We start from the raw sequence: 461,373 nt of genomic DNA, 5'->3' as shown, positions 1-461,373 counted from the left end.
CTCCAATGATGCATATACGAATTATTTTCTTCATTTTACATTCTCCTCAATTAAATATATTGGACAACAATTCACATGGTTTTTTTATACAAATATCGAAGGTAACGCCAACGAATCACAAAAAAGTATACAATTTGTAAGAACATAAAGGATACAAGTATAACAAAAGAATCAGTTACAATAGAAAACGAAACTAGATTTTGTAGTGCATTAAAGGCAACAATACTATGAACTACAGCTATTGTAATTGGTAAAAAGAACATGATACAGAGCTGACGTGTTATGATCTTTTTTAACTCGTTTTGAGTTAAACCAACTTTCGCAATCGTCTTGTATTGTTGTTGGTCCCTTTCTAGGTCTGTATATAGACGTGAGTATAGAAAACTTGCAGCAAAGGTAAAAAACACAATTCCAACTAATGCGCTGATAATGAGTAACATTCCGTTTTCTTGTTTGTCAGACAACCATTGCAATACTAGAGAGTTAAGATAATATTTTCCTTCTTCATCCAGTGGGATAGAGTGCTGTAATTGACTGGCAACTTCTTTGGATTTCTCCCAATCTTTCACAGCAAATACATGGTACTTTGGTAACCCCATTGCATTCAGGCTCATGTTTGGAATTTTTTCATACATGCTGTCAGAAACTACAACCATCGTTTTTCCAGTATCTTTTTCATTCCATCCTATATAGGATACCGTTTTCTTAATATGAAACTGAATATCCATATTTCCTTGCAATAAATCAATTGTTTTAATGACGTCTTCTTTATTTCTAAATTTTGTTTGCTGTGAAACTGTTGTTGGCACTATAATAGCTTCATCGTCATTTCTGATTGTTTCTTTTGGATGCCCAAGTGCATTGGCGATGCTGTTAAAATCTGCCAAACTAAAAATAATAAGATCGTTTTCGGTCTCTTTTGGAGTGGCAGTACCTTCATGATAGGAAAAACGAGCCTCTGACAACTGTTTTTTAATTTCTGAAACATGTGTTTCTTCTTGCTTGTTTTCAGGAGAGGATTGATAAGTAAAAGCAAATGGGTTGGTCATTTCAGCTAATCCTGGATTTCCCAGAGACATAAAAGTTCCAATCCCTGTGAACGAAACAGCTGAAATAATCGCTACCATAAAAAACATAATGGCATTATCTTTCATACGATATATTAATTCTGAAATTGTAAGTAGGTTGAGTTTTTTTAAGAAGATGGATTCCTTACGTTTCAATATATACAACATATACACACTCAATTGAGTAAATAAGAAATATGTTCCTATTACAACCAACACTACGCCTATTGGAATCAAAACGAGCAAATTCTGATGCAAGGTAAAATAAAACTCTACTGCATACCCTACAACGATTAATATAATTGCCAGCAAAGAAAGTACAATAGATGCTTTAGGTTCTGGTTTTGGTTTTTCTTCAGACAGTAAAAGTTCAATTAGTTGTCCTACTTTCACTATTCTAGAAGTTAATAAAGCAATGGATAGAAACAACAGTAAAAAAGCTCCGACAGTCATTAAGATTGCTTTTATTGGTATATAAAACGCTAATCCTTTATGGATCGCAAAAATGTTAGCGCATATTATTAAAACAAGTTTAGCCAAAATAAGACCGACCGTAATCCCACATATAATAGCAGCCATTCCAATTAGCATATTTTCAATGAATAACAGTTGATGCAATTGTCTAGGTGACATACCTTGAATCATTAGAAGTCCAAATTCTTTTTTTCTCACTTTTAAGAATGCACTTACAGAGTATAAGAGGAAGAAAAACGAGAAGATAAATATTAAATATTGAGATGTCTGCATCCCTATCTTTCCTAGTATATTTATTGTTGCACTTATAGTAGTCAGTTCACCCTGCAGGTCAGGATGGAATACTAGTAGTGCGTATATAAAAAAAACCATCACAGAAAATGCGCTACTCAAGAAGTGAGCAACATATGTGCGCTTGTTTCGAATAATATTATTAAACGCGAACTGCCGAAAAGTCATTCCCACGTCCCCCTAATAACGATAAAACATCTAGAATTTTTTGATAAAACACTTTACGACTATCTCCACAATAAATTTCATTGTACAGCTTTCCATCTTTAATAAATACAATACGATCGCAATAACTTGCAGCCATCGCATCATGTGTCACAAGCATCATTGTTGTACCCAACTCTTTATTGAGTTTTGAAAATTGTTCCATCACATCACTTGCAGATTGTGAATCCAAGTTTCCTGTGGGTTCATCTGCTAGTAATAATTTCGGATTATGAATAATTGCACGTGCAATAGCCGTTCGCTGTGCTTGTCCGCCAGAAATTTCATACGTACGCTTATTTAAGATATCTGTAATCCCTAATTTTCCAGCAATAGATGCCACACGTTGATTCATTTCTTGAGGGGGTACCCCATCTAACGTAAGCGGTAGAATAATATTTTCTTTTACTGTTAATGTGTTTAATAAGTTAAACGATTGAAACACAAATCCTAATTCCCGTCTTCTAAATAAAGCTAATTGATTTATTGGCAACTGATGTGGACTTTCTCCATCAATGATAACTTCCCCTGAAGTAGGGGTATCAATAGTTGAAATCATATTTAGTAGTGTTGTTTTACCACTCCCAGATGGCCCCATAATTCCTACAAACTCGCCTTTATTTATCTTTAAATCAATATTAGACAGGGCTGTATAGGAAACATCCCCCTTATATATTTTACTTACATCGTAAACATTTAGTATTCCCATAGCATTCTCACCTTTCATTTCTGGTTGTTTATATTATAAAGTGTAACCAATTTTTCTTTTCTCTCATATCGAACTTCCTAACATTTATCTAACAACTTTGTAAGATTCAAAAAAAATACCGATAAATGATATTTCATTCATCGGCTAATGATATGCATAAGGGAATACAAGTTGAACTGTTGTTCCCTCTCCTATTTTAGATTCCAATTTAATTTCATGATGTAATTTAGTACATACTTCTTGTGAAAGATATAATCCCATTCCTGTCGATTCTTTAAATTTCCGACCGTTTTCTCCTGTATAAAATGGTCGGAACACGCGCGGTAAATCAGAAGCTATGATTCCCACACCTCGATCTTTCACTTCTAAAATAACTGTACGTTTGTTGATAAAGGCTGAAATTGTAATTTTTTCTTTGCTTCCTGTTGAATATTTAATCGCATTTGAAAGAAGTTGGTTAAGAATAAATCGAAACCATTTCTTATCTGTTTCTACTGTAAGATCTGGATCTACTTTTACTTCTGGGTAGACATCACTACGTATAAAATAACGTTTATTTTCATGAATGACAGAATCAATCATTTTCAGCAATGATACCCTCTCTACAATGAAATCTTGTTCAAATGTCTCTAGTCGAGCAAGATATAGCACAGTTTCTAATCCTTTTTTGATTCGCTCCGTTTCTTCCATTATACTATCAAATTCGGAACCTTCAGTTGCCTGTGTAATTAATTCAATGACAGAAAGAGGCGTTTTCATTTGATGAACCCATTGGTTCATAAAGGTAAGTTGTTCCTGGTGTTTTCGTTCCCATTTTTTTAATTGTTTTTGATAATGACGATATTGGACTTGTAGTAATGTATCTAACGCTGTTGATAAAGGAGTGAAATCCCTCTCCCTTATTGATTCACTTAGTGTATCCATTGGATTTGATAAACTTGTATAAAATGATCGATGACTACAATATCGATATACAAGGTATACAATTAATAAGCAAACACCGAGAAACAATGTATATAATACAATCGATACATGAGAAAAACCATCCAGCCAATATATTAAAAGGATGATGAATGATTGAATCATTGAAATACAAATAAGTGGGATATGTTCTCTTAAAAATAATTTCATTACTGGTTATCACCCTTTGTCCAAGTAGTATTCAAGCGATATCCGGCACCACGAACAGTTTCTAGTACATCACCAACTCCTAAATATTGTAATTTTTTTCGAACTCGACCGATATTGACACTTAACGTATTTTCATCTACATATGTATGAACGTCCCAAAGCTCTTCTAAAATTGCTTCACGTTTTACAAGGATAGGGGACTTTATTAATAACATTTCTAGTAATAATGTTTCTTTTTTTGTAAGTGTAACAACTTTTTCTTCCAATCGAAGTTCCATCCTTTCAGGAAAAAGGGTTAATCCAGATTTTTCAACTACACGTTCCGTTACTTTAGGTGCATATTCACCATACGCCCTTCTTAATTGACTACGAATTTTAGACATTACCACTTCATAGTAAAATGGTTTTGTAATATAGTCATCACCACCATTTTCTAAGGCCATCACTTGATCCATCTCTCCACTCCTTGCAGATAGAAATATAATTGGACAAGTAGAAATAGCTCGTATTTGGCGGCACCAATAAAAACCGTCAAAATTAGGCAGATTTATATCTAATAGCACTAAATCTGGTTTAATCTTTTGAAATGTATCTAAGATATTTTCAAAATCCTCTATAATAACACTTTGATATCCGTATTTTTTAATATGAATTCGCAGTAATTCAGCGATTTTTATATCATCTTCTACAATCATGATTGTATTCATATTGTACTCACCTCTAATTTAAGTGTGATTTTTAATGTTCGTTTGGCTTTTTATATTTAATTTTTAAGTTAATTTATATAAAAGAGATGATATCTTACATACACCCTTAAATGCAATTAATATCAAATAAAGCGTATATCGTGGAGTTAGTATAGTTTCATGGACACATTTTAGTTAAGTCCTTACAATGATTTTTGAGAGGATGTGTCCGTCTTGGAACGTAAGAATACAGGTGAAAAATATAATAATGAATTCAAGAAGACTATTGTAGATCTTTATCACTCGGGTAATTCGGTCAAAGAATTAAGCGGCGAATATGGCGTATCAGAAGTTACCATTTATAAATGGGTTAAAGAATTTACCCCTATCAGTTTAGGGGAAGAGTCTATGACTCCAAAGGAATTAGCCGCCATACAGAAGGAAAACCTTCGGTTAAAGCAAGAAGTTGAAATCTTAAAAAAGGCTATGGCCATATTCGCGAAAAAGTAACCGAGACAGTTCTTACCGAATTTATTGAGGAACACAAGAAACAATATCCCATACAAAAAATGTGTGAAATACTAGAAATCCCAAGAAGCAGCCATTATCAGTCCCCCTTCAAATAGTCTTATCAAATCGCAAACAGGAAAACCAAGAACTCACGAAGGAAATTCATCTCATTTACCAGGAAAGCAATGGAACGATATGGGGCTCCAAATATTCATGAAAGCTTATTATCCAAAAGGTTTTCCCTAAGTCTAAAGCGTGTTCAACGCTTAATAAGCAAGGCGAGAATTCGTCCTATTACTAAGAAAAAATACCGTCCCTATCCATCTAAAGAAAAGGTTATTTAATTGGATAATTTGTTAAAACGAGACTTCACTACTCAGACCATTAATGAGAAATGGGTAGCAGATATTACGTATATCCACACGTTAAAAGACGGATGGTGTTATTTAGCTTCGGTATTGGACCTTCATTCTAAGAAAATAGTAGGGTATTCATTTTCTCGTTCAATGACGACAGAACTGGTCATAAAAGCTTTCAATAACGCACACACTTCACAAAAGCCCTTGGAGATTTAACTGAAACATTTACTAATAGTGCAGTAGAAAAAGGGCTGACAAAGTATAAATATATTACGTATAAAGGAAAATTAGCTCGTCCTATAGGGGACGGCGACAGCATGTTAGAATGGCGGAAAGCAAAAATTAAATTGGTCTCTCAAAAACTAAACGTTAGATCTTATAAATTAATTGTTCCTACTGTTGATGGTGACACCGTAAACCGAATTGTTACCTTTTACAAGTCAGGATCTACTTGGAAAGTAAATCAGTTCGATGCAGTTCAATAAGAAAATAGCAAAAATGAAACACCTCTTATCCAAATAGTTAAAACTATATTGGATAAGAGGTGTATTTTTTATGAGAACTACCATTTGAATGGATAATTCTTTATATAGGCTCATATTTGTGTATGGCGCGGAACCTCACTTCTAATAAAGCACAGCAAGTATGCTGTGTATTAACGGATTTTTGCTTTTCGAAAGCCTTTATAGGATTCCAAGACTGTAAAAAATACATCGATTAGTATGACTCCCCAGTAAATCGAGCTTTTCCATTCATTGATAGAAAATAGATTCGAGATATACGTAATGAATTCGTGGGTGAATAAATTCGGATTACTGATGATGATGATAAATGTTATAGTGGATAGTAGCTGATAAATGGCATTGATCAAGGCAAGTTTTAGCGTCCATTGTCCTACGAGTAACTTGTAAATAGCCAAGATGACACCCAAGATAATGATGCAAAAAATCAGCGGCCAATAGGAATTCAAGACATCTTGATTAAAAGAGGGTGTCACAAAAATGAGGCCGTTATTTCTTCCTTCATAGACACCTAAGAGGTTGGCTGCGTTGAAATAAACGACAGCGAATATTGAGATAGCTAACAAACTTCCGAAAATCTCAATCTTAGGAATTACTTTTTTCTTAGAAATGTTCGGAATATGTTTTAAATCCTCTGGAGTCCATCGTTTCAAACTTTTTGTTAAAGGCATCTGATCCTTTGAAGTATCTGTGCGTTCTAAAATGGCAAATAAAAGCGTTAACCAAAAAAACACTTGGATACCTGTACTGATGATCCCTGCTATCCCTTTTCCTATTAACATGATAACTACTTCTATAATCGTTTTTTCACCAATATCTCCAAACACATTTTCTCCTATAAGTGCAATCAAGGAAATTACGGCTGTGATTGGTAAAATCATTTTTAATAGACTGATATATACATCATAATAACGTGGTCCAATCAAGTGCATCGGCCGATCTCGATAACCACTTGCCAGTGTAACCGGATCTCCTAATTTTAAAAGGACCTCTTTCACGTCTTGCTCGGTATAATCGTCTGGAAGCATATCTTCGATTGTAGACTGAAGCTCAAGCGCAATATCCTCTCGGTTTTTCTCTGGTAGTCTGCGGGTAACTTCCTGAATATAAAGTTCAATCAGTTCCATCGTCTTCCTCTCCTTTTAATAAAATATAAAGCTCCTGAGATGTTTTTTCCCATTCCTTCTTTAGTTGAATGAAAATTTCGTTTCCATAATCGCTTAAAATATAATACTTACGCGGTCTGCTCTCTGTAGTATCCCAGCTACTAGTCACCAATTCCTGTTTTTCCAGGCGTCGAAGCAATGGATATAATGTACTTTGATCAATGGTAATTCCCGACTTCTCTAATCGTTGGACAAGCGAATAACCATATTGGGGTTTTTTGAGCTGACTTAGAACTGCTAACGTCAAAGTTCCTCTGCGAAGCTCTGTTGTTAATGAATTCAATAAAGTGCTCACCCACTCACCTCTTCTCTATACTATGTGACGTACACTATACTTTATACTATGTATCATACACTATTATAGTTCCTACACCAACAAAAAATGTAAATATTTTCTGAAAAAGGATTTAGTGTATGGAAATTTTAGAATCACAAAAAAGAGAAGCGGTTTCCGCCTCTCTGCATTTCGTTATTAAAATCTTACAAGAATGACCCATAAAATCATCGTGGTAATTATCGTAACTACGCCCTGGAGCAATGTTGCCATCGTTTGTGCTTTGTAGGCATCCGTTACTTTCATTCCACTAAATTGGGTGACTACCCAGAAGAAGCTATCATTTACATGGCTAACAGTCATCGCACCTGCTCCAACAGCCATAACAACCAGTGCAAGTGGGACAGCACCCTCAATACCTAGTGTTGGTAGCATTGGTGCAATCAGTGATGATGTAATGACTAATGATGCTGTGGATGACCCCTGAGCTGTTTTCAAACCAGCTGCAATAAGGAATGGAACTAACAGGAACAAAGCTCCACTAAAGATGCTTCCAAGATCCCAACCTTGAATGATGTCAGCGATACCTGTATTTTTAATGACTGTTCCAAAAGCCCCGCCTGCTCCTGTAATTAATAAAATTGGGGCTGCATCTAATAAGGCTGTCGCAATCCAATTTGTTAACGTTTCTTCATCATATTTTGGTAGCAAGGTGAGTGCTGAGATAACACCTACAAGCAATGCAATCACGGGCTGGCCTAAGAAAATGAAAAATGAAGCGATACTTCCTTCTGTTCCAATCAGATTTAATACCGAACTAACTCCAATTAGGACGATTGGTAAGACAATCGGTAAAAAGGATTGAAAAGCAGATGGCATTTTCCCAAATGAACGAACAATCTCATCATAATCGTAGTCCAAATCATTTCGATCATCTTCTACCTCTATTTTGCTGGCCACTTTTATTGACCATAAATATCCAGCAAGTGCCGCAGGAATAGCGGTAATAAGCCCTATTAAAATGACAGTTCCTAAATATCCATCTGCTCCTATATTTCCTGCTGCTGCAATTGGACCAGGAGTAGGCGGCACAAGCGTATGTGTTGCATACAAACCAGTTGCAAGCGCAACTGACATTGAAGCAACAGCTACTTTTGCTCGTTTTGCCAAGGCTTTTCTTAAGCTGGATAGAATTACGAATCCAGAATCACAAAAAACAGGTATGGATACAATAAAGCCAATCATACTCATCGCTAGCTGCGGTCTTTTTGGACCGACAATACGCAGTGCAACCTCTGCCATTCGTAAAGCTGCTCCTGCCTTTTCCAAAATAGTTCCAATAATTGTTCCAAAAACGATGACAAGCCCAATGCTTGTCATCAAACCACCAAATCCCCCGTTTATATTCTCTACAATTTGTTCTAGAGGCATTCCTGAAGCAAACCCAACAAACAAGGTTCCTAATAGAAGCGATAAGAACGGATGTAGCTTAAATTTGGTTGTTGCAAATACAATCAAAAAAACTCCGATGGCTAAAACAATAAATAACATATGATAACCCCCTATTTTTTATTTTTTAAAAGAAGCTAAAAAAGTACGCATTACTTGCTCAGCTGAAACCTCTAAAAGTTCAGCCCCTCTTTCCATAGCTTCTTGTAACGGCATGGGAGCGTTTACAAGACTATGAATGCTAGTAATTCCATGATTATATAAAACGTCAATACCTGTTCCAATGGAACCAGCTAAGACAAATACCGGAATGCCTTGCTTTTTCGCTTCTTCTGCCACTCCCATTGGTGTTTTACCTGATGCTGTTTGGTAATCGATTTGTCCTTCACCAGTAAAGACACAATGAGCTCCACGGAGTTTTTCTCCAAGTTTGGTATATTCAATAACGATATCGACGCCTCTTTTCGTTTCGGCAGAGAAAAAGGCTTGGAATGCACCGCCAATTCCGCCTGCAGCACCAGCCCCTGCTTTATTATGCAAGCGAATACCTGTCTTGGTTTCTACCAAATTAGCCCAAATTGATAATGCTTTATCAAGAAGATCCACCATGACTGGTGTTGCCCCTTTTTGTGGACCAAATACAGAAGAGGCCCCATCAGGTCCGACCAATGGATTTTGAACATCTGATGCGATTATAAACTCACATTCTGCTATTCTTGAATCAAAATCTTGTGTATTTATTTCCACAATTCGTGATAATTCCGCCCCTCCGAATCCAACCGATTTCCCTTCTAAATCTAATGTTTTCATTCCTAAAGCCTGGAGCATTCCCACTCCGCCATCATTGGTAGCGCTTCCACCAATTCCTAAAATAAATTTTCGACATCCATCGTTCAATGCTTTTTGAATGAGCTCGCCAGTTCCATATGTAGTGGCTATCAATGGGTTCAGTTTATCTGACTCGACTAAACATAAACCTGATGCACTTGCCATTTCAATCACACATGTTTCCTGATCTCCCAAGATTCCATATGCAGCCTGCACACTATCAAGTAATGGTCCTTTTACTGTAACTTCGACTTTCCGACCATTTGTTGCAGCAACAAGACTATCCATTGTACCCTCGCCGCCATCCGCTACGGGAACTAGTAGTGTCTCTGCTGCTGGCAATACCTTTTTGACTCCCCGGTCTATTGCTTGCGAAGCCTCTAGTGCTGTCAAGCTTCCTTTAAAGGAATCTGGTGCAATAACAATTTTCATGGTCAGGCCCCCCTACGAATAAATTTAATATTAGGTTTATTATAATCTTCAGAAATATTTTAATCATCGTTCAAGCTATACAAAAAATTAGTATGACATATTTAGTTTTTTTGGCTATACTACATAGAAATAATTATCCTATGTTTGTTTTTTTCATTAATATCTAAATTTATAAAACTACTAGTATTAGAGCGGGTTTGAGTATTACCTTAAAACACTTATATAAAAATTAAAAGGTTAGTTAATAAAAATAGCTACACTTACTCTATCTCAGCAGTATAACTACCTAAAAAACTATTTAAGGATGATTTATATGCTAACTCAAGAAATCGCAAGGGAAATTGTTAAACAAACAACTATTAGACTCAATCGAAATATCAATATTATGGATGAGAAAGGAATCATTATTGCTTCAGGGAATCCTGATCGTATTAACCAAGCGCATTTTGGAGCAATAGAGGTACTTAAAACCGGTAAACCTTTAATTATTCATGAACAGGATCGCCATCATTGGCTGGGTGTACTTCCTGGTATTAATTTACCCATAGAGTTCCAGAAAGTAATTATTGGTGTTATAGGGATAACAGGAGACCCCGCAAAACTCAAGGAGTTTGGAGAATTAGTGAAAATGATTACAGAAATGATGCTTAATCAATCATTTATGGCAGAACAACTCGAGTGGAAACAGCATTTGAAGGAACTCGTTTTTGAAGACTTACTTAAGGAAACGATTAATCAAAATTCAATAGATCAGCGACTCAACCTGATTGGAATGAAATTAGAACCTCCTTTTCAAGTAGGTATTTTGGAAATAAAATTGAATCCGTTAAAAAAGAATGAGGTGATCCAACTATTAGAAAATGTTTTCGATACACAACACACCCTTATTGGATTCTTAAACGTTAATCGAGTTTTCATACTAACTTCTACCCTTACTGAAAATTTAATGAAGCAAAAAATGAATACAGCTATCCATCAATTAATCGCAAAAAGATTTTCTTTGCGGGTTGGGATGGGTTCATTGGCGGAATCTGAATTATATATATGTCACTCATTCCACGAAGCCGAATCAGCCCTGCTACTCGGCGACGACAATCAGTCTTTAACTACATATACAGAAGTGGAAACCAAAGCCCTTTTGGACCGAATAAATGATCGAACGAAACAACAATTTCAAGAAAGAATATTGGGGAGCTTATCTGAAAAACTGATTGAAACACTCCAACAATTTTTCCTTAGTAACTTAAATATCGGCGAATGTGCAAAAAGTATGTACATTCACCGTAATTCTCTTATTTACAGAATCAAAAAAATAAAGGAAATCACCGGTTATAACCCTCAGGAGCTAAATGATGCAATAACCTTACAATTAGCCATTTGGGTCAAACAAATGCAGCGGAAAGTTTGATTTTTATTGAGTGATAAAGTTGTACCTTCAATCTAATTATGTTCCTTTCATGTTTAAGAGTCTGAAGTAAATTTTTGTATAAATAATCGAAGTACCGAGTAGATTAACAATACATGATTCTTTGCATACAGGAGGGCTAGGATGAATAGCATCGCAAATATTTTAATTATTCTTGGATTTTCTATTATTTTCTTAATTTTCATTGTAATAGTTCTTTTATTAATCTATATGATTTTCTTTGATCGTAGGCAGAAACATCATGCGATTCTAAGGAATTATCCAGTGCTGGGAAGGGTTCGTTACTTTTTAGAAAAGATAGGTCCTGAAATGCGTCAATACTGGTTCAACAGTGATAATGAGGGAAAACCTTTTTCTCGAGATGACTATGAACACATGGTAAAAAGCTCAAAATATTTACGGGATGTCATTGGTTTTGGTTCAAAACGAGATTTCGATGAAGAAGGATTCTTTGTAAGGAATAGTATGTTCCCAAAATTGGCTGAAGAAGAAAAATACGACCGAGAAACAAAAGTGATGACTAAAAGATACGTCCTTATGAAGGATCCGCTTTTCTCACAACGAGAAGAAACATGGGGAGATGAAGAATCCAATGCCTATTTATTGGATGATGAGGATGCTGTGATTATTGGTCCGAACACAAAAAATCCCTTTAAATTAAAAGGACTTATCGGGATGTCTGCTATGAGTTATGGATCATTGGGGAAGAATGCTATCACTGCTCTGTCTGAAGGATTAGCTTTAGCAAAAGGCACATGGATGAATACAGGAGAAGGTGGCCTTTCCCCTTATCATTTAATAGGAGGGGTCGATATTATTATGCAAATCGGACCAGCCATGTTTGGAGTTCGAGATAGTATCGGCGAAATGGATTGGGATGAGTTAAAAAGAAAAAGTGAAATTCCAGAAATCAAAGCCTTTGAGGTTAAATTAGCCCAAGGGGCAAAAACTCGCGGAGGTCATATCGATGCTGAAAAAGTAAATCCTGAAATTGCAGAGATTCGAAAGGTTGAGGCTTACAAATCAATCGATAGTCCGAATCGATTTCATCAATTTCATGATGTAGAATCAATGTGTGACTTCGTTGACAAAATCCGAAACCATACAGGCATACCGGTTGGTATTAAGATGGTTATCGGTGGAAATGATAGTGTTGAAAAACTTGCCAAATATATGAAAGATACTGGAAAAGGTCCAGATTTCATAACATTGGATGGCGGAGAAGGAGGCACAGGTGCTTCTTATCAAGAATTGATTGATAGCGTAGGGTTGCCTATCAAATCAGCTTTACCAATCCTAGTTTCAACTCTTGAAAAATATGGCGTCCGAGATCAGGTGAAAATCATTGCCTCTGGTAAGCTGTTCACTCCTGACCGAATTGCCATCGCTTTAGCTATGGGAGCTGATCTTGTCAATATAGCCCGTGGTTTCATGATTTCAATCGGATGTATACAGACTATGAAATGTCAATCCAATGCTTGTCCTGTCGGGGTTGCAACGACTGATCCAGAATTGCAACAGGCACTAGTCATTGATGAAAAGAAATACCGGGTCGTAAATTTTCTCGTTACCCTAAGAAAAGGACTATTCCGAATATCAGCAGCCGCTGGTTTGGATTCTCCCGTTCGTTTCCAGCCAATGCATATTAGCTATAAGGACGACAAAGGAATCGTCACGTCCCTTGAAAATATTCTAAATGAAGTTAAGGGACAAATAAGAGTAAGTAAATAGTTGTAAAAGTACTAAACCACCGCCTATTTTGTTGATAGGCGTTTTTTTGTCGAAGTCTCCTCTTCTATTTCTTTCGATACGAAAAGAAATGAAAGTGAAGTCAATGGCCCCCTCAATTTTACGAACCAAATGGTTCGCTGGCACCAGTTGATCCAAAGTAATCATTTCAAGTTGATCTCGCTGAATAGAATTATGTTTCGAGAGCATTGTCATCACATCAAGTTTTAATACTCCTATATTTATTAAAACAAAAAAGACTGTAGGCAAAAGTGTTTATTTCTAATTGTTAAAACAAAGTTGATTGGAACGGAAGGTGCGAGACTCCTGCGGGAAAAGCATGTCCAAGGGAGACCCCACAGGCGCAAAGGCGCCGAGGAGGCTCCCTGACCGCCCGCGGAAAGCGAGTGCCCTACGTTCCAATCAACGTTCGAATTTTTACAACCCCTCGAAAACACTGTAGACAAACTCGATTTTCATCGAGTTTGTCTACAGTCTGAAAGCTCATGTGTATGAGCTTGTATAAACCAAATTAAATTTTTAAATCAAAACTAGGAAGAAAAATTAAATGGATTGATAATACCATATGCCTTCACGTTTGAATTTACTGCATTGGTCGTTGGAATAAAGGTATTCAAGGTGTGCCAATGTTTCACCCACCGCAAACCGTGATTCGTGGATTGATAAATTTTTAAAAAGGACATTGCACGCGGCATTTACTGTTATCGGCTCTTTCATGTTTTCATAAACTTCATTTAATCGATCTTGATGGTGATCCAATAATTCCACAATTCTTTTATTGGCATTTTTAAAAGGTGTTCCATGTGAAGGGATGACATATTCAACGTCCAGCTTTTGTATTTTTTTCAATGAAGTAAAAAACGCTTCTAATGGATTGGTGATGCCTCGAAACCAATACGAGATATTTGGTGAAATCCTAGGTAAAATATGATCTGTTGAGAAAAGGACACTATTTTCCTTATTATATAGGGTAATTAGCCCATCTGAATGTCCAGGTGTCAAAATCACTTCATATTCGTACTTGCCAAAACATATTTTCATCCCTTCTTCAAGGTGATTATTCACAGTAGGATAGGGTTTTACCTGTGTGATAAAGCTAATTTCATCACTGGACATGGCAGATGCTTTATCATCTATAATACCGCATGCATCATAATTGCCCTTAAGGAATTGTAGTGAACCAGGTTCCCAATATGTCGTCCCCGCCAATTCATCCACTTGTGTCATCCAAACATCTGCACCTGTTAATGCTTGTAAAGTCCCAGCATAGCCGAAATGATCTGGATGATAATGAGTAAGTACGATATCATTAACATCGTGTTTTTCAATTATGGGATTCCATATATCCCTTGTTACTTTGTTGTTCAATCCTGTATCAATAATTGTCCACCCTTTTTCACCTTCTGCTAGAAAACAATGAACGTGGTCCAACCTAAAAGGCAATGGAATGGTAACTTGAGTAACTTCTAATTCATTCAGCAAGTCTAATTCTCCTTCCAATATAACTATTGAATTCACTTTTCTTCTTGGATTCCCTCCTTCTTTAATAACGAAAAAACATTTTACGCCATGTAGTTATGGGATTCCTTTTATGGGGACTGTTTGGTTATCATATTCTACAAACAAATAGTTAATAGAAGCAACTATTAAATAAAGTTATATAATTTATTAATTCGACGAGTTCTCTGATGTTCCTCTAAACAATATCCTTGGATTTATCGATAATGGTATAAAAATCAAATTATTATTTTCTTTAAATAGTTGAGTTGCTGTATAAAGCAACACGATAATCTTACATCAAATTCAATTCGTGTAGAAATTATTCTATAAGAGAGGTCATTTTGCTTGCTTATTCCATTGTAATCACTACTAGTTAACTTAATGAAAAAGAACCGCCATCACTATATGATGGCGGTTCTTCGCTTTACTTATCTTCCTCGATTGTTTCAACAAGAATAAATAGAAAATTATAGATTAGACTAAAAGCTTCTCCTAATGACATGTCTTCTCGAAATCCTTTAACATTATTCAAGGCAAAATTCACGTCCCATAGCCCATCACCTTGGTTGAACATCAAACTGAATGACCCGATACCGCCTTGAAGCTCCTTATTTAAATAGGCTTTTATAGCATCTCCTAATTTTTTCTGAAATTTTAATCCGAACATGGCGTTATAAGTACTGAATACATCATCAACTTCCAAAGAAAGTGCCTCAACCCCGATTAGTTCGAACCATGAAGATTCAAAGTAAAGGAATTCCTCTATATTTGTTTTTAAAAACTCAATTGGTTGAGATAAAAATGCAGCAGTTTCTTCAGAAATCATTTCTTCGCTTTCTTTATTACTGCGTTCGATATAAGCATCATCAAAGCGGAAAGTGTTATCTTTTTCTACGATAGAAATATCGTCAGGGATTAACTTATGTCTCTCTGCATAATCCAATTCTTCTTTAAACAATTCCAGCTTGTTTTCACTTAAAGTTTTTGATATGTATGCTTCCATTTGTTTTTTTAACATGGTATGTCCTCCTAGTATCTTTTCAAACTGATCCGTTTCAATCATAGCATATTCATTACAGATAAAATAACTATGTGAAAAATCAATTAATATATCGATTGTGGCAATCGTTTGGCGTCTTCGATATAGTTATACTAGAGGGTTTTATACAAATGAAAGAAATGAGATGTTAAACATGCAAAAAATCATTATAGTGGGAGCAGGAATTTTAGGAGCCTCCACGGCCTATCAGCTTGTAAAAATGGGAGCCGATGTTGTCATTGTTGATCGCCTAGATAGAGGACAAGCCACCGCCGCTGCGGCAGGCATCGTGTGTCCATGGATTTCACAACGGCGTAATAAAGATTGGTATCACCTCGCGAAAAATGGTGCGCGTTTTTATCCCAATCTAATTAAAGAGCTTGAACGGGACGGGGAAACAGAGACTGGCTATGCCCAAGTAGGGGCTATCAGCTTACATACGGATGAAGAAAAACTGCTGGCCATGCAGAAACGAGCGACAAAGCGAAAAGAAGATGCACCTGAGATAGGGGATATTACTTTGCTCACTTCTGAGGAAACGAATGCCCTATTTCCGCCTCTTTCCGGCGAATATGCTGCTGTCCATATAAGTGGAGCCGCACGAGTCGATGGACGGGCACTTCGTGATTCATTACTTCGTGCTTCACAAAAAAACGGAGCGAAACTTATGTATGGTGAGGCTGCTCTGACATATAGCGATTCACAGGTAACAGGTGTAACAATTGCTGATGAGGTCATTGCCGCCGATAAAGTAATTGTATGCGCAGGAGCATGGGCCCATCAATTACTGGAACCATTGGGAGTCAATTTTCAAGTCAGCTTTCAAAAAGCTCAAATTGTTCATCTAGGATTGCCGGATACAAACACAAATAACTGGCCGGTTGTTATGCCGCCTAGTGACCAATACTTGTTGGCTTTCGAAGATAATAAAATCGTAGCCGGGGCAACACATGAAAATATGGAAGTATTCGATAATCGAATGACCGCAGGAGGATTACAGGAAGTTTTTAATAAAGCATTAAATACTGCTCCTGGTTTGGCAGATAGTACGTTTATTGAAGCAAGAGTAGGGTTCAGACCCTTCACTCCTGATTTCCTTCCAGTAATTGGCCCCATACCTGATTGGGAAGGTATCATAGTTGCTAATGGGCTAGGTGCTTCCGGTCTAACAATGGGCCCTTATATCGGCTCTCAACTGGCAAATCTTGCACTTGATAGAGAAATAGACATCGATTTAGAAAAGTATGACGTGAAGGGTGCTATAGAAATGTAACCTCTTGTATTAGCGCTCGATATATAAATACACGAAACAAATAAAATAGATTAAGAATATGAACTGTGCCCAAGAAATAGACGATTGACAACAGTAATATCTTTGATTTACCACTAAATGACCCCGGCCTTTGTCCAGGGTCATTCTTTTCGGTATGCAATCGTACTTCAGTTTCGAATTCAGAGAAAAAAAAGACAAATTCTCGTTCCGAACCGAAAGGCAGGAAAAGAATTTATCTTTAAAAGGTTTTTGGGGATAGAGATAAACGATAGGGTTTACAGGTAAAACTTATTGGTTAAAACGTCCGCGCTGGCGTAGTAATTCTCGGTTCAAGTTTGGATCCTTTTCAAATGCAGCACGTCCGTGAAGCCAAAAAATATTATTAACGACAACCAAATCACCAACAGGAAGTTCTAGTTCAATTACACTTTCATCAGCTTCCAATGATTTAGAGAAATCACGTAGGTATTTTGCTTGTTCAATGGACTCAGGATAAACAAATTGATCGATAAAACAAACACCCGGCTTGTTATTATGATTAAAGAAAGTTAAACGTTCAATTTCTTGATCAATATTTTTACTTTTTGGAGCTTTATACGTAAATTTTTGATTTGCTAATGGGTGATTGACGTACTTATCAAGTTCCTTCCAATCATCAAGGTGTAATAAACGTGATTCACCTCCGCGGGCATTTTCTTCGATCGTCTTCATCATAAGCAACCAGTCTGTCGGCTCATCTACAAAGGTACCGTCTGTATGAAGAGTAAATAAACGATATGCCTGACGTAGATATGAATCGCTGCTATCTGTATCTTGTACACTAAAACGTGCATAGTACTTTCCAGACATTGCATCATGGTTTGGAGTTCCAAGTAAATGTGAAATCGCTGTTGCGAAAATAACATATTCATCAGTATTTTCAGAGACACCTTCTAAACCAAGAGTGAATCCGCCAGACTCTCGATCATGAACAATGCTCCGAAGTACTTCGCCAAACTCTTCTCCTACTTGGTCCAATAGGTAAGAAGCGACAATGCGACGTGCGTATGGTGTATATTCCAAATGTTGTACAGATTGATTATCCTTTAATACTACTTCTAAAAAACTTGCAATTGCCTCTTTTGAGATTTCAATATGATACAAACGATCTGTTTGCGGGTGAACTTTCACCTCATATATTTCAGTTTTCTTTTCAAACTTCGCTTTCTTTTTTTCTGCAATACTCATGAATAATTCCTCCTGTTATTTGTAAAATAGGGTAATGAGTTAACGGGAAATATAAAAAGCCAGTCGCACAAGTTCCCTACTAAAATAGGATTCTACTTGTACAACTGGCTTATATTCACTTCACTGCTCTATGCAAATAGAGTCACAGCGAATATGCAGTTTATGTATTATTTATGTTTCCTGTTTCCAATTATTATAATCTATTCACGATTTTGAAAAGGTATTTTACAAAAGGTGATAATGTCATAATATTGGCTTAATTCAATTAAAACACTTTCGTATTCTAATGTCAACTCTTTTTACTTATTATTCAGATAAATTAAATCAAAAATCTAGTTCGGTTGTTTTGGTTTTTCCCCGGCCTTAATTTGCTGAAAATGGAGATCTAAGTCTTTTAATGCAGCGATCAACGCATTTGTTGCCTTTCCCCGATAATAGGATTGAATAGATTCTATCGCATTATCAACACCATCATTTAAACTAGTCCCTTTTAACACGCGTCCAATAAATTCACGTCCATGTTCTGTTGCCAATGTACAGGAAGCTTCTAGTATAACCCCATATTTAGCATCGACTTCTGCAGTAATGGTTAACGTTTCAAAGACACTTTTTGCTGCCATTCCCTGGGGTAAACGTGCGTGACCTGCAATAAATATTGTTTTGCCATTAAACATGAGGCTTCTTCCTTTCTAAAAATGATTTATTTTATTAAAGCTGCTTCCAATAAGTGCGATTGTTCTGGAATACGGTTAACAACCTCTTTTCCAATTTCAATAGAAGCTGTAGCTGCAGGAGACGGAGCGTTACATACATGAACAGTACGTTTCCCCATTATAATATGAAAGTCATCTACCATATTCCCATCGTCCTGTAGAGCCTGCGCTCGAACGCCTGCAGGTGCCGGAATTAAATCATCTTCCTGAATTTCAGGAATTAACTCCTGGAGGCTTTTCGTAAATTGCTTCTTGCTAAAAGAACGGACATATTCATCCATCCCTTCTTTCATAAATTTACTCGCGAGTTTCCAGAACCCTTTGTAACTTAAAACTTCTGTTAAATCTTTTGCATTGAAGTCTGTTTTTTTATAGCCTTCACGTTTAAAACTTAACACAGCATTTGGACCAGCATCTACTTCTCCGCTAATCATCCGAGTAAAATGGACCCCTAAAAACGGAAATTTTGGATTTGGAACAGGATAAATTAAATGGTTAACGAGATGGCGTTTTTCTGGTATCAACTTAAAATACTCGCCACGGAATGGTACAATTTTCATATCAGTTTTGTACCCCGCTGCTGCTGCAATACGGTCACTGTGCAACCCAGCACAATTAATTACCAATCGTGCTTTTAGGGTGCCGTTGTTCGTCTCAATCGTTACACTATCTGATTCCTCGTTAATTTTTTCTACTTTTGTATTTAGCTTAATCTCACCGCCATATTCTTTGACAATATCGGCGATTTTTTCGCTGACCTGACGATAATTTACAATACCTGCTTGCGGGACGCGAATCGCACCAAGTCCGTTTACATGTGGTTCGATTTCCTTTAATTCATCCACACTTATTTTTTTTATAGCCAGTTCATTTTGTAGACCACGTGTATACAAATCATTAAGAATTGGTAACTCATCTTGCTTTGTCGCAACAATGACCTTTCCACAAATATCATGTTCGATTCCATGTGTTTGACAGAATTCCGTCATTGATTTGCTTCCTTGGCGAGCAAATTGTGCTTTAAAACTTCCTGGTTTATAATATATTCCGGAATGAATAACACCGCTGTTATGACCAGTTTGATGATCTGCAACAACAGACTCTTTTTCAATAACTACCACTCTCGCATTAGGATACCGCTTATAAAGTGCCATTCCCGTTGATAAACCTACAATTCCCCCACCAACAATTGCAAAATCATACATAATTACCACTCCTTATTATTTATGGTTTTTTTAGCAACTCCATACACGTGATTAAATTATTCTTTGTTCGTAAAATATGATATTCCACAGATGCTCGAAGTTCTGCAGGATCGCCTCGTAAAGCTGCTTCATAAATCATCCTGTGTTCCCGCTGAGTTTCAAGGTAATAATCAATAAGCAAGTTGGGCGCAATTGGCGAGATACCTAGCGTTTCTACCATTTTTTGAACCCTAGGCCATGGACAACCTTTTCGAAGGGTTTCATGAAAAGTCGCATTCAATTGAATATAGTGTTCATTTGTTACATCGGATAACTGAATCTCTTCCATTTCAATCAATATTTTCTCTAATTGTTTTTTGTCTTCTTTTGTTAAATAGGGAAGTGACTTTTCAACAGCTAGGCCTTCAAGAAGAGACCTAGTATGGTAGATTTCTTCAATATCATCTCGGGTTATTGGAGTGACGATAGCTCCTTTGTGTGGAACCATTTCCACTAAACCTTCCATTTGAAGCTGTGTAAGCGCTTCTCGAATGGGCATTCTGCTTACATCTAATCGTTCAGCCCATTCCTCTTGAATTAAACGCTCGCCTTTTTTCAGTGTCCCGTTTAAAATTGCCTGTCTAAGACTTTTTGTTACATTGTTTACGATTGTTGACTTATCTCTATTAGCATTATCCAATTTATCTTCCACCTTTCAACATTGGATACAATTTTAACTATAACAACTATATAAAACGATTACAATAGTAAAAATAAAAGATATTGTATCCAATCCTAAAATAATTGGATACAATATATCGAAAATCCACCTTTTATCTATCACAAGAGAAAGTAACCTTCTGCTACGCTTACTTTAGTTCAATCTTTAATTTTTCTACTCTACGTAATAATGTCGTTCTATGGAAGACCGAGTTTTTCATCAGTTTAGACACATCCTCTCCTTTGTATAGATTATATAATTATTAATGTTGGTATTTAAAAGAGGAAAAAAAAACTTGGTCCTCTTTATGTTTTTCAACTATGCTTCCGTTTGTTATTTTGAAAAAGGTGATTCTTTTTTTCTGACTATGATACAATTAACTAAAAAACCAAATTTATACAAAGGAGTGAGGATATAATGAGTAAAGAAGTATATATTATTGGCGATATTCGCACTAATAATTTCACGGATGAAAATTTATTCGATAAAATTGGGTCATTATGGAATAAAATGAATGATTTCAATATTGAAAATGATATTAAGTATGGGGTTTACCATCAATACACAAGTAATTATCGTGGTGACTATACTTTAACTATTGCTACTGAAACTCCAGTGTCAAATGAAAAAATTATTATTCCAGAAAATGAATATAAAGTGTTTGAATGTTTACAAGATGAGCATTCCATAAGTGAAACTTGGAAAAAGATATGGCAGCTTGAAGATGAAAAAAAGTTAAATAGGGCATATAGCCTGGATTATGAAAAATATTATCCTGATGGAAAAGTGGAAATACATATAGCGATTAAATAATGCATTAACAAAAGAACCCTATAAAATATAGGGTTCTTTTGTAATGTCCCTAAAAAATAGTTATCTAAGATCTTTGTTATCTATACTATCCTTAGCTCAATTTCCCATTGAATTTAACACCTAATATCTAAGAAGAAAAAGACACTGTCATTACTCTTGTTGAGCAATATTCCCTCATGTTCTTTATTCTTCCCTCTTTATTTTAGATTCATCAAATATTTTGTTAGTACAGATTTAAATATCTTTTCTAAATATAAGGAATTCTACTTTCCAGTTATTTATAATGTGCGCTGATGGTTCTATAAAATAACAACTATTCCAAAAGAATATTATATTAATATGTAAGATATTTAATAACAAAACTTTTTTTGATTTACCTCATTTTATTCCCCAGGGTTTCTTATAAGATGTACCACCAATTTATATACAAATGATTCATCCTAGATAATTTACTCTTAAATTTAGAATTATAATTGAAAATAACTAGTTTACATAATGTTATTATGATAAATAAAAAAAGAACCTTATTGGTCCTTTTTTTAATAATAGAAATCCATCAATGTTTCGTCCATTAAATCCTGTGTGAGTCCTATGTATATCATCGTATCTTTTGGATTGGAGTGATTAAGAATTTGTTGAAGTAAAGCGATATCCTTAAATTTTTGATAATGCAAATAGCCAAATGTTTTTCGGAGTGTATGTGTGCCAACATCCGGAATATCAGCCATTTCTGCTGCTTTGTTTAAAACCCTATATGCTTGTACCCTAGTGATTGGACCATTTCCTTTTCGGCTAGGAAATAAATAGTTTTCACTTTTCAGGTTCATCTTCCGAACATACTTCCGGACCTCTTTCCGAAGTTGAGGGTTGACAAGGAACCGTTTAATTTTCTCTGTCTTTTGCTCTACAATGACGATATGCGTTCCCTCTAGGATATCTTTTACACGTAACTGTAAAAGATCACCGATTCGAAGTCCAATGTTAATCCCGATAGAGAACATCATATAATCGCGGTAGCTGCAATATTTTAATAGAGATTTTTTCATCTTATCTATGTGATCCAGTCGGCGTATCGGCTGGACATTTTTGATTCTTTGAGAGGTTGCTTGCATGAGTAACTCATTCCCCTTTCCTCTTCTTTCATTGTACGTGAATTGACGAAAAAAAGGCAAGTTTTTTAAATTATAATGCTCTCAAAAACCTTGATTTGACGCGATTTCGAATGTATCAATACAGGTCCTTTGTTACATTCGGAATATTCTTATATTAATAGTAGATAAAGAGTTTAATTCTCCCAATCCCCTTAAATGTATTTTAATAGCGTTTAGAAAGACTTTATAACAATCGCGATGAAATACCCTAACGATTAAAAATGGACACCTTAAAATCAATTTATGGGACCTGTTTTTTATCTTTTATTGTTTTTTTTATGAAAAATGTAGAAGTTCAAACACTGGTATTTTTTTCAGGATTATAATTTACAATAATACCCTTCCTCTTCCCTGTGACATTATACAACTTTCCCCATTTATTTTATTTACGATAATAACATTATGTAAACTATATATTTTTAATATTTATTCTATTACATTTGATAAAGAGCCTTACATATCTCTTCATCAAATGTAAGTTTTATCCAAGTCTCTCAGCGGATATAAAAACTTGCACCGTCAATCATCTCAATTTCCGGGTAGGCTCTTAGTTGATCCATCAATTGGAAAAGTGCACCATCTTTTTGCTTCGCTTCAATCATACAATCTAACTGTGGTAAACTTCCTTTTATTTGTTGTAAAAACTCCATAAACATATCCGGATCAACGTAATCAGCGTGTGCTCTAAATTCTTTTTCCGATCTTGGGCTAGAAATATGCATCTTCGGAGATAGTTTGGAGTAATCCCAAGTTTGGAGTATTCGATTCCAATGATCAATCCATTTTTCAGATGCCGAATGGTGCGCAAGGTAATGGTGGTAATCAAAAACCATGGGAATTCCTAGTTTTTCACACAAGTAGAGAGTTTCCGATAAAGTAAATGTAGTATCATCGTTTTCAAGAATCACCATTTTTTGAATCGACTCAGGTATAAACCCCCAATTATGTATAAACTGCTCTAGCGCCTGTTCATGTTCACCATAACCACCACCGACATGGAGAACACAACGATGCTCAGGGTCCAATCCCATTTTTTTTAATAAAGTATAATGAATTCTTAATGTTTTTAGAGAAGTCTTCAGTATATCGATATTCGAACTATTTAAAATGACGAAATGATCTGGATGAAAATCAATTCTTATAGCTGGCTGATTAGTAAGATAGGTTTTAATTTTTTCAAGTTCTTCTGAAATTGGTTCTAGGTAGTCCCATTCTGGAATTTCTGGGTGATTGACAAGGGGAATGAGTTTAGATGAAAGCCTAAAAAATTGGATATCATGAGCTGCGTTATGGATTAGTAATCGCCAGCAATTATTAAAATTAGAAACTGAAATGCGTTCAAGTTTTCTTATGGCTGCCTCCCTATCCTTAATTTTCGAAAACTGGGAAAAAGTCATGGTTTGGGATGGTGAGCAGTTTGGCACATGAGTACTCATGGCCACATAACCAAGGCGGATTAAAGTCAAATGGATAACCCCCTTATATTTTTTTGTTGTTTTTGTCAGTATTCCCTTATTTATCTTTAATATGAATAATAAAAAAGAGCCTCATAATTTGAACTGCCCCCCAATTGTTAGACAACATCTAACAATTGGGGGGAGCAGTTTTTTTTTGACTAAATATACGATAGACGAAAAACTACATGCAGCTTTTGAGTACTTGGAAGGGAAAAAAACTATAAATTTATTGCCTTTGTTACCAAAATGCTGGATAAAGCCTTTGACCGCTTGGAATCGAAAGATTCACCCATTCTTCATTCAGATTAGGGCTAGCATTACCAGATGAAACAATATTGCATGATTTAAAAGGACATAACACTACACAAAGCATGTCCCACAAAAGAAATTGTATCGATAATGCGGTCATTGAAAACTTCTTTGGCATATTAAAATTAGATTTACTCTATCTTCAAGAATTTGAAAGCATGGAGCATTTCAAACAAGAACTAGAAGAAGAATATATCCATTACTACAGTCTCAAACGAATCAAGGTAAAATTAAAAGGCATGAGCCGGGTCGATTACCGGGTTCATGCCTTCAAGGCTGACCTATTAAATAAAGTGTCTACCTTTTTGGGTTACTTCATTTCAGGCTCTTTTTCATTTATTTACTCGCTTGTAACTATTTAATTTGGAAATTCATAAACTTAAACCTCAGGAGTAGGTGTTGGTTTTGCATATCCACTCTTATATTTTTCATCCACTTTAGTACGGATATCTTTAATTGACATCCCATCCCTTAAATCTAAAATGGATTGAGCTGCTATTTCTAGGCAAACTCCACATCTAGTACCATGATCGTCCCAAACCACTTCACCACTTTTTTTATTTTCATGGATAAAACAATCGTAATTGTTTTTATGGTTAGCTTCTTCGCCACAACCACAGTAACATGGTATATTTTCTAATAGTTCCTGATTTTGAGCAACCGCTAAATAGATGGTTTTCATTTCTTCTGGTTTTCCAGATAGAAATTCAGGTGCTATTTCCTTACTGCTAGTCTCTTCTTGTAGATCTCCTGAAACAGTATGGGCTGAATGGCCTTCATGACTAGTTTCTTTATCCACAACACTTTTTTCTTCATTCGAACAACCGGAAAGTAGTAAAGATGAACAGATACCAATTATGGCTATTAATTTAAAATTCATTTGCACACTCCTTGAATATTATAGTTACTCCCATTTTATGGGGTGGAATGTATTTCTACAAGTTATTTCACAAAAAGTACATTATTAAATGATGTCTTCATGAAAAGATATTTTTAAATTATTCAAGTAATGTAAGAAAGGCATTCATCAAAGGACCCTTCCCTATTAATTTATTCTCATTTGTTTCTTCTTTGATAGCGTCAGTGGAATGGTTATGAACGAATTTCCGGCTAAAATCCAAAACCAGCTAGAGTTACTTATCCCAAATGACTCAGAGCCATTTTGCCTCACAATCGATAATTAAAATTTCAGTGACTTGTACATCCTGACAAGCCTCTACACAACGGCCGCAAAGGATGCATTGGTCCTGATCATAACGGAAAATGGATTTAAATTATCCATTACATACGGTTGATGAATGACCCATTATTGTAATCACAAACCGTACAGTACAGTTCATGGTTATACAGTATCTTGAACATTGCGATAACCTATGCTTCTTTGACATCAGGTGCAACTGTATCAATTACATCCCCATCTTTGAATTCGGTAGAACACAATCTCACAAGCTCTCCATTAACATTCACGAGACATGACATGCATCACATGTTTCAATCGGGTCTAAGTTTGGATGGTAACAAACATTCGAAACTTAAATCGAACTATTTGTTAGCAAATGTAAAATTGTTTGATTACCGTTCAGGATGGCCTCAGCCTCATTAATAATTATATGTACTTTCTCTGGCAAAATAATCGTCTCCTCACTAAAAAAACGAGAAAATTTATTCATTTAATATTTTCTGCACTAGGAAATTTTCCCTGAACTTAATTAATGATGGGAGATTATATTTCAACATTATTAGCTATTTCACTATTCCATTTTTTAGTAAATATTTCGATAGAAAGCTAAAAAAAACAAATTCGAAGTGAGTGATCACCTATCATTCACTTCGAATCACTATTTTACAAATTACTTCTCAACACATATGAACTTAAAGGGGAAACGGTTATATGACTCCCCTGAATCCTTTCAATTTCTTCTAGACCCGCCCGCTGACCATTCGCTAAAACAGCCCATTCTCCATGGAGTGGGAGTGTAAAATTTACAGCTTCCCAGTTTGCATTATGAATAACAACAATCTTTGAATGTTCTGTCATTAGAGTAAATGCAATTACATTCGCCGGAGCATCAAGGAATATTAACTGCTGCTCGATGTCTTCAGCTGTTCTTAACCTGAAAGCGGAAATATTGTTTCGAAGCGAAATTAGCCCTTTTAAATATTCTACTTCATAATCAAACTCCGCTCTTCTTTTCCAATCCAATCGGTTAACCCAGTCAGATGATTGATAGCTATTTTCATCTCCATCCTTTGTTCGCATAAATTCTTGTCCAGCATGGATCATTGGAATTCCCTGTGACAGTAATACCACTGAGGAACCAAGCTTGTGCATCTGCTTACGTTCTTGCTCTGTCGCATCTGGATTGGTAATTACGAGCTTATCCCATAATGTATAATTATCATGGGCCTCGACATAGTTGATGACCTGGGCTGGATTTTGATAGGTTGCTATATGATCATCGTATTTCAATCCACCAGCTATCCCTTTTTTAATGATATCTTCCATACCTGGTTTGCCATTGATAAAGCCTTTATCATGTTCATTCATCACAAAGCCTTTTAGCCCATCCCGGATAGCGTCATTAAAATGTGCTATACCAGGCATTTTATAAGCATTCTTTTGATTCGCTTTCTGATCCTGAGACAATGTGGTATTCATATCCCACCCTTCTCCTAAAACAATAATAGTCGGATCAATTTCACCAACAGCTTTTTTCACTTCATTCATCGTTTCCACATCATGAATCCCCATTAAATCAAAACGGAAGCCGTCGAGGTTAAACTCTTTCGCCCAATAGATTACAGATTCAACGATAAATTTACGCATCATTTTATGTTCGGACGCTGTGTCGTTTCCTACACCGGTACCATTGGATAGTGTGCCGTCCTCGTTAAAGCGAAAAAAATAGTTAGGTACAAGTTTGTTAAAGCTAGAATCATCCACCGAATATACGTGATTGTAAACTACATCCATAATTACACGTAATCCCTTATCATGTAATGCTTGGATCATCTGCTTCGCCTCACGAATTCTGAGCTTTGGTTGGAAGGGGTCAGTCGAATAAGACCCTTCTGGTGCATTATAATTCTTTGGGTCGTATCCCCAATTATATTGAGGTTCATTTAATTTCATTTCATTGACAGTAGCAAAATCAAAAATGGGGATAAATTGAACATGAGTCACACCCAAATCCTTAATATGATCGAGACCAGTTTTAACTCCTTCAGGACCTTTGGTACCCATTTCGGTTACTCCTAAAAATTTCCCTTTATTTTGAATTCCACTTTCAGGATGAATCGATAAATCCCTGATATGAATTTCATAGATAATTGCATCCTCAGGGCTATTCAGCGCAGGTTTATCATTTGTCCACTTTTCTGGGTTGGTGTCTGCTAAATCTATTACAACACCTCTATTCCCATTTACAGTCACTGCCCGGACATAGGGATCCACAGCTTCATTCCATACATCGCCCACTTTCACTTTATATGTATAAATCAACCCATCCTGATCACCGGATATTTCAACAGTCCACGTTCCCTTCTCCGAACGCTGCATATCAATTTCTAATCCATCTGTATCATCCCAACGTTTATAAGTAACGAGCTTAGCTTCAGATGAAGTAGGAGCCCATAACCGGAAGGAAGTTTTATCTTTTAAATAGGAATTTCCTAAGTCTTTTCCTTCATAGTAATAAAGATTATCCAGTTCTTCAGGATTTTGAGTATTTGCAATGGGTAGAACATCCGACTTATTATCGAGATCTTTATCTTTAGGTGTTTGATTGGTATTTTCCTCTTCAAAATAAGAAAGTGAATCTTTAATAGGTCATTCCTCCAATGAAATTCCTATTTCAAAACAGGAATTTATTTCATATATTTTTATTATTTCCTTTTTATGAAGGGTTGCTATCAAAAATCAGTGTGATATTTTCAATATGATTCCAACGCCCTAGGGTCTCAGGGATATATGTTAATAAACTTGATGTATTCATTTATCAATAATAAGTATTATCACCCGAAAAAAGTTCAGGAATAATTGAGAATCTCGATGTCCATTTTTTATAGTTTAGTTTATCTAAGTTGTTCCAAAAATCATAAACCTGTACTACTTTTACATAAAATTCTACTTCTGTGTAGAATATACCTCTCTTTGTCTTTTAAATAGTCATATTGAAATTCTATACCTTAAAAAGTGATAAAAAAAAATGCCTCCATAACAGTTTTACGGTCTTGGAGGCATTTCTAGTACTCTTTATGGTGTTTTGATTATTTTAACCTGATTATCTTCAACAACTGCCATGAAGTTTTTCACTTTAGGCTGATCAAAGATATAGTCAGTAATGCCATCTTCTAGCTGTTCCTGAAGAACACGGCGGAGCGGTCTTGCCCCGAATGATGGATGATAACCTAACTCGATCAGTTTTTGTTTTGCTTCATCTGTTACGACCAATGATATGTCTTGAGAAGTAAGTGTTTTGTCAAGATCCTGAATCATAATATCAACAATTTGCAAAAGGTCTTCCTTCTTCAGTGCTGAGAATTCAATGATGCTGTCAAATCGGTTCAGGAATTCCGGTTTGAAGAAACTGCCTAATGATTGTAAGATAGAAGCTTCATCTACGGCTGTACTTGTACCGAATCCCATTACTTTTTGTTTTTCCCCGACTCCAGCATTAGATGTCATGATAATGACGGTATCTTTAAAGGTAACAGTACGTCCCTGGCTATCAGTTAACCGGCCATCTTCTAGAATTTGTAAGAACATGTGCATCACATCTGGATGTGCTTTTTCAATCTCATCCAATAAGATAATACTGTAGGGCTTACGACGAACTTTTTCAGTTAATTGGCCTGCTTCCTCATGTCCTACGTATCCAGGAGGAGAACCAATTAATTTGGAAACACTATGTTTCTCCATAAATTCACTCATATCAAGGCGAATCATGGCTTCTTTATCACCAAATAATTCCAAAGCAAGGGTTTTCGCTAATTCAGTTTTCCCAACTCCTGTCGGACCAACGAATAGGAAAGAACCAGTGGGACGGTTTTTGGACTTCAAACCGGCACGACTCCTTCGGACGGCCTTCGCAACTTTCCTGACTGCTTCTTCCTGCCCAATTACTTTTTTCATAAGCTCCTCTTGAAGATGAAGCATTCTTTCCTGCTCATCTTCTTGCAGCTTGCCTACAGGGATTCCAGTTTTTTGTTCGATAATCTTTTGGATATCTTCGACAGTGACGTTTGGTTTAACTGAATTTACTCCAGCTTGCAATGATTTTTCCAGTTTTTCTTCTTCATCCCGAAGTACAGCTGCTTTTTCATAGTCTTCTTCATTTAGGGCCTGCTCTTTTTCCTTATAGATATTTGCAAGACGTTCTTTCATAACCTCTTCCTGTCCATCTTCAATGGTCAAGTTTAATTTAGAACCTGCCTCGTCCATTAAGTCGATTGCTTTGTCAGGTAGAAAACGGTCTTGAATGTAGCGGTTTGAAAGTTCAACAGCTGCTCTAAGCGCTTCCTCGCTATATGTGACCCCATGATACGCTTCATAACTGTCTTTTAAACCTTGCAAAATAACCAATGCTTCATCTGTTGTAGGCTCATTAACCTGAACGGGTTGAAAGCGGCGTTCAAGTGCTCCGTCTTTTTCAATTTTCCGATATTCAGACAAAGTGGTCGCTCCCACCAGCTGAAGTTCACCTCGTGCAAGTGCGGGTTTTAAGATATTCCCAGCATCCATCGATCCTTCGGCTGAACCAGCACCGACAATTTGGTGAATTTCATCAATGAATAAAATGACATTCTTTCTTTCCTGCAATTCACTGATTAATTGCTTCATTCGTTCTTCGAATTGTCCCCGGATTCCAGTGTTTGTAACAAGTGAAGCGATATCAAGCATATACACCAGCTTATTACGCAATTTAACAGGAACTGCACCTTCAACAATGGCTAGGGCAAGTCCTTCAGCAATCGCTGTTTTACCTACGCCAGGTTCACCTATTAATACTGGATTATTTTTATTACGTCTATTTAGAACTTCAATCACTCTTTTTATTTCTTCATTCCTGCCGATAACCGGATCAATTAGGCCTGCTTTAGCAGCATCTGTCAGATTCTGTCCGTACTCTTCTAATAATCCTCTTCCGCCGCTTTGTTGAGCAGGTTCCGGTTGAGGGATTTTACTATTATTAAAGGGATAAAATAAATTGTGGGATCCATTAAATTGGAAGTTCCCTAAATCTTTTCCTCCCATAGCTGCACCAAGTTTATTTCTCTCTTCTTTATAACAAGTGGAGCACAGCATAACATCATGCTCCTGACCATTCATATTTAGATGTACTTGAATATTAGCTTGGTTTACATGGCATTTTTCACAAAGCATGTAGTACTCCTCCTTAAAGTTTGTTTTTATGAATCAAATTTGACCTTCTTTGACTTTCTGATTTTATTATACATTGACCTTCTTTGACTTTCAATAATTTTGACTGGAAATTCTTTTGGATTGTTTTCTCAAATTTTTTCTATTGATAACAGCCATATCGGTAATTCATCTTCAGAAATTGGTTGCAATTTCCTTATAAAGATAATGATAAATATATCGGAGAAAAAGTATATTGTTAATAGTGAAAATAAAAAATTTAAACAACATTATTTTGATTTTGATGTAAAACATCAAGATTTAGCATCCATTGAGATTATCTTGAGTTTTTGCATCAGAACCGATTTTCTTATAATTTTTTCGCCATTAATCATACTTTTGTTCTCATACTGTATTTATGATTAATAACCAATACTCTTCAAATAAGCCAAACTCTGGCTAACATCTGGTAGACTATTATCACAATTTCTAGGATCACGCTCTTGCTCTACAGTAATGTGCCCGTGATAATCGATTACTTTAAGTAACCTATTAATGGATTTATAGTCAATGATGCCTTTTCCGATTGGGCACATAACTCCCTTGCTACATACCTCAAAAAAGCGGATACACTCAGTCATTATTTGTTGATATTTATCTAGATTAATATCTTTAAAATGTATATAATCCAGTCTATTTGCACAGTCCCTAAGCCACTGTACGGGGTCCATCTTTGAATAATAAAGATGTTCTGTGTCAAGGCAAAGTCCTGAAATTTTATGTGGAATATCCTGCATATGTTCCTTTATTTCATCTTCAAATTCGATAGCCACCAGCATGAGGATGGACTACCGATCGTACTCCATATTTTGTCCATGCATGCTCTGCCAATATCCGGATATGAGTCATCATATTGTTCCATCCCTCTGGAGATAAGCGTTTTGCATCATCTGGGTGACCAGCTGTGTAATCCCTTTCATCATGTCCCCAATCAATTAGTACAGGATAAGGTGTTGGAAATTGCTGTCCTTCTTCATGTATCGAAGGAGGAAGTTTGATAATTAGAGAACAAATGTCATCAACTTGGCGCACTAAGTGTTCCAAATTCGAATCTGCTACCAAATTATCAAAATATCTACGTAATTCATTAGAACGACTCCCTTTTTGTTATAATCCTTTAATAGTTAATAATTCCACATCTTTTGAAATGGAAATATTACCGTAATCCTCTGCGAATTCAATAATCTTTTCCATGTCGCTTTTGGTAAATTGGGTCTACACGTTCACTTCTGTTTTGTTTAATTTTCTTCATCTGATATTCTCCTTTTTGTGTTATATAGTATCTATAAATACTGAGTGTAAAAGTCAGTAGAAGTTACACACTTTTTTTAAATAATTTCACTCCGTCATTATATTGAAAAAAATTAAAAAGTAAGGACGCTTAACCATATATGAATAAATTTATTTTTTATAAAGGTTGCTAGCTACAATTTGGTGAATTAGTATTAAAGTATCAGAATATTTAGTATATTAGGAGGGGTTACTATGAAACCAATAACGACTATGGACTTACAATTGTTAGCAGATGTTCTTAGGGAGAATAATTGTACAAGTTTAATTCGTGCGATTGCCGAAAAGGATTTTCAGGTTGCTCAAATGGTTGATGTATTAATAATTGAGGATAAATGGGAGGATGACATTTGACTAAGCTCAGAATCCTTTTAACCATTCCAATTTTGCTATATGGAATTTTCATATTTGTTGTCATTCAAAATGATAAGAATATTCCACTTTATTTGCACCTTCTATTGGCAATCTACTTGATGTTGTTTGTACATTATGAAGAAAAAGACGGAGCTTGAGGAACTACGTATCAAGTACCGCCTGTACGAATATTAGTCATTGGAAAGTAGGAGAAGCCATGGAAAAGCCAAATAGTTTACAAAAAATATATAACGCTAACCGACCGGAGAATAATGAACTTTTTCGAGTGATACAACAGCATCTTCAAATGACACATCCAGACAAGCGAATGACAGCCACGAGAACTTTACAATATATTGTGGCTGTCTGTTTTATCTGGAGAGCTGCGTAATGTTGAAAGTCAGATTTTATATAGTTGAAATCCTAAGGTCATTTGAAATGAACTTAGAAAATTACATAACACAGGAGGTTTGCTTCCATCGAAAAATAAACTGAAGTTGACCATGGCGCTTCAAAAGATTGGGAAGGTATGCCCAAAGATGAATATCAAAAAATTAAAATTGCGGAGGAACAAAAATATTATTATGAATGGTATAAACCAATTAAAGATGAATATGAATGTTAAAAGGACCCCCGCTTAATAAGCGAAGTCTTTTTTTTAAGCAGGTAAAACCGTTCCATTTGATGAAATGAAGTAAATGGAAGGAAGTGATAATATGAGTGCTCAAGATGAATTTAAAAATTTGGATGTTGGCAAATTAAGCAAGCAAGACATACAAATGGCCACTGTTTTAACTTTAGTAAATTTATTGAAAAAAAAGGGTATTCTTACAGGTGAAGAGTATGCCGAAAAACTCAGAAATATAGTGAACGAAATGAAAATTGAAAAGGATAATGAATAAATGAAAACAGACATCCTTTCGGGGATGTTTTTTTATTTGTTCACTAAACCGCCCTGGTTGATGTGCTTCACTAGATAATGAAAATTGCGTGTAATCGCCGTCTAAGACCCATTCGTCAACAACTAGCATGGGAATGAATCGGGCGTCCCACAACGGGGCGTCTCTTTTTGTTTTCATTATTGAACTATTAGTTATACCTTAGTTAGTTTCTATTCATTTTCATAGGAAAGTTCCGTTAATGAATTTCTGTGGCTAGCGAGGATTTTTTCAATCCCTCGGTTTTCTTCATCTCTTGATAGTCGCAAATAAATAGCCACATGCTCTATGTTTTCGTTTGTAATCATTGGTACAACAACACTCCTTCATGTGTCAATTATACCTCAGTTGTCCCCAGTTACTTAACTCGTACATTGAGAGAAATCTGAGGAGGGATATACGCCAGTTCCCGATTGATGACGGACTTTATCTGCTAAATGTATGTACTTTAAATAATCTCCGTACTTAACAATTTGCGTAAGCGATTCCTCCTCTTTATATGGTGAATATATCAAGGAATAACATAGAGCTGCCCCACCTTTTTTTACATTTATTTATCCTTTTGAGATACCTTATTTACAATTCCACCTTACTTTTATCACTAATTTACAGGTTGATGGTGATATTTTATATTCTAACAAGGTATATGTTGAAATTAGTAATAAGCATAAATGTTAATATCTTTTCTCTGCAACACGATTTTTCAAGCTAGGAATAGTAACGGCTATAGAAAATTAATTAGAAATAAATTGAATTCCATTCTTTTAGGAACACTACTATTAAAAACAGGAGGATAATATATATGACACCTCGAAATGTACCGGCAAACAAAGATAATGAAGAGAATGAAAATAAGGTCTCACCATTAGTTAAGGAAAATGAAATAGTTCAACTCAACCGATTGTTAGGTGCCGTCATGAAGTATTTATCCGATGATGAACAAGAAGAAATTGACATTGAATATCTACTAGAAAACACGGAAGGATTACGAGACTGGTGGAATAAATATAGGGAGCTTGATCGAAAAAGGATTGAAGAAGAAATAAAAAAATCTCTAGGTGATCTATCCTTAGAAGAACTTGAAACAATCCGTGAACAAATACGAAATAAAGAAAACTAAGAAAAATCTTTCTGCTTATGGATTTCCCCAATTCTGATGCGATTCTTAGTAAAACGCAAAATTCACATTAGCTTATATACTTAGGACCCTTTAGTTTCATCAGACAGTTGAATCGCCCCTAATTTGGGGCAGTACTAATGTTCTTTTATACAAGACTCTAAATTGTGGATTTTTCAGAGGAAGTCTTCATGTTTTTTTATATTTTATAAATCCAATTAATTTTTTTCAAAACACTTTAACTTCTACCATCTTTCATTGATGGTTTCTTCCGAAGATCTAATTGATCAATCACGGAATCTGTTCATACATTCAATGGATTAATTATAGTCTTAGTTGTCAAATGTTCAAACTGCTCTGCTGCCTCAACCATTGATAGTTGGGTCACTGCAAGTATTCTATTTTCATCTTTAATCAAATCGTTTAAGTATTTGTAAATTTCCTGATTATATTTCTCTCTTAATCCATAGCATAAAATCCATTTATTCTTATATAGAATACATAGAAAAAGCCCCGCAATTCGATATTGAATTGATACATTTTGTAGACCCGGCATTGATGCATCGAGTGACATCAGATGATAAATTTAAGGATACATATGCGCAAAAAAGGGTTAAAGAACAAACTGAATGGATTGCCGAATGTAAAGTGGGTGCCATACTATTCTCAAATAGACTTATAGATAATGAAACGAAATCAGTTTAAAAAGATAAAAAAAGACACTAACGCGATAGTTAGTGCTTTTTCTTCAACTTAGACAGTGTATTTTTCTGATTTTACGATACGTTCCGCAATGGATCTTTTTCGTGCTGTTTTATTTATTGGTGAATGTTCGAAAAGGTTTGATAGAATGGCTCTCTGCCTTTCCAAATCTTCTCCAGATTCCATGGTAGTTAATGCTTCTAGAGCCGATGCATGAATTTGTTCAAAAGCTTCATGTACAAATACCTGTGTCATTTCAATCGCATTTAATACTTTGTTTTCTCCGTTTTTGGAAATTGTTTTTTCTGTCCTACCTACTATGCCTTCCATTGCGAAAATTTGAATCAACATATCGGCTAAGTTCGTCATTATTTCCTGCTCTTTTTCAAGTTCCTCTCCATACTTTCCGATTGCCATACCGCCTATAAATAAAAACATTTTTTTAGCTATAGACACTAAATACGATTCTTTAGCTAATGTATTAGTAAACGAACTTTGTGGGATAAAGGTTGCTGCCTCCTTTCTAAATTCTTCCATTCGTTGCACTAATGGAGATGCTTCCTTAGCTGATTTTTTGAATAATGTACTTGGAATGAGCAAACGGTTGATTTCATTCGTCCCTTCAAAAATACGATTGACGCGTGAGTCACGGTACATCCGTTCAATTTTGTATTCCTGGATAAATCCGTATCCTCCATGAATTTGTACACCTTCATCTACAACAAAGTCGAGCACTTCTGAACCAAACACCTTAACTATGGAGCATTCGATGGCATATTCAGCTATGGCCTTTTCTGACTGGCTCGCGATTTCTGGAGAAGAATGATCTATATCCCGCATGGAATCGTCAAACATTCCTGCAATTCTGTATACCATTGTTTCTAGTACATAAATCAGGATATTGATTTCAGCAAGTTTTTTTCCTATCAGTGGATATTTAGCAATTGTAGTGCCAAATTGGGTACGAGCATTCGCATAAGTAGCACTTAATTCAAGCGCTTCTTTTGCATTTCCAAGACAATTGGTGGGAAGCTTATGACGGCCTAAATTCAATATATTAAAGGCAATCAAATGGCCTTTACCGACTTTTCCTAACAAATTCTCGACTGGTATATGCACGTTATCAAAATAAAGCGGGCAGGTGGAAGATGCTTTAAGTCCCATTTTCTTCTCTTCAGGACCAACCGTAAATCCTGGAGTATCTCTTTCCACGATAAACGCACTAAAATGTTTTCCATCTACTTTTGCATAAACGATATAAATATCCGCAAAACCTCCGTTTGTAATAAATACTTTGGATCCATTCAATATGTATTGTTTGCTGTCCCTGCTAAGAACTGCTGTAGTTTTCGCCCCAAGTGCATCAGAACCAGCGGATGGCTCCGTAAGACAGTAAGCACCTACTTTAGTTCCTGTTACGATATCAGGTAAATATTTCTGTCTTTGTTCGAGTGTTCCGAAGTAGACGATTGGAAGAGAACCAATTCCAGTCTGTGTGCCAATCGATAATAGAAATGATGAAGTTTTTGATAATGCTTCTGAAATAAAGGTACTAGAAACCTTATCAAGTTCCAAACCGCCGAATTGCTCGGGAACATCCACCCCCAGTAGACCGATTTCCCCCGCTTTCCCAAGTAATGTTTTAGTAAGCTCATAGTCTAACTTTTCTAGTTTTTCTTCATTAGGAATAATTTCGTTTATGACAAAGTCACGAGTCATCTTAACAAACAATTTCTGTTCTTCTGTTATATCTTCTGGAGTAACGCATGTATCACTTTTTAGGTCTTCCACAATAAAACTGCCGCCGTATATTCCTTTTGTTTTTTGCATTAATATTGCTCCTTCCAAATAAATTAAATTTCAAGAATTATCCATCATTTTTTTTATTCCTTTAGGGTTCTTCGTAAAATCTTGCCTACACTGGTTTTCGGAAGCGTTTCACGTATATCCACAACTTTTGGCACTTTGTAGGGCGATAAATATTTTTGGCAATGGATAGTCAATTCATCTTTCGTCAAATATTTGCCTTCCTTCAGCACGATAACCGCTTTAACCGTTTCTCCACGGTAATCATCCTTAATCCCAACTACAACCGCTTCTAAAATCGACGGGTGTTCATAAAGAACTTCCTCCACTTCCCGAGGATAAACATTGTATCCGCTCGCTATTATCAAATCCTTTTTCCGATCTACAATGTAATAAAATCCATCACCGTCCTTCTTGGCTATATCTCCTGTATATAACCAGCCATCCTTTAACGAAGCTTCCGTTTCCTTTGGCATATTCCAATATCCTTTCATAATTTGCGGCCCCCTTATTACCAGCTCTCCTACTACGCCTATGTCGGCTTCATATAATCCTGTAGCAAGGTCAAGGATTTTTGCCTCTGTATATGGTAAAGGAATACCCACGGATCCGTTTTTCCGCTTTATGTAAGAAGGAGTACACAAAACCCCTGGGGCTGCCTCCGATAACCCATATGACTGGGAAATTTCCGCTCCTGTCCTTCGCTCGAATTCATCCATCACTTCACCCGGTAATGGTGATGATCCACTATGGCAAAGTTTAATTGAATTGAGCCCAAACTTTTCAGCCTCCGGATGATTATTAAGGGCTGTATACATAGTAGGAACCCCTGCAAAACGAGTAGGTTTTTCCCATTTAATTGTGTTTAACACCTCTTCTAAATGAAATTTTGGAAGAAGGATTAAACAAGAACCTTGTAATATTCCTAGATTCATGCAAATGGTCATTCCGTACACATGAAATAAGGGAATAACAGTTAGGACCTTTTCCACGCCCGGTATCATTGTCTCCTTCAAGATCATGTTATGCTGTTCAATATTCGCAACTAGATTACGATGAGTAAGCATGACCCCCTTTGAACGGCCTGTTGTGCCACCGGTATATTGGATCACAGCAAGATCTTCTTTCGGATTTAACATAACCGGTTCAAATAGACTGCTTCCTGCTTTTATAATAGATTCATAGCTATGTTTGACTAAATCGCTTGAGGCTGATGGTTTAATGCTAACAGAAATGATATTCTTTATAGTAGTCTCAGCTTGAATTGACTTAATGATAGGAGTAAGGGAATCCGAGGCGATGATTGTTTCTGCAGCACAATCAGAAACAATATATTGAATCTCCCTTTTCGTAAACATCGGGTTGATTTGAACAACTACTCCCCCAATGGCTAATATCCCAAAATAGGCAACGACATATTGCGGGCAATTGGAAAGAATCAAAGCAATTCTTTCCCCTTTCTTGATGCCCGCTTTCTGTAGGCCAGCAGCAAAAGAATCGACCTGATTTTTCAATTGAGTATAAGTCCATATTTCTCCCTTATAAGATATGGCTTCATTTTTCGACCATTTAGAAACCGATTGTTCAAGCATTTCATATAAAGTAATGTTTGAAATCTCCTCATTTTCTCTCATTATTTCCCCTCCATTTAGTTATTTACATCGAAAAGGTAGCGCTTTCAAATCATGTGAATCAGAAATTATAGCACTCTCTCTTTTCTTTATTACTTAATATGCAATTTCCATACCAGCATCGAAAGTATTATCAAAACTACTAATGGTTTAATACCATGTTCATTTTTGACTATCCACTTTTGACAAGATGATCAATATTGACCATCATCTATCGCTATGCAATAATTTCTATAAAAAGGATGAGGAGGGAATTTTATTTATAAAACTCGGTATTTCGAAACCCAGAATGTTAATGATTTGCTCTCACTGTTATCAAACGTATTAAATACTTCATCTGATGGTCTTTTCGTATGTAATATAGAAGGTTATCCGATTCTCTATAATGAAGCCTTATTAGAAATGACCAATTTGTCTCATTCATTTATAAATTCCTATGTTATTTACGATGCTGTAGAAATGATGGCGGTTCCAAAAACTAGCGCTGCGATTGTCCTTGAAACGAAACAAGCTTGTACGACAATTATTGAATATGAACACGGGAAAAAGTGTATCGTCACAGCCACTCCTTATTTAGATGCAGATAATGAAATACTGTTCGTTGTTTCCAACCTACGGGATATAACAGAAATGAACCGGCTGCAAAAAGAACTGGAAGAAACACAACAAATCAAAGACATGTATCAAAAGAACTTAGAGCGGTTGCGGAATGAAATAGACAATCAACAGCATATTATTTATCAGAGTAAGAACATGATGCAGGTGATGTCGCTTGCAGAAAGGTTTGCTGAGAATGACTTACCGATATTACTGTTAGGAGAATCTGGAGTCGGGAAAGATGTCCTGGCTAATTTCATTCACGAGCAAAGTAAACGAAAAGGTCCATTAATTAAAATTAACTGCGGAGCGATACCTGATCATCTTTTGGAATCAGAATTATTCGGGTATGAGAAAGGTGCTTTCACTGGTGCCAGTCAGGCGAAGAAAGGATTATTTGAAGCTGCACAGGATGGTACCATCTTTTTGGATGAAGTAGGTGATCTCCCCTATTCGCTTCAAGTTAAACTATTAAATGTGGTACAGGATTATAAAATAAGGAGATTGGGTGGAACAGAAATGAAAGAAGTGAATGTCCGTATCATTACTGCCACAAATGCGGATATCGAAGGACTAGTCAAAAAGAAAGCATTCCGTTTGGATTTATACTATAGACTGAATGTATTATCTATTCATATACCACCATTAAGGGAAAGAAAAGAGGATATTCCAAGTTTTGTATTTTACTATCTGAGACAATTCGAACAAAAATACCACATAAAAAAGAAAGTGGACAATCAAGTATTACAGCAATTTATGGCATATGGCTGGCCTGGTAATATTCGTGAATTGAAAAACTTGATGGAGCGGCTATATCATTTGAGTGAAGGTACAACGATTACAACTGATTATCTACCTGAAAATTTGCTTAGACACAGATCTCGTTTAGAAAAAAGTGAAGAATGGAGTGAACTCGACCAGCACCGCACATTAAAGGAAGCTGTTACTTCATTTGAACAGGCTTATATTTCACGTGCATTAAGTCGTTCAACTTCTTTACAAGAATGTGCAGGTCAATTGGGAATCAGTATATCCTCCCTAGTCCGAAAAAAAAGAAGTATTAAATAGTAAAAGCTGCTATATTTTTTTATGGCTAACATAGTGTTTATATAGCGATAATGTTATATTTAGATGAAAATTATCGTCTTTTTTAGTTAACCAATTTATGTCCATGATTTATGTACACAAAAGAAATTTTATATTCTTTACCGTAAACGATATATACAATAGTGTATTTGACAACGAAAAAGCCTTTCGAGAACCATTGTTGCTGTTTTTAATATAAGTAAATAGACCTTAACTAATGAAGGTCTATTTATTACTCAATACTTCTTCAAATTTTTTCATCTTAATTTTCTCTTGGTATAACATCTAGGTTTAATTTCCAAGATGTTCAGATGTAACAGGATTACCTAATTACTCATATTTTATGGTGTTGCAAAGCATTAAACTTAAAAACTTAATCAAATATTATTAAAACTCCATATTTGTTTTGAAATACCGGCAAGGTATTTACTTCTATTTAAAATTTCATCAAAATCCCACTTCTTTTTCTTACATAGTTCTTTTGTTAATAAAATATTGGACTGACCATTTCCGAATCTCCCTCTCTGTTCCAACGGAAAGACTGATAGAAGGGGTTGGACGGTTAAAAAAATACTTTTCAAATCTATAAAAAGAAGCAGCCACAACTCCTTCAAATCAAACGGACGATGATATATAAAATCACTGTCCGTTCTATATTTCTATCCATTAATTATCCCCCTGGCACTCTTCCTCTCCATGCAAACGCATACAAAGAAAGATCTAACCCATTTATGGTTAGATCCTTTTGTCTTTTTCATTTTTTAAACAACTTTTTCTATGCAACCTTCTGTGTCAATTCTTCAACAGGTTAAAGCGTATGTTTCTTTTTAATCAACTGAAGTTCCATTTCCTTTTTCAACTATGACCGGCAATTTTTTGAACAATACGGCTTTTCTATGATCAAAACATCCTTCCCATTTGGATATAGCGATAGTTGCTAATGCATTCCCAATAATATTGACGATTCCGCGTGCCATATCCATAAGCCTATCGACTGCAAGAACCAAAGCTAGACCTTCTACCGGCAATCCAACAGCGACAAGCGTTGCGGATAAAACAGCAAATGATGCCCCAGGTACAGCTGCAATCCCCTTTGATGTTAGCATCAATACAAGAAGAATCGTAAACTGCTCCATAAGTGTTAAATCAATACCATATAACTGTGCGATAAACGGAACAACCATTGCCTGATACAAAGCTGAACCGTCTAAATTAAATGTGTATCCAGTAGGAATGACAAAAGATACTACAGAGCGATCACATCCAAATCGATTCATTTTATCCATAAGCTGTGGCATTACGGTTTCCGTACTGTCAGTAACGTAACCAATAATTAATTCCTCTTTTAGGTTGCGAATCAGTGTCCACAAATTCACTTTTAAAAGCCATGCGAGGGAACCAAATATAATTACAATAAATACTATAATCGTAATGTGGTTAACGATTAGTAATTTGCCCAACGGAATGAGAGATTTAAATCCAAAGGTCGCAACGGTATTAGCCATTATGGCAAAAACACCGAACGGAGCAAATTTCATTACAAGGTGGACGAAATTAAACATCGTTTCCGAAACCCCTTGGAAAAAATGCAGCACAATTTTTCCTTTGTCTCCTGTGGAAGCCAGCGCGATACCGAACATCACAGCAAAGAATATAACAGGAAGTATTTTCCCTTCCGCTAATGATTTAAAAAGATTAGGTGAAAAAATACCGATTAAAACGTCAATAGGTTTGGTGTCTTCTGCTGTTTCCGTATATTGCTGAATATCGGCCTTTTCCAATTGGCTACTATCGATACCTACACCAGGTTGAGCCAAATTAGAGGCAAATAATCCTACAACTAGAGCTATCGTCGTTAAAATCTCAAAATAAATGATTGTCTTGAATCCTATTTTGCCCATCCGTTTCAAGTTCCCCATGCTGGCAATACTGGAAACAATAACTGAAAATACAAGAGGGATAATAACAATTTTAATCATGTTAATAAAAATCTCACCAAGAGGCTTTACGGCTTGACCATATTGCTTAGACAAAAATCCCAATAAAAGCCCCAACACCATACCCGCGACAATTTGCCATATTAAACCTTTTTTATTCATAACTTACCTCCTTAATAGTTTTAATATTAGATACCTATTAGGTCCAGTCGTTTTTGGGAAAATATACATTAAGACTGAAAGCCCTGCTCTACTAGGGAAGTTCTGAAAACGGCCGTTTACGCTTCTTGTATTAATGGTTACATGTGCTAGCAATATCTATAAAATAAATGATTTGTTAAGATACCATTTCCATAATCCATATCCCTCCTATACTTTATTCATTTTCTAGACTGGGGTCATAGATTCCCCATTAGCGTGATTTCTCCTGTTACTCCCTTTCGTTTCTTTCAATTATTGAAACAGCATTTCAAATATATTAAAATTATATGATAGCGCTTTATTTTTTTAATAGTAAAATTAGTCTGCTAATTCAGAAATCCAAAATTTCCTATAACGGGTATCATTTAACCAGAAAATCCAAATAATTTGTAAAACACCTCGGTAAAGGTTCCACGTCTTGTTGAAGAATTAAATCCCCCTAATTTATTTCGAATGAAGATAATAGTTTATTTCTGTCCATCGTTTGATCCTTTGTATTGGATTTGGACAGAAACCAGCTGTCCTCCATAAAGGGTTTTCTTGCCCCCATTGTCCATGCTACAAAGAAGAAGTAACAGCTACTGTTTTTATACGCTGTAAAAAATTCAACAGCCGCCTGACCTTGTTCTCGCGTACCCGAGCTTGATTCTTTCATACCTCAAAATGGAGCCTGCGGTTCTGCGCCACCTGTTTCACCGTTAATTTGAACCATGCCTACTTCACTATTTCTAATAAAATGGAATGCTTTGTCCAGATTAGTCGTAAACAGGGAAGCACTTAATCCATAAATGGTATCATTCGCTTTAACTATGGATTCTGAATAATCAGCTACTTGTGTAACAGTTAGTACAGGCCCAAAAATTCCCTCTCTTGCAATCGTCATCTCATTTGTTACATTTTCAAATATTGTTGGTTCGATAAAGTACCCTCCATTGAAATTTGATCCCTCTAAACGGATTCCACCGTATAGAAGTTCAGCCCCTTCTTCAGTCCCTTTACCTATATAAGAAGAAACCGTTTCCAATTGTTTTTTAGAAGCTAACGGTCCCATATCTACCGTTTCGTCTAAGCCATCCCCTACTTTAATTTGTTTTGCTTTATCCAAAAGCTTTTCCTTAAATGAATCATAAATGGACTGTTCTACATACACTCGGTTTGTTGCTGTACAGCGCTGACCTGTTTGCTTCATAGCCCCTTCAAATGTTAGCTTACATCCAAATCCATATCAGCATCCTCAAGGACAACTACAGGATTTTTCCCTCCAAGCTCTAGCTGGAATTTTTTGTTTTGCGCCACCGCTATTGAGGCACTCTCTCTCCCTACTTGGTTAGATCCAGTAAAGGTAATAGCTGCAATATCTTGATGCTCTACAAGGGCATTCCCCACCGTCGCACCTCTTCCATTTACTAAATTTAAAACACCTTTAGGCAAACCAGTCTTTTCGAAAATTTCCGTCAGTTTAACCCCTGTTATCCCTGTTTCCTGTGCAGACTTTCCAGACAACTGTATTTCCATACACTAAAGCGGGTGCAATCTTCCAAATCGGAATCGACACTGGGAAATTCCATGGAGAGATCACGGAAACAACTCCTAAAGAGACTCGGAGCGAATAATAACGCTTTTCGGTTTTAGTCCGCATTTTTATTATTGTCTCCATTTTTTATATTTCCTTAACTTTACGTACTGCTTAAAGGGAGAAAGTGAGGATTTATGATCAATAATACAAAATTCGGATTAAAATCCAGTTTTCCTTTAGCACAGGGAAAACTGGATTTTACATTTTTGAGGTGGAAAAATTAAAGACTCTATGTAGAAACTAAGCAGTAATAATATCTTTGAAATATCAGTATGTCTAAGATTTAGGGGATTTCCCACCAGAATTCTCTTCTGTATATGAGTGTATTTGTTTAGGCTTTTTGCGTCGACTTTTCACGTATAGAGTTAATGGTTGCTTGTACAGAAATACGCTCAGGATTTGTCATGATTTCAATGAGTGTTACTCCTTTAGATATAAGTGCACGCTCAAGCGTATCTTTAAATTCTTCATCCGTTGTTACCCTAAAAGCTTGAGCTCCTAGGGCAGCCCCTAAAGAAGAAAAATTTACATCACTTAACTCAGTGCCGATCACTCGCTCCGGATAATGTATTTCTTGATGCATGCGAATCGTTCCATACATACTATTGTTAAATACAAGTGCGATCACTGGAATATTGTAACGGACTGCCGTTTCTAACTCTTGTGTCGTCATCATAAAACCACCGTCACCTGATAATGAAACGACCGTTTTATCTGGATTTGCCAGTTTGGCACCTAAAGCCGCTGGTAAACCATATCCCATCGCACCAGATGTTGGACCAATATATGTTTTAGAACGGTTAAAGGAATAAAAATTGTGTAACCAACTTGCAAAATTACCGGCATCATTCGTAATAATTGCATCCTCTGGAAGTGTTTCCTTAAGAATTCGAATAATTTCCTTATTATCTACACTATGCTCCTTCTCCGCGTCCACTCCGTCTCCAGCATGCTTATATATTTCATTCCTCTCATTTGCCCATTTAGACCAGCTTTTGTCCACCTTCATATCAAGTAATTCTTCTAGTGCTTCTCTCGCATCAGCAACAATACCAACATGTGGACTATACACCTTACCGAGTGTCTCCTCTTCAATATCGATATGAACCAATTTCTGTTCCGGGTTTAGAATGCTATAATCCTGTGTTGTAACCTCCGATAAACGTGTGCCAATTGCCAGAACCAGGTCAGCCTGACGAAGCGTACCGAGTATAGGCGCAAATGTGCCAAGTCCAGAGTGACCGACATACAACGCATGATCATTAGGAAACACATCATGACGACGGAATGACGACATTACTGGAATCTCAAATTTTTCTGCCAGTTTACGCAACGCCTGTTCTCCATTTGCTGCAATTACGCCTCCTCCAGCAAGAATAACCGGACGCTCTGATTGTTCCAGTAGTCGTTGAACGGATACGATCTCTTGCGTACCTGGACGTGGTGCCGGAACTGGAGTAACAGGTCCGAAGCTCATTTCCGCTTCTGCTACGAGAACGTCTTCCGGAAGAGCAATGACAACAGGTCCCGGTCGCCCGCTCTTTGCGATGCGAAACGCCCGCTGAACAAGTTCTGGCATACGTTCTACGTCTTTAATTTCCACGGTCCATTTGGCAATGTGACCGAAAAAACGATCCAAGTCTACCTCTTGAAACCCTTCCCTGCCCCGGAATTTACTATGGACCTGGCCTAAGAAAACAACCATAGGCGTGGAATCCTGGTAAGCAGTATGAATACCAATAGCTAAATTGGCACCACCTACCGCCCGCGTCGCCATGGCGACACCCGGTTTACGCGTCGCTTTACCGTATGCCTCAGCCATAAAAGCGGCACCGCCTTCATGACGTGTAGAAATCAATTGAATGCTTTCCGTTTCATAAATGCTATCCATTAAAGGTAAATAACTTTCTCCGGGAACGCAGAAAACATGCTCAACACCTTCTAGTTTCATACATTCTACAATAGCACGTGCTCCATTCATCGATTTTCCCATTGTTTTTCTCTCCTCTATAATTTCAATATATGAAATAGCATTTCATATATAGCGCAGAACTAAACAGTAATCGTTATTTTTGTTTTAATTCGATGTATTGCTTCATACAATCTTTCAGTTGGTACGGATAAAGAGATTCTGAAATATCCCTCTCCGTATTCTCCAAATGCTACGCCCGGCGTTACAATTACACCGGCTTCTTCAAGCACCTTGGTTGCAAATTCGCTAGAAGTGTATCCTTCTGGTACAGATGCCCAGATAAAAAAACTTCCTTTCGGTGTATCGGATTCAATTCCTATTTCCCGAAGCGCCGCAAGCATTCCTTCCATCCGCTCTATATATATCTGATTGTATTCTTCTACGCAATATTGTTCAGACACAAGTGCAGTGGCAGCAGCTTTTTGAATGGGAAGGAACTGGCTTGTATCCATATTACTCTTCACAACGGATAGCGATTGAAGAGCTTCTTTGTTTCCTACTGCGTACCCAATTCTCCATCCTGTCATGCTATATGTCTTTGAAAGAGAACCAAACTCAACGGCAATCTCCTTTGCGCCTTCTACCTGCAGAATGCTTGGAGCTGTATATCCGTTAAATGTAACCATTTGATATGCAGCATCATGTGTAACGACCATTTGATTACGTCTAGCAAAATCCACGGCTCCCTGGAAAAATGCTAAATCCGCTGTAGCGGCCGTTGGATTTCCCGGATAATTCAAAAACATTAGCTTCGCTTTTTCGACTTCTTGCACGGGAATTGATGTAAAATCCGGTAGAAATCCATTTTCTTTTAATAGCGCCATACTATAAGGAATGCCATTGGCCAGATAAGTAGCCGTTCGATATGTAGGATATCCCGGGTCTGGAAGCAATACAACATCTCCTGGATCAATCGATGCAGTAATAAAATGAGAGATTCCCTCTTTTGAACCGATTAGCGCAAGAATTTCCGTCTCTGGGTCCAAGTCAACATTAAAACGATCTTTATAAAATTGGGCCACCGCTTTTCGGAATTCTAGACAACCACTGTAACCAGGATATTTAAAATTATCCGGGTCTTTCATTTCCTCAATTAATCGATCTACAATGTGCTGTGGAGTAGGCAGATCTGGACATCCAATGCCTAAATCAATTATATCTACTCCTTGCTCAATTAAATTTTGTTTCTTTTTATTAATCTCATTAAACAAATAAGGGGGGACATTCTTAACACGCTTCGGTTTTATAAACATTTTTTCTCCTTTCTGTGCAATCCCAATTCAATATTTAAAAGGGAATTTTATATTTCATTTCAATTATTGAAACGGTATTTCTTTTTTATTTATAATCTAATATTAAAACAAAAAAACTGAATATTCAAAAGTTTTGTAAAATAATGTTATATATTTTTTGTTCTTTACATTTCTTTCATTTTTAATAAAATTTTATTTATCATAATATTACAAAAAAACTGTTTCAATATTTGAAACACCATTTAAAATATGATTAAATATTTGATAAGTATGAACCGTTTAGGGGGGGGAAATATGAACCAAAGTGTAATTAAAGCACTCAAGTTGCTGGATTTTTTTTTAGAAGAAAAAAAAGAGTTAACACTTAGTGAAATAGCAACAAAATCTGATATGCCAAAGCCATCAGCCTATCGATTCCTCACCTCTCTGGAGGTATGTGGTTTTTTGGTAAAGATAAAGAATACCGAACAAGATGTTCGCTACCGTTTGGGTCTAAAGCTGCTTGAATTAGGTAACATAGTCTCAGAACAATTAGATTTACGTACCATTGCTTTGCCCTGGATGAGAGAACTTTGTGCTGACATTAATGAAGCTGTACATCTGGTTATACTCGATGGAGATGAAGCTGTATACATCGAAAAAGTAGAAAGCAGCCAAGCGGTACGGCTGCATACAAGGGTTGGGAAGCGTTCTGAGTTATATATCGGTTCCGGTCCAAAATTGTTGCTTGCTTATTTGCCCGAGACAGAACGGGAAACTCTTCTGAAAAAAATGACTTTTACTAAATTTACGCCGTATACAATTAAAAATAAAGAAATTCTGTATAAGGAAATTGAACAAATACGGTGTAAGGGATATTCCATTAGTAAGGGTGAGCAGGATGAAGAAACAATAGGTATTTCCTATCCTGTACTAGACTATACGGATAAGGTTGTCGCTGCGCTTACTGTAAGTGGTCCGAATACGAGAATGCAGGAGAAAGTTGAAGAAACTATTCGTAAGAAAACAAAAGAAACTGCCAGTCGAATTTCTCATGAACTAGGATATGTAGAAACAGACGTTCTATAGAACAGGATATACTAACCGCTGTTATTTAGAAGAAGTTTTTTATACGGAGGCAATGACATTAATTTCATTCTAAAAACGATCGTTTTTGATGAGCTTTTAGCATACACGAAATGTACGTTTGTATTGTTTAAGTTAGCTTAGTGAACAAAATTTCCCTTTTTTGGAGATATCCCTATAAAACATGAGTGTTTGCTTTTGATAAAGTAGCTTTCATAGTTAAAAGCAGTCCGTTTCCGAACTGCTTTTATTGGCTATGTTCCCTCAACCACTTCAGCATTTTTTGGTCATTGTTTTTGTTTTGGCGTTTGCTTTGGTTTCGGATATAGCGAGAGAGTGTGCTGTGAGAGATGCCGATTTCTTCTGCTGCTTTCCGAATGCTGGTGTTTAGGGATTCGATGGTTTTTTTCATCAGCTCCGGGCTTAAGATTATCTCTTGCTTTTCCTCGAAATGGAAAAAGTCTTGTACGGGTAACGAAGATGCTGCTGTGAGAACAGCTGTCGGTTTTTCCGCCATATGTGAGACCATTGACTTGGCTTCAAGTGGTTCATGTTGTTGAACGGTGTTAATGGAAATCTTCTTTTGACTTTCTTTGACGACGAAATCTGGAGGGAGAATCGTTACGTTAATATTGCTCCAGTAGTCTTTGAACCAGCCTTTCTTTCCGACGCATTTTTCATCGATAGGTTCACTGTATTGCCAGCTTTTAATGACGTTGTCTTGTTGCAGTTCATCCAGGATATGTTCGAATTTATCCCGAATTTGTACGCCATTGTACCGTGAAGAAAAGTCCATTGTTTTTAGCAAGGTGGCCAGATTGCCACGTCCGAACCTTTTGCTTCAAACGCCGCGTGAATTTCGCAGCGTAGTTACCACCAGTCTTGTAACTGTTTACACTCACATATTCTACCCATCTATTAACTTCATAAAGGGGGATGTCATTCTCAGTGATATAATATTGGATTACTTCTTCCCCAAGATTAGGAATGTATTTAAGTCCCTGTTCAACTTTCAAACCGTAATTCACACTGTCACTCTTTCCAGCCATTTAGCTTTTACTCCTTCATTTGAGTTTTCATATTGGTTAAGTTTAACAGTAGCTACAGCATGCAATAATTAAAATACCTTTTTACTGCCTCCGCAGCTTTCTTTCGATTTTTTAAACCACGACTCTTATGTCTAATGTTTTAGAAAAATAAATTGGTTAGACACTTCTAGCTCTCTTATAACCAAATTAACATTATAATTAGTTTATTTCAATAACATTCCCCCCTTCATCTCCCGTGGATTTTTCTCTTAAGAAAATCATTATTTATAAAAAATCACTTATATATATTTTTATTTAATTATTAAAAAACTCCTATAAATATACATAAGAATATAAATTTTATGTTTATACAAAAAAATAAACCTATAAATAATTATAAGTCACGTATTTTTATATTTTTTGACTTTCATCACATGAAATTATTTTAATATAATAAAACTGTAATAAAATCTATAATAAATGAACCTAAAAAAAATGCTATTTTTATAGCAATTAGTCAAGAGTTTAATATTATGTAAGAGCTATACCTTTGATCAACGGAAACGCCTCCCGTTATGGGCAACTTCCTCTAAAAGAATTATAACTGCTATTTAAACACTAATTCCCCATTTATTATATAAGTTATAGTTATTTATTAGCTATTTCTCGTAAAGCATACACCTCTTAAACTTGTATACTCATTCACTCTAACTCCTAAAAGATAAAATACCTTATGTACACTATTGTATATATCGTGTACATAAGGTATATAAAAATATTTGGAGAGTGTTTATTATTCTTTATTTAATCGCGATTCTTTTCCCGCCTTTAGCAGTCTTATTAGCAGGCAAACCAATTCAGGCCGTGCTTAATTTGATTCTTACCCTATTTTTCTATGTACCGGGTTTGATTCATGCAATCTTGGTCGTTCATGATAAGAAAGCCGATAAAAGAATGAAGCAGCAGGCCGCCATTATTGCCCAGTCGAAAAGAAATGACTAAGTGTAAAAATAATCATTTTATGACCAACAACCCGAATAACGACGCTTTTTAAAGGCGTATTTATTCGGGTTGATCTGTCTCTAAAATTCACCAGTTGCCAATTTCCTTAAACAAGTTCAGCTATTTGGATCTGTGTGTTCTTCTTTGACCCTTATGATAGCATGCGTCACAAATTTGAAACCGTAAGCTATCCGGCAACTTTTTTCCACATCGCTTGCATTTTTTCTGATAATTAATCATTTCATCTTTTAACTGATCATGAACACCATCACTGATCTCTTCACGGACACGTTCCCAATAAATGGCTTCAGTTCTTCTTCCCATTCGGTATAGAAATAAAAGATGTAGACCTATGGCTTTATAGGAAAGTTCCAATTCCTCTAGATTCCTTGTCTTGATGATTGGATCTGGTAGATTGCTGCTCTCGGCAATGGCTTCGACCGTATCTAGCCACTGCCGGATAAGTCTAGGTTCTTTAGCTGAAAAGGGTAGATGTAGGAATCCATATAAATCCATTAACGAAAAACGTGCTTCGATTTCAGTATCTCGAATCAACTCGTAAAGCTCGCGTTCTTCTGTGAGGGATGCCTTTTTAGTTCCGTTTGGGGGCTCGAATTTCTCCCACAATTCAAAAAATGTTCCTAGATGCCGATAATACTTCTGAAAACGTTCAAATACTGCAGAAGTAGGAGCTATAGTAAAAGTTTGAACGGGCTCATCTACCTGTTCAAGCATTTTATTCATTATTTTTATCTCTGCTGTAAAAGCAACCTTTCCGGTGTCGTAAATACCTTTTCTCCCTGCCCGTCCTGCGATTTGTTTAACTTCTTGTGATGTCAGTCTTCTTCTGCGTGTCCCGTCGAATTTTTCATTCTCAAGAAAGACAATGCGACGGATTGGCAAGTTCAATCCCATTCCTATTGCATCTGTGGCAACAACAACAGATGTTTCGCCACGATTAAAAAGCTCAATTTGTCGTTTTCTATTCTCAGGGGGCATGCTCCCATATATCATGCTGACACTATGCCCACTCCCTTGGAGACGGGAGGCAGTTTCTAGAACCTGCCTTCTTGAAAAACAAATAAGCGCATCCCCTTTTTTGGTATACTTCAATCCAAACTCTCTTGGTTCTATCTCCAAGGGAATGTCCCGTGTGTATTCATGCAGTTCCAAATTTGCTCCATTTAATAAGTTGAGAAGCATCATTTTTATATTCCTGCTCCCAATAATGTGTACTTCCTTAGCATTTGCTTGTGTGATTGCTCGAAACCAAGAAAAGCCACGATCTTTATCTGCAATCATTTGGGCTTCGTCAATGACGATTACCTCATGGTAGTCTTTTTCATGAAACATTTCGACTGTACAAGAGAAATGTTTAGCACCCTCCACTGACTTTTCTTCTTCACCGGTCTTTAATGAGCAAGGCACCCCTTCTGCATTTAGCTTGTCAAACACTTCTAGTGCTAGAAGTCTTAGCGGGGCAAGATATAAACCACTTTCGGCTGCCTTCATTTTTTTGAGTGCCTGATGTGTCTTCCCAGTATTGGTCTCACCGATATGCAAAACATACCTAACCCTTTTTCCTAATGAAGGAGTATAGGCCTTTCCAAAAATATCTTCAATAATCCTTTCCTCTTCTGCTTGCCTTCTGGCTTGTTCCGCTAATGCTTCAGCTTTTCTTCTTTCCCTGTTCTCCTCATCTTCTTCAAATATTTTCTGATGCAATGATTCATTAAAAGGAGTCTTCACAAGTTTCAGTAAATCAGAAAGGTATTCTTCTTGAAGTTCATCAAAACAAGCCTGTGACAAATCAGCCAATTCATCTCGAAGTATTCCTTGAAGGGCTCCCGAAGTCAATTTTTCCCCATATGCTTCCAAAAAATCATGGTGCAGTGTTACAGGTAAATGGTTAATGAACTTTTTGGGGGCGAATCCTAAAATAAACTCTGAAATTAACCTTTCATACCTATAAAAATAATTTTCATATTCGTAATGATTCTTCCCCCAATCAAACAAGGAGTGTATATCACCTGTTAGTTCTTCAAAAAAATCAGTCACCATTAAGTATTCTGTTGATTCAAACAAACCTGCTTCCACCAATTGTTCTTCTAGCATATATGGGGTAACATATTGAAATTTCGGTTTATTTTGCAGATCAGCTACTAATATTTCAGCGATATAATACCTAACATGCAAATATAAAAGAAGCGAACTCTCCTCAAAAAAAGTATTAGCTTCGTTTTGAAGCCTTTGTCGTACTTTCCACCGCTCATTAGCCAGCCGTTGTTCTTCTTGTCGTTTAAAGAAGTTTTCCCTTGCTTTTTTATATCTCTTTTCCCATTCTTCCTGATTTTCAGAGAAGGTTTTTTTAATCCAGGTTAAAACATCAAAAGGACGATAGCTCTTTAATTCATTGCGGAACAAGCTGTTGATTAGCTTGTGATCTGACCCTTCAGTAACAAAGCCCCTTTCGTTTAGAAATCCCCTTTTTTCTTTTCTAGGCACATCGTTTGAAGCCTTACTCAACCAGACATTAATCCATATCTGCTCTATATAAGACATCCTGTCAGATATGTACGTCGAATAAGAAGGTAATGTCTCTTGATTCTCTAAATAAAAATCCATATCCTGGATGATTTTTTGTTTTGTATTCTCTATTGCAAATGGGTATATATTTTCTAATTTTCCCATAATGATCCCCTTTTGAATTTCCTGTATGTAAGTTGACTCTTTTTCTTATTTATCCTCTCCAAAACAATTTTATAAATTATCTCCACGCATGTTTTATCTGCAAAATTCATAAGGACTTAGTCGTTCGTTAAAGAAACGTACAAACGCAACCTTGCAGATAATATGATAAATCATACCAGGTGTGTTAGGTAAATGGTACTCTTACCATTTCATGTACAGTATAATACATGATAATTAGATTAGTTACTTATTATAATGGACTTTCATCGAGAAGTGATACAAATCACGTCTTATTGATTTTGCAGAGGAAACGTATGAATGACAATATATTGACTAATGCTTATGTAAAAGGTATATAAGGAAGATTTTAAATGAGGATAAGGAATTTAATGATTTTTCAATTTATCCGAAATATAATAAGGGGCATGAGTATACTGACAAAACATACTGAACTTAGAAATATAGAGAGTGTTACTTACATAATCGATAACATTATGTGTCCTTATAAATGAATTCAAACTGTCACGGCAATCAATATATTGCTCTTGAGTCTTTCTAGTTGTTTATGAAAAAATCCAGAAAAGCTAAAAAGACTATAGAAAAAGGGGAGCCTGAAAATGATTCAGCATGATATCAATTACTATAAAAATTTCGACTCTATCGCTAAGGAGGTATTAGCATTATTAGCACATACGATAGAGGTCAATACATTCTTCCTTTCTATTCGTACTCCCTTACAAAGTTTTATGATCAAATCTTTTAACCGAAATGCAGAGTTAATATTTGAAGGAGACACCCTTCCTTATAATATGGTTTTTTGCAAATTAGTTGTTGAAAATGATTTTGAACCGCTTGTTATCCCCAACTTAAAGCAACATCCATTGACAAGTGATCATCCTATAACGAAGGTTATTGGAAACGGATGTTTTATGGGCTATCCCCTTACAAATGGGGAGAATATCTTCGGGACACTTTGTGCTTTTGACATTAAACCTTTTGATTTCAAAGAGTATGATGTGATACTAGTTAAGTCTTTGGCAACTTTAATCAGTCAATCAATCGTTCTTGAAAATGGGATTATCAGGGACTCATTGACAGGTCTCTATAATCGGAACTTCATTTATAATTATTTCAATTATAATAAGGATAAAATGCACAATGAAATGGCTATACTTTATATTGATTTGGATCATTTTAAATATTTCAATGATTCTTTTGGTCATGATGTCGGAGACTTTGTTATTAAAAGGACGGCTGAATGTCTATTGCAATTTGTACCCGAGGATAGTTATGTGGCACGAATCGGCGGGGATGAATTTATCGTTTTGTTACCTACATCTCAGTGTGAGGATCTCTTAATAAGCACCCAACAAAAGGCTGAATTCATTTTAAAACAATTATCCACCATGCCCATTCACATTAATGAAAATGTTTATTTTGTCTCCGCAAGCATCGGGATAAGTTTTTATCCTGACAACGGTACCGAAATGGAGTCACTATTGAAAAAAGCGGATTGGACAATGTATAAGGCTAAAGAGTCTGGACGAAAGAATATCCGATACTATCAAGAATGATTCCTGCACTTCTAAATAAATACAAAAACCAGTGTTTATTATACACTGGTTTTCCATTATCGTAAAAAGATCCAACGTTTCGCTTTTAACCTTTGCAGAAGCTTCAGCAAGTCAGCATTTTCTTTATGTATCCGTTTCTCAGATGGTGAAGCGGAGGGGGTCGGGATGTTCACTCTCTCGGGTTTTTTGTTCATATACTGAAAGACCCTTCCTATTCTTTAGTTTTGAATAGTATATGCATATTTCCTCCAAATATCATAAGGGCAGAGGAATTTTCCTCTGCCCTTATACTTATAGTACGTCTCTTAATCGGCTGAACCGTGCAGTTTTTTCTTTTTGATTCAGGATAATGCGTTCATTCTGTTTCATCACCTTTTTAGTATGAGGGCTTAAGCCTACATCGGGAATCTTGACCTGCGGTTTGATTACGGCAACTGAAATCTCGCTGCCTGCTTTATCATAAATGCTCATTCATCCTTCACCACCTTGCTTTTGTTTTATGACCATATCAAACATCATGATCAATAATGCTATTAATAAACAATCCACTTCTGAAACGAAGCTTTCTGATTTAACATTTAGGATATAGGGTTCCATTAAAATACTTACAGGCTGCAATGCCATTTTTTCTTCATCGTTATAATACGTATCTTCTCTTTCCAATGTAGCACGGATGATACTGCCATTCAAGTTCGGATGCCCATTTAGCACCAATTGCTTGTCCTGTTCCGTTTTAAAAGGGAGAATCTTCACGTTCATTCCCTCTTTAGCTGCATAGGCCTGAAGCAGAATACTCAAGTAAGCTAGGTATTCCTTATTCGTTTGATAATACTCCGGAATTCCCTCTTTTTTCAAAAGGTGAAACATATTTTTTACCTTTTCGCGGTTGTCCGTTAAAAGTTTGTCACTTTCCGCAACAGCTCTTGTGGCATAGGAAAGTTCATTATCGCCGATTTTAGATATATACATACTCAAAAACACAAACATATCCACCAGAACAAACACAATCGCCATAATCAAAAAGTTCTTCCACTCAATGAATATACTTTTCGGATAGAAACTCCAATAAATCAATGCTCCCAAAATAAAAATGACATACCAGGTTTTCCTAATCGCTTCAATCTTCCTACTTACCTTATCTTTAAATTTCCAGGAAAGAACAACATATGCTAATAAAGCTATAAATACAATCCACACAAAGACTCTGAAAAACATTAACACATCGTTTTATCACCCTGCCCCTCATACAGCTGTTACCTTTCTCATCTCTCTCTCTATATATTATTCAGTATATATACATCTTTTCCCTGCATAGGGAGTGTGAAACTTATGTGCCGGTGGAGAGTTTTTCCCTATATAAATAAGACACTAACATATCTCGGTACGATTGACGGTGTGTTAGTCCTGTAATGACAAGTAAAGTAATAACCTCACCATTGTGAGGAAGGAATCCATCCCTCCGGCAGCCATTGAAACTACTAGAAACTACTCGATGTTACTTCAAACGGATACTGGTCTGTATTTTGGATGTACTTATCTGCCATTAACGCATAGAGAAATTCCCATTCCTCCTGATGCAGAACCTGTGATTCCAGCAAGGATAGTAGTAGTTACCTAACCATTTATTAGAGGACGTGTGAAAATACTTGAAATACAATCACGAACGGCTTTTAACTCAGGTAGCGATGTGATTTACTGCACCGAATACTTACATTTAATCTGATCTTAAATTCCGTCTTACCATTTCAATTATTTTCAGAAAATTCATATTTTTATGGTGAAGAACATAGCAAGATAGTATTCATACTGAATTGTTTGTCTCTTTCAATCACGCCGATTACGATATAGCCACTAGCCTTCCATACTGCTTCTCCCAACCTTTCAGTTGTTTTACTTGGAACAGGAACTGAATTTTCCCAATAACAAAGCCAGTTTTTTTCCTTCAGGAGAGCAATTCCCTACTGTTACTCCAAGGCTGAATCCCCTCGGGTAGCTGGGATCAGGAAAAACGACAATGTTAGCCCCTTTTTTCCTGATTCTGGGGTTAATGAAACAGCCTTTCCTGTACTTGCTTCTCGATTCATAATAACAGAAACAGCTTGGACGACAGCTACTTACAAATACGCTTACTATTTATTTTTTTACAGGGTGTCTTTCTAAGATCTTTTTAAAGCACTGTCCTAGGCATCCTCGATAAAATGGACCGATTCTATTTGGAATCATTGATGAATAATGTAATCACTTTCAAAATCTAATTTAAACTAGAGTTGGTTGGATCCATGGAATATAAATGCATTCACTAATTTACCTACATCCGACTCCCAAGATCGAGCAACGCCCCCGCTACCTTGAATGATGCCGCCCTTGCATTTTGCCAAAAAGCTACTAGGGTGTATTCCTTAAATTAATAATAGATTATTGATATTATTCCATACTTTAGTGTTACCTTCTTGTTACCAGTCTCCAGAACTTCTTTCCCTTACTAGCTGGATGATCGTAATCAGTTGGCTGCTCTTTTAGCTTTTAAGTGATTGAATCTAAAATGAAACCTTTCCGTTTAATGTCCCGTAGTTCCTTACAAATCAATTCTTCTCTATGTCACCCTGTTATTTTTTATATGCCTCCCTCCCATGATTCCATATCCGATCACATTAGCAACATAAATTCATCATAGCTTGATTAAAGATAGTTATATAGTTTCAAAGTTTTCTCATTTTCTAATACATCTCAATCCTATTATTATTTTCAAAAAAACTTTGCACCTCGATTCGAATTGTAATCATGTGTTTTAGAATTAGAACGCACCTAAACGGCCCTTGACCTGGCATTATTCTTGCATGTATTACCAATGAAAAAATTAAAGGAGTGATTTTCTTGTTTAATTTTAACCCTTCTGAAGAACAACAAATCATGATTGAAAAAGCAACTGCATTTATGAACGAGTTCGTTTACCCAAATGAAAAATATATGGTTCCACATCGCGGCCTGCCGGATGATATTTTAAAACCATTACAGGAACGAGTGAAAGAGCTTGGATTATGGGCCGGTCATTTACCAAAAGAAGTTAATGGAATGGGGATGGGCTTCGTTTCCCTCGGTTTACTGTCTGAAGTAATTGGTAGAAGTCCAATTGGTCCATACATTTTCGGCTCTATGGCACCTGATGCTGGAAATGGGGAAATTCTATGGAAGGCAGCCACCCCGAAGCAGAAAGAGAAGTACTTGGTGCCTCTTGCCAACTGTGATATCCGCTCCTGCTTTGCGATGACAGAACCAGAAGTTTCCGGATCGGACCCTACGACACTTCAGGCCCGAGCTGAACTGGAGGGCGATGAATGGGTCATTAATGCCCATAAATGGTTTACAACAGGCGCTATAGGTGCATCGTTTTCCATTGTAATGGCGATGACAGATCCGGAAGCTCCACGTCATCAAAGATTCAGCTTGTTTCTCGTCGATTCTGATAATCCTGGTTTTGAAATCGTTCGTGAAGTACCTATTATCGGCGATCATTATACTGGTGGCCATTGTGAAGTGCGGTATACGAACTGCCGCATTCCTAAAGAAAACCTTCTTGGACAGCGTGGTGAAGGGTTTAGGCTTGCCCAACTAAGGCTTGGACCAGGAAGAATCACCCATGCAATGCGCTGGATTGGCGTTTCGAAACGAAGCTTCGATTTAATGCTTGACTACGCTTCTCGACGTGTGACACGTGGAAAAACACTAACCGAGTTCCAATCGATCCAAAACTTCATTGCTGATTCATCTGCTGATATTGAAGCTGCTCGTCTAATGACGCTCCATGCTGCCTGGAAATTGGACAATGGTGATCAAGCTCGTAAGGAAATCTCAAGAATCAAATATTTTGGAGCAAAAGTGCTGCATGATGTCATCGACCGAGCCATTCAAGTGCATGGCGCTCTCGGAATTACAGGGGATACGCCACTTGAAGGCTTTTACCGTGAAGCACGGACTGCCAGAATCTATGACGGTCCGGATGAAGTCCATCGCAGCGTAGTAGCCAAGCTGGAACTCAAGGAGTTCATGGGGGGGGAATCCAATGTCCAAAAACCAGTCCAAAACACAAGCCAGTCAAATTGATTGGAACGTAATCGAAAACTACATCCGCTCACATATTCCTTTTTTACCGAATGATTCACTGCAGGCTAAAGCTTTCTCTGCAGGTTACTCGAATATTACGTACCAAATCAATATCGGAAAGTGGGAGGGTGTTTTCCGTCGTCAACCATTCGGAGACCTCCCGCCAAATGCACATGACATGAAGCGAGAGTTTACGATTTTGGGCAAGCTTAATCCCGTTTTTCCTTTGGCACCAAAACCGTTTTTATATTGTGATGACCCAGCCATTACGGATAAGCAATTTTATATAATGGAAAAGAAGGTAGGGCTTGTCCTTGATGATTCCCTTCCCCCTGAGTTGGATGGAAATCAAGCATATGCTAAGGCAGTCTCGGAAACGGTTGTCGATACACTTACACGTTTACACAGCATTGATTATCAAGCAGCCGGGCTCAATATGATCGGCAAACCGAATGGATATCTCGAACGTCAAGTCAAAGGCTGGATTAAACGCTACGAACGGTCGAAAACAGATGAATTAGACGGGGTAGGTGAAACCGAGCAGTGGCTGCTCGGCAAGCTTCCCTCCTCGTCACTTTCCAGTATTGTGCATAATGACTTCAAATTGAATAATATGATGTTCTCCTACAATAGCCCTGAAGCCGTGGCTGTTTTTGACTGGGAAATGAGCACAATCGGTGATCCATTAACGGATCTCGCCATCAGCTTGGCTTATTGGACCGAGCCAGGTGAAACCGAAACAGGACTCACCTCCGTTACTAGCAAGCCAGGATTCCTAACACGTAGGGAATTTGCCAACCTTTATGCATTAAAAAGTGGCAACAGTCTCAGTGATATTGACTATTATCTAACCTTTGCCTTCTATAAGATAGCCGTTGTCCTTCAGCAGCTTTATTATCGTTGGAAAAATGGGGATAGTCAGGACAGCCGGTTTGAACATTTACACATTGGAATCAAAAATTTAATGCATCAAGCAAATCGAGCAAAAAACCGTGAATTGTTATAAGTAACAATTGAAAGTGTCTACCCACACCTTGGGTTAAAAATTTAGATAAATGTTTAAAAGTACAAATTCCCACTTAACAGCGACTGGCGGATGTCAGTAAGCTGGATTAGTCTTCTACCCCAACGATTAGCATATGCCCTCGAGCCGATGGTGTCTGGTGCTAGACACCAAGACATTTCATATTATTTACATTTCCATAAAATATAAAAACAGCCCAAGACCAAGACAGAAAAACTTCACGATCATTTCTGTTCCAGATGGTTGTGGAGTTTTTCTTCTATGGGTGGTTTCATAGTATTCAGAGATCTGTTTCCGAATAAATGGATTCAAGTGATATCTTGACCAATTTCCCATGAATTCTGTTGAAGAAATTCCCTTGATCTTCATGTTCGATTCCTTCTGCGATATGACGAAAAGCAATCTAGAAAAAAAGAAAAATAATATTGCCAACAACATGGTAAAACAGAAAAGGTGAAATCTGTTGGACTTCACCTTTACTGTTCTTCTATAATAATCCGAAAAGAAAAACCATTGACTAGACTAATATTGTGTTTCTATAATCCATACTATTCCCCATCTAAATAATCAATGGCAAGTGCAATAAAATAACGGATAGATTCTATGAACTTATCAATTTCTACATATTCATCCGGCTGGTGAGCAAGTCGTGGGTTTCCGGGACCAATTATAATAGTTGGAATTCGTAAATGCGGCCAATACACTGAAGCGTCAGTATAATAATTAACACCTGAGGGCCTTAGGTCTAAATTAAGGTGATTCTTCCCTGTTTGAACAGCAAGTTTTACAAAGTCATCAAATTCATTTGTGGACACGGAATCCATTCGGTTAATAACCTTTATTTGATATGTTGACTGTAACTTCTCTGAAATCTCTTTGATCATATTCTCAATATCATGTAAAATGCTGTCATTATCCTGTCCAGGGACAGTTCGTATATCTAGAGTCAAATTACACTGATCAGGCACAACATTTGTTTTTACTCCACCTTCAATTGTTCCAATATTAATCGTTGGGTAGCCTAATAGTGGATGTGGAGAATATTCAAATCCATAGGTATGGAGACGATTCATTAATTCGTTCATCGCTGTAATGGCATTTATCCCTTGGTCAGGCATTGATCCATGGGCCGTTTTTCCGTAGGTGATAATTTCCAGCCACAGACATCCTTTATGAGATGTATACAGTTCGTTTTCACTAGGTTCCGATACAACTAACGCAGTAGCTTTATCTATTTGTCCCTTTTCTACGACTTTTTTTGCACCGTATCCATCAACCTCTTCTCCTGCAGTGCCGACAAACTGCAACTTCCCATTTAATTGAACACCAGCCCGTTCGATACATTCTAAAGCGAGGACCATTGCAGCTACACCGCTTTTCATATCGGTTGCCCCTCGACCAAATACTTTATTATCTATTAATTTTCCGGAAAACGGTTCGTGTTCCCATTCTACTTTACCCGTAGGGACCGTATCAAAATGCCCACTATACACTAAATATCTATCATCTGATTTCACATTCGGGTATGTTACAAATAGATTTGCACGATCGTTACCGAGATCATCCAATTCGACTTGAAGGTTTGATGATTTTAAATAAGATTGAATAACCTCAGCAACCCTTTTTTCATTTCCTTGTGGATTCACGCTGTTCACTTGAATAAGTGATTGTAGAAATCGAACAGATCTTGATTCATCAATAAGTTCAAAAATAGAATGTAAATCAGTCATCCAATCCCACCTTTTTTAGAATGATGCTTCTTTAGGTTTTTTAGCTTGAAATTTTATTCACAAATACCAAAAATCAACTTGTCTCCATGTATATTGGGAGACAAGTGAATAATTGGAACTAGGTTTCTATCACTAATTTTTATTGGATATACTCAATGATTTGAACGGTCACATAACCAACTATTTAATATGCCTGCAAGTTTCCCGGTTAATGCCAAGGAAGCATGGCCGGCTTCCACAAGTTGATGGGTTTTATCTTCACTTGAAACCAAATCCATCAATGGAAGGCTTTGTCCTTGAGGTATAAGGTTATCATTTTTTGAGATAACAACTAATAGGTTTGACTTAATTTTACCCAAATCGACTTTATTACCACGAATAGTGAACTCGCCCTTAACGAGTTTATTTTCTTTCATGAGGTCATTACTTATTTGTCGGAAAGCTTCTCCAGTTAAAGGTACATGGCCTTTTGTCCATTGGTTCATACGCCGCCACTTTTCCACAAAACGCTTATCATTAGCACGGGTCAAAAGTGTAACATAAGGACTGTAGTAGATTGGAGAAGTTATGGACCTAAACATTGCTTCAATATAGACAGGAGGAATTAATCCGTAAACATCAATGAAGCGGTCTATATTAAAAGCACCTTCTTTTAGTCCCTCCGCCCATTTCTCAGGCATGGCAGGCACACTATAATCAATTGGTACTGCCGCACATACCAGGTTCTTAATTGGCTCATCCGCAATTGCGGCATACATGGCTGCAAGTGTCCCTCCCAGGCAATACCCGACTACAGACACTTCATCTGCACCCGAATGCCTTAATGCTCGCCCTACACCTTTTTTAATATAGTCAACAACATAATCACCCAAAGTAATGTCTTTATCTTCGTATCCCGCAATCCCCCAGTCTAATAAATACACATCATAGCCACTGTTTACAAGGCCTCCTATTACACTGGTACCAGGTGCAAAATCTAGGATAGTAGGGCGGTTGATTAGCGAGTAAACAATAAAGACAGGAACATCATATTTTTTTTCAACGGTAGGATAATGCCATAAAGTCGCCTTATTTTTTTTCCAAATAGCATGTCTTGGAGTGTGACCTTCACTTAGTTCAGGTCCACTGATGGCATTTGAAAATTCGTTCCAACGCGTCATCTCTTTTTCAAAATCGAAAGAGGGAATTGTATTATTATTTAGAGTTTCAGTAGCCAAATTTATTCCTCCTTATTATCATTTAGATGTAACAGCTAGGTTTTGTTCTTGTTTTGCTTTTGTATCAATGTTTTTGCCCATTAGCTCTTTAAGAATCAGAATCTCCTCTTTTAAGCTATGGATTTCTGCCAATTCACTTTTCACTTCTTGGAGATTTGATTTCAACTGTTTTACCTCTTCTAACTCTTTTTTGGATATCGTTTGCTCTTTTTTTAGCTGTTTTACTAGCTTAATAATGTCACGGGAAACTTCAGTAATGCTTTCCATTTCCTTATTGGAGGAATCAACAGAATCTTGTAATTTCCATAACTGTTCTTCCAGCGAGTCCAATTTTTCTTCCGTTTGGATAGCTAATTTCGCTACGTTAGACAAATCTGCTTTAGTAGGTACGTTCCATTGATTGGCGAAAAACTCCTGGTTCTTTTTAAAAAACTCCAGATAACGTGCTTGGGTATCCGAAGTTAATCTTGAATAGCTTACAAATTCCGGATTATTTGACGATCCTTTGATGAAATCATTTGCTTGTTTTTCCCATTGGTCACTAAATTTTTTAAACATATCATATGGATCAAATGTTTTTTGATCTACCATTTTCTGAAGAACCCCCTGTATTTTGATTTGATTTAATTGATTCGTTTAATCCCTCCATATATGTATGAAAAGGAAAAAACACATTTTTCATTTGGTTATTCATTATTTTCAAGAAATCACGTTGTTTATTCTGGATAATGGAAGCAGTTTGTTTCATATTGTCCACATACAGATTGCGGTTATTTTGTCTAAATTCAACATGCTCTTTCAATACGGACATAAAGTTGTCAACATGTTCGCCATTTAGCAGATTAGCCCCTGATGTTAACTTTGTTGTATTGTTTTGAACATCATCTAATTGTTTGTTAATTTCCTCATAGGACTTTACTGGGAAAAAATATTGCAGGACAGTCGTTGCGTTGAGAAGTTCCTCTCTAGAGATTTTTTCCCAATGATGCAGCTCTTTAGAAAATTGTTCACTGAGTTCTTTACTATTTTTATGATTCCTTTTAACATTTTCTGCAAATTGGAGAGCAGATTGAAGTAGTACTTCCTCACGAAATTCTGTCCTTTCAACCCAAGCATCTAATTGTTCAAACGCTTGATTCCATAAAAGGTCTAAACTTGAACTTGAAGTGTTTTTTTCGATTTGGTGTATTTTTGCCATTATATTTTCCCTCCACGCTTTACGATCGAAGTCATTATTTATAGGACTTCGTCAAAAATTCATATATACTTCCCTTACCCACAAATAATCAAAGATAATAAAAATTACTAAGCAACCTTAAATAACCTTCTCTTGGTTTACCGTTGGAATAACTGAATCCGATACCGGCTTTTCTTTAAGTATGATTGCACAAACAACAGACAGGGCCGCTACTGAGGCAAAAAATATAAAAACGTTACCAAAGTCTTGTGAACCATCCGCCCCTACAGTCACTAAATAACCCGCGACAAGAGGAGACACAAACGCACCCAGTTGACCAATACCATTAGATAACCCAGTAGCACTTCCGACTATTTCCTTTGGATAGCGTTTAGGCAAAAAAGCATAAATTGAGCCGAAGTTTAAGTTAACAAAGAAACCGACAAGCAAGAGCAGAGTGAGCAACAGGGCAGGTTTCCCACTGTCTATCGCACCAAGCATCCACAATACAGGAATACTACCTATCCCTCCAATTAAAGCAACAGGTTTCATACGACCAAGAACTTTATCCATCAGCCATCCCCCTAATAACATAGCGAAGAAAGCAATGATATAAGGGGCAGAACCAAAGAAGCCCATTTCCTTAATATTCATCCCATGCTGCGTAACCAAAAAACTAGTTAACCAGGTAGTAGTTCCCCAATAAACGGCCAATTGACAAAAAAGAAGCAAAGTATAGACATAAAAATGAAAGTCTTTTAAGAAAAGCCCGTAGGTTTTTCTTTTCTCTTCCTTCGACATCTTTTCAATTGGAGAATCGTCTTGTCCATCAATATCCTGTTCCTTACTTATTCTCCCTTTAGCAATCATTTCTTTTGGGGTATTCGATACAAAATACCACAGTAAAAAAATTGCAACCGCACCCGGAATAGCAAGAACATAGAATACCGGTCTCCAATCCCCCCCAAAAAAGTAGAAAGAGATACTAGTGACTATAACTGGCACAATTGCGGGAGCAACTGCCCATGAAGTTGCGAAAAAAGAAGTGGCTCTTCCTTTTTCATTTTGAGGAAACCAGTTGTTTATTGCCCGAATCGCTGGGGCAAAATGATGTCCTTCTCCAAATCCTAAGCCAATACGTAATAATAAAAACTGGGTGAAGTTTTTGACAGCTCCTGTTAAGGCTGTAATGACAGTGAATACCAATATTGCAATGTACATAACCTTTTTAGGACCAATTTTATCAGCAAGATAACCAGCGCTTATTTGAGCAGCAGCATAAGCAAAGAAAAACACGGATGCAAGTTGTCCTACTTCGACTGGGGTTAAGTTTAAATCTTCCTGAATAAATGGAAGGAAGGTTAAGACTGCCATCCTATCAAAATAATTAATAATATAGACCAGCCAAAGAACGACAAGAACGACATAACGGTAGTTCCATGCTTTTTTCACAATTTTATTCAATATGATCGCTTCCTCTACATAGATTATGGTAAATCAATCCGCAATAAATAATTAGAGATGCTTTACTACTAAATAGTGTGAAATTTTAATTAAGCAGAAGATTCTTCAACTCGGCCTTTAAAACTTTGCCTGCCGAATTACGAGGAAATTCTTCTACGAATTGAATTTCTGTTGGGACCTTATAATTGGCTAAATATTCGGAAACAAAATCTTTTATTTCTTGCTTTTCAATGGTTTCATCAGCCTTGGGTATGATAAAGGTTTTTACGACTTCGCCCCAGAGAGGATCTGGAATTCCTACTACAGCGGCTTCTAATACTTTTGGATGATTATATAAAACATTTTCTACTTCAATCGAGAATATTTTTTCCCCACCACGGTTTATCATGTCTTTTTTACGGTCCATAATATATACAAAACCATCCTGGTCTATTTTTGCTAAATCTCCTGAGCGCCAGAACCCATCAATGAATGATGCTTGGTTCGCTACCTCATTGTCCCAATAGCCCTCAACCACCATTGGTCCCTTCATTAATAATTCTCCAACTTCTTCAGGTAAACATGGTTCACCCTTATCATTAACCACTTTTAATACTCCAACAGGAACCGGCAATCCAACCGAAACACTCTTGTTTTGATTATAGGATTGTGGCATTATTGTTGCTGGTGAAGTACTCTCGGTTGCGCCGTAAGCATTATGCAGATAGGCATTCGGAAAATGCCTTTTTAAATTATTAATAGTTTCGGAAGACATAGGTGCACCACCAAAGGCAATACAATTTACATTTGGATACCTATAATTTAGAAAATCTTGGTGAGACATCATCATGACATAGATGGTTGGGACGTTAAATAAAAAGGAAACATTTTCTTCAGCTGTTAAACGAATATATTCTTCCGTCCTATATCTACTCATGATAACGGATGTCCCACCTATTCTAACCATGTGCATTAACTGGCCAATCAAGCCGGTGACGTGAAAGAGAGGAACAGCGATCAATGTCCGTGTTTCTTGATTTAATTTTAGTACCTGTTCATAATTCATTGAGCTGTGAATGGCTCCTAAATGACTACCAATGGCTCCTTTTGGAAGTCCCGTTGTACCTGAAGTATACATAATGAATAACTCATCATCTTCCGAGACATTTATGTTTACAACTGAAGATTTTTGTTCTAGGACTTCAAAAGGAAGATAGTCTTTTCGCCTTGGTGTTCCATTTCCAATCAAGAAATAATTTTGAACATTTATGATTGAATCTTCATCCCTCAAGTTTTCTACTTTAGGTAAAAATTCATCATCCGTAATCAAAATTTTGGTGCCGGAATGTTCTACCATATAAGAAAGTTCTTTTTCTTTTAATCTCGTATTTAATGGCACAACTATGGCGCCAATTTTCGCACAAGCAAACACTAGTAAAGAGAACTCGATACTATTCCCCAATAAAAGGGCCACACGGTCTCCCTTCCCAACAAGCAAAGAGTTTTGTAAATTACCGGCAATATTTTCCACTTTATCGAGCATCTCTTGATATGTGAGTCGAATTCCATTCATGACCAGTGCTTCTTTTTCGGGATATTGTTCAACCGTTTCTTTCAACATAGACATGATATTTTTTGGCCGTTTTCCGAAAACCTTCATTTTACGATTAAAATGCATTTCTTCCACGATGTTCATTTTCATACCTCCTTAACTAGCTATTTATCTTGCAGTCCAGCCCCCATCGACATTCAATATTTGGCCCGTAACATACGCAGATGTATCAGAAGCCAAGAAAACCACTGGCCCTACCAAGTCTGAAATTTCTCCAATTCGTTTGATCATTGCGGAATCTATTATCTTTTGAAGCCTTTCAGGGTCAGAGAGCCAGTCACCAGTCATCGGAGTTTTTATATATCCTGGTCCAATTGCATTAACGGTAATATTATATGCAGCTAATTCTTCCGCCCATACTTTTGTCATTTGGTTAATGCCACCTTTACTTGCAGCATAAGATGTTTGGAATGGCATTCCAATCGTTCCTAAAATAGATGAGATATTGATTATTTTTCCATAGCTTTGTTTGATCATTTGTTTTGCACAAGTTTGACCAACTAGAAAGATTCCTTTTAAATTAACTTCTAAAACTGTATCCCAGTCGCTTTCTTCTATGTCAATTAATGGCTTACGAATATTGAGTCCCGCATTGTTCACTAAAATATCAAGTGAACCAAATCTATCGACAATTTGGCTAACCAAATCTTCCACTTGACACTTCTTAGTAACATCGCAAGAAATGTAGTGTGCATCAATATTTTCTTCCCTTAACTGTAAAACCGCTCGTTCTCCTTCCTCAGTTCCTCGGCTGGAAATGACAACTGTTGCATCATGATGGCCTAAAGCCTGAGCCATTCCAAATCCAATACCTTTACTACCTCCTGTTACTAGTGCAATCTTTCCTGCTAGATTAAATGTAGGCAAATTCATACTCTTTTTCCCCTTCCCCTTTTTGAATGACTGTTCTTTTGTTTCAGCAAAAGAATAATCAAACCGCCATTTATATATTTTTTTAGACTTACACAAATAATTAGTTAATGCAATTGCCGTGCCAACTTTTATAATTGGATGAAAAAAATTAATTCATGGCACCTTTTTTACCCGAAATATGTTTATATAGCAATGAATCGGGGTAGTAAAACTTTATTTATTACAAAAAAAGCCAACGAATATACGTTGACCATAATGGATTATATAAATTTCCCTTGATTACTTTCTTCATCATTTACCGTGTTTACAAACCTAATCTCTTCATTTTCTTTACAAGTGCCGATTGACTGATGCCTAATTCTTTAGCCGTGCTACGTGTTGTTTTATATTCTTGAATTTTCTCTTTTATTATCTTTCGTTCAACATTTTCAATGATTTCTTTTAATGTACTCTTTACATTTTGTTTAAGTTCTAATCCTTGTAACATACTTGGTGGCAAATCCTCCAAGCCTATTTGTTCCAGATCGGCCGTTACAACTAATCTCTCAATCAAGTTTTCCAACTCCCTAATATTACCAGGCCATGGATATTCCTCGAAGAAACGAATGATTTCCGGATGAAAACGCTTATTTAATCGGTTCTTTTTGTTCATTTTATTTAAAAAATAGAAGGCTAGCGGTACGATATCTGCTTTCCTTTCTCGTAATGCTGGTATTTTAATGGGAACAATATTTAATCGATAGTAAAGATCCTTTCTAAACTCGCCATTTTCGACCATTTCCTCCAAATTCCTATGTGTCGCTGAAACGACCCTTACATCTATTTTGAAGCTACTTCTCCCGCCGACACGAGTGATTTCAAATTCTTGTAAAACCCTTAATAATTTAACTTGAAGATCAATTGGCATGTCTCCAATCTCATCTAAAAAAATCGTACCCCCATTTGCTTGTTCAAATAAACCAGGTTTTCCACGACTGTCCGCACCTGTAAATGCGCCCTTTTCATATCCAAAAAGTTCAGATTCAAGAAGGTGCTTTGGTATGGCTGCACAATTCACTTTAATTAAAGGTTGGTTTGCGCGTTCACTTTCTTGGTGTAGGTATTTAACGATGACTTCTTTCCCGACGCCAGACTCACCTAAGATGAGTAAAGTTGAATCAACTTTTGCCAGTTTTTTAGCAAGAAGAAAAACCTTTATAATCTCTTGGCTTTGAGCTACGGATCCGTCAAGGTTCATATGCAGCATTTCCTTTTTTTTAAGTTCCTCGATTTCATTTAAATATTTTTGGGTTAAATTTATGGAATTTTGCAGTTCGGTCTTCATATGGTTTAAATCCGTTATATCCCTTACGTTCGTTACAACGTAAGCAATTTCCCCATTCTTGTCATATACAGGATTTCCAGTAACTAATAGTTCCTTTCCTCTTACAGTCTGAATAATCGTTTTTGGCGCTTTTCCATCTAAAACTTTCATTGTAACGGATTCAGAAACTAGGCCCTCTTTCACCACTGTTTTCATATTTTTACCAAGAAGTTCCTGGCTTTTCACACCAGTAACTCTTGAGTATGCATGATTTACCATCATTCCATTACCATTTTTGTCGGCAACGTATATCCCATCGTAACTTGACTGAAATATGGAAGCTAAGATGTTTTGGATGTCTGTATTGTCAACACTTTCTATCTTGGTGTCCTGAGATATGATGAAGTCACCAATTGTATACATATTTTGCATTTCATTCGCCCCTAAAAAGTGTTTTGTAAGAATAACAGGTAAAGCGTTTTTAAATAAACTTTTTGTTTTAGATAAATAGAATGATGAATTTTCGAATCGAAAAACATAGGTGATTCAAAATGTACTCAATTACATTTATTTATTTAATTCTCCAAATTGTTGGAAATACCTTTCTCTTTTTTCAGAATTTTCACTATACTCTACATAGTTAACGAATTCTTTACAAAACTTCTAATTAGTTGGATGAATTTGAAAATGGCCAAAAAAAATAACCCGTACAAGCACTAATGGAAAGTACCTGTTCATGGTTATTTCTCAATGAGATTTTTCATTTTTAATAATTAACGGTCTCGAGCTTACAATCTACTACTTATTTACCCCTGAACCTACCATAACTTTAAAACCGTCTTCCACACGACGTAATAATCTAAGCTGTGCTGTTCTAGCAAGATTAATGTATTCGTTTGAATTAGCTGTACGTTCTTTTCTATGTGTTTGTAAGTTCTCTACATAGGCTTTATTGTTTTCAACAGCCCTCTTTTCAAATCGCTCCATTATATCAAAGGATGATTTTAATGGAGTTAACATAATGTTTTCGAATCGATTCACGACTTCCTGTCCTTCATTAATGAAAGAACGATGTCCCTCTGACAAAACTTCCTCCGCTTTATTACTTTGGAATGAGTTCATAACATCCGCATTTACTTTTTTATTTCCTTCGTAAAAGGATGTGAGTGATTTACGAAGTTCAGCATTGAACTTTGACGTTTCCTCAAGTGTCCTAATGTATACTTCCTCTTGATTTTCAAGGACTTTGCGGGACCGCTCAATAGCACCTTCATACTGATTCCAAACTGTATTAACGATTGATTCAGAAATATAGGCCTTTTCAATTTGTTCATTCTTCTTTTGACTCATTTTTGTTCCTCCCCTTATTCTTGCTAGATTTCTCTATTGAATCCCTCATCTGAAATGAAGGCATATAGAGCTCTAAAAAACTTGAATACATACGGAAAAATTGATCCAACATGGATTGGTAGTTCTCCAAATGGGTTGCATGGGTTCTTAAATAAGCAACACCAGCGTCTGTGATCGAATATTTCCTTTTAGCGGGACCACTGCCTGTGGTATCCCATTCAGAACTCACTAAATTATCTTGTTCCAGTTTTCGCAATAGCCGATATAAGTTCCCTTGATCAAGGGTTTGGAACCCAAAGTTTTGCAGCTTTTGGATAAGCTCGTAGCCATGTAAGGAAAATCCGCTGAGAAGTAACAAAATAAATGGCATAATAAAATTTTTCGAAGGGGCTAATGATTGTTCTTTGTTGTCTTTTGCCATCCAATTTCACCTCGATAATTAATCTATATATGTATTTTACACCTATAAGTAATTACAAGTCAAGCGAGCACATATATATATAATGCAATTGAATGAAATTTCAAAAATAAGCCACCATGAGGTAAGGTTTTGAACTTACAGAAAAAGGAATATCTTGCTAAATCTCGAATTAGTCAATTACGGACCAAACTATTTAAGAATGGTGGTGACTCAAAACGCTTGTTAGACAAAGAAATGGCATCCAGGAATTATACGACTTAGAACCTACAACGTTTGATTCAAACAAAATTTGGATTCTGTCTTGCGTTTTATTTCAAAATAGCCATGGTTGGGTGCTCCTAAGAATTGAACTATGCTGATGGTATATGTACGAGTGGAGTGAATGGCGAGCTCATCCACTATTGTACGAAAATTTTATTACTAGCAGCTTGACGTTACATTAAAAGAGAGCATGCGGACATCGATGCAATTACCATGTTTCATTCTTCGTATTTATGGCAATTAAATCAAAACAAGTTAAGGGGGTTTTGATTGTGAAAAAGACAGCTGTCAGTAAAAACGAAATGCCTTATTTACGTGTTGGTTATGGCGAATCTTTAATTCTCATTCATGGACTTGGTGAAATAAAGGAGGGTTGGGGGAAACAGTTTGAATTAGCAGATCAGTATGACCTGATTGTTCCTGATTTAAGAGGACATGGTGATAATCTAAGAATGGACGGAATAACGATTAAAAATTTTGCAAAGGATATTTTGTCCTTACTTGATGAATTAAAAATAGAAAGCGCTCATATTTGTGGAATGTCAATGGGGGGTATTGTAGTACAGGAAATTTATCGGCAAGCACCAGAAAGATGCCTATCCTTAATTTTAGTCAGTACGTTTTATCATGCCCCAGCACAGTTTAGAACAATCTTTTTCCCTGTTCGAAAGGCAAGGGCACTCTTATTGTCTTCCGAGGAGCAAAAATTAATGGCTGCCAAAACTTGTTTATACTCTTGGAAACAGGAGAACATGGAAGCGTTCTTCAAGTTTTATAAACCAAACAAAGAAGCTTACGTTAAATCTATGGAGGCATGCCTAGAAATCGATAATCGCTCTTTATTGCCGAAAATTAAAGTTCCTACACTTGTTATTGGCTGTCAATATGATTCAATAACCCCAGTTTGGATACAGATTCTTATGCACGAACAAATCCCTAACTCTGATTTAGTTATTTTCCAAAAATCAGGACATATTGCAAAACTTGAAGTTACGGAAAAATTCAATCACACATTGCGTCACTTTTTAAATGAAAACGGACTGACTGAAAAAGCTGGATAACTTGTCGAAGGAGTACTTTCTTCCCCTTTTATCTACCCATTGGAATCAAAGAATATTATTAATTCTAGATCAACACCAATAATTCAGTCTCAGAAACGAAGAAATGATTCCTTTTTCAATGGAAGCATTTCTTCTTTATTTTATTGAACATTGATCACTACATTGATTGTTAATGCTTAGATTTTATTTTCCCACCCAATCCGTTCCTTTGAAACAGTTACAGAAGGAGCAAGGAAGTTATTTACATAATCAAAAACTCATTCGAATTGAGTGAGTTTTTTGCATGATTAGAAATTAAATAGCTGAATATGTGCAAAGGATATCATTCTTTTCACGGCTTTGAGGGGAAATCAAATTATTTGAACAACATCGGGGGACAAAATCATCGGTTCATTAAGAGACAAGTCCTACTTTAACGTTAATTCGTTGACATTTTTGCCTTTATTAAACTTATTAAAATAACCCTAATCATCACTTCATGATTTTAGGGTTATTTCAGCATATCTTTAGGTAAATTGAATGAATTTATAATTCACATCCATTTAGAACAGTGGTGACTCCCAACACGTAATATAAGACAAAGAAGCTTTAGGGTATTCAGGAGTCCTACGCTTTAAGACTGGATATTATTTTGCCTTACATTTCAAAATAGTTATTTTAGATTTGAACTATGCTGGAAGATATATTCTTTGTTCGAGAGGATTGTCGAGCGCCTCCCTACTATCAAAGACTTGATACAAAGATTAAAACATGACCTTAACTTTCGCTGCGAATGTAACAATCACGTTTCTGATATACATCCTCCGTTACTTCCTATTCCCGTTTAGTCAAGAAATCTCAGAAATAATATGCTGGAAAAAGTGCAGGACTCCATTCCTCTTCATGCTATGAAAAGGGTTTAGTTCTTTTAGATGCCACACATTTTGAGCAAGAGACGACCGTACAACTGCACAACATAAAACTCTTACCGGAAAGAAGGCAAAAGATTATAGAAACAATTATTAAACACTCAATTACAAGTGATTAACCATCCGTAATTATGGAAACTCTATTAAAACAAGTTAAGGAGGTTTTGAATGTGAAAACGATAGCTGTTAGTGAAGACGAAATGCCCTATTTGCGTACTGGCAATGGCGAACCTTTAGTTCTCATTCATGGACTTGGTGAAATAAAGGAAGGATGGGAAAAACAGTTTGAATTAGCAGATCAGTATGACCTGATTGTTCCTGATTTAAGAGGTCATGGCAATAATCCAAGAATGGACGGAATAACGATTAAAAATTTCGCGAAGGATATTTTGTCCTTACTTGATGAATTAAAAATAGAAAGCGCACACATTTGTGGAATGTCAATGGGGGGTATTGTAGTACAGGAAATTTATCGGCAAGCATCAGAGAGATGCCTATCTTTAATTCTAGTCAGTACGTTTTATCATGCTCCAGTTCAATTAAGAACATTGTTTTTCCCTGTTCGAAAGGCACGAGCACTCTTGTTGTCTTCCGAGGAGCAAAAATTAATGGCTGCCAAAACTTGTTTATACTCTTGGAAACAGGAGAATATGGATGAGTTCTACAAGTTTTACAAACCAAACAAAGAAGGTTATGTAAAATCTATGGAAGCATGCCTTGAGGTCGATAATCGCTCTTTGTTGCCAGAAATAAAGGTTCCTACACTTGTTATTGGTTGTCAATATGATTCAATAATCCCAGTTTGGATACAGATCCTTATGCACGAGCTAATCCCTAATTCTAAATTAGTTATTCTTAAGAAATCAGGGCATATTGCAAAGCTTGAAGTAACAGAAAAATTTAATCATACATTGCGTCAATTTTTAAATGAAAACGGACTGACTGAAAAAGCTGGATAAATGGGAAGGAGTTCATCCTTCCCTCTACATTCTTTAATTGTTTCCTTTGGAACTGACAAGTTTGCGTCACTTTACAAAGAGCAACTTTACCTCTTTTAGTTCATTCTTTAAATTATTGATTTCATTATTCATCAATTCCATACGACTTTCTTTAAGTACAAGTCTCATCTCATTCAATACTTCTTTCAAGGAAGTGAAGTTACCTTTTTCATTCCATTTTTTTGATATGTTGTATGTTATGTCATCTAAATGATCTAGTTTAGTTTCATTCATAATATAATGCTTAGCAACATTAACTATCTCTTCTTTACTCATGTAATTCATGAAGTCCAACCAATATTTAATAATGGCTCTTTGGTCCTGGACTTGGTTTAGGTGTGACCCTACTAACTCTTCTACCAGCAATACGAATCGTTCGCAATTCGCCGTTTGTTTAATATGTTTATTCCACTCTTCTTCAAGCTTTTTATATTCAATATATGTCTCATTTTCCATACCTGGCATTCTATTCTCCTAATCTACTAACCCCTATGGTGTCCAGATTAAGCGTAATGTAGTATAGGATTTTAGTCAATTAGCAATTTTTGAAATATTTGGTACGATCACATAATAGAATCATATATAATGAATAAAATATTAATTACAGAAAAGAGGTATTTTCATGCCATTCGTAAATCATGCCAATGAAAGCCTTTACTATGAGGTTCACGGACAAGGTGATCCTTTATTGTTGATTATGGGGCTCGGCTATAACTCTTTATCCTGGCATAGAACGTTGCCCACTTTAGCTAAGCGCTTTAAAGTAATCGTTTTTGATAATCGTGGTGTTGGTAAGAGCAGTAAGCCTGAACAGCCATATTCTATTGAAATGATGGCTGAGGATGCAAGAGCGGTCCTTGATGCTGTTTCGGTTGACTCAGCACATGTATATGGGATTTCAATGGGTGGAATGATTGCCCAAAGGCTGGCAATCACTTATCCGGAACGTGTTCGTTCTCTTGTTCTAGGTTGTACCACTGCGGGTGGTACTACTCATATTCAACCTGCTCCAGAAATATCTACTTTAATGGTATCTCGAGCCTCCCTTACAGGTTCTCCAAGGGATAATGCCTGGTTAGCGGCACCCATAGTTTATAGTCAAGCTTTTATTGAGAAGCACCCTGAATTAATTCAGGAAGATATCCAAAAGCGAATAGAAATCATTAGTCCGCCAAGCGCATATCTGTCTCAACTACAAGCTTGTCTAACTCATGATACATCCAATGAACTTGATAAAATAAACATACCAACATTGATTATACACGGTGATGCAGATAATTTGGTTCCATATGAAAACGGTAAAATGTTAGCTGAACGTATTCAGGGTTCTCAGTTTCACACCGTATCCTGTGCAGGCCACATTTACATAACAGAAGCAGCTGAGGAAGCAAATGACAAAGTTATACAGTTTCTAGCTCATCAATAAAGTCAGCAAAAAGGATCTGTGGGGCGATTGCAACTGCTACAATACTTCCAGATCAAGCATAGGAAATTAGCGGATATCGCAATAAAATTACCTGGCTCACCAAAAGGTCAGTAAGAAGGCGATTATAAACCAATCCATCTAATGGGCTCTCTTGTTGAGCAAGCGCTTTTACTTTTCTACGATGCTGTCATCCTTAGATTTAAAGACAAAAAGAAATTGGATCCAATAAAATGTATGGACGACATGCCAATCAATGATGAAATAAAAAGTAAGATGTAAAAAACAGCAAGGAATTCTTCTAAATTCCTTGCTGTTTTTTGAATTAAGATAGTTGATTGAAGTTTATTTTAATGGAATTATTTTATTTTCAAACCTAACCCAAACATTTTATATATGGGCTAAAATCAAACATATCCTTCACTCCTTCTGATTATTAATTATATTCAGTTTAGTAATATGCAATAAACATGCCAGTTAAGGAATAAGATGTAAGGCTTTTTAGAACATCACAGTAAATAACCTTCCAAATTCTGTGTTATGATAAGTAAACGAAAATATTGATTAAATTTAGGAGGAAAGTATATATGCTTAAAATTATAAAGTTTTTAACTTTCTTTTTTATTTCAGGTACACTTTTTTTGTACCTTTATCCTCCTTTAGGGAGACGAGCGACTAAAGAAAAAATAAAAAGTTTCAGCACGAAGGAGAATTTTGTTGATGGGAAGTTCATCAACCAGATTCCTGCAAGTCAGGCGATGAGCCTCAAACATACAGGTTCGATACTACGGGATTATATAAAAGGAAATCCCAATAGGCGGCCCGACAATCCTATTCTGATTGAAACTAAAGAACATATGATAGGTGATTTCAATAAAATCACCTGGTTTGGACATTCTGCCTTCATGTTGGAGATGGATGGAAAAACCTTATTAGTGGATCCAATGTTTGGTAAGGCCCCCACTCCCTTTCCACTGTTTGGAAATAAGCGGTTTAGCAGGGACTTACCTATAGATTTGGAAAGACTTCCTCCAATCGATGCGGTTCTCCTATCACATGACCACTATGATCATTTAGATTATTACTCTATAAAGAAGTTAAAAGATAAGGTCGGTCAGTTCATTGTTCCACTGGGGGTTGGGGGCCATCTTGAAAGATGGGGCGTTAATAAAGAAAAGATTCAGGAGCATAATTGGTGGGATAAAGTTAATTACAACGGCCTGCATTTGGTTTGCACGCCTGCGAGACATTTTTCCGGAAGAAGTTTACGTGATGGCAATACAACTCTGTGGTGCTCCTGGGTAATTAACGGAAAACAAGACAAGATATTTTTTAGCGGGGACAGTGGGTATGGTACTCATTTCAAAGAAATTGGAGAAAAATTCGGTCCATTTGATCTTACATTAATGGAATGTGGCCAATATGATGAGCGCTGGTCCACCATCCATATGACGCCTGAAGAAACAGTTCAAGCAAACATCGATGTGCAAGGAAAACTAATGATTCCGATTCATTGGGCAGGGTTCACATTGTCATTTCATGACTGGACAGACCCAATTGAAAGGGTAACTAATGCGGCCAAAGAACATTCCGTTCAGGTTTCTACACCGCAAATAGGCGAACCAGTATTTATTGGAGTAAAAGAGTTCCCTCAAACAATATGGTGGAAGTAAAATCAGTCTATCCTAATTTGGGATAGACTGATTTTATTTATTTATTTAACTGTGTTCCTTCTTATTATAATAAAGATTCATTTTTATAGTATGATCTTTCTTTCCCCCAAAATAATTTGTTCCGATTACACCTAAAATGATAAGAACCGACCCGATTATATCGTAGGTTGTAATCTTTTCATTTAGAATAAGTGCTCCTGCCACTATCGTGACAACGGTGGAAAGGTTTGCAAAGACACTCATTTGTGACGCCTTGATTTCTGATAAAATGCTGTTAGATAGCAACGAAGTGACCAATGAGGCCAATATTCCTAAATACAAAATGGAACTGATGAATTCCATGCTCAACCATGGTGAAAGGAATTCCTGCATTGTTCCTTGGTTGATGTGGGAACTGATAGCGGCAATGTTAAAAATGACGAATCCTATTCCCATCATAAAAAAGGACATTTCACCTGGGGTATAATCTTTGGCTAGTGAACGGGTCATTGTCGTATAACATGCGGTAGCAATACAGGATAGAAGGATTAACACCATTCCGAGCATGTCGGAAAAATTGATTGAGCTCCCTTTCAATACAAAAATAAAAATGACACCCACTACCGATAAGACAATCGAAAGCTTCTGATATAAAGACGTTTTTTCCTTTAAAAAATATCCCGCTATCATCACCGTTATAATCGGAGTAACGGCTGATAAGATTCCAGCATCGGTGGATTGTGAGTATTTAAGTCCGAAAGCTTGAAAGGCAAAGAAAAGAGTTGGAAATAATAATGACAGCGGAACCAGTTTTTTTGCGGACTCCCACGTGTAATTTACTTTGATGACTTTAAAAGCAACTAATAATGATATGATGGCGAAGGAAACGCTGAATCGGAACGCCAATGTATCAAGTGGATTTGATTCAGAAATTGCCATTTTCGTGAATAAGAATGATAGGCCGACAATACTGGCATGAAATATGGCCAACATATATGCAAAAGAGGATTTCATAGATGCAGCTCCTCAACTAGACTACTATATATCCATTTTAGGTATAGTACCCCTTGTATCTGAATTGCAACCCAAGTTTAAAGGTAAAAGATACAGGTCCCACGATCCTCCCCTTAAATATTGCAGGTTATATTAAGCTTCAGTAATCTTATTATTCTTAGGAACGACAAAAATTGTTACGATTAGGGAGTTTTTTTACTCTTGGATATATCTTTTGGCTTTTATTTGGATGGTTCTAGTATTATATGAATGACTAAAACTAAGATTCCTTAAAAGGCAATAAGAAAAAGCTAATCCGTAGGTAAAGGATTTGCTTCTTCTGTTCTGCTTAAAATATAACTTGAAACAATTCCTAAGTACTTAACATTAAATCTTCTTTTAAATTTAGTATGTAAATTAAATTGGAACTAACTTCATAAAGTTAGTTCCAATTTCCATATGTGTAATACAATCTGATTTCTTCAAAGCAAATCAGGATATTTAATTTATTTTAGTGTGATACAAATTCAAACCCATTTAGGGTGAATGGTCGGTTGAAAATATGGTCTGCGGATTTTGATAATAAAAGGTATTCAGCAAAAAAGTTTACTTGGTAACATACCTCTTGTAGTCATACCTTTAATTATATTGAAAAGCTTCGATTTGTCGGAAACATGGTGGTATATCTCGAAGAAACCCAATAATGAATATCCTAGTCTAGATGTAGCATGACTTCATTTTCTTTAATAATGCTAGAATAGATGGAGATTCTGTAGCTAACTTTCAGTTATTATCACTATTTATTCACAAAATAATAGAAACGACCATTAAGACATTACTAAATAATGATTATTTTCCATTTTCACTTATGATAAAATTTCAAGGAGAAAGTGAGGTTTATATATGTTAGTGACCACTATTATATTTCTTTTGGCCGGTCTAGCTGAGATTGGTGGGGGTTATCTTATTTGGCTTTGGTTAAGAGATGGAAAATCCATTTATTTAGGATTTATTGGAGGAATCGTTTTAGTTTTATATGGCATCATTGCAACATTCCAAACGTTTCCAACTTTCGGGCGTGTATATGCTGCATATGGCGGTGTTTTTATTGTGTTATCGGTATTATGGGGATGGGGATCGATAAGAAAACGCCTGATTTATATGATTGGATTGGGGCTGCAATCTGTTTAATTGGGGTGTCTGTCATCATTTGGGCGCCGAGACATTAGAAGTAAAGGGCTTTAAAGCCCTTTACTTACTCAAAGCAGCCGATTGATTAAATATTTTTCGATCGTAAGCGTACGCAATATAAAATCTCATGTCCTCTCGGGAACATTATTTAGGTGTTACATATCTTCAGATAACCTTGGTATGAATGTTTTTCTAAACCAATTTCTTTTCCTTACTACTAACGGCCATATTGCTGGATTTTTCCTGTATAAACCAAATCGCAACTGCCGCGATAATGCATGGAATGGCAAATGCTAAGAAATTAACCTGCAATGACAATTTCATATCAAGCAAGACCCCGCAGAAAGTAGGAGCGATAATTCCACCTATTCTTCCTACACCTAATGCCCAGCCTACTCCAGTTGAACGGATTTCGTTAGGATAAAACTGTGATACATAAGCGTTCGTTACGATTTGTGTACCAGTTGTATTTCCTCCCGCAATGGCAATCAACACATAGAGCATAATCATGCTTGGTTTAAAGCTCAGCATCGTAAGTGCTGCAAACCCTATGACTAAGAAGGAAACCAGAACCACTTTAGATCCAAATCGATCAGCAAGCTTTCCTCCGACAATTGCCCCAGATACGGCGCCGAGGTTAAGTGTCACTAGGAATGCTAAGCTGGATCCTAATTCAAATCCTGCCCCTTCCATAATTTTTGGAAGCCATGTACTCAATCCGTACATCACAAACAGGCACATGAAAAAGGCGACCCAGAACATGATTGTACTAACTGTCCGACCATTTTTGAATAATTGTTTCACCGGGAAACCAGTAGAATCATTTTTACTTTTCTCATGAAGAACATAATGATCATTAGCAGTGTATTTTCGAGTTTACATCCACTTGATTCAGTACGTCCGTCAATTGGCTTTTTTGTTTTTTTAATATAAAATAATTCAATGATTCTGGTAACATTTTATAGAGAATCGGCATAAAGATCAGTGGAAGAGCACCAAGCCATACCACTGCGCGCCATTCAAAGTTCGGAATCAGATACATCGCACCTAATGATGCAACAACGCCACCTAATGCATGTCCACTGAACATAATAGCAACCAGTGTGCTACGGATTTTTTTCGGAGCATATTCAGTAATAATTGCTATTAGATTAGGCATGACTCCCCCCAATCCTAAACCTGCAACAAAACGTTGTATTCCAAAAGAAGTTGGTGTATCTGCAAACCCTGAAGTAAAAGTAAATATAGAAAAAATGACCGTACAAATTAAGATAACTTTCTTTCTTCCAAATTTATCAGCTATTGGTCCAAAGACTAACGCGCCTATCATCATTCCAAACAAAGCATAGCTGCTAAATAATCCTGCTTCTACAGCAGTGATTTTCCACTCAGTCATCAAAGATGGTAGGATTGTTCCAAGCATGAACATATCATATCCATCACAGATAATGATAAAGATACAACATAATAAAACCTGTAAATGAAAGCGGTTAAATTTTTGTTCATCAATCATTTCAGATACATGGATTGTGCGCATTTCCTTCGTCTCTTTCTTCTTTTCCTTTATTGACGAAAGTCTAAAGGAACATTCTAAGTTTTTTGAAACCAGCTAACCACCAAATTAAAAAATAACAACAAAGACTTAAATTACACTTATATAGAACTAAGTTCACTATATATTAACTTTATTTTTAGAATATTGTCAATTATAAAAGTTCGTCAAGGTTCATAGAATAGGAAAAACTTTTTATAAAAAAAGGCAAAAAAAAGCCCTCTAGTCAAAAGAGGACTTTTTTGAAAATAAAGAATTTAGGCATCTAATGCTTCTTTTCTCTTTCTTTTTTTAGATTCTGTTATAAGATCATACCCAAGATAAAGGATAATGACTGCGCCTAACAATTTAATATATAACGGAATATCCGCTACAAAGAAATATATCATTGAGAATAATGTTCCTATTATAGATAACCAAAAAATTAAATGTTTTAGAATTTTTTTCAAAGTAATGACTCCCTCTCAAAAGATGAGATTAATTATTCTAGTTCGCTCCACTTCAAGGAGGAATATTAATTATCCGTTCTTTCATTTTAACATTTATCCTTTAAATAATGGAGTAAATCATATTGCGAAATATGAACAATTAAGCAACTTTTAATAGAAATTTTATTATTGCTCTAATACTTAGACCACATTATTTATGATATCATTTATTTTTACAACCTATCATTGACAAATATACATTTTCCACTCCCCTAATAATAATTACTTTGTCATTTAAGGAATTTATAGATAATGGGGTTTACAATATAGTTTGCATCAGTCATCTATTGAATCTCATTTTTGTAATGATTACACTCTATCCAGACAGCACCCTTCGTTATTTAGAACATTGTGTCCTTTGAGCAGATCTGCGACGAAACTAATTATAAGAATAAGAAAGAAATTTAATTAGGAGCAACTATACAATCTCTCCTAACATAAAATTAACATGAAAATGGCAGCGTGGATATCTCCTACGCTGCCATTTTCATGTTAATTCTTACAGTATATTCATTTTATTGGAGTCTACCTTTATTTCTTCACTTTGTTTTGGTTGATTATTTTTATAATAAGCCATCTTAACTGGAACAAAGGATAAAGCAATCGCGGCAATAAGACCAGGAATAGCAAAAGCAATAAAATTCAATTGAATTGGTAACGAGATTGATAATAGGAATCCACCAAGGATGGGTCCGAGCATACCACCAATCCTTCCTATTCCAGATGCAACCCCAAGTGCAGTCGATCTAATATTTGGTGGATAGTACTGGGAAACATAGGCTTGTACAAGATTTTGGGCGCCAATCGTACAGGCCCCTGCAATCGCTACTAATGTGTAAATCATGAAGGAACTTCCACCCATTCCTAACAGTGTCAAACTAATTGCACCTAGCGCATACAACGGTACAAGCATTTTTTTAGAACCATATCTATCACAAAGCTTAGCTATTATAAGAGTACCTACGATAGCTCCACCTTGAAGAACGATTAAGAAACCTAGACTTGAATTCAAAGCATACCCCGCTTCAATCATTAGCTTTGGTAGCCATGTATTCAATCCATATACCATCAGTAGACACATGAAAAAGGCAACCCAGAACATCAAAGTACTTAGAGCGCGGGAATTTTTAAACAATCCGACAATCGGCAGTTTCTCATCTGATTTTTTCACTTCTACAATTTCGTCATGTATGGTGAAATTGCTATCAGGACTGACTTTGGATAATACTCTGATTAATTCCTCTTTTCTGTTAATTCTAATGAGATGTGTGGAGGTTTCTGGTAAATGCTTCATCATGATTGGTAGAAATAGTAAAGGTATGCCGGCAAACCAGAATATGGACTCCCAGCCTAATGAAGGCATAAGTAGGATACCTAGTATCGGGGCAAGCATCCCCCCGAATGAATAGCCGCATAATACAATCGAAACGACCATGCTTCTCATTGTTTTCGGGGCGTAATCCGTCAATAAAGCGATGACGTTCGGCATAATGCCTCCCAGTCCTAACCCCGCTAAAAATCGAAAAGTAGAAAATATAGTAGGTGTACTCGCAAATCCACATAGCAATGTAAATAAACTAAATAAAATCAATGAAATGGCAATGACGTTTTTTCTTCCAATCCGATCCGCTAATGTCCCAAAAAAGATGGCGCCGAACATCATACCGAATAGACCATAGCTTCCCATTGCTCCCGCTTCCACTGAAGTTAGATTCCACTCCTCTGTTAACACTGGTACAACCGTTCCATAAACGACAAGGTCGTACCCATCAAAAAGGATGATAATGAAACACCATGCCAACAAACCGAAATGAAAGCGGTTAAATTTACTGTTACTAATTACCTCTGTCGTGTTAATACTAGCCATAAAAAATTTCCCCTCTCTAGGTGACTATCAATATCCACATGATAGCGCTTACGGAATTGCTAATAAAAAAAATAACTTTTCACTAACTTTACACAAATAGTGAACCGAGTTATCTAATTGTTATTATAATAGGCAATTATCTGATATTTCAATAAAAATTTTCACAAATTAGTCATAAACATCAAAACACCAAAGCATAAGCCATCTTGAAATATAATGAATTCATGAGTGTAATGGAGAATTAAGATGATTTCGATTGAAATCGTTTCCAAGTTACCTGTATTAAAAAAATTTTTTTCACACTATAATACAACAACTATTTATTATAGATATGTTATTCAATAGCTCAACAGGATGAAAAAACAGAAAAAAACCAGTCCCTGATCGGAACTGGTTTCTAATTTTAAAGATAGAGCCGCCATTGCCGTATTCACGTAAGAAAGTTTTAAACCACCACTCCTCAAAGTGGGTGTTTGCAGAAACAATCCTGTTGTCCAAGTCAGTGACGAGGCATAACATTCCTGTTTCGATGTAAAACTCCCTATTACAGCTTAAAGGTTAAAACTTAATTATCATTACGAACAACGCAGCTTGTATAGTTATAATACATAAATTCATTCTCTCTTGCAAGACTAATAATTCCCAAGTAACAAAAAAATTTTTGTATTTCGTAATTAGTTATTGATTGCAATGAGACTCTAATAGTGGGTTCTGTAATCCTTCCATAAAAGACTATCTATGTAAAGACATTAATTTTTCCAAAAAAGTATAATATGTTATGTAACAAACATTATAATGAAGAAAGATCTATAGAATTTCATGTGATTTATAAGATATAGGAGGTAGAATCTAAAGGTTTTTAAAGTACTATTTATCCCTTTATATATATAGACTCTTACAATTAATAGTAATTTACATTTGCAAATGCTCGTCAGGGGTCTATAATATTATATATCAGATTTGATAGGAGTGACTAGCTATGCTTTCAAACATTGGTTTTCCTGGTTTAATTCTAATCTTTCTTTTAGCATTAATTGTCTTTGGGCCGAAAAAACTTCCTCAAATCGGACGCGCTGTAGGTACATCGCTTCGAGAGTTTAAGGATGCAACGAAGGGAATAACAGATGAAATTCAAGAGGAATTTAAAGAAGACGTTCAAGCTGCGAAAAAAGAATCGGTAAAATAAAAAAACAATGAAAAAGACGCCTGCACGCAGCAGGCGTCTTTGATGCGTTTGAGGCGGGAACCGTCAGGCCACATCCCGACGTTTAGCTTAAAAAGCATGTTCTTCGACTTACACAAATTAGCTCATCGCTTTATTAATATAACATTTATCCTTTATTATTTCAAGAGAATTATTGAAACTCTTTAAAGAAATTTCATTGTTGTAAGTTGTTAGTGTAAAACCGTTTCTTTTTGTAATTGGTTATAAATTAATAAAAAACCATGTAATTTTATCCTGCTAACCCGGGTTGATGTTTTATAATTAAATATTCTATCGAGGAAACTTTTCAGATATAAAAATTAATATCTATATTCTTCACTGGCAAAAAATAGGCATTAGCCTTCTTGAAAAGATACTACACTCCTTTTTGCACCATCTTTTAGACGACCTCTCTCCTATTTACTTTTAAAATCCAACATATTGTTTATTACTGATTAACTTCAACTCCATTTAAAATAGCTTTATCATTGTTGTTCAAGCTTCAATATATACTTGCCACTTTTATTTCAACCATAACACTGCATATTAGTCTTAAACTACTTTGACTTTCTCCACCTTTAATTTAGAGTTAAACAAAAAAACACTCCGATGAGTGTTTTTTTAAAATTATTATTTTTCCTGCTGATTAAGATTGGAATGTTTTCGAGAATAAACAAAGTAAATCACGATACCAATAGCCATCCAAATTAAGAAGCGTATCCATGTATGGCTACCTAGTTGTAACATAAGGAATACACAAAAAACGATGGCTAAACCTGGCACAAGCGGTACGGCCGGACAATAGAATGCACGTTTCATATCTGGTCTTGTTTTACGTAAAACGATTACCGCTACCGAAATCATCGTAAACGCTGTTAACGTTCCGATATTAACCAATTCGGCCAATTCACCAAGTGGTACAAAGGCTCCTAGTAAGGCTGCAATTATACCAAACATCCATGATGCCGCATAAGGCGTATTATATTTCTTATGAAGTTTTGATAAAGATTTAGGCATCAATCCATCACGTGACATCGCAAACATGATACGAGTTTGTCCATATAACATAACCAAAATGACCGTTGTCATTCCAATAAAGGCTCCAAGGTCAATAATTCCTGCAATCCAATTCTGGCCTGCACTTTGTAGTACTAAAGAAATCGGGTGATCCAGTGCCGTTGCGAACTGAGCATACGGTACCACACCTGTCATAATTAAACTAACAATCATATAAAGTACAACACAAATAATCAATGAACCGATTATTCCTCGTGGTAAATTCTTTCCTGGATCTCTTGTTTCCTCAGCTGCAGATGCTACTGCATCAAAGCCGATAAATGCAAAGAACATTAAAGCGGCTGTAGAAAATACTCCACTGATTCCGAATGGCATGAATGGCTGCCAGTTTTCAGGTTTCACATAGTAAATAGAAGAGACGATAAACAGCAAAACAACGATCACTTTAATAACAACCATACTGTTGTTGATCCTGGTTGTTTGTTTCGTACCTCTAGAAATCAATAAAGTAATAGCCATAACTATTATAAAGGCTGGCAAGTTCATATAAGTTGTAACACCCTCAATTGAACCAGGTGCTGCCGTTAGCTTCTCCGGGAAGTTAATCCCGAATCCACCTAAAAACGATTGGAAATAACCAGACCAGCCGGCCGATACGGCACTAACCGCCAATAAGTATTCAAGGATTAAATCCCACCCTATAATCCAGGCAGCAAATTCACCTAGTGTTGCATAGGCATAAGTGTAAGTTGAACCAGATACCGGCACGGATGATGCAAATTCAGCATATGAAAGTGCTGCGAATAAACAAGCAAGACCGGCAATGACAAACGATAACGAAAGCGCCGGACCAGCATTAACTGCTCCAGTTCCCGTTAATACAAAAATACCAGTGCCAATTATTGCTCCAATTCCAAGCATCGTTAAATCCCAAGCACCTAGTTCCCTTTTCAACCCCTTACTGTTGGAACCAGCGTTTTTCAATAAGTCCTCAATAGACTTCTTTCTAAAAATACTCATGTTTTCTCCTCCGCAAATTTAAAAAACTATTCAGAAAATAACAAATAAATGAATTCACTTACTTTTTATAGTAGAGAATTTTCGACAAAATCCAACAATTCCTGAATTATCTGACTTTCAAATTATACGTATTAAACCCTTATACGTCAATGGTTTTATTATAGTAGAATTTCTATTTTGAAAATTCGCTGAATATCTCTAGTGATTTTTCGACATAATTCTCAATCCAATATTTAGGCGCATTTACATATAGAACGTTAAAATAAATATCAAAATTTTAGAATCTTATATGAATGGATTTGACAAATCCTGAGCTGGGATACCTACTTACCCTTTTAAATCTTAATTTGATCCTATTTTCCAATATACCCAAATTTTAGATAGAGACTCCAGTTTATGTTCCCTACTCTTATTATTATGGAATAATACACCATAATTATTCTATCCATTCAAGAACTAAACGTTTGACGGAATCGATGTACATCTCTATACTTATTAAGTCTAAAAAGTACGGGAAATATGCTTAATTGGAGATGGTGACTTTCATGGATTTTACGATTACCTATCTGTCTTTTTATTTAATACAGGTTGAAGGAAAAGGCGATCAGGCTGATAAACGATTTAAACATTTTCAAACACTCGATACCCAGGAATACGAAGAAAGTCCTTTAAAGGATTTTTTGGATGGGGAATTGATGAAAATCTCCAAACGAAAAGTAGACCGTCATCCAAAAACTGAACAAATACCCACAAAAATCGGTTCTTTTATTGTTGAAGAAGGCCATGCACTTGATTCCAATCCTAATTACAATGTATTTAACCGTGTCCGCTTTGCCGGTACAAAAGAAGTCTTCCAGCAGGAAAATGAACAATTCGCTCAGTCTTATATAGATACAAGTGCAGTGCGTGGCGGAGTCTTCCTAGTCGCATCTGCTAAATTAACGAAATATCTAGATGAACCGTTCGTCTTCTTATTAAAATGTGATTTCGAGCCGAAGGTTGCTTCTATTTCAGATGAACGAACACTAATTCGACACGTTGAAATGGCAATCACCACTAAAAATATGAAATCCATCCAATACCCCTACATGCCCGAAGAAGGAATGGTAGAGGAAGCCGAACTGAAAATCCACCAGGCTTCACATGCTCGCTACTTTGAAGACTTTTTGAAATTCGTCGAATATGGTGAATCGATGCCGGAAATCATGAAAAACCAAGTCATCCACATGGTTCATGAACATGTATCCGCCCAATTCGAAGAAAACAGTGACGAACTGCAGAAATTCGAACAGGACCTGGAAATCTGGGAAACTAGCGATAAACGTGAAATCCAAGAACGTCTTGAAACCCACCAAGTCGTCGAAGCTACTGCCCAGATTGTTGAGCATACACCTGAAGCCGAACTGCGCATGAAGCTTGGGAGTACATCTATCAAAGGACTTCTAGCCGATTTTGGGGAAAGCATTCATTTAGGGAAGATTAATGGGAAGTATGTATTGATGATAGAAGCCGATTCAATTCAGTTCGATAAAGGCGTTTCGCCGATTGAATTTCACAGGCCGGATGATTTGCAAATTTTAGTAGAAAAAATTCTAAATAAAAGTTAATAATAGCCCGAGTCACAAGAAAATATGATCTTTTGTGACTCGGAACGTGACTCTAGAGTCACACTATACCTGTGTTGTATCCCGATTATGGCGGTCTTTGTGACTGCCTATTTTTTATTTTTCTTCTATTAAATAAGGTTATCTTGTTTGTCTTACACCACCTCCCTTATGTAACTAAGTCACTGCTTCAAATTTTTGAATTGCCCCTTGTCTGCTACGTTTGTAAAGATTCTTTTTTATTTCTTTTTAAGAAGATAATTTTCTGTAGGAAGCGAATAATACATCAACAACTACTTTTGAAGCTTGCCTTTCACCTTTCCTATCATGCTTTTCAAGTTGTTTTTCTAATTCAGCTATTTCTATTTTGTTTCTGTGATAATTTCATCGAGGATATCAGAGGCAAGTGTAATGGAAAGAAGACTGTTATTCATAAGTTAATCACCCTGTATTCACAGATGTACTCATTTGCAGACCATTTAGGAAACTCTTCTGTGTACCACTGAACAACACCCTCGGCAGTTTCAACGTTGTATGTAAATACCTGTTCCTGCTACATAATCATGTAGGTCTTCAATAGAAGCTAATTGATATTCGAATCCTGCTTGCATTTCATTTTCGAATACAATCCATTGTGCAGTGTTATCAGTAATAAATACCTTTTTAGCTTCGATTGTTTGAGTTGTCATTTTGGTTATCCCCTTTTAATTTCAATTTTTGCGAACTTTATCGTGAACCCGACACTTGATTATGTAAATGACTCGGAGTTTAAATCGGAGTCCTCTTGTCTACCATTGACTCCCTGATAAAGTGGGAATCCTCAAATTTGAGTTCTCACCTTCAAAGGGGAAAACTTTCGGACAAATGTGTCCATAACTTCCTAATTACACTTGTTCCTGACTCAATTGATACTTAAGTCTTTTACCTGCAGCTTTGTCTGTTACGTTGGATAGAACGGTTAAGGTCATTTAATTCACCTCTCACTGACAACGTTTTGTTGTTGTTAAATAAAGTGTATTACGACTACGTTCAATTGTCAACAACATTCCGTAGTTATTAACTACTTTTTGTAGTCAATATTTTTCTATGTGATATAATTGATTTATGTAGAAGGAAAAGGTGGGTTAATCATGGGGATCAGAGTTAAATCTAATTTAAAAAAGATTCTTGATGAGAGAAATATATCTATAAGACAGTTAGCTTCCATGACTGATTTGAAATTTGAAACATTAAGAAGACTATATAATGACGATACAAAACAATATCAAAGAGACACTATCGGTAGGATTTGCGAAGTATTAGACATTCAAATTAATGACATATTGGTACTAATTGAAGATAATAAATAAGAAAACCACCAATCTTAACTGGTGGCTTCTGTATAAATAGGTATTTTATTGTAAATAATACTCATTAACACTAGCTTTTCTTTTTCTTTGAGTTTCCCCTCTTTGAGCTAAGGAATAAACCTTAGCTTTTTTTGTTCTTATTATACTTTTTATTGTTATTGTATATATCAATAATCATTTTTGCCATTTGTGCAATATTTTATTGTTTTTTTTAAGTAATCTTTCTTCTTTTTTAGTCCACTTTTTTACCATGAAATAACCCTTTCAATTAGACTACTTATTTTTATTTTTATCGTACAGGAATATACTTCTACATCTGTCATATCGACATCATCAAAATTAACTTTTTTAGTTTTTTATCCAATTATTACTCACTCTTATCTAATATTTGTGATTTTTTAATCTTAACTTTTTCCTCTATTTGTTTAAAATAATCTGCTGCCTTATTATCATCACCACAAAATTTTGCTAAAAATAATTTTCTTCCTATCGTATCTAGTTCATGATCATTAAATCCTCCATCAAATTGTTTGAAGTAGGCATCACTAAGCATTTGAGCCATTCTCTTCAAATCTGGTTTTCCTGTTTCCCATGCAAGCCCAACACCCTCTACGTAGGTATAATTATCTTTGTTTGCTTCATCTACTCCCATTATATTCCTTATCTTTTCAATTTCTTCCGTATCCATCTTCTTATTTACTTTCTTAACCATCTATAAACACTCCCTTGTTGTTAGATTCTTTCACTCCTTCCCTACATAATAATTTCCAAACAAAATAGTTTATATTCACTTTTCATTTAATTTTCTATAAAAATAGTAATACGTAAAATTATATAAAATATGAGAATAATACGTAAATTTATATAATAGAAGAAAGATGGAATTCCCAATAAAACACCTTCAATCTTTTACCTCTACCGCTACAAGATCCTCAAAATTCACCCTAATAATATGCCCCTTTTCTTTCTCCAACTCCAGATGAATTACTTTTGTAAACGGTTCTAACCTATGAACTAAGCCGACATAATCCCAATCAAAACCATCTTCCCATACAGTAAACTTTATAGTGGAACTGAACTCCATAGCAGCGTGTATTTTGTTCTCAAACTCCTCCAACTGGTATTCATCTAATGCTGGTTTTTGTTGTCGGTAGTAATCCTTATTAACAGCATTCAATAATTTTACGTATTCAGGTAACATCATTGCAGGTTGCCATTTAAGCTTTCCACGATCTTTTATAGACATAAAAACAACTCCATTCATTCTATAAATACATTATAGAACATTTGTTCTTAATTTGGTCAAAAAAAAAGAAGAGAAAAATTTCCCTTCTTAAAGATGACGTAGATATTTTTCCTGTAACAATGTTTTAATTAACCCCTCTAAATCCTGATTACCCTCTTCAGTAGCAGTACCAATTCCCTCTATATGAGTGTATTCTTCAGTATCTACAATTTTTAAGCCTTCTAGGTTGCGCATGTTTATCCCTCCAAATATCAATCGATAGACGTCAAAATTACATTATTCAGTTTTTCAAATTTCTTTATTGCAAATTGGATTGCTTCTTCTTCACTATATTTTTCACGGCACAACTTCACAGGCATACAATCCTCAGCCATTAAGAATACATGATCATCAAATAACTGTAAGTTAGCCTTTATATTACCGATTCGCTCAAAACTCAATTTCACAAAACCAACCTCCCTCATAGCCTATATATTCATTATATAGGTAAAAAGTCCTCGTGACAGTATTGTGAATAAATTAGCAATTATTTTTTAATTGTGACAGAAAACGTAAAAAACACCCCTTAAATAGAGTGTTTCTTTTGTATTTCAGATTCAATTCGATTAATCACCTTACTCATATTCCTGTTTATTGTACTACCACTAAACCGCAGCGTTACCCATCCCTTTGATCTTAAATATTTATCTCTTCTTCTGTCGTGAGCTTTTTGTTTTGGTGATGAATGGTAGGCCTTTCCGTCACATTCAATGGCTATACGGTACTCTGGCAGTGCTAAATCAAGTCTATATGGACTCATAGGATATTGCGCTGTAGCTTTGTAATCCCTCATCCATAATGCTTTCAATACCCTCTTCTCGATAGGACTTTCGCACTTATCCAATTCCTCAAAGTATGGTGGAATGTGTTGATCCACCTTCACTCCCCTGCTTCTTCGTATGTCCAAGCCTAGAAAGACAAACCCTGATATGACTAGTCCAAAAAACACGATATATTCTACCATTGTAAATAAATTTCCCCTTTCTCGTAGGTACAAGCAACATCTACGAACTTTCTACATATCATTTATCAAAGTAGATACGATTCCTTTATTGAATCACCTACTGATTATCTAAAATAAATCAAATAATTACCGACTGATCAGTTACTTTGTTTTTACTTATTATCATTACCAATGAAAAACAAGTTTAATCCTTTGGTATGACTGAAGCAAAGAAATTTGTTAAGAGTGAACGGAGTAAGGGATTAAGGGGGAGCGCGAGGGGGATTTAGTTAATTCATAATTGATTGAGTATTTAAAAGGAGGAATATTTCTTATGAGAAGAAAGCATACTATTGAGTTGATTTCATTTATGGATAGAAGTTTTAAGGATAAAAAGAAGGTAAAAAGGAAAGCCAGTCCGAATATTAACCTATATTCAGTCAGTCCACTTATGTTATTAGACCCTACAATTTGTCTAATGGGCGTTGGGCTTGTATCCATTGCCCTCTTGGAAAAGTTTTTTGAACAACAGGGCAATTATGACGTAGCTGAAGCACTTCACACAGGATTTAATATTGCTATTCCTTGTGTTGCATTCGGATTGATATGGAAACTAATGATTGCTGTTAGTGGTGCGTTCCTATGATGAAAATGTGGAGAGCTAAAATGAAGCTGCGAGGTTCGTTGATGAGGGCATTTAAGCTGGGTGGAATCCATAAGCACACTACAATGCAATCAAAGACGTATACACGCTATCCCAAGATTCATGATGTCCATATTGATGAGGAAAATGAAGCCGTTCGATTTACATTTACTTTACCCGATGGTGCTAATCCTGAATTAGTTTTGAAACAAGAATGGGTATTCAAACAGTGCTTTGGAAATAACATTGAAATTGAAGGTAAAATTAAAAAGTTTATCCTGTGGTGTTATGCGAAGGACATGGAAACTGATATTGATTTTGATTTTAAAAAGATTCAGCCTCATTGTAAGGATAAAATAATCCCTATTATGTGCGGTGTAGATAGGTCAGGTAAGATGACTGTAAAGGACATGGCAGAAGAACATCATATGTTGCTCACAGGAACTACTGGAAGTGGTAAGAGTTCTTTAATTAGGGGAATATTGACCTCTTTAATCCTGCATAAGTCACCAGATGAAATACAATTCTTACTTGGTGATTTAAAGTTTTCGGAATTTGGGATATACAGACGACTTCCTCATGTAATGGGTGTTTTTATGGATGCCAAGGCATTATTACCACCACTTCAAAGAATTGCGAAGGAAATGGAACGTAGAGGTAAATTACTCGACAAGTTAGACGTAGAGAGTATTTATGAATTAAAAGATAAGCCACCTACAATTATAGTGTGTATTGATGAGGTTATATTGCTCAAAGATAAACCAAAAATAATGAAAATAATTGAAAGTATATCCTGTATTGGTAGGTCTAATGGAGTTTATCTGATGTTGTCAATGCAACGTGGCGATGCGAAGTCATTAGGTGGACAATTGAAAAATAACCTTACCTTTAGAATATCAGGTAAACAGTCAGATGAAACGAATGCAAAAATAAGTGGATTGAAGCAATCAGTTGACTTAGATACTGCAGGTAGGATGATACTTTCAACTAAAGAAGGGGAAATAATGATTCAAGTCCCTTACATGAACAAGAAAAAAGCTAAAGGATTACTTGATCCATTAAAAGTGAAACAAGAAAAACTAGAACTTAAAGACGTCGAAGATCGAAAGGTAAATGAATTTTCTATAGATGAGGTGTTCGATAGTGAACCAAAGGGATAAAGCCATTATTAACGATTTAAGGCAATTCAGAATGATGTCAAGAAACCAAATTGTTGAATTGCATTTTAAGCACCTTAAGAATCCTATAAATTCTTGTAATAGCGTTTTAAAACGTTTAACAAGAGATAACTTTATCAAATGCAGTACCCTTCACTCTCCATACGTTTACTTCAACTCTGACTGCAACATTAGACCAGACTCAACAAAAATCCCCCACTTCCTTGAACTTGTCGATACTGTCATTGAAATGAAAGCACATAGGGAAACCAAAAACCTTATGATTGAGCCTAAATATGGAGATAAAGGAACAATAGAACCAGACATCTTTTCTATCTGGTTTAACCCTATATTTATCGAAGTTCAACGCAATGTTTATACGAAGGAAGTCATGCAAAAGAAAATTGATCTTTATGAAGATTATTATGATACAGGCGATTGGAAAGATGAACCCTGGCAAAAACCAGACAAAAAGGTATTCCCATCTATCCTAATTATTACCCCTACTCGATATGCAGTTAAAAGTACAAAACTTGAAATCTATCAATCCCCTTCTATTTCTGATTTTATAGAAAGCAGGTCTGGTGAATCAACACTTCAAATCAAACCTAAACCTGTTAAAAATGTAATTCAATCAAATGGTGGATCATTGAAGCTGAAAAAGTAAAATTTATTTACAAATTATATCCATAACTGTTAATATTTATAATATAAAATAGGTTATTATACCTAAACCTAGAGGAGGATTTTATGGAGAAACTTTTTGAAATAAGTTATGAAAAGTTGTCACAAACTAAAAAAGTTTATCTTAAAAACGTACCTGAAATAGTTTTATTTGAGATAGCAGAAGATGTTTTGGATAAAAAAGTCCAAATGACTAGTAAGTCTGAGCTAATTGAAGACTACAAAACAACGATTTATTCCTTTTCTAATTATTCTAGGGGCCTTCAACTCAAAATAAGAGTTTCTGAAATTGTAGTTTACGACTCATACCAAGAGTATCTATAAGGAGATAATTATGAGAAGAGATATGGATCTTATTAGAGAAATTTTACTTGAAATTGAAAGTAAGGAAAGTGAAACATCTTGGGTCACGGTTTCATTTGAAGGATATTCAGAGCAAGAGGTAAATTATCATGTAAAGCTACTAAGCCAAGAAGGATTAATAAAAGCTAAGCCCTACATGTCGGGACATATGATACAAAATTTGACTTGGCAGGGACATGATTTTATTGAAGATGCTAAAAATGAAACAGTATGGATTAAAGCAAAAGAATTTATAAAAGAAAAAGGAGGCTCTGCTTCTCTCTCAGTTATGACAGAAGTATTAAAATCATTTGCGTTAAAACATTTTAATGTGGAATAATATCTATTTTTCCATTATATGAGAAAAGTAGAGTTACTTATAGAAGTTTTTTTAAAAAAGCCCCTACTCAAAAAGAGTAAGGGTTAATTTTATGTAATCATGTTATGAAAGGTAGTTTATAATAAATATAGAAATATATAACAAGGAGAAGATAATTTATGAAGAAATTATTAATTGTAAGTTTTGCTGCTTTAATGTTAGCAGCCTGTGGAAATGAAGAAAAAACTAGTGAACCTGCGAAGGATACAGTAAAAAACGTGTCAAATGAGGTTGTTAATGAAACAACTAACGAAGATGAGGAAGTTGAATCTAAAGAAAATAATAGTCTTAAAGAATCGCTATCTGTTGATGAATTTAACGCAAGGTTTAAGCAAGATTCAGAGGAAAAACAATATCCAAACGGTAAGTTTCAGTTAAAAGATGGATCAATAGTTAACGCAGATAAGTTTAACTATGAAGGAAATAGCATGTTTGACTATGCAACTGTAATTTTCTTTGGGGGTAAGATTGCACACATGCAAGTTGATACTGAGTCATCGATAGAAGATATTGAAAAGGGACTTGGAATTTCTTTTAAAGATGCTAGAGTTGAAGAGTATAAGTATGGAAGTGGTTATGAAGTTATTTTCAATGAAACGTTTGCAGATGAAAATATAGCAGTACTTCCTAATGAATGGGATTAATAAAATGAAGACTATTACTATAAAAGAATTGAAACATAAAAGTGTTTTAACTATTAGTGGAAGTAATGGAGAACTCATTAGGAAAATAGATCTAATACGAGGTTATGAATATATTTTAAACCCTTTGAATCCGAACATGCATAAAAATCGAGATAGGAAAGTAGTTTTTGTAAAGATAGAAACTGATAAAAGAGGGATATATGGCAAAGTTAAGTATCTTGATACATCCCGGCCAGGTAAAGTTGAAATTAGTGATTTAGATACCTTTCTGTAATTTTAATTGATTTGGTTGTTTTAAAGGAAAGTTTATTGAGAGTAATTTAATACATACTGAGTTTTAATGTAAGGAGGAAAATAATAATGACTGATAGAGAAAAAGCTATTGAGGCTGTAATGAAGTTTTTGGGAGATAGAACGAGTCGAATATTATTGGTAAGAGGCTATGATAATGACGCTAAGGTCAGGGTGATTCTCTCTTGTTTGAATAAAGAGTTTGACAAGGGAATAATAAGAACCAGTTCTATGACCGATATATCATCCCATATTAATCGTGCTTTTAATAAAAATCTATTACCCAGTGCAATTAAATCAACAGCAAATTATAGCTTGGGGAGTATGACTGTCAATATAAATAGTTATACAAGTCGTACAAAAAATAATCCAAGAGGCAATGAAGATACTTTTACTTTATTTCACCCTGTGCAAACAGTTCTAGATGATTCGAAAAGATATGAAAATTTTTTAAATGATATAAAGAATACTAATTCAAGAAAAATAATATTAAGTACTACAAATGAATGGAGTATAAAGGATTGGGATATTGAAGACCATGTCGATGAAGTGTTCTTTTATGAAGTAGAAAATGATAATCCTGATATAATGAGAAATTTAAGGTTTAATGGCGCAGTATAAAAATATGGTCAATATAATTAAATGACAATTCTATAGGAAATAAAAAAAGCCCCTCTCGATTAAGAGAAGGGCTTTTTATCCTGGAGTATCACTGAAGTGACACTTATATTGTATCCATTAATTTATTTAATATTCCCTTAAATTTAAAAGAGCCCCTCTTAGCTAAGAGAAGGGCTTTAATCAGGAGGCTACTTTGGGTACTCAATCTATTTTATTCAATTACTTTTTATTCATTCTTATTGAATAAAAAAACCCTCTCAAACAAGAAGGCCTTTTTAAAATTAAACGATCACAGTTTGATATCCTTTTTTATTCAATTCTGCAGCCAGTTTCTCAGCATTTTTCTTATCTGAAAAAGAGCCAACTTGAACCTTGTGTAACTTTTTTTTCTTTTCAACAGGCTTAGCATCTTCTTTCAACTTTTTACCCGATAACGTTTCAGCTATAGCCTTACAACATTTATCGAAGTTCTTTTTGTATGCATCAGCGTTGGTTTTAGTATCGACAAAGCATACTTCAATTAGAATGGCCGGTTTAGCTGTTCCTTTTAGGAATCCGAGATCCGTTCTCTTCTTAGCTCCACGGTCTTTAATACCAATTGCTTCAGAAATAGCTTTTGATACTTTTGCAGCTAATGCTTTATTTTCGTCACCATAATAAAGAACCTCGGTACCACCAGTTTCCTTTGTACCAGCATTAAAATGTACAGATACATCTAAATCACGACTTTTGCTATTGTGATATTTTACAATTGTATTGATATTATCCCGTTGAGTTTTTGACGTATCATCATTAAATGTATGTACTTTACAATCCAGTTCTTTTAGATATTCGGCAACATTCGGTACTACCTTCCTAGCTTCATTAACCTCATCTAGATACCCACTAGCACCACGAACTGTTTTGGCGTGTCCACTTGAAATAACGAATTCATTCAATTTAAATTCCTCCTTGATTATTTATTTTCCTGTACAATGATTTGTTTAATTTCATTTACATCTTGAGCCAGTGTTGAGAATGCTTGAGCTTGTGTTTCAATTACATCTTGATTCTTTTCAATTACTGCTTGATAATTTGCTTCACGTTCTTTATTAGTTTTCATTGTTGTCCATAGTAACCATACGAATAAGACTGCGTATCCACCCTGTTTTAAAAATAAATTGAATATTTCTGTTTCCAATGTCCCTCTCCCCTTTCATTGCATAATAAAAAAGCCGCCCTTTTGGGACGACTTGGTAATTATTTTTATAGGCATTAAGAAATAGTTATTTATGAACATCCAATATAGGATATAATTTACATGATTTGATAGAATGGAGTGGTAAATATTGAAATTTGGAATCCTTGTTGGAAATGGTTTTACTACTGATTTTGTAAGTCAGTATAAAATGGATTCATCTCTCCCCATTAGAAATTTTAAAAACAGACATGTAAAAAAACGCTATGGCTTTATTAAAAAACTACCAGCTATTCAAACAGACCTTCTTACAATAAAAAATAGAGATTATAATGCAATCTCCAAATATATTGTGAGAAATAAAAATGACGTTACTAAGCTTCATCAATTGAAAACATTTTTAGCCCTCTCTTACTCGGCTTTTCAGGAACAAGTTGATTTATTTGATATGACTGAATGGAAATGGTCAAATTGGTTGCAGCAAAATAGAGAGGGTCTGTCTTGTGCAGTTTCGTTGAATTATGATTTGGTTCTTGAAAAAGCATTAAATATTGCTGATATACCTTATTCAAGAGTTGGCTCAGATGAAAATCCAATTGGCACTCCAATTTACAAACCCCATGGATCTATAGACTTTGACTTAAGCTCCAAATTTATTTCAATACCATTTGAAGGCCGTTGGCCACCTAATTTAATACATAATAATGATGGTGGAATAGTTACTGTAATCCCTAAAGAAGACTTCCATCAACCACGCGTTCAGGCTGATATTGTACCACCTTCCATGCATAATATTAACCAAAACTTACGGTGGGTAAGAGGTCTTTATAATAACTACTTAGAAAAAGCAAGTCAATTAGATGCGTTTGTAATAATTGGTAGCTCTTACTGGGAAGTTGATAGACCAGAAATAAATTTCTTTTTAGAAAAATTACCTCAGACAGCTAAAGTATATATTTCAAACCCAGAGCCAGATCGAGACCTTGTTAAAAAGATACGTTCACTAGGGCTTCCTTATAAAACGTTTGGGTTTAATGAATTGCCTTGGTAAAAAAAACATCCACCTAATTGAAGTTAGGTGGATGTTTTTCTAATACTACATAGTCATCAGCAAACTTCCCACATGGATTTCCTTTACAGTAAACAAGTCCTTTGTCTTCATCAGCGACTTCCTCCACAACCCAAGTACTGCCTAATGGATAGGGTGTTGGCCCACCTAATCGAGGATGCTCGCGTACAATTTTTATTGTTTCACCTACTTTAGCAACCCTTTTTACTTCCTTCATAAAAATCACCCTCTGTTATTACATTGTATTCCCAACAAGGTATGAAAGTAACATGAAATATCACTTTTATCATTTTGTCATGCATACCGTACAGTTTGTTCCGAAAGGTACAATATAAAAAAATATTGTAAAACTATCTAAAAACAAGCTAATTGTTATATTATAATTAAATTATTATATTTGAAGGAGTGGCTATAATGAGATTGTTAGCATTAAGTCATAAAAAAATTAAAAGTCATGAATCCTATTTTGTTACGGATGGGCCGTATCCTGATGGTTCGTATTCTGTTAGTTTTAATTCTCCTTATGCTCCTCTTAAATATTTAGAAACATGTCACAGTTTAAAAGATTGCAGAATTTTTATCTCTAAATATGTGGTTAACAATCTTGATGGGAATAAAAATACGATTTTTAACCAATTATGTAAAAAACCTCTACGTGAAAAAGATATACCTGATCAATGGGAAGTATCACAATTTTTATAAAGAGGAGCAGAAGAAAATCCCCACTTAAACCTTTCCGCTTATGAACCTATATTTTTGTCCAAGTGATTGCTCCTGTATTACTCATCGAGGCTTTCCACCTACCTCCATCAGGAGACTTCATCACCAAACCTTTCAGTGTATCTCCAAATTCCAAGTCACCATAAAGTTGGTTATCTGTTTCTGTATTAACGAAAGTAACTGGCGGTGAGGTCGCAGCAGTTGCGAATATCCTGTTAATTCGAATGAGTCCGTTAACATTATTGGGAACAGAAATGGTCAACCGTATCTTGTAGACATTAGTTGCTCTTGAAACAATCTTCACTGAACCTAATGTATTATTCGTGATGTTCGCTAGTTGTGCATACGCTCCACCTGATGTTAGCACTCTCTCCACTTTAATATTTTTCGGAGATTCGCCCCATCCGAAATTCAGACCTAAAGTTTCCATGTACTGAATTGGTTTTGTACCAAAATCTATCTCCATTACAATCGGTGCTGCAGTAGTTGGATTTGTCTATCTGCAGAATGCTTCACGTTTTAAAGAGAACATGTCTGCAATATTTCCCCCTGTTTTGACCGCCCCTGTTGAAATTACTGAATAACGCTTGTCTGCCAATAGAAGAATATCATCTTGTTCGCCAGCCATAGTTGCTTCACCGGGTAACGCTGGCGAAATTGAAAGGGAAGTCGTACTGGCATTACTCCAGGTTCCGTCTGCATTAAGCTTTATAGTTCTGGCAACTCCATTTACATCGACCATAGTCAACGCGTCCGTGAATTGCGGTATGTATGCTTTCCCTAAAGCCTTTGATGAAATAGCGACCACACGACCAATTGTTACTTTTTTATCTGCTTTAGGGGATCCATAAAAAGAAATTCTTATTTTATGTAAGAAATCTACTGCGGAATACGGAGGGGAAATTAAATAGTCATTGGACTGATTTCCTTTTACCTCATGCAACCAAATCCATTCTGTCCCTGTCCAACCCTCTACGAGTAGTCCTTCAGGTGTGGCATCCCAAGGATGTACAGTTCCAATATATTGCGCATAAACTACTGGATCTGTGGAGCAATCAATAACGATTTCTATATGGTTCATGTAATCCGTGCCCGTCATATTCCACGAAGGACCTTGTTCAGAATCTGGTAGAAATATGTCTGTCAGTGTACCTGTAGGCGCAGCTCCTTTTGTTTGCGTCACTGTGTATCCACGAAGGTTACCGTTAATCAGGTAGTCATCTTGGTTACCGTTAAACTGACCTTTATAAGGTGTGGATATTCGATTAGCCAAAGTCCTAGTCTCTGTCACGTAATTCCCAGGACTACAAATTTTATTCATGTACCCTTCGTCTATCCAAGATTCAGTAATTTCTAGTTGCATCGCTGTATGAATCTCATTAAACCTTGAGGACTTAGTGAACTGGATAGCAGGTTTTGAATCATTCATTTTGTGTAAGTCCCACATGAATAGATTGAATGTATTATAAGCGCCTTCACAATATACGATTGCCTCTGTAGTCTCTTCAGCTTGAAATTGACATTGATCGAACATGTTTCCACCTACATCTCGCGGCACACTAGCTTTTCCTTCTAAATAAATACCGTACTTAAAGTTTTGAGCTGTAATTTGGAAGAAGTAGTTAGCATTTACCCATGCCATAACGTTAGGGTCTGTTTTAAACATTTCATCCAAAATAGGATCAACCCGTAAGTGTATAACCTTATCAAAATTAATGAAAGTAAGATTATTAAACTTAACATTATCAATAAATCCCATATTCGTTTTTGCTTCACAGAATATGCCTGTACCTGTAAAAGCACCTTTAACTGTAGGGACTTTGTTCAGTATGTTCATATCTGAAATTACTGCGCTCTGACCGTAAAATTGAAATACATCTTCTGCATCTAAGTAGTAAACAGCTTTTGTGAAATTTACATTTTGTAAATCAACTACTCCACCTGTCAACCTTGCTTCAGGCTTTAATTGGAATATGTTGAAATCACCAGATGTAGGTCTAATAATTGCTTTTTGCCCTAATTCTAGGTGAACTCCTCTAGGAATAACTATTGTCTTATTGACAAGGTACGTACCATCAGGAATTTTAACACGTTGAACAGAACTAATCGCTGTTAATGACAAAGCACTACTGATAGCATTTGAATCTATAACATTACCAGTACCAGTTGCCCCTGATGATAATACATTTATCCCACCGCTTTTTAAATCAATCACTGTATCCGCCAACTGTGCGGAAACAACACTCACCTGACCTTCAACATCTGCCTTTACTTGTGTTACCATTGATTCCACATCACCTGCAGTCACCGATCTATTCGGTGAAACCATAGGTGGAAAATTAACATTTACGTCAGTCACTTTTTCACTCCTCATTTTAGACAAAATAAAAAGCCTCCATAAAGGATGACTTAAAATATCATGTCACTAACCTATTTTTACGCATTCAACATTTCCTGAACATCTGAGCGCCATTGTAACGGGACATTTTCAATCTTCCGTAATCCTAGTTTGATTAGGTCATAGTATATTTTTGCCAAGATCAAACACCTCCATTTATATTTTCAGCTAATTCTGCCACCGCTAACATCATATTAATTTTTTCGATTTCCATTTCTTCAGCCATTTTAGCAAGCGCCAGTTTCAAATCGGTGTTTTCCTCTTGTAAAATCTGAATTTCTGTTGGTTTGTTTTCCATTTCGTTTTTCTGCTCGATTAGTTCTTGTTGATATCCCGTATCCTTAACTAAATTCCCGCTTGTAAATTTATAAATAAACGGGTTTTTAAGGAATTCATGATTATCTTCAACTGTTATTTCAACATCTGAAACATTACCTCTTGTACTACCGTAACCTATAACGCGTTTATCCGTTCCTACGTTTATAAAAACCTTCATCTAATCCCCTCCTCAAAAAGCTAATACGCGCCTTAATGTAACATCGTCACTTTGTGAAAAACTGTTTTTATTTGTGTCATTGCCTTTTATCGTTGAATCCGTAAAGGTCAATTGTTTAATTGTCGTTTGATTTTGCGTTTCACTTACATAGTTTGGAATTTGAAAATACGAATCTTTCCCAGGAAACAAACTAGTGAATGTTTTTGGAACGAATGTGAAGACGAATTGATAATCATTAGACCCTGCGCCAACATCGTAATCACCCCAAACTAATATCCAACCATTCGGACATTCTGATAATTTTTTTGAAGGGGTAATCGTGTCAGCTGCCATTGGGTATACTGCACCAGACCATAAAAGAGATTGGTCGAACAACATATTTTTAACCGTGTCCGCTTTTGCTTGCGCCCCTGCGGTTGTTTCTTTTGCATTCCAATTACTTTTTTCTGTCGCTGTAACAAATTGATTGTTTGTATCCTGTGTAATAATGGATGCTGGATGTGTAGTTGGATGAACGTAATTATTTGCGTTTGTTGCAACGATAGGCATTGCACCTAACCCTTTATTCAATCGTTTAATCTCATCGTTTAAATCCTTCATGCTGGCATTCGGGCCTAGCTGTTGCAATGCAAAACGGGCAGTATTAGCATTGTTGGCCATCCTATTAAGGGTTCCGACCACTGCTAAACCTGCCCTATTGGCGTTATATAGAGGATTATTCATGCGGGCAATTGCGGCGGCGTTTTTATCCGCTTGAGGTGTCATGTTAGCGAATGTTCCAATCGTTCTATACATACTTTGTCTCATTCTGTCATCATTCGCCATCATGCCGTCTGTAGCTTTCTTATGTGCCAGTCCCATTTTATCAATGGCGCGTATTAATTCACCAGTCGTTCCCCCGTACCTTCTTCCAACTTGCGCTAGTTTGAAAAAATCATATTCGGCAGCGACTAAGTTGTTTCGAAACTTTTTAAAAGCATCATTTTGATTCCGCCAACCCATGTTCATTTCACGCATCATATCTCTTGAATCATCGTTTAAATCTCCATAAGATCGCCCTATTAACCGCGATTGTCGGATAATATCATCCATTTCCCTGTTGATACCGCGTAATGGATCAGCGTCTGCCATAATATCCAAAAGTATATGGGTTTCACGAACTGCCATGTAATCACCACCCTATTTCTTCTTTTTGCTATTTTTCTTCATAGCGTCATCTCTTAATTTCATCATCTTGTCTAAGGCGGCATTAGCAATACCAAGTTCCGTTTTGCTCATAGCGAAAGCTTCGGTATAACTAACGTTGCAATCCTCTGCCATGACTAAACGCCACCTTAACCATTCTTCCGGTTCTTCGACCGCTGCTTTCCAAGGGTTAGATGTCAGATTTACCGACAAGAAAATTACTGGCTGCCTTGAAGACCTCCGTTTGGTGATTAAAGTTTTCTAACTCTTCCCAGTAATCCCAATTGGTTCTTTTCCCATCGATAAAAATAACTTTTTCCATTAACCCTTCCCAAAGCTTCGTTTGTTCCATCGCTCCATTAGCGCCAGCTGCTTTATCTCTCAGCATCATTCCCGCTCTAGCTCCCGGATGTTGAAGTGTGTATTTTTTCTTCTCTCCATTTTCTAATTCGATTACCAATTCTTCTTGTTTCCCTGCTACTGTTGCCATATATAACAGCTCCCTTTTATTTGAGTTGTGACGCGCTTTCCCCATAAAACATACCTCCTATAAGATAAAGGACAGCGAACTGTCCCCCACTTATCAAACGTCTGTATAGTCAAATACTTTAATTTCAAATTCTCTTTCGCCTGTCTCGTCAGTAATAGATCCTTCTGGTGTTTTTAGAACCATGGCTTGTGAACCACCAATTTTCTCACTGTGCTCGCCACCAGTGTTTACCCATATAGCAAATTGTTTTCCTGTATTAGCAAGTTTCTTTAAGAATCCAACCTCAGGAGAACCTTGCATAATTAGAACGGTAATTGTACCGATTGAATTAATTTTCTTGGTGATACCTACTGTCCCTGTCACACCAACTTTTGGTTCAAAATTATCCTCATCTTTTTCCCATTGAACGGCATCCCCTTCAGCAAAATCTGTTAAGTACCTGCCGTCAACCACAACGCTAACTTGCGAAGCGTCAAATGTGTATGAATTTGTCATCTTGTAGCCTCCCTATCTTTTATTAAATATTTACAACGCCTGTAACTCTAGCTTCATGGATTGCTCCACTTTTTCCATAGCTAAATGAGCCTACTGGATAAACACGTAAAGCTCGGTCTTGTATATCTACTTCATCTCTTGATAGAGTGGTAACAGTGTAATCAGGTAAACCACCTTCAAGTGTTGCAATAATGCCATTTTTAAATCCTCTTTGTAGAGTAGTAGACATAGCTGCTTCAATTGCGCCAATACCTCTAGCATCATATGGGATTTTAGGAGCGTTACCGAGTGTATATGAGATTTCGTTTTCCATATCTGCTTTGATCCAATCTTGTCCATGTATATCATCGATATAAGATCCATCTGCTAACCATCCCTCAGATAATTGCCCACGACCACCTTTGACTATGTAAGCAACGGCAAAATCAGCATCAATTGCATTAATTTCTGTTTCATTTAAATATCTTGCTGTAACACCTTTTAAGCTTTTAAATTTCCATGTAATTGACCCTACTGTTTGTGAACCTAGATCACCAACTGCAGCAGCATCCAAATGTTCATCGGCAATGGTGTGGTCGTATATTTTTGTGCGTTTCTTGGCTTTCAATGCTTTTCTATCCGCCTCTGTTCTAACTTGAACCACCAAAAATTTAAAATCTTTATCACTAATAAACGTAGCAGCTGCCAACTGATCAACAGCCAAGTCATTAGCCACTAAAGCAAAATGCCATTCCCGGCCATAGAAAAGTGCCATTGACGTTTTAATGTCTGTCGCATAGGTAGCAACCGCCACTTTATCAGGACGATTATCTTGTTTAAAGATAGTTGCCGCTTTTGCTTCTACCGCTGTTCCTGTTGCATAGTCTACTTGTAAAGCTGCCAATGTTGAATATTCTTTGTATTCTGCTGCACCTGTTTTTTGAACAAAAATTACAGGTCTTCCTAGACCAATTTTAGGTGCAGGTGATGCTACGTTGATTTTTACTGATACATCTTGTAATGGCATTTCCTAACCTCCTTAAGGTTGTGTTTCTGTTGTTAATGTTACTTCTTCTATTGCTTCCATTGTCTTTACATCTGAATGCCTAATCCGCAATCGCAAATCAAAGCCTACTTGTCGTTCAACCTCAATAGAAATAAAGTTATCCCGACTTCCAAAACCATCTATTCTAACTACAGCTAACCCTTTTTCATAAAGTCTTTGACGAGTACCAGTTGCTTTTAAAAGTGAGGCGCATTGTTGTGCTAAAGATAAAGCTTCAAATGAATCCTCTGATATCCATGTGTAAGATATAACTATCTCAACATCTTCCGTCTGTGTTTCCCCACCACTTCTGTATGTCTTTACATTTAAATAAGGACTAGTTACTGTGTATGTGAAAAATGGATATACTGGTTGCTTTTCTGTACTCATTCGCTCTATTCCTATGTATGGTAACTCTTTGCGCAGCTCATGATTAACTGCACTTACAATTGCCTTGTAATCAATCAAATTGATCCACTCCTTTCAGCGTATAAACACTAAAATCAGCAATATCAGAGTTATCGTTTTGACGTTCTACACTGTAAGTGGTTCCCTTATATCGGATCTTACTTTTATCAGGAATATCGTGAGCCAATGAATATAAGAGCCTATCAGATGAAGTAATCCTTCCCCCGCTTTGGTATATCTGTTTATCTGTTGGGGACACTATGGCACCCTCAGAATGTTGTATAAAAGGCTGAACTCCTGAATTAATCAGTTTTCCCAGATCATCATAATCTGTAGGGTTAGTGGGCTTACTTTGATTTACTGGATATTCAATCGTAAACGAAACAGTATATCTCCTAATCAATGATTTGAATCTAAAGGACTTCATGTGTAATCGCTCCAATCAATCTACCTGTATCAACAAGTGGATTACTACTTCCCTTTTGGTCAACGGTGAATGGATGATTTGAAGGATCATTTAAATTCCTAGCAAACTCCTGAAGCTTTCCTTCTGCTTCAAGGCCAATTGCATCTAATGCGTCATTTGTAGATGGTTTACCCTCTATAATTCTATCGACCAACATATTAACTGCCTTATCCAAAATCCCCTTTTCATGTTCATCCCATCCGGCACGTATATAAGAACGCTCAGGAATTGTGATGTGAGTAGTTGACTTTTTGAGAGGTAATCCTTGTGAAGCCAAGTAACCCCGCATTTTATCAGTGACTTGTATTCTAGTCCCGTATTCCTGAATAGCAGCGATTTCCCCCATAGTTATGTCTGAATCTCCATGACCACTTTGAGCCGATACTCCAAAAATGCCTACAAGAATTTGTTTGTTGTTCAATTCTTCTGCGTGTTTGATGATCTCGGGTATCTTATTTTTATCTTTAATCCTTACTCGTCTCATTAGAAAAACCCTACTTTTGTGTTGTAGGGTTTCCAAAGTCTATATACAGGTGTATACCTTTGACTATCACTTGTGAAGGTTTGAGTTGCTCCTGCAAGGGAATCGCTCACCGCTCCTACAGGAACAGTTAGGTCAATTTCAATCATTAATGCAATTCCCTTTTTAACAGGTGATGGAATAAGTAAATCTGCATTTTCATTTTCAAATGAAGTACCGCACCATTCCTTTGCATATTCAATAGCATCATTAAGAGCTATTTTCAATGAATCATCTTGACTTGTATCATCAACAGGAATACCTAACCTAGTTTTAAGTTCGACTAATTCCATGGTCATTCACCTTCAGGAAATTCAATATTTTTTTCCTGTTCAGCATCAGAAGGCTTGGAAGTGATTTTTTCCTTTTCACCTTTATAACCTAGTTTTTTCAGAGTCTTAATTACTTCATCCTCTGTTGTTTTAAGTTCACCATCTACAAACTCACATAATGGCTTATTATTTTCCTTATCCCATACAACACCGTAACCTACAAATTTCATTTATCGCTCACTCCTTATTATTTCATTAATCCTACTGCTTTTAATTTAGCTAACAATGCGTTAAAATCTGCTTTCAATGCAGCTACATCAACTGCGGAAGAATCTGCTTGAGCATCCATTTGTAATACTTCTTTTAGTACTAAATCTACTCGTGAATCATTTTGTAATTTACCCATTCCCTAACCCCCTTTCTGATTGTAATAAAAAAAGATAGGTACAAAAATGCACCTATCCACTAAATGTTATTAAGATGAAGCTAGACCAGTAATTGAACCGTGTAAAGCTTTATTTCCGTGATCTAGTCCCATTTGTCCAAAGATTTGACCAGATTCAGCAGCGCCTGTTTTCGCTAATTCCTCATAGAACAAATGTCCTTTCTCAGGTACTAATTGAAGTACAGGAGAGACATGAGCCATATCGAATAGTCCAACTTTATCTGCCCCAACAAAACGATCTAAAACAATACCGATTTTTCCGAAGTCAGTTTCAATTTGTTGAATGTCTAATCCACCAACATTACGATCTTGTGGAGCATATCCATAAATACTAGTGATTACTTGTTTTTGGAATGCATTTGTAAATAGAACCATATTGTCAAAACGAGCACCATTAGTAAACATATCCCTTAACAATTTATCAATCATTGCTTTAGTTAATTGCGCACCTGCACCAGCAACTGTATTTCCTGTTGATGTAAGTTCGAACATACCACGAGTTTTATCAACTGTAGCCGCAGTAGTCGCAAGATTGTATGTACCATTTAGGAAAGTATGTTCAGCATCACGTGCAATTTTAGTCAATGCACGAGCAATTTGAAAGTCCTTCTCAGATACAACATTGTTAGATTGTCCTGCAATATTCAAGCCGGATAGTTTACCTCCATTAGATAATGCACGGTATGTAATATTTACTGATTCTTGGAAGATTTGAGTTACGTTCTTAGATTGATCACGTACGTAAGTTACTGCTGTTGGTGCTGTTGTTGAAGCTTGCTCAGAGATTGCTGGTTGTGCTGGATTTGGATAGCTGTATGTAGAATCAATTGTAAATTCATTAGATGTTGTTTGTTTGCCTCCAGTTAGCCCTCCAGCCATAGAAAGAAATGGCGTTACTTCTGCATCAATTGTGAAAAGCTCTCCTGAATAGTTTGGTAAGTTAAATGAATTTCCTTGTCCGTTAATGTTTGTTGGCATGTGATTGCCCTCCTAATTTAAAAGTTATTTTTGTAATTCGTGAATCTTATTCTTTAGTGCAATTTGTAACGCTGAATTTTTGGATTGAATAGCCTGTGTATAATCTTTCTGTAATTGATCTAATTCAGATAATTGTTTACCTGAGCCTGCTAAAGGTGGTCTACCCGGTAAAGCAGCATTAGCAGCTACTTGTACAGCCTCATTAAATGCTGATTTAAATGCCTGAATGTTTTCATTGGTGGCTTCTGCTGTGTCTGAAATTAAGAATTTAGCAAAAGAAGCGTCTAAACTCTCGGAGATTAATACTTTTTCAGTTTCAGTGAATAATTTTTCTTGATTGAATTGTAAACGTTCAGCCTCAAATGACTTTCTATCCTCTTCAATCTTTGCTAATTCTTTATCACGTTCAACCTTGAATCTTTCTTCCTGAGACAACTTAGCAAGCTTTTCTGCTTCTTCTCGTTCCTGTTGAATACGTGTTTCTAATTCCTGAGTAGTCTTAGCTTCCCATTTTTTCTGTGCTTCTGTGACTCGTCTGTCTGCCTCTTGTTGTAATTTTAGATTTAATTCTTCTTGAGTTAGTGTAATACTTTCAGGTTGCTGTCCTGCTTCATTATTAGAATCAGCGCCTCCATTTTCTCCCTCTGCAAAGAATTGCATATCTAGTTTTAACGGCAAATCAGGTGTATGTACGTGTTTAAATAATTCCATAGTATATATTCCTCCTAGCCCTCTACAGTTGCCATATGGCCCCTATATAGTTCTAATTAAGTCCGATTAATTATGATGCCCAATCGACAAAAGGCAAAAAAAGCTTCCAAAATTGCCCGCGATATTTTGTAAGGGTAGTAGTAATAAACAATGTCCAAAAAGGGGGTATGGGGGGTACCATCTAGGCAAATAAAAAAGGAGTGTCAGTTAGACACCCCTTTGTTGTTCCTTTACTACTCTATATATAGTTGCCTTACTAACCTTTGTTACCTGATCGTCTGTGCGTTCATAAAAGTATACGTTTGCGAACACTATTCGTTTAATTCGTGAACACTTGCTATCACTACATTCATCAATCAGATAGATAGTTCGTTTATGTACAATTACATTATACGAACGTTCACTGACTTGCATAAACGTTTACGAACGTTCAATATTAGATAACCTTTCCTGCTTCCACTCTTCAAGCTGCATATCTTCTAGGTGATCATGTTGAGTATTATTGCCGATACCAAGGATCTCATAAGTGAGGAAACAACGACAATTAATCGTGTTTTCTGGTCTAGAGAACATTTTAGGTGCTTTAGCTAAGTCATCACCAATTCTAAAGTCCCCTTTTACAAGTATAGTAACATCATGCAATGCCGTATGTTTTACTCTTACTCGCTCATCTCCAACACTGTTCCATTTCTTCCCCATCTGTATTCCTTTACTCTCAGCATGCAAAGCGCTATTCAATTTAGCCTTCTCTAATACTCTTCCACTCTCTGTCCTTACAACTCGATTAGCCTTAACAACATCGCCTTCAAACACTTCCTGAACACTCTTACTCATCGTCTTATATGTGCTACCTCTAACCAATCCCTGAGTAATAATATTACGTAACTTTAAAATCACATCATTACGATTCTTTTCTAAGTGTTCATTCAATGTTAAATAGACAAATTCATTTTCAATACTTTCTTTCACAACATCTAACTTCAATGAACGATAACTTAATTTAACCTTTGAATCACTCTCGATAGCCCAACCAATATAATAGAAGGAATCCGTATAAACATCATACAAATGACTATTCAAATCAGCCTCTATACCCTTATACAAGTCCTTCATGATATCAATCGTAGCTTTATCAAAAGATTTCATGCGGCCATACTTATTCATCTCTTGGTATGTAAGTATCCCATCAACTTCATAGTTGCTATATGTCTTCATTAAAAAAGACAGGTATTTATTCAACGCCTTCTCATAAAAACTAACAACATTATTTTCAAGCTTGTTTGACTTCTTCTCCAATTGTTGTGTTAGCTTCTTTATTCGTTCCATTATTCGGTTCATTTAAATCATCCTTAACATTTAAACGGATATATTCTTCATTCTCATGCTCAATTAATTCCTTTTCATAAGCAGGATCTTCAATGTGAGCCATCTTACGTAATGTTTGCATACTTGCAATATTAGTCCCAACTAACGCAACAGCATTTGCAATATCAGTCTGTGTATCAGTAGGCAAATTTCTTTGGAATTTAATATCAATATCTAAATAATCGTATTTCTTGCTGATATTAAGAATATTAGTAATCATCCTAATCCTACGCTGTAGGCCTTCTTTGAAGTATCTTTCCTTTGTACTTCGAGTGTTTTCAAGTGGTAATATCCGTCTTTCGAGGGCAACACCTGAACTTTCTGCAAATGATTTATCGGTCATATCTGGAACTTTACTCAAATCAAGAATATCCTTTTTAGTACGATTCTTTTGATTCTCTTTCCACTCGGAGTTTATATTCTTAATTAACCAGTCCGCATCAGCTTTTTCGTCTTTCTCCACCTTACCGAAGTTTAACAATCGTTTTTCTTTCATCTCCTGAGTTTCAGGAATATTATCGATTCCCCATACCTTCAAAATGGCATCTGTACTCGACTCAGACTCATTTACATCGTCTGAAATTAATGCGTCATAGCTATTATTCAATGGAATAATACCTTCAAAATCAGACTTCAACTGACTTCCCTTGTTCCAATAATAATTGACTGGCACTTCACCGTATCCGTGAGCCTCTTCACTTTCCAGAAAGAATTCTTCATTATCCTTTTGGACAAAATGATAGTTGGTATGATCTGAATAGACATACGCATGTAATGATTTCGAATCATCCAAAACATCTTCATTTTCCCAATATCTGATTGCTAATATAAGATTCTCTTCTACACTATTATCGAAAACTAGTACTATGTTATTCTCAATCAACGGTAAAGGTCTAAACCGAGGTTCTTTTTTACCTGATTTGGTCTCCTTAGTGTAAAGTATCTCCACTCCATAACCATAACGACTACATTGTTCAGCAATCTCATAATTAATTTTCTGTTCATCGTTCGAATCATAAATATCCTGTAATTCCTGCATATACTCTTTATTCTTACTTGAGTAAACAACAGGCTTCCCCATGAAATAACCTACATGTTGATCACTAATATACTCACACCAATTTGCTACAATTTTATTATTCGGCTTACTCTCGTCTGCAAATTTCCTATCGAGTATTTTGTGTTCACCCAGGTAGTAATTGTGCATTTTTTCTTCACGTTTTGTATCATGCTTATAAATAAGCGTTTCAATTATTCCAGGTACAATAACTTCAATTTGACTCTTATCTAACCTAAACAATATTCCACCTCCTACCATATACCAAGCGAATCTTTAGTTAATTCCTTCATCTTGTCACCTTTTAAATCAATATGATCATAATCATCTAAGGCATACCAAATAGCACTGAGGCTATGCGGATCAGTGCTGAACTCATCTTCTTTTATTATTCCTTTTGAATCCTTTTTAAATGTTAGCCATTGCAACTCACGAATTACATTAGGACACGCATCACTACAAATAATTTTCTTAAACCTTTTTACCTTTTTGGTGTATTGCAGTCTGCTTCCCTTATACTTCCTTGCTGACCTCATGTTAAATCCTTGTTGTCTGAAGTATCTAATTGTCTTTGGTTCTGCTGAATCACCTTTTATCAATTCTTTTGTGAATGCAAAATCTTTTAAGTCCTCTGCTGTCTCCGGGTCAGTTTTATTTTTGTCATAATATTCATAATGAATGTAGAGAATATTTTCGTTTTTATCAATTACAAGCTTTACCAAACAATTGTAAGATGTCGCAAATCCGAAATCCATTCCACATTTTCGTGAAGGATTTTGTATTTTCCTTACCTTTTCAATTATTTCATCATGAGGCATTGTTTGAAACTGCGAGAACACCCGTAAACCACTAAATCCAAATCTTCCTTCAAATTTAATCCTATAGGTATCTGGATCATATTCCTTAGTCTCTTGTAAAGCTTCTATGTATTTGTCCGTTGCAAATTTATTATCTGTTACGACACTGTGATGATAATAAGTATCTTCCAATTTAATAATTCTTTTTTCGTACAATTCTTCGTCATTTAACCTAAAGTAATCCTTTAAATCATCTTTAAAAAAGAAACGATAAGTCCAATTATCTTTTGATACAGGGTTGGTGGAGAGTAAAGTATGTAAGCTTAATGTAGGATGTCTTAAACGTCCTTTAAGCTCATGGTAAACTTCTTCCCTAATCTCAGAGCATTCTTCAATCCAGATGACACTAATGTTTACCAAACTTTTCAACTTTTCTGTACTGTCTCCCCCCTTGAAGATAATCTTTGAACCATTTGGAAAAATGATTTGCATAGGATTCAAGGTGAAATTAAACTGATTGTGTAACTCTAAATGATCTTTAACAATTTCTCTAAATAATGCGTAGGTGGATTCCCGATGTGTTTCAAACGTATTCCTTAAAACTAAAGCTGTCCGTTTTTCACTTAATAATTTGAGGATTATTTTAAGTGCTGTATTAAATGATTTACTTGATCCATACCCGCCAACTAATAGATAGTTAGTGTGATCCCAATCGTAAATGAAATCTTCAAAGTGTGGATTGATTTTTAATTCAGTCATCTTCGCCAGCTCGTTTTAAAACGATTTTAAATTCCTTATCAGTATCCCCGTCAATCAAATTAGTAAATTTACTTAATATCTCCAGTGCTTTTGTTCTGTCGCTTAATTTCAAAGTAGGAGCTTTTCCACCTGCGATGTATTCAATTACTGAACCATCTACAGTCGCAGAATCTTTAAAATTAAGATAGTTTGCATTGTACTTATTGCCATTTTCATCAATTTTTTCTTTCGTACCAAAATCAACGTAATCAGTAATATCAGCGAAGGCAATTTTTATATACTGCTCTAACACATCTTTTGAATCCATCAAAGTTTCTGTAAATAATTCCTTCTTCAATTTCTTAATATAGCTATTTATTTTTTCACTTTTCATCAAAATATGAGCTGCCTGTTTGTCATACTTAGTTTCATTAAATGCTTCCCGATACGCCTTTGCCGCATTAAAATGTCTTAGATATTGAAGGCAAAACATCTTCTCTTTGTCAGTAAGGTTATCATCACCCTCTAATAACTCTTCAAACTCATCAATTTTCTTATCCTTTTCCATTACTTAGTCCCCCTTTAAAAAATCATTGAAATCTTTACCTGTATCATCTGCAAATTTCTTAAACCGTATCTGTTGAATGATAGTAATCAATAACGAAAACACGTAGAAAAACAATCCTATTCCAGCAGGAATAACGTAATTAATATCAACTTTAAGAACCAATTGAAAAAGCTATCCCTGATGGAATAGCAACAAATACACACGCTATTATGATTATTAATATTCCTGATAACACCTTCTCAAGTGGACTTTTCTTCACATTAAACATTTATTTTATCTCCCTTATTTAGACAAAATAAAAAGCACCAATAGGGTGCTTACCTTAGATATAATCATTTTTTTTAGCTTTAGCAAAGTTTATTAAATCTGCTTTTTAATAAACTTTTGTAATTCGTCCAATGCCTTAAACCCCATTATCATTAAACTAATACCGAATCCAATCAATACGACAGCTTTGTCTATTTTTGCAAGCCATTCTAAATTTATTCTAATAAACGGTAATACAATAATACTAATCCCTGCAAACATATATAAGAACATTTTTCCTCCTATTAATGTTTGTGTCCATATATTACTTAAGGTATCTCGTTTCTTGTCACGTAAATCTTCTAATAAATCCGCAATAATTAAGAATAATCCAGCTAACGAGAAGCCAAATAAAGTCAAAGGATCCACTTTTACGAAACCCAATAATGAAAACATCCCTAATATGATCATAGCGAATCCTAAAAATACAACTAATAAATTTGCCTTTAACATAGAAAAAACTAACTCCTTTTGTCTTTATTTAATTACATAATTCGACAACAAGAACTAGTTTTCCTTCCATCCTCTCACTTAAAGACCAACAATCTTTCTCCAAAATAAAAAACATCCGATTTTACTCGGATGCCTTGAAAATTATTTTACTTCTGAAACAGAAAAACCAATTACGTTTTCTAAGTTGATAACATACCCATTTTTCATTATGTACCATCTCTCATTCCGTGTTATAGAACTTATTAATTCTGCTTCAGTCGTTGATTCAATTGTAAATTCTTTTGTTCGACCACTTGAAAATTCAATAATCACTTTAAATTTCTTCATTACCTATCCCCCCCTTATTCTACCATTATACTATATATAGGAATTATTTTCCTATATAATAAGTAAAAAGGAGTGATTTAAATGTACATGACCAAAGATGGTGATTTCCGAAAGACGGACAAAGATTTTGAAGCACATCAGAATTTACTTACGCCTGTTGATGTAGAATATTTAACAGAAGATGAAGCAGTTCTTACGACTGGCCTAATTCAAGAAATTACTGATGACTATGTTAAAATTAATGATCATTATTATAACCGAAAAGAACATCTATTTGTATCTCGACCATTTGCTAAATAATATCATTCTCACATACACAAAAAAGCACTGACCATTAAGGTAAAGTGCTTCTTTGTTTTATTTATATTTATCTTTATCTTTATCTTTATCTTTATCTTTATCTTTATCTTGTTCATCCTGATCAGTTTTCTTATTTAGTTTATCATCTACTAAATCTGTATCAGAAATTGCACTTTCCCCAAACCAAATCCTAATTCGTTCTTTTGCATTTAACTTAACTTCCTCATCAATAAACATTGAGACAGTGACCAATGCTCCAAATAACCCTGAGAAATCGTCTGTATATCCACCAGGGATTAAGTCAGGAATTAAATCAATTGGAAGTATGAAATACCCCAGCGCTCCAATAATTACTGTCTTTGCCCAAACAGGAGTGGTTGGTTTTTGAAGTGTGTAAAACAATAGTAAAGCTACATAAACTACTGAAACCCCTGCTTTTTTGCCGAATTTTTTAATCTTCTTCCAAAAGGAATCCTCTGAAAAGTTCTCCGAGTATTTAGTTGTATCTATTACAATCTCCTCCTATTCGTCATTAATATTTTACCATACTAATAGGAAGATTTCCCCTTTTTATAAACACATAAACACCCAATTACTCAAATCCTTCCTATATTCTCCGATTCATCAAATCTTTACATGATTAATATATTATATTTGATTTTCTATTATATAATTCTAATATAATTTAATAATTCATCATAAGGAGGGTACAATCATGGAAATAAATGAAAGGCAACCATTTGAGTCTTTTTTATCTCCTCGTCAACTTACTGAGCTAAAAATCTTATCTACTAAAACAAACATAGCTTTCCATGAATTATTAGCAATGCCATCAATAGTCTCACTTCTAGAGAAACTGAACAATATTACCGAACTAAATGATGAGCTTAATAATAAAGAAATGATATTAAGAAATAAAGTTTTCATTAATAAAAATAAAGAAGTATTAAATAAGACACAAAAAGCACTCGACCATTTAGGCTGAGTGCTTTTATGATTGATGAGTTCCTCGGGTTAAATATTTTTACTCTTATCAAGAACTTTAAAATAAACATTTAAAATTTCATCATACAGTTCAAATCCTTCTTGTATTTTGAACGATGAACTCTGGTATTTCAGTCGATATTTCCATTCTTCGGTTTCAATCTCTAATTCATCTGTACTTTTTATAACCGAGAGAATATCATGTATATCTGTTCTCATATAACTAAAGATATTTTCTTTGGTTTCAAAATCAAGGTAATTAACCTCAATAAATTCATTATAATGTTTTTCCAAAACAACTAAACTTTCATTTGTTTCTCCATCACTTTGTAATGGTATAATAGTCTTCAACGTATAATTTTCATCATTATGATTGTAATTTATTAAATGTTCTACCGCTTGTGTATACTCATCTTTTGTCGCATGACCTATTTTATTTCCATTGTTATTAACCTTGTAAATCTCAAATTGCATTCTAACACTCCCTATCCAAATATTTCCTCACTTTAACAATATTCAGCAAAGAGTGACAAAAGTCCTGCATTTAGACAAAATAAAAAAGCTCTCAAATTAATGAGAACTTTTATTAAACTTCATCATTTTCCATTAATAAATCAGATAACTTATTGGCTAATGCTAAGCAATGTTCCTGATTTTCCTTCATTTCATCAGTAGGGAATGATAACAAAAGTAATTCTTGCCTGAATTGATTAATGTGACCTTCAAAAGTTGCCCATACTGAATCAATCAAAAACTGTTCTTCTTCATTAAAATATTTGGCTAGAAGTTCATCTTCGAAGCCATGAGTTTTGGGTTCTGTGAGTAATTCTTCAAAATTAGATTCTTTTTCTAATGTATGGGATAAACTGTGAACCTTTTTCCACATTTCAATTCGATTTCTGTCTCTAATATTCTTTTCTTCATTTCTTTTTTCATCTGCAATTTTTTCTGACAGCTCATAGCTTAACCGTGCTAAATTATTTGTAGCATGAGTAGCTTTCCATAGTAACCAACTGAATACACCAGTAATGACAATGCCTAATAAATTAACTATAATCCCTAATAATGTTAAAAATAAATCCGTTGTGTCTTTTAGTCCGATTTCTTTTACATAATATAGCAATATATCTGACATGATTGTACTCCTTATTGAATGGTGATTAATAAAGAATATCACATAAATATTGCAATTAAATAAAAAACACCCGATAAAACTCGGATGTCTGTTGCCTGATTTATTTTTTATCTACAAATTCACCAATTACTTTCCAATATGTTTCATCTTTGATAACTTCATTATTTTCTGTAATAGCGTGAGAAATGGCTCTTCTTAGATTTTCCATAGTCAATTCATCGTGATCGCCCAGACCATATTCCTTTAGTGATTGTTCAATAAGGAATCTATTATGTTCTTTTCTGTTCAATTCTCCCACTCCCCATACATTTATTACTTACTTTAACAATATTCGATAGGAGTGACAAAAGTCCTGCGTGGATATAAAAAAGACACCCTAAATGAATCACTTTGTCTTCATAATTTTTTTCGTTAGCAAGAACAATTAATCAATGATTACAGGTGTATAGGCATATACCATCAATAACTCTTTGACACCCTTTACAAACATAAGTAATGCCTTGATTTGTCTCTATCCTTTTCATACCACCATTAGTGAACCACTCAGGGTGATTTTCAATGTTTTCAAAAAAGAATTCTTTCCTTAAATTATTATTTACACTATGATCAATCAATTGTTTTTCAGGGTATCCTTTTGTGTCCCTTAACCAAGTTTCCCAATATAATGCAAGTTCACTATAAGTACCATGTCCATCAAGTAAACCTCTTTGACCCTTAGGAGCTATTTCAATTCCTATGCCCAAGGCTTTATCCCAACTAATTCTATTTTTCATCCGCACCATCTCCCTAATAAGAAAATATTACATTTTTATGGGAGTTGCAATATTTTTTTATCTCTTAACGAAAAACACACCCAATATATGGGCTGCTAGTGAAGAAATTTTATGTATTACTTATGTATTCTACCGTGGTTTTCTATGTAATATTTATTCTATGTAATACTAATTCGAATATGGTAAGTATGTAGTATCCTTCATTAAATTTTCTCCTTATAAGTACGATTCAAGCAGATATTCTGAATAGATCTTGCTGTAACACCTAATTCCTTTCCTTTTTGTTTGTACCATTCAACTTTATTCTGAGTCATCTTTTTAAAATCATTTCTAATTTTATTAGCCGTTTCCATTGAGAGCCTGGTCTTATTCCAATACCTGTCCCTAGAGTTCTTTTTATTCCCAACATCTGTTATCAAACGCAAATTTTCTATCTTATTATTACGTGGGTTTTTATCGATATGATCTATCTGCAATCCTTGCGATAACCAAAAACCTTTCATAGTCCCATATGCTGAACTTAGAACAATCTCATGTTTGTACATAGGCACCATTTCTTCCGTTAAATCACACTTAAGGCTCGTCATTAAATATTGTCCGTAATCACCTGTACCTTTGCAAAATTCACCCTCAATTAACCATCTGTTACTAACCTTGCTCCAAACTCTCCCCGATGGTGTGTGACATAGGTATCTAGAAAATCCGGGTACAGGGGTCATCTCAGCTTTCAAATTTTCAAATTCTTTTACAACTTCTTTCATTTTACATTCCTCCACATTTTTATTAGCGTATAAACTTATGCTTATACACTTATTGCAGCAATCCCACATGATTTAACGCATAATAAAACCCACCTAAATGATTAGATGGATTTCTTATACGCTAAATGGAGATGTGGCTCCAATAAATGTACAAATTTTATAGATATTGCTTGCTTTAGATGATTCCATAGGGTATTATGAATTTAAGTTATTAATAATTACGGAACCGTATGACCATTTTTAAAGATTGCAAAAAAATTAAAGGGGAGTACACTGCCGATTATTGTATATATTGACTTGGATTCTTCCCCCCTAACATACGGTTAACTCTAATAATAAGAAAAGCCCAGATACCTTACGGCTGTAGGGTTCATGGGCTATTTCGTATTTAGCTATTAAATCTCATGCGGACATATCATTTAGTCTCTGTCTTACCTTGCGCTTACGCTCTTTATCCTGGCTGAGCCTATACTTATTCTGACACTTATCACACCTAATCTGGCGTTGCCTAGGCTCATATACTGTCACTCCACAGCCAGAGCAATCAATTTCTTTATGTACATTCTTTCTAATACTATTTACCACTTCAGTTCCAAACGACTCCCATAATGTCCTCTTGTACTTGCTATCTTTAACTCCAAATAAGTATCTAACCAACACATCCGCAATTTTATTAGCATCTGGATAAATTTCTAATAATTTTTGACGGATAACAATATAGATATATTGTTTCAGTTTGTAGACAAAAGGGGTTCGGAATGTTTTAATTCCGGACCCCTTTTGAAATTCCCTTTGAATTTTGCTCATGATTAAGAGATTGGGCCTCTACGAGCCCACTTTATTAAGCCATTCTTGGACCTTGCCATGTCCAATTGGCTATCTTCTTTAAATTCATGGCAGCGAAAGTAAGCATCGCCTGCATCGACAATTTTTTAAGTCCCCTTAAAGTAGTCCAACGCATACCATGCTTTTCTTTTGCATCTGCGAATACACGCTCTATTGTTTCTTTACGTTTCGCATATATAGGTTTTACATCCTTGTGATGACGCAGATGATCTGCTTCTTCCATATAATTTTGCCAGATATGGCGTGTCACCACTTTTTGATGGTCTTTGCTTACTGTACACTGTGATAAAAATGAGCATGTCGCACAAGTGTGTTTGGGTGATTTGTACTCGCGATAGCCCTCTTTATTTGTTGTTGAGTACTTTAAAATCTCGCCCGATGGGCAGAGATAACAATCAAAATGTTCATCGTAAACATAGTCATGCTTGCGAAAGAACCCTTCTTTTGTTCGTGGACGTGTATAGGGTAAAGCTGGTGTGATTTCTTTCCCAAAAAGGTAGCTTGTAATGGCTGGTGTTTTGTAAGCTGCATCTGCGGCAACAGCTTCAGGTTTTCCAACTTTCTCAATCACTTGTTCAACAAGAGGCTCTAAGATATGACTATCATGCGTATTTCCCGGTGTTACAATCGTCCCCAGCACAAAACCGTTGCGGTCCGCAGCCGCATGAAATGAATAGGCAAACTGTTTTGTTCGTTCATCTTTTACATAGTAGCCACTCTCAGGGTCAGTTGTACTTTCTTTAATTTCTTTGGTTTCTTCTTTATCAAATTTATCCGGTGGAAAAGGCTTCTTTCCATTGTTTTCACGATCTTGATTTATTTCTTCTTGAAGGCGTCCTTGATATGCTCGTGTTTCCTTACGAACGATTTTCTTTTCGAATTTTCGCTTATTCGCACTGGCTTTCACATGTGTTGAATCAACGAATACGTGCTCTGCACTTATTAACTTTCTTTCTGAAGCTGTCATTAAGATACGATAAAAAATCCGTTCAAACAGGTCTGTATCTTTAAAGCGACGCTCATAATTTTTCCCGAACGTTGAGAAGTGAGGTACTTTATCATGGAAACCGTAACCTAAAAACCAACGGTAAGCCATATTCGTTTCAACTTCTTCAATCGTTTTACGCATCGAACGAATACCGAAGGTATATTGAATGAATGTCAATTTAACTAAAATAACTGGATCAATACTTGGGCGCCCTATCTCTGAATACATATCTTTCACCAAGTCATAAATGAAAGTGAAGTCAATGGCTCCCTCAATTTTACGAACCAAATGGTTCGCTGGCACCAGTTGATCCAAAGTAATCATTTCAAGTTGATCTCGCTGAATAGAATTATGTTTCGAAAGCATCGTCATCACCTCAAGTTTTAATACTTCTATATTAAAACAAAAAGGACTGTAGGCAAAAGTGGTTATATCTAATTGTTAAAACAAAGTTGATTGGAACGGAAGGTGCGAGACTCCTGCGGGAAATGCGTGTCCAAGGGAGACCCCACAGGCGCAAAGGCGCCGAGGAGGCTCCCTGACCGCCCGCGGAAAGCGAGTGCCTGGAGTGGAAATCAACGTCGAATTTTTACAACCCCTCAAAAAAACTGTAGACAAACTCGATTTTCATCGAGTTTGTCTACAGTCTGTAACAATATAGATATATTGTTTCTTATCGTCCATATCATCTTCATTAGTAGAAATATAATGTCTTTTATTTTGATCTAAGTATGTATACGCATCAATAATTCCTTTATCGATTTTTTCATTAATTACAAAGGCTTCATCTTTAATATTTGGAGTCCACAATAACTTTCTGTAATCAAATTTACCTACCACACTTTTAAAATGAATACGCTTATCGATAATCGCATCCTCAACTCTGTTGACGGTGCTTTGATTTTTATACAATACATTTTCTTTATTCTTAGCATATGTGAAAAAATACGGAAGTTTTTGCTTATCATATTTATTCCATTCTGCTTTAACACTTGGAGGTAATTTTACATCATCAAGAGTCTTAGCCATATCTATAATATGATTATTATATGACGTTAATTTTTTGATCAAAGTGTAATCAGACTTAGGATCAAATTCATTTTTATTATAGATTTTCGATATGGTATTTGAAATAATTCCGATATTCGCTTTGAACGCTATTTTTAGACTTTCAAAAATGTTATCGGAATTAATCGGCTTAGGATCAGATACTCCCATTTCGTACTCTAAAGGAACAATATCTAATCGTTCAGCATTTTCTTCAACAACTTTGATTAGGGATTTTGACGGGGTGCACATGATTTTATCCCCATCAAAGTCCGCCATAAGTATTTTGGGGATTAAATCATCAGCTGATATGTGAATCCCCTTAGTAATAAACCACTTTTTCATTTCTTCAGTTTTTATATTTTCTCGAATTGCATGTTCAAAACTTAATGCTGGAGCCCTCATTAGATCAACTTTACCTTCATCATATAGATTACAGTATACTTGCCCATCGTTCAGTAGTCCTATTGGATTCTCAATACCCTTAAAAATATTTTCCATTACAGCAAACCAATCTGGCAAAACGTAAGTGTATTTTCCATCAATACTAAGCTTAGCTGACTTAGCTTCTTCAATAATTTTCTCTTTCCTCTTCTTTATTGCTTCTTTACTATTTTTGTCATTCAACAAAGCAGGATACAGGTTAATCGCTTGCTGAAATTCATTTTTATCTTCATTTTCATCTTCACAGCCAAGAACACGAATCATTGTGTCTACATCTGTTCCCAAATTAATAAGGTCGTCATTTGTCATTTGTACCAAATCCATTAAATCCTCATTTTCTATGTAAACCAATGACTGCAAGTATTGATAATTAGTTTTCGCATTTGGAATAGAATCCTCTTCAGCATTTATAAACGCAGCTTCACAATTGTATAGTTTGAAATTGTCTTGGTATTTCTTCCAGCTTTCTTTTACATTACTTTTATCTATAAAATGCTTCCACATTTTAAATTGGGATTTGAAGAATATTATCTCGATACCTGTCTCTTCATTCAATTTCCACTGTTTACCATAGATATCCGTCACTTCAAGATTGTCTCCAAATTCATTCCACGGTACAGGGGAAAGGCAGCCCTTCATCCACGGAAGACGAAACTGAATATTTTTATATACTCCTTCACCGAATAACCTTTCGCTTACTTTTGGAAGCATCATCCCTGCTCCATCAGTAATTTCTAAATCCACCGTCCTATTTTCATCACGTTTCACATCGAAAGTATCTCTGCTAATAAAATCAACAGTTCTATTTTTCAACGAAACTTTTACATCATCCACAACGATGCAATTCTAATACTAAAGTTTTCCCATTTCTCACTGGCGCTACTTGCTAAACTTTTATACGCGAGAAACTTATTGACGCTCATACCATCATTATCATTTATTTCCTCAATACTTAATCCCGCAGTTATTGCATTTTCAATTCCGTTTTTACCATTCCAAGCGTCCTCTTGAATAAAAACAGCCTTCTTGTCTCTGATTTGGCCACTTGAGGAAGACCAATATACGAAGTGTTTATTTTTAAAATCAAACCCTTTATCTAACAGGCTCTTAAAGACTCCATAATTATATACCTCTACAATTATTAACTTTTCGGATAGTTTACCAGTTTCCAATTTTAATTGACGGGTCAATGTAGACTCGAATAATGAAATCGTTTGACTCTTATTCAATTTGATGGAGTCTAAGGTACGTATACTGTCATTTTCATCAACTTTAGCATTCAACTCACGTTTGAGCCTTGCATTAGATATCTTTTTATCCTTAAAAACAGTATCCCTTAACCATTCCAAATATTCCAATAGTCTATTACATTTAGAAACTTGTGACTCAACAAATTCCCTTTCCTTTCCTTTTTGGCTTTGAGTTAATTGAATTCTTAATTCCTGTAGTTTAGATTCTATATCCTCCTTTTGAGCAGATAACCTTTTTAAATCGTGATATCGATCCTTAAGCAACTTTAAATTTCTTTCTTCCTCGCTGAAAAATACATCTGTAGATAATGAATAGATATAAACTTGGTTTGATAAATTTCCCATTAAATCATTCTCCTTTTGTATAATTGTTTAATTTCATTTCTAACTGACCGATTATGTAAAAATTAAATTTAAAAACTTATGATATGAAAAATGTAATTCCACATTTCGAAGCGTATTTTTTCGAAATTGAAATACTGTATATTGTTTTATCTTGTATGTATATTAATATTAAATTGTATACTACTTACAGTACTGCCAATGCTGCACTAGGAGTACCGCACCTCTGCATTCTAAATTTCTACTTCTGCATTCTTAAACGCTACCTCTGCATGTAGAGTACTTAGAGAAAACCCTTATTTTTAGTGGAGAATATCAGCCACAAAATAATGATTATTATAGCGGTCATATTGCAGCTCTTCGTCTATGTATTCATGAGTTGGTTCTAGCTTATGTTTGACTATTTTAAGCAGCTTTGCTTTCTTCAATTGCGTATTCGCCTCTTCCACTTTTGATCTAGATATACGAAACCTCTTAGTCATTGACTCAAAACCTGAAAAACAATAATCATGTCCGTTTCCATCTAGGCTTTTATTGATGCGACTCTTATAGTAGAAAATTTGTCTAAATGCATAGGTATCAATCTGATCGTTAATAAAGTATGTAAAAACTGAAGCTGATAATTTTGTAAATGCTCTACCTTCTGCGATTGAATCATTAAATACGATACTTATTTGCCCTTTAGTGGGGACTTTCTCAATTTTGTTCTTAATTAAATCCAAACTATGTAAGTGATTAATCCTCTTCTTAAAAGTTCTCGTGTCGGTTATTTTCAAGAAGTTCATTAAAGTACGATGATCTAATTTCAGGATATTTCCCTTATCCTTTGGGTTTCTAAAGTGTAAAAAACAAAGTCGCGTATACATTACAAATTCATCATTACTTAAGTGGATATCCTCATTCCTAACAATGTGAGTAGGCACATGTACGTATAACTTTTTCTTTTGTTCAGTTTCTTCCATATACATCCTCCTGAATAATTGTTTAACTGAATAGTTAATTAATTTGACGCCTGAGTGTGTTCTTTCATGATATTTTCAATTTCGATACACCTTGGATAGAGCCAAAATTTTCTATCTGATAAGCTAATTGCAGATGTAAGGTACGAATAACCTTCCCGTTTAATCTTCCGATGTAGCACCACATCATAACAAAATATTAGATCTTCTTTTTTTACCACGTTCACACCTCCTTCAACTTCAAATGAAACAGTTCTTTTATGTGGAGTACCCACCACCTTTCCATATTATTTGTTGACCTTTTATAAACTTGTTGATATAATTCTTTTTATAGAAAGGTCTCATTCTACATGCCCTTCTCTAGTTTCAACTACAGAAAAAGAATATAGGAAACTAAGACAATGCCAAAAATGGTCTTGTCATTTTGTCGTTCCATCCTTACCGTTCTAATTGTAGCGGTAAATTTTCATTTGGCAAATAAGAATCTTTAAAGAGTTAAAAATATTCGTCTGTTAAAACTGATCTAATCCTTATTCAATATTTGAACTATGTTCTTTATTTCTTATTATGTAATTTTACTTGTTAAACACTTTTTATTTGCATATCATATTAACATTTTATTCATCCACGTTTCACTCCCTTCACTCAATTCAACTCTTATGAAGAACCAAGTATCACCTGATAAACCAACTATATTCCCTTTCACAAATACCGTCAATACCCTCTATTTAAAGGCATTTAAAAGCACTGTATAAATTCCCCTGTCACAAAGTTAAAATACCATCCAGTCGTCATGATAATTTTCAGTATCACTACAATTCAAATAATAAATATTCATAAAAATGAATAAAAATTTATTTTATTATCCTTTAACTTTCTTCCACTTAATCATTAACGAATGCCTAATATCTATGTTAAAATCACGTTAGGGATATTAACACAGGTATAAAAGATACATTAGGAGGTCTTTTATACCATGTCAGTTAAGTTGAATAAGAAAACTGGAAAATGGGAGTTTTGTTTTGACTTAGGAAAAAACCCTATTACAGGGAAACGCAAACAGATCCGAAGAAGGGGTTTTGTTTCTAAAGATGTAGCGGTGAAAGCTTATGTAGAGGTTAAATCTGAGATTCTTGGTGATGCCTTTGTTGATATATCTTCCATGAAGTACGAACAATTTATGGACGAGTATTGGGAAGAACGAAAGATATCACTCCAGTCATCAACATACGAAACTCATACAATATTCTACAAAAAACACATTCAACCTAGATTAGGAAAAATAAAGCTTCAAGGCATTAGACATACTCAAATTCAACGTACCATCAATGAATTAGTTAGTGAAAAGTATTCACCTGAAACAGTTCATTTGATTTACCGTATAATGAACGCTTCATTCAAGAAAGCTATTCTTCTAAAACTGATTAAAGAAAACCCTTGTTCAGGAGCTACACTACCAAAAAGGAATAGACGTGAGATGAATATTTGGTCCCTTGATCAAGTTAATTACTTTTTACAAGAAGCTCCTCATGTTACTAGGGTTACTAGGTGTCTAATTGGGTTCCAGATTGGCCTATTAGCTGGATTAAGGCAGGGTGAGATTTTAGCACTTCGTTGGAAAGATATTGATTTCGAAAAAGGAATTATTTATATTAGGCAAACACTTACCCAATCTGCCGAAATAAAAAATGGTGCTAAAAACAATTCAAGTGTTAGATCGCTCACAATTCCTAATCGATTACTTGAAGAACTTAAAATCCATCGTAAATTGATTGATTTTGAAAAAGTTAATTGTAAATTAAATTATCAAGACCATGATTTAGTCTTACCAACAAGGTATGGTGCTCCCATGATTCCTAGAAACTTTAGAAAAGAGTTCTATAACATAACGAAATATCTTAATTTGCCTAAAATTAGGTTTCATGATTTGAGGCACACTCATGCCACTTTGTTAATAGAACAAAATATTAATGTGAAACTCATAGCTGATCGCTTAGGGCATACAGATATTGAAACAACGCTTAACACATATAGTCATGTCCTTCCGAATATGCAGCGGTCTGTTAGTGATAAACTTGATGAAATAATTAAATTTTAAGTTCAATATGCTCAATTTTGTGACTCTGAATGTGACTTTGCTCTATAAAGTCCTTGATATAGCTACCTTCCCCCCTACATGCCCGAAGAAGGAATGGTAGAGGAAGCCGAACTGAAAATCCACCAGGCTTCACATGCTCGCTACTTTGAAGACTTTTTGAAATTCGTCGAATATGGTGAATCGATGCCGGAAATCATGAAAAACCAAGTCATCCACATGGTTCATGAACATGTATCCGCCCAATTCGAAGAAAACAGTGACGAACTGCAGAAATTCGAACAGGACCTGGAAATCTGGGAAACTAGCGATAAACGTGAAATCCAAGAACGTCTTGAAACCCACCAAGTCGTCGAAGCTACTGCCCAGATTGTTGAGCATACACCTGAAGCCGAACTGCGCATGAAGCTTGGGAGTACATCTATCAAAGGACTTCTAGCCGATTTTGGGGAAAGCATTCATTTAGGGAAGATTAATGGGAAGTATGTATTGATGATAGAAGCCGATTCAATTCAGTTCGATAAAGGCGTTTCGCCGATTGAATTTCATAGACCTGATGATTTGATGGAGAATGGTCCGTTGGATAATTACCAAACGGGATAACTTTCTATGCTGCTTTTTTAGTGCTAAAACTTCCGTCAGAAAAATCACACCTTTTATTATTCATTTATTACTATTATATCCTAATATCAAATTAGGAAAAATAACTTTGAATAATAGAAGTTCTAACCTACGCTCAGTTTGTTCCAATAGTTTAAATACAGATCAATTTCTTCGATGTCAATGTCGATATATTTTTGTTTAATTTTTAAGGCATTACTTAAAAATCCTTTTACATCCCTTTAGTTTATTTTCATTATAACGGATACCCCAGGTCTGTAAAAGCCCATTAAGCTTCGTTCAACAATTATTAACCTGCTGTAAATACTGGTGCTCCTGCATCTGATACAGTCATTTTGTAACGTGTTCCATTTGCACTATACATATATGTCCCTTCAAAACTTGTTGTGGAAGCGTTGTTCAATCCTTTCGTTAATCCAACTAAATCATTATTGAAAGTCTGAATGTTACTACAAGTAGTTGTAATATCAATCCCATACTTTTGATTAGCTCCACGTACTTTGTTATTGTAAATACGTCCATTCCTTGAACTAGCTGATGCACTAATAGCACTACGTGTACCAACCGTTTCTGTAGTGGAATTAATGATTACATTAGAATGAACTTCTAGCCCATCCAAGCCACTCCTATTAAATACACTACGCCCACAATTCTCCACTCTATTCCCACTAATCTATAATCCTTCGTGTACCCTAATCCCACATAACTTGTAGAGCCATCAGCAGTAGCGTCACTCACATATACTACTTCTTTCGTAATTCCATTAACTAAGTTATCTTTAACTAATACGTTAATACTGTAGTATCCCATAACAAAACGAGAAGTAGTATTGGAGATATTCCCTCTAATTAACACATCCTCACAGAATGATAGATACATTGTCTCTGCTGTTGAAAGACCTTCAAAAATGTTATCAAGGATTGGAATGTTTTTCACTCTTGCAGTTATACCATCTTTCACCAAACCCGCAACATAAATATCTCTATTTTTAGACTTAATAAAATGATTTCCTTGTATTTTTTAGTTCATCATAAAAAAAGCGGTAATACTTGGTCCAGTATTACCGCAAAATGTATAAACAGATAGCTTTTAAAACTAATTTAATCTTGTTACTAGCTTACCTTTACTGTTTTACTCTTACTCTTGTTTCCTGATTTGTCTTGAGCGTATACCTTTAATGACGAACCCTTCTTTTGTGCCTTAATTTTCACCTTAAAGTTTCCTCGACTATCCACGATTCCTTGCCCAATCTTCTTACTTCCATTGTAAATATAAATAGATGCTCCTTTTTCACCTTTACCAGTTACTGTTACTGTCTTACTTGTAATTTTATTAACTGTTGGTACGGATGGAGCTGTTTTGTCTATTACCTTAACTTTTTTACTTCCACTTTTATTACCTGAAGTATCTTTAGCATAAACAACGATGGTTGTACCTGCTTTTTGTTTTGCAATCTTAATCGTATATTGACCATTTTTTGCAGTTGTTTCTCCAATTTTCTTACTTCCTACCATCGCATATACCTTTGCATTTAATTCAGCTTTACCAGTAATAACAGTGGCATTATCATATACATTATTAACTGTTGGTATCGATGGAGCTGTCTTGTCTATTACCTTAACTGTTTTACTTCCACTCTTATTACCTGAAGTATCTTTAGCATAAACAACGATGGTTGTACCTGCTTTTTGTTTTGCAATCTTAATCGTATATTGACCATTTTTTGCAGCTGTTTCTCCAATTTTCTTGCTTCCTACCGTCGCATATACCTTTGCATTTGATTCAGCTTTACCAGTAATAACAGTAGCATTATCATATACAGTATTGACTGTTGGTATGGATGGTGCTGTTACATCTTTTATCACCACAGTACAGCTTGCAGTCTTAATTCCATCCTCTGTGGTTACTGTTATGGTAGCTGTACCCTCCTTTTTTGCGATTATTTTACCTGTGCCATCAATAGCTGCGATATCTGAATGATTACTTTCCCATTTAACCCTTTGATTTGTTGCATTAGAAGGCAAAACATTAGCAGTCAAATTAAATTCTTCTCCAATTTTTAATTCAAGATTCGTTTTGGAAAGAGTAACTCCTGTAACTATAACTGGTTTTGTCTCTATTCTTAAAAGTTCCCCACCGATAACGCCATAAAGCTCATTATTAACCCAGTAATTGTTCAAACCTATTGTATATAGTTTTATTGGTTGACTTCCGTCATTCTTGATAAAATAGTAGCCATTACTAAACCTAGCTATTACATCACCATTAGCATTTAGAGATACAATTGATGTATCAGATCCTAAATAAGTGATTTGATTAGAAATACCATCTTTCCAAATAAAAATTTGCTTTGTTCCATTTATATAATTGGTATACGCCACATAGCCATTGTTAATGGTATAATCTCTTCCAGGTGAGAAATCATTTGATGATGTAGCAATCGTCTCATCTTTTCCATCAACATTCAAAATTAAGAAATGTGTATTCTCATTATATCGATGTCTTTCATATACAGTTAAGCTTCCATCCGACACTGGATATACATTAAAATAACTTCCATCAGAAGATAGCCTACTTGTATTTCCATTGGAATATTTATAAATATTGTAATTAAATATTGTATCCCCTGACCCATTCCATCCATAACCTGACCAATAAATCACATCACCATTAGATGTTACATTATTCATCCAATTTCCTGCTTCGTTAGATACAAGTGTGATATTATCACTCTCTAGATTCTTTAAATATAATTCGACTCCAGAAGCAATACCAGGTGTTGAAAGAGGTTTTAAATCACCATTCCAAATTGCATAATGACCATTAACCTTTAAAGAACTATTTGAGTTTAATCTCCCTAAATAAGTAAGAGTACCATTTTTATATTCATATAAACTATTGGAGATATAATATGGATCAACATTTTGTACAACAAGCATCACACCTAAAGGAGTTAAAAAACCATAATCCACTTTATTTATCGAATGAGAAAAAACTAATGTTTCGTTTGTTGTGTGTAAATCTTTTATTCTTATATCATTATTTGTTCGATATAATATTTTATTATCCTTATAATCTAATATTTCCCCATCAATTCGATCTTTTGGGCTTAAAAGTGGGCTATTATCAACATAAATTTCCCTAGTTGTAGTAAATGTGCCCCCAGATTCATTTGAAACTACAAATGTCATATAGATTTCTTTTCCATTATATTTACTAATATCAACAGTCTCATCGATTCTATTTACTCTCTCCAGCAATTTCGTCCCATAACCTTCATCATTAGAAGAGGCATATACCCCTATTGTAGAGGTTTCACCAGCTAAATCAGAAGCCTCTGCAGTGATCCGTAATTTTCCATTTGTAAAATCAAAAGATTTAGGAGAAATAATATTTAAACCTGGTGGCTGCGTATACTTAAATGTCGTTTGTTTCGCTACAGCATTCCCATAAACATCATAGACAGTGACTTCAAGTGTTTTTATTCCTCTTGATAAACCATTCAAATTTAATGTACCAACCCATCCTGGAAGATGTTCACCATAAGCATTGTTATCATATGTTAGAAGGATTTCCTTTCCCTCAACCTTTGCCTTAACTTGACTTACTTGATAGGTGGAGTTCGGTTTAGAAATAATAACTTTTAATTCATCATTTTTCGTAGTATTTGACGTAGGGGAAATAATACTAAAAGAAATATTTGGCTTTGTACTTTCTGCCTTAACCACTGGATTTATACTGAATCCTGATATGATGCAAATTAAAACAATTATTACCCATTTAAGCAACCACTTCAAAATTTCGCCCCCTTCTATAATATCAGTTAAATTTTACCATAATAATAGGAGGACTGTATTACATTTTCTAAATACTGAAATTATTCATATTATTATTATTTGAATATTTATCCTTTTATGACTTAATTTGAAAGTTGTACCCTCTTTTATTCCGCTCAAAATCATTTCTAATGTGTCTGCTGCTTTATTCTGACCACCTAAACAATATTTAGTTAAAAATATTTCATCTATCACAAATCAAAATTACATTCCAGATGCTTCCTTTCTTTTGTAATTGACATCAAAACTTTACTATTTTTTTACCCCAATTTAATGTTGAGTTTGAAATTTCTATAATATAATTAAACTAATAAAAATAACTCATCATATGGAGGGTACAATCATGGACACAAAGGAAAGACAAGCATTAGAGTTATTGTTATCTCCAGAATTAATCAATAAGCTTGAAAGCTTATCAGCTAAAACAGACATGTCTATCCCTGAATTATTAGAAATATCTGTAGCTTCCCTTATAGAGAAGATGAGCAATACTACCGAACTAAATGTTGGGCTTAATAATAAAGAAATGATATTAAGAAATAAAATCATCATTAATCAGAATAAAGACGTATTAAATATATAAACACAAAAAAGAACTCGACCATTTAAGGTAAAGTGCTTTTACTTTTTACAAAATTTAAACCCAATAATGAATTGACCCAAAAGATCGCCCACTTATCATTATTCTATCAATACCAGGTGGAGTGATTTTGGCTTGATAAGTGTTACTACCTAGAATTTTATAGTCAATTAATCCTTTATCTTGTAGATACTCATACACTAGATGCTCTTGTTTTTCATCATCGTTTTCATAAAGATCCGTATATTTGATACCTGCTACTCTTCCGCCACTTTTTTCGTTATGATCATATAACTCTTAAAGTTCTCTATGTGCTTTCTTTCCATCTACAGACATTTATACCTTCTTACTCTACCTTTATAATGGATCTATTTCCTCTTGCTTGTGGTTCATTATTTTCACACTCCTAGGAAACACTTTATTTAATTTTTATATAAATTACACAATTTATATATTTGTACAAATTGTTCCTTCGTACACTGAACGAGGATTTTGTGCTCCTCGCCTTCTTCGTCGATCAAATAAATGTACGCAGTCGAGTTGTCTTTTTTCATTGCTCTGACAGCAACTTCAGCGATTGTACCGACTGAACCCACAAGTGCCGTACTAAGTATAGTACTACCATAACCTTTACCGACGTTTCGATCTCCACTTTGTTCCCACTCAATCTGTGAAAGTGTGAAGTGCTTATGTCCATATGCCGTTGTGACCTTGACTTCGCCTGACTTCCTCCCCTTTATTACAGACATTCTATTAACTAGCCCTTTGCCTTCGACATTATCAGTTAATACGTGACCGCCCTTCAATACGCTGACCCGAGGTCTAAAAACCTGTTTCCAGAATCCCATAATAGTACCGTCCCTTTTCCTTATATTATCTTATATGTTATATGTACGCATCCGCCTACAAATGGGTTCATCTTTCTTCGCAGTTGCCTATTTTTGTACCCAAAAACCTTAGCCTTCGAGGAAAGAATGATTCCGTAATCTGGCCGAAGTTCATCACAAGTGCTCCGATAATAAGAATTCATCTGCACTACTAAGAAAATGACTATTGTAACAATAAAAGAAAATAAAGGAATTAAAGGATGCATCCAGGATTGCTTCGTCTAAAACTTCCGTATAATTTTCGGGAGTTAACGCCAAATTTACACTTGCGAATCGTCGTCGCCAATGATGATTACGAGATTTACTACTGCAAGACCGCTATCAACCGCGGTCAGCGCTATGTTTAAGTCGTCCATGTCGAGGTCTATTTCGTCCTCACTAACGAAAATCTGCAGGTTAGGTAGAAAGATGCCAACACTTCGTCAGAGTGAAGATTACTCGCTTATAATCAATATCCATTTGCTCAATGGTGTTTACTTCTTATTGATGATTTAATAAAGAAAAACCTTTCGTAAATAGGGTTAATAGTGATATTTTATTGTAAAACAAATATAAAAAAATCCTGAGCATTGTGCCCAGACTCTTATCCTGAAATTATTTTTGGTATGTTGGTTTTTTAATTGCTATCAAAACCCAAAAAACCATGATTATTGGAATAAAAAATAAATTCAAATTAATTCTTCTATCAACGATAATTGAAAAAATATCGTTAATAATTAAACTAACTAAGCTTAATAAAATGCATATAAGCAAAGAATGTATCAATAATTTCAGCATTTTCACTCTCGAAAAGTCAACTATGTCAAACATTGTGTTTCCCCCTTAGTTTCAGATATTTTACCAGTATCCTAGTGTTTTACACGTTTTTTAACTTTAGGTTTCTTTTACCCCATTTGTGGCAAGCTGCATAAGCTCCTAATTTATACATGTCTTGAACAATTAAAGTAGCACCAGTCACTCCGACAACGGTTCCAAATGCAATTTTTAAAGTTTTTTCCAATGCTGAAGGCGGTGCAGCATGTCTACCTGTAGCTGACGCTGTTAGTTCGTCTATTTGAATAACATCGTCTTGTTTAAGTATTTCCTTATCTAATAATCTTGTTTCACTTTCAATTTCATTTAATTCATCTGAAGAAATTTCAATAAGTGCCTGTTGGAGATTATTAATTTCTGTATTCGATAGACCATATTCCTTAGCATAATCTACGTTTAACTTAGTTTCATCATTTTCTTTAACAATACCATTTTGTATAACTTCTAATACTGAAAGCATTTTATCCTTTTCAATAGTAGTAGTTAACGTGTCAGCATATGCCGATTGCATTGCTCTATTGTCACTTATTCAGCCCACTTCAATGCATACTCTAACTTCATGTACCTTTAATGCCGAGAAGTTTTTTGTCCAGAATTACAACATAATCTTTTTTCTTCATTATCTCATTTAAAATCATAGCTCCTTATAAACTTCTTTCATTCATATTGTTTCCACTCCATAAATAGCCTTTAAATAAATCCTTAACGAGAAAGATCCAACATTTTTCAGTTGTTTAACTTTATCAAGTGCTTCTGTTAATAAAGGGTCAACTGAAATTTCCTAACAAAAAAAGCAGCTATTAAGCTGCCTATCTTATAATCAAGGTTTATTCGATGTCACGTATGTACCAGCTATGAAATCATGGATTGCTCTATGATCTTTTCTTAAACCAACCATAAACGCGCTAACAATAAATCCTATTCCTAATGTGATTCCATAAACTATTCCAGCAACTAAACATCTTAAAAGCATAGTACCTATACCTAATTTTTTACCGTCAACCCTTACTATACGTATACCCATCATTCTTTTGCCTACTGTATATCCATACCAAAATATTGGTACGAACATTGTGTAAAGAAAGACGACAAAGGTTGAAATACTATCATCTTCCCATTGACCAGTGATCAAACCAAAAATTACCGCCAATGGAATGCCTATTATAATGCCATCTAGAACTTCTGCTAAAAATCGTTTCCAAAACCCTACTGAATTGCTCATATATGTTCCTCCTGTTGAATTAGTTACAATTAACTATTTTACCATATTCCAGGTAATTTAACGAGCTTTTAAAGAATTAAATATAGTTAAAATCGCTCTTTTTTTACCAAACATCCGCTTAAGCTTAATAGATTATTTTATCTTTTCTTGAATATATTTTTGAGTTAGTATACCCGTACCATATACGACTGAAATCAAACCAAAGTAAAAGAATATTTTAGAAAACCTTGCTTTACTAGTAAACTCAATGTATGAAAAAGTTGTATAAATAAAACCAATAGCAACTATTATTGATAAAATCAAATGCCCTTCACAGGCCTCATCATAGTTTCCTTCCAATACATTAACCCTAACCAACAAACCATGTTTCCTACCCTATTGTTAAATAACAGATAGTAAATTTTATTTTAAACATCTTATAACATTGTTTCTATAAATATTCCAAAATATCTTTATAAGCGATGTATTTGTTTCTTGTATTGGATGAACGCAGCTTTGAATTAGAATTGTATTTATAAAAACCTTATCCATTTAAACGGTATTCTCTCCCTACTTATTGAAGCCAATACGATTCAGTTCGTTAAAGGGGTTTAAAAAAAACAGGATGATTTGTGACTCGGAAACGTGACTCTAGAGCCACATTAATGTGGTATTATCCATTTTTATTAACATGTGCGAATACCTTGAATGCAATATAGAAGACGTAATTGAATTAGTTCAAACAGAAGAAAACCACCAGTAATTGGACTGGTGGTTTCAAGATTTTATTAAGTGAAATTTTTGTTTTTAATAATGATCTATTTGCGCACCCAGATTATCTAGGTCTTGTGAAATATTTAGAATGATTAAATATCTCCATTCATTTTTAAGTTTACCTAAGTCTACAACTTGATGAACCTCTACTACATCATTTTCATACTCTTTACTAGTCTCGCAAATTTCATATAAACTTTCTACTAATTCAGCATTATCCCAATTCCTTACATCTAACTGTACAAATGTTTGACTTTTCTTTATACTCATTTTCTTCTCTCCAAGTTTTTGAAGTATAACGGATATTGAGTACTCCTACTTGATTTAGTTTTATTAGAATGTCCATTGTCTTTAATGATTCATCTGTAACAACAGATGTAATATCACCGTGAATTTAATGTTTTACAACCTTAGTAGTTGCCTTTGAACTAACATTTCCTGCTTTATCCTTTGCAGTTATTGAAAGGGTAGTTCCCTTTTTCTGTGCTTTTATCTTAACTGAGTAGCTCCCCTTAGACGTTGCTTTCGCTGAACCAAGGGATTTACTACCTACCTTTACGGTCACAGTCGATAATGCTTCAGCTTTCCCTTTTACAACTTTATCATTATCATCTACCTTACTTACCTTAGGCTTACTTGGTGGAACAACATCTAACACTGTGACAGAAGCACTTGAACTCACATTCCCTGAACTATCTTTTGCTGTGACCGTTAATTTAGTTCCCGCTTTTTGCACGGCTATTTTAATAGAGTATGTTCCTTTAGTTGTTGCCTTTGCAGAGCCTAATGCTTTACTGCCATTTTTAACAGTAACCGTAGAATTAGCTTCTGCTTTCCCTGTTACTACTTTGTCATTATTATCTACCTTACTTACTGTAGGTTTACTTGGTGGAACAACGTCTAAAACAGTTACAGCAACACTTGAACTTACATTCCCTGAACTATCTTTAGCTGTGATGGTCAATTTAGTTCCCGCTTTTTGCACGGCTATTTTAATAGAGAATGTTCCTTTAGATGTTGCTTTTGCAGAGCCTAACACTTTACTTCCACTTTTAACAGTAACCGTAGAATTAGCTTCTGCTTTCCCTGTTATAACTTTGTCATTATTGTCAACCTTATTAACACTTGGCTTAGATGGCTTAACATTATCTACAAATCCAGTTGAGATAGCATATAAATCCTCTTCTGTATTATTGTCAATGTAGTCATTATCAGTGTCTATAACACCCACATAATATGTGCCAGCTTTAGCTTGATACGCTTGTACTTCAACATCATCCTCATATTCACTACCCAAATATTCCAAATTGCTACTCTCAACAAAATCTTTTTGTACGGCAGTAAATAGAAGATCAATGGAGTATGAGTTAGTTTCTCCTCCTACTAATAAAATTCCACTCTGAGGTACTTTTACTTTATAAAAATCAACATCGTACAAAGGAAGTAGTTGACCGATTGTCGGTTTTTCATATGATGATATATTTGCTGAATTAAAGTCGTCATTATATTCACTTTCAATCAAGTAATCTTCATCAGAATTGCCACTACTCATCCTACCCATTTTATTGAAACTATTTACTGAGTATGATTGTGAACCTTTTAATGCTTGTTCAATTTGGTTAAATGTTTTAGGATCAATAGCACCTTTTTGGAGAGGTTTTTCTACTTGACTTTCTATAGCTTTCCTAGCCAACTCGTTCTTGTTTCCTTCAGCCTTAACAATACCCACGGACACTGTGGAAGCTAATAACCCTACAGCAACCAATGACAAAATACCTTTATTACGCACGTTTTCTCCCCCTGAATTCGTTATAATGAACAATTTACTATATTTATCCTAATACATATGTACCTGAATTACCATATGTTTCTATATATATTTTTTCACATAAAAATATATTTCAAATGAGAGTCATTAATCTCTCGACTTTGCTCATTAAGTCACTTCAGCAGTTTTCTATACAAATAGATTCTAGTATGGTTATCCACTACTCTTTGAGCAGCTGTTTTAATGGTCCTTTCAATTCAAAAGAACCTTTAAATGATGAATCCTTCCCTTTGAATTTTACGTAATTGCTACCGTCCCTGACATCTGTGTAATATTGAGGAAGTTGTTGAGTTTATTGAAACAAAAGAAAACCATCAATCCTAACCGACTGGTGGTTTTTTTGGATTATTCATTTTATGTAAACAAAAAGCTAAGTTTTGAAAAAATGCAGCTATTGAAAAATAATAAATCACTTCTCCTAGGTACCCTTTTAAGGTAAAATTAACCAATATAAGGAAGCTCATTCATTATGGGTGAATTATTATCATTAGCATTAGATTTTTTATTCGTTGCATCAATGTCATTACATAATAGTACAAAACATACGGATAAACACCTTGATATGTTAAAAGAATACGATTGGTTTACTACTTTGTATTACAACCCTAAATATACTAGGCTTTTTAATCATAACAAACAAATTCGTGGCTATATAGGACAACGCTAGTCAATTAATAGGATGATTAAGAAAAAGAAAACAAGTGAAATACTTATTATTATGCTTGATAAATAAGCACAAAAACAAATCGTATGATTGTGTATTCATATCTCTTTTCACCAACATTTCTTATGTCTTTGACTGTGTTCCTGAGCAACAATTTATCCAAACACAGTCTAGTAATATTATTGTCACTAGCTTTTTTTATTATCTTTTATCTCTGATTTTGTAGTATTAATTTTTTCCTCTATTTTGCTTTAAATTTAAATTCACATTTATTAACTTTTCTATGAGTAACATGTAAAATTATGAATATAACAAAGTGGTATTTCCATTTAAATTTCTTTACTCTTTAACTTCAACCTCTACAATATCTTCAAATTTTATTTTTATAATATATCCCTTTTCTTTCTCCAACTCTAAATGAATCAAATTAGTTATTGGGTCTAATCTATGTAATAATCCTGTATACTCCCAATCGAAGCCGTCTTCCCAAACAGTAAACTTTACGGGTGAACTAAACTCCATAGCATTGTGTATTTTGTTTTCAAACTCCTCTATTTGGTATTCATCTAATATTGGTTTTACTTGCCGATAATAATCTTTATTTAAATCTTTTAGTAATTTAACGTGCTCAGGCAAAAACATAGCTGATTTCCATTTAATATTTCCGCGATCTTTAAGTGACATAGGAACAACTCCATTCATTCTATAAGTTATATTATAGAACATTTGTTCCGATTTATGATAAAAAAGATACATCCAATGATTGGATGCTTTAACGTTGTTACTAAATTTTCATCCAACCTCTCGCTCCCTTCAACCCTTTGTACGCTTTCATTAATTGGGAGTTATCCTCTAGATAATCTTCTCCCTTTTCAATTATCATAGCGTGGAATATATCATAATTCCCAGTAAGATATACTTCAGCACCATCAATATACCCTTCGTCTTGTAGGAATTCAACAGCATCATTAAGCGCATTAGGTTCAATCCCTAAATCCACATGTTTAAAGGCGTAATTTCCGTTGTCTAATTCCTTTAAAATAGCCAAACGTGGTGTCCATGCTTGAATAGTTTGGTAACAGGGTACCAATAAACAAAGCTGATAATCCAAGTTCGAATATCTTTTGTCTCCCCATTTCGAAATTAATAAGCCGACCTTTTGGACGACTTTGGATTTGTTTCTTATTTATTTTTCAAGATACCCACAGTTTCTTCCTATTAAAAGGACTACTAGGGAATTCATTATCAATGATTGTAACTAATATATTTGACAAGGTTCATGTAATCCTACCTATTTAATGACAGATAAAAAATAAAATCTAACTGTGTAACTAAACAATTTTATATATTTTCCCTATTCTTAGGTTTTTCTGTAGTACTATCTGTAAATCGATAAGGCATAGTAACAGTCAACATTAAAACTTTTAGATTTCACCGTTTTCAAGCCTACTAAAATACTCAATTTTACTTATTAGCCCTTTTCCATTACAAGTAAGACAGTCAGTATATATATCATAGGCACCTGTTCCGTCACAGACATGACATTGAAAGTGTGTGTCAGGTATTTCTTTTTGTTTGATTGAAAAAAAATTTACAATAGTTTCTGAAAATTTCATCTCAATAAACTCCTTTTTCACAATCATACAACTAAAAATCAGGAAATTACCTAGGATTCCAAAAATTTACGAAATTCACGTATATTCATTACAAAATTTACATAGATTCCAAAAAACTTTCGATTTTATTAATTAAAAATGAGTGGTAATTTACATATTTTCGTTAACATGAAGTTTCTTTAAGATGTGTAACAACAAAGTGCCAACATTTATGGTTGACTCAACGTATCTTGCTTAACATTTTAGTTTTTTTATGTAAAAACCGACTTCCTGTGCTAGGGATATCTCTTTTCTCACCTAGATAAAATACTAACGATTATCATTTATATTTTTCATTTTCTAAAATAATCACTTTTTCCTCACTTGAGAATTTCCCTATTTGTTTGGTGTTTTCAACCAACCGAAAAATATTATCACAGCATTGTTTGGCACCTATAATTAATAATGGTACACCAATAAAATCAATTTTTAATTGTCTTGATAAAAAACCCCCAATTGACATCACAAACGGTACAGTTGGTGATGTATTAGAGAATATTATTTTTTCATGAAATTGATGTTTGTTTTGCAGTATGAAGCTTAAGTTTTTTAATGCTGGAACAACAATTTTGGATGATCGCCGTCCTAGAGTATATACCGAGTCTCCATTTTCATCTATCCCATGGAAAATAATTTTCCCTGAATCATCTTTTGTTAATTTATTGAAGTAATTAACATTTAATATTTCTTCTTTAGTTAGTTTTCGTTCTGATTGGATAATTTCTTTTAAATGATAGGCAGCTGCTAGAGCCGTGGTATGTGTCCCACCATAGTCATTATAGATATAAATCATGATATCATCCTTACATCCTTTATATTTTTATCTATGGCTATTATGGTCATTATGGTCATTTATTCTAGTTCCAATTCAGGGGATTATCTTTTAGCTAATATTACACAGTTGATTCCTTCTGTTCATCGAATCATTTTAAACTTAACTTATAACATGATCAGTTACTGTACCAGTACTACCTATAGGTAACCCTTTGTTTTAACCATTCGAGATGTAGTGATCCCCATGGAATAAAGTGCAGTTTTTCCTTGAGAAAAACTTGTTCAAAGAACGCTTGGTCTATATTCTTCAAGTAAAATCAGTTCCCGAATTTGTAGTAGATACTATAAATACATCCAAATAAACGACACCTTTTAATCCTCTTTTACTTCCTTATATTTTTTAACTTTTAAGATAAAATTAAACATAATTAACATGTTATGATATTATCTGCAAATAATAATGATAAGAATATAAAAAGGGGATTATAAAATGAAAATAGTTTTTAAAAAAACTTTTATAACACTTTTGGGATGCCTCATAATCTTAAATATGTCCGGTATTACTACTAGCGCTGCCAACACAGTCCCAACAAAAACGACTACTATAGACCGGGTATTTGAATATTTAGGCCTGAAATATGAAAATGCTATACAAAACTTTGATTATGGTGATAAAAATGAAGTTTTTATTACTCAGAGAGTTAAATCGGCTACAGTGCTTTCACGCTGCATTATAAAAGGTGAAAAATGTGAAGTAGAAGATTATGTAATACTTGGAGACTATGGACACGGAGAGTCTTTAGAAGTGATAAAAGAGAATGGAAAAACTTTATTATGGGTAGGGAATACCGTAAATAGTGGTGATAGCAATAAATGGTCTACTGATATATCACTTATTGAGTATAAAGTTACCCCTGCAAAACCAACGGGCGCAGAAGTAGTAAATGTAAAAACGATAACAAATCTAGAAGAAGTCACATCAAAAATAAGTGGTAGTGCCTATAGAAGTGCTGTTGCAATAGCAGATGGCAAAGATCGTATTTGTTTTAGAATTCAAATTGGAACTTCAGCATCTAATACCTACTACGCCGTATATAAACTAAGTGACGTAACAAAGGCATTAAAGGCTTCATCAGATAATAAAATGTCCATAAAAGATCTAAGCTCATTGCAGTTGACAAATTTCACAGGACTCACAAGACCCAATAATTCCTTTCAAGGATTTGATATCACTGGAATAGGTTCTGGTAACAAATTCCTTTATCTGTATGGCGGTGCAGCAGGTGATACACCTACACTCTATAAATATTCTTATACTAACGGTGGTAATGCCGAGCATATCAACACCATAAAAATAACAGGAAGTTATGTTGGCAATCTTGAAGCAGAGGGAATTAAAGTTGAAAATAATCCAAATAATTCAAGTGTAGAGACTGTATTTTTAAGTTTAAATCCCGGATTAGATTCTTCTGGAAATCAAAAACCGATTCGATTATATACTCTGTTTGAATAGATAGAGAAAAAAAAGCCCCTCTCGATTTAGAGATGGGCTTCTAACGTGGTGTGATTCTAGGAGTTATACAACAATTCGCCCATAAAGTTATTGCATATTCATGCACACAATTTTATGTCATGCAAACAACTTAGCAAATGTATTTTCACCAGCGATACCATCTGCTGGTAATCCGTTAGCTTTTTGAAATACTTTTACCGCTGATTTTGTGCCACTTCCAAATATACCATCTACCCCATTTGGATTGTAACCTTCAGAATAAAGTACAGCTTGTAAGATATATGTGATATTCCCATTCGCCCCTTCTCTAATAATGGGTGAAGCTGCCTTTGTATTATGACCCCATTTCCCATCGACCTTAAGCTTTGCTCTATATTGTTTATTTAGCTCCCTTTGGAACCCCTTTATCAGCGCCGTCTTAGTGTTAGGTCCATAAAAACCATCCACAACGATTCTTGTATTATACCTACTGTTTAATGTTTTTTGGATTTGTTTTACAATCTGATCACCAGTAGGCACTTTTGATACCAAATTGGGTTTTTTGCCTGCTTGTAATTGTGAATAGGATAATCCACCCGTCATCTCCAAATGAGGATAGTCTTTAAACGAAGCCCAATCTCCACCCCATTTAAAACCCAAATCTTTACCAATAGCAGCTACACGTTTCCACTTTGAATCAACTGTCCATATTGCATTCTTCCCATCATCACTCACTATGATATAATCAATGGCTAGTCCATAGTTGTGATAAGATTGACCTGGCTGAGCGTTTGTCACTTTTGGTTTCGATAGATCACTATAATTTTTCCCTTTATAACTATATCCTAGGCGACCTTGACCATATAACTTTGCTTGCTCTTCCATAGAACGGTAGCCTGCGCTGATTTGAACAAAAATACCTTCTTTATAGGCGCGTTTAATCATTTCTAATGCTGATTCTTTCACCACTGGATGTATACCACTGCCCATATTCTTTTCGGATCTGGTTAATAACGTTTGTAATTTTGCCTTCATTTTATTCACCTCATATTATTTTTATGCAATTTAATCACAAATGCTTGTACACCTAACTGCTCTTTGCATAATAAAAAGCCACCCCTAATTAAGAGGCGACTCGTATTTTGTTACTTATTATTTTTTAAATACCGTACAGTTTGTTCTCACTGTTTATTAAAAGGTAGTATATATCATAAAAAAGAAGTTATTAACCTAGCCCAAATGTGAAAGCCAAGTTGTTGCAATCAGTTCACAAAAACATATAATAATTTTGCCATCCAATCCTTTCCATCATATAATAGAAGTAATACAGCTGAAGGAGGAATACATTTGAGCGGAGATAGAGATCCAATAGATGTAACTCTGGCTTCTCATTTAAACATGCGACTCACTCGTTTAGCCGAAGAAAGGAATATCCAACTGGAAAGGTTGTTGGATAAGTCTGTCGAATTATTACTTGAATATATGGAAGATAACGAATTAATTAATGACCATGTTAAGTTTAACAATGTTGAAGCAATCAATAAAAATAAAGAGATTATCTTACAAAGCAGACAAATTTTAAAGAAAGAATAGTTCCATGTAAAAAACACTTACCATTAAGGTTTAGTGCTTTTTCTATTATTACACACATCACTTTTATCAAATTTTCACTTTCCATGACATTAAGTCATAATATGACTATTTGGAGCCTGGTAGTTAAAGACTAATCAATATGTTTATCACTTTTATTTTAAAATATCCCCACAGTTCCTCCATACATCCAGCAAATAACTCCTGTTCAATCCTTTTCTTGCCTATTACTATACATATTATTCCCATTTAGATTTTTATCATATAAAAGGGCAGTCTCTAGGACTGCCCCTAAAAAATATTACTATTAATCGGTATACACGCACTATCATCAGGCTTTTTATTACGTATTTGCTTCTAAACTGTAAAAAACCTTCTAAAACGGTTGCTTCTTACTTTTAAGTGATTAATAAAAACGATGCCTGTTCTTACATTTGCAACGCTTTTTAGGAACCCAAACTGTACTTGGATCATTATTCTCAAAGCATTTTTCTATAAAACAATTCATCCTAACACCCTCCTTAATATTGTATATGCATAGACAAAAAGAAGGTGTGGACAAGTACAGAAAAACACTCATAAATAATTTGGTTTTAAAGACTTATTGAAACATACAACCCTTTTTCTTGGTTTTAACTGACTTTCGAATTCTTCTGCATCGTGTTTAGGATTTTTCTTGAACTTGACTTCTATTTCTGAGATTCTTTGGACATGGTATTACATACCCGTACCCGTACCCTTAACACAATCACTCTTGACTGCAAACTTCTGTACGAAATCCTTAATCTTCATATTATCAAAAGTGACATTCTTGTAGCTGTTTCCATACGCAGTAGCTAATTCCTCGACCCTAATACGAAGAGGCAATTTCTCTTTGCCGATTTCCGTGCCAAAGGCTTGGACCTTCTGAACCAGCTTTTGCGCAAATTCCTTACTGTAAGGGATGAACTTTGTACCACTTGCTACTTTATCAGCGACCTTCGCAGCATCTGCCACACCGCCAATTCCAAGGGCTATCATCAGCCCGTTCTGGCGCTGTTCTTCGGTTAGATGGTTTCCAAACATGTCTATACCTGTGACCGCTTCGGCTAGTCCGTTGGCTGCGGTGAGCACGTACAGGCCGTATTCGGTTTTCTGGAGGAGGCTACAGCCTTTTGTCGTTTTATAGACAGCGAGTGCATGATTCCCCGCGTTGAGTCCTTTGGCCGTTTTGTAGATGGCGCTGCCGCCTTTGATGGCCCGGCCCCAGCCGACTACAGGGATAAATCCAGCGGCGGCCATAGCTCCGGCGGCGATTCGTTCGGCTTCGGACAACTTGCGGCCCGTTACTGGTTCGACTCCGGTTGATGCCCTGATTGAATGATAATATCCCGTGAATTCCCATGTAAAGGTATTTATCGTATCCCAGGCCTTTTCATACCATGGGCGGTTTTCGAGTTCTTCCCATTTCGCGTTCGATTTCCTTGGCTTCCGCTTGTTGCTTTTTGAAGGTCTGATAGTCTTTCATCTGACCGGCGACTTCATCCTTCACTTGATAGACGTCACTATTCTTAAAGGCCGATTGGTTAAAAGTCATCGGCGAAACGTTGCCATCCTGTTTCGTGGCATCAAGCAAGGCACGGAAAAGGCCAACAGCCACGTTTTCCTGCCCGACGGAGACATCATATTCCTCCACCAATTGCCGGTCGACATTTTCGACCTTTGTCATGGTGTCATCCAGTCTTTGTCCGGCCAGCGTGATTTTTTCATTAAAGTCTTTTTGGTCGAACATATGAAGAGGAAGGATATCGTCAATGCTGTTCAGGAACCTTTGAAGATCACTCGCTTGTTCATCGACAAGCGACTTCGCTTGATTAATGCCATTCGAAACTTCGCCATCTAAAAAGGGAACCTCGACCACCGTATCTCCGGAAAGGTCCGCTTCTTCCAGACTGGCAGGAATACCTTCCAAAAAACTGATCTGGGTAGTGAATAATTCGATCCAGGCGTCCGCCACATCGATTTGTGCTTCATAGAAGCTTTTGATGGCCGCGGCCCCGGCGCCTTGAAACTCGTGATCCAGGCTGACGATACCCTGAAATTCCTTTTTTAGGGCAACGACTTCCTTCTTTAGTTCTTCATATTGCTTGGCACGCGACTTGGTTGCGGCCGTCAATGTCTTGGCTTCATATATTTTCATCGCGGCTGATACCCATTTGAAGACGAATGGGTGATGGCATCGTCCTGTTCTTTCAATAGATCAATGTTCGCCTGGGTATCTTCCACATTTTTTTGAACGATTTTGATATATCGCTCAAATACTTTTTCGAGGTTTGCTTCACGGTCGATCCACTTTGAGGTAAATTCAAGCTTATTTTTCCCAAGCTCGTCGGCCGGCAGATTTCCAAGCGTTACTGTACCAAGAGCAGTCTTTACCTGATTAACTTGCTTTGTTACTGCAGGATGATTCAGTTTGATTGTCGCCATTAAATCAACCGCCTTTTTAAATCTGATATTTTACTTTCCAGCTGCCCAAGTGCCTCCTCACCTTTGTCTAAAAGGTGATCGGCTTCTTGGGCTATATTTCCAGCTATATTCATAAGAGTTTTCTCGGCATTTAGCTTTGTAATCATCGCTTCAATTTTCCATTGATAGTCGTCATAGTCGTCATGGATGATGCTATACATCAAATTATAAGCATCACCACGGGCTTCCTGGAAATCATCTGAGCGGCTTCCTGTCCAACTACTACCCATCTCCGGATTTTTAATATTTCTAATCTCGTTAAGACACATACTTTGTTCTTTTATAATACCGTCTTTCGCATTCACTAAACGTTCAATTTTTTCGTCTAAACTAGCTATTTTACTGGAGATAGCAGAGTGCATGTTACTCAATATGTCTGCATATACCATAAAGACTCACCTCAAAAATAGTATATTTCTATTATAACTGTCATTTTTTTCATATTTTCTATTATAAGGATTAAAGTCTGAGAGTTAAATAGGGAATAATATGCTATTTTGTCTGTAAACAGAGAAAATTGACATAATTATAATTAAGTACAACAAATTCTTTATACCCTGTTTTTTACCAAAATTAAACAACAAAAAAACACTTCATCTACTAAGGAATGGAAAGATGGACCCTCTACTGAAACACAAAATTATCTTAGAATATGATGTCTTAAATTTATTATCAGACATATTGAAAAGCTAGGTAAACTATGAACAAACAAGGAGATATTCATTCAAATAGAACTCATGGTTTCCTAAATTCAGTTAAATTCACCAGAATCATATCTGTTTATCAAATTTTCACGAACAAATTCTCTGCAAGTAGAAGATAAATGTGATCTTTGAGGGTGAATCAAATCTCCAAAAGGCATATTCTGGACAAATTTGATTTCACCTTCAAATTCCCTTTCAGCATCAGCATCAAAACCTACTATTTTCACAAAGTAAGTTTTGTGACCAGTTTTCATAAAATCAATTATTGTTAACATGTGATTATTTTCTTTTTGCATACTTTTTCCTCCACCAGATAAATCAAATAGCCTTTACGTATTGTTAAAAATCTAACTTATAATAATAATCCAATATACCTGTTGTTACTAGAACATAATTAGGCTCGTAATCACTAATTTAGCTCTTTGTTATTTTAAACAACTTATAAATAAAAAAGCCAATCAATACAATCAAGGCTAAAATTGTTACTTTCATTTTCTACTTGATCTTTATCTTTTCTATGTATCGAATGTTGTATAGCCACCGGCTAGACTTCATATATTAACTATACCTTTATTTAGCTGCCATTGCATCCTTGCTTAAGTTTTACGGATAAGGTCTTCTTCTTTTCCGAATTACTCCATTTTCATTCATACCATGCATTTAATTCTTCTTTAAATGTTTCCTAGTTTTGCCCTAAAAAAGATCAACCATTGTGCTGAGCTAAAAATAACTGAAAAACAAAAAACACACTCGATATTAATGAGTGTCTTAGCTTAATCGTTAAACGATTGCATTCATTTCAACTATCCTTCCTTCTCAATCATACTAGCTATATTTTCTATGACATCTATGTAAAATGATGCAGAATAAACCTAATAACTTATCCCTTCTATATAAAATTATAACCTGCTATAATTTAGGGATTGGAGGTGTTATTCATGAAAGACTTCATCCAGATATTAGCGGAAATCGTAAACAATATTCATGATTTTATACTATTATTTGTAAGCGACACTCTAAATTCAAATGCAACGGACAAAGATCTACATTTTTGGATAATGGGGATTATAGGAATTATTATATTTTTGTTTGTGTTATTTTTATCTAATTTAATATCCCGGATGCGTTTTGGGATTACCATTCTTTCTTTCCTATATACCTTTACTGTCATGGTTGTCTTAGTATTTGCAATTGAAATACAACAAGCTCTAACTAGTAGAGGAAATATGGAATTTCAAGATGCTGCAGTAGGCCTCTGGGGCTTCATCGTATTTTTCTTAGTTTTTGCTGCAATTTCCTCACTGTATTTATTGATAAAAAAATTCTTCAAACAATCAAAAAAAAGGTAACAAGAGATCACCTTGCTCTTAACATTACTTACGCTAGTTTATCGGAATTTAGCTTTGGAGTTATATAAGAGGTTATAATGAGAACTTTCTCTGTAGCATATCTTAGAATGGAAAAAGGGAGTAGTTACAGAGAAGCTGGCATTATGTGGAGTAATAGATTTTACAATCTTAGAATTTCAGATTTACTTTGATTCATTTTCATTAAATAAATCAATGCTAAACAGATTGAAAGAATCGTCGTCATTTAAACTTTCCTGATTATGTCCAGATATTTCAGAGCTATTTTCCTTACGACGGCGGTTTACTTCTCTTAATTCCGCTTCTAGAAATTCTGCTTGACCGTGTGAAAGCTTAATCGTTATTTCATTATTATTATCATCTGCCGCTTTCAAAAGAACATAACTGTCAGCTGCATTGCGTAAAGTAACATTGCTAAGTGTTAAGTTCATGTTTTCGAGTTCATATCTTGCCTTCATATCGTAAAAAGAACCTCCATCGGAAAACCATTTAAAATTATATATATTAAATATACTCTACTTCAAGATATCTAAATATACAAATACTTTGTTTACCATTTTCCGATGCAAAAAGCGGTCTGGTACCTGTATATGGAGAATCCCTTTATATTAAATAGTCTTCCTATAAATGGAATTATAGTCTACAACTAAAAAAATCACCGCATACCTCTCAAAGTGTGCGATGATTTTATTGTTCATATTATTCTCCCTTTAGCATTCTCTGTGCCACTTAGGCCAGTTGGCTGGCATAAGATTTGATATCTATCATGGTTGTTGAAATCTCTTCTGTGACGGCTGACTGGTTTTCAGTTTCTGCGTTAATAGAAATAATAGTAGAACTAGAAAGACTGTAAGGGTTTTGTTCCAGAGGAATCGTCATCACCACAAGTTTTAATACTCCTATATTAAAACAAAAAAGACTGTAGGAAAAAGTGTTTATTTCTAATTGTTAAAACAAAGTTGATTGGAACGGAAGGAGCGAGACTCCTGCGGGAAAAGCGTGTCCAAGGGAGACCCCACAGGCGCAAAGGCGCCGAGGAGGCTCCCTGACCGCCCGCGGAAAGCGAGTGTCCTACGTTCCAATCAACGTTCGAATTTTTACAACCCCTCAAAAAAACTGTAGACAAACTCGATTTTCATCGAGTTTGTCTACAGTCTGAATGGAACCTTTCACTTTAGGAAAGGTTCCATTTTTTACTGCTGGGTTTGGCCCAAAATGGGAATATTTGAAAATCTCATGATTGGTTTGCTTCCCCATAACCATAGTATTCTACTGCATCTTCTAGTAATATGGGCTCTAATAATAGAATCGTAATCCTGCATTTTCAACAGTGATTGGCGTTTATCATTCAATTACATGCTGAAGTCCTATCTTAACTAAGCTTCTCCATTATTCCTTCATTTCCACCAAGTATCGTACACGTTAATGGCTTCATTCCGTTTATGTTCGGTTTTTGTATACCAGCCTTCGATGATTTCGGCCGCTTCCGTTCTTATCTCCTTACCTTCAAGGTAATCATCGATTTCATCATAACTCACTCCTAAAGCCACTTCATCAGGAATCAGAGGTTTGTCATCTTCTAGATCTGCAGTTGGAATTTTCGTATATAGACGCTCAGGTGCTCCGACGAATTTCAGAATTTCTTTTCCTTGCCTTTTATTCAAACGATATAACGGGATGATATCCGCTGCCCCGTCACCATGTTTTGTAAAGAAACCGGTGATTGCTTCCGCTGCATGGTCTGTACCAAGCACGACACCTTTATATAGTCCGGCTAAATCGTATTGCACCTTCATCCGCTCACGTGCTTTGACATTTCCTCTTAAGAAATGGGATAGTTTTTCACCCGTAGCGTCTTCCACAGCCTTTACCGATGCATCCACTGCTTCCTTAATATTAACTGTTACCGTTTGACTTGGCTTAATGAATTTCAAAGCCAATTGTCTGTCATCTTCATCAGCCTGTACACCGTATGGAAGGCTCACAGCAACAAATTTATATTCTTTGCTGTTCGTTTCATGATTCAATTCATTGACAGCAGTTTGTGCAATATAGCCGCCTAGCGTTGAATCTTGACCTCCAGAAATACCCAGTACAAAGCTTTTTAGAAAAGCGTTTTTCTTCATATAATCTTTTAGAAGATCGACACTTTTTCTGAATTCAGCTTCAGGATTAATCTTTGGTTGGACAAGTAATTTTTTTACGATTTCATTTTGTAATGGACGCATTGGCATAGCCCCTCTTTCCTTATAAAATAGACTCGTTATTTCGTAAACATTCTCTCAACATTGGCTTTTACTTCATCTATATTTCTCATTTTATTATCCCAACAGTCCTGGCTTAAGTCGACCGGATATTCTTCAGGATTGAGTGCACGTAAGTACTCTGGCCATAATACTTGAAGATTTTTTTCCGTAAAGGTCTTGATTTCATCAATGGATGGTAATTCATAGATTAAACTTCCGTCCATAAAAATATCCTCATGCAGGTCCACCGCATCGAAATCAGTGACAAATTTACTTAGGAAAGTATGGACAGGATGGAACATTTTTAATTTTTCCTGTTCCTGAGGCTTTTCATATTCCATAGCCAAGTAGTCGCCTTCTGCATGGTGGTTGACTTTATTAATGATTCTGTATACTCGTTTTAGGCCAGGTGTCGTTACCTTTTCAGGGTTAGAAGAAATTTTGATGGTATCTCTCATATTCCCATTTTCGTCCTCAATTGAAACCATCTTATAAACGGCACCTAATGCAGGCTGGTCATAAGCCGTAATTAATTTGGTCCCGATTCCCCAAATATCGATTCTTGCTCCTTGTTGCTTCAGGTTGATAATCGTATATTCATCCAAATCATTTGAAGCGACAATCTTCGCATCATGGAAACCTGCAGTATCTAGCATACGGCGTGCTTCTTTTGACAGATAAGCCAAATCGCCGCTATCAAGACGGACGCCAATGAAATTAATTTTATCGCCCAGTTCTTTGGCGACACGGATTGCATTCGGGATGCCGGAACGTAGCGTATCATAAGTATCCACCAAAAATACACAATCTTTATGAGAGCTTGCATATTTATGAAATGCCGTATATTCGTCTTTATAGGCCTGAATCATGGAATGAGCATGTGTCCCTGAAACCGGAATACCGAACAGCTTACCTGCACGGACATTGCTTGTAGAGTCAAAGCCTGCAATGTAGGCAGCGCGTGCTCCCCATATTGCGGCATCCATTTCTTGTGCTCGTCTTGAGCCGAATTCAAGTGCAGATTCATCGCCAATTACTTGTTTGATACGCGAAGCCTTTGTCGCAACGAGTGTGTGATAGTTCACAATGTTCAACAGCGCTGTTTCTATGAGTTGCGCTTCACCAAGAGGTGCCTCTACACGTAAAATCGGTTCGTTGCCAAAAACAAGCTCGCCCTCTTTCATGCAACGAATCGTTCCAGTAAAACGGACGTTCTGCAAATAATCCAAAAATTCATCATCGTAATGTAATTCCGATTTTAAATAGTTGATATCACTTTCTGAAAAGCAAAAGTTCTGTAGGTAATGAACAATTTTCTCTAGTCCTGCAAAAATTGCATATCCGCTGTTAAATGGAAGCTTTCTGAAAAAAACCTCGAATACGGCCTTTCGGTTATGTGTTTTGTCTTGCCAATAAGTTTGAGCCATATTGATTTGGTAAAGATCTGTGTGTAGTGCGTAACTGTCGTCGTTGTACTTTTTTTCCATGGATAGTTCCTCCCAAAAGAGAAGCGGCCGCCTCTCTTCTATTCTGTTGCGTGAATAGATATTAAAGAATGGTTGCTCCAAGTGATCCTTTAAAATGTGTAAGTGCCCATTCGTGACCCGCACTATTGAATGAGGCCACTGCATTTTCGTAAACAAAGATATTATAGCCTAAATTGTAAGCTTCAATTGCAGTATGTAATATGCAGATATCGGTACAAACACCGACTAAATATACGTCGGTAATGCCCCGTTCCCTAAGTCTGATATCAAGGTCCGTTCCTACAAAAGCCGAATAACGTGTTTTATCTATATAATAAACATTCTTTAGATTTTTATTTGTTTCATATTCCTCTTTTAACGTACCATAAAGGTCTCTACCCATTGTACCGCTAATATTATGTAGTGGAAACAATTTCGTTTCAGGATGTAAGCGGTCTCCTTCTTCATGAAGATCAATCGCAAATACCGTGTATTCCCCTTGCTTGATAAATTCCTTAGTTATACCGACCAGTGTATCTTCGATTTCCTGTCCAGGCTTTCCACATGTCAATGCACCGCAGTCTGCCACGAAGTCATATGTATAATCAATATTGATTAAAGCCTTTTTACCCATTTCACTCATTCCTCCTAATAATAAATAGAGTCCATGACAATCTCTGCATTAAATCGGTAAAGTTGTGAAGGCCGAAATGAATTACGTTTAGTTTTCTTCTGTAAGCCCTTTTCATCCAATACTTTCTCCAAGAACGGGAGCTTTGGGGCTTTTGCAAAAAAAAGTGAATCTGCACTGATTTTCGCATCATCCCTAACTGTTAGTAAAACACGTTGGAGTTCTGAAAGTGTAAATTCTTCTGGTAAAAACTTTTGAGCTATCGTTGTTTGCACCATTTCTTTTTTCATTAAATTTATCGCTTCATTAATAATTGTATAATGATCAAAAGCAAGTTCTAATTTTAAAGCTTCCTGTATCGTGAACAATTCCACCTCAGCTGCATCGTCATTCGCTTTTCTTTGATGAAGAAATTCTTCCTGAACAATTGCATAAAAAGCATTAGAGATAATCCACCCTCTCTGATCACGTCCCGGATGGTCATATACACCAAAATGCTTCACATGAAATCCTGTCACACCTGTTTCTTCTTTTAATTCTCGTTTGGCTGCCTCATAGGCTGTCTCGCCAGCATTCACAAAGCCACCGGGTAAAGCCCATTTATCACCTTCAACATTCGGGCTTCCTTCCCTATCTTTTGTAGCACGTTTGATTAATAATAGCTTTAATAACATTTCAGGCGGGGCTTTCTCGGCCGTCTTCTTGGTGGTAATCGTAAAGATCGCAATATCTGCTGTGTATCCATCTGGAGTAATATATTTCTTTTTTTCCTGCTGAACCATGGCAACTCTCACTTTCTTTTACTAAGACTGAAAACGTAGTAATTAGTAAATCATTAATTACTAATTATAGTACTCTTCCTTGATTAATATTGCAACACTTAACTTAGTAAAATTTTCATATTATTAGAAAAATCATTCATCATATTCTTCCGTACTGCAAAATAAACAGCCCGGTCAACATGACCGGGCTGTTTATTATATTTATTATACGGGATATACTCCGTGTTTACGCTCAGTAAATGTCATTTGCTTGCTACTATATGCTTCAAACCGAGCGCTCAATTCATCACGCAGGTCATTTGGCTGGATAATAGCATCAACAATCATCTCTGAGGCTAAGCGGTAAATATCAATATCTTCATTATACTCATTTCGCTTCTGCTCAATGAAAGCAGGTCGTTCTACTGCATCCATTGCACTGATTTTGTTAGCATAGACTGCGTTAACCGCTGCTTCCGCACCCATAACAGCAATCAAAGCAGTTGGTAAGGCGAGAACGCAATCCGGTTCAAAAGCAGGACCTGCCATCGCGTATAATCCGGCACCATAAGCCTTACGAACAACGACAGAAATTTTGGGAACCGTGGCTTCGCTCATTGCAGATATCATTTTCGCACCATGGCGAATAATGCCTGCCTGTTCGACCTTAGTTCCAATCATAAATCCTGGAATATCCGCTAGGAACAAAAGTGGGATATGGAAAGCGTCACATAAATTGATGAACTTGGCGGCCTTATCAGCAGAATCATGGAACAGAACCCCCCCTTTGACACGCGGCTGGTTGGCTATAATTCCAATCGTATGGCCATTTAACCTTGCAAGACCAGTAATCAATTCAGGGGCAAATAATTTTTTGATTTCGCAAAATGAATTACGGTCTATAATCCTGTCGATGAGGTCATACATATTAAATGCAGCATTTTGATTTTTTGGAATCAGCTCTTCCAGCGTTTTTTCAAATTCAGCAGGTAGCTCAGGTTTGGTAGCTTTCGGCTTTTGTTGATAATTTCCTGGAAAATAGCTTAAGTATCGGCGAGCAAAGGCAATGGATTCTTCTTCTGATTTAACGAGTACATCACCACATCCTGAAACGGAACAATGCATTTTCGCTCCACCCATTTCCTCTTCGGTCACTTTTTCGCCAATGACCATTTCGGCCATCCTCGGTGAACCTAAATACATGGATGCATTTCCATCAACCATAACAACAATATCGCAAAAAGCAGGGATATATGCCCCACCTGCTGCGGATGGACCGAACAATAGACAGATTTGAGGCACTTTTCCAGATAGCTTCACTTGGTTGTAAAAGATCCGGCCTGCCCCACGGCGTCCAGGAAACATTTCGACTTGATCCGTTATGCGGGCACCAGCTGAATCAACTAAATATAGTAGTGGCAATTGTAACTTATCAGCGGTTTCCTGAATGCGGATGATTTTCTCGACAGTCCTCGCTCCCCAAGAACCTGCTTTTACAGTCGAATCATTGGCCATGACACAGACCCTCTGTCCGTTGATTTTGCCGATGCCTGTAACGACACCATCTGCAGGCAGCCCATCACTCGCACAATTTGCGAAGAAGGCGTCCTCGATTTCAACTCCTTCGTCAAATAGAAGCTGTAGCCGATCACGTACGAAAAGCTTCCCTTTTTCAGCATTTTTTTGATGATATTTTTCTAAGCCGCCTTTTTTTATCGTTTCTACCGTTTCTGTAAGTTTATCCGTCGTTACCATCTATGTTCCTCCTTCAATTGAAATCAACTACCCGTAAATACCGGTTTGCGTTTTTCCTTGAATGCTGACAGCCCCTCCAGTCGGTCACGGGTTTGCAGTGTTGTCTGATAGCAGTCCTTCTCGATTTGCAATCCAGTTTTCAAGTCTGTATCTGCCCCTTGATTCATGGCAGCTTTTGCCGCTCTTAGTGCTAAAGGGGCATTGACAGCAATTTCTCCAGCCAGTTTTTTCGCTTCCTCAAGTAGATGTTGAGGCGGGTACATATGGCTGATGATTTGCATGGCATGTGCCGTTTTAGCGTCCAGTCTCCTTGCCGTATAAATCAGTTCTTTCGCTGTCGCCATTCCGACAATCCGCGGCAACCGCTGAGTACCTCCACCGCCTGGAATTATTCCAAGCGCAGTTTCAGTCAGTCCCATCTTTGCCGTTTCAGATGCTATGCGAATGTCACAGGCAAGAGCCAGCTCAAGTCCTCCGCCAAAAGCGGAGCCATTAATTGCAGCAATGACTGGAACTGGAAGATTTTCAACCGCTGTAATCGTGTCACCAATTAGCTTTAATGTCTCCCTGACTTTCTCGTCATTCATCCCTGCTCGTTCCTTTAGATCTGCACCAGCACAAAATGCCTTTTCTCCAGCTCCTGTTATTATGACTGTCCGCAGATTAGACTGTAATTTCAATTCATTTAGTCCTTCGTATAAGCAATGAAGTAGTTCTGTGGATAACGCATTGGCAGCATCCGGCCGATTTAAGGTCACAATGGCAATTCCCTGTTCCTCATGACTAATCTCTACTATCGATGTCATAGTTTCACCTCATGTTTTTTTATTGCGCGTTATAGACAGCCATCTGATGGCTAGGCAATGGTTTTTCCAAGAAGCTTTGCATCATAGACGCTGCACCTATAAGTTTCCCTTGATCGATTCCCGTGTGAATCCCCATATTATGTAGCATATGAATCAGGTCATCCGTAGCTACATTCCCGCTCGCACCTGGTGCATATGGGCATCCCCCTAAACCACCGAGCGCGGAGTCGAAAGTTTTAATCCCATAATCTAGTGATTTGAGGACATTAGCGAGAGCCATGCCTCTTGTATCATGAAAATGGAGAGCAATTCGGTCTATATCGTATCTTTTTACAGCCTGTTCAAGGAATAAGGCTACCTGTCTAGGAGATGCGACACCGATGGTATCTCCTAATGATAGCTCGTTGATTCCGTATTCAAACAGCTGATCACAAACCTTGAAAACCTGTTCGATTGAAACCTCGCCTTCATAAGGACACCCGAATACAGTTGAAACATAGCCTCGAACTGATTTCCTGCTTCTTGCTGCTGAATCGATAACTTCCTTTAATACAGGAAAGGTATCTGAAATCGTTTTATTTATATTCTTTAGATTATGGGTCTCACTTGATGACATGAAAACTGAAATTTCATCAATATCCGCTTCTAGGGCCGACTCCAATCCTCTTTGATTCGGAACAAGAGCCGCATAGGTGATATCTGGATTCCTATTGATACTTTTGGCTACCTCCACAGCATCACTCAATTGAGGAATCCATTTTGGATGTACAAAAGAAGTGGCTTCAATATAGGAAAGGCCAGTATCAGAAAGCTGATTGATCCAGTCTATTTTTCTTTGCGTCGGTATAATGACCTTTTCATTTTGAAGCCCATCACGCGGACCCACTTCTTTAATGGTTACTTTTTCAGGCCAATTCATTTTACCCCTCCGTCTCTTTATTCAATGACGGCCAAAACGTCGCCCTCATTTACGAAATCCCCTTCATTAACTTTAAGTTCCTTAACAGTACCCGCTTCCTCAGCAGCAATGGGGATTTCCATTTTCATGGATTCTAAGATTATGATATCCTGTCCATCGGTAACACTTTGACCTTCACCCGCTACGATTTTCCATACGCTTCCTGCCATACTTGCTTTTAATTCTGCCATATCATATTCCTCCAAATAATTTTAGTTTTTAGTAACGGATCGGTTTTCCCTCCCGATCCCCGACAAACAGTTTATACAGTAATTTTTTTAATATATTTATCAATAAAGTCCGTTGTTGTATCGCCTTTAGAAAAAGCTTCATGGACGATTATTTCCTTAAGTAGAGGAAGGTTCGTTTTAATTCCATCTATTTTATAGGTGTTCAATGCTTCTCTTAATCTATCGATGGCTTCATTCCTCGAACCACCGCTTACTACCAATTTGGCGATCATAGGATCGTAAAAATGTGAAACGACCGATGTGTTCTGAACGGCCAGTTCATGACGAATTCCTTCACCTTCAGGAAGTTTCAAACCGCTAATTTTCCCCGGTGCAGGATAAAAGGTTTTGGGATCTTCCGCATAAATGCGCACTTCAATAGAATGCCCCTCCCTTTTCACCTCTTCTTGTGTAAAGTCGAGTTTGTTGCCTGAAGCAATTTTAATTTGCTGTTCAACAAGATCAAGTCCTGTGATTTCCTCAGTGACCGGATGCTCGACCTGAAGGCGTGTATTCATTTCTAGAAAATAGAAGTTTTTATCGGCATCAACTAAGAATTCAAGGGTACCCGCATTACAATACCCGATAGCCTTCACCGCTTTTACAGCGGCTATCCCCATCTGCTTTCTTGTTTCTTCATCAAGAAATGAAGAAGGGGCTTCTTCTACGACCTTCTGGTGGCGCCTTTGAATGGAACATTCTCGTTCCCATAAGTAAACAGCATTTCCAAATCCATCTGCTAATACTTGAATTTCGATATGACGGGGTTTTTCAATCAATTTTTCAATGAACATGTCTCCATTACCGAAAAATAATTGAGCACGTTTTTGATTCCCTTCGAATGCTTTTAACAGTTCATCGGCATTTGCAACTGCCTGCATACCGATACCACCGCCGCCGGCTGACGCTTTCAGCATAACTGGATACCCTATCTTTTCGGCAACTGCCGCTGCTTCAGCGCTATCAATTAATGGCCGTGAGAATCCTGGCACTAATGGAAGCCCTGCTTGCTCCATCTTTTTTCGCGCTTCAACTTTATTGCCCATCTGCTGGATAACTTCAGGTTTGGGTCCAATGAAAATCAATCCAGCATCTTCACATGAGCGAGCGAAATCTGCATTTTCACTTAGAAATCCGTATCCTGGATGGATGGCATCTACACCGGCCTCTTTAGCTATTTCTAAAATCTTCTTGACGTTTAAATAGCTTTCCTGAACTCTGGACCCTCCCAATAAATAGGCCTCATCCGCATATTCTACAAATGGTGCTTCCGAATCTGCCTCGGAATAGACAGCGACCGTACTAATTCCCAAATTCTTGCACGTACGGATTACACGTGATGCAATTTCTCCTCTGTTTGCGATAAGAATTTTTCGAATCATTCGATATCCCCCTTATTTGGTACGTTCCGTTAATAGTTCAAGAGTTTGCTCCCGAAGCTTATACTTTTGAATTTTCCCAGATGCAGTCATTGGATATCCATCAGTAAATTGAATGTATCGAGGAATTTTGTGAAAAGATATTTTCCCTTTGCAATACTCTCTCAATTCTTCCTCCGTCAAGGTTTCTCCTGCTTTCAAAATGACCCATGCAGCTACCTCTTCCCCATACTTCTGATCGGGAACACCAAGGATTTGGACATCGACTATAGCAGGATGCTGATAGAGAAATTCTTCTATCTCGCGCGGGTATATATTTTCCCCACCGCGTATAATCATATCTTTCAGTCGGCCAGTAATCTTGCAATAACCGTTTTCGTCCATCACCGCTAAATCTCCTGTGTGGAGCCAGCCCTCCGAATCAATCGCTTGCTCCGTCGCTTCCGGATTATTATAATACCCCTTCATGACATGGTATCCTCTTGAACAGAGTTCTCCTTGTCTGCCCCGCTTGACTTCTTCTCCGCTATTAGGATCAATGATCTTCACTTCCACATTCGGAAGAGCCTTTCCCACTGAGGATACACGAAGTTCAATTGGATCATCGGTACGGGTCATCGTAATTCCTGGGGACGATTCCGTTTGACCATAGGTAATCGTGATTTCAGAGATTCCCATCTTATCCACCACGTTTTTCATAACTTCTATCGGACAAGTGGAGCCAGCCATTATTCCAGTCCGTAATGAACGTAAATCATACTGATCGAAGTCATCGAGATTCAATTCAGCAATGAACATAGTCGGCACCCCGTGAAGCCCCGTACATTTTTCAGCTTCCACTGTCTGTAGCACAGTACGTGGATTGAATTCTACGATTGGCACCATTGTGGCTCCAACAGTAACAGAGGCCATTGTACCAAGGGAACAGCCGAAACAATGAAACAGTGGGACGGGGATACAAAGCCGATCATTCTTTGTAAGCTTCATACAAGCTGCAATATTTAGCCCATTGTTGACTAAATTCGAATGTGTCAGCATGACCCCTTTTGGAAATCCAGTCGTCCCTGAAGTGTATTGCATATTAATGACATCCTCAGGAGCAAGGTCCTTCATTCGGATGTCCAGCATCTCCTCCGAAACCGATTCGCTTCCGCTTATGACGTCTTCCCACGAAAACGTACCAGGATAACGCGTTTCACCTAAGATAATGATATTCTTTAATTTTGGTAGTTTTTCAGATTGTAACTTTCCTGGTTTAGCCGTTTTCAATTCAGGAACTATCTCATAAAGCGTATCTATATAAGAATGATCCTTAAATTGTTCCATCAGGATTATCGTCGTTGCATCCGATTGATGAAGCAGATATTCGAGTTCACTTGTGCGGTAATTTGTATTGACCGTAACCAGCACACCGCCCATTTTTGCAGTTGAAAATTGGGAAATCAGCCATTCCGGTTTATTAGACGCCCATATGGCGATATGTTCCCCTTTTTCAATCTCAAGTGACATGAAACCGCGGGCCGCCTTCCGGCAAACTTTTTCAAATTCACTGTACGTATAACGAAGACCTAGTTCGTGATAAACTACCGCTTCATTATTACCGTATTCTTCAGCTGTCTTTTCAAGCAGTTTTCCGATAGTAACATCTAGCAAATCAGACATCAAACTCCTCCCAATAAGTAAAAGTAAGTATGTACGCTTCTTGCTGTATAGAAATAATCTGCCTTTCACCAAAATGAACAGAAGCATTTTGGTTCATTTGCGTTCTAAAAAGATTAACAGCCCAATTGTCTGGCGATTACGATTCTTTGAATTTCTGATGTCCCTTCCCCAATTTCTAGTAATTTAGCATCTCTTAAATAGCGTTCCACCTCATATTCCCGCATATATCCAGACCCGCCATGGATTTGAATGGCTTGATTGCTCGTTCGGAACGCAGTCTCACTTGCAAAAAGCTTAGCGAACGCCGCTTCTTTCGCAAAAGGTTTTTTATTGTCTTTTAACCACGCTGCTTTATATACCATATTTCTTGCTAATTCAATCTCCATCGCCATATCAGCAAGTTTGAATTGGATTGCTTGAAAATTTGAAATAGATTTACCGAATTGAACTCGCTCTTTTGAAAAAGCTAAAGCCTTATCAAAGGCTGCTTGCGCAATACCGACCGCCAACGCGGCAATTGAAATCCTTCCACCGTCTAAAGTGAATAAAAACTGTTTGAATCCTTTTTCTGGATCCCCCAATAAGTTCTTCTTTGGCACTCGAACATTATCAAGAATGATTTCACATGTATTTGAAGCTCGAACTCCCATTTTTTCATAATTACTATTAATTGTTATTCCCGGTGTATCCGTTGGGACGATGAATGCAGAGATGATGTTCTTGCCTCGACTGTCTTTTCCCGATACAGCCGTTACGGTGACAGTTCTGGAATAACTTGCATTAGTTATCCATGTTTTCTCGCCATTTATCACATATTCATCACCTTCTAATACTGCGGTCGTTCTTGTACCGCCCGCATCAGAGCCCGCATTCGGCTCGGTCAACCCGAAAGCTGCCAATGTTTCACCGGTCGTGATTGGAATAAGGTATTTTTGTTTCTGTTCCTCGGTACCGAAATAATAAATCGGGCTTGCTCCAAGTGAAACAGCTGCTGCATAGCTTAAACCAGTGCCTCCACAGGCCTTGCCAATCTCCTCAACAGCAATAGCATAGGAAATCGTGTCTCCGCCTGAACCACCATACTCTTCAGGGAATGGAATCCCCAGTAGCCCCAGCTTCCCCATTTTTTTGAATACATCCGCTGCAAACATGGACTTTGCATCCAGTTCTATCGCAATTGGTTTTATTTCTTTTTCAGCGAAATCTCTTACCATATCCTTAATCATCTGCTGTTCTTTTGTAAGTGAGAAATCCATTTCTTTATTCCCCTTTCTAATGAGACCGACTAGTTGGTCTGTGAAATGCAAGCGTTTTTATTGTTAATCCACAACCATCTGATTTTTTAGTAAATATGGCTGGGTTATTGCGTCTTTTTTTTGTTTATCTGTTAATAATGCCTGTAATATTAAATCGACGTAAATTTCTCCAATTTCCTCAATTGTTTTTCCCCCGTCCCTTTTGTACCATTTATAGGACCAGTTCACCATGCCTAAAATAGACATTCCGGTGATTTCAACCGGCAGTTCGCTGCGGAATTCACCCTTGTCTATTCCTTCTTGAATTACGGAAAATATGATTTCTTTATACATTTGACGCTTCTTTTTGATTGCTTCTACATAAGGTGGTTTTAAGTAAATGCTTTCTTGATAGAAAACTGAGATGTGTGGTTTATAGAGGTCAAAAACTTTAACAAATGATTGAATAATCTTTTGCATTTTTTCTGTTGGGTGGGTACTTGCTGAAATGGCTTCCTGTGCTTTCGTTAAAACATATGAAATAAAGTAATCATGAATGACAAATAAGAGTTCGTCTTTAGAAGAAAAATGGTGATAAAAACCACCTTTGCTTGTTCCGCACTCCTTTACAATTTCGTTAACGGAGATGCCATGAAAACCATGCTGTTCAAAGAGTGCCAGCGATGTTTCGATTATTTTTTCTTTTAACTCCGTAAGACAGCACCTCCTGTTGTATCCGCTTACATTTTATCCAGTAATATTAAGATAAATAGTATGATTATACATAAACTGGATTTATTTAGATTTTACCAAATATTTTATATTTGTCAATTTTTAATTACAAACTAAAAACAGCTCTCATACTTAAGAGCTGTCTCCTATTTTATTCAAGCCAATAATGCCTTGGTGATACATAGCAAACAAGATGTTTGAATTCAGAATAAGTTGAGTGGAATTAACTCCTTTAGTGTTTCAAGATCCCACTCCGCCTCAAGCCTTGTGCACTAACTACTCTTTCTTCTTTACCTTGATTGGTTTAACCTGGGCCTTTACAAGTTTCCACCCATCGTTGTAGGTCCATACTGATTTAATCTCCATCAACGGATCACGCTCGTCAGCCCCTTTCACATATTGAACCCCCACAAGGCCCTTTCCTTTTCCAAAAACGGTCTTGAGGTTCAATGACGAGTAGGGATCAACCAAAAGCTCGGTCGGTTCATTCAACTTTCCATCTTGATAAATACCTAATTCTTCATAATCTTGTTTTCTTGAACTGACATCTATCACCACAGGCTTTTGCCCTTCAATAATGATTTCCGCTTTGTAGCCGTCAAGAAATTGAGCCATTACAGGAACAGATGGCGGAACCTCTAATTCCTGAACTTTTCCATCTTTGAACGTGAAGGCATAACTATTTAGTAAGCGATCAGTACCTTCCATCAAAACCGTGACTAAAACATCCTGAACCCCATCATTATTCAAGTCAGCAAGCATGAGGTCGGGATTATACCCTGCTTTTAGAGGTACGCTAATTGTACGGCGGTTGCTTTCAACACTCAGCTCTATTTTTTTAAGAAACTTGCTTCCTTTCTCATACGGCAATCCTTGAACCTGGATGATATCTATTTTTTGGTCACCTGTGACATCTCTTTTTGTCGAAATATAGGTCCCATCAACTTGAAAATTTTTATCATGTGCTTCAACTGCTTGATAACTTAAAAAGAGTGAGATGACTAAAACCGCATATTTTAGCAAATCTAACTTTTTCATAGTGATAACCTCGCTTTTAGAAGATATACTAATTCGTCATTTGTCGCCGTTTGAATTTTCGACGTTGATCTTTCATAAAGATGGACCAGAAATAATAGAAACCTGGAACTAAAATCGCAAAGCCTACAATATATGTGGCAAACACTGCCCGGAATGACGTCGGGTCGGTAAAACCTGAGAGGATTGTTACATTCGGATAAATGATATATGGCAAATGAGCAATCCCATAAACATAGCTGCCGACCAAATACTGAATGATAATCGCTATGACAGCGATTCGCGGCATTCCTTTAACCTCCCGTTTGGAAAAATAAGGAAGATATAGAGCCACTCCGCTAATGATAAAAAAGACTAACGAAACGAGTAATAATGCAGAGTTTTTCATCATCCCCTCGTAGAGCCAATTCGCTTCACTTTTTAATGTAATCATTACCATCATAGCCATGACTAACATAAGCGGCCCCGTTATCATCGCGTCCCGCCGGTATATTTTATATGCTTTCATTTCATCAGCCTGTTTTGAGTAATCAGATAGAAGTAACGATGATAAAAACAGCGTGCTCAAAATTCCGAACCCCATAAAGGCATATTCATTTGGACTTGTGAAAAGCTTGAAAAGATTAAGTTCTTCATTTCCTCGCATTCCTTCAACAAACCCAAGATGGGTAATCGGCAAAACACTGATTAATAGCCCGGGAATGATTAATCCAGTTAACCCCGATATATACGTTAATGCTTTTTCATACTTGTCGACACTATGTGAAAAAACTAAGAACGCACTCCTAATACAAAGAAGCACTAAAATTAAACTGGCGGGAACAATTAATGCTACCCCAATGGTAAAAACTGCCCCCGGAAACAAACTATAAATGGCAATGACAAGGCCAACTACGAAGGTATTAGTCACTTCCCATGTAGGAGATAAATAGCTGTTTGCTATCTTTGTAGCATTCGTTTCTTCCTTTTTAATGTAAGTCATTGCCCAGAAACCAGCTCCAAAATCCATCGAGGCCATAATTGCATAAAGAAAAATAAAACCCCACACTAGCGTTATTGCAAGAAGTGCATCACTCATTGGCTTTCCCCCCTTTTATGAATTAGAATCGAACAGCCTCTCATCTTTCTGTTCGGCTATATATATATCATCCATCACAGAATGACGTTTGAAATAATACAAAAGTGTAAACACGACGGATACGCATAAAATGATATATACAAGAATGAACATCGTGAATAAAAACCCTAGATTTTCATATGAAGTTACTGAATCCGCAGTGGAAAGCATCCTGTATATCGTCCACGGCTGTCTGCCTGTACAAGCAAAAATCCAACCGCATTCTATCGAAATCACCGATGACGGGCCTGCAGCAACAAACAGCCATAGAACCCATCTGGGATAAGTATCCTTCTTCAACCACTTATTCCAGACTAAAGCGAACAAGGCTAAAGCGATTAAGCCTGAACCAATAAGGACCATAGCATTGAATAAAATATGGACATAAAGCGGTGGCCAATACTCTTCTGGAAAATCGTTCAAACCGGTAACGACTGTATCAAAACTATTGCCTGATAAGAAGCTTAATACCCATGGAAATTCAATCCCATACTTCACTTCCTGAGCTTCCCTGTCGGTATAGCCGAATAAAGTAAGTCCTGCATGGTCCTTTGTTTCAAACAAGCCTTCTGCGGCCGCCAATTTTTCCGGCTGTTCCCTATATAAATGCTGGGTCGTCGCGTGACCGTTAAGTGCCGTCAAAAAAGAGAAGACCAATCCTAATACAATGCTGAGCTTTAATGCTTTTTGGTGAAAATTAAATTCAGTAGTACCAAATTTATTCTTCAACATCTTATAGGCTGCAACTGCTGCTACGACAAAAGCACCTGTCGTATAAGCTGTCAGTGCAGTATGTCCTGCTGTTACTAAGAAACTTGGGTTAAAAAAAGCCGCCCAAGGATCAACATCGACAATTTCCCCATTTTCAAACCGAAACCCAGCCGGTGTCCCCTCAAAAGCATGTACATTAGAAATCAAGACAGCTGATGCCATAGCTCCAAAAGCAACAAAGAATAAACTCACGACACGAGCCCATGGCTTGATTTTTTCAGCAGCATACACGTAGATGGACATGAACAACGCTTCAATCATAAATGCATAAATCTCAATCTGGAACGGAAGCGCCATAACTCGCCCAATCACTTCCATGAATCCAGGCCATAAAAGTGACAGTTGTACACCCGCAATCGTACCAGTCGGAATCCCAACCCCAAGCAACACCCCTAATGTTTTAGTCCATCGTTTCGCCATGACAACATACTGTAAATCTTTTGTCCTTTGGTACATCAATTCTGCCGCCAACATCATCATCGGCAACCCGACGCCAATCGTTGCAAATATGATATGTACAGCCATATTCGTCCCGAACATCGCACGGGCCATTTGTATATGATCCATACTGTCTTCCTTTCTAACCTTTGTCTCCTGATAGTATCTCCGCATAAAAGGAAAATATTTAATAAAATCCCACATACTATGTTTCCTGAGTTTTTGTCGGAATTTTGTAGCCTGTTTACCGTCTTTTGAGTATTAGAATATATTTATTCTGTCGAGGTTATTCTTGGGATATATTATTTCCAGTTGATCGCTTCTTAACCTAGCTTAGATTGCATGTACGAACGGCGATTTTATTATAGCTGTGCAAATAATAAATATTTCCTTCTCATAAAAATACACACATACCCTACATTATAGTAGTCTATGTGTGTATTTGCGGTCGGCATTGACATTTGCCCAATTTTAGGAGGGATTTTCACAAACATCAGATTAAAAGCACGGGTACTAGCCTATATATGTATTTTATATGTCAGGATCCTAAATACCCTTTGAACCTTCTTATCAATCACTTCCTGTGAATAATAAATCATCCTGTAACTGAATTAACATTTTTTCATTCCTTACATTTTGATTTATTGTCTTTGCACCTCGTAGGTTATAAGTTTTATCTTCTATATGAAAGTTAAGGATAATCTACATTTAAAAACGTAGCCACATCTTTGCTTTTTTGTTTTCTCTGTTTCCGCATACTTGCTCGATCTAATGCCGTTTCATGTAATTTTTTTTCTTCTTCTGTTTCCGGAATAACTTGTGGAACACGTGTTGGACGTTTATGTTCATCAAGTGCAACAAATGTTAATAGAGCAGTCGCTGCAATTCTACGTACACTGCTTTTTAAATCTTCAGCAATAATTTTCACAAATACCTCCATTGAAGATGTGCCTGTCCATGCCACATAAGATATAAAACATACTGAATCTGTTGTACGAATGGGATGTAAAAAGTCAACTGAATCTGTTGAAGCAGTTACACATTCTCTTCGGCTATGACGTGCTGCAGAAATCGATGCTACTTGATCTACGTCACTCATTAACCGGCCGCCAAATAATGTATTATGATTGTTCACATCATTTGGGAATATACGACTTGTTCTTATCACCCTTGATTCTCTGCAATATTTAGCTTCTATAAACCCGTCCTCCTAAACATGGGACCTAAAATCACCTATGTAAACTTTTAGTATATGGTTATATTATGATACAATTTTGAGCTTTTTATCCTTTAAACACTATCGGCCTACGTAGCCTAGTGTTCCGAGAATGCGCAGCTTACTTTTTAATATCATTCACCAATTTACTTTATAGGTGTGGCTAGTTTTGAAGTGCTAGCCAGCCCGCTACCCACCTTTCATAATAATCATCTGGAGACTGCAGCAGATTCGCTTGAACAGCTGCTTGTCCGATAATGACACCACCAACTACATCATCCTGCATAACCATTAGAGATTTTAGATTTTCCAGCTTTTGATCCAATTTAATATGCAAGGTTTTGCTTCTCATGGTGAACTCCTTTGGTTAATCGAGTTAAAACTAGTTCCTCTTTTTCCAGTTTTATATACGAAAGCGTGCAATCATTTAGACCCTAGTTTTAAGGCGTTTACAATAACATCAATTTTCAAGACAACATTCCCCTTCTTCCTTTGGAGTATGCCCATGATACCAAATGTCAGATTGTATTTTAGTTATTGTTTTCTTAAGAAAAAATCTCTTAAAATGAACAACGATAAAAGACACATTCTTAACTCTTAATTTTGAATCGATATATCTTACACAGTTTTCTATCATGCTGAAAATCAATCTTGACTACACCTCAAAACATTCACCCATCCTTTCGTCGATTAATAATCCTTCTTTAGAATAAAATGATTTCCGAATGACACACTTTACGCATAGGGCCTAGTGGCTCTATTCGGCTTTGTGGCAAGTAATGTACCATTTACGAAACAAGTTACAATTATATTCTAATAAGGTTAATATGGGATGTAATTGGAATAATAGGATAAAAAGCTTAAGTTTAGAGGTGGAAATGTTGTTTAACCGCAGAAATTCCCAAAAAAACTTAAATCAAAAAGACGATTTTAATAAGGTTTCCGATATACGAAGCCTATTTAATTCCCTTTCGTCATCAAATGATTTTATAAACCATCAAGGCAACTTAAAAGGAATTGGCTATTGGGTATCTTTTTATCGCTCTTTAATTGACGGGCAAGAACTACATGAGAGCGTACTATCTGTAATACCAACTTTAGAAACGATTAGTTTGGAACAAATTAAAGAAAATATCCCCATAGAGAATACTCTAATCACTTGCACTAGGAAGGTAATTGAAGAAAGGATAATGAGAGGCGAAATTGCCATTCGTTTAGATACCAACCTCGATGAGTGTTTGTTGATAAATATTGCCTCCAAACAAGGAAGACAAATTGGTAAACCCGAGCTTGAATTTGGAATCATTAGTCCTCAAGAAGCTTTTGTCGAAGATATTGATATCAATCTGAATCTAGTGAGAAAAAGACTGCCTATCCCAGAGTTACAAGTAAATGAATTAACTGTAGGATCCTTATCTAAAACAAAAGTAGCTGTTATATATATAGAAGGAATTGTTGAACAGGAAAATGTCGATACCGTTATACAACGAATCAATGAAATAGAGTTCGATGAAATTTTGGATGGATCCAATCTAGCGCAAATGCTTTATGATGATTCAAATACTCTATTCCCACTTTTCTTACATACGGAAAGACCCGATCGGATTGCAAGTGCTTTGTCTGAAGGTAAGGTAGCCATGGTGATAGATAGGTCTTCTTCTGCACTAATTGCTCCAACCATTTTATTGGAGTATTTTATTACCATGGAAGATTATAATATGCCCTGGGTTCCAGCTTCCGCTTTCCGATTATTAAGAATATTCGCGGTCATTTTTTCTATATTCGCTACACCTCTTTATGTAGCCGTGCTGACCTTTCATTATGAACTGATTCCTAAAGACCTTTTGGAGACGATTGTTGCTTCAAGGAATTTGATACCTTTCCCTCCTTTAATTGAAGCTTTATTCTTAGAGATTTCAATTGAACTGTTAAGGGAAGCCGCTGCCAGGTTACCAACAAAGGTAGGTCAGACATTAGGTATCGTCGGCGGTATTGTTATCGGTCAGGCTGCTGTTGTGGCTGGACTTACCAGTAATATTTTATTAATCATTGTCGCCTTATCGGCACTAGCATCATTTGTAACGCCAATTTATAAAATGGGAAATGCTATTCGATTACTTAGATTCCCCTTTCTACTAGGGGCACAAATCTGGGGTTTGCTTGGGATAACCCTTGCTTCCGTGTTTTTAATGACACATCTTATTAAGTTGACTTCAATGGGACATCCTTACCTAGAACCAATATACCCGTTTCGCATTAAAGATTGGAAAGACAGCTTTGTTCGGCTTCCTTTTAATTTTTTCCAGTCACGACCTGTAAATTTACGAACAGAGAATGTGACAAGACAACCACAAAAGCAAAAAACATCAAAAAAAAGAAAGAATGATTTTAATGAGTGATAAAAAATGAGGGTGCTGTATGAACCAAGCTGGTGTAAATGATAAATATAAAGTATCACCATTCTATGTATTTTTTTTAGTACATTCCATGCAAACAGGCATAGGTGTGTTGAGTTTCCAAAGAGTTTTAGCGAAGTCGGCGGGGACGGACGGCTGGATCTCCATAATTCTAGCAGGGCTAATTGTTCATATTATGATTTGGATCATCTATAAAATATTCAGTATCGTTCCAGGGGATATCATTTCCGCCAATACACAGGCATTAGGGAAATGGCTTGGGAATTTTTTCAGTCTGTTATTCATCATTTACTTTTTGATTCTTGGGATGACAGTAATAATTAGCTATATAAATGTCGTACATGTTTGGATGTTTGAAGAAGTACCTTCCTGGGCATTTGCTCTAGTGTTTCTAATTCTGATTTATTACATAAATTCTGGGGGGTTCCGAACTGTTACCGGCGTTACCTTTTTAAGCGTATTGTTGACATACTGGCTTCTATTTGACCTCATCTATGCTATGAAATATGCTGAATTTACGAATTTGCTTCCTATTTTTGACCACAGCATTTTAGATATACTTAAAGGAGTACAAGATAATTCATTAACCATGATTGGATTTGAAATGATTCTGATATTTTATCCGTTTATCAAAGATGCTAAAACTTCACAAAAATATGCCCATGGAGGTGCCTTAACAACTACGTTACTGACCGTGTTCATTTATTTAGTTTCACTGGTCTTTTATTCACAAAAACAGTTAGTCCTGACTATTTGGCCGACACTGACAATGACTAGCGTTGTCGAGTTGCCCTTTATTCAACGTTTCGAATATATTGAGATCTCTTGGTGGGCCTTAGTTATCATACCCAATATGACCATTTCATTATGGGCTGCCAGCAGGGGATTTAAACGCTTATTTAATGTTCAGCAAAAGTATCCATTATGGTGTATGAGTATTATTATTCTGCTTATCAATATTTTTGTTTTTGATATGGATTCCCTTTATATTTTGAATAAAATTATCAATCCATATGGCCTGTACTTCATTTGTTTATACTTGCCTCTTCTTTTGTTAATCATTTATACAAAGAAATTGAGGAAACGTTTATGAGAAAAGTACTTCCTGTTATCCTAATCTATTCACTTCTTTGCAGCTGTGCACAACAGAAAGTAGTCGACGAAGTGAATATGGCCCAGGCTATTGGCTACGATTTAACAAAGGATGATATGATCGAAGGAATGTTCGTCATCCCCATCTTTCAACAAGAAAAGATGGGGAAATATCAAATCTTAAGTGGAAAATCAACGACAACGAGTGATGTTCAAGCTATTGTATCAAAAAAGGCAAATAAGCCGGTGCTCCTTGGACAGACACGAATCGTTTTTTTTAGTGAGAAAATCGTTCAACAAATTGGAATGACAGAGCTAACCGATTATATCTACCGTGAACCCCAACTTGGGAACAGGGTTATTTTGGCAATTGTCGAAGGAAAGGTTAAAGATGTCATTTATACAAAATCTCCTAATAGCAATGTGAATATTGGCATTTTTTTAGCCGATTTAATTACTCAACAAAAAGAATCTGGTAACGGACCGGATACTAATCTCCATATTTTTTTAAAGGACGCTCTAGCAGATGGCGGAGATGCGTTTCTTCCGTTATTAAAAAAACGTAATAACGATATTATGGTTTCTGGAGTAGCATTGATACACGAAAATAAAATAGTGAGTAAAGTGAAAACCCAAAATATGTTTGTATTTAAGACTTTAGTTCAATCCCATAAACGAGGAATTTATAAATTCAGTTTAAAAGATAAGAAAAAAAGCGAAATTGTGGTAGAGAGTATCCGAAGTGGTTCAAGTTATAATGTTTCAAACTCAGGGAGTGACCCCTCGATCACGATTAAAATCAAAATTGAAGGTCAAGTAAAGGAATCCATGAGAAGTGAAAACCTAACAAATAGAAAAATGATTAAAAAAATTGAAATGGCAATGAAACAGGATTTAACTAGGGAAGCTAACAAACTTATTAATGATTTTCAGAAAAAAAACATTGATCCGATTGGCTTAAAGGAGAAATATCATGCCAAAAATAAAAGAATGACATATGAAGAATGGAAAAAGATTTATCCTAATATGACGATAAAAGTAGAAACTGAAGTTCACATTCTTCAAACTGGCGTTTCGGAATAAGGTCAATTAATAGATGAAGTAAATGGCATCTAATTACAACCTCTTTATTCCTTCAAAGGAGTTGATAAAGGTAATACTTTTATGACCCGATAGGGCTAAATTAATATTTCACAAAAGGTAAAAGAACAGAGTGAAAATTTCACTCTGTTCTAAAAATAGAGATATCACCCTCTGAAAAATGAGGATCTTCATGGAACGAAAAAACCATAGTTCAAATTGACTTTTTTACTTACCCCTTTATTTCTAAAGACGAGCTTACAGTAAAGTCAGCCTCTGTATTGCGTTTCACTTGATCAAGTGTAACGCCGTTCTGCAATTCGATCAATTCCATACCTGCTTCTGAAAATTGAAAAACAGCCAAGTCAGTAATCAGGCAATGGATGACATTCTCTCCCGTCAATGGCAGTGTACAGCTCTTTTTCACTTTTGATTCCCCATGCTTGTTCACATGATCCATAATGACAACGATTCGTTTTGCCCCTTGGACGAGGTCCATCGCCCCACCCATTCCTTTTACCATCTTCCCAGGGATCATCCAGTTAGCTAAATCCCCTTTTTCGGAAACTTCCATTCCACCTAAAATGGCAAGATCGATATGTCCGCCGCGAATCATCGCGAACGACTCAGCACTATCAAAAAAGGAAGCCCCGGCTTTTGCCGTTACTGTTTCCTTTCCTGCATTAATCAGATCCGGATCCACTTCATCTTTATTTGGATAAGGCCCAATTCCAAGTAAGCCATTTTCTGATTGAAGCATGACATTGAGGTCACCAGGAATCATGTTAGCAATCAAGGTCGGCATGCCGATTCCTAAATTCACACACATACCATCTTGGATTTCTTTTACGGCCCGTTCTAATATTTGTTGTCTTGACATTCGAAAACTCCCCCTTTTTATACGTTAGTGGTTGTAAGTTTTTCAATTCGTTTTTGATAATGGTTTCCTACAAAGATTTTTTGTACATAAACCCCAGGAGTATGAATTTCATCTGGATCAAGCTCTCCAATATTAACAAGCTCCTCCACTTCGGCAATCGTGATTTTCCCCGCGGTGGCTACAACTGGGTTAAAGTTTCTTGCCGTTTTTCTATAAATGAGATTACCAAACGGATCTGACTTCCATGCTTTGATAAAGGCGAAGTCCCCGACTAGCCCTTTTTCCATAATGTATGTGCGACCATCAAATTCCTTATGTTCTTTACCTTCAGCCACTTCTGTCCCAACTCCAGTAGCTGTATAAAAAGCAGGAATACCTGCTCCACCCGCTCTTAGACGCTCAGCAAGCGTCCCCTGAGGAACTAGCTCAACCTCCAGTTCTCCATTTAAAAATTGTTGCTCAAACAGTTTATTTTCACCTACATAAGAAGCAATCATTTTTTTGATTTGCCTATTCTCCAACAATAGTCCGAGACCTGCATCATCGACTCCACAATTATTGCTGATAACAGTCAAATCTTTTACTCCTTTATCACGCAAAGCATGAATTAGATTTTCTGGAATTCCACTTAATCCAAAACCGCCAACAACAATCGTTGCTCCATCCTCAATTTGTTGAATGGCACTATCCAAAGAAGACAATAATTTTCCCATTTTCTCCATCTCCATTTCTTAGTTTATTCTTTTAAATAAACAGTGATGCTGAAAAAGCAAGGATGAACACTGTAACCGTTTTCAAGATCGTAATAACAAATATGTCTTTATACGATTGCCGATGTGTCAATCCTGTAATCGCAAGTAATGTAATAACGGCACCGTTATGTGGAAGCGTATCCATCCCTCCGGATGCCATGGAAGCAATACGATGAAGCATTTCCGGGCTGAACCCAACAGTTTGTGCCACCTGCAAGTAATGACTTCCCATTACCTCTAATGCAATGGAAAGTCCACCAGAAGCAGATCCGGTAATTCCTGATAGCACATTGACAGCGACTGCTTCCGAAACGAGTGGATTGCTGCTTGCGTTGAACACCCAATTTTGAATCACAGAGAAACCCGGAAGCGTTTTCACAACATTTCCAAAACCAACCTCAGAAGCGGTATTGAAGATTGCTAGCAAAGATCCCATTGCAGCAGCTGTTAAACCACTTGCCAGTTTGACCTTTATGCGCCCAACATTCAGAAGCATCGCTGCTAGGATCCCGATTGTCAGTGCAACAATTAAAGACCAAGAAGAAGTTACGGAGCTTACATCAGCGATATTGAAGGTTTCCTTTAACATCGTGCCATCATACCAGTTCTTTACGGAAATAGCACTGCGACTGAAAGCGAAGTTGAACGCAACTACAAGCACAAGTGGTACGATGGACAGCCAAAAGTTAGGCAGGTTTTGCTGTTCGCCACTTTCGGGTTCATTAGTATGTCCTTCCCCGTAACCTTCACCTTTTGCTAACGCTTGTTTACGACGATGTTCTAACCAGATCATTCCACCTGTGAATACCATGATTGCGCCAATGATTCCAATTAATGGTGCCGCATACGTATCTGTTCCAAAATAATTCGTTGGAATGATGTTTTGAATCTGCGGTGTTCCAGGAAGCGCATCCATCGTATAAGTGAAAGCACCCAGTGCTATGGTTCCTGGCAATAACCGCTTTGGAATATCCGCCTCTTTATAAATCGCTGCAGCAAATGGATAAACTGCAAAGGCTACAACAAACAGTGAAACCCCACCATATGTCAGCGCTGAACAGGCTAGGACTACAGCAAGAATGGCCCGCTTTGAACCTAGTGATTTAACGATGGTCTTGGCAATAGATGCTGCTGCACCACTCATCTCCATTACTTTCCCAAATATAGCACCTAATAGAAATATTGGGAAGAATGATTTTACATAATTTGCTGCATATGTCATATATGTCTCTGTATAGCTCGGTAACAAATGACCACCAGATAAAATGACCGCCAATAATGTAACAAGCGGTGCTATAATAATGACCGGATAACCTCTATAAGCTAAAAAGATTAAAAGTCCAAGAGCCACAACAATGGCTAAAATTTGAATCACCAATACAATTCCCCCTTTTCTCTTCTCCCTATGCCCCCAAATTCACATTTTCAATCGGATTTTACAATTCGAGCCTGCCTTCCCCAAGTCAAGCTGAATGATTATACTACTACTTCCCCCAATTGATAATGCTTTCAACAAACTATGAAACTTTAAAATTGCTCCCTATCCATTTTCCCAATCGTAGCCCTTTGTAAAATGACAGATGGACCATTCAGTAAAATACATATGCAATATTCGTGCCAACATAATTAAAATTTAAAATCACTCATCTATTAAAGCATTTCAAATCATTTTCCTTCCCCTTTTTATTAACTGTAGAAGCTAAACTCCTCTAAAACTGTTCAGGTTTCTTTACACTCTATTTATAACCTCAAAAAAAGTGTAAGCCTTTTCATACACTTTTCAAATTACCTCTCGTTTAATGAACGGATTTCTTAACACATTCATAAAAAATCCAAACAAAGAAAACTCGCCGACTTACACAAGTGTCGTAGGTTCCTAATAAAGACCACTACGAAACATCTATATTAATCCTCTAAAAGAGGTTGTTCAAAAGTATAAAAAAGTACCCGTTGCAAATGCACAGGGTACTTTTCTACAATCATAATTCATAAACCATACTTATTCATCTTCTCATAAAGTGTCGTCCGACTCACTCCGAGCCGCTTTGCCGTTTCGGATTTATTACCTGAAGTCATTTCCAGACAAGAAAATATTGTAGCACGTTCGGTTTCTTCCATTACTTCGGCTAAAGTGCGGATTGGGGCTAGTTCTTTGTGACCCGTTATTTCTTCAGGAAGATGCTTGGAATCTATCATTTCCTCTTCATCAACAATATTCAACGCGCGTTCAATGATATTTTCCAGCTCACGAATATTACCCGGCCACTTATAAAAACGAAGTAGCCGTAAAGCTTGATCACTCATACCCTGTACACGCTTTTTCATAAGGTTTTGGTATTTTTCAACAAAATAATTCACCAGAATTTCAACGTCCTCTAATCGCTTCCTTAAGGACGGAACGTGAATTTGCATGACCTTTAACCGATAATACAAATCAAGCCTGAACTCACCTTTTGAAACCATTTCTTCTAGATTGCGGTTCGTTGCCGCGATTACCCGTACATCAATCTGAACACTGCCCGTAGAACCGACCCGTTCAATTTCTTTTTCTTGTAAAACACGAAGTAATTTCACCTGCATATGCAGTGGTAGCTCACCGATTTCATCAAGAAAAATTGTCCCGCCATCAGCTGCTTCGAACTTACCTGCCTTCCCGCCTTTTTTTGCACCGGTGAAAGAACCCTCTTCATAGCCAAAGAGCTCTGACTCTAGCAATTCTGCTGGGATAGCTGCACAGTTCACTTTAACGAATACACCCATGGCTCGTCTGCTTTCATTATGAATGGAATGGGCAAACAGCTCCTTACCTGTTCCGCTTTCACCCAGTATCAACACATTTGAGTCACTTTTAGCTGCAATTCTGGCTTGTACTTTTACTTCCATAAGAGCAGGACTTTTCCCCATAATATGATCAAACGTATAGGATGCTTTATTTCTCTCGCGAAAATCACCTTTATACTTTTTTAGCTCTATTTCCAATAAGTTTACCCGTTTGGAAAGAGCCGTAAATTGCCCGACATTTTTAAATAATATTTTCCCGACCGCCCCTACGATTTTACCTTGTTTCAGAATCGGGGAACGGGTCGCAATAATGTAATTATCTTTAATTTTTTGTAATTCAGCGACTTCCTGTTTGCCAGTTTTGGCTACTAAATGCATACGGGTATTTTCGATGATTTCCGTTACATGCTTCCCAATTGAGCTTTCCTGATCGACCCCAAGAAAATCAGCATATGCATGGCTCAACATTTGTACATACCCTTCCGTATCGACCATAACCAAACCATCATAGGCAAATTCAATAATATCTTTAAAAAGGATTTCTTCATGATTATCAATATTAAGAAAATCATTTTTATTGTTCGTAAATAACAGGAAATAAAATTGATACTCCTCATCAGCCACTTGAACAATCTCTTTTCTAACAATCACATTATTACCGTTCAAATAAATAGGCGTATTTACAGCTGACAATAGATTTTTTTTAATAATCAACGTTGTTTGCTGATCAAATTGATCCTCTGAAAACCCCTCAGATAATACGCGATTGTATAGGACGATTTCTTTTTCGTTTTTCGTTACCAAAATCCCAAAAGGTAATTCTTCCAATATCGCTTTTACTAATTCTAATTGAACCGTTTTATTATCATTGGCCATACCTATTCTCCTTAATCCATCTGATGTTTACCCATTATATCATAGGAAAATAAGACCAAGTCACCTTTACCGTTCAACAATCAGCGCTGTACCCTGCCCGCCACCAATACATAAAGTAGCAAGGCCCGTTTTTGCACCTCTACGCTTCATTTCATACAATAATGTAACTAAAATCCGCGCACCAGAAGCACCTACAGGATGGCCAAGTGCTATCGCACCGCCATTAACATTCACTTTTTCTGGATCCAGTTCAAGGTCCTTCAGCACAGCGAGTGACTGTGCCGCAAAGGCTTCATTCACTTCCATTAAATCAATTTCATCAATTTTCAATCCCGCTTTTGCTAAAGCTTTTTTTGTCGCAGGTACTGGACCGTATCCCATGATTTTTGGATCAAGCGCAGCGTTAGCATATGACTTGATAGATGCTAAAATTTCCAGTCCCAGCTCGTCAGCTTTTTCTTTAGACATCAATACCAGCATCGCACCGCCATCATTGATTCCAGACGCATTTCCGGCCGTAACCGTTCCATTTTCCTTAAAAGCAGGTCGAAGTTTCGTTAGCTGGTCTATCGTTAGCCCATGGCGTGGATGTTCATCTTGGTCAACTAAGACCGTTTTTCCTCTGCGTTTATATTCAACAGGGACGATTTCATCTACAAATCGACCTTCAATTTGGGCCTTTTCAGCTTTCAACTGACTATGTAAAGCAAATTCATCCTGCTTTACACGACTGATTTCCCACTGTGCCGCAATATTCTCGGCCGTTACACCCATATGATACTGATTAAAAACATCCGTTAAGGCATCATAAGTCATTGAATCCACGACCTCGGCATTCCCCATCTTCTGTCCAAAACGGTAATTCGGAAGTAAATACGGGGCATTGCTCATGCTTTCAATACCCCCAGCAAGAATCACATCGGCATCACCAAGTGCTATGAATTGGGCCCCCATAATTACCGTACGGAGCCCCGACCCGCAAAGCTTATTGATGGCCATAGCTGGTGTTGTTTCCGGGACCCCTGCATGAATCGCAACCTGACGTGCCACATTTTGCCCTAACCCGGCCGATAGAATATTCCCAACCAATACCTCATCGATCATGTCAGCCGAAATATTGGCCCGCTTAATTGCTTCTTTAGCTGCTACCACTCCCAGTTCAACCGCTGAAACATTGGCAAGACTACCTCCAAGCGTACCAACTGGTGTTCTTGCTGCTCCTACAATCACTACTTCTCTCATAATACTTCCTCCTTCTCCATTTTTAATTTTCCTAGTTTAATAAAATTACGGTCCCTCTCATTGATTTTCTGAGAAACGGTAGATTCCTCATAAGTGAAAATCCCTTCACCTGACTTCGCCCCAAGCTTCCCCTTTTCCACTAAATCCCGAATAATGATCGGGGCTTGCTTACTTTGGTCCAACTCTGGTGCAACATTATCAAAAACGCGCTGCCATGTATCAAGCCCCCCAAAATCAGCAATCTCGATTGGCCCAGTAAACGCCCAGCGAAATCCAGGTCCCGCTGTAATGGCTGTATCAATATCCTCAGCAGTGGCTACGCCCTCTTTTAAGAGATAAAAGGCTTCCCGCATCAAGGCAGTCTGCAGACGATTGGCAATGAATCCTGCTATTTCTTTTTTTAAAAGAATCGGAGACTTGCCTATTTTACGAATTAAATTAAGTGTAGCCTCGACGACTTCCGGCTTTGTTACATTATGCTGAACAATTTCAACTAAAGGAACCAGATGCCCAGGATTAAAAAAATGCGCGATTATCATCCGGTCCGCAAACGAAGCAGTCTCCATCAATCGAGAAATCGGGAAGGTGGATGTATTTGAAGCAATAATTGCATCCTCTTTCACTATTTGCTCCAATTGTTGATAAAGGTCCAACTTCAATTCAATGACTTCCGGAATAGCCTCAATTATAAAGTCAGCATCCTTGACGGCCTCCTTCAAGTCAACCTTATATGTAATATTAGATAAAGCACCCTGCTTTTCCTGTTCAGTCATAGCACCTTCTTCAATGAGCAGGGATAGATTCTCAGATATTCGATCTTGGGCTTTCGATAGAAACTCTTCTTTAATATCGTTGATAGTGACGAAATACCCGCTAACTGCGAATGACTGAGCGATTCCACTCCCCATTACACCTGAACCGATAATTGCTATATTTTTGATCATCTCGTTTCTCCTTTCTTATCCATGATATTTCCTACATTTTACTCAACTTATATACATGCAATATCCATGCCAACACTAAGAGAAAATAAAAATCTTTTGTTATTTTGAAAATTATGATAGACTCTAAATCAATAACCATCCCCCCATATTTTTATTACCTTCCCTTGATATTTTAAATTTGATTTCATATGAATATTCCCTATATATCAAACTAAACTTTTTGACAGATTTAGACCGTTACATTTTTTTTGGAGGAATGTAATATGGTTAAAGATAAAGTGGCGATCATTACGGGGTCTGCTAGAGGAATCGGTTTTGAAATTGGAAAGATCTTTGCTGAAAATGGAGCAAAGGTCGTTCTTTCAGACCTTAATCAAATTACAGTTGAAGATGCAGCTCTAGATTTAAGAAACAAAGGCTTGGAAGTCACCGGCTTTAAAGCAGACGTAACAAATGAAGAAGAAATTATTCAACTAATCAAACAGACCAAAAGGAAATATGGCCGAATTGATATTTTCATTAATAACGCTGGACTTCAGCATGTTGCTCCGATTGAAGAGTTCCCAACTGAAAAATTCGAACAGATGATCAAAATTATGCTAACCGCTCCATTCATAGCAATTAAAAACGTTTTGCCCATTATGAAAGAACAAGGTTTTGGCAGAATCATTAATATCTCTTCCATTAATGGACTGATTGGATTTGCTAATAAAGCAGCGTACAATAGTGCAAAACACGGTGTAATTGGATTGACGAAAGTCGCCGCCCTTGAAAGCGCATCTTCGGGAATAACAGTAAACGCCCTTTGCCCAGGATACGTGGACACACCTCTCGTACGCGGCCAACTGGAAGATCTAGCAAGAACAAGACAAGTGCCACTAGAAAGCGTTTTGGAAGAAGTTATCTATCCGCTCGTCCCACAAAACCGCTTACTCGACGTAAGCGAAATCGCCGATTATGCCATTTTCCTAGCAAGTGACAAAGCCCGAGGCATCACCGGCCAGGCTGTTGTGTTGGATGGTGGTTATACAGCTCAATAAAAAGAAAAGAGCTCCTACCAGAGGATTATAACCCGGATAAAGGACACTTAATAAAGCGCCCTTTATCTGGGTTTTCTTTATCCTACGAAGGAAACAAATAATAAATAAGGTGTTATTTTTTATTGACATTAAAAATGGTAGGTCATATCCAAACAAAAAAAGAAAGAAAAAAAGAGTTAGTAGCCATTAACCACTCACTCCGTAGATTTCAATTTCATAGGTACAAAATAAATTCATACTATTTAATCTTAAAGTTATGATTGAGAGTGCCTAAAAATTTAAGAAGTTCTCAAATTTAAATTGGAATAATTTCTAAAAAAACGTCTTAAAAATCTCTTGGTGCTGACTACATTCATTGCAGATATATTCTATTTCTAATGCATCTTCTCTCACTGTATGAACTGTCTCTTTTTTACAAGTTTTACAAAATCTTTCTTCGTATATTTCTTCCATTACTAATCACTCTCCATGTTCATATTGTCTTTTTTTACATTATTTTGTGTAGCTATTATATTTTGTGAATAATTTAAGGAAAAATACCATTTTTTCCTGAAGGACCTCCATAATGAAAAAGAAGAAAAGAATTCAGAGACAAAAAAACAACATTATGATGCGATTCCTAGTAACAAGAAGGCTCTGGGTGTCCATATATACGTATCGGCATTTGGTTATAGTAACTTATACCAGAGGCTTTGAATGACTTCAAATGAGTTTTAATATACAATTAATATACATGTATATTAATTGTATATTCGAAGGGAGCACCATGGAAGCAAACCATTATCAGTATATTAAAGAGCAAATTGAATATTATTCATCTAAACCCTTAAGGGAAGCAATATTTTACGTTGTTAAGAATGCAATTATAGAAGGGGTATTTTTACCTGGGGATCGTTTAACGGAAGATGATATCGCCCAACAATTTAACTGTAGCCGTACACCGGTTCGTGAAGCATTGAGAAAATTGGAACAGGAAAACATTCAAGGGTATGGTCAAAAAATACTACTTTACCATTACCCTTGAAAATCACTTTTAAGACTACAATTTAATGCACTACTAGCAAATCATGCGAATAAGGAAGTACTATGCATTGGCTGAACTTTGGCTTTAGGATCAATATAGGCTTTAGCATTATTGACTGCAGTAGGACCTTCACCAAATCCTGTTGTAATTAATTTAACCTTTCCTTCATACGTACAAATATCCCCGGCAGCGTATATGCCTGAAATATTTGTTTCTTGCTTGGAATTAACTATAATTGAATTTTTCTCAAGTTTTAGACCCCATTCTTTAATTGGGCCAAGAGAGGAAATAAAACCATAGTTAACAATTAGGTCATCTATATCAACTAGTTCTTTTTGTTGAGTCTTAGTGTGTTCTAAGACAATTTTAGTGATTTGATCTGCTCCTACCAGCTCTGAAGGAACATATGGTGTTTTGACTTCAACAGACGAATTCATCAATTGGTTTACACTATGTTCATGAGCACGAAATTTATCTCTTCGATGTATCAATGTTACTTTTTCAGCGATAGGCTCAAGCATAAGTGCCCAATCAAGAGCCGAATCTCCACCGCCTAGAATCGCTACTTTTTTTCCTTTGAATCGAGTCATGTCATTCACAAAATAATGTAAATTCTTGTTTTCAAACTGTGTTGCATCTTCTAGTTCTAATTTACGAGGCTGAAAAGCTCCATTCCCTGCAGTAATAATAACTGATTTAGAAAAATGAGTATCTAGGTTTGTAGTGATTTTAAATGTCCCATCTTCTTGCTTTTCAATCAGTTTAACCGCTTCGTCAAGACAAATCGTCGGTTCGAATACCTTCATTTGTTCTTTTAAATTCTCTACCAATTCTTGAGCCCGTACTTTTGGAAATCCAGCTATATCATAAATGAATTTTTCAGGGTAAAGAGCGGTGAGTTGTCCTCCCAATTGTGGAAGACTCTCTATGATTTTCACCTTTGCTTGCCTCATTCCACCATAGAAAGCTGTAAATAAACCTACTGGACCGCCACCAATAATTGTAATATCATCAATCTTCTTTTCTTCTATCATCAGTAATCACCTCGAGTTATACCCTATTAGAATCAATCGTTCTTCTTTCTGGTCATGGATCTATAAATCTTGAAGGGCGGACTTGCCATATTTCTAGTGATATTTCTCATTACAATGATAAGTGATAACAAAATACAAGGAGTCAAAAATGTTAAATATCCGGCTTATGCTTTTCAATGTAGCAATAATAAATAATGTCAAACTAGCGACTTTATTTTCCTTACTAAAAAATAACATGATTCTAAGGAATCATATAAACCTGGTACTAGTTGAGACCATTTTAAGATATCTCCAGTTTAAAAGGATTGCCATCAAAAGAAGCTTGGGCTATTTTTATAGATTCGGTTGGACATCCTTCTAAAGCATCTAGCACATTCTCCTCTAATTCATCAGGGATGACCGCTGTTCCTTCATTATTATCTAATGTAACAAATGCAATACCTTCTTCATCGTAATCATAAATTTCAGGAGCTGTAGCTCCACATGCTCCACAAGCAATACAAGTTTCTTTATCAACAATCGTATAATTAGCCATTTCCCCTCGTTTTCTCTCCTTTCTAAGTTCCAGTTTCTACCCAAGGCTCATACAAATCTGGTTGTAGAAATCTGGCTATTTCCTATGCTTTTTCTATTTACTCATTCTTGTTCAGATTTTCTATGTTTCCAAATTAATGCTTCACTGAGTATTGATAATTACTCATTATGTAAGTCCTAAGTGTTCAGACACTTTAATATGAACACATATTTTAGCTGGTAATTGAATGACATTCGTTTACGTATCAAAACGTTCTAGCAATTCAATAATCACTTTATATGTCGATGTCGTGTCCATATATGCATATCGTCCTTTTCCGTTATAAAAGTTACCTGTCTGAATGACCGGATAACCCATTTTTTCCAACATCTTCATTTTCTCATCCATATCTTTTACGACAAACGAGATATGGTGAACTCCTTCCCCATACGTTTCAAGATGATGCTTCCAAGTACTCGGAGAATCGCCCGGCTCAATCAATTCAATTTGAATTAATGGCGTATTGAAAAATATATATCTTGATTTTCCTTCGGTAGGCTTTCCTTTGTAAATCACATTTGTTACCTCAGGGGAACCAGAGTGAATGATCGACGGTTTTTCCATATCTAGTAATCTACAGTAGGCATCCGCAGCCGCATCAAGGTCTTTAACGACAATTGCAAGCTGTTCTACTTTGTTAGTCCCTAAAAGCGGCTGAACGCTATCATCTTCCGGTTTTTCCCACACTGTTTGCCTCGGTTCTGCACTCTCAAGCAGTTCAACTAACGTTTTATGATCATCTAGTGTATCTACATACACGTACCGGCCGTCACTCGAGGTAAATTCACCTGTTTGCAATACTGGATATCCACTTTTCTCCATCACAGGAAGCCTCTTTTGGATAGAGTCAACATCAAAAGCAATATGATGAATTCCTTCACCTACTGTATCCAAAAACTCACGCATTGTTCCTGGATTTTTATCCGGTTCTATGAGTTCGAATTGGACGGTTGGTGTATTAAGAAAAGCCAGTTTAGATTTTGAATCTGTTGGTTCACCTTTAAAAATCACCTTCGAAACAGTACTGTCACCAGTTAGAAATGGTTCAACCTTCTTAATGCCTAACAATTTTGTAAAAGCTACATTAGCAGATTCAATATCTTTTACAACAAATGCAAGCTGATTAATATTTCTATTGCCTAATAGTGATTCAGTCATGTTTATAAACCTTCTTTCTAAAGTCTATTTATTCTAAACATTCATTCAGCCAAGTCCCCTCACTGACAATCCACCATCACTAGAAATGACTTCACCGGTAATCGCGCGCGCTTCGTCAGAAGCTAACAGTACATACGCAGCAACGTGATCTTCTGGCAACTGGGCAAGTTGAAGTGGGTTTCTTTTTTTAATGCTGCTTGCTTTTGTATCATTATCCACGACTTTAACAAATGGGCTCAGAGGTGGAATGACCGATAATGCTGTCAGTGTGCCACCAGGCGCTACAGCATTTACCCGAATATTTGGAGCGAGTTCGAACGCAAGTTGGCGCATTAATCCGATTTGAGCGTGCTTGCTTGCTGTGTACCAAACGCCACCTCCATCAGGATAGAAACTTGCACCAGATACAGTAAAAATAATATTGCCATTAGATTTCTGCAGTTCTTCAAGTGCTGCTTTCGCACCGAAGAAAGAGCCTTTAACGTTAATATTGAGCAGGAAATCATATGCTTCGGAAAGTGCATCGGGAGTTACGTCGGCAAATTTAGCAAATCCATCGAAGACTCCTGCATTAGCGACGAGAACATCTAACTTCCCAAATTGCTTAACAGTGGCCTGTACAGCCTTCTCATTGTCTTCGTATTTACTTACATCTCCTTGGTTAATGAGAATTTCTTCACCAAATTCCTCTTTCATTTTCTTTAGCGTTTCTATAGAGCGGCCGATAATGCTGACTTTTGCCCCTTCTTGTATAAAACGTCGAGTGACAGCTTCTCCTATACCCGAATTACCACCAGTAATCAACACTACTTTATCTTTTAAGGCCATTGCCATTGTAACCAACCTCCTTGTTATCTTTTTTACGATACTTACTGTTATACGAAGATAGCGAGGTTCCTTGTATTTATTGTTGTTTGATCAACAATGAATATCCGTTTGGAAAGTTTCCATTTACCATCTTCGAATATGAATTCATCATTTCGTTCCCCCGAAATCAAATCGTGTTGAATATCAGTGCTACGGCTTCGATAGATAAGTAGATAGCTCTTAACGACCGCCTTTTCACCTTCAACAAAGTCTTTAACACGCACGTTGCTGACAAAACGCCGCGTTCTGGAAGGAGGAATTTCTGCCCATGCATAATCCGTTTTCAAACGATCTACGCGGAGCTTAAGTAATTCAATATCATCATTAAATGTAAACATTTTAGTTGAATAATCCGGACGTTCAACTCCTTCCTTATTGACACGTACAGGCATTTGATAACACAAACTCGAATGCATTAGATCGAACCATTCATCAAATTCAATATCATCAAGTAATTGTGCTTCATCATACAACCACTGTTCAAATTCACATTTAACAAGCATTTCTTCCACTTTCATTTTTCTTCCCCCTCCCGCTTATCATTTCGTCATTAATTCCAACCAGTATTTATAAAAATTCCGTTGACTTGCTTCTGTAAATTTATCATCGTAAGCAACACCTGGTCCGATAAAATCAACAGGTTCGCGATGAAGACCCATTGTATAATTATAAGTTAAATTCTTTAGAAAAGGCATCGGACCCTGGGCGGCTTCAGTAATGTCCGTAAATACTTCCGTGTCATCTTGCTCAAAAATGCCAGATGGGCTAAACGTCAAGATAAACGAATCTCTTGAACGATCTTTCCAATCTTGAGAGGCGTTTTTTTCAACGAGCATCCAAGCGATTACTTCCATCTTATTGTGACCAATTGGCCGCCACATTCTAATTGAAGTGTTAGAGATAAACTGGTCTTTAATTTTTGTATGAGAAATTAAAAATGATAAGTTCGGGAAAACGTTTCCAATCATATTTTTTAAGTTTGATAATACTTCATATTGTTCTTCTGACAAATTACTTTTAAATTCATTTTTCAATTCTTCCGGGAAAGCAAAATCAGGGTTAGGTGTTCCTAAGTTTAGTCCATGTCCGTTTTCCGTATGAATTTGAAAACCACGCTTTGAATACGTTGCATTAGGTACCATTCCTAGTTTTGCAATTGAACCATGTGTGACCATCGTATGATAGGAATCACCAACAAAGTTATCAGAACCTACTTTCCAGTTAGAACTAACAACAAATCGTTGAGGGACCCCGATTACTTCCATTTCTGCCCGTCCTACAAGGATATCTAAATACCATTTAATATCACCTAGAAACTCTTCAAGCGGCTCTACATCTTCATTCCATGTTCCAAATAAAAGACCTTTATAGGATTCAAGCTTCACTTGGTGAAGCCCCATTTGTGAACGATCAAGCGTCCCGCCATAAATATCTTTTTGAAGTGGCACACCCACAAGCTCTCCTGTGTTTTTAAAGTTAAATCCATGATATGGACACGTAAATAAAGTCTTGTTACCTTTGTCAGCCCGACAAAGTTTCATTCCACGATGGGTACACATATTATAAAAAGCACGAATTCCCCCTTCATTATCACGTGTAATAATGAGCGAATATCCTGCGAGGTCACGTGTCATGTAGTCTCCTTTGTTCGGGACTTCAGATTCATGACCGACAAAGACCCATGTTTTCAAAAATACTTTTTCATGTTCTATATCGTAAACCGTTTGATTGCCTAGGAGGTAAGCAGGTATTACTCCTTCCTCTGGTTTGACCGTTTCGTTCAAATAGCTAACAACTTGCTGTTTCGACATTTCTTCTATGGATTTATCAGTTTTAAGCATACTTGTAGTCTCCCCTCTATGAACATGAAATGACTTAAATCAATTATTACCCAATTTGAACACTCTTCTCTTTGTTTTGCAGAGTAGCCAATACACTTAACGCAGCTAAGTAACTCGTTTTCGGATTGTTTGGCATTGGATCATTTTCTACTTCAAGTTTAAGTTTTCCGAATGAACCTGACGCTTCAATAAGATGAATATTTTTCAATACATATGGATCGGCAATGATTTTCACTTTCGTCTTTTCAGACCCGAGACCAGCCAAAGACAATACAATAGCAACATTAATATTTCTCGGAAACTGCTTAATTGCTTCCGCAGCAGAACCTTCGAATAATACCGTTTCTTCTTCTAATGAAGAACCTGCAGGCAACGCGCTAGGCGGTTTTCTCGTTGTGATACTCACGGATTCAAGTCCATTAACTGCTTTTGCCGATTTAAGTACATCGAGACCTCCGATTGCACCGGACGGGAGGAAAATATTAACGTTATTTTTTTGGCAGAGGCGTTTAATATTGTCTTCATAAGCAGCATCGGCCATTACACCTATGCTGCTTAATAAAAGATTTTTTCCGCTTTTTATCACTTTCAATGCGTACTCTTCAGCAGCTTCAATTGTCGCTGCTTCTATGACTAAATCCACATCTGAATTAAGGAGAGAGTCAACATCACTATACGACTGTGTCCCAAATTCTTCAACTAGTTGAGCTGCTATTTCTTCACGGCGTGCATAAATCGAAACGATTTTCCCTCCTGGAAGAAGTCCGTCTTTATTTATTGCCTGAAGCAGAAATTTCCCGATATTACCGCATCCAATTAGCCCTAGTTTCATGTAATTTCATCCTTCCTCAATCAGCAAACCCATATGAGTCTGCAAAGAATTCAAGTCCACAATGTCTCGTTTCGCGGGAAACACCACTTTCTTTTAAACCAGGAAAATCGAGGGCCAATTCGTTGAAAACGGTATGGTTATTATGGAAAACCGCTCCTGCTTCGAGACGATCGGCCATCGCTATAGCTAATTCTTCATTCACAGTCCAAACAGACGCACGCAAACCAAATTCACTATCATTCGCTAACCTTACCGCTTCATCAACATCAGAGAAAGGCAAAATAGGGATGACTGGTCCAAATTGCTCGACCCGGACCACTTCGCTTTGCTGATCGACTCCTGTAATAATAGAAGGAAGCATATAATAACCTTGATCCCATGTTTCTGGATTAAGTTGTATCCCAGTAGTGACAACTTTTCCACCAGACTTAGCCGTACGTTCGATCAACTCATTCACAAAGTCAAACTGTGCTTTATTATTCAATGGCCCCATTGTTACATCAGGCTGAATGCCATCACCAACCACGACTCGGCCAAACTCTTTGGTTAATTTTTTCACAACTTCGTCAAAGCGTGATTCATGGACATACACTCGTTTAACAGCAGAGCATACATGGCCTGCAGCTCGTAAAATACCCATTCTCAAACGTTTGATTGCTGCTTCATCCATGTTGGCATCTTCCAAAATAATAGCAGGATCATTACCTCCAAGTTCCATATAAACTTTTTGTAGATTTCCTGCTGATTTCTTCATAATTTCTTTTCCAGTTTCTGTACTGCCGACAAAAGCAACGGTACGCACACGAGAATCAGAGCAAAGTGTGTCTCCGATTGCTTTTCCTGAACCAGACACAATATTAATGACTCCTGGCGGAAAATGTTCAGCTACCACTTTTAAACAAGTCATTATCGTTAACGGACAATTTGTAGCAGGTTTCACAACAACAGTATTGCCTGCTAAAATCGCTGGTATGACTCGTTTAAATGTCAAAATCATCGGAGAGTTCCACGGTGTGATGATTGCCGTGACACCTCTCGCTCTTCTTCTGACTTGTACATTTTGATTTCCTGGGAGCACTTCTGGTTGCCACCAGTTAAGTACCTCTGTTGCACAACCCTTCATGACCTCAACACAACGTAGTAAATCCTTTTTAGCTTCAACAAGCGTTTTTCCATTTTCTCGAACAAAAACTGTGACATTTTCCTCAATTATTTTAGCCAGTTCCTCTGCCGCTGTATTCATCCGGGTAGCCCGGTCCTTTACATCAGAGCGAGACCAGGTTTCATAAGCCTTAACTGCCACTTCTATCGTTTCATTTACGATTACTTCAGAACAAATTGCCACTTGGCCGACTACTTCTGACGTGTTTGCGGGATTGATTACATCAACTGTTTCTGTTATTTCTTTCCATTCTCCATTAACAAGGTATTTACCTGAAACAACCGGATATGTCGAAATCATTCTCAATCCTCCATTAAAGTTTTTTTGGTTTAAATGCTTCGGCTGCTCCTGGAGGTCCACCAAACGGCTTTGCCATTGGTCCCACAGCTTCCATATCAACAACGATCATTGAAGGCTTACGTCTTTCTTTTGCTTTTTTCAGTTCGCTTACAAATTCATCCCCAGAACCAATCCGTACAGCATCAAAGTGCATGGACTCAGCAAGTTTCACAAAATCTGGACTCAATAAATCAACTGCTACCTGGCGCCCATAGGCAGCTTCTTGAATATTGCGGAGAACACCGTAGCCTGAGTCATCAAATAATACAATGATAACAGGTAAATTTTCTTCAGCTGCAGTAACCATTTCCCCGACATTAACCATAAAACCACCATCTCCAGCCATCAGCACAACTGTTTTATCTTGACAGCCCATTTGGGCGCCAATAGCTGTTGGAAGGCCTTGACCAATTCCGCCACCAGATGCATGAATTGAGGTTCTCGGTTCATAAATTTCAAATAAACGGCTGCCCCAAACGTTTGCCTGAACAGTAACATCTCGAACAATAATGGTATCGTTCGGCAAATTTTCTCTCATGCCATCTACAAATTGCTCATACGGTCCAAGCGTTGCACGCAGTTGTGCGCGCACTTCATTTCTAAGTGAACGGACTTCACTTACATAAGAAGGATCTGCATAAACTGACTTTTCTTCAAGCTTTTGAATGAGGGCCGCTAACATATCTTTCGCATCGCCAACCAAACCTATTGTCGACTTATAGTTACGGTTAATTGCCTGCAAATCTGCATCGATTGCAATATGCTCTTCAGGTACTGGTACTTTCCAGTTGGACGTTTCATTCCCTCTAAAACGAACACCTACGCTGATTAACAAATCCGCATTTTGCAAAAACTCTTTTGTGGACTCATAAGCCGCGAAATGTCCTATGCATTGCTCGTGGTTTTCGGGAATCGAACCTTTTCCTGATTGGCTTGTTATAACTGCTGCACCAAGAAGTTCCGCCAATTTTTGCAGCTCTTGCGAAGCATTAGCACTTATGACACCACCTCCGGCCCAAATCACTGGACGGCGCGCTTCAACCATTTTTTCCACGGCTTGTTCAGGAATAAATGCCGTTGATTGTTTTTCAGATGTTGCAACTTGTATTCCATCGAGAGAAATATCCTCAATAATTGCCGATTGATAGTCAATTGGAATTTCCAATGTAACTGGTCCAGTTGGCGCAGTTAACGCTTCTTGAATCGCCTTTCTTACAACCGCAGCTGATTGTGCCGGATTTCTAAGCCTTACAGCATTTTTACAAGCACCGCTCATCATCGAGAGCTGGTCTTTACATTCATGTATGTATCCTCTACCTGTTCCAAGATATGTTGAAGCGACTTCGCCGGTAAGATGAAGAAGGGGAACACCAGCGGCCCAAGCTTCTACTAATGAACCTGCTGCATTTCCTGCTCCTGTACCTGTACTAGTAATTACTACACCTAGTTTTCCAGTCGCACGTGCATAACCATCGGCCATATTGACTGCACCGCTCTCTCCACGTGAACAGATGAGTTTAATGCTTCCTTCTCTAAGAATCGCATCATAGATAGGCATATTATGAATACTGACAATCCCGAAAGCAGCTTCTACGCCAGCTTGCACTAGCTCTTTTACGATGGAATCAGCGGTCGTAAACTCTATTTCTTCTTGTTTTTTCATATTGTTATCCTACCTTTTTTAAGTAATATTATTAAAGCGCTTTACCGATTGCTCCTGCAGTTTCAATCGTCGATCCAGCTACATAACTAGCTTTATCTGAAGCAAGAAATACAATAACACTAGCGACTTCTTCCGCCTCACCTACACGGCCAAGTGGAATATTCCGTTTTTTCGCAAGATCTCCATAATATTCTTCCGGATCCATATCAGGTGCATTTTTCAATCTTCTGCGCTCCCATTGATCAGTCCGTATCAATCCGAGGCTAACTGAGTTCACCAAAATATTGTCAAAGGCTAGTTCCTGAGATAGCGTTTTGCTTAAATTTAAAAGACCCGCCCGTGCTGCTGCCGTCGCTACCATGTGACGCTCAGGTTCTTTTGCAAGCGTTGCATTAATATTGATAATCCGCCCGCCACCCCGTTTAACTAGATGTGGATGCGCAGCACGAACGGCATATATGATAGCAAAAAACTTTAATTGAATTTGTTCATGCCACTGTTCATCTGTAATATCAAAAAAGTAACCCATCACGCTTTGTCCAGCTGCATTCACCAATATATCGATCCCGCCAAACTTTTCTGCAGTACCATTAATAAATGAATCCACATCCGATTTAGAAGTAACATCACAAGTTGATGCCAAAATATTTTCTTTGTCCCCAAATGACAGCAAGTGACTTTGGGCATTTTCCATACGATCTTTGCTTCTTCCGCAGATAGCTACTTTTGCACCTTCACCTAGAAACATTTCTGCTGTTTTTAATCCAACACCAGACGTGCCTCCCATAATAACAGCAACTTTCCCTTTCAAGCCTAAATCCATCTCGTCACTCCTTTTATAACAGGTTTTTCTTACACGATATAGGGCTAAAAAAGAACAAGATGTTACATCTCAAGTGAATCTATAACGTCCTGCCCGATGACAATGGGAGGTAAAGAATTCCGCGAATTATATCTTTTTCCACTCATCTTTGACCTCATTTCTCTCCAATTAACGAAACATCAACTTTAGAATCTACCCAGCCTAGATCCGGTTCCCCCCCCATTGCTTTACGGGCTTCAGGCTTCGGGGGTCCTGCAATACCCCATTGATCCATTAAGTGAGGTACTCGTTTCCAAACACGTGCTCTCCACTCAGATTCATCTTCAATCGTTTCGAGATAGCATGTATACTCCATAACAAAACCGCCTAGATCCTGGAAATAACAGAAAATATTGTCTCCCGGCCCATGACGTCCAGGTCCCCAAAGTTCTGACAGTCCTGCTTTTCGAACGTTACTTATACCACGCATTAGTTCATCGACAGAATCAACCTCATAAGCAATATGATTGACTGAAGCATGTTCATCTTGGTTGAATGCTATGGAGTGGTGTTTCCGGTTGCACCTTAAGAAAGACATTTGGTGCTCGCTCCAATCAGTAACTTTAAAACCAAGTACATTTGTATAAAACTCTACAATCATATCTAAGTTTTTTGTATTCATGACGACATGATTCAATTTCACAGGATCTACATTTTTCTTGTTCCAAATTGACGTTTGAACTTCCACCCATGCTGAAAGCTCAATAACACGGTTTTCAGGATCAATAAATCGAAGTCCATAACCAGCACCAGCTTCATCCAAATACCCGGGTTGTTCGATAATACGCACGCCTTTTGATTGTAATATTTCAGCTGCACGATCCACTGCGTTTTTATCGACCATTCCAAATGAGATGTGGTGCAAACCACGCTTTTCTCCTTTGTAAAGGCTTAAAATATGATGTTCTGGGCCAGCCCCGCGAAAATATACTGTATTCTCTTCTTCTGGAACATCCACTCTATCCAAGCCCCAAACCTTCTCATAAAACTTTGCCTGTTCTTCAAAGTTCGGAGTGATCAAACTAATATGCCGTAAATGAGTAATTCCAAGCATCTTTTTATGCCTCCCATTAAATAGATTGCTTTTTTGATAGATTGTCTTGCTCACCTTTAACAATCTAATCGAAAGGGGCGCCTCATTATTTTTCATAATGTAGGTGCCCCTCTTCTTTTAATTGATCAGTCTTTAATGATGGCTTCTCTTTCCTTGGACCGTTGTTTTCGTAATTCTTCAAGCTCGCTACCTTCTGGATATGTTGGCAAATTAGGCTTCACCGCTCCAAGCATAACAAGCATGCGCGCCTCTTCTTTCCCATCATTTCTAATTCCCCGATACACTCCCGGAGGGTTGCTTATGCAGTCTCTTGCACTCAATTTAATCTCATGTACTTCGCTGTAGCTGTCTTCTTGAATCAACGCTGTAACTTCTCCCTCAAGAATGAAAAATACTTCTTCTACATCATCGTGGAGATGTAACGGCCCGACACATCCCGGAGGAAGCACCATTGTACTTAGTGTAAAATGTTCCCCTGCAATTACATTTGTATCATTATTCGCTGTGGCACCTCGTCCAATATATCTCATTTGAGCACGTCTATAAGCTGGATCAATTTCCTCTTGGAACTTTAAGACGTTCCAATCGAGTGTACGGTCTTCCAAGCGTGCAACATATTTTTTTTCAAATTCTTTCACCGAAAAAGTTTCATTTGTCATTTTAAAAATCCTCCCTTATTTGTTGTTTCTAAATCTCATATTGTTTCATAAGCAAAACATTGTTTTATCTATGAATTAATTCTAAAATGAAAGCCCTTCATTGTCAAGATAAGTTTTTAGAATATTTGAAACTTTATTTATAATCAAAACAACCCTTTTTATGAACATATGTTCAAGCGCCTTATTCAACAGGGGGCTGGAACTATAACATTCATAAATTTTTTTAAAACGACAAAAAAGTGCGGATACCCATAAAGACTGGGTACCCACACTTTTGAAAAAGGTTATTCATTTTTCAGATTAAAAATCCAGCTTTTTAGACGTCCTTATGATGAAACATATTTCCTCCACTGTATCCCATATGAGAGGATAGCTGTTGAGAAACTTCCAGTAATTTCGGCAAGGCAATTTTATCGATAAAATCTTCCTGATAAGCAGATTCTGTTGCCACCACATTCAAAGCAGCCAATACTTTTCCAGTCCGGTCAAATATCGGCGCTGCTACAGAACGGATACCAGGGTGAAACTCCCCGCTTGTCATCGAATATCCTTTTTGCCGAATAGTTTCCAACTGCTTCTGGAATTCCCCCGGCGCTGTAAGGGTTTTGTCTGTATAAGGAGTGAGGTTAGTGATTTGGAACATTTGCATTAACATTTCTTTTGGCTGATAGGCCAGCAGTAATTTCCCATTGGCTAATGCGTGTGCTGGTAGTCGCAAACCAATGTTCACATTGACAGCTGATACACCTCTGATTGGGGCACTACCTACATATACCACTTCCTGACCATCCAAGATGGACAAATGACAAGATGCTCCGATTTCATCACGCAGCGTCTCCATATAAGGTTGGACAATTTCCTGGAATTTCAAGCTGTTTAAATAACTAAAACCCAATTCAAGCACTTTTGGCGTTAAATTATAACGTTTTGTATGTTCATCCTGAGACAGGTACCCAATATTTTGTAGTGTAAATAATAAACGATATGGCACCGTTCTGCTTACTCCCAGTTGTTTCGCTATTTCTGAAAGCGATAAACTCGGCTGTGATTCATTAAAAAGCTTAATGATTTCCAATCCTCTTACTAATGAATTGGCACTATACTTCTCTTTCTCTTCGCTTGCCATTCAAGTATTCCTCCCGTTGTAAATTCATTACATTTCGGCGTCGCAAAAAACTATGCAGAGGAGATACCTTCAACTATTTTAATCTTTTCTACACTGAAATAAAAAAAGATAGAGACAATTTAGAAATCTATCTTCATGCAACCATTCATCGATTAAGAAAAAGTAGAAAAATGTAATTCCCGACTTCAACATAGCTTTATCACAGATCACCTGAAACTTAGAAAAGGACATGCAGTAAAATGTCCACCGTTCTCTGCAGTTTTCCTAGAAAATTTTCTTGTTTTATTTATTTCCTTTTTTGTTTTTGTAAGCATTTATTTCTGACCTACCGGTTGTTTCTGTAAAAACTCAGTGACATATTTATTGAACACTCCAGGATCTTCTTGATAGCATAAATGACCTGTATTCGGAACGATGGCAAACTCTGATTTCGGAATCAATTCATGAAAAATCTTTGATTCACTTACCGGTGTGACCTGATCCAGCTCTCCACACATAACAAGTGTCGGAATAGATATAGAAGAAAGTATCTCCATTTGGTTTAAATTTGATAAAGAGTAGGAAACAGACCGGTATCCAGGCGGTCGCACTTGCGACATAATTCGTTCTGCTTCTTTCACTACCTCAACTGGTGCATTTGGCGACACTAACGCTTTCACCCTTTTTTTCGCAAGTTCACTAGGCTTTAACGTATCGATAGAGTGTAATCTACTCTGAAGCTTTCTTTTATTTTCTTCCGGACTTACTCCGGCTGCTCCACGTGTCGCATCTGATATAATCAGCGCCTCTACCATTTCTGGAAAACGGTTCGTAAAATCGATTGCAATTGCCGATCCCATTGAATGCCCGAGTAGGTAAACTGAGTGCAGCCTCAGACTCTCCAGGAATTCTTTCAATACATCTGCAAACTGGGAAAATTCTTGAAATTCTTCTTTTGGATCGGAACTTTCACCATACCCAGGTGCGTCCCAAGCAATTACTCTAAATTCTTCCTTCATCTGACTGAGTTGATGTCCCCAAGATTGAGAATTATTTCCCAATCCATGTAGAATAACAAGCGCTTTTCCTTCACCAGATTCCCGATAATGAATCGAGTATTCTTCTAATTGACAAATTGGCATCCTTTTTAACCTCACAATCTTTTCACTTTCACTAATAAATAGATTTTAATGTATATTTTTAATTAAAACATATTTCCGTATATAAAACTAATTGGGGGGTCCAGTTTTATTGTCGTAAATGAGGGAAGAACTTCTTATTCCCAAAGTTACAGTTAACTACACAAACTTTACTAAAAATATAAATTTAATACACTGAAGGTAAAAGTAATAAATATTTCATATACAAAACATTATTAATATATAAATTATAGATTTTTCTTAATTTAAATTCAATATGAATAAATCAGAATCTTTCGATTTAAGTTTGAGTAACCTTTTTGGACGCAAAAAAGTCATATACACATTTCTAATTAGTCTCTGTTGTATCACCCAAAGAAATGGACAATACTAGTTTTTTTGTTTGGCAGTATTAATATCAGGGCAAGTAACTTCTTCCATTCAGGATGTTAATTCTTATGTACCTCGATAAATCCCTTAAAATCTTTCTCAGTGATTTCCCTTAAATTGTTATGGTCTTTTTAAGATTTCAACTTTCTTCCTTAACAGAAAGTTTCCCTCTGCATGTTGACTAAGAAAGCACTCTTCCCCTACATCAATAGATGTTTTCTTACCTATATTCTCACGGTCCAAGAATTGCAATCCTTTCAAGTACAAATTAGAAAGACTTATTGTGCCCATGGAAATAAACCGTTTACAAATCACGTGACTTTTTACTTTTTAAATAAAAAACATCTTTATAAAAATGTTAAAATCACAAAAGTTTATTTATTCAAAAAATATAAAATTATTAAAATATTAAATTGACAATCAATTCTATTTATTTTATCGTTAAGAAAGTAAAACTTTGTTTTCCTAGCAAAACATCACCAGTGCATATTTATCGGTCAGTATTGTGAAGAAAGGCGGGATACAGCTCATTAACGAGAAAATCAAAACTAGTACATATACAAAATTACTTTGATTAGGGCAACCGTAATTCACTTATACTCGATGGTAAGTGTTTTAAGCATGCTTAAAAATCGACAAGGAGATGGTATTATGTTAAATGGGCAAAAAAGATGGTTATATATTGCCGTTCCAATTTTTTTCTTTTGGTTTTTCGGACAAATTGATAAGGTTGGCATTTCCATCATTCAAACAGATCCAGAATTCTTGAATGCACTCGGTATGACAGGCGATGACAAAAATGCAAAGATCGGTCTTCTTTCTTTTGTATTCACCATTGCTTATGGAGTTTCAAATCTTTTTTGGGGCTTCATCATTGACAAATTAGGTGCCCGAAAAACAGCCATCGCCGGTTTATTCGTATGGACACTTACCATGATTGTGTCAGGCCTCGCTAATTCATATGAAATGTTTTTAGTAAGCCGCGTTATTCTTGGTTTTGGCGAAGGGATGATGATTCCTGTATCAGGTAAATTCATTTCTAGCTGGTTTAACAAACGCGAATTAGGACGTGCACAGGCATCATGGCTTACTGGAAACTATTTAGGACCGGCGATTGGAGCCATTGTATTGGTGCTTGTTATTTCCTCTCTCCACTGGCAAGCTGCTTTCTTTATGCTTGCGTCCTTCAACTTATTTATTAATATCCCGATGTTTATATTTATGACAAGAAATACACCAGAAGAGCACCCGCGAATTAGTAAAGAAGAACTGGCTTTCATCCGTCAATCCGATGATGAAGAAAAGGAAGGAAACTCCTCTGTGAATAAGAGTTTCACTCAGGATTATCGTTTCTGGATTGTCTGGTTTGGCATGCTTGTATGTTCTTTTCTTTTCTTTGGAATTAGTATTTGGCTCCCTACCTATCTTATCGAAGCTAAAGGATTCGAAAAAGAAGGGATGTCAAGCATTACTTCCCTCTCCTGGTTATTTGCTTTAGGATTTGTCCTAGCCTGCGGTTTTCTGGCCGACAAGACGAGGCGTCCAAGTTTGATGGCCTCGATTTTATTTTCAATGACTGCTGTCTTTTTGACAGTAGCAGTTTTCATCCCAAATCCAATTATAGCGGGGATTTGTATGGGACTGGCAATGGGATGCCAAGGCGGTGTGTTCCATCTAAGTAATATGCTCATGGTAAAATACTCAACACCCGAAACAGCAGGCCGGGCAGCTGGTCTGATAGGATTTACAAATATTATGGGTGGCTTTTCAAGCTATATCATGGGTTGGCTTCGTGACTTATCAGGCGGGGACTTCAGTACATCAATTGCGATGCTGATTTTTGCAGCTATTTTAGGTTTAGGTGCTTATATATTCTCAATCAAGAAGGAAGCAGCTGAACTTCATTTAACACCCTTGTCTGCACAAAAAATTCAATTATAAAAAGAGGTCGGAGGCTCCTAGTCTCCGACCTCTTTCATAGATTTTCTAAACCCTGATATATCAAGGATATTATTATCTTGAGCAGGAATATGTGCAATTGCCAATATCCCTATTCTGTTATTTCATGAAGCTGCCCTAGTACTTTGAGTTTTCATACTCTTGTACCTTGGCAGCTTTCATTGTTAGGTTGATAGTACGCTTTAGAAAAGCAAATCAAATTTTTGCACTTCTCTTCAAAGTACAATCCCAGAGTTTGAACCGACATTGCATCTAAACCGCTTGCCAGGCTGCAGTTGGATGATGTTAATATGGCCCAAGAAAAGGAAAAAAAACTCGTTAATATAAGCCGTTTGCTTTCTCTACTTCACCTCGAAAAAGAAAAAAGTAATCGAAATCATCATCTTTTAATAAAGACTGCTTACCCCTACTTAGAGTAACTCTATATCTTCTTAATCCATAATTTTATGGGGAATATTTTTGTATAAAAATGTCGATAGTTAAAATATTCAAAAAATGACAATTCCTTAATTACCCATGTTATATTGTTAATGAAAAAATACTAATCAAGAAATGTAAGGTGAGTGTGTGACAATTGAAGTTTTAATACTCCATTATATTCAGGAAAAACGTCAAAAGCCTAGCCATGCAAATGAATTATTAGATTATATTCAGCAAGAATATGTGAGCGGTAAGTTGTCAATTTTGCAATATAGAAGTCTCTGTCAGGATTTATACTTTCGAGGGGCAAAACAAACTAACTCTGTATGAACCTTTCCACTAAATCAATAATTGAACTAAAGGTTACTTCCACTTCTAATGCTAAGACTTCCAGTCGAGTAACGTTTTCAGTTATTTATAATGCCCTTAACTTATAACATGGATGAATCGAATTCGCAAAGTAGCAATACAAGATCCGAAACTTTCATCAAAAAACCTCCGTGATATGTCCTTGAACTAGACGTTTCACGGAGGTTAGAGGTTAAGTTTTAATAGGCTTTAAATAAATATATCTAATATTAAAACCAGACCAAATGCTACAAAAGAAAGTATGGTTTCCATAACTGTCCATGTTTTGAACGTTTCTTTTACGGTTAATCCAAGATATTCTTTTACTAACCAGAAACCTGCGTCATTAACATGAGAAAACATAAGTGATCCAGCCCCTGTGGCAATAACAAGTAATTCTAAGTTAACACCCGTCATATTGGCAACAACTGGAGAAACAATTCCGGCTGCAGTTGTCAAAGCGACTGTTGCAGATCCAGTGGCAATCCGAATTAATCCCGCCACCAAGAACGCTAAGACAATTGGTGATAATGATATTACTTCAGACATGGAAGCAATTGCAGTCCCTACTCCACTATCAATTAAAATTTGTTTGAATCCGCCACCCGCACCGATAATAAGTATTATGGAGGCTAATGGCAATAAACATTCTTCTGTTAGTTTTTTAATTAACGATTTGTCCATCCCTTGTCGGTATCCTAAGAAATAGTAAGCTGCAAAACAAGAAATTAGTAAGGCTATGACCGGGCTCCCGATAAACAATAAGAATTTTTCAAAGTAACCCGGTAGTGGTAAATAAGGTGCCACTACTGTTAATACCATTAATAATACAGGTAAAAGGATGATAAAGAACGAAACTCCAGTCCCAGGTAAACCACTTGACTTTGTTTCTACTCGGATTAATTCCGGTTCTCCCACAGGAATAACCCGTTTATGAATCCATTTTGCGAATAAAGGACCAGCAATTATAGCTGTTGGGAATGCGATGATTAATGAGTAAAGTAATACGTGTCCCATGTTTGCATTATAAATGCCTATAGCCGTCATGGCTCCCGGATGCGGGGGTACCAAACCATGGACAATCGATAAACCAGCTAATACTGGAATACCAATTAATAAGATGTTCACTTTGGTTGATTTACGAATGGAAATGACTAAAGGTAGCAATATTACTAAACCAACTTCAAAAAATACCGGAATACCGATAATGAACCCAGAGAGAAGCATAGCCCATGGGAGATTCTTCACACCGAATTTATTAATGAAGAAGTCTGCTACCTGCATACCAGCTCCTGAGTCCGACATCATCTTTCCTAAGATGGTACCCAATGCCAAGATACCAATAAGATGACCGAGGACAGCACCGACACCCGTTTCGTAAGCACCTACAATCTTGTCCATAGGCAACCCTGAAAAAACTGCTAAAAATAAACTGGCTACAGTTAAGCTTATGAATGCATGCCATTTCCACCATGATACTCCCAAAATAACAATTACGATTGCTATCAGCGTGATTCCTAATAAATATAGATCCATATATTCTCCCCATCCCTAAGAAATCGCTTACAATCAAACCAATACAATAAACAGAATTATTGTATCGGCTCGTTATAGGTCACAATATAGTTCTGTTTAGCCGTATTGTAATACCCTTCACTATATTCCATTACATTACCTTCTCCATCGCTAGAAATCCGGATCCTCTTTAGTACTGCTCTGTCTTTTTCCATTTTCAGTGTTTCACAAATGTGATTAGGAGGAATAGCAACGGCAAACTCGTCTCTAAATGTTTCAAGTTTAATGTTTTGATCTTCCAAAAAACCATACAATGAATTTATCTGAATTTCTTTTAAATCTTCTTCGTTTATGTCCAATAAAATATAATGTGTAAAGTAAATATATGGTTCATTGTCCAATAAGTATATTCGCTCAATCTGAATGCAATTTTCTCCAAATAAAGGATAGAGGTCTGACTCTGAAGATAATTCAATCTTTCTTACGCTTAGCACTTTTTTTATAATGTAGTGACCTTCCTCAACTAATAACTCTGTGAAGCGTTTTCCTTTGGAAAGCCTCACAATCGAAGCATTCGCGATTACCTTTGTTCCTTTACCGCTTTTCTTTTCAACATAGCCTTCTTGAACAAGTTCTTTAATTGCGTTGCGTATAGTAATTTTACTCACATTAAATTCTTCTTCTAATTGAGGCTCGGAGGGAATGTTTGTGTTGATAGCATAAACACCATGTAAAATACGATCCTTCAATATTTCTTTTATTTGTAAATACAATGGTCCTTTTTTTCTATTCACATTCATTCCTTATCTCCTACCCTTATCTCTTTATATCTTCCATTTCCCCTGCCATAGCTGACAGTATCTCATTTTCCGTTGACATTGGGGTATCCCCGACAATCGTGCATGCCAACATTCCTGCTGCTGCTGCAAACCGGACAGTTTTCTCAGGTGAAAAGCCTGCCAATTGGCCATGTAAGATCCCGCTGGTATAAGCATCACCTGCACCAATTCTATCATATACAGAAAAAGAGTTGTTTTCAGAAAAGTAAAACGTTTGATCTTTATACATGTACCCGCGTAAAGAATGGGTATTGTCACTATTAATCGAACGATGAGTGCCAGCTATCGAGTGAATATTGAAGGTTTTAGCAACTTTAGGAATTAGCTCTCTAAGCTGTTCTTCTCTTAAGGTACTCACTGCCTCCATCCCTAAAACATAAATGGCATCTTTTTCATTCATCATGACAATATCAGACAACGCAAGCATTTCTTCATAATGAGATTTTGCTTTATTGTAACCACCCTCCCATAAGGAGGGGCGGTAATTACAATCGAAACAAACTATTCCGCCTTTTTCTTTTACTTTTTTAGCAAGCACTTTCATACTTTCACGCACATTATCCGCCATTGCAAGGGTAATCCCACAAAAGTGGATGATATCTGTATTTTCTGCAATCACTTCAATATCATAATCAGACAATGACGCTGTATTAAAGCTGCTTTCCAGACGATTGGAGTAAGTGACACGGCTCGTTCGTTGTCCAAAGCCATTTTCCAAAAAGTACATTCCCAAGTATTTGCCGCCTCTAGTAATGAAATTCCGGCTAATTCCTAAGCGTTGCAAGGAAGAAATCGCTGCATCTCCTAGAGGATTATCAGGTAGTTTTGTAACAACGTATCCATCATGCCCAAGCTTTGTCATCGCAGAAGCAACGTTAACTCCTGTGCCTGAAAAAGAGTATTGTAAGGTGTTAGCCTGTGTCAGTAATTCATATCCTGGCACCTGCAAACGCATCATTACTTCTCCGAAAGCTACAATCTGTTTACGCATGTCTATCAACCAATTTTTTTGTTATGGCTAATAATTTCCGTACATCCTCCTCATTTGTTTTTCCAGTCTCTTTATTAATAATAGAAGAATAGATATGAGGAATAACTTTAGGCACTTTTGCTTCTAATGCGATTTCTAATATAGTCTCAAAATTATTTAAATCAATACCACCAGTTGGTTCTAAAGCAAACCCTTCTTCACCACAAGCTTTTGCAACCGCACGATACTCTTCTTCATGCTTTAGCCCTTTCATCGGGAAGTATTTCAATGCATTTCCTCCCATATCACGGACTAAGGCAATCGCAGCTTTGATAGGTACAATCGCAAGATCACTAGCTTCAGCACTTACAGGGCCGGTAGAGATATTAACGTAGCCTACTTTACCTGTTGGGGAAACCAGGGAATTTATCCAACTATCTTTCTCTCCTAAATTGGCCCTTGTCGCAGCTACGGCAGGGAAGACTTGATTAATATGACTACCAGGGTAGTATTTAGCAATTTCAGCAACGACGGCTGCCTGCTTATTATCTCCAGCACCTAATCCAATCGAAACAGCTTCATCAATAGCACCCCCGTATTCCTTCATCGCTGTAACACTAGCCTCTACAGTAGGATAATCTTTCGAAAGTACCCCAACTAATACATGCCCTTCGGCAGCTTCAAAAACTTCTACTGCATTTTCTACACTATTAGCGAGAACATTTAAAGCTACACGATTATTTAGAAAACGTTTGTTTAAGTTAGTCATTCTTTGTTTCCTCCTAAGATGGCTTTTAATTGAGCTTCAATGACGAATATATCATCACCTTGCAATGGTCGTGGATCAATATCGAAAAAGCCCTGGCGAACTCCGTAATCACGGGTATAAATAGCAATAACTCCATTTCTCAGCTTATCATTAACTTCCTTCGCAGTTGTATCCGTAATCACAGGATTAATATGAATGCGTGCTCTATAGATTGCTCGTCCAGCTTCATCCTGTACAATCACTACTTTTACACCGTCAATTGATTCAAGTGATGTGAGAACTTGTAAACTAGCTTTTTCTTTTTCACTATTGTCTGTTTTGATAAAATACTCATCCAATGCCTGAAGCAATCCAAATGTTGTTTCCTTACCGACCTTCATACTCCGTCCAATACAGTGTAATTGAACCTTTAACCATTCGATATATTTTTTCTTCCCAGCAACGATACCTGATGTCGGACCCTCAATCGCTTTAGATCCGCTATAAATGGCTAAATCCGAAACCTTTACATATTTTCCTAAATCCTCTTCCGCCGCAGCATCAACGATTAGTGGTACGTTATTCGCTTTGGCCACTTCCCAGGCTTCTTCAACTGAAATCATATTTTTTTGAACAGCATGATGTGATTTTACGAATAAAATGGCCGCTGTATTTTCATTAATGGCATCCGCAATATGCTCTGCCTTCCCTTCATTTGCATACCCTACTTCAACCAATTTTCCTCCACCCAGGTAAATCATGGTTTCTACCGGCGCCCCATATTGAACGTTATGGCCTTTCAGCATTATGACTTCATTCTTTTGAATAGGTTCTTGATGAAGTCTTTCGCTTTTCCTTCTGTTTCCTTCTGTTACAATAGCGGCTACTGAAAGGGCAATTCCGCTTGATGCTGAGTTTACGACAACCGCTGCTTCAGATTGAAGCAATTGCGCAATATGTTGTCCTGCCTTATCAACCAAATCTGAGATTTCAACGTAATTTTGACCGCCAGTTTTCATGGCATCCATTACGGTATCTGTAGGGGCAGAAACACCTAATATGCTCATTCTTCCGCTTGCATTAATAACTCTTTTCAAACCATATTTAGCATTCAATGAATTCTCCATTTATAACCACTCCTTTTACATCAACTCTTTGTTCTGCTACTCGCTTTTCGCCCTCGGAATCCAGTAAAGGGGTCGATTCATTCTCAATTGAGAATAATGTGAGGTTCGCGATATCTCCCACAGAAATCCTTCCCAGCTCTGGTTTCTTTAACCACTCTGATGCATTAATAGTAACCGCATCAATTACCTCTTTTAGCGGATATCCCAAATACAAAAATTTAGAAAGAACATTTGCCATACTAAAAACAGGGCCATTCAATCGATTTCTCCGGTATATATCCGTACTAATTGTATTGAAGTGGATACCACACTTTTTCGCAGTTTCTGCTGTTGGGAAAGAAAAACTTGCAGTTCCGTGACCAACATCTAAATGAACACCCCGTTCAATAGCCTGACTGAACTCAGGTAGAGGCTTTCCTTTATCATCAAATAAATTATTAGCTTTCCCATTTAAGTAATGTGTAATAATGTCTTTTTCCTCAAGTAATTCAAGGACCTCTTTTATATCAGGTGGTCCTGAACCGATATGGACCATAAGAGGTAAATCAGTATCTTCAGAAAATTTTCTAGCAATTTTTAATGGTTCAACACCATTTGTACCAACCACACTTTTACTAATTCTTGCTTTAAGACCTATGATAAAGTCTCTATTTTCGGCAATGGCCTTTTTTAATTTTTCTTCGTTTAGCCAAGATATATCTGATAACTCATCGATTCGCTTCAATCCGATTCGTGAAATATTTAGGAAGGCGAATACATTCGTTTTGGAATTTTTACAACTACTAACCAAGTCTGGTAAGCGGTCTGCTCCAGTACTGCCAGCATCTATAATCGTTGTTACACCTGTTTTATAACCAATCTCGTCAACATCGTCTCCATACGGATCGAATTCGGGAAAGGCATGTACATGCATATCAATCCAGCCGCTGGAAACAAATACTTTGTGTTTGTAGTCCATTACTTTTTCGCCGATTCCAGTTCCGGGCGGAACAATTTCTACAATTTTTCTATTTTCCAATATGATATCTGCAGCATTTCCCTCTACCATTTTTACATTTTGTAGTACGAACCTACCTGTCATTTCACTCATCCTTTTCGGTACGCCCTAAAGATTGTTAAATAGCGATTTTGTATACGTTTACAACTCTTATAAGTAGTTATTTATTTCACTTAACAAAAATAGATTATCACATTTTTCTGGATTAATCAATATAACGTTATAATGTTTAGTTTTATATTTTTTCGGAGGCATTTTCAAGTTCTAATTATGCGTAAGTTGCTGCCTGATAATACTTGAAAAAAATTTTTTCTCTTAAACATAGGTCCCTAGCTATAAGTGGACATTATTAATAATAATTAGGTATAAAGAATAACGAAGGTTTGACAGGGCTTTTTAATGCAGAAGGAAGTTAAATCCCATAAACAGTGAAAACCACATATTTGTTTAAACTGATGGAGCTAAATACAAATTTGTGGTTTAAGCCATTGTTGGACTCCTTAACTTAACCCATTTACTTTGCTGACGTTTTTTCAATTCCTGCCTTATGAAAAACTGAATTTCCCCAACGCAAGAAAAAAATTTCAATGTACCAATTCTATTTATTTCATGGAATGTGAATGAAGTTTCTAAAATGTTAGATTAGGGTGTCTTAACAGGTCTTAAAAGCACTAAAAAAGGATCTTCAATTAGAAGATCCTTTTAGAACCGCTATATTACATACAATAATCTTAGTATTTAGAAACAGTTGATAATAACCGTTTATCTGAAAAACAAGTGAGAAAGCCTTTAATTTACCTTCTTCGATCCTTTCCAATGTATTTCTCTCAAACGATATTTTTGCAGTTTTCCAGTTGCTGTTTTTGGTAAAGATTCCACAAATTCTACTAATCTAGGTGCTTTAAAGTGAGCCATTTGAGACCGGCAGTAATTAATAACTTCTTCTTCAGTCACATTCGCATTGGAATGCAGCACAATGATTGCCTTAGGAGTTTCTCCCCATTTCTCATCTGGAACGGCAATAACAGCCACTTCTAATACATCTGGATGTTTATACAACACCCCTTCAACCTCTGTAGAAGAAATATTTTCTCCTCCGGAAATGATTAAATCCTTAGCCCTGTCCTGTATTTCAATATATCCATCAGGATAGGTTACTGCCAAATCCCCAGTATAAAACCATCCACCTCTAATTGCTTCGGCAGTCTTTTCCGGATCCTTATAATATCCATCCATCACAACATTGCCGCGGGTAATGATTTCTCCTAATTCCTTCCCATCCCAAGCGACTTCTTCTCCATCTTGATTAACAACTTTTGTTTCCCCGTTAAAAACCAATTCTATTCCTTGTCTTGCCTTAATTGTTGCTTGTTCGTCAAGCGATTTAGATTCAAATTCATCCTTCCACTCGTTATAAAGAATGAAAGGTGAAGTTTCTGTTAATCCATACACATGGATCATATTTAAACCAAGAATATCTTGTGCTTTATGAATAAGAGCCGCAGCTGGAGGAGCACCAGCTGTCGCCATACGTGGACGCATCTTGATATTAGTTTCTTTTGCTTTCGGATCATTCACAAGCATATTGACGACAGTAGGTGCTCCACATAACAATGTAATATTTTGATTTTCAAATAAGTCCAGAATAAGAGGAGGATCAACTTTTCTTAAACATACATGAGTACCACCAGCAGCCGTAACCGCCCAAACACCCCCCCACCCATTTGCGTGAAACATTGGTAAGGTATGAAGATACACATCATCATGTTTTACTCCAAGATGATACATGAAATTTGCAGCGTTAATGTAATTTCCACGATGAGTTAACATAACCCCTTTTGGTTTTGAAGTCGTTCCACTCGTATAATTTAAAGTCAGAAGCTGATTTTCATCGATTACAACCTCTGGCTGTGCTTCAAAATCAAAATCTTTAGCTTGTTGAATAAAGTTCTCATAATCTATACCATTTAAAGATGTTTTATGCCCTGTAACAGATACCATAATGATTTTATCCAAGGCAAGTTTATGAACGATCTTCTCAATCGGAGCAATAAATTCTTCATCGACGACTAACATTTTTGAATCACTGTGACTGATAATATACTCCAGGTCCTCAGCTGAGAGACGGTAATTCAAAGGCACCATTACCGCACCCATTTGACAAATACCATAGAAGCATTCCAACATATAATGAGTGTTTGGCAACATCACTGCAACATGGTCACCTTCTTCTATACCCGCTTTATTTAAAGCCATAGAAAGTTGATCTACTCGCTGCCCAAATTCCTTATATGTAAACTCCTTCTCATCATCAATGACAGCCACTTTATTCGGATAATATTTCACCGCCCTACGCTTCCAGTCCATTGGGGTTAATGGGGAAAACATCATAAACAACTCCTTTTTTTAACATTTATTTGCCTGAATATTTGTAAAATTCAGTATACTTACCTCTACTAGTTTCGTCAATGTTCTAATTAAGAAATGTCACCCGACAAAACAAAAAAATTATTTCCATAAATAGTTAGCCACTCACTTCAAATCAGTAAGCATTTAAAGAGAATCTTATACTAGTCTTTTCTATTTGAAAGCTTACTAACAAAACGATTTATAAGGGATTATTTTCTCTATTGCTACAATAGGCTTAATAGTAAAAAAATTCTTAGAGGTAACAGATTATGAGTCTGCAAGGAGAAGTTTCAGTTGTTACTAGAAGCAGATGAGAGGTGAAGAAAGTCTAGAGGGTTTTTGTTTTAATTGTTTTTCTACTCGGTGTAAACAATGGATTGATCGCCGATTATCCGCTGACATCTCATAGAATAGTTAAAGCAGTGAGATTATTGCGAAATTCACTGCTTTTATAGTGGTTTTTCTTGTACAAAGCTTAAGATGATGATGACATCAAGTTGACTAAGCTTGCATAATATTGTTCAGTTGAGGCTACTAAAAAACCATTCAACTTTCCTCTGACTTTTTTCTATAGGTTGTTCTCTATACGTGACGATACATGTTCGGTTAGTTTTCCCACGATTTGTTTAAGTCGTTGGGTTTCTTCTTCATTTAATACACTATAAAAATCTTGAAAAATATTTGCGAAGCACTTATTGATAGAATGATAGGTTTCTCTACCATTTACGGTGGATTTAATATAAACGACACGTCGATCATCCTCACTGTGAACTCTTTCAATTAGATTCTTCCGTTCAAGCCGGTCAATTAACGCTGTCCCTGCTGCAGGCTTAATTTTCAAATGATTTGAAACATTTTTAACAGCTATGGATTCCTTTAAGACAATTAATTGTAATGCGTGATATTGCACGGAAGTTAAATCGTATTTAACTAATAACGGCTCAATTAATTCCTGTGAGAGACTACTAAGCTCTTTAATCGCATTATGTAAATTATATAATTCACTCGAATACATATTAGACAATCCTTTCTTATTGACAACTATCTATCTAAAACTATAACATAATTAACGTGTCAAAAAATTAACCATACGAATTAAATTGGTTATTGATATTTAAAAGAGAAAGAGAGGCTGTTTATGTCAGCAGAACAACGTAAAAAGATAATTATCCTTATGATCAATATGTTTATTGCAATAGGAAGCTTCGGTATTATTATTCCAATCTTACCTGCATACCTGGCTTCCATTAATCAAGGTGGAACTGCTGCTGGGCTAATGATTGCCATTTTCGCAGGTGCACAACTTATCTTTTCGCCAATTGCCGGAAAATGGACTGATCAATTTGGTCGTAGAAAAATGATTATATATGGATTAATTGGTTTGACTATTTCCATGTTTATTTTTTATGCTGTTAATTCCATTTGGCTACTGTATGCTTCTCGGGTTGTCGGTGGGGTCGGGGCTGCTTTGCTTGTACCAGCAATATTTGCTTATGTTGCTGATATCACCACTTTCGATCAACGGGCTAAAGGCAATAGTTTAGTGTCTGCTGCCATGTCCCTAGGGATCGTTGTTGGCCCAGGAATTGGTGGATTTTTAGCTGACTTTGGCTTAAAATTTCCATTTTTGATTTCTGCGCTAGTATCACTCGTCGCAGTAATATTTTCTATTTTTGTTTTAAAGGAAAGCGAAACGAAACAAGCTTCACAAGGTATGGACATGGCAAATAACGAATCGATGGTTCGCAAAATTGCCTTGTCTGTAAAAATGCCCTATTTCATTCCTCTTATCATTACACTTGTGATGAGCTTTGGATTAATGGCATATGAATCTGTTATCGGCCTTTATCTTGACAATCAATTTAATTCAACACCTAAGGACATCGCAACAATGGTTACAGCTACTGGTATCGTCAGCGTAATCGTTCAACTCTTTGTTGTCGACCGGATTGTTCGTCGTTTTGGGGAGGTAAGTGTGCTAATTATCTTTATTAGCGTCGCAGCCATAGGATTCCTTCTTTCACTTTTTGCTTCAAGTTACCTAATTTTCTTTGGAATCTCTCTCATCATCTTCCTTTCTACCTCCATCCTTCGACCAGTCTTAAACACACTGATTTCTAAGATGGCGGGGAATGAGCAGGGATTTGCGATGGGTATGAATAATGCATATATGAGCATTGGAAATGTGCTTGGACCCACTCTTGCCGGAATGATGTATGATGTTCAAATTACCTATCCTTTCATTTTAGGACTCTTACTCTTGATCCTAACTTTAATGATTACAATGGCTTGGCAAAAGAAATCCCTTCATGCGAAGGCATTATCGTAGAGCTACGATAAAAGATAATGTATATATTTTTAACAATACCCCGAATAGTAGCAACTATTCGGGGTATTGTTAAATTTATGTATTATTGAAAATAAGGGAAGCTCCTCACCTTTGAAGTCTCTCTTTATTATTCAAAAATATTTCATTTTAAGTTAGATGTTTTAGCGCTTCTCTCTTGCTAAGAGGTTTTAATTGATGATTTAAAACAAATGATTTCACGCTCTCGGGGTTAGTTTTTGCATATTCACGTAACACCCAACCAATTGCCTTTTGAACAAAGAATTCATCGCTATTTGCTCGTCTTATTATGTAACGGAATAGACGTTCTTCATCCGTTCCGCCTTTGTATTGTAGTTGATATAATATCGCTGATCTTTGCAACCAAATATTCTCATCTTCAATCCACAAATCGGAGTATTGAGGAATAAGTTTAGGATAAGTTGAAAACATATAGCCCATGATATGAGGAGAAAGTACATCTACTGTATCCCACCATGACTTACTTACAATCAAATTGACTAACCAAGGCATATCCTCAGGGCAGAGGTTCTTTTTTTCCTTTTCAAGAATATCAAGGGCTGCTTTTTGGTATTCCCTTTCTGGGAGGTCCCAAAGCATAAGAATGATATCTTTACGATTACTTTCCGTTGGCAATCCGTGTTCCTTCAGAAACTGTTTAGTTAATGTTCGACGAATAGGGGATCGAATCCCCAAAAATTCAAATTGGTTCCTCAAATATTTTTTAGACCATTCTGCATATTCCACATCAGTGTGTTTTGAATATACATTAACCAGTTCTTGAATATAAGAATTCATAAATACCTCCATAATTTAATACACTTTGAAAAATGTTCCCCAAAATTGATTTCCCTTCATGTAACTTTATCTTGATATGTAAGGACCACTAGGAAATTAAAACCCTTGGAACTAACACTAACCTAAAGTTCCTGCTTTATCGACAGCAGTAAAAAGCAACCTGTTTATTCCTTTTGGAAAAACAAGGCTGCCTATTATTTTCATCTTCTGATTTCATTTTGATGCAAAAAGAGAAAAAAGAATTCAATGGGACAACAAAGTATTTCAATTAACATATATAGCTTTTTTCCCTTGACTGCTTTCCAACGCTGCATCAATGATCTTAATGACGGATAGCCCCTCTTCCGATGTGACAGGAGCCTTTTTCCCCTCAAATATACTTTCTGCAATTTCTTTATAATATGTTAAATAAGATCCATGTAAAGTTTGTATTGTTTCATGTTTCTCTTTTTCTCCATCAATCGTAACCAACTGACCATAGAATTGAGGATTATCTGCACCCCAAGAGTTATCTATAGGCTTTTTCCCCTCACTTAGCGCAGCCTCTTGTCCATCAAGCCCATATTTAATAAAAGTTCCTTTACTTCCATGTACCTGAAACCGCGGTCCATTAATCGGAACGATTGACCCTGAATGCAATATCACTCGCAGCTTTTCGTACCCTAAAATAACATGAAAATAATCATCCGTTTCTGCATTCTCTCTTTGCGCAAAAACATCTGCCCATACGAATTGTGGCCAACCAAATAAATGTAAGGCTTGATCAATTAGATGTGAGCCCAAATCATATAGCATGCCAGCTCCTGGACCCTGCTTTTCTCTCCACCTATCTCTAACCACTGGTCTGAAGCGATCATAATGGACCTGATATGTATTGATTTCTCCAAGTACACCATCATTCATAAGTTTTTTAATTGTCAAAAAATCATTATCCCATCTTCTGTTATGATAGATACTTAAAAGAAGCTCCTTTTCCTCAGCAATCTGTATGAGCTCCTCTGCCTCCCATGTTTCTACTACCATCGGCTTTTCCAAGATAACATGTTTTCCAGCAAGTAAACTTTGTTTAGCCATTTCATAATGCAAACCGCTTGGTGTCGTAATAACTACTAAATCAATCGCTACATCTTCTAAAACTTCTTCTAAGCTACTTACTACTGCCACGTGCTTCAAATCCTGCTGCACTTTTTCCTTTTTAGAGCTTACTACTTTCGCTATTTCAAACTGCTCTAAAACACTTAGCAAAGGCGCGTGAAATGTAGCACCTGAAAGGCCGTATCCAACTATACCCACTTTAATTTTTCTCATTTTGCTTCCTCTCACTTTCTTGATCTTCTGAAACAATTAAAGGATAATCATCCACATACGTTCACTCTACTTATTCGGATAGGTTTCTCTCAAAAATTTTACAGATTGGTTAATTAACTCTTTTAAAACATTAAGATCAATATCTGCTACTTTATTTATGTAAACACAACTTTTTCCGGAAGTATGTTTTCCAAAGCCCTTTAATAATTCCTCTCGTTTTGTGTCACCCGTAGCAAAATATAAACTGATTTTTGCTTTTCGAGGTGAAAAACCTACAAGAGGAGCATCACCTTCATGACCAGATTCATATTTATAATGATATGTACCGAATCCAATTATACTCGGTCCCCACATCTTTGCTATAAAACCTGTCGTTTCAGTAAAAATATCTAATAATTGATATGCATCCTCACGCTTTTTGGGGCTGTCGACATTTTCAATAAACTCGATAACACTGCTGTCAGTTTCTTTGGTTTTTGGTTGGTACATTAGAATCTCTCCTATACTAAGGGATTTAATATATATTTTTCAAAGATAACATATGCTTAAAACTCAGATCATTTGATAAGCACAATTGCATTTGTTTTAGCAGGTATATTTATGGTTTCACCAGGCTTACGGGTGCGGTATAACGACGTGGAGGTTATATCTGGTGAAGTTATTGGCAATTGAAGCCATCTTTAGCCGAAAATTACGCAAGAGTATGAATAAAGAATTCTTTCAAATGATTTTATGTGAGATTATATTATTAAATCTCTTAATTTATTCTCCGAACGTCATCCAATACCCTCCAAACAAATATCCTTAATATATTATAGAACATTGATTTGTTTTATTCTAATTTCTACCCAGTGTTCATTAAAAAAGCCAAAATAAATGTTTTTTGATCAAAGTGTACTCAGGCTTGATAATTCGTTACTAAAACGCTTTCTATAATAATCTAAAACGATCAGGTATGGAACGGGATCTCATTCCTGATCATTGAGTATAATCCTTGTCTATTAATCTCGCAAGTAAACTAGTTGTTCTTGCAGTTCTAGATGAAAGATGAAGGATTACTCGAACAACTAATAATGGGAGCTCTATTGTCTACGAATCTTTTCAATTTCATCCGCTACGAATTGTACCTGCGTACCCACAACGACTTGAATGCTATGTGGACCAACGATATTGATTCCCGCGACTCCTGTGGATTTAATTTTATTTTGATCAACTGCTCCCATATTCTTCACTTCTACTCTCAAACGGGTTATACAGTTGTCAACAGACATTACGTTAGCGTCTCCACCTAAGCCTTCATAAATCGCAGCAGCCATCCCAAAGAATTTACTTCCTGTTGACTCAGCATGGTTGCTTGCATTTGCCTCTACTCCTCCACCATTAAGTTCTTCATCTGTATCATCCTCCCTCCCTGGAGTCATTAAGTTAAACTTTGCGATCAAGAAGCGGAATAAGAAATAGTAAATGACAGCGAAAGCTAACCCTTGAAGAAGGAGCATATAAGGTTCATTTGCCAATGGCAATCTTGAACTTAAAACAAAGTCAACAAAGCCTGCACTAAAACCAAAACCTGCTGTCCATTGAAAAGATGCAGCAATGGCTAACGAAATACCTGTTAATAAAGCATGAACAACAAAAAGAGCGGGTGCTACAAACATGAAGGCAAATTCAAGAGGTTCTGTAACTCCTGTAAAAAATGAAGCAAATCCTGCAGCGAGCATTAATGACGCCACTTGTTTTTTCTTTTTAGATTTTGCTGAATGGTACATAGCAAGTGCCGCGGCAGGCAATCCGAACATCATGACAGGGAAGAATCCGGCTTGATACATGCCTGTAGTTCCTTTTGTTCCAGTTCCTGCCCAGAAATTACCGATATCGTTAAGCCCAATTACATCAAACCAGAACACGGAGTTTAATGCATGATGTAAACCCGTTGGTATCAATAACCGATTGAAGAATCCATAAAGTCCTGCACCTGCAGCACCTAATCCACTTATCGCTTCACCGAAATTAACTAACCAAGAGTAGATGAGCGGCCATACAAAAAATAATATAAGGGAAACGAGTAACATAATAACCGCAGTCAGTATGGGGACCAGCCTTTTACCACTAAAGAAAGCGAGGGCATCCGGCAGCTCGACCTTACTAAACCGATTATACATAGCAGCAGCTATAAGGCCCGAGAGAATTCCGACAAATTGATTTTCTATATTCTCAAATGCTGGATTTACACTTTCTACATCAATACCTTGCAGCATAGCTACTGATTCTGTGGCAAGCAATGTCGTTACGACTAGATAGGCTACCAACCCACTCAAAGCGGCTGAACCATCTTTTCCTTTCGACATCCCCAATGCAACCCCGACAGCAAACAAGATAGACATATTGCCAATGATGGAAGAACCAGCTTTAATTAAGAAAGCCGCTATCGGACTTCCCTCTCCCCATCCTGCTGGATCTATCCAATAACCAATCCCCATTAAAATGGCAGCTGCCGGCAATACGGCTACTGGCAACATCAATGAACGGCCAATTTTTTGAAGATATTTTTTCATCCCACTTTCCCCCTGACAGTTATTAATTTAGGATAACCCTATACACCTATTAGACAGCGGTTTCTTCTTTTTTAGAACTTCTTTTCTTTTATAAACTGTCTATTTCTAGGGAATTCTTAACGTTATACCCCTTTAATTTAAAAAAAGAAAAGCCCTTACAGACTTTTCTAAGTTCCTCCGGTTATTTATAGAGTAAATACTGTGCGCGAACCTTTTTAAAAGCATCTTGCTCTGGCTGATATTCTTTCATAATTTCATTCACAGATGAGCCTTCTTTAATCATTGTTCTCACCAAGTCATTACCTATTAATAGACTGAAATTATTGGCTGCGAGAAATTCGAAATCATCTGGATAAAGATCATGAATGGTCTTGATAATGTGCAGTCCAGTTGGTACAGCCCTAAATTCATCACGATCAGTTACATAGATTTCAACTCCATGGCTAAGTTTACCTGCATACTTTGAAAACGAAGGTGTAAAAGAGGCAGCCCTAAATTTCACACCGGGCAAACGTAGTCCATTTAATTTCCCCGCAAGTTCATCGCTGTTGATATAGGGTGCACCAATTAATTCGAATGGCTTAGTCGTCCCTCTGCCTTCCGAGACATTTGTTCCCTCAATTAGCCCTGTAGCTGGATATACAAATGTAGTGGACACTGTTGGCATATTTGGCGATGGCAAGACAAATGGAAGCCCAGTTTCGTCATAATCCATCGAGCGCTTCCAGCCTTTCATTTTAATGACCTTTAAATCTGCACCAATTTTAAACTCTTTATTAAACAATGTAGCGAGTTCGCCGACTGTCATCCCATGTTTAAGCGGAATCGGATACAAACCAACAAATGATGAGAATTCCGGTTCAAGTACTGGTCCATCTACTGATATCCCCCCTTGCGGATTCGGCCTGTCTAACACGATAAACGGGATGTTATTTTCTTTCGCGGCTTCCATTGCATAGGCCATCGTATAAATATAGGTGTAATAACGCGTTCCGACATCTTGGATATCAAAGACAAGAGCCTCTACACCTTCTAACATTTCAGGCGTTGGCTTTTTCGTTTTACCATACAAGCTATAAACGGGCAATCCTGTTTTTTCATCTATATAAAATTCAACGCTTGCCCCTGCCTGCGCATCTCCACGAACCCCATGTTCGGGTCCATATAACGCAGTTAATTCAATATCCGGATCGTCATACAGCAGATCAACGATGCTCGTTAATTTGGAATCGATTCCTGTTGGATTTGTAATCAACCCCACCTTTTTTCCTTTTAGTACATCCTTCTCATCTTTTAAAAGAACTTCAATACCAGGCATGACCTTTTGTTTTTTCTTTTCCTTATCGGCAGTAACACTTTTAGAGGAAACTATACTAAAGGCCAACAGACAAATGGTGAATATAATAAGAATTCTTTTCATTGTGTTTCCCCTCTACTTTTTAATAGGCTTGCCAGATTTAATATCTAATCCATACCCAAATTTATAAAGGCTTTCGGATGGTTTTGTCACGGATGGAATATCCACTGGCAACGTCCCCCTCGGTTTTGATTCTCCAAAGATCGTCGCGATGCCTGCCGGTATATTTGGCTGCCTATACCGCCCATTTGAATATCCTTTAAATCCGTATACAACCATCACGGCTTTTGCTTCTTCAAAATTGGCAACATCATAAGGGTTTCTTACACTCATTAACACAAACCCTTTATCTTTTTTCTGTGCATATTTCATGGCCGCTCTTGGAAAGGCTGTTGCCCACTTGCTTGAATCTTGAATACTGTCATCAATCACTCCATCATTTACGGCCGGATCGTTTTTTACAATATAGGACCCAGTAATGACATAGTCGGCTTCATCAATGAGTCTTGCCACTTCAATAGTGAATGACTTTTCTGAAAAACTCATACCTGTAACTTGGACTTTCTTTATCCTCTTTTGATCAACTAATTCATTGATGCTCCTTGACATAGATTCAATCTGATCGGCAAAAGGAGCAAGAACTAAAATATTTTCATTTTTCTTAGGTTTGAAGGGCAATGTTTTATCTTCATTTTTCAAAAGAGTGATTGCATCTTCCGCAATTTTCCTTTCTTTTTTCAAAGAATTTTTATTACCGACCACTTGAAGAGCCCTTAATATTTTTTTATCAATTGGGGTGTCGGCAGCGACTTTTCCCAGCTTTAGAATCCCTCTTTTCACTTTTAGCTCAAGTATTCTTGTTACAGAACGATTGACTTGATCAAGCGGAATTTCACCACTTTCCACGGCTTCCTTCACTGCATCGAATACAGAGGTTATATTCTTTTCCATTTGAAGCGAGTTTACTTGTGCAGGCATCAATGCAATATCAACACCCGATTTCAAGGCCAAAACAACAGCATCTTCTTGTCCAAAATTGTCCGCAATGGCTTGCATATTCAATGCATCTGTAACCACTACGCCATCAAATCCCATTTCTTCACGTAAAAGACCAGTAATGACCTTCTGTGACAGTGTTGCCGGGACCATAATTTCTTGTCCGTCTTTTTTACTGATATAAGTAGTATCATCGAATGCAGGAAATTGAACATGTGCGGTCATCATCATATCTACTCCAGCATCGATTGCCTTTTGGAAAGGAACTAACTCGATAGAACGTAAGCGCTCTTTATTATGCGAGACAAGGGGAAGACCATAATGACTATCAACCGCCGTATCTCCATGACCAGGGAAATGCTTAGTCGTTGCTATCATATTCTGACTTTGCAATCCTTTTATGGTTTGAATCCCAAGTTTTGATACAAGATCTGGATCAGAACTGAAGGAACGGACGCCAATAACTGGATTTCCAGGGTTATTATTGACATCAACAGCCGGTCCAAAATTTACATTTATACCAAGAGAGGACAATTCCTTGCCGATGATTTCTCCAGACTGATAGGCGTAATTCTTATTTCTAGTTGCACCCAGCGCCATATTTCCCGGAAGATTCGTTCCTGTTTGAAGGCGAGTTACGATTCCTCCTGATCAATAGTTATAAATAGTGGAAGATCCCTGCTCGCATTCTGTAAACCATCTGTCAGCCGTACCGTTTGCTCGGTATCTACAACATTTTCAGCAAACAATATCACTCCGCCTAAATGATATTTTTCAATGATGCTTGCAACTTCTGAGTTCATTTCTATAAAACCTGTTGCTTTTCTTTCTCCTTGTTCTTGCCAATTACGAAAATCTGGCATGAGCATTTGACCGACTTTCTCCTCAATGGACATATTTTCTACGGTTGTCTGAACATCCGGCACTGGTTTTTCTTCCGCAAACTCCCTTGCTGATGTAATTCCACCAAGAGTGGATAAAGCCAAGGAAAAAGCTAACCCAGCAGGTGCCCATATCTTTTTATTCATTTTGGCATTCTCCTTTTTACTTTTTAATCTCAAAAGGCTTTCTTAGCAGTAGTAGGTAAAAAGGTTTCCAAGAGCTTTAATCAATATCTGTCTAAAGAAGTCAGTGAATCCTCATCTATCTTCAATGCTTCTTAAGTGTGTGATGATGTGTACTAAATGTTGTTAGCCTTATGATCGTTTTTTTACAAATTTCTACTCTCTTATGAAAATAAAGGCAGCACCTTGAAATCCCAGTAGCCACCTTTTTCAATTTCTCATTCACTTTTTTATTTTCCAAGGAAAATCCAGCTCTTTTTCTGGGATCTTAGCTTTCTTAATGACAGAAAATCCTTTTGTTGTATCATTAGTTGCTAATTAACACTTCGTGGGCAAGGGCTTTTAGTTCGTGAGTGTAATAGAGTGTAAGAACTGAAGTGAGTGAAATGATCACCTATTTTCTGTGTATTTCTAAATCTATATATATAATTCTTCACATTGTAGGTTTACGGATTGACCAGATTCCAGAAGTTCTAACAAAGGAAGATCTTCCTCTATAACTAGCCCTATCACATTGACTCGATGATTTGCTTCTAAATCTCGCCTGCAAATTTGGACCTCTCCCCGATATCGCCCATATGCATCATTGTCCATCGTAATGGAACCAAGGTAGCGTTCGACAGTATTTTGCGGTTTAACCTGTGTTGTGACACGGGTATGTTGTAGCCGATACACATCCCTTGAAACATCTGGCCGCAAATCGTAAATACCGCTTTGCAAAACGGAAGACTTCACGCGAATAGATAGAATATTCCGATCATTAAACGCGGATAGGTTCTCAATCAAATCGTTTTCCACACCTTGATCTCCAATATATACTCCATTCACATGCTGAAACAGTTCAACTCCGGCAGCAAAAGGATTCATAAACCTGTGTTTTTCAAGCGTCGGAAGGCCATCATGAAGGGGTCCTCGCTTACTTCCTGAACCCGGGATAAAAGCAACAATAGGTATTCCATACTTCTTGAACATTTTATTTTGATTTTGAAAGAATTCTTCCTCGAGACCCGTTTCACGCCTTGGATAGAAGTTATGCCAGGCTATGAGTCTATCAGGTTTTATTCCGCTCCCAAGTGCGGCCATTAGTTCATCTTCCTTTAACGTACTTGCGTTTAGCGAAAGAGAAAATACCTCAGATAAAGATCTTATCGTTTCATAGTCAAACCCATCATCCAAGCGAATTCCCTTAACCCCTAATGACGATAACTCCTCAAAATTGCTAATTCCCAAATGACTAAGCGTGTTTAATGAGACATCTGCATGGATTTCCATTTCATATGACTCTACAAGCTTTAATAGTTCAACCATTCTTTGTACGTGATCACCTTTTTCTTCAGGAATATGAAGCGAGGTAAATGCTCGCTTCACACCTAAGTTTGCTGCATGAATGATTTGTGTTTCTGCATCTGGGTCTTGTAGATAAAAAGAGATTCCAATCACTTGAATTCAACCGCCATTTCATCTTTAAATCCAAATAAGTACGTAAAAATAAATCCTGCTGCGTAGGAAATGAATAACCCTGCCAAGAAAAGCACAATTTGGTTTGGATGAACTAAAAAGGTAAGTGGTAATCCAGATACACCGATTGCAGTGGTCGCAATTCCGAAGTGAGCTTGAAATGCGCCTCCTACCCCTGCCCCTAGACATGCGGTTAAGAAAGGACGACCGAGTGGTAATGTCACTCCAAATATAAGAGGTTCGCCGATACCAAGCATTCCTGATGGAAGACCTCCACCTATCGCTCGCTTTAGGCTTGCTTTCTTCGTTTTGAAATAGATGGCAAATGCCGCACCTACTTGGCCAGCTCCACCCATTGCCAAAATGGGAAGCAGAGGATCGTCTCCAATCGCGTTGATCAATTCAAGATGAACAGGTGTTAAACCTTGATGCAGACCAGTTATGACTAGCGGTAGGAATGTTGCTCCAAGCACAAATCCAGCTACAACTCCACCGAAATCTAATATATTTAATAAACCTGTTGTAATCGTATCCGATAAAAATCCTCCTACCGGCATAAATACAATGTAAGTGACTATCCCTGTAATAAGTAAAGAGATGGTTGGAGTCAACATTATATCCAGTGATTGAGGAATGAATTTCCTTACCTGCTTTTCTACCAATGCTATAAAAATCGCGGCAAAAAGGACTCCAATTAACCCTCCACGTCCTGGGAGCAAGTTTTCACCAAACAATGAAATGTCGCCTACTGCCGGGTTGATAACCAAGATACCAGCCAGTGCACCAAGTGCAGGTGATCCCCCGTATTCCTTTGCCGCATTAGTCCCAACTAAAATCCCAAGGTAAGCAAATAATCCAGATCCAATAACAGTTAATATAATGGCTAATTGTGAATCTCCCGCAAGCCAGCCCGCTTGAACGACCGCTTTTGTAATCCCTGTAATCAGGCCTGAAGCTACTAATGCAGGAATTAACGGGATAAAGATACTCGCAATTCTACGTAAAAATAGTTTAAAAGGTTTTGCATTTTTCCTATCAATCTCTGATTTGTTCTTGGTAGCAGTTTCTTTTAAATTAAAATCTTCAGATGATGCGAGAAACTTTTCAAATTCAGCGTACACCTTGTTCACTACTCCTGGACCCAGAACGATTTGAATCGTTTCTTCTTCGATGACACCAAGAACGCCTTCCGTTTTTTTAATTTCATCCATGTTTACTTTTGAACGATCGATTGGTGATACCCGCAGCCTGGTCATACAATGTGCAGATCCTACAACATTTGATGCCCCACCTAACTTTTCTAATAATTCTCGTGCTAAATCGGCGTACTTATCCCCCTTGCCCATTCAAAAGCCCCCTTTGTCAAAATCTCCAAATGAATGTTCATTTATAACGATCTGTCATCGATTGGATGGCTGCCCGTGTGTTATCAATATATTGGACAGTCTCTTCGTACTGTTCTGACGCCATTCCTAAAAATAAAATATCAATCATATATAACTGTGCCAATCGGGAAGATGTTGCAGCACTTCTAAACGGAGCTTCATTTGAAAAGGATGTATACAGCGAAGCGTCACACAAAGAAGATACCGTTGTTTGACCAAAATGAGTCAGGCCGATCGTTTTGACTCCTCGATCTTTAGCAAGTTTTAATATATTGACAACTTCAGGTGTTTCTCCTGAGAATGAAATAGCAAAAACGATATCATTTTCATCCGCATTGGCAATCAGAGTTGCAACTAAATGCATGTCAGTAAAGGCAGTTGCCCCTTTGTTGATTCGAAGCAGTTTTTGCTGAGCGTCTGCGGCAACAATATTCGAAGCCCCCACTCCACAAAAGTGAACTGTTTTAGCGTTCAGCAGCAATTTAATTGCATTGTTGAGATTATCGTGATCGATAATTTCAGAAGTGTCACGAATAATCTGAATCGTATTACTGGTTGTTTTTTCAACAATCCGATACAGTGATTCTGAAGGCTCAATATCTCGGTAACCCTGTTCAACAGACTTCATTAAATCCCCAGCAATCCGCATTTTCAAATCTTGAAATCCTTTCAAACCGAGAGATTTGCACAACCTTATCACAGCAGCCCCGCTTGTATGAGCAGAAGTGCTCAACTCCTGTACAGTGCTATTCACTACCTCATGAGGATTCTGTAGGATATATTCTGCTAGTTTTTGTTCTGATTGTGGAAGCTTACTTAGCATCGTCTGTATAATGGATAATCCTCCAGTAACCATTGCTTTCTCTCCTTAATCCACGCGCATCGAGATGGCTTTTCTGACATCTCCATCCGCTTTTTCTAGTAACTCCGTTGATTGATCATAAGTTGTTGAAGTCTTTATCATTACAATCGCTGGTTTAACCTGATTATTCGCCTTTTCGAGCATTTTCATTGCAATATCATATTCAACATTCGTAACAGTTTGTATAATGCTTATTGCACGATCCTTTAGTTTTTGATTGCTTACATTTACATCTACCATCAGATTTCCATACACTTTTCCCATTCTAATCATGGTAGCTGTTGAGATCATATTAAGTACCATTTTATGTGCAGTTGCCGCTTTCATTCTCGTAGACCCTGTTAAAACTTCGGGTCCGACCTCAACTTCAATTCCAATATTAGCGACTTCCGTGATGATGGAGTTTTTATTGCACGATAAAGCCACCGTTTTTGCTCCTACCTTTCTTGCATAATGTAAAGCTCCTTTCACATAAGGAGTACGACCGCTTGCTGCAATGCCGATAACCGTATCATTAGCTGTAAGATCCACGTTTTTTAAATCTCTTTTCCCAAACTCTTCTTTATCCTCTGCTCCTTCAATTGCTCGAACAAATGACTTTTCCCCTCCAGCCATTATTCCCAGCACCTTATCCGGTGATGTGCTGAAAGTCGGTGGACATTCCACTGCATCAAGAACACCAAGTCTACCGCTCGTTCCAGCCCCAATGTAGATGAGTCTTCCTCCTTTCATTAACGATTCATAAGCAAATTCAACCGCCGTTTTAATATCTAATAAAACCTCCTGTACGGCTACTGCCACTTTTAAATCTTCGTTGTTAATAGCAGTAATAATTTCCAGTGTATTTACACTGTCGATGTTCATGGTACCTTCATTGCGTAATTCAGTCGTTAATGAACGCAGTCGTTCTTCCATAGACAAATAGATCCTCCTATTATCAATTACTTAAATATAATTTCAATTTATACTCAATTATCTTGAAATTATATTTTATATTATATTAAATGGCAGCGCTTTCATTACTAAATAACAAGATTTTTTTTGTAAGTTTAGTATCATTTTACTTTTTAATACCTGATTTCAGAAAATCATTCTATTATTTCAAAAGAACGCTTACCACGTCATATTATGGAGTATGTAATACCACAGCCATCAGATGGATTCTTAGAGGATAAACCTGATAGCATAATATCTACTCTTATGAATACTTCGGAATTTTCTTATATTGTAGACGGTGTTATTAGATTATCATCTGCATTTCTTTTAAAAAAGAATAAAATCATTTACCTTTTCAAATAATAATTAGACAAATAATAAGGGAGGGATTTTTGTGGATGTTAATCGTGTAAAACAGATTCTTTCTTCACCATCTGACATTGAGGTGAGATATAATGGCACTTCAGTTTGGATTGATAATATAAATGAAGATGGAAGAACAGCTACTGTACATCTAAGAGGGCCATTAGAGGAAAGGTCAGAAGTCGGTATTGAAGAGCTTAAAGAAATATAAAGAGTAATAAAACATTATCCACCCATAACATCCCGAGAGAACAAAACAGGAATAGTTGCAGCCATACTTAATGAATTAGTATGGCTGCTTATTAGTGAAATCGAGATGAACATGCTTTGAACTGCCTGTGAATTTCATTTCATATTGGGTTCATTGTTGCTGAGAAGGCTTGTAGTTAAATTGAATTGTTGAGGTAAGTTAGGTAACTGTATTAGTGGTTTCTCTGAAGAATTTGGTCGAAATGTATTTGGTCCTTCACTATTCATTAATATATACACAATTATTAAATTAAAAAAAGCCACTCTCTTTATGAGGAAGGCTTTGTTAATGATAATTGAATTATCGTTACATTTTTTCAACTTTAATCAGACTTTCTACTATCCAATTTAGTGTCCGTTTATCTTTTTCCTCTTCTGTCAGACTTCTTGGGAGTTCTATCCATTGATCTTTTTCAGGGACTAAATGAATCTGCCCCCTTAATGAATTTGGCACTTCCCTGTCCAATAAACGTATCTCTATATCATTATTAATAGTTACATATATATGACCAGTATATTCGATTTCTTCAATTTTCATGTTAAAGTGACCTCGGGTATTAGGACGGCACCATATATGATTTCCTTTAAGTTTTCTCAAAGAGTATTCAAAACCAAAAAGTTGTTCTTCCGATATATAATAATCTTTGATGTAATACAAATTTTCATTATGTTTTTTGTCATTCACATCATACACATCATACGTAAAATGTATATTTGAATCTTTTCTTATCTTAGGATTTTGGTCGGTCCAATTGTTATTTACCATTATTGGTCGTACAAAAGATTCTAGCCTTTCTTTTACTAAATATTCAATATTGCTATGATCAAGATTACATCCAAAGGTAAATAAAAAATAGTCTTTCAATTACTTCTAGCCCCATTTCAGCAATGAATTATTATTTAATCTAATATTCCCCCTATAATCAGACAAATCATCTTATGTATGGTAATGACAATTTATTGAATTTTCAGATTGATTTTTAAATACATGAAATCTAAAGTAAGGATTCCATTATCACCTAATAATTCAAAAATATGCTCTCCTTGTTTGATACCATTATAGGTGCTGTACTACCTAATGGTCCTACACGTCTAGAATATCCATACTTACCATATCTTTTTTTTTCCCATAATATCTAGAGTAGACCTTACTTTCTTATAAAAATCTTTTTCAATCGTTACTTAGGAAAGTAAGGATCCGTCATCTACTCTTTTACCAGAGTTGGAAATAACTACACGAAGCTCACATTTTGCTATTGTCGCCTTTATTATTGTTTTTCTATCGTTCAGGCCTTTACTAGAATATTATCATTTCTAGAAAGTACCTGACAGTATGAATCTTACCCTAGTAATGGATACATTGTGGAAGAAACAAAAAAAGAAACGTGTACTGGAATCCTTCATTTGAAGGATTCCAGTACACGTCCAAGAAATACAACAATCTACTCTATCAGTACATACTGGTAGAATTCTGCCGCACACTAGCTACTTTTTTTATGACTGTTTACTTGATTATCAGGGATATTTTTCGTGACACCAGCACTGGCTTTGTTCACCTTAACGAATGGGAACTACTTTTCCATCTTCAACCGCTCCAACGACAATTGTAGATGCGAATCCTCCATTCTCATCAATTGTTGGGATATCGTAGATTTTCTGTTCAGCAGAAATATTAGTCAGCCCGTCCTGCATATGTTCGCGAATCGCCTTGACGTCATCCACGCTTCCTGCTGATTTCATCGCTTCTACAAAAGCATACATCGCGATGTAATTCAAACCGACTTCGGAGCTTGGATCTTCCTTATAATTTTTTTGATATTTCTCAATAAAAGCTGGCACTGCTTCTTCATCGGAGTTAATCAGAGGTAGGACACCGATTGAGCCTTCCAATGTTTCATATGATCCTGCAATCGGCTTCATTTGATCCAGCTTCGCCTGATCCATAATAATAAAACCGCCTTTAAACCCTAACTCCCGAGCTTGCTTCGCTACTTTTGCCGTCGGTTCAGACGCACCTCCGATAAACAGCACATCAGGATCCTTTTTCAATGCATTTGTAACAATCGTAAAGAAATCTGTTTCTTTAGCAAAATCAATCGAGGAATTATAAACGACTTTACCACCTTGCTTTTTCCAATGAGGGAGAACCGCTTCTGTCCAGTCTTTTCCGTATTGAGAAGAGGTTGGCAAAGCTGCAATTTTTTTGCCGAAATGTTCCATGGCATACGTTGTAAACGGTTCGATATATCCTTCATAATTCGGTGGAATTCGTACGGTTAATGAATTTCCGCTTTCGGTAACTGAAGGCTCACTCGTATAGGCGCCAATGATAAATTTCTCTTGTTCATTAAAAACCTGCAGCGCCAGGACACCGCCGCTATGCGGCGTAAATATAATCGGTGTATCATATTCCTGAATTAAGCGTTTAGCATTCGAACCTGTTTCATTCGGTAAGTATTTATCATCCAAAGAAACGAGATTAAGCGTGTATTTTTCCCCATCTACTTCAAACCCTCCGTCATCATTGATTTCATTGACGGCCATTTCCACACCATTTAACGTTCGTTTCCCATACAATGCTGCAGCCCCGCTTAACGGACCGCTAAAACCAATGTTAACGACATTTCCTCCTTTACCTTTTTTACCACTACTTGATGCGGGGCTGTCTCCCTTGTTACAGCCAACCAATGCAGTTACTACTACCAGCATGAATACAAATAACACTTTCAGTTGTTTCATATAAATAAATCCCCCATTCTTTTTTTCATGCTCCAATATACGCTTTCCGTACTTCACCATTAGCCAATAAATCATCTGCTGTTCCTTGAACGACAATTTCCCCATTTTCAAAAACATAACCTTTATCTGCAATGCTGAGGGCAGCATTCGCATTCTGTTCTGCAAGTAGAACGGTGATTCCTTCCCGGTTTATTTCTTCGATAACCTTAAACATCTGTTCCACAATCAAAGGTGCGAGTCCAACCGAAGGCTCATCAAGCATCAGCAGCTTTGGCTTAGACATTAATGCCCTACCTATGGCAAGCATCTGCTGTTGCCCACCGCTCAGACTTCCTGCATCATTATGATTCTTTTCTTTTAAAATCGGGAATAAATTATATACCTTTTCCAAAGAATGCTTGATTTCCGCCTTTTTCTTTCGATGCACATATGCCCCCATCCTCAAATTTTCCTGGACAGTCATTTGCGGAAACAGTTTACGTCCTTCGGCACACTGAACAATTCCAGCTTGAACATTCTTATCCGGGGCCCGACCGCCTATAGGACTATTTTGAAAATAAATTTCTCCTTGAGACAGCTTACTGATACCACTAATGGAACGAAAAGTCGTACTTTTACCCGCTCCATTCGCCCCCAATAAAACGACAATCTCCCCTTTGGCAACTTCGATATTCACATGTTTGATTGCAGTAAAACTTCCATAACTGACTGCAACTTTAGATAACTTTAGCACTAGCACTACCTCCCAAATAGGCTTTAATAACCGCTTCATTACTTCGGATTTCCTTAGGTGTACCCTCGGCAATTTTTTCTCCGTAATTCAAAACCATGATGTGGTCAGCCAAGTTCATAATCATATGCATTTTGTGCTCGATTAAACATATCGTAAGACCGGATTGATTTAACTTCTTGATCAGAACTGTCAGTCCTTCCGTTTCATCCGGGTTGATTCCTGCAGCGGGTTCATCAAGAAAGATAATTTCCGGGTCCGTTGCAAGAGCAAGGGCGATGGCTGTCCGTTTCTTTTCCTCCTGCGAAACACTAGCGACTATTTTGTCAGCCACATCCGTTAATCCAACAATCTCCAGCACCTCCATAGCCTTATCCCGACATGCCGCTTCCTCTCGTTTTAAGCGTTTTGTTCTTAGAATGGCGTCTACCAAATTCGATTTGGTGCGTAGTCTATGCCCAACAATGACATTATCCAATACGGTCGATTTATCAAAAAGACTGGTTGTTTGGAAGGTCCTTGAAATTCCTAGCGCTGCTATTTCATTAGCTGGAAGCTTGGTGATATCAATTCCTTTAAAAATGACGGTTCCAGTGCTTGGACGATGAAAGCCGCTAATCAAGTTGAAAAAAGTGGATTTCCCCGCCCCATTCGGTCCGATAATAGCATTGATTTTTCCTTTTTTAATCAAAAAATCCACATTATTGACTGCTGCTAAGCCGCCAAACCGCTTTGTCAAATTCTTAGTTTCAATAATCATTTTCATCCCTCCCCCACTTTAATAGAAACATCGTTTCTCAAAACAGGCGGCTTCTTATCTTTTCGTTTGATTTTCCAATCAAAGATGGCACCTGCGATTCCACGTGGATAAAAAATGATGATTAATGTAAGCAAAGGTCCGAAGATCAACATTCGGTACTCTTGAAGAAATTGCAGATTTTGCGAAAGTATTACGAGCAGTAACGTTCCCACCAACGGTCCCGAAAGTGTCCCAATTCCACCAACTAAGAGATACATCAATAGGTCGAACATAATGGAGGTGGAGCCGATATCAGGTCCAATAAACCGAATGAATGAAGCATACAGGGCTCCAGCCAAACCTGCGAAAAATGTAGAAAGGACAAAGGCCGTCAGTTTATTCTTCATCGTGGATATACCAATCGTTTGAGCAAGGTCCTCACTATTCCTGATGGCCATATACGTTCTACCTGTTAACGAATGGATAATCCGATACATGACTATGATCACCGCAAGCAGAAACACAAGGACAAGATAATATTGTGAAGTTGCCGTATCGAATGTTATTGGACCGATATTACCTGGGGCAGGGATGCCAATCAATCCTCTAACTCCCTCCGTCAGCCCCTCCCATTTATCAATGACCAGATATATGATATAGCCTACACATAATGTGTATATGGCGAAAAAGTGTTCCTTTGTCCTCAATGCTATTAATCCGATTACAAATCCAATCGCACATGTGATCAAACAGGCCCCCACAAGAGCCAGCCAAAAATTCATTCCAGATTTTACTGTCAGCAGCCCAAGTGAGTATGCACCAATTGCAAAAAATCCAGCATGAGCAAGCGAGAGATAACCAGTATAGCCTGATAACAAATTGATTCCGTAAACAGCAATTGTCCAAATGAATGAGAGTGTTAACATATGAAGATAATAGTCGTTTTGACCGATAATAGGGAATAAAAAAGCTAAGATGATAAGAGCAATAATTCCATTTCGTTTCGTCAAAATCTTCATGCTACCTCTCCCCCTTAGCAAAAAGTCCCGTTGGTTTCACTGTTAGAATTACAACTAAAAGAACGAATGCAATGATGTCTTTATAATCATTTGAAATATAAGTTGCGCCCAGGCTCTCGCTGAAACCAAGGATATAACCGCCGACAATCGCCCCTGGAATACTTCCCATGCCTCCCAGAATGATAATGACGAATGCCTTCAAGATGACGAGATGTCCCATGCCGGGGAAAACGAGGTTAATCGGTGAAGCAAGAGATGAGGCAATGGCGGCTAAGCCACCAGATATCATGAAGGTCAGCATAGCGACTTTGTTGATGTTAATCCCTACAAGTGAAGCTCCTTCACGACTTTGGGACATCGCAATTATCGTTGAACCGGTATACGTTTTCTTGAGGAAAAGATAAAGCAAAATCATCACCACGATAGCCGAAACGATAATCAACAAGCGCTGCAGTGTAAACGTCAACCCCATGATGTTGACGACTTGATCGTAAGGAGAATTCATTGTATGGAAATCGGCGCCCCAGACAAATTGCGCAAAGGCTTCAAGAAAAAGAAGAATCCCGATTGCCGCAATTTTATCGTGCAATGGCGGTGCCTCCCTTAACAAGCGGAACACGAAACGTTCCAATAGAACACCCATCAAACCAACAACGATTACGGATACAAACATAGCAAACCAATAATTAACGCCATATAACGTCATCATTGATAATGTGATGTACCCTCCCAACATATAGAGAGCTCCGTGGGCAAAGTTCGGGATATGCAAAATTCCATATACAAGCGTCAATCCCAGGGCAACTAAACTATAAACGCTTCCAATTGTCAAACCATTAAAAAGCTGCTGGATTAAAATATCCATTTACTTCCTCCTTCTTAATTATTGAATTTTTATCATGCTATTTGGTTATTCCTGCTTCACAATCAAAGGCATGCCTAGAAAACCAGCATTCCAAAAAGTGAGAGGCATCTATACATTAATCAAACTGACGATTTTTGATTCTGTTAACGGCAACGGAATTCTAATACTGTTTACCCTACGCTCGCCCGATAATGGATTGCGACAAGCAGTTGAAGAAGCCTCCGATAAACCGTAGCCTTCAATGATTTTTATTTTTGTTAGCTTTTCAAACTGATGTAACATCGTAGGAGACAAATGGGCTGAATCACATAAACAGAGCTATAATGTATGCAAAGCATTATGAGTATCACCGAGTTCTTTGATTAAAGAGTTTTACATTTGTGGTAAGCCAGGAAAAATGGTCACTTTGCAAGTCTCGCTCAACTCGATTACCCGTTTAGCCTAAAACACGGGCACGATGACATTCGCTGCACCAAGCATAACAGCCAAGTTCATCGTGATAGTCATCATATACACATGATAAAGCGGAGAAGCCGTCATGATTACTTCCTCACCGAACTGAATCCTCGATTGAAGAAAACTTTGGTTCTGAATCACATTGGCAACTAAATTAAAATGGGTTAGTTCCACACCCATTCTCTGTCCGGAAGTCCCGCCTATATACTAATCACAGCCATATCTACTTTTGGACTTATAGTCGCTTCCCCTACCTCTTTCGGAGGGGCATGGATAAGGTCATCAAGATATTCAAAAGGCAATGTGAGTCTTATTTCTTTATTATCACCACCTACATATATACGAGGTCTTGAAGTAGCTGATAAAACGCCCAACTTGTTAGCGCTTTCATTTCCGGTGACTAAGTATTGCAATTGTACGTCTTCTTGAATCTCTCACATTTCTCTAACCATACATAGCGGGTTGATTAGTATAATGATCATTCCTAGTTTAATAGCAGCATAATAGGCGATTAGATAATCGGGTTGATTACCTAGCAAGAAACCAATTTTATTACACTTTTTTGCCCCAGCCTTATAACAAGCAGTTGCAAGACCATCCACATTTCGCATAAGGAATCATTTGTTCTTCATAATAAATGGGCGCCCGGTCCCCAAAACCTCTTTACGGAAAGCATTCTGTATAGTCTGATTTTAGGGATATTCGTAGATTTCATCGTCTGAATATAACCGCTTTCCCATGGTCGATCACCTGGATCAATCAACTATCTCACCTCACACTTTCTACATGGAAATTCCGTAGATTAATTCCTTATTAATATGCAAGTGCTGTGCCATAGTTAAACACAGTTACTGTGGCTATTTCAAAGTCCCAGAAAATTCATTATTGAATCATATAAATGAAAAAAAGGGGTTCTATATAGGATAGTCATCATTCACTTTTGACTGAAAAAATCATTTCTGAATTAAGTTAGTTTCGTGAATGAAGACCTAAAATATTTGTTATTCAACGGGTAGCGATAAATAGTAAGAGGGGATTTCCGATAAACGGAAATCCCCTCTTACTTACCTATCCTTTTCACTGACCTTTAATTGATATTTTTTAAGTTTCCTCACAATTGTCGCCTGACTCGAATCTAGGGCTTCTGCGATTTCATATGTAGTTTGGTAGGTTTGCGCCGCTTTCGTCAATATTTCCTTTTCCGCTCTTTCTACCGCTTCTTTTAAAGTAAGTGTGCCTTTAAGGTTGGAATGATTCTGATTTACCTGCTGATATTCTTCCGGAAGATCGCTAAGTGAAAGTAATTGATTATTTGTTAGGACGACGAGCCTTTCCACTATATTATTCAACTCACGGACATTTCCTGGCCAATCATATTGAAAAAAATATTCTTTCAATCTCGAATCTATTTCTTTCGAGAATTTATATTGTTCGTTGGCTTTTGTTAAAAATAAATCCGTCAATGCTAGAATGTCTTCTCTTCTCTCCCTTAAAGGGGGAATCGTAATTGGTATGACATTCAGCCTGTAATAAAGATCTTCACGGAATTCACCTACTTTAACCATTTCCAATAAGTTGCGGTTCGTGGCTGCGATTATTCGAACATCAATTTTTTTGGGCTTCGTTCCTCCGATTCTTTGAATCTCCCTTTCCTGAAGTGCCCTAAGTAGCTTTACCTGCAATTGTAGAGGAAGCTCCCCCACTTCATCCAAAAATAAAATCCCACTCTCAGCCACTTCAAACATCCCTGGTTTCCCTTTTTGATTAGCTCCGGTAAACGCGCCGCCTTCATATCCAAAGAGTTCGGATTCCAATAAATCCGCCGGAATTGCCCCGCAGTTTATCTTTACGAAGTCTCCTTTTTTAGATCGGATGCTCCGGTTGTAAATATTACGGGCCAGTACATCTTTTCCAACGCCCGTTTCTCCTAAGATCAGTACTGTCGCATCAATATCCGAGATTCTTTCGGCAATCTCATAAATCATTTTCATCTTATCACTGACAAAAACAACCCCATCCTGACTTGTTATCTTTCGAAGTTTTTCAATTTCCTGCTTATATTGATTATTCAATTCATTAACTTTCGTCAATTCATGCATCAGTTCATTTAAATCTGACAAATCACGTATGTTCGTAACGACTTGCTCAATTTCACCTTCTTCATTAAAAACGGGACTTCCTGTAATTAATGTTTCTTTTCCAGCAAAATTATCCTGTACGACTGAAACCGTTCGTCGCAGCTTCACTACCTTATGTGTCACCGAAGTATTCAAAATACCTCGTTTTATTAATTGGTCCACCGATTTGCCGATATAATACTCTTTCGGAATTCCAGTAATCCGTTCAATCGCTGAATTTGTGTAAAGTGTAATGCCATTTTGATCGGTGATATAAATCCCATCATAGGAATTTTCAATAATGGCATCTAGAGCGCGATTCAGTTTTTCCGTTTCATGGGCATCAACCAATAAATTATCCAAAAATTGTGTTTCACTGCCTACATAAAGAATATCGCCATTATCCAATTGTGTCAGAAATATAAATAAATACCGTTTGTCATGCAGGCGTGCAGCTGCCAATCTATTATTATCGAGAAATTGCCACTCTTCAAATTGTTCGGTAAGTAGTTTCTTCCCATTCTGTCCTATCCGATCATTTAGGTAACTGCTCCAATCCCTAATCCGGTATTCAGAATCAACGACTAGAGCAGGAAAGATCCACTCTTTGAGCAAATTAATTTGAGAATCCTGTTTTACATGATTCATTAATAATATTCACCGCCGCAAAAAGAATTCTTTTTTAGTACAATTCTGGATAGATTTCGAATCTCCTTTAATATTGTCGAATTTTAATCCTAAAAAAAGTAGTGATGAAATAAATTTCACCACTACTTTCCTTTAGTAGGTCCTAAAAATAACCTCACCACTGATCGCTTCCTTACCTGATTGGTTGATTGCTGCTACATTGAAATAATACTTATCTTCCTTTTTCTCTTTTAAATCTGCTTGAAGGGTTATAACATCATTCAAGAAAACCATACCTTTGAAACGAATCTTGTATTCTTCAATGTACCCAATTTCATATAGATTACTGAAAATCTTTGCCAGGTTTCCCATCGTCCACATTCCGTGTGCAATAATCCCAGGCAAACCAGCATTTATTGCTTCTTCATCAATCGTATGAATGGGATTAAAATCACCTGATGCCCCTGCATACTTAATGAGATCCAAACGTGTTACAGGTCCAAGCTCTATCGAATGCAACGAGTCGCCAATATGCAGTTCAGTTAATGTAGTCACTTGCTCATCACCATCCTTTTTATCGTTTCATTGATAATGACAAGTTGTTCAGCGGTAAAAACAATTTCTCCATTTGCATCTGTCCCGTAATTTTTCAAGGCTAGGAATCCCATTTCCCCTTGCTTCCCTTTTTTCTCATAGTAGTCCCTCACTTCTGTATAACAGGTAATTTCTTCTCCAACCCTCAGCGGACGGTTATAATGATATTTCTGTTCACCGTGTATCAATCCTTTATTTGGGAGGTCTAAGCCTTCAATCGTTCCAAAATCAAAAACTCTTGGAAAAGTTGGGGGCGCAATATTCGTACCATACCTTGATTGCCTACCTTTTTCTTCATCGATGAAAATCGGATGCGGGTCACCAATTGCTAACGCAAATTTTTTAACGGCTCCCCGTTCAACCAGATTTTTAACCGGTTTAGATTGTTTTCCAATACTTTCATTGAACATATCATCCCGCCTTTACTCTTAATTTTTTGGACCACCCGCAACATATAGAACTTGCCCACTAACGAAAGATGATGCTTCATCAGCGAAAAATGCAACAGCATTAGCGATGTCACTTGGCATACCGCTTCTAGCAACTGGAATACTGTTTGCCCTATCCTGGATAAATTGTTCAAAACTCACTCCCATTCGCCGTGCTGTTTCTTTCGTCATTTCGGTTTCAATAAAACCAGGTGCTACCGAATTAGCCGTTATTCCATATTTACCAAGTTCAATTGCGAGTGTTTTTGTTAACCCCTGCAACCCCGCTTTTGCCGCTGCATAATTAGCCTGACCGCGGTTACCTAGTGCCGAGGTTGATGATATATTAATAATTCTCCCATATTTGTTTTCCACCATATACTTCTGAGCCGCACGAACCGCATTGAAGGTACCTTTTAAATGCACGTCCATTACTGTCTGCCAATCTGAATCGGTCATTTTAAATAGTAAATTATCTCGAATGACACCTGCATTATTCACAAGAATATCTAACGAACCGAACGTATCAGCTATTTCTTTTACTGATGCTTCTACCTCTTCTGAATCCACCACATTGGCGACCCTTGTAAAAATGGTATGGCCTTGATCCCTTAGTTCATTTCCTGTTGAGGTCAAAACTTCCTCATTTATATCTATGATAGCAACCTTTGCGCCTTCATTTGCAAATAGTTCTACGATTGCCCGTCCAATTCCCCTACTTCCACCAGTAACTAAAGCGGTTTTCCCTGAAAATCTTCCTGTCATAATCTTTTCCTCCTAATCTATTATAAAAATTGTCCTAATTTAACATGTCCTTTAATTAAATTCCGTGAAATAATCATGCGCTGTATTTCATCGGTCCCATCATATATTCTCCAAAGTCTTGCCTCACGGTACCAGCGCTCAATTGGAAGTTCCTTCGTATAACCCATGCCCCCATGTATTTGCAACACGCGATCAACGACACGATTCCCCATATTTGCTCCATAGAGTTTAGCCATAGAAGCTAGATGACGATTGTCTTCTCCATGATCTAGTGTGTAGGCGGCATTTAACACAAGCCACCTTGCAGCTTCGATTTCAACAGCCGAGTCAGCAATCTGCCATTGAATAGCCTGGCGCTCAGCGATTGGTTTACCGAATGTGACGCGTTCTTTTGCATAATCTATAGCCATTTGCAGCAATCTTTCTGAAGAACCGACAGCACGTGCCCCCACGATCCATCTTGCAAAACCAATCCATTCAAGGCCAAGTTTATAACCGCCATGCACTTCTCCTAAAATATTTTCCTCGGGTACCCGAACATTATCGAAAACTAAACCAGCCGGTCCCCATTCTCCCATCGTGTTGATATACTCAGATTTCCAGCCCATGCTCCGATCTACGATGAAACAGGTGACCCCTTTTGTACCAGTTTCTTGATGAAGTTCTTTATCGGTAACAGCAATGACCATGACGAAATCGGCATCATTTCCACCTGTAATGAATGTTTTTTCTCCATTCAGCACCCACTCATTGCCATCTTTTATCGCAGTCATTTTAATATTTCGAGTATCGGACCCAGCTCCCGGCTCCGTCATCGCAAAACAGGATTTTTTCTCCCCATTAATCGTAGGAATCAGATACTTCTTTTTCTGTTCTTCGTTTCCATAATAAAGAATATTGTCCGCAGAACCGCCAAAGCTGAAAGGTACAAACGTTTTTGATACTTCCATCAAGACTATTGCCATCATCATCTGCCCTAAGTCGGCCCCGCCAAACTCCACCGGCGTATTAATGCCCCAGAACCCCGCTTTTTTTGCTTTTTCCTGTAATTCTATTAATTTCCCTTCAGGTAAACTAGGTTTTCCTGCTATTTCGTTGCGAAGTACTTCATTTTCCAAAGGAATTAATTCATTTTCCACGAACTTGCGTATTGTTTTTTGTACCATTTTTTGTTCATCTGATAAACGTAAATCCATTATAACCCCTCCATTTTCTCATTAAACTATTTTTGATAATTTTTCTTTAATTGTCCTGTAATGATATTTTTCTGGATTTCGGACGTTCCTTCATAAATTCTAGTAATTCGTGCATCCCGATAGAAACGTTCGACTGGATAATCCTTCATGTATCCCATCCCTCCATGAATTTGAACTGCTCTATCAGCGACCCTGTTATATACTTCCGAACCATACAGCTTCAGCATTGCCGCTTCTTTAATAATTTTCTCTTTTTGATCGACCATCCATGCAACCCGGTATGTGAATGAGCGGAGCGCTTCTACTTCCATCGCCATTTCGGCAATCATATGAGATACGGCTTGATGATCGATAATAGGAACATCGAATTGTTCACGTTCAGTAGCATAATGGATTGATAAATCAAGCAGGTATTGGCAGGATCCCAAATTTCGTGCGGCAAGTCCCGCCCGGCCATTTGCAAGGATTTTTAATGCATTGACATAGCCTTTCCCAACTTCCCCTAGTACATTTTCCACCGGAACCTCACAATCTTCAAAAACCAGTTCGGCAGAATGTGAGCCCCGAAGTCCCATTTTCCTTTCAATGCTACCAATTTGAAAACCTGGGAACCCCTTCTCTACAATGAATGACGTGATTCCTTTTGCTCCTTTTCCCTTATCCGTTACCGCCATAACAGTAAAAATATCGGCCACATCTGCATTCGTTATATAATGCTTAGTCCCATTAAGAATATACTTATCTCCTCTTTTGACAGCAGTCATTTTTAGATTCGTCGCATGAGATCCGGCAGCAGGCTCAGTTAAAGCGAATGCGCCAATTTTATTTCCGCTTGCCATATCTGGCAGGTACTTTTGCTTTTGCATTTCATTGCCCATTTCTACGATTCCGACCGTCCCTATGCCAGTATGGGCACCAATTAGAGTGGTATATCCATTATGTGTTTTACCGATTTCTTCATATAAAGCACATTTCCCTACCATCCCAATGCCTAGCCCGCCGTACTGTTCTGGGATACTGAGTCCGAATAGCCCGATTTCCTTCGATAATTTGATGATGGATTCTGGAATATGATCATCTTCCTCTATTTGCATTGAATATGGTTCAATTTCTTCTTCGATAAACTGCCGTATATTTTCTTTTAAAAGTAGGATGTCTTCATCTAAGCGAAAGTCCATTTGCATTCCCCTTTTTACCTATGAATTATTTGTTAGCGTTTTCATTCATTACCGGATAAGCAGCTTTATATTTTTCTTGAAGCTTTCGTTTTAAAATTTTACCGACCGCAGTTTTGGGAAGTTCACTTTGAAAGGTGATAACTTCCGGTACTTTAAAGGCGGCGAGCTGTTTTCGGCAGTATTCATTCAGTTCCTTTTCAGTTATCCATTCATTCGGCTTAATAACAACGGCTGCATGAACGGTTTCACCACGATATTGGTCGGGAACACCGAATACCGCTGCTTCAAGTACCTTTGGATGGCTGTAAAAAACCTCTTCAATTTCAATAGGGTAAATATTAAATCCGCCTGCGATAATCATTTCTTTCTTTCGTCCAACGATGTAAAAGAAACCATCTTCATCCATCTTTGCGATGTCACCGGTATATAGCCATCCGTTTTGAATCGCCTGCAACGTTTCTTCTGGCATGCCCCAATACCCTTTCATCACCTGAGGTCCCTTAATAACCAATTCGCCAGGTGTATCAACCAAAAGGGACGGCTCACCTGTAATACTGTCAATAATGGCGGCATCTGTATTTGGGATAGGTATACCAATACTTCCGGGTTTTTGCAGGCCTCTAACTGGATTTCGATGCGTCACTGGTGAAGCCTCAGACAAACCATATCCTTCAGCAATCATTGATCCGCTTACTTCGTTAAAACGTGACAATACATTTAGAGGCAATGGCGACGAACCCGAAGTGCATGTTTTCAAAGAATGCAAATCAAAAGGATGGGACTGGTAATATTGTAATAAAGCAATATACATCGTCGGCACAGCTGGGAAAATAGTCGGTTTGAGCTTATTAATAATATCAACTATCTCAGCCACCTCAAACCTAGGTACTATAATTAAATTACCTCCATTATAAAACGTCAGATTCATAGCAGAGGTCATACCATATACATGAAATAGAGGAGAAACGGCAAGTACCCTTTCCTTCGCCTTTTGAGTATTGATTTGTGAAGTAGCCGCGCTTTGCAAGGTGTTAGCCACGATGTTTCGATGTGTTAGCATCGCACCTTTTGAACGCCCCGTCGTTCCTCCTGTATATTGGAGGACAGCAACATCTTCATCAGGTTCAATTGGTACAGTAAAATCTTCCTCTATTATTTTCATAAGCCTTTTTGTCAGCTCACACCTGCCATTTTCCATAGACACGCTTATTGTCTTTTCAACACGTGTTTCTGGTAATATGGCTTCTACCGTGGGATAAAGTTTATCGAGCACAATGATGTGTCTTGCACCTGAGTCTTTTAGGACATGTATCAATTCGTTCGCCTTATACATTGGATTGATTTGAACAACGATCGCACCATTCAAAAGTGTTCCAAAAAAACTAATCGGATATTGAGGACAATTGGGCAGCATAAGAGCCACACGATCTCCCTTTTTAACCCCATCATCAGCAAGTATCCGGGCACATCTTTTCACTAACTGCCCAAACTCAGAATATGTATACGTTTGATCCATAAACGTAATCGCTGTTTTATCCGGATACAGTCCAACTGATTGGTAAAATAATTCTGTTAGAGATATTTCAGGTATATCAATTTCCATTGGATTTCCGGACGGGATATGCTTGTTCCAAGGTCTATCCATTAGTCCTCCCCTTTCTTCATTCAAAAAATAAAGAAGTCATGCTAATAATATGCAAGGAGTGTGCCAAAAATAAATCGTACTGGTGCATAGATTCTATCAGCATTAGAATTCATAATTGAATTATTTGTTGTTTGGATAAGATTATTAGCTTGCTAGTACAAGGATTTAAAATTGACTCAATAATTCATTTTTGATTTAAGAATATAGCCCGAAAAAATAATAATTGTAGTAGTTGCAAATAATGGGATATTATCAGGAGATTATTTGGTCGATGAACATGATACATAACCGGCACCCTACCGTTTATTTGTTTTGTTTGTTTTTCATCATAATAAACTAAATAAAAGGGATGCTGATTATTGTCAGCATCCCTTTTTATAAAAAAATTGTTTACGACTCTAAAGCAGATTCATCCTCTAAAGATATCTTCCACAATTCTTTCGCTTTTCCACTTACAGTTTCATCAAAAACAAAAGATCCATTCGTGTAACGATCATGATTTTTTAATGAAGCAGCATGGATTGTTTCAATTATGCCCTTTTCAGAAAGAATGAAAAGACTGTCGGTTTTATTGACAGTTTCAAATCCAATGACCCGATGTGGATTCGATTTCAATTCTCTCAAGACCACGACCCCGCGTTTTGCACGGCCAGTTTTTTCAAACTCGGTTAATTTCATTTTCTTGATGGCTCCGCGCTGGGTAACAATCAGAATTGATTCTTTACTATCCTTAGCTAAAACCTTGCCGCCAATAACATAGTCATCTTCTTTTAAATTAATCCCCTTAACTCCTGCTGCACGGACTCCAACGACACTTACTTCTTCTTCATCAAACCATAAACCGTAGCCATTATGAGTGACTAGGAAAAGCTCGGCCTGACCATCTGTATGATGGACATCAACCAATTCATCATCGCCCTTTAAATTGACACCAACTAGCGGTTTCGAATGCCGCTGTGCTTTATAGGAAGCTAGTTCAGTCTTTTTCACCATACCGTTTTTCGTGACGAACACTAAGAATTGCGGCAGGGTAAAGTCTTTGATTGGAATCGCTTTTATGATTTGTTCTTCTCGATCAATAGGAATGATGTTCGCGATATGCTGGCCGGTTTCCTTCCAGCGAATATCAGGAAGCTGATGAACTGGACAATAAAGGTAATTACCTTTGGAAGTAAACAGCAACAGAACGTCTGTTGTATTCATTTCCAGCCGCTGGAGCATTCGATCGGAATCTTTCATTCCAAAATCAAGCCCGCCTGATGCTGAATACGATCGTAAGGACGTCCGTTTGACATATCCTTCTTTCGTCACTGTCACCATCACGTCTTCACTCGCGATTAAGACTTCAAGATTGATTTTGATTTCTTCAATCTCTTTCTCAATTTTAGAGCGGCGTCCGTCATCAAACCCTTTTTTAATGAATCGTAATTCTTTTTTTATTACTTGAAGAAGTACCCTTTCACTGCCTAGGATTTTGGTCAATTCCTCAATTTTGCTGTTCAACTCCGCTGCCTCTTCTTCAAGAGCCGTAATATCTGTGTTTGTTAAGCGGTATAATTGTAAGGATACAATAGCTTCTGCTTGGGCTTCTGTAAAAGAAAATTTAGCGATAAGGTTATCTTTAGCATTACGTTTGTCTTTAGACGCACGGATGACAGCAATAACTTCATCTAAAATTGACAGTGCTTTCATTAAACCATCGACAATATGTGCCCGGTCATGTGCTTTTTGCAATTCATAACGAGAACGGTTTACAATTACTTCTTTACGATGATTGATATACGCATCGAGCATTTTTGGAAGGCTCATTAACGTTGGTCGTTTTTTATAAATCGCGACCATATTAAAATTGTATGCAATTTGAAGATCTGAATTTTTGTATAAATAATGCAGGACACCATTTGCATCTGCTTCTTTTTTCAGTTCAATTACAATACGTAAACCTGTACGATCAGTTTCATCACGTACTTCTGCAATGCCTTCTACTTTCCGATCAAGACGGAATTCATCCATTTTCTTAACAAGGTTCGCTTTATTGACTTCATAAGGGATTTCAGTGATGACGATTTGCTGTTTACCACCACGGATTGTTTCCACTTCAGCCAAGCCACGAATTATGATTTTCCCTTTACCTGTTTCATAGGCTTTACGGATACCTTCAATTCCTTGAATGATACCACCTGTAGGGAAATCCGGACCTTTAATTACCGTCATTAATTCTGCTACTGTTGCTTCTGGATTATCAATTCGCATTATAGCAGCATCAATGACCTCACCTAATTGATGCGGAGGGATTTCCGTTGCATAGCCTGCAGAAATTCCTGTCGAGCCGTTAACAAGTAAATTAGGGAACATCGCAGGTAATACGATAGGTTCTTCTGAGGTATCATCAAAATTCGGGACAAAATCAACAGTTCGTTTTTCAATATCACGTAACATCTCAGATGCAATTGATGAAAGCCTTGCTTCTGTATATCGCATTGCAGCAGGCGGATCTCCATCAATACTACCGTTGTTTCCGTGCATTTGGACCATGACTTTACGCAACTTCCAGTCCTGGCTCATCCGTACCATCGCCTCGTAAACCGAAGAATCTCCATGAGGGTGATAATTACCAATTACATTTCCGACTGTTTTTGCAGATTTTCTAAATCCTTTTTCCTGTGTATTTCCTTCTACATACATCGCATATAATATCCTGCGCTGTACCGGTTTTAACCCATCCCGTGCATCTGGAAGTGCTCGATCCTGAATAATATATTTACTATAACGCCCGAAACGGTCTCCAATAACCTCTTCAAGCGGCAAATCACGAAACGTTTCCTCAAATACCATCGTTATTGACCTCCTCTTCAATCGACATATTTTCATTATCTAAAATATTCGATTCTTCTTCGAGACCAAAAGCGACATTGGTTTCAATCCATTTACGGCGTGGTTCCACTTTGTCTCCCATTAACGTTGTCACACGTCTTTCTGCACGCGCACCGTCATCGATTTTCACGCGTATTAATGTTCTGGTTTCCGGGTTCATTGTCGTATCCCATAATTGATCGGCATTCATCTCACCCAGCCCTTTATAGCGCTGAATCATATAGCCTTTCCCCACCTTGTTTATCGCTCCCTGAAGTTCATCATCACTCCATGCATATTCAATGACTTCTTTCTTCCCGGTCCCTTTACTCACTTTATATAACGGCGGCAAGGCTATGAACACCTTACCTGCCTCAATTAACGGCTTCATATAGCGGTAAAAGAATGTTAGCAGCAGCACTTGGATATGGGCGCCATCCGTATCGGCATCAGTCATGATAATCACTTTATCATAATTAGTGTCCGAGGTATTAAACTCGGCCCCGACGCCTGCACCGATAGCATGGATAATCGTATTGATTTCTTCGTTTTTAAAAATATCCGCTAGTTTTGCCTTTTCTGTATTGATAACTTTACCCCGTAATGGCAGTACCGCTTGGAAACGGCGATCGCGGCCTTGTTTTGCGGATCCTCCTGCAGAGTCCCCTTCCACAAGATACAATTCATTCCGCTCAGGATTTTTAGATTGAGCTGGTGTCAATTTACCAGAAAGGATGGCATCCGACTTTTTCCGTTTCTTCCCACTTCTTGCATCTTCACGCGCTTTACGAGCAGCTTCACGTGCCTGGAATGCTTTAATTGATTTTTTCACCAGCAGTGCACTAGTAGTCGGATCTTCTTCAAAAAAGTAAGCCAAGTGCTCCGACACGATTGAATCAACAGCCGAACGGGCTTCGCTTGTTCCAAGCTTGCTCTTGGTTTGTCCTTCAAATTGCAAAAGTTCTTCAGGGATACGCACAGAAATAATTGAAGATAAGCCTTCTCGTATATCGGTACCTTCGAGGTTTTTATCTTTTTCCTTAAGCAGCCCCATTTTTCTAGCATAATCATTAAATGCCCGTGTCATAGCCGTTTTTGCGCCAATCTCATGGGTGCCGCCGTCTTTTGTACGAACATTATTTACAAAGCTTAGAATATTTTCTGAATACCCATCATTAAATTGAAAAGCCAGGTCGACTTCTATCCCATTCTGTTCTCCTTCTAAGCTAATAACACTATGAAGGGTTTCCTTTTCTTCATTTAAGTAGGCTACAAAGGCTTCAATTCCGTTTTCATAATGAAAAGTCTCATGCAGGTCATTACGTTCATCCGTCAATTCTATTTTCATGCCTTTTAAAAGAAAGGCTGATTCGCGTAGACGTTCAGAGAGGATATCATAATTAAAAGTCGTAACCGAAAAAATTTTCGGATCTGGCTTGAAATGGATTTTCGTCCCAACTTGGTTGGTCTTTCCAATTTTCTCTAGGGTCGTTTCCGGTTTTCCTCCCTTGAAAAACCGTTGTTCATAAACAAAGCCATCCCTTTTAATCGTCACGACAAGCCATTCAGACAATGCGTTAACGACAGAGGCACCCACACCATGAAGGCCACCGCTCGTTTTATATCCGCCTTGTCCAAATTTACCGCCTGCATGAAGAATCGTCAAAATGACTTCAGGTGTTGGTTTCCCCAATTTATGCATTCCAGTGGGCATCCCACGCCCTTTATCTGTCACACTTATACTGTTATCTTTATGTATTTTCACACTAATCTGGTCTCCATATCCAGCCAAAGCCTCATCTACGGAGTTATCTACAATCTCGTACACTAAATGATGAAGTCCACGTGCATCAGTACTGCCGATATACATACCGGGACGTTTTCTGACCGCTTCAAGTCCTTCCAGTACCTGAATTGCATCATCATTGTACTCGATTGTTTTTACTTTCTTTGCCACAGAAATTCCCCTTTCCTTACTAAACACAATTTCCGGGCCAAATCATACTGCAATGAAATGACTCTCTAGCTCTTACAAAATAATTCATACGTTGATAATCATACAAAAAGTATAATACTTTCACGAACAAAGAACAAGTGTTCTATTTTTTTAGTCCCTTTTATTAGCGTTAGCACCATCCGTTAGAACTTGTTAGTTTTGTAAACGTATCTTAGCTACCGTTCTAATTGTAGCGGTAATTTTTCATTTGGCAAATACACTTTTACTATTTCGCTTAAATTATTCTTTAAAATGATCGATATGCCCCCACGTTCTCCAAATCCAGTCATAGCTAGGCATTATTGGATTTCTTCGGATGAAGCTTTCGATACCTTTAAGAAAGAGCGGAAAATCCGCTCTTTCCAATTTACTTCGTAAGGGCGTGTTCAACTTTTATACATCGATCCATGATGACAGTATAACCTTTTTCTTTTAGATAATCATAAGCTTCTTCATTTTCAACCCCAAGCTGCGCCCAAAAAATATCAGCATCGATTTCTGCGAATTCTTTTGCAATCCCCGGGAGGAATTCAGAACGGCGAAAAACATTGACGATATCAACATGTCCTTCAATATCTTTAAGTGCTTTTACGGCCTTAACGCCCAGCACTTCAGATACAGCTGGATTTACCGGGATGATTTCATATCCGCTATCCTGCATTGCTTTTGATACCATATAAGAAGTACGCTCGGGGTTATTTGATAATCCCACAACAGCAATGCGCTTCGATTTTTTTAACATCTGACCCATTTCTTCTCTGCTTGGATTTTCTATCATTTTTATCAATCCCCTTTATAATAAAATGTATTCTTACGCATAAAGTCTTCCTCAACATGGATATTTTACAGAGAAAAGCTGACTATTACCATTATTAAGAAAAACTATTATACAAGAAATAACTTGCTTCGAAAAGGTAAGTCTCTCTTAACTTCCTTTATTTTCATACAGACTACCACGGATTGCATCAATTTATACACTATAGGTAACCCGCATATCTTATATTTACGAAAAAACGAATTCATAAACCTCTCCACCCTATATGAACATAAACGTATATCAAATGATGTATGTTCATCAAGGAAAAATCTTTTTTTAGAGGATTTTTTTTTGGACAGCCATACCATTTTGTCACGAAAATGTTACAATAAGAGGAGCTTATCAGGTATTTAAAGGCTGTTTTAGCTGTTCCTCTACGTCCAATATCGATAAAAGGAACATTCAGCCTGTTAACCGAGATAAAATAAGAAGATTTTTCTTTAAAGAAAGGGTCATAGAATGCTTACATTTATCACTTTACTGTCTGCCTACTTGATTGGTTCGATTCCATCCGGTCTAATAATCGGAAAAACCTTTTACAAAATCGATATTCGGGAGCATGGCAGTAAAAATCTAGGCGGGACAAATACCTTCCGGACACTTGGTGTCAAGGCAGGGCTAACCGTTACTATCATGGATATACTTAAAGGGACTCTAGCAACTTTTCTTCCGTTAATGCTAGGCGTGGAAATGAATCTATTGCTAGCCGGAGTTTTTGCAGTAATCGGTCATATGTTCCCTATTTTTGCAAACTTTCGGGGTGGGAAAGCTGTCGCAACATCGGCTGGTGTTATCCTTGCATATGAACCATTATTTTTTCTTATTGTCCTTATCATATTCTTTATATCCTTATACATATCCAAATATGTTTCACTATCTTCCATGATTGCTTGCCTACTAGCTCTCATTTACAGCTTAGTGTTTCATACCGATGATTGGGCTCTTATTATTGTAATTGCCATTTTAACGATTTTCATCTTTTACCGCCACCGTGCGAACATCAAACGAATAATCGATAAAACTGAACCAAAAGTAAAATGGTTGTAAGAGGAGGCCATTGGCTTTTTTAAACAAAAATAAAAGCCCGTCTTTACGGGCTTATTTCTATTCTAAAATTAATTGGCCATATGCTTCAGAATCCTGGCATGTCCTAACACCTTTTCCGAATAATTCCCAATTTTCTAAATCATTATGTTTTTAACAAACTTCATTGTTAATATTAAATATGTTCAGCAGTATTACGTTTCACCTTTTAATCTCCTACCTACTAGCGGAAGCAAAAGACTGACTGATTGATTCATGCAAATTGCCCTCATAAGGATTGAATAATTGAAGCATTGAGGCTACACTAGAACTAACCAAAAATCGTCTTTAGGAGAAGAGCCATGAAACCATTACAAATATCAACTGAAACTGCATTAAAGTTATCCGAATCTCTCAACATGCCATTAGAGCAAATCATGCATATGCCCACGCCCATCTTGCTGAAAAAGCTGGCTGAGGCTGAAGCCAAAGAAAAAACAAAATAGCTGCAGACATTGCAGCTATTTTTGTGTGCGATCATAGATAGGTGAAACAACCTTACCGATTACATCTTGAAAGGCGTTCCACTCTTCCCATTGAACTTGAAATTGAGCAACACCCAATTTCGTCGCATAATAGTATTTTCTTTTAGGACCTTCTAAAGAATCTCGCCAATAACTTATTAGATACTCTTTGCCTTCTAGCCTTTTTAAAGCGGGGTATAGCATACCTTCTTTATAATGCAAGTAGCCATCACTTAACTGTTTAAGCTGTTCAATCATTTCATACCCATACATATCCTTTTGAGCTAATAGTGAAAGCAGCACCATCTCCGTACTCCCTTTTAGAAGCTCTGTTTTCCGCAAATCAGCTACCCCCTCTAAATAAGATGATCTATCCCTAAATCTTCACATTGTATAGTTTCCTAAATATACTATTGGAACTAAAAAGCTTGCTTAACTCACTATAATACCAATATTCCAAATATTCATCTGCCAATTTATGTTATATAGGTAAGGACATAATAAATACTTCCCTTGAATTCAAAAAAAAACCGCTCAAAGGCGGATTTTAGTTGGAGAAATATTTTTTTTCATGTTAGGCAATGGCTTCTTTTTAACGGAGAGTAAAAGATTGTTTTCATATGTACAAACAAATTCGTATGGAGGGTCATCCAGTAAAATATCGCTTAGATAATACTTTATGTTGGGCACAACTTCATCTGCCTCCATAACCCATTGATATGGCTTCCAGGCAAGTTCTCCTTCATCGCAAGCTAGAAGTCCACCCCCGGTATCTTCGGCTCGGTATACATACATTCCTCCCGTTTGATTCCATGTCACAATCCCACGAAAGGTCAGTCCTTTTACCTTCAAACCAGTTTCTTCAATAATTTCTCGTTCCATCGACTCATCGATTGTTTCACCTGGTTCAATTTTTCCGCCTACACCATTCCATTTATGTTTATTTGGCTCTTTTTTGCGAAAAAGCATTAAGACTTCATTTTTGCCAGATTTTTTTCGAGTAATAAAACAAATATTGTATATAATCTCCAAAGCGATTTCCTTTCTATAGCGCACAATATTCGCATCTGCTATATAATTACTTTATACTTAAATAGCGAACCTCTGGGAAGGAGAATTTGAATGAAACTAACAATTTCCGAACAAGCTGCTAAGTGGTATAGCGATGAGTTAGAGCTTCAGGAAGGCTCTCATTTGCGCTTTTATGTAAGATATGGAGGATATAGTTCCGTTCAAAGCGGCTTTTCATTAGGTATCATGATAGAAGAACCTGAAGCTGTGGCAGCGGCAACTACATTGAATAAGATTACTTTCTATGTGGAAGAAAAAGATATCTGGTACTTCGATGGTCACGATTTACTTATCACCTTTAATGAAAAACTAACTGAGCCTGAATTTCATTACGAAAAAAGTGCTTGATACATGCAGCAGCGGTGTAGACTGCTGTTGCAAAATTCCCTATTCAATTGACCAGCCTTTCGTTAATATCCTCAGCTTTAAGAATTTCCTTTTGCCTAGCCCCCAATAGATCAAAATGAGAATAGCCATCCTTCCGGTGATGAATCCATTCTTTTTTCAGTCCGTATTTTTTGCCCCACTCTGCTAATCGTTCTAAATCATTGCACCCAACTTTTGTCACGGTCTTACAACCAGGAAAGCGATCATCGAGCCAATAATGAGTCAGAAATGCAATTTGTCCCTGATCAATTTGCTGCTTCCAGGCTACTACGTCTACCCGTTTTATCCCAAACGCCATCCTTAATTCACCTCAAATTATGTAATTACATTAGTTAATCCTGTTTTTTATTTTGCTCATAGGCCTCATGCCAATCAGGGAACATACGTTTAATAGATATAGGTCGGAAGTTGTCCTTTTTAACGCAAACATGTGAAGACTGGCCGGTTGCAGACACTTCATTTTCCCCGTTAATGATTTCATATCCATAAATGACACGCAGACCATCATATTTTTCAATCCAAGTTTTTACCTTTACTTTATCACCATAGCGGACAGGTATTTTATATGAAGCCTGGATATCCATAACAGGAGAGAGGATACCAACCGCCTCCATATCAGCATAATAAAACCCTAAATCATTGATTAATTTCGTTCTGCCAAGTTCCATCCATACAAAATAATTAGCATGGTACACTACACCCATTTGATCTGTCTCTGCATATCGAACCTCAATTTCATTTTCAGCAATCAACATCATATTTCCCCACTTTCATTTCTATTGCAATATACATTTTACCATAACTTCCGGCTAACTTTCATGTAAGCGAATCTCCTACTCTCCATTCTTTATCCATTCATCTAAAAACGAAAAATCATAAAAGAAGGGGGAGAAAGAACCTTCTTTCTCCCCCTTTCTATTTATTCTAATTGATTATCGGTTTTATAACCTCTTTCACGAGCTTGTTGTTCATCTTCTACTTCTGACATCATGCCAGCAATACTCTCTTTCCTTCGGTCGTTTTTGGCCCTTATAGCCTCTTTATCCGCTGATGAAGAGAGTGACATTGTTTCATTTGCAGCCTTTATGTTCTCTTCTGTATTCTGAATTGCATCCTGAAGTTTTTCAACATTATCCAATCTGTTGTCTTGATTGTGTTTAAATGAGCCCATTTTCTATCGCCTCAAATCATGTTATTTTTTTGTAAATAGTTCACATAATATTATTACAAGTATTTAATTAAAAGCAGTTTATTCGCCTTTTGTTTGAATAACCTGAGCATGCTTACCAGATTTGTCCTGCATTTGCTTTCCGTTATTTCCTCCTGCCGCTCTCGGCTGTGTACCAAGATGGCTTGGTCTGAAGTGTTTAGAATCTTTTTTAGGATTACCCATTTTTAATCGCCTCCTTACCTTATCATTGTTAAAAAAGCTGAAATTCATGAGTGCCAGTTTTTGAAAAGGCACTATATTTTTTAAACTAAACCGAAAAAGAGCCAGCACTTTGAAGAAAACTTCAATGTACTGGCTCTTTTTTTTCGAAAGAAAGCCCTTGCAAAGGTTATTCAGCCTTTTGCATATGTTTTTTCTCAAGTCGTTCCTCAAGTCTTTCCATTTGTTTAACGTCCATCAACAATTCTTTTTTATTTTCTTTAATCAATTCTTCAAACGTCCGTTTTCTTTTTTTCATGTTTTTCACCTACTTGTTCATAATATAATGTTCAGCATTACCCAATTAACGTAATATTATGACTATATGGTGCGAATTCTTTCAATTGTCATAATTATCAGTTATTTATATTTATAAACACCCCTTTATATCACCCTCTATACTTTAACCCATTTTTCATAGGCAGTAACCTTATTTTTAATATTTTTTTGATTTTTCAATTAATTTATGACAAATTTGTTACATATAAGCTAAATCAATAACCACTATATAAAAAAATACGGAACCCCATAAGGATTCCGTCAATTGATGCTATTGATGTTTCGTTCCATATCTTTAAGCTGCATCGCTGAAATAACTTTATTTCTGATAATACCCTTACTGTCGATAAAGTACGTCGTCGGAATACTAAGAATTTTATAACGCTCATTTACCGGGTTTTTTGCACTCTGACTGTCTAAAGGAATGGTAAAAGTGATACCATTATCTTCAACAAATGCTCGTACATCATTTTCCGGATCAATGTTGACAGCTAGAATGACGACATCTTCTCCTGCCTGTTGCGAATATTTCTGCATATCTGGCATTTCCTTTTTACAAGGCGGGCACCACGTAGCCCAGAAGTTCAGCATTACTTTTTTCCCTTTATAGTCCGACAAATTAACCTGCTTGCCATCGAGCGTCTTTAGGGAGAAATCTGGTGCCGCTGCACCAATTTTAAGTCCGCCCAGGGAATCATTTTCAGCATTTTTATCCGGTTTATTATCCATCGCTTGCACGATTGCTATCGTAAACAGTGACAGTAAGACCACCGAGGCAATAATTTTTTTAAGCATACTCGTCCCCCTAGTCCCATTACAATATAATATTTGTTCAATTCCAGAAATAGAACAACTTACTTCCATTTCCACTAACCTCTTCCATCTTATCAATAAATGCATATTCAGAAAAGCGTTATTAATAAAAATCACTATATATTATTCCAGTATTTCATAATCTTGACACAAAAAAAGCGGCAAACCTAGCATGTAGGTTTGCCGCTTCTCAAAAGCTTAAATTAGCCTTTTAATTTATTACGTAATACCATTTGAAGGATACCACCGTGACGGTAGTAGTCGATTTCGATTTCAGAGTCGAAACGAACAAGTACATCAAATTCTTTTACGTTTCCAGCTTCATCAGTAGCTGTAACTGTTACGATATCACGTGGTTTAACTGTTTCGTCGATTTTAACAGCAATCGCTTCTTTACCAGTTAATCCTAGTGTTTCAGCGTTTTCGCCTTCTTTGAATTGAAGAGGAAGAACACCCATTAACGCAAGGTTAGAACGGTGAATACGTTCGAAGCTTTCAGCGATAACTGTTTTGATGCCAAGAAGGTTAGTACCTTTTGCAGCCCAGTCACGAGAGCTTCCCATACCGTAGTCTTTACCAGCAATAACTGCAAGACCTGTTCCATCAGCTTTGTATTTCATACAAGCATCATAGATAGCCATTACATCGCCTGTTGGCCAGTAAGTAGTGTAACCACCTTCTGTACCTGGAGCAACTTGGTTACGGATACGAATGTTAGCGAAAGTTCCACGCATCATTGCTTCATGGTTACCACGACGAGAACCGTAAGAGTTAAAGTCACGTGGTTTCACACCGTTTTCACGAAGGTAGATACCAGCTGGTGTATCTTTACCGATAGCACCTGCAGGAGAAATGTGGTCAGTTGTTACTGAGTCACCGAATTTACCTACTACGCGCAAGCCAGAAAGTGGGTTAACTGAACCTGGTTCTGGTGATAATCCTTCAAAGAATGGAGGATTTTGAATGTATGTTGATTTAGAATCGAAAGCGTAAATTGCTTCGTTGCTTGTTTGGATTTCATTCCAACGTTTGTTATCGTTGAATACTGTTTCGTATTCTTTACGGAATAATTCCGGTGTAACTGTTGCTTTAACAGCAGCGTTAACCTCTTCTTGTGATGGCCAGATATCAGCAAGATACACATCGTTGCCGTCTTTATCTTTACCAAGTGAATCATTGTTAAGATCGAAGTCCACAGTACCTGCAAGTGCATATGCCACAACCAAAGTTGGAGAAGCAAGGTAGTTTGCTTTCACTAGTGGATGAATACGACCTTCGAAGTTACGGTTACCAGAAAGTACTGAAGTTACTAGTAGATCTGCTTCAGCAACTGCTGCTTCGATTTCGTCCGCTAATGGACCTGAGTTACCGATACATGTTGTACATCCGTAACCAACTACGTTGAATCCTAATTGATCAAGGTATGGTTGAAGACCTGCATCACGAAGGTAACCAGTAACAACTTTAGAACCTGGTGCTAATGATGTTTTTACATAATCCGGAACAGTCAAGCCTTTTTCAACTGCTTTTTTAGCAATAAGACCTGCTCCAAGCATTACGTATGGGTTAGAAGTATTTGTACAGCTTGTGATTGCAGCAATTGCGATCGCGCCTGTTTTCATTACCGTTTCTTTACCATCGGCAAATTTAACAGTTACTTCTTTATCTAATTCAGAATTGTCCATGCCGAAACCTTGGTTACCCATAGGTGCATTGATAGCATCATGGAAAGATTGTTTCATTTGAGAAAGTGGAATCAAATCTTGTGGGCGTTTAGGGCCTGAAAGGTTTGGTTCAATTGCTGAAAGGTCGATTTCCACAACATCATTGTAAGCTGGATCTTCGTTTTCAGGAGAGTAGAACAATCCATTTTCTTTGCAGTAAGATTCAACAACTTTAATTTGTTTTTCATCACGGCCTGTTAAGCGCATGTAATCGATGGCTTCTGCATCAACTGGGAAGAAACCAACTGTAGCACCGTATTCAGGAGCCATGTTAGCAATTGTTGCACGGTCAGCAAGTGGAAGGTATCCTACTCCAGGGCCGTAGAACTCAACAAATTTACCAACTACGCCGTGTGCACGAAGAACTTGAGTTACTTTCAATGCAAGGTCAGTAGCTGTTGTTCCTTTAGGAAGTTGACCAGTTAGTTTCACACCAACTACTTTTGGTACTGGGAAGTATGAAGGCTGTCCAAGCATACCTGCTTCTGCTTCGATACCGCCGACACCCCAACCAAGAACACCAATACCGTTGATCATTGTAGTATGTGAATCTGTACCGAATACAGAGTCAGGGAATACTTCAAAGTCGCCGTTTGGAGTTTCAACCGCATGTACTACGTTCGCAAGGTACTCAAGGTTAACTTGGTGAACGATACCAGTTGCTGGTGGAACCGCACGGTAGTTGTTGAATGATTTTTGAGCCCAGCTTAGGAACTGGTAACGCTCTGCATTACGTTCGAATTCAAGATCCATATTGGCATCAAGAGAATCAATTGTACCTGCTTTATCAACTTGTACAGAGTGGTCAATTACAAGGTCAACTGGAATTTCCGGGTTGATTTTATCAGGATCTCCACCAAGTGCAGCGAATGCATTACGTAGAGAAGCTAAATCTACAACAACTGGAACACCAGTGAAATCTTGTAGGATAACACGTGAAGGCTTGAACGGAACATCTATATCTTGTTGCTCGCTTGTTCCCCATTTAGCAAGGTTCGCAACGTGTTCTTTTGTGATTACTCTTCCGTCTACTTGGCGAAGTACTGCTTCAAGTAGGACTTTAATGGAATATGGAAGGCGTGATACTTGGCCGTCCCCTGCTTTTTCAATAGCGTCTAGGCTGTAGTAGTTGTAGCGTTCCCCTTCAATTTCAAAGGATTTACGCGCTTGGTATACGTCATTTTTCGTCATGAATATTACCCCCTATTAAACTGTCAGAACTTATTCTGCACATAAAAGTAAAACCTGGTTCACTGAAACCATGTCTACTATAAATATAAGTAAAAAAGTTAGTTTGTCGAATTTTCTCTCTGTTCTCCCACCCTAACTCTTCCTTCGACTTAATACTAATATAGAATTGAGTATAAGTAAATAACAAGAAAGTTATTGTTTTTGATAAGTTTGACTTATAGAAAAATCTCCTTTATTTATTAAAGTGCTTTGGGAAGCCTTACTTGCATGTTGTTTTTCTAAAATGTTCTAATTATATACCTGATAAATTATTCCAATAAAACATATTAGTAATGCATACATAATCATTCACCATTATCACACTCTATGAGTGGAGGTGTCGAAATGGCAAAACAAAAGGCTAATCATGTAATACCCGGAATGAACGCTGCAAAAGCACAGGGTAATGGAGCGGGTTACCATGATGAATTAGGAAATGAACCACCGTTAACCGAGATCCAAAGGCAAAATAATAAAAAACGAAAGAAAAACCAATAATTTCCTTATTCTAGCATTAAATAGTAAAGGCTTTTTGAAAATGCAGATGAACTGCATTCTTCAAAAAGCCTATTCTATTCTAAAAACAGGGAAAAAGCGCTTCTACTAGTGCCTTCAGGTATAGAAATCAATAATCGTCTGAATTGACTTCATTTACAATTGCCTGAATATCCTGTTCAAATTGTTTTAATTGTTCTCGCTGATGCTCAGAAGCGGTGACTAAAGCTGATTGTATTTGCTGAAAGGCCTCATTTACTTCCTGCTTCACATGTTTCAATTCTGTTCCGTAATTCGGCGCCGTTTTTTCAATGGCTGAGTACATATCAGTTACTTGTTGATGGCTTTGCTGAGCTTCTTGAAAAGTCCTCCGCTTATCTTGTTTATCCTGCATTAGATTCATCTCCTTAATTAGTATCCATCCATAGCATGTACGAGGTATACAAATATATGTATATGAATAATTTTTCACCGATTGATTATCTTAAGGTGTAGGAGGGATCGCACATGAACAAAAATGATGGTAAAGATATTCGAAAAAATGCACCTAAAGGTAATAACCCAGGTCAACCTGCCCCGCTAAGCGGTTCTCATAAGGTAAAAAATAGACAGCATTCCCGTCAGAAACATAATAGCAGTCACGATATGTAAACGGTTCTGCTATATATTCGTTCCATAACAAAAGCGGTGCCGCCTTAAAGGGTCGACATCGCTTTTGTTTACATACTTTTTCTAATTCACAGAATGACCAAATGCTGGATTCAAAATAGTCCGGACTAATCTTTTTATATTTTTTTGGGTTCGCATTAATTACCCAGATATATCTCTGCACTTGAGTATAAGGCTATAATCTTGGGGGATTTCGTTATCCATTTATCACTTTTTCCAAATGTTTCACTGTTGGTGTCAAGTGTCAAGTTAGCGAAGAAATATGCTTCACGAAGGCGACGTGATGGTGCACTGTCTTTTAAATAACCGGCACTCCCGTTATGCATCATACTTGATTGAACGGCTTTAATTGTTAAGTATTCCGCTTTAAGGCGGATATTAGCACTTGGGTAACACCCAGACCGAGAGGAATTTGGTAAGCTATGAATGCCGGACGAATCTGCTCCACAAATGTATCAGCATCTTCAGATAACACCCAGAATACGATTATTTTCGTTGACACCTGCTATTAATCCGAACCAATGATTATACCAAGGTTTGAAACAGACGCCAGAACACCTTTAAGAATATAGCCGCCTTCTGTAGGTTCTGCGCTTAAGTTCAGCTTTTCAAGCCCTGCTTAATATTTCAACAAGATAGACTGTCCTGTTGCACCTAACAGTTCCCATTCTCAAAAGATGACACCAATTTACTTTTTATCACTTCATTATTAGTTACGGATATACGTAACTGCAGCAAGGTGGCACCAGATACAAAAAGCTGTAGTTATGCATACTTTAGCTGTTTCCTCTTCTATGCATCTCATCTAATAAGATTTCCTTTTGCGTCTTATTAATAGAAGAAAGTAAACCAGCTTTCCCTAGCTTTTTTATATAAGAAAGGTACACGGCAAGTGTATAGAGGATTAGTCAGCAGTGATATGAGAGGTTTTAAATAAGTAGGACTAGCATAGGTTGAAAACTAGGAGAAAAAGGATATCTGCTAAATTCGTTTTGTTATGCAGAAACTCTTTTATTTCTTTGGTTCAATGAACCTGAAAAAGGCACACTGATGTCAGACAAAGACGTAGGCTTTTCACGCTTAACAAGGTTTCCATCCCCTACTTGACCACCTAAGCAATAATATCGGAGGTAAATATATGCTAGTTTTATGGGTGATTGATAGCTTGAAATAAACGGATAGCACATCTTTGCCTAACACTCTTTCAGTGTGAATTTTCATTTTACTGACTGCAATAATTTAGCCTAAATAGCGATGATACAACGATTTTGCTTCTGCGATTTCTTTTGTTCCATGAATCAGGGCCCGACCATCTTTAAAAACAACTAATCGATGAGGCCCGATTGTGAATGAAAGTAAATATGGATTTCGAACGATTTTACCACCTTGAGCAAGCAGATTTTTTTCAAGTTGCACTAAATCTCTTTCAAACTTCATTGCTGGGCGAATCTGGACAGACTCCCTCCCGCATAAAACCGCTGTTTTTGTTTTATTTAGATAAGAAAGGTGTGGGTAGGTTCGCTTTGACCCACATGACAAACAGCTGTCTTTTTTTAATTTCTTTACATTTATGGCTGTATGCTCATTTTTCCAAAGGTCAAATGAAACGATTTTATTTCTAAGGGAATCATAATCTTCCACAAGAATTTTTAATGCTTCAGTCAGTTGATAAGCAACAACCGTTTGAACGGCGGGACTAATAATTCCAGCCGTATCACAGGTTAATCCACCAATTGGAACCGTTTCCAGCAAACAATTCAAACATGGAGTTACTTCTGGGACAATTGTGTAACTTATTCCATAGCTCCCCACACACGCTCCGTAAATCCATGGAATTTTGAATTTTTGTGATATATCATTAATCAGCATCCTTGTATCAAAATTATCGGTGGCGTCCAATATTAAATCGACTCTGTCAACGAGTCGCTCCAGTTCCTCCACTGACACATCCAACACATGTGATTTTACAATTACATCTGAATTTAGCGCTTTCAATCGATTCTCCGCCGCCACTGCTTTTGGCATTCTTTTTTCAGCATCTTCCTCACAATAAAGTTGCTGTCTTTGAAGATTACTCCACTCCACATAATCTCTGTCAACAATGGTCAGTTTTCCAATTCCTGCTCGCACAAGTCCTTCAGCACTTCCCGTACCGAGAGCCCCTGCTCCAATCACCAAAACGTGTTTCTTAGAAATTTTCTGTTGCCCTTCGACTCCAATTGGTGAAAAGAGTTCTTGGCGTGAATAACGTTCATTCATCCAATGCTCATTCCTTCAACTGGACTGCTTGCTATAGCGTACTCATTTTTTTCAATTCTCCCTGCTTCATACCCTAAGCGCCCTGATTCAATAGCAAGCTTCATTGCTTTCGCCATTTTGATTGGATCTTTGGCACCCGATACAGCTGTATTAAGCAATACACCATCTGCCCCTAATTCCATGGCAATCGTTGCATCCGATGGTGTTCCAATTCCAGCATCAACAATTACCGGAACATTGGACTGTTCAATAATAAATCGTAAGTTTAGTCGGTTTATAATACCTTGGCCTGATCCAATTGGAGAAGCTCCAGGCATAATCGCATGACATCCTACTTCTTCTAAACGTTTAGCAAGTAACACATCATCAGAAGTATATGGTAACACTATAAAACCTAGCTTTACTAATTCCTCTGCTGCCTTTAGTGTTTCAATCGGATCAGGCAATAGTGTTTTTTGACAACCAATCACTTCTACCTTTATCATGTCACAAAGCCCAGACGCCTTGGCAAGCTGAGCTATTCGGACAGCTTCTTTGGCCGTTTTAGCTCCTGCTGTATTGGGAAGAAGTGTATATTTTTTCAAATCAAGCTTTTCTAAAAAATTTGGTTGGCTAGCTTCAAAAATATTCATTCTCCGAACTGCAAATGTTAATATTTCAGTCTCTGAAATCTCCACTGCTTGCTTCTGAACATCGAAACTTGAATATTTCCCAGTACCTAATAGTAATCTTGAAGAAAATTCATAAGAACCAATTTTTAACATATCATCCGCCTCCTACAAAATGTACAATCTCAACTTTGTCTCCATTTGACAAACGCGTTTCATTCTGATATTCTTTTTCTAAAATTTCATCATTTAATTCCACAATCACGACTTTCTGATGTAAGCTAAAATGCTGCAATAACTCCGCAACAGTTGACTCATTAGCAGGAATTTGTATTTTTTCTCCATTAATAATTAATTCCAATTCATTCACCTCTATTATGAAAAAATTGTATTTATCGAACGATCCACTCGAAAAGCAGACCATTCAGAATTTGCCTTTCTTTCAACTATATCTGCTATAAGTACACCCGTAATAGGAGATAGTAGAATTCCATTCCTAAAGTGACCCGTTGCAATAAAAAGTCCATTGTATGCTGGATGTTCTCCAAAGTAAGGTAGGCCATCTCCTGTTTGAGGACGTATTCCAGCCCATGCTTTTTCCCACTCCGTTTCTTTAAGTGCTGGAAGCAGATGTGTTGCCTTTTCTATTAATGTTGAAATTCCTTCGATACTTACCTTTTGGTCAAAAGTGTGAGCTTTAACCGTCGCACCAACAATGATTCTCCCGCCAACTTTAGGTACAAGATAGCACCCATGTGAAAAAATCGTTTTTTCAAGCAATGGACGATTAGTCAAAACTGAAAAGCACTCGCCTTTTACGGGATATGTATCAAGCTTTACCCCGGCCTTTTCTAGAAGAAAATTGCTCCATGCTCCACTTGCTACTATTACATTTTCACTAAAAAATTCTCCTATATTAGTGACCACACCTCTTACACACGCGTTTTCAATAATCAAATCAGAAACATGTACATATTCCTTTATATCAGCGCCTAGAGCAGCAGCAGATTTAGTAAAAGCGAGCGACAACCTAGAGGCCGAAACTTGTCCATCCTTTGGAATATACATACCACCTCTAATCTCATCAGAAAGAAGAGGCTCCTTTTTTCTTATTTCAGCAGTTGTAAACCATTCCGCCTCAAGCCCGGCTTTTTGCTGGATTTTGATCATGTTCTTCAAATCTGATTCTTGTTCACTAGTAAGTGCTACCTTAAACATTCCTTTGTTAACTAATTCAATATCAATCCCGCTTATGTCTTTTAATTCTTCCGACAGCTCGGGAAACATCCCCCTGCTTTGTCTTGCTAATGTAAAAAGCGGGTTATCAGATTCTAACTCGGATTGCGCTCCTAACATCCCGGCAGCTGCACTAGATGCTTTACTAGCAAGTCTATCTTTCTCTAATAAAAGGACTTTTTTACCTCGTTTAGCTAATTGATAAGCAATAGACCCTCCAATTACACCACCACCTACAATGATCGCATCATATATGGAATTCATCTTATATCTCCTTTCCTAAAGACCTTGCATACTCTTTTGCAGATTTTATTGGATTTTCCGCTTCTAGAACACCTGACATAACCGCGATCCCTTGTGCACCTGAATTTAGTACAAGTTGACTATTAGATGGTGTTATTCCACCTATTGCAATAATAGGTAGTTTGATATTCATCGTGATTTTTTGAAGCTCCTCTACTCCCTTAGGAGCGAGACCTCGTTTTGAGTTTGTTTCGAAAATATGGCCATAAATCGCGTAATTGGCTCCATTATGGAAAGCAGCCTTTGCTTCATCAAAGGAATGAATAGAGCTCCCAACCCTGATTTCTGGAAATGCTTGCTTTACGACTCTGACATCTAAACTATGAAAAGCCAATTGCACACCAAAAACCTTCATAGCCCAAGCTACATCCACTCGGTCATTAATAATGATTTTAGACAACGGAATCTTTTTTTCATGTAATAAGGTCACAGCTTTATAGAGTTGTGACGCACTCATCTGCTTTTCTCTAAGATAAAAGAAATCAACATAATCCTGAATGTTTGAAGCAATCTCAACAAACTTTTCAATTGGCTGTTTCCCAGTAGAAATAATATGCAATTCTTGTGCATTCATACTAAGAACTCCTTAACGATAATAATCAATTCTTCTTTAATCAAATTGATAAATACGGAAATTGGACAGATAGATAAAACCCTGCCAACAACAAGATGACAAAATACAGAATGAACCCATGGTCATTTTTAGAAAACCCAAATTCATAATAGTATGTTCGATTCCTGGTATCTGAAAATCGTTTGGCCTCCATCGCAACCGCAATCCGGTGAGCCCGTCTAATACTTCCGGATAACAACGGAATGGAGTAGGCTTTCATTTTAAAATATACGGATCTTATTCCTTTTTTCCTTTCGACGCCACGTACCCTCATCGCATTCCGTATCGTTTGAAATTCCTCCAACATGATAGGAATAAGCCTTAACGCCGCCATGAAACTATAAGCATATTTAGGTTTAAGCTTAACTTGCTGCATTAAGGAATAAAACAGGTTGACAGGTCTCGTCGTTAACGAAAAAGTTAATCCAAGTACCGCAAAAAGCAAGGCTCGAAAGCCAACCAATAATCCCCTCATGAAACTCTCTTCCGTAATCGAAATGAGTCCCCACTTAAACCAAAGTGTTTCCCCTTGTCCGAATAATATCATTGCAGAAGAAGTAGATAAAAAAATGAAACAAAAAGGAATTGATAGGAGTAAAATACGTTTTATCGGATGACCGGAAAAACACAAAAATAAGAGTAAAACACCCATGGTAACGTTAATCATATAATTTAGGTCTTTAATAAATAACGCCACCATACATAACACAATTAATACAAAAAGCTTAAGGCTTGGATTAATCTTATGGAGCCATGTTTCTGCACTCGAAACATTCACTTACATGACACCCCTTCTATAGTGATAAAACTTCGGTCTCTAAAAACGCTAGTTGCTTGCTAATCTTTTCATCACTAATTACTTTCCCATCCTTAACCGTCCAGATCCTAGTTGCAAAGTTTTTTGAAATATGATCATCATGGGTTACCATAATCACTGTAATACCCCGCTTTCGATATTCCTCGAACCATTCCAGTAAGGCAAAGGTATTTTTCGAATCTTGGCCAAAGGTAGGCTCATCTAAAAGAATGATCTTTTTTTCTTTCACTATTGAAGCCGCTACACTTAATCGCCGCTTTTGACCCATCGATAATTGAAAAGGATGTTTATCGCGATGGGCCGTAAGGTGGAACACTTCAAGCAGTGCATGAACTCTCTCTTCTATTTCTTTTGGAGGCTTTTTGTCAATTCGTAATGAATAAGCGATTTCTTCATATACAGAATTCGCAACGAATTGAAACTCAGGATTTTGAAAGACAAACGTCATGTAATCTGTTAGATTTTTCACCTTTTTAATCGAGGTTCCCATCAAATCATAATAACCATTCGTTTTAATGAACTGCATCAGTGCATGCAAAAGCGTACTCTTGCCCGCTCCATTTTCTCCGCTGATGACAATCCATTCCCCTGAGTGGATCTGCAGCTCTTCAACCATAATTTTTTCTTCCTTTTTTCGGAAACCTCTAAAACCTTGCATTTGCATAATGGTACCGCCATCATTAACTTCCGTTTGTTCACGAATGGGTGCATGGTCATGAATATACTCATCCCAAACACCAGGGAACCAGATTCCATGTTCTTTCATTTTGTTTTTGTATAATGAAAGAATGTTGTCTTTGGGACCATCAGCAATGATTTGACCGTTATCGTTAAAAAGCACTATTCGTTCGATAAATTCTAAAACATGGTCAATTTTATGTTCAACGATAATAACGGTCTTGTCTTTGCCAATTTCCTTTAAAACACCCCAAATTTCTTTTGTTCCAACCGGATCAAGCATAGCGGTTGGTTCATCTAAAAATATCACTTCAGGTTCAAGTGCCAATACTGACGCAATCGCTAAACGCTGTTTCATCCCGCCTGATAATGTATCAATACTTGTATGGATATCATCTAAGTGTAATCCTACCTGCCGGATATGATTGTGAATCCTTTCATTCATTTGCTGCTTAGGAACGGAAAGGTTTTCAAGGACGAAGGCAATTTCTTCATCTGCAAATGGCATACAAAACTGACTATCTGGGTCTTGAAAAACATATCCCCATGAAGAAGGGCTCTCCAGTTCTTTCGCTTTCATCGGGACTTCAATGGAATGTGGGATCAGCCCACTTAACACTTGCAAAAGTGTAGACTTTCCACATCCGGACGGTCCCAACAATAGAACTTTTTCACCTTTATCAAACGAGACGGATAAGTCCTTGAATATCAAGGACTCATCACCGGGAAACTTCAATCTTAACTTTTCAACAAGAGCTATTCGTTCCATACTTATCAACCTCTACTTTTGATCCAGTGCAGCATAATCCTTACTTGATACTGGACGAACTAGATTAGTTACTCCTGTTGCTTCTAATACTTTTACTAGATAGTAAGCAAATACACCAGCAAAGAAAATTGACCCGATAAATCTTGCAATCATAAATAATAGTAAATTCCAAAGAGAGAGGGCACCAATTTCTCCGTATGCAAAATCCATGAGGACCGATCCTACACATGAAGCTATCGCCGCTAATACAGCAACCGACATATTAAACTTTTTATACCTGAACGCCATAAACACCAGTTCCGCGAATACTCCTTGTACAACTCCATATAAGAGTACGGTTAATCCCCACGGTGAACCTAAAAAGAATTCACCGGACGCTGCCGCGATTTCTGCCAACAGAGCCACACCCGGTTTCCTCATAACTAAAAAAGCAACGGGCCCTGCTATAAACCACATTCCATAAATTAATTGATCTACATGTAACCCTAATGGTTTAACGGAATAATATATCGATCCCCAAAGGATATAAACTATTCCAAATGCGACGGCAATCACGATTGTGACTAAAATATCCGTTAATTTCAACCCTTTTCTCATTGTCAATCTCCTTTATACTTCTAATGTTTCCTTATGCACTGGCCAAGTTTCTAAGCGATAAGCCATTTCCCAAAATGAGTATTCATATTGACTGCTAAGGATAAAATGCTCTTTCATTCTTTCTTTGTCTTCTTCCGTTACTTTTTCAGCGATCTCATCAAGTCTCGCGATTTGTTCTTCTACCAACGTACGGAACCATTCTCCTCCGTATGCCGCAATCCACTCTTGATAAATTGGCTCATCAGGTATACACCCTTGCAGTTTTTCACCTATTTCATAGTACAGCCAGTAACACGGTAAGATGGCCGCAATCACATCCCCTAAATGGCCAGAATACGCGGCACGATACATATGGGATGTGTAGGCATAGGCAGTAGGAGCAGGCTTAAAGTTTTTCCTTTCTTCTTCTGTAATACCTAATCTCTCAGAAAAATTTTCATGAAGCTTTAATTCAGCTTCATATGTTCCTTGTGCATGGCTTGCTAGTCGACTAGTTGTATGTAAATCTGTTGCTTTGACTGCACCTAAAGCTTGAACTCTAGCAAAGTGAGATAAATAATATGCATCTTGCATGACATAAAAACGAAAACACTCTACTGGCAATGTGCCATCTCCAATTCCTCTAACAAACGGGTGATTGAAGCTTGCTTCCCAAATATGATCTACTTCTTTACGAATGACCTCTGAAAATTTCATTTTCTATACCTCCAAATTTGTATTTTATTAAGCAATGAAACTGGATAAATAATGATTGGTAACCTATAATCACCTCTTTTGAGCAAATAAAAAACCACTTCCTTTACCGACGTAAAGAAAGTGGTTGTACTTGAAATAATACATAAACGTATTGTTTCATGACCCCACTTCCCTACGCTGGTGTAAACCAGATCAGGTTCTAAGGGTCTTAAAGTTATACTTTAATCTCAGCTTCTGCGGTAAAATTGACTTTTACCTGTAAAGCACCCCTAGTGGTACAAATTGTATATTTAGTTCATTTGCCTTTATATTAACACGTTCAATCTAATTGTCAAACTTATTAAATAAAGTTTTTTTTAGTAATGTATAAAATCCAACGATATGTTAAATAAAAAATCGCCTAACATACTCTTTGGAAATCGAACTTAATCACATAAAAAATATTCTCTATTAACCTTAAGCAAAGTTTATTTTACTATTAATCCTGCTTTCCTAATTATCGTTGGTACTGTTTATGAAGCTGAGCCGCTATGATATTCTTTTGGATTTCGGATGTACCTTCATAAATTCTCGTAATACGTGCATCACGATAAAAACGTTCAATGGGATATTCAGAAATGTAACCAATCCCTCCATGAATTTGGAGAGCCTTATCAGCTACACGATTATACGTTTCTGAACCAAGTAACTTGACCATAGCCGCATTTTTAATGACGTTCTTTTTTTGATCAACCATCCACGCAACGCGATAGGTCATGGATCGAAGGGCTTCTGTATCTAATGCCATATCTGCCAAGTAATGTTGAATAATTTGTTGTTCGAAGATTGGTTTGTCGAACTGAATTCTCATATGAGCAAAATCAATCGACATCTCAAGTAATTTTTCACACGACCCTAGGTTTCGTGCTGCCATTCCTGCACGTCCATTCGCCAAGATTTTCAGGGCATTCATATACCCTTGCCCCTCTTCACCCAATACATTCTCAACTGGAACTTCACAATCCTCAAAGAAAATTTCAGAAGAATGTGAACCATGAAGGCCCATTTTCCGTTCGATTTTTCCTAGTTGAAATCCTGGGGAGTCTTTTTCGACGATAAAAGATGTGATTCCTTTTGCACCCTTAGAAGGATCTGTAACAGCCATTACTGTAAACACATCTGCGATTGGAGCATTAGTAATGTAATGTTTGCTTCCATTCAGGATATACTTTTCACCCTTTTTAACCGCTGTTGTTTTCAGATTTGAGGCATGTGAACCTGCGCTTGGTTCAGTTAAAGCAAAAGCGCCAATTCTGTCACCTGATGCCATGTCAGGTAAATATCTGCGTTTTTGTTCTTCATTTCCCATCTCTACAATTCCAACGCCGCCAATTCCCGTATGTCCGCCTATTACTGTTGTATAACCGTTATGTGTTCTTCCCAACTCCTCTAGAATGGCGCATTTCCCTACCATATCAATGCCTAACCCACCATATTCTACAGGAATGCTAAGGCCAAACAGTCCCATTTCTTTCGATTTCCCCATAATGATTTCTGGGATTTCATTGCTTTCTTCAATTAACATGGCATGTGGTTCTACTTCGTTATCAATAAATTCTCGGATTCCTTGTTTTAAAATTTTGATATCGTCTGAAAATTCAAAATTCACGGTATTTTCTCCCCCTTCTATTGGTATTAGGTTTAATTCCTTAACCCGATTTCTTTTACATTTAGGAGGATACTATTCTCCTAAGCTTCGAAATAATACAAATGGCTATCAAATCAAACAAAATCAACCTATTTGACCCACTGGGTGATTAAAAATCCTAAGAAATATTTTCAGGCTATAGTTTTACTTTTTGTGATTACCATTTAATCAGTTTCATAAAGTCAAACCATGGTTAAGCCGCCATTGACGGAAAGAGTTTGCCCAGTTACATATCCTGCTTCTTCCGAAACAAAATAGGCCACAGCACCGGCAATATCTTCTGGTTGAGCTAAACGACGGAACGGAATCGCTTTCTCCAAAGCTCCAGCTATTCCTTCATTGTAAGAACCAATTTCTTGAAATAAAGGCGTGTCGGCTGGACCTGGCGCAATACAATTGATGTTAAGCTTATGACGTGCCATTTCTCTTGCTATTGTTTTCGTGAACGCAATGACCCCACCCTTAGCAGCCGAATAGACGGCCTCACCGCTAGATCCAATTCTTGCTGCATCCGACGCAATATTGACTACCTTTCCGTAACCGTTTTCAATCATAAGCGGTAAAATTTCCTTACAAGTATGAACTTGACCCAGTAAATTAATATCGATAATCCTTTTCCAAGTGCTTGGATCACTTTTTAGGAAAGGTTCTACTTTGTCCCATCCTGCATTATTAACCAATACATCAATCTTTTGATAAAGGCTCACTGATTCTTCAACTGCTTTTTTCACACTCTCTAAACTCGTTACATCACAATAGACGGCCTTAGCTTCATAACCCGCTTGCTCAATTAAAGAAACAGTTTCTTCTGCGTTTTTACTATTGATATCGGCCACAACAATGTTCATATTTCGAGAGGCTAATGTTTTAGCAATCTCTCTACCAATTCCGCTTCCTGCTCCAGTGATAAATGCTACTCGGTTATTCATCATAAATCCCTCCATTTTTATCATGAAATTGCTATGTGGTTACATTAACTGGTCCTATATTTTGTCTTGTATCTTTTCGTTTATCATTTCCCGAAGACGGAACTTCTGGATTTTCCCGCTAGGAGTACGCGGAAAATCATCCATGATTTCAAGTTGTTCTGGCCAATATTGTTTGGCCAAACCTTTTTCATATAGAAATTTCTTTAATGATTCCATTGTAATCGGGCTCTTCCCTGGTCTTACGCTGATACATGCACATGCTTTTTCCTGAAGCCTAACATCTGGTACAGCAATGACCTGCACGCTTGAAATATCCGGGTGTTCATATAATACGTTTTCTACGTAAGCGACTGGTATATTTTCACCTCCACGAATGATAATGTCTTTGTTTCTTCCAGAAATCCTGATATATCCTTCTTCATCCATAATTGCTCGATCACCGGTAATGAACCATCCGTCCTTATGTTCTGCAATGGTGTCATCAATCCTCTTCAAATACCCGACAAATAGGGCAGGACCCCTAGCAAGTAAATCACCTTCTTCATTTGGAGCGCAGATCTTTCCTTCAAAATTCACTACTTTCAACTCCATTTCCGGAAATGGAACCCCATCGGTATTTGTCAGTTTTTCTGCTGAATCTTCAAGTCTCGTCAAGGTCACTAGGCCATCTTCTGTTTGTCCCCATCCTGACAATATTTTGAACCGTACTTTTTCTGCCGCGTCTTTCACCAACTGCCTTGGAATCGGGGCGCCTAAAGCTACAAAGACTTGGAATGAGTTAAGATTGTACGTTTCTATTCCCTCCATTTGAATCATATCTTGCAGAAAGGGAGTCGCACCCGCTGTAAACGTTATCTTCTCCTTCTCAATCCATTCAATAAATTCATTCGGATTCCAAATGTCTTGATAAACACCTGTACCCCCAAAATGAGTTGGTAGCCTCACCCCATAACCAAATCCAGTTTGATGAGCAAATGTTGACGCCATGAATAGGACGTCATCGGATGTTAAATGTAAATGGTCAATCCAGTAATTCGTTGATACACAAAGAGTATTATGTGTATGCATGACTCCCTTGGACTCCCCGTCGTTCCCGATGTAAAGATAATTTCGGTAACATCATTTGGGTCATGTATGATTTCATCCAAAATGGATGCATCCATCCGCTCTTCCCAAGGTTCCTCAAGCAAAGAAGAGAAAGATTTCATCCCATTCGGCACTTCGTCCCCTATCACATAAATATGTTCTAATGAAGGCCATTTATGGCTTAGCCTCTCAATCATGGCAGGATAATAAAAACCTCGGAAACTATCTGGAACAACGATCATTTTAGACTCTGCCATTTCGACCATATAGCCAATTTCCCGATCACGATAAATCGGAATTAAGGGATTGCTTATGGCGCCTATCCTTGTAACCGCATAATGAAGGATAATGAACTCATTCCAATTAGGCAGTTGAAAAGAGATAACATCTCCTTTTCCCAATCCTATATTCAAAAGGCCTAAAGCGATTCGATCAACCAACTTACCGAGTTCCTTGTAAGTAAAACGGCTTTTTTTATCAATAATCGCTATTTTATCTGGATCATTCTCTATCGCATCATTTAAATAATCTAAAATCGTTCGATTTGGCCAAATACATTGATATTTTTCCACATATTCTTGACTCAAAATCGTATCCAATTTCACTAGTTTCCATCCCCCTCATTACCTTCTGAACTTTTTAAAATCTACTGGCCGCTTTTCTAGGAAAGCATTCTTTCCTTCTTCCGATTCTTGCGTGTTGTAAAACATCGCTAGACTGCCCATCGATAGCTGAGAAATCCCTTGGATGTTTGCACTATCAGCATTAAAGGAGTATTTAAGCATTTTAAGCGCTGTCGGGCTCTTCTCGAGAATCTTTTCCGCCCATTCTTCTGCTGCTTGTTGCAGTTGTTCTGCGGGAACGATTTTGTTCACAAGTCCCATTTCTTTTGCTTCTTGTGCAGTGTATTGTTCACACAAATACCAGATTTCCCTTGCTTTCTTTTCACCGACAATTCGGGCTAGATAAGCAGAACCAAATCCGGCATCATAACTTCCTACCTTAGGCCCACTCTGGCCGAATTTTGCCGTTTCAGATGCAATCGTTAAATCACAAACGACATGAAGGACATGCCCACCTCCAATAGCAAATCCATTAACCGCTGCAATAACAGGCTTTGGGATATTGCGGATTGTTTGGTGTAGATTTTCAATTTCCAACCCCATCCCTCCCCCTAAACCTCCAGAATAATCATATCCACCTTCTTCTCCTTTTTCTTTTTGATCTCCACCGACACAAAATGCCTTCTCTCCAGCTCCTGTCAAGATTACCGCGCCAATACGGTTATCGTCCCAAGCATCACGGAAGGTCCAAATTAATTCTTGAACTGTTCTTGCACGAAAAGCATTGTAGACTTTAGGCCGATTCATTGTAATCTTTGCAATCCCATTGGTTTTTTCATATAAAACATCTGTTAATTCCATCGTATTAATCCCTCCATTGTCATAATAGTTTCAGAATAATTTTCCCTTGAATCACGTCAATACGAAGTTCATTCCTACATCGAACTTTTATTGTGATCCAATTTCGCTGTACATTCACATCAATAATCTCTATCTCTGCTGTAATCGTGTTGTCGATTTGAACTGGATGTATGAACACTAATTCCTTTTGTATAATGACACATGATCCACCTGGCAACTCTTTACTGATTGCCTCTGTTAGGAGACCTTCGCTTAAAATTCCTGGGACCAGTGAGCGACCTAAATCTTTACTGAAAAATTCCGGGTCATAGACATCATTGAAATCCTGCGTTAACAAACTCCAGCGCTTCACATCATCCTCTGTAAAGGTTCTTTGCACTCTTGCAATTTGACCGATAAAATAGCAATTTACCTTTTCCATACACTACAATCCTCTAGTTTAATATGATCGGAATTCTTTTCCAATAATGTCTTTTGCAATGACCATCATATTGGCTTGAGCAGTTCCATCACCAATTTCTAAACCAATGACGTCACGTAAACGTTGCTCTAGCGGCATTTCCTTCGTATAAGCATAGTGGCCGTTCAACAGTAAACATTCATGAATGGCATCTACACTATATTTTGGACCTAACCATTTTACTGAAGCTGATTCTTTACTATGGTTCAACCCTTGATCACGAAGCCAAAGTCCTCGATAGGCTTGCCACTTCACAAGCTCTAACTGAGTATAGTGAGTCACTATTGGGAATGAAACTCCTTGATACGTTGCCAACGGCTTGTTAAAAGAATGTCTAACTTTCACATGTTCGATGGTCTCATCAATACTTTGTGAGGCAGCCCCAACACATTGCAATCCAATTAAGAGCCGGCTTAGATCAAACCCATTCATCACCTGGGAAAAGCCTTTATTCTGAAGACCGATCATATACTCTTCTGGAACTTCTACATCGTTTAAATAGATAGAACCTCTGCTAATTGGAATATTACCCATGTCTTTGTAACCTTTGCATTCAACTCCTGGAAGATTGGCAGGAACTATAAAAGCGCTAATTCCCCGATTTCCTAATTCAGGTTCTGTTTTTGCAAATATAACAAAGGCATCTCCACATGTAGCTACGCTAATTCCTGACTTTTCTCCATTAAGAACATATACATTCCCTTTATGTACTGCTGTTGTTTTAATCCCGCCTGCATCCGTCCCTGCCGATGGTTCTGTAATAGCGATGCCGATAATTTTTTCCCCGCTCGCAATTTTGGGAAGCCATTCTTTTTTCAATTCCTCTCTAGCGTGATTATTGATAATTTCACCTATTAACGCATTCAACATCACAGCATAGGTTAGATTGAAATCACCTCGTCCTATCTCCTCCGCAGCAATCCCCGTTGTCACACAGTCGGCACCGCTACCGCCATACTCAACTGGAATCCGCAGGCCATTTACGCCTAACTCCCCAAGCTTTTTCCACAAGTGTCTTGGAGTAATCTCTTCTCGATCCCACTTTGTATAGTGAGGAAGCAGTTCCTCCTTCGCAAATTCTTTCAACATTTTACGAAAATAATCTTGTTCTTCTGTAAAGGAAAAATTCAACATATTATTACCTCCTTTGTTATGTTTAACGAAGTTACAAAACAATCTATTCACGGGCTATCTTATGATCTAAGTTAAGTAACTTCATCCTTTGTCAATCTAATATTGCAAGTTGTGTGCCAACTTATTTTTGCTGCATATCAGGCTTCATTTAATATCGTTTTCGCATTTTTAATTTTTTTCGCAATCTTGCAAATCAAATATGCGAAATCAAAAAAAAGACACACTTCTAAAGTGTGTTCAAAGGTTAACTTGATTTATATTTCACTTATCAACTTTATAGTAACGTTATTTCAGCTTGTACTTCGCAATTTTTCTATATAAGCTCGCAATATGAATTTTCAGCTTTTGAGCGGCTAAAGAACGATCTCCATCCGACTCTGTTAACGCACGCTGAATAGCAGATATCTCAGCTTTCCCGACCACCTCATCCAAGCTACTTGAGTAAGAAATCCCCAGTTCCTCTACCTTATCATGCAAAGTTAAATTAGGTGTAAAATATAAAGAGTCCAATGTTAAAGTCCGTCCCTCTACGATATTCATACCTCGTTCGATAATTGCTTTAAATTCACGAACGTTTCCGGGCCAGCTATAATTGGACAGCCATTCTTGGAGTTTAGGCTCAATTTCTCTAACGTTACACCCTAATTTGTTATTAAAATAATCGATAAAATAATAAGCTAACGGAAGAATATCTTCCGGCCGTTCTCTTAATGAAGGAATTTTCAATTCAAAAACATAAAGACGGTAATATAAATCTTGCCGGAATTTCCCTTCTTGAATAAGGGTTTTTAGATCTCTGTTCGTCGCCGCAATAATACGGATATCGACATTCTTACTCCCTGTTCCACCGAGTCTTTCTACTTCCCTTTCCTGTAAGACACGTAAGAGCTTGCCCTGAGCCTGATAAGGCAGTTCAGAAATCTCGTCTAAAAAAAGGGTACCATTTTGAGCTAATTCTATTTTCCCAGGTTTACCTTCTTTTTTCGCACCGCTAAATGCCCCAGCTTCATAACCAAAGATCTCCGATTCAAATAATTCATCTGGTATTGCAGCACAATTGACCGGAACAAACGGGTGTGATTTTCTTGTACTCAAACCATGAATCGCTTGAGCAAACAGTTCCTTACCTGTTCCAGTTTCTCCGGTAAGCAGCACTGTTGAACTACTGGTAGCAATTCTAGCTGCCAGCTCTTTTATCCGTTCAATCGCTTGGCTTTTTCCAACAATCTCTTCAAAGCCATATCGACTTTTACTTCCAGTTTTCCTCTTAGCTTTATGCCTATCCAAGGAATTTGCATAATATACTAAATCAGCGTATTCAAGCTCTTCTTGTCGGATGATTACATTATAAATGGTAATGCTTTTTTTTCGAATAGTTCTAATAAAACAAGAGTGTCCTGAGATCACACCGGGAAACACATGTTTTTTATCAGGATTTTTCAAAGAATTATTCGTAGAAGTGTGAATGACCTTCGCAATGGACTCCCCTATCAAATCAGTCGGTATTATAGTGAAATGCTCATAAAAATCAGCACTGGCGCCTATAACTTTTCCGTTTTCATCGACTTCAATTGATCCCCAATTTCTTTTAACGTTTTTAACGTTTTCCATTCACATCACCTAACATCTTGATTAGTTAAAACTAATATCACAACTTGTCCTTTAATAACTTCAATTCCTGCTTGATTATAGCAAGTCACCTTTTGTGTCACCCAATCTCTATTTAAATTAATGTCAATAACCTCCAGCTCAGCCGAAATCATATCTCCTATATGTACAGGATGGTAAAACACTAATTCCTTTTGTAGTAAAATACAGGCACTGCCAGGGAGTTTTTCACTTATTACTTGAGTAATAAGCCCTTCTGTTAACAAACCAGGAACAATCGGCTTGCTGTAATTGCTTCTCCACTCCTCTTTATTCACTTGATAAATCGGGCTATAATCTTTTGTTAATTCACTGCATAACCTTACATCTGATTCATTAAAAGTACGCTGAAGACTAGCAATCTGTCCGATAAACAAATCTGTGATTGTTAAGCTCATAACTTCCCTTCTCTCTATTTTGAATATTCTAACTATTTTGCATATAATACTAACTATACATAATATTCAATGCAAATGAAAGGTGTAGCGTGGACAATTACAACACATCAAATATGGAAAGTAACCTTTTAAAAAATATGAGTGCTCATAAGAAAAGCAGCATCACTTGTTTTTGTGATGCCACCTAGTACTCCTTCAAAAAGAATGATTTTTGCTCAATCTATCGGATTTTCTCCAACTTATATCTCAATCTATTAAATTTTTGATAGCAGAGTAACGATTTATCTATATGTACACCTGAGATCTAATAAATATTCTACTCGTTACACTTAATACCAGTATTAATGACAATCCCAATTGTATAAAACGTTAGAGAAATCAAGTTTCTTTAAATCCTCTACCTTGATGAAGAAGTTAGCTACGCCGCAATCTCCCCACATAATCTCATTATCATCGTCTGTATCAATTTGTAGTAATAAGACGTTATAATGCTTATAAGATCTATCTTCCCTTGGATCAGATTGCGTAAAAAAAGCATATCCACCAATCTTATGACCCTCATTAGATAGGTTTTCTTCATACAATTCCAAGAGAGTAATTTCATCTCCATTTACATCTTCTCCTACTATTTCCTCAAAATCTAATTCACCATAGAATTCATCAAAAGCTCGATCAGAGGTAGAAACGGCTTCAAAATTTACCGAGAAAGATAGACTAACCTCATCTCCAATTGGAAAATGCTCATCTTCAAAAGTGGCCATATATGAGAAATCAGTTGTCACCTCGCCTTCCTTCAAGATATCTTCATGATAGATGACCCGGAAATTCTTTTGGTTGGTTTGATTATTAAAATCAAGCCCCATAACATCATCGTCACCAGAAAGGAAAATTTGCAACATACCTTTTTGTGGCATATCATTTAGTACACGTGGTAAATCTTCAAAATTGATTTGCGCTAATAGTTTCATATAGTTCCCTTTTCCATCGATTGGGTGTTCAAAATTTTTAGGTAAATAAGGATAGCCTGCAAACTTGCTTGCAAACAAAGTCGGCTTGTTCGTTGATGTCGAGATTTTTATAGTCGGTTGCATAGTTGATTCAATGTCTTTCCTGAATTTCTCTAATTCTTTAGGTAAAGACAAATGTGGCCTCATAGTCATCAGATATCTCCTTTTTATAAGCTTTTTATTATTATACAAGGTATAAATAGCAAATACTATCAGAAAAGTAAATGATAACCATAATGCTTCTTTTTCCAAACTGTTTTGTTTTTTAAAGCATCAAGAAAATATAATGTTAATTTAAATCATAATTGTCCTATGTGTGTATGACTCCAATGTAAATGAAGAGGTGAGGAAAGTTTCAATTTGGCGTTCCATTCGAAAGTTCTTTCAGTTTTTTGTAGATAAACCTATTAAAAAAGGTGCAGTTTTGTATGATCGATACGAGGTCATAAGTGTTATAGGAACTGGAAGTTACGGCATTGTTTATCTCTGCAACGATTTGAAAACAAATGAGAATAGAGTAGTCAAACAGCTTCGTCCAAGTAAACGCCGTATCAAAAAAGAGATTAAGCTGTTTGAAAATGAAATCTCTATTCTGCGTTTGTTAAACCACAAAAGTATGCCTAAGTTATATGATGAATTTTCAAATAACGGATATTTTTATTATGTAATGAATTACATTGAAGGGGACAATTTGGAAGACCAAATTTTCTTAAATCATAAAACCTTTAAAGAGAAAGAGTCTCTACTTTTACTTGCTCACCTGCTAGAATTAGTAGCTTATCTTCACAAAAATGGTATGTACCATCAAGATTTACGAATTCCAAATATTTTACTAAAAGACAAAGAGCCTTTTTTAATCGACTTTGGTCTGTCGAAACAGATTGTCTCGGTTGACCCATTTTGTTCATCATCAATAGAATTAGAAATGAAACAGCAGGACTATTATGATTTAGGAGACATACTTTTATATTTACTTTATACGACTTACTCTTCCAACAATAAAAAAGTTCTTCCTTGGACAGAAGAACTTTCTTTAGAAAAAGAAACCGTACATTTACTAAAAAGGTTATTAAGAATTCAAGAACCTTATTCAGATATCAGTGAACTTTCAGCAGATCTTCATGCTGCACTTATATCTAAAGAAAAATAAATTAATTCATGGAGGGGTATTAACTGCTACTCCTCCCTCCTTTTCGTTTATAGCGGTTACTACCACTCATTGGAGACCGTTTATACCCCCTGCTGCTACTGCTACTGCTGCCTCGGCGATAATGGCTATGTCTTCCCTCGCTGCTGCCTTCGGAAAGCTGCTTAATTTTCTTCATTATTTTTTTAAACATATTTTTCACCTCTTTTCTTCTTTTCTAGCGCTTACTGTTTTATTGTTATAGCCTAACATATACTAGAGATAAACCTTACTAATAAGTACTTATTAAAAATCTTCGTTTGTTAAATCTGTTTAACTTCAATAGCTACCTTTTTCAGCGCAATATAACTAAATGTTAGTACGGCCTAAATTAAACGCAAATAAAAGAATAAACTTTTAAAATGAAACTTATTTAAATAAAAAAACTCTGGAGACTTTTCTCATCTCCAGAGTTTTTTTCACTACATGTTTATTTTATTTTACAGCTTCTTTTAATTCCTTACCTGCTTTAAAAGCGGGTACTTTGCTAGCTGCAATTTGTATTTCTTCACCTGTTTGTGGGTTTCTTCCTGTACGAGCTGCACGGTCGCGCACTTCAAATGTTCCAAATCCTACTAATTGGATTTTTTCCTCTTTAGCAAGCGTAGTTGTGATTGTTTCAAACAATGCATCCACTACTTTTTTAGCGTCGTCTTTTGTTAGTTCAGCTTGTGCTGCTACACTACTCACTAGTTCTGTTTTGTTCATATCAAACACCTCATCCTTTTAATTCTATAAATTATGTAGAGAAGCCAACATAACATATCTTGTATATGTCTGTCACTTAATATGACTAAATAAAAGAAAGTTTAACCCTGTAATTAATGGTGAATGTGATTTTCACGAAAGTAAATAATATAAAAACGAAAGAATATTAGTTCATTTGAATCCTTACGATATACAATAAAGCGCAATTCTTTCCATGATACATGGAAAGAATTGCGCTTTATTTTAGATAATAATTCACGATAGCTTGATGGATAAGGTGAGACTACTATTCAACTTTCCATGGTTTCAAACTGCAGCCATTCATAAATAGTATCCATATCTATATTTTCTTCCAAATGTGAAGCTAAGAGGTTATAAGCTTCTTCTCTTCGCTCTAAGTCACTTTGAACATTTTCCTTCACTTCATCTAATCCTTTTGACCTTCGAATTTGATTAACTAGCATTCTTGTAAACAAGCGATTATGGAATATCCCATGAAGATAGGTTCCAATGACTTTGTTGTCTGCAGAAATAGCCCCATCCTCTCTTCCATCCTTCAATAAAAGAAATGGCCTTACTAGTGCAGAGTCCAATGATGTTCTCCCTAAATGGATCTCAAATCCGGTCAGATTCATTTCTCCTTCCATGATCCCTGAAGAAAGAACACCTTCCATTTGGACCGTTTTCTTTTCTGCATTAAAAACGGTTTGTACTGGAAGAAGAGAAAGTCCTATTGCATTTTCTCCGCAGCCCTCGACAGCATCAGGATCGAAAAGATTCGTACCAAGCATTTGAAATCCACCACATATCCCAAATATTAATGTCCCTTTTTCACGCAAATCTTGGATAGCCCTATCCAGTCCTGCTCTTCTCAGCCACTCTAGATCTTCCATCGTGTTTTTTGTACCTGGCAAGATAAGCAGGTCAGGATTCCCTAATTCGTGCACACTGCCTACAAGTCTGACGCCTACACCCGGTTCATCAAAGAAAGGATCCACATCTGTAAAATTGGAGATACGAGGCAATCTTAAAACGGCGACATCGATTGGAAATTCCGCCTTTTTAGGTTTTTTAAACCGCAAGGAAGATAGTGCTAATGAATCTTCCGCTTCAATATTCACGTCTATATAAGGAAGTACACCGAGGACTGGAATCCCTGTTTCTTTTTCCACCCATTCAATGCCGTCATCCAATAACTCACGCATCCCACGAAATTTATTGATGATAATCCCCTTTACACATTCGCGTTCATCCTTATCCAATAAGGCAAGTGTTCCAATAATTGACGCAAAAACTCCACCGCGATCAATGTCAGCTACCAAAATGACCGAGGCATCTGCAAGTTTGGCCATACGCATATTTGCAATATCTCGGTCCTTCAGGTTGATTTCAGCTGGACTTCCTGCTCCTTCAAGAACGATAATGTCATATTCGTCCTGAAGTTTTTCCACCGATTTACGAACGATGGGCATGGCCTCTTGGACAAATTGATATCGATAGCTTTTTGCATCCATATCAAGAAAATGTTTTCCATGCACAATGACTTCTGAAACCATATCCTGCTTCGGTTTTAATAGAATCGGATTCATATCAGTGGTTGCTGTAATACGTGCAGCCTCGGCTTGTACTCCTTGAGCACGGCCGATTTCACCGCCATCCAACGTTACATACGAATTTAAAGCCATATTTTGCGATTTGAATGGTACGACTCGTAATCCTTTATTGGAAAAAACCCGGCACAGTGCCGTACAAATCAAACTTTTCCCTACATCAGAGGACGTCCCTTGTATCATAATGGATCTTGCCTTCATTCGACTCACCCCTTAAAACTCTAATCCTTTGACAGCGCCGATTCCCTCTTCATAGTAATGCTTAGTCGCATCAATATTAGAGACTAAATCCGCCAAATCCATCAGTTCCCGTTTGGCATCTCTGCCAGTAACGACTAGATGCATATGAGCGGGTCGATTACGAATCACATCGATTACTTCTGCTAGTGGCAAGACATCTTCAATCGGGAACTTAGAGATGGCTAACGCATTGTTTAACTCATCCAGAACCAGTAAATCGATGGTTGAATCACAAAGGGCCTGTTTTGCTTTTTCCCAAGCAATCGTTAGTGCCTCCCGATGCTCTTGTGGTGTTTTGGTCCATGTAAAACCAATCCCGAGTTGTTCCATTTCAACCCCTAATTTCTTTAAAGCCAATGCCTCTCCATATGTACGCTCTGGAGATTTTATAAATTGGAGAAATTTAACGTTCATGCCTCTCCCAATCGCCCGTAAAGTAACACCAAGCGAGGCAGTCGTTTTCCCTTTCCCATTTCCGGTATATATAAGAAACAATCCTCTGCGAGCCATCTTATTCGCCTACCTTCATAGCCAAACTGTTTTTTCTATGTATGAAGTTCTTTTAGTAGCAGGAACAGGTTGACCCTTTTTAGGATAGCCTATAAAAATAGTACCGATTACTTTTTTGTTTTCCGGCGAACCGATAAATTCGTGCAGTCGTTCATCTCTGACAAGGCCTACTCCTCTAGTGCGCCATACAAAGCCAAGACCTAGTTCTTTTGCTGCAAGCCACATCGAATGGACAGCACAACAAGAGGCAAACACATTGTCCTCGGTTGATTCCGGATCGTCAGGCAAAATATCAGAGGTTATGACAATGATAAGCGGTGTGGTTTTTACAACTTCTAGTGAACTATCAATCAATTTCGGCTTGGTCGGGAAACGCTCATGTAAATATTTTTCTGCCAACTGTTCGTAGCGCTGCTTCGCGTCTCCTTTTATTACATAAAACCCCCAAGGTTCACGTAGTCGGTCATTAGGGGCATATGTAGCTGCTTCTAATAACTGCCTGATTTTTTCATCTTCTACTTCTTGCTCTTCATAGTTCCGAATAGCTCTGCGGTCTTTCAATTCTTGAATGATAGACATTTAGACTCGTTCCCTTCACTCGTAGACTCTGATTCAATCACTTTTTCAAACCATTGGATTTTTTCTCTTAATTGAACGACTTCACCTACCAGAAAGATTGCCGGATTTTGAATTTCCTCTTTCAAAGCAAGCATAGAAATCGTGTTCAAGGTTCCAGTTATCGTCCTTTGTTTATCTGTAGTACCCCATTCAATGACAGCCACTGGTGTTTCTTCGTCCCTACCATGCTCTATCAATTGTTCGCAGATAAATGGCATATTACCAATTCCCATGTAAAAGGCGATGGTATCAATTCCTTGAGCCAATGCCCGCCAATTCAGGTTGTCTTGACCCTTGTAATCACGTCCATGGCCGGTCACAATCGCAAAACTCGACGCATGTTCACGATGGGTAACCGGTATACCGGCATAAGCTGGAGCTGCAATGCCCGCAGTTACTCCTGGGATTATTTCATATTCTATCCCATTAGCCGCCAGGACCTCTGCTTCCTCTCCTCCCCGACCAAAGACAAACGGATCTCCTCCCTTTAGGCGGGTAACATTTTTCCCCTGCAAGGCCTTTTCTACCAAAAGTGAATGAATTTCTTCTTGAATGAGATGATGTCTCCCGGGTGATTTCCCGCAATATACAAGCTCCGCATTTTCTTTTGCATAGGTTAATAGTTTTGGATTGACGAGCCTGTCATAAGCTATGACATCAGCCTTTTGAATACATTCCATTCCATATACCGTAATTAGTTTCGGATCTCCGGGACCCGCACCGACCAGATGTACCTTTCCCGGTTTCATGCTCTTGCCTCCTCTTATTTATCAAAAAAACAACTTTTCATTGTTGATATGTTTCGTGTCCCATCAGTTTTTTTTGTTTTAAGCATGCACCTATCCAATTCTCAACAAGTTTAGGATTGGAAGCAAAATGAAAATGGGTATAACCAGCAACCAGATTACCTATTATGCACCCTTCTTTCTTTGAACCAAATCTTCCTTTCGCCTCGTAGGCATGCGGAAGCACATCATCTGACTCAAATGTGGAATAGTGGAATTCATGACCTTTTGCCTGCTCACAATCTTTTATTAAAAAATTGCTTTCGGTTCCAGTTATTTCACGATATCCCAGTGCCGCAAGCTTTTTCTGCATTTTGATCCTACCTGGAATCAATCCTGCCATCGGATACATTTCTCTAGAAGTTGTTTCAATAGATTTGCTCAAAAACATGAATCCACCACATTCTGCTAGAGTTGGCAAACCCTTTTCAATGGCATTTCTGATGGATTTTATAGCAATTTCATTGCGAGAAAGTTCATCTGCAAATTCTTCTGGAAAACCGCCTCCAAGGTATAAGCCATCCGCATCCACCGGAACTTCATCCCCTTTTAATGGAGAAAAATACTTGATGTTCGCTCCTTTTGCTTCAAGCAACTCAAGGTTTTCCTGATAATAAAAATTAAAGGCCGCATCTTTTGCAACGGCTATGCACACGTCTTTCTTGCTACTAGACTGAAAGATTCCTGAATTCCCACTGGAAATGGTGCTGGTCTTAGCCAAGAGATACAGCTGTTCGATATCAATCGTTTCCATAACTAAATGAGCGAGTTTATCGAAAAATGGTTCAAGTTCACCTCGTTCAATGGCAGGAATTAAGCCTAAATGACGGCTAGGAATATCAATATCTAACTCTCGCTTCATATACCCCATCACTGGAACATCGCATTCCTGCTCGATGGCTGCTTTGACAATTTTGTAATGCCCCTCACTTCCCACTTGATTGGCAATTACTCCAATAATGTTCGGACCCGTAGAAAAAGCTTGAAACCCTTTAACAATCGCAGCTGCGCTACGCGCCATACTCGCACAGTTGACAATTAACAAGACAGGACTTTCAGTAATCATGCTGATTTCAGCTGTTGACCCCGTATTCGATAAAGGATTTTTTCCATCGAAAAAGCCCATGACTCCTTCGATAATCGAGATATCCGCTCCAACGCTTGCTTTGTTAAGTATTTCTCGGACGATATCGTGCTTAAACATCCAGCTGTCAAGATTTCGTGAAGTTCGCCCTGTAACGGCTGTATGATAGGTTGGATCAATATAGTCAGGACCACATTTAAAACCCTGAACGGTATACCCTTTCTTCTGGAGGGCTGCCATAATTCCGATGGTCAATGTCGTTTTTCCGACCCCGCTTCCGGTGCCAGCAATAACTAATCTTCTATCGCTCATAAATATCCCCCCTTCCTTATAAAGGAATAATCCCTACAGAAATAGTGACATTTCCCGATTTTTTCTTAACCAGCTCCAGTTGTTCCGCTCCTGTAAAAATTCTAACAGCTGGCTCACTCACACCATAAGTACCTGTGTATTTATATACTGTGTCTGACGGAGCTTCAATTTTAGCCTGATTAAGTTCTTCCGGTTCAAAATACACAAATTCCCAACCGTGTTTTTGAACGACTTCGAGCAAACCAATTTCATCTTTCTTTATTGAAATTGTACATATTGCTTTAACACTTTTTATTGAAAATGATAATTCCGCTAATGTTTCCACAATTACCTGCTCAATTTCAACGGCTGATGTTCCTCGATTACAGCCGATTCCAAGAACAATGACTTTTGGACGAAATACAATACCATTGTCCAGGATCTTATTTTCAGTCTGCCTAAGCTCCCGATGAGTAACTACTAAGGCTGCTTGAGGCTTTGCTTTAAGGGCGTCATCAATTGACGGATAAACGATTATTTGTTCAGGTAATACTGTTTCATACGTCCACCAGTTCCGTTCACCCGACTCCTGAACGATTGCAACATGCTCTTCATTTACAACGGACGCACTGACTGGCGTTAATTTTTCCGCAGAATCCCAAACCCAGCCAAAGCGCTGGCCAAATAAATCGACAGGAATTGTTTTTTGTACATCTGATGCAGTTGTAATAATTGCATTTGCATCAAGCGCTGCTGCAACTTCCTTGGTAAGTTCATTTGCTCCTCCAAGGTGTCCTGACAAAACACTGATAACATTCTCCCCTTTGTCATCAATGACAACAACTCCTGGGTCCGTTTTTTTATCCTTCAAAATTGGAGCTATCATCCGGACGACGGCACCGAGTGAAATAATTAAAATGATTCCTTTATATTCCTTGAATAAAGCGGGTAACAGCATACGGACACTTCCCGAAAAAAGCTGGATTTGTCTGTGCTCTTCATCCCCTTTTTCAAACTTGCTCATGTAATATAGATCAGAATTTGAAAAAACAGTGTGTAATTTTCTTGCTAGTTCTACACCATGCTTTGTAATCGCTACGATTGCATAAGTATGAGACTGTTTTATGGGGGCTAGTTCCTCTTCTTTTAATTCAATGATCATGGCTTGACACCTTTTCGGAAACCGTGGGTAAAGCTCGCATCATATAGTTTGGAACGGTATTCATCTTTATCATGGATATTAGGGTCTAACGCCCATCCAGCCAAAATCATTGCATGCTTGCGGATTCCATTTTTACGCATATCATCATCTAAATTCACTAAGGTAGTACGAACAATTTTTTGGTCCGGCCATGTTGCCCGTTGAATGACTGCAACAGGCGTATCATCTTTCCACCCCGCTGTTTGGAGTTCTTTGACGATTTTTTTTGTTAAGGTTGCGCTTAAGAAAAGGGCAATCGTACAATGATGACTCGCTAAATCTCGTAATTTTTCGAATTCTGGAACCGGTGTCCGTCCTTCAGCTCTCGTTAAAATAAGTGTCTGAGTTAAATCGGGAATCGTCAGCTCGGCGCCAATTGCTGCTGCTGAAGCAAATACTGAACTAACACCAGGAATCACCTCATAGCCAATATCCTCTTTCTTCAATAGAACAATTTGTTCCATGATTGCACCGTACATAGCAGGATCTCCTGTGTGAATACGGGCTACCATTTTTCCTGCTTTAACACGATCAACCATAACATCAACAATTTCTTCCAAATGCATTCCAGCCGTTTTCAGCACCTCGGCATCAGGTTTTGCCTTTGCAATCAATTCTTCATTTACTAATGAATCCGTATATAATATAACGTCTGCTGTTTGGAGAATATTCAATCCTTTTACCGTAATCAAATCCGGATCTCCTGGACCAGCACCTACAATATATATTTTCACTTTCTCACCACCATCAAAGTTAAGTATTCTAGTTCAAGTCCTTCCAATTCACTTAAGTTCCAAATTACTTCTTCATCGGAAGTGACTTTGGTTACAACTGAAGCCTTTTCAAGCAAATCTAAATCTTTTAATACAGTTATCATTAAATCGATTACTTTTGCGACTTTAATGAACACTACAGCATCATGATCTTCAATCGCCTTCTTCATCGCTTCATAATCATCTCTTGCAGGAATAATCGCGACATGATCATCGCCATCTGCCAAAGCAATGCCCAATCTTGAAGCTGACCCGTTAAACGAAGAAATGCCTGGTACCGTCTTAATCTCAACTTCAGGATGCAATTCCTGCATCAATTTCATCATATGTATGAACGTACTATATAAAAGCGGATCTCCTTCTGTAACGAAAGCAACATCCTTACCTTCATATAACTTTTGCCAAACCTTCTCAACTGTTTCGTTCCATTCCCGATCCAAAATCGTTTGATCCTTCGTCATCGGAAAAACAAGTCCGAGCATTTCCTTCTCCTCAGGCCGAATGTATACTTCTACGATACGATGGGCGTAGCTTTTGCTACCTTTTCTTTTTTTCGGATACGCAATAACTGGCGATTCCTGAATGACTCGAAACGCTTTTACTGTAATAAGCTCCGGATCTCCAGGACCGACGCCAAGACCATATAATGTACCAAGATTACTCATTCATGTCTTCCTTTCGTTGTGCAGTAATGATATAAACCGGATTCAGCGGAACAAATCTGTTCATTCCTAAAATAGGCTTGCTTCGTGAAATTTGAGCGTGCATGATGGAGGTTTGAAAACCTGCTTCTGCAAATGCCTCGTTCGCACGGTAAAGATTTTCTATCGTAGCGGCATTAAGGACAATCCTTCCGCCTTTTTTCAACCGATTGCAGCAAGTATTGATGAGGTCTACCATCTCTCCGCCTGTCCCACCGATAAAAACGGCATCCGGATCAGGAAACGTTTCTAAGCCTTGCGGTGCTTTTCCATGAATCGCCGTTAAATCGGTACGAAACTTACGTTGGTTTTGTAAACAATTTTCTAAATCCGGCTCATTTTTTTCAATCGCAAAAACTTGACCTTCAGGTGAGAGCTTCGCAGCTTCAATCCCCATTGAGCCCGTACACGTCCCAACATCCCAGACTATGCTGCTTTTCTTAAGTTTTAACGCATGAAGGCTTAATACTCGAATTTCCTTTTTGGTAATGAGACCTTTATCTGGCTTCCGCTGCGAAAATTCTTCATCTTCAATGCCTAAAGACCAGCTCGGTCCTTCAGATATCTTTTTCAAAATGACGACATTTAACGGAGAGAATTTCCGCTCTATCATTTCTTCAAGTTCATACCAGCCTGAATGTTCATTTTCTCCTTGAAGATTCTCCGCCACAAATGCCCGATATTCTGTCATACCAAATGATAGAAGATATTTAGCAAGTTGATTAGGACTATTTTCAACGTCAGTAAGCAATGCAACTTTTGCTTTCCCATCGATCCGTTGGGCCAACCCTTTCATACTTCGACCATGAACACTAACAAGGAAAGCATCTTGCCAGCTTTCACCCATTTTGGCAAAAGCGAGTTGAATTGAACTAAAATATGGGTATACTTCTATATTCATCTTGCTGGAAAGATAGCCGCCAATTCCGTAAAATAGCGGATCACCAGAAGCTAAAACGACCGTCGGACGAGTCTCTTCCTGTAGTCGTTCTACAACTGCTTTCATGCCGCCCTTTATGACAATTTTCTTTCCTTGATAATTCGGGAAGAAGGACAAGACCCTCTCACCGCCGATAAGCACTTCACTTTCTTCAATCCATTGTGCATATTGAGGCAGTAAGCTTTCTTGACCGTTATCTCCTATCCCGATTAATTTAATCGATTGAGTCAATTCCAACAGCCCTTCCTAGTAATTGTCCTTTCAACGAATAAATCGCTGTTTCCATTTCAATGCCGCCCTTCACTTGCTTTAATCCTGAGTGACAGCAGGCTTCACAAAGTTTATTGAAGAATTCTTTGTTATCAATCTCGGCCATCATATCACCGACTTGCGATGCGGTGTTTGCGTTCTTAATTTCAAAAACAAGATTATCATCTGCTCCGACACTTTGGGCAATTTCAGATAAAAAGCCGAAGTCGACTGGTGCACTTTTTGAATGCACCATCATCACACCTTGTGCAACTTTCGAAAATTTCCCCATCATACCGACAAGAGATACCTTTTTAATTCCCTGTCTTTTGCATTGCTTTAGCGAGAACCCTACAAAGTCACCCATTTCAATAAAGGCTTCTTCAGGTAACCCCTGAAGAAGACCCATTGCATACTTTTCGCTTCGACCACCTGTCGTTAAGACAAGATGATCACAGCCACCAGCTTTAGCAACACTAATCGCCTGAACAATACTTGCCATATACGCGGAACTGGAAAAAGGAACGACGGTGCCCCTTGTTCCCAAAATGGAAATGCCACCGACAATCCCTAACCGGCCGTTTAATGTTTTCTTCGCAATTTCTTCACCTGCTGGTACGGATATAACGACTTTCACACCTCTATTAACCTTAAATTCTTCTAATGTTTGTTGCACGGTTGTTAAAATCATTTTGCGCGGCACAGGATTAATTGCCGCTTCTCCGACAGGAACAGGAAGACCAGCTTTGGTCACGCGACCAACACCAATCCCTCCATCCAAGATGATGCCAGGTGTATCTACCCAGCTGACAGTAGAAATTATATGTGCCAGATGAGTGGCATCTGGATCATCGCCAGCATCTTTAATTGTTTCTGCACTAACTGAATTTTCCGTTATATCATATTTCTCAATTGTAAAAGTAGCATCTCTACCTATAGGCAAAGAAATCGTTGCCTCCTCAAGTGCATCACCAGTGATCAATGCGATCAATGCCGCTTTAGTTACTGCTGTTGAACAGGCTCCGGTCGTATACCCATGCCGCATTTGGGAGGGATCTTTCTTGACTTTCTTTTCCATGATTTAACCTAATCAGCTAAAAGGGAAATCGCATTCAATGCCGCAACCGTGACAGTACTTCCGCCTTTTCGGCCAACATTTGTAATGAATGGCACTTCGGTAATTTTTGCTAGTTCTTCTTTTGATTCCGCGGCAGAAACAAATCCAACAGGCATACCAATAATTAAGTCGGGTTTAGCAATCCCTTCTTTAATAAGACGAATGAGTTCTAATAATGCTGTTGGTGCGTTACCAATGGCATATATCCCGCCTTCATTTTCCTTTACGGCTTTTTGCATCGAAATGATGGCTCTTGTCGTTTTCAATCGTTTTGCTTCAACCATTACATCTGGGTCTGAAATATAGCAATGCACGTCCCCGCCATGTTTTTGAAAACGTTTTTTCCCCGTTCCACTTTCTATCATTTGAACATCGGCAATAACATGTCTTCCTTTGCGGATTGCTTCCACACCAGCTTGAATGGCATTTGGATGGATAATGACACTTCTTCCTAATTCAAAGTCTGCTGATGCATGAATTACACGGCGAACTATCTTCCACTCATCTTCTGAAAAATCATGATTACCCATTTCTTCAGCAATAATTGAAAAACTATAATCATATATTTTATCTGGATCAACCGTTAGGGGTTTAAAATCTGTTTTAAAATCCATCGTACATTCCTCCTATTTTTCGTTTAGTTGTTTTTTCAAATCGGCAATGACCAGATTAAAACTGGAATGAACATTTTTATAATCAACATCAGGACGAGAAATCATAATCGTCTCAATTCCACATTCCAATGCTGCTTCCAATTTCTCATCAACAGATCCAACCTTGCCACTTTCTTTTGTAATCATTAACGTGACACCATATTGATTGTATAGCGCTTTGTTCAATTCTTTTGAAAATGGACCTTGAACAGCGACTATATTTTTTTGCTCAATGCCTAACTGAGCACATTTTTCCATATTATCAATGCGCGGAAGCATTCTCGCTATCACTCTTGTATTCTCCAGACCTACTAACTCTTTAGCAAAAATCGCTAAGGTTTTACTTCCAGTCGTTAGCATAATAACTCCCCGCTTTGTAGCAGCAAGCTTGGCGGCTTCAGCATAATCACGAACCATAATCAATTTCTCATTCTGGAATCGTTGACTTTCACGTTCATAACGAATATAAGGAACATTTGCTTCCTTTGCTGCCTGAAGAGCGTTTTTCGATGCTTCTTCTGCAAATGGGTGACTTGCATCAACTACCGCATGAAATCCTTTTTCGATGATTAAAGATGCCATATCTGTTGCAGTTAATCGTCCAATTTGAGTTGCTATCTTCGCATCTTGCAAACTTTTTGCTGCCGACTCGGTTACTACCGTTGCCAAAACTTGGAATCCAACCCGTTGGATTTCAATCGCTAATTCCCTTGCATCGCTTGTACCCGCTAAGAACAAAATCATTTTGTCGTCCCCACCACTTGCTCATCATGGTCATGGTGGTCATGTCCATGGTCTGTTTCATGACCGTGATCGTGGTCATGGTGGTCATGCCCATGGTCGTGATCGTGGTCATGATGATGATGGTGATGGTGGGCATGGCCATGTTCCTCCACATGTTTACGATAGTTTTCTAGATCACGGGTACCACTTGACCTTCCTTCGCTAGCTTCGATTACACGTTCTTTCAGTATGGTTTGTAATGTTGGATGATAACCAAAGTATTTCGCCAAAACAAATTCATGCTCTGGATATTGGTCTTGATAGCCTGTTAGCATATTCTCCATTCTCTCCATTAACACACCTGTGAAGAGGAAATATGGAAGCATCACTATTTTTTTGGCACCTAACCGAATACAGCGTTCAATGCCTTCATCAACAAACGGATCCGTAACACCCATGAAGGCATTTTCGACCCACTTCACATTTAATTTTTCCCACAATAATCGTGAAATTTTATAAATATCACTATTTGCATCAGCATCACTTCCACCTCGACCTATCAGCAATATTGCTGTCTCCGGATGTTCCAAAGATGTATCGAATCCAACTTCCTCAAGGCGATCTGTCAGAATCGTTAATACTTCCTGGTGAACCCCAATCGTTTGTCCATATGTGAATGTAACCGCTGGATACTTATTCCTTCCATCCTCTATTTCAGCTGGAATATGTAATTTTGAATGTCCTGCATGCAACAAAATAATCGGAATGACGATAACTTCAGTGGCTCCTCTTTTTATGCAATTGTCAATGCCTTGGGATATACTTGGCGTGGCAAATTCCAAGAAGCATGTTTCAATTAATAAAGAGTCGTCCATTGTTGGAATCATATTTTTAATAAAATGAATAACTTCGTCGTTTCCAGAAGCTAGTCTGCTTCCATGTCCTACGAATAATACTGCTTTCATTTGTTATCCCCCTCTTGATTAGTCTTCACAAGGCGCAGGCTCTATTTTTATTTTGGGAGCAATGTCTTGATATAAATAGCCCTGTATCTTTTTCGCCCGTTTGAAATATTTAAATAGTCGTTCATTAGGATGAGCATTTTGTTTATATTCGTTGACAATGTTTGTAATTAATTCAACTAGTTGATCCGGTTCAATTCCTTCTGCAACTGGTTGACCAGGATGAGCCGTTCTGCCAACAGGTTTCGCTCCAAGGAATAAATCAAATTTCCCTTTTCGGAAAACGATCCCTATATCATCCATCACTGCACTATAACAAGCCATTCCACACCCATTAAAACCAATGTTCAGTTCCTTAGGCATATCAATCCCACCAAGCACCCTCTGTATTTCATCCGCGTAAGGAATGGATTCCACTTTTTCACCATCACAGAAATCACAGGCTTTTAAAGTCAATACATCCCCAATTGGCGATAATAAAAAGTTTGCTGATTGCAATTTTCCAGTAATAACTTCTGGATCTGTTGTAGGAATCTTTAAAACGATTTTATGATTTGGCGTGTATTCCATCGTTCCCTTTTCTCCAACAACTTCTGCAAGTGTCATCATTTGTTTCGGAGTAAATTGCTTGTTCGCCACACCTGGGCTAACGGCAAGCTCGAATACCGACTCAATTTTTTGCTGAACAATCGGCGTAATTGATTGCTGAACTGTTTGACCCTTAACTCTTGTGAGTGCTTCCATTGCCACTTCAAAAGAAGTGCTCTTTTTTTCTGGTGCTTTTGTAAGCAATCCAACTCCGCCAGTCGACTCGGTGTACGCTTCCTGCATAGAACCTGTTTCTTGATCTAATGCCCAAGGTTCTGCTTCTTTTTGCAAGCGTTGATGCGGCTTCAATGGTTGCTTTTCCGAATTCAATGTATACTTTCTTTGATATCCACGTGGCGTGATGATTTTGTCATCATATAAAAAGGTAGATGAATTTCCAATAATGACGGTTGTTAGCATCCCTATATCGTGATTTAACATGTCTTTCAAATTGGTTATCACAATATCCTGACGATCGCGATAAGCACTTTTTACCAATCCGACAGGTGTTTCGGGCGAGCGGTAACGCAGTAAAATGTTCTGTGTTTCAACAATTTGCCTTGTCCGTCTACCGCTTCGAGGATTATAAAGTGCAATGACAAAGTCAGCCATTGCTGCAGCCTCCACTCTTTTGGCAATCAGATCCCAAGGCGTTAAGTGGTCACTGAGGCTGATGGTACAGGAATCATGCATGACAGGTGCACCAAGTAAAGACGCACATGAATTGATGGCAGAAATACCAGGAACGATTTCAATGGCTACTCCCGTTTCTTCTTTCCAGCCTTTTTCAATCAATACTTCATAAACCAGCCCTGCCATTCCGTATACCCCTGCATCACCACTCGAAATTACAGCCACTTTCTTTCCCAACTCCGCCTGTTTCACTGCTTCTTGTGCACGTGATACTTCTTCAGTCATACCTGTACTTATAATCGTTTGATCTGTAAGAAGGCCCTGTATGAGTTCCACATATGTTTTGTAACCAATGATGAAGTCACTTTCTTGAAGGGCTTCTACAGCACGTTTGGTAATATGTTCAAAATTCCCTGGTCCAAAGCCAACGACAAATAATTTACCGTTTGTACTCATTTAGACATCTCCTTTTACAACTTGTCTTTTGAAATTCCTGTTTGAGCTGGAAAATCTGGATTAGGAGTCATTTCTCCATTAGTAAATTGGTAAATCATCTGTGGAATGAACTTCTCATCATCGAGATTACGGACAATCTCTCGTCCAAAATCAGGTGAATCCACTCGATACCATGTCCCTTGAGGATAAGCAATCACAACGCAGGCATCCTTACACCTTCCGTTACAGCGAGTTCTAGTAGTATGAATTTTTTGATTCAGACCTTGTGAAGTAATTTCATCACGAATTGCTTGCGTTATTTCTTCGCCACCTTTTTTCATGCAACTGCTGCCGTTACAAATCAAAAGATGCGAATTTGTGCCTTTTAAGTTCCAAGTTGTCATCTTCTTCCTCCTAAATCTGAGAAAAGGCAAAATAAAAAACCTTAACTGTTAGAGTTAAGGTTTAAAAAAAACTATATGAAAAGGGAGCCTCCAGCAAGCAAAGTGAAACTCTCAAAATCTCCATAGTCCTTCTACCTTTCCCTCCGAAAAGTATCACACAATTTTAAAAGCAGGTTTCCTGGCTTACGCTTCAATTTACTTTTGTCCCTTCCCAGCTCTAGGCCAGTGGTTATCGACAATTTCATCAGCGTTACAGTAGCGGGGGCTGCATCGGATTCTCACCGATTTCCCTATTATCCCTTGCGTGTTCATACAAGAGCACTTTTAAATTGAAATATTTGGTTTTATAATAATATATTTCTAGTTAACTTTATCTATCATATAACAACTTTTTTAAAATTCAATAGTTTATTCCGACTGTTTTGAAAAGTTTAATGGTGAAAATCCAGCTTAATGCCTATCCTCACTGCGATTTTATCCTTCTCAAAAAAAATATGAATAGAGTGTAGATGGAATCATTGCTTTATGGTACAATAAACGAGAATTTTCAAAAAATTACATAAGTTTTATGGTGCTAGATTCCTCGGAATTTAGCTTAATAGGGAAGTCGGTGTAAATCCGGCGCGGTCCCGCCACTGTAAAGGGAAGTCCTAATACGTAATGAATAATCCACTGTCAAACGCGATGGGAAGGATGTATGAGGATGATGATCCAGAGCCAGGAGACCTGCCATGAAGCGTGAAACTGTTTACAACCTACGAGGATGGGTGTGCGGATCAGGCAGCTAAGCTAATATTTGTATTATGCTGCAAACTTACTGTTCATTACGCACTTCTTTCTTTTTGAGAGAAGTGCTTTTTATGTTGCCCGCCACTTCTCTTCTCAGCTTTAATCATTAAAAATAAAAGCGTTGAAAGGAGAAAAAATGAAAAAAGCCAATTGGAAAATACTTTATTTTGTCATTTTACTACTTTTCGTACCAAAGAAAGCAATGGCAATGCATATTATGGAGGGCTTCTTACCGATCGAATGGGCGATATTCTGGTGGGCTGTGACACTTCCATTTTTAATCTTGGGTTACCGTTCTATTAGGTCTAAAGTGAAGGAAAACCCAGAAACAAAAATGATGCTGGGTCTGTCCGGCGCATTCGTTTTTATTTTATCAGCCCTAAAAATCCCTTCCGTTACAGGAAGCTCTTCACACCCTACCGGCGTCGGTTTAGGTTCAATCTTGTTTGGGCCACTGGCCATGAGTGTCGTCGGTTCTATTGTTCTGTTATTTCAAGCTGTATTACTAGCTCATGGAGGACTAACTACGCTAGGAGCCAATGCCTTTTCCATGGCTGTTTGCGGGCCGTTCATTGCTTATTTTGTATTCAAAGGCGCTACTAAATTAGGTTGGTCCTTCTCTCTTGCTGTTTTCTTAGCAGCAGCTTTCGGAGATTTGGGCACCTATGTGATAACTTCTGTACAACTTGCTTTAGCTTTCCCATCGGAGGTAGGTGGATTCATGGCCTCATTCACTAAATTTTCAGGAATCTTTGCCCTTACCCAAATACCTTTAGCAATCAGTGAAGGTTTATTGACAGTCGTTGTCATGAATTTCTTGAAGAAATACAATCTAGGCGAATTGAAATTACTGCGAGTGTTATCTAAGGAGGCTCGTTAGCATGAAAAAAAGTTTATTGTTGCTTTTTCTAGTCGTCATACTTGCTATAATTCCGTTAATCACCCAACAAGGAACAGAATTTGGTGGAGCTGATGGAGTGGCGGAAGAAGCCATCACTAAAATCCAACCAGAATATAAGCCTTGGTTCAACAGTATCTGGGAGCCGCCAGGTGCAGAAACCGAAAGCTTATTGTTTGCTCTCCAAGCCGCGATTGGCGCCGGATTCATAGGATACTTCATCGGCGTTATGCGACAAAAAAATAAACAGTCCGTTCAAGAAAAGGACGAACAGGCAAAACATGTTACTCATAGATAAATACGCCTATTTCAACCGGCTAAAGCATGTACATCCTTTAGAGAAAATGATTTTTGCCCTCTCCCTTTTGTTGTTTTCTTTAGCAGTGAGGGATACGACCGTCTCACTCATCACCTTTACCGTGATGAGTGCTTTTATCATTTTCGGGGCAAAAATCCCAATCTCTTATTATCTAAAATTACTCTTATTACCTGGATTTTTTGTACTATCAGGTACAATTACCATCCTTTTTTCATTCGCAAGTAAATTCACTTCGATACCAAATGTATGGTGGTCCTGGAATTTCGGCAGCTGGCAAATATTTATCAGCGAAGACAGTATAAAAACGGTAATTGGTCTAATCGTTGTTGTATTAAGCAGTATCAGCTGTTTATATTTCCTAACCTTAACTACTCCCATCACAGTTATACTATATGTATTGCGTAAGCTGAAACTGCCTTCATTGCTGATTGATTTAATCGAATTAACTTATCGCTTCATCTTTATTTTTTTAGATACAGCTATGGCCATTCATCAATCACAGTCATCACGGCTTGGGTATAGTTCAGTGAGGAAGGGAATTCGATCTCTCGGGTTACTCATATCTTCCCTGTTTTTAGGAGTGTTTCAGCGCTCTGAACAATTAACGATGGCAATGAACGCAAGAGGGTATCAAGAGAATATTTCATTTATCGATGACTCTTACACTTATTCCTCTCGTAATTGGCTGATTACCATTGTAACTCTAGTAAGCTTATTCTTTATTTATAGATATATATAAATTGGGGGCAGTTCGATAATGGAAGAACATATTTTTAATATAGATGGCCTCACCCATCAATTCGCAGATGGGACGTTCGCATTAAAAGATCTTTCTCTTACTATTCAACAAGGTAAAAAAATTGCTTTATTAGGCAATAACGGTGCCGGTAAGTCAACTTTATTCCAACATTTAAACGGTCTATTAAAGCCAACAACAGGATCCATCAAATTTAAGGGAAAGAAATTAAAATATGACAGAAAAACATTATTACTATTACGAAAACAGATTGGAATCGTTTTTCAAGACCCGGATTCACAACTTTTTTCCGCTAATGTTCAACAGGATATATCGTTTGGACCGATGAACTTAGGTTGGGAAAGAGATGTCGTGCGGGAGAAAGTTGAATGGGCGATGGCCCAAACAGAAGTAACAGAATTGAAAGATAAGCCCACCCATTTTTTGAGCTTAGGACAAAAGAAGCGTGTTGCCATAGCTGGTGTGTTAGCCATGGAACCCGAAGTCTGGATCCTAGATGAGCCTACGGCGGGATTGGATTCTTATTTTTCCAAACAGATTATGGCTCTTTTGGATAACATCCATCTCCCTGATAAAACAATCATTTTATCAACCCATGATGTTAACTTAGCCTATCAATGGGCTGACGAAATCATTGTCATGAACGATGGAAAGGTCATATATCAAGGAGATCCTGTCACTATTTTTCATCATGAAGACCTTTTGTATCAAGCACATTTAGAAAAACCATGGATATTTGAAATGTTTCAATCACTTATTCAATCAAAGATATTCACAGAAAAAGACCCTGCCCCTAGAACGAAAGAAGAATTACTTCAAAAAATGGAGATTGAAAAGGTTAATTAAGAAGCAACCCCTAGCCTGTTTCATTAGGTCAAAACAAACTAGGGGATAAAATGGAGATATTCTTCACTATCCAGGTAATTGAGTCGGTACCCCAATACCTGGATAGTTTTAACCTCAGAGAAACACAAGTAGCTGCAAAGTATCACTCTTGAAAGCTCATGCAATGCCCTGGTATTTATCCCTAATTATTTTATTGGCTTTCTTCTTCAGCCTCTTCCCCTTTTATCTCTATATTCTTTCCGTCTACATCATCAACTATAGATTGCATTTCACCTTCCGTATAGGTATCCGAAACTTGCTCGTGGGTTTTAGCAAGCCCATAGGACAATGTATCCTTTCGTTTATAATCACTGACGTCATAAATTCTTCCAGCTATATCTAAAGAATCCTTTTTTGATTCCTTGCTATCCATAGAATTCACTCCTTATTTCGAATTATTTTTATCTTGCCTATTTTATTAAAACAGGGAAACTTGGTTTCATTTGTCATCTCATATAGATTGACAGCATGAAGTAATAACAATGGTATTTTGCGTAAAAAATAATCCAATATTCAATAAAGATAAAAAAATGATTTATCACTGATTTAACAACCAGAGGGTTCAATCTTATTTGAATGGGAAACATGGAGGTATTTCAGTATCCATATCCATCATTCCTATCCATTTTTATGAACTCCGTTTAATGTTATTTTTTCAAAAAAGCGCCCAATTGAAGTTGAAGAATGAGGTTAATTTCATCCTCCTTTTTTATTTGAAATTTTCCTTGTTTCTGATCCATTAGCTTATAAGCACTATTACTTTTCCCTTAGGTCCAATAGAAAAAGCAATTACTTGGAATAGGAACCGCCTTCATTCTCTGTCAACAATCTTTGCAAAGTCGTCAAGGCTAGTTGAATATTTGATATAGATTCGTGGTAAAAGATAGAGTTCGTCTTTAATGCCCTTCTCAGAAAATGGTTCAGGAGTTGTCGTAAGTCCAAACAAATAATATTTCTTCGTTTCTGCTACGACTTTGTCATTGAAATTCCCGTATGGATACGCAAGTGCATAAACTGGTTTGCCCGTTATTTTTTGAATTTTATCTTTGGACCCTTTCATTTCATATTCATAATTTTTAATTTTCGTCAAGTCAGGATGTGTAGCAGTATGAGACTGAATTGAGATCATACCCGAATCAGCCATCGTTTTCAAATCCGATTTCGATAATCGGTTTGAGCGACCAATAAAGTCAGATATAACAAACATGGTACCAGATGGTTTAAAACGTTCGTTTTTCAATTTTTGAAAGATAGCAAATGCATTCAGGTTGTTTTTGTATCCGTCATCAAAGGTAATGAAAATGGGTTTGTTTACTTTATTAATGTCTTGCCATCGATCAAAAGTTAATAATGTGTAGCCATGGTCTCGTAAATAAATCATTTGTTTCTCGAAATTCTTTGGGGTTACATATAACTCCATAGAACCGTGTCCATTAAACTCGTCAATCGAATGATAAATTAAAATAGGTACTTTTCGTTGAGCAATAACTTGTGATGGAAAAATTAAGATAAGAAGACATAGGAAAAACATTGCTATCTTTTTCATAAAACTCCTCGCTTTGTATCCTTTTTATATCTTTTCAATTTATTGTTCCTCAAAAGCATAGTTCTATTATGATTTCTCTCATATTTCATTCTATCTTCCATTTTGATCAATGGTGACTTTGATATTCCCAAATGAAAAGTAATTCCCTAAAACACTAAGGAATCGGCTTTTTTATAAGTCCTCCTTCACCAATAACCCTTTTTGCTTAATAAGAATTTCTGTTATTCTTCATCATCAATTTCTTCTTCAGAGTTTAGAAAGAAGATATGCAACTTCTTGATGAACTTTTCCTTCCACCACTCACCTCCCCCTTTAGTAGGTAAGAAAAAAAGGTTGCCGCAGCAACCTCCCTTATTAAAGTAAAGCACCCCTTAGTTGAACAAAACTTTTTCGTTTAATTATCAAATAACTCAAAATTAGTAAACGGAATGAACGTTTGTCAATTTAAAAATCGTTATTTTTTTACAGACAAATATATTTATTTTGCTTCACTGTTTTTCTGTTCTTCCTTTAGATAAAAACCATCCACCTAATGCAATAAGCAGCATTACTGACCAAAAGATTGTATTCCAAATAGGTCCTTCAACAAACTCGTGAGGAATAATGTGCAAGGCTGGATGCGCAAGAGTATGCATTAATAACTTAAACCCAACCCAACCAACGAGTAACATTGCTGCAGTTTCAAGACTAGGGCGTTCTGTCAATATCTTAACGAAGTAGCCTGCTGCAAACCTAATAACAATTAAACCAGCAATTGCTCCTAATAAAATAACTATAAATTGTGCGCCATCCATCCCCCCAATTTCCCCCATTGGTGTATCTGGCAGGGCAATGACAAGAGCTACCGCTGCTAAAATAGAATCAACAGCGAAGGCGATATCAGCTAATGCAATTTGCACAATAGTCATACGATAGCTTTTCCCTTTTTTCTCTTTTTCTCCGTGGTCCTTTTTTAGTAAATGTTTTAATGAGATGAAAATTAAATAAGCAGCCCCAATTGCTTGAACTTGCCAAACGTGGAAAAGGTACGAAATAATAAAGATTGCACCAATCCTAAATATAAAAGCTAATAGCAACCCAATATTAATCGCTTTTTTTTGCAGTTCTTCTGGTAAATGTTTTGACATAATAGCTAAAACTAAAGCATTATCTGCAGATAATAAACCTTCTAAAAAAATCAAAATAATTAATACCCAGCCATACTCTAATAATAAAGAAAGTTCCATATTATCCCCCTATAAATTATCACTTCATAAGCCAGTATAAGTATGCTACATGAGTTTAATAACGTTTTGTATTATCGGTATTATATTTCACCCAGCCCATATTAAAGAAAGTTTGCCTTTTTCTTATTCCAATATTGTCTCAACGTATCCACTTCCTTATTCAACTCTTCTGCCCCGATAGTGGAATAAGAAAGGACATATGCTTTTTATATGCTGATATTCTCCCACCTATAAACGAATAATTTAAGTTATCATCTGCAATGTTAGTTAACATGCTATCCACTATTTTAGCTCCCATTGCCTCATAAGAAGTGGCAAGAACTATTTTTCTCTAACCCTTTAACACTAGCCGAATTGAAGTCTAAACTCTTAAATTCAGGAAGGAGTTTTTTTAATAATTTTTTTCTATCTCTAAAACTTGAAGTTCGTTTAAAATATATATAGAAGTTACGTCCTATGTCAAAATTCAGTTTGACGAGTTAATTCTTATTTCACTAAAGAAGTATTGAGTTGAAGAAGGCGATTTAATTAAAATAACGAAAATGATGTATTAGAGGTGATTAAATTTAACAAAGTTTTTGTCTTAGATGGTGAAAATTTTTCGGACTTTAATGGACTCTGTAACGAGTTTTCGAATGTAGTTCTCTCTGGAAAATACAAGTGGAATGGAAGTCTCGATGCATTTAATGATATTTTATTTGGTGGTTTCGGTGATATAGAAGTTGAAGAAGAATATACAATTTTTTGGAGAAATTCTGTCAAATCTAAAATCGATTTAGTGTACGGAGAAACAATAACCATACTGAATGAGATGTTGAAAAATTGCCATCCAAGTAATGAAGAAAAAGTAATTAAAGAAATAAGGGATGCAAAAATGAACATTGGTTCAACTATATTTAATTGGGTAGAAGAAATTATCCTTGATAATAAAAATATAACGTTGATTTTGGAGTAATCCTTAATCAAGTAAAGGGTAGCGTTAGTTGAATTAAAAAGGGAACTTAATATGTATCAAGAGTTCCCTTTCTTAATGTATACATATCAACATTTAGATTTAACATCGCCTATACAAAAAAAGCTTATAGACTTGTCCCAAAAAAAGGGACTTTTCTACAAGCTGAAATGCCTTAATTTATCTTTAACTTTCGATTGCTCTTACTCTCATCCACATTATCGGATGGATCACCCCAACATTCCACATTCTTCAAACCTTTAATATTGTTTACATGGAAAACTGGGTTTTTTCCACTCTTCTTTTGTTTTTGATAATCGGCTAGTGCAGCAAATGCAATTTTTCCAAGTAAGGCTATGGCGATTAAGTTGATAATGGCCATTAACCCCATCAGCAAGTCAGCTAGACCCCATACAAACTTGAGTGAAGCAAGCGAACCGAAAATCACCATCCCAACGACTGCGATACGATATAAGTTTAACCAAACTTTATTTTCATTAATAAAGCCAATGTTCGACTCTCCATAATAGTAGTTACCAACTATGGAACTAAAGGCGAATAACAGTACGATAATGGCAAGGAAAATGCCAGCCCAAGATCCTAATGCCGTACCAAGTGCATTTTGGGTAAGGACTATACCATCTGTTTCCTTCGATGTATACAGGCCTGAGAACAAAATGATGAAGGCGGTCGAACTACAAATGACAAGCGTATCCACAAATACACCAAGAGACTGAATGAGCCCTTGTTTTACGGGATGACTGACATCTGCTGTCGCACCTGCATTAGGGGCACTACCCATCCCGGCTTCATTAGAAAATAGACCTCTCTTGATTCCTTGCATCATGGCAGCGCCTAGTGCTCCGCCAGCAACTTCCCTTAATCCATCAAAAGCACTTTCAAAGATTAAAACAAAAACACCAGGTAACTCGGTAATATTCATGATAATGATAATCAATGCTACTATCACATATGCTCCTGCCATAATCGGTACGATGACTTCAGATACTTTTGCAATCATTTTAATGCCTCCAAAAATGATGACAGCCGTAACAAGAGCAAGGATGATTGCCGTAACCCACTTATCGATCCCAAACGATTCATTGAACGCACTTGTGATCGTGTTGGCTTGTACAGAGTTGAAAGCAAGCCCAAATGTAAGCGAAATCAATACAGCAAACGTGATACCCATCCAACGGGCATTCAATGCTTTTTCCATATAATAAGCAGGGCCACCTCGGAATGTATCGCCATCCTTGACCTTATAAATTTGTGCAAGTGTACTTTCAATGAAGGCAGAGGCAGACCCGATAAGTGCTATTAACCACATCCAGAAAACGGCTCCTGGACCACCCATTGTGATGGCTATGGCAACACCTGCAAGGTTACCTGTTCCAACCCGTGAAGCAGTACTGATGCAAAAAGCCTGAAACGATGTCACACCTTTTTTATCCGCTGTGGCACCTTCTCCCAAAAGCCTGAACATTTCCCCTACCATTCTGAATTGGACAAACTTCGTACGAACGGAAAAATAAAGACCCAATCCAATCAGCATAATAATCAGTATTTTTGACCACAGTAAATCATTTGTTCCACTAATAAAACTTCCTAACATCTCCATTAAAAACAAACCACCTCTAATTATTAACTTATATATGATAGCAATTGACAACCATTGTTTATTTCCCCATTCTCTCGGTAAGATAAACGATAGAAGTCCATAGTAAAAAAGGGAGATTCAAGAATGAATCCCCAATACAATAATCTATTATATCCTACCATTCAATTTATTTCATTCATAAATTTGAGGAATGAATCGGGAAACTCCCATCGAGAATAAGAATGATATAATATTCTGTATCATTTCTAAATATAAATAATTATTCTCCCACGATTTCTGATACTTTCAATTGAACCCTTCTAAGATCAAAATTGTAAAGAGTTCTATGAATAAAAGCTAAATATATATTTATTAAAATGGACGCATATAAAAAAACACCCTAGATCTAAAGATTCAGGGTGTTTTTCTGTTTAATTCACTTTTTCAAGAAGTATGTTTCTTCTCTTCGCTCCCTGAAAATCGCGGAAAACCAATCAAAATGGCTATGACTCCACAAATCCCAATTAATACTGGGTAAAAAGAATAGGGTAAAATACTTACAGGTGAAATTTGTGCTACCCCCGCCGCAACAAGCAGTTGTGCCCCATATGGAATTAACCCTTGAATACAACAAGCAAAAACGTCAAGCAAGCTCGCCGATTTACGGGGATCGATGCCATACTTTTCCGCAATATTTTTGGCTAGCGGACCGGCAATGATAATAGAAATCGTGTTATTTGCCGTAGATAGATTTGTCAAACCGACTAAACCGGCAATGCTGAATTCAGCACCTTTTCTTGATTTGCTATTACGGGTCACGACGTGGAGAAGATAATCGATGCCGCCGTTATGTTTGATGACTGACACCATACCAGCAATTAAAATGGCAAGAAAAGAGATCTCATACATTCCCGCCATTCCATCCCCCATTTTTTGAATGACGCCCATCAGTTGATAACTACCATCCGCTAACCCGATAATTCCGGCAAACACAATACCGATGGAGAGGACAAGGAACACATTGACTCCAGCTAATGCAGTGATCAAAACGCAAATATAAGGTAGAATCTTCACCCAATTATAGGAATGTTGAGAGATAGCTGCTTGTTCACCCATTGTTAAAAAGCCAAGGATGACACATGTGATGATGGCCGCAGGTAAAACAATGAAAAAATTCACTTTAAACTTATCCTTCATTTTCGTTCCCTGCGTTCGAACAGCTGCGATTGTCGTATCTGAAATGAAAGATAGGTTGTCACCAAACATCGCACCACCGATAACGGCGGCCATTGAAAGGGCAAGCGAAATATCGGTTTGTTCACTAATTCCTACACCTATAGGTGCTAGCGCTACGATTGTTCCCATGCTTGTCCCCATAGATAGAGAAATAAAACAAGCGATAATGAAAATACCTACCATTAATAGATTTTGCGGAAATACCGATAACGCAAGATTCACCGTTGATTCTACCGCACCCATTCCATTCGCCACTTCTGAAAAAGCACCGGCCAAAAGGAAAATGATAACCATTAACATAATATTGGAGTCCCCGGCACCTTTACAAAAGATTTCAACTTTTTGATTGAAAGACTCTTTTCGATTCATTGCCAATGCAGCCGCTGATGCAATCGCAATCGCCACAATCACCGGAAATGAATAAAAATCTCTTGTAATAACCCCGGAACCTATAAATAAAATTAAAAAAACGACAAATGGGACTAAAGCCCAAGGATTCCCTTTATTGTTTGTACTCATGATGAACACCTCTTTTTATTTTTCCCATGACAAATATGTCATAGCCCTTATTCATTGAACTAATTCGGTAAAAAATTCTAGTAAGATCCAACATTTCTTTCATATTATTGTAAGCATGACTCCAAAAGCATAATAGCCAATACGAAGCTAAAGCTAAACCATCGAACGTGAAAAAAGACCTCTTCTATTAAACAATAAGAAGAGGTCTTTTAATCTATAAAAAACACCCTCCTCATCTTTCAGACGTATTCGCCTGCTGGATTTGGCACAGCACTCCTATTAAGTCTGCTGCCGAGACATCTTCGGGCCAGTCCCTCCGTCTCTCTTGATAAGAAGATCCAAATTACGTAATGATATTATCAAATGTTCCGATGTCTACGAGTAAAGAATCAGGCAGGTTAACAAGTGCACTGCATTGTTCGATTGCTAAGTTGTCTTTTTGCAGTCCTAGCTTTTCATCCATTCACTCTAGGAAAGTGACATCGATACCCGCATCGAAAAGCAAATATAAGAGTACAGTATTTTATGTATTTCCGCAAGGTGTAGCCTAAAGTATTTTATAAAGAGGTTTTTTTCAAATGAGTAAAGAGGAACTTATGAATGATGATAAAGTACTTCACCTTTAATTGAAAAGAGAAAAACAAAAAGAGGTCCTAGGACCTCTCAGCAAATTTGGTGTATTAACTTAGGTGAATTATTTTTAGGTGAGTTCACATCATTCGATACCTCAAAAGCTTCCATCTGTTCAGTATCAAATGATTTTAAGTATTGCTGTAGATATGCAGTATCATTAATTGAAGGATCCAGCCAAGTCTTTTCATCTTCAGGTTTAAGTATAACTGGCATGCGATCATGAATACTAGTCATTAGCTCATTCGGAGTAGTGGTAATAACTGAGCAGGAATATATCGTGATACCTTCAGGTGATTTCCATGATTCCCAGAGACCAGCCATTCCAAATGGGGCATTACTCTTAAGTTTTATTCGCATAGGTATTTTACGTTCTGGTGTCTTCTTCCACTCATAAAAAGAGTCGGCAAGTATCAAACACCGTTTCTTCTTATACGAATTCTTAAAACTTGTTTTCTCAGCAATGGTCTCCGCTCGGGCATTAATCATCTTGTAGCCCATTTTCTCATCTTTTGCCCAGTAAGGTATGAGTCCCCAACGAAGATATCCAAGTCGATTCCTAGATCCGTCATTAATAACGGATAAGACAGAGTGAGAAGGTGCTATGTTGTAGCTGAATTGGTACTCGGCATTAAATGGCGCTTGAATATCAAACCTGTCAATTATTTCTTCAATGTCTGTGAAAAGGGTGAAACGCCCGCACATAATATCGCCTACTGTTTTAAGATTTATTATGATTGTAACAAATGGAGAGTTCAGTAACAAATTAGCGTTCTAAAATCCTAATGTCAGTAAAAGGTTGATTAAATAATTCGCTAGTAATCAATAGTGTGCCAACGACTTCTCTTTCATCTTCAGCTTTAATAATTTCTGACAGAATTACTGTGCTGCCATTCTTAACTGTAACATTATATTCATTCAAAGTTTCACCCCCTGATATGGCTTGATAATTGTTATTATAAACCAAAAACACACTTGTAAAAACTAAAGAGCACCGTCATCAATTAACTAAACGCAAGGAGAAAAGCATTGAAAACATACGTTCAATTATGCAATTTTTTTAATCTAGTGATAAAGTGAAGAGTTAATTTCATCTCGTAGGATCACTAGTTATTTACACGAAATTCCCAAGCAGGTTTTCATAGGTAATTCGTTTTTTGACTACTTCATATAGGCTACACTGAAGCCCATAATTTCATTGATTATTACTGAAAAGAATGATTTTTTATTTCAACACAAGTATGGATTACTATGCGTTTGTTTTAATTACTTATATGTATAGAGTGATCGCTATTAATCTATCGCTCTGGATCAGCTTCAAAAATTCACCCTTTTCTTATTAACTCTTAATTTCATTTAAAAATTAAATGTAAAAAATATAATCCTCCGGTAAGACTCTTTTTAAGAACTTCTTTGTTCTTTCTTCTTTTGGTTTCACAAAAATATCTTTAGGTGATCCTTCTTCTACTACGACACCAGCATCCATAAATATTACTCTGTTTGCTACATCCTTTGCAAAAGACATTTCATGCGTGACTACTAACATGGTTGTTCCTTCTTTTGCTATTTGCTTCATTACTGTTAAAACTTCACCGACAAGTTCAGGATCAAGTGCAGAAGTTGGTTCGTCAAATAGAATAATGTCAGGATTTAAAGCTACTGCTCTCGCAATGCCAACCCTTTGTTGCTGACCACCTGATAGTTCAATAGGGTAAGCATTGTATTTTTCTGACAGACCTACTTTATCTAATGCTTTTTTACCAATCTCATTTGCTTCGGCTTTCGCAATCTTCCTTCCAATAACAAGACCTTCTGTCACATTTTCTAATGCCGTTTTATTATTAAACAGATTATAATTTTGAAATACAAAAGCTATCTTTTGCCTAATTCCATGAATCGCCTTTTTTGATGCTGTTTTAAGATTTACATCAATATCCCCAAAAATTGCATGTCCTTGATCTGCTTTTTCAAGAAAGTTAATGCATCGAAGTAATGTTGTCTTTCCTGAACCGCTTGGGCCCAGAATTACTACCACGTCACCCTTTTCTATTTTTAAATCTACACCTTTTAAAATCTCATTTTCTCCAAATGATTTATGGATATTTGTAATTTCTAACATCATGTCCACCTCCTGCTTCATTTCAAATACCTACTGCTCTATACCTACTTAAACGTTTTTCATACAGCTTAAATAAATACTCTACTAAACTACATAAAATCAGGTATACAAGAAAGATATCAATATAAGCCTCAACATAATTGTAGCCTACATTGGCAGCTACCTTGGCTCTTAGAGTAATTTCTTGCAATGACAATGCATATCCGAGAGATGTTGCTTTAATTAGATTGACTGTTGCTGTACAAATATTTGGTAATGCTACAACTAATGTCTGTGGAATGATAATTCTTCTAAATGCTTGGACATTTGTTAATCCGACTGAATAAGCAGCTTCTAGTTGTCCCTTACTCACTGTGCTTATTGCTGAACGAAACACTTCTATTAGAATAGCTGTCGTATTCAATGAAAAAACAATGAATGCGTACCAAATTGGATTTACATCGTATACATTCATTTCGATGTTATACTTATCAAATATCGAAGCTAGCAGTAAGGGTACACTGCTATAAATAATAAAAATTTGAATTATGACAGGAGTTCCTCTTACAAAGGAAACATATATCTGTGCTACACGATTTAAAACTGGAATTTGATTTATTCTTGTTAAAGCAAGCAAAAATCCTAACGGAAGCGCAACAAGTAAAGCTACAATTGTAATGAATAACGCCGTGGGCACCCCTGATAATGCTACAAAAAAGGTTTCCACTAAAAATTTATAATCCAATCCTTCTGACACTCTGTCACCCCCTATGTAGTTGTTATCACTTGTTTTCCTTTACTAAATACCTTCTCTAATTTTAAGAATAGTTGTTCAATAGCAATCGATAATATCCAGTAAATAACAGCTAAAGCAAGATAAATTTCTAATGCATGAGTATTATAATTCCCAGCGATTATAAGCTCTGCTTTCCCCATGATATCTATCAATCCGATTGTATATGCTAGGGCTCCTTCTTTCATCAACTCAAGTAAGCTGTTACCGAAGTTTGGTAAAGCAACTACAAAACCTTGCGGTAAAATAATTCTCCAATACGCTTGTGTATTACTTAATCCTACACTTACTGCAGCTTCAAATTGCCCTCTATCTATAGATTCATACGATGTTCTGATAACCTCAGACATGGCAGCTGCAAATTGAAGCGAAAAGGTAATAACAACAAATACCGCTTTGTCAATGTCGTTTAGGTTTACGCCAAAATTATCTGCAATTGCTGGAATCCCATAATAAGTTAGAAATAGGAGAACAATAGATGGTGTACATCTTAATATTGTTGTATACCCATAGGCAATTTTCTTAGCAATTTTACTATTTCCTATTTTCATGGCTGCTAAGATGAAACCTAGGATTGTCCCGAATAGGACCGAAAGACCAGCAACCATTAATGTTACTTTTAGAAAAGGAATTAATATTGGTACTGATTCAACTATGTAATTTACATCAAAGTATTTCTCCATGTTTCACATCCATCTTCTTTTTCCTATTTAAAAGGTTCAATATTCAAAACGTAATCATTCTTCAATATTAGAGGTATATATACAAAAACTTGCCACTCCTTTACTTTTTAGGTTTGAATTGAGGTTACCCACTCAACAACCTAAAATAAGAAAGTGACAAGTATAGCCTCAGTGATTGACTTTTTTAGGCTCTGGTAGATTAGAGTGTTGTTATCTTTTTACAGTTTCCAATACCTCAAACAAATCTCTTCCGTAAAATTCTGTACTTAACTGATTTGTCTTCTTTTCTTCTTTTAACTTTTTGATTGCTTCATCATAAGCGTCTGCAAATTCTTGTTCTTTTTTGTTAAACAATGGCCAAGTTTTGATTACTGCGAATTCATTGTAAACGAGATCATTTTTTAAATTATGATATGGACCATCTTCTGCTACTTGCTTCTTAAAAGCTCCCTCAATTGCTATTCCACCGTCTACACGGCCTTCGTTTACCCATTGAACTACATCAACTGTGAATGCATCTCCGGCTTTTAATTTTACTTTATTGTCCTTATTGGCCTGGTTATATTCATCAACAATTGTATATTGCGCGTTGTTTGCAGCAATTGGTGCTAAAGAAAAACCAGCTGAAGCAAAGTCTTTTAGATTTTTTATCTTTTCATTTTCTTTCTTTAACACAAGTCCTGCACTGCTTAACCCAAGGAATTCTTTAGGAAAGATAAACTTCTCTGTCCTTTCCTGTGTCCAGAAAGCATTTTTAACCCCTGCTTGATATTTACCTTGTTCAATGCCTACTAATAAGTCATCACTTGATGTCCCAATATATTCAAATTCGTATTCTGGAAGTAATTCATCAACCAATTTCATAACTTCTACATCGTAACCAGTTGGATTTCCCTTCTCATCTAACCAAGACATTGGTTTTGACGCTTGGTCATATGCTATTTTTACCTTTTTTACTTCTGTGTCGCTACTACCTTCATTTGTATTTGCTTCTTTTCCGGACGATGAACTTGAACCGCATCCTGTTAAAAGGGTTACTAATGCTAAACCGGTGGCTACCACATTGAAAAACTTTTTATTTTTCATAAAAAATCTCCTTCTTTTGTTTATTTGTATAATGCTTATTACATACCTTTAACTATCCTCATATAGTAGATCCACCTGCTGCCCTTGAATACCAACTATTTTGGTAGGTTAAGTATGGTAACTGATAATTTAAATATTAGATTGATAATATTTTAAAGTCAATGTATTTTTTGGAAATCTCTAACTAATTTACTGGATATAAATTCCTTGACAACTTAAACCGTCACAATTATCATTTAAACCAATAAGACTAATAGGGATTATTTTGTTAAATTAATAGGTAAACCTTTAAAATAGCAGGAGGGCAAAACGTGATTAACTTATTTATTAAAACAGAGAGTCAAAAAACGTGGTTACAAAAGTTACATGAACTAGAATCAAAATTCAAAAATAATTCTGCTCAAATTGATGAATTAGCAACCTTCCCAACAGAACACATTCAAGATTTAATAAATATGGGATATACAAGTTCAACTCTTCCCAAAGCCTATGGTGGCGGAGGTTTAAAAATATATGACATGATACTCCTTCAAGAAACATTGGCTAGTTTTGATGCAACAACAGCACTTTCCATTGGCTGGAACCTTGGAGTGATAGGCGAACTTTTTGAAAAAAAGAGTTGGACAGATAAGAACATAAACTTTTTTGCTAATGAAGTTCTAAATGGTGCCTTAGTGAATCGTTCAGTTAGTGAAGCACAAACAGGAAGTCCAACCCGGGGAGGCCGTCCTGGAACAAAAGCTGTCAAAAAAGAGAATTCTTGGGTTATTTCAGGACGTAAAACTTTTACAACCATGTCCCCAGTATTAACTTATTTTCTAGTATCTGCATGGATTGAAGAAAAGCAAAAGGTTGGATTTTTTCTCCTACATAAAGATTTAGTAGGACTAACCATAGATGAAACATGGGACGTAATTTCAATGAGGGGAACTGGAAGCCATGATCTGGTTCTTAAAGAGGTAGAAGTAGATGATTCAAAACTTGTCGAACTTCCTGAAATACCAAGTGGCATCCAATTGAATGCATGGATTCTTCATATACCAGCTTGTTACCTTGGTATTGCGCAAGCTGCAAGAGATTACGCTATACAATTTGCTAATAATTATTCGCCAAATAGTCTAAATGGACCTATTAGCCAGCTAGCAAATGTCCAACAACTTCTAGGAGAAATTGATTTGGAATTATTGAAAGCAAGGCATTTCTTATATAGCGTTGCAGAGGCTTATGATGATGAATCACGAAGAGCTCATATCACCAATGAGCTTGGAGCTGCTAAGCATATTGTTACAAACGCAGCAATTACAATTGTCGATAAAGCTATGCGAATAGTCGGTGCAAAAAGCCTTCAACGAAGCAATCCTCTTCAAAGGTACTATAGAGATGTAAGAGCCGGTTTACACAATCCTCCAATGGATGATGTAACAATAAAAAAATTAGCATTATCTGCTATTGAACAGGAGAAATCTAATTTTAGTTATCCTGCACCATCAAAATAATTTTTGGGGTAAAAGAGCCTGTCCCCTTCATAAATAATAGTGTAGCTAAATCAGGTTCTTTAAATTGAATTTCAAACCGGATTAAGCTTAATTCGTCGTATAGTTAATCTTACTTATATTGAATGAGAGGGATTTTATGATCAAGCTACTTCAACCTTCACTTGCGTTATTTCTAAGTCTGCTTTCGCTCGCGGGCTTTATTTTGATTGGGTGCACACTTCCCAAGTGACATCCTTGGCGGCTTTTTCACAGTTGGGTTTTGGCTTTAAAATAATTCCCCTTATGCACATAGCACAAGGGGAATTATTATCATTCAGTTAGGTTTATGACTATCATCACTTTCAAATTCTTCGTTCTCTAAGAGTCTTTTCCAACGATAATAGACCTAAAACTTAGAGTAAAAAATTAATTGGTGATAGTACCATCATCATCAGGATCTTCCACATCAGTTTTGTCTTTTTCTAACAGTACTACTTTATCTTTTTCGTCCCATTCTACTTTGTATCCCAATGATTTCGCGACTTTTATAACTGGTAAATACGATTTATTATCTGGTTTATATGTTTTTAAATCCGCTGTGCCAATTACACCTAAACCAAGTAGCAATTTATCTGACTGAATATAAGGTTTTCCATTAATGATTTTCATTTGATTGGCTGTATAGGGATATACGGCTCCATTCACTTTCAAGGTAAACGGTCCCTTCTTCTCTTCTCTTATTTCTTTTGGCTTTTTCGATTTATAGGATATCCTATCTACCCCAAGGACTGTACCTTGTCTCGTATTATCGGCTCCTCCATACATTTTCCCATGTTCATAATCAAAAATAACAGCCTGCACATTTCCAATATGCTGCGGTTGTTCTTCATATACATGCCCTTTTGCCATTAACTCCAATCTTGCATTTTGTTCAATTCCTGGTTCCCATCTCACAGTCGGATAACTAGCGGAATAAATACGAGGCATTAAAATGGCTTCTTGAATCGACATATGATGATCAATCACATTCATAATTGTTTCAGACACCGATGAGATAATCGTTGCTCCCCCCGGAGAACCAATGGCCATAAATGGCTGACCGTCTTTTAATACAAAGGTTGGAGACATACTGCTTCTCGGTCTTTTTCCTGGCTCTACTTGGTTAACGCCGCCCGGAGTCGCATCAAAATCTGTCATTTCATTATTAAGCATAAATCCATAATCAGGCACCATAATACCTGATCCAAATACTTGTTCAATCGTTGTCGTATAAGAAACCATATTTCCCCACTTATCCATGACAGAGAAGTGAGTCGTTTGTCCAATTGGGGTCTTCTCTTCTTTTACTTTCACCCTAGAAGTAGGTTCTTTGCCTTCATATTTCCATGGATCTCCTTCTTTTACATCAGCGGTTGATCTATTTGCCTTAATAAGTTTTCTTCTTTCTTTTATATAGTCGTCATCTAAAAGTCCTTTTTTAGGTACATCATAGAAATCTTCATCTGCCATATACGCTGCCCGATCAGCAAAAGCCAAATGCGTTGCTTCAGTTAGATAATGAAGATATTCTGGTGAGTTTGCTCCCATCTTTTGTACATCGTAACCTTCCATTAATTTCAGGATTTGTTGGACAGTCAAACTGCCAGAACTTGGTGAAGCTGCCCCTGCCAATTCGAATCCTCTATATTCCGATCTAATCGGTTCTCTTTCTTTCACCACATAATTCTCTAAATCCTCTGTAGTCATTGTTCCTTCGCGTTTTTGCACTTCTTTGGTAAGTGCTTTACCAATTTGACCACTATAAAATACTTCCGATCCTTGTTTTTTAATTAATTTAAGCGTCTTTGCCAGATCTGGTTGAACGAGGGTATCTCCCTCTTTCAAGGGTTGGCCGTTAGGAACAAACACATTTGCTGCCGCTTGATTATTTTGAAGTTTTTTTACATTTTCATCGATGTATTGAGCAGTGATCCAATTGACTTTAACCCCTTTTTCAGCTTGTTTAATTGCTGGATCTATTACTTGAGATATATCCAACGTTCCATATTTCTCAAGAGCTGTTTCGACACCCTTTAACGTTCCTGGAACTCCTACTGCTTTTCCAGTAGTGTGACGCTTACTAAAAGGAATTGGTTTTCCTTTTCCATCTAAAAAAAGTTCAGGCGTTACATTTTGCGGGGCCATTTCACGACTATCAATCATCGTAATTTTATTTTCCTTTTTACTATAAATCATAATGAAACCACCGCCACCAATTCCAGACATCATTGGTTCCACTACGTTTAACGACAATTGAATGGCAGCTGCAGCATCGACCGCGTTTCCTCCCTGTTTTAATATTTTTATACCAGCCTCAGCAGCTAACGGATGAGCAACGGATACTATTCCTTTTGTTGCCCCCTTTTTCATTGACTTATCTACCCCAGGCACACTTGCAAAAGCCGGTGTAATCATACAAAAGAAACTGAAAGTAACTAAAATAAAACTTTTTATAAATTTCATAAATTAGTCTCCTTTCAAAATGATTATTGTTTCTAAAACAAATGAGATAACTAATGAAACTTTTACTGATCTACACAAATTCACAAAGGGCTGTTACAGGATTCGACTACAATTCACTATTATCAGACGGAATGTGCGTGATGCACTCTATACTATATAAAAGCAGTTTGAACTGACTGAAGCACATTCTTTTATTCTCTCTTTTTGTCAAAATATGAATTGGAAACTTTACCTCATTAAACCACCCCCTTAAAATCAAAAATTAAAATTTGATTTAGATTTCTTATGCTATAAAAAAACCATTACCTGCTTTTCTTCAACTCTAGTATTTATTGATACCATTCGTTGTCCTTACGATTATAGTCACAAAGAGTACAAACACATACCTTACACCCTCTGCTGCCCATATAATATCGTTGCAGGTATGATTTCTACATATTTTGTTTATGTTCCAATATATTAGAACTGTTATCCTTGTCTCGATTCCTCAAATATTGTAAACCAAGTAATATTACAAACGTAGTTAATCCAATAATGTCCGAAATTGTTTCAGGATAGATTAATAGCAGCCCAACCACGATAGCAAGGATTCTTTCTAACCAGTGCATCCCCCTCACCCAGTAACCAATTACACCGGCTCCAATTGCGATCATACCCGTCATTGCTGTAAGAACAACCCATGCAACTTCCATCCAAGTTGTATCAATCATAAGCATTTGCGGAGAAAGTACAAAAATGTATGGAATAATAAATGCGGCTATTGCCAGTTTTGATGACTCTATCCCAGTTTTTATCGGTTCTCCACCAGAAACTCCTGCAGCTGCAAAAGCTGCTAATGCAACTGGTGGTGTTATGTCTGCAATTATTCCAAAGTAGAAAACGAATAAATGTGCCGATAAATCCGGTACACCTAGTAAAATTATTGCAGGCGCCGCAATTGTGGATGTGATTACATAGTTTGCAGTTGTCGGTGATCCCATTCCCAAAACAAGTGCTGCTACCATCGTTAGCATAAGTGTTGGTATTAAATATCCACCAGACAAATCGATTAAACCATTTGCCAGCTTTAGCCCTAATCCCGTTTTCGTCACAATTCCTACAATAATACCAGCTGATGCAGTGGCAGCTGCTACTGCAAGTGCTGTACGAGCTCCATCAACTAATGCATAAATAATATCAATGAATTTCATACGTACATCTTTGTTAATAAAGCCCACTATGACAGAAATGACAATTGAGTACAGTGCAGCATGTGTAACCGTTATATTTGACATGAGTAATAAAACAATGGCGATTATCGGAATTAATAAATAAATCTTACCAAATACTTCTTTCTTACTAGGCATTTCTTCTTTGGTTAACCCACGCAATCCAAGTCTCTTCGCTTCAAAGTGTGTCATTATCCAAATTCCTGAAAAGTAAAGTATGGCTGGAATGGAAGCTGCTTTAGCTATATCCCAATACGTAATCCCGTTACCAATAAACTCAACCATTAAAAATGCAGCAGCCCCCATTATTGGCGGCATTAATTGACCACCTGTTGAAGCAGCTGCCTCTACTGCACCAGCAAATTCCTTTTTATATCCAAGGTTTTTCATCATCGGAATCGTGAATGCTCCTGAAGTAACAACATTAGCTACAGAGCTTCCGCTTATCGTTCCTTGAAGAGCACTTGAAAAAATTGCAACCTTTGCAGGCCCTCCTATTCTTCTACCAGCAATCGCTGTTGAAAGATCATTAAAATATTGACCAACCCCTGTTCGAATAAGGAAAGAACCAAACAATAAAAACAGGAAGATAAATGTAGATGAAATCGCTAATGGCGTGCCTAATATCCCCTCCGTAGAGAAATACATCGTTTGTACCATACGCTCAAAGGTTAAACCACGATGTGATAAGAACCCAGGCATATATTGTCCAAAAAGTCCATAGAGAACAAATACTATGGCAATAACCATAATTGGAAGACCTACTGCACGCCTAGTAGCCTCAAGTACAAGTAGAATCGCTACTAAACCAACTGCAAAATCCAAAGTGCCTAAACGACCAACATTCATAACGAGATCCTCGAAAAATAATGGCCAATAAGCGCCTACTCCAATACTAAGAACAGCTAAAATAATATCGTACCAGGCAATTTGGAACTTTCCCTTTTGACGTTTCTTGCGGTTTGCGGGGAATAGTAAAAAAATTAAAGAAAGTGCAAAACCTAAATGTATCGTCCTTTGAATTTGTGCTGTAAAAACACCAAAAACAGCCGTATATAATTGAAATAATGAAAAGGCTAAGAGACCGATAAAAGCAATGTAACCCAAAATACCTGTTAATTTCCTTGTTCCCGCTTCAGGATCGTATTTTTCTAATAGTTCCTGTTGTTCTTCTTCCGTTAAATACTTCGCTATTTCGTTATCATCAGCCATTTATATTCACTCCATTCAATTGTTCCCAAAATGAAATTTTTTTTGGAGAAATTCTGATCCATGTGCCTGGCTTAATAAAACTTGAAAATGTGTATGTACACCCCTTATAAATTAACCGATGATTTGCTCTAACTTTCCCTATTCTTAAATCAATATATGCAAATTGGCGATTCATATTTTTTATATAATAAGTGCCGTCTTTCTCTTCAAATACTTCCTCACCTTCTGCATTAGAAGGCATACCAACTGCAAAATCTTTATATGCAAGCTCGGTTAGTTTCATTTTCTTGTCGGATAAGTGATAAGTTTCGAGTACTTCTGATAAGTGAATAGAGTGTGTATACTTTATTTGAACAGTTTTTTCTTTTTTCAACGGTAAATATGCTAGTAATTCCTCTTGATCCTGGTAAGAAAAAGCAATGACTTGTTTATATGGAAAGAAGAATAGAAAAGCGCTAAACAATAGTAGAGGTATACAATAAATCGTAAATTTCTTCACTCTCATAGATACCCCTTTCAAAATTAGGAATCTATTTTCCAGAAAACAAAAGTCGATAGAACACATATAGCGTACTACCGACCATTATAGTGTTTACTGAGTTACACCTTTTTCTTTAAAGTATTTAGCTGCACCAGGATGAAGCTCCATATCCCCTAATCCTTCAAGTGCCGTTTCAGGTGTAATGAACTTACCTTTTGCATGTGTGATTTTGTCTGTATTTTCATAAATAGCTCTTGTCATTTCGTATACTAATTCTTCATCAAGATCCTTTGATACAACTAACATTGCTTTAACAGCCACCGTTTTAATGTCAGATTTTATTTTATAAGTGCCACTAGGAATGGTATCCTCTGCATAGTATGGATATTTGTCAACCAATGCTTGAACTTTGTCGTCTTCCATTGGAATAATGACAATATCATTTTGTACAGATAACGCTTCAACCGCACCAGTTGGTGTGCCTGCAGTTATAAATGCTGCGTCAATATTACCTGCCTGGATTCCGTCAGTTGACTCATCAAAAGATAGATTTTGTGCTTTAATATCTTTGTCTGATAATCCATGAATTTCTAGAATTTGCATGGCATTAATGTATGCTCCTGATCCAGGTGCGCCCACTGATACTTTTTTTCCTTTTAGATCGCTAACTGATTTAATTCCACTTTTAGCTGTCGTTACAAGTTGTACCGTTTCCGGATATAAAGAGCTGATTGCTTGGATATTATCAATTGGTTTTCCTTCAAACATTTCTTTTCCTTCAATTGCATATGCTCCGATATCTGTTTGCGAGAAAGCAATTTCAGCTTCTCCCACTCTCAAGGTTTCCATGTTTTCAGCTGATGCACCGGATGTTTGGGGTGTTATATTCGCCTTTGTGTTATCAGAAATGATATTTCCAATTTGTCCACCAAGTGGATAATATGTACCGCCAGTTCCGCCAGTCAATAGACTTAAGTTTTGGCTTCCACCGCCGGAGACACCTTCTTTACTGCCACTACATGCTGTCATGATTCCGATAAGCATCAAGATACTAACTAATAGAAAGCCACTGTATAATTTTTTCATTAAAATCCTCCTTTTGCATTTTTATCACCATTTAATAGATGATATTGTTAATATTCTACCGACCACCTTGATTTCCCTTCATTTTCCAGTTAGACCTTAGTACTGAAAAATCTCTAGGAATAAATTATTATTTCTTACAAAATCAGTAAAATACAAGGCGTAAATGGGTCAAAATACTGCAAATAAATAAGAAAATTCAATCATTTGTGAGTGGAAATCCCTAATTATACAGCTCCACCCTTTATTAAAGGATAATATTGACTCTTCTATATTAGAAATATATTATTGTTATAAACTTATAAGTGTTCATTATAAAAATTACCTTTTTGGCAGTGATTCTTGAAATCCAACTGAAGTGAGTGATCATATGAATTTTCTATCTCTACGCTATTTTATAGAGATTTCTAACCATCTTAGTTTCAGTGAGGCATCCAAAACCCTGCATATTTCCCAACCCGGGCTAAGTCAACAAATCTCTTCCCTTGAAAAACAACTAGGTTTTAAACTTTTAAATCGAACAACAAGAAAAATCACATTAACAGAGGAGGGAGAGTACATCTATAAAAAACTCGCTCCTTCCTTCGATGATATTGAGAAAACGATCAATTACATAGTTGAAAACAAGATTATCCCCAAACCTAAAATAGAAATCGCTACCGTACCCTCTGCAGCTAGCATTTATATCCCAAAGCTATTAAAAAAGTTTCTTGGGGAATATCCTGATGTTGAATTTTATCTACATGAAACAACATCATCAAGGGCTGTCAAACTAGTTAATCAACAAAATTATCACATCGGGTTTATCCGAACACCCATTCACAATAACATAATTGCCCATGAAGGATTGAACATGATTGAATTCAAAAGATTTCCATTACAATTAGTGGTTTCAACTGTTCATCCACTAGCTCAAAAGGATTCTATACACTTATACGAAGCAAAGGATGAATCTTTCATTCATTATGATGCGGTTCAAGCACACTCCCTTCAATTTCTATTGGAAAAGGCTTGTTTAACTGCTGGATTTTCTCCGAAAGAATTATGTAAAGGATCGGAATTATTAACTATAGCTAATTTGGTCTCTAATAACCTAGGCGTTGCTCTCATGCCCAAAGATATGATTGGTTTGTTAGGGACCAGTAACGTTAAAGCTTTAGACATCGATAACACTGAATTAACTAGTTCCATTTCAGCGATATGGAAAAACAACGATGATACGTCATTATTAACTAATCAAATTTTGCATACTCTACAAAACGATCCAACGTTTTACGATAGATAAGAGTTTTTTATTTTGATCCAGAATAAACATTAGGTTATTTTAAAAAAAGAGGCCCTACCAAAAGTAAAACCTTTGGTAGAGCCTCTTTTACATAAATTTATATTGATTATTCAATTTCAATTATAATCCAAATAATTTTCCCGCTTTGAACAAATACGTTTCTTGATAATTCCCCCTTTCATTAAGTACTCCCTTCTATAACCAATATTTATAAGTATATAAAAATTTACTATTTTTATTATTTATCTTACCATGTTAGCATTTTTTTATACGATATTTGAAAGGATGAGAGATTATTGACTAAACAACATTCAAAATTTTCAGTATTCGGACTCGGCCCTATTGGTATAGAAATTCTCCGCAGTGCATACCAAACTAATCCACACTCGATTATTGGTGTTATAGATATTGATCCTGAAAAGATTGGAAATGATATTGGGTTATTAATCAATGAAAAACAAACAGGACTTAATGTAGTATCCAGTATACAAGAAGTAAAAACGAACACAGATCATCCTGTCGCCCTTCATGCAACCGGTTCTAACTTACAACAAGTATGGCCACAAATCAAAGAACTTCTAGATCATGGTTTTTCAGTCGTTTCTACCTGCGAACAGCTTTCTTTCCCCTGGGACCGTTACCCTGAACTTGCCAAGGAAATAGATGATTACGCTAAGGCTAAAAGGCTTAGTGTCATTGGGACTGGAATTAATCCAGGATTCATCATGGATACATTGGTCATCTGTTTTTCAACAGTATTAACAACGGTCAATAAAATAATTGTCAACCGTAGGGTAGATGTTTCAAAACGACGCATTCCCTTACAAAAAAAAGTCGGTATCGGTATGCCCAAAGAAGAATTTGAATCCTTAGCTGAACAGAATAAAATTGGGCATGTTGGGCTTGAAGAATCTGTCAGATTAATCGCTTATGGTCTCAATTGGAACCTTGCAAGTGTAAAAAATACAATTGAACCGACGATTGCTGGAGAAAATATTACCGTTCCACTTACTTCCTTAAAACCAGGAGATGTAAATGGCCTTCATCAAGTATCCAAGGGCAAGACCTCAAATGGAAGGGAAATATGCTTGGATTTGACTATGTCTGTTGGAATTAATCAAGAAGATGAAATTATTATTGAAGGAAACGAAACGCAAAGATTGATCATTCCAAATGGTATTTTTGGAGATACTGCGACCGCTGCAATGGTTATCAATACCGCTAAGCAGATCGATGCCATTCGCAAACCAGGGTTACTTACCATGGCTGACATTGGAGTACCAAGGAATATATATCAATCCGAATTTGCACGTATTTAAATGCAGAAACAGCATCACTGGGGCGAAGTGTAACCTGCTCTAATGGCTTAAAAAAAATAGACAACACAGAATATGTTCATTTCTTCAATAGTTTATTATATTTCCTTGACGTGTACGAGAATACTAGATTTGAAAATAGGATGATTCCCGTACACGTTTCGTTTCTTATACGATGAATTCTCCTAATTATTTCCGATTATGGTTTAGTTCATTTTATTTGTTCCCTTACAAGAGTAAATATCGTATTTTAACAGTCTACGTGGACGGATTAAATTATAAAATAAAGTATTGTTTTATTTTTCTGAGGCATACGCCGTATAAAAAAAATCAGCTTCTTCACAAGCAGATATTTATTCAACAAAAATGTTATGGAAGACGGTATCAAAACTATCATAAGGGACTATGATACTGAAAAAGGTTGGAGAGCTCAATTTATATGCTTAGATGTTTTAACAACTCAATGAGGATAAAAACTGTTAGTAAAATGTTAACAAAAACCCCAAAAATCACCTAATCGTAAATGATTAGAGTGGTTACACAAATTATTCCCTTAGTTGAGATGAAGCCTTCACTACCTTCAAGGAACCAAGTGGTAAAAGGTTCTCCTAAGAAATAACAAAGAAAGGTCTGCTCATGGTTGTTTCCGTTCGGGAATGGCTTTCCATAGTCCTATCCATCAACTTTTAGAAATTCCAAGTAAATCTTATGGAAACAAAAATCAGACAGTATAGTACTGAATTGAATTGGGGGACATACAAAGTTTATTAATCTGCTACCTCTTTTTCGGTTTTAGTTTACGAAGTTTGAGAACCTAGTTTCAATGAAATTCGTCTGGCGGCATTCGTTACTTTTTCAATTAATTCCGGCAAGCGATCTTCTTGAAATCTTGCATCAATTCCAGCTACGCTTATACCTGCTACAATTTGATTTTTACCGTTAAGTATTGGTGCACTTACGGATTTTGTATAATCCTCTAATTCAGAGGAAGTAATCGTATAACCTTTCATTCTTGCATCTTCCAAAGCATGACGGAGTATTTTTTTATCTGTTATCGTTCCAATAGCAATTGGTTTTAATTCTATATTTTCGAGATATGCTTCACACTCTTCTTCAGACAAATAGGCGAGTATTATTCGAGAGTCACCTGCGTACAGTGGTGAACGCCTTCCGATTGAAGTATATAAACGAACAGGATGCAACGTATCTACCTTTTCAATATACATGGCTTCGTTAGTATCTCTCACAATTAGATTCACAGCTTCTTCAACATCATCTCGAAGTTCTTTCATAATGGGGTATGCGATTTTTCTTATATCTAAACGCTCCCCTACGAGTTGTCCAAACTGCAAGAATATTAGCCCAAGTGAATAATAACCATCATCATCTCTTGTTAAAAACCCCATTTCTTCTAATGATCCAATCATACGGTGCAGAGAGGTTTTTGGGAGGCCAGAAAGTTCCATCATTTCATTAAAAGTGAGCCTGGAATGATTTATGAAAAGGTTAAGAATCTGCATTGACTTTATAACGGTTTTATTTTGTGATTGCATACATGGCTCCTTTCATGATTTTAGTATTTTTATTAGTGCAGAAGATAGAAATTGGTGTTCACCTTTACTATCAATTTATTATAAAACAAAGCACAAAAGTTGTATTGAATAAGACTGTTTTCGCATAGATTGTTATTTTGCATAAATGCTCTGAGCACATATTCATATTAGCTTCGTAGCGGTTTTCTTCATAACTTTCAACTTTTGTTTGCTTGTAAATTGGAAGCTTTCGCCATGGGTTATAAGCTTAACAGACCCCTTAGAGGATCTTTAATGGGAATATTATCTTAATGCGTAAAGCTATCAGGAATTCCTTGGGAGCTAAATTTACCTGATCGTTACAAAAAAATTTCTTTACAAAGGTATTTCCAAAAATACTTTTGTCCCTTTCTCCTCAACAGAATGAAGGGAAAGGTTTCCACCGGCAGCTTTGGCTCTCTCTTCCATACTGAATATGCCTACTCCACGGGTAACCTTTTCTAAATCAAATCCCTTTCCTTTATCCTCTATAACCACACGAATTTCGTCATCTATTTCCCGAATCGTCACTGTTGCTTCTTCGGTTTGAGCATATTTACGAATATTCGTTAATGCTTCTTGGATTACACGGTAAATGGTAATTTCTTTGTTTGTATTCAGACGGCAATTTAAATAGCAGTCAAAATGGATCTTGATATGGTGATGCTCTGAAAACCGGACCAAATAAGAGCGAATGGCTGGGAACAAACCAAGATCATCAAGTACTGATGGCCGCAGTTCCCATGATAGGTGTCGGAGTTCTTCGATAATTTCAGTTGCTTCATCTCGCATCTGATCTAAAAGAGGATGACTCATTTCTGTCTGCAGCCTGTTAATCGTGATGAGATGGCTGTATAAGTTTTGTCCGATACCATCGTGAAGCTCTCGAGAAAGGCGTTTCCTTTCATCTTCCTGAACATCAATGATTTTTCCCGTCATTTTCTGAATCTCTTCTTCCGCAATCTTCCTCTTGGTCACTTCATAGCGAATCGCTAAATACTGGTATGGTTTATTGTGCTCATCAAGAAACGGAACTATAGTCGTATCTACCCAATAATAGGTTCCACCCTTGGTCTTATTTTTAATCTCACCTTTCCATACTTTCCCCGATGAAATTGTTCTCCAAAGATCATTGAAAAATTCTCTAGAATGAAATCCCGAGTTAATAATTCGATGATTCTGTCCAATCAGCTCTTCCTTTGAAAACTCCGAAATCCGGCAAAATTGATCATTAACAAATTTGATGGTCCCTCTTTGATCGGTTATAGCTACAATTGATGAAGCATCCAAAGCAAATTGAAAATCGACAAGTTTATTTACGGACTTTTTCAGTTCCTCTACAACTCGTTTATATTCGGTAATTTCCTTCCGAATTGCCAGGTATTTATAAGGGCTCCCTATTTCATTTAAGAAAGGGACAATTGTGGTATCTACCCAATAATAGGTTCCATCCTTTGCTCTGTTCTTAATTTCGCCCCTCCATACACTTCCTGTCGAGATTGTTATCCAAAGATTTTGCATAAATTCCTTTGAATGATAACCTGAATTGATAATTCGATGATCCTTCCCTATAAGTTCTGCTGCTGAATATTGGGATACAGCACAAAATTTCTTGTTTATGGATTGTATCTTGCCTTTTTCATCTGTAAAAGCGACAATCGTTGATTCATCGAGTGCGTACATTAAATCAACCAGCTCATTTATGGGATAGGTTTGCTGTTGATTAAGTCGTGATTGGTCTTTCACTTTATGGAACACGACTAAGTAATAGACCTCTTTTTCAAGCGAAAAGGCATTTACCCTGAAAAAAAGTGAAAAAGTATGTCCATCCCTGTGGATTCCGAACTGGTGGATTATTTCCCCTTCCCCACTGGCCTGAAGATTTGCTCCTGGCATAAGATTCAAAAGCTTTTCTCCTATTAATTCATGATTTAAATAACCAAAATTTTCATATACCTGTTGATTCGCAAATGAGATGACGCCTGATTCATTAACGAGAATTGTCGCTTCGCTGGACCCAAAAGAATTCTCTTTTTCCATTTCCAAATGATTATTCCAGTCCATACATAGTCCTCCTGTTGCCGTTAAATTGAGCTGTTTAATTCCTTTTCCAATCTTTTCGCTGCATCAAGGATCGTATGCTGGTCACTTTCAGAAATAGGCTGTTTTGTTCTATTACCTACTAATAATACACCTTTGAGAACACCTTTAAATTGAATTGGAACTGCGAAAGCGTAGCTGAGATTTTCCGCGAGCATGATAGGATATTCTAGTGCTTTGCCCAGAATATTATTAGGAAAATCTTCAATTCCCATCGGTCTGCCTGTTGATATTACCTTACCTGCTATCCCTTTTCCATATCGAACTGTTATTCTTTTGTATTTATCATTTCTGTTCCCGGCGGCATAATGCCAGCTTACGTCTGGACCGATGCTGTTTTGTAAAGCCAGTCCAACAAAATCACAGTTCAATTCTTCTAATACTTGTTCACACGCTTGTTTAAATGGTTGATCTTTTCTCGATTTATTGCACACGTTAAATTCCATACCCTAATAACCCCTTTTTTAAAGCAAATGCAACAAGTTCAGGTCTTGTTTTCATCTGAAGCTTCTCCATCAGGTTTCCTTTATGGGTTTCAACCGTTTTCACACTTATAACAAGCTGTCCGGCAATTTCTTTATTGGAAAATCCTTTCGCAATCAAGGTCAGGACCTCTTTTTCACGGTCCGAAAGCAGATTGAAAGTATCAGAGGTCCCCTGCTTCACACTGCCTATGTATACTTCCATTAACCTTTTAGTTGCAGATGGATGAAGGTAAGCATTTCCGGTCGAAACAGAGCGAATAGCTACCAATAATTCTTCATGTGGTGCAGTTTTTAAAATACAGCCTGAAGCACCCGCTTGAATAGCTCTGAACAAATATTCTTCATCATCATGCATAGTAAGTATTAATATGGCTACTTCAGGCATTAGTTTTTTCAGTTCTGAAGTTGCTGATAAGCCATCTTTCCCATGAGGCATGCTTAAATCCATGACTACCACATTTGGCTGGAGCTCTAGTGCTTGCTGTATTCCTTCGTTCCCCTCGGAAGCTTCCCCTATCACTTCCATATCAGAATGATTATTTAATAGCATCTTTAAGCCCATTCTTACAACGGCGTGATCATCGCAAAGCAAAATTTTTATCAAAGCTGTTCCCCCTTAGCTTTGTTCGTATATGTATTGTTATAAATGAATTTGAAACAACAACGGGGATTGCTCAATTAGCAAACCCCCTGTTTAGTCCATTTTAATATAATGGAAGAGAAATCTCTATAGAAGTCCCTTTATCTATTTTTGAAAATATGGTACATTCTCCGCCAATCAAATGCATTCTTTCACTCAGGGCTGCAAGCCCGCTCGACTTATTCATAGCCGTTTCCACCTCAAACCCTTTTCCTGAATCTTTAATCATAATCAATAACCTGCTTTTTTTCCATTTGAATATTATACTTGCCTTCATCGTATCAGCATACCTTGCTATATTCACTAATGCTTCCTGGCAGACTCTGAAAAGTGTAATGCTATCTCTATCAGAGATTTGCGATTCAACACCCAGATTCTCTACCTCAACTTCAATGCCATATGTTGAAGTGTATAATTTTATATAGCTTTTCATAGCAGAAATTAGCCCCAGAGTTGTAAGGGTAGGAGGATGCAATTCTACAGCCAAGAGCCTGATTTCTTGAATTGTCTTTTCCAATAGCTGGCTCATATCACCTGCATAGCTTTTCATGGCAGGCTGTTCGATTGCCTTTTCAATGAGCTGCATACCTGTAAAAAGACTGTAGAGGGACTGTCCCACGCCTTCATGAAGCTCCATTGCAATTCGTTTAATCTCTTCTTCATGAGTTTGAATAATATAAGAACTGATGTTTTTTTTGAGTGGCTGAGTATTCATTCCCACCCTCCTTAATCGTTTGTCGCAAATTATCGGGCAGGCCGACTAATACGAGACGTCCTCCCAAAAGTTACGCTTTCGGTCGAGCGATGTAAAAGCTGATGAAGAGTTTCTGTCCTTAGGGAAAGTTTGCACTAGTACTTCTTGTACGTCGAAAACTCCGCTTCAAAACTGGGATTCAATGATTTACTGCACATTGATTTTTTATGTTTTTTTCATTTTATGACTTGAAATGTCACTAAACATCCCGGCATATTGAACAACATCCCCAGCATTATTCTTTATTGCACTAATTGTCAGCCATTGTAGATATTGTTGTCCATCCTTACGGCTATTCAAGATTTCACCTTGCCAGAAACCATTTTTTTCAATAGATTTCCATAAATCCTTATAAAAAGTTTGAGGCTGTTTACCTGACTTAAGTATACTAGGATTCTTTCCAATTACTTCATTTTCCTGATAGCCCGTAATACTTGTAAACGCAGGGTTTACTGAAATGATTTTACCACTGGTATCGGTGATCAAAATGCCTTCTATTGTATGGTCAATAACTTCTTTGGCCAGCTCCATTTTACCTTGGAAATACATCCAGACGACTAAAATCAAACTTGCAAGAGCAACTTCTGACAATGCCATGAACCCGATTGCATAATGGCCTGTGATATTGAATAACAAGGATAGAATTAACGGCGGGAAAAATCCTCCCAAACCGCCCATTGCGGACACAATTCCATTCACAATACCAGCCTGTTTTTGGAAATACATGGGCACTAGCTTAAAAATAACACCATTTCCCATTCCAGCACATAGAGCAATACTTAAACAGCCAAATGTGTACCAGCTAATTGAAGGAGCAAAGGATAGGATCATTGCTGAAATCGTATAAACTCCAAAAACAAACATGAGCAGAATAAGAGAATGGAAGCGGTCGGCAAGCCACCCGCCAATTGGTCTCATAAGAGTAGCAAGGACAATAAAGCCTGCTGTCCTTATACCGGCATCAACTTTATCTAATCCAAAGTTCGCTACAAGAAAGTTTGGCAGGTAAATAGTAAATGCAACAAAAGAACCGAATGTTATAAAGTAAAATAAGCTTAGCAGCCATAGTTTTTCATTTTTGTAGACACCCTTAATTTGTTCTAAAAGCGGTGTTTTAACTCTCAGTTCCCTTTTATCTCCTAATAGGAAGTTACCTGCAATAAAGACTGCCAAAATTACAAGGTAAAGCTGCACGGTTGTAGACCAGCCAAACTTCGTAGCTACAACAGGGGCTGCAAACGCTGATATAGCCGTTCCAAGGTTTCCTGCACCGTAAATTCCGTTTATAAAGCCATGGCGTTCCTTAGGATAATACTTTGGTAAAGAGGTTACTCCTACAGAGAATACGGCTCCCCCAATACCAAGAAAAAGCCCTCCAATCAACAAATCAGCAAGAGAGTCCGCGATACTGATATAATAAACAGGGAATAACAGCAATATAAAGCTAATCAGGAAAATTTTCCTAGCCCCGAACTGATTGGCGTAAAAGCCAAGGGGAATGCGAAGAATAGATCCTAAAATAACAGGAACAGCTGTTACCAGTGCAAGCTGACCATCCTGTATAGCGATATCTTCTTTAATAAAAGGCAGCAGGGAAGAAATTAATACCCACACCATAAATCCTACAACGAGATTTAAGGTTTGTAATGGAAGCTGAATTTTTCTAAACATCCTGACCACTCTCTCTTCTAATTATATATTGTAAACCCGAATTTTCATCAAAAGCTGACCACTCATTTTCATTTTTAGTCACATTGGATATCAATGGGACAGCGAAAAAGTTAATGTCGTCAAAATAAATACGCAGATGTGTTTTGTCAGGACAAAGCTCCACCTTAACAATCGTTATAGAAACGAAAGGAGCTTTATCCTGGCCATGATCATCGAAGATGGCTACTCTTGCTTTTTCCGATACTAATGGTTGTATATCTTCTACATTAATTTGTTCCACAGGTATTGCACCCTCTCTTTGCCATGTAAACATTCATCTGATAACCCTTCAAATATTTCCAGAATGTATCTTTTGCATAATTCTCGATAAATTCCATTGTTTCCTCTTCAGACTCCCATCTGCTCATTCCCTTTACTTCGGCAACTACAATATCAACCCCATCTATTGACTTTTCATCTAAATACCAGTTAAGACGGACATCTTTAAAAAGGTCTGAAAGGAGCTTATCGATTTCAGTAGCAAAATTTCCAGATGCTTCTTTTATAAAACAAAAATCAAGGTATGTTTCACTGTTCATTTGATTCACGCCTTTTCATTTTTCGTTTTTTTATAAGTAAATAACGCTAAGGGAAACACCACAATGTTTAATCCCCCAAATATTAATACATTTACATAATTTTCATAATAATATTGGTGAACCATAAATTGGGTAAATACAATATTCATCATAAAGAAGGCACAAAGCAGCGCGACACCAATAAACTTAAGCCTCATAACGCTTCACCCTTACTGCGTATACCGCGCCATTTTCAACTTTCACCTGAATCTCAGGCAGCGGCCTTCTTGGCGGACCCGCAGTTGGAGCACCTGTTTCAACATCAAATTTTCCATGATGACAAGGACAAATCATCTCTCCTTCTTCCTTCACCCAGAAAACCGGACAGCGAAGATGTGTGCATGCATTTTGGTAAGCTACGTATTTCTTTTCTGACAATCTGATCAAAAGAGCATCATCATGATCACCTGGAAATTTAAACTCTAATGCGTCACCAATTGCAAGTTTGCTTACATCTGTGATTTTTTTGTGAGGATACTCCTTTTCCCCAAGCCCCAGCAATTCTTTAGCCGCTACCGCCCCCCAAGGAAGGGAGGAAATTGCGAATACGCCAGCAGCCCCCACTAATGTTTTCATGAACCCACGTCTGTCAAGCTTTCTTTCATTATTCCGTTCAATATTATGAGTGTAATTATCTTCATTAAAGGGAATTTTATTATTTTTATCTGACGGCACCTTAATCCCTCCTAAAATAGCTTTGTTATCCCCTGTAAAATACCAGGCAAATTTACTTTAACGTTCGTTTCACCTTCAAGATACGGTATGCTAGTCACCCATTTTCCATTATCTAGATTAAATTGTTTTTTCTTATTTTCAATTTCTTCATCTGTTAGCCATTGAAGTGTATTAGACGGGCAAACACTTGCACACATTGGCGGGGTACTGTCTTTTGTCCGGTCGATACATAAATCGCATTTGTACATTAAGTTTTGTTCAGTATCAAATTTTGGTATTCCGTATGGACAAGCAATCGTACAGTTTTGGCAGCCGATACATTTTTCAACGAGAGCTGATAATACGGCCCCTGTTTCATGGATTTGGATTGCCTGGGCTGGACAGCTTCTTGCACAGGCTGGATTCACACAATGAAGGCACATAAGAGGCATGGTTTGCCGATTAACCATAGGGTTTACATCGTAAACGTAGTTTCTGTTCCGCTCTTCATGCCCTCCGCATTGTGTACATGCTGCAAGGCATGAACGGCATCCTATACAGTTTTCAAGTTCTAAGTACAGCCTCTTTTCCATTTATTGCACCTTCTTTATTTCTACTTTTTCCAATTGAGCAGCACATGCCTTATATTCCGGCATACGGGAAATCGGATCCAGTGCTGCAATGGTTAATAGATTGATAGATTGCTCGTGACCAAAGTGGTACGGAACAAATACAGTATCTTTACGAATTGCTTCTGTAATTTTCACTTTATAGATTGCCTCACCTCTTCGGGTAAATAGGCGGATTCTTTCTTCATGTTCCATATTGTATATTTTTGCTGTTTCCGGATGTACTTCGACGTATGGCTCCGGACACATATCACGCAGGAACTGGATTCTTCTCGTCTGGTTCCCTGATAAGTAGTGGTAAACGACACGTCCAGTTGTTAAACGAAGCGGATATTTTTCATCTGGCTCTTCAGCAGGGGGGCGGTAAGGAAGTGCACAAATTTTCGCTTTGCCGTCTGCGTGATAGAATTTTTTATCCAGGAACATATGCGGCGTTCCCTTATCATTTTCATCCTTGCAAGGCCAAAATACACCGTCCTGTTTGTCGATTTTATCCCATGTAGCTCCATAATAATCGGCATATCCGCCTTTACTAGCCAGTCTGAATTCATCAGCTATATCTTTTGCTGTTTTCAAATTCGAAAAATATTTTCCTCTTCCGAGACGTTCTGCAAGCTCTACTTGTATTTGCCAATCGGGCTTAGATTCACCGATTGGTTCTTGTGCCTTATTTATCTTAATAATTCTTCCTTCCAGGTTTGTAACTGTCCCTTCATCTTCTGACCACGTTACAGACGGCAGGATCACATCCGCAAACTCTGCTGATTCAGAAAGATAGAAATCCGAACACAACATAAAATCCAGGTTTTTCATCGCGCTTCTGACGAAATTTAAATTCGGCGCGGATACTGCAGGATTAGAACATAGCAGATACAATCCGCGGATCGTTTTTTGTTCCATTAGTTCAAACATTTCATAAGCAGAAACACCCGGCTGAGGCATTTCTTCCGGAGTGATTTTCCATACTTTACAAACTTCTTCTACATGTTTAGGATTTGTAATTTTTCGATATCCTGGCAATAAATCCGCTTTCTGACCATGCTCTCGTCCACCCTGTCCGTTTCCTTGACCTGTGAATGTTGCTACACCAGACTTCGGACGGCCAATCTTACCCGTTACAAGCGCCATGTTTGTATATCCAGATACATTGTCAACACCCTTATGCTGCTGTTCAATTCCACGGGCAAACATGACAACTGCATTCGGTGCTTTTCCATAAATCTCTGCTGCGCGAATGATTTTTTCCGGTGCCACACCTGTAAGCTCACTCGTATATTCCGGTGTAAATTCTTTTACAAGCTCTTTTGTTTCTTCAAATCCGTTTGTATGATTATTAATAAACTCTTTGTCAGCATAACCCTTTTGAATTAATAAATTTAAGATTCCATTAGCAAGGGCAAGATCCGTTCCCGGTTTCAGGTCAAGGTGCACATCTGCTCTTCTCGCAATTGGCGTTTCGCGGGGATCCACCACGATAATGTATCCGCCTCTTTCTTGAACGTTCCAGACTCGGAACATAGAAGTTGGATGACATTCTGCTGTATTACTTCCTGCAATAAATAAGCAATCCGTTTCATGAATATCTGTCCAGGGTAATGTTGAACCTCTATCTACGCCGAAAGAACGAAGGAATCCCCCGGCCGCACTAGACATACAGAAACGGCCATTATAGTCAATGTAGCGCGTTCCAAGAGCCACACGTGCAAATTTCCCTGTTAAATAGCATTTTTCATTTGTCATTGATACGCCGCTGAAAACGGATAATGAATCTTTTCCATATTTATTTTGAAGCTCACTGAACTTTTTCACGATTAAATCATATGCTTCATTCCAACTTGCTTCACGAAAGCCTTCCTTTGTTCCCTTTAATGATGCATCATCACGAATAAGCGGTTTTAAAATACGATCATCATGGTTCGTCTGCTGGTAAGCTGTAACCCCTTTTGGACACATTTTTCCAACCGTTACAGGCCAGTCATAACGTGGTTCAACCCCAATGATTTTATTTGTCGCTCTATTTACCCTTAAATTCATTCCGCACTGCATTCCACAATATGCACAATGCGTTTTGACCAATGTTTCATTCGGGTGTATCACATTCTCTACTTCTTTAAAAAACTTATCCCTTTGCATTCTGGTTTGCCTCCTTAACTTTTAGCTCATGGATAGGGAAACCGGAAAATTGAGCAATCCGGTATTTTCTTCGGCAAGGTAGGCACATTTCAGCGAGATGATGGCCTTCCTTCGTTTGAAATTCGATATCGTTCACGCCGAGAACCTCTACGACATCTTTTGATTGTTCTGTTGAAACAAACTCATCACCACACACTTTGCATCCTTTCATGGATTGTTCCGCATAATGCTCTCTGTAGTTTCTTGCAAATACACTCATTGGGCGGAATGGTATGTGAGCAAGTTTTCCGAACGGAAGATAAATCAATGTAATAATGACTGACCACTGGTGAATCAGGGACATAGCTGGCTGACCTGCACCGTGCAAAGAGATGTTCATAAACGTTAGTGACAAGCCTGTAATGCTAACTAATAACAGCATATATAATGGAAGAAAGTCATACATGAATTTTTGTTCTGCTCTTGCCTGCATATTTTTCAAACGGCGGTATAGAGCCATGCATACTCCGGCGATAACCATCACAGCTGTAATGTTCAGAGCGTTATATGATAAGTTCGCAATGATCCCATTAGCTGGTACTGTTATTACCCGAATCCCCATTGCGATAATGTTGTAGTAGCCATTCTCGTCCATGGTGAAGTACATCCATCCAAATACTAGAGGAAATGTCACGAAGCAGGAAAGAATACATCCCCATCCGATTAGAATGTGCTGAGTCCATCGGTAAATTCCCCTATTCCAGATGAAATTGTATGTTGCTAAATGTTCAACTGATGTTTTAGGCGTTGATTTTCTAAATAGAAGTTTGATGCCTTTTTTTATAAAAATCTTTGTTGGCGGCCTTTCTCCCCATGCGATAAACCTGTAAAAGAACCCCCCAATAAAAATAATCGTCCCCACCATATAGCCATAAAGGTTTAAATCTACGTGTGTAAACATTCTTGTGCCAAAAAACGATAAGGTTACAAGTCCGCAAACTGCTAGAAACATAGACTTAGCAAAATGTGATGCAAATGCATTATCAATTGATTTTCCTGTTTTTTGATTTGCTGCGACTTTTGCCTGCATTACTATTCCTCCTCATTACAAACAATTACCATACCCTTATTGTAAGAGGTGCCCCGATTTTTCCATATCGGGGAACTTCCCTATCCTAAGGGGAAAATTCCCCTATCTTTGAAAATAAAAAAGCAGCTCTGATGTGCAGAACTGCCTGTACTTTATTACAAACTTCCTCTTTTCCAGTTTCTTGTAATTCATATTATATAGGAGGAAATACTGATGGAATTTTTTCTTAATGTTAGGCTGTTTTCGGAGAATAAACAAAAAAAAAGAAAGTGCCCTTTTAATAAGAGTACTCTCTTCCTTTTGCTACTTCTTGATGTGAAATAACTATATAATATGCTGTTTTTTTAGAGCTAATGAAATTGAAACCTTTAATTCATTTAATTGTTGTTCTTTTTGAAGGAAAAGCTGCTCAGCTTCTTTTAATGATACTCGTGAAAATTGAATAGCTTCCCCTGGTTTGACCTGAGCAATTAATGGTAAATCTGCAGTTATCACTTGAGCTATCTTAGGATACCCTCCCGTTGTTTGGCTATCCGCAAGAAGAATGATAGGGTTTCCATCAGGAGGAACTTGAACAGACCCGTTAGTTACTGCTTCAGACAATAGCTCACGTTTTTCTTGTAACTCCAGCAAAGGGCCTGATATTCTATAGCCCATACGATCAGATTGGTTTGAAACTTTAAACAAATTCTCTGTAAAACTAACTTTACTAGAGGCCGTAAAATAATCGTACTGGCTTCCATCTATGAAACGAATAACTGGCATGCGACTTGGCATAAACTCCTTTTCATTGACAAACCACTTTGGAGCGGTAAACGCTTCCTTAAACTTCCGGTTATCTAGAATAGTAGAAGTTTCATTAAAATCCACAACATCATCTACTTTTAATGCTCTTCCCTTATAGCCGCCAATTTCCCCTCTTAAATATGTACTTTTACTATTCATAACTGTAGAAATAGCGTATCCTCCCGCTACAGACAAATAAGCCCTACAACCTGATTTACATCCAGCGAATCGAAGAATCGTGCCTTTTTTTACATAAACAGGCTTCCACATTGGAACAGCTTGACTGTCAATAGTAGGTGATAAATTTCCACCTGTTATCGCGATCAAGCAATTTTTTTCTATTTTAAGAGTCGGACCCATTAACGTAATTTCCAGGGCCGCTTCACCTTCTTTATTGCCAACTAACATATTGGCAATTCGTAGGGAATATGCATCCATTGCCCCGCTTACAATCACTCCATGTTGCTGAAATCCTTTTCTTCCAAGATCCTGTATACTAGTTAATAATCCCGGCTTGATTACACGCAGGCTCACTGTAACCCCTCCTTTAGAATAATTTCTTTATACTCTTGATTAGAAATTGGATGGAATTTCACAATGTCTCCTGCTTGTAATAAACTTGGAGGATTTACATTTGGTAAAAATAGTTTGGTTGGCGTTTGTCCAATTAATTGCCACCCTCCAGGTGTTGATATAGGATATACACCCGTTTGCATACCTGCAATTCCAACTGCCCCTGTTGGTATGGTCATTCTTGGAGAAGATCGTCTAGGCGTTGAAATTTTTTCTGATAGTCCACCGAGAAATGGAAAACCTGGTGCAAATCCAATCATATAGGCTAGGTACTCACCGTTTGAATGAATATGGATGACTTCATCAGTAGATAAATTATTATAACGAGCTACATATTCCAAATCCGGGCCATATTCATCCCCATAACATACAGGAATAGAAACTGTTCGATGTGTCAGCTTTTTATCTTCTTTTAACCACTGTAGTTTCCTTTCCAGGATAGAACGAACCACTTCATATGGAGAAATTAATTCATCGTTATTGCTTTGTTTTTGTTTCTTATAGATAACTAGAGGATCATAAAAAACTGTCAAATTTGTAAAAGCCGGCACACATTCTATATATCCAACAAAAGGTTCATCTTCAAGCAAATCCATAAACATTTTAATTTTTTTGTGAATGTCGTATTTAATTTCATTCCCAAATGTAATCACGATTGCAGAATCGCCTAAGGGAGACAGTACGCATGTAGTATTATTCAAAAGCTTTTCCGGCATAGAACTCATCTCTTTCTGTTAGTTATAAAACGCCTAATTTTTCATCACGAATATCCGTTATAAACATATGTCCTGGTGCATGCGTAATCATAATCGCCGGTTTTGTTTCCATTGCGATAGATTGAGGCGTTACTCCACAAGCCCAGAAGACCGGCACTTCTCCTTCACGAATCGTTACTGCATCACCAAAATCAGGCTGCTGTATGTTAGAAACACCAATCGCCCCCGGATCTCCAATATGGATTGGACCACCATGAACAGCAGGAAAACGCGATGTAACTTGAGCCGCTCGCACCACATCTTGCTGAGGAATCGGACGCATGCTTGCTACCATTTTCCCGTGAAATATCCCTGCTTCAATACATGAAATATTCGTTTTATACATCGGTACATTACAGTCCTCTTCAATATGACGAATGGAAATATCATTGTTTAAAAGGGCATGTTCAAATGTAAAGCTGCAACCGATTAAAAATCCAACCATATCATCTTCCCAATAATCTGAAATATCCGTTACTTCTTCCACTAATTCACCATATTTATATATACGATATTTTGGAATATCTGTACGTATATCACCAGACTTAGCAGCAAATTTAGGAATAGGAGAACCAATTTCTGTTACGTCTAGAAGTGGACAAGACTTAGGATTACGCTGACAAAATAATAAAAAATCAAAAGCATGCTCTTTTTTTAAGATGGCTAAGTTTGCTTGTGCATAGCCGGTTGCCATTCCAGCAGTCGGTTTAATCAATTCATTGTTGCGGATCATTGCGCGCAATTCAGCCGGGGTTGCTTGCGAAAGATTAATCATATTATACATCTCCTATAAGTAACTAGCAGTTTTTCACAAACTGCTAGTCGTAATAATTAGATTGAATCTATAGTTATTAAAATAGTGATGGTAGTTGAGTAATTAATGTATATCCACCCATTAACGCCATAACAATGACCACAAATACACCTGATATCGTTAACCATAAAGGATGTTTATAATCACCCACAATATTCTTCTTATATGCCGCAATTAAAAGTGTACCAAGTGCAATTGGTAAAATCAGACCATTAATTGCCCCCACTACAAGTAGTACTTTAACTGGTTGGCCAATTAACAAAAAGCAAATTGTTGAAACGACTATAAAGGCAATTATAATCCAGTTCGCCTTTTTATTTATTTTTTCACTGAATGTTCTGACAAACGAAACAGAGGTATATGCAGCACCAACTACTGATGTGATTGCTGCAGCCCACATAACAACACCAAAGATCTTATAACCAACATTTCCAGCAGCAAGTTGAAAAACGGATGCCGCAGGGTTTCCTGAATCAATTTGTAAGCCTTTAGATACAACACCTAGAACTGCTAAAAATAATGCAACTCGCATAACTGTGGTTATTAAAATACCCATTACTGAACTCTTTGTGACTTCTGGCAGTGCTCCGACACCTTTCACGCCTGCATCCAATAGACGATGCCCACCAGCAAATGTAATATACCCACCTACAGATCCTCCAACTAAAGTAACAATTGCGATAATATCAATCTTATCGGGTACAAATGTTCTTACTACTGCTTCACCAACTGGAGGGGATGTTGTCCAAGCAACGTACACCATCAAACAGATCATGAACACGCCGGCAATTTGTGTAAAACGGTCCATCGCTTTACCTGCTTCTTTTACAACAAAAATTAATATTGCAATGACGGCACTAATTGCCGCCCCAACAGTTGGGGAAATTCCAGTCATCGCATTTAGACCAAGTCCAGCTCCTGCGATGTTCCCTATATTAAATGCTAGCCCACCCATAACTATGAGTGCCGCTAGAACATAACCTAGTCCTGGAAGAACCATGTTTGCAATCTCTTGTCCTCGTTTTTCAGATACAGCAATAATGCGCCATACATTTGTTTGTGCAAAAATATCAAGAATAACTGAAATAAGAATAACAAACCCAAAACTTGCTGCAAGACTTTGGGTATATACAGTTGTCTGCATTAAAAAACCTGGCCCTATGGCTGATGTTGCCATAAGAAATGCTGCACCTAGCAATAATGTCCGGTTAGTTTTTGGCTTAGAATGATTTTTTTTCTGGTCAGTTGTTGTATTTTTGATTGGCTCCAATGGAATCTACCCCCTAGATATGATTTTATATAGAAATAGACTTAACTGTAATTTCAGATATTTCTAAGGATTTTTTTACATGACGAGCAAAGGTTAAAGCATGTTCTCCGTCCCCATGAATACAAATTGTATCTGCCTTTAAAGTCACATCAGTTCCTTGCTGTGACAAAACCTTTCCTTCTTTAACCATTCGAATAACTTGTGCAACAGCATCATCATCATTTTCTATCAATGCATACTTTTCCATTCGAGAAGTCAATGAACCATCCTGCTGATAAGTTCGATCCGCGAACACTTCACTAGCAGTTTGTAATCCAATGGTCTGTCCAGCACTTATTAGTTCACTTCCCGACAAGCCAAATAAAATGAGCTCAGGATTAATTTTGTATACAGCTTCAGCAATGGCAAGAGACAACTCTTTATTCTTTGCCGCCATATTGTACAAAGCACCATGTGGTTTAACATGTTGCATACTCCCGCCCTCTGATTGCAAGAAGCCATTTAATGCACCAATTTGATATACAACAATATCATAAGCTTCCTGTGGAGAAATATTAATATTGCGTCGGCCAAAACCTATTAAATCTTGTAATCCAGGGTGGGCACCAATTTTGACATCTTTCTCTAAAGCAAGTTGAACCGTTTTTCTCATAACGGTCGGATCACCAGCATGAAAGCCACAAGCAACATTGACAGATGTTACATAATCCAAAATCTCTTCATCATTCCCAATTCGATATGTGCCAAAACTCTCTCCTAAATCACAATTCAAATCAACTGTATTCATTGAACACTCCTCCTATTTACAGAAATTTCGAAAATTAAAACTTATAAATATGTAGAAAATCTGTATTTCACTTTCATTCAATTTCACAAATCCCGAAATTCGGAATTAGTGTTTCATATTTCGGAATATTCTCATTCTAGCATGTTTTTTTTATTTCGACAATATAATTTGTTAGCTAACCTAACATATGTTTTTGTATTTTTTATTAACCTTGAATATATTGATATATTCTTCAATTGATACAGAAGATTATTCTATATAGATTAAAGTAAAAAAATAATCTATAGGTGTAATAACAATTAACCAGTAAAAACAAATGCTAAGGCATTTTCCAATAAAAAAAGCCGTTTTTTCCTTAGATAAGGAATCAACGACTTGGATTTTCATTCTATATGTAGGTTCATGTTAAACTTGCGACTTTGTATTTTCATCCCGATAGCAAAATATTTTTTTCAAGTCTTCTCATTTTTAATTAAATCGATTTATAGAAAATACTGAGATATCATTCTCACTCTTACCTGAAATAATTAGGTCACTTAAAATCTCTCCAATAACACTACTGAATTTAAACCCGTGCCCAGAGAAACCTGCTGCAATAGCAATGTGTGGATAATTAGGATGGGTATCCACTATAAAGTTCTCATCAGGGGTCATTGTATAGATGCAGTTTTTCCCATATTTTATTTTTTGACCGGTAGGCATAAATTGTTGTAGGAACTGTACCAAATCTCCCTCATCTTCATCCAATTCACCAAACCCTGCTATAGAATCATCAGGATTAATGTAATTTCCCCCATCATGTCTCCCTAATTTTAAACCACTGTCATTTATACTTGGAAAGCCATAGTATGTACCTACAGATGTATCAAAAGTGAAGGCCGGAAAGTTTTTGTAATTATATAATTCATTTGCTTCAAACCATGCAAATGTTTTTCTGATAGGGGCTAGAGGAACATTTAAGTCTAACATCGCTAAAAGTTTTGGTGACCATGCTCCCGCTGCAACAACTAATGCTTCTGCGTAGAAAGTCTGTTCATCAGTTTTAATCGTGACCCCATTTCTATGAACACATATCTTCCTTACTTGGCTATTCACAATGATGTTAGCACCATGTGACTCCGCAAGTTGTTGATACGCTCGAATACACTCTTCACTTTTTAACACACCCGAAGTCGATTCAAAGCAACCAATATAATCTTCTGGTAGTGAAATACCTGGCCATCTTTTATGGATTTGATTTGAATCTAGGATTTCTAAAGGTAAATTAAATTTATTTGAACTTGCGATTACTTGCTTAATAAATGTGGATTTTTGACTGCCTGCATTCAGTACACCTGTTGGAAGAAATAACTGTTTATCCGTAAGTTTTTCTAAGTCATTCCATAGTTTTTGAGATTTAAGTGCCAAAGAAACATACTCTTCCCCTTCACCATAAGCATGTCTTATAATTCTTGTTTCTCCATGATGACTGCCCTTATTATGAGGAGGAACAAAAGAGTCTAATAATAATACCTTTTGTCCATTTTTAGATAGGAAATATCCTGCAGACATTCCCATAGATCCAGCTCCTATTACAATTACATCATAATGCATTTTTTCTTTACTCCTCCTATATTAGGTGATTAAGCATTTTAGATAGTATAGTTGGGAAAAAACTATGCTTTCTGCTATAAGCGTGATGATAATAAATTCCTAACTTGATGAAAGATAAAAAAGGAAGCCGCTTTACTTAGATTGGTTAGAGTAAAACAGCTTCCACTATAGTTTTAGAACTCAATTTCACCAACCGCCATTTCGACTAGTTTGACTATTTCTCCTTCGTGAATTTGCTCATAAACGGTTTCGATATCAGGATAAAAAAATCGATCTTCTTTTACCATTGGGACTTGGTCGCGTATTAAATGGTACACACTTTCCGTAATCGGCGACGGTTTCAAGGGGTGATGAAAATCCATTGCTTGCGTGGCCGTCATAAGCTCAATGGCTAAAATATATTCAAGTTTCTTTGAAATCTGATATGCTTTCTTCGAAGCATAATAGGCAAAACTTATCAGGTCTTCTTGGTTAGCGCATGTTGGGACATTATCTACGGTTGCAGGATGTGAAAGAACTCTAATCTCATTCAATAGTCCCGCAGCTGTATATTGTGGAATCATGTAGCCGCTATTTAACCCTGGATTAACTACTAAGAAATTAGGAAGTTCACTAAGGTGATGGTTTACTAGACGATCAATTCTTCGTTCGGTAATTTTCGCTAAATTCGCTAAGGCAATGCACATCGTATCCGCGTAGATTCCTACGTAGGAACCATCAAAATTTCCACCCATGAGTGCAATTCCATCTTCCTCTTCCGGAAATATAATTGGATTGTCACTTGCAGAGTTCATCTCATTCTCAATAGTAACCGCAGCGTCCTTCAATACTCTCTTTATGGCACCATGAACTTGTGGAATACATCGTATGCTAAGCATCTTGTAATCTATGTTCCTTGTATGTATCAATGATTTGGCTGCCCTCAAGTATTCTTGTTACATTTCTGGCTGTCTTAGCCTGTTCCTCATGTTTCTTTACGGTGTGGGAACGGGGATCAAATGCTTTAATTGTACCTTTTAGCACTTCTAAGGACATAGCCCCTGTAATGTCGGCAGTTTTCGCTGCTTGCATGCTATTGTATAAGGCCAAGATAGCCATCGCTGTGACAGAAGTAGTTCCACTTGTAAGTGCCAATCCTTCTTTAGCACCCAACGTAACAGGTGCTAATCCAGCTTTCTCTAGCGCTTCTATTCCAGGGATGAGCTCATCTTTATACCATGCCTTCCCCTCTCCAATCACTACTAAGGCCATGTGAGCTTCAGGAGAAAGATATCCCACTGACCCATCACCTGGAACAAACGGAATAATATCGTGATTTAAAAGTGAAGCAATTAGATTTAATACTTTTAATCTGACTCCTGAAAAACCTTGACCTAAATTCACAAGAATCATCAATTGAATGGCTCTCACTACTTCTCTTTCTAGAGGCGGTCCAACAGAAACTGCATGAGAACGAATAATATTTCGTTGAAGAGTTTCTGCATCTTCAGAAGAAATTACCTCTGTCATATTACTGCCAAATCCTGTTGTTACACCATAAATCAATCGATTTTCATCTAAAAACTTGTCTATTAGGCTACGGGATTTATCCACCCTATCACAATATGTTTGAGTAAAGGAAACGCTCGCCCCATATCTAGCAACCGCAATCACTTCTTGGATTGAGATAGCACCATCCCCAAGTACAACCTCTTTAATATCTTTAGGGTGTATACAATTTATTGTTGTCATGATCCAACACTCCTCCCCTTTCGAAAATATATTCAAGATTAAACAAGGAGACGATAGTAACGTTTCTTCTCAATTATTTACTAGAAAATAATCTTATGTTATTTTCTTATTTTCTGTAAAGAGAATATCGGTTCCCTTCGGAGAGTTACCCGCTTCAAGCAAAGGATCACTTGCTTCATGTAAGGAAAGATTCTTCGTTTCAGGTGCCCAGGCAATCGATACAATCAAACCGATTAGCAGAACTACAGCCATACCAATCATTGAAGTACCCAATCCGAATGAATTTAGACTAATAGGCAGCAGAAATGTTCCAATTGCAGAACCAATCCGACTAATTGCTGTTACCATACCTATTCCAGATCCACGAATCTCAGTTGGAAATAGCTCTGCTGGGTATACTAATGTAAGGTTTGATGCTGCTGACATGAAAAAAGTAAAGATCAAGAAGGCTATCAACATTAAGAACTGAGAACCATTGTGTAAGAAGCTGAGTGAAAACAATGAAATAGTAAGGATTGTAAAAGCCCCGATGGTAAATCCTCTACGTGAAAATTTCGCAAGCAACCAAAGACCAACAATTGCCCCAACAAGCAAGAATAGATTTAACATTGTATCGGCAAAAAAGTTTTGTTCAAAACCCATTGTACTTAGTATGGACGGTAGAAAGGTGTAGATTGCAAAGTACGGAATAACAAGAGTTAATTTGAATATTCCACCAAAAGCCAAACGCTTACGAAGCTTTTTACTGAAAAGCCCACGAAATCCTAGAGTCTTTTGATTTTCAGCACTAGTAGTCGTTTCTCCCATTTCAACGTTCGATCCAAGGTGTTTCTTTACAATCTGGCGAGCTTCTTCGACACGCCCCATGCTGACAAGCCATCTTGGTGATTCAGGCGTTCCTATCCGTAAGATTAAAACCACAATAGCGGGAATAGCAGCACTAACAAGCATCCAACGCCATGAGTCTGAACCAACCTGTCCCAAGTAATGACCCACAAAGTTTGATGCTACATATCCAAGCGTCCATACTACGTTTATAGACGCGAGGAGCGAGGAGCGATACTTTTTTGGTGAAAACTCGGCGAGTAAAGTCGTACCGACAGCGTAATCTCCTCCAAGTCCAAAACCAATTAGTAACCGTAAAATCAAAAGCTCTTCTGGACTACTAACAAAAAATTGTAAAATAGTAGCAATCGTGATAAGTAAAAAGTTTACGAGAAAGATTTTCTGTCTGCCTATACGATCAGAAAGCCTTCCAAGTACCAAAGCTCCCGCAAAAAGACCGACTAATGCAGAACTTCCGATCAATCCCGTCCACATTGCATTTAGCTCCAATTGAGGACCAAGTACTGTCAGAGCCATCGCGATGATTCCAAGTGAATAACCATCACAGAAGCTTGATCCAAAAGTAAGGCCAGCAATACGAAAATGAAACTTTTTAAATGGTGCATCGTCAATCGTGAATTTTTGTTCGCTCAAAGAATCCCCTCCATTTTTAGATTTTTCAGATATATCAACTTAAAAAAATACTTTACAATGAAATATCAGTTAGGACATATTCCAACAAAATCACTAAATTTTCCGGCCTCCGCAACAACTAATTCAAAATGAATAATCTATATACAAAATGCCAACTCCAGCATGCTGTACTATACATTCATTATTTCACCATTTGTTATCGCTTTGATATATTTTTACCTCCTAGCTATGAACCTAATTTTATTATGAAAATCTCACAAAAAATATTATAAATTAATGATTATCTTATTATTTATATTATAATATTATATTTCTATTGTATTTTTATTAAAAAACACAAAACATTTATAAATATAAACACTTATAACGAAAATTTCGCTAGTATTATCTCTTTTGTGCCAAACTAATGTAACTCAAGTATTATAGATTTCATCATTTTGCAAATACTTTCAACTATCCTCAATTTTCTATAAAAGAGTCTTCTACCAAATCACCTATGGAACCGAAACTATCATGATTAAGCTAAACAATAATCATTGAAATAAATGACTTCACTAAGGATTTTACACCCTTGTATTCTCTCGAATTTTGCCCGTGCTTCCTTTTCAGTGTCATACTCAAACATTTTTATACTGTTCTTCGCATGGACAGTGATTATCCACATAAAAATTCCCTCCCCTTAGAAGATTTTATTTTAAACCCCTTATTTTCCTATTTAAATAGAGATTTTCACATTTTATACCCAGCCACGGAAAGACGAAGCTTCAGCCGACTTTTTAATTCCAACCATATAGGCGGCTAAACGCATATCCACTTTATAAACCTGTGCGTTTTGATATATATTTTCAAAAGAATCAATCATTACTTTACGCAGTTTTTCAACAACCTCTTCCTCTGACCAATAATACCCTTGATTATTTTGAACCCATTCGAAGTAAGAAACAGTTACCCCACCGGCACTTGCCAATATATCCGGAACAAGGAGGACTCCTCTTTCATCCAATATTTTGGTTGCTTCGAGGGTTGTTGGCCCATTTGCTGCCTCCACCACAATCGATGCCTTAATACGATGGGCATTTTGTGCTGTAATCTGGTTTGAAATAGCTGCCGGTACAAGAATGTCACATTCTTTTTCAAGTAATTCTTGATTCGTAATAACATTGGTAAATAAGTTCGTTACTGTTCCAAAACTATCACGTCGATCAATCAAATAATCAATATCAAGTCCTTTTGGATCATAAAGAGCACCATTTGCATCAGAAATGCCGATCACCATAGCTCCTGCATTATGCATAAATTTTGCCAGAAAGCTCCCTGCATTCCCAAAGCCTTGAATAATGATGCGTGCACCATGTAAGTCAATGCCTTTTTTCTTTCCCGCTTCTTCAATGCAAATAGTTACGCCACGTGCAGTAGCCGTTTCACGACCTTGTGACCCTCCTAATACAATCGGTTTTCCTGTTATAAATCCAGGAGAATCGAATTCTCGAAGGCGGCTGTACTCATCCATCATCCACGCCATTATTTGAGAATTCGTATACATATCAGGTGCTGGTATATCTTTTGTAGGGCCAACAATTTGGCTAATAGCACGAACATATCCACGACTTAATCTCTCAAGTTCTCCAAACGACATTACCCTTGGGTCGCAAATAATACCACCTTTTCCCCCGCCGTAAGGAAGATCAGTAATGCCGCACTTTAAACTCATCCAAATGGATAATGCTTTTACCTCATTTTCATTTACTTCTGGATGGAAGCGAACGCCTCCTTTCGTAGGTCCTACAGCATCATTATGTTGAGAACGGTAGCCGGTGAAAACTTTAACAGAACCATCGTCCATTTTGACAGGTATACGAACTGTCAGCATTCGAAGAGGCTCTTTTAATAATTCAAATAATTCGTTTGAGTAACCTAGTTTATTCAGCGCCTCTTTGATGACCGTTTGTGTTGAAAGAAATAAATCGAGTGATTCATTTTCCTTTTTCTGTTCCTCGGATAAGCTCTCCGAAGTCTTTATAATTGACATGATATCCACCCCATTATTAGTAATTAAATTTATCCCTCGTTGTCTTTTCTATTGCAGTGGAGGATTAAACCTATTTAGAAAAACAATTTTGAGACGCATCATACAAATAGAACATTTGCTTTGTGTCTCGTACTAATCCATGAAGCGGAAATCAAGAGAAAGGATGTGTATAGGATTATCAAAAAAGAAAACATCCAATGCAACATCCACTTATCTTGGATTAAGAAGCTAATCCAACCTCTCTTATATCAATATTTATTGTTTCTCTTTTAGCATCATCTTACAAAAAAGGAGCAATCGCCGTAACCATTGCTCCTTATAAGCTGTAAGTTCTTATTTATTGGTCTTAATCTCTTCTTTCTAATTTACTTTCTTTGTTGAAACCCTATTTCCTAGAAAGACTATGTTTTTAACTGACCATATCATTGGTTGATTTAGACGAGTTACTTTGTTTACCTGGTTTCACAAAAACCATGGCTATCATTCCTATTGTTACTGCAATGGATGCTGCAATAAACATTGCATTATATCCATGTTTTGCTACAAGACTTCCTGTTAGGGTCGGTGCAATAATAGTAGCTAGATTCGCAATAAAATGAGTTACTCCCCCAAAAGTTCCTGCTTTATTTGGCTCTGTATCAAGAACAACAATCCAATAGATAGAATTTGGTAAATAATTAAAGGCATTGCCTATACACATTAATGCAAGTACTGCTGCTGCACTCTCAACAGTTGGGATCAACATAAAACAAACAGCTGTACAAAATAAGGAAACTACTGTGAACCAAGATCTAGCAAAACGTAAATTCCCTGTTTTTCTACGTAATATATCCGAGATTTTACCACCTAATAATCCAGTGATAATAGCTCCTACCCAGGGAATCATACCAATATATGAAAGAGATGAAAGTGAATAATTAAATTCATCTTGCAGATATTTGGGAGTCCATGTAAGTAATAAAATATTTACATATAAAAAGGCAAAATATCCAATGGCATTCATTACTAACGTAGGGTTTTTAAAAAAATGGTACCACGGTACATTTATTTGTTCGTCTAATTTCGTTTCGCCTTTAATTAATATATCTGCACTTCGAATTTCTTCTAGTTCGGTTTTCGAGACTCTTGGATGATCTTCAGGTAGGTTTGTAAATACTTTGTTCCAAATTACTACCCAAATAAAACCTAATAAACCGAGAATAACAAATGTTACTTTCCAGCTAGTGAATGTTAGAAGACCTACTACGATGGGTGCAGTAATTAATGCTCCAATTGGCGTCCCAACTAATCCAAGTGCTACAGCAAACCCTTTTTCTTTAGGAGATACCCAGTTTGCCATAGTTCGGTTCATTGTTGATAAGGTAGGTCCTTCAGCGAACCCAAATAAAACACGAAACACCGCAAATCCTGCCAATGCAGAACCTCCAAATAATGCTGCACCTATATGACCTGCGAATATTGTCCCAATTTCAAAAAAAGACCATGTAGTTCCAGCAATGATCCACATAAATTTAGGACCTTTCTTATCTGCTAAAGCACCACCAAATAGCGCTCCGAATATATAACCATATCCAAAATATCCTAAGATTGCTCCCCAACTTACTGGATCTAAATTGAACTCCTTGATGATTTCAGCTTGGGCATATGAAAGTGCACCTCTATCAATATAATTTATGATTGTAATAAGAATAATCATAAAAATAATAAAATAACGATATTTATTTCTCAACATGTAGTTCCCCCCTTGATGTGTGATAGAGAGCAGCAATACTTACTGATTTTAAACATAAAAACTGTAATCATAAGACCCTTTATCTAGTCTGTATTAGCAACCTGTAATAAATTGCAGCCATGCATACCCTGACTTTGACTGTTTCGGCACCCGTATAGGCTTTGCTCGGATCAAGACAGACAAAATCAATTTGCATGACAATCGTGTGCTGGCCAATATCTAGTAAAATATCAATCAACTCATTAGCTGGCATTCCACCTTGGGTAGAAGCATGTACACCCAGCGCAGCTAAAATATCAAGTATATCTCCTTCATTGACAATTCGGAATTCTGTTAGATCCACTTTTTCATCCAAGTTGTAGGTAACAAAGCCTATTCACATCCGCCGAAATTTCAGCGGATATAAAGAGGCTCCTGATACACTGATTGAGGACCGTGAAATGGGTGCTCCATAAAGGATAAGGTAAGGCGTATCTTCTTCTGGTACATTCCAAGATCATCAGGCTTTTGAAGCCATTCTTTCTCTATATTATTTCACCACTTGTACGCCTTTTTTCCATACGGACTTAACGTGGTTAACTCCAAATAAATATTGCAATTCCTGATAGTTTTCTACATTCCATAAAACAACATCTGCTTGTTTTCCGACTTCCAGCGATCCTACCTTTTCCTGCCTATTGATCGCACAAGCAGCATTATATGTCGCCGCCGTTAATGCTTCTGCTGGGGTGAGCCGCATCGAGATGCATGCTAGATTCATAACCAGGGGCATAGAAGTCGTCGGTGAGGACCCGGGATTGCAATCCGTCGAAATGGCCACCGCTACACCTTCATCTATCATCCGTCGTCCTGCAGCCGCCTCTTCACGTAAATACAGAGCTGTTGCTGGAAGGAGGCAGGCAATCGTTCCTGATTTGGCCATATCTTGAATGCCCTCTTCTGAAGCTTTCAATAAATGCTCGGCTGAAATAGCTCCTATTTTCGCAGCTAATTCTGCGCCACCATAAGACTCAATTTCATCAGCATGAATTTTAGGAATCAAACCGTAATTTTTTCCCGCCTCTAGAATCCGCTCCGATTGTTCAGGTGTAAAGACGCCTTTTTCACAAAATACATCATTAAACTCTGCCAGCTTTTCTTTTGCTACAATGGGAAGCATTTCATTAATCAAATGATCGACAAAGTCATCTTCACGACCTTTAAACTCCTTCGGCACCGCATGTGCTCCCATAAAAGTTGGAACAAGATCAATAGGGTGCTTTTCCTGAAGCTTTTTCATCACACGCAACTGTTTCAACTCAGTTTCCAGATTCATACCGTAACCGCTTTTCCCTTCCACCGTTGTCACACCATGAGCGAGAAACGAATCAAGTCGACGTATGGTTTGTTCCATCAATTCTTCTTCACTTGCTTCCCTTGTCATACGGGTGGTTGCATGGATACCGCCACCCGCATTCATAATGTCCATATATGTTGCACCTTCAAGACGCATTTCAAATTCACTTGCTCGACTCCCGCCATATACAACATGCGTATGGGGATCCACTAGACCCGGTGTTACAAGGTGGCCAGACGCATCGAAAACTTCAGCTTCATGCAATCTATCTGCATAAAGCTCCTCTATTTCTTTAGTCGTACCCACAGCTTGGATCAAGCCATTTTCCATCCACAAGCTGCCATCTTCGATCAATCCAAGGTCAGACATAGCCTCTTTTGAACGAGGACCTTTTTTTTCTGATGCAAGAGTAGCGAGATGTGTGGCATTTTTTATCCAAATTGGTTTTGTCATGACTTATCTTTTCCTTTATCAAGCATTGGGATATTAATGCCCTTTTCACGAGCAGTTTTCTCTGCCAATTCATACCCTGCATCCACATGTCGCACTACACCCATACCCGGGTCTGTTGTCAATACACGTTCAATGCGAGCCCCTGCTTCTTTTGTACCGTCAGCCACAATAACCACACCTGCATGAAGAGAGTAACCCATTCCTACTCCACCGCCGTGATGTACGGATACCCAGGTAGCTCCACCGACTGCGTTCACCATGGCATTTAAAATTGGCCAGTCAGCTACCACATCTGATCCGTCTTTCATAGCTTCAGTTTCACGATTTGGCGAAGCAACAGAGCCTGAATCCAGATGATCACGCCCAATTACTATTGGTGCCTTTAATTCTCCGCTCGCGACCATATCATTTAGAATTTTCCCGAAACGGGCACGCTCGCCATACCCGAGCCAGCAAATCCTAGAAGGGAGGCCTTGGAATTGAATTTTTTCCTGAGCCATTTTAATCCAATTGCATAAATGTTCATTATCTGCAAATTCACGTAAAATCGCCTGATCTGTTTTATATATGTCTTCAGGATCTCCAGACAGTGCTACCCAACGGAAAGGACCTTTTCCTTCACAGAATTGTGGGCGGATATAAGCTGGAACAAATCCAGGGAAGTCAAATGCATTTTCCACCCCTTCATCTTTCGCCACTTGTCTAATGTTATTACCATAGTCAAACGTCACTGCACCTTTTTCCATCATTTCAAGCATTGCTCTTACATGTTTGGCCATAGAAGCTTTAGAGCGTTTTACATACTCTTTTGGATTCGATTTGCGCAATTCAGCTGCTGCTTCAAATGACATACTTGAAGGTGTATAACCGTTTAGTGGGTCGTGTGCAGATGTTTGATCGGTTAACACGTCCGGGATAAAGTTACTAGCAATCATTTCAGGAAGAATGTCAGAAGCATTCCCAATCAGACCAATGGATAAAGCTTTTCCTGCTTGTTTTGCTTCTATAGCTAAACGGATAGCCTCTTCTAATGAATCCGTTTTCACATCCGTGTAACGAGTTTCAATTCTCCGGTCAATTCTTGTTTCATCTACATCAATTCCGATACAGACACCGCCGTTCATTGTTACGGCTAGCGGCTGTGCCCCACCCATACCGCCAAGACCCGCAGTTACTGTGATAGTGCCTCTTAAAGTATTATTGAAATGCTGCTTCGCTAGCTCCGCGAATGTTTCGTAAGTTCCTTGCACAATTCCTTGAGAACCGATATATATCCAGCTGCCAGCTGTCATTTGTCCATACATCATCAACCCTTTTTTATCGAGTTCATGGAATGTTTCCCAATTTGCATAAGCCGGGACAATGTTCGAATTTGCAATAAGTACACGTGGTGCATCGGTATGAGTTTTAAAAATAGCCACCGGTTTTCCAGATTGAACAAGTAAAGTTTCATTGTCTTCCAGTTCTTTCAGTGATTTGACAATTGCATCAAAGCACTCCCAGTTACGAGCTGCTTTTCCAATTCCACCGTATACCACAAGATCTTCTGGGCGTTCAGCTACTTCTGGATCTAAGTTATTCATCAACATTCGAAGAACGGCCTCTTGTTGCCACCCTTTTGTATTCAAATCTGTACCTTCATATCGTATAACCTTGTTTTTTGTATTAGCATTCATTTTTTACAGCCTCCTTGATGTGTTATATTTTCATTTTAAACTAAAAATTCAAATAATTTATTATAATTTAATGATATTTTTATGAATTGTTTTCATATTTTTTTATTTGTTTTATATTTTTATAAACAATTTCATTTTTTTTCATTTGTAGCCCAATAAAAAAAACGATTCAGTATTAGCTGAATCGCCTTTTTTCATAATCCAGACCGATAAGCAGATGGTGTACACGCTTCAAGCAGTTTGAATTTTGCATTAAAATATGTTTGATGTGAATAACCCGTTAATTGTGCAATTTCTTCCAATGATAAATCCGATTCCTTTAATAGACGTTTAGCCTCTCTAATTCGAACTTGATGCAGGGTATTGCGAAAAGACTGACCGGATTCGGCTGCAAAACGACGGCTTAGAGTGCTTTTATTAATACGAAGCGCATCAGCGCATGTTGATAAACTCCATTGGGCATCCCAATAGTTAGACTCAATTAACTCCCTTGCTTTTTCCACAAGTGTGCGCGCCCCATTTTGTAATTGCTCATGGTCCTGAAGAAGCAAACGGGTGGTAAACATAAGCAGCTCTTTAACAATTTGATAAATAACTGGTTTATGTACTATTTGCTGAAAAACTTCATGATAGATTGCTTCTAAAGAAGAGTTTTGGAGGTTGTATGATTTCATATGCCTCCTGATTTGTGCAAGAACACTTGTAAGGCGAATGCGAACTATTTCAGGGTCAGGGTATGGTTGCTGAAAAGTCAGAAATTCATGCTCGACCCAATTCCTAATCGCTTTCGTATCTCGTCTTTCAAGCATTTCAATCCATTGCCGTTGTTCCAGAGGAGTGAGAAATGGATCCATCTCTTGAGAGGACATTTGTTGACTTTCTGCTAAAATAATATCATAACCTTCGAAAAAAATTCGCCTCGTCAATTCACGAGTTTGCTGGTATGTATTTTTTAACGAATCATCTGAAGTTGCTACTTTGATTATTATGGCAAGAGGCTCATCCATACGTTCTTTCCAGTGAGCAAGAAACGCTTGATACTCTTCCTTATATACATCGACTTCCTTAGTTTCCTGGACGCATAAAATAAAATCCGATAACGCAAATATTTGATTATTGCCGGTAAAAGAATAACGTTGTAATTCATCATAAACTAAAGGAAGCGTGTTATGATGAGGTGTCAAAAATGCGACCATCGTTAACCTACTGTTATGTCTCCGCTCTGTCAAAAAGAAATCAGGGTAACCGATGGCCAACGTATTCTCTACTTCCATTGTGTTATTTGAGAGATAACCTTGACCGTTTCTCAATTGATAACGTAATTGTTGAATATGTTTTACTAAGTCTACAGAAGAAAAAGGACGGAATAAAACATCTTCCGCACGAAAACGAAGCGCTCGATATGCAGTTTGAAAGATTCGCTCAGATGAAACTCCTAACCATCGAATACCTCGTTGCTTTAACTTAACACCCAACATCTCACTTTCACTCGTCCATAAATCCATATCCAAAATGACGAATTCTGGTTGTTGATTTTGCATACCCACTTCAAATTCCTCAATTGTTTTCCACAGAATCAATCGAACTCCAGTAAGATGAGACTCCACTATCCACCGGATTCCTTGAGCTTCTATCTCATCTTTTGCCACCAAATGGATTTCCACATTATTCCCTCATCTCTTCTTGCATTTACTTTCATCAAGGAAACGTACCTATACATTAAAGTCGCCTTTAAAAGAAAATGAATAATACAATTATTTTCTAAGAAGCTTTCACCTTTCCTTCAATTCTATTCCACACAGAATGTTAAGAACAAGTCTTGTTGAGCAGCTTCATCCATTCGGATTTATTAAAAGTTTTTACAGAAGGAACTAACATTAAGAGCAACCACTGAAGATAACTGCTATCTTACAAAGACTTACCATTAATCTAAATACGAGTCATTGTTCGTTCATGAGTTTCTTATTCTTAGTATATTAACTGTCTTTCCAAGTTTTCAATTCACGCTTTCTAAAAAATGGGTGGGGCAGTAAAAGAGCTTGTTCTTTCTTTACGATACAACTATATTAAAAAATAAAAAGAAACACCAGAGAAAAATCTTACACTTTTCAATGGTGTTTCTTTTTATATCCCTTTTAAGGCACACAATTTAATTTTCATTTAAATCAGTTATAATTGATTAATATTGACTTCAACTTCTTTTACGATGTTTTCATCTGAAGCACTTGTCAATTTTAATGATAATAGGGTGATGACTCCTATTACAAGTAATCCAGATAAGATAAACATACCTTGAGTAAAAGCAACAGTTCCGAGAATCATCGGTCCTACAAAACCGCCTAAAGCCGCAAATGAATTGACTAGGGCTATTCCAACTGGTGCAGTGGATTCAGTGAAGAAAAAGGTCATATATGCAAAGAAACATCCACTGAAACCGTATAACCCGAAAGATGTAATCGTTAACATAAGCACCATCATAAAGACACTATCAGAAAAGCCGCACCCAATAAAACCGATAACTGCTATCATGAGACAAACGAGCAAGTGTGATTTATGTGCATTGGTCCGATCTGAATTCCAGCCTACAAACATAACGGCAGGTATCCCTACTAACGATGGAATCATCGCTAACCATCCAATTTCTAAATTGGTTGTTGCATTTTCCGATAAAGATTTTATGATGGTTGGCATCCAGAATGACAATCCATAGATAGATGTGTACCCTGCGAAATAGAAAAGTGCCAACTTCCATATTTTCGAATCTTTCAGCATATCAAGCTTTGTGACTTTATTTATTTTCGAGCTTAGTTTTCTTTCCGCACTCAATTCCCCTTCTAACCAATCACTTTCTTCCTTAGATAACCATTTAGCGTTAGTCGGTCTATTAGTTAAATAGAAAACAACAACAATTCCAATAATAATGGCCGGAATGCCCTCAAGGATGAACATCCATCTCCAGCCTGCCATACCAAACCAGGAAATATTGTCAAGAATCCACGTCGACACAGGCGCACCAATCAATCCGCCTATCGGTAAGGCTAAAAGCAAAACCGCTGTTGCCCGTCCTCTTTCGCGGGCCCTGAACCAATAAGTTAAATACAAAATTATACCAGGAAAAAAACCCGCTTCGGCGACACCTAATAAAAAACGGAGAATGTATAAATGCATCGTTGTTTGTGCAAAACCTGTTAATATTACCACGAGTCCCCACGAAATCATTATACGGGCAATCCACATCCGAGCTCCCACTTTATGCATGATCATGTTGCTTGGTACTTCAAAAAAGAAATAGCCTATGAAGAAAATACCAGAAAGCAATCCAAAAACTTCAGCGGATAAGGCTAATTCAGCATTCATTTGTAAAGCAGCATAGCCTAAATTGACCCTGTCCAAGTAAGCAATGATATAAAGGATCAAGATAAATGGAAGAATCCGTTTCATCGTTTTACTGATCGTTCTTTTCTCTATTTCACCACTGGAATGATTCATGATTATTTCCTCCCTTTTCATGCTACTATTTCCCAAAAAATAATCCGTTTACTGCACATCTCTTTTCGTGCTTCCCGACTCTCTGGTTCATTCCTAGGACTATCAATTTATCCTGATACCACCTCCCTCCATTTACATATACTGAATCCAACAATATTATAAATACAATCCATATACTCAGGGCTAAAGAGGAATAAGCCTTTCTAGATGATAGTAACTGATTGTATAGGAATCTTCAGAAAAATCTAACGAACCTTATCACCAAATTCTTCTACTTTGAAAAACCTCCTATTTAAACTGAATGAACCTCCCCCATACTTATCTTGAATTTTGTAAACGCCTTCTAAATGTGCAAAATGCAATTAAGAAAGCGTTGTGATTATTCATGATCTACGTTAGATTAAATAGACCAACAATCCTTTAACTAGACTGTAGTCTGATATTAAACTATATAGGAATATTCTGTCAATTTACATTTGGAGGTTTTTTATGATTGAACCCAGAAAGAAACAGCTTAGGGGAGAAAAGACTCGTGAAAAAATTTTAAAAATATCTTTAAAGCTATTTAGCGAAAAAGGTTATGATAAAGTTACCGTTGACGAAATCGTGAAAAAAAGCGGCACATCAAAAGGGTCATTTTATCAACACTTTTCAGCGAAATCGGACATCTTTTTAGTGAGATTCACAGAAGTCGATGATTACTATCGCGAAGTCTTCCGTTCGTTCCCAGTCGATATGGACCCTACCGAGAAATTGTTTATTTTCATACGCAAATTGATGCGTTTTCTGGAAGAAGAAATGGGCAAAGATTTAATGAAAGTGATTTACAGTTCCGCTTTAGATTCAAAAGAACATACTTACTTTTTAAATTCAAATCGCTCACTCGTCCAAATTATTCGTTCATTAATTGAAGAGGCGAAAGAACAAAACGACATTGGCACTGACCAATCAGTTAACGAAATTTCACAACTTATCACCCAAAGCCTGATGGGAATCATCTATCATTGGGGATTAAACAACTCAGAACAAAGCTTGGAATCACTATCCATACCGCTAACCGAAACAATCATTAATGGGCTGAAAAGAACAAATACATAAATCAAAAGATTCATTTTCAAAAGATCTGACATTTAATTCAATATTAACCCCAATCTCATTGAATGGTCAGGGTAACTCCATTAATCTATAAAGTTCATACATTTTCATTATTTCACTTGAGTGTCAGACATTTTAAACGAGGAGTCGAAAGCCAGATATTATGAAACGATTTTTCTTTATCATCCTATATGCAATCTTATTTGGATTATCACTGCAGGCTTTTAATTTCAAGCTTGACCACCCTATTGCAGAAGATATCAGCCGGCTGATGCCCGTTAAAATGAAAGCGATAAAGGCAGAAGATAGTGAAGAAGCAATCAAAAAGGTCATTTTAGAAGCCGGAAAAAACGATGATCATATTTCCATTGCCGGAATGCAACATAGCCAAGGAGGACAGACATTATATCCAAATGGTATTCTGCTAGATATGAAACAATATGATAAAATACTTGATTTGGATGTAAAAGAAAAACGCATCACGGTCCAAAGCGGAGCAACCTGGGCTGTTCTCCAGGAATATATCAACCCATATGGACTTGCACTGAAGGTCAGTCAATCTCAAAATATTTTTACCATAGGCGGTTCTTTGAGCGTTAATGTCCACGGCCGCGATATTCGGCATCATGCCTTGATAGAAACTGTGGAGTCTTTTAGATTGCTAAACGCAAAAGGACAAATCCTAACAGTGAGCCGCAAAGAAAATTCGGAGCTCTTCTATTCGGTTATTGGCGGGTATGGTTTGTTTGGAGTAATACTCGACGTGACACTCCAACTTACCGATGACGAACTTTATAAAATTAAAACTAAATCACTCCATTATAATGAATATACGTCGTACTTTAAAAGAGATGTTCTTCAAAACGATGATGTTAAAATGCATCTGGCAAGAATATCGGTTGCTCCTGACTCCTATTTGGATGAAATGTATGTAACGGATTATTATAGGGCAACTGACCAAACACAGCTATCTAACTACAATACTCTCAAACGGGAAACGATCATCGCCGTGCCTAAATTCTTTCTTGGCCTCTCCCGTTATAATGACTGGGGTAAAAAAAGGTTTTGGGAAACTCAAGAAACCTACACGGCCAATATTGATGGGAACTTGATTTCCAGAAATAATGTGATGCGGTCTGACTCTGCTTTTATGGATTACAGCCACCCCTCCAAAACTGAAGTTCTTCAAGAATATTTCGTTCCGATTGATCAATTTGCTGATTATATCGATGATTTAAGAAAAACCTTATCTGATGAAAAAGAGTTTAATTTATTAAATATTACCATTCGTTATGTGGAACATAATGATGAATCACTCATGTCCTATGCCAAGGATGATATGTTCGCTCTTGTAATGCTCATCAATCAAGGTACAGATAACGAAAGTAAGGAAAATACGGGAAGGGTCATCCGTAACATGATTAATGTGACGCTTGACCATAACGGCAGCTACTATTTGCCCTATTATGGGTATCCAACAAAGACACAATTATTTGAAGCGTATCCGCGTACCGATGAATTCTTTCGATTAAAGAAGAAATATGATCCTGATAATCGCTTCATGAATCTTTTCTATAAGGAGTATCATCCATGAATTATAAACGTTTTGTTTTTTACCAAGGCACTGTTGGAATGGCTGCCAGCATGATTTTCCCTTTTTATATTTTACTAATTAAAAATGTAGGCACCAGTTATTCGCAATTCGGATGGGCATATGGAATATTCTCACTGACTGCAGCACTTAGCTATCCTTTAATCGGAAAATTCACTGACAAAGCCGGTGACAAAGCATTTCTCCTTTTCTATTCATGGGGAATGGCACTAATCCTTCTTGCCTTTCCTCTCGCATATGAAATTTGGCATGTCTATCTCCTGCAGATCATAATGGGGCTCCTTGGAGCTGTACAAAAAAACACTGAAAAAACGGTACTTGCAAGATATGTTACGAAGACAACAGCGGGTGAGGAAATTGGAAACTACCATGTCTGGACATCCATAGGTGCTGCAGCTGCGGTGATTGCAACCGGATATTTAGTCGACTTTTTAACGATTGGCAGCATCTTTTACCTTGCATCCTTAATGTTTGCCTGGAGTGGATTTATTATAATGAAGATGGAGAAAAACACTTCACTATATAATGTAGAATAAATAAAAAATATAAGGATTTATTACTGGTTAGCGCTAATAAATCAGTTACCCCTTTTAGTAGAAGAAGCATCTGCATTAACCTCAGCAGATGCTTCTTCTACTATATAAATCATTTGCGGATCAAAAAACAAAAAATGATCTTACAAAGATATATTAAACCTGCTCCCCTTTTCTCAATTTGGTTTCGTTAAATATACGAATTCTAAAATTACTTTGTTTATAAGTATAAAGATAACGGACCAGAGCTCAAATAATATAAAAAGCTACTTTCTTATCAACATGGTTATTATTTTTTCGTCTGATAAAACTAATGACATCATAATAACACCCATTCCAATCAACTGTTGAATAGACAACGCTTCATGTAAAAAGAAAAAGCCTAAAATCATTCCTATGACTGGCACAATATAATTACTAAATGACGTAAATAACGCGCCTTCTTGCTGAATCAGCCTATTAAATAATGCATAAACAACACCAGCGTGGAAAATGCCTAAAATGACTAAGTAAATAGATTGAGATCTTTCTAAATCCAATTCGAAAGATTGCTCAAACACAAGGGACATTGGGATGAGCATTGCACTGGCAATCAGTAATACATTTCTCATATGAATAACGGAAGATCCCTCGTTTAATTTCTCCAGGATAATCAATGATAATCCAAAACTCATAGCTGCTAATATCAATAGGATATTACCCTGAATGCTGTTGAAAAGATCTTGAAAACCGTGTGTTGGCCAGGAAAGAACGACAATACCGGCAAATCCGAATAGGATACTTGTAATCTCCGGCATTGTGCTTTTTCTTTTGAAAAATGCTATTAAAAAGAGGATAGTAAAAACAGGAACCATTCCAATCAACATCGCTGCGACACTGCTAGGCACCGTTTTCTGGCCTTGTGCAATGAATGCAAATGGCAGTACAACCTCGAAAACCGCAATGATTATATACCATTTATAATAACTCTTATTTACTCTTCGCTCTTCTTTCGATAAAAAAAAGCCAATGAAGAGTAAACAGATACCACCTATACATGCTTTGATGGCTGACAAAGTAATAACCCCAACATCATCTATAACTAATGCAATAAAGAAGAATTGAGATCCCCATATACAGCTAATCAAGAGTAATAAAACATATTTATTCATTCACTTTACTCCCCTTTTTCATCAATGGATCGGCAATAGTCTTATTAATATGCTTTGACCGATTACTACCAAGATAGTTCGTGCCAATTACACCAACAAGAATAATCATCGCACCTACAACGTGATAATAGTAAATGGATTCATGTAAGAAAATCACCCCAGCTATGATCGTAATCAATGTTGCTAAATTACTAAAAACGCTCATTTTAGAGGCAGGTAATATAGATAATGCATAGTTTGATAAAAACCCAGTAAGCAGTGACGATAATGCACCAAGATATACGATTGAAATGAGAAATGAACTACTTGCTAAGGGTAAAAAAAAGCTACTAATTGATTGGTTAATTATATGGTTGATGATGGCCATGCTATTAAAAGCAACAAAACCAAAGAACGTCATCACATAAGTTAACGTAAATAGTGAATATTGCTTTGTTAATGTCCTTGCTACCACATTATAGAAAGCTGCAGCAATTGAGGATAATAAGATCAGTATCGTTCCTTTCAAACTATGAGCCTCAAGTTGCAAGTCGTTCATGACAAAGATAAAGATAACCCCCATCACAGATAAATAAAGAAAAAATTTTTGACCTTTACCAGCATATTCTTTCAAAAATAATGAAGCTGATAATAACGTAAAAATTGGTATGGTCGCTTGGATAATACCCGCTTCTGAAGATGAAGTATAAACGAGACCAAACACTTGAAATGTAAAGAATAAAATTGGATAAAGGAACACCAACGGAAGAATTTTCAAAGTATCCTTTGCACTCATCTTCACTGAAGACCTCCTATACAACAGCTTTAAAATTATAGCGATCAAAAAAGCCATCGTAAATCGATGTGCTAAAGTATCTAGCGGACTCGCTTCTATTAATGATATTTTTGTAAAGATAAATGAAAATCCAATAATAATGGCATATACTATCGCCGCAAAATAGGCTTTTTTTTGTTCTGACATATGCGTAAATCCTCCTTTTCATCACTCGGCCGGTTGTTAGTATCGTATTAAAAGTTCCACTACGATACAATACAAATAAGAAGCATCTGTAACGGTACAGTTTATAGGAGGTATACATGCTAAAATACGTAGCTTTGTTTAATGAATTTGAATCTCTCATCCAGAATGGACAACTCAAAGCGGGCTTTAAACTCCCATCTATTCGTCAATTAAGCGATAAACATCAATGTAGTAAAAGTACAGTCTTGAAAGCCCTGCAAGAATTGGAAAAGAGGCATTTAATCTACTCGGTTCCTAAAAGTGGATATTATGTCGTGCAAAAAGAATTTGATGCTAAAAGTGAACCAACTTCGGAAATCGATTTTGTTACCTCCGCTCCTGCTTGGCATCAATTTCCGTATCATGACTTTCAACATTGTATCAACAAAGCCATCGATACCTATCAGCAAGAATTGTTTATCTATGGCACTCCAAAAGGACTACCCTCTTTAATTAAAGTGATACAAAAACAATTAGAGCAATATCAGGTATTCGCAAAAGAAGAACAGATTTTCATTACTTCTGGCGTGCAACAAGCACTTTCCTTATTAACGTTCATCCCCTTTCCAAATGAACGTACTCATATACTTGTGGAACAGCCCAGCTATCATCTATTTGTGGAACAATTGAAAGCGTACAAGATTTCCGTGCTAGGAATCCAAAGAACAGCAGAAGGTATTGATTTAGGGGAATTAGAGAGGATTTTTAGAAGTCAGGATATTAAATTTTTTTATACGATGCCTCGTTTTCATAATCCGTTAGGGACTTCTTACTCTAAAAAGGACAGAGAAGAGATACTAAAACTTGCTGTAAAGTATGGTGTTTATATTGTAGAAGATGATTATTTAGCAGATTTCGAAGAAAATTTGAAGGTAGACCCTATTTTTTCCGAGGATACTCATCACATGGTCATTTATTTAAAAAGTTTTTCTAAAATAATGTTTCCAGGATTACGCATAGGTGTCGCCGTATTGCCTAAATCATTAGTAGACAGCTTCCAACTTTATAAAAGAACAGCCGATATTGATAGTTCAATGATTTCACAAGCAGCCTTGGAAATCTACATAAAAAGCGGCATGTTTGAACGTCATAGAAACAAAGTACGTCTGTCCTATTTAATGCGTGCAAACTTGCTATATGATGCTCTAGAAAAGCACTCTACCCTAGGCTTTTATCGCCCAGCATCCATATGTATGAATTCTCATATCGTGCTACCTCATCGTTTAAATAGTGCTCACCTCATAAAAAACTTACAGAATCAACAAGTACTTGTAGAGACGATAGGTCAAAATTATATAGACGGCTTTCACCAAGAAAAAATATTAAAATTAAATGTGTCCAATACAAATATACAAAAGCTAGACCAAGGAATAGCTCTCATTTTTAAAGAATTGAATAACAAACAGAACTATTACCTATAAACTAACTTAAAATGCAGCTTTACATTTTGAAATATCATTTCAGGATAACATTTACATTTGTGATTCTGAAAAAGCATGTGCAAAATGAGTACAAAGAAAGAGCCAATTTAGTATTGGCTCTCAACAAAGTTTTTCTTCCTAGTCCACTTTATTTGTAAAATTTAATACGGTCTTCAAGTGGTTGGAATTCTTTTTCTCCCGCTGGAGCAGTTGGATTACCAAATGGCATTTGCGCAATCAGTTTCCAATTATTTGGTATACTCCATTCTTTTTTCACTTCATCATCAATTAGTGGATTATAATGCTGCAAAGTTGCTCCTAATCCTTCTGCTTCCAGTGCTGTCCAAACAACCAGTTGATGCATACCTGAGGTGTGTTGTGACCAGATTGGGAAGTTATCAGCATATGTTGCAAATTGTTCTTGAAGCGATTTCACAACAGATTCATCTTCCAAGAATAATATTGTTCCGTATCCAGATTTAAAGGAATCCATTTTTTGTTGAGTACCTGTAAAATCTCCCCCTCCAACCGCTTTTCTTAACGTTTCAGTAGTAATATCCCATAATTTATTATGTGCTTCACCAGTTAACACAACAAGACGGGAAGATTGAGAATTAAATGCCGATGGGGTATGTTTTACAGCAAATTCAACAATCTCTTTAATCTTTTCATCTGATACTTTTACCTCATTATTTATTCCATAAATAGAACGTCTTTCTTTAATAGCTGTATAAAAATCTTTAGTCATAACTCATTTCCTCCTGAACTATTTTTAAAATGTATCTTGAATCATTCTTTTCATATTATTTCTACCTGTTTTAGTATTAGGAACAAACCAGCATATAATTCGTTTAAAGATGTAATTCACATCAATTATTCTTTAATGAATTCCTTTGTACTTCTTACTGTATCAATTGGACGAACTAATTTTTCAATTTGTTCACGTTTTGGTTCTAAGAATGGCGGTAAAGATAATTTTTCTCCTAGCGCTTCGTATGGCTCATCTCCCATAAAGCCAGGGCCATCTGTTGCAAATTCGAATAAAATTTGCGGTGCCACTCTTACGTAAAGTGACTCAAAAAAGTGACGGTCTACATAACCAGACGTTTGAAATTGGAAGCTTTCCATTCTTTTAATCCATTCTTCTAAAACAGAACGGTCTTCAACACGGAATGCAGTATGGTGAACAGTACCAAAACCTTGCCGTGCTTGAGGAAGAATTGCATTATGCTCTACAATTACTTGAGCACCATTCCCACCTTCTCCAACTTCAAATAAATGAAATGATCCTTCTTTCCCTATTTCTTTAAATAATAAAACTTTTTCCAACATTTCTTTAAAATAATCAAAGTTGGCAATCCGTATAAAAATGGGGCCTAATCCTGTAATAGCATATTCTAAAGGAATAGGTCCTTTTTGCCATGGTATCCCCGCAGCAACGCCTTCATTGTTTTCATCTGAAATCAATTGATATTGCTGGTCATCAAAATCAACAAATGAAATGATTTTTTTACCAAATTGTTCTTGAATTCCGGTATTTTTAACCTCTAGACGATCAAAACGTTTAACCCAATACTCTAATGCTTTATCATTTGGTACACGGAAAGATGTTTTTGAAATTTCATTAGTGCCATGTACTCCTTTTGGAATACCAGGGAAGTCGAAGAAAGTCATATCTGTACCTGGACCACCAACATCATCTGCAAAAAATAGGTGATATGTTTGAATATCATCTTGGTTTACCGTTTTTTTGACTAAACGCATTCCTAAAATATAAGTGAAAAATTCATAATTCTTTTCTGCACTACTTGTAATGGCTGTTACGTGGTGGATTCCTTTTAATTCATTCATTTATATTCCTCCTACTAAAATCGACAATTTGGCTTATTGGGTACTGCTGCTTTTTGCTGATTCACTCATTCGTAATCGGTTACTACATTTTTCCTTTAACGTCGATTGTCTATTCAAGTGATATTGTGTTTAGAGTTTTATCTTCAGTCAATTATCTCGAATTAATATATCTTCGTTTAAAGATAATTTATCATGGATATCATTCTCTGTCAACAAATATGGATTATGATTACAATTATGCAACCTTTGTTAATATGACCTTACTTGAACTCAATCTTTTTACTCGCTGTTACTCATCATAATAAAATCCATTTATTAATAGTTCTCTATCTATTGGCAAAGAAAAACCCGAATAGAAGACTTTTTTAGTGTCGCTGCCATTAGGGGGTCATGAACTTCTTAGATATATAACTTTTCGCTAATACGTAATGCAGCTACTAAAAGTTATTTCTTCCTAATCAATTTTATTTAAAAAATTTAACACGATCTTCAAGTGGTTGAAATTCTTTTTCTCCCACTGGAGCTGTTGGATTACCAAATGGCATTTGAGCAATTAGTTTCCAGTTACTTGGGATGTTCCATTCATTTTTCACTTCATCATCAATTAGTGGATTATAATGCTGTAATGTTGCTCCTAATCCTTCTGTTTCCAATGCTGTCCACACAACTAATTGATGCATACCTGAAGCTTGTTGTGACCAAATTGGGAAATTATCAGCATATAAAGCGAATTGTTCTTGAAGAGATTTCACAACCGCCTTATCTTCAAAGAATAATACTGTTCCATAACCGGATTTAAAGGAATCCATTTTTTGTTGAGTACCTGTAAAATCTCCTTCTCCAACTGCTTTTCTCAACGTTTCAGTCGTGATGTCCCATAATTTATCATGTGCTTCGCCTGTTAACACAACAAGGCGTGCTGATTGAGAATTGAAAGCTGATGGAGTGTATTTTACTGCAAATTCAACAATGTCCTTTATTTTGTCATCTGAAACTTGTACTTCTTTATTGATTCCATAATAAGAACGTCTTTCTTTAATTGCGGTGTAAAAATCTTTTGTCATAACGTTTATTCCCTCCAGAATTCTTTATATTTATCTCGAATACATATATCTTTATTTCAAAGTAATTTTAAACATAAAAAAAAATAATGTCAAACATTTCATACTGATCTAATTGTATTGCTGATAGGAAAAGGCTGTCGTTTCTTCTGAGAAGTCCTTAGTAATGCCTGCTTATCCGAGGCTGGGCTATAAATGATGAGTGATTGTATATGGGATAAATTGAGAAGTTGCTTAATTTGAATTAATAGGTGGCTAGTTTCATGAAGGTTCAGTTTTTTTGGGAACAGGTAATTGGAGATGTCGCTAGTATCGGAAAAATCCGCTTCCAATTACCTTATACTTCACTTGTTTAGAAATACATCATATATTCCCCAATTCATTTGAACTTACATGTTTGCTAAAAAAGCTTAAAAAATTTCAGTAGCATTGGGCGATAAGTTTTGGATATGTTTTAGGTATGTAATAACACTCTTTTCATTTTCATAAGGATATTCATAATTCAAATGTTTTCCAACATACATCGCTGTACTATCAAAAAGATCACACATTGAAAATAAAGCTCTCCAAACACCATCATAACTTCCATCTGCATAAGTGGAAAGAAGCTTCTGCCAACTCTTTTCAGTCAAAAAACACTCCAAATATTTGCCGTGTTTACCAACGCTTACTGAAAAGTTCGTTTCAATACCTACCTGCCATTCTAGCATTTGAATAAGCATTAATCTGACATTGTTAAGATGCTCTTGTGCATATAGAATTTCCTTTCTCCATAAACCCTTTGCTACATAAGTTGATACCCACCAAAATTCAATGCAACAATCATCAAAGAATTCGGTAGAAGGTTTTTTAATCCAATAATCTACATCGGTCGGATTAGGAATTGAAGGAAGGCAATTATCCTTGTCCATTAAAATAATCGTAAGTTTATCCTCTTTGCAATAAACATCTTTTTCATCGAAAGGAACTAATAATAGGTCAATACGGTTTCCGTCTGTAAACTGCATTAAATAAGAGAAACGCCCTCCTAATTCTGGTGGAAATAATGACATTTCTTCAGGTTTTTGCATAATGATTCGTTCACCAAAAACATCAATCCATTTATGGTCTCGTATGAAAGATTCCATTTCGGTCACAATATAAACGATATCATAATCCTGAAACACATCTTTTGGAACTTTCGTATTCGTTCGTGAACCATTCATTCCCACAGCACGGACTCTATCATCTTTTTCTGCAATTTTTAAAATTAATTCAATCATGTCAGCTTCAGTCCGCATACATTTACCTCCAGTTAATTAAACACGCCTTATGTGTAAGGTATATTTTTCTCAATAAATGGAGGCACCTTCCTGAAAGGCAGTTTCAATAATTTCTTTTATTCTAGCTAAAAATTTACCGCATACTAAACCATCAAGTACCCGATGGTCAATCGACAAACATAAATTCACCATATTCCTTACCGCGATCATATCATCAATGATTACTGGACGTTTGACGATAGACTCAACTTGAAGGATGGCTGCCTGTGGATGGTTAATAATTCCCATCGACTGAATAGATCCGAATGCCCCCGTGTTATTAACCGTAAATGTCCCATTCTGCATATCTTCTGGTTTCAACTTTCCTGTTCGCGCTTTTTGAGCGAGTTCATGAACCTCCCTGGCTAGTCCCTTAATTGATTTTTCGTCCGCATGTTTAATCACTGGAACAAAAAGAGCATTACTCGCAGCTACAGCAATTGATATATTAATATCCTTTTTTTGAATGATTTTATCACCAGCCCACATAGAGTTCATCTCCGGAAATTCGGTTAGAGCTTGTGATACTGCTTTGATGAAAAATGCAAAGTATGTTAAATTATAGCCTTCTTTTTGCTTGAATTCAGCTTTTAATGAATCGCGATTCTTAACAAGGTTTGTTGCATCGACTTCGACCATCATCCAAGCGTGCGGGACTTCATGTTTACTTTTCACCATATTGGCTGCAATTGTTTTTCTGATTCCTGTAATAGGAATCTCTATATCGCCAACTGAATGGACTGATGTCTCAATGGAAGAAAACGATTTTTCAACAGGATCTTGTTTTGAAGCAATAACTGTTGGTGCCAACTCCTGATTTTCTTCAATTTTATTCACTCCTTTTTCAAGAAGTTTCACTAAATCTTTCCGGGTGATTCTTCCGTCTCTTCCCGATCCTTTGACTTTAGTTAAATCAATGCCATTTTCCTGTGAAATTTTTAATACGGCTGGTGAATATCTTGTTTTAAGGTGATTAGTGCTAGTTGTTGTTTCAATCGTTTTCAGGCTTTCGACTAATTGTTGGTCACTGTCTTCCTTCTTTTCACTGACATTTTCCACTTCTATCGCACAAATCACTTCGCCAACTACCATTGTCTCATTTTCTTTTGCAAAAATTTCTATAATCTTTCCGGTAAAAGACGAAGGGATTTCCGCTGTGACTTTATCAGTCATCACTTCCGCAATTGAATCATATTTATTCACATGGTCTCCAGGCCTAACGAGCCACTTGCTGATTGTTCCTTCCGTAACACTTTCCCCTAGCTGAGGCATTTTCATTTGTTGTATTTTCAATTTTCATACCCTCCCTGCCGATAATTTAATAGGCTGCAAGATCCCGTAGAGCTTTTTCTACTTTTTCAGGATTCACCATAAAGGATTTTTCCAATGGTGGAGAATATGGCATGGCTGGAACATCCGGACCGGCGAGTCTCATTATCGGCGCATCCAGATCAAAAAGACAGTTTTCTGCAATAATGGCTGACACTTCACTAATAATGCTTCCTTCTTTATTATCTTCTGTAATTAATAGAACTTTTCCAGTTTTGCATGCTGCTTCAATAATGGCTTCTTGATCTAATGGATAAACGGTTCGTAAATCAAGAATATAAACAGATATCCCATCACTGGCCAATTTTTCAGCTGCCTGAAGCGCAAAATGAACACAAAGGCCGTAAGTAATCACGGTAACGTCCTCACCGTAACGCTTCACATCTGCTTTGCCAATAGGTATTACATAATCATCAGTCGGTACTTCTTCTTTAATTAGGCGATAAGCACGTTTATGTTCAAAGAAAAGAACTGGGTCTTCATCACGAATAGCTGCTTTCAATAACCCTTTCACGTCATATGGCGTGGATGGCATGACGATTTTCAGCCCTGGTTGATTGGCAAAAATGGCTTCTACGGATTGTGAATGATATAACGCCCCATGGACTCCGCCGCCGTATGGAGCTCTAATGACTATTGGACATTGCCAGTCATTATTAGAGCGATAACGTATTTTGGCAGCCTCTGAAATAATTTGGTTGATTGCAGGCATGATAAAATCAGCAAATTGCATTTCTGCAATCGGCCTCATTCCATACATAGCCGCACCAATGCCAACCCCAGCTATAGCCGATTCAGCAAGCGGAGTATCAATAACCCGTTGTTCTCCGAATTGTTCATATAAACCAGTTGTTGCTTTAAAAACCCCGCCTTTTTTCCCTACATCCTCACCTAGTACAAATACACGCGGATCGCGTTCCATTTCTTCGCGTATAGCCATTATCACTGCATCTATATAAGAAATTACAGCCATCTTCTTTCCTCCTTACTTATCTGCATAAACGTATTTCGAGAGCGTTTCTTCATTTGCAAATGGAGCTTTTTCTGCATAATCAGTCGCTTCGTTCACAACGTCCATTATCTCGTCATTAATTTGTTTCTCAAGTTGATCATCTAGGACCCCTGTTGCTTTTAAATAGGCACCAAATGTAATAATCGAATCTATTTTTTTTGCTTCTGCCACTTCATCAGGTGAGCGATACATACTGTCATCATCATCGCTTGAGTGGGGTGTTAACCTATATGAAACAGTTTCTATTAAACTTGGCCCATCGCCTCGTCTGCCTCTTTCGGCGGCTTCTTTTACCACCTGGTATACTTCAATCGGATCATTTCCGTCAACCGTTACACCTGGCATTCCATAACCAATGGCCCGATCCGATACTTTTTTACACGCTAACTGTTTTTCAATTGGAACGGAAATGGCATATTGATTATTCTCGCACATCAAGATAACCGGGAGTTTATGAACGCCAGCAAAATTTGCTCCTTCATGGAAGTCACCTTGATTAGATGAACCTTCTCCAAAAGTAACAAATGAAACGATATCTTTCCCTTCCATTTTTGCAGCTAGTGCAATTCCAACCGCATGTGGTACTTGAGTTGTAACAGGCGATGAACCCGTCACGATGCGATTCTTTTTTTGCCCGAAATGGCCAGGCATTTGACGCCCCCCTGAATTCGGATCTTCTGCTTTTGCAAAACTGGATAACATTAGATCTTTAGCGGTCATCCCAAACGCAAGCACTACTCCAAGATCTCGATAATAGGGAAGTACATAATCCTTTTCACGATTTAATGCAAACGCAGCCCCTACTTGAGCGGCTTCTTGTCCTTGACAAGAAACAACAAATGGAATTTTCCCTGATCGGTTTAATAACCACATCCGCTCATCTATACGTCTTGCTAATAACATCACTTTATACATCTCAAGCACTTTTTCATCACTGAGACCTGCCTGTAGATGACGGTTTTCAACCATACGTCATCATCCCTCCTAATAATTAGTACATTTTTCTTTTAAAACCGAATGTTAGTCTTCATACTCGCACCCTTAAATACAAAACGGAACGCTGTAACCTGAAACACAATGCTTTCTCTTTAACTGATTTTGACAAAATTAAATTTGGTTATGTATCCACCAGGGATGAAAAGTTCCTATTATGTAATACATGCTTTCTATTTAACACCATTACATTCTCATTTACGTTATCATCTAGTGTTATTACCTGGTACTAACTTTAGTAATATTATCCTAACACTTTCTATCTCACATTTTCAACTAATTCCACTTTGGTAATCAGATTATTTTCTTGTCTTTTGAATTAAGAGCAAATCAAACAATCCACAAGGCATCGTTAAGAGCACTGCTTTATCACTATTCTTCCTTCCACTTTCATAACGCTTTCTAGGGTAGCAAACGGATTTTAGTCAAAAGAGAACTCTATATACTATAAAAAAATCACTCTACGCAGTTTAATATTGTAAAACAGTAAAGCACCCAAGCTCTATCAAATTCGAAGATTTCCTTATTAATTAATCAATTTTTTTAGTTTGTATTCCAGAACTCAATTATTGAATTAGTTGTCCATATACCTAACCGAATAATCGAGCCGCATAGATAAACCCCTTACCTCCTTTGTTGAATAAGTTTAGTACTTGACTGAAGTTTAAAACTTGTTTTTTAGGTTAGCACTAAGGGCAAGATACACACTGAAATGATGCAATTGTTTTTTGCTTGACTAAGCGGAAAAATAGATGTAAATTTAAGTAATTCATAAAATGAACTGTTCGTTATGGAACAGTTCAAAATAGGAAGAATGGTGAAGTTGAGTGGAGAGTGAAAATCAAGAATTAATGCGTTCAGTACAACTATTACGTTCATTTTCGAACGTGCAGAAAAATATCATGCGATTCGTTCAAAAAACAGCAGTAGAAAATGGATTAACAGTTCCCCAATATTCTATTTTGATGGCCATTATTCTTCACGAGGATATGACTCAAAAAAACGTTGGGGAGAAAACATTTCTTCCAAAAAGCACACTGAGCCAAGCGGTCGATGGTCTCGTTCGAGCTGGCATGCTCCATCGTGAGCATGTGGAGGGCAACCGGCGTGAAATCCAGTTGTCCATCACCGAAAAGGGAAGAGCTTTGTTAAAAACGATTCATATGCATGAAGGCAGTATTCACCAAATCTTTCAAACGGTCATTGAATTACTTACTGAAGAACAGTTTGAAGAGTTACTTGAAACGCATCTTCAAATTACAAACTATTTGGAAGCACAAGCAACAGAACAAGGAGAGTGTACAAAATGATAAAAATACTGAAAAATTTATCCGTTTATAAGTGGATTATTTTAGCAGTTTTCGGTCTAGTCTTTGTTCAATCAATGTCGGACCTCTTTTTGCCTACACTAATGGCCGATATTATTGACAAAGGTGTCGTTCCTGGAGACACCTCCTACATTTGGAAAATTGGTGGTTTGATGTTGTTAGTTTCAGCTCTTGGCGCTTGTGCTTCCATTATCGCAAGCTACTATTCGTCAAAAGCAGCAATGGGAATGGGACGCGATGTCCGCCTGAAAGTCTTTAATCATGTTGAAAAATTTTCGTTACAAGAATTTGACGAAGTCGGTACCGCGTCACTAATTACACGGACGACCAATGATATAACACAAGTCCAGCAAGTGGTTATTATGATGCTTCGTATGGTTATCAGTGCACCTATTATGCTAGTCGGCGGAGTGATTATGGCCGTTTCGAAGGATGCCAAATTATCCCTTGTTATTGTCGTCGCAATGCCTGTGTTGATTGGTTCGATCCTGCTTATTCTATATAAAGGTGTGCCTCTTTTTCAAACGGTGCAAAAACGATTAGACCGGTTGAACCTTGTATTACGAGAAAATTTAACTGGGATTCGCGTCATTCGTGCCTTTAATCGTGAAACCCAAGAGAAGGAACGCCTTAAGAAAGCTAATAAAGAATTGACAGATGTCTCGATTAAAGTAAATAAAGTTATGGCCTTTATGATGCCTATAATGATGCTTGTCATGAACTTGACGGTTGTTGGTATCATTTGGTTTGGTGGAGTTCGAATAGATAACGGCGGTATGCAAATTGGGGACTTAATGGCCTTTATCCAATATGTGATGCAAATTATGTTCGCACTTGTTATGGCATCCATGATGTTCGTTATGGTTCCTCGTGCGGCTGTGTCGGCAACTCGGATAAACGAAGTCCTTGACATGAAACCTTCATTCCTAGATGAGGGAACAGATAAGGCAGATCGTGAACACGGTACACTTGAATTTGAACATGTATCGTTCAGTTACCCAGGAGCAGAAGAACCTGCATTATCGGATATTAGTTTTTCTGCAAGACCTGGTGAGATCACCGCAATCATCGGTGGAACAGGTTCAGGAAAATCAACGCTCGTCAATTTGATCCCTCGCTTTTATGATATTTCAAGTGGATCTATTCGCGTTAATGGTGTTGATATTCGTATGGCATCACAAGATGAAATCCGTTCAAAAATTGGCTTTGTGCCACAAAAAGCCATCCTCTTTACGGGTACTATTGCTGACAACATTCGCTTTGGAAAACAAACAGCCACACAGGAGGAAATTGAGCATGCGGCTCGTATTGCGCAAGCAGAAGATTTTATAAGCAAAATGAAAGACGGCTATAATGCAGAAATCGAACAAGGCGGCTCAAACCTATCAGGTGGACAAAAACAACGACTCTCGATTGCAAGAGCACTCATTCGAAAACCAGATATTTATATATTCGATGATAGCTTTTCTGCACTTGATTTCAAGACAGATGCCAACCTTCGTGCAGCCCTGAAAGATGAAACAAAAAATGCGACGGTATTACTTGTTGCACAGCGTGTTAGTACGGTTGTAGACGCTGACCGAATCATCGTGTTAGATGAAGGACACATTGTAGGCATGGGTACACACCAAGAGTTGCTTAGTACAAACGACGTATACCGTGAAATCGCCTTATCACAGCTCTCAGAGGAGGAAATTGCATGAGTAATCAAAAAAAACCTCAAAGCGGCGGGCAAATGGGGCATGGCCCTGGTGGCGGTAACATGATGATGATGGGTCAAAAAGCAAAAGATTTTAAAGGAACACTAAGACGTCTCTTGGCTTATTTAAAACCCCGACGCAACAAATTGATTGCCGTGTTCTTCGCTGCAATCATGAGTACAATTTTTATGATTGTAGGGCCCAAAATCATGGGAACGGCGATTACAGAATTATTCGAAGGAGCTTACGGGAAATTCCAAGGAATACCAGGAGCAACTATTAACTTTGATAAAATTGGACAGATTCTTCTACTACTTGCTGGACTGTATGCCTTAAGCAGTCTTTTCAACTATGTACAACAATACATTATGTCTAGTGTTGCACAAGATACAGTATATGATCTTCGAGAAGATGTTAATAGAAAGCTTGAGAAACTTCCTCTCAAATATTTTGAAGGACGTCCTAACGGAGAAACACTAAGCCGAATGACAAATGACATTGATACAATCGGGAGCACCCTTCAACAAAGCTTAACGCAGTTCATCACATCAATTGTTACAATTTTGGGGATTATCATTATGATGCTTTCGATAAGCCCGTTATTGACATTAATCTCGATTGTCAGCTTACCTTTGTCAATATTTGCAATCCGGCCCATTTTAAAAAGATCCCAAAAACATTTTGCCGATCAACAGCGCACACTCGGACAATTAAATGGGCACATTGAAGAAATGTATACTGGCCATCAAGTCGTTAAAGCATTCGGACATGAAAAAAAGGCAAGCGCCCAGTTTGTTTTGGTTAATGAAGAATTGTATAAAGCGGGAAGTAAAGCACAGTTTATATCTGGTATCATCATGCCTATGATGTTCTTTATCGGAAATTTGAGTTATGTCCTTATCAGCGTTGTCGGCGGGATATTGGTAACGCAACGTTCGATCTCAATTGGTGATATTCAAGCATTTATCACATATTCAAAGCAGTTCACCCAGCCGATCACACAAACAGCTAACATTGCAAACATTATTCAGTCGACGGTTGCTGCAGCTGAGCGTGTCTTTGAGCTACTCGATGAAGAAGAGGAAATGAAAGAAAAAACGACAGCTAGTATAATGAGAGCAAATGGCGATGTAACTTTTGAACATGTAGATTTTGGATACGGTGAAGACTTGTTAATTAAAGATATGAACATTGATGTCTTGTCTGGACAGACGGTCGCAATTGTTGGACCGACCGGTGCTGGAAAAACGACAATGATAAATCTCTTGATGAGATTTTATGAACTCAATGGCGGAAAGATTAAGATTGATGGTCTAGATACACGGAATATGTCTCGGAATGACCTTCGAAAGAACTTTGGGATGGTGCTTCAAGACACCTGGCTCTTTAATGGTACGATTAAAGACAATATCGCTTATGGAAAAAATGGAGCAACAGATGATGAAATTTTCGCAGCTGCTCGTACGGCACATGCCGATCATTTCATTCGGACACTACCAGATGGTTATGAGACAGTCTTAAACGAAGAAGCCTCGAACATCTCACAAGGTCAAAAGCAGCTTTTGACAATCGCACGAGCTGTCCTTGCAGATCCACCAATCATGATATTGGATGAAGCGACGTCGAGTGTGGACACTAGGACCGAGGTCTTTATCCAAAAGGCGATGAAGCGACTGATGGAAGGACGTACTAGCTTTGTAATTGCCCATCGTCTCTCAACGATTAAGGATGCAGATTTGATTCTTGTTATGGATCAAGGAAAGGTGATTGAGCAAGGAACACATTCAGAACTTTTAGAGGTAAATGGTTTCTATGCAGATCTTTACAATAGTCAGTTCACTGAAAATGTAGCTGGATAATAAGAAAGAGGCTCAATTTCAAATAGAAATTCGAGCCTCTTTCTATTAAATTCATATCCACAACTATATAAAATTTTGAACAACTCCATCAATCCTTACAACACAAAGATTATCCAAATTAATCTCTAGAACGGGTTATGGGTGTAGAGGTTTTTACTTTATTCACTTTACATATCTTTCTCATTTAAGAAGTACAGATGCAAATTAGCTTATGCTGCCTCAACTAATGCCCCGTTTAGTCATCTATGAAGCAGGGATAATATATAAGCCTATATCAATACCCCCTTTTATTTCCTTTTTTTACAAATTCCCAATCTACCTCAATATTTTTTCTGACCTTTTGAATAAGATGAAATATTGTTTCTGTTTCTTCCAAAGAAAATCCAGATAATGCAACCTTGTCGGTATACTCTCCTTCTTTCTTTAAAAAGGGATAAACATTTTCACCCTTATCAGTTGGATATAACTTTTTAATTTTTTTGTTGTTATCATCATTTTTCTTTTCAATAAAACCTTGAATCTCCAGTTTTTTAATTGCACGAGCTGCTGTCGTGCGGTCAACCTTTATCATTTCTGCTACCTTTTCTTGAATGATTCCAGGATTTTCACATATTCGAACAAGATACAAATACTGCCCTTTTGTAAGGTCAAATTCTTTAAATTCTATATTACTTATAGAGTCCAATGCCCTTGCTATCATTCCAATTTCACGAAGTATTTCCTTCATCAAAAAAACCCCTAACTTTTTTGTTGTATTTACAACAAAAATAATTTCATTTATACTAATAAAAGGTCATAAAGTTATTATGACTTGTATAATTAAATAAATCTAGAAAAGGGAGGAAGATCATTGGATTCAAAGAGAATAACAGTAGATAGCGATTTAAAAAATGCTTTTCATATCAGAAAAGAAGTATTTGTTGAGGAACAAGGTTTCTCATTAGAAGATGAATTTGATGAATTTGATACACTTAATGGACTATCAGAACATATTTTAGTCTATTATAATGAAAAACCTGTCGGAACTGGAAGGTTAAGAGTTGTTGATGGTTTAGGTAAATTGGAGAGAATTTGTATCTTAGAGCCTTACCGTAAATTTGGTCTTGGAAAAATAATTATTAAAACATTAGAAGAAATCGCAAAAGAAAAGGAAATATCCCAGGTTAAATTACATGGGCAAACACAAGCAGAGGGTTTTTATAAAAAACTCGGCTATCAAACCTCATCAAATGTTTTTATGGAAGATGGTAGTCCACATATTTTAATGATAAAAGAATTAGCTAATGAATAAATGTGTTAAATGTGAGTAACACGAAATTTATCCTCTATGTGTTAGGAATCATACTATTAGCCCTTGGTTGTTCTTTAACCATACAATCAGACCTTGGAACATCACCATTTGATGCCCTTTTGGTCGGCCTTTCTATACAAGTCGGACTAACGGTTGGAAGCTGGGAATTTATAATAGCATTTATCATGATATTTTGTAATTCACTTTTAAAAAGACAAAGACCAGAATTTTTTGGTTTACTAACAGCTTTTATAACAGGTCTTGGAATTGATATATGGCTTTTTTTATTACATAACTTGGTTCAGCCAGAACAAATACTCATAAAACTTGTTTGTTTAGGGGTTGGATTAGTTGTTATTGGACTAGGAACAGCAATCTACTTACATGCAAATTTTGCTCCAATTCCTGTAGACCGTTTGATGTTCATCATTCAAGATTTAACTGGAATGAATATACTGTTTTCAAAAACATTAATTTATCTTGTTTTCTTAGTAATGGCAATTACATTCAATGGACCAATTGGTATCGGAACTCTATTAACCGTTTGTTTAGGAGGTCCAATTCTCAATTATTCCATCCCATTAATTGGTAGTTTAATAGATAACCCTAATCCAACAGCAAATAGAGATAAAGATAAAAACCATTCGATATAGAATGGTTTTTATTTACAAAGAATTATCCTTTAGTTTGCACAATAATCTTTAGTCCACAAATCTGGCATGAACAAAGATCAAAATGCACTCTTGAACTCCCTCAGTATAATAATGAAAAAGCTGCCTTAAAGACAACCTAAAACCACAGAAAAAATAAGTGAATCAGTGATATTCATTCGCCTTAACCTTATACTCACCATCTGTTTTGGTGCTCAAGCAAAATACTATTGAATCCGAAAGTATAGAGTATGTATAACCTTGAATTTATCCACCTAACCCCCCTTTTACGTAATGACGCGAGGTTTAGAAACATGAAAAGACCGTTAAGCTTTCTTGAAGAAGTGTTTGCAGCCTTTTTGTCTCTTGTTTTACTGAGATAAAAATCAATCGTGTTTCCTTTGGAATCCACTGCACGATACAGATACATTCATTGACGTTTTACTTGATATACGTTTCATCGACTCTCCAGGAGTCATTTATGGTAGCTGCTTAAGAATATCAATAAAGTAATATAAAAATATAATGATAGTTGAATGCTAATCCTCAAGAAAAACTAAAATAGCTTTAATTAACAGAAGTTGATTCTCATACTATTTATTTTGAGTATAAAAACTTTTTTAATTGCCAATATTCTGTTCTATGTAAACAAAAGGTATTTCGCATAGGAAGTTAGCTTAAACAATAATCTTCAACTATAGCGCCCCGATTGTTGAATAACAGTCCAATCTACGATATGGTCCTTCTAATAAAAAGCAAACCCTATCGCGTAGACAGGGTTTACTTTTTACTTTCATTCGTTAATTGCCATCAACCACTTCTTTTAAAAGTTCATAAGAACGTTTTTGTTTGTCAGGATTATAAATATAAGATACGGCCATGATTTCGTCCACGTTATACTTCTCTTGAAAACTCGTTAACTGTTCTCGTATCGAAAGTTTACTTCCTAACAAAGTCACACTGGACATCGATGTAGCCATTTCTTTCTCTGGCTGACTCCAAATGTGATCCATGTTTTCAATTGGAGGACTTAACAGCGTTCGTGAGCCTCGCACAACATTCAAGAAAAATTGCTGCATCGTTGTCGATTCAAATTTGGCCTCTTCATCACTTTCTGCTGCAATCACATTAAGACATACTATCATATATGGAGAGTCCAGATATTCTGATGGCTGGAATTGATTACGATAAATTGAAATGGCTTCATCCATATACCTTGGTGCAAAGTGGGAAGCAAATACATACGGCAAACCTAATTTAGCTGCTAAAACCGCTGAATCCGTTGATGAACCGAGGATATAAATCGGAAGATTCGTGCCAACACCTGGATAAGCTTTTATATAACCTTGAAGCTCTTCGGGCCCAAAATAAGCAAGCAAATCCTTTACATCTTTTGGAAATGTGTAGACTGAATCATTTTGAGAACGTCTTAATGCACTTGCGGTCATCATATCTGTACCAGGAGCCCGGCCAAGACCCAAGTCCAATCGATTAGGATAGATAGTTGCCATAGTTCCAAATTGTTCGGCTACTACCAAAGGAGAATGGTTAGGTAGCATAATTCCGCCAGACCCAACTCGTATGTGTTCTGTATGTTCCAAGATATGTTTAATTAAAATCGAAGTAGCTGAGCTCACTAGTGTTGGCGTATTATGATGCTCTGCAACCCAATATCGTTTATAACCCATTTTCTCAGTGGCTTGCGCCAAATCAACCATTGCATCAATGGCTTCTTTTGCCCCCTGCCCTTTGCGAATAGGGGCCAAATTTAAGACCGATACAGGTATTTGTATATTTGACATTTAAAATTTGTCCTTTCTTGATGAAGTTTCAATTCTATACTAACAATTAAAACCCTAGAAACAAACTTAAATGCTTGGGTGGAAAATCAAATGTATAATAAGCACCTCAGGTTGGTCAATCAAGCCCTTTATAGGAATAACTTGACTGGCGTTTTTATCTGTTCAAAACCATCAGAATCTACATTAACGATTAGAGAACCAAAAATAACCTAAGCCTCTCTACTTTCTTAGAAAGGCTTAGGGTATTTTATCCAGTCGGTAATACTTATTAGTACATTTACAAAATTAGTTGTTCTTTCGGGACATTTTCATCGCAAATGAATACATATCTGACCGGAATAAACCTTTATAATATTCTACTAAATTACCATCAGAATCAAAAATCATTCGTTCTGTAATTAGCAAGCACATAGCTTCTGTTATACCTAAATGTTCAGCATCTTCTTTTGTTGGAAAGCCGCATGTTATAATTTGTTCTGCTTCACAAAAGTTAATATTTAGATCACCTTCGAGTGCATCATACAAAACAGTAGTACTTAAATCAAATTTCGTTAATTTTTGTCCAAGTTCTAAAGAATAGTAATGCAATTCAATTGCGATTGGTAAATCCCCCTGTAACCGTAGCCTCTTAATATGGTATGATTCATCCTCAAACCCATTTGCATCGGCTATATTTTCAGGAGTCAATACACGACCATGATTTAGTAATTTAATCCCCATATTTTTAGTCGTCTCAGTAAAACTAATCATCTTAAGCCATTCTTGAACTGGTTTAAGAGATACAAAGGTCCCTTTACCATGCCTTTTTTCTAATATCCCATCACGAACTAAAATAGATACAGCTTCTCTTACAGTGCTTCTACTAACAGAATACATATCCATGAGTTCTCTTTCACTTGGGATCTTGTCCTTATAATAACCTTGTAAAATTTGGTCTTCTAATATTATTTTTAATTGAACATGTAATGGGATTGGATTGTTAAAGTCTAGCTCCATAAAATTTCCTCCAAACAGAAAAAGACATTGTGATGTTCGTATCAGTGATTATATTGTAAACCAAATTGTAATAATATTCAAATAAATCGGTATCAATTGATTCGTCTAGTTTAGAAATAAACGTGAGATGTTCCCTGTCTTGTTTTCTATTAAACTCTCACTTTCGAACAATCAGAAAAGTTTTGTACAGTGATTGCTCTCTAAACGGTTCCAATGATTATTAAAAATAATTTACTATGTTCATACTCTTCGCATGAATTAAACGAGTATCCATGGATATAGAAAACCCTGAATAGTGACAACTATTCAGGATACAGTTCAAAGTGGGGGATGTTTACGTTTAAAAAATACCCTTACATCTGGATTATGTTATCTGTATTAAATAATTCCTTAGTGATTTTATAGACAACACTGGAAGGCTCCACCAAAAATTATAAGATCCTCTACCTTTAGACTATAAAATACGAGATTATAGAAAGAAGCAACGAGGTAATGGTCATTGCCAAAAGTGGACGCATGGCTTTTGTACGAAGCGCCTGCAAGCTGACATTTAGTCCTAGACCAATCATGGCCATTGTCAAAATAACTGTAGTAGTTTTAGAAATACCCTCCATTACGATTGGAGAAACTGAGATATATGTTCCAAACACATAACTTCCAATTAAACTCATAATTATAAAACCAACGAGGAACCATGGAAAATCTAGTTTTGCATCTTGACCTGTTTTTTCCGATGAACGTTTTTTCATCCAATACATAAAAATGAAGCATAATGGGATGAGTAAAAAGACACGACCTAATTTAGCCAATAGCGCAATAGCTAGTGCATCTTCACCTGCTGGGGCTCCTGCCAATGCAACATGAGCTATTTCATGAAGACTGATTCCAGACCATATACCATAATCCAACGCTGATATTGGAAGGATAGGACGTATTAGGGTATAAATTATGGAAAAAAGTGTCCCCATTAAAGCGATTATCCCTACACCTATGGCCGTATCTTCTTCTTTTGCTTTTACGATAGGAGAAATTGCTGCGATAGCTGCTGCACCGCACACACCCGTTCCTACCGCGAGAAGTAGCGAAATTGAAGGGTCAGCTTTTAACCACTTTGCAATCAGAACCATTACGATTATTGCAAAAGCTACGGTTCCTATGTCACGAACCAATAATGGCAAACCCTGATTAAAAATCACATCAATATTTAATTTCAAACCATATAAAATAATTGCAAAACGGAGAAGTTTTTTAGCGGAAAATTCAATGCCCTTACGGAATTTTTCTGGATAGCCTGCGATTTGGCGATAAATGACCGCAATAATAATTGAGCAAGCAAGCGGTCCAATTCGATCAAATCCTGTAATTTTAGACAGCCCCAAACCTAAAAGTGCGATAAAAAATGTAAAAGCAATACCACCAATCCACAATAGTAAGCTTGATTTCTTTTCTTGTAGAGGTAATTTTGAATTTTGTTGTCCCTCACTTGTTTCCTCTAGGGGCTTATATTTTTCTAATTGCATTCATTCCTTCCCCCTTTCCAGATAAATTAAGACCACTTGTAACCCGGTTTGCTTTAAAAATCATGTATCATCGCTACATTTCTATTGTTTGAAAAAGATCAGTTTCTTCTATAATATAGGGAGGATTTCCTTTAATAAAGTACTCGTATTCTGTTAAAAAAGGTAAAGTAGGTTTTTGATTATCCCATAATTCAGGAACGGCTAAAGTTTGGGAACGATGAGACCTTAAAGCCCGAATCTTTTTTTGCAGAGTTTCTGAGATATTTACTTTAGTCACACTTTTCAGCATGCTCTCTTTTATCCATTTTTCATAATATGTATGCCAAAGGACAAAGTACAGTCTCTGAGCCTTAAAGGCAGAGAAAACAGAATCTGGATAAAAATCTGAATCACCTGATTTTGAAAATGCTAATGTCGCTGCACGACCAATTGCACAATGGTCTGGATGTCCCCCATATTTCTCATTAAACGTTACTATTACTTGAGGTTTAATTTCTCGAATCACTTTTACAATTCGCTCTACTAATAAATCTATATCTTCAAACTCAATTGTTTTATCCCTTAAATTTAAATACCGCAGGTCGTTTATCCCTAATTCTTCGCATGCGTTTTTTAACTCTAGTTCTCGTAATATCGGCAATGATTCTCTCGTTGTAAGAATGGGATTGCCCATACGCCTGCCCATCTCACCTTTTGTTGCACAAAGTAAGGTTACCTGTACACCAAGTTTAGAAATTTTGGCGATCGTTCCTCCACAAAGAAATGACTCATCATCAGGATGCGCAAGTATTACCAATAACTTTTTTTGAGATACCATAATACCTCCGCTTTTGTATTAGTCTATCAGCATTTATATAAAAAAAACGGACATGGATGTCAAAACAGTTAGACATATCATGCCCACTTTAATCGTGACCAATAAAGTTATCTGAAGCCTTTATCTACATTAAGGGTTAACACAATTCATACAAAACAGATTTAACAGTTTCTATGACAAAGTGTAAATCTTCAACAGTTGAGGATAAAGGCGGTGCAATAATTAATACATTCCCGTATCCAGGAACTGTATCTCCGTTTCTGCCAATAATCAGGCCTTTTTTCTTACAAGCCCCAATTACCTTTCCCATTAGCTCTTCAGATACAGGTGTTTTTGATTTTTTATCTTCTACTAGTTCAATTCCATATAAAAATCCAATTCCACGCACTTCTCCAACTTTTTCTAGAGCAGTTAATTCAAAGAGTTCACTTAGTGTTGATTCACTGAGTTCAGATACTCGTTGAACAATATTTTCATTTTCGATAATTTCAATGTTCTTGAGGGCAACTGCGCAAGATGCAGGGTGACCTCCGTAGGTTGACACATGTCTAAAATGATTTAAATTTCCGTTCTCCTTAAATTTTCCATAAATCCTAGAGTTCACAGCTGTTGCTCCTAGTGGAAGATAACCGCTGGTCAATCCCTTTGCCATTGTTACAATATCAGGTTGAACCCCATCAGAGTGCATAAAGCCAAACATTTTTCCTGTTCTGCCAAAACCTGAAACCACTTCATCCACAATTAAAAGAACATCATGCTTCTTACAAATTTCCGAAACTTTTGTTAAGTATTCTTTTGAAGGGATAAGGACCCCGCCGCCTGAAATGAATGGTTCAAGTATAACGCCAGCTACAGTCTCTGATCCTTCAAAGTTAATAACCTGATCAAGATATTCTGCTGCAAGGAGGTCAGAGTTCTCTGCGTTTTCTCCAAATGGGCTTCGATAACTATATGGTGGTGGCACATGCAGAAAACCCGGAACCGCTGGGTCATATTTCACTCTCCGATTCGCCTGAGCTGTTGCACTTAAAGCACCGAAAGTATTACCATGATAGGCTCGATACCTAGAGATGAATTTGTATTTCCCCGGGTTTCCATTTTGAGAATGATATTGGCGAGCAATTTTAAAAGCGGTCTCATTCGCTTCAGATCCACTGTTAGTGAAAAAAGTTGTATATGAACCTTTTAAATGTTCACTTATTTTAGAAGATAGTTCAATAGCTGGCTTATGGCTTAAAGTTAATGGGAAGTAAGATAAATTCACCATTTGCTCATACGCTGCTTGAGCAATTTCTTTTCGTCCATGTCCTAAATTCAAGCACCATAATCCAGAAACCCCATCTAAATATTTATCCCCTTTTGTATCGGTAAACCATGAGCCGCTTCCTTCCGTTGCAATCATGGGACTTTCCTTTTCGTTATAACGATGCATCGCATGCCATAAATGATCTTTATCCATTTGAACAAGGCCTTTCGTTTCAGTTTCTAATTTCAATATTAAAACCCCCTTTTTATTTATTGAAATGAATTTTAGTTAAGTTACCTATACCGATCCAACTCAAAATAGAAAACAAGAGTATGAAAATATTGATGTTAAGTAGTAAATAGACGCGATAACTCAAAATACATCCATTAAGTATCGCGTCCGTTATAACATTCTTTTTTAGAAATTATTTATCCCAGTTTTTATGATCTAAATGAGCGTACTTTTCTAATAATCTAGTTGGCATTTTTAAAGCGTCTTTTCTAAATGGAGGCGCTAATTGGGTTCCATCCACCTGAATATCAATGACGGTTGGTTTGTTTGATTTTATTGCCGCTTCTATGACAGGTCCTAATTCTTCAGGTTTTTCCACTCTAATTCCAACTGCCCCCATCGAACGAGCAACTTCTGCAAAATCTGGATTTTGGATATCTGCCCCAACAAAACGATTATTATAAAAATCGACTTGGTTCTTTTTCTCTGCACACCATGCATTATTATTAAAGACGCACGCGATGACTGGAATGTTTTCTTCAACTGCTGTACTTACTTCATGTAAGCTCATTCCCCATGCTCCATCTCCAACGATTGCTAAAACAGGTGTATTCGGCTCAGCTAATTTGGCACCAAGTGCAGATGGATAAGCAAAACCGGTGTTTCCGAATGTTAGGGCAGCGATGTGTCTACGGCTCTGGTTAAATTTCAAGTAAGCGTTTGCAGTTGATGATACATTACCAATATCTGTTGAAACAATAGCATTCTCAGGTAACACTTTTGTTAATTCTAAGAGGGCGCGACGCGGGTTAATTGGTGTCCCATCTATCATCGCAAGTTCTACTAGTTCTTCTTCCCATTTTTGTTTTTCATTTGTTACTTCTACCATCCGCGCTTTTTCTTGTTTTAGGCTAGGTTTAATTTCCTTTAACCGTTTCATAATTTCTCGACTAGCTTCACGAGCATCACCGATAATACCAACTTCAACTGGGTGGGTTCTAGCGATTTGCCTTGGATTAATATCTATTTGAATTATTTTTGCCTCTTTAGGGAAATATTCAATGTCATAACATGGTAATGTACCAAATACGGATAATCTTGTACCAACAGCTAAAATAACATCTGCTTTCTTTAGTGTATTCATAGCAGCTTTTGATCCCATATATCCTATTGGGCCAACAGCTAACGGATGATCTGCAGGAAATGCATCATTATGCATATAGGATACAGCTACCGGAGCTGTCAAGTGTTCTGCTATATTTTTAATTTCCTCAATACCATCTGAATCAACTGTCCCTCTACCTGAAATAATAACTGGATACTCAGCCTCAGCTAAAATTTCAGCTGCTCTATCCAAGGATTCAGATGACCCGCATCCTCGTGAATCTACGCGATATTGATGTGGTTGAAGAATTTGATCCTCCACTTCACCATAGAAATAATCACGAGGGATATCAAATAATACAGGTCCTCTTTCAGCATAAGCAATTCGAAATGCTGTCCGTAGACAATCAGCGACTCGACCTGGGTGGGTCACTCTCACCGTTTCTTTTGTGATGGCCTTGAAAATGGAAACCTGATCACATTCCTGAAAACCATCCCATCCAACAGTTGGTGTACCTGCTGAAGGAGATATTACTACCATAGGAGTATGAGCTTGATTGGCCGCTGCTACAGAGGTTACCATATTGGTCATTCCAGGTCCGTTTTGACCGATAACAACCCCAGCAACACCTGAGACACGACAATAAGCATCTTCCATATGAGCAGCACTTTGTTCATGTCGAACTCCAATAAATCGAATGCCTGCTGTTGGCAATAAATCAAGCATATCCATAAAAGCAGAACCTAGAATTCCCGATATATGTTTGACTCCCTCTGCCACTAATGTCTCAACAATAGCTTCACTTGGTGTCATTTTTACTTTCGTTCCTCTTAACATTTTTGTTTCGACCATTGCACATTCTCCTTAACTTTAATGTATTTCTGATAATGACGTTGCAACGTCCGTACCAGTTATAAGATGTATAATACTACCATTCTATCGAACAGTCAATGAATAAATTGAATATTTTGAATTTATTTAAAATTAATATCCTTGCACATACAGATAAGAGTGGTAATATCACATTTTTTATTAATATATCTGTTTTAGCCCCCGATAAAAGTTTCTTTTTTTTCTGTCAATCTGTAATTAATTCTATCAATTATTTCTAATAAATCTCCTATTTCATCAATAACGAAGTCGGCACCTGCATTTAGAAAACGATTTTCAGCATTCTTCATTCGCTTTTTGAGCTCATACGGATCCATTTCGTTGATTTCTTGTTCAGAAAGGCCTATTTCGCTGCCGCCTTTTAATACACCAACAGTCCACATTCCAGCATGAATCCCCTCTTTGATGTCACTGATTGTATCACCAACCTTTACAATCTTACTTAGTGGATATACTTGTAGGTTAATAGCTGTTTGAAAACACATCCAAGGAGCAGGACGTCCTGTAGGCACTTCTGAAGACGCGACAATAGAGTCTGGTTGATAGCCCCACTTTTTTGCCTCTCCTGATACAACATCTATCATTTCACGAGTATAGCCAGTTGTTGAACCGATTTTTATTCCTTGTTGTCTTAAACCGCTAACGAGTTCAATTAAACCAGCTACAGGCTTGGCGTGATTTTGGAGAACCTTGAATAACAAATCCTCAAAGTCCCTATATAGAGCATTTACATCTTTTTCATTTGGTTCTTTCCCAAATGCTGTAACCCATAAATTCGAGATCCTAGTCATTTTCAGGAGTTCCCTTATGTGGTCAATTTTTAATAAGCCCATTGGTTTTCTTGCTTCCTCAATGGTAATATCAATCCCCCTTTTACTAAATACTTCTACAAACACTTGGACCGGTGCAAAACAACCATAATCAACCGTTGTGCCAGCCCAATCAAATATAACTGCCTGAACCTTCCCATTCAGTTCATTTGTACTTTCCAAGCTGTTTTCCCCTCCCAATTTATTGATCCCTCACAAAAAGGGGCTTATTCTAAAAAAGCACGTAAAGTCCTCTTGAGAATCGATGCGGATATTAGGAAATACTATTTCACTTCCTCCAAAAATAACTGTAAATCATCTTTCGTAGCTTTAGAGAGTTTGTTGATCTTTTTTATGTCTTTTTTAGGATTTCCAGACTCACCAATTAAAGGATAAAGGTTTTTCTCAATTCGTTCATACCAATCGGGATAAGCTTCTTCTACTTGCTTTTCTATCGAATCCCAGTTTGAACTAATTTCTTTGCCTATTTCTTGAATTTTTGCTGAATCCTCCCCAGCACTTACCTCTTGTTCCAAGGCGTTTATGGATTGAAGCACTTCATCGACTCCATTTTTAATAGCTTCTGTACCTTTGTTACCCTGAGTTTCATCGGCCGTTTTATTGGACTTTTCATTTATTACTGGATTAGCTTCTTGTTGGTCCTCATCCGGATTAGCAGTATTATTGCATCCTGACAGCAATATGGTCCCGAGAAAGAACCCAATTGTAAATAACGAAAACCTTTCAATTTTATACCTCCCTTATCCCATATAGAAATAAAAGAGACAGGGCCATAGAACCTTGGCGAAATAATCCCTTTTTCTATTAGATTTTTTTAAGACTTTGCGGTAATTGTGGACTGACAATGAAGGAATGTCTCATTTATTAAAGAGTAAAACAATATGATTTACCTGAAACTGAATTCTATTAAGTACTTTTTATAGATAAATATTAAGGAACTCATATAGTCTAGCTAAAAAATGCAGATAATTGAAGAATGTTCATCTGAGGAAATCCATAGAAGCAAACGTAGCAATAAATATTCTGATTTTAATTGGTTAAGTTGAATCGAACTAGCTTTGTAATTGTCATATTACCAATGTCTATTGATCGCGTAGAAGTTTAGATTAATTATATTTAGAATTTCTCAGAATTAGGGGGGCTAGGAACAATATTTAATTCATTCTCCATATACTTCGCTTTTTTTCGTCGAAATAAAAAGAAAGAACCTATAACTATAAAACTGAATAGCATCGTAAAAATAAACTGTGGACGCTGTGAATCTATAAATGCCATTAATATTAAAACGGAAATCATAGAAATGATGGTTGCATAAGTTAAATACGGAAATAACCACATTTTAATCTTGAAAATCCCAGGATTCTCTTTTTCCATTCTTTTCCTTAAACGGAGATGAGAAATCGCAATGGCTAGATAGACAAGAATTCCAATTCCACCAGAAGAATTTACTAAAAAGAAAAATATTTTGTCAGGAGAAATATAACTAAAAATTGTGCTAATAAAGGCAAACAGAGTACTTGCAATTACCGCCAAAACTGGGACCCCATTCTTGCTCACTTTTGAAAATAATTTTGGGGCATCACCCTTTTGTGCAAGAGAAAATAACATCCGAGAGCTCGTATAAAGTCCTGAATTCAAACAGGACAGCAAAGCGGTTAGAACTACGATATTCATAATTAAAGCAGCTGAAGGAATTCCCATCATTTCAAGAACAGCAACAAAAGGACTTTTAAGCAAGGATGCTGAATTCCAAGGTAAAAGTGTCACTAGTATAGCTATTGAACCGATATAAAAAATAAGTATTCGCCATACCACGCTATTTAACGCACTTCTTACAGACTTTACTGGATCACTAGTCTCTCCAGCTGCAATGGCGGGAATCTCAACTCCAACGAAAGCGTGAAAAACAATCGCTACACCAACAAGAACTGAACTAATCCCGTTAGGAATAAAACCACCAAAGTTCAAAAGGTTAGAAGTGCCAGGTGGCTTTATCGTTGGTATTAAACCCAGAATCACCGCTACTCCTAGACATAAGAATAGAATAATACTGACTATTTTAATAATAGAAAACCAATATTCAAATTCGCCAAATGATTTAACAGAAAATATATTTGTTAGTTTTAATAGAATTATTAATGAGAGACTTATTAACCAGACTGGAACTGAAGGAAGCCACTCATGTATTATCGCTGCCCCTGCTGTTGCTTCTAGTGCAATTACAATAACCCAAAAAAACCAATATAACCAACCTGTAGTAAAACCGGCCCACTCACCAATCCCTTCTCTTGCATAAACAGCAAAAGATCCTGTATTAGGGTTTACTGTAGCCATTTCTCCGAGCATTCTCATGACTAAAACAACGATTAAGCCTGCTAATACGTATGATAAAATCGCTCCGGGGCCTGTTTGACCAATAATAATACCGCTTCCTACGAATAAACCAGCTCCTATTACACCACTCAAAGATATCATTGTTAAATGTCTTTGTTTAAGACCAGGTTTCAATTCTTCTTGTTGATGTTTCATAACCTCCACCAACTTTCAGTAATTTGGTAACCACCTATTGATAACGCTTACATCCACTTAAAAAGCCAGGCTACTCTAACACAACTACATAAACTACCTTTCCCTTACATACTCACAAAATAGTGGAAAAAATCATACATAACCATAAAACGGTGCAGAGTTACCAATAAATAGACATTTCCGAAACAAACACTAGCGTTATTCTTATGTGTGTAGACACATAAGAATAGGTCTTTTCAGCTAATATTATTCACAACCGAAGAGACGAAGCTCTAGATTTTCTGTTATCCTATTTCCTCCTCCATATAGTTTATTATGACAATTGAAATGGAACTAACATCACTACGTCATGATGTTAGGACCACTTTCTATGTGTATAATACACTCTGACTTTTTTAAAGTCAATTTAAAAATCAGAATATTTAGACAACCGTTCAAGAATCATTATAAGAACATAATTTTAATGTTTACAAAACACCAGACTGACTCCTGATCTCGTAATTCTATTTTTCCATTTTAGCTGTTTTGTCCAATTGCCCTTCGGTATCTATCATTACTGCCTTATGATTTCTATTAAGCATTTTCTTTAAAAGTGACGAAAAGATCAACGTAAACGCAACACCCTTTATGATCGAAGTATAACCATAAACAAGCAGACCCAATAATAGTACAATAAGATTAATTATCCTGATTGTCGCTGCTATATCTATTTTTTTATTTTTGTTATGTAAAATTAAAGCTATAACATCAAACCCCACAGTGGATGCATTTGCTGTTATACATAAATAGTATCCTAGTGCTATCAAAATCGACGAAATAATAATTACTACAATGATGTTTACATCAATGCTTATATTCAGTGAATAAAAAAGGTTAAAAAAAAGCATATAGCTAAGGGAACTTACTATTGATTTGAAAAAGTACTCTTTTCCTAGAAAAACTAAACATATAATTAATAATAGTCCTGTAACAAAATTGGCAAGCATGGCTATGTTATAGCCAGATAAGGCATTTAATAGTAACGCGGAACTCGTCACACCACCATTAATAATTTCATTTGGTACGATCAAATAAGCATAGGCAAAGGTCATTGAAATATTTCCCACAATAATTTTAATTAAGTCCTTCATTAATTTTGTCACCTTCCTATTACAATTTAAGAAAAAGTCTAAAAATTAGCCAGTAGAGCTTTCTCCTCCTTCGATATATATATTTATACTTGAACTATATGAACAACATTCATTTGTAAGTTCAAATATTCAAGATTCGTTCAAGTTACATTTAGTCTTTACCGCCACTGCTTTTTGATATAAGTAGAATGAATTCCTTGCTAGAAGCTCTCTTCCCTCTTATCACCGTAATATTCATGCAATCTGACAATAATTGTATTAAGCCTCCTATTAAGTTAAAAGGAATCTTAGTTTGAAATAGTCCTACTCTCAGAACCTGATTCATTCATTATCAAAAGTAGTAATAATATTGGCAGACAAATTAAAAGATCGTAGAATTATCAAGTGGCAGTCAGCATCATTTCTTCCTGAACAATCCAATAGGCTCGAGAACGGTTAGTATATTAAAGCAAACCAAACCCATTTTGAGTGAATACTCAATTGAAGAATATTATTGCTAAAATTATGAATCTTATCTTTTGTATGAAAATTGGATTCCGAGACGTTTCATTCTCCTTATCAGATTTGCATGGTCAATGTCGAGCTTAATGGCAGCTTTTCTAAGGCTTTGTGAAGATTGATGGGCATTTAAGATCATCTGAGATTCAAATTGAGCCATGGCTTCCTTTAGATTAAGATTATTTGTGGATAATAGATTAATATCTGACTTTTAATCGCGGAAAATTTCTTGAGGAATTTCTAAATTCCATTTATCTCTTATATGTTCTAGCAAGTCTCTAGGGGTTATGAATGGTACTGAGGTTGATACTACTAAAAACTCTATAATATTTTTTAATTCACGAACATTACCAGGCCATTGATAGCTTTCCATAATCTTTAAAGATTCAGGCATGATTTGTTTTTTTTATCCGTACTGCTCACAAAGCATTGTAAGGTAAACATCAATAAGAGGTAAAATGTCGGATTTCCGCTTGTATAACGGTGGAATATTCAAATGAATCACATTAATTCGGTACCACAAGTCTTCTCTGAATTGTTTTTTATTAACAAGATCCCTGAGGTCTTTACTGGTGGAACAAACTAACCGAAACGTAAGAGGAATTAGCTTCGAATCACCTATTCGAGTAATTGCTTGATCTTGAAGAACACGAAGCAATTTAGCTTGCATCAACAATGGTAGTTCACCAATTTCATCTAAGAGTATGGTGCCTGTATTAGCTTTTTCAAAAAGACCAGCCTTCCCTCCTTTTTTACCTTTTCCATTTAATTTTGCATTTCCTGACTTCTATAAACAATTTGTGAAGTATTAATTCTTTGTTTTGCTTCAATTTCTTTATCAGGTTCAATTATTTTCGCCATTATCCACTCTCCTTTTGGAGTCATTTTATTACCAGGTCGGTGACAATTCAACATCATTATTATATAAGTTGATATATAATATCTAAATATTTCGTGCATTCAAACTTCGGCATAATTCTTGCATCAGTAAATCAATAGTACTGAATCCTAAACTTTTTGAGGCTTGATAAAAAATTGAGAAGACATTCATAAAAAAACTAAGAAAAAATTACAAACTCCTTAAACAAAAAAGAAAAAATGACACCTAAAGATTAAATAGAGGTCACTTTCTCAAATGGGTGTTCTTTATAACGATATGTTCGTTTTTTATAGAGATATGCACTCCCTATTTCCAACTGTATGAAATAAGTTTACCTCAGTCAGGCATGTACAAAATACAGCTCACATGAAAGATGCTTACACACTCAAGCGGTAAGTTTTAAGAGATGTCAATTTTGCTAATTGGGATACTAGTCATAAAGCGTTATATATAAGAAGTCAACCCTTTTGGTTGTCCTTCCCCTTCTTAGAATGATAAAAATTATATTGGTATATTGTATTTTTTCTATATTTTCACAATTGGAATCAATTATATGATTATATTTATGTTAGGGAGGGAAAAAGATGGGAAAAACACTATATCAAGACCAAACATTAGTGTTAATTCAAACATGCCAGATTCATGATGAGGTATTAAGTGAACATGGCTTTTACATGATTAAGGTATTGGAAAAACGTATGAATATGAGTGAACAGTAAAAAAAACCGAAATCTATATATATTGAAAAAGTGAGATGATTGGGAGTGGATTAATGGTAGGAAAGAATGTTTTTATTCAAGGATTTGTGCCAAACCACAATCATAGATCCGTTTACTATACATCTGTTGATGCTGGCCATGTTCATCAGTGTTTAGATGTAACTTCTCCTCCTGTTATGAGTAAAGATGATAACCATGTGCATTACACGGAAGGATATGTTGTCTATGAAGATGGCCATACTCACTATTACCAGGCATACTCCGGCCCTGCTTATCCTGTAGGAAATGGAATGCATGTTCATTATTATGATTTTTATACAACAGAAGCCAATGGACATCGCCATCGAGTGAAGAGCGTTGACCAGCCAGCTCCAGGAAACAAGTAAAGTAATTCAACTGTTCCAAACACCTTTATTTTTTTATTAAGGCTTCTCTGTAATTAATTATCTCTCCCTGGCTTGTAGTAATAAGGATCGCTTTTATGTTCCTTAATTTCATTATTATCTATAAATAACTTTCCATCTTCTAAAAAAGTTGCTAATGTAATATTCTCTATTTTTTCACCCATTTTTTCGAGCTCGTTAATTAGCCAACTTTGGTTTAATTGTAGATATTTTAAATTATGGTAAATAATTTGGCTGTCCAGTATGAGTGGGATAGGAAGATATTCTTTCTTGACACTTAAATTTATATCATTAGGTTGAACTGGTCGGTATTCTGACTTGGGAATAACACTAATACTTCCTGTTTCCTCCATCACTGCAATGGCAATGTTTTGAGTATCGGTATACCCTTTTACTCTTAAATGTGACAATAATTCATTTATTGGCATACGTACCTTTTTCAACCCCTTTATATCAATATCCCCGTTTTGAATTAATACCGTTGGACTTTCATATAAGAACCATCTTAATTTATTATGTAAGGATATACGTATAAAAATTTTATATAAAATTACTGTAATTCCAGCATAGGTAATAGCCTTTCCCAAATTATTATCCTCTACTGGGGAACTGATGATATTGGTAAGGACAAGGATATACAATAAATCGAAAGTGTGCATTTGAGCTACTGCTTTTTTTCCACTCAACCTTAAAAATAAATATCCTACAACAAAAATCAAGAATGTACGGTAAAATGTTTCCAATTTTGCATCACCTCTTATAAAAATTCTCAACTTCTATCAAACGTACTAACTGAATAAAAGTTATCTTTAGTATTAGAAGTTTAATTCGTATCTAAACCGGATAATTTGGATTTGCAAAGGTCAAGTAAATCATTTTAGACAAACACGACTTAAATGCTCAATATGTTCAATTAATCTTCTTGAAAAAAAGATATAGGTAGCTCCTCATTTCAGTATTACCATAGCATAGGTAGCTTCAAATAATATTTCTCTATTTTTACTGAGACACCTTCTTCAACAAAACTGCCCATTTAGCTCCATAAGAAAAAGAGCTGCCGAAGCAACTCCCTTATTGAAGTAAAGCACCCGTTATTTGAAGAAAATTTTCAAGAATCTCTTTGTTTCGTACTGTTTCGGTCAATTGTCTTAATTTTTTTAATGAAATAATAATGTTTATAGAGGGCGAGCACTACCAACAGGATTTTCACTAAAAGGATGTCCACAAAAAATACAGAAATTATGATGAAGAAATCAGCAACTAAATTGATTCTGATTTTCTCTTTTCGAGTCATCCCTTTTTTTTGCAGGAATGCTTCAACGTATTTTTCATATAATGAGGTGCTTTTGAACCAGTTTTCAATCGACTTGGAACTTTTCGCAAAGCAAAAAGCAGCGAATAAGTAAAACGGACCGCCCGGCAGAACAGGTAACACAGTCCCTGCAACACCGATCACAAGTGATATGAATCCAAGAAGCAAAAATAGGATACTTTTTACTTTTTTAATTGTAATCACCTTTTTATTTATATTCTATTCCCTTATAACGTAAAAGGGAAGTCCAATTGATTCAACATCACTGATTAGTATCTTACCATTTTCTTATTGACTCCTCAGTTTAATACGATTTTCTCACAAATACTCGCTTTGTCTATATAGATTTTTCGCCTTTATTATTGAAAATTGTTATCCTAATCTTAATTACACATTTTACAATGAGGAGAACACTATATCCTCCAAAATGATAAATGAATCGAAATATTGGTTAAAGTGTAATAAAATCAATAATACTGAACTCGGAGAAAACATTAATATAAGTTTTTCATTTTACCAAATCTAATTTGAATTTTGGTAACAAATGACAATAGAAAAGTAACATGATACAATGTCTCGATACTTTTCTATTTTTTAATCTATGTCTTAGTTTATACCTTCCGTAACATCCTAAGCCAAAATCTTTGTTGCGGCTACTCCTTTAACAAATTATAAGAAATGATTGTCGGTTTGAAATAAGTTTGATCCAAAGTATGTTGAAATATTGTTCATTGAATTTCTCTCCATATTAAATTTTATCCCCTTTTAATCCTTTCCATGATTCATATTTAGTTATTAAAATTGCTTTCTGTTTCTCATTTAATGCTACTAGGCTTATTTTCGGTCTGCCTAGATGTTTGCCTTTTGCTTTGGCCGATTGAATTCCTTCTCGTTGCCTCCTATTAATATCCTCTCTTTCTTTTTCAGCAACGAACGAAAGAACCTGCAATACTATAGTAGTGTCAATGGTGACAGGCACCACAAAAATACACTGTCCATGCGGTGTGGACAGTCATCTGAATGTGATTTTTTATACTATGAGATTTTTATTTATGGCGGCAGTTTTTGCAGACTTTGATGGCTTGGTTTGTTTCAGTTTTGTGCGGGTAGAGAAGCTTTACTCCTGTTCTTTCACACAGTGGGCATGTCCCTCTGCCATTTGAAGGCAAGTAGCTGATTGTTTTTCCTCGGTTTCTTTTTGCCATTCCCCATCATTCCTATTCATAATAATTCTTGTTTCTTTATTAAATGTTGGACTGGCACAAAGTTGATAGGCATTTAATGGTTTTTAACAATAGAGCCGCAATTCACATGAAATATATTACAACTATCCTTTTACAAAATTAAACAAAAAGCAACAATATTAAACAATAAAAACAGTTGATTATCAATATACAGTTTATGGGAATTATAATGGAATAAAATCTAGTAATTTTGTGCTCCTAAAATTACTAGATTTTTCGAGTGGCACAGTACTTTTTAAATAGGAAAAACAGCCTAAAATTTAATCTTCTAAAATAAAGTATTATATTTTCTCAATAAAATTTTTGTAGAGCGGATTTTTAACTGCCCCTGATTTTACGACAAGATATTTAGTACATTCAATTTACAATAAGCTTGTATTAAAATTTCTAGCATTTTGGGGGGACAGTTTTTGACAAAACAGAAAAAGCAGAAATGGAAAAGGAATTTAGTGGTGATGACTGCCATAACCGGACTAGGGTTCTCTACATTTTATCCAGGCCTAAGTATTCCGGTTGCAGCGGTCGAACAGCCTGACCAGCCGATTCCTAAGGAGGAATCGGTCTCAATTGTTCAACTTGTAGTACCAAATGATAAGGCAAAGGACAAGCTTCTTGAGCTTGGAATTGACCTTACCCACAGAATCGAAGCACACGACGGAGTCTATGAAGTGGATGCCGTTGTCACACCAACAGAAATTGCCATGTTAAAGACCGTTGGCATCAATGTAAAAGAGACCCTGATCACCGAAAATCAATGGAACACACGCGTGGCAGAGCGGCAATCTACTGTCCAGCTGCAAGCCAGTCTGGCAGCTTCCGAGGAAACACTTAAAGTCCTTAGGACAAACCATTTTACCAATCAATCAGGCACCTTCCTATATCTCGAAGTGAAATCAAGCGCCGGTGCGACTGCTAGCACAGCACTTAAAGCAACTTGGACCGAGAACGGTGAGGAAAAATCTGCTACACTTTCTAGATTGGTAGATTACGGTGAATATTTATATCACTATTTGCTTCTACCAGTTAGCGCCATTCCTTCATCTGTTAAAATTGAAAGTAATCTTGGAGGAACAGCTACGAGCACCATTACTGAATGGTTAGGGAAAGAGCCGAAACATCCAAAAACAGATTATGTTACGGATTTTGTTGACCACTATATGGCACCAAATGAATTATATGAACGTGCCGAAAAACTTGCAAAAGAATTCCCGAACTTGGTAGAAATCATTGATATGCCAAATAAAACAAATGGTTACAGACGTCTTGCCCAAGCAACTATCGGCGGCACGACCAATCTCGCAGTTGTTGTTTCCTCAAAAGCATGGGGGCATGAAGGCGGGAATGATGTATCGGTAGAATTCAAGAATCCGGGAACCAATAATGCACCACTAAAAGTGACTGTGGATGGTACCAAGATTTTAGTAGATTTAGCTACTGATTCGTCAGGAAAGGCAACAAGTACTGCCGCACAAGTGGTTAAAGCATTGAATGAGAATGCTAGCCAACTTGTCACTGCGACTACATACCGCGGTAATACTGGTGCTGGTGTTGTCGCACCAACAACAAATGCTGCGATATTAACTGACGGCTTGAAAGCAGGGGCAGACGTCTCCAGTGATCCTTTTACAGTAAAAGCGATCCGAATCGGCAAGCATCGTGACGGTTCTAAACCAGGTGTTCTTGGATATGCTCAGGAGCATGCCCGTGAATGGGTGACCCCACTCGTAACAATCGAAACGGCGGAAAGACTACTGCGAAACTATAGTCAAGATAGTGAGACAAGAAAGCTTGTCGATAATCTTGATATATTCCTTGTACCTTCAGTAAACCCTGATGGTGCCAATTACAGCTTCAATGATTACAATATGCAGCGTAAGAATATGACCAATCACTGTGGTCCCACTGCCTCTGACCCTGGGTACCGTAATAATTGGGGAGTTGACCTTAACCGCAACCATTCTGTTGGTTCCGTTTTTGATGGCTATATTGGCGGAGGTACAAGTTGTACGGGAGAAACTTACGCTGGACCAGCTGAAAACTCTGAGCCTGAAGGAAGAAACCTTGTCTGGCTTGCTGACAAAAACCCAAATATTAAGTTTGCAATGAATATTCATAGTTATGGCGGCTACTTCATGTGGTCCCCTGGTGCTTATGATTCAAAACGTACAACACTGCCACGCCCATCAGCTGGTGAAGAAGCGTTTTACTGGGCAGCTTCTGATAACATCTTAAATGATATTCAGGACCACCGCGGAACGGTCATTCTACCTAGCCGTACAGGTCCAATTCCTGACGTACTATACTCTGCTGCAGGTAACTCTGCGGACTACCTATGGTATGAAAAGGGGATTTATGCCTGGAACTTCGAAGTAGGGGCAGATTTATGGAATAAGGATACAAAAAGATGGCAGGCAGTTGGATTCCAGCCAGCCTTTGTAGAAGGTCATGAAGAAGCAATGGAATTTGCCAATGGGTTGATTGGCTTAATTAAAGTAGCCTACAACAGTGCAAAAGACCATCAGCCGCCTTCCTCAAAAGCTACACCTGGAAACGGTAAATACACAGGTCCGGTTGATGTTAAGATTGAAACAAGTGAGCCAGCCACCATTTATTATACGCTTGACGGCAGCCGCCCTACCTTCCAATCAGCTAAAATTAAATTAAGCGGCACCCGTGAATTTGCAGAAACATTAAAAATTGAAAAGACAACAACCATCAATTATTTCACTGTGGACGCCGCAGGAAACATTGAGAAAAACTACAATCCACTTGGTAATGGGAAAAACTATAATTCTGTAACGCTTACAATAAAATAACGGTTTGCAAGGGGTTGGCCTTACGGGGTCAACTCCTTTTTCATTGGTACCTTTGAACTGATAGACTTTCTATTATATTGAGCCTTCTTTATATTTCAGCCTCTTTAATAGGTGGCCATAAAATCAACAAACCTCTAGCAAATGCTTCTGCTATTCCAAACCCGTTGTCACATAGCTTAATAGGATTAAAGGCGATAACCCTAGTACAAATTATCGCACTTTTCAACTGTAATTATATAGAAATACTATGGTTTCCAAATTTTTAAAACACGCTCCTTCGTATTCGTAACCTTCCCCTTTTCTTCCAGATATCTATATGTCGCCTTTAGATTGTGATATCAAACATCGATCCCTGTTTCACCCTCATATCTCGGTTCATATCCTTGGTTCATTGCTGCCAACCTTAATATAAACATCCCGGTAAGAAAATGTCCTGTCAACAACACTCTCCTCACACAGCTGGCAATAGCGAATGCAAGCTTGCAAATCTCCTTCTTCGATAGCGGGAGAAAGGCTTTCCATTTCTTCATGCCTTTTAACTCTATCTTGCCACTCTTGGCGTCAAGATTAGTAGCGTAAAAGCCCGAGAAAAGGAAATGAAGCATTTTAACCTCTGTTTGGGGTCCTTATCCAATCAGCCGCATTACTAAGAAAATGTATGAAGAAAGGATTCTGGAATTAAACGAAAAATACAGCCAAAATTATATGGATGGTATTCATACTTGTGGAAAAATGATTTTTCGGAAAGCATTAACTCAAGGCCTGATAAAAAATAATCCTACTGAGGATTTCAAAATGCCAAAAAGCAGCAAAGTGTTGAAGAACTGGAGAAAGCAGAAGAGGATATTGTCTTTCTTGAAAAAGAGAAGCTTGCCCATTTTCTTAAATTATCCTATACAGACTGGCTTGAAATGGATCATCTTGTCTTCATTGTACTTTCCTATACCGGATTACGAATAGGTGAATTATTGCCTTAAAATGGGGGGATTTTAATGAAAAGCAAGGTTCTATTAGAGTTACTAAAACTCTTTATAACCCTAACAATCATTTTGAAAAATATCAGCTTTTAACGCCAAAGACAAAGGGCTCTGTCCGAACAATCAGGATTGATGAAATGCTGATCAACATGTTAAAGAAGCATCGGCTTAAACAAAATGAAATGAAATTAAAAAACAGCCTTGTTTACCAAGATAACGGATTTATTTTCGCTCGAGAGAATGTGCATCCACAATTAAGAAAAGTTATTGAGACCCGGCTAAAAAGGCTTCTAAAAAAAGCAGAAATAGAAAAGAACATTACTCCACACTCATTTAGACATACGCACACTTCATTATTGATTGAAGCTGGAGTTGGCATTAAAGAAATACAACAGCGACTTGGACATACAGATATTAATACTACAATGAATATATGCTCACATGACCGCCAATATGGAAGAAAAGGCCTCCCAACAGTTTAGCAAACTGATGAAAGACCTTCTCCTATAGTTAGCTTTTTTGTCACAGGTTGCCGTGTTTTTTAAAATCCGAGGACAAGAATAGCATATTATCATTTTAGACGTTGATATAACAAGGTTTTTAACCCCTTATTACATCATGCTGCCCATTCCTCCATATTAGGCATGCCCAAGCCACCTGCACCAACAGGTTCTGGTTTAGCTTCTGTTTCCTAAGAAGCTAGGAATTCCCCTGCTGGTTTAAGAGACTATGGGAATAAGATGATCCATTCAATAATGGACGTGCTGAATTTCCCTGTCATGTAACAGGAAACGCTGATTGCTCTCTTAAAAGCCTTTTTCGATAAACAATATTAGACAGCTGTACACTAACTTCATAAAGAACAAGCAAAGGGACAATAACCAAAATGTCCGAAATTAAATCCGGGGGCGTAATCAGGATTGATACGATAACCAGGGCAAAATAAGAAATCTTACGTGACTTTTTCAGCCTTGTAGGATTTAATATTCCTAATCTTGTTAGGAACATGACCACAAGCGGCATTTCAAATAAAATACCAAATGGTAAAATCAAGTTAATCATAAACCGAAAATATTTTTCCGCAGTAAACATCATCTCGAACTGCCCAGCGGAAAGTGAAGTCAGAAACCCTAAAACAATAGGAAATAACACAAAATATCCAAAAGAGATTCCTATGATAAATAAGATGAATAACCCAGGGATAAAACGAAATGTAACCTTCCTCTCCTCGGGTTTCAATGCAGGTGCTACAAAGCGCCATACCTGAAATGCAGCTAGCGGAATAGTTGCAGCTATTGCACATACAGCAGCGATAATCATATAGACCCACAGGATCTCACTTGGACCGAGAACTGCAAGTTTTCCTTCTAAATCCTTAATAAGCAGTTCATATATATCCTGTACGAATATGAAACTCAATATGAAGAAAGCAACAAAACCTATCAGAGTTTTTATAATTCTGCTTCGGAGTTCCTCCATATGCTCAATAACGTGCGAATCCTTGCTTTCCATATTTGCTCCTCCTTTTTTGGTCACTTTGCGTACAAACCAATAGCCCCCCGAGTGGTGGCAAGTATTTTATAATATAGCTTGAAGAAAAAAAAAACACGGAAATACTATTTAAGCTCCGTCTAGTCTGAATTTCTTTTGAACTTATTGGCAACAACTATTACAATATTGACGACATACAAAGAAGCAGACGAGTCTCCCCGCCCGCTATCTCATCATTCCTATTTATCCCTCTTTTTTAACAGCTCTCACTTCAGACTTATTCTCTTTTTCTTCCTCTTTATCTGAATCAGATACTAATCCTTTGGTTGCACCTTTGAATTCTGATAAAGTGCGTCCAAAAGCCCGACCGATTTCCGGCAGCTTGGAGGGTCCAAAAATGATTAGAGCAATAACAAGCACGATGACCAACCCAGGAATTCCGATATTTGAAAGCATTCTCAGACCCACTCCTTTTTAGATACTTTTCCATTTTATATATATTAACTATTATTAACCTTCAAGTATCACTCTGGATAACTATTAATTAGTGACTTTCCCCCGCTTGTTCATCCTTTGTTTTTCATGTGCACGATTATGGGCGCGCGTACGATCTTCTTCGACTTCATTAGTTTTTTGGACACCTTCAGCGACTATGGCTGATGATACTTTTCTGAGTCCAGCTTGATCTTTATCAAAAACAAAGGATGCTCTTGTTGAAATATCTGCCCCAGGCTCTGTTACGAATGGAACCACACGGTAATCCGCCCTCCATTGCTCTGGTGTTACCTTGCATCGGACGTACCCACGGTAATCATTGAAGAATTTAATATGTGGATTTTGGCTTAATATTTTGTCAGTATCTGCTCGTTTGTCTGCCCCGTTTCCACCAGATGTGATGGATGTACCGACAAATTCCACACCGAAAGTCTTTGAGTTTGGATCATTGAAATCAGTTTTCAAATTGGAAGCCCAGCTAGCATGTACATCACCGGTCAATACGACCAGATTTTCAATGTTTTTGCTTTTTACTACATCTATCAAACGGTCGCGTGCAGCCGGATAACCATCCCAAGAATCCATACTATATTTTGGAGCAGTAGGTGTTCCATAATTCCGCTGTGCAAAGAATATCTGCTGAGGAAGCACATTCCACTTTGTTTTTGAATTCGAAAGATTCTCAGTTAGCCACTGCTCCTGCTCTGGTCCGAGTAATGAACGCTTCGGATCAAGAGACTCTGGCGTTTGCGGTGAGCTACCATCGCCGTTTGCCTGATCATCACGGTATTGCCGTGAATCAAGTACAAAGAAAGAAGCCAGGTCACCATATGAGAAATTCCGGTATAAACGCATATCAGCCCCCTTTGGCAATGACGATTTACGAAGTGGCATATGCTCGTAGTAAGCCTGATAAGCAGCTGCCCTGCGTTTGATAAATGCCTCCACTGATTGTCCCTTTTCCGGAATTACATTTGCATAGTTGTTTTCAACTTCATGGTCATCCCATGTCACGACCCATGGGAATGCAGCATGCGCTGCTTTTAAATGTATATCAGAACGGTATTGAGCGTATCTGTTTCGATAGTCCTCAAGTGTAATAATCTCCGGACTGTTATGTACACGGACATTACCCGTAGATGAAACATATTCATTTGGACCGTACTCATATATGTAATCGCCAAGGTGAAAGACAAGATCAAGATCTTCTTTTGCCAAATGTTTATATGCTGTATAATAGCCATGTTCAAATTGTTGGCATGAAACAAAAGCGAATGTCAGACTAGAAACACTGGAACCTAATAACGGAAGTGTTTTCGTTTTCCCTGTCTGGCTTACTTCCCCTCCACTTTTAAAACGGTAAAAATAAACCTTGTCAGGTTTTAACCCGCTTACTTCCACATGGACAGAGTGACCCAGTTCTGGCCTGGCTATTTCCTTGCCATTCTTTATAATTTTTCTAAAATGCTCATCCTTTGCAATTTCCCATTTAACTGAAACAGCTTCATGAGGCATTCCCCCGCCATTCAACGGATCTGGAGCCAACCTTGTCCATAAAACAACACTATCTGAGAGTGGATCACCAGATGATACACCAAGAGTAAATGGATAATCGCTGAATTTTGGGGCAGCATTTACCTCAATCCCTCCCATTGATTGCGCAAGGGCAAGACCCAATGAAAGTCCGGCAAGCTTACTCGCTCCCTGGATAAAATTCCGGCGGTCCATATTTTTGCCTAAGCTTTCTTCGCTCCAATTCTTAATCAATTCATCCATAGCTTTTTCATTCTTCATTGATCTTTCCCCTCCTATATAATTCTTTGAATCTGGTTTTAGTATAGGGGGACTTTTTAAAAGACATATTAAGGAATGTAAATCACTAATTTTTAAATCAGGTATTTAGATACGGGACTTTGGAACCCCATAAACAAAAAAACAGTATGACTTAACCATTCATTAATCAATTCCCATAATATTCTAGATAAGTTGACAGTCTTTTTTCCTAATTTTCTTTATAAATCCTTTATTTAATCGTTACAAATAGGTTTCAGTTCGATTAGGTTGCATCTATTAATACTTCATATTATGTGATAATCGTATCTCAAAAACCGAAGGATACTGTCGTCTTTGAAGTTTCATTCCCCTCGATCTGCAAATCATTTTCGCACCCCAAACGACAAAATCTGAGCTTTCTGCTTTTCTTTATTTCGCTTAATGACATTAACTTAAGTCCATGTCCAGAATTGCAGGCTCACATATCATTTTTAGGTCAAATGTACGTGACTTTATTTTCCCCTTCCAGATAAGTGTAGAAGAAAACGTTTCCTGAAAGAGTCTATCAACATATCAAAATCGCAATTAAACTGGATCCAATACAATTCACTCTAAACATGAATCATAAATTTTTTAATAATAATCAAACCAATATCCTCCTCTATACGTTTATTTATAGTAAAGGGAGCAAAATTACAGCTCGATTAAAAAATTTCGAAGGAAGGTGGTTAAGAATCTGCTGCAAATTGACATATATTTAATTCTCCTGCTTATCAATCTGGCTTAAGGCTTAAAGAATCGTATTTTAACATTTAACAAGAAAATAATTTCACGGGGTGAAGAAATGTTGAAAAAAATGAAGTTTATAAGTGTATGGATTATAGCCTTACTTTCTGTGGTTATTCTACCAAATGTAATTGGTGCTTCTTCTACTAAAAGTAAAATTCCAGTGTCAGAGACAGGCTTTGACACCCACATCACCAACAATTCCCTTGCCGTAAGTCCGGATGAGCAAATAGCAGTTGTCTCAGATAGCCGTGAACAATCCGTCCTAGTCTATGATCTTACAAAAGGTAAGCTGCGCAAAAAGATCGACGGCTTTGGTTCACCGAGAAACATCGTGTTTATTGATGGCGGCTCCGAGTTTGTCGTCTCAGACAGCACGCTCGGTACGCTTCGTTTTTACAGCACAAAAAACTTCACCTTGAAAGATGAAGTCGTCGTTGGTCCAGGTGCATTCGGGACTGCTGTCAGCCCTGATGGAAAGATATTGTATGTGAACAATCAAGCACACAATTCTGTCACTGTCGTGGATTTGGAAAAACGAAAACCGATGGCCGTCATTACCGGTTTCGCCCAACCAAGACAAGGCATAAAAGTCTCTCCAGATGGAAAATACATCTTTGTCACGAACTTTCAAGGAGATAAAGTATCCATCGTTGATGCCCCAACACAGAAAATCATTCGTGAAATATCAGGTTTCTCTATGATTCGCGGAATTTCGATCACTGCTGATGGAGGTACATTGTATGCCGCGAACAGCGGACGCAACAGCATTTCCGCAGTTGATACACTTGACGGCAATATAAAGAGTGAAATCAAAGTGGGTCGTGAGCCATATGGTGCTTCTCTTTCGCCTGATAACAAGCTCCTTTTTGCAAGTAATAAAGCTGACAATACGATTGACGTAATCAATGTCGCTGATCACCGCGCAGTTAAAACAATTGACGGTTTCAATGAACCAAGACAAGCAATTGTCTTTAGCCACGACGGGGACCGGGCTTATGTATTAAATCGGGATCTCTCTATTGCACGTGTGAATGTTAAGACCTTCTCCATCACGGATATAATTCAGGATGAGTCAAAAAAGTACAAGCTTAAAAGGCTAAGATCAGACAAAGTAGGGACATATTTAGCAGACCAAGAAGGAATGACCCTTTATTATTTCACAAAAGATGATTCTACCGTCAGTAATTGCAAAGGTCAATGTAGTGAAATTTGGCCACCTTTCCATGCAGATAACATTTTCTCCGCTAAAGGATTCAACAAAAAAGAGTTTAATACTATCATAAGAGATGACGGACAAAAGCAAACAACTTATAAAGGGCATCCACTTTATTACTTTGTGAAAGATAAGCAGGCCGGTGATATAAATGGACAAGGCGTCAATAATGTCTGGTTTGTTTTAGGCAAAAAGGTTTTTGAGGAATAATTACGTTGAAAAATAGTTTTGTTTCATAAAAAATGGTCCTAAAGTATAATAAATGTCACTTTTTTATTCTAGAATTTGCTTAGCGCATTTTTTCCGCAAAAAAACTGCCGAGACCCCTTATATAAAGACTGAAAAAAAGCTGAACAGTATATTGCTGAACGTTTTTAATGAAGTACCGTTATACCAAACCGAATAAGCTGTTGTTTTTGAATAAAGATTGTTAATAGTGGTTACTTATTATTGGAGAAAACTCTAAAAAATTCTAGCCACCTTCTAATGATAGGTGGCTTTGTTTTATTCGAATAAGGTACTGGTTTATAGTCTTCATAAAATTTTAACTTGATGGTGATAGATTCTGCCGACAAAACACAGATATTATACGCTATCGCGTTTTTCACTTTAGACCCCATTAAAGAATAAATCGGCACTTATATTATTGATAAAAACAACGGAGAACGGAATCCCATATAGATGTACCAGTATAAGAGATGGAATGGCTTTACACCGGAGCTTAAACACTTGATTTTTCAGATATTCCGTTACTAACCTAATTTCCCACATCACAAACCTATAATTAACGCATCACAATATTCCCGGATATGGAGGCAGCACAGATGACAATAACTTTTTTGAAACAGGATGTTTTAATCGTTCAATTTGTTCCAAATCATCTAACCATTCAACAACCTCACCATTGTACATTACCGCTAGACGGTCTGCGATGTAATTGACTGCCTGTAAATCATGGGAAATAAAGAGATATGAAAGTTGAAACTCTTCTTTTAATTGTGCCAAAAGATTTAATATTTGTACTTGAACAAGAACATCTAAAGCACTTACAGCCTCATCAAGAATAATTAACTTTGGCTTTAAGGCAATCGCTCTTGCGATATTGATTCTTTGTAGCTGTCCTCCACTGAACTGGTGTGGGTATTTACGAATATCTTCCGGGCATAACCCAACGATCTCCAAAAGCTCCTGTACTTTCTTTTTCTCTTGAACAGACGTAAGCCTTTCGTAATTTCTTAACGGCTCAGCAATGATCTCCCCTACCGTTAGTCTTGGGTTAACAGCGCTATAACAATCTTGAAAGACAACTTGCAGATTTCGCCGTAACTCCTTTAATTCTTTTGCCTTTAAACAATAAAGGCTCTTCCCCTGAAACCATACCTCTCCCTGATCCGGCTTTTCCAGTCCCAGAATAATTTTGCCCAGGGTACTCTTTCCAGATCCACTTTCTCCAACAAGGCCTAAACATACTCCTTCTTCCATAGTTAGAGAGATGCTCTTAATGGCTTCAACAGATTTACGCTTCCCAAAAATAGGGTTCCCCAACAAGTATGTTTTCTTTATTCCTTTCAACTCAAGCAAGCTCACTCTTCATCCACCTAACTCTTTATCTTGATTTTACACATCGTACTAGATGGTCTTTTTCATACTCTTTAAATTCAAGATTATAACTAGAACATGTATAATCTGCGTCCTCACATCGTTCTAAAAAAGGGCATGTTTTTTCACTATTTATTAAATTGGGGCGCGAAACGCTGGCACGTTTTTCAATCTTTATCTTTCTTCTTGTTAATCCAAGTCTGGATTCTAACAAGACTTTGGTATACGGGTGCATTGGGCGATTTAACAACTTCAACACTGGTGCTTTCTCAACGATATAGCCGCCATACATTACAGCTACTTCGTCAGCTAACTGAGCAATCACCCCTAAATCATGTGATACTAATAAAATGCATGTATTGTATTCTTTCCTTAACTTATCCAACTGTTTCAAAACCTGGAGTTGGTTTGTCGAATCAAGTGCAGTCGTCGGCTCATCAGCAATGATGATAGATGGACTTAAAGACATGGTAATCGCAATCATAACCCGTTGCAGCATCCCGCCGCTTAGCTGAAACGGATATTGCTTCAAGACATTCTCTGGATTAGGCAGGTCCGTTTTTTCTAAATACTCCACAGCCATTTTCCGCGCTTGCTGCTTCGTTATGGGCAAATGAGTTCTAAGTGTTTCAATAAAATGCCGCCCTATCGTCCTCACAGGATTAAAGGCGATCATAGGGTTTTGCATAATCATAGCGATCTCACTACCCCGTACTTTCCTTAAGTCTTCTGTGGAAACATTTAAAAGATCAATATTTTTAAACTTGATACTCCCTTGTACCACCTTTGCCTTTTCAGGTAAAAGATTTAACAAAGACATGCATGTCATCGTTTTCCCTGATCCACTTTCTCCGACAAGGCCCAACACTTTCCCAGCCTCCAGCTTAAAACTAACATCATGGACAGTTTGAGTCACTCCATACGGTGTCGTTACAATAACATTCAATTTGTCTACAGTTAGAATGGGGTCTTGTCCCATCTTCCATCCTCCCTTCTATTCCTTTTTTAGGTCTAGAGCATCCCTCAAAGCTTCGCCAAACAAGTTAAAAGCAATCACAACGATGAAGATCATCATCCCAGGGTACAGCATCAATGAAGGGGTTTCTCTAAAAAATGGCTTACTATCATTGATCATCATTCCCCACTCTGCATCTGGAGGCTGTATGCCAAGACCTAGAAAAGAGAGACCAGAAATTGCCAAAATAACTCCTCCGATGTCCATAAAGATTAATACAACAACTTGAGAGATGATGGCAGGTAAGATATGTTTGATGATAATGCTACTCCTTGGTGTCCCGCATATTTTGGCTGCTAAGACAAAGTTTTGCTCCTTTACACTAAGTACCATACCTCGAATGACGCGTGCATAAAAAACCCATTGGACAAGCACCATCGCCAAAATCAGATTGCCAAGACTCGGTCCTAAAATTCCGACTAAAGCAAGGGACAGAAGAAAGCTTGGGAATGCCATGAGTATGTCACACATTCTCATGAAGAGATAATCAACCTTCCCCCCTATAAAGCCTGCATAAATACCAAGTGGGATACTAATAATCATCATTAATCCCATGACAAGGAAGGCTGTTCCCAACGAGGTTCGTGTTCCATAGATTAATCGGGACAAAATACATCTCCCTAAATGATCAGTCCCCAATGGAAACTGAGAGGAGGGCCCTTGCAGCTTCTGAACGATATCAATCAAGTTCGGATCATTAGGAGCCAAAAAAGGAGCAAAAAGAGCCAATACTGTCAGGAAGGAAATAATCATGATGCTGATCATCATGAGCTTATGTGTCATCAGCTTTCGTTTCACGTTTTGCACCACTCTTATTTCTCTCCCTCCCAGCGTATACGAGGATCCAGGAAAGAATATGTAAGATCCACAAGAAGATTACAGACCACAAAGATCACGCCCATAAATAATACACACCCCTGAATCATCGGATAATCTTGATTTAATATAGATGTGACAAATAACTGTCCCATGCCGGGCCAAGCAAAAATTGTTTCAACAATAACCGCTCCGCTTAGCATGTTACCGAAGCTCATGCCAAGTCCAGTTACCACAGGTAGTAAGGACTTTTTTAAGACATGCCTGATAACGATTAGTCTTTGGCGCAACCCTCTCGCTCTAGCATAAACAACAAATGGCTCATTCAAATTTCCCAGCATGCTAGCCCGAAGCAATCGCATATACGTACCTATATACGCAAAAGCCAATGTCAAGGAAGGAAGCACTAGATGAGCCAAAGTCCCCCTTCCCAATACAGGAAATAAATCTAACTTTACTGATAAAAAATAGATCAAGAGAAAGCCAAGCCAAAAGGTTGGCATAGAGACACTTACAAAGGCTAGTATTCTGCTAAACTGATCAACAAATTTCCCCTTGTAAATAGCAGAAATCATTCCTAAGGGTAAACTAATAAAAACAATAAAGATAAGCGAAGCAATTGTTAATTGAACTGTTGGGAAGAAATGTACCACAATTTCTTCCCATACAGAGTTATTGGACACATAAGACATCCCTAAATCCAATTGCAACACTTTTCCCAGCCACTCAAAATACTGGACATATAAAGGCTTGTTTAATCCAAGCTCAACTCGAAGGGCTGCCACTGTCTCATCCGTAGGAGGTATATGTGACGCCCTTAAGTAAGCTACTGCCGGATCTCCAGGAATTAAGTGAAGCAAGATAAAAGTGATGAGCGAAATTCCTAATAAAATTGGAATTAAACTTGTGAGACGTTTAAAAATAAACCAACTCATGTAGCACTCCTTAAGTTGTTTTTAAGTATCCCCACTTCAATTAACGTCAATTGAAGTTAAAGGGACCTCAGCTTCTTGAGGTAAAAAATCTACTCCACTAATGTTTTTTTGATACACTGCTATATTAGACTGATAAGATATCGGTAAATAAATTGCTTGTTCGTGCAATGTCGTTAATATTTCTGAATACAGTATTTTTCTCTCTTCTTCGTCTGTAGTTAATAATACTTTCTTAATTTTCTGGTCTATTTCTTTTTTTACTGGCAACCCTAATTGAGCGTTATAATCTGGACCACCATTTTCCGTATTTGTCGTCATAGAAGCTAAATAGGAATGTGGATCAAATGGTACAGCCCAAGTAGATGTAAATAATAAATCAAATTCACCTTGAAATGCATTTGTCCAAAAAGTATTAGTTTCTTGACTAGTCAACTTAACATCTATTCCTAGCTTTCTAAAATCACCTTGGGTAAATTCTGCGATTGACTTTTGGATGTTGTCTGTACTATTAAACAGTAATTCCAATTGCAATTCTTTTCCGTCTTTTTCTCTAAATGGTTTCCCCTTCACTTGTTTCCATCCGGCTTCATCCAATAACTGTTTTGCTTTTTCTGCATCATATTCATATGGCTTTATATTAATTTTCGTGTATGGCAAAGTAGGTGGAAACAAAGTATCAGCCTTTTTTTCCATACCATAAAAGATCTTATCAATAACAGCCTGTTTATTAAAAGCATGTTGGAGAGCTAACCGAACTTTAAGGTCTTTAGTCGCTTCTCTGTTTGAATTAAGAAGAAGCGTTCTTGTAGCTGTAGGTTCTGACAATTTGGTTTCATATTGCCCTGAATTCTTCAAAAATTGGAATGAATCTTGGCTTATGACCCCGTTTCCAAAAATAAAGTCGAGTTCTTTTTTCTCAAAAGCTAATACTCTTGACTCACCGTCAGTAATGACTTTAACAACCACCTTATCTACTTTAGGTTTAGTACCCCAATACTGTTCATTCCTTTTAAAAACTGCAAACTCATTTTTCTTATATTCGCTCAATACCCACGGTCCTGTGCCAATCGGAGACTTGAGTCCGTCCTTAAATGTGTTTTGACTGTCAGGAAAAGCAGCTTCTCCTACAAATCTCAGCGGTCTAATGTAAGTTAGTTCTTGCAGAGTTGGATAATACGCGTTGTTCAAAATAAGTTTAAATGTATATTCATCTATTATTTCAGTACCTTTGATTTGGTTAATTAATTCCACCCATTCATGTTGTTTGCGATTATCTAAAATGGTATCAAAGTTTTTCTTAACGATTGCAGCATTAAAGAGGGAACCATCGGAAAATTTAACATCTTTCCTCAGATGGAATACATATTCTTTTCCATCTTTCGATATATCCCAGCTCTCTGCAAGCCAAGGCTTAATTTCTCCGCCTTCACCGTAATAAACTAGGGATTCATATACCATAGCCTGGGAAAAAAACTCATTCGGAAAATATGTGTGTGGATTTAAGTCACCTATATCCCCAGGCCATGAAAAAGTAACAACTTTTTGTTTATCTTTATTTGATGTATTTTCTTGATCTATTGTTGTGTTGCTGCAACCAGTAACAAAAATTGTGAAAATTACTAGTAGTCCAACAAAAGAATGGAATAAATTAGACCGTTTTAAAAACATGTTTTCTCACCTTCAATTATGGAATTTTATCTATTTGAAAAATTACGAAATATAAAAAAGCATTTCCAACCAGATTTAACGGTCAGAAATGCTTATAGTTTAAGAACAAATTCGTCTTCTAGCACTCTAACACCTCCCTATCTCCCGTAGGTTTAACAGCATTTTTAGAACGGGCAGGTTTTCTGACTTAGGTTCATCATCTCCATGCGTCTTCCCGGATATTATCCAGTGACTTTCTTGCATAGGACTCACCATTACAGCGGCGGGACCGTGCCGGATTTTGCACCGGCTTCCCTTTTAAATATTCGCTTTTAAACGAATATACCCATTCCAATACTATATGAAATTTTCCCTCATCTTCATAGTAAATAATAGAGCTTGTCTATCCTAAAATTATTTTGTCGAAACCATTTGTTACTTCTTAACACTTTATTAGTTTCATCTCTAAGTAATTTTTGATAAACCTAGCTACTAATCCTATCCATCTAGCAATAAACGAAATACAGTTAGTAAAAAGGAGAATAAACAGGTTCTCTTTAAAATTCAACAAATATTAAATTCTCCTAAATTATACAGTTTTACGAATACAACTCTCTCAAAATGGAGATATTCACTATATGAAAATAAAATCAAAAAAAGTTTACCTAATACAAATTATATTCTTTATTGCAAATTTATGCTATATCAAATTAAAGTCCTGATGTTTTTTAACGGCTCGTTATGTATGGAAGTAATAATTTTATATGAATAGTTATCTGTAATTACATATATCGAATGATAGTGAGGAAGATTTGTATTGCTCCCGCCAGAATTTGTTTACTTTTAATAAGTAAATACTTACTATAATATTTAAAATCATCCTAATTTATGTAATAATAAATATACTACAATAAAGGAAAGGTTTTGAGGGGATTTTCGTTGGAAAGTATGGAACTGCTACATAATAAAATAGAGACAATGAGGAAAGAATTAATAAATACAGCCTTGAAACATGGATTCACCTCACCAAAAACATTACATTTGAGCCAAGAACTTGATAAACTCTTGAATATACTTTTGCATGAACAGGAGTCGCTAACTCCAATAGGCCTTCAATAAGATGTAAGGGTGCTTCTCCACTAAGTAAGTATGCTGTGTCTTGTAAGTCAAATTAGTGGAAAACAAGCAACTATAAATATCAACAGAACTATTTAACAGAGACTAAAAAAAGCATTGATACGAGTACCAATGCTTCTCCAAAATATTAATTTTATCTTTAAAGCTTTACCCTTTGCAGTCGAAGTGCATTTATTACAACGGATACAGAACTAAATGCCATGGCAGCACCTGCTAACCAAGGGGCAAGTAGCCCAATAGCCGCAATCGGTATTCCTATTACGTTATAGGCAAAGGCCCAGAACAGGTTTTGTTTAATATTTCGCATGGTTTTTCTACTCATGTGAATAGCATCTGCAATGCTGTTTAAATCCCCACGAATTAAAGTAATATCCGCAGCTTCCATGGCCACGTCTGTCCCCGTCCCGATAGCCATACCAATATCAGCTAGGGCAAGTGCTGGTGCATCATTGATTCCATCTCCAACCATAGCCACTTTCTTTCCAGCTGCTTGAAGTTTTTTCACTTCTTCCGCTTTCCCTTCAGGAAGTACTTCCGCAATGACCTGGTCAATGCCAACTTTGTTTCCTATGGCATGAGCAGTCCTTTGATTATCACCCGTTATCATGATGACCTGAATATCCATCTCTTTTAACCTTTTTATGGCTGTTTGAGAAGTGTCTTTTATGGTATCTGCCACAGCAATAAGACCTGCATATTCACCATCAATGCTAGCCAGCATCGCGGTTTTACCTTGCCCTTCAAGGTCTTCCATGGCCGGTAGTGCTTTTGTAATATCCACGTTATTTTGATTCATTAATTTCCGTGTTCCCACCAGTAACACTTTTTGATCCACTACAGCTTTTACCCCGTAACCTGGAATAGCTTCGAACTCCTGAACCAATCCAAGTGATATTTTTCTTTCTTGAATTCCTTGAACAATTGATTGTGCAAGTGGGTGTTCAGATTGTTTTTCAGCGGCCCCGATAAGAGATAAAAAGTGTTGTTCACCCATTCCATTTTCGATGAGGACATCGGTTAACACTGGTGTACCATTAGTAACAGTTCCCGTTTTGTCTAAAATAACCGTATCAATATGGTGAGTAGTTTCCAGGTGTTCACCGCCTTTAAATAAAATACCGAACTCTGCGGCACGCCCTGACCCAGCCATGATTGATGTTGGGGTAGCCAAACCTAAAGCACACGGGCAAGCTATTACAAGTACCGCAATCATCGCTTCAAAAGCTGGTGTAAATTCACCAGGATTAACCCAGATTATCCATACGAGAAAAGTTAAAAGGGCGATTCCGACAACAATGGGTACGAAAACACCAGAAATTTGGTCAGCGAGCCTTTGAATTGGAGCTTTAGACCCTTGAGCGTCTTCTACCACCTTGATGATTTGCGAAAGAGCGGTATCTCTGCCGATTTTCGTGGCCTTCATTTTGAGAAAACCATTTTTATTCAGGGTTGAACCAATCACAGTATCTCCCATGCTTTTATCTACTGGAATGCTTTCTCCTGTTAACATGGATTCATCGACGGCAGAGTTCCCTTCGACGACCTCTCCATCCACCGGGATTTTTTCACCTGGCTTCACCAAAACTGTATCTCCAACAATGACTTCTTCTAGAGGTATTTCGCGCTCTTCACCATTCCTCAGCACCAAGGCTGTTTTGGCCTGAAGTCCCATCAATTTTTTAATGGCTTCTGATGAACGTCCTTTTGCTTTTGCTTCAAAGAGCTTCCCTAAAAGAATGAGGGTGATAAGGATGGCACTAGTTTCAAAATATAGTTGTGCAGTATGGTGGTGGACTCCAATGGCGATGATCGATTGATAGACACTATAAAAATAGGCAGCGGACGTTCCCATTGCAACTAAAACATCCATATTCGCACTTTTGTTTTTCAAAGCCTTATATGCCCCTACATAGAATTGCTTACCAATGATGAATTGCACAGGCGTTGCGAACGCCATTTGCACCCATGGGTTCATGAGGAAATCCGGCATATAAATAAACGAAGTAAAACTAAAATGACTTACCATCGCCCATAACAACGGGAATGACAAAATTACGGCAAAAATAAATTTTCTCTTTTGTTTTTGAATTTCTTTCTGGCGAAAATCCACCGATTCCTTGTTATCATCCTTGATGATCGCCCCGTAGCCCAACTTTTCAACTCGTTGAATAATATCAATTGGGGAAGCTTCAGAAGGATCATATTCAACGGTCGCGTTTTCAAGTGCTAGGTTTACATTGGCCTTGGATACTCCATCCATCTTATTTAGCCCTTTTTCAATTCGTGTTGCACAGGCCGCGCAGGTCATTCCCGTAATGGTAAACTCTTTTTTCTCTTTTACCACATCATAGCCAAGATCTTGAATTTTCTTTTCAAAGTCCTGGGTGCTTAACTTTTCTGTATCATAAGTAATGACTGATTTTTCAAGGGCCAAATTAACAGTGGCCTCTTCAACACCTTCCATTCTATTTAACCCTTTTTCAATTCGTGTTGCACAGGCCGCGCAGGTCATTCCTGAAATTTGCATACTTGTTTCTTTTATATGTTTGCTCACTTTATCCCCGCCCCTTTATACCACCATGGGGTATAATATATTGTAAAAAAGAAGTGCTTTAAAAGCACCCTTATTCCTTATTCAACATCGTAGCCTTGATCATCAATGGTTTCTTTTATTTTTTCAAGTGATACTTTTTCATTATCAAACGCAACATCTACTTTTCCTGCGTCTAAATGTACTTTTACACTTTCTACACCCGAAAGCTTTCCTACATTCCCTTCAACTGCATTCACACAATGACCACATGACATTCCAGTTACCTTCAATGTTACGTTTTCCACCCTAATCACTTCTCCTTTATTTTTTCATTAATTTTTGTATCGTTACTAGCACTTCGTCAATGACCTCGGTATCCCCATCATTCAGTCGGTCTACTACACAATTTCTTAAATGACCTTCTAATAAAATCTTTGCCACACTATTCATGGCACTTTGTGTCGCAGCTATCTGGGTAATAACATCATCACAATAAGTATCTTTTTCGATAAGACCCTTAATACCTCGAATTTGACCTTCGATACGATTTAAGCGGGTCGTTAAATTCTTTTTCACTACTTCAGAGTGATGACTTTTTCGGCCGTGGGAAGAGGTAATACAGCATTCGCCATTTTCATCTTCAATGAACGAACCTTGCTCATTTATTTTTTTATCCATCTCTCACCCCTCCTTAAAATCATAATACCATACCCCCCTATCCTATGTAAAGAGAGAAGCTTATGTGTCAATATTTCTTTATTCTTTGCTTTTGAAGGATATCTATTCCTTAGAAATCTGTTTAACAAAACCACACACAAAATACCCCATGTGAAGCTAAACAAAAGGTTGAACTAACTGAGTCTTTTAGCGATGCAAATAAAAACACTCATCTCCGGAGAAATGAGTGTTTTTAGGTCCTACCACACTAGACTGGCATAATCCCGATTAAGTTCAACGGGTTTCTATTTTTCACCTGCAAGTTCGTTGTCTGTTTTAAAATTGTAGTTAACACACCGAAATTAATAGATATATTTGTTTTCAAATAAAGAGTGGACTTACTCCTTACCCTTTAGCTGATTACACGAAAAAGTCATTGTTTTTTATTGATTACCAAACAAATAATCCTACAATCATAGCACTTAACAAGGAAACAGCCATCCCGCTAAGCAACAGCTTCCAAACATTCCGACCGATAATGTTCGATTTCTCATCATTAAGGATGGAATTGAATGTTCCATAAATCATGCCTACTGTACTGAAGTTGGCAAATGACGTCAGATAAGTGACAGCAACAGCTACTGTATGCGGGGGTAGTGTACTGATTTTATCCTTTAAATCGAGCAGGGCAACGAACTCATTCGTGGCAAGCTTGATTCCCATCAATTGAGCGACATACATGGCATCATGTCCAGTTAATCCAAGCAGGAATGCAAATGGACTAAAAATCACAGAGAAGATTTTTTGAATGGTCAGGCCATCCACAAAGAAACCAAATATCCCATTCAAGCTTGCTGTTAACGCCACATAACCGATAACCATTGCCATGATGACGAAAACCATCTTGGCTCCCACTAGCATGCTGTTAGAAATGGTGGAAAAGAAATCTTTACGTTCCTCTTTAGTAGGAACATAAACGACATCTTCTTCTTTACTGACACTGACTGGGTTGAGCATGTTTGCAATCAGCAAGGCATTTAAACAGTTTAAAGGAATGGCGACAAATACATATGTTGCAGGTACCATGGATAAATATGCTCCAATAATGGAACCACTGATACTACTCATACTCATGATTCCAAATGTCAATAAACGCTGATCTTTAATCGCAGCGAGTTGAATCCGGAGAACGGCAAGTGCCTCTGTATTTCCAAGAAACATCATCTGGATGGAAAAGAAACTTTCAAGTTTTGGCAATCTAGACACTTTTGAAATGAGCCATCCTACTTTATCGATAATCCATGTGAGTATACCGAAATACGATAAAATATCAAAAAACGTTATAATAAAAATAATTGGCATTAAGGCACTGAAAAAGAAATCAACTTGCTCATTTGCCATAACAGACGGAAAGACAAAAGAAATCCCTTCATTTGCACATGAAATCAACCAAGTAAAGAAAGATGCAATTTGATTAATGACCCATGCCCCTATTTTAGTCGATAACATAAACCAAGTAATAAGTAACTCTAACACTAACAAGCTAAGAATGGCTTTCCAGTTAACATTTCTTTTATTAGGTGAACAAAGGTAAACGATGCCCATCACAACTAAAACACCTAGTATATTCAACAAAAAATACATGCTATCATCCCCTTTGATTTATCTTTTCCAATTTTTTTAATATAAAAAGCATTATTTAATATAAAAAGCCCTTATTTTTCACACTTTCAGCCACAGGACAGAAAGAATGAAAAATAAGAGCTTTTAAAAACAATGTATCTTGAGTCAAATAAGAACCTTTTATAAGCAGCAATATCAAACTTACTTAGGGAACGAGTGACTAAATACCTGTTAGGCCTCTTTTATTTCATACTTCCCTGTAGTCCGGCATTTTTAAGGCAGCCAGGTAGAAACTATCAGACCATTTACACTGATATTATACAAGGATATTAATTTAACGCGTTTTATAGGAATGAGTAACATTGTAAATTAATTTATTTGTAAATACAATACACTTTCTAATAATCCGAATTATTATATTAATATATTTTTTCAGATAATTAACGAAGGAAATTTATTGTTCCACCATCAATTCATCTCCTTTACAGTATGTTACCCATTACAACTTCTCCTTTACATTAATGTCTATTACTTATTCTAATCAATAATATTAGTTGTTAGTTACTTCTAAGGAGCAAAGTCAGCAACAATCAGCTGAAAGTAAATATTACAAAAAAAAGGCTAAAACCCTTGATACATCAAGGATTTCAGCCTTTCCAATAAGTAGTCCTATAGTTGAATTGAATAAATAGAGTTCCTTAAAGTAGGTCTAGACTTCATAAAAAGCTACCGTCTTTATTATAGCTTTTCTATACATTCTCAACGTTATAATCCTCCCGATTCATAGATTGTTGAAATGGCTCTGCGTGACTGATCCTAATGTTTACAGAACTTTGCAAAATCATGCTTTGGTATAGAAAATACCACTTTTGGCATCCCAGCGGTAAAAAGTTGCTTTTCTCATATACCTGTTAACCTTACTTTAAAACCTGGATACATTCCGTAAATTTTCCTACTTTACCTATATTCTCTTACAAAATCAACTTCTAGATTGTTATTCCAGAAATAAAAAATTGACTTCCCTGTATAACAAAACTAATATGGATAAGTCAGCTTTATGGAAGGTGGTTTATGATGAACTATCAGGCACTTTTGCAAATGAATACCATTTTTATTAGCATCCTAATTGAATCCCTTCCCTTCATCCTATTGGGAGTCCTTATATCTGGAATAATCCAAATGTTTGTGTCTGAAGAGATGATTGCAAAGATTATACCGAAAAACCCAGTCTTGTCTGTCTTATACGCAATAGGTGCAGGAGTCTTATTTCTTGCATGCGAGTGTGGAATTGTCCCGATTACCCGCCGCTTAATTGCTAAAGGTGTTCCTCTTTCAGCGGCCATTGCCTTTATGCTTTCTGCACCTATTCTTAATCCAATTGTTCTGTTTTCCACTTATATTGCGTTTGGGAATAGTTGGAGTATGGTTTTCTATCGTGGCGGAATTGCATTTTTGGTCGTCATTATTATTGCATTCATCCTATCCTTTCAATTTAAAACTAATCAACTGAAACATGATCATATAGGACATACACATCACCATTCTCATACATTTACAGACAAAGTAAAAGGAATGTTTAGACACTCGATTGAAGAGTTCTTTTCTGTAGGAAAATATTTAATTATTGGCGCACTTCTGGCAGCTGCCATTCAAACCTTTTTGAAAACATCCCTATTGCTTGAAATTGGTCAAGGAAATCTATCTGGGAATGTAGTAATGATGGCTTTGTCTTATGTCATGTCCTTGTGTTCTCAAGCAGACGCCTTTGTTGCAAGTTCTTTTAGAAGTACCTTTTCGACCTCTTCTCTAGTTGCTTTTCTTGTATTTGGGGCCATGTTCGATATCAAAAATACGATAATGCTTTTAGGTACGTTTAAAACAAAATTTGTTTTATGCTTGATGGCCTATATTTTTATTTCCGTACTTGGCTTAACTTTATTGTTTATTTCTTAAAGAGGGTGTTATATATGGTTCGTTTATTTATATTACTTGGACTTACTTTTTTATTTATGCATTTACACGCCTCAGGGAATATATCGAAATATATTAATATGGAGTACTCTTATGTTTCACAGATTGCTATCTATATACTTGCTATTTTTACGTTAATGGGCTCTTACCTTTATTTAAAAGAAGGAGATCAAGAAGAGTGTGAAGAGTGTCATCGAGGACATGATCACTCTCATGAAAACAAGGTATGGAAAAAAATCCTTACTTACTCGCTATTTTTGATTCCCATTTTCACCGGCCTTTTTCTGCCTGTTGCCACAATGGATTCAAATATCGTAGAAAAAAAAGGATTTCATTTCCCAGTATACGATGACACAGATGAATATAGTCAGCATCAATTTCTGCAGCCTGATACGAGTCTTTATTATGGTAAGGATGACTATTTAACTTTAATGGACCAGTCGCTCCAAAACTTAGTCGAACATAATAGTCTTCATTTAACCGACGAAAACTACCTTACCGATTTAGAAGCCATCTATTACTCTCCTGGAAAGTTCACCGGTAAACAAATTACGTTAACCGGATTTTCCTACAATTCAGAGGATGTAGCCAAAAACCAAGTATTTCTGTTTCGTTTCGGTATCATTCACTGTGTCGCAGATTCTGGGGCATTCGGTATGTTAATCGAATTTCCGGAAGGGATGAATCCTAAAAATGATGAGTGGTATTCCGTGACAGGAGAATTAGAAACCATTTATTATCAGCCATTTAAGAAGACCATTCCGATACTCAAAGTATCATCATATAATAAAACCGTTGAACCTAAGGATCCATATGTATATAGACAATATTAGGAGCTTAGCCATTAAAAGGTAAGGATACGATATCCTTACCTTTCTTTGTGGTGAAAACCTATAAAGATACAACAGATTACTCCAATCTTCGCTTTGTAATTTAATATCTCTATCCCTGTGTTTTCCCTTTAGATTTAAATAGCCTTTAAAGAGGATAAAATGAGCTTTCTTTAATCCCGGAGATTTCTTTCGTTCTTATCCAATGCTTTAGTCACTTTTTGAACGAAGTTGTACTTATCAACAATGGTCTATGCTTTAGGAAAAGTTATCCAAAATCTATTTAGTACAAGACAAAAAAGAGCAATCTTAAGATTACTCTCTCTTTTGTTTATGAGTTTTTATATTCTATTTGCAAACTGAGTTTGTATATAAACCTATTCATTTCATAAAAAGATTGGCTCTCATTACCTCTAATATACGTCTGCTTTGTAAATAATCTTGTTCCCGTTCTTGTTCAACCTTTATACGTTGCTCCAGTTTTTGAGCATATTGTGCATAACCGATCCCATGAGCCCGAAACATAGCTTTTTCCATTGCCAACGTGTACGTTAAATCGAGAAAATTAATGAAGAATCAATCCTTTCTATATTTAATATCGTACACATCCTATCATTGAATGAGAAAACATGCAAAGCTGCTCTGGACCTATATTTACTGATAATCGGGCTTCTAAACGATTGGTCTTCATTCAGTGCATGTAAACGCCATATCCCTCCATCTCCCTTTATTTCCCTTTTACGCAACATATATTTTTACATTCTTTTCTTCATCTTTTAATATAAGTGACTTAATAAAATCTTAAAAGTATGGTCTTCAAAGTGATGATCAAAAATGTATATTTCCTCTATATTTGATATGGATACCGGTTTAAAAAGCTCATTAAGTAAAATGTCCTAACATTATAATACGAACCAACCCTTAGCCTACAAAAGAGAGAAACTGCATCATAAATTGATCAAGATATATTTTAACTGCTTAATAAATGTAAAGAAGGATATGTATAACAATCTTATTACTTTAAATTGACTGAATTTTCATGTTTGTACTAATAGTTAGTGAATGAACAAGAAAAAGAATATATACTTGAAGACAGAGAACTTGTCGAAACCGCTAAAGTTAGAGTGTTCCATATCAGGTTGGATGAACTTGTGGGGAAATCTAGGAGCATTTGTATCACCGTTATTATGTGGTTGGTTAGCAGAAAACTTTGGGTGGAATATCACATTAGGAGTAACTATAATCCCTGTGTTTATTGCAGCTATCTTATGGTTGTTTGTGAAACCAGATACTTCATTACTAAACTAAATACAATTAAGAGGAGTGACCAATGTGAATTATCTAGTATTTCAAATGGATTTAGTAGTTGGAAATCCTGAAGTGAATAGGAAAATCATTGAACGCTGGTTAGAAGCTAACTACAGTGATGATTTGGATGTTGTAGTACTTCCTGAAATGTGGTCTACGGGTTATGCGTTAGAAGAATTGAAAGAAATCTGCGAAGAGGATGGTAATCAATCAATTGAATTTTTACAATCACTGGCTAAGAAGTTTAATGTAAACTTGGTGGGTGGCTCGATTGCCGTACTAGAAGGTAAAGATATCTTTAATCGTGCAGTTATTGTAAATCGAATGGGTGAGATTGTTTATACATATGACAAGATGCACCTTGTTCCGATGTTAGATGAACCCAAGTTTTTAACAGGCGGTCATAATCAAGTGGAAGTATTTGAACTTGAAGGGGTGAAAATGGGGATTATTATTTGTTACGATTTACGATTCCCTGAAATTATTCGTGACTTAGCATTACAAGGTATTCAAGTATTACATATCGTAGCAGAATGGCCACTCGCAAGGGAGACACATTGGAATACTTTACTTCGTGCACGCGCAATTGAGAACCAAATGTATGTTGTTGCATCAAATGTAACGGGAACAAAGTTAGGAGTGGAATTCGCAGGTTGCTCACAAATTGTAGATCCATGGGGAGACATTGTTCAAAAATTAGATCAAGAAGTTGGTGAATTAAAAGCAACTTTAAATTTAGAGAAAGTACCGCAAATAAGAAAAGAAGTCCCTATATTCGATTCCAGAGTACCAGAGAAGTATAGAAAGTTATAAAGTAGGAGCTACTTCAGAGTTCAATCTTTGAAGTAGCTTTTTAGGTTTAATAATAGTTCTAAACCACTTGTAACACCTAGAGTTTTATATTCATGGTAGTTCAATAAGCAAAAAATTTACATAAAAAAAACCCTTAGTTACTCTCAGAGGGTTGGTTTGTATCTCTTTTTATTTGAGTTTCTAACCCAATATACATGAAATTAGGATCATATACTTACCTTTTCTCTATCTGTAAGGTTACCTAAACTCCCTTAAAGCCTTTTTTATATTTTCTAATTTCTGGTGATTTAGTTTCAGCATTCCATGCCCTTCTTGAGTCTTTGATTTGCCCAGCGAAACTGTATTATTTAAGAGTTCATTAAATTCTTCTACCTCTGTTAATTTACGGCCAAGTTTTGTTTCAAATTTATTTATCAAAAGCGCAACAGCCCCTGACACATGTGGTACAGCCATGGATGTACCTGATAAGACGGCAAATTGGTTACCAGGAAAGGTTGATACAATTTTCTCCCCTGGGGCCACTAAATCCACTTCACCATTAGAATTACTAAATCTAGATATACGTTCACGCAGGTTAACTGAGCCTACTGCCACAACTTCCTGGTATGCAGCTGGATAACTGTACTCGTTTGTTTCGGCAATACCATCGCCTTCATTACCCGCGGCACACACGACCATTATATTAGATTGAACGGCGTTTATAATCGACGAATGTAAGGCCGGGTCATCATCCGGTCCCCCTAATGACATAGAGATAACCCGTACTTTTTCACCTTTAGGGCCTGTCCAATTGATAGCGTAATTAATAGCTGAAGTAATGCTTTCTGTTGTTCCTTCTCCTGATCCATTTAAAACCTTAAGTACCAGCAACTTCGCTTTAGGTGCTGCACCTACAACTCCAAAACCATTTTCTGCTGCTGCAATGGTTCCGCTGACATGAGTCCCATGTCCGTTATTATCGGCAAAGTTGAAAGGATCACCATAATAATCTTCCGTGAAATTATATCCTCCAATAATTTGACCAATTAAATCAGGGTGATCTGGTTGGCATCCTGAATCGATTACGGCTACTACTATGTTCTCACCCTTAAACCCTTCTCTCCAAATAGAGCGTGCACGAATCATTTTAATACCTCTTGGAACTTCCGAAGTGATTTCTGTTATTCCTTCTACTTGGAAGGGTACTAACTGAACATTTGGCAATTCTAGCCTCTCCCTTCATATTAACCCTAAAACGGGCGGAAGCATCGCCTTTTTTTGTCATGACAAATAAGGGAAACCACACTTAAAACCCGTTTGGGAAAGCTGAATCCAATAACATTGATTTCAGCCTTTCTTTATCCTATGAATGGAGACAAGCTTTTGCTATAAACCTTAGTCTAATTTGATATTTTAGTTTACTTAATCAAAAACCTATTAGTGAGATGAGGTAGATATATCACCGCTTACAATTACTTAATAAGATAGTTGAAAAAAAGAAATAAAATCTATAATCAGTCAGAACCTTAGTAAAAATAGTAATTACATGAACGACCTTATCGGAAAGAAAAAAAAGCTGCCTCCTCGGCAGCTTTTGGTGTTCCATTATAATAACCAACATAGATTTACCTTTATCATGCATATAAAAATATGGACAAGGTAAAGGTGGAATAATTGATGACTAAACAAACTCTTTTTTAAGAACTATGCTTTTTAAAGCCTTATGATTTACAAAGGTATTTGGATTTGCCAAAGGAATAATAAACTTAGCATCTCTGGATCCCTCTGCCCAAAAAGCTTATGAAACAAGTTGGTATAAATAATTCTGTTGCTATTTTTCGTAAATTTGCTAATAGGTACGTAGGCACGTATTCACTTATTTCTCTTGTTTGTCTTCCCAAGGTTCAAATGAAAATGGAATTCCAACCATTTTAGCAGTCAATTCATCATAGGAAACTAAATCTTTTTTTGACAACTCTTTTAAAGATCGTTTCCCCATCGCTCTTAATGCGGTTTTCATTTCTTCTATACTTGCTGTAAAGAATTTCTCTGCTGCTTTTACTCCATCTTCTATCTTAAATTGATCCTTGAATTTACCTTGATTCCAAACAACTTGTGTAGGTGGTTCAAAGGGAAGAGACTTCAATGCTTGATTATGGGAGACAGCAAATAATATAGCAGATCCTACATAAACAGCATCAGCACCGAGGGCAAGTACTTTTAAAAAGTGCCCAGGTACTAATAGCCCTCCTGAGACAATTAAACTAATTTGTCCCTTCATTTTTCTCTTTTCTAAATGATTAACAGCCCGGACAACTGCATGCAATGTTGGTATTCCCATGTCATCGGATAAAATCGGTGGTGCACCATGTGTGGCTGCTTGGCCGCCGTCAATCGTTATGAAATCAACACCAAGTTCAATTAAATGATCTATATCTTCTTCAATTTTCCCCCCTGCCCCCATTTTTACACCAATGGGAACACCACCAGTTATACTCCGAAGTTCGTTAACGAGTTTTTTTATATCTTTCAATGTTTGATTTTCAAAAAAATGTTCAAAAATGACTCCATCCTCATTTTCTTTTAGCCCCATCACTTCACGAGCCCGACCTGTTAAATTTTTGGGTGAAATTTTCCCACCCATCCCAAATAATGCTCCTTGTCCGAACTTAATTTCAATCATGTCGGCACGCTTAATAAGATCTTCTTCCTTTGACCATTCTGTTTTTGAAAATTGTAAAATATATTTTCCTGCTTTATCTAATTCTTCAGGTATTACTCCGCCTTCTCCGGAATTAATCGCGGTTCCTACATTTTTTGCTGCTTCCGCCAAAGAAAGCCTCGTTTGTTCACTAAGTGCGATACCATAGGCCATCCCTGTAATCATAAGAGGAATTTTTATTTTCATTGGTTTTTTTGCTTTTGGTCCAATGGTTACCTTGACATCAACGTCTTCTTCACCATCAATAGGAAACGGTGTCGTTTGTGCAGGGATAAAGGTAATTGGATCCAAATGTGGCCATTTTTTTGAAGAGCCAAGCGGGCGATGCAGTAAGTCGCCTGTTTCTGCACGCAAGCTATTTTCAAGCATATTTTGAACGCCCATATGTCTTAGGCCTGGCATCAACTCCATAATATTTTCTTGATAGCTGTCGGTTAAAATGATTTTTCCCATCTTCTTAACTATACGTTTCATAATCCAACGCCAACCAACTAGCATAAATAAAAATAGGACAAATATTATTGCAATCATAACAAAAGATAAATAGGATAGAATGTTCGACATATTCACTTCTCCACATTCAATTTAATTAAACGGTTCAATATTGTTGTTATTTCCAAAAAAAGGTAAATTGTGTTTTTTATAATGATATCACTCACCGCTTTGTAGGGGGTAAGTCACGAGCAATTGAAAAATACCTGTAGTTTTAAAAGCTACACCAAATGATTTTCTGATTTTTTTGTCCCCTAAGCTAAGTTAATATAAAGATAAAGGAGATACTTTTCATGAACTTACTAGATGATAACGCTCACCGTCCGTGGCCAATACCTTCAAAAAAATGGATTATGCGACAACCTTGGAGAAATCTCTTGTTTTCCCATTGGCCTATTCCAGCTGAAACACTGAGACCACATATTCCTCCACATTTAGAAATTGACACCTTTGATGGATATGCCTGGTTGGGAGTTATTCTTTTCGTTATGGAGGGAATTTATCCTCGTGGATTGTCATCTGTATCACTAACCCCTAAATTTTCAGAAATCAATGTAAGAACGTATGTTCAATGTGATGGTAAACCCGGTATCTTTTTCATGTCTCTTGACGTCGAGGACTGGGCCTCCTATACAATAGCCAAGAAATGGTTTCGTTTGCCCTATTATTCTGCACAAATTTCTTTTGAAAAAAAAGGACAAACCTTTCATTGTCAAAGTATTCGTAAAGGAAAAACAAATACTCCAATTAGATTTAATGTAAAATACACTCCTTTACCAGAAGTTTTTTTTCCTAAAAAAGGAACTTTAGAACATTGGCTCACTGAGCGATATTGCTTGTATAGTACGGATAATGGAGTCAATATCTATTGCGGAGAAATACACCATCGTCCTTGGCCGTTACAAACAGTAGAGGCAGAGATATGTAGGAATACACTTTTTACTCCCTTTAATTTTGACCTTACTGAAGTCAAACCAATTTTTCATTTCTCTAAAGGTGTTGATACACTTATATGGAATATTAAGAAAACACGGTACTAGTGTAAAAAGATTTCTTAGTACTATTCATTTCTTTCGAATTCGGGGATTAAGAAATTTCAATTAACTTCAATGCAAAAGATCCCCTCACATCTAATATTTACGTACCTAGTGAATCACTTTCAGGTAATCCTGTTTCTTAATGAGTACAATGCGGATAATTAATTATTTTTCAAAAAAAATTTTGGTTATATCAGACGACAATATCATTGTTGAGTATCCCTTAATGGTCGTTTCGATACTACCTTATAAACCACTTATAAAATAACCCTTAGCGTGTAAGTAATTTTGTAACTCACCGCAATTCACATAAAAATAATTAAATATTATCTTGCATTACAAGGTATTCATCTTCATAATAATTATATACCTTGTATTGCAAGACATGGAAAGAGGTGACATTCATTTGACCACTACACAGATGATGAAAGGGATATTGGACGGGTGTTTATTGGCAATCATCAAAGATAAAGAAGTATATGGATATGAGTTAGCTGAAAAATTAGAGGGATATGGATTTAATTCATTTAGTGAGGGAACCATTTACCCTTTATTGATGCGTATGCAAAAAGAAGAACTGGTAACATCTACATTAAAAAAATCAACTGCTGGGCCTAAAAGAAAATATTATTCCCTGACCCGAAAAGGAGAACAGGAATTAATAAACTTTATGGAACGATGGGAATATTTGAAGGGCAATGTCAATCGGGTTTTAAACCATGAAGCAAAAAATGATTAGTTTAAATAATCCAAAAAGGGGATGAAGAGTTGAAAAGTACAGCTGTAAATCTATCTTCTAAAAGCAAATCTTTCTTAGAGGATCTTCGAGTTTATTTATTTTCCAGTGGAAAGAATTCAGATGGAATTGAAAGTATTGTGGAAGAATTAGAGGTTCATCTTATGGAAGCAGAGAAAAAAGGGAAGTCAATCGACAACATTATTGGCCAATCACCTAAAGAATACATGGATCAGATATCAAACGAGATGACTACTGATTACCGATCTTGGTTTAAATATATCGTCATTATCATTTTTGGTGCTTTTTCTTTCACAATTATCAATGATTTAATCAAAGGAAACCTTTCCTATTCACTACTGGAATTAATCGGTCATGTATGTATTGCTGCGATTTTCATATTGGGCATCTTTAGTGCGTTTAAGTATGTTTCTGCAAATAATATTTCTAGAGGAAAAGAATTTGCAATTTATTATGTACTTGGGATGCTTCCGCTTGGTCTGTATATTGGCTTGTTTTTCTTTAATAGAATAATTGAAACACCTGTGATTCAATTTGGGACTACGTGGACGAATATTACAGCAATTATTACTTTTGTTTTTCTTATTGCAATCTCGTGGTGGGCTAGATCATGGATCGTCATTATTATTTTAGCACTTTTAACATTACCGGATTATTTGCTAAGTCAATTTGCACTTCATGATGACACCCAATTAATAGTAGGTACACTTATTAGTTTTGGAGGCATTGCTGTTTATCTTTTTATTACTAGTAAAATGAGCAAATTTGATTAACAGCAGGTCCAATATTTATATATCTGCTTTGATTTTGGAGTGAAAAATGGCGTATCAATGTACGGTTTCATCGCCTACTTACTCAAGTTTTTTTTGTGCCCCCTTATTAAAATCATGACAATGTTCACATTTAATTTTGTTTATATGTATAAATAGGATCCAAAAAAAAACAGCATTATAACAATTGCAATAAAATCAAAAAAGGTATGAGGTGATTGCCCTCATACCTTTTTCAGACTATAAATTAAAATTGTCTATTTATTTATGCGTCATCCGGTTGAGCACTAGTGTCATCTGAAAACAACTTAATTACTGTTGAATACCTTCTTTAGAGGCAAAAGCACCTCTATATCGTGCAGCAGGGTGACGCTCGCTGAGACGATTTACTCCAAAAAGCTTATGACGAAGTGTAGCTGGTTCACCGTTCTCAGCACGAGCTAAACCACGCTGGCGAAGAACAGGCATTACTTGATCGATAAACTCTTCATAAGACCCTGGAATGGTTGCATTTATTACATTGATTCCATCGACGCCTGCATTGCTCCACAGCTCAAGCTGGTCAGCAATTGTTTCAGGAGTTCCTACGATACGTGTCGTTCTACTACGCATTTGGGCAATGTCTTTAACATTAGGCGTACGTCCTGGTGTGCTTTGCTTTAACCATTCGAATGTGCTTCTTATTCCCTCAGTTTCGATATTTTCAAGCGGTGTATCAAGCCCAACGTTTCCTAGGTCAACCCCCATACCCCCTGCCATATGAGCGATCATCATATCGAAATCAACCTTATTATCTAGTTCAAATTCTTTACGCCGAGCATCTTCTTCGGTCTCCCCAACGACGAAAGACAACCCTTGATAAAAGTGAATATCATTACCATCCCGACCATTTTGAATAGCTAGACGTCGAGTATCATTGATTAGCTTACGAGCATTTTCAGGATCAGGGGCTACAATAAAGACAGCCTCAGCATTTCGAGCAGCAAAGTCTCGGCCGGCAGGCGATGATCCTGCTTGAAACAACACTGGCGTTCGCTGTGGTGATGGTGAAACAAGATGCGGACCTTCGACTTTATAGCGCTCACCAACATGGTTTATTTTATGAACCTTTGCTGGAGCTGCATGAATTCCACTCTCTCGATCTTGTAATAGCGCTCCCTCATCCCATGAACCTTCCCAAAGTTTATACAATACATCTACATATTCATCTGCCCACTTGTATCGCTCATCATGTGGGACAAGTTCATCGTAACCAAAGTTTCGAAAAGCATTTTCCAACGAACTAGTAACCATATTCCAAGCAATACGCCCCTTAGAGATATGATCGAGCGTTGAAACTCGGCGAGCAAAATTAAAGGGAGGTTCCTGCAGTGGAGCTGCAGTAAAAGCTAATCCTAGATGTTTTGTATTCACTGCAAGAGCGGACATTAATACTATTGGGTCATTACTGGGTATTTGCAAACCGGTTTCAACATGAAAATCCCAACCGCCACGGTGGTCACCGTACAAACCGATTACGTCTGCGAAAAAAATGGCATCAAAACCACCCTCCTCAAGCCTCTTAGCCAAAGATACCCAAAGATCTACATCGTTAAAGTTCAACTGATGACCTTCTTCATCACGCCACATTCCGTGAGTGATGTGAGATGCTGTATTCATAACAAAAGCAGAAAATGATAGGGGTTTAGTCATGTTAATTCGTCTCCATTCTATGAAATAAATTCATTTTTATATTTTCAAAACGCCCTTTTTATTTGAAATCTATAATTCTGAGACTTTTTCTCTTTTGTAATCCACTACTATCTAATTATTCAAATTATTTATTCGTTTTTTACAATTTCATTTTTCACAAGCCATAAAAACACGTGTTTGGTTTGCATCAATACAATCTCTCTAGTCATTAATTCGGAATAATGCTTTCTACATAACTACGAACCTTCTTTTCTGTCAGTTCTCCAGAAATGGTTTGAGTAATCTCACCATCTTCATTAATTAAATATGTAACGGGGAGATTATTAACCTTATATTGCTCAATAGCTTCCCCAGTCCGATCAAGTAAAATGGAAAAACTCAATTTTTTTTCTAAGACAAATGGACTGACTATGATTCTAGGTTCTTGCGCATTTACAGCTAGAATTTCAATTCCCTTATCTTCATATTCTTGATAGACGTTATTCAAATAAGGCATCTCCTTTTCACAAGGTGGACAATAGGTTGCCCAAAAGTTAAGTATCACACCTTTTCCACGATAATCCGAAAGTTTTACTTCATTACCCTTTAAATCTTGCAAAGTAAAATCAGGAGCAAGATTACTTTGATCTATAGTTACTGCTTCTTTTTTAATAATTAAATTCGTGTAAATTGTATAACCAAGTCCTAACACTAAAATCGCAGTCACTAAACTTTTTATTAAGAAGTTCACTGGCTTTTTTCCTTTACTCATTAGAATGACCTGGCCCCTCTCAATTACTTACCTGGAAAGATAGCTCCGGCATTTCATGCAAAGTTTTATAGCTAACATGTGCAATCACTTTTTTCTGTCCTTGATCAAAAAACTTTGTTTCTAACAAATACTTTCCATCTCCCTTATTTTTAGGAAAGACTGATCCAATTGATATTCCATTTTCAATAATTTCAAATTGAACCTCAGCCTCTTTGCTAACATTTTCGGTCCCATATTTCACTTCTGCAGTAAAAGCGACAGCTTCATTGATCTTAATTTTTTTAGGATTACTTTCCAATAATACCTTCAACGATTTCGGTTGCTCTAATTGTTGTTTATTACCTGAATCCGAACATCCTATTAACAAAAAAATTGATAGTATAAATATTATCGATTTCACAAAATAGCTCCTTCATCAAAAGTAAATTCTCTTCTATAATCTATTAAAATTAAAATTGCAGAGAGAACCTCATCATCATTCTTTTAACTAAACTTCTTAGTCTTCTTCGTTTCCTCTTCGTATTTTTTCTTTTCTCTTAATTGGCCTCATTTTTCAAGTTTGTCCAAAAAAGAATACGTTTTTTGATTTTTTCAAAAGTAAACATAACCAATAAGATAACGATACTATTAAAAATTAATCCAGCTAAAACATAATCATATTGAGTAAAATCAGTGTAGAACTGGATAAAGTAGCCCATCCCCGATTTAGCTCCAAACATTTCTGCGGTCATTAAAATTAGAAAAGATAAATTAAGTGCTGTTCCTGTACCACTTAATATAAATGGCGAACTTGCTGGAATGATTACTTTTAAAATCAAATCTTTCTGCTGTAACCCGATTGTTTTTGCATTATCCCAAAAATGATTATCAACCAATAACACACCTTGAATCGTGCCTAGAAAAATAGGCCAAAAAGCTGCAAGGAATAGAATGAAAATAGACGCTAATTCAAATGTTGGTAACAAAGCAATAGCATATGGAATAAATAATGTTAAAGGCAGTGGACTAAAAGCATTAAAAAATGGTGTTAAGATTTTCCTTGATTTTGGATGAAGACCAAAGAACAGTCCCCCGCCAATTCCTAGTATTAGAGCTAGCACAAAACTTGGGACTAATAATTTCATAGAACTTACAAATCCTTGAAATAGTTCAATTAATGCTTTAAAGAATGCCATAACAACTATTTCTGGAGATGGGAAGATAATTGGGCTTAACCATCCCGTGAAATTTGTTATATAAAACCATAAGGCGAGTAAAGCAATTGTAATTATCGTTGTATATATATAGATAGAAAAAAACTTTTTCATCATATTCTCCTTATCATTTGAAGTCTAAGTTTTGCTCATTATATCTTTGTAATACTTGTTTATAATATTCATCATTTGGATTCCCTTTAATCAGCTCATCTAATGCTTCTTCATACATAGAAAGATCGAAGTGATTTTCTAGATTAATAGTTTCTACGTCTGAAATATACCCAATATCTTGCATTTTTTTCCACGTGTTAATAACTTCCCTTTTGTTTGGGTCTGCAGAATTGATTAAATGTTTCTCATTAACTATTTCGTTCACTCTTTCTTCAGGTAATTGTTTAAAAGTAGGTTTCGAGGCTTCTAAATTTTTCTTTGGATTTTCTAATTTTACACGTTCTGCCCTTATTAGCCCTTTCATGAATTTCTTATAAGCAACTGCCTTATCACCAGTTATATTGCCTCTTACGGTAACTCGGCAGCAAAGATCATTTGGACTTAGATCATTACTCCAAAAAATAGGGGTTAATCCTAATGCCTCTGTTTTTGTCATATGCCCTGTATTGGAAAGTCCAACATCTACTTTTCCAGAATTAACAGCTTCAAGTACATCTGCCACACTTTTTACTTCTACAAATTCAACATCTTTATGAATATCAATTCCAGCATCATCTAGCGCTGACTTAAAGACAACATCAAGTGTTCCTAAACGAATAGTCGCAATTTTCTTTCCCTTGAAATCTTCTAATGTTTTATATTGACTTGCATTTTCTTTTTTTGTGACAACCGGCTGTCCACCTTCCATATGACCTCCAACAAATTTAAAATCTGCACCTTGAGCAATATAGTTTAAAGGTGTTGCTGTACCAAATGTTAATGCAATATCTATTTTGTCAGCTTGTAAAGCGTCCAATCCCCCACTAGTAAAGGAAACCATTTCTACCTCTAAATTTTCATCCTCAAAAAACCCTTCAGCTCTAGCAATATCTGCTAGAGGAGCTCCATATAATTGACCATATCCAACCTTTAATTTATATGTTTTCTCTTGCGTAGATGCTTTTTCTTCATCACCATTGCAAGCTACTAACGTTAAAGCAAAGAACATCACAATACCGAATAACCACTTTCGCTTTCTCACGCAACCATCCTCCTAATCATTTTTAATATTATTTATATTCCTTCTCCTGCTGAACGGATTTCATGACCTTGTTCTAATTTTTCAAAGATTCCTTTGTTCATAATGTCTAAAATATAATTTCTTAATTCAATAAACTCTAAACTCTCTATTAACTTTTTACGATTTCTTGGCTTAGGAAAAGGTACATTAATAGTCTCAACAAGACTTCCAGGTGGTCCAGGTGAAAATATCACAATTCGATCCGCTAAAATAATAGCCTCTTCAGCATCATGTGTAACAAATGCGATAGTACGCTGCTGCTCATAATTCACTTGGAGAATCAGATCTTGTAGCTGAATTCTTGTTACTGGATCTAAGGCACCAAAAGGCTCATCCATGAACATTAAATCTGATCCTAAAGATAGCGCCCTCGCAATTGCTGCACGCTGCCTCATCCCACCTGACATTTCTCCTGGATATTTTTTAAACGCATGACCTAACTGGACTAATAGAAGATAACTTTGGGCTAAGTGCTCCAATTCCTGTTTTGTTTTTGGTTTTTTTAATTTCTGCTTTAAAGCAAGAATTATATTTTCTTCTGCCGTTAGCCAAGGGAACAAAGAATAATCCTGAAATACAACTGCACTATCTGGTAAGGATTTTGCTATTGAATGTCCGTTGACAAGTATTTCACCCTTCTTTGGTTGAGCTAACCCTGTTAATAAGCGAAGAAGAGTACTTTTTCCAGAACCACTAGGACCCATAAAGACGACAAATTCCCCTTCTTTAATCGTTAAATCTATATTTTTTAGAATTTCTACACCGTCATAATCAAAAGCAATTGACTTAGCTTCAATTTTATTTCGTACATTGACCATTTCTTCTTTCACTGTATAAACTCGATCAAGGACTTTTGCCATTATCGATCCTCCAATTCTTTAGATAATTATCACAAAGCAAATGTTGTTCATCTGGCCATTAATAAATGGTTTTATGTTGGTATAAAGCTTTCATCCGCCAAACTATTTGTATATTCAGCTAAGAAAACAAATAAAAACCAGAGACGAATTCCGTATTTAGAAACTGTCTCTGGTTATCCAGTAAACAAAATATTAAATTCCAAATTTAGTAGTTGTTAAAAACATCAAGAAATAAATCTATCCATATAGCAGATTTTTCTACTATTAGAATACATATTCTTTCTACCTAATTTTTTAATTTATTTTCCATCTCCCCACAGCACAAGTGGTAAATTAACTAACTCCCTACCTATTTGTTCGCGGGCCAAATTATTTGAAGGAGCCATCGGGATTCCGCCTCTAGCATCGCGGTAAATTCGTTCAAAAACCCCCTCGATGTAACCAAAACCACCTGCTACGTCCATTGCAACCCGAGCTGCAGAATCTGCTAATTCTGTGGATTGAACTTTAAGTTCTGTTACCTCAGTATTAAGTTGAGTTAAAGGTTGGTTGGTCTCAAGTAACTCATCATAATGTCTAGCTAAATCAAGTTGCCAAGCTCTTAGTCCTGTAATTTGAATTTTAATTTCAGCCAATTTTTGACGAATTACTTGATATTCTGCTAGGCTTTTGTTGAAACCTTTATGAATCGTTTTTGTTACATGTGCTACCGCGGCATCTAGAGCACCTTGCGCCACACCAAGCCATACTGCGCTTAAACCGAGGACAGTACCGGTGCCATTCAATATATCTCCGCTAGCAGCGTTCAATAAATCACGATGGCTTACTTTCACATTTTTAAACGTAAGTGGTCCACTATGATTTCCGCGTACACCTAATGCTTTCCAAGGTTTTGCTCTTATCCCTTCATCATGACCATTCACAATAAAAAAACTATGATCACTCGGGTCGTCACTATTTGCGGTACGGGTTTGAACGACATAAAAATCCGCTTGTCCTCCACTTGTAGTAAATGACTTCTCAGCATTTAGAATAAAATCTTCACCGTCTCGTTCTGCCTGACTTAAGTTATACCAAACATGCCCCCCAGTAGCTTTTTCACTTACTGAAAAAGTACCGATAGCACCTTCACGAATAGGCAATAACCACCGATCTTTTTGATTATCATTACCAAAAATATTAATTACTTGAGCTGCACCAACATGCATCGCATATACAAGACCTGTAGACGCATCTACCCTGCCAATTTCTTCTGCCACAACGGACAAACCTACATAACCTAGGTTTAAGCCTCCCCATCTCTCAGGAATCGTTACCGAAGTCCAGCCTTCTTTTGCTAGGGCCTGTAAATTCCCTCGTGGAAACATGCCTTCTCTATCAATCATATCTGCATTTGGTTTAATTACTTTTTCAACAATCGGTCTAATCTTTTCTCTAATTTCCTGGATGTACGCTCTTGAATTTATATTTTTTTCTAATGCTGCATTGCTCATTTTTATATCCTCCAACTTTTTGTTTATAGATAGAAAACTCACAATTATAGACTTATCTATATCAAACTCTATATGATAATGAATACAAGGAGAAAACTTTTAGTAGATCGCTTAATGTCCATAGCAACCCATCTACTTAAAAGTAAATTTGCTTCAGCGGAAGCTTAGTACCATTCACAACGTAATTACCTATAGCACGTGCTTTGTAGACAGTTGGATTATGAGAAGCTATGGTACGGATATTACGCCAGTGACGATCGAGATTCGCTGACTTTCTGGTTGCAGATGCTCCTCCCACTTCAAAAAGTAACGTAGAAGCTTGCAATGCAAGATCGTCCACAATAACCTTAGCCTGAGCCGCCCGAAGTGAAGCATCATGACTTAAATCATAGTCAATCACGCCGTCGACCGCTGAATTCACAGCAATGTCCAGTGCATCTACAGCAGCGAGAACAATCGCTTCGGACGCGAACGCACTACTTGAGAGCTGTCCAACAACCTGTTGTAGTTGCGGGTCTGCAGATGCAGTGTCTGCAGCAGCAAAACTAAATGTTCGAGTTCGTTTATGAACCAAAGCTGATGCGTCTGCAACTACATTACGCAATATGCCTGAAATAACCGCATGGAGATAAAGCTGTAAATATGAATTGAATGGCGTCCTGTCATCACGGATTACAGTCACTTCACCTTTATTGACGAAAACATTGTTTAAATGTGTCGTGCCACTCCCAGTCAATCTTTGTCCGATTCCATCCCAATCGTCTTTTATTATGACACCTTCACGATCAGTTGGGATGATCACGGATACAGGTATTCCATCTAAGGTAGATGCCGTAACAAATACCCAGTCAGCATACATGGTACCTGTACTAAAGTACTTCGTGCCGTTCAATCGGTAACCCTCACCTTCAGGGGACAAAGTTGTTTCAAAGGCCAAATGCCCCACATTTTTCGATGAAAGCTCAGTAAAAGCATTGCCAATGATTGCTCCATCTGCTATTCTTTGTAACCACGTATCACGTTGTTCACTTGCAGGATTTCGAAGTAATTCATCCACATTGGAAAAATGAGAACGAAGGCTATGCGCGATATCTGGATCGGCTTCAGCTAATCGAATGATGACATGGAAAAGTTCACGAATACTAGCACCGCCACCCCCTAGTTCAACCGGTAAACGAAGAGCACCAAGTCGGGTTCGTCGGATTAAATCGATTGCATAATAAGGGCGTGCTTCGCTACCAGAACTCCGACGGTTCTCAGCATCTATTGCAATATCTGTAATCAATTGATCTAATTCAGCAGAGCCAACTTTTACTGGTTCAGTAAAAGTTAGTGAAGTTAAACGATCTTTGTTAACACCTAAATTTAATTGTTTTTGATTAGACATTTTTTAAAAAACTCCTTTAATTATATTTTAAATACAATTATTCACATCATATTAGTCGTATTTATTTATAAAAAAATAATTAAATAGTATTAAACTTGCTCATATTACTGTGTAGTTCCTTTCATGACAAAAGCATCAATAACATGCAGTAGGATGACGTTTATCATTTTGTTTAATCAAATACTTTTTATGTAGTAAATCATTTTGAGCTCTCTTGAAGACCAACTTTTCTATATTGGTTCCCTACGTGGTTTTCTGGTAAACGAGCTTTTTTTCCAAATAGCTTTTCTCTGAAAGTCCCTTCTTCATATTCCATTTTCACTAATCCTCTTCGTTGAAGTTCTGGTATGACAAGTTCAACAAAATCTTTAAAAGTTCCTGGTGTTATCGCATATGCAAGATTAAATCCATCGATATCCGTATCCTCAATCCATTCTTCTAGCGTATCAGCAATTTGCTCTGGTGTTCCGATTGCCACGGGACCCATTCCACCTATACCAGCAAAATTCGCTAACTCACGTACTGTCCATTTTTTATTAGTACTTGCTTTTGTCAAACTTTCGAGCATTGATTTAATTGCATTTGTTTCAATATATTCAATTTCTTGCTCAGGATCATATTCAGAGAAATCAACTCCTGACCACCCACTTAGTAAGGAAAGGGCTCCTTCATAACTTATATATTTCGATAACTCTTCATATTTTGCCCATGCCTCTTCTTCTGTTCGTCCCACAATTGGTGTAAGTAATGCGAAAACTTTCACACTTTTTGGATCTCTTCCTTGCAAATTAGCTTGTGCTCTAACATCTTTAACATATAAAGAAATCGCTTCTTTTCCAGGACCAGAAATAAATGTACATTCTGCATGTTTGCCTGCAAATTGTCGGCCTCTTGCAGATCCGCCAGCTTGATACAAAACAGGAGTTCTTTGTGGTGAAGGCTCACACAAATGAATGCCTGGCACATCGAAATATTTACCATGATGGTTGATTTCGTGAACTTTTGTTGGATCGGTATAGATTCGCTTCTCTTTATCTTTCACAACTGCATCGTCTTCCCAGCTGCCCTCCCACAATTTATAGCAAACTTCTAAATATTCATCGGCTATATTGTATCTTTCCGCATGTTGAAATTTATTACCGATGTCGATATTTTTCGTTCCACTTTCTAAATAGGAAGTAACAATATTCCAAGCAATTCGCCCGTTCGTTAGATGATCCAATGTAGACATTCTTCTTGCAAACGTATATGGGTGTTCAAACGTTGTCGAGCATGTGATTCCAAATCCTAAATGTTTAGTTTCATTAGCCATTGCTGAAACGAGCAGAATTGGATCATTTACCGGAACTTGTGTTGCTTCACGAACTGTAGTTTTTTTATCTCTACCATACACATCATAAATCCCGATTACATCCGCAATAAACAAACCATCGAACCGTCCTTTCTCCAATGTTTGCGCTAACTCCACCCAATATTCAATCTCATTATAGCGATGTGATTGATCTTCAGGATGTACCCACAAACCTGGTGATTGATGTCCAACACAATTCATATCAAATGCATTTAATAAGATTCTTTTTTTGTTCATGTTATTTGTCTCCTTTTCTGACTTTTTGAAAACTGATAATACAATAAATATTTGATAGTATAAGGTTTAAAAAAAACAAAAAACCAGAGACATCTTCTACAAAATCAGAAATTGTCTCCGGTTGACCGGCAAACCATATATTAACTATTCCTATGTTATTACTATGTTTTATATTAGCGGGCATACTTCACGTTGTCAATACACCTTATGCACTTTTCTTCAACTTTTTGCTGCACATTTAAAAGGTAATCTCCCCTAAAATCCAACAATATAAAATTAACAACTATAGACATAACTCCGGACAACCATTGAGCAACATGTAAAGGATACGTATCAAATAGAACAACAACAAGTCAAAGTCCTAATGAACATCCAATCATATATTCTAATAGTAAAATTAGCGAACAAGCTAAATCATTGGTACAGTACTACCATCAAAGAAAATCCGACTTTCCATCGAAAGGACTAATAAAATCTCATTCATTTGGATTGTTCTCTTTATCTTTTGATACAGTTCTTTATTTTTTTTGCCTTTGTTACCCGACAGCTTCATTTAATATTTTTTATTAGTCCAATGTATCGAACCCGTATCACAATGAGGGTGACTATCTAATTGAATTCTTTTGTATTCATTTTCTAACTCTTTTAAAGATAAGTTCAACAGTTGTTCCTTACTCTTATATACATTAAAGACAATCAGTTTATTAATTAATTTTCGCCTTATTTCTTCCATATCTTCGCAAATTTTATACCCCATATGACCTTCTCCTTTTCATCGTTTGTAGAATTGTAAAGGATTTAAAAAACCTTCTTCAAAAATGAGAGGTACGCCTTAAACTAGATTGTGGTAGCACGGAATTCTAAAAAAATCTTTGCTAGAAGTTTCAAAGGCCCTTTTCCTTCACCTCTCTGAATAAGTTTTACAAAGTAAATTCATGTAAACAAACAACTCCTAAGAAAAAATACTCCACTAAATTAATTGAAATTCAAAAGGTAGATATCCCATAATCTTTAAAACTAACTAAAATTAGATGATCTTACCCTGGGTTATTATCGGAATACGTTTAATGCTTCAAACGCTCATCTTTTTTTTTATCACTAATTTTATTATATTCTTCCTGTAAATCAGATAAAGTCATTTCAAATAAATGAGTGTTATTTTTCTTATAAATCCCTTCATTAATTAACTTGTTTATCAGGAAAACCTTTTTATTATTTAGAGCATTACGTAATAATTTTCCCAAGATGTAGCCTCCTTTTATAATCAAATCATTTCGTTGAATAGTGGTATGTAACAAAGAATTATATTGTTAATTTTAGTTGTAAAACGCGTTTTCTTCCTGTTCCACCTCCTTCCATACCGTTGATTTCTATAGCCAAAAGAGGCCCTCTGTCCAAGATACACTTCATCTTGAATAGAGAGCCTCTAGTAATCTAGTCAGCACATTTTATTAGTTTGAATATTTAAGTTTATACTAAATTATATTAAACACATATGTCAAGTATGAATTAAATTATATACTCGACTGAACTTATTAATAAATGACTCCGAGACCCCTCCCCTAAGCAAAACGTGTTTCACGGATACTTTTCAGAGTTATGTAATTTTATCAGGGACATCAGGGGAAAAATCTGGCCTTCATAACATAAAACAGTTTCATTTGCTCTGATTTGATAATCCGCAAAAACAATCTTATAATCTTGCCACATATTTGAACGCCTCCATAAAGTACTTTTATACGAAAACACTCAGTAGTGGAATAAGAGAAGATTTTTTTTATTTAAAGACCTGTTATAACATGCTGTTTATTTTTCACAAAGAAAAAAGGACCATATTAATAAGGTCCCTTGGTAAAACATCTTGATTTAAGCTTGAAGAGCTTTCTGTAATGATTTTTTCATTGCTTCTACAAAGTTCTGACGTGTTTCATCAGATAATTCTAACAAGGAAAGATAGGGATTTAAATCTTCTAATTCAACTAATAAAAGTTCACCTTGTTCATTCCGACAAGCATCAACTCGTTGAATCCCCCAATCAAGATTATTCCATTCAATAAATCGGTTAGCAAAAGTTAAATCTTCTTCAGTAGGCACATATTCTTTTAATTCCCATCTTTGCTCTTTATCTGGTGCATAAAGAGCATACTGAAATTCTTTATCGATAAAATAAAATGAAACCTCATACTCAAAATTGATAAATGGCTGTACCAATGTGTTTTTTGATTCTGAATCAACTTTATCTCTCAAATCATCTTTCGTGACAAATTCCATACCGATAGAATCTGCACCATCTTTCGGCTTTACAATATACGTTTTTACATTAGGGAGTTTATCTAAAGAATCAAGAGTATCGATAGTTGGAATAACAGGAAATTTAGCATTCGTTAATTCAATTAAATATTCCTTCCCGTTCATATCAGCCATTCCGTTAAATGAATTGTATGTTTTCAAATAACCAGAAACTACTCTATTTCGGAATGCTTGATACTTATCCTTAAAATTCGCTACTGGACCAGCATTTCGAAATACAGTTAAGTCAAAATCTTTTTCAAACGTTTCGGTATCTTCAGGATGACAAATGACCACCTGAAAATCTTCTCTAAGCTTCGAAGTAAGGAACAAATCCTCCTCATAATAATTTCTTCCTTTTGCTTCATAGTATAAATCTGTTACGAATAATAGTGTCTTCATTACACCTTCACCTCTTTACATTTATTTTCATTGATTTAAAAAGGATTAAAAAACAAAAAATCCCGTCTCATTAAGAGACGAGATTTTAACTCGCGGTACCACTCTTGTTTAATAAAATGCTTCGAAAGCACTTTACTACCCTTACAAACGTACAATCATACGTTGTTCCTTGTAACGGAGGAAACCGATAAAGCTTACTAATACATTCGGCTTTACTTCTCAGAGATGATTTTCGGTTATTATCTGGACACTGGCTTCCAGCAAAACACCAGCTCTCTTTGGAACAGAAACTATAACGTACTCTTTCTCTTCATAGAATTTTAAAAATTAGATTATTTCGAATTATTTTATATTAACCAGCAAGTAAAAATCAATGGTTATTTGATGAAATTAATTTTCTGCCCCTTTAGCTCGATAAGAAAGGGATCATCAGCAGCGACTTATTAAACTCTTGCACCCGTTTGTTTAAAAAAGAAAGCTGATTTAAGTACTGGCTTTATCCATCCTTATAATACTGATGAATAATAGAAAAGAAACATATCCTTTCTATGGTGGTGATGGAGTTAAGAACCTAGTTTCTTCATTAATATTTACTAACTTGTTTTGCATTCTCCTATTAACAATTGAGTGCTTTAGTTAAATACGGTGCTGATTTTTTCTACTTATTCGACTCTCATCTGAATGATGAGCCATCAACAGCAGCTTTGCATTTAATAAAGAAAGAATTTAGCTGGTAAAAAATAAATATAGTTTTCCTATTAAGTCTCCTTATTTATTGTATGTATAATATCGAATGCTTCTCCACATTAACTCCATATAACACGGTTATAATGATACAAGAGGTGATACCATGAGGAACTATCATATTCTTGTAGTAGAGGATGATCATGAGATTCAGGAATTAATTAAACAATTTTTAATGACACAACACTATACTGTTGAGGTTGCATCAGATGGATTAGAGGGAATGAAACAATATAATAAGCAATCCTTTGATTTAATTCTTTTGGATGTGATGATGCCAAACCTTAACGGATTTGAAGTTGCCAAAATGATTCGAAACCAGTCAAATGTACCAATTATTATGCTAACCGCTTTAGAAGAAGAACAAGATCAAATGAAAGGTTTTGATCTTGGAATCGATGATTATATAACTAAACCTTTTTCTTTTCATGTTTTGATTAGACGAGTCGAAGCAGTACTGAGGAGAAGCTATGATCAAAGTACAGCTAATCATTTAGTTTTTAAAGAAATGCATGTTGATTGTGATGCATATAAAGTATATGTAAATAAGGTTGAAATACCTTTAACAACAAAAGAATTTGAGATGCTGCAACTACTCCTTCAAAATGAGAAAAAAGTACTCACAAGAGAAAGCATCGTAGAAAAAGTTTGGGGATACGAGTACTACGGAGAAACACGAATTATCGATACACATATTAAAAACATACGAAAAAAATTAGAAATACCCTACATTAAAACAGTAAAGGGAATTGGTTACAAAATCGATGAATAAGATATTAAAAATCATGAAGATGAAGAAGATTACCTATAAACTCTTTTTGATTACATCCCTTATTTTGTTAGCCTTTGCAGTCCTGATCTATTTAACTTTATACTTCTTTCTCCCTACATTTTATGAGCAGTATAAAACAGACCAGCTTCAAACAGGAATAGAAGAAATAATTGATAAATCTAAGGAACTTTCTTTTCAAAATGCAATACCACTTTTTGATGAATACGCTCAAAAAAATAATGCAATCATCTACCTTCAAAATAATGAAGGAGCAATAATTTATTCTCCTTTTTTATCTTTTATTCAAGGTAGTGCTCAAGCATTACCAGGTGTAAAATTCGATAATACAAAGCCATTAAGAAATTCAAATAACCTTTCCAATTCATTTGATGTTGCCATGCCAATCCAATTCCAAGATGGTAACTTAACGCTCGTAGTATCCGCAACATTTCAACCTATTAATGAAGCTTCACAGGTCTTGGTACGTTTCCTTCCTTATATCAGTATCATTGTAGTTGTTATTGGTGTCGGAAGTGCTTATTTATATTCGAGGTTTATTACAAGACCACTCATTTATATTAATAGAGGGGCACAAAAGATGGCGAACTTGGATTTTTCCGAAAAAATTGAGGTTCGTTCCAATGATGAATTAGAGGAATTATCCAATAGTTTAAATGATATGTCACTTAATTTACAACAAACTATGCTTGATTTACAGAAAGCGAATCAGCAATTACAAAGCGACATTGAAAAAGAAAGAGAAATAGAAAAAAAACGCAGGGAATTTTTTTCAATTGTAGCTCATGAATTAAAGACTCCTCTCACTGTTATGAAAGGACACTTAGAAGGAATGATGTATAATATCGGTCCCTATAAAGACCGGGACACATATTTACAAAAAAACTTTCAAACCGTTCAGGATATGGAACAACTTGTTCGTGAGATTCTAGGTATATCCAAATTGGAACAACATACCTTTAAACTAAAATTAGAAGAAGTAAATCTCGAGGAATTAATTAATATAATCACAAAAAATCTCGGTTTTTTTGCTTCTCAAAAAGACATTCAAATAATAAAACAGATTGGTTCTCACCTTTCTGTTTTTACAGATCGTGCTCTTTTAGAAAAAGCCTGTAAAAACATTATTCATAATGGGATTATGTATTCACCGCATGGTGAGAAAGTATATATAAAGCTAACTCAGGATTCAAAACAACACCACATCCAATTTCAAGTCATCAATACGGGTGTAAAAATTAAAGAAGAGGATATACAACATATTTTCAAACCATTTTATCGAATTGAAAAATCAAGAAATCGAAATACTGGGGGGAGTGGCTTAGGGTTATATATTGTAAAGCAAATTTTTGAAGCCCTTTTTATCACGTATTCTATGAATAATACTGAACAGGGTGTACAATTTTTAGTTACCATTCCATTATCCATAAAGTAAACAAAAAAAGAGTCTGAATCCCATTTCTATAGGATGAAATGAGATTCAGACTTTTATTTAATTTCTATGAATTTACATAATCATAAACACTTATAACTAAATATGAGTGATGTTATGTCTAGTTGAATTAAATTTCCAAATTGTTCATATACTCGAAAAGAAACAAAGTAAATGATTAAATAACCGAAGTACATAGCAAAAAAGATTCTATATTTTAAAATATAGAATCTTTAAGCATGTATTTTTTTACTCATACTCATTCATTGGAGACTGCATTATTTTTACCTTCTGAATATTTCCTAATGCTCTTCTTTCATTTTTGCCTATCTTCTGAACCTTAATAGGGCTTTGCTTCCCCCTTTGTAGAGCCTTCCTCAGACCCTCCTTGATTAGGAGGGGACACGTCTCCCTGATTTGGGGACATGTCTCCCTGATTTGGTCCCATTTCATCTTGATTGGAAGGGAAAAACACCTCTGGATTATCCTGAAATAAATCTTGATAACTATCTTTTTCTTTTTCATTCAATTCTGGATTATCCCCTAAATTCATCAAGTTTGTAAACGAACCAATTAAAAGACCTATTATTATTAAACCAATGGATGTTGCAATTTTAATCCATACTTTCATCCACATCTTCTCATTCCTTTTTCATGTAGTTGAACATGTTCTCTAATTAAATTTATATTACTTAGTTATATTTCTTTTTTTATCTAACAGTGTTACCGAAACGAGTTGTAACTTCTACTATTTATTTGCCTTACAACTCTTTGATTACTAAATTTCTTTTTTCGAGATACACCGCTTTATCAGATTGTTTAGCCACCTCTTGTGAATGAGTGACGACAATGATACATTTATTTTCTTTATGAGCAAGTTCTTTAAATAACTCGATAATTCCCATGGAAGTTTCTTGATCTAAATTCCCAGTTGGTTCATCAGCAATTAATAAATCTACATTACAAGATAATGCACGAGCAATCGCTACACGCTGTTGCTGACCACCGCTAAGCTGTAATACCTTTCTTTTTGCTTCTCCTTCTGTCAGCCCTACCTTTTCTAATAACTCAAGTGCTTTTGCTTTTTTGTCTTTCACATCGACTCCTGTAATCTCCATCGCAGTGACTACATTTTGAAGAGCAGTCATATACGTAATGAGATTATATGATTGAAAGATAATCGAGACATGTTGGTTTCGATAGGAATCCAAACCTATCTTCCTTATATCTGTTCCTTTATATACTACATTCCCTCTACTTGGGATATCTAATCCACTTGCTAAACTAAGGGTCGTTGTTTTTCCTGATCCCGATGGTCCTAAAATGGTATAAAAGTGTCCGGCTTGAAACGCAAAGTTTACATTATCTAATATAGTGATTTTTTTATTATTGCTTTGATAATGGTAATTCAGATCTTTAAACTGTAAAATAGTGTCCATGTGTATATCCCTCCTATTAATCTTTTAATAAAATTTCTTTTGGTTTCAATCGAAGAATCGATAATGCTGGAATAATGGTTGATACGATTGCGATTAATAGACCTAATCCACCTACTTTCAGCACATCTTGGGATGTTACACTTACATCAATATTATCAATAGGATCCACTTCTTGACCTTGGTCATCATTCATCCCAAACATAATTGTTTGTTCCCTAGGATTATTTTCTTGCTCTTCAGCGGTAATTTCTTTCTGCAATAAACTGTCTCCCATTTTTTGAGACACTGTCCCACCTGTAAATATAGAGAGGCTAAATGCTAGAACTGCTATACATAATACTTCTACTAAGAGTTGGCCAATTAATTTCCCTTTTTTCTCGCCAATCGACAGTAAGATTCCTAACTCCTTCCGTCGTTCTTTTATGGTCAACATAATGATAAGACCTAAGATAATGGATCCTGTAATTGAAACCAGGTAGATAATCCATTTTGAAGTGGATGCCATGTTCTCAATAGGGCCTATCATTTTTTTATATAAGGCATCATGAGCATCTAGTTTAAAAAGGTCAAAATCAATGTCTGTTTTCTTTCCCTTTGCTTTAAAAGCATCGATATGATTCGGGTCAGTTAAGTAATAAATTGCTTTATCAATTGGCGTGCCCTTCATATCCTTGTTTCCTGAAAATTCTTTTAACGATTCGTACGAAACATATATTTTGTTAGATGGATGAAACAACGGTGGTGCTGTTTCCATTTGGCTAGTTATGTTGGATGTCTCATAAATCCCTATTATTTCTAACTTTATTGTCGATTTCCCATCGTCTTTTTTGATTTTTACCTTATCACCAACTTTAAGTTTGTTATGTTCAGCTAACTGTTTTTCAACCAAGGCTACTTTCTTATCTTTGTCTTCTGCTGTTATTTCACGACCCTTAATGATTTCCTCCGTTCCTTCTGTAAATTCTTTCAATAAATCAGAGCTTCTCACGCCGGTAATTGATAGATTTGGCATTTCTCTATCAGGGTTGCCTCCACCAGCTATGGAACTACTCATCACGTCTTCATTTCCTTCAATATTAATGGGAATATAACCATCTGCTAAACCCTGAGTTTCTTTTAGATAGTTGAAATTTTTCACATAGGGTGATTTAGCTAACTTATCTGCTTCCTCTGAAGAAATTTCTGGAAATTGTACTGGCTCATTAGGATTTTCTTCTCTCTGTTTTTCAATATATTTTGGAAGCTTTTCTTGATTTAATCCTAGCGTTACGTCAACTCCCAATTTTTTTCTAGCGAGATCACTCGCTGTGTCTGTGACATTTTGCATGGCGAATCCTGCTAATACTAAATTAGTAACAACTAAAAAAACAGCAAATAAGATAAGGGATTTTCCCTTTCTTGCTCGTACACTTAAAAGTGCGCGTTTGATAAAATTCATTTTTATTACCTCCTTGATATCTCTAATGTACAGGACTAATCTAGAGTCTATATGGAGATATAGAGGAGTTTATATGGAGAAGTGTGGTGTTTTTACCAAACGATAAAAAAGGTTGTTTAGTTACGAAAAAGAACCGACCATTTCCGTGTTCATAAAACAAACTAATTAATAAATAAAATAAAAAAGCCAATTTTATTAACGTACAGGAGATTGGCTTTTTTGATGGAGGGGCTTAAAGACTTATTGATCTAAATCTAAAGCCACAAACAATAATTCGATAATACCACTAAAAACAAAAAGTAACTTAATGGAATAAAGAAGAAAGGCTTAACCAAAGTACCATCCGGAGGAATGGAGAGATAACGGGTATTAAAAGTATACTTTTTGCTAATAACGTCGGTTTGTATCCTATTCCATAGAGGTAAAGGTATAAAGTCCCCGAGTAATTTCATTGATATTGTTTACTTTCTCTATAAAGTGAAAAGTTCTCCTAACTTGCCATTGTAAATAAGATCTTTACTTTGTTAACCAAGCTAATTACGATACTCAGCCTGTCCGTTTGCCTTCAGTTTTCCGTCACCATGGCACACTTTGATAAAAGCTAACCACCATGTCAGACTTACATGAAAAAAGCCAAGGTCAGCGACTATACAAATCGCTGACCTTGGCTTTAATAACTACTATTTAATGTTGTATCTATTCTCTAACTTATTTTAATGCGTAAACTTATCAGTATAAAGTCAAAAAAAGAAAACCATTTTCGAACCTAAATAAAGAGATTGTTTTACTACTTAGTATCCTCTTTTATTACCACTTGGGTCTCCAACGACATTCTGCCCATATCACTTTGGCTTCGCCATACCACATAATTATCCGTTTTTTTATGAAAAAAGTGATGAAGTTAGGCAGAATCTCTGCTAGCTTTCAGCGCTTTTGATTCACTCTTAATAAGCTCTCAAAAAGTGAGTGATTTCATACTAAAAAATCGCAACTATTTTATCAAGTATTCCAGTACTATCAAGAAATACTATGATAATTACTAAAGGAATAATGAACCTCATTATAAAAAACCATATATTAAATGCAGAAGCCCCTAAACGAGAATGCTGTAATAGTTCCTCTCTCAAAGTGCTTTTCTTAATCTTAAGTGGTACGAAAATAGAGATTAAAAACACTCCTAGTGGCATTAATATATTACTAACTAAATAATCAGCTGAATCAAATAAATTTTTCGAGAAGATTAACATATCAGCAAAAACGCTATAGGATAATGCAGAGGGAATTCCTACTGCAAAAATTAAAACACCAATAATAAATGCATATTTTGTTCGCTTCTCCACTTTTCCTTTAATTAGTGATGCGACAATTATTTCTAACATAGAAAAAGCCGAAGTTAATGTGGCAAATAAAAATAATGCTAAAAAACCTAATAAGAAAACTTCTCCAAAAACAATTTGATTAAACACAGCAGGCAGTACAACAAACAACAAACCAGGTCCTTCAGCTGGTTCTAAACCTAGTGAAAATACAGCTGGGAAGATTGCTAATCCTGCTAATAAAGCAATGAATAAATTCATTGTAACGATTGAAATGGCTGGTTGAATTAAGCTTTCTTTTTTTGAAAGATATGAACTATAAGTAACCATTACTGATACGCCGACACTTAAGGAGAAAAACGCTTGACCCATCGCATACAGAATACTTTGAGATGTAATACTCGAGAAATCAGGTGCTAGAAAGAACTTCACACCTTCCATAGCGTTATCGAGTGTTAGTGAGCGAATGATTAGAACAAAAAATAGTAAAAATAAAGCGGGCATCAAAATTTTATTTACTTTTTCAATGCCATTTTGAATCCCCTTTGCTACAACTAAAACGGTAATCGCCAAAAATGCAAATTGAGCTACAATCACCAAGATAGGATTTCCAATCGTCTCGTTAAAGACAGATCCATAATCTGCGCCCTCACTAATTATTCCACCAAATAAACCTTTTGCAAAATAAATAACAATCCAACCACCAATTACACTATAAAAAGACAATAAAAGAAAACAGGTAAATACCCCTAACCTACCAATCCAATGCCAATTACTATTAGGAGCTAAACTGCGATAAGCACTAACTGCTTCCTTTTGTGTACTTCTACCAATAACAAACTCTGCTAATAACAATGGAAAACCTATAAACAAAGAAAATAAAATAAACAGAAGGAAGAATGCGCCTCCTCCGCTTATTCCAGTTACATAAGGAAGCTTCCATATTGCGCCTACTCCTATAGCTGATCCTGCTGCTGATAAAATAAAACCAATCTTCGATGACCATTGCTCTGATGTTTGAATGCTAATCAATCCAATCTATTTTTATTACGTCCTCTACAAAACAAAGTAAAGAACAAAAAAAGCCACGTCTCTATCGTTAACGATAGGGACGTGGCTGTTCACGCGGTACCACCCTAATTGGAAACAATACATGTTTCCCACTTGTTAAAATAACGGTTTAATCCGTTTTATACTACTTTCTCAATGTTGTAGTATAAAAAAGCTCCAAGAATGAAATTCACCTAAGTCTTTGTATCAGTTTGCACCAACCACTGATTCTCTATTAACAGGGAGACCGGCTTAATAATGTTCTTTTCTTCGCTCATTAAATATTTTGAATAATAAACGAAATTATAGTATGATAACATCCGATGGTCAAGCCCTTTTTTCAGAATTTAATATTATTTAACCCCAATTACTCCTCTCAACTCTTTATATACACCACATTACGAGACATTTCCAAAATTCAAATTTATTTTAAAGGTGTACAAACTGTGTACTATGTAGCACTAGTATTTGCTTGAAATTCTCTTTTCCTGGCGTTAACTTTAAAGAAAAAAGAGCAACAGATTGAAGAAGAACAAGTCACATTATTAGAAATAAACCGCTTGATTTTTGGGCAAATAGAAAGAGCATGTTCAATTAAATGATTCTTTTATAAAAAGTTTAAATATTTTCTACCTGTGTCGCTCAAAAATCGCACTTTTGCGATGACCCTTTGACCATTCTATTTTTATTTTTGCTCTGTATAAATTAATCGCTCCTAAAGCTACAGCGATTCCAACAAGATATAATGCTAGCTGATAACTATTCAATATATTTACGACTAAACCGAATAACGAAGGTGCTATAACAATAAATAATTGATTTAATGTCAAAGCTGAACTCACCGTTAAGCCTATATAACGGGGATCCGATTGCTCTGTGACACAAGCAATAAAAATTGAATACCAACCAATTGCTAAAAACCCTAATAGTAAACAGAATAGCAGCATCAATATTTTTATTTCTACATGAATGATTAGTGGCAACATCAATGTAAGAATTACTGTAAAAACCATCACAATAAGCAATAATCTTTCTCTATTATGCTCAAAGAATTGATCACTCATCCATGCGATGACTACCCGCCCAATCATTCCACCTATTAAAACAAGGCTTAAATATTTCCCTGCCTCTGTTAGGGAATAGCTACCTTCTTGATGAACATAACTCATAAAATGTGCAATGATAATCATTTGTAATGACATCATTACAACACCTACAATGTACATCGGATATAATTCTTTATTATTTTTGATAAGATTCATTTTCTCCTTAAAGGACACCGATTTCGATTCTGGAGGACTAGTATTTTCTGGCTCATGATAAAATAATAAAAAGAGTAGACCTCCTATAATTGCTACAACTCCTTGTACAACATGCGCGACTGACAAATTGAAATGATAAAATGTATAGGTTAACATTACAGAGGCTAAAGCCCCTCCTATTGGTATACCGGTCTGTCTTATTCCTAAAGCTAGACCTCTATGTTTGTTGGGAAACCATTTTACGATAGCAGTACTACCACCAGTTTGAGCACTGCCGTACCATATCCCAACCAATAATAATAAAAGCAGCAATACAATATAATTATTAACAAAAACGAGTGTTAATGCTGAGAGCCCTAATAAAATTGTCCCCCATCCAATAATTTGTTTTTCCCCTTTTTTATCCATTAAGTAACCAAACACTAACATTGAAAACATCGGACCAATATTTACAGCTGAAACAATAAAGCCTGTTTGCAATGGTGTTAAGTTCCATTCAATTTGATAGAATGTAGCGATAGGTCCCATGCCATATGTCACAAATGTTGCTGCAGTTTGTGATAGTGTAGCCACTAATACGATTAACCATTTATAATATGTATTCATTAATGCCCCTCCAATATCTTGCTATTACATATGTATTCAATCAGTAAAATTCGGCTATGGATATTTATTATAGAGTGAATAGTCTCGTAATCTATTATTAGCTTGTAGCATCATCTCGACTCCTTATTTATTAAGCTAACTAGAGTTTACTCTCCTTACTGAGAAGCGTAAAATGGAGGAAAATGATAGGATCCATAAATTTTTTTTATAGGGTGTGTGACAAACAAAATGAACATCGAAGACATTGCATTAAAAATTGAAATATTAAATCGACAAAATTTAAGTAAATCCGCAGAAATCACAAACTATACTCAATCCGCACTTACTGCTAAAGTGAAAAAAATGGAGTCAGAAATTGGAAAACCCGTTTTTAAACGAACACCCCAAGGATTGAAGATTACTAGCGTAGGTACTCAGTATCAAAACTATCTTCAACTTATTACTCAAGAATATGAAGAATTTTTACAATCCATTGGTGCCTATCAGCTTAACTCTAAAGTGAACTTTGGCACATCACATACAACCTTAAAAATCTACGGAGCCCCCCTCGCCAATATGTTGAATACGAAAGACATTCAATTGGATGTAGACTTCGCAGTAGATTCTAGTAATGCCATAAATCAAAAAGTACACAATTCCGAATTGGATTGTGCACTAATTAGCGAACCTATTAAAAAATACCCCGATTTAGCATACGATATTGTTGCCACTGAAACATTTGAGATTATTTCAAGTAATGATCATATAATCAATTTCGATCAGAAAACACCAATTACATTGCTCGTTTTGAGTAAAGGTTGTATGTATACAAGAGCTGTAGTTGATTGGCTTATGGATAATCAACTACAATATAAATTAAAGGAAATAAAATCTATTAGTAGTATTCAAGATTTTTTACAAATCAGTAATACCATTGCTGTATTAAATACTAAGCTTATTGACTTATACAACTATACAAACATTCACTATTACAATTTAAATTTTGACAATGTCCTTAATACCGTTTTCATTTATAAGAAGAACGAAAGTAAGCAGAACAATATTTTACAATTAAAAAATGTACTTGAGGCGATTTGTTAATTTTCTATTAATAATAGAATGTAAAAATTTTAATAGGAATATCGCATAAAAAAATCCAGTTTGAACAAAGAGTTTTCAAACTGGATAGGATGCAATGTAATTCATTCTCTGCTGACTTCCATTGATCATATACTTGATTAAATTCTTCCATAACAGTGAATAATCGACCAATTAAAGTGCAGATTAAATTTCCTATTTTGTTACTGCTCCTGCTTCAACTAGTAATTCTACAAGATGTAGAGCCCTTATACTTTCCTCTAGACCTTCCCTTTTTATACCCAATTTCATTTGTAACAAGCAACCGGGATTTGTCGTTACGATAATAGAGGCTTTAGTATCCTTTGCTTTTTCCATCTTCAAATCTAAAATATCCATGGATACTTCGTAATTAACTAAATTGTAAATTCCTGCTGATCTATTTTATTCTTCACCTGAATCACCATATCAGGGAGGAACTTACCAAAAGAAGCATTGTAACTATAACTATGTCTATCAGATATACTCGTAAAAATTTGGTTAGAAGGAATGATTTCCTTTACTTCATTCAATTTTAAGTCCATTTTAACTGACTCCATCGATTAACCAATATTTGTAGATACAATTTTCTCTTCTAAATATTCTTTTTTTCCTAACTTTTAATCGTTTTACTATTTCTACAAATTTGTTGGTAATTCGGCGGCAACTTCATGATGAACATAGAATAGATTCCTACAGACGCAGGTTTGTAAAACATTATTGACGCCTACTCACTTGCAAAATCCAAATAATTCTTCCCATTTTTGTCCTCTACTATTGAGTCTTAAGCTTTCGTAACTCAAATTTCATCCCTTTCCTTGTAATAATCACGTTTCCAAAGTTCAATATATTCCATCGCATTATGAACATTTTCATTCTTATCTTCTTCCGTTAGCTCCCTAACCACTTTAGCAGGAATTCCTATAGCTAGTGCTCCTTCTGGAATAATCCTGCCTGGGGGTACAACTGCTCCAGCTCCTACTTGTGCTCCCTTTCTAACGGTAGCCCCATCTAGAACTTTCGCTCCAATGCCGATCAAAGCCCCATCCTCAATTTTACAGGCATGTAGGATAGCTCCGTGTCCAACAGTTACCATTTTCCCTATATGTAAAGGGAAATCGGGTGTAACATGACAGATACAACCATCTTGTATATTGCTTCCTTCCCCTATTTCAATGAAATTTTTATCATCTCCCCTTAACACGGCTTGTGGCCAGACGCTCACATCTTTTGCAATCCTAACATCTCCAATAATTTGCGCTGACTCATGTATAAACGTTTCAGAATTAATGGATGGAACTCTTCCTCTTAAACGATGAATCACCAACACCATCCCCCTATCACTCTCGTAATTAATATTAGGTGTTATATATTTAACTCTTTATAAGATTGATCAGATTTTTCTAATCCTAATTCTTTTAAAATTTCCTCTGTATGCTGCCCTAGCAAAGGAGCTGCATTTCTTATTTGACCAGGATTTTTTGATAATTTGATAGGAATACCTAACGCCTTAATTTTTCCAGCAATAGGGTGTTCTAACTCTTCAACCATTCGCCTGGAAATGGTATGTGAATCAGTTAATGATTCTGGATAAGAATTAATTGGGCCGGCAGGTATCCCTACCTCTTCAAACTTCTCCAGCCAATAACTTCTTGGGCGTTTACTTGTTTTTTCTTCAATTAATTGTATGAAAACCTTTAAATGCTTGATCCGTGAAGGATCATCGACAAATCTTTCGTCATTTAGAAATTCGGGTCTTCCTATGATATGACAAAATACAGGCCAATGATGTGGCGTATCTGCTCCTACAGTGAAATAGCCATCACTCGCTTGAAAGGCTTGATAAGGTGCCGACAATCGGTGTCCGCTCCCAGTAGGCTCTGGTGTTTCACCATTAACCCAATATTGCGTGCTTTCCCAAACAGATAAAGCAAGGCCGGTATCAAATAAAGAAGCATCTATAAATTGACCTTCATTTGATTGAACACGTGCATACAAAGCAGATAATATTCCATAGGCAGCGAACAGTGCAACACCCAAATCTGTGATAGGCAACCCACACTTTACTGGGTTTCCGCCTCTTTCTCCGGTCACACTCATGATTCCCGTCATTCCCTGCGCAATTAAGTCATAGCCCCCGCGAGATGAATAAGGTCCATATTGACCAAAACCGGAAATAGAGCAATAAACTAAACGAGGATTAATCTTGTTTAGGGTGTCATAGTCAACACCCAATCGCTTAACTACACCGGGACGATAATTCTCAACTAGTACGTCTGCTGTTTCAATCAATTTATAAAATATTTTCTTGTCTTCATCATCTTTCAAATTCAGCGTCATGCTGCGCTTATTTCGATTAATTGCCATAAAAGCAGCACTTTCTCCATCGATGTGAGGTGGCCACCTTCTAGTATTCTCACCAGTGGGTGGTTCAATTTTTATTACATCAGCTCCCATATCGGCTAGTAACATACTGCAATAAGGACCTGCCATTACCTGACTGAGATCTACGATACGGATACCATTCAAAGCACTCATCAAATCAATCCCTTCTATCATTTACTAAATATTTATTAATCTATCAACACAGTATCCTCCATCAAACTCATAAATAAAGTTCATTGTTACGAAGAATAGTTACACCGTCTATTTCCACCATAGCGTCTTTAACAACCATATCGTAATGACCTTTTGCCTTAATTACCCCACCAATATAAGCATTTGTACCTAAAGCAACGTGAATGGTGCCAAACACCCCTTCGTCACTTAACATACTATTTTCTAACTCACATTCCGGGTTCATACCAATTCCAAATTCACCTGCATAATAGATGTTCCCATCTTCATCATTTCGTTCAATTAATATTTTTCTAAACAAATCTGCCTCCTTTCCCCCTGTAATGGAAACAGCCTTCCCAGCCTTAAACTCAACAACCACAGGAGTATCTATAAGACCAACTCCTGGTATACTTCCATCTACTACTAGGACCCCTTCTGCAGATCCTTCAACAGGTGCTATACTGGATTCAATGCAGTGCACAGCAGATATATCCTTGGTATTTGCAAAACCTGTTAATGCTCGCCCTTCCCTTCCTTTAATGGATAGTCGTAAATCCGTTCCTTGAGTAGTCGTTACCCTAACTACATCACCCTTGGTTAATAAATTTGCTACTTGTTCCACTTGGGGTCTAAGTGAAATAAAATCAGCTTGTAAGCCTTTACTCAACAAAATGTTTTCATGGGATTCTGGCAAGACTAAAACTCTAGCACCAGCCGCTTGTGCCTCATGACGAGCATTCGTGTGTGCGATGTTATAAGTAGTTGGAGCAATCACAACATCTACTTCTTTCATAGCTGCGGCAACTGGATCGGGTAGAGCATCACCATGCCCCTTTCTTGGTGGCATGGACATCGTAATCGGTTCAGCACCTAAAGAGCAGGTTACATCTGCCAATGTTTTAGCAATACTTTCTGTTTGAAAATCAGTTAAGATCAACACTTTCTCGCCTTCTACAACTCCTGCCAAAACTTTTATCAACGCATAGGCTCCTGGATACATCATAACTTCATTCATAACTTGTGAATCCTCCTCTTGGTCTATAAATCTCTTTATCATCTTCCTTGGAAAATTGGTATTTGTTTATTAAAAAAAGATTCAATGGCATGTTTATGATCTTGCGTATCCTGGCAAGTAATAAAAGCATCTAACTCAAATGCCATGGCTTCTTGCCAATTTACATCCATTGTTTTTTGAATTGTTTCTTTAGCATTCCTGACTGCAATTGGTGCACGTGAGGCAATCATTTTTGCCCAATCTAAAGCTTCATTCATTAATGTATTATGAGGAACAACTTTGCTAGCCAAACCACGTTGAAATGCTTCATTAGCTAATACGGTTCTCCCAGTTAATATGACTTCCTTTGCGTAAGCTTCTCCCATCAACCTTACAAGTCGGGTAGGTCCGACAACTAATCCTACTTTAACTCCTGCTGCACACAGCTTTGCTCGATCGGACATAATTCGAATATCACATGCTAGGATCAGTTCAAATCCCCCACCAAAAGCATATCCATTAACAGCAGCAATCACTGGTTGTGGCATTTCATTAACAACATCATAAATGCGGCAATCTTCTTCGAGAAAGTAGCGTACAGTCTCAGGGGTCAATTCACCTTCTTCATTTAAATCAGCTCCTGCACAGAATGCCCGGTCACCGTCTCCTGTCAAAATAATGACTCGAACATCAGTACGGGACTTTAGATTTTCCATATACGGCACAAATTCTTCACGAAATTCCTTCGTCAAAATATTCATTGGTGGGTTATTTATCGTTATGGTGCAAATCTGGTTTTCAATATTGGGCTTTATCCACTTCATTCGTCCCCTCACCTTTCTAAATTTGCTGATCCACTTCTACCGGCACCTCACTTCGGTTAGAGGAATCTTCTAATCGACCGTCAATCCCTTTGCTTCTCTGGAATTTATCCCAAAAAATCACAGCAATTGGACAAAGAATGGAAGTAGTAATAGTAGAAATAGAAATTTGAATTGTAGCTAGATTAGCTATTTGTTGAAATCTTTGTGCCTCGTCTAATGACATAAGTCCTGCTCCTGCAGCAACAGAAGCAGCAGCTGCTATGGCTGCTGGTGTTCCCACTGCATTCCCTGCGGTTGATGCCTCGGCAACGGGACCAATTGTACTTTTCTCACCAAATATACGATAAACGAGGACTCCTGTTAGAGCAGTAAAAATGACGGTTACAAAACCCAAGACAAGACCGCCCCAAACAGCTTCAGCATTAAAGAAACTCATGAAATTCATTCCTGCTCCTAGACAAAAAGCAAAAAAGGGAACAAGTAACGTTTCACCTGGCTTTAGAAATTCCCTAATGTCCTCATCCAAGTTTCCTAATAACATCCCTAAAGCAATTGGCAACAATACCGCGATGAATGCGATAGCAGGGAAGTTAATTCCTACTATTCCCAATGCCATCATGGTAAAGAATGGACCATCATTTAAGGTCAAAACAGAAATTGCTCCTACATCTGAACGGTTACCATATTGTCCGGTGAGAACGGCATACATTCCTTCATTTCCATTTGTCATTGCAGCAATAATGGCAAGAGTGGATAAGCCAAGCAACCCGTTCATAGGATCAAAAAAGTAACCGAATAGAAGTCCAATTGTTATTCCAGTCAAACACTTACTAGAAGTTAAAAGGATCCCTTTTTTTAAGGCTTTTCCACCCACTCGTAAATTCATCTGACTACCTGCACAGAACAAGAATAAACCGATAAGTGTCAATGTCCCATTTTTAAAGAGAGCTTCCGAAAACCCTCCTATTCTCATAAACTCATAAATGCCTTCTTCGACAGGTGTAACTCCTAATGATTTAAGAAACTCCATTACAAGTGGAATATGAAGCTGATCAATCGTATTAAAGAGTGCCCCCAACATGAGTGGGATCACCATAAGCCCCCCCGGTACTTTTTCAATCCTCTGCTTGATCCTCATAACATCACTCCCAAATGGAATTTTCGTAGAAAGCGCTTACAATTTTCGAAAGATTATGGAAATCGAAAATACATTAGTTTTTCATAAATCACCCTCACCTTTCATTATCTTTTTCAACTATTACTAATGCAATTACTGTACCAAGTTGTTAGGAATATCAAAAAAATTAAACAAACCCTTATTCTAGACGAATTTAGCTTTACTTTTCAGAGAATAGTCAGTAGCAAGACTCTTTTCTTTTCGCAAAATGCAAATTAAAAAAGGAGGTTAGCCCTAATAAATCTTAAAAAGGACTAACCTACTACCGATTTCTTCATTAATCGCAAAATGCAAACTACATTTGCATTTTGCGATTAATTTCAAACTTATTGATTTTCCTATAGAGAGTAGCTACGTTTATTCCTAAATCCTTCGCAGCCTTCTTCTTTCCATTCAATGAATCACCATGTTTTTTTAAAGATTCGATAATCATTTTTTCTTCCATATCTGCTAAGGTTAACCCTTGGTCTAAAACACTTTGATTAGTTTTGACCCTAACTCTAGTGGGTAAATTTTCTAATGTAATCCAAAAAGATTTTGCCATATTGATAGCGTACTCCACTGTATTTTGTAGCTCTCTAATATTTCCTGGCCAATTATAAGAACATAGACATGCTTCAGCTTCTGGAGTAAAGCCCATTACTTGCTTTCCTGTAATATTCACATAGTGATTAACAAAATGGTGAAGAAGGACGGCTACATCTCCCACTCGTTCTCTTAATGGAGGAATGTGAAGAGGAATAACATTTAAACGATAAAATAAATCCTCTCTAAACTCTCTATCATTTACCATTTGCTCTAAGTTTTTATTGGTTGCTGCCAGCACCCTCACATCAATATCTAGAGAAGAATTAGAACCTATCCTTTCAACCCTTCTTTCTTCTAAAACCCGCAAAATTTTAACTTGTAGATGAAGAGGCATATCACCGATTTCATCCAGAAAAATAGTTCCGCCATTGGCCATCTCAAACTTTCCAGGCTTCCCTTTTTTCCTCGCCCCAGTAAATGCTCCTTCGTTATATCCAAATAATTCACTCTCTAGAAGATGTTCTGGAATTGCAGCACAATTAATCGCCCTAAAGGGTTTGTTTACCCTTTGACTTTCTTGATGCACGGCCCTTGCGAAAAGTTCTTTACCCGTCCCACTTTCCCCCAAAAATATCATGGTGGAGTCAGAGGTTGCTATTTGCTTAGCTATATCTTTCACTTGTAGAATGGCTTTACTTTTCCCTACGATAATGTCAAAGGTTGAATCATCTACCTCTGATGTAATCGAATATGCTAATTTTTGCACATCCTTTAAGTCTTTAAATGAAATAGCAACTCCTATAATACGATCATCATGAACAAGTGGAATAATACTACCGATTACCTGAATCTTTTTATTATGTATTTGAAGTGAAAATTCAATGTCTGAATATCCTTTCGCTGTTGATAAAACTTTCGAAATAGGTAAATCAGGAATGATATCGGATACATTAAGAGTTAGGACTTCATTTCTTTTCATTTGCAGTGTCTTTTCTGCAGAACGATTTAGCTCTAAGATATACCCGTTTTGATCTACTGCGATAATACCTTCATACATCGATTGTATAGCCACTTGAAGCATTTGAAACATGTGTAAATATTTTCCCAACAGCGATTTTGCATTTATTTTACTGCTTATTAAGTCAGCCATTTTCCCAAGGTAATTCGATAAAACAAGGTGCCTTTCTTTAAATTCTGCCTTCTGTTCTTCAGAAAATGCGGTTAAGCTAATCACCCCTACGTTTTTCCCTTCATGTTTCAGAGGAAAGGACACATCTGCTTTTTCAGGGCAGTTTCCATGGAGAATGCAACTTTGACAAACATCATGAAAACCTGGTTCAAAGTTATAAACATGCTTTCCTGTTTTTATCACTTCTTTTATAATATGTCCTCGAACCGGCTCACCCACAACAGCATGATGACCACCTCCTGTAGCAGCAACCACCACTTTATTCTGATCATAAACAATGACTTCCAAATCCAATACAGACTTAATTGCTTCTGCTACCAAATTCACTTCTTCTTGCACTTCAAAAAGGATCGATTTCCCCATCTTCCTCCCCCTGTTTAGTAAGGCATAGATCCTTAATATTTTTCGTTATATATAATTCTTCTTGTTAAAAGGAATACCTTCTTTTTATAAAATGAGTTTATAAAAAGAAGGTACTCTATTGTGCTTTCGTATTCTTATATTACTGGGCGTGAATTGGCCAATTCTCGTTATTCTGCGATTACCAATAAAATATTATTGTGCTCAGAATAAACCGCTTCACATTTTTGCTTCAGGAATACGTTAGGACAAAGTAATCTCTTATGCTCTTTTATAAAAAGAAGTCTGGTTCTACAATGTTGAATCATAATCGGATATGTGTAGCAAAAATAACTGAACGACGAAAATCGATATCTGCATCTATTTGCACTAAGGACTTTTTGAATCGTATTAACTGGATAGGTACGGCCGGATGGTATTGTTGTTCGTAGTTGGAAGATTCCCGGCCATTGTTTAGGGTTTATTACATTCTTCCATTTGAAAGGCCGTTCAGGGGATGCAAAGAGAATTAAATAATTAATTGCCTAACTAAAGAAGTAAAGAGTAGCTTATAACGAATATTCAGATTGGCTTTAATTGTGACGATTCCGCATATCGCTACTTCTAATGCGATGGATTACTAGTTACCTATCACTTATCGTATGGGCAGAAGACGTTTGCATGCAATTCTTTTGCAAGCATATCGTCATCCCTTGAAGTTGTTTAATCAGAAATTTAATTCACTTAGACATGAACTGTGAATGATTAACCGAGACACCTAAATGATATCAAAGTTGTTATTTATAAAACCCGATAAAAAACTGTTTGTCTTGTAAATATTTGGAATAAGTTATTTTACCTGTTTTTTTAGGAGGAAGAATTTGAAGAATGTATTACCGCCTTACTATTGTTAGGTCTGGATGCCTGCAACAGTGCCGAAAAGTGGAAGAAGTTGAATGAGGGCCCTTCAGATTGCCTGTAGTGAAAAATGCCTCCTGAATAATCTAGCCTTTTAAAAAAACAAAAAAAATATGAAGAATTACATTTTATATGAATTCTCCACTTTAAAATCAAGCATTCATTCATATCATTCTATTTTACAGCAGGAACTATTTGAGGATTTTCAGTAGTATAATTTTCCTTACCCGAATTTAATGTCATAAAAGCGATAAAGCAAACAACCCCGAATGAAACCAATAACCAAACAGCTCCTTTAAATGATCCGCCAAAAGTGTTTATAACAAAACCAAGAGTTAAAGGAGCAATAAAGCCAGCTACCTGCATCCCTAGATTGACCAACCCCTACCGCAGAACCCCCTATTGCTTCTGGTAAGCATTTTAGTGGCAAGCTAAAAATAATAGTAGATAATGCCGCTGAAAATATAGGTATAATGGATTGATAATGGAAGGAAAATTAGAATGACGCACTCTTCAAATAATTATAGATGTTGGTATTTATAACATTAAGCTCAATTGTTAACGCCTTTTAAAGATGCAATTAAAAGTTAAGAAGTCCTTACCGTTTCTTGACCATATACTGGCTTTCCATCAATAAAAGTAGCCAGAACTGAAATGTCCTTAATTTCTTCCGGATGAATGGCTGTAGGATCAGCCTCGAGAATGGCAAAGTCTGCATGTTTTCCAATTTCGATGCTTCCTGAACACGCTTCATCAAAATTTAGTTTTGCTCCATAAATAGTCATGGACTTTAATGCAGTTTCGACATCAATACGCTGCTCTTGGCCTAAAACATGGCCCTCTCTCGTTATTCGGTTTACTGCTACCCACACAGAAAACAGCGGTGAGATTGGAGTAATTGGACAATCAGAATGCAGGGTAAACAGTAAATTATGAGCTACAGCCTCAGCTAAAGGGCTAATACGCCTTCCCCGCTCTGGCCCCAAGAAAATTTGTTTATGCCTGTCTCCCCAAAAATATACATGATTGATGAAAAAGGATCCTGCTACATCAAGTTCTTTCATCTTCACCACATCTTCAGCGGTGGCGCTTTGGACATGTTCGATTCGATGGCGGTGATCTGCACGTGGGCTCTTGGATAAAGCATATTCGTATGCCTCTAATATCGATCCGATGGCACGATCCCCGTTTCCATGGGTTGTGATTCTAAATCCTCGACTGTGCAGGTCTAAAACTTCTTCGTTAAATGCTTCTTGCGGATGGATGAGTTCTCCATAAACATCTGGATTTTGATAATACGGTTCCCGCAATGCTCCTGTTAAGCCTTGAATGGAGCCATCCTGGAACATTTTGGCGCTATCTAATTTAGCCCGACCTCCAGATCTTTCTTGGAACTCTTTGTCCAGTTGAGCAGGAGAATATCCTCCGAAAGCTTGTCCTTCACGAAGCTGCTGGTGCATAATCATTAATTGTGTACGCATCGGATTAATCCCTTGCTCAGCCGCTTTAAGATGAATCTCTAAATCTTGCAAATCACTAGTGAAGCCTACAGCTGCATCTGTATTCGTTGTAATCCCTTGAGCTAAATAATCTTTTGAAGCCTTCCCTAGCATGTCAATCTGTTGTTTTACTGTCATTTGAGGAATCTGTTTATTAATCGGTATCATAGCTGCTGGTTCATAGATTACGCCATTCAGTCTCCCTTTCTCATCCCGCCCGTAATGGCCGCCTTGAGGGTCAGAAACATCATCTGTTAAACCAGATAATTGTAAAGCGAGTGAATTAACTGCGGATATGTGTCCTGAGGTGTGTGTGATGATAATAGGTTTATTTGGCGAAGCCTTATCTAAGTCTTCCCGTGTTATATGACGCTTTTCATACAGAAGGGTATCATCATATCCATATCCCTTGACCCATTCCCTATTGGGAGTTTCTTTTGCTTTTGCTCCAATTACCTCCAATATATCTTTTATGGATTGATTAGGCGGTGTGCCGCAATTCACCTGTCTCATTATTTGGCCATACGCCAAAATGTGATTATGTGTATCAATAAATCCTGGAATTAAAGTAGATCCCTTTAAATCAACAACATTTGTACTTGCTGTCACTTCGACGGCACTTTTAGGAGGCTCGCACTCCCTCCAAATACCAACAATTTTGCCATTTGCTACAGCCACAGACCCAGCACGACGATTCCTATTATCTAAAGTCAGTACATTGGCATTTTTAAATAAAAGATCGATTTTAATCATAAAAAATCCCTCTATTCTTTAAATATTTCATCATTCCGTTAAGATTCTATTGCAATGACACTATGGTCTGCAGTAACATAATCAGTTACTCTGGCGGGGAGAATTTTTTTTCAAGGGAAAATAGTGGTCTTGAACTACCCACCACTTTTCGACCTTACGGCCTGATTGAAGTGGGGGATTCCTAAGAACATTAGCCTATCGGCCAATTTTTAATTAGGCTACTCCCGTAGTTCCTACGGTTAGAAGCCTTATGGCTTCATTCATTAGATTGAGTCCTGCGTTAATATCTCGATCGTGGTGAGTAGAACAAAAAGGACAATCCCATTCACGAAGATTCAGATGTTTAACGTCTTTATTTTGGTAACCGCAGCTAGAACACAATTGGCTAGAAGCAAACGTTTTAGATACGGTCACGATTTGTTTACCATACCATTTTGCTTTGTATTCCAACATTTTTTTGAATTGGTACCAAGATACTTCACTAATAGCTTTAGCTAGTTTGTGATTTTTCATCATATTCGACACTTGCAAGTCTTCCATTCCAATAGCGTCGTGGTTTTTGATGATTTCGGTAGAAACTTTATGTAAGTAATCCATTCGGGCATTTGAAATTTTTTCGTGTAGGATAGCCACTTTTCGTTTTTGTTTTTGATAGTTTTTGGCTTCAGCCAATGGTTTATTTTGATTCAAGGCTATTTCTTGTCGCCTTGAAAGAATCCGTTGTGCTTTGGCCAATTTCTTTTCGACCGTCCGGAAGAATTTTGGGTTTTGATAGACCGTACCATCTGAAAGAATAGCAAAGTTCTTCAAACCAACATCTACACCACACGAACGATTCGTTTTAGGAAGTACTTGTACATGGGTTTCGGCTAAAACGGAAATGAAATATTTACCCGAAGGGTTCCGCCTGATTGTGGCATTGATGATTCGCCCTTCGACTTCGCGGCTTTTAGCAAAACGAACTAGACCGAGTTTTGGCAATTTGATTTTGTTTTCAACAATTCCAATATTCCCATTCGTATGTTTAGTCGTATAGGACTGGATAGGATTCTTTTTCGATTTGAAGCGTGGTGACTTGTTTTGCTTTTTATAATATCGACTATAGGAATCTGCTAAATTTTCCACCGATTTCTGTAAGGCAATACTGTCTACTTCTTTCAGGAAAGAGTACTCTTTCTTTAAAGCTGGAAGTTCTTTGATTGTTTCGTATTTATTCAGAAAAGAACCTTTCCGTTCATTAGAGGGTAATTGGCCGTTCTGCTTCATTTCTTCACAAATATACCAGTAGGCATCTTTCTCCTTTTGTTTGCCTAAAAAGAAGTTATAGACAAAACGGGAGCAGCCGATCGTTTTATTGATTAGAACTAGTTGTTCTTTAGTTGGATAGATTCGAAATTTATAAGCTTTGTTTACGACCATTGGTTTCACCCCCTTATAGTTATTATTAACCATCGAACGTATGTTTGCAAAAAGATTACTTTGGCTTATGCCAACCGCCATTCATCTCCCCCTTACCGTTGTGCTCTCGCCCTTCACACGCTTTAAGAGGGAGTCTTCTGGTGGGAAATGATAAAATACATCCTTTCTTAAATGAATTGAGAAGTTTTAGACTACCATACATGCGCATTCATTCTTACTAGCATCTTTACCGTCCATCAACATCACGTCGTCCGAACCAGCAAAAAGAACATATTTAAATTAAATCATTTATATTCATAATTTTCAATATTTTCAAAATGTATTTTTCGTTTAATTAATTGAACTAAATTCATGATACTTAAGGTTTTGCAAAAAGGAAGAACATGAAAAAAATACACATTAGTCTGTCAACTGGTCCATAGGCCAATTAACGAAAAAACGCCCGGAATCTAGACGTGATGCTAATCTGCCTACTGCGAACATATCTACTAAAAAACCCCACATATTCTCATAGACTCTGCTCAGCTTTCAATAAGTTAATATAAAAATTTTATTCGCGAATAGCTTTTCAATTAATAATAACAATGTGAGCAGATCATTAATCAACTGCAATCGCCCGAAGCATGCAACATGAAAAAAGACTCAAATCCTTGTAAGGATTTAAGCCTTTGATAGTTAATGACCTGTGAGGGATTTAAACCCCCAACCTCACCCCTATCAATTTTCCGAACTATCTTTTAAACAGTATTTTTGCAAGAATAGAATACATTAATTCCAATAATTCAAGTACACAATGTTTTTTATGCAAATAGATTCTCTTAATTCCATTGTTTCTAGAAATTCTGTGCAATTTTTTATCATTGAATAATAATTGAGATGAGGGTATGTTTTTTTTGCGAAACACTCCACATATCCAGAGGGTATGTTACAACACACGGAATATCGGTTATGGTTTACAACATCAATCCAGGCGCATTTTGCATAGGCGGTGCATTTATATTTGGTCTAAAAATCAACCTTTACCAAGTACAACCCAGCTGCCTCCGCCATACGACCCGTTTGGATTCTTTCTTTTGACTCTAAAATACTTGGTATATTTTCAGCATCTATTTCACCCAACCCAACTTCTATCAACGTTCCGACAATCTTTCTAACCATATTATAAAGAAATCCATCCCCTCGCACTGTAATTTGGATGAAGCCGGCATTTTCTTCTATATCAATAGAATATATTTCACGAACCATGGATTTTTTCTTAGACTTTGCATTTGAAAAAGCAGTGAAATCATGTTCACCTATAAAATATTGACATGCTCTTTTCATTCTTGTGATATTTAGCTTTTTCTCAACATGCATACTGTACTTTCGCATGAAAGGATTTGTATATTGCTCATTCCAGATCTTATATAAATAGGTTTTATCCTTAGCATTATAACGGGCATGAAAACGTTCAGGTACTAGCATAACCTCTACAATGCTGATATCTTGGGGTAAATATCTATTCAAATAATTCATAATTTCAAATTCAGTCAGATTTTCACCAATCTTAAAATTGGCGATTTGAGCAAGAGCATGTACACCGGCATCTGTTCTGCTGCATCCGATGATTTCAATTTTTTCCCCTACCATTTCCGTTAATACATTTTCTATTTTTCCTTGAATCGTATCATCACTATTACCGAGTCGTTGCCAGCCCTTATAGCGCCCGCCATCATATTGAATTGTCAATTTATAATTGTTCATTTCTTCCTCCTAATTTTATTACTTCACAGTCATCTAAACAGAAAATTTTTGATAAAATACAAGTCCCCATACAACTCCTGCTGTATGAGGGAACATATCAGTTTTTCTTAAAAACACAACAAATTGTTAAGGTGTTATTGGTCTTTGTATTATATTGTAATGTGTTTTTGTACAACCAAAAAATATGTCTCCCAAGTTCCCCGATTCCCACCGTTCGAATTAAAATAAAGATTTCCGACTGAACCCCTATTTTGCTCCTTTTTTATTTCAAAAGACTTTTTTTGAGAGAGGAGAGAAAGAAAAGATAGGAATGGCAAGGGATTGACATAAAAAAAATCCCAAAATCGGAAATGTCTATTTTCACGAAATTAGAGTTAGAATCGGAAACGGTTATTATTGGGTTATACTTTTAAAACTAACTTTGACACACACTCCACATGTGCGAAGTGTATGTGGTGATACATGGAGTGTTTCTTTTTATAAAGCTGTATCCCTTTAATTCCCTATAAATCGGGTTGAACTGACCTTCGTTACTACTTTCACTAGTCTAGAGTGAATGTAATAACAGGATAAAATGCTCCACATTTCCAGGTTTCTTTTGGAAGCACCTTACAAGGACTTTAATAAATGATTTATGAAGATCAAACATATAATCTATGCCATTCCATAATAAATCCTAGCACTCAAAGTGAAAAGTACTTCTGCATAGTGTACCAAAGAGGCTGACGTCCTGCAACGAACGAGACATTCAAATATTGTTAGATACCTCTCGAGCCGAATAAATTATCAAAGTGAGTGGCCCTCTTTGTCTATCAACAGAATGTGCATTAAAAAACTATTTTTTGTTTGTTATTCATAAAAGCTATAGAAGCTGGAGAACTTGATGAACGTCTACAAGAAATTGAAAAACATATAATGCTAAAATAGTTGTACTTCAGCTTCTAATCTAACATTTTTCTCTTCCAATGTTTCTTCTTTTTTACGAGACCTTTCTGAATGGTTTATTCGTGAATCACTCAATCCCAAAACACCTGATTTTTTATAAGCAGTACGCCTTCTATAGGCTGCTTTTTTAACCCTGTCAACATCAATGATTTCAATATCAAATCCATACTCCTCAAAAATAAGATGTGGTAGCTTTCCTTTTTCACTTTCAGCGATAAATATTCTTATAAACTCATCTGTATATGTAATTGACTTTGAACTAACAGATTTAACATAAGGGTTATTCGATAAAATATTTATTTCTTTTTCAGTAAAGTGTTTTTCATTTGAAATTCCCCAATTCGATTTTTAACTCTTAATACAAAATAGTACCCTATAGAGTAGTCCTTTTTTCAAAGTGTATACTCTATAGGGTACTTTTTACAATACTGAATTCATTTAATCGCTGCTTAATTAGCAGGTTGTCTTTTATTAAACTGTCCGAAATTTAGGGCGTGGTTCATCATCTAAAGGGTACTATCATATAGCAGAACAACAGGTATAGAAAATAGAGAAAAATAATTAATAATTAGGAAAAAAGGAATCAGTTTGATCCACAGCTGAAAGACCAAAAGAAGAAACCAAAATATGTTTCACTCCTATATCTGTCCAGCTCTTTTCTTTAAACGTCCTGCAAGTGGTACTACAATTATACCGGCTATTACGACCTGCATAACGTTTCCGGGGATGGAGCCGATTGGCTGTATCCAGTTACCGTAAAGGATAACTTCGGCAAAATAGTAGCCCACGATTTTTATAATCAGTGCAACGGCAACTGCCAGTGTGTATACAAGTTCTCTTTTGCCGGGTACCTTTTCGGAGATGAGTCCGGCTAAAAAGCCCATTGCACCTACGATGATGAATGTAAACGGTGCCCATGCTGCCCAAGGAGAGATAAGATCGGAGAAGCACATTCCGATGGCGCCTGCTATGGCTCCTGTTTTTTTGCCGTAAACGAATGCTGCTATAAAAAGAGGAACGTTACCCAGATGGATTAGGCCTCCGTTACCCATTATTGGTAGCTTTATGCTGATAAACATTGTGGCTACAAGGGTAAGTGCGATGAAAAGTGCATTGATGACTAAGGCTCTTGTTTTAGTTATTTCTGTCGGTAAGTATGTTGAATTCATATGATAACCTCTTTCTTTTTTTTAAATATTATCATACTCCTAAACAGATTTGTTGAGTTAATTTAAATATACATCTAGTAAGAAAACAGTTTTGCAGACCCATACTATTTAACACACCCTTACATGGAGGTTTTTAAGTCAGAAAAGTAGGTAAAGTATGGTGTATTAAAATTTAGGGATAAAATGGAGAGGTCAAAAAAAAAGAAAAAGCCCCAACCCTTGAAAAGGATTTGAACTCTGTTTTGAAGATGACCTGTGAGGAACTTGAACCCACGACCCCTTTTAAAAGTCAAGGCTACTATGTAGAAGTAACTAGCCCCTCTGGTGATTTTGGTGGAGATTTAATATTAAAAAATCTGTGGTACAAGCCAAGCGATATGGGGAAAACAAGAAGGTTGGTATAGATGCGATAAACGAAGTGGTAGGAGCTGCCGGATACTACAATGCAACTAAAAAGATTGTAATTACCAATCGTTATTATACCGTTGCTGCAAAGATACCTGGTAAAAGGAATGGGGTTACTTTACTTGATAGGGATGACCTAGTAAGGATGCTTAATCAATACAACGATGCACAAATTAGATTTTCAAAGCAGAAAGAACCTATTGATATATAAATTAATTTTTTTATTAATGCTGATTGAAAAGAAGTGTTACTTAAATATTAGCTATGAAACGTCTTTTATTTATGCATTAAAACTATTTTTTAAATAACCTTTTAATAAAGTATCTGAATTGATGGCTTTGGTGTGAAGGAGAGGCGGACAAGAAATGCCCTTAATATTATGGAAAGAATTCCATTGTAATATGAAAAAAATTGTAACAACCAAACTTTTGGCGCTTCAATCGATTATGGATTATTTAAGGTGCCAAGAGCAGGATTCTCATACTCTTGACTTGCCCAGGTCTCACTTTACCAAGCACTCTACTACGAGTACACCTTATTCTGCCTAGCTTTCGCTATGAGGACGGTCAACTTCTGGGGAAGTGTATTCCCTTTTAACGGGATACACTACGAGAGTAAATCGTAGCCAGGGCAGACGGGTTACCCAACGAAAAGCTTTTTCATCATATTACAACAGCATATTTGCCTTTCAAACATACTGAGGAGCGCTTCGCCACATCTATAATTGGGATTAAAATAGTTAAGATGGATTGTTTTATCCATGTTTATCATTTTAAAGTATTTTCATTAAATCCTTTTTCATAGAAGTATCTTATATAACTACCGAAAGAAAATATTATCGTTTTGGCGGTTCGTACATATCCCAATTAAATTTATATGAGTTATTAAAAATAAGTTCAATATCCTTTCCAATCTTGGTATATGCTGTCTTTTACATTCTAGCAGGTTTCACAGCATAGCCTTTGTATGATGGAAAGTCTTCTCCAGCAGTAGAATCTATAACTCCACTAAATAATAACCTCCATCTAGTATTTCTGTGATAGGTGCACTCTATCTTAATTATTAAAAAATGTATTACTTGAAAGTTAATATTCTAGAAAAATATTCCTAAAAGGAAAAGAAAAGGATTATCGAATACGATATAATAAGGATATTAGCAAGATGATAAATCAAGAAGGAGCTCAGATAGACATAGTGTCACTGGGGTCATCTGTTTTCCCATTTACTCTAGGAGGTACATTTTGAAAGAATCTAAATCGAATAAAGGATGGTTAAGTTTGGGGGCAATCGGGTTATTTTTCCTGGGAAAAATGAAATGGTTGTTTGCGCTATTGAAAATAGCAAAAGTAGGTTCTCTGATTTCTATTTTCGTTTCTTTAGGAGCTTATGCCTTGGTTTACGGTTGGAAATTTGCCGTAGCCCTAGTCTATCTAATTTACATCCATGAAATGGGGCATTTACTTGCTGCTAAGAGAAAAGGCATCAAAACATCCAATGCCATTTTCATCCCTTTTGTCGGAGCGTTAATTGCCCTTAAAGAAGAACCCAAGAATGCTAACCAAGAAGCTTATCTTGCCTTCGGAGGTCCTTTATTAGGTACATTAGCATTTCTACCAGCCATCCCCCTATTTATGATGACGGAAAATCCATTTTGGCTTTTAGTTATTACACTTGGAGCCATGATTAACCTATTTAATCTAATGCCTGTGCATCCTCTTGATGGAGGACGTATAGTGGGAGTCATCTCCACAAAGCTTTGGGTATTAGGGATTATCGGAATGGTTGTATATTTGTTTCTCCATCCAAATCCATTTTTAATTCTTTTCTTATTATTGGGTATTTCTAAGTGGTGGAAAGAATTCCGTAGCGAGACAACCAGAAATCAAAGAGACAACATCATTGAATTGAATCAATTTGGTTTAAGGCAACTAGAACAATATGCAGGGGCAACAGATGAAGAAAAAATTCGCCTGGTTAATATTTGGAATATGGAATTAAGCCAACTACATGAAAAGTTTAACAACATGAAGAGTTGGCATATCCCGCTATTTGATGATAATAAGCTAAAAGAAAAAC

General features: G+C 36.9%; 446 protein-coding genes, 1 other RNA gene, 15 pseudogenes, 6 riboswitches and 2 other annotated features (2 of these 470 only partly in view). Of the genes and pseudogenes, 97 read left to right on the top strand and 365 right to left on the bottom strand.

From position 1 onward, the window contains the following. The 5 genes from RE409_RS13725 to RE409_RS13705 form a co-directional block, all read right to left on the bottom strand. Positions 1-34 carry the 5' portion of a lipoprotein BA_5634 family protein gene (locus tag RE409_RS13725; RefSeq protein WP_309559201.1) on the bottom strand. 686 nt of this gene lie to the left of the window's left edge, so only the first 34 of its 720 coding nucleotides appear in the window; its start codon is at positions 32-34; the stop codon falls past the left edge of the window. A gap of 37 nt (positions 35-71) precedes the next feature. Further along, positions 72-2,000: an FtsX-like permease family protein gene (locus tag RE409_RS13720; RefSeq protein WP_309559200.1), complete on the bottom strand. Its 1,929-nt coding sequence runs from the start codon at positions 1,998-2,000 to the stop codon at positions 72-74. Beyond that, complete coding sequence (locus RE409_RS13715; protein ID WP_201225178.1) at positions 1,975-2,745, bottom strand: ABC transporter ATP-binding protein; 771 nt, start codon at positions 2,743-2,745, stop codon at positions 1,975-1,977. Before RE409_RS13715 ends, RE409_RS13720 begins: the two co-directional genes overlap by 26 nt. Positions 2,746-2,889: 144 nt before the next feature. After that, complete coding sequence (locus RE409_RS13710; RefSeq protein ID WP_201224546.1) at positions 2,890-3,876, bottom strand: sensor histidine kinase; 987 nt, start codon at positions 3,874-3,876, stop codon at positions 2,890-2,892. Continuing rightward, on the bottom strand, positions 3,876-4,583 hold the full coding sequence (locus RE409_RS13705) for a response regulator transcription factor (protein ID WP_201224547.1): 708 nt from the start codon (positions 4,581-4,583) through the stop codon (positions 3,876-3,878). Before RE409_RS13705 ends, RE409_RS13710 begins: the two co-directional genes overlap by 1 nt. A gap of 213 nt (positions 4,584-4,796) precedes the next feature. Between RE409_RS13705 and RE409_RS13700 the strand changes: the two are divergent. Further along, a pseudogene (locus RE409_RS13700) lies at positions 4,797-5,635 on the top strand (IS3 family transposase); the annotation flags it as partial. A 47-nt stretch (positions 5,636-5,682) separates the two neighbouring features. Next, entirely contained in the window at positions 5,683-5,916 is a 234-nt protein-coding gene (locus tag RE409_RS13695) for a DL-endopeptidase inhibitor IseA family protein (RefSeq protein WP_201183262.1), read from the top strand. A gap of 170 nt (positions 5,917-6,086) precedes the next feature. On the opposite strand, the gene RE409_RS13690 is transcribed toward RE409_RS13695, so the two are convergent. The 4 genes from RE409_RS13690 to RE409_RS13675 all read right to left on the bottom strand — a co-directional run bounded on the left by RE409_RS13690 (position 6,087) and on the right by RE409_RS13675 (position 10,101). Beyond that, a complete protein-coding gene (locus RE409_RS13690; RefSeq protein ID WP_309559199.1) occupies positions 6,087-7,079 on the bottom strand; it encodes an HAAS signaling domain-containing protein in 993 nt (330 codons plus the stop codon). After that, positions 7,066-7,413 carry a PadR family transcriptional regulator gene (locus RE409_RS13685; RefSeq protein WP_201180513.1) on the bottom strand — a complete coding sequence of 116 codons (348 nt, stop codon included), beginning with the start codon at positions 7,411-7,413 and terminating at the stop codon, positions 7,066-7,068. Before RE409_RS13685 ends, RE409_RS13690 begins: the two co-directional genes overlap by 14 nt. 177 nt (positions 7,414-7,590) lie before the next feature. Then, a complete protein-coding gene (locus RE409_RS13680; protein ID WP_309559198.1) occupies positions 7,591-8,943 on the bottom strand; it encodes a GntP family permease in 1,353 nt (450 codons plus the stop codon). An 18-nt stretch (positions 8,944-8,961) separates the two neighbouring features. Beyond that, positions 8,962-10,101, bottom strand: coding sequence for a glycerate kinase (locus RE409_RS13675; protein ID WP_309559197.1), 1,140 nt, complete (start codon positions 10,099-10,101; stop codon positions 8,962-8,964). A 313-nt stretch (positions 10,102-10,414) separates the two neighbouring features. Here RE409_RS13675 and RE409_RS13670 point away from each other — a divergent pair, with 313 nt between their 5' ends. Together RE409_RS13670 and RE409_RS13665 are read left to right on the top strand one after the other, a co-directional pair. Continuing rightward, complete coding sequence (locus RE409_RS13670) at positions 10,415-11,509, top strand: CdaR family transcriptional regulator (protein WP_309559196.1); 1,095 nt, start codon at positions 10,415-10,417, stop codon at positions 11,507-11,509. A gap of 141 nt (positions 11,510-11,650) precedes the next feature. After that, positions 11,651-13,258, top strand: coding sequence for an FMN-binding glutamate synthase family protein (locus RE409_RS13665; RefSeq protein ID WP_201180519.1), 1,608 nt, complete (start codon positions 11,651-11,653; stop codon positions 13,256-13,258). On the opposite strand, the gene RE409_RS13660 is transcribed toward RE409_RS13665, so the two are convergent. The 3 genes from RE409_RS13660 to RE409_RS13650 form a co-directional block, all read right to left on the bottom strand. Then, complete coding sequence (locus RE409_RS13660; protein ID WP_309559195.1) at positions 13,220-13,525, bottom strand: hypothetical protein; 306 nt, start codon at positions 13,523-13,525, stop codon at positions 13,220-13,222. The two genes, RE409_RS13665 and RE409_RS13660, sit on opposite strands and share 39 nt — an antisense overlap. Positions 13,526-13,819: 294 nt before the next feature. Then, positions 13,820-14,758 (bottom strand): MBL fold metallo-hydrolase, encoded by a 939-nt coding sequence (locus tag RE409_RS13655; protein WP_309559194.1) that lies wholly within the window; start codon positions 14,756-14,758, stop codon positions 13,820-13,822. Between the two features lie 442 nt (positions 14,759-15,200). Then, positions 15,201-15,794: a branched-chain amino acid aminotransferase gene (locus tag RE409_RS13650; protein WP_309559193.1), complete on the bottom strand. Its 594-nt coding sequence runs from the start codon at positions 15,792-15,794 to the stop codon at positions 15,201-15,203. A 175-nt stretch (positions 15,795-15,969) separates the two neighbouring features. Between RE409_RS13650 and RE409_RS13645 the strand changes: the two genes are divergently transcribed. Beyond that, entirely contained in the window at positions 15,970-17,088 is a 1,119-nt protein-coding gene (locus tag RE409_RS13645) for an NAD(P)/FAD-dependent oxidoreductase (RefSeq protein ID WP_201180520.1), read from the top strand. A 288-nt stretch (positions 17,089-17,376) separates the two neighbouring features. On the opposite strand, the gene glaH is transcribed toward RE409_RS13645, so the two are convergent. The 4 genes from glaH to RE409_RS13625 all read right to left on the bottom strand — a co-directional run bounded on the left by glaH (position 17,377) and on the right by RE409_RS13625 (position 20,912). Next, positions 17,377-18,315 carry a glutarate dioxygenase GlaH gene (gene glaH / locus RE409_RS13640; protein ID WP_201253517.1) on the bottom strand — a complete coding sequence of 313 codons (939 nt, stop codon included), beginning with the start codon at positions 18,313-18,315 and terminating at the stop codon, positions 17,377-17,379. Positions 18,316-18,647: 332 nt separating this feature from the next. Then, positions 18,648-18,989 (bottom strand): DUF3870 domain-containing protein, encoded by a 342-nt coding sequence (locus RE409_RS13635; protein WP_057213787.1) that lies wholly within the window; start codon positions 18,987-18,989, stop codon positions 18,648-18,650. A gap of 26 nt (positions 18,990-19,015) precedes the next feature. After that, positions 19,016-20,233, bottom strand: a complete 1,218-nt coding sequence (gene lhgO, locus RE409_RS13630; protein WP_309559192.1) for an L-2-hydroxyglutarate oxidase — start codon at positions 20,231-20,233, stop codon at positions 19,016-19,018. Positions 20,234-20,252: 19 nt separating this feature from the next. Continuing rightward, positions 20,253-20,912: a GntR family transcriptional regulator gene (locus tag RE409_RS13625; protein WP_309559191.1), complete on the bottom strand. Its 660-nt coding sequence runs from the start codon at positions 20,910-20,912 to the stop codon at positions 20,253-20,255. Between the two features lie 438 nt (positions 20,913-21,350). On the opposite strand from RE409_RS13625, the gene RE409_RS13620 reads away from it, so the two are divergent. Then, on the top strand, positions 21,351-21,746 hold the full coding sequence (locus tag RE409_RS13620) for a GyrI-like domain-containing protein (RefSeq protein ID WP_201253515.1): 396 nt from the start codon (positions 21,351-21,353) through the stop codon (positions 21,744-21,746). Between the two features lie 539 nt (positions 21,747-22,285). Here RE409_RS13620 and RE409_RS13615 read toward each other — a convergent pair. Both RE409_RS13615 and uvsE read right to left on the bottom strand, forming a co-directional pair. Then, a complete protein-coding gene (locus tag RE409_RS13615) occupies positions 22,286-22,858 on the bottom strand; it encodes a site-specific integrase (protein ID WP_207196090.1) in 573 nt (190 codons plus the stop codon). 533 nt (positions 22,859-23,391) lie between these two features. Then, positions 23,392-24,363: a UV DNA damage repair endonuclease UvsE gene (gene uvsE / locus RE409_RS13610; protein ID WP_201224564.1), complete on the bottom strand. Its 972-nt coding sequence runs from the start codon at positions 24,361-24,363 to the stop codon at positions 23,392-23,394. Between the two features lie 222 nt (positions 24,364-24,585). Here uvsE and RE409_RS13605 point away from each other — a divergent pair. Continuing rightward, positions 24,586-24,941 (top strand): annotated as a pseudogene (locus RE409_RS13605) (transposase); the annotation flags it as partial. Between the two features lie 101 nt (positions 24,942-25,042). On the opposite strand, the gene RE409_RS13600 reads toward RE409_RS13605, so the two are convergent. The 6 genes and pseudogenes from RE409_RS13600 to RE409_RS13575 form a co-directional block, all read right to left on the bottom strand. Continuing rightward, entirely contained in the window at positions 25,043-25,543 is a 501-nt protein-coding gene (locus tag RE409_RS13600; RefSeq protein WP_201224566.1) for a PCYCGC motif-containing (lipo)protein, read from the bottom strand. A gap of 271 nt (positions 25,544-25,814) precedes the next feature. Then, positions 25,815-25,928 (bottom strand): 4Fe-4S binding protein, encoded by a 114-nt coding sequence (locus RE409_RS13595; protein WP_309559272.1) that lies wholly within the window; start codon positions 25,926-25,928, stop codon positions 25,815-25,817. A gap of 578 nt (positions 25,929-26,506) precedes the next feature. Next, positions 26,507-28,447: pseudogene (pulA, locus tag RE409_RS13590) on the bottom strand (type I pullulanase); the annotation flags it as partial. 471 nt (positions 28,448-28,918) lie between these two features. After that, positions 28,919-31,048: an ATP-dependent Clp protease ATP-binding subunit gene (locus tag RE409_RS13585; RefSeq protein WP_309559190.1), complete on the bottom strand. Its 2,130-nt coding sequence runs from the start codon at positions 31,046-31,048 to the stop codon at positions 28,919-28,921. 398 nt (positions 31,049-31,446) lie between these two features. Next, positions 31,447-31,857: a sugar phosphate isomerase/epimerase family protein gene (locus tag RE409_RS13580; RefSeq protein ID WP_309559189.1), complete on the bottom strand. Its 411-nt coding sequence runs from the start codon at positions 31,855-31,857 to the stop codon at positions 31,447-31,449. Continuing rightward, positions 31,841-32,128 (bottom strand): hypothetical protein, encoded by a 288-nt coding sequence (locus RE409_RS13575; protein ID WP_309559188.1) that lies wholly within the window; start codon positions 32,126-32,128, stop codon positions 31,841-31,843. The genes RE409_RS13580 and RE409_RS13575 overlap by 17 nt, the downstream gene beginning before the upstream one ends. 441 nt (positions 32,129-32,569) lie before the next feature. Between RE409_RS13575 and RE409_RS13570 the strand changes: the two genes are divergently transcribed. The 4 genes from RE409_RS13570 to RE409_RS13555 all read left to right on the top strand — a co-directional run bounded on the left by RE409_RS13570 (position 32,570) and on the right by RE409_RS13555 (position 33,630). Then, entirely contained in the window at positions 32,570-32,728 is a 159-nt protein-coding gene (locus RE409_RS13570) for a hypothetical protein (protein WP_309559187.1), read from the top strand. Further along, positions 32,725-32,886: a hypothetical protein gene (locus RE409_RS13565; protein WP_309559186.1), complete on the top strand. Its 162-nt coding sequence runs from the start codon at positions 32,725-32,727 to the stop codon at positions 32,884-32,886. The genes RE409_RS13570 and RE409_RS13565 overlap by 4 nt, the downstream gene beginning before the upstream one ends. Before the next feature lie 59 nt (positions 32,887-32,945). Further along, positions 32,946-33,119: a hypothetical protein gene (locus RE409_RS13560; protein ID WP_309559185.1), complete on the top strand. Its 174-nt coding sequence runs from the start codon at positions 32,946-32,948 to the stop codon at positions 33,117-33,119. A 325-nt stretch (positions 33,120-33,444) separates the two neighbouring features. Further along, entirely contained in the window at positions 33,445-33,630 is a 186-nt protein-coding gene (locus RE409_RS13555; protein WP_309559184.1) for a hypothetical protein, read from the top strand. A gap of 209 nt (positions 33,631-33,839) precedes the next feature. Here RE409_RS13555 and RE409_RS13550 read toward each other — a convergent pair whose 3' ends face one another. Further along, complete coding sequence (locus tag RE409_RS13550) at positions 33,840-33,974, bottom strand: hypothetical protein (RefSeq protein ID WP_309559183.1); 135 nt, start codon at positions 33,972-33,974, stop codon at positions 33,840-33,842. Positions 33,975-34,468: 494 nt separating this feature from the next. Here RE409_RS13550 and RE409_RS13545 point away from each other — a divergent pair, with 494 nt between their 5' ends. Together RE409_RS13545 and RE409_RS13540 are read left to right on the top strand one after the other, a co-directional pair. After that, positions 34,469-34,786: a hypothetical protein gene (locus RE409_RS13545; protein WP_242485260.1), complete on the top strand. Its 318-nt coding sequence runs from the start codon at positions 34,469-34,471 to the stop codon at positions 34,784-34,786. A gap of 447 nt (positions 34,787-35,233) precedes the next feature. Next, a pseudogene (locus RE409_RS13540) lies at positions 35,234-35,452 on the top strand (hypothetical protein); the annotation flags it as partial. An 84-nt stretch (positions 35,453-35,536) separates the two neighbouring features. Here the strand turns inward: RE409_RS13540 and RE409_RS13535 are convergent. Further along, positions 35,537-37,315 carry an acyl-CoA dehydrogenase family protein gene (locus tag RE409_RS13535; RefSeq protein ID WP_201180559.1) on the bottom strand — a complete coding sequence of 593 codons (1,779 nt, stop codon included), beginning with the start codon at positions 37,313-37,315 and terminating at the stop codon, positions 35,537-35,539. 53 nt (positions 37,316-37,368) lie between these two features. Beyond that, positions 37,369-38,925: a long-chain-fatty-acid--CoA ligase gene (locus RE409_RS13530; RefSeq protein WP_309559182.1), complete on the bottom strand. Its 1,557-nt coding sequence runs from the start codon at positions 38,923-38,925 to the stop codon at positions 37,369-37,371. Positions 38,926-39,222: 297 nt separating this feature from the next. Here RE409_RS13530 and RE409_RS13525 point away from each other — a divergent pair, with 297 nt between their 5' ends. Continuing rightward, entirely contained in the window at positions 39,223-40,587 is a 1,365-nt protein-coding gene (locus RE409_RS13525; protein ID WP_309559181.1) for a sigma-54 interaction domain-containing protein, read from the top strand. An 845-nt stretch (positions 40,588-41,432) separates the two neighbouring features. Here the strand turns inward: RE409_RS13525 and RE409_RS13520 are convergent. The 7 genes and pseudogenes from RE409_RS13520 to RE409_RS13505 all read right to left on the bottom strand — a co-directional run bounded on the left by RE409_RS13520 (position 41,433) and on the right by RE409_RS13505 (position 47,544). Then, on the bottom strand, positions 41,433-42,704 hold the full coding sequence (locus RE409_RS13520) for a dicarboxylate/amino acid:cation symporter (RefSeq protein WP_309559179.1): 1,272 nt from the start codon (positions 42,702-42,704) through the stop codon (positions 41,433-41,435). A gap of 478 nt (positions 42,705-43,182) precedes the next feature. Beyond that, positions 43,183-43,398 (bottom strand): hypothetical protein, encoded by a 216-nt coding sequence (locus RE409_RS30715; RefSeq protein ID WP_397444170.1) that lies wholly within the window; start codon positions 43,396-43,398, stop codon positions 43,183-43,185. Between the two features lie 3 nt (positions 43,399-43,401). Further along, positions 43,402-43,935, bottom strand: a pseudogene (locus RE409_RS30710) (aldehyde dehydrogenase family protein); the annotation flags it as partial. Positions 43,936-43,946: 11 nt separating this feature from the next. Beyond that, on the bottom strand, positions 43,947-44,258 hold the full coding sequence (locus tag RE409_RS30705; RefSeq protein WP_397444169.1) for an aldehyde dehydrogenase family protein: 312 nt from the start codon (positions 44,256-44,258) through the stop codon (positions 43,947-43,949). Continuing rightward, the gene (locus tag RE409_RS30700) at positions 44,203-44,382 is read right to left on the bottom strand and encodes an aldehyde dehydrogenase family protein (protein WP_397444183.1); all 180 of its coding nucleotides are present in this window, start codon (positions 44,380-44,382) and stop codon (positions 44,203-44,205) included. The genes RE409_RS30705 and RE409_RS30700 overlap by 56 nt, the downstream gene beginning before the upstream one ends. 268 nt (positions 44,383-44,650) lie before the next feature. Then, positions 44,651-46,312, bottom strand: a complete 1,662-nt coding sequence (locus tag RE409_RS13510; RefSeq protein ID WP_309559177.1) for a thiamine pyrophosphate-dependent enzyme — start codon at positions 46,310-46,312, stop codon at positions 44,651-44,653. A gap of 59 nt (positions 46,313-46,371) precedes the next feature. Next, on the bottom strand, positions 46,372-47,544 hold the full coding sequence (locus RE409_RS13505; RefSeq protein WP_309559176.1) for an LL-diaminopimelate aminotransferase: 1,173 nt from the start codon (positions 47,542-47,544) through the stop codon (positions 46,372-46,374). A gap of 294 nt (positions 47,545-47,838) precedes the next feature. Here RE409_RS13505 and RE409_RS13500 point away from each other — a divergent pair, with 294 nt between their 5' ends. After that, positions 47,839-48,612 carry an IclR family transcriptional regulator gene (locus RE409_RS13500; RefSeq protein ID WP_309559174.1) on the top strand — a complete coding sequence of 258 codons (774 nt, stop codon included), beginning with the start codon at positions 47,839-47,841 and terminating at the stop codon, positions 48,610-48,612. Between the two features lie 244 nt (positions 48,613-48,856). On the opposite strand, the gene RE409_RS13495 is transcribed toward RE409_RS13500, so the two are convergent. Continuing rightward, positions 48,857-49,405 carry a helix-turn-helix domain-containing protein gene (locus tag RE409_RS13495; protein WP_309559173.1) on the bottom strand — a complete coding sequence of 183 codons (549 nt, stop codon included), beginning with the start codon at positions 49,403-49,405 and terminating at the stop codon, positions 48,857-48,859. Continuing rightward, the gene (locus RE409_RS13490) at positions 49,362-49,658 is read right to left on the bottom strand and encodes a hypothetical protein (RefSeq protein ID WP_309559172.1); all 297 of its coding nucleotides are present in this window, start codon (positions 49,656-49,658) and stop codon (positions 49,362-49,364) included. The genes RE409_RS13495 and RE409_RS13490 overlap by 44 nt, the downstream gene beginning before the upstream one ends. 774 nt (positions 49,659-50,432) lie before the next feature. Between RE409_RS13490 and RE409_RS13485 the strand changes: the two genes are divergently transcribed. Further along, on the top strand, positions 50,433-50,639 hold the full coding sequence (locus RE409_RS13485) for a YqaE/Pmp3 family membrane protein (protein ID WP_201183272.1): 207 nt from the start codon (positions 50,433-50,435) through the stop codon (positions 50,637-50,639). A gap of 120 nt (positions 50,640-50,759) precedes the next feature. On the opposite strand, the gene RE409_RS13480 is transcribed toward RE409_RS13485, so the two are convergent. Beyond that, positions 50,760-53,330, bottom strand: a complete 2,571-nt coding sequence (locus RE409_RS13480; RefSeq protein ID WP_309559171.1) for a helicase-related protein — start codon at positions 53,328-53,330, stop codon at positions 50,760-50,762. A gap of 617 nt (positions 53,331-53,947) precedes the next feature. Here RE409_RS13480 and RE409_RS13475 point away from each other — a divergent pair. After that, complete coding sequence (locus RE409_RS13475) at positions 53,948-54,904, top strand: sensor domain-containing diguanylate cyclase (RefSeq protein WP_201224578.1); 957 nt, start codon at positions 53,948-53,950, stop codon at positions 54,902-54,904. Positions 54,905-55,195: 291 nt separating this feature from the next. Here the strand turns inward: RE409_RS13475 and RE409_RS13470 are convergent, their stop codons facing one another. The 3 genes and pseudogenes from RE409_RS13470 to RE409_RS30695 all read right to left on the bottom strand — a co-directional run. Next, a complete protein-coding gene (locus RE409_RS13470; RefSeq protein ID WP_053346023.1) occupies positions 55,196-55,375 on the bottom strand; it encodes a hypothetical protein in 180 nt (59 codons plus the stop codon). Further along, on the bottom strand, positions 55,376-56,119 hold the full coding sequence (locus RE409_RS13465; protein WP_053346022.1) for a type II toxin-antitoxin system SpoIISA family toxin: 744 nt from the start codon (positions 56,117-56,119) through the stop codon (positions 55,376-55,378). 566 nt (positions 56,120-56,685) lie between these two features. Continuing rightward, positions 56,686-56,988: pseudogene (locus tag RE409_RS30695) on the bottom strand (nitrilase); the annotation flags it as partial. 790 nt (positions 56,989-57,778) lie between these two features. On the opposite strand from RE409_RS30695, the gene RE409_RS13455 reads away from it, so the two are divergent. Both RE409_RS13455 and RE409_RS13450 read left to right on the top strand, forming a co-directional pair. After that, complete coding sequence (locus RE409_RS13455; protein WP_201224579.1) at positions 57,779-59,005, top strand: acyl-CoA dehydrogenase family protein; 1,227 nt, start codon at positions 57,779-57,781, stop codon at positions 59,003-59,005. Next, a complete protein-coding gene (locus RE409_RS13450; RefSeq protein WP_201180572.1) occupies positions 58,965-60,011 on the top strand; it encodes a phosphotransferase family protein in 1,047 nt (348 codons plus the stop codon). The genes RE409_RS13455 and RE409_RS13450 overlap by 41 nt, the downstream gene beginning before the upstream one ends. A 186-nt stretch (positions 60,012-60,197) precedes the next feature. Here RE409_RS13450 and RE409_RS13445 read toward each other — a convergent pair whose 3' ends face one another. The 11 genes from RE409_RS13445 to phaQ form a co-directional block, all read right to left on the bottom strand. Continuing rightward, a complete protein-coding gene (locus RE409_RS13445) occupies positions 60,198-60,398 on the bottom strand; it encodes a hypothetical protein (RefSeq protein ID WP_201180574.1) in 201 nt (66 codons plus the stop codon). 179 nt (positions 60,399-60,577) lie between these two features. Further along, a complete protein-coding gene (locus RE409_RS13440; protein ID WP_309559169.1) occupies positions 60,578-61,759 on the bottom strand; it encodes a M20 family metallopeptidase in 1,182 nt (393 codons plus the stop codon). Positions 61,760-61,911: 152 nt separating this feature from the next. After that, positions 61,912-62,976, bottom strand: coding sequence for an alpha/beta fold hydrolase (locus tag RE409_RS13435; protein ID WP_235569436.1), 1,065 nt, complete (start codon positions 62,974-62,976; stop codon positions 61,912-61,914). Positions 62,977-62,994: 18 nt separating this feature from the next. After that, entirely contained in the window at positions 62,995-63,567 is a 573-nt protein-coding gene (locus RE409_RS13430) for a polyhydroxyalkanoate biosynthesis repressor PhaR (RefSeq protein WP_053346018.1), read from the bottom strand. Then, positions 63,545-64,174, bottom strand: coding sequence for a hypothetical protein (locus RE409_RS13425; protein WP_201180578.1), 630 nt, complete (start codon positions 64,172-64,174; stop codon positions 63,545-63,547). The genes RE409_RS13430 and RE409_RS13425 overlap by 23 nt, the downstream gene beginning before the upstream one ends. A 117-nt stretch (positions 64,175-64,291) precedes the next feature. Continuing rightward, positions 64,292-65,617: an MFS transporter gene (locus tag RE409_RS13420; protein ID WP_201249485.1), complete on the bottom strand. Its 1,326-nt coding sequence runs from the start codon at positions 65,615-65,617 to the stop codon at positions 64,292-64,294. An 85-nt stretch (positions 65,618-65,702) separates the two neighbouring features. Further along, complete coding sequence (locus RE409_RS13415) at positions 65,703-67,292, bottom strand: class I adenylate-forming enzyme family protein (RefSeq protein WP_201224582.1); 1,590 nt, start codon at positions 67,290-67,292, stop codon at positions 65,703-65,705. A gap of 24 nt (positions 67,293-67,316) precedes the next feature. After that, a complete protein-coding gene (locus RE409_RS13410; protein WP_201224583.1) occupies positions 67,317-68,081 on the bottom strand; it encodes an SDR family NAD(P)-dependent oxidoreductase in 765 nt (254 codons plus the stop codon). A 304-nt stretch (positions 68,082-68,385) separates the two neighbouring features. Next, on the bottom strand, positions 68,386-69,816 hold the full coding sequence (locus RE409_RS13405; protein WP_116822079.1) for a sigma-54 interaction domain-containing protein: 1,431 nt from the start codon (positions 69,814-69,816) through the stop codon (positions 68,386-68,388). 366 nt (positions 69,817-70,182) lie between these two features. Continuing rightward, positions 70,183-70,734, bottom strand: coding sequence for a hypothetical protein (locus tag RE409_RS13400; RefSeq protein ID WP_057213883.1), 552 nt, complete (start codon positions 70,732-70,734; stop codon positions 70,183-70,185). After that, the gene (phaQ, locus tag RE409_RS13395; RefSeq protein ID WP_053346010.1) at positions 70,715-71,155 is read right to left on the bottom strand and encodes a poly-beta-hydroxybutyrate-responsive repressor; all 441 of its coding nucleotides are present in this window, start codon (positions 71,153-71,155) and stop codon (positions 70,715-70,717) included. Before phaQ ends, RE409_RS13400 begins: the two co-directional genes overlap by 20 nt. A gap of 129 nt (positions 71,156-71,284) precedes the next feature. On the opposite strand from phaQ, the gene RE409_RS13390 reads away from it, so the two are divergent. The 3 genes from RE409_RS13390 to RE409_RS13380 all read left to right on the top strand — a co-directional run bounded on the left by RE409_RS13390 (position 71,285) and on the right by RE409_RS13380 (position 74,344). Beyond that, a complete protein-coding gene (locus RE409_RS13390) occupies positions 71,285-71,416 on the top strand; it encodes a hypothetical protein (RefSeq protein ID WP_274608124.1) in 132 nt (43 codons plus the stop codon). 272 nt (positions 71,417-71,688) lie between these two features. Beyond that, positions 71,689-72,477, top strand: coding sequence for an alpha/beta fold hydrolase (locus RE409_RS13385; RefSeq protein ID WP_223305279.1), 789 nt, complete (start codon positions 71,689-71,691; stop codon positions 72,475-72,477). A 1,078-nt stretch (positions 72,478-73,555) separates the two neighbouring features. Beyond that, the gene (locus RE409_RS13380) at positions 73,556-74,344 is read left to right on the top strand and encodes an alpha/beta fold hydrolase (RefSeq protein WP_309559167.1); all 789 of its coding nucleotides are present in this window, start codon (positions 73,556-73,558) and stop codon (positions 74,342-74,344) included. Between the two features lie 66 nt (positions 74,345-74,410). Here the strand turns inward: RE409_RS13380 and RE409_RS13375 are convergent, their stop codons facing one another. Beyond that, positions 74,411-74,848 carry a hypothetical protein gene (locus RE409_RS13375; RefSeq protein WP_309559166.1) on the bottom strand — a complete coding sequence of 146 codons (438 nt, stop codon included), beginning with the start codon at positions 74,846-74,848 and terminating at the stop codon, positions 74,411-74,413. Between the two features lie 157 nt (positions 74,849-75,005). On the opposite strand from RE409_RS13375, the gene RE409_RS13370 reads away from it, so the two are divergent. Both RE409_RS13370 and RE409_RS13365 read left to right on the top strand, forming a co-directional pair. After that, positions 75,006-75,809, top strand: a complete 804-nt coding sequence (locus RE409_RS13370; protein ID WP_309559164.1) for an alpha/beta fold hydrolase — start codon at positions 75,006-75,008, stop codon at positions 75,807-75,809. A 584-nt stretch (positions 75,810-76,393) separates the two neighbouring features. Then, entirely contained in the window at positions 76,394-77,479 is a 1,086-nt protein-coding gene (locus tag RE409_RS13365) for an MBL fold metallo-hydrolase (protein ID WP_309559163.1), read from the top strand. A 45-nt stretch (positions 77,480-77,524) separates the two neighbouring features. Here RE409_RS13365 and RE409_RS13360 read toward each other — a convergent pair whose 3' ends face one another. Next, positions 77,525-78,472: a DMT family transporter gene (locus RE409_RS13360; RefSeq protein ID WP_309559162.1), complete on the bottom strand. Its 948-nt coding sequence runs from the start codon at positions 78,470-78,472 to the stop codon at positions 77,525-77,527. 882 nt (positions 78,473-79,354) lie between these two features. On the opposite strand from RE409_RS13360, the pseudogene RE409_RS13355 reads away from it, so the two are divergent. Continuing rightward, positions 79,355-79,680, top strand: a pseudogene (locus tag RE409_RS13355) (YnfA family protein). Positions 79,681-79,834: 154 nt separating this feature from the next. On the opposite strand, the gene RE409_RS13350 reads toward RE409_RS13355, so the two are convergent. From RE409_RS13350 to ssrS, 5 genes are all read right to left on the bottom strand, one after another. Next, positions 79,835-80,446, bottom strand: coding sequence for an MFS transporter (locus RE409_RS13350; protein ID WP_309559161.1), 612 nt, complete (start codon positions 80,444-80,446; stop codon positions 79,835-79,837). 52 nt (positions 80,447-80,498) lie between these two features. Beyond that, positions 80,499-81,179, bottom strand: coding sequence for an MFS transporter (locus RE409_RS13345; protein ID WP_309559160.1), 681 nt, complete (start codon positions 81,177-81,179; stop codon positions 80,499-80,501). A 272-nt stretch (positions 81,180-81,451) separates the two neighbouring features. After that, the gene (locus tag RE409_RS13340; protein ID WP_309559159.1) at positions 81,452-81,643 is read right to left on the bottom strand and encodes a hypothetical protein; all 192 of its coding nucleotides are present in this window, start codon (positions 81,641-81,643) and stop codon (positions 81,452-81,454) included. 538 nt (positions 81,644-82,181) lie between these two features. Next, positions 82,182-83,549, bottom strand: a complete 1,368-nt coding sequence (locus tag RE409_RS13335; RefSeq protein ID WP_309559158.1) for an MFS transporter — start codon at positions 83,547-83,549, stop codon at positions 82,182-82,184. Between the two features lie 408 nt (positions 83,550-83,957). Then, positions 83,958-84,145: non-coding RNA, 6S RNA (ssrS, locus tag RE409_RS13330), on the bottom strand. Positions 84,146-84,528: 383 nt separating this feature from the next. Between ssrS and RE409_RS13325 the strand changes: the two genes are divergently transcribed. Beyond that, positions 84,529-84,735, top strand: a complete 207-nt coding sequence (locus RE409_RS13325) for a twin-arginine translocase TatA/TatE family subunit (RefSeq protein WP_201180600.1) — start codon at positions 84,529-84,531, stop codon at positions 84,733-84,735. A gap of 648 nt (positions 84,736-85,383) precedes the next feature. Here RE409_RS13325 and RE409_RS13320 read toward each other — a convergent pair. Continuing rightward, a complete protein-coding gene (locus tag RE409_RS13320) occupies positions 85,384-86,790 on the bottom strand; it encodes a branched-chain amino acid transporter BcaP (protein ID WP_309559157.1) in 1,407 nt (468 codons plus the stop codon). Between the two features lie 545 nt (positions 86,791-87,335). Between RE409_RS13320 and RE409_RS13315 the strand changes: the two genes are divergently transcribed. Next, complete coding sequence (locus RE409_RS13315) at positions 87,336-88,397, top strand: DUF3900 domain-containing protein (RefSeq protein WP_309559155.1); 1,062 nt, start codon at positions 87,336-87,338, stop codon at positions 88,395-88,397. Positions 88,398-88,918: 521 nt separating this feature from the next. Here RE409_RS13315 and RE409_RS13310 read toward each other — a convergent pair. Beyond that, a complete protein-coding gene (locus RE409_RS13310; protein WP_309559154.1) occupies positions 88,919-89,083 on the bottom strand; it encodes a hypothetical protein in 165 nt (54 codons plus the stop codon). A 441-nt stretch (positions 89,084-89,524) separates the two neighbouring features. On the opposite strand from RE409_RS13310, the gene RE409_RS13305 reads away from it, so the two are divergent. Further along, entirely contained in the window at positions 89,525-89,743 is a 219-nt protein-coding gene (locus RE409_RS13305; RefSeq protein ID WP_309559153.1) for a helix-turn-helix domain-containing protein, read from the top strand. Positions 89,744-90,110: 367 nt separating this feature from the next. Here RE409_RS13305 and RE409_RS13300 read toward each other — a convergent pair whose 3' ends face one another. The 5 genes from RE409_RS13300 to RE409_RS13280 form a co-directional block, all read right to left on the bottom strand. Beyond that, positions 90,111-90,455 carry a hypothetical protein gene (locus RE409_RS13300; protein WP_309559151.1) on the bottom strand — a complete coding sequence of 115 codons (345 nt, stop codon included), beginning with the start codon at positions 90,453-90,455 and terminating at the stop codon, positions 90,111-90,113. Between the two features lie 189 nt (positions 90,456-90,644). Further along, positions 90,645-90,989, bottom strand: a complete 345-nt coding sequence (locus RE409_RS13295) for a YolD-like family protein (protein WP_309559150.1) — start codon at positions 90,987-90,989, stop codon at positions 90,645-90,647. A gap of 87 nt (positions 90,990-91,076) precedes the next feature. Beyond that, positions 91,077-91,223: a hypothetical protein gene (locus tag RE409_RS13290; protein ID WP_309559148.1), complete on the bottom strand. Its 147-nt coding sequence runs from the start codon at positions 91,221-91,223 to the stop codon at positions 91,077-91,079. Positions 91,224-91,240: 17 nt separating this feature from the next. After that, positions 91,241-91,435 carry a hypothetical protein gene (locus RE409_RS13285; RefSeq protein WP_309559147.1) on the bottom strand — a complete coding sequence of 65 codons (195 nt, stop codon included), beginning with the start codon at positions 91,433-91,435 and terminating at the stop codon, positions 91,241-91,243. Positions 91,436-91,554: 119 nt separating this feature from the next. Continuing rightward, complete coding sequence (locus RE409_RS13280) at positions 91,555-91,992, bottom strand: endonuclease domain-containing protein (RefSeq protein WP_309559146.1); 438 nt, start codon at positions 91,990-91,992, stop codon at positions 91,555-91,557. A 313-nt stretch (positions 91,993-92,305) separates the two neighbouring features. On the opposite strand from RE409_RS13280, the gene RE409_RS13275 reads away from it, so the two are divergent. The 8 genes from RE409_RS13275 to RE409_RS13240 all read left to right on the top strand — a co-directional run bounded on the left by RE409_RS13275 (position 92,306) and on the right by RE409_RS13240 (position 96,732). Next, positions 92,306-92,617, top strand: a complete 312-nt coding sequence (locus RE409_RS13275) for a hypothetical protein (RefSeq protein WP_309559144.1) — start codon at positions 92,306-92,308, stop codon at positions 92,615-92,617. Further along, on the top strand, positions 92,614-93,774 hold the full coding sequence (locus tag RE409_RS13270; RefSeq protein ID WP_309559143.1) for an FtsK/SpoIIIE domain-containing protein: 1,161 nt from the start codon (positions 92,614-92,616) through the stop codon (positions 93,772-93,774). Before RE409_RS13275 ends, RE409_RS13270 begins: the two co-directional genes overlap by 4 nt. A 247-nt stretch (positions 93,775-94,021) precedes the next feature. Further along, positions 94,022-94,438 (top strand): hypothetical protein, encoded by a 417-nt coding sequence (locus RE409_RS13265; protein WP_309559141.1) that lies wholly within the window; start codon positions 94,022-94,024, stop codon positions 94,436-94,438. Positions 94,439-94,521: 83 nt separating this feature from the next. Next, positions 94,522-94,779, top strand: coding sequence for a hypothetical protein (locus RE409_RS13260; RefSeq protein ID WP_309559140.1), 258 nt, complete (start codon positions 94,522-94,524; stop codon positions 94,777-94,779). A 10-nt stretch (positions 94,780-94,789) separates the two neighbouring features. Further along, positions 94,790-95,137 carry a DUF2513 domain-containing protein gene (locus RE409_RS13255; RefSeq protein WP_309559139.1) on the top strand — a complete coding sequence of 116 codons (348 nt, stop codon included), beginning with the start codon at positions 94,790-94,792 and terminating at the stop codon, positions 95,135-95,137. A 158-nt stretch (positions 95,138-95,295) separates the two neighbouring features. Continuing rightward, a complete protein-coding gene (locus RE409_RS13250; RefSeq protein WP_309559138.1) occupies positions 95,296-95,820 on the top strand; it encodes a hypothetical protein in 525 nt (174 codons plus the stop codon). Positions 95,821-95,824: 4 nt separating this feature from the next. Beyond that, on the top strand, positions 95,825-96,094 hold the full coding sequence (locus RE409_RS13245; protein ID WP_309559137.1) for a hypothetical protein: 270 nt from the start codon (positions 95,825-95,827) through the stop codon (positions 96,092-96,094). Positions 96,095-96,180: 86 nt separating this feature from the next. Then, complete coding sequence (locus tag RE409_RS13240) at positions 96,181-96,732, top strand: hypothetical protein (protein WP_309559136.1); 552 nt, start codon at positions 96,181-96,183, stop codon at positions 96,730-96,732. Between the two features lie 281 nt (positions 96,733-97,013). Here the strand turns inward: RE409_RS13240 and RE409_RS13235 are convergent, their stop codons facing one another. Continuing rightward, positions 97,014-97,670: an N-acetylmuramoyl-L-alanine amidase gene (locus RE409_RS13235; protein WP_309559135.1), complete on the bottom strand. Its 657-nt coding sequence runs from the start codon at positions 97,668-97,670 to the stop codon at positions 97,014-97,016. A 17-nt stretch (positions 97,671-97,687) separates the two neighbouring features. Further along, positions 97,688-97,912: a BhlA/UviB family holin-like peptide gene (locus tag RE409_RS13230; RefSeq protein ID WP_134781583.1), complete on the bottom strand. Its 225-nt coding sequence runs from the start codon at positions 97,910-97,912 to the stop codon at positions 97,688-97,690. A gap of 148 nt (positions 97,913-98,060) precedes the next feature. Between RE409_RS13230 and RE409_RS13225 the strand changes: the two genes are divergently transcribed. Then, positions 98,061-98,960 (top strand): SIR2 family protein, encoded by a 900-nt coding sequence (locus RE409_RS13225; RefSeq protein ID WP_309559134.1) that lies wholly within the window; start codon positions 98,061-98,063, stop codon positions 98,958-98,960. 13 nt (positions 98,961-98,973) lie between these two features. Here the strand turns inward: RE409_RS13225 and RE409_RS13220 are convergent, their stop codons facing one another. Continuing rightward, positions 98,974-99,195 (bottom strand): hypothetical protein, encoded by a 222-nt coding sequence (locus tag RE409_RS13220; RefSeq protein ID WP_309559133.1) that lies wholly within the window; start codon positions 99,193-99,195, stop codon positions 98,974-98,976. Between the two features lie 197 nt (positions 99,196-99,392). Between RE409_RS13220 and RE409_RS13215 the strand changes: the two genes are divergently transcribed. Continuing rightward, a complete protein-coding gene (locus RE409_RS13215) occupies positions 99,393-99,680 on the top strand; it encodes a hypothetical protein (protein WP_309559132.1) in 288 nt (95 codons plus the stop codon). Positions 99,681-99,726: 46 nt separating this feature from the next. Here RE409_RS13215 and RE409_RS13210 read toward each other — a convergent pair whose 3' ends face one another. The 23 genes from RE409_RS13210 to RE409_RS13100 form a co-directional block, all read right to left on the bottom strand. After that, entirely contained in the window at positions 99,727-100,164 is a 438-nt protein-coding gene (locus RE409_RS13210) for a hypothetical protein (protein WP_309559131.1), read from the bottom strand. Positions 100,165-100,194: 30 nt separating this feature from the next. Further along, complete coding sequence (locus RE409_RS13205; protein ID WP_309559130.1) at positions 100,195-102,081, bottom strand: pectate lyase family protein; 1,887 nt, start codon at positions 102,079-102,081, stop codon at positions 100,195-100,197. A 53-nt stretch (positions 102,082-102,134) separates the two neighbouring features. Further along, a complete protein-coding gene (locus RE409_RS13200; RefSeq protein ID WP_202190552.1) occupies positions 102,135-102,236 on the bottom strand; it encodes a CD1375 family protein in 102 nt (33 codons plus the stop codon). A 2-nt stretch (positions 102,237-102,238) separates the two neighbouring features. Then, positions 102,239-102,592 carry a hypothetical protein gene (locus RE409_RS13195; protein WP_137016861.1) on the bottom strand — a complete coding sequence of 118 codons (354 nt, stop codon included), beginning with the start codon at positions 102,590-102,592 and terminating at the stop codon, positions 102,239-102,241. 12 nt (positions 102,593-102,604) lie between these two features. Then, complete coding sequence (locus tag RE409_RS13190; protein WP_309559129.1) at positions 102,605-103,759, bottom strand: hypothetical protein; 1,155 nt, start codon at positions 103,757-103,759, stop codon at positions 102,605-102,607. A 12-nt stretch (positions 103,760-103,771) separates the two neighbouring features. Then, positions 103,772-103,990, bottom strand: coding sequence for a hypothetical protein (locus RE409_RS13185; RefSeq protein ID WP_063594129.1), 219 nt, complete (start codon positions 103,988-103,990; stop codon positions 103,772-103,774). Continuing rightward, positions 103,968-104,312 carry a hypothetical protein gene (locus tag RE409_RS13180; RefSeq protein WP_309559128.1) on the bottom strand — a complete coding sequence of 115 codons (345 nt, stop codon included), beginning with the start codon at positions 104,310-104,312 and terminating at the stop codon, positions 103,968-103,970. The genes RE409_RS13185 and RE409_RS13180 overlap by 23 nt, the downstream gene beginning before the upstream one ends. A 48-nt stretch (positions 104,313-104,360) precedes the next feature. Then, positions 104,361-104,762, bottom strand: a complete 402-nt coding sequence (locus tag RE409_RS13175) for a phage structural protein (RefSeq protein ID WP_309559126.1) — start codon at positions 104,760-104,762, stop codon at positions 104,361-104,363. 22 nt (positions 104,763-104,784) lie between these two features. After that, positions 104,785-105,768: a DUF3383 family protein gene (locus tag RE409_RS13170; protein ID WP_309559125.1), complete on the bottom strand. Its 984-nt coding sequence runs from the start codon at positions 105,766-105,768 to the stop codon at positions 104,785-104,787. Between the two features lie 12 nt (positions 105,769-105,780). Beyond that, entirely contained in the window at positions 105,781-106,254 is a 474-nt protein-coding gene (locus RE409_RS13165; RefSeq protein WP_309559123.1) for a phage neck terminator protein, read from the bottom strand. Then, positions 106,247-106,621: a hypothetical protein gene (locus RE409_RS13160; RefSeq protein WP_309559121.1), complete on the bottom strand. Its 375-nt coding sequence runs from the start codon at positions 106,619-106,621 to the stop codon at positions 106,247-106,249. Before RE409_RS13160 ends, RE409_RS13165 begins: the two co-directional genes overlap by 8 nt. Further along, on the bottom strand, positions 106,608-107,144 hold the full coding sequence (locus RE409_RS13155) for a hypothetical protein (RefSeq protein ID WP_309559119.1): 537 nt from the start codon (positions 107,142-107,144) through the stop codon (positions 106,608-106,610). The genes RE409_RS13160 and RE409_RS13155 overlap by 14 nt, the downstream gene beginning before the upstream one ends. Next, positions 107,144-107,473, bottom strand: coding sequence for a phage head-tail connector protein (locus RE409_RS13150; protein ID WP_309559118.1), 330 nt, complete (start codon positions 107,471-107,473; stop codon positions 107,144-107,146). Before RE409_RS13150 ends, RE409_RS13155 begins: the two co-directional genes overlap by 1 nt. A gap of 2 nt (positions 107,474-107,475) precedes the next feature. Beyond that, positions 107,476-107,682: a hypothetical protein gene (locus tag RE409_RS13145; protein ID WP_309559117.1), complete on the bottom strand. Its 207-nt coding sequence runs from the start codon at positions 107,680-107,682 to the stop codon at positions 107,476-107,478. Between the two features lie 17 nt (positions 107,683-107,699). Further along, complete coding sequence (locus RE409_RS13140) at positions 107,700-107,858, bottom strand: hypothetical protein (RefSeq protein WP_249593650.1); 159 nt, start codon at positions 107,856-107,858, stop codon at positions 107,700-107,702. A gap of 69 nt (positions 107,859-107,927) precedes the next feature. Continuing rightward, positions 107,928-108,875, bottom strand: a complete 948-nt coding sequence (locus RE409_RS13135; RefSeq protein ID WP_309559116.1) for an SU10 major capsid protein — start codon at positions 108,873-108,875, stop codon at positions 107,928-107,930. 24 nt (positions 108,876-108,899) lie between these two features. Next, positions 108,900-109,586: a DUF4355 domain-containing protein gene (locus tag RE409_RS13130; RefSeq protein WP_309559114.1), complete on the bottom strand. Its 687-nt coding sequence runs from the start codon at positions 109,584-109,586 to the stop codon at positions 108,900-108,902. Between the two features lie 420 nt (positions 109,587-110,006). After that, the gene (locus tag RE409_RS13125) at positions 110,007-110,924 is read right to left on the bottom strand and encodes a phage minor head protein (RefSeq protein WP_309559113.1); all 918 of its coding nucleotides are present in this window, start codon (positions 110,922-110,924) and stop codon (positions 110,007-110,009) included. Beyond that, positions 110,857-112,251, bottom strand: coding sequence for a phage portal protein (locus tag RE409_RS13120; RefSeq protein WP_309559110.1), 1,395 nt, complete (start codon positions 112,249-112,251; stop codon positions 110,857-110,859). Before RE409_RS13120 ends, RE409_RS13125 begins: the two co-directional genes overlap by 68 nt. 11 nt (positions 112,252-112,262) lie before the next feature. Next, on the bottom strand, positions 112,263-113,564 hold the full coding sequence (locus RE409_RS13115; RefSeq protein ID WP_309559109.1) for a PBSX family phage terminase large subunit: 1,302 nt from the start codon (positions 113,562-113,564) through the stop codon (positions 112,263-112,265). Beyond that, positions 113,557-114,111: a terminase small subunit gene (locus RE409_RS13110; protein WP_309559107.1), complete on the bottom strand. Its 555-nt coding sequence runs from the start codon at positions 114,109-114,111 to the stop codon at positions 113,557-113,559. Before RE409_RS13110 ends, RE409_RS13115 begins: the two co-directional genes overlap by 8 nt. Positions 114,112-114,471: 360 nt before the next feature. Then, positions 114,472-114,870, bottom strand: a complete 399-nt coding sequence (locus RE409_RS13105; RefSeq protein WP_309559106.1) for a hypothetical protein — start codon at positions 114,868-114,870, stop codon at positions 114,472-114,474. A gap of 141 nt (positions 114,871-115,011) precedes the next feature. Next, positions 115,012-115,197, bottom strand: a complete 186-nt coding sequence (locus RE409_RS13100) for a hypothetical protein (RefSeq protein ID WP_309559105.1) — start codon at positions 115,195-115,197, stop codon at positions 115,012-115,014. A gap of 81 nt (positions 115,198-115,278) precedes the next feature. Between RE409_RS13100 and RE409_RS13095 the strand changes: the two genes are divergently transcribed. Continuing rightward, on the top strand, positions 115,279-115,497 hold the full coding sequence (locus tag RE409_RS13095) for a hypothetical protein (protein ID WP_309559104.1): 219 nt from the start codon (positions 115,279-115,281) through the stop codon (positions 115,495-115,497). Positions 115,498-115,554: 57 nt separating this feature from the next. On the opposite strand, the gene RE409_RS13090 is transcribed toward RE409_RS13095, so the two are convergent. Continuing rightward, positions 115,555-115,899, bottom strand: a complete 345-nt coding sequence (locus RE409_RS13090; RefSeq protein ID WP_309559102.1) for a YkvA family protein — start codon at positions 115,897-115,899, stop codon at positions 115,555-115,557. Between the two features lie 313 nt (positions 115,900-116,212). On the opposite strand from RE409_RS13090, the gene RE409_RS13085 reads away from it, so the two are divergent. Next, positions 116,213-116,482, top strand: a complete 270-nt coding sequence (locus RE409_RS13085; RefSeq protein WP_309559101.1) for a hypothetical protein — start codon at positions 116,213-116,215, stop codon at positions 116,480-116,482. Positions 116,483-116,511: 29 nt separating this feature from the next. Here RE409_RS13085 and RE409_RS13080 read toward each other — a convergent pair whose 3' ends face one another. The 10 genes from RE409_RS13080 to RE409_RS13035 all read right to left on the bottom strand — a co-directional run bounded on the left by RE409_RS13080 (position 116,512) and on the right by RE409_RS13035 (position 125,029). Next, positions 116,512-116,955: a hypothetical protein gene (locus tag RE409_RS13080; RefSeq protein ID WP_309559100.1), complete on the bottom strand. Its 444-nt coding sequence runs from the start codon at positions 116,953-116,955 to the stop codon at positions 116,512-116,514. A gap of 112 nt (positions 116,956-117,067) precedes the next feature. Continuing rightward, the gene (locus tag RE409_RS13075) at positions 117,068-117,616 is read right to left on the bottom strand and encodes a hypothetical protein (RefSeq protein ID WP_309559099.1); all 549 of its coding nucleotides are present in this window, start codon (positions 117,614-117,616) and stop codon (positions 117,068-117,070) included. Positions 117,617-117,716: 100 nt separating this feature from the next. Beyond that, a complete protein-coding gene (locus RE409_RS13070) occupies positions 117,717-117,905 on the bottom strand; it encodes a hypothetical protein (protein WP_309559098.1) in 189 nt (62 codons plus the stop codon). A gap of 139 nt (positions 117,906-118,044) precedes the next feature. Next, the gene (locus RE409_RS13065) at positions 118,045-118,389 is read right to left on the bottom strand and encodes a hypothetical protein (RefSeq protein WP_309559097.1); all 345 of its coding nucleotides are present in this window, start codon (positions 118,387-118,389) and stop codon (positions 118,045-118,047) included. 203 nt (positions 118,390-118,592) lie between these two features. Continuing rightward, positions 118,593-119,150, bottom strand: coding sequence for an HNH endonuclease (locus RE409_RS13060; RefSeq protein ID WP_309559096.1), 558 nt, complete (start codon positions 119,148-119,150; stop codon positions 118,593-118,595). A gap of 402 nt (positions 119,151-119,552) precedes the next feature. Further along, complete coding sequence (locus RE409_RS13055) at positions 119,553-119,957, bottom strand: hypothetical protein (RefSeq protein WP_309559095.1); 405 nt, start codon at positions 119,955-119,957, stop codon at positions 119,553-119,555. Positions 119,958-119,991: 34 nt separating this feature from the next. Then, on the bottom strand, positions 119,992-121,350 hold the full coding sequence (locus RE409_RS13050) for an IS1182 family transposase (RefSeq protein WP_201180978.1): 1,359 nt from the start codon (positions 121,348-121,350) through the stop codon (positions 119,992-119,994). A 261-nt stretch (positions 121,351-121,611) separates the two neighbouring features. Next, positions 121,612-123,309 (bottom strand): hypothetical protein, encoded by a 1,698-nt coding sequence (locus tag RE409_RS13045; RefSeq protein ID WP_309559094.1) that lies wholly within the window; start codon positions 123,307-123,309, stop codon positions 121,612-121,614. After that, positions 123,297-124,070, bottom strand: a complete 774-nt coding sequence (locus RE409_RS13040; protein ID WP_309559093.1) for a hypothetical protein — start codon at positions 124,068-124,070, stop codon at positions 123,297-123,299. Before RE409_RS13040 ends, RE409_RS13045 begins: the two co-directional genes overlap by 13 nt. A 299-nt stretch (positions 124,071-124,369) precedes the next feature. Continuing rightward, entirely contained in the window at positions 124,370-125,029 is a 660-nt protein-coding gene (locus RE409_RS13035) for a hypothetical protein (protein WP_309559092.1), read from the bottom strand. A 973-nt stretch (positions 125,030-126,002) separates the two neighbouring features. Between RE409_RS13035 and RE409_RS13030 the strand changes: the two genes are divergently transcribed. After that, complete coding sequence (locus tag RE409_RS13030) at positions 126,003-127,124, top strand: site-specific integrase (RefSeq protein ID WP_309559091.1); 1,122 nt, start codon at positions 126,003-126,005, stop codon at positions 127,122-127,124. A gap of 72 nt (positions 127,125-127,196) precedes the next feature. Beyond that, positions 127,197-127,724 (top strand): annotated as a pseudogene (locus tag RE409_RS13025) (DUF3898 domain-containing protein); the annotation flags it as partial. Between the two features lie 307 nt (positions 127,725-128,031). On the opposite strand, the gene RE409_RS13020 reads toward RE409_RS13025, so the two are convergent. The 3 genes from RE409_RS13020 to RE409_RS13010 form a co-directional block, all read right to left on the bottom strand. Further along, positions 128,032-128,361, bottom strand: a complete 330-nt coding sequence (locus RE409_RS13020; protein WP_201249492.1) for a hypothetical protein — start codon at positions 128,359-128,361, stop codon at positions 128,032-128,034. Further along, positions 128,349-128,702 (bottom strand): hypothetical protein, encoded by a 354-nt coding sequence (locus RE409_RS13015; RefSeq protein WP_309559090.1) that lies wholly within the window; start codon positions 128,700-128,702, stop codon positions 128,349-128,351. The genes RE409_RS13020 and RE409_RS13015 overlap by 13 nt, the downstream gene beginning before the upstream one ends. A 152-nt stretch (positions 128,703-128,854) precedes the next feature. After that, complete coding sequence (locus tag RE409_RS13010; RefSeq protein ID WP_309559089.1) at positions 128,855-131,539, bottom strand: Ig-like domain-containing protein; 2,685 nt, start codon at positions 131,537-131,539, stop codon at positions 128,855-128,857. A gap of 382 nt (positions 131,540-131,921) precedes the next feature. Between RE409_RS13010 and RE409_RS13005 the strand changes: the two genes are divergently transcribed. After that, the gene (locus tag RE409_RS13005; protein ID WP_201180613.1) at positions 131,922-132,161 is read left to right on the top strand and encodes a hypothetical protein; all 240 of its coding nucleotides are present in this window, start codon (positions 131,922-131,924) and stop codon (positions 132,159-132,161) included. Between the two features lie 419 nt (positions 132,162-132,580). Here RE409_RS13005 and RE409_RS13000 read toward each other — a convergent pair whose 3' ends face one another. From RE409_RS13000 to RE409_RS12975, 6 genes are all read right to left on the bottom strand, one after another. Then, the gene (locus RE409_RS13000; RefSeq protein WP_201180615.1) at positions 132,581-133,006 is read right to left on the bottom strand and encodes a hypothetical protein; all 426 of its coding nucleotides are present in this window, start codon (positions 133,004-133,006) and stop codon (positions 132,581-132,583) included. Positions 133,007-133,901: 895 nt separating this feature from the next. Continuing rightward, the gene (locus tag RE409_RS12995; RefSeq protein ID WP_201253494.1) at positions 133,902-134,369 is read right to left on the bottom strand and encodes a hypothetical protein; all 468 of its coding nucleotides are present in this window, start codon (positions 134,367-134,369) and stop codon (positions 133,902-133,904) included. Between the two features lie 309 nt (positions 134,370-134,678). Beyond that, positions 134,679-135,080, bottom strand: a complete 402-nt coding sequence (locus RE409_RS12990) for an RDD family protein (protein WP_201180620.1) — start codon at positions 135,078-135,080, stop codon at positions 134,679-134,681. A gap of 132 nt (positions 135,081-135,212) precedes the next feature. Continuing rightward, entirely contained in the window at positions 135,213-135,419 is a 207-nt protein-coding gene (locus tag RE409_RS12985) for a hypothetical protein (RefSeq protein ID WP_201249495.1), read from the bottom strand. A gap of 447 nt (positions 135,420-135,866) precedes the next feature. Next, the gene (locus tag RE409_RS12980) at positions 135,867-136,103 is read right to left on the bottom strand and encodes a hypothetical protein (RefSeq protein WP_201180622.1); all 237 of its coding nucleotides are present in this window, start codon (positions 136,101-136,103) and stop codon (positions 135,867-135,869) included. A 124-nt stretch (positions 136,104-136,227) separates the two neighbouring features. Next, complete coding sequence (locus RE409_RS12975; protein ID WP_309559088.1) at positions 136,228-137,622, bottom strand: Ig-like domain-containing protein; 1,395 nt, start codon at positions 137,620-137,622, stop codon at positions 136,228-136,230. A gap of 508 nt (positions 137,623-138,130) precedes the next feature. Here RE409_RS12975 and RE409_RS12970 point away from each other — a divergent pair. Then, entirely contained in the window at positions 138,131-138,328 is a 198-nt protein-coding gene (locus RE409_RS12970) for a hypothetical protein (RefSeq protein ID WP_201224607.1), read from the top strand. A 336-nt stretch (positions 138,329-138,664) separates the two neighbouring features. On the opposite strand, the gene RE409_RS12965 is transcribed toward RE409_RS12970, so the two are convergent. The 4 genes from RE409_RS12965 to RE409_RS12950 form a co-directional block, all read right to left on the bottom strand. Continuing rightward, a complete protein-coding gene (locus RE409_RS12965; RefSeq protein ID WP_056519358.1) occupies positions 138,665-139,009 on the bottom strand; it encodes a YolD-like family protein in 345 nt (114 codons plus the stop codon). A 100-nt stretch (positions 139,010-139,109) separates the two neighbouring features. Beyond that, positions 139,110-139,373 (bottom strand): YjcQ family protein, encoded by a 264-nt coding sequence (locus RE409_RS12960; RefSeq protein ID WP_201253492.1) that lies wholly within the window; start codon positions 139,371-139,373, stop codon positions 139,110-139,112. Between the two features lie 376 nt (positions 139,374-139,749). Continuing rightward, a complete protein-coding gene (locus RE409_RS12955) occupies positions 139,750-139,941 on the bottom strand; it encodes a hypothetical protein (protein ID WP_053345975.1) in 192 nt (63 codons plus the stop codon). A 319-nt stretch (positions 139,942-140,260) separates the two neighbouring features. Continuing rightward, positions 140,261-140,773, bottom strand: coding sequence for a DUF3189 family protein (locus tag RE409_RS12950; RefSeq protein WP_053345974.1), 513 nt, complete (start codon positions 140,771-140,773; stop codon positions 140,261-140,263). A gap of 471 nt (positions 140,774-141,244) precedes the next feature. Here RE409_RS12950 and RE409_RS12945 point away from each other — a divergent pair, with 471 nt between their 5' ends. Beyond that, positions 141,245-142,267, top strand: coding sequence for a helveticin J family class III bacteriocin (locus RE409_RS12945; protein ID WP_309559086.1), 1,023 nt, complete (start codon positions 141,245-141,247; stop codon positions 142,265-142,267). A 117-nt stretch (positions 142,268-142,384) separates the two neighbouring features. Here RE409_RS12945 and RE409_RS12940 read toward each other — a convergent pair whose 3' ends face one another. Beyond that, a complete protein-coding gene (locus tag RE409_RS12940; RefSeq protein ID WP_309559085.1) occupies positions 142,385-143,281 on the bottom strand; it encodes a peptidoglycan-binding protein in 897 nt (298 codons plus the stop codon). Positions 143,282-143,593: 312 nt separating this feature from the next. On the opposite strand from RE409_RS12940, the gene RE409_RS12935 reads away from it, so the two are divergent. Continuing rightward, positions 143,594-143,839 carry a hypothetical protein gene (locus tag RE409_RS12935; protein ID WP_201224626.1) on the top strand — a complete coding sequence of 82 codons (246 nt, stop codon included), beginning with the start codon at positions 143,594-143,596 and terminating at the stop codon, positions 143,837-143,839. A gap of 714 nt (positions 143,840-144,553) precedes the next feature. On the opposite strand, the gene RE409_RS12930 is transcribed toward RE409_RS12935, so the two are convergent. The 5 genes from RE409_RS12930 to RE409_RS12910 all read right to left on the bottom strand — a co-directional run bounded on the left by RE409_RS12930 (position 144,554) and on the right by RE409_RS12910 (position 147,341). Beyond that, a complete protein-coding gene (locus RE409_RS12930; protein ID WP_309559271.1) occupies positions 144,554-145,333 on the bottom strand; it encodes a pre-toxin TG domain-containing protein in 780 nt (259 codons plus the stop codon). Beyond that, positions 145,251-146,015 carry a T7SS effector LXG polymorphic toxin gene (locus RE409_RS12925; RefSeq protein ID WP_201224630.1) on the bottom strand — a complete coding sequence of 255 codons (765 nt, stop codon included), beginning with the start codon at positions 146,013-146,015 and terminating at the stop codon, positions 145,251-145,253. Before RE409_RS12925 ends, RE409_RS12930 begins: the two co-directional genes overlap by 83 nt. Further along, positions 146,012-146,302, bottom strand: coding sequence for a YwqI/YxiC family protein (locus tag RE409_RS12920; protein WP_201180652.1), 291 nt, complete (start codon positions 146,300-146,302; stop codon positions 146,012-146,014). The genes RE409_RS12925 and RE409_RS12920 overlap by 4 nt, the downstream gene beginning before the upstream one ends. Then, positions 146,302-146,730 carry a YwqH-like family protein gene (locus RE409_RS12915; protein WP_201224632.1) on the bottom strand — a complete coding sequence of 143 codons (429 nt, stop codon included), beginning with the start codon at positions 146,728-146,730 and terminating at the stop codon, positions 146,302-146,304. The genes RE409_RS12920 and RE409_RS12915 overlap by 1 nt, the downstream gene beginning before the upstream one ends. A 362-nt stretch (positions 146,731-147,092) precedes the next feature. Beyond that, complete coding sequence (locus tag RE409_RS12910; RefSeq protein WP_309559084.1) at positions 147,093-147,341, bottom strand: hypothetical protein; 249 nt, start codon at positions 147,339-147,341, stop codon at positions 147,093-147,095. Between the two features lie 642 nt (positions 147,342-147,983). On the opposite strand from RE409_RS12910, the gene RE409_RS12905 reads away from it, so the two are divergent. Then, on the top strand, positions 147,984-148,394 hold the full coding sequence (locus RE409_RS12905; protein ID WP_201224636.1) for a hypothetical protein: 411 nt from the start codon (positions 147,984-147,986) through the stop codon (positions 148,392-148,394). Between the two features lie 182 nt (positions 148,395-148,576). On the opposite strand, the gene RE409_RS12900 is transcribed toward RE409_RS12905, so the two are convergent. The 19 genes from RE409_RS12900 to RE409_RS12810 form a co-directional block, all read right to left on the bottom strand. Beyond that, the gene (locus RE409_RS12900; protein WP_056519337.1) at positions 148,577-148,870 is read right to left on the bottom strand and encodes a hypothetical protein; all 294 of its coding nucleotides are present in this window, start codon (positions 148,868-148,870) and stop codon (positions 148,577-148,579) included. A gap of 271 nt (positions 148,871-149,141) precedes the next feature. Further along, complete coding sequence (locus RE409_RS12895) at positions 149,142-149,297, bottom strand: hypothetical protein (RefSeq protein ID WP_309559083.1); 156 nt, start codon at positions 149,295-149,297, stop codon at positions 149,142-149,144. A 512-nt stretch (positions 149,298-149,809) separates the two neighbouring features. Further along, positions 149,810-150,640, bottom strand: a complete 831-nt coding sequence (gene nadE / locus RE409_RS12890) for an NAD(+) synthase (protein ID WP_201180663.1) — start codon at positions 150,638-150,640, stop codon at positions 149,810-149,812. A 35-nt stretch (positions 150,641-150,675) separates the two neighbouring features. Then, positions 150,676-152,145 (bottom strand): nicotinate phosphoribosyltransferase, encoded by a 1,470-nt coding sequence (locus RE409_RS12885; protein WP_309559082.1) that lies wholly within the window; start codon positions 152,143-152,145, stop codon positions 150,676-150,678. Positions 152,146-152,206: 61 nt separating this feature from the next. Next, positions 152,207-152,758 carry a cysteine hydrolase family protein gene (locus RE409_RS12880; RefSeq protein ID WP_309559081.1) on the bottom strand — a complete coding sequence of 184 codons (552 nt, stop codon included), beginning with the start codon at positions 152,756-152,758 and terminating at the stop codon, positions 152,207-152,209. Positions 152,759-152,772: 14 nt separating this feature from the next. Further along, positions 152,773-153,537 carry an NUDIX domain-containing protein gene (locus RE409_RS12875; RefSeq protein WP_201180666.1) on the bottom strand — a complete coding sequence of 255 codons (765 nt, stop codon included), beginning with the start codon at positions 153,535-153,537 and terminating at the stop codon, positions 152,773-152,775. Positions 153,538-153,741: 204 nt separating this feature from the next. Then, positions 153,742-155,271: an acyl-CoA carboxylase subunit beta gene (locus RE409_RS12870; protein ID WP_201180667.1), complete on the bottom strand. Its 1,530-nt coding sequence runs from the start codon at positions 155,269-155,271 to the stop codon at positions 153,742-153,744. 23 nt (positions 155,272-155,294) lie between these two features. Then, positions 155,295-156,077, bottom strand: a complete 783-nt coding sequence (locus RE409_RS12865) for an enoyl-CoA hydratase (RefSeq protein WP_309559079.1) — start codon at positions 156,075-156,077, stop codon at positions 155,295-155,297. Positions 156,078-156,096: 19 nt separating this feature from the next. Next, positions 156,097-156,996 carry a hydroxymethylglutaryl-CoA lyase gene (locus tag RE409_RS12860; protein WP_309559078.1) on the bottom strand — a complete coding sequence of 300 codons (900 nt, stop codon included), beginning with the start codon at positions 156,994-156,996 and terminating at the stop codon, positions 156,097-156,099. Positions 156,997-157,013: 17 nt separating this feature from the next. Continuing rightward, entirely contained in the window at positions 157,014-157,226 is a 213-nt protein-coding gene (locus tag RE409_RS12855) for an acetyl-CoA carboxylase biotin carboxyl carrier protein subunit (protein ID WP_053345955.1), read from the bottom strand. Between the two features lie 71 nt (positions 157,227-157,297). After that, a complete protein-coding gene (locus tag RE409_RS12850) occupies positions 157,298-158,647 on the bottom strand; it encodes an acetyl-CoA carboxylase biotin carboxylase subunit (RefSeq protein WP_201224646.1) in 1,350 nt (449 codons plus the stop codon). 12 nt (positions 158,648-158,659) lie between these two features. After that, positions 158,660-160,306 carry an AMP-binding protein gene (locus RE409_RS12845; protein ID WP_242486012.1) on the bottom strand — a complete coding sequence of 549 codons (1,647 nt, stop codon included), beginning with the start codon at positions 160,304-160,306 and terminating at the stop codon, positions 158,660-158,662. A gap of 113 nt (positions 160,307-160,419) precedes the next feature. Further along, entirely contained in the window at positions 160,420-161,562 is a 1,143-nt protein-coding gene (locus RE409_RS12840; protein WP_201224648.1) for an acyl-CoA dehydrogenase, read from the bottom strand. A 63-nt stretch (positions 161,563-161,625) separates the two neighbouring features. Further along, positions 161,626-162,237, bottom strand: coding sequence for a TetR/AcrR family transcriptional regulator (locus RE409_RS12835; protein ID WP_201225184.1), 612 nt, complete (start codon positions 162,235-162,237; stop codon positions 161,626-161,628). Positions 162,238-162,549: 312 nt separating this feature from the next. After that, positions 162,550-163,311, bottom strand: a complete 762-nt coding sequence (locus RE409_RS12830) for a hypothetical protein (RefSeq protein WP_201224650.1) — start codon at positions 163,309-163,311, stop codon at positions 162,550-162,552. Positions 163,312-163,339: 28 nt separating this feature from the next. After that, positions 163,340-164,386 (bottom strand): cytochrome d ubiquinol oxidase subunit II, encoded by a 1,047-nt coding sequence (locus RE409_RS12825; protein ID WP_056519298.1) that lies wholly within the window; start codon positions 164,384-164,386, stop codon positions 163,340-163,342. Positions 164,387-164,401: 15 nt separating this feature from the next. Next, complete coding sequence (locus RE409_RS12820; RefSeq protein ID WP_201224652.1) at positions 164,402-165,763, bottom strand: cytochrome ubiquinol oxidase subunit I; 1,362 nt, start codon at positions 165,761-165,763, stop codon at positions 164,402-164,404. Between the two features lie 562 nt (positions 165,764-166,325). Beyond that, positions 166,326-166,832 (bottom strand): acyl-CoA thioesterase, encoded by a 507-nt coding sequence (locus RE409_RS12815; protein ID WP_056519293.1) that lies wholly within the window; start codon positions 166,830-166,832, stop codon positions 166,326-166,328. A gap of 181 nt (positions 166,833-167,013) precedes the next feature. After that, positions 167,014-167,202 carry a hypothetical protein gene (locus RE409_RS12810; protein ID WP_201180679.1) on the bottom strand — a complete coding sequence of 63 codons (189 nt, stop codon included), beginning with the start codon at positions 167,200-167,202 and terminating at the stop codon, positions 167,014-167,016. A gap of 526 nt (positions 167,203-167,728) precedes the next feature. On the opposite strand from RE409_RS12810, the gene RE409_RS12805 reads away from it, so the two are divergent. From RE409_RS12805 to RE409_RS12795, 3 genes are read left to right on the top strand one after another with little or no spacing between them, the layout of a single operon-like run. Further along, complete coding sequence (locus RE409_RS12805) at positions 167,729-169,249, top strand: spore germination protein (RefSeq protein WP_201224654.1); 1,521 nt, start codon at positions 167,729-167,731, stop codon at positions 169,247-169,249. Positions 169,250-169,268: 19 nt separating this feature from the next. Beyond that, entirely contained in the window at positions 169,269-170,360 is a 1,092-nt protein-coding gene (locus RE409_RS12800) for a GerAB/ArcD/ProY family transporter (RefSeq protein ID WP_201249507.1), read from the top strand. After that, a complete protein-coding gene (locus RE409_RS12795) occupies positions 170,357-171,442 on the top strand; it encodes a Ger(x)C family spore germination protein (protein WP_201180685.1) in 1,086 nt (361 codons plus the stop codon). Before RE409_RS12800 ends, RE409_RS12795 begins: the two co-directional genes overlap by 4 nt. Before the next feature lie 229 nt (positions 171,443-171,671). Here RE409_RS12795 and RE409_RS12790 read toward each other — a convergent pair whose 3' ends face one another. From RE409_RS12790 to RE409_RS12765, 6 genes are all read right to left on the bottom strand, one after another. Next, on the bottom strand, positions 171,672-172,319 hold the full coding sequence (locus RE409_RS12790) for a 3-oxoacid CoA-transferase subunit B (RefSeq protein WP_201180687.1): 648 nt from the start codon (positions 172,317-172,319) through the stop codon (positions 171,672-171,674). A gap of 17 nt (positions 172,320-172,336) precedes the next feature. After that, the gene (locus RE409_RS12785) at positions 172,337-173,032 is read right to left on the bottom strand and encodes a CoA transferase subunit A (RefSeq protein WP_201180689.1); all 696 of its coding nucleotides are present in this window, start codon (positions 173,030-173,032) and stop codon (positions 172,337-172,339) included. 31 nt (positions 173,033-173,063) lie between these two features. Then, the gene (locus tag RE409_RS12780; protein ID WP_201180691.1) at positions 173,064-174,449 is read right to left on the bottom strand and encodes a GntP family permease; all 1,386 of its coding nucleotides are present in this window, start codon (positions 174,447-174,449) and stop codon (positions 173,064-173,066) included. A gap of 608 nt (positions 174,450-175,057) precedes the next feature. Then, positions 175,058-176,728: a sigma-54 interaction domain-containing protein gene (locus RE409_RS12775; RefSeq protein WP_201249509.1), complete on the bottom strand. Its 1,671-nt coding sequence runs from the start codon at positions 176,726-176,728 to the stop codon at positions 175,058-175,060. 66 nt (positions 176,729-176,794) lie between these two features. Further along, positions 176,795-177,970 carry an acetyl-CoA C-acetyltransferase gene (locus tag RE409_RS12770; RefSeq protein WP_201180694.1) on the bottom strand — a complete coding sequence of 392 codons (1,176 nt, stop codon included), beginning with the start codon at positions 177,968-177,970 and terminating at the stop codon, positions 176,795-176,797. Further along, positions 177,967-178,914 (bottom strand): 3-hydroxyacyl-CoA dehydrogenase family protein, encoded by a 948-nt coding sequence (locus tag RE409_RS12765; RefSeq protein WP_309559076.1) that lies wholly within the window; start codon positions 178,912-178,914, stop codon positions 177,967-177,969. Before RE409_RS12765 ends, RE409_RS12770 begins: the two co-directional genes overlap by 4 nt. 263 nt (positions 178,915-179,177) lie before the next feature. Between RE409_RS12765 and RE409_RS12760 the strand changes: the two genes are divergently transcribed. Further along, complete coding sequence (locus RE409_RS12760) at positions 179,178-179,954, top strand: 3-hydroxybutyrate dehydrogenase (protein WP_201224660.1); 777 nt, start codon at positions 179,178-179,180, stop codon at positions 179,952-179,954. 766 nt (positions 179,955-180,720) lie between these two features. Further along, positions 180,721-180,978, top strand: a complete 258-nt coding sequence (locus RE409_RS12755) for a GntR family transcriptional regulator (RefSeq protein WP_201249511.1) — start codon at positions 180,721-180,723, stop codon at positions 180,976-180,978. Between the two features lie 41 nt (positions 180,979-181,019). Here RE409_RS12755 and RE409_RS12750 read toward each other — a convergent pair whose 3' ends face one another. The 14 genes from RE409_RS12750 to RE409_RS12685 form a co-directional block, all read right to left on the bottom strand. After that, positions 181,020-182,012 (bottom strand): NAD(P)/FAD-dependent oxidoreductase, encoded by a 993-nt coding sequence (locus tag RE409_RS12750; RefSeq protein WP_201249512.1) that lies wholly within the window; start codon positions 182,010-182,012, stop codon positions 181,020-181,022. A 280-nt stretch (positions 182,013-182,292) separates the two neighbouring features. Then, the gene (locus RE409_RS12745; RefSeq protein ID WP_201180701.1) at positions 182,293-182,547 is read right to left on the bottom strand and encodes a ferredoxin; all 255 of its coding nucleotides are present in this window, start codon (positions 182,545-182,547) and stop codon (positions 182,293-182,295) included. Between the two features lie 237 nt (positions 182,548-182,784). Next, positions 182,785-183,744 (bottom strand): VOC family protein, encoded by a 960-nt coding sequence (locus tag RE409_RS12740; protein ID WP_201249514.1) that lies wholly within the window; start codon positions 183,742-183,744, stop codon positions 182,785-182,787. A 45-nt stretch (positions 183,745-183,789) separates the two neighbouring features. Beyond that, on the bottom strand, positions 183,790-184,578 hold the full coding sequence (locus RE409_RS12735; protein ID WP_242485426.1) for an SDR family NAD(P)-dependent oxidoreductase: 789 nt from the start codon (positions 184,576-184,578) through the stop codon (positions 183,790-183,792). Between the two features lie 41 nt (positions 184,579-184,619). Beyond that, positions 184,620-185,129 (bottom strand): aromatic-ring-hydroxylating dioxygenase subunit beta, encoded by a 510-nt coding sequence (locus RE409_RS12730; RefSeq protein WP_201180703.1) that lies wholly within the window; start codon positions 185,127-185,129, stop codon positions 184,620-184,622. A 21-nt stretch (positions 185,130-185,150) separates the two neighbouring features. After that, entirely contained in the window at positions 185,151-186,452 is a 1,302-nt protein-coding gene (locus RE409_RS12725) for an aromatic ring-hydroxylating oxygenase subunit alpha (RefSeq protein ID WP_053345929.1), read from the bottom strand. A 46-nt stretch (positions 186,453-186,498) separates the two neighbouring features. Beyond that, positions 186,499-187,284 carry an aspartate dehydrogenase gene (nadX, locus tag RE409_RS12720; protein ID WP_201224666.1) on the bottom strand — a complete coding sequence of 262 codons (786 nt, stop codon included), beginning with the start codon at positions 187,282-187,284 and terminating at the stop codon, positions 186,499-186,501. A gap of 16 nt (positions 187,285-187,300) precedes the next feature. Continuing rightward, positions 187,301-188,746 carry an aldehyde dehydrogenase family protein gene (locus tag RE409_RS12715; RefSeq protein ID WP_309559075.1) on the bottom strand — a complete coding sequence of 482 codons (1,446 nt, stop codon included), beginning with the start codon at positions 188,744-188,746 and terminating at the stop codon, positions 187,301-187,303. Between the two features lie 13 nt (positions 188,747-188,759). After that, positions 188,760-190,448 (bottom strand): thiamine pyrophosphate-binding protein, encoded by a 1,689-nt coding sequence (locus RE409_RS12710; RefSeq protein ID WP_201180707.1) that lies wholly within the window; start codon positions 190,446-190,448, stop codon positions 188,760-188,762. A 31-nt stretch (positions 190,449-190,479) separates the two neighbouring features. Then, positions 190,480-191,271, bottom strand: a complete 792-nt coding sequence (locus RE409_RS12705; RefSeq protein WP_201180710.1) for an SDR family oxidoreductase — start codon at positions 191,269-191,271, stop codon at positions 190,480-190,482. A gap of 154 nt (positions 191,272-191,425) precedes the next feature. Then, positions 191,426-192,364, bottom strand: coding sequence for a VOC family protein (locus tag RE409_RS12700; protein WP_309559074.1), 939 nt, complete (start codon positions 192,362-192,364; stop codon positions 191,426-191,428). 125 nt (positions 192,365-192,489) lie between these two features. Beyond that, entirely contained in the window at positions 192,490-193,023 is a 534-nt protein-coding gene (locus tag RE409_RS12695) for a cupin domain-containing protein (RefSeq protein ID WP_309559073.1), read from the bottom strand. A 316-nt stretch (positions 193,024-193,339) separates the two neighbouring features. Next, the gene (locus RE409_RS12690) at positions 193,340-194,149 is read right to left on the bottom strand and encodes an IclR family transcriptional regulator (RefSeq protein WP_201180712.1); all 810 of its coding nucleotides are present in this window, start codon (positions 194,147-194,149) and stop codon (positions 193,340-193,342) included. A 314-nt stretch (positions 194,150-194,463) separates the two neighbouring features. Then, positions 194,464-195,270, bottom strand: coding sequence for an alpha/beta fold hydrolase (locus tag RE409_RS12685; protein ID WP_201224670.1), 807 nt, complete (start codon positions 195,268-195,270; stop codon positions 194,464-194,466). A 1,038-nt stretch (positions 195,271-196,308) separates the two neighbouring features. On the opposite strand from RE409_RS12685, the gene RE409_RS12680 reads away from it, so the two are divergent. Both RE409_RS12680 and yppF read left to right on the top strand, forming a co-directional pair. Further along, positions 196,309-197,598, top strand: coding sequence for an MFS transporter (locus RE409_RS12680; RefSeq protein ID WP_201224672.1), 1,290 nt, complete (start codon positions 196,309-196,311; stop codon positions 197,596-197,598). Positions 197,599-198,183: 585 nt separating this feature from the next. Next, positions 198,184-198,366 carry a YppF family protein gene (gene yppF / locus RE409_RS12675; RefSeq protein ID WP_201180724.1) on the top strand — a complete coding sequence of 61 codons (183 nt, stop codon included), beginning with the start codon at positions 198,184-198,186 and terminating at the stop codon, positions 198,364-198,366. Between the two features lie 228 nt (positions 198,367-198,594). Here the strand turns inward: yppF and RE409_RS12670 are convergent, their stop codons facing one another. From RE409_RS12670 to RE409_RS12635, 8 genes are all read right to left on the bottom strand, one after another. Continuing rightward, positions 198,595-199,920: a GntT/GntP/DsdX family permease gene (locus RE409_RS12670; protein ID WP_201180725.1), complete on the bottom strand. Its 1,326-nt coding sequence runs from the start codon at positions 199,918-199,920 to the stop codon at positions 198,595-198,597. A 56-nt stretch (positions 199,921-199,976) separates the two neighbouring features. After that, positions 199,977-200,699: a GntR family transcriptional regulator gene (locus RE409_RS12665; RefSeq protein WP_201180726.1), complete on the bottom strand. Its 723-nt coding sequence runs from the start codon at positions 200,697-200,699 to the stop codon at positions 199,977-199,979. 16 nt (positions 200,700-200,715) lie between these two features. After that, positions 200,716-201,729 carry a sugar kinase gene (locus RE409_RS12660; RefSeq protein ID WP_309559072.1) on the bottom strand — a complete coding sequence of 338 codons (1,014 nt, stop codon included), beginning with the start codon at positions 201,727-201,729 and terminating at the stop codon, positions 200,716-200,718. Next, the gene (locus RE409_RS12655; RefSeq protein WP_309559071.1) at positions 201,722-202,477 is read right to left on the bottom strand and encodes a 2-dehydro-3-deoxy-phosphogluconate aldolase; all 756 of its coding nucleotides are present in this window, start codon (positions 202,475-202,477) and stop codon (positions 201,722-201,724) included. Before RE409_RS12655 ends, RE409_RS12660 begins: the two co-directional genes overlap by 8 nt. Next, positions 202,474-203,583, bottom strand: coding sequence for a DgaE family pyridoxal phosphate-dependent ammonia lyase (locus RE409_RS12650; protein WP_201249518.1), 1,110 nt, complete (start codon positions 203,581-203,583; stop codon positions 202,474-202,476). Before RE409_RS12650 ends, RE409_RS12655 begins: the two co-directional genes overlap by 4 nt. After that, positions 203,561-204,664 (bottom strand): amidohydrolase/deacetylase family metallohydrolase, encoded by a 1,104-nt coding sequence (locus RE409_RS12645; protein WP_201224674.1) that lies wholly within the window; start codon positions 204,662-204,664, stop codon positions 203,561-203,563. The genes RE409_RS12650 and RE409_RS12645 overlap by 23 nt, the downstream gene beginning before the upstream one ends. Positions 204,665-205,369: 705 nt before the next feature. Then, the gene (locus tag RE409_RS12640; RefSeq protein ID WP_309559070.1) at positions 205,370-206,968 is read right to left on the bottom strand and encodes a long-chain-fatty-acid--CoA ligase; all 1,599 of its coding nucleotides are present in this window, start codon (positions 206,966-206,968) and stop codon (positions 205,370-205,372) included. A 589-nt stretch (positions 206,969-207,557) separates the two neighbouring features. After that, the gene (locus RE409_RS12635; protein ID WP_201249520.1) at positions 207,558-208,004 is read right to left on the bottom strand and encodes a MarR family winged helix-turn-helix transcriptional regulator; all 447 of its coding nucleotides are present in this window, start codon (positions 208,002-208,004) and stop codon (positions 207,558-207,560) included. Positions 208,005-208,121: 117 nt separating this feature from the next. Here RE409_RS12635 and RE409_RS12630 point away from each other — a divergent pair, with 117 nt between their 5' ends. Beyond that, the gene (locus tag RE409_RS12630) at positions 208,122-209,318 is read left to right on the top strand and encodes an MFS transporter (protein WP_342366366.1); all 1,197 of its coding nucleotides are present in this window, start codon (positions 208,122-208,124) and stop codon (positions 209,316-209,318) included. A gap of 147 nt (positions 209,319-209,465) precedes the next feature. Here the strand turns inward: RE409_RS12630 and RE409_RS12625 are convergent, their stop codons facing one another. The 10 genes and pseudogenes from RE409_RS12625 to murQ all read right to left on the bottom strand — a co-directional run bounded on the left by RE409_RS12625 (position 209,466) and on the right by murQ (position 222,040). Next, positions 209,466-210,134, bottom strand: a complete 669-nt coding sequence (locus RE409_RS12625; RefSeq protein WP_201180734.1) for a DNA alkylation repair protein — start codon at positions 210,132-210,134, stop codon at positions 209,466-209,468. 264 nt (positions 210,135-210,398) lie between these two features. Continuing rightward, positions 210,399-211,442 (bottom strand): oxidoreductase, encoded by a 1,044-nt coding sequence (locus tag RE409_RS12620; RefSeq protein ID WP_309559069.1) that lies wholly within the window; start codon positions 211,440-211,442, stop codon positions 210,399-210,401. A gap of 66 nt (positions 211,443-211,508) precedes the next feature. Next, complete coding sequence (locus RE409_RS12615; protein ID WP_201224679.1) at positions 211,509-211,931, bottom strand: DUF1801 domain-containing protein; 423 nt, start codon at positions 211,929-211,931, stop codon at positions 211,509-211,511. A gap of 593 nt (positions 211,932-212,524) precedes the next feature. Continuing rightward, entirely contained in the window at positions 212,525-213,997 is a 1,473-nt protein-coding gene (nagE, locus tag RE409_RS12610; protein ID WP_201249523.1) for an N-acetylglucosamine-specific PTS transporter subunit IIBC, read from the bottom strand. A 181-nt stretch (positions 213,998-214,178) separates the two neighbouring features. Next, a complete protein-coding gene (locus RE409_RS12605) occupies positions 214,179-215,417 on the bottom strand; it encodes an exo-beta-N-acetylmuramidase NamZ family protein (RefSeq protein WP_201249524.1) in 1,239 nt (412 codons plus the stop codon). Positions 215,418-215,429: 12 nt separating this feature from the next. After that, positions 215,430-217,378 (bottom strand): annotated as a pseudogene (locus RE409_RS12600) (glycoside hydrolase family 3 N-terminal domain-containing protein). Positions 217,379-217,831: 453 nt separating this feature from the next. Next, positions 217,832-218,854, bottom strand: coding sequence for a MupG family TIM beta-alpha barrel fold protein (locus tag RE409_RS12595; RefSeq protein ID WP_309559067.1), 1,023 nt, complete (start codon positions 218,852-218,854; stop codon positions 217,832-217,834). Further along, a complete protein-coding gene (locus tag RE409_RS12590) occupies positions 218,851-220,218 on the bottom strand; it encodes a PTS transporter subunit EIIC (RefSeq protein ID WP_201180741.1) in 1,368 nt (455 codons plus the stop codon). Before RE409_RS12590 ends, RE409_RS12595 begins: the two co-directional genes overlap by 4 nt. A gap of 37 nt (positions 220,219-220,255) precedes the next feature. Next, positions 220,256-221,113, bottom strand: coding sequence for a MurR/RpiR family transcriptional regulator (locus RE409_RS12585; protein ID WP_201224685.1), 858 nt, complete (start codon positions 221,111-221,113; stop codon positions 220,256-220,258). 12 nt (positions 221,114-221,125) lie between these two features. Further along, the gene (gene murQ, locus RE409_RS12580; protein WP_397444168.1) at positions 221,126-222,040 is read right to left on the bottom strand and encodes an N-acetylmuramic acid 6-phosphate etherase; all 915 of its coding nucleotides are present in this window, start codon (positions 222,038-222,040) and stop codon (positions 221,126-221,128) included. Positions 222,041-222,449: 409 nt separating this feature from the next. On the opposite strand from murQ, the gene RE409_RS12575 reads away from it, so the two are divergent. Then, a complete protein-coding gene (locus RE409_RS12575; protein ID WP_201180743.1) occupies positions 222,450-222,629 on the top strand; it encodes an H-type small acid-soluble spore protein in 180 nt (59 codons plus the stop codon). 345 nt (positions 222,630-222,974) lie between these two features. Here the strand turns inward: RE409_RS12575 and RE409_RS12570 are convergent, their stop codons facing one another. The 20 genes from RE409_RS12570 to RE409_RS12475 form a co-directional block, all read right to left on the bottom strand. Next, positions 222,975-223,532 carry a hypothetical protein gene (locus RE409_RS12570; RefSeq protein WP_201224687.1) on the bottom strand — a complete coding sequence of 186 codons (558 nt, stop codon included), beginning with the start codon at positions 223,530-223,532 and terminating at the stop codon, positions 222,975-222,977. Positions 223,533-224,224: 692 nt separating this feature from the next. Further along, positions 224,225-225,406: an ABC transporter substrate-binding protein gene (locus RE409_RS12565; protein WP_201183281.1), complete on the bottom strand. Its 1,182-nt coding sequence runs from the start codon at positions 225,404-225,406 to the stop codon at positions 224,225-224,227. Between the two features lie 25 nt (positions 225,407-225,431). Further along, positions 225,432-226,139: an ABC transporter ATP-binding protein gene (locus RE409_RS12560; RefSeq protein WP_309559065.1), complete on the bottom strand. Its 708-nt coding sequence runs from the start codon at positions 226,137-226,139 to the stop codon at positions 225,432-225,434. Next, on the bottom strand, positions 226,123-226,896 hold the full coding sequence (locus RE409_RS12555; RefSeq protein WP_201224689.1) for an ABC transporter ATP-binding protein: 774 nt from the start codon (positions 226,894-226,896) through the stop codon (positions 226,123-226,125). Before RE409_RS12555 ends, RE409_RS12560 begins: the two co-directional genes overlap by 17 nt. Positions 226,897-226,898: 2 nt before the next feature. Further along, positions 226,899-227,894 (bottom strand): branched-chain amino acid ABC transporter permease, encoded by a 996-nt coding sequence (locus RE409_RS12550; protein ID WP_201180747.1) that lies wholly within the window; start codon positions 227,892-227,894, stop codon positions 226,899-226,901. 1 nt (position 227,895) lies between these two features. Beyond that, positions 227,896-228,759, bottom strand: coding sequence for a branched-chain amino acid ABC transporter permease (locus RE409_RS12545; protein WP_201180749.1), 864 nt, complete (start codon positions 228,757-228,759; stop codon positions 227,896-227,898). Positions 228,760-228,867: 108 nt separating this feature from the next. Then, positions 228,868-229,041, bottom strand: coding sequence for a hypothetical protein (locus tag RE409_RS30690; RefSeq protein ID WP_201180751.1), 174 nt, complete (start codon positions 229,039-229,041; stop codon positions 228,868-228,870). 159 nt (positions 229,042-229,200) lie between these two features. Beyond that, the gene (locus tag RE409_RS12535; RefSeq protein ID WP_309559269.1) at positions 229,201-229,419 is read right to left on the bottom strand and encodes an AMP-binding protein; all 219 of its coding nucleotides are present in this window, start codon (positions 229,417-229,419) and stop codon (positions 229,201-229,203) included. After that, on the bottom strand, positions 229,416-229,628 hold the full coding sequence (locus RE409_RS12530; RefSeq protein WP_201180755.1) for a hypothetical protein: 213 nt from the start codon (positions 229,626-229,628) through the stop codon (positions 229,416-229,418). Before RE409_RS12530 ends, RE409_RS12535 begins: the two co-directional genes overlap by 4 nt. Positions 229,629-229,649: 21 nt before the next feature. Continuing rightward, positions 229,650-229,826 carry a hypothetical protein gene (locus tag RE409_RS12525; RefSeq protein ID WP_201180758.1) on the bottom strand — a complete coding sequence of 59 codons (177 nt, stop codon included), beginning with the start codon at positions 229,824-229,826 and terminating at the stop codon, positions 229,650-229,652. A 453-nt stretch (positions 229,827-230,279) separates the two neighbouring features. Next, positions 230,280-231,980, bottom strand: coding sequence for a sigma-54 interaction domain-containing protein (locus RE409_RS12520; protein WP_201180766.1), 1,701 nt, complete (start codon positions 231,978-231,980; stop codon positions 230,280-230,282). A gap of 132 nt (positions 231,981-232,112) precedes the next feature. After that, entirely contained in the window at positions 232,113-232,514 is a 402-nt protein-coding gene (locus tag RE409_RS12515) for a MaoC/PaaZ C-terminal domain-containing protein (RefSeq protein WP_056529601.1), read from the bottom strand. Beyond that, positions 232,511-232,963 carry a MaoC family dehydratase N-terminal domain-containing protein gene (locus RE409_RS12510; RefSeq protein ID WP_056529604.1) on the bottom strand — a complete coding sequence of 151 codons (453 nt, stop codon included), beginning with the start codon at positions 232,961-232,963 and terminating at the stop codon, positions 232,511-232,513. Before RE409_RS12510 ends, RE409_RS12515 begins: the two co-directional genes overlap by 4 nt. Positions 232,964-232,981: 18 nt before the next feature. Further along, on the bottom strand, positions 232,982-233,746 hold the full coding sequence (locus RE409_RS12505) for an SDR family oxidoreductase (protein ID WP_201224697.1): 765 nt from the start codon (positions 233,744-233,746) through the stop codon (positions 232,982-232,984). A gap of 20 nt (positions 233,747-233,766) precedes the next feature. Next, a complete protein-coding gene (locus RE409_RS12500) occupies positions 233,767-234,942 on the bottom strand; it encodes an acyl-CoA dehydrogenase family protein (RefSeq protein ID WP_201224700.1) in 1,176 nt (391 codons plus the stop codon). A gap of 26 nt (positions 234,943-234,968) precedes the next feature. Further along, a complete protein-coding gene (locus tag RE409_RS12495; protein WP_309559062.1) occupies positions 234,969-236,120 on the bottom strand; it encodes an acyl-CoA dehydrogenase family protein in 1,152 nt (383 codons plus the stop codon). A 25-nt stretch (positions 236,121-236,145) separates the two neighbouring features. Continuing rightward, complete coding sequence (locus RE409_RS12490) at positions 236,146-237,765, bottom strand: long-chain-fatty-acid--CoA ligase (RefSeq protein ID WP_201224704.1); 1,620 nt, start codon at positions 237,763-237,765, stop codon at positions 236,146-236,148. 390 nt (positions 237,766-238,155) lie between these two features. Beyond that, positions 238,156-240,600 (bottom strand): DNA topoisomerase IV subunit A, encoded by a 2,445-nt coding sequence (parC, locus tag RE409_RS12485; protein WP_053345887.1) that lies wholly within the window; start codon positions 240,598-240,600, stop codon positions 238,156-238,158. Continuing rightward, positions 240,590-242,575 carry a DNA topoisomerase IV subunit B gene (gene parE, locus RE409_RS12480; RefSeq protein WP_056526451.1) on the bottom strand — a complete coding sequence of 662 codons (1,986 nt, stop codon included), beginning with the start codon at positions 242,573-242,575 and terminating at the stop codon, positions 240,590-240,592. Before parE ends, parC begins: the two co-directional genes overlap by 11 nt. Positions 242,576-242,981: 406 nt before the next feature. Further along, entirely contained in the window at positions 242,982-243,392 is a 411-nt protein-coding gene (locus RE409_RS12475; protein WP_201180773.1) for a CoA-binding protein, read from the bottom strand. 498 nt (positions 243,393-243,890) lie between these two features. Between RE409_RS12475 and plsY the strand changes: the two genes are divergently transcribed. Next, a complete protein-coding gene (gene plsY / locus RE409_RS12470) occupies positions 243,891-244,478 on the top strand; it encodes a glycerol-3-phosphate 1-O-acyltransferase PlsY (protein WP_309559061.1) in 588 nt (195 codons plus the stop codon). A gap of 338 nt (positions 244,479-244,816) precedes the next feature. Beyond that, positions 244,817-244,960, top strand: a complete 144-nt coding sequence (locus RE409_RS12465; protein ID WP_082527609.1) for a YycC family protein — start codon at positions 244,817-244,819, stop codon at positions 244,958-244,960. Between the two features lie 15 nt (positions 244,961-244,975). Here RE409_RS12465 and RE409_RS12460 read toward each other — a convergent pair whose 3' ends face one another. Continuing rightward, positions 244,976-245,320, bottom strand: coding sequence for a PadR family transcriptional regulator (locus tag RE409_RS12460; protein ID WP_242485270.1), 345 nt, complete (start codon positions 245,318-245,320; stop codon positions 244,976-244,978). Between the two features lie 192 nt (positions 245,321-245,512). Then, complete coding sequence (locus tag RE409_RS12455; RefSeq protein ID WP_309559059.1) at positions 245,513-246,034, bottom strand: NUDIX hydrolase; 522 nt, start codon at positions 246,032-246,034, stop codon at positions 245,513-245,515. Between the two features lie 66 nt (positions 246,035-246,100). On the opposite strand from RE409_RS12455, the gene RE409_RS12450 reads away from it, so the two are divergent. Further along, entirely contained in the window at positions 246,101-246,397 is a 297-nt protein-coding gene (locus tag RE409_RS12450) for a HesB/YadR/YfhF family protein (protein ID WP_309559058.1), read from the top strand. Positions 246,398-246,440: 43 nt separating this feature from the next. Here RE409_RS12450 and RE409_RS12445 read toward each other — a convergent pair whose 3' ends face one another. The 7 genes from RE409_RS12445 to acnA form a co-directional block, all read right to left on the bottom strand. Beyond that, positions 246,441-246,734, bottom strand: a complete 294-nt coding sequence (locus RE409_RS12445) for a hypothetical protein (RefSeq protein WP_201180776.1) — start codon at positions 246,732-246,734, stop codon at positions 246,441-246,443. Between the two features lie 34 nt (positions 246,735-246,768). Beyond that, positions 246,769-247,191, bottom strand: coding sequence for an acyl-CoA thioesterase (locus RE409_RS12440; protein WP_201180777.1), 423 nt, complete (start codon positions 247,189-247,191; stop codon positions 246,769-246,771). 164 nt (positions 247,192-247,355) lie between these two features. Beyond that, positions 247,356-247,607: a small acid-soluble spore protein Tlp gene (locus tag RE409_RS12435; RefSeq protein ID WP_201180778.1), complete on the bottom strand. Its 252-nt coding sequence runs from the start codon at positions 247,605-247,607 to the stop codon at positions 247,356-247,358. Positions 247,608-247,685: 78 nt separating this feature from the next. Next, the gene (locus RE409_RS12430; protein ID WP_201180780.1) at positions 247,686-247,829 is read right to left on the bottom strand and encodes an acid-soluble spore protein N; all 144 of its coding nucleotides are present in this window, start codon (positions 247,827-247,829) and stop codon (positions 247,686-247,688) included. A gap of 166 nt (positions 247,830-247,995) precedes the next feature. Then, positions 247,996-248,124 carry an FbpB family small basic protein gene (locus RE409_RS12425; RefSeq protein ID WP_081108788.1) on the bottom strand — a complete coding sequence of 43 codons (129 nt, stop codon included), beginning with the start codon at positions 248,122-248,124 and terminating at the stop codon, positions 247,996-247,998. A gap of 281 nt (positions 248,125-248,405) precedes the next feature. Beyond that, positions 248,406-249,008 (bottom strand): peroxiredoxin family protein, encoded by a 603-nt coding sequence (locus tag RE409_RS12420; RefSeq protein WP_309559057.1) that lies wholly within the window; start codon positions 249,006-249,008, stop codon positions 248,406-248,408. A gap of 152 nt (positions 249,009-249,160) precedes the next feature. Further along, positions 249,161-251,872, bottom strand: a complete 2,712-nt coding sequence (gene acnA / locus RE409_RS12415; RefSeq protein WP_053345876.1) for an aconitate hydratase AcnA — start codon at positions 251,870-251,872, stop codon at positions 249,161-249,163. A gap of 384 nt (positions 251,873-252,256) precedes the next feature. On the opposite strand from acnA, the gene sspO reads away from it, so the two are divergent. After that, positions 252,257-252,409 carry a small acid-soluble spore protein SspO gene (sspO, locus tag RE409_RS12410; RefSeq protein ID WP_201180781.1) on the top strand — a complete coding sequence of 51 codons (153 nt, stop codon included), beginning with the start codon at positions 252,257-252,259 and terminating at the stop codon, positions 252,407-252,409. A 127-nt stretch (positions 252,410-252,536) separates the two neighbouring features. On the opposite strand, the gene RE409_RS12405 is transcribed toward sspO, so the two are convergent. After that, entirely contained in the window at positions 252,537-252,800 is a 264-nt protein-coding gene (locus tag RE409_RS12405; protein ID WP_116822025.1) for a hypothetical protein, read from the bottom strand. A 113-nt stretch (positions 252,801-252,913) separates the two neighbouring features. Between RE409_RS12405 and RE409_RS12400 the strand changes: the two genes are divergently transcribed. Then, positions 252,914-253,057, top strand: a complete 144-nt coding sequence (locus RE409_RS12400; RefSeq protein WP_083450736.1) for a small acid-soluble spore protein P — start codon at positions 252,914-252,916, stop codon at positions 253,055-253,057. Positions 253,058-253,212: 155 nt separating this feature from the next. Here RE409_RS12400 and RE409_RS12395 read toward each other — a convergent pair whose 3' ends face one another. The 21 genes and pseudogenes from RE409_RS12395 to RE409_RS12295 form a co-directional block, all read right to left on the bottom strand. After that, the gene (locus RE409_RS12395) at positions 253,213-253,404 is read right to left on the bottom strand and encodes a hypothetical protein (RefSeq protein WP_309559056.1); all 192 of its coding nucleotides are present in this window, start codon (positions 253,402-253,404) and stop codon (positions 253,213-253,215) included. Between the two features lie 23 nt (positions 253,405-253,427). Then, complete coding sequence (locus RE409_RS12390) at positions 253,428-253,577, bottom strand: hypothetical protein (protein WP_201224707.1); 150 nt, start codon at positions 253,575-253,577, stop codon at positions 253,428-253,430. Positions 253,578-254,314: 737 nt separating this feature from the next. Next, complete coding sequence (locus RE409_RS12385) at positions 254,315-255,334, bottom strand: thiazole biosynthesis adenylyltransferase ThiF (RefSeq protein WP_201224708.1); 1,020 nt, start codon at positions 255,332-255,334, stop codon at positions 254,315-254,317. Beyond that, the gene (locus tag RE409_RS12380; RefSeq protein WP_057214788.1) at positions 255,331-256,098 is read right to left on the bottom strand and encodes a thiazole synthase; all 768 of its coding nucleotides are present in this window, start codon (positions 256,096-256,098) and stop codon (positions 255,331-255,333) included. The genes RE409_RS12385 and RE409_RS12380 overlap by 4 nt, the downstream gene beginning before the upstream one ends. A gap of 1 nt (position 256,099) precedes the next feature. After that, entirely contained in the window at positions 256,100-256,303 is a 204-nt protein-coding gene (gene thiS, locus RE409_RS12375) for a sulfur carrier protein ThiS (protein WP_201183285.1), read from the bottom strand. 14 nt (positions 256,304-256,317) lie between these two features. Beyond that, the gene (gene thiO, locus RE409_RS12370; protein ID WP_201180785.1) at positions 256,318-257,442 is read right to left on the bottom strand and encodes a glycine oxidase ThiO; all 1,125 of its coding nucleotides are present in this window, start codon (positions 257,440-257,442) and stop codon (positions 256,318-256,320) included. Position 257,443: 1 nt separating this feature from the next. Then, on the bottom strand, positions 257,444-258,055 hold the full coding sequence (gene tenI / locus RE409_RS12365; RefSeq protein WP_201224710.1) for a thiazole tautomerase TenI: 612 nt from the start codon (positions 258,053-258,055) through the stop codon (positions 257,444-257,446). A gap of 40 nt (positions 258,056-258,095) precedes the next feature. After that, positions 258,096-258,872, bottom strand: coding sequence for an energy-coupling factor transporter transmembrane component T family protein (locus RE409_RS12360; RefSeq protein ID WP_309559055.1), 777 nt, complete (start codon positions 258,870-258,872; stop codon positions 258,096-258,098). A 16-nt stretch (positions 258,873-258,888) separates the two neighbouring features. Next, positions 258,889-260,358 (bottom strand): ABC transporter ATP-binding protein, encoded by a 1,470-nt coding sequence (locus RE409_RS12355; RefSeq protein WP_201224711.1) that lies wholly within the window; start codon positions 260,356-260,358, stop codon positions 258,889-258,891. Between the two features lie 12 nt (positions 260,359-260,370). Then, positions 260,371-260,955 carry an ECF transporter S component gene (locus tag RE409_RS12350; protein WP_201180790.1) on the bottom strand — a complete coding sequence of 195 codons (585 nt, stop codon included), beginning with the start codon at positions 260,953-260,955 and terminating at the stop codon, positions 260,371-260,373. Between the two features lie 12 nt (positions 260,956-260,967). After that, complete coding sequence (gene tenA / locus RE409_RS12345; RefSeq protein WP_053345866.1) at positions 260,968-261,651, bottom strand: thiaminase II; 684 nt, start codon at positions 261,649-261,651, stop codon at positions 260,968-260,970. Between the two features lie 152 nt (positions 261,652-261,803). Then, positions 261,804-261,932, bottom strand: a riboswitch (TPP riboswitch). Positions 261,933-262,147: 215 nt separating this feature from the next. After that, positions 262,148-263,299: an acyl-CoA dehydrogenase family protein gene (locus RE409_RS12340; protein ID WP_201224712.1), complete on the bottom strand. Its 1,152-nt coding sequence runs from the start codon at positions 263,297-263,299 to the stop codon at positions 262,148-262,150. 221 nt (positions 263,300-263,520) lie between these two features. Continuing rightward, entirely contained in the window at positions 263,521-264,267 is a 747-nt protein-coding gene (locus RE409_RS12335) for an SDR family NAD(P)-dependent oxidoreductase (protein WP_201180794.1), read from the bottom strand. Positions 264,268-264,321: 54 nt separating this feature from the next. After that, positions 264,322-264,693, bottom strand: coding sequence for an AMP-binding enzyme (locus tag RE409_RS12330; RefSeq protein ID WP_309559268.1), 372 nt, complete (start codon positions 264,691-264,693; stop codon positions 264,322-264,324). Between the two features lie 126 nt (positions 264,694-264,819). Then, positions 264,820-265,925 (bottom strand): annotated as a pseudogene (locus RE409_RS12325) (AMP-binding protein); the annotation flags it as partial. A gap of 51 nt (positions 265,926-265,976) precedes the next feature. Continuing rightward, the gene (menB, locus tag RE409_RS12320; protein WP_053345862.1) at positions 265,977-266,777 is read right to left on the bottom strand and encodes a 1,4-dihydroxy-2-naphthoyl-CoA synthase; all 801 of its coding nucleotides are present in this window, start codon (positions 266,775-266,777) and stop codon (positions 265,977-265,979) included. A gap of 19 nt (positions 266,778-266,796) precedes the next feature. Continuing rightward, positions 266,797-267,198 carry a hotdog family protein gene (locus RE409_RS12315; protein WP_201224714.1) on the bottom strand — a complete coding sequence of 134 codons (402 nt, stop codon included), beginning with the start codon at positions 267,196-267,198 and terminating at the stop codon, positions 266,797-266,799. Positions 267,199-267,216: 18 nt separating this feature from the next. After that, positions 267,217-268,371: an acyl-CoA dehydrogenase family protein gene (locus RE409_RS12310; RefSeq protein WP_201254617.1), complete on the bottom strand. Its 1,155-nt coding sequence runs from the start codon at positions 268,369-268,371 to the stop codon at positions 267,217-267,219. 285 nt (positions 268,372-268,656) lie between these two features. Beyond that, on the bottom strand, positions 268,657-269,982 hold the full coding sequence (locus RE409_RS12305) for a sigma-54 interaction domain-containing protein (RefSeq protein WP_201254722.1): 1,326 nt from the start codon (positions 269,980-269,982) through the stop codon (positions 268,657-268,659). A 5-nt stretch (positions 269,983-269,987) separates the two neighbouring features. Next, positions 269,988-270,416: a hotdog family protein gene (locus RE409_RS12300; RefSeq protein ID WP_053345859.1), complete on the bottom strand. Its 429-nt coding sequence runs from the start codon at positions 270,414-270,416 to the stop codon at positions 269,988-269,990. A gap of 341 nt (positions 270,417-270,757) precedes the next feature. Beyond that, a complete protein-coding gene (locus RE409_RS12295; protein WP_201254721.1) occupies positions 270,758-271,576 on the bottom strand; it encodes a YwqG family protein in 819 nt (272 codons plus the stop codon). Positions 271,577-271,739: 163 nt separating this feature from the next. Between RE409_RS12295 and RE409_RS12290 the strand changes: the two genes are divergently transcribed. Further along, positions 271,740-272,573, top strand: a complete 834-nt coding sequence (locus RE409_RS12290; RefSeq protein ID WP_309559054.1) for a protein kinase domain-containing protein — start codon at positions 271,740-271,742, stop codon at positions 272,571-272,573. A gap of 19 nt (positions 272,574-272,592) precedes the next feature. On the opposite strand, the gene RE409_RS12285 is transcribed toward RE409_RS12290, so the two are convergent. From RE409_RS12285 to RE409_RS12205, 17 genes are all read right to left on the bottom strand, one after another. Then, positions 272,593-272,763: a hypothetical protein gene (locus RE409_RS12285; RefSeq protein WP_309559053.1), complete on the bottom strand. Its 171-nt coding sequence runs from the start codon at positions 272,761-272,763 to the stop codon at positions 272,593-272,595. A gap of 281 nt (positions 272,764-273,044) precedes the next feature. Beyond that, positions 273,045-273,317, bottom strand: a complete 273-nt coding sequence (locus tag RE409_RS12280; protein WP_061462953.1) for an HU family DNA-binding protein — start codon at positions 273,315-273,317, stop codon at positions 273,045-273,047. Between the two features lie 290 nt (positions 273,318-273,607). After that, positions 273,608-275,128: a cobyric acid synthase gene (locus tag RE409_RS12275; protein WP_201183289.1), complete on the bottom strand. Its 1,521-nt coding sequence runs from the start codon at positions 275,126-275,128 to the stop codon at positions 273,608-273,610. Positions 275,129-275,140: 12 nt separating this feature from the next. Beyond that, entirely contained in the window at positions 275,141-275,677 is a 537-nt protein-coding gene (locus tag RE409_RS12270; protein ID WP_201180801.1) for a cob(I)yrinic acid a,c-diamide adenosyltransferase, read from the bottom strand. Between the two features lie 15 nt (positions 275,678-275,692). Next, on the bottom strand, positions 275,693-276,256 hold the full coding sequence (locus RE409_RS12265; protein ID WP_309559051.1) for a nitroreductase family protein: 564 nt from the start codon (positions 276,254-276,256) through the stop codon (positions 275,693-275,695). After that, positions 276,235-277,044, bottom strand: a complete 810-nt coding sequence (gene cobA, locus RE409_RS12260; RefSeq protein WP_309559050.1) for a uroporphyrinogen-III C-methyltransferase — start codon at positions 277,042-277,044, stop codon at positions 276,235-276,237. The genes RE409_RS12265 and cobA overlap by 22 nt, the downstream gene beginning before the upstream one ends. 37 nt (positions 277,045-277,081) lie before the next feature. After that, a complete protein-coding gene (locus RE409_RS12255; RefSeq protein WP_309559049.1) occupies positions 277,082-278,476 on the bottom strand; it encodes a cobyrinic acid a,c-diamide synthase CobB in 1,395 nt (464 codons plus the stop codon). Positions 278,477-278,492: 16 nt separating this feature from the next. Next, a complete protein-coding gene (locus RE409_RS12250; protein ID WP_309559047.1) occupies positions 278,493-279,617 on the bottom strand; it encodes a cobalt-precorrin 5A hydrolase in 1,125 nt (374 codons plus the stop codon). After that, entirely contained in the window at positions 279,614-280,390 is a 777-nt protein-coding gene (cobM, locus tag RE409_RS12245) for a precorrin-4 C(11)-methyltransferase (protein ID WP_098174651.1), read from the bottom strand. Before cobM ends, RE409_RS12250 begins: the two co-directional genes overlap by 4 nt. Continuing rightward, positions 280,387-281,094 (bottom strand): precorrin-2 C(20)-methyltransferase, encoded by a 708-nt coding sequence (gene cobI, locus RE409_RS12240; RefSeq protein WP_053345849.1) that lies wholly within the window; start codon positions 281,092-281,094, stop codon positions 280,387-280,389. The genes cobM and cobI overlap by 4 nt, the downstream gene beginning before the upstream one ends. Further along, a complete protein-coding gene (cbiE, locus tag RE409_RS12235) occupies positions 281,087-282,301 on the bottom strand; it encodes a precorrin-6y C5,15-methyltransferase (decarboxylating) subunit CbiE (RefSeq protein ID WP_201180807.1) in 1,215 nt (404 codons plus the stop codon). Before cbiE ends, cobI begins: the two co-directional genes overlap by 8 nt. After that, complete coding sequence (locus RE409_RS12230) at positions 282,285-283,397, bottom strand: cobalt-precorrin-5B (C(1))-methyltransferase (RefSeq protein WP_056526998.1); 1,113 nt, start codon at positions 283,395-283,397, stop codon at positions 282,285-282,287. Before RE409_RS12230 ends, cbiE begins: the two co-directional genes overlap by 17 nt. Positions 283,398-283,405: 8 nt before the next feature. Then, a complete protein-coding gene (locus RE409_RS12225; RefSeq protein WP_053345847.1) occupies positions 283,406-284,050 on the bottom strand; it encodes a precorrin-8X methylmutase in 645 nt (214 codons plus the stop codon). A gap of 12 nt (positions 284,051-284,062) precedes the next feature. Next, the gene (gene cobK / locus RE409_RS12220) at positions 284,063-284,833 is read right to left on the bottom strand and encodes a precorrin-6A reductase (RefSeq protein ID WP_201224721.1); all 771 of its coding nucleotides are present in this window, start codon (positions 284,831-284,833) and stop codon (positions 284,063-284,065) included. Then, complete coding sequence (locus RE409_RS12215) at positions 284,830-285,777, bottom strand: sirohydrochlorin chelatase (protein ID WP_201224722.1); 948 nt, start codon at positions 285,775-285,777, stop codon at positions 284,830-284,832. Before RE409_RS12215 ends, cobK begins: the two co-directional genes overlap by 4 nt. Positions 285,778-285,795: 18 nt before the next feature. Beyond that, positions 285,796-287,451, bottom strand: coding sequence for a precorrin-3B C(17)-methyltransferase (cobJ, locus tag RE409_RS12210; protein ID WP_201180811.1), 1,656 nt, complete (start codon positions 287,449-287,451; stop codon positions 285,796-285,798). A gap of 14 nt (positions 287,452-287,465) precedes the next feature. Continuing rightward, positions 287,466-287,834, bottom strand: a complete 369-nt coding sequence (locus tag RE409_RS12205; RefSeq protein WP_201180812.1) for a (2Fe-2S) ferredoxin domain-containing protein — start codon at positions 287,832-287,834, stop codon at positions 287,466-287,468. Positions 287,835-287,984: 150 nt separating this feature from the next. Beyond that, a riboswitch (cobalamin riboswitch) is annotated at positions 287,985-288,175 on the bottom strand. Between the two features lie 211 nt (positions 288,176-288,386). Then, positions 288,387-288,583, top strand: a riboswitch (cobalamin riboswitch). A 176-nt stretch (positions 288,584-288,759) separates the two neighbouring features. Between RE409_RS12205 and RE409_RS12200 the strand changes: the two genes are divergently transcribed. Genes RE409_RS12200 through RE409_RS12185 form a run of 4 tightly spaced genes read left to right on the top strand, consistent with a single transcriptional unit; the run spans position 288,760 to position 291,443 of the window. Continuing rightward, a complete protein-coding gene (locus RE409_RS12200; RefSeq protein WP_201180813.1) occupies positions 288,760-289,503 on the top strand; it encodes an energy-coupling factor ABC transporter permease in 744 nt (247 codons plus the stop codon). Position 289,504: 1 nt separating this feature from the next. Beyond that, positions 289,505-289,819 carry an energy-coupling factor ABC transporter substrate-binding protein gene (locus RE409_RS12195; protein WP_201180814.1) on the top strand — a complete coding sequence of 105 codons (315 nt, stop codon included), beginning with the start codon at positions 289,505-289,507 and terminating at the stop codon, positions 289,817-289,819. After that, positions 289,803-290,579 (top strand): cobalt ECF transporter T component CbiQ, encoded by a 777-nt coding sequence (gene cbiQ / locus RE409_RS12190; protein ID WP_098174658.1) that lies wholly within the window; start codon positions 289,803-289,805, stop codon positions 290,577-290,579. The genes RE409_RS12195 and cbiQ overlap by 17 nt, the downstream gene beginning before the upstream one ends. A gap of 18 nt (positions 290,580-290,597) precedes the next feature. After that, on the top strand, positions 290,598-291,443 hold the full coding sequence (locus tag RE409_RS12185; protein WP_201224724.1) for an energy-coupling factor ABC transporter ATP-binding protein: 846 nt from the start codon (positions 290,598-290,600) through the stop codon (positions 291,441-291,443). A 190-nt stretch (positions 291,444-291,633) separates the two neighbouring features. Here the strand turns inward: RE409_RS12185 and RE409_RS12180 are convergent, their stop codons facing one another. The 3 genes from RE409_RS12180 to RE409_RS12170 form a co-directional block, all read right to left on the bottom strand. Continuing rightward, positions 291,634-291,855 (bottom strand): YozQ family protein, encoded by a 222-nt coding sequence (locus tag RE409_RS12180; RefSeq protein WP_201224725.1) that lies wholly within the window; start codon positions 291,853-291,855, stop codon positions 291,634-291,636. Between the two features lie 438 nt (positions 291,856-292,293). Beyond that, positions 292,294-293,028, bottom strand: a complete 735-nt coding sequence (locus tag RE409_RS12175; RefSeq protein ID WP_201180816.1) for a polysaccharide deacetylase family protein — start codon at positions 293,026-293,028, stop codon at positions 292,294-292,296. Positions 293,029-293,516: 488 nt separating this feature from the next. After that, positions 293,517-294,254, bottom strand: coding sequence for a TerC family protein (locus tag RE409_RS12170; RefSeq protein WP_309559046.1), 738 nt, complete (start codon positions 294,252-294,254; stop codon positions 293,517-293,519). Between the two features lie 556 nt (positions 294,255-294,810). On the opposite strand from RE409_RS12170, the gene RE409_RS12165 reads away from it, so the two are divergent. Then, positions 294,811-295,209 carry a barstar family protein gene (locus RE409_RS12165; RefSeq protein ID WP_201224726.1) on the top strand — a complete coding sequence of 133 codons (399 nt, stop codon included), beginning with the start codon at positions 294,811-294,813 and terminating at the stop codon, positions 295,207-295,209. Between the two features lie 172 nt (positions 295,210-295,381). Here the strand turns inward: RE409_RS12165 and RE409_RS12160 are convergent, their stop codons facing one another. The 8 genes from RE409_RS12160 to RE409_RS12125 all read right to left on the bottom strand — a co-directional run bounded on the left by RE409_RS12160 (position 295,382) and on the right by RE409_RS12125 (position 303,851). Further along, positions 295,382-296,827, bottom strand: coding sequence for an alanine/glycine:cation symporter family protein (locus RE409_RS12160; RefSeq protein ID WP_201180820.1), 1,446 nt, complete (start codon positions 296,825-296,827; stop codon positions 295,382-295,384). 423 nt (positions 296,828-297,250) lie between these two features. Next, positions 297,251-298,561 carry a Na+/H+ antiporter NhaC family protein gene (locus tag RE409_RS12155; RefSeq protein WP_201249539.1) on the bottom strand — a complete coding sequence of 437 codons (1,311 nt, stop codon included), beginning with the start codon at positions 298,559-298,561 and terminating at the stop codon, positions 297,251-297,253. Between the two features lie 229 nt (positions 298,562-298,790). After that, positions 298,791-298,896, bottom strand: a riboswitch (SAM riboswitch). 328 nt (positions 298,897-299,224) lie between these two features. After that, positions 299,225-299,896 (bottom strand): SOS response-associated peptidase, encoded by a 672-nt coding sequence (locus RE409_RS12150; protein ID WP_201225187.1) that lies wholly within the window; start codon positions 299,894-299,896, stop codon positions 299,225-299,227. 61 nt (positions 299,897-299,957) lie between these two features. Next, positions 299,958-300,113 carry a hypothetical protein gene (locus tag RE409_RS12145; protein WP_309559045.1) on the bottom strand — a complete coding sequence of 52 codons (156 nt, stop codon included), beginning with the start codon at positions 300,111-300,113 and terminating at the stop codon, positions 299,958-299,960. Between the two features lie 441 nt (positions 300,114-300,554). Then, positions 300,555-301,310 carry an amino acid ABC transporter ATP-binding protein gene (locus RE409_RS12140; RefSeq protein ID WP_056527041.1) on the bottom strand — a complete coding sequence of 252 codons (756 nt, stop codon included), beginning with the start codon at positions 301,308-301,310 and terminating at the stop codon, positions 300,555-300,557. Between the two features lie 22 nt (positions 301,311-301,332). Then, positions 301,333-302,046, bottom strand: a complete 714-nt coding sequence (locus tag RE409_RS12135; RefSeq protein ID WP_223305291.1) for an amino acid ABC transporter permease — start codon at positions 302,044-302,046, stop codon at positions 301,333-301,335. Between the two features lie 11 nt (positions 302,047-302,057). Further along, on the bottom strand, positions 302,058-302,765 hold the full coding sequence (locus RE409_RS12130; RefSeq protein WP_309559044.1) for an amino acid ABC transporter permease: 708 nt from the start codon (positions 302,763-302,765) through the stop codon (positions 302,058-302,060). Positions 302,766-302,975: 210 nt separating this feature from the next. Further along, entirely contained in the window at positions 302,976-303,851 is an 876-nt protein-coding gene (locus tag RE409_RS12125) for a transporter substrate-binding domain-containing protein (protein WP_309559043.1), read from the bottom strand. Positions 303,852-304,165: 314 nt separating this feature from the next. Between RE409_RS12125 and RE409_RS12120 the strand changes: the two genes are divergently transcribed. Further along, complete coding sequence (locus RE409_RS12120; protein WP_309559267.1) at positions 304,166-305,347, top strand: acyl-CoA dehydrogenase family protein; 1,182 nt, start codon at positions 304,166-304,168, stop codon at positions 305,345-305,347. A gap of 405 nt (positions 305,348-305,752) precedes the next feature. On the opposite strand, the gene ggt is transcribed toward RE409_RS12120, so the two are convergent. The 4 genes from ggt to RE409_RS12100 form a co-directional block, all read right to left on the bottom strand. Then, positions 305,753-307,828: a gamma-glutamyltransferase gene (ggt, locus tag RE409_RS12115; RefSeq protein ID WP_201254615.1), complete on the bottom strand. Its 2,076-nt coding sequence runs from the start codon at positions 307,826-307,828 to the stop codon at positions 305,753-305,755. Between the two features lie 431 nt (positions 307,829-308,259). After that, positions 308,260-310,248, bottom strand: coding sequence for a TRAP transporter permease (locus RE409_RS12110; RefSeq protein WP_309559042.1), 1,989 nt, complete (start codon positions 310,246-310,248; stop codon positions 308,260-308,262). Continuing rightward, positions 310,241-310,747: a DUF1850 domain-containing protein gene (locus RE409_RS12105; protein ID WP_377428031.1), complete on the bottom strand. Its 507-nt coding sequence runs from the start codon at positions 310,745-310,747 to the stop codon at positions 310,241-310,243. Before RE409_RS12105 ends, RE409_RS12110 begins: the two co-directional genes overlap by 8 nt. A gap of 93 nt (positions 310,748-310,840) precedes the next feature. Then, on the bottom strand, positions 310,841-311,815 hold the full coding sequence (locus tag RE409_RS12100) for a TAXI family TRAP transporter solute-binding subunit (protein ID WP_201180834.1): 975 nt from the start codon (positions 311,813-311,815) through the stop codon (positions 310,841-310,843). A gap of 367 nt (positions 311,816-312,182) precedes the next feature. On the opposite strand from RE409_RS12100, the gene RE409_RS12095 reads away from it, so the two are divergent. Both RE409_RS12095 and RE409_RS12090 read left to right on the top strand, forming a co-directional pair. Further along, positions 312,183-313,097, top strand: a complete 915-nt coding sequence (locus RE409_RS12095) for a LysR family transcriptional regulator (RefSeq protein ID WP_201180835.1) — start codon at positions 312,183-312,185, stop codon at positions 313,095-313,097. A gap of 296 nt (positions 313,098-313,393) precedes the next feature. Continuing rightward, on the top strand, positions 313,394-314,416 hold the full coding sequence (locus RE409_RS12090) for an NAD(P)H-dependent amine dehydrogenase family protein (protein WP_309559041.1): 1,023 nt from the start codon (positions 313,394-313,396) through the stop codon (positions 314,414-314,416). 794 nt (positions 314,417-315,210) lie between these two features. On the opposite strand, the gene RE409_RS12085 is transcribed toward RE409_RS12090, so the two are convergent. The 29 genes and pseudogenes from RE409_RS12085 to RE409_RS11945 form a co-directional block, all read right to left on the bottom strand. Next, positions 315,211-315,966, bottom strand: a complete 756-nt coding sequence (locus RE409_RS12085; protein ID WP_309559040.1) for an IclR family transcriptional regulator — start codon at positions 315,964-315,966, stop codon at positions 315,211-315,213. Positions 315,967-316,320: 354 nt separating this feature from the next. Further along, the gene (locus RE409_RS12080; RefSeq protein ID WP_309559039.1) at positions 316,321-318,048 is read right to left on the bottom strand and encodes a sensor histidine kinase; all 1,728 of its coding nucleotides are present in this window, start codon (positions 318,046-318,048) and stop codon (positions 316,321-316,323) included. A gap of 20 nt (positions 318,049-318,068) precedes the next feature. Next, positions 318,069-318,530 carry a GAF domain-containing protein gene (locus RE409_RS12075; protein WP_201180839.1) on the bottom strand — a complete coding sequence of 154 codons (462 nt, stop codon included), beginning with the start codon at positions 318,528-318,530 and terminating at the stop codon, positions 318,069-318,071. Then, a complete protein-coding gene (locus RE409_RS12070) occupies positions 318,520-319,173 on the bottom strand; it encodes a response regulator (protein WP_207196336.1) in 654 nt (217 codons plus the stop codon). The genes RE409_RS12075 and RE409_RS12070 overlap by 11 nt, the downstream gene beginning before the upstream one ends. A gap of 100 nt (positions 319,174-319,273) precedes the next feature. Next, positions 319,274-319,924 carry a sensor histidine kinase gene (locus RE409_RS12065; protein WP_309559038.1) on the bottom strand — a complete coding sequence of 217 codons (651 nt, stop codon included), beginning with the start codon at positions 319,922-319,924 and terminating at the stop codon, positions 319,274-319,276. Between the two features lie 204 nt (positions 319,925-320,128). Next, positions 320,129-321,634: a nitrate/nitrite transporter gene (locus RE409_RS12060; protein WP_309559037.1), complete on the bottom strand. Its 1,506-nt coding sequence runs from the start codon at positions 321,632-321,634 to the stop codon at positions 320,129-320,131. After that, positions 321,627-321,914: a hypothetical protein gene (locus RE409_RS12055; protein ID WP_201180846.1), complete on the bottom strand. Its 288-nt coding sequence runs from the start codon at positions 321,912-321,914 to the stop codon at positions 321,627-321,629. The genes RE409_RS12060 and RE409_RS12055 overlap by 8 nt, the downstream gene beginning before the upstream one ends. Further along, the gene (locus RE409_RS12050) at positions 321,901-322,212 is read right to left on the bottom strand and encodes a hypothetical protein (RefSeq protein ID WP_309559036.1); all 312 of its coding nucleotides are present in this window, start codon (positions 322,210-322,212) and stop codon (positions 321,901-321,903) included. Before RE409_RS12050 ends, RE409_RS12055 begins: the two co-directional genes overlap by 14 nt. A gap of 5 nt (positions 322,213-322,217) precedes the next feature. Next, complete coding sequence (locus RE409_RS12045) at positions 322,218-322,409, bottom strand: hypothetical protein (protein WP_053345814.1); 192 nt, start codon at positions 322,407-322,409, stop codon at positions 322,218-322,220. Then, on the bottom strand, positions 322,399-322,926 hold the full coding sequence (locus RE409_RS12040) for a Rieske (2Fe-2S) protein (protein WP_056527086.1): 528 nt from the start codon (positions 322,924-322,926) through the stop codon (positions 322,399-322,401). The genes RE409_RS12045 and RE409_RS12040 overlap by 11 nt, the downstream gene beginning before the upstream one ends. An 11-nt stretch (positions 322,927-322,937) precedes the next feature. Beyond that, positions 322,938-323,498, bottom strand: a complete 561-nt coding sequence (locus RE409_RS12035) for a 4Fe-4S dicluster domain-containing protein (RefSeq protein ID WP_309559035.1) — start codon at positions 323,496-323,498, stop codon at positions 322,938-322,940. Next, entirely contained in the window at positions 323,499-325,667 is a 2,169-nt protein-coding gene (locus RE409_RS12030; protein WP_201180853.1) for a molybdopterin oxidoreductase family protein, read from the bottom strand. Further along, positions 325,654-326,736, bottom strand: a complete 1,083-nt coding sequence (locus tag RE409_RS12025; RefSeq protein ID WP_309559034.1) for a hypothetical protein — start codon at positions 326,734-326,736, stop codon at positions 325,654-325,656. Before RE409_RS12025 ends, RE409_RS12030 begins: the two co-directional genes overlap by 14 nt. A 324-nt stretch (positions 326,737-327,060) precedes the next feature. Beyond that, positions 327,061-328,056, bottom strand: coding sequence for a 5-oxoprolinase subunit C family protein (locus RE409_RS12020; protein WP_309559033.1), 996 nt, complete (start codon positions 328,054-328,056; stop codon positions 327,061-327,063). Next, a complete protein-coding gene (pxpB, locus tag RE409_RS12015) occupies positions 328,053-328,820 on the bottom strand; it encodes a 5-oxoprolinase subunit PxpB (protein ID WP_376111246.1) in 768 nt (255 codons plus the stop codon). Before pxpB ends, RE409_RS12020 begins: the two co-directional genes overlap by 4 nt. A gap of 13 nt (positions 328,821-328,833) precedes the next feature. Continuing rightward, a complete protein-coding gene (locus tag RE409_RS12010) occupies positions 328,834-329,625 on the bottom strand; it encodes a putative hydro-lyase (RefSeq protein WP_309559032.1) in 792 nt (263 codons plus the stop codon). 76 nt (positions 329,626-329,701) lie between these two features. Continuing rightward, on the bottom strand, positions 329,702-330,841 hold the full coding sequence (locus tag RE409_RS12005; protein WP_309559266.1) for an NRAMP family divalent metal transporter: 1,140 nt from the start codon (positions 330,839-330,841) through the stop codon (positions 329,702-329,704). Positions 330,842-330,959: 118 nt separating this feature from the next. Beyond that, positions 330,960-331,721, bottom strand: a complete 762-nt coding sequence (gene pxpA, locus RE409_RS12000) for a 5-oxoprolinase subunit PxpA (protein ID WP_201180862.1) — start codon at positions 331,719-331,721, stop codon at positions 330,960-330,962. Between the two features lie 468 nt (positions 331,722-332,189). Beyond that, positions 332,190-333,314: an N-methyl-L-tryptophan oxidase gene (solA, locus tag RE409_RS11995; protein ID WP_309559030.1), complete on the bottom strand. Its 1,125-nt coding sequence runs from the start codon at positions 333,312-333,314 to the stop codon at positions 332,190-332,192. 173 nt (positions 333,315-333,487) lie between these two features. After that, positions 333,488-335,045 (bottom strand): annotated as a pseudogene (gene hutH, locus RE409_RS11990) (histidine ammonia-lyase). A 93-nt stretch (positions 335,046-335,138) separates the two neighbouring features. Then, positions 335,139-336,524, bottom strand: a complete 1,386-nt coding sequence (locus RE409_RS11985) for an MFS transporter (RefSeq protein ID WP_309559029.1) — start codon at positions 336,522-336,524, stop codon at positions 335,139-335,141. Positions 336,525-337,041: 517 nt separating this feature from the next. Continuing rightward, complete coding sequence (locus RE409_RS11980; protein ID WP_162878834.1) at positions 337,042-337,188, bottom strand: hypothetical protein; 147 nt, start codon at positions 337,186-337,188, stop codon at positions 337,042-337,044. 72 nt (positions 337,189-337,260) lie between these two features. Beyond that, complete coding sequence (locus tag RE409_RS11975) at positions 337,261-338,553, bottom strand: Glu/Leu/Phe/Val family dehydrogenase (RefSeq protein WP_201180865.1); 1,293 nt, start codon at positions 338,551-338,553, stop codon at positions 337,261-337,263. A gap of 409 nt (positions 338,554-338,962) precedes the next feature. After that, positions 338,963-340,285, bottom strand: a complete 1,323-nt coding sequence (locus RE409_RS11970; RefSeq protein WP_309559028.1) for an MFS transporter — start codon at positions 340,283-340,285, stop codon at positions 338,963-338,965. A gap of 79 nt (positions 340,286-340,364) precedes the next feature. After that, complete coding sequence (locus tag RE409_RS11965) at positions 340,365-340,628, bottom strand: hypothetical protein (protein ID WP_207196331.1); 264 nt, start codon at positions 340,626-340,628, stop codon at positions 340,365-340,367. Positions 340,629-340,814: 186 nt separating this feature from the next. Beyond that, complete coding sequence (gene hutI, locus RE409_RS11960; protein WP_201180868.1) at positions 340,815-342,074, bottom strand: imidazolonepropionase; 1,260 nt, start codon at positions 342,072-342,074, stop codon at positions 340,815-340,817. Beyond that, a complete protein-coding gene (gene hutU / locus RE409_RS11955; RefSeq protein ID WP_309559027.1) occupies positions 342,071-343,750 on the bottom strand; it encodes a urocanate hydratase in 1,680 nt (559 codons plus the stop codon). The genes hutI and hutU overlap by 4 nt, the downstream gene beginning before the upstream one ends. Positions 343,751-343,944: 194 nt before the next feature. Beyond that, on the bottom strand, positions 343,945-345,414 hold the full coding sequence (locus RE409_RS11950; RefSeq protein WP_201224742.1) for a response regulator transcription factor: 1,470 nt from the start codon (positions 345,412-345,414) through the stop codon (positions 343,945-343,947). 505 nt (positions 345,415-345,919) lie between these two features. Continuing rightward, the gene (locus RE409_RS11945; protein WP_053345797.1) at positions 345,920-347,239 is read right to left on the bottom strand and encodes an MFS transporter; all 1,320 of its coding nucleotides are present in this window, start codon (positions 347,237-347,239) and stop codon (positions 345,920-345,922) included. Positions 347,240-347,728: 489 nt separating this feature from the next. On the opposite strand from RE409_RS11945, the gene RE409_RS11940 reads away from it, so the two are divergent. The 3 genes from RE409_RS11940 (at position 347,729) to RE409_RS11930 (ending at position 350,482) form a co-directional block, all read left to right on the top strand. Next, complete coding sequence (locus tag RE409_RS11940; RefSeq protein ID WP_053345796.1) at positions 347,729-348,337, top strand: TetR/AcrR family transcriptional regulator; 609 nt, start codon at positions 347,729-347,731, stop codon at positions 348,335-348,337. Positions 348,338-348,497: 160 nt separating this feature from the next. Next, positions 348,498-349,928: an FAD-binding oxidoreductase gene (locus RE409_RS11935; RefSeq protein WP_201180873.1), complete on the top strand. Its 1,431-nt coding sequence runs from the start codon at positions 348,498-348,500 to the stop codon at positions 349,926-349,928. Next, positions 349,925-350,482: an MFS transporter gene (locus RE409_RS11930; RefSeq protein WP_201180874.1), complete on the top strand. Its 558-nt coding sequence runs from the start codon at positions 349,925-349,927 to the stop codon at positions 350,480-350,482. The genes RE409_RS11935 and RE409_RS11930 overlap by 4 nt, the downstream gene beginning before the upstream one ends. Before the next feature lie 263 nt (positions 350,483-350,745). On the opposite strand, the gene RE409_RS11925 is transcribed toward RE409_RS11930, so the two are convergent. After that, on the bottom strand, positions 350,746-351,630 hold the full coding sequence (locus RE409_RS11925; protein WP_309559025.1) for a DMT family transporter: 885 nt from the start codon (positions 351,628-351,630) through the stop codon (positions 350,746-350,748). Beyond that, positions 351,623-352,591: a DMT family transporter gene (locus RE409_RS11920; RefSeq protein WP_309559023.1), complete on the bottom strand. Its 969-nt coding sequence runs from the start codon at positions 352,589-352,591 to the stop codon at positions 351,623-351,625. The genes RE409_RS11925 and RE409_RS11920 overlap by 8 nt, the downstream gene beginning before the upstream one ends. Positions 352,592-352,707: 116 nt before the next feature. On the opposite strand from RE409_RS11920, the gene RE409_RS11915 reads away from it, so the two are divergent. Beyond that, positions 352,708-354,051 carry an aminotransferase-like domain-containing protein gene (locus tag RE409_RS11915; RefSeq protein WP_201180877.1) on the top strand — a complete coding sequence of 448 codons (1,344 nt, stop codon included), beginning with the start codon at positions 352,708-352,710 and terminating at the stop codon, positions 354,049-354,051. Between the two features lie 148 nt (positions 354,052-354,199). Here RE409_RS11915 and RE409_RS11910 read toward each other — a convergent pair whose 3' ends face one another. From RE409_RS11910 to RE409_RS11880, 7 genes are all read right to left on the bottom strand, one after another. After that, positions 354,200-354,799 (bottom strand): nitroreductase family protein, encoded by a 600-nt coding sequence (locus tag RE409_RS11910; protein WP_056520999.1) that lies wholly within the window; start codon positions 354,797-354,799, stop codon positions 354,200-354,202. Between the two features lie 125 nt (positions 354,800-354,924). Then, positions 354,925-355,902 carry a ring-cleaving dioxygenase gene (locus RE409_RS11905; protein WP_201224746.1) on the bottom strand — a complete coding sequence of 326 codons (978 nt, stop codon included), beginning with the start codon at positions 355,900-355,902 and terminating at the stop codon, positions 354,925-354,927. 464 nt (positions 355,903-356,366) lie between these two features. After that, positions 356,367-356,966: a nitroreductase family protein gene (locus RE409_RS11900; protein ID WP_309559021.1), complete on the bottom strand. Its 600-nt coding sequence runs from the start codon at positions 356,964-356,966 to the stop codon at positions 356,367-356,369. A 407-nt stretch (positions 356,967-357,373) separates the two neighbouring features. Then, positions 357,374-358,243: an aminoglycoside 6-adenylyltransferase gene (locus tag RE409_RS11895; protein ID WP_309559020.1), complete on the bottom strand. Its 870-nt coding sequence runs from the start codon at positions 358,241-358,243 to the stop codon at positions 357,374-357,376. A 51-nt stretch (positions 358,244-358,294) separates the two neighbouring features. Then, entirely contained in the window at positions 358,295-359,557 is a 1,263-nt protein-coding gene (locus RE409_RS11890; RefSeq protein ID WP_201180883.1) for a dihydrolipoamide acetyltransferase family protein, read from the bottom strand. Positions 359,558-359,582: 25 nt separating this feature from the next. After that, on the bottom strand, positions 359,583-360,566 hold the full coding sequence (locus RE409_RS11885) for an alpha-ketoacid dehydrogenase subunit beta (RefSeq protein ID WP_309559017.1): 984 nt from the start codon (positions 360,564-360,566) through the stop codon (positions 359,583-359,585). Positions 360,567-360,578: 12 nt separating this feature from the next. Further along, entirely contained in the window at positions 360,579-361,574 is a 996-nt protein-coding gene (locus RE409_RS11880; protein ID WP_309559016.1) for a thiamine pyrophosphate-dependent dehydrogenase E1 component subunit alpha, read from the bottom strand. An 851-nt stretch (positions 361,575-362,425) separates the two neighbouring features. Between RE409_RS11880 and RE409_RS11875 the strand changes: the two genes are divergently transcribed. Genes RE409_RS11875 through RE409_RS11865 form a run of 3 tightly spaced genes read left to right on the top strand, consistent with a single transcriptional unit; the run spans position 362,426 to position 366,485 of the window. Next, positions 362,426-362,908 carry a MarR family winged helix-turn-helix transcriptional regulator gene (locus tag RE409_RS11875; RefSeq protein WP_309559015.1) on the top strand — a complete coding sequence of 161 codons (483 nt, stop codon included), beginning with the start codon at positions 362,426-362,428 and terminating at the stop codon, positions 362,906-362,908. Next, positions 362,905-364,629: an ABC transporter ATP-binding protein gene (locus RE409_RS11870; protein WP_057215106.1), complete on the top strand. Its 1,725-nt coding sequence runs from the start codon at positions 362,905-362,907 to the stop codon at positions 364,627-364,629. The genes RE409_RS11875 and RE409_RS11870 overlap by 4 nt, the downstream gene beginning before the upstream one ends. Then, positions 364,626-366,485, top strand: a complete 1,860-nt coding sequence (locus tag RE409_RS11865) for an ABC transporter ATP-binding protein (RefSeq protein ID WP_201224750.1) — start codon at positions 364,626-364,628, stop codon at positions 366,483-366,485. The genes RE409_RS11870 and RE409_RS11865 overlap by 4 nt, the downstream gene beginning before the upstream one ends. A 274-nt stretch (positions 366,486-366,759) precedes the next feature. Here RE409_RS11865 and RE409_RS11860 read toward each other — a convergent pair whose 3' ends face one another. After that, a complete protein-coding gene (locus RE409_RS11860) occupies positions 366,760-367,212 on the bottom strand; it encodes a MarR family winged helix-turn-helix transcriptional regulator (RefSeq protein ID WP_309559014.1) in 453 nt (150 codons plus the stop codon). Positions 367,213-367,335: 123 nt separating this feature from the next. On the opposite strand from RE409_RS11860, the gene RE409_RS11855 reads away from it, so the two are divergent. Next, complete coding sequence (locus RE409_RS11855; protein ID WP_057215098.1) at positions 367,336-367,776, top strand: GNAT family N-acetyltransferase; 441 nt, start codon at positions 367,336-367,338, stop codon at positions 367,774-367,776. A gap of 38 nt (positions 367,777-367,814) precedes the next feature. After that, positions 367,815-368,429, top strand: coding sequence for a YczE/YyaS/YitT family protein (locus RE409_RS11850; RefSeq protein WP_309559013.1), 615 nt, complete (start codon positions 367,815-367,817; stop codon positions 368,427-368,429). 326 nt (positions 368,430-368,755) lie between these two features. On the opposite strand, the pseudogene RE409_RS11845 reads toward RE409_RS11850, so the two are convergent. The 14 genes and pseudogenes from RE409_RS11845 to RE409_RS30680 form a co-directional block, all read right to left on the bottom strand. Then, positions 368,756-368,906, bottom strand: a pseudogene (locus tag RE409_RS11845) (DDE-type integrase/transposase/recombinase); the annotation flags it as partial. A 320-nt stretch (positions 368,907-369,226) separates the two neighbouring features. After that, positions 369,227-370,228, bottom strand: coding sequence for an LLM class flavin-dependent oxidoreductase (locus RE409_RS11840; protein WP_056520984.1), 1,002 nt, complete (start codon positions 370,226-370,228; stop codon positions 369,227-369,229). A gap of 285 nt (positions 370,229-370,513) precedes the next feature. Beyond that, complete coding sequence (locus tag RE409_RS11835) at positions 370,514-371,224, bottom strand: GntR family transcriptional regulator (protein ID WP_201180891.1); 711 nt, start codon at positions 371,222-371,224, stop codon at positions 370,514-370,516. 449 nt (positions 371,225-371,673) lie between these two features. Then, complete coding sequence (locus RE409_RS11830; RefSeq protein ID WP_309559011.1) at positions 371,674-372,744, bottom strand: YeiH family protein; 1,071 nt, start codon at positions 372,742-372,744, stop codon at positions 371,674-371,676. 73 nt (positions 372,745-372,817) lie between these two features. Then, positions 372,818-373,561 (bottom strand): PIG-L family deacetylase, encoded by a 744-nt coding sequence (locus tag RE409_RS11825; protein WP_309559009.1) that lies wholly within the window; start codon positions 373,559-373,561, stop codon positions 372,818-372,820. A gap of 136 nt (positions 373,562-373,697) precedes the next feature. Next, entirely contained in the window at positions 373,698-375,056 is a 1,359-nt protein-coding gene (locus RE409_RS11820; RefSeq protein ID WP_309559008.1) for an aminotransferase, read from the bottom strand. A gap of 175 nt (positions 375,057-375,231) precedes the next feature. Next, on the bottom strand, positions 375,232-376,995 hold the full coding sequence (gene xsc / locus RE409_RS11815) for a sulfoacetaldehyde acetyltransferase (RefSeq protein WP_201180897.1): 1,764 nt from the start codon (positions 376,993-376,995) through the stop codon (positions 375,232-375,234). A 194-nt stretch (positions 376,996-377,189) separates the two neighbouring features. Next, entirely contained in the window at positions 377,190-378,026 is an 837-nt protein-coding gene (gene phnX, locus RE409_RS11810) for a phosphonoacetaldehyde hydrolase (RefSeq protein ID WP_309559007.1), read from the bottom strand. A 101-nt stretch (positions 378,027-378,127) separates the two neighbouring features. After that, a complete protein-coding gene (locus RE409_RS11805; RefSeq protein ID WP_309559006.1) occupies positions 378,128-378,544 on the bottom strand; it encodes a hypothetical protein in 417 nt (138 codons plus the stop codon). Between the two features lie 436 nt (positions 378,545-378,980). Next, on the bottom strand, positions 378,981-380,393 hold the full coding sequence (locus RE409_RS11800) for an amino acid permease (protein ID WP_309559005.1): 1,413 nt from the start codon (positions 380,391-380,393) through the stop codon (positions 378,981-378,983). 503 nt (positions 380,394-380,896) lie between these two features. Beyond that, on the bottom strand, positions 380,897-381,523 hold the full coding sequence (locus RE409_RS11795) for a YitT family protein (protein ID WP_309559004.1): 627 nt from the start codon (positions 381,521-381,523) through the stop codon (positions 380,897-380,899). A gap of 511 nt (positions 381,524-382,034) precedes the next feature. Further along, the gene (locus tag RE409_RS30685; protein ID WP_397328145.1) at positions 382,035-382,223 is read right to left on the bottom strand and encodes a hypothetical protein; all 189 of its coding nucleotides are present in this window, start codon (positions 382,221-382,223) and stop codon (positions 382,035-382,037) included. A gap of 9 nt (positions 382,224-382,232) precedes the next feature. Then, positions 382,233-382,415, bottom strand: coding sequence for an AAA-type ATPase lid domain-containing protein (locus tag RE409_RS11790; protein ID WP_201224760.1), 183 nt, complete (start codon positions 382,413-382,415; stop codon positions 382,233-382,235). 12 nt (positions 382,416-382,427) lie between these two features. Continuing rightward, a pseudogene (locus tag RE409_RS30680) lies at positions 382,428-382,763 on the bottom strand (sigma 54-interacting transcriptional regulator); the annotation flags it as partial. A gap of 722 nt (positions 382,764-383,485) precedes the next feature. Here RE409_RS30680 and RE409_RS11785 point away from each other — a divergent pair. Together RE409_RS11785 and RE409_RS11780 are read left to right on the top strand one after the other, a co-directional pair. After that, the gene (locus tag RE409_RS11785; RefSeq protein ID WP_274606897.1) at positions 383,486-383,620 is read left to right on the top strand and encodes a hypothetical protein; all 135 of its coding nucleotides are present in this window, start codon (positions 383,486-383,488) and stop codon (positions 383,618-383,620) included. Between the two features lie 53 nt (positions 383,621-383,673). Further along, positions 383,674-384,006: a YmaF family protein gene (locus RE409_RS11780; RefSeq protein WP_057215084.1), complete on the top strand. Its 333-nt coding sequence runs from the start codon at positions 383,674-383,676 to the stop codon at positions 384,004-384,006. A gap of 53 nt (positions 384,007-384,059) precedes the next feature. Here the strand turns inward: RE409_RS11780 and RE409_RS11775 are convergent, their stop codons facing one another. The 3 genes from RE409_RS11775 to RE409_RS11765 form a co-directional block, all read right to left on the bottom strand. Further along, a complete protein-coding gene (locus tag RE409_RS11775; RefSeq protein WP_309559003.1) occupies positions 384,060-384,767 on the bottom strand; it encodes a DUF421 domain-containing protein in 708 nt (235 codons plus the stop codon). Positions 384,768-385,132: 365 nt separating this feature from the next. Continuing rightward, positions 385,133-385,540 carry a YbaN family protein gene (locus RE409_RS11770; RefSeq protein ID WP_223305294.1) on the bottom strand — a complete coding sequence of 136 codons (408 nt, stop codon included), beginning with the start codon at positions 385,538-385,540 and terminating at the stop codon, positions 385,133-385,135. A 544-nt stretch (positions 385,541-386,084) separates the two neighbouring features. Next, positions 386,085-386,315 carry a recombinase family protein gene (locus RE409_RS11765; protein ID WP_309559002.1) on the bottom strand — a complete coding sequence of 77 codons (231 nt, stop codon included), beginning with the start codon at positions 386,313-386,315 and terminating at the stop codon, positions 386,085-386,087. Between the two features lie 675 nt (positions 386,316-386,990). On the opposite strand from RE409_RS11765, the gene RE409_RS11760 reads away from it, so the two are divergent. Beyond that, positions 386,991-389,396: a M14 family metallopeptidase gene (locus tag RE409_RS11760; protein WP_309559001.1), complete on the top strand. Its 2,406-nt coding sequence runs from the start codon at positions 386,991-386,993 to the stop codon at positions 389,394-389,396. Positions 389,397-389,734: 338 nt separating this feature from the next. Here RE409_RS11760 and RE409_RS11755 read toward each other — a convergent pair whose 3' ends face one another. After that, the gene (locus RE409_RS11755; RefSeq protein WP_309559000.1) at positions 389,735-389,926 is read right to left on the bottom strand and encodes a hypothetical protein; all 192 of its coding nucleotides are present in this window, start codon (positions 389,924-389,926) and stop codon (positions 389,735-389,737) included. Positions 389,927-390,360: 434 nt separating this feature from the next. Here RE409_RS11755 and RE409_RS11750 point away from each other — a divergent pair, with 434 nt between their 5' ends. Continuing rightward, the gene (locus RE409_RS11750; RefSeq protein WP_309559264.1) at positions 390,361-390,855 is read left to right on the top strand and encodes a site-specific integrase; all 495 of its coding nucleotides are present in this window, start codon (positions 390,361-390,363) and stop codon (positions 390,853-390,855) included. A 295-nt stretch (positions 390,856-391,150) separates the two neighbouring features. On the opposite strand, the gene tatC is transcribed toward RE409_RS11750, so the two are convergent. The 3 genes from tatC to RE409_RS11735 form a co-directional block, all read right to left on the bottom strand. Next, positions 391,151-391,885, bottom strand: a complete 735-nt coding sequence (tatC, locus tag RE409_RS11745) for a twin-arginine translocase subunit TatC (RefSeq protein WP_201224822.1) — start codon at positions 391,883-391,885, stop codon at positions 391,151-391,153. Positions 391,886-392,107: 222 nt separating this feature from the next. Next, a complete protein-coding gene (locus tag RE409_RS11740) occupies positions 392,108-392,320 on the bottom strand; it encodes a twin-arginine translocase TatA/TatE family subunit (RefSeq protein ID WP_309558999.1) in 213 nt (70 codons plus the stop codon). 84 nt (positions 392,321-392,404) lie between these two features. After that, the gene (locus tag RE409_RS11735) at positions 392,405-394,153 is read right to left on the bottom strand and encodes an alkaline phosphatase D family protein (RefSeq protein WP_397444167.1); all 1,749 of its coding nucleotides are present in this window, start codon (positions 394,151-394,153) and stop codon (positions 392,405-392,407) included. A gap of 835 nt (positions 394,154-394,988) precedes the next feature. Here RE409_RS11735 and RE409_RS11730 point away from each other — a divergent pair. Next, the gene (locus RE409_RS11730; protein WP_309558998.1) at positions 394,989-396,344 is read left to right on the top strand and encodes a beta-propeller fold lactonase family protein; all 1,356 of its coding nucleotides are present in this window, start codon (positions 394,989-394,991) and stop codon (positions 396,342-396,344) included. Between the two features lie 582 nt (positions 396,345-396,926). Here RE409_RS11730 and nikE read toward each other — a convergent pair. The 5 genes from nikE to nikA are packed head-to-tail and all read right to left on the bottom strand — an operon-like array spanning position 396,927 to position 402,167. After that, positions 396,927-397,721 carry a nickel import ATP-binding protein NikE gene (nikE, locus tag RE409_RS11725; RefSeq protein WP_201224825.1) on the bottom strand — a complete coding sequence of 265 codons (795 nt, stop codon included), beginning with the start codon at positions 397,719-397,721 and terminating at the stop codon, positions 396,927-396,929. Positions 397,722-397,740: 19 nt separating this feature from the next. Then, a complete protein-coding gene (locus RE409_RS11720; RefSeq protein WP_309558997.1) occupies positions 397,741-398,712 on the bottom strand; it encodes an ABC transporter ATP-binding protein in 972 nt (323 codons plus the stop codon). A 15-nt stretch (positions 398,713-398,727) separates the two neighbouring features. Further along, positions 398,728-399,558 carry a nickel transporter permease gene (gene nikC / locus RE409_RS11715; RefSeq protein ID WP_201249613.1) on the bottom strand — a complete coding sequence of 277 codons (831 nt, stop codon included), beginning with the start codon at positions 399,556-399,558 and terminating at the stop codon, positions 398,728-398,730. A gap of 2 nt (positions 399,559-399,560) precedes the next feature. After that, positions 399,561-400,499, bottom strand: coding sequence for a nickel ABC transporter permease (nikB, locus tag RE409_RS11710; RefSeq protein ID WP_201180925.1), 939 nt, complete (start codon positions 400,497-400,499; stop codon positions 399,561-399,563). Positions 400,500-400,535: 36 nt separating this feature from the next. Then, on the bottom strand, positions 400,536-402,167 hold the full coding sequence (gene nikA / locus RE409_RS11705) for a nickel ABC transporter substrate-binding protein (protein WP_309558996.1): 1,632 nt from the start codon (positions 402,165-402,167) through the stop codon (positions 400,536-400,538). A 154-nt stretch (positions 402,168-402,321) separates the two neighbouring features. Continuing rightward, a riboswitch (cobalamin riboswitch) is annotated at positions 402,322-402,511 on the bottom strand. 583 nt (positions 402,512-403,094) lie between these two features. On the opposite strand from nikA, the gene RE409_RS11700 reads away from it, so the two are divergent. After that, positions 403,095-403,265: an aspartyl-phosphate phosphatase Spo0E family protein gene (locus RE409_RS11700; protein ID WP_201183307.1), complete on the top strand. Its 171-nt coding sequence runs from the start codon at positions 403,095-403,097 to the stop codon at positions 403,263-403,265. Between the two features lie 157 nt (positions 403,266-403,422). Here the strand turns inward: RE409_RS11700 and RE409_RS11695 are convergent, their stop codons facing one another. The 4 genes from RE409_RS11695 to RE409_RS11680 form a co-directional block, all read right to left on the bottom strand. After that, complete coding sequence (locus RE409_RS11695; protein ID WP_397444182.1) at positions 403,423-405,810, bottom strand: heavy metal translocating P-type ATPase; 2,388 nt, start codon at positions 405,808-405,810, stop codon at positions 403,423-403,425. Between the two features lie 104 nt (positions 405,811-405,914). After that, on the bottom strand, positions 405,915-406,121 hold the full coding sequence (gene copZ, locus RE409_RS11690) for a copper chaperone CopZ (RefSeq protein ID WP_053345683.1): 207 nt from the start codon (positions 406,119-406,121) through the stop codon (positions 405,915-405,917). 16 nt (positions 406,122-406,137) lie between these two features. Continuing rightward, positions 406,138-406,494, bottom strand: a complete 357-nt coding sequence (locus tag RE409_RS11685; protein ID WP_201224829.1) for a metal-sensitive transcriptional regulator — start codon at positions 406,492-406,494, stop codon at positions 406,138-406,140. A gap of 429 nt (positions 406,495-406,923) precedes the next feature. Further along, positions 406,924-408,117: a nucleoside transporter C-terminal domain-containing protein gene (locus RE409_RS11680; RefSeq protein ID WP_053345682.1), complete on the bottom strand. Its 1,194-nt coding sequence runs from the start codon at positions 408,115-408,117 to the stop codon at positions 406,924-406,926. Between the two features lie 219 nt (positions 408,118-408,336). Next, a riboswitch (purine riboswitch) is annotated at positions 408,337-408,440 on the bottom strand. Positions 408,441-409,167: 727 nt separating this feature from the next. Here RE409_RS11680 and RE409_RS11675 point away from each other — a divergent pair. Next, on the top strand, positions 409,168-410,049 hold the full coding sequence (locus RE409_RS11675; protein WP_377374123.1) for a permease: 882 nt from the start codon (positions 409,168-409,170) through the stop codon (positions 410,047-410,049). A gap of 14 nt (positions 410,050-410,063) precedes the next feature. After that, positions 410,064-410,900: a TIGR03943 family putative permease subunit gene (locus RE409_RS11670; RefSeq protein ID WP_201224830.1), complete on the top strand. Its 837-nt coding sequence runs from the start codon at positions 410,064-410,066 to the stop codon at positions 410,898-410,900. 378 nt (positions 410,901-411,278) lie between these two features. On the opposite strand, the gene RE409_RS11665 is transcribed toward RE409_RS11670, so the two are convergent. Continuing rightward, complete coding sequence (locus RE409_RS11665) at positions 411,279-411,434, bottom strand: YuzK family famiily protein (RefSeq protein WP_217993325.1); 156 nt, start codon at positions 411,432-411,434, stop codon at positions 411,279-411,281. A 525-nt stretch (positions 411,435-411,959) separates the two neighbouring features. On the opposite strand from RE409_RS11665, the gene RE409_RS11660 reads away from it, so the two are divergent. Then, a complete protein-coding gene (locus RE409_RS11660) occupies positions 411,960-412,205 on the top strand; it encodes a hypothetical protein (protein ID WP_309558993.1) in 246 nt (81 codons plus the stop codon). Positions 412,206-412,229: 24 nt separating this feature from the next. Further along, positions 412,230-413,018 carry a carbon-nitrogen family hydrolase gene (locus RE409_RS11655; protein WP_309558992.1) on the top strand — a complete coding sequence of 263 codons (789 nt, stop codon included), beginning with the start codon at positions 412,230-412,232 and terminating at the stop codon, positions 413,016-413,018. A 237-nt stretch (positions 413,019-413,255) separates the two neighbouring features. On the opposite strand, the gene RE409_RS11650 is transcribed toward RE409_RS11655, so the two are convergent. Together RE409_RS11650 and RE409_RS11645 are read right to left on the bottom strand one after the other, a co-directional pair. Beyond that, positions 413,256-414,221, bottom strand: coding sequence for a S8 family peptidase (locus tag RE409_RS11650; protein WP_242486776.1), 966 nt, complete (start codon positions 414,219-414,221; stop codon positions 413,256-413,258). Positions 414,222-414,873: 652 nt separating this feature from the next. Further along, positions 414,874-416,283 (bottom strand): FMN-binding glutamate synthase family protein, encoded by a 1,410-nt coding sequence (locus RE409_RS11645; protein ID WP_309558991.1) that lies wholly within the window; start codon positions 416,281-416,283, stop codon positions 414,874-414,876. A gap of 221 nt (positions 416,284-416,504) precedes the next feature. On the opposite strand from RE409_RS11645, the gene RE409_RS11640 reads away from it, so the two are divergent. From RE409_RS11640 to RE409_RS11630, 3 genes are all read left to right on the top strand, one after another. Beyond that, positions 416,505-417,251: a YqjF family protein gene (locus RE409_RS11640; protein ID WP_201224832.1), complete on the top strand. Its 747-nt coding sequence runs from the start codon at positions 416,505-416,507 to the stop codon at positions 417,249-417,251. Positions 417,252-417,633: 382 nt separating this feature from the next. After that, positions 417,634-417,987: a PadR family transcriptional regulator gene (locus RE409_RS11635; RefSeq protein ID WP_053348043.1), complete on the top strand. Its 354-nt coding sequence runs from the start codon at positions 417,634-417,636 to the stop codon at positions 417,985-417,987. Between the two features lie 29 nt (positions 417,988-418,016). Further along, positions 418,017-418,778, top strand: a complete 762-nt coding sequence (locus RE409_RS11630) for an HAAS domain-containing protein (protein ID WP_309558990.1) — start codon at positions 418,017-418,019, stop codon at positions 418,776-418,778. Positions 418,779-419,087: 309 nt separating this feature from the next. Here the strand turns inward: RE409_RS11630 and RE409_RS11625 are convergent, their stop codons facing one another. The 12 genes from RE409_RS11625 to RE409_RS11570 all read right to left on the bottom strand — a co-directional run bounded on the left by RE409_RS11625 (position 419,088) and on the right by RE409_RS11570 (position 431,664). Continuing rightward, on the bottom strand, positions 419,088-420,467 hold the full coding sequence (locus RE409_RS11625) for an LLM class flavin-dependent oxidoreductase (RefSeq protein WP_201224834.1): 1,380 nt from the start codon (positions 420,465-420,467) through the stop codon (positions 419,088-419,090). 208 nt (positions 420,468-420,675) lie between these two features. Continuing rightward, positions 420,676-421,218, bottom strand: coding sequence for a thiol-disulfide oxidoreductase ResA (gene resA / locus RE409_RS11620; RefSeq protein ID WP_201254568.1), 543 nt, complete (start codon positions 421,216-421,218; stop codon positions 420,676-420,678). A 19-nt stretch (positions 421,219-421,237) separates the two neighbouring features. Beyond that, positions 421,238-421,618: a ubiquitin family protein gene (locus RE409_RS11615; protein ID WP_201180937.1), complete on the bottom strand. Its 381-nt coding sequence runs from the start codon at positions 421,616-421,618 to the stop codon at positions 421,238-421,240. A gap of 136 nt (positions 421,619-421,754) precedes the next feature. Beyond that, positions 421,755-422,525 carry an ABC transporter permease gene (locus RE409_RS11610; RefSeq protein ID WP_053345668.1) on the bottom strand — a complete coding sequence of 257 codons (771 nt, stop codon included), beginning with the start codon at positions 422,523-422,525 and terminating at the stop codon, positions 421,755-421,757. Between the two features lie 13 nt (positions 422,526-422,538). Further along, positions 422,539-423,606: an ABC transporter substrate-binding protein gene (locus RE409_RS11605; protein WP_201254567.1), complete on the bottom strand. Its 1,068-nt coding sequence runs from the start codon at positions 423,604-423,606 to the stop codon at positions 422,539-422,541. 32 nt (positions 423,607-423,638) lie between these two features. Further along, positions 423,639-424,505 (bottom strand): ABC transporter ATP-binding protein, encoded by an 867-nt coding sequence (locus tag RE409_RS11600; RefSeq protein WP_201254566.1) that lies wholly within the window; start codon positions 424,503-424,505, stop codon positions 423,639-423,641. 299 nt (positions 424,506-424,804) lie between these two features. Beyond that, a complete protein-coding gene (locus tag RE409_RS11595; protein ID WP_309558989.1) occupies positions 424,805-425,998 on the bottom strand; it encodes an acyl-CoA dehydrogenase family protein in 1,194 nt (397 codons plus the stop codon). 136 nt (positions 425,999-426,134) lie between these two features. Next, the gene (locus tag RE409_RS11590; protein ID WP_201180944.1) at positions 426,135-427,385 is read right to left on the bottom strand and encodes an acyl-CoA dehydrogenase family protein; all 1,251 of its coding nucleotides are present in this window, start codon (positions 427,383-427,385) and stop codon (positions 426,135-426,137) included. A gap of 199 nt (positions 427,386-427,584) precedes the next feature. Next, the gene (locus RE409_RS11585; protein WP_309558987.1) at positions 427,585-428,973 is read right to left on the bottom strand and encodes an LLM class flavin-dependent oxidoreductase; all 1,389 of its coding nucleotides are present in this window, start codon (positions 428,971-428,973) and stop codon (positions 427,585-427,587) included. A 553-nt stretch (positions 428,974-429,526) separates the two neighbouring features. Next, complete coding sequence (locus tag RE409_RS11580; RefSeq protein WP_056522969.1) at positions 429,527-429,730, bottom strand: Fur-regulated basic protein FbpA; 204 nt, start codon at positions 429,728-429,730, stop codon at positions 429,527-429,529. Positions 429,731-430,037: 307 nt separating this feature from the next. Beyond that, positions 430,038-430,217 carry a Fur-regulated basic protein FbpA gene (locus tag RE409_RS11575; protein WP_309558986.1) on the bottom strand — a complete coding sequence of 60 codons (180 nt, stop codon included), beginning with the start codon at positions 430,215-430,217 and terminating at the stop codon, positions 430,038-430,040. Between the two features lie 622 nt (positions 430,218-430,839). Further along, positions 430,840-431,664, bottom strand: coding sequence for an ATP-grasp domain-containing protein (locus RE409_RS11570; RefSeq protein ID WP_309558985.1), 825 nt, complete (start codon positions 431,662-431,664; stop codon positions 430,840-430,842). 70 nt (positions 431,665-431,734) lie between these two features. Beyond that, positions 431,735-431,987 (bottom strand) — a binding site (T-box leader). Positions 431,988-432,514: 527 nt separating this feature from the next. On the opposite strand from RE409_RS11570, the gene RE409_RS11565 reads away from it, so the two are divergent. Next, positions 432,515-433,180 (top strand): response regulator transcription factor, encoded by a 666-nt coding sequence (locus RE409_RS11565; RefSeq protein WP_201180950.1) that lies wholly within the window; start codon positions 432,515-432,517, stop codon positions 433,178-433,180. Between the two features lie 13 nt (positions 433,181-433,193). Beyond that, positions 433,194-434,633: a sensor histidine kinase gene (locus RE409_RS11560; protein WP_309559262.1), complete on the top strand. Its 1,440-nt coding sequence runs from the start codon at positions 433,194-433,196 to the stop codon at positions 434,631-434,633. Positions 434,634-434,970: 337 nt separating this feature from the next. Here the strand turns inward: RE409_RS11560 and RE409_RS11555 are convergent, their stop codons facing one another. The 6 genes from RE409_RS11555 to RE409_RS11530 all read right to left on the bottom strand — a co-directional run bounded on the left by RE409_RS11555 (position 434,971) and on the right by RE409_RS11530 (position 441,741). Beyond that, complete coding sequence (locus RE409_RS11555; RefSeq protein WP_309558984.1) at positions 434,971-435,261, bottom strand: hypothetical protein; 291 nt, start codon at positions 435,259-435,261, stop codon at positions 434,971-434,973. 130 nt (positions 435,262-435,391) lie between these two features. Further along, positions 435,392-436,069, bottom strand: a complete 678-nt coding sequence (locus RE409_RS11550; RefSeq protein WP_309558983.1) for an ABC transporter ATP-binding protein — start codon at positions 436,067-436,069, stop codon at positions 435,392-435,394. Between the two features lie 16 nt (positions 436,070-436,085). Next, on the bottom strand, positions 436,086-437,507 hold the full coding sequence (locus tag RE409_RS11545; RefSeq protein ID WP_309558982.1) for an ABC transporter permease: 1,422 nt from the start codon (positions 437,505-437,507) through the stop codon (positions 436,086-436,088). Positions 437,508-437,761: 254 nt separating this feature from the next. Continuing rightward, positions 437,762-437,959 carry a DUF3955 domain-containing protein gene (locus tag RE409_RS30675; protein ID WP_377374170.1) on the bottom strand — a complete coding sequence of 66 codons (198 nt, stop codon included), beginning with the start codon at positions 437,957-437,959 and terminating at the stop codon, positions 437,762-437,764. 525 nt (positions 437,960-438,484) lie between these two features. Next, entirely contained in the window at positions 438,485-439,846 is a 1,362-nt protein-coding gene (locus RE409_RS11535) for a sodium-dependent transporter (RefSeq protein ID WP_098175146.1), read from the bottom strand. Positions 439,847-439,927: 81 nt separating this feature from the next. Continuing rightward, positions 439,928-440,153 (bottom strand) — a binding site (T-box leader). A gap of 349 nt (positions 440,154-440,502) precedes the next feature. Then, on the bottom strand, positions 440,503-441,741 hold the full coding sequence (locus RE409_RS11530; protein WP_201180952.1) for an MFS transporter: 1,239 nt from the start codon (positions 441,739-441,741) through the stop codon (positions 440,503-440,505). A 228-nt stretch (positions 441,742-441,969) separates the two neighbouring features. Between RE409_RS11530 and RE409_RS11525 the strand changes: the two genes are divergently transcribed. Continuing rightward, positions 441,970-442,821 (top strand): LysR family transcriptional regulator, encoded by an 852-nt coding sequence (locus tag RE409_RS11525; RefSeq protein WP_309558980.1) that lies wholly within the window; start codon positions 441,970-441,972, stop codon positions 442,819-442,821. 192 nt (positions 442,822-443,013) lie between these two features. On the opposite strand, the pseudogene RE409_RS11520 reads toward RE409_RS11525, so the two are convergent. The 14 genes and pseudogenes from RE409_RS11520 to RE409_RS11455 all read right to left on the bottom strand — a co-directional run. Beyond that, positions 443,014-443,235 (bottom strand): annotated as a pseudogene (locus RE409_RS11520) (heterodisulfide reductase-related iron-sulfur binding cluster); the annotation flags it as partial. Beyond that, positions 443,214-443,381 carry a hypothetical protein gene (locus RE409_RS11515; protein ID WP_207198838.1) on the bottom strand — a complete coding sequence of 56 codons (168 nt, stop codon included), beginning with the start codon at positions 443,379-443,381 and terminating at the stop codon, positions 443,214-443,216. The gene RE409_RS11515 and the pseudogene RE409_RS11520, both read right to left, overlap by 22 nt. Positions 443,382-443,635: 254 nt before the next feature. Then, positions 443,636-444,160, bottom strand: coding sequence for a gamma carbonic anhydrase family protein (locus tag RE409_RS11510; protein WP_201249634.1), 525 nt, complete (start codon positions 444,158-444,160; stop codon positions 443,636-443,638). A 41-nt stretch (positions 444,161-444,201) separates the two neighbouring features. Then, positions 444,202-445,374 (bottom strand): CaiB/BaiF CoA transferase family protein, encoded by a 1,173-nt coding sequence (locus RE409_RS11505; protein ID WP_242489107.1) that lies wholly within the window; start codon positions 445,372-445,374, stop codon positions 444,202-444,204. A gap of 67 nt (positions 445,375-445,441) precedes the next feature. After that, positions 445,442-446,410, bottom strand: coding sequence for an aminopeptidase (locus RE409_RS11500; protein WP_201180960.1), 969 nt, complete (start codon positions 446,408-446,410; stop codon positions 445,442-445,444). A 38-nt stretch (positions 446,411-446,448) separates the two neighbouring features. Next, positions 446,449-447,213, bottom strand: coding sequence for an enoyl-CoA hydratase/isomerase family protein (locus tag RE409_RS11495; protein ID WP_201224844.1), 765 nt, complete (start codon positions 447,211-447,213; stop codon positions 446,449-446,451). Positions 447,214-447,229: 16 nt separating this feature from the next. Beyond that, complete coding sequence (locus RE409_RS11490; RefSeq protein ID WP_201180964.1) at positions 447,230-448,351, bottom strand: 2-keto-3-deoxygluconate permease; 1,122 nt, start codon at positions 448,349-448,351, stop codon at positions 447,230-447,232. 334 nt (positions 448,352-448,685) lie between these two features. Continuing rightward, positions 448,686-450,470, bottom strand: coding sequence for a sigma-54 interaction domain-containing protein (locus tag RE409_RS11485; RefSeq protein ID WP_201249636.1), 1,785 nt, complete (start codon positions 450,468-450,470; stop codon positions 448,686-448,688). Between the two features lie 1,068 nt (positions 450,471-451,538). Then, positions 451,539-451,745: a hypothetical protein gene (locus tag RE409_RS11480; RefSeq protein ID WP_309558979.1), complete on the bottom strand. Its 207-nt coding sequence runs from the start codon at positions 451,743-451,745 to the stop codon at positions 451,539-451,541. Between the two features lie 206 nt (positions 451,746-451,951). Next, positions 451,952-453,616: an amidohydrolase gene (locus tag RE409_RS11475; RefSeq protein ID WP_309558978.1), complete on the bottom strand. Its 1,665-nt coding sequence runs from the start codon at positions 453,614-453,616 to the stop codon at positions 451,952-451,954. 213 nt (positions 453,617-453,829) lie between these two features. Next, positions 453,830-455,035, bottom strand: coding sequence for an IS200/IS605 family element RNA-guided endonuclease TnpB (gene tnpB, locus RE409_RS11470; protein WP_309558977.1), 1,206 nt, complete (start codon positions 455,033-455,035; stop codon positions 453,830-453,832). Positions 455,036-456,040: 1,005 nt separating this feature from the next. After that, positions 456,041-456,778, bottom strand: a complete 738-nt coding sequence (truA, locus tag RE409_RS11465; protein WP_201180972.1) for a tRNA pseudouridine(38-40) synthase TruA — start codon at positions 456,776-456,778, stop codon at positions 456,041-456,043. Positions 456,779-457,702: 924 nt separating this feature from the next. Beyond that, positions 457,703-458,056, bottom strand: a pseudogene (locus tag RE409_RS11460) (HTH domain-containing protein); the annotation flags it as partial. A 305-nt stretch (positions 458,057-458,361) separates the two neighbouring features. Beyond that, on the bottom strand, positions 458,362-458,892 hold the full coding sequence (locus RE409_RS11455) for an ECF transporter S component (protein ID WP_201180974.1): 531 nt from the start codon (positions 458,890-458,892) through the stop codon (positions 458,362-458,364). A 358-nt stretch (positions 458,893-459,250) separates the two neighbouring features. Between RE409_RS11455 and RE409_RS11450 the strand changes: the two genes are divergently transcribed. Together RE409_RS11450 and RE409_RS11445 are read left to right on the top strand one after the other, a co-directional pair. Then, entirely contained in the window at positions 459,251-459,508 is a 258-nt protein-coding gene (locus RE409_RS11450; RefSeq protein ID WP_309558976.1) for a restriction endonuclease, read from the top strand. A 1,030-nt stretch (positions 459,509-460,538) separates the two neighbouring features. Then, positions 460,539-461,373 carry the 5' portion of a site-2 protease family protein gene (locus tag RE409_RS11445; protein ID WP_309558975.1) on the top strand. It continues 302 nt past the right edge of the window, so 835 of the gene's 1,137 nt are visible here — the first part of the coding sequence; the start codon lies at positions 460,539-460,541; its stop codon lies beyond the right edge, outside the window.

Origin of the sequence: Peribacillus sp. R9-11 (assembly GCF_031345095.1) — a bacterium.
Lineage (GTDB): Bacteria > Bacillota > Bacilli > Bacillales > DSM-1321 > Peribacillus > Peribacillus butanolivorans.
This window is presented reverse-complemented; position numbering and strand designations above follow the sequence as displayed.

Bases quoted from the DNA above. Each gene is read 5' to 3' on its own strand.
- RE409_RS12080 (WP_309559039.1), bottom strand. From the start codon at position 318,048: ATGGACTGGAATAATCATTTGGAAATGGAAAAAGAGAATTCTTTTGGG.
- RE409_RS13475 (WP_201224578.1), top strand. From the start codon at position 53,948: ATGATTCAGCATGATATCAATTACTATAAAAATTTCGACTCTATCGCT.
- RE409_RS12100 (WP_201180834.1), bottom strand. From the start codon at position 311,815: ATGAAAAAATTATACAGTGGCTTTCTATTAGTTAGTATCTTGATGCTT.
- RE409_RS12520 (WP_201180766.1), bottom strand. From the start codon at position 231,980: ATGAATCATGTAAAACAGGATTCTCAAATTAATTTGCTCAAAGAGTGG.
- RE409_RS11980 (WP_162878834.1), bottom strand. From the start codon at position 337,188: ATGTGGATAATCACTGTCCATGCGAAGAACAGTATAAAAATGTTTGAG.
- RE409_RS12505 (WP_201224697.1), bottom strand. From the start codon at position 233,746: ATGACAGGAAGATTTTCAGGGAAAACCGCTTTAGTTACTGGTGGAAGT.
- RE409_RS12705 (WP_201180710.1), bottom strand. From the start codon at position 191,271: ATGGATTTAGGCTTGAAAGGGAAAGTTGCTGTTATTATGGGAGGCACG.
- RE409_RS11835 (WP_201180891.1), bottom strand. From the start codon at position 371,224: ATGGAGCTAGACTTTAACAATCCAATCCCATTACATGTTCAATTAAAA.
- RE409_RS12805 (WP_201224654.1), top strand. From the start codon at position 167,729: ATGTTGTTTAACCGCAGAAATTCCCAAAAAAACTTAAATCAAAAAGAC.
- RE409_RS12840 (WP_201224648.1), bottom strand. From the start codon at position 161,562: ATGGATTTCTCACTTACAAAAGAACAGCAGATGATTAAGGATATGGTA.
- RE409_RS13500 (WP_309559174.1), top strand. From the start codon at position 47,839: ATGAACCAAAGTGTAATTAAAGCACTCAAGTTGCTGGATTTTTTTTTA.
- RE409_RS11795 (WP_309559004.1), bottom strand. From the start codon at position 381,523: ATGAAGGACTTAATTAAAATTATTGTGGGAAATATTTCAATGACCTTT.
- RE409_RS12030 (WP_201180853.1), bottom strand. From the start codon at position 325,667: ATGCAAAGGGATAAGTTTTTTAAAGAAGTAGAGAATGTGATACACCCG.
- RE409_RS12880 (WP_309559081.1), bottom strand. From the start codon at position 152,758: ATGGGTAAAAAGGCTTTAATCAATATTGATTATACATATGACTTCGTG.
- RE409_RS12745 (WP_201180701.1), bottom strand. From the start codon at position 182,547: ATGGCTAATTATACGATTGTTGATAAAGAAACTTGTATTGCTTGTGGA.
- parC (WP_053345887.1), bottom strand. From the start codon at position 240,600: ATGGTATTTGAGGAAACGTTTCGTGATTTGCCGCTTGAAGAGGTTATT.
- RE409_RS12180 (WP_201224725.1), bottom strand. From the start codon at position 291,855: ATGGATAGCAAGGAATCAAAAAAGGATTCTTTAGATATAGCTGGAAGA.
- RE409_RS13145 (WP_309559117.1), bottom strand. From the start codon at position 107,682: ATGAAATTTGTAGGTTACGGTGTTGTATGGGATAAGGAAAATAATAAG.
- RE409_RS13180 (WP_309559128.1), bottom strand. From the start codon at position 104,312: ATGGGGAAAGCGCGTCACAACTCAAATAAAAGGGAGCTGTTATATATG.
- RE409_RS13690 (WP_309559199.1), bottom strand. From the start codon at position 7,079: ATGGAACTGATTGAACTTTATATTCAGGAAGTTACCCGCAGACTACCA.
- RE409_RS13555 (WP_309559184.1), top strand. From the start codon at position 33,445: ATGAGTGCTCAAGATGAATTTAAAAATTTGGATGTTGGCAAATTAAGC.
- RE409_RS13425 (WP_201180578.1), bottom strand. From the start codon at position 64,174: ATGGCAAAAATACACCAAATCGAAAAAAACACTTCAAGTTCAAGTTTA.
- RE409_RS13325 (WP_201180600.1), top strand. From the start codon at position 84,529: ATGCTTTCAAACATTGGTTTTCCTGGTTTAATTCTAATCTTTCTTTTA.
- RE409_RS12690 (WP_201180712.1), bottom strand. From the start codon at position 194,149: ATGGCAAGCGAAGAGAAAGAGAAGTATAGTGCCAATTCATTAGTAAGA.
- RE409_RS13560 (WP_309559185.1), top strand. From the start codon at position 32,946: ATGGAAAAGCCAAATAGTTTACAAAAAATATATAACGCTAACCGACCG.
- RE409_RS12385 (WP_201224708.1), bottom strand. From the start codon at position 255,334: ATGAATGAACGTTATTCACGCCAAGAACTCTTTTCACCAATTGGAGTC.
- RE409_RS11870 (WP_057215106.1), top strand. From the start codon at position 362,905: ATGATAAAAATACTGAAAAATTTATCCGTTTATAAGTGGATTATTTTA.
- RE409_RS13085 (WP_309559101.1), top strand. From the start codon at position 116,213: ATGGAAATAAATGAAAGGCAACCATTTGAGTCTTTTTTATCTCCTCGT.
- RE409_RS13400 (WP_057213883.1), bottom strand. From the start codon at position 70,734: ATGAGTCAAAAGAAGAATGAACAAATTGAAAAGGCCTATATTTCTGAA.
- RE409_RS12085 (WP_309559040.1), bottom strand. From the start codon at position 315,966: ATGCAATCACAAAATAAAACCGTTATAAAGTCAATGCAGATTCTTAAC.
- RE409_RS11735 (WP_397444167.1), bottom strand. From the start codon at position 394,153: ATGAAGAATGAAAAAGCTATGGATGAATTGATTAAGAATTGGAGCGAA.
- RE409_RS13600 (WP_201224566.1), bottom strand. From the start codon at position 25,543: ATGAATTTTAAATTAATAGCCATAATTGGTATCTGTTCATCTTTACTA.
- RE409_RS12810 (WP_201180679.1), bottom strand. From the start codon at position 167,202: ATGAGAAGCAAAACCTTGCATATTAAATTGGATCAAAAGCTGGAAAAT.
- RE409_RS11720 (WP_309558997.1), bottom strand. From the start codon at position 398,712: ATGGGACAAGACCCCATTCTAACTGTAGACAAATTGAATGTTATTGTA.
- RE409_RS13210 (WP_309559131.1), bottom strand. From the start codon at position 100,164: ATGGAGATAGATTTTGGTACAAAACCAATTCAGTACATGGAAACTTTA.
- RE409_RS13065 (WP_309559097.1), bottom strand. From the start codon at position 118,389: ATGAAAAATAGAATTAGTTGGGATAAAGCCTTGGGCATAGGAATTGAA.
- hutI (WP_201180868.1), bottom strand. From the start codon at position 342,074: ATGACAAAACCAATTTGGATAAAAAATGCCACACATCTCGCTACTCTT.
- RE409_RS13295 (WP_309559150.1), bottom strand. From the start codon at position 90,989: ATGTCTATAAAAGATCGTGGAAAGCTTAAATGGCAACCTGCAATGATG.
- RE409_RS11565 (WP_201180950.1), top strand. From the start codon at position 432,515: ATGAGGAACTATCATATTCTTGTAGTAGAGGATGATCATGAGATTCAG.
- RE409_RS12665 (WP_201180726.1), bottom strand. From the start codon at position 200,699: ATGAATGTGAATAGAAAAAAAGGACCATTGTATTTACAAATAAAAGAA.
- RE409_RS13100 (WP_309559105.1), bottom strand. From the start codon at position 115,197: ATGAAGAAATTTAAAGTGATTATTGAATTTTCAAGTGGTCGAACAAAA.
- RE409_RS13270 (WP_309559143.1), top strand. From the start codon at position 92,614: ATGATGAAAATGTGGAGAGCTAAAATGAAGCTGCGAGGTTCGTTGATG.
- RE409_RS12225 (WP_053345847.1), bottom strand. From the start codon at position 284,050: ATGGATTTTAAAACAGATTTTAAACCCCTAACGGTTGATCCAGATAAA.
- nikB (WP_201180925.1), bottom strand. From the start codon at position 400,499: ATGAGTTGGTTTATTTTTAAACGTCTCACAAGTTTAATTCCAATTTTA.
- RE409_RS11730 (WP_309558998.1), top strand. From the start codon at position 394,989: ATGAAGTTTATAAGTGTATGGATTATAGCCTTACTTTCTGTGGTTATT.
- RE409_RS11865 (WP_201224750.1), top strand. From the start codon at position 364,626: ATGAGTAATCAAAAAAAACCTCAAAGCGGCGGGCAAATGGGGCATGGC.
- RE409_RS13080 (WP_309559100.1), bottom strand. From the start codon at position 116,955: ATGCAATTTGAGATTTACAAGGTTAATAACAATGGAAATAAAATAGGT.
- RE409_RS12230 (WP_056526998.1), bottom strand. From the start codon at position 283,397: ATGGAAAAGAAAGTCAAGAAAGATCCCTCCCAAATGCGGCATGGGTAT.
- cobI (WP_053345849.1), bottom strand. From the start codon at position 281,094: ATGAGTAATCTTGGTACATTATATGGTCTTGGCGTCGGTCCTGGAGAT.
- RE409_RS12990 (WP_201180620.1), bottom strand. From the start codon at position 135,080: ATGAGCAATTCAGTAGGGTTTTGGAAACGATTTTTAGCAGAAGTTCTA.
- RE409_RS30715 (WP_397444170.1), bottom strand. From the start codon at position 43,398: ATGAAAGAATCAAGCTCGGGTACGCGAGAACAAGGTCAGGCGGCTGTT.
- RE409_RS12300 (WP_053345859.1), bottom strand. From the start codon at position 270,416: ATGAGCTTAACAATCACAGATTTGTTTATCGGACAGATTGCTAGTCTT.
- tatC (WP_201224822.1), bottom strand. From the start codon at position 391,885: ATGGAAAGCAAGGATTCGCACGTTATTGAGCATATGGAGGAACTCCGA.
- RE409_RS13715 (WP_201225178.1), bottom strand. From the start codon at position 2,745: ATGGGAATACTAAATGTTTACGATGTAAGTAAAATATATAAGGGGGAT.
- RE409_RS12830 (WP_201224650.1), bottom strand. From the start codon at position 163,311: ATGAAAAAGTTAGATTTGCTAAAATATGCGGTTTTAGTCATCTCACTC.
- nadE (WP_201180663.1), bottom strand. From the start codon at position 150,640: ATGCGTCCATTACAAAATGAAATCGTAAAAAAATTACTTGTCCAACCA.
- RE409_RS12845 (WP_242486012.1), bottom strand. From the start codon at position 160,306: ATGTCTGATTTGCTAGATGTTACTATCGGAAAACTGCTTGAAAAGACA.
- RE409_RS11560 (WP_309559262.1), top strand. From the start codon at position 433,194: ATGAAGATGAAGAAGATTACCTATAAACTCTTTTTGATTACATCCCTT.
- RE409_RS12250 (WP_309559047.1), bottom strand. From the start codon at position 279,617: ATGATCATTGAATTAAAAGAAGAGGAACTAGCCCCCATAAAACAGTCT.
- RE409_RS12010 (WP_309559032.1), bottom strand. From the start codon at position 329,625: ATGATTAATCTTTCGCAAGCAACCCCGGCTGAATTGCGCGCAATGATC.
- RE409_RS13430 (WP_053346018.1), bottom strand. From the start codon at position 63,567: ATGGTAGATCAAAAAACATTTGATCCATATGATATGTTTAAAAAATTT.
- glaH (WP_201253517.1), bottom strand. From the start codon at position 18,315: ATGAGTATTGCAGAAAAAAAGAAAGCGAAGTTTGAAAAGAAAACTGAA.
- RE409_RS12860 (WP_309559078.1), bottom strand. From the start codon at position 156,996: ATGAATTGGCCTGAAAAAGTAACCATTAAAGAAGTGGGTCCGCGTGAT.
- RE409_RS13440 (WP_309559169.1), bottom strand. From the start codon at position 61,759: ATGACTGATTTACATTCTATTTTTGAACTTATTGATGAATCAAGATCT.
- RE409_RS12615 (WP_201224679.1), bottom strand. From the start codon at position 211,931: ATGTACCAACCAAAAACCAAAGAAACTGACAGCAGTGTTATCGAGTTT.
- RE409_RS13255 (WP_309559139.1), top strand. From the start codon at position 94,790: ATGAGAAGAGATATGGATCTTATTAGAGAAATTTTACTTGAAATTGAA.
- RE409_RS12065 (WP_309559038.1), bottom strand. From the start codon at position 319,924: ATGAATACTCAGCCACTCAAAAAAAACATCAGTTCTTATATTATTCAA.
- RE409_RS11900 (WP_309559021.1), bottom strand. From the start codon at position 356,966: ATGACAAAAGATTTTTACACCGCAATTAAAGAAAGACGTTCTTATTAT.
- RE409_RS12770 (WP_201180694.1), bottom strand. From the start codon at position 177,970: ATGAGAGAAGTAGTGATTGTAGGAGCAGCAAGAACACCAGTTGGTACG.
- RE409_RS30675 (WP_377374170.1), bottom strand. From the start codon at position 437,959: ATGAAATTACTCGGGGACTTTATACCTTTACCTCTATGGAATAGGATA.
- RE409_RS13280 (WP_309559146.1), bottom strand. From the start codon at position 91,992: ATGGTAGAATATATCGTGTTTTTTGGACTAGTCATATCAGGGTTTGTC.
- RE409_RS12335 (WP_201180794.1), bottom strand. From the start codon at position 264,267: ATGAATAACCGAGTAGCATTTATCACTGGAGCAGGAAGCGGAATTGGT.
- RE409_RS11905 (WP_201224746.1), bottom strand. From the start codon at position 355,902: ATGAATGAATTAAAAGGAATCCACCACGTAACAGCCATTACAAGTAGT.
- RE409_RS30690 (WP_201180751.1), bottom strand. From the start codon at position 229,041: ATGTTACATCAGTTTGAAAAGCTAACAAAAATAAAAATCATTGAAGGC.
- RE409_RS12650 (WP_201249518.1), bottom strand. From the start codon at position 203,583: ATGGAGAATTCATTGAATGCTAAATATGGTTTGAAAAGAGTTATTAAT.
- RE409_RS13260 (WP_309559140.1), top strand. From the start codon at position 94,522: ATGGAGAAACTTTTTGAAATAAGTTATGAAAAGTTGTCACAAACTAAA.
- RE409_RS13095 (WP_309559104.1), top strand. From the start codon at position 115,279: ATGTACATGACCAAAGATGGTGATTTCCGAAAGACGGACAAAGATTTT.
- RE409_RS13375 (WP_309559166.1), bottom strand. From the start codon at position 74,848: ATGCCAGGTATGGAAAATGAGACATATATTGAATATAAAAAGCTTGAA.
- RE409_RS12695 (WP_309559073.1), bottom strand. From the start codon at position 193,023: ATGACAAATGAAACTTTTTCGGTGAAAGAATTTGAAAAAAAATATGTT.
- RE409_RS13030 (WP_309559091.1), top strand. From the start codon at position 126,003: ATGTCAGTTAAGTTGAATAAGAAAACTGGAAAATGGGAGTTTTGTTTT.
- tenI (WP_201224710.1), bottom strand. From the start codon at position 258,055: ATGAATGCACAAGAATTGCATATTATTTCTACTGGGAAACAGCCAATT.
- RE409_RS13470 (WP_053346023.1), bottom strand. From the start codon at position 55,375: ATGAGCATTTATGATAAAGCAGGCAGCGAGATTTCAGTTGCCGTAATC.
- RE409_RS11475 (WP_309558978.1), bottom strand. From the start codon at position 453,616: ATGATTAAAATCGATCTTTTATTTAAAAATGCCAATGTACTGACTTTA.
- RE409_RS12910 (WP_309559084.1), bottom strand. From the start codon at position 147,341: ATGCAAAAAGAAAATAATCACATGTTAACAATAATTGATTTTATGAAA.
- RE409_RS13720 (WP_309559200.1), bottom strand. From the start codon at position 2,000: ATGACTTTTCGGCAGTTCGCGTTTAATAATATTATTCGAAACAAGCGC.
- RE409_RS12865 (WP_309559079.1), bottom strand. From the start codon at position 156,077: ATGACATCGATAGTAGAGATTAGTCATGAGGAACAGGGAATTGCCATT.
- RE409_RS13650 (WP_309559193.1), bottom strand. From the start codon at position 15,794: ATGTTAAAAAAACAAATGGAAGCATACATATCAAAAACTTTAAGTGAA.
- RE409_RS12740 (WP_201249514.1), bottom strand. From the start codon at position 183,744: ATGACTGAATCACTATTAGGCAATAGAAATATTAATCAGCTTGCATTT.
- RE409_RS12735 (WP_242485426.1), bottom strand. From the start codon at position 184,578: ATGGCAATGGCCTTAAAAGATAAAGTAGTGTTGATTACTGGTGGTAAT.
- RE409_RS13055 (WP_309559095.1), bottom strand. From the start codon at position 119,957: ATGAGCAAAATTCAAAGGGAATTTCAAAAGGGGTCCGGAATTAAAACA.
- RE409_RS12045 (WP_053345814.1), bottom strand. From the start codon at position 322,409: ATGAGGCTTAAGTTTATTGGTGTCGCGCTGCTTTGTGCCTTCTTTATG.
- RE409_RS12510 (WP_056529604.1), bottom strand. From the start codon at position 232,963: ATGTTCAATGAAAGTATTGGAAAACAATCTAAACCGGTTAAAAATCTG.
- RE409_RS12050 (WP_309559036.1), bottom strand. From the start codon at position 322,212: ATGAACAGTGAAACATACCTTGATTTTTGTTTTATAAAAGAAGCATCT.
- RE409_RS12330 (WP_309559268.1), bottom strand. From the start codon at position 264,693: ATGGATGAAGAAGGATATATCAGGATTTCTGGAAGAAACAAAGACATT.
- RE409_RS12995 (WP_201253494.1), bottom strand. From the start codon at position 134,369: ATGCAATCGGCATATGCTGACACGTTAACTACTACTATTGAAAAGGAT.
- RE409_RS12875 (WP_201180666.1), bottom strand. From the start codon at position 153,537: ATGGTTCAGCAGGAAAAAAAGAAATATATTACTCCAGATGGATACACA.
- RE409_RS13110 (WP_309559107.1), bottom strand. From the start codon at position 114,111: ATGGAAAAGGATAAGAAAATTGATGAGTTTGAAGAGTTATTAGAGGGT.
- RE409_RS12980 (WP_201180622.1), bottom strand. From the start codon at position 136,103: ATGAGTATAAAGAAAAGTCAAACATTTGTACAGTTAGATGTAAGGAAT.
- RE409_RS11925 (WP_309559025.1), bottom strand. From the start codon at position 351,630: ATGAATAAATATGTTTTATTACTCTTGATTAGCTGTATATGGGGATCT.
- RE409_RS12965 (WP_056519358.1), bottom strand. From the start codon at position 139,009: ATGTCACTTAAAGATCGCGGAAATATTAAATGGAAATCAGCTATGTTT.
- RE409_RS30700 (WP_397444183.1), bottom strand. From the start codon at position 44,382: ATGCGGACTAAAACCGAAAAGCGTTATTATTCGCTCCGAGTCTCTTTA.
- RE409_RS11635 (WP_053348043.1), top strand. From the start codon at position 417,634: ATGGAAAGAGGTGACATTCATTTGACCACTACACAGATGATGAAAGGG.
- RE409_RS12925 (WP_201224630.1), bottom strand. From the start codon at position 146,015: ATGAAAATATATGAAGCCAAGACATTGACGGCCGCAACCAAGTCGCGT.
- RE409_RS13505 (WP_309559176.1), bottom strand. From the start codon at position 47,544: ATGTTTATAAAACCGAAGCGTGTTAAGAATGTCCCCCCTTATTTGTTT.
- RE409_RS13130 (WP_309559114.1), bottom strand. From the start codon at position 109,586: ATGGAATTATTTAAACACGTACATACACCTGATTTGCCGTTAAAACTA.
- thiO (WP_201180785.1), bottom strand. From the start codon at position 257,442: ATGAATTCCATATATGATGCGATCATTGTAGGTGGTGGTGTAATTGGA.
- ggt (WP_201254615.1), bottom strand. From the start codon at position 307,828: ATGAAATTTATAAAAAGTTTTATTTTAGTTACTTTCAGTTTCTTTTGT.
- RE409_RS13370 (WP_309559164.1), top strand. From the start codon at position 75,006: ATGCCATTCGTAAATCATGCCAATGAAAGCCTTTACTATGAGGTTCAC.
- RE409_RS11640 (WP_201224832.1), top strand. From the start codon at position 416,505: ATGAACTTACTAGATGATAACGCTCACCGTCCGTGGCCAATACCTTCA.
- RE409_RS11580 (WP_056522969.1), bottom strand. From the start codon at position 429,730: ATGGGGTATAAAATTTGCGAAGATATGGAAGAAATAAGGCGAAAATTA.
- RE409_RS13480 (WP_309559171.1), bottom strand. From the start codon at position 53,330: ATGGGAAAATTAGAAAATATATACCCATTTGCAATAGAGAATACAAAA.
- RE409_RS12685 (WP_201224670.1), bottom strand. From the start codon at position 195,270: ATGCCAATTTGTCAATTAGAAGAATACTCGATTCATTATCGGGAATCT.
- RE409_RS13465 (WP_053346022.1), bottom strand. From the start codon at position 56,119: ATGTTTTTCAGAGTCTTTGTGTGGATTGTATTTATAGCTTTATTAGCA.
- RE409_RS12005 (WP_309559266.1), bottom strand. From the start codon at position 330,841: ATGGCAACATCAGCCATAGGGCCAGGTTTTTTAATGCAGACAACTGTA.
- RE409_RS12525 (WP_201180758.1), bottom strand. From the start codon at position 229,826: ATGCGAAATGTGGATGGTCTTGCAACTGCTTGTTATAAGGCTGGGGCA.
- RE409_RS12605 (WP_201249524.1), bottom strand. From the start codon at position 215,417: ATGAAAAGAATTCTTATTATATTCACCATTTGTCTGTTGGCCTTTAGT.
- RE409_RS13050 (WP_201180978.1), bottom strand. From the start codon at position 121,350: ATGCTTTCGAAACATAATTCTATTCAGCGAGATCAACTTGAAATGATT.
- RE409_RS12800 (WP_201249507.1), top strand. From the start codon at position 169,269: ATGAACCAAGCTGGTGTAAATGATAAATATAAAGTATCACCATTCTAT.
- RE409_RS12660 (WP_309559072.1), bottom strand. From the start codon at position 201,729: ATGCGTAAACAGATTGTAGCTTTCGGAGAAGTAATGATGCGTTTGCAG.
- RE409_RS13115 (WP_309559109.1), bottom strand. From the start codon at position 113,564: ATGACTGAATTAAAAATCAATCCACACTTTGAAGATTTCATTTACGAT.
- RE409_RS13300 (WP_309559151.1), bottom strand. From the start codon at position 90,455: ATGGTTAAGAAAGTAAATAAGAAGATGGATACGGAAGAAATTGAAAAG.
- RE409_RS11550 (WP_309558983.1), bottom strand. From the start codon at position 436,069: ATGGACACTATTTTACAGTTTAAAGATCTGAATTACCATTATCAAAGC.
- RE409_RS12680 (WP_201224672.1), top strand. From the start codon at position 196,309: ATGTTAAATGGGCAAAAAAGATGGTTATATATTGCCGTTCCAATTTTT.
- RE409_RS13520 (WP_309559179.1), bottom strand. From the start codon at position 42,704: ATGAATAAAAAAGGTTTAATATGGCAAATTGTCGCGGGTATGGTGTTG.
- RE409_RS11860 (WP_309559014.1), bottom strand. From the start codon at position 367,212: ATGAAGGAAATACTTCGTGAAATTGGAATGATAGCAAGGGCATTGGAC.
- RE409_RS11800 (WP_309559005.1), bottom strand. From the start codon at position 380,393: ATGAAACATCAACAAGAAGAATTGAAACCTGGTCTTAAACAAAGACAT.
- RE409_RS12625 (WP_201180734.1), bottom strand. From the start codon at position 210,134: ATGAATTCTTATATTCAAGAACTGGTTAATGTATATTCAAAACACACT.
- RE409_RS13125 (WP_309559113.1), bottom strand. From the start codon at position 110,924: ATGAACCGAATAATGGAACGAATAAAGAAGCTAACACAACAATTGGAG.
- RE409_RS12715 (WP_309559075.1), bottom strand. From the start codon at position 188,746: ATGATTTCGACATATCCGGTTGTTTCAGGTAAATACCTTGTTAATGGA.
- RE409_RS12155 (WP_201249539.1), bottom strand. From the start codon at position 298,561: ATGAGTACAAACAATAAAGGGAATCCTTGGGCTTTAGTCCCATTTGTC.
- RE409_RS12405 (WP_116822025.1), bottom strand. From the start codon at position 252,800: ATGCAGGATAAACAAGATAAGCGGAGGACTTTTCAAGAAGCTCAGCAA.
- RE409_RS11780 (WP_057215084.1), top strand. From the start codon at position 383,674: ATGGTAGGAAAGAATGTTTTTATTCAAGGATTTGTGCCAAACCACAAT.
- RE409_RS13535 (WP_201180559.1), bottom strand. From the start codon at position 37,315: ATGCAAAAAACAAAAGGAATATACGGCGGCAGTTTTATTGTGGAAGAC.
- RE409_RS12170 (WP_309559046.1), bottom strand. From the start codon at position 294,254: ATGGAACTTTCTTTATTATTAGAGTATGGCTGGGTATTAATTATTTTG.
- RE409_RS12565 (WP_201183281.1), bottom strand. From the start codon at position 225,406: ATGAAACAACTGAAAGTGTTATTTGTATTCATGCTGGTAGTAGTAACT.
- RE409_RS12440 (WP_201180777.1), bottom strand. From the start codon at position 247,191: ATGTTGATTGCTGAAAATGAAATTGAGGTTCGATATGCAGAGACAGAT.
- RE409_RS13220 (WP_309559133.1), bottom strand. From the start codon at position 99,195: ATGAAGGAAGTAAAAAGGGTTGCTAAAGTAGGTGAAACAATAAAAATT.
- cobA (WP_309559050.1), bottom strand. From the start codon at position 277,044: ATGAAACCGGGAAAGGTACATCTGGTCGGTGCGGGTCCCGGAGATCCG.
- RE409_RS13550 (WP_309559183.1), bottom strand. From the start codon at position 33,974: ATGATTACAAACGAAAACATAGAGCATGTGGCTATTTATTTGCGACTA.
- RE409_RS13155 (WP_309559119.1), bottom strand. From the start codon at position 107,144: ATGAGACGAGTAAGGATTAAAGATAAAAATAAGATACCCGAGATCATC.
- RE409_RS12305 (WP_201254722.1), bottom strand. From the start codon at position 269,982: ATGGAAAACGTTAAAAACGTTAAAAGAAATTGGGGATCAATTGAAGTC.
- hutU (WP_309559027.1), bottom strand. From the start codon at position 343,750: ATGAATGCTAATACAAAAAACAAGGTTATACGATATGAAGGTACAGAT.
- pxpA (WP_201180862.1), bottom strand. From the start codon at position 331,721: ATGAATACAGTTGATTTGAATTGTGATTTAGGAGAGAGTTTTGGCACA.
- RE409_RS13160 (WP_309559121.1), bottom strand. From the start codon at position 106,621: ATGAAGTCCTTTAGATTCAAATCATTGATTAGGAGATATACTGTTTCG.
- RE409_RS11455 (WP_201180974.1), bottom strand. From the start codon at position 458,892: ATGAATTCAACATACTTACCGACAGAAATAACTAAAACAAGAGCCTTA.
- RE409_RS13510 (WP_309559177.1), bottom strand. From the start codon at position 46,312: ATGGGAAAATCGATGAATGGAGCACGTGCTATTGTAGAATGTATGAAA.
- RE409_RS12380 (WP_057214788.1), bottom strand. From the start codon at position 256,098: ATGTTAAAAATTGGTTCTTATGAATTTTCTTCAAGATTACTATTAGGT.
- RE409_RS11495 (WP_201224844.1), bottom strand. From the start codon at position 447,213: ATGAAGTGGATAAAGCCCAATATTGAAAACCAGATTTGCACCATAACG.
- RE409_RS11910 (WP_056520999.1), bottom strand. From the start codon at position 354,799: ATGACTAAAGATTTTTATACAGCTATTAAAGAAAGACGTTCTATTTAT.
- cobK (WP_201224721.1), bottom strand. From the start codon at position 284,833: ATGATTTTGTTCTTAGCGGGTACAAGCGATGCAAGGGAATTAGCGATT.
- RE409_RS13645 (WP_201180520.1), top strand. From the start codon at position 15,970: ATGCAAAAAATCATTATAGTGGGAGCAGGAATTTTAGGAGCCTCCACG.
- RE409_RS13290 (WP_309559148.1), bottom strand. From the start codon at position 91,223: ATGCGCAACCTAGAAGGCTTAAAAATTGTAGATACTGAAGAATACACT.
- RE409_RS12730 (WP_201180703.1), bottom strand. From the start codon at position 185,129: ATGAAAGTGGAAGAAATGCTTGTTAAATGTGAATTTGAACAGTGGTTG.
- RE409_RS12350 (WP_201180790.1), bottom strand. From the start codon at position 260,955: ATGAGAAAAGGGTTGAAATTAACGGATATTTTAGTCACAATCGTGATT.
- RE409_RS30705 (WP_397444169.1), bottom strand. From the start codon at position 44,258: ATGGAAATACAGTTGTCTGGAAAGTCTGCACAGGAAACAGGGATAACA.
- RE409_RS12265 (WP_309559051.1), bottom strand. From the start codon at position 276,256: ATGTCTATCATTCAAGAATTGAAAGACCGCAGAGCTATTCGGAACTAT.
- RE409_RS12060 (WP_309559037.1), bottom strand. From the start codon at position 321,634: ATGTTTAGAAAAATTCAGCTTCCATTACAAACCTTAAATCTCGTTGTA.
- RE409_RS12885 (WP_309559082.1), bottom strand. From the start codon at position 152,145: ATGGAAAAAAAGTACAACGACGACAGTTACGCACTACACACAGATCTT.
- RE409_RS13150 (WP_309559118.1), bottom strand. From the start codon at position 107,473: ATGGAATTAGTCGAACTTAAAACTAGGTTAGGTATTCCTGTTGATGAT.
- RE409_RS11515 (WP_207198838.1), bottom strand. From the start codon at position 443,381: ATGGACTTAAAATTGAATGAAGTAAAGGAAATCATTCCTTCTAACCAA.
- RE409_RS13140 (WP_249593650.1), bottom strand. From the start codon at position 107,858: ATGGGTAAATTACAAAATGATTCACGAGTAGATTTAGTACTAAAAGAA.
- RE409_RS12955 (WP_053345975.1), bottom strand. From the start codon at position 139,941: ATGAAATTTTCAGAAACTATTGTAAATTTTTTTTCAATCAAACAAAAA.
- RE409_RS13360 (WP_309559162.1), bottom strand. From the start codon at position 78,472: ATGAAATCCTCTTTTGCATATATGTTGGCCATATTTCATGCCAGTATT.
- RE409_RS12215 (WP_201224722.1), bottom strand. From the start codon at position 285,777: ATGAAAGCAGTATTATTCGTAGGACATGGAAGCAGACTAGCTTCTGGA.
- RE409_RS12855 (WP_053345955.1), bottom strand. From the start codon at position 157,226: ATGGCAGAATTAAAAGCAAGTATGGCAGGAAGCGTATGGAAAATCGTA.
- RE409_RS13005 (WP_201180613.1), top strand. From the start codon at position 131,922: ATGGACACAAAGGAAAGACAAGCATTAGAGTTATTGTTATCTCCAGAA.
- RE409_RS11505 (WP_242489107.1), bottom strand. From the start codon at position 445,374: ATGAGTGCTTTGAATGGTATCCGTATCGTAGATCTCAGTCAGGTAATG.
- RE409_RS12755 (WP_201249511.1), top strand. From the start codon at position 180,721: ATGGAAGCAAACCATTATCAGTATATTAAAGAGCAAATTGAATATTAT.
- RE409_RS12950 (WP_053345974.1), bottom strand. From the start codon at position 140,773: ATGATTTATATCTATAATGACTATGGTGGGACACATACCACGGCTCTA.
- RE409_RS12940 (WP_309559085.1), bottom strand. From the start codon at position 143,281: ATGAAGGCAAAATTACAAACGTTATTAACCAGATCCGAAAAGAATATG.
- RE409_RS11685 (WP_201224829.1), bottom strand. From the start codon at position 406,494: ATGGATAAAAAAATAAATGAGCAAGGTTCGTTCATTGAAGATGAAAAT.
- RE409_RS12315 (WP_201224714.1), bottom strand. From the start codon at position 267,198: ATGGAAAAGGTAAATTGCTATTTTATCGGTCAAATTGCAAGAGTGCAA.
- RE409_RS13060 (WP_309559096.1), bottom strand. From the start codon at position 119,150: ATGAAAGAAGTTGTAAAAGAATTTGAAAATTTGAAAGCTGAGATGACC.
- RE409_RS11525 (WP_309558980.1), top strand. From the start codon at position 441,970: ATGAACATCGAAGACATTGCATTAAAAATTGAAATATTAAATCGACAA.
- RE409_RS12200 (WP_201180813.1), top strand. From the start codon at position 288,760: ATGAAAAAAGCCAATTGGAAAATACTTTATTTTGTCATTTTACTACTT.
- RE409_RS12775 (WP_201249509.1), bottom strand. From the start codon at position 176,728: ATGGCCAATGATAATAAAACGGTTCAATTAGAATTAGTAAAAGCGATA.
- RE409_RS12280 (WP_061462953.1), bottom strand. From the start codon at position 273,317: ATGAACAAAACAGAACTAGTGAGTAGTGTAGCAGCACAAGCTGAACTA.
- RE409_RS12750 (WP_201249512.1), bottom strand. From the start codon at position 182,012: ATGATAGAAGAAAAGAAGATTGATGATATTACAATTATTGGTGGCGGT.
- menB (WP_053345862.1), bottom strand. From the start codon at position 266,777: ATGGAATTAACAGATGTTTTATATGAAAAAACCAATGGGATTGCAAAG.
- RE409_RS13305 (WP_309559153.1), top strand. From the start codon at position 89,525: ATGGGGATCAGAGTTAAATCTAATTTAAAAAAGATTCTTGATGAGAGA.
- RE409_RS12435 (WP_201180778.1), bottom strand. From the start codon at position 247,607: ATGGGCTCATTTAAACACAATCAAGACAACAGATTGGATAATGTTGAA.
- RE409_RS12670 (WP_201180725.1), bottom strand. From the start codon at position 199,920: ATGGATCTATATTTATTAGGAATCACGCTGATAGCAATCGTAATTGTT.
- RE409_RS12095 (WP_201180835.1), top strand. From the start codon at position 312,183: ATGAATTTTCTATCTCTACGCTATTTTATAGAGATTTCTAACCATCTT.
- RE409_RS13530 (WP_309559182.1), bottom strand. From the start codon at position 38,925: ATGAGAGAAAATGAGGAGATTTCAAACATTACTTTATATGAAATGCTT.
- phaQ (WP_053346010.1), bottom strand. From the start codon at position 71,155: ATGGCAAAAGACAACAAAGAACAATCATTAGCCCCTTCGAAAAATTTT.
- RE409_RS12075 (WP_201180839.1), bottom strand. From the start codon at position 318,530: ATGGAATTTAACGTGTGCAATAAATCGAGAAAAGATCAACCATTTAAA.
- RE409_RS13250 (WP_309559138.1), top strand. From the start codon at position 95,296: ATGAAGAAATTATTAATTGTAAGTTTTGCTGCTTTAATGTTAGCAGCC.
- RE409_RS12870 (WP_201180667.1), bottom strand. From the start codon at position 155,271: ATGGTAACGACGGATAAACTTACAGAAACGGTAGAAACGATAAAAAAA.
- RE409_RS12295 (WP_201254721.1), bottom strand. From the start codon at position 271,576: ATGACTATGAGGCCACATTTGTCTTTACCTAAAGAATTAGAGAAATTC.
- RE409_RS13585 (WP_309559190.1), bottom strand. From the start codon at position 31,048: ATGCTTTGTGAAAAATGCCATGTAAACCAAGCTAATATTCAAGTACAT.
- RE409_RS11610 (WP_053345668.1), bottom strand. From the start codon at position 422,525: ATGAAAAAGTTTTTTTCTATCTATATATATACAACGATAATTACAATT.
- RE409_RS13445 (WP_201180574.1), bottom strand. From the start codon at position 60,398: ATGAAGATCAAGGGAATTTCTTCAACAGAATTCATGGGAAATTGGTCA.
- RE409_RS13365 (WP_309559163.1), top strand. From the start codon at position 76,394: ATGCTTAAAATTATAAAGTTTTTAACTTTCTTTTTTATTTCAGGTACA.
- pxpB (WP_376111246.1), bottom strand. From the start codon at position 328,820: ATGAGTTCTATGCCGGAAAAGCTTTTGAATAATACTACATGCGTACTG.
- RE409_RS11880 (WP_309559016.1), bottom strand. From the start codon at position 361,574: ATGGTTGAAAACCGTCATCTACAGGCAGGTCTCAGTGATGAAAAAGTG.
- RE409_RS12825 (WP_056519298.1), bottom strand. From the start codon at position 164,386: ATGAGTGATGCACTTCTTGCAATAACGCTAGTGTGGGGTTTTATTTTT.
- RE409_RS11485 (WP_201249636.1), bottom strand. From the start codon at position 450,470: ATGGGGAAATCGATCCTTTTTGAAGTGCAAGAAGAAGTGAATTTGGTA.
- RE409_RS12640 (WP_309559070.1), bottom strand. From the start codon at position 206,968: ATGTTTTCCCCATTAACCCCAATGGACTGGAAGCGTAGGGCGGTGAAA.
- RE409_RS11790 (WP_201224760.1), bottom strand. From the start codon at position 382,415: ATGCCTGAATCTTTAAAGATTATGGAAAGCTATCAATGGCCTGGTAAT.
- RE409_RS11915 (WP_201180877.1), top strand. From the start codon at position 352,708: ATGCTAAAATACGTAGCTTTGTTTAATGAATTTGAATCTCTCATCCAG.
- RE409_RS12725 (WP_053345929.1), bottom strand. From the start codon at position 186,452: ATGCTTAAAACTGATAAATCCATAGAAGAAATGTCGAAACAGCAAGTT.
- RE409_RS12430 (WP_201180780.1), bottom strand. From the start codon at position 247,829: ATGGGTAATCCTAAAAAAGATTCTAAACACTTCAGACCAAGCCATCTT.
- RE409_RS12275 (WP_201183289.1), bottom strand. From the start codon at position 275,128: ATGAAGGCAAGATCCATTATGATACAAGGGACGTCCTCTGATGTAGGG.
- tnpB (WP_309558977.1), bottom strand. From the start codon at position 455,035: ATGGTCGTAAACAAAGCTTATAAATTTCGAATCTATCCAACTAAAGAA.
- RE409_RS13670 (WP_309559196.1), top strand. From the start codon at position 10,415: ATGCTAACTCAAGAAATCGCAAGGGAAATTGTTAAACAAACAACTATT.
- RE409_RS13310 (WP_309559154.1), bottom strand. From the start codon at position 89,083: ATGACAACTCAAACAATCGAAGCTAAAAAGGTATTTATTACTGATAAC.
- RE409_RS13245 (WP_309559137.1), top strand. From the start codon at position 95,825: ATGAAGACTATTACTATAAAAGAATTGAAACATAAAAGTGTTTTAACT.
- RE409_RS13410 (WP_201224583.1), bottom strand. From the start codon at position 68,081: ATGAATTTGCCTACATTTAATCTAGCAGGAAAGATTGCACTAGTAACA.
- RE409_RS11895 (WP_309559020.1), bottom strand. From the start codon at position 358,243: ATGCGGACTGAAGCTGACATGATTGAATTAATTTTAAAAATTGCAGAA.
- nadX (WP_201224666.1), bottom strand. From the start codon at position 187,284: ATGAAACTAGGGCTAATTGGATGCGGTAATATCGGGAAATTTCTGCTT.
- RE409_RS13415 (WP_201224582.1), bottom strand. From the start codon at position 67,292: ATGAACATCGTGGAAGAAATGCATTTTAATCGTAAAATGAAGGTTTTC.
- RE409_RS13175 (WP_309559126.1), bottom strand. From the start codon at position 104,762: ATGACAAATTCATACACATTTGACGCTTCGCAAGTTAGCGTTGTGGTT.
- solA (WP_309559030.1), bottom strand. From the start codon at position 333,314: ATGCATTATGATGTAATTGTAATAGGAGCTGGATCTATGGGAATGTCT.
- RE409_RS13570 (WP_309559187.1), top strand. From the start codon at position 32,570: ATGAAACCAATAACGACTATGGACTTACAATTGTTAGCAGATGTTCTT.
- RE409_RS12110 (WP_309559042.1), bottom strand. From the start codon at position 310,248: ATGGCTGATGATAACGAAATAGCGAAGTATTTAACGGAAGAAGAACAA.
- RE409_RS13405 (WP_116822079.1), bottom strand. From the start codon at position 69,816: ATGCAAAATATGTATACAATTGGTGACTTCATCATATCTCAGGACACC.
- RE409_RS13170 (WP_309559125.1), bottom strand. From the start codon at position 105,768: ATGCCATTACAAGATGTATCAGTAAAAATCAACGTAGCATCACCTGCA.
- RE409_RS11600 (WP_201254566.1), bottom strand. From the start codon at position 424,505: ATGGCAAAAGTCCTTGATCGAGTTTATACAGTGAAAGAAGAAATGGTC.
- RE409_RS13275 (WP_309559144.1), top strand. From the start codon at position 92,306: ATGAGAAGAAAGCATACTATTGAGTTGATTTCATTTATGGATAGAAGT.
- RE409_RS12035 (WP_309559035.1), bottom strand. From the start codon at position 323,498: ATGGAAAAGAGGCTGTACTTAGAACTTGAAAACTGTATAGGATGCCGT.
- RE409_RS12790 (WP_201180687.1), bottom strand. From the start codon at position 172,319: ATGTCAAGACAACAAATATTAGAACGGGCCGTAAAAGAAATCCAAGAT.
- RE409_RS11680 (WP_053345682.1), bottom strand. From the start codon at position 408,117: ATGTATTTTTTGTTGAATATACTAGGTGTTTTAGTTGTGATGGGCATC.
- RE409_RS12795 (WP_201180685.1), top strand. From the start codon at position 170,357: ATGAGAAAAGTACTTCCTGTTATCCTAATCTATTCACTTCTTTGCAGC.
- RE409_RS11830 (WP_309559011.1), bottom strand. From the start codon at position 372,744: ATGCAATTAGAAAAATATAAGCCCCTAGAGGAAACAAGTGAGGGACAA.
- RE409_RS13620 (WP_201253515.1), top strand. From the start codon at position 21,351: ATGAGTAAAGAAGTATATATTATTGGCGATATTCGCACTAATAATTTC.
- cobJ (WP_201180811.1), bottom strand. From the start codon at position 287,451: ATGAGTACAAACGGTAAATTATTTGTCGTTGGCTTTGGACCAGGGAAT.
- RE409_RS11590 (WP_201180944.1), bottom strand. From the start codon at position 427,385: ATGTCTAATCAAAAACAATTAAATTTAGGTGTTAACAAAGATCGTTTA.
- plsY (WP_309559061.1), top strand. From the start codon at position 243,891: ATGCTTACATTTATCACTTTACTGTCTGCCTACTTGATTGGTTCGATT.
- RE409_RS13680 (WP_309559198.1), bottom strand. From the start codon at position 8,943: ATGTTATTTATTGTTTTAGCCATCGGAGTTTTTTTGATTGTATTTGCA.
- RE409_RS12765 (WP_309559076.1), bottom strand. From the start codon at position 178,914: ATGATCAAAAATATAGCAATTATCGGTTCAGGTGTAATGGGGAGTGGA.
- RE409_RS11530 (WP_201180952.1), bottom strand. From the start codon at position 441,741: ATGAATACATATTATAAATGGTTAATCGTATTAGTGGCTACACTATCA.
- RE409_RS11545 (WP_309558982.1), bottom strand. From the start codon at position 437,507: ATGAATTTTATCAAACGCGCACTTTTAAGTGTACGAGCAAGAAAGGGA.
- RE409_RS11700 (WP_201183307.1), top strand. From the start codon at position 403,095: ATGGAACTGCTACATAATAAAATAGAGACAATGAGGAAAGAATTAATA.
- RE409_RS13450 (WP_201180572.1), top strand. From the start codon at position 58,965: ATGTCCAAAAACCAGTCCAAAACACAAGCCAGTCAAATTGATTGGAAC.
- RE409_RS11755 (WP_309559000.1), bottom strand. From the start codon at position 389,926: ATGAAGAAATGGAAAGCCTTTCTCCCGCTATCGAAGAAGGAGATTTGC.
- RE409_RS11970 (WP_309559028.1), bottom strand. From the start codon at position 340,285: ATGTTGAGAAATAAATATCGTTATTTTATTATTTTTATGATTATTCTT.
- lhgO (WP_309559192.1), bottom strand. From the start codon at position 20,233: ATGTATGATTTTGCAATTGTTGGTGGGGGAATTGTAGGTTTATCAACG.
- RE409_RS12160 (WP_201180820.1), bottom strand. From the start codon at position 296,827: ATGGAGATGTTAGGAAGTTTTATTAGTGGAACAAATGATTTACTGTGG.
- RE409_RS12185 (WP_201224724.1), top strand. From the start codon at position 290,598: ATGGAAGAACATATTTTTAATATAGATGGCCTCACCCATCAATTCGCA.
- RE409_RS12395 (WP_309559056.1), bottom strand. From the start codon at position 253,404: ATGATGCATAACGGGAGTGCCGGTTATTTAAAAGACAGTGCACCATCA.
- RE409_RS13240 (WP_309559136.1), top strand. From the start codon at position 96,181: ATGACTGATAGAGAAAAAGCTATTGAGGCTGTAATGAAGTTTTTGGGA.
- RE409_RS12645 (WP_201224674.1), bottom strand. From the start codon at position 204,664: ATGACAGGTAGGTTCGTACTACAAAATGTAAAAATGGTAGAGGGAAAT.
- RE409_RS13135 (WP_309559116.1), bottom strand. From the start codon at position 108,875: ATGCCAACAAACATTAACGGACAAGGAAATTCATTTAACTTACCAAAC.
- tenA (WP_053345866.1), bottom strand. From the start codon at position 261,651: ATGAAATTTTCAGAGGTCATTCGTAAAGAAGTAGATCATATTTGGGAA.
- RE409_RS12700 (WP_309559074.1), bottom strand. From the start codon at position 192,364: ATGCTTGGAATTACTCATTTACGGCATATTAGTTTGATCACTCCGAAC.
- RE409_RS11695 (WP_397444182.1), bottom strand. From the start codon at position 405,810: ATGCAAATTTCAGGAATGACCTGCGCGGCCTGTGCAACACGAATTGAA.
- RE409_RS13000 (WP_201180615.1), bottom strand. From the start codon at position 133,006: ATGGGATTCTGGAAACAGGTTTTTAGACCTCGGGTCAGCGTATTGAAG.
- RE409_RS11595 (WP_309558989.1), bottom strand. From the start codon at position 425,998: ATGAGCAATGCAGCATTAGAAAAAAATATAAATTCAAGAGCGTACATC.
- RE409_RS13040 (WP_309559093.1), bottom strand. From the start codon at position 124,070: ATGGGAAATTTATCAAACCAAGTTTATATCTATTCATTATCTACAGAT.
- RE409_RS12465 (WP_082527609.1), top strand. From the start codon at position 244,817: ATGAAACCATTACAAATATCAACTGAAACTGCATTAAAGTTATCCGAA.
- RE409_RS12970 (WP_201224607.1), top strand. From the start codon at position 138,131: ATGGGTGAATTATTATCATTAGCATTAGATTTTTTATTCGTTGCATCA.
- RE409_RS12785 (WP_201180689.1), bottom strand. From the start codon at position 173,032: ATGGGAAAATTATTGTCTTCTTTGGATAGTGCCATTCAACAAATTGAG.
- RE409_RS11930 (WP_201180874.1), top strand. From the start codon at position 349,925: ATGAATTATAAACGTTTTGTTTTTTACCAAGGCACTGTTGGAATGGCT.
- RE409_RS12550 (WP_201180747.1), bottom strand. From the start codon at position 227,894: ATGAAGATTTTGACGAAACGAAATGGAATTATTGCTCTTATCATCTTA.
- RE409_RS11555 (WP_309558984.1), bottom strand. From the start codon at position 435,261: ATGAAAGTATGGATTAAAATTGCAACATCCATTGGTTTAATAATAATA.
- RE409_RS12420 (WP_309559057.1), bottom strand. From the start codon at position 249,008: ATGGAAGTAAGTTGTTCTATTTCTGGAATTGAACAAATATTATATTGT.
- RE409_RS13035 (WP_309559092.1), bottom strand. From the start codon at position 125,029: ATGGAAGAAACTGAACAAAAGAAAAAGTTATACGTACATGTGCCTACT.
- RE409_RS13320 (WP_309559157.1), bottom strand. From the start codon at position 86,790: ATGAGTATTTTTAGAAAGAAGTCTATTGAGGACTTATTGAAAAACGCT.
- RE409_RS12140 (WP_056527041.1), bottom strand. From the start codon at position 301,310: ATGTTAGAAATTACAAATATCCATAAATCATTTGGAGAAAATGAGATT.
- RE409_RS11585 (WP_309558987.1), bottom strand. From the start codon at position 428,973: ATGAACAAAAAAAGAATCTTATTAAATGCATTTGATATGAATTGTGTT.
- acnA (WP_053345876.1), bottom strand. From the start codon at position 251,872: ATGACGAAAAATGACGTATACCAAGCGCGTAAATCCTTTGAAATTGAA.
- RE409_RS12920 (WP_201180652.1), bottom strand. From the start codon at position 146,302: ATGGCGACAATCAAACTGAATCATCCTGCAGTAACAAAGCAAGTTAAT.
- RE409_RS12620 (WP_309559069.1), bottom strand. From the start codon at position 211,442: ATGAGAAAAATTAAAGTGGGTATAGTTGGATACGGCCTTTCAGGTGCT.
- xsc (WP_201180897.1), bottom strand. From the start codon at position 376,995: ATGGTCGAAACAAAAATGTTAAGAGGAACGAAAGTAAAAATGACACCA.
- RE409_RS12195 (WP_201180814.1), top strand. From the start codon at position 289,505: ATGAAAAAAAGTTTATTGTTGCTTTTTCTAGTCGTCATACTTGCTATA.
- RE409_RS11940 (WP_053345796.1), top strand. From the start codon at position 347,729: ATGATTGAACCCAGAAAGAAACAGCTTAGGGGAGAAAAGACTCGTGAA.
- RE409_RS11975 (WP_201180865.1), bottom strand. From the start codon at position 338,553: ATGTCAATTATAAAGACTTCGGAGAGCTTATCCGAGGAACAGAAAAAG.
- RE409_RS12285 (WP_309559053.1), bottom strand. From the start codon at position 272,763: ATGTTTAAAAAAATAATGAAGAAAATTAAGCAGCTTTCCGAAGGCAGC.
- RE409_RS12500 (WP_201224700.1), bottom strand. From the start codon at position 234,942: ATGGATTTACGTTTATCAGATGAACAAAAAATGGTACAAAAAACAATA.
- RE409_RS11920 (WP_309559023.1), bottom strand. From the start codon at position 352,591: ATGTCAGAACAAAAAAAAGCCTATTTTGCGGCGATAGTATATGCCATT.
- RE409_RS11660 (WP_309558993.1), top strand. From the start codon at position 411,960: ATGAACAAGAAAAAGAATATATACTTGAAGACAGAGAACTTGTCGAAA.
- RE409_RS12490 (WP_201224704.1), bottom strand. From the start codon at position 237,765: ATGGATAGACCTTGGAACAAGCATATCCCGTCCGGAAATCCAATGGAA.
- RE409_RS13615 (WP_207196090.1), bottom strand. From the start codon at position 22,858: ATGCAAGCAACCTCTCAAAGAATCAAAAATGTCCAGCCGATACGCCGA.
- RE409_RS12905 (WP_201224636.1), top strand. From the start codon at position 147,984: ATGAAAGACTTCATCCAGATATTAGCGGAAATCGTAAACAATATTCAT.
- truA (WP_201180972.1), bottom strand. From the start codon at position 456,778: ATGAACAATTATAAATTGACAATTCAATATGATGGCGGGCGCTATAAG.
- RE409_RS12545 (WP_201180749.1), bottom strand. From the start codon at position 228,759: ATGGATATTTTAATCCAGCAGCTTTTTAATGGTTTGACAATTGGAAGC.
- RE409_RS11675 (WP_377374123.1), top strand. From the start codon at position 409,168: ATGATGAACTATCAGGCACTTTTGCAAATGAATACCATTTTTATTAGC.
- RE409_RS11645 (WP_309558991.1), bottom strand. From the start codon at position 416,283: ATGTCGAACATTCTATCCTATTTATCTTTTGTTATGATTGCAATAATA.
- RE409_RS13195 (WP_137016861.1), bottom strand. From the start codon at position 102,592: ATGAAGGTTTTTATAAACGTAGGAACGGATAAACGCGTTATAGGTTAC.
- RE409_RS11500 (WP_201180960.1), bottom strand. From the start codon at position 446,410: ATGAATGAAGTTATGATGTATCCAGGAGCCTATGCGTTGATAAAAGTT.
- RE409_RS12915 (WP_201224632.1), bottom strand. From the start codon at position 146,730: ATGGTATATGCAGACATATTGAGTAACATGCACTCTGCTATCTCCAGT.
- RE409_RS12205 (WP_201180812.1), bottom strand. From the start codon at position 287,834: ATGACAACTTGGAACTTAAAAGGCACAAATTCGCATCTTTTGATTTGT.
- RE409_RS12025 (WP_309559034.1), bottom strand. From the start codon at position 326,736: ATGCAGGCAAAAGTCGCAGCAAATCAAAAAACAGGAAAATCAATTGAT.
- RE409_RS13105 (WP_309559106.1), bottom strand. From the start codon at position 114,870: ATGTTAAAGGCAAATTTATTAGTTGTATTTTTAGGATTCGCTATGATC.
- RE409_RS12590 (WP_201180741.1), bottom strand. From the start codon at position 220,218: ATGGGCAAGGGGGATAAGTACGCCGATTTAGCACGAGAATTATTAGAA.
- RE409_RS11945 (WP_053345797.1), bottom strand. From the start codon at position 347,239: ATGAATCATTCCAGTGGTGAAATAGAGAAAAGAACGATCAGTAAAACG.
- RE409_RS12125 (WP_309559043.1), bottom strand. From the start codon at position 303,851: ATGAAAAATAAAAAGTTTTTCAATGTGGTAGCCACCGGTTTAGCATTA.
- RE409_RS12495 (WP_309559062.1), bottom strand. From the start codon at position 236,120: ATGGACTTTCGCTTAGATGAAGACATCCTACTTTTAAAAGAAAATATA.
- RE409_RS13215 (WP_309559132.1), top strand. From the start codon at position 99,393: ATGAGATTGTTAGCATTAAGTCATAAAAAAATTAAAAGTCATGAATCC.
- RE409_RS12555 (WP_201224689.1), bottom strand. From the start codon at position 226,896: ATGATTATTGAAACTAAGAATTTGACAAAGCGGTTTGGCGGCTTAGCA.
- RE409_RS12655 (WP_309559071.1), bottom strand. From the start codon at position 202,477: ATGACTAACTTAAACAAACGTTTTCTAAATAATCGTGTAGCTTTAAAT.
- RE409_RS13075 (WP_309559099.1), bottom strand. From the start codon at position 117,616: ATGTCAGATATATTGCTATATTATGTAAAAGAAATCGGACTAAAAGAC.
- RE409_RS11670 (WP_201224830.1), top strand. From the start codon at position 410,064: ATGGTTCGTTTATTTATATTACTTGGACTTACTTTTTTATTTATGCAT.
- RE409_RS13315 (WP_309559155.1), top strand. From the start codon at position 87,336: ATGGATTTTACGATTACCTATCTGTCTTTTTATTTAATACAGGTTGAA.
- RE409_RS13190 (WP_309559129.1), bottom strand. From the start codon at position 103,759: ATGGCAGTTCGTGAAACCCATATACTTTTGGATATTATGGCAGACGCT.
- cbiQ (WP_098174658.1), top strand. From the start codon at position 289,803: ATGTTACTCATAGATAAATACGCCTATTTCAACCGGCTAAAGCATGTA.
- RE409_RS11665 (WP_217993325.1), bottom strand. From the start codon at position 411,434: ATGGAAAAAGCTATGTTTCGGGCTCATGGGATCGGTTATGCACAATAT.
- RE409_RS12130 (WP_309559044.1), bottom strand. From the start codon at position 302,765: ATGGAGAAATACTTTGATGTAAATTACATAGTTGAATCAGTACCAATA.
- RE409_RS12900 (WP_056519337.1), bottom strand. From the start codon at position 148,870: ATGAAGGCAAGATATGAACTCGAAAACATGAACTTAACACTTAGCAAT.
- RE409_RS12820 (WP_201224652.1), bottom strand. From the start codon at position 165,763: ATGGATCATATACAAATGGCCCGTGCGATGTTCGGGACGAATATGGCT.
- RE409_RS12585 (WP_201224685.1), bottom strand. From the start codon at position 221,113: ATGGTTACTGGAGGATTATCCATTATACAGACGATGCTAAGTAAGCTT.
- RE409_RS11840 (WP_056520984.1), bottom strand. From the start codon at position 370,228: ATGTCAAATATACAAATACCTGTATCGGTCTTAAATTTGGCCCCTATT.
- RE409_RS13335 (WP_309559158.1), bottom strand. From the start codon at position 83,549: ATGGCTAGTATTAACACGACAGAGGTAATTAGTAACAGTAAATTTAAC.
- RE409_RS11490 (WP_201180964.1), bottom strand. From the start codon at position 448,351: ATGAGGATCAAGCAGAGGATTGAAAAAGTACCGGGGGGGCTTATGGTG.
- RE409_RS13665 (WP_201180519.1), top strand. From the start codon at position 11,651: ATGAATAGCATCGCAAATATTTTAATTATTCTTGGATTTTCTATTATT.
- RE409_RS12635 (WP_201249520.1), bottom strand. From the start codon at position 208,004: ATGTATTCGAGTGAATTATATAATTTACATAATGCGATTAAAGAGCTT.
- RE409_RS13345 (WP_309559160.1), bottom strand. From the start codon at position 81,179: ATGCGCACAATCCATGTATCTGAAATGATTGATGAACAAAAATTTAAC.
- RE409_RS12150 (WP_201225187.1), bottom strand. From the start codon at position 299,896: ATGTGCGGGCGTTTCACCCTTTTCACAGACATTGAAGAAATAATTGAC.
- RE409_RS11935 (WP_201180873.1), top strand. From the start codon at position 348,498: ATGAAACGATTTTTCTTTATCATCCTATATGCAATCTTATTTGGATTA.
- RE409_RS13545 (WP_242485260.1), top strand. From the start codon at position 34,469: ATGACACCTCGAAATGTACCGGCAAACAAAGATAATGAAGAGAATGAA.
- RE409_RS13265 (WP_309559141.1), top strand. From the start codon at position 94,022: ATGAAAGCACATAGGGAAACCAAAAACCTTATGATTGAGCCTAAATAT.
- RE409_RS12255 (WP_309559049.1), bottom strand. From the start codon at position 278,476: ATGAGCGATAGAAGATTAGTTATTGCTGGCACCGGAAGCGGGGTCGGA.
- nikA (WP_309558996.1), bottom strand. From the start codon at position 402,167: ATGTTTTTAAAACGGTCTAATTTATTCCATTCTTTTGTTGGACTACTA.
- RE409_RS12760 (WP_201224660.1), top strand. From the start codon at position 179,178: ATGGTTAAAGATAAAGTGGCGATCATTACGGGGTCTGCTAGAGGAATC.
- RE409_RS12445 (WP_201180776.1), bottom strand. From the start codon at position 246,734: ATGGCGTTTGGGATAAAACGGGTAGACGTAGTAGCCTGGAAGCAGCAA.
- RE409_RS11785 (WP_274606897.1), top strand. From the start codon at position 383,486: ATGGGAAAAACACTATATCAAGACCAAACATTAGTGTTAATTCAAACA.
- sspO (WP_201180781.1), top strand. From the start codon at position 252,257: ATGGCAAAACAAAAGGCTAATCATGTAATACCCGGAATGAACGCTGCA.
- RE409_RS12450 (WP_309559058.1), top strand. From the start codon at position 246,101: ATGAAACTAACAATTTCCGAACAAGCTGCTAAGTGGTATAGCGATGAG.
- RE409_RS13495 (WP_309559173.1), bottom strand. From the start codon at position 49,405: ATGGACTTTTCTTCACGGTACAATGGCGTACAAATTCGGGATAAATTC.
- RE409_RS12475 (WP_201180773.1), bottom strand. From the start codon at position 243,392: ATGATAGAAAATCCAAGCAGAGAAGAAATGGGTCAGATGTTAAAAAAA.
- RE409_RS13710 (WP_201224546.1), bottom strand. From the start codon at position 3,876: ATGAAATTATTTTTAAGAGAACATATCCCACTTATTTGTATTTCAATG.
- RE409_RS13635 (WP_057213787.1), bottom strand. From the start codon at position 18,989: ATGTTTAATGGCAAAACAATATTTATTGCAGGTCACGCACGTTTACCC.
- RE409_RS11740 (WP_309558999.1), bottom strand. From the start codon at position 392,320: ATGCTTTCAAATATCGGAATTCCTGGGTTGGTCATCGTGCTTGTTATT.
- RE409_RS12310 (WP_201254617.1), bottom strand. From the start codon at position 268,371: ATGTTGAATTTTTCCTTTACAGAAGAACAAGATTATTTTCGTAAAATG.
- RE409_RS11825 (WP_309559009.1), bottom strand. From the start codon at position 373,561: ATGGTATCTCAAAAAAAGTTATTGGTAATACTTGCGCATCCTGATGAT.
- RE409_RS12850 (WP_201224646.1), bottom strand. From the start codon at position 158,647: ATGATTCGAAAAATTCTTATCGCAAACAGAGGAGAAATTGCATCACGT.
- RE409_RS12175 (WP_201180816.1), bottom strand. From the start codon at position 293,028: ATGAAAAAGATAGCAATGTTTTTCCTATGTCTTCTTATCTTAATTTTT.
- RE409_RS12400 (WP_083450736.1), top strand. From the start codon at position 252,914: ATGAACAAAAATGATGGTAAAGATATTCGAAAAAATGCACCTAAAGGT.
- RE409_RS11570 (WP_309558985.1), bottom strand. From the start codon at position 431,664: ATGAAGACACTATTATTCGTAACAGATTTATACTATGAAGCAAAAGGA.
- RE409_RS12945 (WP_309559086.1), top strand. From the start codon at position 141,245: ATGAAAATAGTTTTTAAAAAAACTTTTATAACACTTTTGGGATGCCTC.
- RE409_RS11625 (WP_201224834.1), bottom strand. From the start codon at position 420,467: ATGACTAAACCCCTATCATTTTCTGCTTTTGTTATGAATACAGCATCT.
- RE409_RS12710 (WP_201180707.1), bottom strand. From the start codon at position 190,448: ATGAAAAAACAAGAAGAAATAGAGTTTACGACCGCTGATTCCATCGTA.
- RE409_RS12425 (WP_081108788.1), bottom strand. From the start codon at position 248,124: ATGAAAAAAAGAAAACGGACGTTTGAAGAATTGATTAAAGAAAATAAA.
- resA (WP_201254568.1), bottom strand. From the start codon at position 421,218: ATGAGTAAAGGAAAAAAGCCAGTGAACTTCTTAATAAAAAGTTTAGTG.
- RE409_RS13490 (WP_309559172.1), bottom strand. From the start codon at position 49,658: ATGGCTGGAAAGAGTGACAGTGTGAATTACGGTTTGAAAGTTGAACAG.
- RE409_RS12355 (WP_201224711.1), bottom strand. From the start codon at position 260,358: ATGGAACGAATAGCTCTTGTTGAAAAGTTAAGATTGAAGTTTCCCGGT.
- RE409_RS13705 (WP_201224547.1), bottom strand. From the start codon at position 4,583: ATGAATACAATCATGATTGTAGAAGATGATATAAAAATCGCTGAATTA.
- RE409_RS11885 (WP_309559017.1), bottom strand. From the start codon at position 360,566: ATGGCTGTAATTTCTTATATAGATGCAGTGATAATGGCTATACGCGAA.
- RE409_RS12270 (WP_201180801.1), bottom strand. From the start codon at position 275,677: ATGGCTCGCAGAGGATTGTTTCTTATATATACCGGAAATGGGAAAGGG.
- nagE (WP_201249523.1), bottom strand. From the start codon at position 213,997: ATGAAAAAATATCTTCAAAAAATTGGCCGTTCATTGATGTTGCCAGTA.
- RE409_RS13675 (WP_309559197.1), bottom strand. From the start codon at position 10,101: ATGAAAATTGTTATTGCACCAGATTCCTTTAAAGGAAGCTTGACAGCA.